We start from the raw sequence: 456866 nt of genomic DNA on the forward strand, positions 1-456866 counted from the left end.
CCTGATGCATCAAGCGTGAAGGCCCCAGCTGGCGCACTGATTAACACCGTGTCACCGATTCGAGCTGCATGTAAGTAGTTCGAGACGATGCCTTCTCGTTTGACACCAATCGTATAAGTCGTCGTGTTTGATGCCGTCGTCAGACTGTACTGACGATTGTGCCATAAGCCGTCGCTATCTTGAATCCGTATCGTGATGTATTGCCCTGCTCGATAATCAGGGAGCGGATTGTCCGTTTTGAAAGTCAGCGAGCGGATGCCGTCTGCTTGTTCCTGGATATCCGAAATCTTGACGGACTGATAACCGGAAAAGTCTTTCGCCTGTTCGTCCTGCGTGTATAGTTCGGCTTCGAGTGTGATGAACAAATCGGCAATCTCCCCGTACGCTTCACCCCACGCTTGCAGGATTGCAGGCGTTGCGGCTTCCCCTAAGACGTCTTGCATCGCTCCGAGTAATTCTTGACCGACGAGTGGATACATCTCCGGCTTGATTTGTAGACTCCGGTGTTTATGCAGCACTGGTAATAAGACTGGTTTTAACGTCTCGAGTCGATCGATGTGAGCAGCAGCGGCATAAACGGCTGTAGCGAGTGCTTGCGATTGTCGGTCACTCCGTTGATTCGATTGATTGAAGACATGTTTGAGTTCTGGATGAGCTTGAAATAAACGTTGATAAAAGACTTTCGTAATTGCGGCGCCATGCGATGCAAGGACCGGGACGGTTGATTGAACGATTTGAATGGTAGAGGTTGATAACATAAGACCACTTCCTTTTCACTAAGTAATGAACACAGTCTTAGTATTTCGTAGCCTCGTCATTAATACAACATTTAAAATACTAGATTAAAGAACTTCGTGCGTTTTGTCACAAGCAAGTCAAAATATCGACAAGGATTCGTCACGATTGATTGGATATCCAGAGCTTTGAGAAATCAAAATAACCGAATGAATCAATTGTGATATTTTGCAGCTCGATCGGATACGGAATTAGTCGTGTATCGTGATAGAACGGGATGAAATACGATTCGTTAATCAAGTAGCGTTCGATTGCTTGATGAATCGGAAGCCAGTCTTCGAACGGTGTTGTATCGTATTGTTCAATCCATGTCAGCATCTCGGGCATCTGCTGAAATAGCCGGATCGGTGGTGAAAAAGTATTCGTCATGAACTGATAGAAGGCGTACTGGACATTCCGCTCGAACACTTCGGCATGAATGGCGAGATCGATCGTATCGTAGACATGAAAATCCGTAATACTCTCTTCGAATCCGACTTCGACGAACTCATACGGAATCCCGTCCTGATCAAATCGCTGACAGAGCCAACGTGTTATTTTGTCCGTAAAATCAGTCAACTTGATCCGGATCGGTTGCGTGAACAAAACAGCAGGACCGTCCGGGACGGTATACGATGGACTATAGGACTCAAGAAAACCAGAGTCGTTCGGTTGTGTCCGTTCATGGAAGTCATGAATGCCATCACGGACTTCCGTGATGAGCCGGTGGATATAATGTCGCGCTGCTTTTGATTCAAACGGACCACCGGCGCGTGGATGGAGAAAGACGAGACCAAATCCGGACTGCGTCGCGATCGTATCAATCGGACTGGAGTCAGATGCTGATGTCCGGTAGACCGGGTCATATTGCTCCGGCATCTGGATGAACTCAATTCGGTCGAGCAGGGCGCGGATGCCAAAGTAATTCGGAAATGCCGTCAGAACGGTTTTCTTATCGTCATGTTGCGTGAGTTGAAATGGTCCCGTTCCAATGCCATCTTTGATGATGCTCGTATGTATCGAGGCGAGCTGCGGCAAAATCGAACTCCTGCGCTGATCGAGTGTGAGATCGACCCGGTACGGACCGTTTGAGACGATATGTTTGACGTGCCGATAAGAAGAGGCATAAGCCGGATAGTTGATCAGAGCACGGAGACTCTTCGTCACTTCCTTACTCGACAGGAGGGAACCATCATGAAAGCGGACGTCCTTACGTAAGAAGAGACTGAGCATCGGACCATTCCAGGCATAGTGATGTGCCAGTTCGCCTTGGATGTTGCCGTCGACGTCAATCGTAAACAAACGGTTGAAGACGTTTTGGACGAGGTGAGCACTATGAATGTCAGCTGCTTCTAACGGGTGTGTCGTCAAGAAGTTGCGTTTCCGAGGAATCAGCAAGGCGTCCGATGTCGTTTGCGTATAGCCGAACTTTCGCTCGAGTTGGCGCATGAAGCGTCCTGCTTGGGCCGGTGACCAGTCCCACGACAGTTCTTCCGTCACTGATTCGATCGAATCACGGTCGATCCGCTCGAGCATCCGTTTCGCATACTCCCGTTCGACGTGGCGTAACCAGACGAGTTCACTTAAGTTGCCCCGTCCGCGACCACTCGTGTAATTCATCCAGCCGTCTTCCTGCCATTTATTAAGATATCGTTTCGTTTGTTTAGGACTTAAATGGATCGCTTCCGCGAGTGTCGTGATCGGATAATGTCCATTTCGGCAAGTCTTCCATAACATAAAAAGATAAGCATCCATCGTACTTCTCCTCCTTAAAAGGGGACATCTTTTTTATATGACGTCCATTTTTCTTATGTATTGTCTTGTTTATGATACAGGTAGAGAATGGAAGGTGACAATATGAAATGGAAAGAAATACCGAAACCAATTAAAGTACGTCTCATCACATCGTTTTTCAACCGCGCTGTCTCGTTTTCGATCATGCCGTTCATGGCTCTCTTGTTCGTCAAGGCATTCAACGAAGTCATCGCCGGTGCGTTTTTGATCGCGATGGTCTTCGTCAGCTTCATCACCAATCTACTCGGCGGATATCTCGCCGACCGCTTCTCTCGTAAACGCCTACTCGTCACGACATCTGCGCTCACGGCGTTGACGTTCATCACGATGGCGATCTCGTTGACGCTCGACTGGATGCTGTTGTTCATGGTCATTTACGCCGTCTTCTCGGTGACGAGTAATCTTGGTCGTCCGGCAATGGGGGCGATCATCATCGATGCGACGACGAAGGAGAACCGCCAAGCGGTCTATGCGCTCGACTACTGGTTGGTCAATCTCTCGATCGCCATCGGAACAGCGCTCGGGGGCTGGCTCTACGTCAGCAATCAATTGCTGTTGTTTTGGATCTTGAGCTTTACGTCGTCCGTTTTACCGATCGCGTACTACCTGTTTCTCGACGACACACCGCGAACGTGGCAACGTCAGAAACTACGTGGTGTCATCACGGATATCTTTACAAGCTATCAACTCGCTTGGCGGGACCGTCCGTTCGTTAAGGTCGTCTTTGGTTCGATGTGTATCTTAGCGGCTGAGTTTTCGATGGGGAGTTACGTCGCCGTCCGCCTCGCTGATTCGTTTGAACCACTATCGTTTGCCGGGTGGTCGATCAACGGGGTTCGGATGATGAGTATCATCAACATCGAAAATACGTTGCTCGTCGTCACGTTGACGTTCGTCGTCCAGCGGCTTGCGAAGCGTCTTTCTCCGCGCCGGACGCTCGCTGCAGGTCTGATGCTGTACACGATCGGTTACGTTGTCGTGACGAGTGCCAACAGTATGACGGCACTGATGCTTTTTATCTTCATTGCAACGATCGGCGAGTTGCTCTACTCCCCGGTCTTAAACACACAAAAAGCGAACATGATGCCGGCGGATCAACGCGGGGCGTACTCAGCCTTCGCCGGAACGTCATTCGCAGGAGCTGATTTGCTTTCTCGGTCGACGATTTTAGTTGGGACATTTTTAATCCCGTCGATGATGAGTGTTTACCTCGGATTGATTCTTTTGACGGGCTTTGGTTTAGTCTATACAAGTCTGTTCGTGAAGGAATCGGTCGAACGACAGCGAAACGTATCATAATAAGGGGGAATACAGATGCACTTACCAGATACGATAGAAACACCACGGCACGTGTTGCGTCGTTGGCAAGAAGACGATGCAGCAGCACTTTACGCTTACGCGAAGGATCCGAATGTCGGACCGAAGGCAGGCTGGGCACCGCATGCGTCGCTTGGCGAAAGCCGCGAAGTGATCGGGATATTTCAAGCGTCGCCCGGCGAGTATGCCGTGACCGATAAGGAGACGGGGGCAGTCATCGGGAGCTTCGGATTTCACTTTAATCGTCGGCCGGACGATTCAATCACCCATGACCGTCAAGTCGAGATCGGCTATGTCCTCGCGCCTAACTACTGGGGAGAAGGGCGGATGCCGGAAATCGTTGAAGCAATGATTGATTTCATCTTCCGGGAACTGCCGATCGATGTCGTTTGGTGTGGTCACTTTGATTTTAATGACCAGTCACGCCGTGTCGTTGAGAAACTCGGTTTTACACCTGTTCTTGACCGACCATTCGTATTAGAGCGAATTGACGGACGGACCGTGACGAGCCATGTCTACAACTGGACGCGTGAGCGGTATGAAGCAATACAAGGGAATTGATAAATAGATAAAATAAGATGGCGTGCACCGGTGCACGCCATCTTATTTTATATAGTGATTTCTGAATAGACATAAAAACGAACACATTCTGTTATGGCTTGACTTTCATATCTTCGTACCAAAAAAGAGAATAATCCATCATCAATGAGGATTCATTTTGTTGCCTTAACATGGTAGTAATGTTCCCTAGGTGATACGTACCGTGATTGGCTACATGTAAAAGAATTTCTTCAAAAGTCGTTTCCCGTGGACCAGACCAAGGATTATCCACATGTATCGCCATAGTAAGATTTGATTTCTGATTTATAAATAGTTGATACTTTGATGCTATATTTTTGAATGCTGTTTTGAATTCTTCAATTGTATATGCATCAGTTAATGGTAATTGACTCATCGCATCTTGTAGCGCTTGTTGAAATTCTACTTTTTCTAAAACATGAATCCACATAGTATCAACTGCAAGAATATGACTAAGCGTTTTAGCAATTGTCGGATAAGAGCTTTTCACCTCTTTATTTAATAGATTTTCAGGTAATGCATCCATATGATCTAACATCAACTGCATCGCCCAGTTGTGATATTCATACATCGTTTTTCCGGCATTCATCCAAATCGCTCCTTTAATTGTAGTAAGAACTGTCTAACTACGTTCATTATAAAAAAGGATATATGACATCTGAGTGTCATATATCCTCATATAGATTAACTATTTTTTTGGCTTCATTTCTTAATATGTCTTGTAAGTAAAAGGGATGAATAACAACTACACCTGATCTGAAGCTTAATAAAATGTTGATTAACCATTCCGCATGTAAAGGTGAAGGTAACAATAAAGTCATCGTAACACTACCATCTTCTTCAAAAACCATCGATTGATGCTGAAAATGGTTTAAGACTACATGAATGGATTCAGGATGAACTCTTAACGTGATACTTTCCCGTGCGGGCTTCACGACAGCTCTGTCTCCAGGAATGGGATGGTTATCCTGAATAGATGTTGAAAGTCTTTGAAGGTTGAGCATATGTGACACTTTGAATTCGCGGTAATCATTTCTTAAATAACAATAAGCATAAAGGTACCATGTACGAAATTTATATCGTAGAAAAATAGGATCTACTTCTCGAATGGTCTGTTCCTTTTGAGCACTGATGTATTGAAACAGAACTCTTTTTGATTCTTTGATACTCTTTTGAAGATCAATTAAGAAAGTAGGCTCAATGGATTGATCAGCTAAATCAATGTGTAAATGGTTATTTTGTTCTTCTGTCGTAAGAATCGATAGCCGTTCTAGCGTATTTTTTAAATCTTGATCATGTAATTGCGCTGATAAACTTTTCATTAAAGATAGAACATCGACCATAGAAGACGCATTTAAAAAGGTCTTATCCCATTTATAATTCTCAATAATACCGAAACCTCCATTAGTTCCATGATAAGAAGTAACGGGAATTCCAGCTGCACTAATGGTTTCGATATCTCGATAAATCGTTCTCTGAGAGACATTTAATTCACTAGCTAATTGAGCGGCCGAGATCGTAGAGCGATTCAGTAACTTAAATATGATAGTCAGTAATCGTTCGAGTTTCAAAAAATTCTCCTTTGTATTAAGCACGACTATAGTGTGAACCGTCATTCCATACAAATAATTACGTTTAGTATAATTGATTTGTTCGTTCTATGGAGAGATTAAAAAGTACTTCGTAATGAATTGAATCAAAATCCAAAGAAAAAAGTATGCATCGCGCATACTTTTTGTGGTTTTCCTTATCTTATTAGATATGTTTGAGTTGTGAATCTAATTCAATATGTAATTTTGACCTATTTCTTTAAGAATTTATTCGGCGATAAGACAGCTACCACTTTGAAGTCGGGAAGCTAACACCAAAAAAATGAAAATTACTTATGAATCATAAAAATGTAAAATCAAGGGTTACGTATGGAAAAGGAAGTATGTTAAAATTCGGTTCAATTCAAATAAAGTCCTTATCTAAATAAGAAGGAGAGTGGGAAAAAATGAATCAGGTTGCAGCCATAAGTATGCTAGGAAACGTCTTTATTTTTATAGTCGTTTTATACTTTATTTACAAAATGATTCAATACATTCGACTGAAATGATCCGTCATCCTATAAAATGAACAATGGATGGTTCGATAAAAAAATAATGAGATACATTTTAATGAAACATAGTTGAAAGTGAACGCTAAAGAGCAAAAAAAGTATGCGCCGGCGCATACTTTTTTGTAGAGGATGACAAGAGATCTCTGCTAAAAATATATTATGGAGATACGGGACGCTTGAGCGTTAACAATTCATCGTCGAGTGACGCGAATGACTTAACACAGCCGCATGAGCGTCTTGAATTCCAATATTATAAAAGTGAATAGCAACTGACTCTTTGATGAAATCAAAAACACGTTCTGCGGCGAACTCAGACAGCTCTTCGTTGCGCTCTTCTAAGAAAAAATCTTAAATAGACTGGATAATTTGTTATTGTTCTTTACTAAATCGATTGAACATAACGACACTCCCTTTATCTTTGTTGATCTCTGAATGATCTAAAAAAAACTACAAGAGAATGTATTTTAAAATCACAGTCTATATTTTGTCGTAAAAAAATGTACATGCCTTCCTTTAAAATGTTGCTTTCAATTTCTGAAGCATCCCATCCCAACCTTGGTCCATAAAGTTACGGACACGACCTTGTGGCTGATTTGCTTTCGGCACAAGGTCATCAGCGTTTTTCCATCCGCTGTGTGTCACAGTGAAAAGGGTAAGGTCGTTCAATGGAGTTAGGGAGAAGGTCACGATCCATCCATCTTCATCCCAACTAAACGATAATTCTCTTTCTGGTTGTACGTTTAATACCGTGCAAGGAGATGGACCAAAAGGAGATTGAATATGAAACACACATCCTGTTTGTGCGACAAGGTCGTTTGGCATAAACCATTTAGATAAAGAGCGAGCCGTCGAGACATTCGCCCATACCTGTTCAATGGGATTGTTGATCTTAATGGAATGTTGAATATCTTTCACAGATTGATTCATCGTTTACAACCACCTATTTTTTTTTTAATATATTCTAATTCTATCCTCAATTTTTTCTCAATGATATACAAAAATGATCTTAGCGCTGAGGTCATTTTAAGTATCAGAACCAAATCGTTGCTTCAGTGCTTTGAGACGTTTGACTGATCTTGTTTAGATTCGCGAATAAAAGCGACTGTCATTGTAATGGCAGCAACAGCATATCCGACGAGTACAGAGGTCAATTCCGACCAATCAAATACAGAACGGAGAATGATTTGGGGAACAAAATAGACGAGCAATGCACTCGGCAAAATCCATGTCTTCGTCTTCCATGCCGTGACGAGAATCCAGAGAATCAATAGGGCACCAATCATCCAGCTGACGCTTGGGGATAACGTGATCTTTGGTGAATCGACAAGTCCGTTGACGATCAATAGTCCGATGATTAACAGAAAATGAATACTACCATGAATGCCGTAACGCATGATAAGAGGGCGCGCTCCATCACGTAAAGCATCTTGACGGAAGAGAAACGCCAAGGTGGTCAGGTAAACGGCACTAATCAACAGGAAACCGCCAACGAGCAAGATACTGAACGTCGTTGTACCATTCAAGAGGTTTTGAAGATAGAGAAAACTGGATGCGCCGAGAAAAACTTGCAAGACGATCCAAAACGCTTCTTTTGGATCAAATGCCATCTCTTTAGAAATCGATTGGATGTAATCGGCGGGACTATCACCCGTGATCGCGCGAACGGATTTTCCGTCTGCTTCCGCTTCGATCAGGTGATCTTCGAGTTCTTTGACAATCTCGTTCGTCGCCAATTCATTTTTACCCGAAGCAAGTAGGTATACCTTTAAGTCTTCCAAAAATCGTGTTGATTCCGTCGATAGGGTCATCTCATTCGTCCTCCTTTAAAATGCTTTCGACACTCGTTGAAAGGTGATGCCATCTTTGTTTGAAAGCGGCGAGTTCTTCAACACCGCTCGTCGTGATCGAATAATACTTTCGTTTTGGACCGGACGGGGAGACGCGAGAGGTTGCTTCGATCCAGTCCAGTTTTTGCATCCGAATCAATAGAGGATAGATCGTTCCCTCACTGATGTCGGCGAATCCGTACGCTTTCAGTTTCGTCGCCAGTTCATAGCCATAAATCTCTTCTTCCGCAATCAGTGCGAGTAAGCAACCGTCGAGAATTCCTTTTAACATTTGCGTCGATGACATCCGCATCTTCCTTTCGCTACTTGGTATTACAAGGTAATGATACGCTATGCTATTTTGTATTGCAAGGTAGTGAGTAAAATAAATCCAATGAATTTTAGGATGGTGCTTTCGCGATGAATTGATATGTAATATATTACTTGTATGAAACCTACAAATGATTTAGCCATTGCACGACTTCCTTTAAGTGAGGAAGTGTATCGACGCTTGCAACACCACATCATCACCTTACGTCTTGCCCCAGGAGAAAAGGTGAACGATCAAGCACTCGCGGAAGCGTTCGGTGTCAGTCGGACACCGGTCCGCGAAGCCTTGAAACGACTCGAAGAGGAGGGATTGATTTTAGCAAAACGGGGTTCACGGACGATCGTGACGGAACTCGATGCCGAACAGGCACAGCAAACCTATCCAATCATTGCGACACTGCATGGGTTAGCGGCGCGTTTAGCAGGACCAATGCTGACGGATGACGATCTAACGAGTCTAAAGTCGATTCATCAACAATTCACGACGGCAATTGATCAGCAGGATACAGAGGCGGCACTAGCACTTGACGATGCCTTTCACGATGTCTTCGTGCAGCGCAGTCAAAACGATCAACTACGAGAGACAATCCGTCGGTTGACCCCGTTGATCCGCCGGCTCGAATATGCTCAGTTTGATCGTCTCGGACGCCAGTCGATTGCCGATCATGCAACGATTTTAGATGCATGTCAACAACAGGATGTCGAGCAGCTCGTCCAGGCGACGGAGCATAATTGGAACGGGCTCGGGCGTCTACTCGTCTCGACACTAAAGGAGGAGAGCTGATGCGACCGATCATTTATGGAATTTTAGCGGCAATGTTTTTTGCCGTCACCTTCATCTTGAATCAATCGATGCAAGGGGCAGGCGGTCACTGGATTTATAGTGCGTCGCTCCGCTTTTTCCTGATGTTGCCGTTCTTTATCGTCATCGTCATGATGCGACGGGGGATCGGGCGCGTCTTCCAGGCGCTTCGAGCCGATATCGGCTTTTGGTTACTGTATGGAACGATCGGCTTCGGACTGTTCTACGGCAGCATCTGTTTTGCTGCTGACTACGCACCAGGCTGGTTGATTGCCGGGACATGGCAGTTGACGATTTTAGCGGGACCGTTGCTTGCCCCCTTGTTCAACCAACGGATCCCGTGGTCAGCACTGAAGTATTCCGTCCTGATTGTCCTCGGGGTCGTCGTCATGCAACTATCGGTCGCGGAAAGCCTATCGCTACAGTCACTGTTGTTCGGTGCCTTACCGGTCCTCGTCGCGGCAATTGCCTATCCACTCGGGAACCGGAAGATGATGGAACGCTATGGGAACGAGCTCGATGTGTTTGAACGGATTCTCGGAATGACACTTGCCAGTCTACCGTTTTGGATCGTTCTTTCTGTGATTGCCTACATACAGGTCGGCTTGCCGAGTGTCAATCAAGTGACCCAGTCCGGATTCGTCGCGTTGTTCTCCGGCGTCATCGCAACGTCGCTTTTCTTCTACGCGACGTCGCTCGTTCGGACAGATCCGGTTCGGTTAGCAGCGATTGAAGCAACGCAATCGTTCGAGATCGTCTTTACTGTTCTCGGTGAGATTCTTTTCCTTCACGCGGCACTACCAACGGGACTCGCAACACTCGGGATCATCCTCGTCATGCTCGGGATGACGTTGCATAGTTTGAATCAGGCAGAGCGAACCGTCGTTCGTTCCGCTAAACGAAAAATCAATTGAGAAAGTAGGCTGTCAGATGGTTTTAACAGGTACACTCGTCAATACCGTCCTGATCATCATCGGGACGTTGCTTGGATTAATGTTCCACCGGATTCCGGAACGAATGAAGGAGACCGTCCTGCAGGCGATTGGACTTGCTGTCGTCGTGCTCGGAATGCAGATGGGGATGAAAAGCACGAACTTCTTGATCGTCATCGGTAGTCTTGTTCTCGGTGGTGCAATCGGCGAGTGGTTCCGGCTCGATGAGAAACTCGACCGGATGGGAGCGTGGCTCGAACGTAAGATCAGTCGCGGTCGTCCGTCGAACATCGCGGAAGGATTCGTGACAGCGACGTTAATTTTCGTCATTGGCGCGATGGGTGTGTTAGGAGCCCTCGACGGTGGACTACGCCAGGATCACGACGTCCTTTATACGAAAGGATTGATTGACGGTTTTACGGCACTCGTCCTTAGTTCAACGCTCGGGATCGGTGTCATGTTCTCAGCGATTCCCGTCTTTCTCTATCAAGGGGCGATTGCATTAAGTGCCGTTGCGATCACGAAATTCATTCCCGACGCCGCACTGCAGGAATTTATTCTTGAGATGACAGCGACTGGTGGGGTGATGATTGCGGCAATCGGTCTTAATCTCGCTGGCATCACGAAGATTCGTGTTGCGAACTTGTTACCGGGTATCGTCATCGTCGCAGTTATCGTCACCGGTCTCCATCTGTTCTCATGAAAAATCCCCACTTGTCCGATAACGGACGAGTGGGGATTTTCTGTTTATGTCTCGATCAATTCGTGTGTCTCGTAAGCAGTAATTGTATGTCCATCGTAATAAAAGTCATGCAACAACGGTTGATCCGTTGACAAAGCGACCGGTAAGTAGTGCCGGAGATTGCTGATGATACCCATGTTTTCATCGTTTACAATCCAGTCGAGTGTTTTCCAATCAAGAATTCCTTCGACCGTCATGACTGGTGTCGCAAACGGGCACTCTGTTAACTCAGCGAGATAGAGATACATACCAGATGTCTCTTCCCCGTGTAGACGGACGATTCCTTTTGCTGTCACTTTGTTGAGCGTGATGCCCGTCTCTTCGAACGTCTCGCGGATCACGGCAGCTTCCGGTGTCTCGCCCGGTTCGATCTTGCCACCGACACCATTCCACATGCCCATCGCCGGACGTTTTTGGCGGTTGACGAGTAAAAAACTATCCGCGTGGCGAATTAAACAAAGCGTATATCGATCCATGTTCATTACTCCTGTCCTAAAAAGTGAGACTGATACAGCATCTCGAATTGAGCGGGACCTGCGACCGGCAATTCGGTCGTCGTCGTGTCTTCGATTCGTAACGTCCGCTCGGTCAACGTCTTTTGACCGCTTGGAGTCCGCTTTGCGATGAGACGACCTTTGTTGAACGGTGAAGCTTCGCTCTGCTGGATGATCTGTTCCATTTTCGATAAGTCATCTGTATTAATAGATGTCTCTCGGTCGAACTTGTAACCGGTCACAAACTCCGCTTGTCCCGTTCGCTTCATCTCAAGTGTGTCATTATTGATGATCCGGTAACTGCCGCTAGCGGAATGAACGGTCTCCCCATTCAACGGAACCGGAACGAGCGGTAAATTGACGCCGAAGCCGGTATCAAGTAGGTGTGTCTCATTCCAAATGATTGCAACGTGTGTCGGTCCCGTCGCTGACCAGGCTGCTGATTTCTGATCATAGACGGTCGCTTGTACGAGGCGAACGGGACAATTCAGTTCTTGTAGGACACGATGCAGCAGTCCGTTCAAGTCATAACAGACACCACCACGTCGCTCCGTCAGAAACGTTTCAATGAAGCGCTCGTCGTTAAACGGACGGATTCGTTTCTCGAGCACAGTCGTATTCTCAAACGGTAACTGGTAGGCAAAGGCTTCGAGTAAGCGAGGTAACTGATCAAACGTGATCGTCTCAAGCGGAAATCCGAGCCGTTGTTCCAAGTCTTTCATCCAATCCATCTGTAATCCCTCCTTTATATACTACCTGATTATCCCATATTGCTTCAGAAAATGTGAATTTGAGCATATATTATCTGAAAATAAGGATAACCCTTTTGTTCGATGGGAATCTTTGATATGCTGAAACAGGATTAATTAAGAATGATTCTCAATGTCGAATCACGAACTAAAGGAGGTCTCATCATGAGACGGAAAACTTGGATGACAGCGTTGACGCTCCTCGTGTTGAGCAGTTTGATGCTTGCGGCCTGTTCAGGTCAAGCAGAACAAACAAACGAAAAGACGCGGACGATTACGCATGAGGCAGGAAAAACGAAAGTGCCGGAGCACCCGAAGAAGATTGTCGCACTTGAATACTCATTCGTTGATGCGTTAGACGAACTTGGGATTACACCAGTCGGAATCGCACAAGAAAATAAGACCGATGTCTCCGGATTACTCGGAAAAGACATCGCGTTCACGGAAGTCGGTACACGTCAACAACCGAATCTTGAAGTAATCAGTTCCTTGCAGCCGGATTTAATCATCGGCGACTTCAACCGACATAAAGGAATCTACAAGCAACTGCAAAAAATCGCACCGACGATCATCTTGAAGAGTCGGAATGCGACGTACGAAGAGAACATCGAATCGTTCAAGACGATTGCTGAAGCAGTCGGGAAAACTAAACAGATGGATGACCGACTTGCCCTGCATGAAGAACGATTGAATGCAGCGAAGAAAAAGGTGGATCCAAACGACAATCGAAAAGTGATGGTTGGTGTCTTCCGCGCCGATTCACTGACGGCACATGGTGAGACGTCGTTTGATGGTGAATTACTCGAGAAGATCGGTATCGAGAACGCTGTTACGAAAACAGCGGAACCTACCGTTACGATTACGTTAGAGCAGATGGTCAAATGGGATCCGGACGTCATCTTCATGGCGGAAGCCGATCCGAAACTGCTGAAGGAGTGGAAAAACAACCCGCTCTGGAATCAGATCACAGCGGTTAAGAACAAAGAAGTTTATGAAGTCAATCGTGACCTTTGGACACGCTATCGAGGACTTGACGCTGCAGAACAGATCGTTGACGAAGCGATTCAATTGTTACAACAGAAATAATGAACGACAAAAGCCGGAGCAATCTGGCTTTTCGTCTTGATGAAAGGGGAACCATCCGGTGCAGCGGAAACGTCTGATTTTTGTACTCATATTACTCGGTTGCTTGGCGGTTTATAGTAGCCTGTTCTTTGGCATCACACAGATGAATCCGATTCACTTAGTCCAGGAGTGGATCAGTGGCACGACATCAAAAGCAGGGCTCGTCCTGACAAATCTGCGCTTACCGCGGCTCTTACTCGGATTGTTGCTCGGAGCGAATCTTGCCGTTGCAGGGGCAATCATGCAAGCCGTGACACGAAATCCGCTCGCTTCACCGCAAGTCTTTGGTGTCAATGCCGGTGCGTCATTTCTCGTCGTCTTAAGCCTGCTCGTCTTTCCGTCGCTCGGAACGGCAAATTTGATCTACTTCGCCTTTGCCGGTGCCTTAGTCGGTGGAGTGCTTGTCTTTTCGTTCGCCTCCGTTCGCGGGATGACAGCATTAAAACTTGCCCTCGTCGGGATGGCGATTCATCTCTTGTTAACGTCGCTGACGAAAGGCTTGATTCTCTTTAACGACCGGATCACGAACGTCTTGTACTGGTTGTCCGGTTCGCTCAGTGACGCGAGCTGGCTTGAACTACGGATCGTCCTCCCATGGTCGATTGCTGGTTTGCTTCTTGCGGCGAGTCTCGCGAAATCGCTCGCTGTCTTCCAACTGGGGCAAGACGTCGCGGTCGGTCTCGGGCAAAAAGTGACGCGAATCCGTTTGCTTGCCGGCATCAGTGTCGTCTTACTCGCAGGCGTCACCGTTGCCGTCGCCGGAGCGATCGGTTTCATTGGATTAATGGTTCCGCACATCACGCGGCGCCTCGTCGGGGAAGATTACCGGATCGTTCTGCCGGTCGCTGCCGTCATCGGTGGACTTCTGCTGACGTATGCCGATGTCCTCGCGCGGTTCATCGCCTATCCGTATGAGTCACCGGTCGGCATCGTGACGTCATTGCTCGGTGCACCATTCTTCCTTGTTCTGGCACGTCGTCAGATGAAAGGGGGATTACGATGAAAGACATGCGTCGGATTTTGATTGTTGCGGTGCTCGTGTTCTTCGCGAGTTTTGCCTTACTGTCGGTCGGCTCGATTCAGTTATCGTTATCGGAACTATGGCAGTCGTTCTTTGGTGGAAAGAATGCCTTCATCGTCCAAAATTACCGTCTGCCGCGAACTGTCCTTGCTTTCTTAGCAGGTGCGAGTTTCTCACTTGCCGGAGTCATCTTACAAAGTGTCATCCGTAATCCATTGATTTCGCCTGACGTGATCGGTGTGACGAATGGTGCGTCACTGTTCGCCGTCTTAACGATTGCCCTCGTGCCGGATGGTCCGCTCTTGTTAACACCAATCGCTGCTTTCATCGGAGCAGCACTCGTCATGCTGGCATTGATGATGCTTGAGCGGGGTGGGAATGTATCCCGCAGTTCGTTTGCGTTACTTGGTATCGCGGTCAGTGCGATTTGTGCTTCAGGGACGGAATACTTGTTGATCAAGTTTCCACTTCAGACAAACGATTCACTCGTCTGGCTCGCTGGGAGTCTGTTCGGGAAAGGGTGGCAGGAAGTGATGATCTTAGCGCCCGTGCTCGTCGTGATTGGTGCAATCATCTTCTATCGCCATCGTCAACTCGATGTCTTATCACTCAGTGAAGAAGTCAGTATCGGTCTCGGATTACCAATTCAGCGGACGCGGCACATCTTCTTGGCGCTCGCGGTCATTCTAGCTGGTGTTGCCGTCGCGACGGTCGGTGCGATTGGTTTCATCGGACTGATTGCGCCACATATGGCACGGCGTCTCGTTGGTCATAAGCATCTTGCTGTGTTGCCGATGGCGCTGTTGCTCGGCGGAGGGTTACTCGTCGTCGCGGATGCACTCGGTCGAGGGATACATCCACCACTTGAAGTACCAGCCGGATTGATCACAGCGATCATCGGTGTGCCGTATTTCCTGTATCTTTTACGGAGAGAACGGACGGCATGATGTTCGATCTACCAAAATGGAGTCCTAGCGCTTACGCGAAGGACTCCATTTTTATGAAAGGAAAGAAGTACGCACTTGACGAATCATGGCGACATCTTTCTATATTTATTTGGCTTCAAGTTGGTTTGATTTTTCTACTTCCTCTTTATACTTTTCTAAAAATTCATCAACTGAAACGTTATTAGCGTTTGGATTCGATTCAATGGTTAATTTACTCGAAGAAACCGATGTGCTTTGATCGTCTACATGTGATGGAATTTCAAGTACCAATTGATCACCTAAACCCGTTTCAAGACCACTTTTTCCGAAGTTAAAAGTTCGTGTGACATACGCTTCAGCATAATTTTTTTGATTCTCTGAATAGACTTTAACATCAGAAATGTTGTATTTGAATGAATTCAGCTGAATTTTATCGACTTCCGTAGTGGATAGAAAAATCAATACAGCCTCGTCCCCTTCAGATAACTTTGAAAGGTTAGTATGCGCTAATGGAGTATTGTTCAAGAAATCTGCTTTTTGTTGCTCAAGCACTGTAGTGAAAAAATCGAAAGCTTGTTCCTCTGTGATGCTACTCTTAGATTTTTCTTGTGCAACATTAGAATCGGCAATCGCATTACTCCATAAGAAACCAGCATATAGGATGACACCTAAAGTGAGGGATGAAAAAATAGTTTTTTTCACGATCGCGACCTCTTTCTATTGTTTGATTCATGTTATTATATAACAAAAAAAACCAAAAAAGGAAAGGGTATAAAAATGAGTAAATCGAATTTTAAGAAAAAAAGGAAAAAGAAATTTTTGGCACTATTTTTAGGAGTTATAGCCCTCATTGTATTACTCATGCCGGTACTATCACCTATTCTGTTTACGGATGCTACGCCTAAAGGTGCTCTTAGACACGAACTATACAAACAAGGCTATTACTATCAAAATTACTTTGCGGTCATTACGGAACAAGATCCTGTTGCAGAACGGTACCATATGTTTTGATATGATTGGAAAAGTGAAACGGGAGGAACACCTTTTATCTGTTATTCAAAGAAGGTAAACGCGGAAAAGTATGCTGTTTCCTGCGGTACGGGTCCTTAAAGTGGTATCTTATATAAAATAGAATTGAGCTACATAAATCAGGCTTCCTGACATCGTATATTCACGATGCTAGGAAGCCTGATTTTTAATTCATAATGTATCGATTTAAAACGAGTGTTTAAGCCGAGCGACTTTCTGTGCCTAGATTCAAGAAGATTTCTTCTAAGGACGCTTCTTCTACTTCGAGTCGATAGACATGGATCTGTTGTGAGACAAGATAAGAATTGATCGTCGCAATATCCTGTTCACTTTGGACGATGAACGTTGACTGAGTCGGGGAGACATTGACGTCTTTCGCAAGCGTCGACAACTTGGACTGCAAGTGTAGTTGCATCTCATTGTCGAGCAACGCATGTTTGACATGAACAGTGATGTTTTTCTCATATTGTTCCCGTAACTCCTCCATCGTACCTTGTGTTTGGATTGATCCAGCCTGCATGATTGCAATCTCCGTACATAGTTTTTCGACCTCGTCCAAGTTGTGGGACGTTAGAAATATCGTCGTTCCGTCTGCTGCAATCTTGCGAATCAAAGAGTGAATTCCGAGAATCGAGTTGGCATCAACGCCAGATGTCGGTTCATCTAAAAATAAGATATCCGGTCGATTGATTAAAGCTTGGGCAATGCCAAGCTTTTTTTTCATCCCGAACGAGTAGTTCTTCGTTTTCATATCGATCGCGTCTTCGAGTTGTACATCACGCAGAAGTTGCTTCAACTCGTCGATCGTCGTCTTCAGACCAAGGACTTTACTGAAATACTTCAAGTGATCGAGCGCCGTGAAGTTTTCGTAAAAGGTCGAGTAATCCGGTAGAACACCAATCCGTGTCCGGACATCTTTCAAGGAATCGTTCGGCGCTCCGAGTAACTCGAATGTTCCGGACGTCGGGCGGACCAGTCCAGTGATCATATTGATGAACGTTGATTTACCGGCGCCATTTTGACCAAGGAATCCGAAGATGGCCCCTTGCTCGATCTCGAGATTCAACTGGTTGACGACGGTCTTATTGCCGTATTGTTTCGTTAAATTGGTTGCACGAAGGGCTAACATCAGAGATCTCTCCTTTTAAAGATAATCAGAGTCGTCAAGACGAAAACAGCGATATGAATCAAAACAAGGTAAGTATAAGCAGTGTTTTCTTGCGTATAGTAATAATACGGCGTTAAGTAAGACAACGTATCAACGATGACATTCTTCGAAATAAGACTCCACATCCCGATGACCGGAAGCGCGATCGAGATGAAGATTCCGACGAACATCGTCATCGAGGAATTATTGACGACTGTTGAAAGAAACAACGACAATCCAATGAAATAAGACACGAAGATGATGCTTTGAATCAAATCGACGAAATGAAACGACTTTGAAAATGGAACGATTAATATGAGGGCAACTGTCAGGCAGAGGACCCAAAACGATACGTTGCCTAAAAACTTCCCGAAAATGATGTTTTCACGGGACGTTTTTGTTGCAAGAAAACGAATCGTCTTCGACTCGATCTCTTTATTGACACTACTATGAGAAATACTTGTCACGAATAAAGGAGCAGCTAAAAACAGAAGTAACATCAATCCGATGATATACGCATTGTTACCTAGACCAAGATCACTGAGTTGCCCTTTGAACTGGCTGACGAGTTTAGCAGAACCAGTCGTCACGCCGAACAAGACGACGATGATCAGGATGGCGCGGATGCTTTGAAAAAGTGATTTGAATTCGCGAAGCGTAATGGCAAACATATGTAGACGCACCTTTCTCTAAGTAAGATTAATATTGTCGCGCTAGCTTCTTATTCTTCGATACATTCGTGATACCGGCAATCAAGTAAGCGATTGAACCGAAGGCGCCGGCGAGTAACGTAAAGATTCCCCCGAGAATCGCTGTAATGATCAATAGCTTTCCAGCAGAACCATTTTTGCGAATCCGGACGATTGAGAAGATGCCTCCTAATGTACATAAGAGCGAGACGGCACCAAGGTACAAGAAGAATTGTTGAAAGGATGTGAGGATTTGATTAGCCGTGACATCCGTGATGTTCTCATCGCGAATGAATTGATCAACCAAATCTTTCATGCCAGCGTGATCCGCAATCGAGCCAGACAATAGAAAACCGCCTAAGCACAATGATCCAAACAAAACGATACCGATGACTGCAAATATGTACTCTGTTGTTCTTTTCAAGTAAAACACTCCTTTTCCTTATTTTTCCGATTTGACATTCCTAAACTACCATGACTTGAATCTCTATGACAAGTGGGAAAATGAATATATTTTAATTTTTTATTGGTTAAATGTTTAATTAATATCAAAAATACTTTAACTTTATTTAAATAAATGCTATTGTGAATACATAGGAGGGAAATGGTAAATGAAGAAAGATGATGTTCCCGATTGGATTTTATCTCTAGAATTGGAAGAAGTGGAATTCGTGAAAAAATTCATCGTAAGCTCAGGTTCCTTGAAGGAACTAGCAAAACATTATGATGTGTCCTATCCGACCGTCCGAATTCGTGTCGATCGTATCATTCAGAAAATCGAAGTGAATGAGAAAATCGAGAATGAACCGTTCATCACATATATTAAACAAATGGCAATCGAGGATCGCATCACGATTGAGGATGCAAAAAAAATAATTGAAAAATATCGACTTGAGAGGGGTAACAATCAATGAATTTCTTCGTTTCTGCTCTACTTATCAGTATCTGTTTAGGAATACAGTATTTCTTATCGAGTCGTCACAATCCATATCTCGGCATCATCATGCCGATCATTTTAGTGATCGTGATGACGTGGCGTTACTTTGATGGTAGATATAATAGCCTATTAGCCTACGTGTTGATTTTAGGAATCGGGTTGATTTCACTTTGGGAACAATGGTCGCGTGGTCGAAAAGCTTTAAAAAAGAATCAAGAAAAAGAACTAGAACGAATGCGCGTGCACGATACGCTGTAAAGTCGTACATATAGTTTCACATACAGACGATCTTGAAAGAGATCGTTTTTTTCATGAAAAATGAGAGTCGCCTCGGTTTCGATGATGAAACCGAGGCGACTCTCATTTACATGTTCCGTGCTAGATTCATATTACGGCATATTAATCGAGTTCAATCTTCACTGTCGTATCCTTTGGAAACGCATCATCCGCAGCAAAGAGAACGAATACCTTCTGGTCATCAGGAACTTGATAGACTAAATCAACGGTTGACTTATATGGTGAGAGATACTGATAACTGTTTCTGAATGCTTTCTTATTATGATTAACGTAATCAACGGTTTCATATTCTTTTCCGTCGAGCGACGTCAATGTAAAGGTGCCAGGTCGGTAAATAGCATAAGCGCCTTTTACTCTATTATCGGGATCGTACATGACAACAGGAACCGTAACGAACCGATAACCGCTCTTTTCCTTTAAATCGAGTTCTTTCGGTGTTGGAATGAGTGATTTAGCATAGAACAGTTCAGAAGTTGCTTCCGGATCGCCCGGATACGTTTGGATGACTCCTTTCTTCATCAGTTTTTTAAGTGCTTTTTGATCGTCTGTTTTCTTGTCAGCGGATGTTTTTGTTTCCGAAGCCAAGTCTCTTAATTTTTGTCCGCTCGTCTGTTGTTTCGGCGGCGCACTCTGTGGTGTAGTCGTCGAGGATTCGGTTGAGGCGAACAAGAACAGGCTCGCAACCCCGATACACAAGGAAGCAGCAATCGATCCGAGAACCCATTTGAAACGTCGTTCTGTCGCCTGTGTATTTTCAACGACACTACCGAGTGCCGCATTCGGTGTAATCCGGACAGCGCGCTCGGCAGGAAGTAAGGCACCTAATACGCCAGTGATCACAGGAATCAAGAGCATGATGCTAAGGAAACCGAGCTCTTGAACCGGGAATTGTCCGTAAACGAAGCCGATCATCCCAAGTGCTGTCAAGAGACCGATCACACCAGCACAGAGTCCTGTCATCATCCCTTCACTCAATACAAGTAAACGGATTTGCACGTCTTGCCAGCCCGTCGCTTTAAGAACAGCAAGCTGACTCTTGCGTTCATTAACGTTTTGCCACATGATTTCGGTCGTCGTTAGAATAGCGATTAATAGAGCGACGCCCATCGCGACGTAATGCATCGTGCCGACTTCGAGCGCGACATATTCGCCGAGCCACGTTGCGTACAAGACGCCTTTTAAGCGGAACGTGATGAAGAGAAAGAAGATGAACAGACTCGTCGGTAAGGCAATCGCGACGACCGATAGCAATGTTCGTTGCCAGTAGGTGACAAGCTGATTGCTACTCATCCCAAGCACGCTACGCGCGCGGACGAAACGACGACCTTTTGAGACTTCACCAGAACGCATGCTTTCATACGGTTTGATGCGTCGGATGAGCGTCATCGGTACGAGCGTTCCACCCCAGTAAATGAGTAAACCAGCAAGACCGATCAATAGAATCCGATTGATTGCGATCGGGTTGTCCGTCGTGACCCAGAACGAACCGAGAATCGTCCAAGCAATCAAGACGACAAGTGTACCAAGTATTGTTGCTTCGAGGAACAGCAGTTTCGAGAGTTGACGCGGGCGCCAACCGAGCGATAGTAAAATCGCGAACTCTTTCTTTCGAGCGTAGAGCAAGATGATATTTGAGCTGAAGACATAGACGAGTGCGACGGCGATGACACTGGCGATGATGCCGCTCATCCCAACTTTTGCTTCCTGAAAGATCGCAATCGACGAGCCGAGCTTAATCCACGGTTGCTGAACCCAGCCAAGCGCTGATTCGTCTTTTAGTCCCGGTAAATAGGTCAAAGCGAGTTGCGGCGAGGAACCAAGTGTCACATCCGTGATTAGACCTGTCTTCTGTTCGATTTCTGTCGCCACCTGTTGGAGCTTTTTCTCGCTAGCAGCGTTCATTGTCTCGACACCTTTGACGTTGACGCGGATGGCAGAGATTGCTTTGTCGCCACGAATTTTAAACGCAGCATCGAGCGTCGTCAGCATCGATGGTGGTTTCGTCAGGAAATCATATGGATCATTTGTCGGTTTGACGTCTCGGACCGGATTGACGGGACGTTCATTCTTGTCCATCACCCACTGGGCTTTCGACGGGAAGTACGTCTCCATCGGCAGTTCTGTCAGCGGGTCTTTCGAGATATTCAATTTCTTCGGATCGAAGACCCCAATATAGTTCAAGTTGACTTTGGGCCAATCCACGCTATCTTTTCCGAACATCCTCGCTTCCCGGTACATGCTGCGTTTAGCGAGCAAGGAATCTTGGTCGACTTGTTTTGGTTGGACTTGATAGGTGAACGGCCAACGTGAAGCGTAAGGACTTTTGATCGAACGGTAGTCGATCGGAGACGGTTTTAAGGCAATCCATGTAAAGGAATTGCTGTTCGTCTCTTCAGCGGTCGGTAACGTGTGTTTCAAAATATCATTGACGAGCTTCTTCTGGACATCTTGTGTCGTGATCGTATAACGTTTCGCATCGCTTGTCGGTAAGGAGTCTAAGTATTCTTTTCCGCCTTTTTGTTCGACTTGTTGTACCATGTCGTTGATGGATTTCTTTTTAGACGGAAGCTCGACTTTTTCGTACGTGTAGATGCGTGACGCATCGACATATTCACGATTGTTCAACAAGATTGGGATTTGAACACCGTCTTCCCCGAACGAGATGACCTGATCATCTTTTGAAAAATAGTTACTATAGGTTCCTTTTGTCGTCGCTTGGTCCAAGCCGACGAGTGCGGCTTCCGCTTCGGGATCAACCCCTGCAATCATGACTTGGCTCCCATACTCAAAAAGTGGCTGCTTTCCAAGGAGGAGGGGAGACACCCCTGATTTTTTTGCATCCCCTGTGGGTTCCCATCCTGCTGCTAAGTAGGTGACCCCACTCGATGATTCGTTTTGTAATCCGGTATCTTGCGTATCTTTGATCGTCAGTTTATAAATCCCTTCTTGATCGATCGTGTGCGTACCGACACTCGAAACTGTTTGATTGTAGCCGATCATCGCGATCGGGGCAGCGACCTCGACGTCAGTGACTTTTTTGATCGTCTCGTATTGTTTGCGGGTGATCCCACCATCGAGACCACTCATATAGTTGGGCTCAAGTAACTTCAAGTCTTCCGTTACGCTCCGGCTGCCTTCCGGGCGGACGACGAGGTCGTAAGAAGATCCCCAACGCTTTTGTAGCTCATCGACGACAGTCCCGTTATTGGCTTGCGTCGTACCGATCAAATAACTCAGTCCGGTACTGACGATCAGGACACCGACGAGCAGCAGGATGAAGCGCTCTTTATTGCGCCACCAGGAATTCCAGATGAACTTAAGCATCGGCAAAAACCTCCTGCGTTTGAATGTACGGTCTCGTTATTAACGGATTTCGATGAGTCGATCTTGCGTTAAGCATCGACTGAAGTGAAGTATGACTGAATGCGTGTAACGAATTGGTCATACGTAAAACCTCCTTAATGACGATTTAAATTCCATATGTAAGTAAATAAATCCAATACCTACCTAATTATAACCATAGATAAAATGAAAAGAGAAAGTTAATAACTGAAAAATTAGTCAATTTACATATTTACCAAATAAATGGACTAGTATGAGCGACTGTTTTTCTGAAATGTAATGGATGAATTATTAAACGAACGTTGTCAATGTTTTACAGAACTATACGTTATGTTAAGATAGGTGAATCGAACGATAAAGACAGTAGGAACCTCAGTTCATAGAGGCTTTTACTGTCTTTTACTATTTTCGAAAGGGGGAGGCATCTATGAAAAAGCGAGTATTGCAGAAAATCTGTTCATGACGATATTCGTTCTGATCGAGGTCTATGTCGTGACGGTCTTTTATACGAGTTTGATTTTTTTAGGGAGCGGGACACCGCTATCATTAGGGATTGAATATATCGTGAGTCAGCAAAAGCATAAGCGTAGTTGGTCGATCGTCCTGCACCTGCTGTTAGGAGGAGTTCTGACATTATTAATTCTTCTTCTATTTGGCATCTTGCCACCATTTTCAGCGTGGATGGATACGGAGATTCTATTGAAAGTAATCTTCTTATTGTTCTACCCAGTAGGGTCTCTTCTCGTATTTGCACGAATGATCAATCGTCGGAAGTCTGCTCGTCAAGAGAAATACCAACAAGCAGGAAACCGTTGAGCAGTCATCGACCGACAAACAATCCCTCACTCTAATCAGAATGAGGGATTGTTTCGTTTCATCTATTAGACCGTCAACTCGATCACATTACCTTCCGGGTCCGCGATCGTACTTTCATAATACCCGTCACCCGTCGTCCGGGGACCGTCAAGATGTTGTACACCTGCGTCCTGTAACCGAGCTGTCCAGTCGTCGACCGCTTGTTTACTGCCGAGCGAAAAGGCGAGGTGGGCATAACCGAGCGCATTCGTCGTCCGTTCCGTGATGTCCGTCCGTTGCATCAATTCAAGACGCGCACCACTCGAGAACGTCAGGAAATATGACGTGAACCCTTTCATCGGATTATGATATCGCTCGCCTGTCGTAGCATCAAAATGTGTTTCGTAGAATTGACGCATCCCTTCCAGGTCTGCCACCCAAAGGGCGATATGTTCAATCTTCATCTCCATTCCTCCTTTTTTCAAGACGCTTTTGCCAATCGCTGTCTGAATAACATCCGGTTCAATCCTTCCGTAGCGATCAGCATCAAGAAGATGAGACTGATCGTGAACCAATGGAACAACGATAAGGAGTAGGACGTCGCCAGCCATCCGAACAATGGCGGCATGAAGGTACTACCGGTATAGGCGAATGCCATTTGTACCCCCATCAGCCGTTGCGCCGCGGCCTCCCCGAAGCGAACCGGCGTCTCATGGAGCATTGCCGGATAAATCGGTGCGAGACCAAACCCGACAAGTACGAAACCAAGCGGCATCCAGGCAGCAGGTGCGAGGATGAAACAGGTGGCTCCGACGAATGCCGTCCATTGACCGACACGAATCAAACGACGATTCGACCAGCGCAGCGATAGAAAACCACTGATGAAGCGCCCCGCGGTGATACTTCCGTAGTAGACGGAAATCCACGTCGCTGCTGATGTTACGGAAAAGGATCGGACTTGGACAAGATAACTGCTGCCCCACAGCCCGACGACCGCTTCGGCTCCACAATAAAAGCAGAAGGCAGCGAGAGCGGCAATCAATCCGCGTGGTTTTCCGGACGACGTATTTACGGTCTGAACCTGTTCAGACACGTGTTTCGGAGCCCGCTTCCAGAGGGGTAAGCTGACGATTAAGACAATCATCAAGACGAGTTGCAATGCGCCGACGACGAGGTAACCAAAACGCCAGCCGGAATCGAGCAATACGCCAGCCATGATGAGCGGACCAGCCGTCGCACCGATGCCCCAGAAGCAATGGAGCCAGTTCATGTGATGCGCTTGATAATGCGTGGCGACGAAATGATTCAACGCCGCGTCGACGACTCCAGCGCCCAGTCCGAGCGGAATCGCAAGGACGAAGAGCCAAATCAAGGACGGAGCAACGTAAAAACCAATCAATGCCAGAGCCGTCAAACCGGCAGAAGCTGCCGTGATCGGACCTGTTGAATAACGTTCGATCAGTCGACCGCTAAACAGACTCGAGACGATCGTTCCGGCAGCGATCGTCATGAAGAGCCAACCTGCCATGTCGAGCGGGGCGTCGAGATCGAGCCGCATCACAGGCCACGCCGTACCGAGTAACGCATCTGGAAGACCAAGACTGATAAAAGCGAGATAAATCAAAGGTAATAGTAGACGGGTCATCGGGCGAGACCTCCTAACGGAATTTGTTCAATGAATGACTGGATGCTGAGTTGCATCAAACCATCTAAATAATCGGTTTCCCAGTCGCCTTTTCGCAACTGAGGTAATTTGCTGAGCGGAAAGCGCTTGGCGCATCGATCCGTCAATCGAGCTAACCCGTCATCCGAGACATCTGACGCTGCGAACAAGATGACATCCGGATTTAAGGTGGCGCTAAACGAAAGGATGATTCGACTTAACGCCTCATACCAGTCGTCAGAGTGTGGTGTAGTCGTCGCGAGGGCTTGTCCGACATTTCGCTTGTCGTCAAACGGGATGAACGAGATCTCTCCAGCGAAGTGATGCGCTCCGTGGACGACATGACCTGAAACGGCGACACCGGCTCCCGGTCCGTTCATTCCGAGATACATATAGACGGTCGTCTCGTTATCAGAAGCTTGCGCACGGACCGCAGCGTTCATATCATTTTCGACGATGACGGGTCGCCCGAACCGTTCAGTCAGTTCTTGTTGTAAGGGGCGACCGTCTAGCGTCGGATAATCCGGGGCGAATAGGATTGTGCCGGTCGTATCAACGGCACCGGCGACACCAATCGCAAGCGTCTGAATACGTGGATGATCGTTAAGTAATGCTGTCAGCGTGCTCAATAAAACAGATCCATGATCCGTCGAATCGAAGTTCAGGCGATCCGTTGCGATCACATGTCCACCGACGTCGTGGATGCGATACTGCAGATACGTCCGTTCGAGATAAAGAGCGAGTCCGTGAAAGTGATTCACGCGATAGCGATACCGTTTTGCCGGACGACCACCGCGAACCAATTCAAGTGGTGTCTCTTCAATTTCCCGAGCAGTGATCATCTGATCAATCTGTTTGCTCGCAGTCGGAAAACTGACGTCTAGGACGTTCCGAATCACCGGAATCGTATCGAGATGGTCGATCAAAAAAGCGTGACGCGTACGAGAGAGGACTTCAGTCAAAGGATAAACCTCCAATTTGGATTACTTATTAAAATATTTTAATAAGTTTTGATTTAAGTATAGCAGGTCGGGAAATATAGACAACAAAAAAGAGGAAAGAAATAAATCTACTGAAAATCATGTTTCATTCTTACTCTCTCTGGATAATAATAAAAGAAGTGAAAAAATTTTAGTCATATATCTTTAATTCATACTATTCCAATTTGTAATATCTTGGATAGCCTGTAACGGGAGGTAGATGGCGAGAGGAGCTTGTAATCATGACCACACAACTATCAACCGACCTAGGATCCCAAGATATTGTAGCCTCCCTGCGCGATAACGTCGCGATGATTCGATTCGATCGGCAACGTCGTGTCGTTGATGTCAATGGCTTGTTCGCGAAGACGATGAAATATAAACGAGAAGAGATGATTGGGATGCAACATCATCTATTCTGTACGACGGAGTTCGCAATGAGCGATAATTATCAAGCATTTTGGCAGAAGCTTTTCAGCGGCTTCAGTACGGCGGATAAAATTGAACGGATCGATGCGTATGGTCAATCGATTTGGCTAGAAGCGACCTATATGCCGATATACGATGGAACAGAAGTGACCGGTGTCTTGAAGATCGCCTCTGATATCACCGATCGTCAGCAGACGATTCAACAATTCGCGACTTCGTTTGATGCGATCGCCAGTGATCTGAACACGCGGTCGACGCATGGCGAGCGGGAGAGCAAAGCGTTACGGCAAACAATCGAGCAGATGGCTGAGACGACCCGTGATAACCATCAGACGATTGAACGCTTGCAGCGCCAGGCGCAAGATATCGCCCAAGTGACCGAGACGATTAAAACGATCGCGTCCCAGACGAATCTCTTGTCACTCAATGCCTCGATTGAAGCAGCACGAGCCGGTGAACACGGGAAAGGGTTCAATGTCGTCGCGACAGAGGTCCGCAATCTCTCGAAACTCGTCGAGCAAGCCGTCGTTGATGTCCGGCAAACGACACAGCGAATGAACGATGAACTACAGCGGATTGCCCGTGCGATGACGCAAGCAACGACCGATGCACAAGCAAGCGTCATCGTCGTTGCGGAAACGGTTGATCGTTTCCATGACGTGCAGAGTGCAGCATCGTCGTTAACGGAGACAGCGCGAGATTTTACAAAAGCAATTTAAGTGAGAGACGGCATTCCGATAAACGGAGTGCCGTTTTGTATAAAAAGTATCCCTACACTTTGGAATAATATGTTAATATACTACAAAACGAAAAGGGAGCGAACTTCTGATGAATATCCGTACTGCCCGCCCTGACGATTTTCAGGCGTTGATTCCGCTATTCCAACAAATTCATGAGCAGCATGTAGCTTTACGCCCCGATCACTACCGTCCGCACGAGATGCCGGTTTCGGAAGACTTATTTTTGTCGCAACTCGACCGATCAGATTTCGAAATCCTCGTCGCGGAATACAAAGGACTTGCCGGTGTGATCGTCTTAAAGGAAGATATCATCGAAGGGAGCGGCTTCGTCTTTGATAAACATTACTTACGGGTCATCAGTCTCGTCGTTGCGGATACGCATCAGAAGCAAGGCGTAGGCAAGCGATTGATGCAAGCCGCTTACGCGCATGCGAAAACAATTGGTTGCGACCGGATCGAACTCGGCGTCGATGACGCCAATCAAGAAGCGATCGCCTTTTACGAGGCACTCGGAATGTCTGTCCGCTCAAGACGGATGGAATGGAACGTGACGTCTAGCAGGGAAACGACGTCGTGACGTCAAACAACAGTTACTAGAAAGGGGAGAGGTCATGTTCAGGTTACAAGTGTCCGATCACGTATCGCTTCAATTGTTCGAACGGCACCATGCGGAGACATTATTCGCCCTTGTCGATGCCAATCGCGCACATCTTCGCGAATGGCTCGGTTGGGTTGATGGTACAACAGATGCCATTACATATCAGGAAGTAGTCATCCCAGCATGGTTGCAACAGTTTGCCGATGGTAACGGGTTTACGTGTGGCATCTATCTTCAGGAGGAGCTCGTCGGAACGATCGGTTTGCATGCAATCGATCGGCACCTCGGACAAACGTCGATCGGCTATTACTTAGGAGAAAAGGGACTCGGGAAAGGTGTCATGACGGACGTCGTCCGGTTCGTCACGCATTATTGTTTCGAGACGCTCGGCTTGAACCGCGTCGTCATCGAGTGTGCGACTGGAAACGTCCGGAGCAGACGGATCCCGGAACGACTCGGGTTCACGGAAGAAGGCGTCTTACGGGACGCTGAGAAATTGTACGGGACTTATCACGACCTCCAGGTCTATGCGATGTTACGACGGGACTGGACGAAAACGCAGGAGGTAGCAGCATGCGCATCGAGCCAATGAAACAAGCGACCTATGAGGTGTATCTACCCGTGGCAATCGAGGAGTATGCGGCAGATAAGTGTCGCGCCGGTACGTGGTCAGAGAACGAGGCGCATAATAAGTCGACAGATGAGTTTGCGACGTTGTTGCCTGAAGGTCTGAAAACGAAGGATCATTATTTGTTTACGTTTCGTGACGAGACAGACAGCGACATTGGAATGGTCTGGGTTCACGTAAAAGAAGAATCACGCGGACGTTCCGCTTTCATCTTCGATGTCAAGATTACGTCCGATAAACAAAACCAAGGGTACGGCAAAGAAGCACTCCGATTACTGGAAGTGATGTTAAAACGGATGAACGTCAAAAAGATTTCGTTACACGTCTTCGCGCATAACGAACGGGCGATTCATGTCTATGACTCGCTTGGGTATGAGAAAACGGATTATCATATGTCGAAACGACTAGACGTTTCCCAGTAAAAAGATGCCTCTTGCGCAAGCAGGAGGCATCTTTTTCGTTTAACGCCATGTCTGAAGTGTATTTGCAAACTGGATGGTCGTCTCAAGTTCTCCTGTGATTTCACTTGCTGTGAAGTCATTGCCGGCGAGCCAGTCAGCAAAGTCGAACGTGACCGGTTCCTGATCACCACCGAGCGCGAACCATACCTTTAACTCTTCCGGGAAGTAGGCAGACGTATGGATCGTTCCTGCCCACTGCGCATATAAATCAGCGAAAACGCCTTTATCAGTATCGTTCAAGAGTCGGAAAGCGGATTCCGCATCTTGAATCATATGTTGATGTGTCTTTAGCTCCATCATCCGACGTTTTGAGTCATCCAGGTGATAGCGGTTTTCGTGCTGTAGCAAATCGAAGTGATTGGTACACATGTTCGATTCCCGCACTTGGACGTCGCGTGCCGTCGTCTCGATGACAAACGAACGCGCGGATTTATCGTGGACGACGTACGTGAACGATCCGCGATGTGGAATCTCTTTGACGAGTGAGATCGCATCGTCGACCGACGTACACATCTCGAGGATGATCCGTCCGATCATGAAGCTGACGAATCCATCTCCCGGCCGCCGACGATTGATAAAGTTATAACCCATCGCAAGACCATGTTCGTTCATCCCATCCATCCGGCCTGTCACCCGTGAAGCCGGACCGATGATCGCTGAACCACCATCGTTCGGTTGGAAGACGGAAAATCGTCCGTCATATGTCATCGGATGATAGTCATAGTTTCGAACGAGGAAATTATCACCGGTCATGATTGAACAACCGCTTTTCGGTCCTTCGACCCGGTAATGTCCGAAATGGAGTAATGTGTCTGGCAATGATAGTTCGAGTTCATCTTGCAATCCGAGCAACTCGTCCCAGATGTGCGGAGCATACCGAAGGAACATCTCCTTCGTCTCGACCGGATCGACTTGAAAGCGAGGAACACGGATTTTCCAGTTGTCCTCTCGGTTATGGAGCAACTGATTTCGTTTGACGTAACGCCCTTGTTCGCGACCGAACTCATAATGACTGCCGCGGAATTGCGTGATTTCATTGGCTACTCGTTGCATGGGACTCATCCTTTCTTCAACTGCTGTATGCTGATTATATCGAACGCAAGGGAGAAAGTCGTATGGCAAGCCTTTACTAAAGCACATCTAAAGTATGGGAATATTGAAAAAATAGTCAACTTTTTCAATCCTGAACCGATAACAAAAACGGGAGGGGATGGAATGAAACATATGTCAGTCAGACGGAAGATACAAGCTTTGATCGCAACAGCCGTCGTTGCGATGCTACTCATTGCGGGAGCAGGACTCTATTTCTTGAACCAGATGTCAAACGCTTCCCGAGCGATGTATCAGGAGAACTTGATTCCGATCCAAGAAGTGGCACAGATTCGGATCGATACACGGGCTCTCGATTCCTTTTTAGTGGAGATGATCCTAACGAAGGATGAAGCACGAATCACGGAACTCCAAGCCGATATCGATACGCGACAGGCTCAGATTCGGTCGTCGGTCACGAAGGTTGAAAAAACGGGACAATTTGATGCGCGAGAAAAGAAACAACTCGAGGAGTTGAAGGATAATGTCCTCGCCTACGACAACTCGATGACGCTCGTTCAAGATGCGGCGACACGAAATGAAGAGGAAGAAGCCTACACGGCGTATTCCGATGGTTTGGAACAAGTCCGGGATAACGTCGCGAACTCGGCAAAAGCATTAATGGCTTCAATGACGAAACAAGCGAAGATGTTAGATGCCCAGAATCAAGCGGAAAAACAAACCGCCTTTTACTTAATGCTCGGTATCTTTTTACTGGCGGTCCTCTTGTTTGCAGGACTTGCCTTATACATCACACGTCTCATCACACGTCCGATTCGTCAACTGCAGGGTTGGATGAATCAGTCAGGTAAAGGTGACTTGACTGTCCGAGGTCACTATGATTCGAAAGACGAACTTGGTCAATTGACGACATCGTTTAATGAAATGATCGCCTCACAACAACAAGTCGTCCTTGAACTTACGGGAACGGCAGACCGCGTCGCCGTTGCGTCGGATGAGCTTAGCGTCAATGCGGAATCAACGACGAAAGCAACAGAGATGGTCGCTGTGACGATGGAAGAGATGGCAAGCGGTGCAAGTCAACAGCTGCATCAAGTGTCCGATGCTTCACGGACGATTGAAGAGTTGACGACGTCCGTCCGCTACGTCGCCGGCAATGCGCAACAGATGACGGAACGGACGGCGGACGCGATGGAAAAAGTCGCGCTCGGGGGGAAGGTCGTCGGATCACTCGGAACGCAGATGGGACGTATTCAAGAAGACGTGTCGCGTCTCAGCCAAGTCATTGATGGTCTTGGCAACCGATCACAGGAAATCGGTCAAATCACGGATTCGATCAAAGGTGTCGCGGCACAGACGAACCTCCTCGCTTTAAACGCAGCAATCGAGGCAGCACGCGCTGGTGAACAAGGACGCGGATTTGCCGTCGTCGCAGCGGAAGTCAAGACGCTTGCGGAACAATCGGCGGTCTCGGCAAAACAGATCGAGTCCTTGATTCGGGTCATCCAACAAGAGACAGAAGCATCGGTCGCCTCGATGGAGAAAGTCTCGACCGAGATGACGAGCGGGATTGCCGTCGTCGATCAGGCAGGAACATCCTTCTCGGAAATCGAGACAGCGATCACCGACGTGACAGGGCACGTCGAAGATGTGTCCGGCGCTGTTCAGGAAATGGCGGCAGCGAGTGAACAAATCGCTTCTGTCATGCGGACGATTCAAGCGGTGACGGAAGGAACCGCTGCTGGGACACAAAACATCTCCGCTTCGACCGAGGAGCAGATGGCGTCGATGGAAGAAATTTCGTCTGCATCGCAATCGCTCGCGACGATGGCGGATGATTTAAAACAAGTCACAGGCAGATTCAGCGTGTAAGATATTGCACTACGACCATGAGGGGTAACCGTCATGGTCGTTTTTTTATTTGTGGTAATGACTGGAAAATGGGCAGGAGAGTAAATTTGTTTCGTCGTATGTACATCACTAAGGATGACGAAAGGTAACAGATGGACGGATGTTATGAAAGTGATTGAAGAAACTGTTTGACAGCGCGGCGGGACCGCAAATGAACGATTTGTTTATCGGACGTCGCTTTAAGCGTTGAAAGGATACTCGGTCGCTTATCGATCGGAAACCGCCAAATCCATTTCAGAAAATCAAGCGACAGTTTCTCGGGACAGCCTGCCGCCATATCCGGTCGGCCGGTCTTACGATAGCGCAAGGTCCGTTTCAGCGCACGGTACAGACAAAGCGTCCGCGGCAAATCAAGGAAGATGACCGTATCAGCGGCATCGATTCGTAAGTCAAGCGTTCCACCGTAATTACCGTCGATGATCCATGTATCACGCGATATGAGTGTTTGTTGAATCTGGCGTTGTTCCTCACGCGAAACCGCCTCCCAGTTCGGACGCCACAATAAGCTGTCGAGGTGATCAACGGGATAACTTAGTTTTTTGCCCATCTCGCGGGCAAGAGTCGATTTACCGGACCCACCAGAACCAATCAGGATGATTTTTCGCATCATAGACCTCCTATTTTTTGTCATAGGATTTGATCATATCACGGTTTTCTAGTCGAGGATAGAACGAAAGGAGTGAATGAGATGGTACCAAATTTCATAATCGAAGGGATGACGATCGTTTTTACACTACTCGTAATCAGCTGCGGCGTGATATTCCTGCCGCAGCGGTGGAAGCGATATGGCTTAATTTTACTTGGTTTGGTGGCAATCGGGTGCAGTTCCTTTTGGTACATCCGACCGACGCTCATCAATCAACAGATTGCTGAGAATGAGAAATTGCTTAAGGTGGAACTAGCACGTCGATTTCCTAATGAAGTCTACACTACAAAAACACAAAAATTTTCGTATGAGTCTTCGGCGAATCCGGCTTCAATCGAAGTCGAATTTGCAAATGAACCTAACGTAACTTATTTTCTAGATATGGATGGGAACCGGATTAGGTTGTCAAGTTTTATCTTTAAAAACGGAGGATTTCCACAGGATTTACAGCATGAATTCAAATAAAGACCGGATGCTCAAAACATCCGGTCTTTTGATTAAGTGGATTTCAATTTTTTCGTTGCGGACATCGTTTTGACGGCAGAGAAGGTAATCAGACCGAATCTGACCCAAAATATGTTCTAGGTCGCAAGGACGAGAAGGTTGACGTCTTCCATGTTATTTCGACTCCTTTTCGTAAGTGGACACGATCTTTCATACTTATATTTTAATGACGATACAAACTGCAGACACCACGTCGAAACGCTCTAGATGTGCTTTCTAGCAACGGTTTGACAACATTCTGACACACTTGAGGGGAAATAAAGGATGCCGATTAAACGAACGGATCATATCAGTCTGAACGTCGTGAATTTAGAAGAAGCGATTCACTTTTTTTCGCTGTGCGGGCTCGAAGTACGTGGACGATGGGAAATGGAAGGGAAGTTGCTCGATCGTTTGTTGGATCTAGACGGTGCAAAGACGGAATGTGTCGCTCTTGGGTTACCAGGTGAAGCAATCTGGCTCGAACTGGTTCGGTTCAAACGACCAGTTGAGACGTCCACTGTCGTCCAGTCCGTTTATTCCAGTGGATTGCGTCATCTCTGTTTTGAAGTGACAGGACTCGATACACTCCTCAAGCGGTTAGCGAATCATCGATATCAACCGATTGGGGACGTCGCGAATTACGAAAATGAGTATCGCCTATGTTACATAAGAGGACCAGAAGGTGTGATCATAGAGCTAGCAGAAAAAATCGGACCTGTCTAAGACTGATCCGATGTATATTTTTAAGAGCAACAGGAAGTCGATGATTGTGGCAGAGAAACATTGCACACACCCGTCTCTGGTAATGATAAATTGACCTGCTTGGCACGTGCCTCGTCTCCTACAAGAAAAGCAACGATTGATCGAACTTGTTCATAACCGGTAGCAAGCAGGAAGGTCGGAGCACGACCGTAACTCTTCGCACCGACCAGATAAAGTCCGTGATCTGGATGACGTAACTCCGCTTCCCCATGTGGACGGACAGTTCCGCAACTATGAAAGTTCGGATCAATCAGAGGAGCAAGTACTCGACTACTCTCGGTGACAGGATCGATATCAAGCCGTACTTCCTCGAGGAACGAAAAGTCGGGTCGACTTCCTGCGTTGACGATTAGCTGATCGATGTGATGGAGGGATCGACCATCTTGCGCAGTGATGCCAAACGACTGTCCTTTCGATTCAATGGATTGTGTCTTGAAGTTGGAGTGAATCCTAATCTGATCTCCTTCAACGAGCTGACGGATACGTGAACCGAGTGCCCCGCGACCTTCCAGTGCATCCTTATCTTCGCCGCCGTAAGCTTGAACGGGGTCCGATTTGCGAAGGATCCAATGAATCTCCGTTTCAGGGTGTTGCGCTTTAATGGAGACGAGTTCAAGAAGCGAGTTCAAAGCCGAGTGCCCGCTACCGATGACAGCGACGGATTGATTCGCGAAAACAACAGTATCACGTTTCGCATTTACGATCGAATACCGGACAGGTAAGTTCTGCTCGATTTCGACTCGATGACCAGAACTGATTGCAGGGTTTGGTCGCCGGAGGACGCCAGATGCATCGATGACCGCGCGAGCGAGAATATGTTTACGTCCATTCGGCGTGTCCATGACTAATTCAAACGGCGTCACTTCGCGTGAGGCATTCGTCATCTTGTCTAGACCTGCCCGTGAGATCGAGAGAATCTCATGTTGGAAATGTAGGAAAGGGGCAATTTCCGGTAAAGCAGCAAGTGGGGCAAGATATTGATTGATTAATTCAGTACCGGTCGGCACAGCATCGTCCGTTGGGGCGCTCCAGTCCGTCAACTCGAGCAAATGACGTGCTGCATCACTGATATTGTATTGCCATGTTGAAAACATCCGAACGTGTTCCCATTGTTTGACCTGATGCGCAATCGAAGGACCTCTCTCAAATAATAAAAACGATTGACCTTCCACTACAAGTTGAGCTGCAGCTGCAAGACCGATCGGTCCGGCACCGATGATGACGATTGGGTGGGAAGAACCGTATGGCATGCATAAAACCTCCTTTTTGTTTGTAAATCGCAAGTATTAGAGACATGGTTTACAACAGACGTCACTCTCGCCCATCTTCGTATTCAGCAAGTCGATTGCCTGGAGGACATGTGCTTTTTCGAAGGAAGTCATTGATGAGAAGATGGCATCCAGATACGTGTTCATCTCTTCGTCGATGGCTTGAGCAACACGCAATCCTTTTTCGGACAGGCGAAGTAGGTGAATTCGCCGATCGTTGATCGCGGGACGCTTTACTAGTAGGTCTCGTTTAATCAATGTTTGTACTTGTCGACTGAATGTAGTGATATCAAGAGCGAGTTGATCAGCAATTTCTTGCATCGAGGAATCTGGGTGTTTCGCGACTTGATATAATAAATGGCTTTGGACAAGTGAAATATCTTCATCCAGAAAGGCGCAGCAATTCTTGTTAAGCAAACCAAAGCGGCGGGTGAACGTTTGAAACAACTCACGTGTCTCAGTCATGTAAAGTCTCCTTTCAAAATATCGTTGATGAGTCAGTTATACGATAAATATTTGCATTTTGCAAGTAAATAGATGATGATTTTAATTAATCAGACGAAAAGGAGGATTTTGGATGTACGTTCGATGGATGAAAGAAGAGGATCGTCTTCAAGTGATTGAGATTTATCGTCAAGGGATTGAAGATCGAAATGCGACATTCGAGATGACGATTGATTCGGATGCATTTTGGAATGCGATCACCCAATGTGAACGATTCGTATTGATAAAGGAAGACTCTATTGTCGGTTGGGGAAAGTTGAGTCGGATATCTGAACGAACCGTTTACAGTGGGATTCGAGAAGTCAGTATCTATGTAGAACGCTCCGTCCGTGGTAAAGGCGGTGGTCGACTTTTGTTAGAGACGATGGTTCATTTTGCGGACACTCAAGGCATCTGGACGCTTCAGTCTCAACTGTTTCCTGAAAACGAGGCAAGCAGACGCTTGCATGAGCGACTCGGATTCGAACTTGTCGGTCGACGGCGTGCGCTTGCAAGACATCATGGAGTATGGCGCGATGTGTTGTTGTTGGAACGACGAAACGATTTACGTTGAAAGGACATTGCATAACTATCATGTTATATAATAATATGGTTATGTCATCGAACGAAATCGAGAAAGGGGGAAACCGATATGTCATCCATCACCGCCAATCATTCGACCATAGAAGTCAGTCAGTTTCTGAAGTTGCTCTCAGATCCGACCCGACTTGAAATCATCCGACGTCTTGCGGTGCGAGAGCATTGTGTCTGTGACTTCGTTGATTTGTTTGGCATCTCACAACCGGCAGTCAGTCGTCATCTCAAAATACTTCGGTCAGCTGGTGTCATCTTGGAAAGACGGGAGCGCCAATGGAACTACTTTCGACTAAATTCAGAGCATGGGCAGCATGACCTGTTGCGACGAATCCTCGAACAAGTGGGCGTAGCAGACGTTCCTAATACAATAACATGTTAATCGCAGTCCTCATGCGACTGCTATCAAATGAAGAAATGAAGTGAATTAATTGACAGCATCACAATGGCTTGCGATCGGAATATTTCTGATCACCTTATTTTTGATCATCAAACAACCGAAAGGGCTCAGCATCGGGTACTCAGCGATCGGAATGGCGATTGTCGCACTTTTAACGGGCGTTGTCGAACTGGGAGACGTCGCGACCGTCTGGGGGATCATCTGGAACGCGACGTTCACCTTCATCGCCTTGATCGTCATCTCATTGATCTTAGATGAGATCGGCTTCTTTGAATGGGCCGCGTTACATATGGCCCGAATCGCCCGCGGTGGCGGTCTTAAACTATTCATCTACATGACGTTACTCGGTGCCCTTGTCTCGGCCTTGTTCGCGAATGATGGGGCTGCCTTGATTCTGACACCGATCGTCCTCGCGATGGTCCGTCACTTGAAGTTACCGGATGCGGTCGTCCTGGCATATGTCTTCGCCTCCGGCTTTATCGCCGACACGGCAAGTCTTCCGTTCGTCATCTCGAACCTCGTCAACATCGTTTCGGCGGACTTCTTTCACATCGGTTTTACAGAGTATGCGGCACGGATGGTCTTCGTCAACGTCTTTTCGGTCGTTGGTAGTCTGCTTGTCTTGTACTTCTATTTCAAGAAGCAGATCCCGAAAGTCTATGCCGTCGAGGATTTGGCGAAACCGACGTCTGCGATTCGCGATATGCGGATGTTCCGTGCTTCATGGATCGTCCTTTGCTTGTTGCTCGTCGGATACTTTACGAGTGATGCGATTGGCATTCCGGTCAGTCTCGTTGCTGGCATCATCGCTGTCTTTTTCTTATTCCTGGCGCAAAAATCACCGAGTGTTCCGACGAAGAAGGTCCTTGCCGGTGCCCCGTGGGCGATCGTCTTCTTCTCGCTCGGTATGTATATCGTCGTCTACGGTCTGCGCAATGCGGGACTGACGCAAGTCCTTGCGGAGTTGATCGAGTGGATGGCGACGAACCTCGCATCGGCGACGTTTGGAATGGGATTCCTTGCCGCTCTGTTGTCTTCTGTCATGAACAATATGCCGACCGTCATGATCAATGCGTTGTCGATCGAGCATACGGCAACGACGGGAGCGATTCGTGACGCCTTAATCTACGCGAATGTCATCGGTAGCGATCTCGGTCCAAAGATCACGCCGATCGGAAGTCTTGCAACCTTACTGTGGCTCCATGTCTTGCGCTCGAAAGGGGTCCGGATTGGGTGGGGACAATATTTCAAAATTGGTACCGTTTTGACGATTCCGACGCTCGCCATCGCGTTGCTCGGACTCTACATCAGTTTATTACTCTATTAAGAGGAGGACATGAATATGGCGAAACTACTTATCATCGGCTCGGTCGCTGCCGGCACATCAGTTGGGGCGAAGGCACGCCGTAATAGCGAAGACTTAGAGATCACGATCTACGACCGGGACGAGGACATTTCCTATTCCGGTTGTGGGATTCCCTATTTCGTCGGCGGTGAAGTCGCTGAGCTCGATGAATTGACGCCACGCGACGCGGCGTTCTTTAAGAAACGTTACAACATTGACGTCAAGACGCGTCATAACGTCGAAGCGATCGATCACGAGACGAAGACAGCAACGATCCGTCATCTGGATTCGGGTGAGACATTCACGGATACGTACGATACGCTCGTTTTCGCGACTGGTGCCTCTAGCATCATTCCGCCGCTACCGGGCGTCGATCTCGAAAACGTCTTCCCGGTCCGTAACATCCGCAATGCGGAAGCGATTCGTCGGTACCTCGACGCGCATGCTCCAAAACGTGCTATCATCGTCGGCGGCGGATTCATCGGACTCGAGATGGCGGAACAGTTGACATATCGCGGAATCGAAGTGACGCTCGTCGAACGGTTGACGCAAGTCATGCCACCGCTAGACGTTGATATGGCAAAACGCGTTAGTGACCATCTCGAAGCGAATGGCGTCATCTTACGTCTCGGTGAGTCCGTCGCTTCGTTCGAAGGGGAGAAAACGGCTCGTGCAGTCGTTCTTGCGAGTGGCGAGACGATCGAGACGGATCTCGTCATCCTGTCAGTCGGTGTCAAACCAAACACGCAACTCGCACAAGAGATCGGCGTGACGATTGGGCAGACCGGTGCGATCGCCGTCAATCGACAGATGCAAACGAACATCCCAGACGTTTATGCGGTCGGTGATGTCGCCGAGAGCTTCTCCGTCATCACCGGTCAACCACTGTACCGTCCGCTTGGTTCGACGGCGAACAAGATGGGACGAATCGCTGGGATGGTCATCACCGGTGAAGCGATTGAACACCAGGGAATCCTTGGAACGGGAATTTTTAAAGCATTCGATTTGACGGTCGCCCAGACCGGAATGACCGAAAAAGAAGCACGCGACGCCGGGTATGACATTGAAGTGTTGCACAACATCAAGCCCGATCGCCCGGAATATCTCGGCGGCAAAGAAATGGTCATCAAGGCGATTGCAGATCGGAACGATGGTCGTGTCCTCGGTGCCCAAATCGTTGGTCCGCAAGGGGTCGATAAACGGATTGATGTCCTTGCGACCGCAATCAGCTTCAAGGCAAAAGCAGAAGACTTATTCCATCTTGATCTGGCCTATGCGCCGCCATTCTCGACGACGAAGGACCCCATTCTTTACACCGGGATGGCCCTCGATAACGCGATCAAACAAACTGGTCGCCTGAAAACACCGAACGCTTTGATCGAAGAGGTCGCTAAGGGTCAGGTCTTCCAAATCATCGATACGCGCTCACGCGCCCAGTTCGAGAAGAGTCATGTCGACGGGGCGGTCCATATTCCGCTCGGTGAGTTACGTGAGCGGGCGCAGGAACTTGATCCGACGGTACCGACGATCGTTTACTGCAATAAAGGTGTCACAGGAAACGCGGCACAGAACGTCTTGAAGAATCTCGGGTTCAGGGACGTCTGTAACTTATCCGGTGGCAATCAAAACTATCAACACATCAAGTCATGTCTCTGACGAGGAAAGTCTTCGCGAAAGCGGAGGCTTTTTTTGTTTACTTCGGATTAGAATCAGGAAAGGATTAAGGACGAGGAACATGTCAATTCAAAAGGAGGGGATGAACGGATGGTACGCGCTTTATTTTTGAACTGTACTTTAAAAGCATCACAAGAACCATCGAACACGGAAGCGTTGATTCGCGACGTGATCGCGTACTGGGAGCATGAGGACGTCGATTCAGAAATCGTTCGAGTCGTCGATCATCAAGTCGCATTCGGTGTGACGGAAGATGAAGGGAACGGCGACGAGTGGCCGGCACTCTTCGACAAAGTCAAACAAGCAGATATCGTCGTCATCGGGACACCGCTGTGGCTCGGTGAAAAAAGTAGTGTCGCGACACAAGTCATCGAACGGTTATACGGGGGAAGTGGCTTGACGAACGACGTTGGACAAGCCATCTATTATAACAAGGTCGGTGGTGTCATCGTCACCGGCAACGAGGATGGGGCGAAACACGCGTCCGCGTCGATTTTATACGGTCTGTCGCACATCGGATTCACGATTCCCCCCAATGTCGATGCGTATTGGGTCGGTGAAGCGGGACCTGGACCGTCTTACATCGAAGCCGGACGTGACAATGACTTCACGAAACGGCATGCCCAGTTTTTAGCTGCCAATCTTTTGCATCTTGCTCGGCTATTGAAAGCGCACCCGATTCCAGCAGAAGGGAATGTGATGGAATGAAGAGAGGATATGTTACAGGATACGGTGTTGCGACCTTATTTGCGATGAGTCTAATGGTAGCAGGATGCGGGAACGACGAAACGGCGTCGGACAAGGTCGAGGACGGATCTACAAACTCGAATACGACCGACAATACGATGAAAGATAAGGATGCGGTCACGAAAAATGCAGATACGGATTATGGATTCACCAGTTTATCGATTGAAGCGGACGTCAACGGGGATATGGACGCAATCGACATCAGCTATGACCGAGAGAATGACGGCACGGAAGCCGAATACCAGTATAAAGATGAAAACAAACGCGGGGACGCGGCGATGACGGAACTCGACGCGAAGTTCAAGAACTTAAAAGTAGATGCGGATACATCTGAGAAAGATGTCATCGCGGAAGTGGAGCGTGTATTTGCGATTCAAGATGCGTCCCGCCTCGAGGTGGAGATCGACTTCTCGGACGGAACAGAAAAAGAATATAAAAAATAAACGACGGGGCTGACTCACATGTCGTCCTCTAAAGATAAGGGTGGCAGAATGATGATCTGCCACCCTTATCTCGTAAAAAAATGACGCGTCACACGCCACTCCTACAGGAAAAAGCGCATTATGCGCTGTCAGAGACAAACAAGACCCGCTTTCCTGCTTGAATGAAGCAAGAAAACTGGCTTGTGTCTCGCCTGAGGAAAGGGCGTAAAAAGACGCGTCATTCTTTTTTGAGTCAGCCTCGTCGTTTTAGTGAATCGTCATATGAGCGAGGACACCATAATGATCGCTTGGTATGACGTGATGGGGCAGTCGTTCATGTCCGATCAATTGAACGCGTTGTAAGGTCACTGGTGCCGGTGAGCGTTGACACAATAACCAATCGTACCGGGCAGGTGTCGTGATACCGTCATTCTTTTTAGCATACGAATTCGTCATAGGATCAAGAGTCACAGGAGCAAGTTGACCGGTCCGCATCGCAAAACAACCAGCGAGATCGACCCACTCCTTAAGCGTTGCTTGATGCAGAGAAGAACTTGGACAATCATTAAAGTCACCACCAAGGAACTCGACCGTCGCGTCATCTGTTTGTGAGGCAATCCATTCGTTGACGAATCGAAGTTGATCGAGTCGAATGTCTGAAGCACGCCAGTTGAAATGAATGTTCGTCACGGCAAAACGGACACCTTCAATCGAAAACGGAATCCGAATCGCACAGTGATGATTGATGTTTGCTGTCGCGGCGGCACTCGAATCCGTTCGCTCAAACGGCAGTTTCGTTAAAATGGCAAGTCCTTCATCCGGTGAATCCATATAAGGATCCATCATCCAATACGGATAACCGGTCGCCTCTGCGAGATGTTCGGCGATTGAGACGAACGGTTCATCCGGATGAAACGTCGACATCACTTCCTGCAGAAGAAGAACATCCGGTTGATGCTGATTGATTTCCGCACACAATGCCGCAAACCGTTCCTGACGCTTGTATGGATGATGCCAAATGTTATACGTCGCGATCGATAATGAGAAACTCATAACGCTAAGCCCATCAAGACAGTATCATAATAACAGCCGTCCGCCAGCAACCGGTCGTGGCGTAGTCGTCCTTCTTCTTGGAAACTGTGACGTTGGTAGAGTCGGATCGCCCCGTGATTCGTCTCGACGACTTCGAGTTGGATTTTCAGAAGCGACTGCGTCTTCGCCCAAGCGATCATCCGGATCGTCAATTGGGTGCCGATTCCTTGTCCCCAATCCGAACGCAGGACCCCTAAGCCGAAAGATGCTTTATGAGCAAAGCGCTTTAATGCAAATCCACGACACCTGGCGTAAGCAATGAGTTGTTCCTCCCGTTCAACGACGAGGATTTGATCCGGAACCGATGAATTGTGTAACTGATCAACGAAATCAGTCGCCGTCATCACGTCCTCACCAGGCATCCGGTCGAAGTACTCCGTTTCCGCGTCAAGTGCTTGACGTAGTGCAGCAAGTGCTTCAGCATCACTAAGACGAGCCGTACGAATGTGGTAACGTTGCGTATTAAATGAGTGGTGCGTCGTCTGCATATATTAGCCTCCCATCTAGATAGAATATGCCAGCATTGTGGCATTGTTGTCGGATTGTAATCGGTCACATGTATATGCTAGGGAAACGGTGTATCACGAATAGGGTCAACTGACGGACCATCCGGAGCAGGCGCAAACTCAATAGTCCTTCGTCAAACGATGTTAGCGGCGAACGTGGACGATCCAAGCGGTCATATAGGTAAGGGTTCCGACCGATAGGACGAGCGCGATCGCATAAAACGGAAACGAAGGATACCGTTCAAGTAGTGGCTGTTCAAACAAAAAGGCAATCATCAGGATAGGAAGACTGATCAAAAAAGCAACGTACGCTGCGCGGGTCGCCTTACCAGTGATGAGGGCCTCTCGTTCGTCCGAGTCAGAGAATTCTGCTGTTGACGTCGACCATTTTGAAAATGACCGGGAGCGATCCGTTCGTGAGAGATAGCCAATGCATGAGACGACAATAGCGATGATGATCAATGGTAGCATGATGCTGAGATCGAGCTCAAACGACAGACCGGTACCGGATACAGGATCATCTTGAAATAATTGAAGTTTGTCATGAATCGCACTGATGAGAGACGCAGCTAAAAAATAGAGACAACAATTTAAAACAGATTGGGTTATGACGCGGTTCATCAAGACTCCTCCTCTAATTGAAATAATTCCTCTACTGGTCGATCGAAGACGCGAGCAATTTGCATTGCGAGTAGTAAGGATGGCGTATAGCTGCCTTTTTCAAGCGAGATGACGGTCTGGCGTGTCACGCCGATCCGTTCAGCGAACTGTTCCTGCGTCCACTTCTGTTGTTGGCGGTAAATCCGGACTTGATTCGTCAGCTTCATCCAGCGACCTCCTTTCCAGTTGGTTATATTGTAAAGTCTGTTTTACATTTTGTAAAGTGAACTTTACTTTTTGGATGAGAAAAAGCCAATGAATCAAGACGATCCATTGGCTAAGTCGTAAACGATACATTCAAATTGGTTTATATTGCAATGGGAATGAAGCGAGCCATTTGCAAACATTACATGATGTGCGGCGTTACAATGATGGCTACGAGACACACGAACGTCGTAATGACGTGATGTCGTCGTAAGGACAAGGGAAGCAAAACAAGCCCTGCGATCGTGACACCGATAACGATCCATCCTAAAAGAAATTCCGTGTCATGGGAAGCGATCGGAATACTCAATAGATACGCTGTCGCGTGCGGAAAGTAGACCAGTGCATCGAAAAGGATCCCGCTAAAAACACCAATCAATAGCAAACCGATCGCTAGCTGAAACCGTTTTTTGGATTTAATCATATAAATGCTCCTCATCTGTTTGTTTGACGCATGACTTCGTGATCGGTGCGTTTACCTTCTAGTCATTCGTCAAAATCGAATTCCTGTCTGTTATCTTTCTCGGAACTTTATCAAAAATCCTTGCTTCTATGCACCAATCGGAATATTCAGATAATAATCGGGTATCATCATGAAAACACCATCGCCGATTCAGTGGAAAGGAGAAGAGAAGATGATGCCTGAACTGATACCGGATGACCGGGAGCTCGAACGAAGGATTCGAATCGTCCATCTGTTGCGAAAACTGGGTAAGACAGACGAAGCAATTGCAAGGTCCCTCTATGTACCGATCGAATGGGTCCAGTCGATTTATGAAGAAGACGACTGGCAGCAAATGCAATCATCCTAAGGCAAGGGCGTCTCGTCCTTGTTTTTTCATCTGTTCTGTTAGACTTATTTTATAAAAATGAAATCAGGATGTCAGAAATCAAAGATACATAACAACACGGTGCGTGATCTGAAAACTGGACAGGAGGAGACAGATGATTGAAATATTGCACTATGATGTATTTACGACGACACCAGGAACCGGTAATCCAGCCGGAGTCGTGTTATCCGCCGATCGATTGTCGGAGCTTGAGATGCAACGGATTGCTCGGACGAGTGGATTCACGGAAACGACATTCGTCCTCTCTTGCGAGCAGGCAGATTATCAAATGCGTTACTTTGCACCAGAACTGGAGATGGACTTGTGTGGACATGGTACGATCGCTGCATTGACGGCGATCGATTCACACATTGGTGTACCTGCAACATGTCACATCAAGACAAAATCAGGCATCTTGCCTGTGATTCGTTTAGCGCATGGCATGTTTCGTTTGCGACAAGGGCGACCTTGTCTGCACCCATTTGATGGTGACGTTGAGGCAGTCTTAGCATCGATTGGATTAGAAATGAAACATTTAGATGAACGATTTCCGATCGTTTATGGAAGTACCGGGAATTGGACGCTTGTGTTGCCGATTCGCCGTCTCGTCGATTTTCAACGGATGATGCCAGATCATCAACAATTTGCATCCGTTTTGGCTGACTATCCTCAAGCATCGATTCACCCCATCTGTTTCGATACATATGATGCGCAGGCGACTTTACACGGACGTCACTTCTCAGCAACGGGATCAGGCAGCATTGAAGATCCGGTAACAGGAACGGCGAGTGGTGTGATGGGTGTCTATTACCGAAAATTCATGAAGCCATCCGTCTCAGGAACGATGATCACTGTCGAGCAAGGACATGAGATAGGACGATCAGGTCAGGTAAAAATTCATGTCTCCGGTGAAGGACTTAATCACAACGACTGGAAGGTTGAGATGGACGGGCAAGCCGTCTTTGTTGGTGTAAAGAAAGTGGGAGAGGAAGAGGCAGATGTTGAAACACTTCATTTGGGATTTTGACGGTACCTTGTTCGATACATATCCGGTGTTGATCGATGTTTTCGTGGACATGCTCGAGAGCGAAGGGCAATCGGTCGATCGAGAACGTGTCGCTGAGCTGATAGCGATCTCGGCTAAGACGATGTATGAGGCGTTTGCGGTGTCCGAAGCATTCATTACGAACTACAAACAACAAAAGGCGACGATCGAGCGCGAACGGTCCGGTCCGTTTCCGGGAATTCATGAATTGCTTGAGACATTATCGGCAAGTGGTGCGACGCATCATATCGTCACCCATCGTGGAACATCCATTCATGCGTTGCTTGCAAAACACGAATTGACGCATCATTTTCAAGACATCCTGACTGCAGCACATGGCTTCGTCCGTAAGCCGGATCCGGAAGCTGTCACGTACTTGATTAATCGGCATCAGATGGCTCTAGACGAGACGATCATGATCGGGGACCGGGAACTCGACGTCTTAGCGGGACATCGTGCGGGTATTGCCACATGTCTGATCAACGAACGACCAAATGAGACGGTTGCGACCTATACGGTACCGACGCCTAAACAATTACACGAACTATTGCTGACATAACGACAGCCCCGCTTCCAGTGATGGGAACGGGGCTGTTTTTTAAGAAGACAAACGATCCGTTTCAGTTACTTCAGTGCGTGGTGCATGCCAGAAGTATGTCAGTAAAATACCGACCGCAAGCATCATCGTCGCGAAATAAAACGGATAGTTGAGGTTGACGTCAAACAATAATCCGCCGACGATCGGTCCGAGAATATTCCCGATACTCGTAAACATCGAGTTCATTCCACCGACAAAACCTTGTTCATCCCCGGCAATCTTCGAAAGATAGGTCGTGACGGCAGGTCTCATCAAATCAAAGCCAACGAAGACGACCATCGTCACGAGAATGATCGAGACATAGTTCGTCACGAACGTCATCAAGACGACGAGCAACGTCGAACCGATCAAGCTGTAACGGATCAAGCGAATCTCGCCGAACCAACGTGTCAAACGATCGAACAGCCCGACTTGGACGATGACGCCGACAATCGCACCAAGGGAGATCGCAAGCGCGATATCTTTCGCCGTGAAACCGAACTTCCGGTCAACGAAAAGCGCGAACAAGGACTCGAACGAGGCGAGGCCGAACGACGAGATCAATAGGACTAGGAAAGCGATGAAATAGAGTGGACTAAATACTTTCCGAAAACCCGTCTGTTGTTTGATGGTCGTCGCCTCATAATGACGGTTAGGTTCCTTGAGCGTAAAGATAGATAACACCATTGCCGTCAGACCGAACGCGGCAGCAATGAAGAACGGCGTCCGCGTGCCAAGGTCAGCAAGGAACCCGCCGATCCCGGGTCCGATGATGAAACCGGTCGAGATGGCGGCAGACATATAGCCAAGCGCTTTCGGACGGGTTTCGTTCGTCGTGATGTCAGCGATGAAAGCGGTGACAGCTGGCATGATGAAGGCCGCACTGACACCACCGAGAATCCGCGACGCGAACAGGACTTCGACCTGTTGACCGAGACCGAACAAGAGCTCAGACATGCTAAAGATGAATAAACCGATAATGATCATTGGCTTGCGTCCGTACTTATCGACGGCACGTCCTGCAAGCGGGGACAGAATCAATTGCGCGAAGGCGAAGGCAGATACCATGTAACCGACCGTCGCCCCGGAAATGCTTAACTCATTCATGATCGTTGGTGTGACAGGAATGACGAGTCCGATTCCGAGAAAAGCGATGAATAAGTTGAGCAGGAGTGTACTTAAAATCAATGTATTGTTTTGCATAGGTCACCTCAATTGTTTGGAATCGTTTTCGACATGCCACGCCAGACGATTGGCCATACGGCTTGCTGTCTAGCATGAAAGGCGTCGACGCCGTTATAGACAAGTTCTGTCAGCGTACCTTCAGCGACCGTCAAATAAGCAAGCGCTGCACTTTTATAATCCGTCGAATAGAGGATCTGTTCCGTTCGGTCACGTTCGCGTAACAGACGCGTCAATAAATCATGCAGTGAATCGAAGAACGGGTTGAAGCGATCGGTCATCTCTTGTTCGAGTTTTTCTGGTGGAAAATAGGCTGCCCGAAGGATGAATCGCATCAGGACATCATCCTGTTGCTCTAAAATGAACCAATCGAAGAAGCCGTGCAAGGATTGCTCGAGCGGTTGCTGTCGTGTTTTTGTGAAATACGTAGCGAAACGACGCTTTTGTTCCTGCAAGGCATATGTCGTCGCTTGCAGAAAAAGGTCGTCTTTGCCTTTATAATGCGCGTAGATAGACGGTTTTTTGATGCCGACTTCTGTTGCGATCTCTTGTAGCGATGCTCCTTCATAACCATGCGCTGCAAAATGATGGATGCTCGTCTGTAACAATTGTTGCGCTTTCAGATAAATCACCTTCCTAACGGTCGTTAGGTAATACTGTAACAGGAAATTTCATGGGCAGTCAATGAGAGTGTCCTACCGCACAAAAAAAACTGACTCCGCCATGGCGGAATCAGTTTTATAAGGAATCATTATTTATTCATGACACGACCGCGTGTTGCGACGCGTGAACCGACAATCCCAGCGAACGACGTGAAGATCAGTGTCAGAAGGAGACCGACGAACGCCCAGATCGAAACTTTCGATGCCGTTTGAGTCGCTTGTTCCGTTTGCTGACGAACATCTTGAACCGTTTTCTTCAAGTCAGCTGATGTCTCGTCAAGTGTTTGTTTCGCATTATTGATTTGTTGCGTTGTTTCTTTTGTTGCCGTGTTTAAACCATCGACAATGTTTTGCGTCGCTTTATCTGCCTCGGCGCCTGTAAGATCCGTGTTCTTCGCAACAGCGTCAGCGATTTTCTTTTCATCGACGGATTTCTCGATTTTCTCAGATCGTGCTGTCAATGAATCACCGAGATCCTGAACGATTTTGTCGAAGTCTTCTGGTTTCGTAATAGCCTCTTTACCGGCAGCCGTGACGTCATCTTTGACAGCATCCAGTTGACCTTGCAGGTAGTTAGGTTGTAATTCTTTGATGTCTGTATCCTTAAGAATTTCTTCGACGTTTCCATCGAGTTCCTTCGTATCGATATCTGAGACGTTTTTCGTAACGGAGTCGAACCCTTTCGTCGCAGCGTCTTTAGCAGTCGACGCGACAGACCCGATGCCGCTACCGGCAGCTCCACCGACTGTTCCGAGTAATGAACCGACCGATTGTAACGTATTGACGGTCGTAAACGTCAAGAGAGCGAACAAGAGGATGACGCTCGTCGACCAAGTCAAGAATCCGTGAATGAGACCGGCTCGAGCTGACGTCACACCAGAAACGAATCCGGCAACGAATAACGAAATGAGCAATGACAGAATCGCCCAGATGATCAAGCCTGTTCCGACGCCATCGAACGGGTTATTCGACGTGACGTCCGTGACGCCGAGACCGATCGCCGATCCAATCAGACTGAAAAGAATCAATAAAGATAAGAATGATACCACACCGGCAAAAATTGAACTCCATGAAATGTTACGACCCGCATCGTCCGCTTCCGCTCGGAAGTGGGATGAAAAGCCTTTATTTGTTTTTTCCATAATCAGCACTACCTCTCCCAAAATTAATCTTTCAAGTTTGAGATGTTCATGAATAGCAAAGCTTCATCTCAAGTTTCTTACGCGCATAGCTCTTATATTTCCGGGAAGTAACAAAGAGAAACCTAGTATTACAGTTACATGATTAATGATCGTATGAACTTCAAAATATCCGGAATATTCCAACATGTAGTTACCATGACATGTAGAAAGAGACTAACGTTTCCCTTTAAAGGTCAATCAACGGTGACGATATAAGAGGTGAAGTGAAATTAAAAACAAGGAGATGAATATATGAATTGGTTTAAGAAATCACCTTCACCTTCCTTTGACGCGCTCATTGAAGTCGAACGCTCTCATGTCATATTGAATGTTCCAGCATCTTTACATGAACAATTACGTCTAATCGGTCTACACGCCATCGATTTACAAATTGCACGAGTCATCCGCGAGGATGTTTCCCGTTGGATGCCGAGCATGGTCGATGCGTTCTACGAGGAGTTAGTCCGGGTTCCGTCTCTCCGTCAGTTGATTGAAAAACATTCGACACTCGAACGATTGAAAGGCACCCTCGCTCGGCACATCTTACAAATGTTCGATGGTCAGGTGACGATAGACTACATCGAAGCCCGGCGCCGGATTGCTGAACGGCATGTTCGGATCGGTTTGCACAATAAATGGTACATCGCTGCCTTCCAGAAAGTCTGGAACGTTCTCAGCGAGAAGATTGACGAAAGTGCTTGGCCGGAAGCAGAGCGTGTCCGAATCATGCGGGCAGCGGGAAAACTATTCAACCTCGAACAACAGATTGTCATGACGATGTATGAGGATCAAATCGATGAAGAACGCCAAGCGATCGCGACAGCAAAACAACACGTCGGGGATGGTGTTCAAAAATCGACCGAGGAACTCGCTGCTATGAGTGAGGAGTCGTCAGCGAACTTCCAAGAGATTGAACGGCACGCTAAACACGTCTCAACGACGACAAACGCGATTTCGATCCAGTTGACGGAAGCGGTCAGTGAAGCAGAAGCGGGTGTCGTCCTGGTTGAAGAAGAGACACGGCGCTTTGAGCATGTCGTTGCAGATTTATCACGGACGACCGAACAAGTCGCTGAACTGTCCCGTCTGTCGCAGGAAATCGAACGAATCGCTGGGATGGTGACGACGATTTCTGATCAGACGAATCTACTCAGTTTGAACGCCTCAATCGAAGCGGCACGTGCCGGGGAGATGGGACGCGGGTTCACCGTCGTTGCGCAAGAAATTCGGAAGCTTGCCGAAGAGAGTAAACAGTCGGCAACAGAGACGTCGCGGATCGCCCAAGAGATTACGCAAAAGATGCTCGTCGTCTCAGAGCGGATGGGAACGACGGAGACAGCGGTCGTCCGGACGACGACAGAGATGCAACAAGTCGTCCGTGCCTTTTCACGGATTTCGGAACAGACCGACAATGTCTCGCGGCAAATTCATGAACTATCGACTGATACGAAGGATGTCGCCGGCACGATCGAAGGCATGCGTAAGATTGCAGAAGCGATTGCTGAGACAGCGGATGATTTACAAGAAGTCGCCGCGACCCTCTGATTTAGTCCTCCTTTCCATGTGAAAGGAGGACTTTTTTGACGTTTTATGGAAAAATAAAGCTGGAGGTGTGGAAGGTTTATGGTGCAGAGTCTATTATTGATTGTTTTATGCTTTTTCGCTTTGATCGGACGTTACCTGATGACAGGGGAACTCGCTCCACGTGAGTTGTATGGATTACTTGGTTTAACGGGCGTCGCTTTCTTGATCGGTGGAGTCGAATGGTGGCAAATCCGGCGTGATTTGCGTTATCGTGGACGAGAGGCAGGGGTGACCGTTCACTTAGCGGACCGGGCGACCCAAAAGACGAATACGGTTTTTCTCGCGCATGAACAATGGCTGACGTTCTCACGACGTTATGCCACGTGGTGGCAGGCGATCCTTGTGCGCTTCAAGAAGTTTGAATCGTTTTTCCTCGATGTAACGTTCGACGGAGAAGGAACCCGTCTTCAAATTAAAGAAACGAGAACGGAATGGCTTCGCAATACGACACATTTCGTGATTCGTAAAGATGGACGTGACGTCGGTACAATCCGTACCGATCCGGCACTTCGTCAGCAATTGCGACTACAAGAAGTCTTACTCGTCTCGTATGCCGGTCAGGAGTATCAAATTCGTTCCTCGACAGTCACGAGAAAGATCGGCGTTTATCAAAACGGGGACTGCATTGCGACGGGTTCACGACACGGGGCGCAACTTGACTTTGATTGTGAGACGAATATACGTCTATTAGCTGTCGCAAGCATGATCGTCTTTCGACTTGTTTATTCAAAATGATTTTATTTCAAATACCTCATTGCTGTCAAAATAAAATGAATCGGTTTCAAGGGAGTACGGCATTACATAATAAACGGTTCCGATTACGAAAAATCCGACTGGCTGATACGGAAGCGATGTTTAGAATGGATTATCGGACAATCGTGTCATACGTCATTTGATCAAGGGACCACACGAAATGATGGCGCAAACGAAGGCACGCGTAACGGAAATCCTAACTTCTTATGATGAAGACACTTTTTGCTAATGGGGGATGAAAGAGAATCGCAGTGGTATGTTGATTAATGTCATCGATCTATTCGCTTTCGAGGCGACAACGGTTATAGTATCGGATACGACTAGTGGAACAATGGAAATGGTAGCGAGGCATTAGCTGCAGTCCTTGTCTTTGGTTTTCAAGAAATGCTCCTTTATAAGGTTTCAGTCGCCCATAATATCGATAAAGCTCCAGCAGGAGGAATCATGCAGAAGGTCGGTATGATTCAAGAAGGACTGTATGGGTGATGATTCGCGATGCGACTGGAAAATATAAGGATTGTGCAATCGATGGGCTACTTCGTGAAACTTATGATCTAAAAAGAACGAATAACGAATGAGGTGTGGTACGTTGCAAGAAATGACACTGTATCGGAATTTTAACGAACTGGCAGATGATGTATTGGAATTAGCGAAAGAGATTCTACCTGATCAATTGTTATATTTAACGACGATCGAAGAAAACCAACAGATGATTTTACGACTCTCAAATGATCATCAACGAATCGAGATTCGAGCAGGACAAGTGTTTGAGATGGAAAAGACACTTTGTCGTCACATCAATTTCGAACAGAACGAACCCATCTGGTATGAGTCCATTAGCGATGACGAGCGCTTAGAAGATATGCAGGACGCATTAAAAGCGTTACAGATCGAGTCCTATCTCGGGATTCCAATCAGTTTAACGAATGGTCAAACCTTTGGTACGTTGTGCGCTGTCCATGATGAAGCAAGTCAATTCGAAGAGAAGAGCATTCAACTTCTCCAACGGATCGCGAAACTGTTTTCGTATTACCTTGAGCTCGAACAGTTTGCTTGGAAGGACACGCTAACACAATTGTATAACCGACGTTTTTTGACGAGACAGTGGGAAACGGAACAGCAACATTCCGGTGCGCTGTTTTATCTTGATCTCGACGGATTCAAGCAAGTGAACGACGTGTATGGGCATGAGACCGGCGACAAAGTCTTGATCGACGTCGCGAAACGACTACAGGATAGTACACGTTCTTATAAAGACGCGTTTTCTGTCCGGATCGGGGGAGACGAGTTCTTGATTCGTTTCACCCATCAGAAGACGAAAAAGGAGTACGAACGAATTGCGCAGCAGCTCCTTCAGAAACTTGGAACATGGCAGACGCCATACGCTGTCTCGACCAGCATCGGGATCGTGCTATTTGATGATGAAACCATTACGCTAAAAACGATCATTCAACAGGCAGACCGTGCGTTATATGCCGCAAAAAAAGACGGTAAGAATACGTTTCGTTTTGCGGATGCTGTCTCACATCGCGTCCAATAATCAACGAAAAAACGCGATGTTTCCTCACAAGGAGGAGCATCGCGTTTTCAATTAACCGGTCTTTCGAATCGATTCGAACAAGCGTCCCTTATAGACATCAGCGATCGTATTGAGAAACGTCTCGCTCAGTTTTTTCGGGAAGAACGGTTTTGCATAGACATACTGGTAGGCTTTCTTCAAATCATCCCATTGTGTACACGGTTCGGTTTGACGGAACCTTGCGACATCGATGATCCGTGTTCCATTTGCCGTTAACAAAATATTGCGTAGATGAATATCTGATGGATTAAGACCTACGGCGCGTGCCTCTGCTAGCGCTGCATCGACTGTCGTTAAGACGGATTCTGGAATATAGGTCCCGCTGACGAGGCATTCGAATAACGTTTGTCCCTCGATGTATTCGAGCACAAGGTAATCGGGTCCATATTCGAACATCCTCGCATACGTCGAAAACGTCGTCAGTTGTTCATAAATGCCGCCTTCTAACTCAGCGAGAGGACGAAATGACGGATAGAACTTCTTGATGACGCGGTCGGTGCCACGAACCCGGAATACATAGGCGCTACGACCGGTGCCGATCCAGTCGAGCTCTTTTGGGAGATGTTCGATCGTACAGACCGGTCCCGTTTCTTTCAACTGAATCAAATCGGCTAACTCAGCGTCTGTCTTCACTGTTGCCACTTCCTTTCGCTCTGCTTGATCGTATGTTCATTATACGCTCATCTGACGGGAAAAGTTTCAAAAATCATTCGTGTGTGAAAGTTTTGAACATTTTGTGATATGCTAAAAATGCTACACTGTTACATACTTCAAGGGGGTCTCTAATCATGTCAACGACACAACAATGGCGCGACCATTTTGATGGTCTTCGCGCATACGAAGAAGCCGTCGCATTACTATACTGGGATATGCGGACATACATGCCGGATCAAGGTGCAGCGAACCGTTCCGCTTCAATCGGATTCCTCTCAACAGAGAGCTTCCGTCGCCGGACAGGAAAAACGTACCAACAATTACTGGCAGCGATGGAGCAAGAGACGCTGACGGGCATCGAAGCGATCTCGTTCGCGAAAGCAAAAGAAGCATTCGATCGCGACTCGAAGATTCCAGAAGCCGAGTATCAAACGTTCATCACGCTGATTTCGGAAGCCGAGAGTGTCTGGGAAAAGGCGAAGGACGCGAATGATTGGTCGATGTTTGAACCATATCTCGAGAAAATCGTCGCGATGGAACGCCAGTTTGTTGAGTATTGGGGTTATGACGCGCATCCATACGACGCATTGTTGCATGACTATGAGCCAGGGATGACGGTCGCAACACTCGATCCATTGTTTGCGGAACTTCGTCAAGCAATCATTGGTTTGCTCAGTCAACTCGAAGGAAAAGACTTCCCGACGCTTGATTGGTCAGCGGACCGCGAGACACAGATCGCCTTGAATCAAGAATGGCTCCACGATATCGGTTATGACTTCACGTCCGGTCGATTGGATGAGACGGTTCACCCGTTCCAAACGACGATCAACCGGAAGGATGCGCGGATCACGACGAAATATGATGAGAACGACTACCGGAACTCCGTCTTCGGCACGATGCATGAAGCCGGACACGCGACGTATGAGCAAGGTATCGAACCGGAACTCGATTCTCTCGGTCTCGGTGAAGGTGCTTCGATGGGGATCCACGAATCACAATCACTGTTCTTCGAGAATTTCATCGGACGTAATCAAGGCTTCTTATCAGCACGTTATCATGGTCTACAACAAGCAATCCCGTCGCTTGCTGATGTCCCGTTCGAACGCTTCTACGCAGCGGTCAACGAAGTCAAGCCGTCACTCATTCGGATCGAAGCCGATGAATTGACATATGCCCTTCATATCATCATTCGGTATGAGCTTGAAAAGCGCCTGATGACGAAAGAACTCGAAGTGAAGGATCTCCCGCAAGAATGGAACCGTCTCTATAAAGAGTATCTCGGCGTCGATGTCCCGAGTGACGATAAAGGGGTCTTACAAGACGTCCACTGGTCAGGAGGCTCGTTTGGTTACTTCCCAAGTTACGCGCTTGGTCTCGTCTATGCAGCACAATTGAACGAAGCGCTTCGTCGAGACGTCGAAAACGTCGATGGTCTGATTGCAGCTGGTACACTCGCACCGATCAAAAGCTGGCTGAAAGAAAACATTCACCGTCACGGGAAATCGAAGACACCGGCTGAACTGATCGAAGCAGCAACGGGTCAATCGATCTCGGTCGCACCCCTCGTCAACTACTTGACGAAGAAATACACGCGTGTCGTCGAGGCACTCTGATGTTATGGTTTGCACACCGCGGTGTCAGTGACCGTTTTCCTGAGAACACGCTTGAAGCAATCGCCGCTGCGATCGAAGACGACGTCGATGGTGTCGAGTTCGATGTCCATTTCTCAAAGGATGGTGTTGGTGTCATCATTCATGACGAGACTGTCAACCGGACGACGAACGGGACAGGGCGTGTGATCGACATGACGGTCGCTGAACTGCAAGCACTCGATGCCGGAGCACGTTTCAAAGGGGAAGCGATCAAGACGAAGATTCCGACGCTTGACGAAGTACTAGCAATCCTCGCACCAGCGACACTGCGGCTCAACATCGAGCTGAAGACGGATACGATTCGCTATGATGGCATTGAAGCGTATGTCCTCGAGCGTTGCGCGGCGCACGGCATTTCGACGGATCGGTTGTTGTTCAGTTCGTTCAACCATTATTCGGTTGCTCTGATTCGCAAGCTTGACCCGAGCGTCGAGACGGCGATTCTGTATCCGTATCCGATCTATCATCCGGAAGAACAAGCCCTCCGGATCGGTGCGACAGGGATTCATCCCGATTACCGACGCGTGACGGAGGCGGATGTCGCGTTCGCTCACGCAAAAGACGTCACGGTTCGGGTCTATACCCCGAAGACGATCGACGATGTCCGTCAGATGCAAACGATCGGTGTTGACGCCGTCATCGTCAATGATCCAAAAGGAATGCGCGACACACTCGAAGGATGAGGAGGAGGAAGGGATGCGCAAGGAATACGTATTCGTCATCAGTTTGTCGCTCGTCGCTTTATTCGTCGGTCTCCAGCTCGGCTTTGCCCGCTTGCCGGAACCAAAACCGAAACAAGTGACGACGACACCGATGCGCCCTGCTGATTATGAGGCAGGACTTGCATCAGCGAAACGTGAATTGAAGCAGATTCAGCGCTTCACCTTGAAAAGCACCCTTCCTGCTAATGGAACGACGGTGACTTGGATCTATGAGACCCCATCCGATGAACGGATTGCGGTCGATTGGTACTATGTTGAGAGTTACCCGGAAGCTCAAGTCCAGATGACACGTAATGAGACGTCCCGGATCATCTCGTATGAACGCTACTTGATCGTCATCCGACCAATATACGGGACGGTCGTTGATAGTGAACTAGAACAGTTCGCGCTCCGCTTTACAGGTTATTTCACGACACAACAATAGGGGGAAAACGATGTCAGGTAAAATCATTCTCTTGATTGGTGGATCGGGCAGCGGAAAGTCTTCCCTAATCAAACGTCTGCGGACGGAATACGCACACGTCCGGTTCATCCCATCCGTGACGACACGACCGAAACGTCCGACGGAACTTGATGGAGCAAGCTATCACTTCGTCGACGTCAAGACGTTCCAGCAACTGATCCAAGAGGACGGGTTCATCGAATACGCCCATGTTCACCGCGCGTGGTACGGAACACCACGGCAAGCGTATGTCGATGTCCTCGAACAGGATCAAATCGTCATCAAGGACATCGATCCAAAAGGAGCAGCGAACTTTAAACGTCTGTTTGGTGACCAAGTCATCACGATCTTCGTCTCGGTTCCACCCGATTTGATGAAGGAGCGATTGTTGATGCGCGGTGATACACCGGAGTTCGAAGCGCGACTCGTCGATTACGAGGAAGCGTGGAAAGACCGCGATCACTACGATTATATGATCGAAAACATCGATTTCGAAACGGCGTATGCCGATCTGCTCGAGATCATTGCCAGCTATATCCCACAGGCATGACGAAGAGGACGCAAGTAAGCGTCCTCTTTTTGTCTTCAGAAAGGAGTCTTCATGCTACCAGATCATCCATTACTGACTGAGATCGATAGCGTTAGACGGCTTACCGGACGCTCGCACCAAGCCGTCTGGTCCGTCAAGACGGCAACAGCACACTACATCGTCAAGGTCGTGACGGACCCATTAAGTCGTCAGTTTGAACGTGAGGCGGCTTTAATGATCCCAGAACAAAAGGGAATTTCTCACGCCTTACCGCTAGCGACCGGACGGACTGCGACGACCGCGTACGGCATTTATCCATACTTATCCGGACGAACCGTCCGAAGCGTGCTTCTCGAGTCACCGGAATTAGCTCCTCGACTCGGTCAGGAGGCAGGGCGAGCGTTGAGAAGCATTCATGACGTGATAGCACCGAGCGGGACGGCGGCATGGAAGGAACGTTGTCAGGCGAAACATGACCGCTATCGCGCAGCGGTTGATGGGTTGCTTGAGCCAGAGTGGATCGAGCGACTCGATCGGTTCATTCTTTTGAAGCTCTCCCTTTTAGCTGAGCGTCCGAATCAACTGCAACATGACGATGTCCATCTTGATAATCTTCTTGTTGAGAATGGACATCTCTGTGCCTTCCTCGATTACGGGAATCATGATTACGGCGATCCGTGGCATGACTTCGTCAAATGTGGGTTGTTTCAAGTCGAGACGAGTCCCGTCTTTGCCCGTCACATGATCGATGGATACTTTGAGAACGAAGTACCTTCTAACTTTTGGCAAATCTACAGCCTCTATATGGCGATGGTCGTCTTCTCGTCTCTCGTCTGGGCAAAACGGTTCGATGTAGACGGATTGGAGGCAATGCAACGACGTGTTCAGCGGATCATCCGAGACCACGATGGGTTTCAGTGTGAAATACCGCTTTGGTATGAGAGGCAAAGCCATGACTAAAAAATGGATTCGTCTCTCACTTGAAGAGAAACGAATCCATTATTTTTTGAGTGGACCTTTAAATGAAAAGGGAGATTACCATTCGAATCCTTCTTCACTATACTTGCCGTTCGAATTGAAGAACCGTTCTTCTGTTTTACCGTTTACCGTATTCGTATAAATCACGTAGACGTCGAGATGATCGTTTTGATCCGCCATCTTCTTAGCGGCTTTCTTAGCATCCGCTTCAGTCGTATATGTTTCTGACTTACTTGCCTTGCCGTGTTTTTCTTGCCCTTGTTCTTCATAACCTTCTACTGTCCATACTTTTTTTGATGACATCATTAACTTCCTTTCCTGCCAAAAGCGAGTCCGCTTGGCTGTTACATTATGCTGTGCGAACCAATCCATCGTCAACTGTTGCTTTATTCCGTGTCGATCTCGTCCAAATGATCGGCATAATAACGAAGTGCCCGGTTAAATGTCTGAATCGAGGCGTCCGACGACGTCGCAGCAAGACTCTTGAGTAACCGACCGACAGCCTGATTGACTTGACCAAGGTTGTACTCCGTCATCGCGAGGAATGCTTGTAAGGCGTGGGCGTCTGGAAATTCAAGCAACGCGCTTCGGAAAACGCTTGATGCTTCTTTGAACTGACCGATGACGCGGTATGTACTGCCGAGCCCGATATAAGCTTGCAAGCGGTCCTCACCAGCAAGACCGAGCGCAAGTGCTTGTTCATAGTAGGGGACAGCAGCCTGTTCCTCACCAAGACTATCATGACACCAGGCCATCTGATAGAGGACCGTCGGATCGTTAGGGGCTGTTTCGACATACTGACGGACGAGTTCCTTTGCTGCTTCATACTGCCCTGTCTTTCGTAAGTGTTGCACTGATTCGAAATCAAACATCGTGTTTCCTCCTAATCGATTACTAAAAAACGGATCCGATCGCTTTTGACCGGATCCGTTCCATCGAACAGCTTAGACTGTTTTTTCAAGCTTCGTTAAGAGCGAACGGAACAACTCCAGTTCCTGATCCGAGAAGTCCTCAAAGACGTCTGCAAGGTAATCCATCTTCATCGACTCGAGTTTTTCGTAAAGCTCGATGCCTTTCGGTGTTGCCCGCAGTTCGACGACACGACGATCGAGCTCGCTCCGCTCACGTGAGATCAACTCTTTTTTCGTCAATTCGTCTGCCAGAGCCGTAATCATGCTTGCTGAAAACTGGAACTCTTGTGAGAGCGCTGAAGCAATTTGAGGACTGTTCGCACAAAGTGATTTTAAGATGAAGAACTCGTTACGTGTCAAGTAAGTCGTAAACATGCTACGCACGTCCTTTTTGATCGCGCGGTAGTTCATCCGTAATCCTTTTTCCGTATCAACGATCAACTGATCGCGTAGTGCTACTTCTAGTGTAGTTGCCATGTATCCTTCACTCTTTCTATACCGTAGTTTCTTTCACTCGTGATTTAGTATAGTGAAAAATTTTAGTTTAATCAATATTTTTCTCTTGAATCATCTGACTCGACGACACGGGCGACTTGGGCGACGATTTCTTCGACGTTGCGTAACTCCGGATAGAAACGGCGGAAGAAGTAGTCAATGCGGTGCGTATCTTCACCAGCGATCGTCAATGCCATGCAGATATAGGCGATCCCGATTCCTTGACGGGGCAGGAATGGATTCGGCATGACCTTTGCACAACGTAAGGCGAGCGGACTATGTGTCGAGACCGCTTCAATCAGTTCACCGTATGTCCGGATATCGACGTAATGGAACATTCGGATCAGTTCGTTGATCAACTGTTGATCGGAATCGAGCATCATCTGTGACGTGACGAGACGTTTGTCGAGTTCGCTGATGACGGGGGAGTGATCGATGAAGTAATTCAAGTTATCTGCTGTGATCCGGACTTGATGCGGATCAGACAAGATTTGTTGGACCGTCTCGTCTTCGAATTGTTTCAATTGCTTCTTGATGTTGACGAACTCCTGATCGGCGATCTCGAGAAGTCCTGCCACTCGACTGAAGCTACGCCGGACTTCTGCCGGGACACTGTTCGGATTTTTATATCCGAGATCATGCTCGATCTCGGCCCAAGCGTGTTGGAGGATCGACCGGATCTGAATCTCTGCCGTATAGTCCTTGAAACGTCCATACTCGCTCAAGGCAAGCCGCTGTTCACTGAGTGACGCGACGAAGTGGACCGAGAGATAACCGAATTCTGTCGTATCGAGCAACGTTGACTTATCGACCGATTGATCGCGATCGATTGCGAACTCATTCTCGATGATCCGTGCCGCTTCCCGGACATCGTCATGGAAATAAGTGACGATCCGGATCCCGGTCAAGTCATGGACGTCCTTGAGCGAACGGTATTTATTCGGTTGCCGTAAGACCTTTTGATACAGGCTCTCGGAGTCCTTCGTCCGGGCGACGATTGAGTGGTATTTGATACCTGCCGCGTCGAGCAATTCGGACAGAAGCATCTTCAACTTGTCGGCATAGGCATCGTATTCTTCCTTATCATTGACGTATTCGAGCATCATCGTATTTAAATCTTGTGATTGCACCGTTTCGCACCTTCCTCATTCTGTAGTCATCTAGCCATATTGTAGCACTCTGCTTTACTAAACGCACAAGAAGACCCTGTTTGAAGCAGTACGATTCGTGGGAAAAAGACAAGTAGTACGTGTCCGGGAGGAGATTAATCATGGAAATAGTGGATGCCCGTGCTTTACCCGCCGATCATATGGATGTCTTGCATGTCACACCGTCGTCGATCTATTTTCGACGTCGCCTCGATGACGCCCGTTACCACATCAGCCGGTATGATCTTGAAGATCAAGAACAAGTCGATCTGACGCAGCAGGCTTTGACGGATCATGGACCAACCCGTCCGTTTGTTCGTCATGGAAAGGTCTATTGTCTGAATGAATATACGCAAGAGCAAGGCGGAGAGACGGAAGTGCTCGTCCTCGATCTCTTGTCCGGGAAACGCGAGCAGATTGCATCGTTTTACGTGGAAGGGGATTTGACGCTCTACTGGGTGCTCAATGAGAACTATCTCGTATTCTTACAAACGACCGATACGACGTCCGCGTTTCTATATGACGTCAAGGACGAATCACGGCAGACGATTCGCGATCCACGGCTCTACGGGATGACGGAGAATTACCGGGAACTCTATTTCTTTCTCGTCACGCTCGAAGACAAGGAGTACATCGTCTGTAACGCTCGGCTCGATGAGTTCTCGTTCTATGACGCCCTTGAAAGTGGTGTCATCTCACCAGAAGATCCGATTGATCACTCCGAAAGTCTGTTAATCGCACCACTGTCGACCTTGATTGAGGAGATTGAACAAGGTGTCGAACATTTATCATTTGCGACACTACTGAAATTAGATGGGGAAGGGGATACCGTCCAGTATCTCGGGGAACAAGAAGGACATCTCATCTTCAGTGCCTATACCGATCGTCTGAACGAAGAAATCTTTTACCGGATTGATACGGAAGCGAGTGTCGAAGAGGTCGCCCGGATCCAGTGGAGTGACTATGAACCGCTTGACTTCACGTACGATGACGTTGAGTCGACGATCTTCATCGTTAATGACCGTTCCGAGCACCATCATGAAGTAATCAACTTACGCAACGGTGCCCGATTCCTTGATAAAGAACCGTTCGAACGTGTCTTACGCGGACGTTTCTATCTACACGAAGCGGTTGGAGACAACGCGGAACCAATGGTCACCGTCTATGACGCAGAACATAATGAACGCTATCGCTTCGAAGATGCCTATTATGTCACTGTGTCCGGGGAACTTGTCATCTTATCAGTCCATCAACTATAAAAAGGTGGGGCTGACTCAAAAAAAGAATGACGCGTCTTTTCACGCCCTTTCCTCAGGCGAGACACAAGCCAGTTTTCCTGCCTTATTCAAGCAGGAAAGCGGGTCTTGTTTGTCTCTGACAGCGCAAAGATGCGCTTTTTCTGTAGGAGTAGCGTGTGACGCGTCATTCTTTTTGTTACGAGATAAGGTTGGCAGAATGATGATCTGCCAACCTTATCTTTGTAAAAACTGACTTTTGAATCAGTCCCGTCTGTATGAACATACAATTATTTCAGATACCATAATTAATATAAAAAACAAAAAAGCCAGCCGAGAGTAAACCTCAGGCTGGCTAGAGATGCTACACTTATTCTGCGTCAGTCGTACGCGTGTAGACGTCAACTTGGATGTTTCCAGCAGTTGCACGCGAGTAAGGGCAGACGGTATGTGCGACTTTCGCGAGTTCAGCGGCCGCTTCTTCTGAGATCCCGCGGACGAGAACATCAAGTTCGACGGAAAGCATGAATCCGTCAGCTGCTTCGTTTAACGTCACGTGTGCTGTAACTTCACTGCCATCATGTTTGATCCCTTGTTTGCGAGCGACCATGTTTAAAGCAGAGTCGAAGCAAGCAGAGTATCCTGCAGCAAAGAGTTGTTCTGGGTTCGTTGCTTGTTTTTTCGATCCTGGTACTGGCATTGCGAGGGCGACGTCAAGGATTCCGTCCTCCGATACGACGCGTCCGTCGCGACCTCCGACAGCTGTTGCAGATGATGTGAACATTGGTTTCATGTGTGTAACTCCCTTTCGTTGTTAGATTCAAATAAGTAGCTTACAATTAGATTGTATACAATTTAAATCGAAATGCAACTCGTTTGCTCAAGATAGGAGGAATTTTTTATGAACCCGTTAGCTTTAGATGAACAACTCTGTTTTCCGTTTTATGCGATTTCGCGTGAGATCACGCGTCGTTATCGTCCGTTACTTGAACCCCTCGGTCTGACGTATCCACAATATCTCGTCATGCTCGTCGTCTGGGAGGAGGAGGGACAATCGCTTAAAGCCATCGGCGAACGGCTCCATCTTGACTCCGGTACGTTGACGCCGTTACTAAAGAAACTCGAAGCAGCAGATTTGTTGCGACGCGTCCGTAAGCCGGAAGACGAACGACACATCCAGATTTTTTTGACAGATGCCGGTCGTGCGTTACGGAAACAAGCAGAGACCGTTCCGCTTGATCTCGTCCAAACACTCGACGTCGATGAAGAAGACTTACGCGTCGTCAAAGCGGCACTGAATCGTCTCGTCATGAAAATGAGCGACCCGGATTAACCGGATCGCTCATTGTCTTATTTACGGCGGAAGCCTTCTTCTTCAAGATAATTCGCTGCTTCCTTATACGAGTTGAATGCACCGTCTAAAAGATCACCGGCGTAGACGAGCCACGTGTCGATGTCTTCATTGAGTAACGTCAATTCGAACTGGTTATCGTTGACCCATGTTTCTTCGAGTGTTTCGACCGATTGGACTGTTGAGAGTGCTTTGATTGCATCTTCTAATAAGAGAATTAAAGCAGGCTCTGAGAATTCACGGATGTTGACGAACCCTTTTTCGTCCGTTTCATAACCTGGTAGACCAGCGGCATAGACGAAGCCGTTACCGTTCGGATGTAAATGATAGACGAGATTCTTCTTCTCATACTGACTGTCCGGAAATTGGAAATTGACGCGCTTCAGCGAGACATCTTTTCGGACGAGTTGTGGGAAGGTCTCGATAATTCGTAGTTTTTCTTCAAAAGTTAACATGGTTCCTCCTTGGTGTTACAGTTCTTCACTTCTATATATGCGATGAAATCAAACAAAATGTCAACCGCTGTCTGAAACCAAGCGACGTTTTTAACCGTAAATGGAAACGAAAGGAAGTGTTTTTTGATGTCTACTGTACAATGGCATACGCTGCCAGAACGATCGATTCGAGCAGAACGGCTCGGATTGTTGCCGTTACATGGCTTAATCGCCGTCATCTTGATCGGAACGACGATTACTCAAGTCATGTGGCTCGACCTGACACCTTGGTGGATGGGCATCGTCGGTCTGCTTTGGCTGATCTATTTCATTCCCCGTATCGTCTACATACCCGTTCTTCGCTTGAAGTATATGCGTTACCGCATCGATGAGGAATTTCTCGTCGTCCGCAACGGTATCTTCTTCCGCCGCGAAGTCACCGTGCCGCTTGTCAAGGTGCAATTGATCGATAGCCAAACGGGACCGATCCTGCGTCGCTATGATTTGATCACACTGGATATTCGAACGGCATCCGGCTTCGTCACGTTAACTCGACTCGATCGTGCGCAAGGAGACGCGCTACGCACACAAGTCGAACGATTCGCGAAACTCGAGGAGCGGGAGGAGGAATCGTTATGACCCGGCGCGTCCACCCGCTGTTCATCGTGATGTCGAGTATCTCGATCATCCGCTCGCTCCTGATTCCGTTCGCCGCCTTGATTTTAAATGCGATCCGAAAAGGCGAGATCAACACCTATACGTGGATCGGGATCAGTGTCGGGATTGTGTTCGTCCTCTTATACGGGATCGCCTCCTGGTATTTCTATACGTTCACGATTGATGCCGAGACGATTCGGGTCCGCAAAGGAATTCTCCAAAAAAGTGAACGGACGACGCAACGTAAACGGATCGAGTCGATCGGCATTCAGCAAAACGTCATCGAACGACTGTTGCGTCTTGCGACGTTGACCGTCGAGACATCGTCTGAGAGCGGAACACCGGAAGTCGAACTGAAGGGGATCCGTCTTGATTTTGCGAAAGAACTGAAGTCGTCGATCAAAAACGAGGGACAGCTCGTCGTCGAAGAACAACAGGCGGAAGTCGCCTATACGATCCCTGTCCGCGATTTGGCATTAGCCGGTGCCTTGTCAGGACGCGTCGGACTAGCGCTCGTCGGGATCGGGACCGCCTATCAATTCATCGATCAGTTCATTGAACGTTATGTCGATCGACTGTTCTCAGAACTCGCTCATTTATCGTTGTTCGTTTTGACGGGACTTGGCGTACTCGTCTTACTCGTCATCTACATCGGCTCGATCATCGTCTATATCTTGAAATACGGTTCGTACCGTGCCGTCTTGCAACACAACCGATTGTTGATCGGGTACGGGATGTTGAACCGGACCGAGGTCGCGTTTCATGCTGATAAGATTCAAGCCCTCGTCATTCAGGAAAGCTGGATTCAGCGTTTGATTGGTCGAGCGAGCCTGTCCTTGCACATCATCTCGGCGACCGGAGAGAAGGAGCGACTGTTGCTCCATCCGTTCATCCGGACAAACGAGATTGATCCGTTTCTGGCGACATATCTGCCGCGCTTTCGACAGTTCAGCCCGCAGCATGAAGTCGCACCGATTGGTTTTCGCTACCGGGTTCGTTGGCCGTTACTCGGTTATGCGCTGTTGTTTACTGCACTAAGCAGTGTCTTCATCATCGTCCTTGATTCATCATGGCGCTTCTTGATCTTGCTTCTGTTCATCTGGTTACCGTTCTATTACTTCGCTGTGCGCAGCGGTTACCGAAAGACCCGTTTCGGAACCGGTCACGATCTCTTGATGTTACGCAAACAATGGGTCCAAAAAGAGACCGTCTATACGCCACGACTGAAAATCGAGGAATTGACCTGGTCCGTTTCTCGCTGGCTCGAAGCAAAGGAGATTGCCCGGATTGAGATTCAACTACGGGGCAATACTGCTTTTAACGCGCTTTATTTTGAACGAACGGATATCGATACCTTACAGCGCTGGTATAAACAATCGTTCCTTTCGACCCCGTTAGCAGGGGAAGTGAAAACCGACGACGAATAAGGAAAGACTCACTGTCGGAAAGGAAGCGAAGCACATGCGCAAATGGGGAATCGGCATCGTGTTGCTCGTCACGTGTCTGCTACTGTTCATCGTCTATGATGGATACCGGATGCAAGAAACATTGATCGGTCAGTCGGACGCTTCTCCGATTCTGAAGACGACGAGAACGGACGGACAGGTGACGAAAGACGAGACATGGTTCAAACAAACGAGCGAGACACAGCAATGGTCGAAGGACGGGCTCGTCCGCTTCGGTCGTTATCTACCGGTTGACGGTAGCAAACAGACAGTCCTCCTCGTCCCGGATGAGATGATGTTTTCACAGACCAGTGTTTATGCGCTTGCCCGCTATTACCATGAGGCGGATTTCAATGTCCTACTCATCGAACGGCGTGGGCAGGATCGAAGCGGTGGCGTCCGGAACTACGGTTGGCTCGATCGACTGGATGTCTTGGAATGGACGAAACGCCTGCTTGCTGAAAACGGAGACGATACACGGATCGTCTATCATGGACTCGGTGTCGGCGCATCGACCGTCTTACTCGCTTCTGGCGAGACCGTACCTACACAAGTCCGGGCGATCGTTGCTGAAGGAGCTTACGCCCGACTCGACGACTGGTTCAGTCTACTCGCGGATGAACAAATCCTTTACCCGGCACTGCCGTCTCTGACGGTCGCGAGCATGTGGAACAAAGGTGAGCAGGATTTCTTTTATGGCGACGTCTCGGTGACGCGCCAAGCAACGAAGAGTCGGGTTCCGACGATGTTCATCCACGGACTGAAGGACGATCTCGTCCCGGTAAGGATGATGTACGAACTGTATCAAGCAAAAACGGGATTAAAACAATTGTATCCGGTTCGCGATGCTGGTCATGACGAGACGTATACGATGGACCCGGACAACTACGAAAAACGATTACGCTTATTCCTGCAACCGTACTTGCGGGAGATGTAAAGAAGGGAAGACTGATGCATGCAGACGACACAATCATCCTACTACTGGGTCGGATCCGACGAACCATTCGTTGACACGAAGCAGATTGACCAGATTGGTCGGGTGACGCTCGGTCGATTCGGAGGCTGCTCAAGAAGCGGTCAATATAAAAACGAAGACGGGGCTGCCATCTTGATCGGCGACGATTGGGAGATGACCGTCGTCTTAGACGCTCATAAGACAGCGGATAGTGCAGCACTTGTCTTAGAGCAGTTGGCACAACACGAGTCGCGTATTCGAGATGATCTAGATGCCCCACTCACTGAAGCATTCCGACGGATCGAGACGACCATGTTGGATCTATTTCAAGATCCGGACTTTTTAGCGGCGTGTGCGACGTTGCAAGGGGAGACGGCGTGTCTGATTGCGGTCCGCAAAGGACGGTTCATCTGGTGGTTCTCGGTCGGTGACGTCGTCTTGTACCTGTTTCATCCAGAGTTGATGAACATGGGACAAGCTGCTTTAAACCAGCGTCAATTCTATGAATGGATCGGTCGTGCAAATACGTTTGCCTTACCGGTACCAAGTTACGCGCGTGGGATCCGCGAATTGCGTCAAGGTGAGAACCAATTGTTCGTGACGACGGATGGTCTGCTCGAATGCCCAGGTACACCGTATGTCGAAGCAATGCAAATCGATAAAGCCTTACAGTCAGGGGGTGTCGAAGAACTCTTTGCGACGATTGAAGCGTTGGGCGTACGCGACAGCACGACCGTCGTCACGTGGAGGGTCACGATTGAGGAACACGCCACGCGACCAAGCGATACATAACACACCCCGCGTTCCTCTTGGAGCGCGGGGTGTTGTCATTCTATTTCAGTTGGTTGTTCCTGCTGCTGATCAAGTTCGACCGGTTCTTGGTCGACCGGTGTTTTGGCTTCAATCAATGGGAAGGCGATGCCCGCACTGGTCAACAAGGTGATCAAAGCGGCGCTCGTCAATGTTTGGCGCATGATCCGACACGTCCTTTCTATCTAATTCCGACGCTATATTTTTAATAATTCTGAACATTCTTCATCGTTTCGTCAAGCAATCTTTTACTTCCACTACGTATTTTTCCCAAAAACCCAGTATACTTAAACATGAAAAAGGGGGAAATCGATTGAAATTAACGAAAGCCAACACACGTTTATTAGAAACCGTTTTACCACGATTGAATCTGAACGTTGCAGAACCGGACCGGACGGAAATTGAAGACCGTCTGCGGGCAGATATCTACGAAGCCCAGCGGAAGCAGCGTCCATTCGAAGAGATTCACGGTCTATCCGTCGAAGCACGCCTCGATCAGATGATCGCTGAGTTACCACAACGACATCGGATGGAGACGCAAAAACGCTGGACACGAAACTATGTCTCCTCAATTCTGATGTTCATCTTCATCGAAGGGATCGACGGATTGTTCCAATTCGCCCTGATCGATTACTTATTCTTCTCAATCATCGCTCTTTTCTTGATCGATGCGATGTCACAAGTCATCACGGCACCTAAGATCAAACAAGTCAAGTCGCGGGTCTGGATTCAATTCGTCATCAGTTTCATTTTATTCTCAACCTATAAGGCACTGCTCGTGACGGTCTTCCCGGCACCGGACGTCTTGATTCAAGTCAGCGGAATGCCGTCTTATCTCATCGGCATCGCGGGACTCGTTGGTCTCTACATCTACTGGTCAAAGAATCCGTTACGAAAACGCGGCGCATAATTCGCGAGAGGGGATGGTTGCGTGGAGTTCACACATTGGAAACGACGGTTGCAAGATCATTTCGAACGAATGGGCTTTTCCTTACTGACGGAACGCCTAGCGATGCAAGACATGGTCAAACTCGAAGCGACACATGGTGCCTTCCTGTTCTTCCCGGTGACGATTCATCTCTATGAACGGTCCGGCTGGAAGATGGTCGCGTTTGAGGCAGAGACGGGGGAGGATCCGCAACTCGTCGAGCAGCAGATTGCCTCGTTGTTCCAACTCTTGATGGTGACGTTCCAAGAAGAAGAGCGCGAGTTCTTACTCGGATTTCATGCGAATACCGGTCGTTACCTGACGGACCGTAATGCACCCGTCGGACGGCTCGTCCGTCTGATCGAAGAGTGCTGGTATGACGGTGACGTCCTGCGAGTCGACACATTCGATCCGTTTCCGGGACTGTTCGTCGCACCACCTTTTGCCCATCAAAGTTATGCCTTCATGCCGGAAGAACGGACGTGGCGCTTATCCGTCGGGCGTACTGGACGTCCGGCGAACGATTATCGTTTCGACGGAACGATTTTGTCCCCACACCGCTTACCGGAATCGGAATTATTTACTGTGACACCAAAGTCGGTACCGTTAGAGGATGAAGAGGCGATCCGAAACTTACTGGAAACGGAACGACAGACGATCGCTAAGTTCCATGATCGTGCCATGGCGACGATTCGGGCGTACGACCCATCATTTGGTTTTGCTTGGCGCGGGACGCAGACATTTTTCCACGGTGTTCCGGTCAATCCATTCGCACAGCGCTTGTGGCTCGAGAACGGCGTGACGCGTTACCGGATTCTACAACAAGGATCGACGCGATTGCTTGCTTCCGGTGAGACTTGTGACGCTGTCATCGAAATGCTCGATGCTGCCGTCAGCAGTGAAGAACCGGATGGTCAATCCGTCAGTCCGATTGGTCAACTGATCCTCGGGATTTGGCAACAGATCGAGTCGGACGAAGCAACGTATATCACGAACGTTGATTGCCGCGGCATCTCGCGTACACAAGCTGATAACCGGATCCGCCACGCGCTAGCAAGGCAAGAGACGATCGAGTGGGTGCACCGGGCACCGAACGAAGATGATATTTGTCGCTTTGCCGGTCTGACGTTGACCTTCCCGCATCGTCCACCGGGTGTCATCACGATTGAACGAACGGAAGCAGAATAACACGAACAGGCACGTCCGCGAGTAAGCAGACGTGTCTGTTCGTTTTTTTAGTGCGCGTGCTGTGACAATCGATTAAAGACGACGGACAGACTGTAATAGATCATTGCTGTCAGAGCAGCGATCGTAAAAGAAAGCGGCAGGTCAAATGCGTCCTTCGTCGTCAAGAGAATCAGGAGACTCGCGATCACGATACCGTACACTCCGTAACCGAGGACTGTCGGCACATACGCTAATGTCGTCGATGACCGGTTGATGATCATGCCGATAAGGAAGTCGAGTAAGAAGCCGGACATCAGGATGATCGGCAAGGTCGCTAAGACGTAAAACAAAAATGTTGAACCGAATGATTCATACATCGTATCCGATGTCCGATCTCGGAGCGGTGTATAGGATATGTATGCTAAGACGGTGCAAACGAGCGTGGTGGTCAAGATGACGGCAAGTAATCGTTTCAACATCAAGGTTCCTCCTTTATTTTCCTTTTTGAGTATATCAATCTACATCAAAAAACACACCCTACTGGAGGATGTGTCAAATGATCTATAATCCGAGCGACGCAATCAACCGTCGCACGTCCTGATCCGCTTGTTTAGGTGTTAAAATCAACAGTTGATCGTCTACGAGGACACGTGTCTGACCACGCGGCGTCAGGATTTCATCTTCACGAATGATCGCAACGACGAGCACATCCTGGGGCATCTCGATATCCTGTAACGTTCTTCCGGCAATCACACTGTTTGTCGAGACCCTGACCTCGATGATCTCCGCTTGCGGATGGGTGACGGTCATGAATTTCAGGAACGGTTCGACCGTCGTGTCGGGCTGTGTCTCTAGCCCCATTCGCCGGACGATCCACGGCAAGGCCGTTCCTTGCAAAAGAGCAGACGTCATGACGGTGAAGAAGACGATATTGAAAAGAAGCGGCGCTTCAGAAAGACCACTCGAAAGCGGATAGGTCGCGAGAATGATCGGAACGGCGCCCCGTAATCCGGCTGCCGTGATGACACTCTGTTCTTTGACCGTGTACCGAAACGGAAGCAACGACAAGACGACGGCAAGTGGACGAGCGAGCAGGATTAACGTCAGGACGATGACGGCCGAGACGAACAAGGTCCGAGGATCGAGTAATTGTTTTGGAAAGACGAGCAGTCCGAGCATGATGAACATGCCGATCTCTGCTAGATGCGACAAGCTACCACTAAATCGTTTGAGCGTCTCGCGGTAGATCATATCATGATTGTTGATCCAGATTCCGGTCAGATAGACGGCGAGAAACCCACTGGCGTGCAAAATCGTCGCGAGACCATACGAGAAGAGCGCCCCACTGAACAGAAGCGTCGGATAAAGGGCGGACGATGGCAACTCGATCCGGTTCAGCAGTTGCGTGACGAGATACCCGATCGCAAGACCAACTAGTGTCCCAAGTCCCATCTCGTAGATGAAGGAAAGAATACCCGCACCAATCGAGAACGATTCCGGTGCCAATGCAAACGATGTGAATAAGATCGTGAGAAAGACAGCCATCGGGTCATTCGTTCCAGACTCCGCTTCAAGCGTATGTTTGACCTTAGCATCGACCGGTCGTCCACTTAACAGAGAAAAGACAGCCGCCGCATCGGTTGAGCCGACGAGTGCGCCGATCAGTAACGCGACCGGCCAAGAAAAATCAAGCAGATAATGTGCGACGAAAGCGATGATTCCTGTCGTTGCGAGGACTCCGATGGTCGCGAGCGACAGGGCGGCGGGGAGAATCTTTCGGAAATGTGTCCATTTTGTATGCAAGCCGCCGTCAAATAGAATCAAGACGAGCGCCATTGTCCCATAGAGACGCGCTTGTTCAAAATCACCGAAGTTGATGATTCCTGAAACGTCGGACCCTGCGACGATACCGACAACGACGAATAGGATCAACGTCGGTACATTTAACCGGACAGCGAACTTCGTCGTGATGATTGCAATCAGTAATAGTGTGCCTGCGACGAACAAAATCGTACCTTCTTCCATCCCACCACCTCTTTCTTGATGACATGCTCTCTTCTTAGTATACGTTATTTTTCGAAAATTTCGAAAAATAACACCAAAATAAGGTGTATAAACGAATAGAAAAAGGAAAACTAGAAGCAGGACTAGTGCGTTCAAAATGGAACATCAAGGAGGAAGAGGGATGAACATCTGTATCGTCACGGGTGCCAATTCTGGTATGGGAATGGTCACGATTCAAGAATTACTGGAGCGGGGAGATCGTGTCATCGCGACCGTCCGGTCTCAGAAAAAAGCGACGGCACTCGTTCAACTGTTGCGGGAAAACGGTGTATCGCATACACAACTGGAAATCGAGATTGTGCAACTGGATCAACTTGACTCCGTCCGTCGTTTTGCGGATCGCCTGTTCGACATGGTGGGTCGAATCGACCGTTTGATCCTAAATGCTGGAGTCATGGTACCGCCGTATCATGTCACGAAGGACGGTTTTGAATCGCAATTCCAAGTCAATTACTTGAGTCACTTCTACTTGATCGAGCGATTGTTACCTTTACTCGAAAAAGGACAAGATCCGCGCGTCATCTCGATTTCCTCTCTCGCCGGTGAAGGCGGCTTGATCCGGACCGACGTCGAACTTGAGGCGATCGCGCACGTCAAAAAAGAACATTACAGCCCGATGCGTTCTTACCGCGAATCGAAGCTCCTGCAAATGATTCATATGCGTGAGCTAGCTGAAAAGCACGGCGACCGGATCACGTTCGTCAGCGTCCACCCAGGGATCGTCAATACGGATCTGTTCTATCGCGGCAAGTACGGCAAAGTGATGAAGACGTTACTCAAACCAGTCGCGCAAGTCGGATACTGGACCGGAAAACTTTATACACCGGAATACGGTGCGAAGACGGCGCTCTATCTCGCAACAACCGACGATCCACTTGACAACGGCGGCTATTATGCGGATTCCGCTCCTCGACTAAGCAATCCGATCGTCGAAGATGACGAGTACCGGGCACAAGCACGGAATTTGTCGCGCCGCTGGGTCGAACTATCCTGAACGCCAAAAAAAAACGACCGGCTCGTGGGAAGCCGGTCGTTTACCGTTGTGACGACTGGGGGTCAGATCACTCCTAAAGAATACGTTACATCGAAATAAAATTGTGGAATATGAAAAAAATCACAAAATAATGGGCAAACATGAAATCTTGAAGCAAAAAGGTTTTCTTCTCGCTTCGCATTCGTTAGGATAGAGAAGAATTTTTTTGAAACAGGAGGAATAACATGATACGACAAGCTACATCAAAAGACGTTCGAAACATCGCAACCCTACTTGAGCAAAAAGCGCTCTCCCTCAAAGCCGGTGGCAGTAGCCAGTGGTCTGCTTATCTTGAGCAAGACATCGAGCAACTCGTCGTGCGAGATTTAGAAGCCGGTCGCCTGTATGTCTTTGAGGATCAGAACGAGCTGCTTGGTTCCGTTGCCCTGCTTCCTTCGCTCGAATGGGATCAATCCTTGTGGGATGATGTAGAAGGTCTGTATATCCATCGAATCGTCGTCAGCGACCGCGCAAAAGGACGTGGAGTCGGTCGGAAACTGCTGGAACATGCGATTGCTGTGACAGAGGACGAAGGGGAAATCCTGCGACTCGACTGTGTCGCTTCAAACGAGTTTCTCAATGCGTATTACACGTCATTCGGCTTCGTCCATCAAGGAACACGGGACGGGTTCGCGATTTACGAGTATGAACGCATCGAAGCGACAGCCTGAAGCGGTTCAATCAAGACAACGGTCGTTTCGTTTGGTATGGTAAGAGAAAAAGAACGGTTCAAGGAGTGATCGGATGCGATTGAATATTGGCTTCATCGGCTTTGGCAAAAGTACGACCCGTTACCATTTACCGTACGTGATGATCGAGGACAACTATCACGTCACCTGGATTTACAATCGGAAGGAAAAACCGGAGCTGTTCGCGTCCTATCAGGATCGACTGCCAGATGCACGTTTTACGACGGATGTGTCTGAGATGCTCGCTGACCCGGCACTTGATGTCGTCGTCATCAATACACCACCGGCTACCCATTTCGAATACGCGTTGCTCGCCTTGCAACATCAAAAGCATGTTCTCGTCGAAAAGCCGTTTACCGTGACTGAAGAGGAGACGAAGCGTTTATTTGCGGAAGCACATGCGCAAGGCGTCAAGATTCTCGCCTATCAAAACCGACGTTACGACAGCGACTTCCAAGTCGTCGCGCAAATCATCCGGTCCGGGAAACTTGGTCGTCTCGTCGAGGTCGTCTCGCAATTTGATCTATTCCGCCCAGAAGCGGCGTCAGCTGATGCGCGTCACGAAAACGGTGCGCTTTACGGACTCGGCGTCCATACGCTCGATCAAATCATCGCTTTGTTCGGAAAACCGGACAAGGTCGCCTTTGACGTGCGCAGTGTTCGACTGCCGCATAATCCAGACGACGCGTTTGCGATTGATCTCTATTATCCGGAGCTGAAAGTCAGTGTTCGGACGAGTCACGTCGCGCTTGCTCCGGCACCGAGGTGGATGTTACACGGAACGAACGGTACGTTCATCAAACAACACGTCGATCGGCAAGAGCTCGACCTGAAAGCGAACTACTTCCCGGGAGAAGAGGGGTTCGGTGAGGATTCGGAAGACGATTACGGTCGTTTGATTTATCATGATGAACACGGTCACTTACAAGACGTCCGGATTCCGAGTCCCGTCGGTGATTACGGCAAGCTGTACCGTGCCTTTTACCGTAGTATCGTCGAAGATGCACCGCTTCCGGTGAAAGAAGAGGATACCTTGTTTGTTGCCCATCTGCTCGAACAGGCTTTTGCGCAACCGTCACCTTATATCTTGACGATCCAAAATTAAATTTTATTTTGATTTCAGGATGATGACAACTCGACTGTGCCCGTAGGCATGGTCGGTTTTTTTTGATATAAAGAACAAGTGTATTCCTGATTTTTCAGATTTTTCTTAAGAAATGTTGATTATTTTTTCAAAAAGTTGGGAAAAGGGGAATGTCTCACCAAATCTAAACATAGGGGGTCTATCATGAAACGATTCTTATCCGCATTGCTCGTAGCGGCTGTCATCGTTGGGGTACTCAGCCCTTCGTTGATCGCTGAGGCCGCGACGAAGTTGACCGTGACGACGGAGGTCTTGCGTGTCCGCGAAAAACCGTCGACATCGAGTAAGATTCTCGGTAACGTCTACAAAGGGAACGCCTACACTTCAAAGGGAACGTCCGGCAGCTGGTATAAAATCAGCTACAAATCCCGCACAGGCTACATACACAAGAACTACGTCAAATCGTCTTCATCGAAATATACGTCGACAGGAACGAAGTATACGACGGTCGGCACACTCAACGTCCGGACAGGTGCTGGAACGAAGTATAAAGTCGTAGGACAGCTGAATAAAGGGGTTGCCGTTGCGACATACGGCACGTCAGGGAGCTGGACACGGATTCTCTACAAGGGAAGCTACCGCTATATCTCGACGCAATACGTTTCGAAGTCAAAACCATCGACGACGACGAAGCAGTTAAACGTTCCGTACTACAACCAATATTCACTCGGGTATCCATCTGGCTGTGAGTTCGTCTCGTTGAAGATGGCACTCGAATACAAGAAAAAAGCCGTTTCTGCTGCGTCACTCTATAATCAAATGCCGAAAAGCATGAAGAACGCGACGTATAAAAACGGGAAGTATTACTGGGCAGATCCACAAAAGATGTTCACAGGTAATCCCGCTGGAACGCTCGACTACTACAAGAACTGGGGAATCTATCCGAAAGGAATTCTACCTCTCGCTAAAAAATACCGCAGCGGGTCCGTTGATATCTCAAAACAAGGTGTTTCAAAGATTGAGAGTGAGATCCGTAGCGGAAACCCGGTCATCGTCTGGGCAACGGTCGATTTCAAAAATCCATACGGTTATTTCTCTTGGATTAAACCAGACGGTAAAACATTCACAGGGTACCGTAATTATCATGTCATGCTTGTGACGGGTGTCTCGAGCGGTTCGTTCTACGTTTCAGATCCATATCGTGGCAAGTATAGTGTCAGTCGCTCGCAGTTCACATCCGTTTTCAATCAAACGGGACAATATGCGTTATCTGTTCGTTAATTCCTCATCCGGTCGCCCCGACGCGACCGGATTTTTGTCATTTTCAGGCATATTGATACGAAAACTACTGTAAAATGAAGGAGTTCACCGGCTAGGTGTGTAAAAGAATGACAATGTATCCATGAAAGGAAGTGAAGAGATGGAAGATCCACGGATCACGCGTCTCGAGCAGGAGGTCGAAGCGTTACGCCAACGCGTGGCTGCCCTTGAAGGACAGCACACTTCGTCTGTCGCACCTGAACCGAGCGAACCAGAAGTGAGTACGGTCGCCCGCCCAGCTCCGCGCCCTGCTTATACGAAACGAAAACCGGTTGTTCCTCCACCAACATTTAAGGAAAAACGCTCCCGCGAAGACTGGGAACAGGTCATCGCGACCGTTTGGTTACCCCGGATTGGAGCCATATTCGCCGCACTTGGGGCTTTGTTCCTCTTTTCCTACGCCTCGGTTGCCGGTCTGATCAGTCCGCCTGTCCGCATCGGAAGTGGGGTATTGATCGGTTTACTCGTCATCGCCCTTGGAGAATACCAGTATGAGAAGAAACGACGTGAGCTCGGGGTCGGACTCGTCGCGACCGGTACGATCGTCGCCTTGGCGGCACTGTTCGCCGGGATGGCCTTATATCAATTCTATCCACCATCTTTAGCCTTCTTACTTGAGCTCGTCGTCGTCTTCATCGCGTACGGTTTGATGCTCTGGATGCGATCGCAAGCCTTGCTCGTCCTCGTATCCATCACCGGCTTCTTATTACCGTATCTGCAATTATCAGATAATCCAAACTTACCGCTTTTCTTATTGTACGAAGTCATCCTCTTCGCAGCGATCTTCTTTGCGGTTGACCGACTGAAGGCAAAAAAAGCGTTTGTCTTCGCTTGGGTGATCTTTACGATCGCACTCGCGTTCGGTCTACTCTCGTTAGAGCTCTACTGGCTTGATGAACAGGTACCACGACTTGATGAATGGTCTCTCTTACTTGCGACATTCTTCGGCTACGGTGCGACTTCCTTCGTCGGAAAACGGATTCAGTTTGAGAAGAACGTCCCAAGTTGGCTCGCTGGGGGTGTCGTCTTACTGACGTTACTGATCCTTGACTGGTCGTTCGGTACGCTGATCGCGATTCTGTTCGCTGGCACTGCCTATCTGCTCGCTGAACGATTGAAGGATCTCGCTCAAAACGGTGTCGGTCACGTCGCCTTACTCGTCGCCGTCCTCTTGATTCCGGCAGATGCCCTCAGCTGGACGTATCAACTGCGCTACTTTTTGATTGCTGGATTAATCGCTGCATTCTGGTTCGTTCCACGAGCGCGAATGCCACACCAACGGTTATTTAACGTCGGATTGTATGTCGTCTTCATCTTCTCGGCTGTCGTTGACTATGAAACCTATCAAAACCTAGGTTTATCCTACGCCTTGACCGTTCTAGCGATGGTCCTAGCTTCGACGGCGTTCGTCTTACTCCTCGTTCAGACACATCGTGATCCGAGGTGGAAAGGGTCGTGGCAACTCGTACTTGTCCTAGCGGCGATCGGTGTTTTTACGACCTATACGTTGATCATCATGGAGTTACCGTTCTATCGCGGTCTTGAAGAGACAGCGCGTAGTACGACGTTATCCGCGGCTTATATCGTCCTTGCCCTCGTGCTCGTCGCGATCGGTCGGATGCGGACGTCGTCGACATGGCGGTTATCCGGGTTGTTGCTCCTGACGATCAGTGCCGTCAAGCTTTTATTGTTTGACTTGTCATTCCTCACCTTGTTCCAAAAAGCGTTCGTCTTCATTGGCTTTGGGATTGTCACGTTCATTATTTCACGGACCTATTTCAAAAAACGAAAAAAAAATACCTGACAAAGCGCTTGGATTGGTCAAAAATGACTAATTCAAGCTTTTTTTATTACGCAAAAATTTTTATTGATAACGATTATCATTGTCGTCTATACTGATGAAGGAACTGACTTAACCATTTACAGGGGGAACGATAGATGAAACAAGCATTGTTGATGACAGGCGCACTCGCGGTCGTCTTAGCGGGTTGTAGTGAAGCCAAACAAGCGGAGAAACCAGCACCGAAAAAGGAGAATTTCGATCAGGTCGTCACCGATTACCGGACGTATGCAATCAATGAAATCGATACGTTCGTTCGTGAGACAGAAAAATTCACCGATGCCGTTCAAGCGGGCAAACTGGAAGAAGCGAAAGCATTGTACGCACCGACGCGGATGTATTACGAACGCGCGGAACCGATCGCGGAAGTGTTCGGTGATCTCGATCCGAAAATCGATGCGCGAGCAGGCGATGTCAAAGCGTCGGAGTGGGGTGGCTACCACCGGATCGAACAAGGGTTGTTTGAAAAGGGAACGACAAAAGGCTATGAAGCGTACGCGAAGCAATTGATGAAAGACGTTCATTTACTGCGGGCGAAGGTCGAGACGGTCGAGGTGACGCCGGAACTACTCGTCACGGGGGCGACGGATCTATTAAACGAAGTCTCGACGTCAAAAGTGACAGGCGAAGAAGACCGTTATTCGCATACGGACTTATATGACTTCGCAGCAAACGTCGAGGGGGCTGAAAAAATCTATGACCTGTTAAACCCGGCGCTGAAGAAACAAGATGCGGCGTTATCAAAAGAGATCGCTGCTCGCTTCAAGGATGTCCACGCTTTACTCGATGCGAAGAAACAGGGTGACGGCTATGTCCTCTACACGAGTCTCTCGAAACAAGACGTCAAACAGATGAGTGTCGCAATCAATGAACTCGCGGAACCGCTCTCGAAGATGGGCATCGTACTGGAGGGATAAGCATGAAACCAATACAAGAAGGCGTCACGCGACGGGATGTCCTGAAGGTCGCAGGCTTGACGAGTCTCGGGGCCGCCCTGTATGCCAGTGGTCTTGAGAAGTTTCTTCCGCGGACATTAACTGTTGAAGCAAGTGATCAAGAGCCGTTCTACGGGACGTATCAGGCAGGCATTTTGACACCACCACAAAACCACGTCCAAGTCGTAGCGTTTGATATCAAGACGGAGCGACGCGATGAACTCGTTGATTTATTAAAACGCTGGACACGGTTATGTGCCCGACTTGCGGCTGGGTTACCATATGGCGATTCCGACTCCCGTTACGTCCCACCGGAAGATACGGGGGAAGCGGACGGATTATCTGCCGGTCATTTGACGTTTACGTTCGGGTGCGGTCCAAGTCTATTTGACGGTCGCTTTGGTATTCAGCATAAACGACCGGAGGCGCTTAAACCGTTGCCGACGTTCGATCTCGATCGTTTAGATGAAAAATGGGGCGGAGGTGATCTTGTCGTTCAAGTTTGCGGTGATGATGCGCAAGTCGTCTTCCATGCAATTCGTAACCTCGTCCGTGTTGGGCGCGGAACGGTCGCGATGCGATGGTCGCAAGCTGGCTTCCAGCGCAGTAAAGCAGCAGATGCCTCTGGCGGGACGCCGCGCAATCTATTCGGCTTCAAGGATGGCACGGGAAATCCCGACGTCTCGAAGCAACAAGTCCGGAAAGAATCGCTCTTTTGTCAGTGGCAGGACGGGACGCCGTGGTTAACGAACGGCTCGTTCCTCGTCGTCCGCCGCATTCAGATGCATCTCGAGGTTTGGGACCGGACGATCCTGAAGGAACAGGAACGGACTTTCGGACGCGAACGTGCTTCCGGGGCACCGCTCGGCTCAACAGACGAGTTCGCTTCCGTCACCCCAGCGAAACGACAAGCTCGTGGCGAAGCTGCCTTACCGGTTGACTCGCATACCGCTGTCGCGCATGGAGACGGGAAGACAGCGATCCTACGCCGTTCCTACTCTTATCAAGACGGCATTGATGAGAAGACAGGTGCCCTCGATGCTGGACTACTCTTTTTATCGTATCAGCGTTCGCCAAAACAATTCATCGCGATTCAGCGCCGTCTTGCCGCGCAGGATCGACTGAATGAATACATCACGCACCGTGGAAGTGCCATTTTCGCCTGCTTCGGTGGGATCTCGAAAGGAGGCTACATCGGTGATGCGTTATTTGCGTAATCTTGTCCTTTTACTTGTACTCCTTGTAGCTGGTCAACACGCGGTGCCTGTCCATGCTGCTTCGACGGATGATCTCTATGTCGCAATCGGACAAGCGCTGTCTGCCGTCGCAAGTGAAGATCGCACGGCACTGAATCAAGCCATCGAAGAATTAGGGCAAGCTGCTCAAGATTTACCTGATCAACAAGCAGCAATCACGAAAGCCGTCAAACAGGTCGATGCAAAACGGTCGGCAACGTTTCCCGAGGTCCGCGAGCAACTAACGGCACTCTCTGCTGCCGTTCGGAAGCAGGAAGAAGCAACGAAACCGAAGACAGATCCGGTTGCGAAAGCAAAGGTGAAGCAATTACTTTCGCTTACGAACGAGATGCGTCAAGTCAAAGCGAGCGATCGTCCGGCAGCGGAACAACGATTGTTGACCGCATGGGCAACGCACGAAAGTCTTGTCCGTAATGACAGTATCGGTCACTATGGCAACATCGAGATGGCGCTTGCCTCGATTCGGATCGCCGCGGCGCGAAAGCCTGCGGATACGAAGGAGTGGAAGGCGGCACTTGATCAATTCGACAATGCAATCCAGTCCTTCCTCGACGGAGAACAAGTCCAAGCGAAGAAAACAAGACTGCAGTCACTGCTGACACCGCTTGAAGAGGCGCAGACCGCGCTTGCAGCAAGTGATTTGCCCCAGGCGGAGCTGGCACTCGAATCGTTTCTGAAGACCTGGCCGCGAGCCGAAGGCGAGGTCCGGACACGAAATGAAGGTCTCTATTCCCAGCTTGAATCAGACGTACCCCTGCTACTTGCTCGGCTGACGCCGGAAACTCGGCAAAAGACGGCACAAGAACTCCAGTCGTTCGAGAATGCTATTGCACAATTACAAACAAAGACGCATTATACGTTCATCGACGCGATGCTCGTGATGCTCCGGGAAGGTTTGGAAGCATTATTAATCGTCAGTGCACTTGTTGCCTTTGCACGGAAAAGCCGAACCAAACAAGAAGGTAAGGTCTGGGCAGGTGCCGGGCTTGGTCTGATCGCAAGTGGTCTGTTAGCCCTCATCCTGCAGACAGTCTTTCAAGCCTCATTCGCAGCAACAGGTCGCGAACAAATCGAGGGCTATACGGGAATCGTCGCGGTCGTCGTCATGCTGTTCGTCGGCTACTGGTTGCACTCGAAAAGCGCCGTCGCGAAACGCAAACACTTTTTGTCGACGCTCTCAACGACGTCCTTGTTCTTCGTCAGTTTCTTGACAATCTTCCGGGAAGGTGCCGAGACGTTGTTATTCTACATCGGAATGGCACCAGCGATGACGAAGACTGCCTTGTTGTCCGGGATTGGTCTTGCAATCGTCATCATCGGACTCGTCTCGTATGCGGTCATCCAGATCGGTGTTCGTTTACCGATCCATCGTTTGTTCCAAGTCGCATCCTGGTTAATTTATCTGATGGCATTCAAGATTCTTGGTACGAGTCTGCACGCGTTGCAGCTGACAAACGTCTTACCGATCCATCCGATCAATGGACTCGGAACCGCCGGCTGGATCGGCTTCTATCCGACGATCGAGACACTCATCCCGCAAGTCGTCCTGATGATTTTGATTGCGATGTTTACGATCTGGCAAAAACGACGCACAGCAGCAATCCAGACGGCTGCTTAATCCATTTTTCGATTTCAGGTTTTAACTATTATGTTTCGGGTATAACTTCTTATCAGCAGCTTGCTGCATGAAGGAGAGGGATTTTTATGCTTGAAACGCGCATCGTACGAAACATGACCGCTGTCGACGCAGAAGTGACGAGCCTTAAATCAAGTGGTTATTCGAATAAACAGATCTACATCTTTGCGAAAGACGAAGAACTCGCGGAACGCATCGCGAACGATACGCAGACGTTACCGTATCGCGTGACGAAGAAGTCGTTCTTCGAGACCTTATTATCAGCCGTCCGGAGTAACCGGAAAGACCGGATCGCTCAGTTGTCCGAGCTTGGTATGACGAAGGATGTCGCCGAGGACCTAGAAGATGAAGTCCGACACGGTCGGATTGTCATCGTCGGTTCGAAGTCTGATTTACTGAATCCAGCGTTTGCGGCATCGTATGTGGCGGATGAAGCAACCGATTATGGTGCTGGCGTCCCGAAACTCGAAGATGAGGAAACGACAACAACATTACCAGCCGATCAAAATGTCAAATTAAAAGATGAATGATACGTAAGCCTCCTGTTTCTCAGTATAGAGACAGGAGGCTTTTGTTTAACCTTCTCTTGGAAGGGAATGGAAAGGATGAAAGGAGGAAAGATGATGCAATTCTTATATATTGGCTATTACGATGCAGACCAGATGGATGCTTTATCGAAGGAAGAGATTGACGCCTTGATGTCGCGTTGTGATGCGTTGATGAACACCTTTAATAAACAAGTGAACGTTTTATCAGACTGGCACCCGGGTCTAGCGACACAAGCACTTTACTGGCGAGATGGTGTCGTGCAGACGAATGATGAACCAGATCGCTCGAGTGGGGAGCAAATCGGCAGTTTGATCGTCTTTGAAGCACGTGATTTAGATCATGCGATGGAACTAGCTTTCCTTCATCCGACGACTCAAGTCGCAGAAGGGGAATCTTACGGTTGGCGAGCGGAAGTTCGACCGTTATCAGGTACCTCATGATGTATGGATTATGGACGACATTTACGACTCGAAACGGACAACGCGACAACGTCATTGCCCTGTTGCTTGAAGCTGCGGCTTCTCTTGCGACGCATCCGGGCTGCCTGCACTACATCATCAGCCGTTCTGACGAGCCAGATGTTTTGCATGTTCGCGAAATTTGGACGGATTCGGCTACTCATCAAGCATCCTTAACTTTACCGGTGACGCAGCACTTGATTACGCAAGCGCGTCCGTTACTTGAACATGTTGAACGTGTACTGGAAGATCAACCGCTCGGTGGCAAAGGACTCATATAAATCAAAACCCCTTCTCTCATCGAGAAGGGGTTGAATGCTGTTAGGTTGCCTTCCACTTGATATCGATGACGTCCGACGCTCGCACCATTCGGCGCATACCTGTCGATGTGACGAGTTCAATCGTTCCACGGTCATGAAAAATCGCTTGGATTGAACCGGATACCATATCCAGTTGTTTCAATCGGACGTGGACCGTCTGTCCGGTCCGGACTGCACGTTCCATGATGTGTTGCAAGGAGAGGCGATCACGAACAATCGTCTCTTCGCGTGATTGATACAAATGTTCAAGATGAAGGATATGCTGGCGTGAAGTCAGTTGTTTCCACTTGCGATTCGATCGTTTTTTAGATGCGAACATGGCTGACCACCTCCTGAATTGAGTCGTACGCTAGACAGTCGTGCGCTCTGCTTCAGATAATTCCCTTCAAGATCCGTGCTTAAACACGTGCACCTGACATTTTTTCGCGAAACGCCTCGATGGCCACAATTGCTTCTTGATCGTGTTCGACCTCACCCGGTGCATTCCCTTCGGCAAGAATCGTTGTCTCAAGCGTCGCACCGAGGAACGACGCGATATGCTTGAACTGCGTGACGAGTGCCTGTCCTTTGATGCGTGGATCGTCTCCACCGACGGCAATCAAGTGGAATCGTTTCCCTGCCATTCGGCTTTTGAAGTCGAGCTCTTCGTCGCGAAGTGACTCGCTGAATCGGTCGATGAATAATTTCATCTTCGTCGACATCGAGTACCAGTAAATCGGTGTGATGAACAGGATGTCATCGTGTTCAAGCATCGCTTCGACGATTCGGCGATAATCATCACCGATCGGCAAAAAGCCACCATGATGACGGCGGTCTTCAATCGGCTGAATCGAGACGTTCGCCAAATCGACAGCCACATGACGGATGCCTTTCAACGCTTGTTCACCGAGCCATTCACTGTTTCCTTTACGTGAGCTACCATAAATCGTATACATATCGTGCATCTCCTTTTGAATTCGATTGTTTTATTCTATTCCAAACTTCACTGTCAATACATCGATATGCTCACAATTGGTTTTGAATAAGGGTTTTGCGGAAAAAGACAAGAAGACGAAAAACAAATAGGGGAGGAACAGTCGAATGGAGAGAAGTACGCTCATTGCGCTAGAAAAACACTTATATGCCATCCACCTCGAAATGGATGGACTGGCGCGGCTGATTACGAAACAATTGATTCATTTGAGCCAAGTGGCTGCATCCGTCGAACATTTTCGGCGGATGAGCTTTGATATCTATAAACATCGGACGTCGCTCGAACAGGTTCCGTCACAAGTCTTATATGAGACGGCTCTCGATTACGAAGATTGGCTCGAGGAAGAATTTGATGAGATTCCTGCTAATTGGCAACTGGCGACGAAAGAAGAAGAGGTACTCGAGCAGCTCTGGTGGTTCGAATTCTCACGGATTCTAGCAGAACTCGAAGAATGGCTCAGTCTTTATCTGATTCGCCGAATTCGAGAAGATGTCCGCTATATGCCACCGGTGATCGAGAAGAACGCCTACGCCTTGTCGGAAGATGCCCGACACGTCTTTTGGCGACTTTTACAACGTTCCGTCGCGAAGCCTTCATCAAAAATCAAGGCCAATCAATTATCGTGCCGAATGGGGATCGCCGAGATCGCCCGCTGTGCCCGCCTCAACCAAGATCGAACACGTCGTGCGATCGGTGAACTGAAGAACCGGGGACTGGTTGCGATCGAAGAGGACGACGAGAAGTTGAAGATGCGGCTTCGGCTTCAAGTCATCTGATTGAAAGCGATGAAGCGTTCAATCATGCGTTCATCCCAACGCGCGGATGGACCAATCCAAATGAGATGACCGGGGCTCTTCGATTCGATGAACTGTGCATGCGGAATGCTTCGTCGAGCGTATTCCGCGTGTTCGAACGGAACAGCACGGTCTGACTTTGAATGGACGATCAAAACCGGACACGTGACGGCTTCGAGTCGCTCTTGTCCTAAGTCTTGCGTGATATCGAATAACACACCCCTTCCTGGACCATTTTGAAGACCGACCTCATATAACAACGAAGCATCCGTCTCACTGATGTGAGTACGGATTGTTTCGCGTGGTAAGAGACTCGTCATCTCGACCATCCGGACGGCCGCTTCTTCAGGAAACTTCCGAATTTTATCCTTCACATACGCCCAAATCCCCCATTGAATGAACTGCAAGGGACGCTGCAAGACCGGTTGGATGAGTAGGCGATGATAAGGAAGTGAAATCCGATGCGTCATCGCACATGCTAAGACGAGGGCATGAACGCCCGTATCCATTCCGGCAAGGGCGATCGCCGTCGGTCCTCCGGCTGAGATGCCGTAAACGGTATAGTGTTCGATTTGACGGGATGCGAGCCACCCGGCGTAAAATGTCGCGAGCGCCTCTGGATTATCTGCGAGTTGAAGTGGTGTTCGCCCATACCCCGGACGCGATGGTACGATGACGCGATACCCTGCAGCAATCAATTTCTCGACATGGTAGATTTCCCGATAATCCGACTGCGTCCCATGAATTAAAAGAATGACGGGACCGCTTCCGCTATCCCGGTAATCAAAGCGCTGACCGTTCCATTCTGCGATACAATGCATCCAAATTCTCCTATCTCTTAATATTTACCATTTTATTGTTAATCTAATTTTCTTTTTCATGTATACTGTAAAGTATAACCAAACCATTGTGACTTAGGAAATGAGGATGCGTAGTGTCAAACGAAAAATTAACAAACCGTGACCGCTTACTTGCTGTACGAGAAATCTTCGAACGTCAGTCGGATGAAGATCATACGTTGACGCTTGAGGAATTAAGCATGGAACTCTCGAAACGAGGCTTAATCGAGAAGCTATCCCGAAAATCGTTAAAGGATGATATTGCAGCACTTGCTAAATCAGGCTTCGACGTCGTGGCGGAAGAGACGAAGAATGGACTTGCCATTCCGTATCATCTCGTCAGTCGTCCTTTTGAACATCATCAGCTCCGATTGCTCGTCGATGCCATCGCTAGTGCGAAGTTCATCTCGGAAAGTGAGACAACAGCTCTCGTCAAGACGCTTCAATCCCTGACGAGTGATAAGATGGCGGAGTCACTTCAGCCGGTCCTACATACTGTCAAAAAACCAAAAGGGATGACGTCCCGCTCAATCGATACGATTCAGAAAGCAATCAGTGAAGGTTTTGTCATCAGCTTCCAGTACCAAGGGAAATTCAACGAACGGACGCGAAAGTTCGAGTTACGCAAGGATGGCGAGCATTATCTCGTTTCACCAGCACATCTATTGATGGATAACGGAAATTACTATTTGATCGGAAGAGACGAACGGATCAAAGAGGTTCGAACGTATCGGGTCGATCGAATCGTTGATTGTAAAGCATTCGAACCGATGGAAGAACCGGTCTATGTCGAGCCAAGTTACTTAAGTAATATGTTCAACATGTATGGAGGAGAGAACGAGCAATTGACGCTTAAATTCCAGGAGAGTCTGATGCCGACCGTCGTTGACCGATTCGGGACCGATATCCGTTGTCGTCGTCTCGATGACCTCTGGTTCGAGGTTAAGGTCGATGCGCTCTTTTCTGACGGCTTCATGATGTGGCTGATCCAGTTCGGCAACCAAGCAGAAATCATCGCACCTGTCGAACGCCGAGAGACATTCAAGAATAAAATAGCGGGTCTTGCGACGATGTACCAAGTCGAAACTCCTGCTCTCTAAGAGGTAAAGCAAGGTTCATTTGACCATGGATCTTGCTTTTTTAATTACGGAATAAAAAAATGTCGTTTTTTGTCGGATATTCATATTTGAATATTTTAAGCGAATAGTTCCAGTTACTATTATAGGTATCTGATACTTATGTAGGAGGAACGACATGCAACAGATGGAAAAAAGCCGATCAAACGGGATGCGGAAATTAGGTGCTTTCCTGTTCTTCGTTTGTTTATCCTATACATCTTGGTACTTATTCTCACTTTTTGTCTTTCATTTCGTGTTACCAGAAGATGTCATGACATCACTCGACATCGTCGCGTTCGGATTCAGTCCGGTTATCGCTCTTGTTGTCACCATCGGATCGCTACGTTTGATCGAACGGCGCATGAAACCTAAATTTACCCCCCTTTTATTCATTGGGTATATGCTTTCAACAAGTGTTTTGATCTATTATTCAGTTGCCTACGCGCTTCTACCCCGACTGTGACTTGCAACTCCCCAGCAATTGGCATATGCTACGCTTATAGCTTGCTAGGTAAGGGGGGATACGATGAATGCACAGTATATCCTCGACTGGATGCCGCTCGTGATTCCTGTCGGTGCCATCGTCTTTATTGTCGTCATTGCGCGTAAGGCTTCAAAAATCGATGCTGAAAAGTAAGAAGACTCCAACTAGGGAGTCTTTTTTTATCGGATTCCGTTGACACTTTATTCTTGTGATTTCCCTATTGTTCGAAAACATAACGCCACACATTTTTATGGTATAAAGAAACTATGTGAAAGACCTAATATCAGGAAATCATGGAGGGACAGATGAGACAAAGAACCGTCATGACTTTACTTGCACTCAGTCTACTGCTTACCGTGTGTATGTTGAAAAAATCGACGTTGACGCCAAAAGCTAGTACCATCGATCTCACCATCGCTGTCGTCGGAACGGCTCCAGTTCTTACACAATCTCCGGACTTCCACTCAATTGATCTGCAGGAAATCAAAGGAGATTTACGTCAATATGACGCCGTCATGATCATGCCGGAGTACTTACATAAGGCAGCAGGACGTGACTATGCCTCCGTCTACCGGAAAGCACATATTCCATTTTTCTTCATCGGCTCTCAAAAATCCATCGAACCGTTTCTTGATCCGAGTCTCTCCTATGAGGGAAGCATCTCGGTGCCGAATCCGACGTTTGCAGCTGGTATGCTCTATGACGATACGCAAGAGACGACCTGGTTGTTCGGAGAGGGGATCGAACGACCGAATCGTTCGGAGCAACTGAGGATCTATCAATCGATTTTTCAAACGATTGAACAGAGCCACCTGGAAAATTAACGCTTGAAGGAAACTAGACCGAAAGTGTCCGGAAGTGTACTCATTTCTTTTCGCTTCGGTCTGTTTTTCGTCCATCGAAATGTTTTGTTGGCGCTAAGACGATTTCCCGGATATTGACATGTTGTGGTGACGCGATGGTGGATCAAACCATCTCTGCGACTGGTGACTTGCGACGACACTACGCAATCAATTGATGCGCACTTAATATGCGACAAAAAGCCCTTGCTCCACGAGCAAAGGCTTTTTGTTAACGTTCGATTTGTTCGCGTACTTGACGCCGGAACGTTTGGATATCATAGGCGGGTTCGCTTGTACTGAATTCAATCCCGTCGATTAAACGCGCATTGGATGACGCATCCGGGAACTCAATCCGCATCAACCACTCAAGCGTCGTCTCCTCATGACGTCTTGGGAAGGCTTGTTCAAGTTGCGAAGCAATCTTCAGCAACGGGTGATGACTATAACGTTTTGGAGCATGCGTTCGTACCTGTTTGGAACGTTTGACAGTCTGTTCCATTTCAATCGGAATGACTTTTCGCTTCCGGATGACGTACAGCGTGATTGCAACGAACAATACAGTCACGATTGCCGTCACGATCCAAATCCAATGTGACGTTCCCGCTTGGACCGTTGCTTGTTTGACGTCTTCCACGCTTTTGATGTTTTCAAGTCCCATCGCGCGGTTCGTCATGTTGTCCGCTTTTCGTCCGAGTGGCTCCGTCCAAAGGAAGAGGGAGCCAAATGCTTCAAACAGCGGTCGGATCGAATTCGTCACGGACCCTACGAGTACTTCCTTCGTCAATCGAAAAAGACCGGCTAAAAGGAGCCCTAACGTCAGCATCAGACCAACTGTTGAGAAGATACGTCGCCATTCTGTCATATAGGTGACGACGAATGGATACGCGACGACAAGGAAGAGGAGCAAAAAGGCACCAAGCGGTGGAGTCACACCTGGGAATAGAATCATCACGCCACCGACGATCAGTCCACTTGCGGCGTAACGCCAAGCTGACTCGACCGTATCAAGAAATGCGGTCCAGGCGACGAAGATAAGAGCTAAAATACAAGCAACCGGAGATAGAATGAACAGTAATCCCGCTGCGAGTAGCTGTAGTCCAATCCGAAGCGAGCGGTGCGGCACGAAGGCAAGTGCCGGGAAAACGAGTGCTAGATAGAACGGAACGGGTAACAGACTCGCTAGGAAAATCCACCAGAGAATCATGCGCTCACCCCTTTCTGCCGATGACCGAGATGGATCTCTGCCGTCGTTGACGGAACGCTCCGTTGTAAGCGTTTCGTGAAATAGCGGCGCTCGAGTGGTAAGTCATATTCTGAGATCCGGGCAAGACATTCCATCGTCCGCAGGAACTGATGTTTCCCCGTACCGGACGGGACATGATACCACTGACCCGTTCGATTGACCATCGAGATCCAAAGACTGTAGGAAGCGCCTTGTTTTTCGAGTTCGCGGATGATTGTTGCGGCACGCGATAAGAGTTTCTCGAAGTCAGAGCGGAGGGCGAGCCCGTCTGCTGACAGACCATCGACGATCACGGCATAATCATGATTACGTTTCCGATCATATTGATACGAATACAGTTCGTTTGTCTTTGCATAGGCAGACCAATAGATCGATTTCGCATCTCCGGAATAGGGAACGACTGAATGAAAACTCGAACGATCCGAAAACGGACTCGAACGATCAATCGTCTCACCCGGAATCATCCGCTCGTTCCACTCGACGGACGCTGGTGCGAAGTCCGGGAAGACATGCCCAAGTTCCTGGATGTCGAGCGTGATATAGATCGTCATCAGATGAAACGGATCCGAGATCATGATGTCAAACGATTGAATCCGAATCGTTCCTCGCTGTGCGGCAATGACATCGATTGAAAACGGGACGATCGTCTGTTTACCGACATACATGTGTTGACGCCAAAACTGACTATTCGCGTCAGGAAGCTTGATTTGATCCCCGAGTAGACCGGAAATCGTAATCCGTCCAAGCGGCAACTTCGTCGGATTCGTCAGCTCGAACGGAATCTGGATCGCTTCTTCCCGGAAAGCACGGACTGTCTCAAGGAGGCGGACGTGGATCCGCTTCGCGACATATTCAAGATAATAGGGCATCACCCAGCCGTATATCGTATAGGCAAATAACAAGGCCGCCATCCAAACAGGACCATAGAGTCCGACGATGATCCCACTTGCGCCCGTCATGGTGAGAATGATGAGGTTAAAGGCTTTTGGTGTGATCAATTGCATGATTACACCTCAGTTGGAACGGTGAGTGAATCGAGAACCTGCTGAACGAGACGTTCGTTCGACAACTTCAGCGTCGCTTCAAGTGTTAGGACGAGTCGGTGAGCGAGAAGCGGCGTTGCTAAGTGTTTGACGTCCTCTGGTGTGACGTACGTCCGCTCTTGCATCCAAGCACGCGCTTTTGCTGCCTTTAAAAGGGCGAGTGTTGCTCGTGGACTTGGTCCAATCTCAACGTCACGATGGGCGCGGAGTGCATCACAGACATCAAGTAAGTAATTTTCGACGCTGTCCTCAATCGTGACAGCAACCACTTCCTCTTTCCAGTCGTTGAGTTGTTCAAGTGGAATGTGTAGATCGGCTGCGGTCAGATGCGCTCCACGTAACAATGCTTTTTCCGCTTGACGCGTCAGGGGAGCGAACGACAACTTGAACAAGAAGCGGTCGAGTTGCGCATGGGGGAGCGGGAACGTGCCGTGTCCGTCGAACGGGTTTTGTGTCGCGATGACAAGAAAGTGTTGGGGTAGCGTATACGACATATCACCAATTGTCACTTGTGCCTCTGCCATGGCTTCAAGGAGAGCGGACTGGGTCCGTGGAGTCGTTCGGTTGATCTCATCAACGAGGACAATGTTCGCAAACAGCGGACCAAACCGTTGTTCGAACGACCCAGTGAGTGGGTTAAACAGCTCCATTCCGAGTAAATCCGTCGGTAACGTATCTGCTGTACATTGAACACGTGAGAATTTTGCATCGAGTGTCTGCGCGAGTGCTTTTGCTAGTGTTGTCTTACCAGTCCCGGGGCGGTCTTCGAGTAAAATATGCCCCTCGGCAAGTAAACCGATCAATAAATGATCAATCACATCGTCCTGACCAAGGACGGATTGCTTAAGTGATGTCCGTAACGTTTGAAACATAAACGATTCCCCCTTTAAGATGCTTTGTATTTCTAAAGTGTACGAAAATTCAGAAAAAACCGCTAGTGATTTTCCTAAAACGATTGGTCTAGAAATACGTCTACCTTTTATACTACCATTTTCATCCAAAAGTTTCGTGAAATATCAAAAATATTGAAACAGGATTAGGAAGTCATTTATCGAATAATGTATTTAGGGTTGCTAAGATAAGGAGGAATGGACTCATGAAACAATACACTACGGAATCCGATACCACTCCAGTCGTTCAACATGACGTCGTCCATAGTCCGCTCGATGATTACCAACGCGTCGTTTCCGGAGGTCCCCCGAATCGTCGTGCCTTTGCCGCGATCCGTCGACTCCCAATCGGATTACGTTTGCTTACGTATACGCTTGGTTTCTTATTCACAGCAAGCATCCTCACTGGACTCATCATCAGTCTACTTGATTAAAAAAAGACTCCCTCAGCGCACCGAGGGAATCCCATCATTCTTCAAAGAGATCATCCATCAGCTCGGTGATCTCTTTTTTACGCACGTTCGTCTCATTGCGTAAGATCCGAATCGAGCGTCCGCTCCAATCGAGTCGGTCGCCAATCGTCGCTTGGCGCGGTAAACGACTTTTCGGTAACGTGATCGTCTCACGGTCGTCGGTCTCACAAATTGCTAGATCATCTTCAAAATCAGCTACGGTCAATCGCATCTGATACACCTCCGCGTCTAGTTATTCCGGTCGTAAATCAGGCCGGTTCGATTCCTTGATACCGTCACCAGTCGAGATATACTGAATCGTTCCACTTTGATCGGTTCGGTCAATCGTAATCCGTTCTGCCTTCAGTTCTTGTAAGACGGAAGGACGTGGATGACGATAGGCATTGTCCTTTCCGGCTGAGATCAAGGCACGTTTTGGTGATACAGCCTGTAGGAAGGGCAGGGAGGACGATGTGTCTGCCCCGTGATGTCCAAGCTTTAAGACATCAGCACGTACATCGGTGTTTGACTCGAGTAATTGTTGTTCAGTTCGGATCGGCGCGTCGCCCATGAAGAGGAAGCGGTCTTGTCCATGTTCGACCCGGAGGACGGCACTCCAGCTGTTAAGATCCTGTGTCCCGTCTGTTAGAGGAGCAAGGAACGTAAAGCGTGCGGCTTCACTCGGTATTTTAAGACCTGCCTTAACTGACTTGATCGTCACTCCTTCGCGTTTGACGGCAAGGAGGAAATCGCGATACGTCTCCGTCGTATGCGTGACTCGCGGGGCATAGACGCTGTCGACTGGAAAGGCATCGAGGACGGTATCGAGTCCACCGATATGATCGGCGTCCGGATGTGTCGCAATGACCGCTGTTAAGCGTTTGATACCCAATTTTTGCAGGTAGCGGACGACATCTTCGCCTTTGCCGTTATTCCCACCATCAATCAAGATCGCATCTTCCTTCGTTCGGATGAACGTACTATCTCCTTGACCGACGTCAAAACCATAGATCTCCATCTGTCCTGCCGTCGGGGCAGGGGGTGCTTCGTCCCGTGTCGTATAGAAGATGACGATTAAACAGAGTGCTAATAGAATCGTTGATCCCCATTTCAACATGTCGGTTCCTCTTTCTCGAACAGATACAGCATGCCATTGCGCGGATGACCGAACCGTGGTCCGCTGTAACCGCGTCGTTTTAAGGCAGCGCGCATCAGAATCATCATGCCGCCGTGACCGACGAGTAGAACCCGTTCGTCGTCTTCGAACATTAATTGATTTAAGAGCACTTCAATCCGTTCATTCGCATCCTTGATTTCGGCTTGAATTCGTTTACTGAACGGGGCTGCGAATCGACCGAGAACCGCCCAGCCGAGGAACGGTAATCGGAGATTCGACCGAATCGTCGGAAACGGCACTTCACGCAGCAGATCCGTCACGATGATTTCTTGATCATAAACGCTCTGCGCCGTCTGGACGGCACGCGGCATGCTACTGGCATAACAAACGGTCCAGTCAATCTGACCGAGCTCGACCGGTTGAATATCGATCTCTGACGTATCATACCGTTCAATCCATTTTTCAATATCGCTAGCGCTAATCCAGCCTTTCGTCGGATATCCTTCCGTCACCCGGTGATGCCTCACTAATCCAATTTGTTTCATATGTCGTACGACGGATTATACCGTCTCCCTCACTTTCATTCATCGTTTACAAAGCGACACGGATTGCCAGTCCACATAAAATCGCTCCTAAGATACTGAGCAAGCTCCCGATGATGTAATATTCCGCAAAGCGGCGATCTTCAAACTGTTTAAAACGAGCCAATGCCTTCAAGGCAATGATGAAGCCAATGGCTCCAGTTGCATTCGTGACAACGAGCAGGGTGATGATTGCTCGTTCGACGAGACCGATATAACGTCCGATCCCGATTAATTCCGTCGTATAACTGCGCGCAGAATCTTCGACTTCGTGCGTGACGGTCCGCGAGATGCCATCTAATTGCTCTTTGCGTGTCACTTTCCGCTCGAAATGCGCTTCAATCAACCGCGGCGCGAATGGTGCGAGCATCAGGGCGATTCCGTGACCGAGTAACTCCGTCGTCACTAAACTAAAGCAAAGAATCCACAGGATCTGCTCCGGTCGTGCGAACGACAACGACCAATCGATCGGAACGAACACCCATGTCAAGGCGATGATGGCAACGATATGTAACGCTTGATCGATCCAGTACGCTGCTGCTTGTTTGACGCGGCGTTTGAGCGGGGAAGCATCGAGTAGGGCGTGAAACACGAGAATGCTGCCTCCAAGCCACCCGGCGATGTCGATGGTCAATTCCCGTTGGATGACGAAGAACGCAAGCACAAGTAGCATCAGAGCCGCATGAACGGCAAGATGTTGGAGTAAGATGCGTTGGTGTCGATGTTTCAGTTGCGCCATTCGTTTCGTCTGTAATGGAAAATCAGCAAGTAGATGGACAAGTAAAAGACTAAGTAAGACGGTCACCGAATCGCCTCCCAGACTTGGAATTGCTCCAGTGCCTGGGTCAAGGCAGCTTCAAGTCGCTTCCGTTGCTTACGCTGCGAGCGGGAGACGAGTTTTGCGACATTTACGCGGGCATCTTGTTCCTTGAAGCCCATCTTCAGTCCGATCTCTTCATACGTATCATCCGGATATCGATCCATCAACCGGTGCAGTTCAATCTGACGGTCCGTCTTCCCGAAGTAAGCCGGATACAGCATTTCGAGATAACCGTTCAGCAAGGCAGTCGGTAAGTAGGGCGGTCCAGCAAAGGCAATCCGCGATGGAAGCGTCTTCGCTAATTCCTGTGCTTCGAAAGCATGAATGATTGCACTACCATTGGCTTCTTCAGCCCGCGTCGTCGAAATCGTCTCATATTGACCAAATCCAATCCCGATGTAACCTGGCAACTCTTGATTCAATAAGTGCAGAATGACCGGATAACTAACCGGATAATCCGCGAATACCGCTAGTAAACTATCGCCGGATTTGATTTGAAACGGAACAATACTCAATGGAAATGCTGTATTCAAATCGTTCGCGAGTACACGAAGCGCTTGAAGTAACGCTTCTTTGCTCGGATAATCGCGGGAACCTTTGACATCAAACGACAAAGCAACAGCTTGCATGACGATTCCTCCTGTTCGTTTGTTACCACAATGATGGAAACATTTAATTTGTTACCGTTAAAAAGGTAACATTTCCAGTGTTACTGTTATTAGAGTAACAAAGAATAAGGAGGAAGACCAACAGGACGATAGACCGATTTTTAAATGGCAGGGGGGATAAATGGATTTGACTAAAATATCATTTTTTTATTTAGGTTAACATAACATATATTATCAATAGTTATAAGAATTTGTCTCATAATCAAGGTAAACTTAAGATAGTGAGACAAAACAAAAAAACACGGGATTAACCGTGTTTTCGACAATCATACGGACGTGTCCGTTCCAATCGATGAATCAAACGATCTAAGAATATATGATGGCGGCGTTCGAGTTGCGTGATCCGTTCAAGCGGCAACCACGCAAAATCAAAGAAATCACCGCAATCCTGACCGTCACCAGCAACACAATGCGTCCAGCGGTTCTCTTGGCATTCAATGTGCGCATGATAGAAATACGTGTAATGCACCCGCATTCGCTCCGGATAACGCATCTCTTCTTCGCCGATGTACTGGACGGATGCTAACGAGAGACCACTTTCCTCAAGCGTCTCACGGACAGCCGCTTCTTTTGCGATTTCAGCATCTTCGATCGTACCTGCAGGAATCTGCCAATCACTCTCAGGAGCCGATTGTGGATGAAAAACAAGTAGTTCCCATCCGTTAGGTTTTTCCCGAGTGATATAGATTGCTACTTTTTCGCGACGTCTGAATTTCATCTTCATCACCTCTCCAAGGTCGGCAGATTGCACAACAAGCAGCTAAAGGGACGGTCCCGTAGCTGCTTGATCAATTGACGCTATAAGCAAAGCTGCGGAGACGCGTGACCCGACGCTTGTTCGTGACGAATCGTGACCTGACTATTTCTTCTATTGTAGCCGTTATTGGTCAGTGTTTCAATTTGTAAACGATATTTCTCGCGATAAATCTCAAAATTCCGAGCATTCGTCTCAAAATTCCCTCTCCTGCCCTGCTAAATCTAAAAAAGCTCCCCCGCTATCCGGAGGAGCCTTATCTCATCGTGTATACCAGTCGAGCAATGGACCGAATTTCTCTTCATCATAGGCGAATGAACCGTTCGATAAGCGGTCGAGGAACGATAACGAACCGATTTGGATCGTTTTCTCCTGCTCTTTCCCGCTGAGAACCAATTCCTTTGCTTGCGTGACATCGATCAATGCTGCGACCCGGTGTGGCTTTGACTTCAAATCACGCAGTAACTGTAAGCCACGGAGCGCACGGCTCGAGACTTGGAACTGATCTGCGAGACGCATTTTCTTCAAGGCACCCCGTTGCGTCAAAAGAACGATCTGCGGCGCTTCCTTGAAGCCAATCGCACCCGCGACGACGTCCTGATCCTTCAGGTTGATCGCCTTGACACCGGCAGCCCGGACACCGACGACCGGGACATCATCTTCCGTGAACCAGAGCCCGAAACCGTTCTGTGTCGCAAGGAACAGGTCCGTTTGACCCGTCGAGACCTGAGCGTACAAGACTTCGTCGTCTGCCTTCAGACGGACGCCTTGGAGTGGTTTTGACTTCCGCTGTGCATTGTAATCACTCAGTTTCGAGCGTTTGACCATCCCTTGACGGGTAACGAACAAGCAGTGATGGGCTTCATCGAACGAGCGGACGAGATCCGCTGAAAGAACCCGGTCACCCGGTTCGAGAGGGACGAGGTTCGCGACGTGTTGACCGCCATCTTTCCATTTCGTATCCGGCAATTGGTGGACCGGAATCAGCAAGTAGTTTCCGCGAACGGTCCAGACAATCAAGTGATCGGTCGTCATCGCTTGCCCTTGGAGCAACGGACGATCTTGTTCCTTCAAGTCCGGTAAGTCGTTCGAGGCACCGAATGAACGGAGTGATGAACGTTTGACGTAACCGTTCTTCGACAGGAAGACCATCGTTTCCTCGACAGCGATCATGACTTCCGTCTTCAGCTTCAGTTCTTCTACTTCCGCTTCGATCGTCGAGCGACGTTTGTCCGCGACTTGTTCCTTCAAGACTGTCAATTCCTTGATGATGAGACGATTACGTGTCTTTTCATCGTTGAGGATCTTCTCAAGACGAGCGATTTCCTTCTCGAGTTTCGCTGCTTCTTCCTGCAACTCGACGATATCGGTATTCGTTAACCGGTAGAGTTGGAGCATGACGACGGCTTCCGCTTGGCGATCCGTAAAGTTGAAGCGCGTGATCAGCTTCTCCTTCGCGTCCGCTTTGTTCGACGCAGATCGGATCAAGGCAAGTGTCTCATCGAGGACAGAGATCGCTGTCATCAAGGCAGAAACGACTTCCTGACGGCGTTTCGCTTGTTCGAGGTCAAACGCTGTCCGGCGGATGACGACTTCCTTGACGTGTGCGAGATACGCATCGAGGAGCGTCAAGACGCCCATTTGCCGCGGTGTCCGCTCGTGGATCGCGACCATATTGTAGTTATAGGCAATTTGTAGATCCGTTTGTTTGAGGTAGAAGTGTAAGACACCTTCCGCGTCCGCTTCCTTTTTCAACTCGATGACAACACGTAAACCATCGCGATCGGTCTCGTCACGAACTTCGGCAACACCTTCAACCTTTTTATCAAGACGGAGTTCTTCCATCCGTTTGACGAGGTTCGCTTTATTGACCTCATACGGGAGCTCAGTGATAACGATTTGCTGGCGACCGCCTCGCAATGTCTCAATCGTTGAACGCGAACGGATGATAACTTTCCCGCGTCCTGTCTCGAACGCCTTTTTGATGCCGTCAAGACCTTGAACGACGCCACCAGTCGGGAAATCAGGACCTTGCATGTGCGTCAATAAGTCATCGACGTTCTGAACCGTACCGGAGATTCGACCGATCGCAGCATCGAGGACTTCTCCCGCGTGATGCGGTGGAATCTCGGTCGCGTAACCGGCGGAGATCCCCGTCGAACCGTTCATCAGCAAGTTCGGCAGTAGTGATGGTAAGACGAGTGGTTCTTCCGTCGTATCATCGAAGTTGAGCGTGTAATCAACGGTCTGTTTGTTGATTCCGTCAAGAATGAGGCTTGAGACTTTCGACAGACGGGCTTCCGTATACCGCATCGCTGCCGCACTATCGCCGTCGATTGATCCATTGTTTCCTTGCATATCGATCAACGGGTAACGGAGCTTCCACTCTTGGCTCAAGCGGACCATTGCTTCATAGACCGATGAGTCACCATGCGGGTGGTAGTTACCGATGACGACGCCGACTGTCTTCGCCGATTTTCGGTAAGCACGGTCGAACAGGTTTCCTTCCGTATGCATCGCATACAAGATCCGACGTTGTACTGGTTTCAGACCATCACGGGCATCCGGTAAGGCACGATCTTGAATGATATATTTCGAATAACGACCAAACCGGTCGCCGACGACTTGTTCGAGCGACAGGTTCAGGATGTTTTGTAGATTAGACATGTTCGTTCACACTCTCTTTCGTCACGTGCTCGTTCTCGATGATCGAGAGGTCTTCGGCGAGACCGAAGGCGACATTGTCCTCGATCCACGTCCGGCGGTGTCCGACGTTATCTCCCATCAGGACAGAGACGCGTTTTTCCGCTACGGCAGCATCGTCGATCGTAACCCGGATCAACGTCCGTGTCTCGGGATCCATCGTCGTTTCCCAGAGTTGCGGTGCGTTCATCTCCCCAAGTCCTTTGTAACGCTGGATCATATAACCTTTACCGAATTTCTTCGTTGTTTTCTTAAGGGTCTCTTCATCCCAGACGTATTCGAACTTCTCCGATTTGCCTTTCCCTTTTGAGACACGGTAGAGCGGTGGTAAAGCAACGAAGACCTTCCCAGCGTCAATCAATGGGCGCATGTAGCGGAAGAAGAAAGTCAGCAATAAGACTTGGATATGCGCGCCATCGGTATCGGCATCGGTCATGATGATGACTTTGTCGAAATTACAATCTGACAAGTCGAAATCAGCTCCGACACCGCCGCCAATCGCGTGAATGATCGTGTTGATTTCTTCATTCTTCATGATATCGGCAAGTTTCGCTTTCTCTGTGTTCAAGACCTTACCACGAAGTGGAAGGATCGCTTGGAACGTCCGGTTTCGTCCTTGTTTTGCAGAACCACCAGCAGAATCACCCTCGACGAGGAACAATTCATTCTTGTCCGCGTTTTTTGAAGCCGCAGGTGTTAGTTTTCCGTTCAAGATGCTCGAACGTTTTTTCTTTTTCCCGTTTCGTGCTTCTTCGCGCGCTTTCCGTGCCGCTTCCCGAGCTTGCGCAGCGCGAATTGCTTTTTTGATCAACAGCGTCGCCGTTTGTGGATTCTCTTCCAAGTACGTCGAGAGACGACGACTGATGACAGCGTCACAGCTCGTCCGCGCTTCCGGTGAGCCGAGTTTTGACTTCGTTTGCCCTTCGAACTGGAGGAATTCTTCTGGGATCCGGATCGAGACGATCATCGTCAACCCTTCGCGGATATCATTTCCGTCAAGGTTCTTATCCTTTTCCTTCAAAAGCGTGTTCTTTCGGGCATATTCATTCATGACCCGTGTCATTGCTGTTTTTGCCCCGACTTCATGTGTGCCGCCGTCGCGTGTCCGGACGTTGTTGACGAACGAAAGGACGTTTTCCGAATACGCATCCGTGAACTGGAAGGCGATATCGACTTCGATCTCGTTTTCCGTTCCTTCGAATGCAACTGTCGGATGAAGCGTATCTTTATCATCGTTCAAGTACTGAACGAATTCGCTGACACCGTCTTGGTACTGGAAGATATCCTGTTTGTCGGACCGTTCGTCCGTCAACGTAATCTTCAGACCTTTTAGCAAGAAGGCTGATTCGCGTAAGCGTTCCGCAAGCGTATCGTAGTTGTATGTCAACGTACTGAAGATCGAGCCATCTGGTTTAAAGTAGACGCTCGTTCCTTTTTGACGCGTCGTACCCGTTTCAAGCAACGTCGTCTTCGGAATCCCGCCGTTTTCAAACGTTTGCTCATATTGTTTCCCGTCACGGAAGATCGTTACTTTCAAATCCGTTGATAAGGCGTTAACGACCGACGCCCCGACGCCGTGTAAGCCACCGGACGTCTTATATCCACCTTGACCGAACTTACCACCGGCGTGAAGGACCGTGAAGATGACTTCAGCAGTCGGTTTTCCCGATGCATGCATCCCCGTCGGCATCCCACGTCCATGGTCACGGACCGTGATCGCATTATCTTTATGGATCGTGACATCAATTTGTTCCCCGAATCCTGCGAGTGCCTCATCGATCGCGTTATCAACGATCTCGTAGACGAGATGGTGAAGTCCACGGTGATCGGTAGAACCGATATACATACCTGGGCGCTTCCGGACTGCTTCGAGTCCTTCGAGCACCTGTATGGCATCATCATTGTAGTTATTTAAGTCTGTCGCCATTCATTTCACCTCAAAATTCAAAATTACGACGTCGTTTTTACAAACGTTCGTTCGTTATTTCAAGTAGTCTGTCTCTAATTGTAGGCATCTTCTTGCTTCCTGACAAGCATAACCTGTAATGGACATGAAAAAAGACACCTTCACGAACGGGTGAAGATGCCTAAAGTCGTGCGATGACTTACAGGTATTGATGCTCGATTTTGATGCAACGATTCTCAATATATGGAATGCCAGCGCCGAGCGCCAGGCTCTCTGCTTCGACACTTGAGAGACCAAGTTGATTCCAAATCATCCCGACGTCACCGTGAGCGACAGCATCTTTCGCGACATCCGCCAAAAACTCAGACCGTCGGAAAACGTCAACGATATCGATGTGTCCTGGAATGCTTGCAACACTTGGATAGACTTTTTGACCGTTCCACTCGTTTAACGTTGGATTGACCGGAATGACTTCGTACCCGTGTTGAACCAAGTAGTCAGCAATCCAGTTCGCCGTCTTCCCAGAATCACTTGAGACACCGACGACTGCAATGCGTTTCGCATCCTTCAAATACTGACGTGCTTCTTGATCGGTAATCATTTAGAACTCCCCCTTATGAAAATAACTCTTACCTAACAGTCTATACCCGAACCAAGATGAAGTATGCGAAATCAAGCACGTTTTCGACGTTTTTCAGAAATCGTCTTGAAATCAAATGAGTCGACCAATGACCCACCAGACGTCTTCTCGATGCAACTGAGAGCGAAATTGACTATTCATTCTTTTTTATTGTTTTAGGTGACATAATACTATTATTGTTATTAAAGAGACTCTACAACCCTTAAATCTCTAAAAATAGGTTAAATTCTCACGTGCATCGAGTTGACCAACGACCCATCCGATGCATTGTCGATGCAACTGAGCGCTCCCTGTCTGACAATTTAACATTGCGTGAAATAACTATTTCACGCAAACAAGTGCCTGACGTATCAACGTTTGGTATACTGCTACTAGAGGGGTGATTGCCGGATGAGTTTATTTAAAAACCTAGGAAAAACAATACATAAAACGACCGTTTCGGCTACAGCACCAGCGATTCCCGGTTATGAGCGGATGCCACGCTTCATTCAGTCCTATTTAGATCAGTTAGCAGCCAAACATTTCTCATTAGCAACGATGCGCCGCTACGTCTATGACTATGAAGCGTTCTTCCAATTCGTCGCTGCGGCGTCAGGTGAAAAGGTAACAGCGCGAGATATTCCGCTTGAAGCATTTGTCGAGATCGATGCAGCAGGAATCGAAGCCTACGCCGAATACCTTGCCTTAACGAAACAAAATGCACCGAGCGTCATCAACCGGAAGTTATCAGCATTACAGTCACTGTTTCGTTATTTGGTCGATACCGGTCAGTTGTCGGAAAACCCGGTCGCCAAAGTCAATCGACCGAAACAAGCCAAACGGGAACCGGTTTATCTGACAAAACGCGAATGGGACGAATTGATTCAGTTATTACCGTCAAACGTTGAGATGAATGCCCGTGAAGCGTCGCATTATGAACGGGATCGTGTCCGCGACGTGACGTTATTCCAATTACTTGGCTATAGCGGGATGCGTTTAAGTGAGATGACCCAACTCGTCTGGAACGATGTCGATTTCCACGAAAATACGCTCCGCGTCATCGGGAAAGGCAATAAAGAACGATTGATTCCACTTGCGAAACCAGCACGAATTGCCTTACGCAAATACGCGATCCATTATCAGATGCCAACGAGCGGCGCCGTACCTGTCTTCCAAAAACACGGGAAACCACTCAGCCCACGGGCAGTCCAGCATATTTTGCAGCGGCACACGGAACGACTGAAGCCAGTCCTCCCCTTTTTAGAGCGCAAAAAAATTACGCCACATAAACTACGGCATACGTTTGCGACACGACTTGCGACCGGCGGGGTCGACGTCCTGACGATCCAGCAGTTACTCGGTCACGAATCCGTCGCAACGACGCAGGTCTATGCCCATATCGGTGATTCGGAGAAAAAACGCGCCGTCGATTTATTTGATGGTGAACGATAATAATATTATGTTAACTAAAGGAGGGGTCTCATGAATTACGGACTCAGTGAACGTAAAATCAAACAGATGTCTGATGCCTATGCCTTTCGACGGGGAAAGAAGTATGTCGCTGCCCGAAAGGTCACGTTACACAATTACCGGATGGGTGACGAGCTAATTGAAGCGAGCGTAGACGGTGAGGAACGATTCACGGTGACGGTCCGCGTAAAGGCGCACGGCGTCGACGCTGGCTGTAACTGTCCGTCGCTTGTGATGGATACGTCATTTTGTGGACACATCGTCGCTGTTTTGCTGGCGATGCATCATGTGCAGGCACACGGCACACCAACACCGCTCTCGCCGCAAATCCGCCCTTTTACGGCAATTCAAGTCGACGACGCAGGCGCGCGCAACTATTTACGCAGTCTCACACCTGATCGTCGGGTGGCGATTCATTTCGAACTGACTGGACCCGTCGTGACGCTCAAACGATTGACGGATAAACAGCAGCATCAACTGTCCCTGCCCTACTTCGATCGTTTGCTTGGACAGACAAAGTATTTGCAGCGGGTTGCCAATGTTTCGTTCAGTCCTGATTTACAGGAACGGATCGTTTCCGGTACGCCGATCGCTAAGCTCCATCTCGATCGAACGGCTCAGAAAGTTGAAGTCCGCGTGTCGTTTGATTATCAAGGGATTCAGCTGAATCCACTCGATGAGACGATTTATGCTGGACGGGATCAAGTAACGGAGCAAAGTGTCTTACGCTATTTACGTGAATTCCAAGCAACACCATCGAATTCGCACTATGTCATCACCAGTGACGCCGCGCAGTATGCTTTTTTGCGGAGTCTGCTTGACGAACGGGTTGCGCTCGGTCAACTGGAGTTATTTGCAACGCAAGCCATCCGAACGACGTTACCAAAAGGACCCTTTCATCCGCGGATCGAAGTCGACGTGACAGACCGCCTCGACTGGCTTGTGTTCAACTTTTCGATGGACGGAATTCCGGAAGACGAACTGAAACGTGTCCTGAAGTCGCTCATCTTACAAAAACGCTATCACCGCTTGAAATCCGGACAGTTCGTATCTTTAGAGGCACGGGCCTTTCAGCAGTTGCAACGGGTTCTCGCCCAGATGGAAGCGAGTGAACGCGACTTACGCGACGGGCGACTCGTCTTACCTGCCGTCCGGAACATGAAGCATCTGATCGGTGCCTCCATCCTGCATCTCCATGCCGATTTGCTCGAGAAATGGTTCGAATTGAAATCCGGACAAGGATTCCGGCTCGACTTGCCGAATTCGTTAGAGTCACAACTCTATCCGTATCAACGGACGGGCATTCAATTTCTGAAGAATTTGGACGCGCACCGATGTCACGGCATCTTGGCCGATGAGATGGGGCTTGGAAAGACAATTCAAGCGATTGGTTATATAGCAACGATTTCGGATAGTCGCGCACTGATCGTCGCACCAGCATCACTGCTCCGCAACTGGGAGGCGGAACTGAAGCGCTTTTTACCCGGTCGACCGGTTCATGTCGTGACGGGATCTCAAACTAGCCGACTTTCCGAACTGGAGTACTTGGCTGAAAACACAGTGACGATCGTCTCCTATACGACGCTTCGGACCGACGTCCGTCGCCACCCTGTATATGACGTCGTTTTCTTTGATGAAGCACAGCACTTGAAGAATCCGCAGTCACAAACGGTCAGTCAACTGCGACATCTGCAAGCAAAACGCCGGTTCGCCTTGACGGGAACTCCACTTGAGAATCGACCGCGCGATATCTGGTCGATTTTCCATGTCTTGTTTCCGGAATTACTGCCGGATTTAGCGACGTTTGAGAAATGGTCGTTTGATGACATGCAACAATTCATTCAACCATTTTTATTACGGCGTGAGAAAAAAGATGTCTTACAGGACTTACCAAAGAAGCAGATCGAGCATCATTATGTCGAGCTCGGACCGAATCAAAAACGGTTATATGCGTCGTATCTCGCCAAATTGCAACTCGAGACGCTGCAGCATTTAGACGAAACGAAACGTGAAGATCGTTTGAAGTTACTGGCGGGCTTAACGCGGTTGCGGCAAATTTGCAACGATCCGGGATTATTCGTCGAGGGGTACACAGGGGAAGCAACGAAACGAACGCGTCTGCTCTCACTGATTGCAGAAAAACGAGCAGCCGGAAAACGGATCTTGATCTTCTCACAGTATACGCAAATGCTCGAGCGCATTCGTTCGGATCTCGCGCAACGTCACCTCCCCCACTTCCTATTGACGGGTGAGACACCGCTCGAAGACCGGGTCGCGTTATGCGACCGGTTCAATGACGGTGAAGTCGATCTCTTCTTGATTTCGCTGAAAGCTGGCGGAACGGGACTCAACCTCGCCTCCGCTGATACCGTCATCCTGTTTGACAGCTGGTGGAATCCGGCCGTCGAACAACAGGCAGCCGATCGCGCCCATCGGCTTGGACAACAGTCTGACGTGACGGTCATCAAATTGCTGACACGCGGAACGATCGAAGAGAAGATGACGGAATTACAAGATCGAAAAGCCAAAATGGTCGATGCCGTCCTGACGGCTCCAGACAGTGACGCCTTGACCGTCAAGGAACTCGTTCATCTCGTAACGACAAAGGAGGAACAACGGTGATCCTTGATCTCCTGCTTGGTTATCTCATCGGTAGCATTTTAGGTGGTACGCTCTTTAAGTACATTAGTCGTACCGATTTGGCACAGGTCGGTTCCGGAAACATCGGTGCCCGCAATGCCCATCGTGCCGGTGGGCTTCCGGCTTTTTTATTCGTTTATCTGTTTGATGCCGCGAAGACAGTCTTTGCGTTGCAGATCACTGACACGTTTTATCCGGTCGCCCTCGCCGTGCTCATCGGTCACTTGTTTCCGTTGTTTCACCCACGACGCGGCGGTAAAGGGTACGCCGTATTTTCCGGAATCGTCTTCGCTATCACGCCATGGGCATATCTTGCCGGATTAGGCATACTCGGTTTGTCTTATCTCGTAACGAAAGATAGTATCAAAGCGGGACTTATTCCGGTCGTTTTACTTCCGTTACTACCCGTCTTCTTAGACGCAGGGTCAGTCAATATCTTGTGTACCGTTGCCGTAAGTCTACTTGTCCTGTGGGCTCATGATGCACTCCACAAGCCAGCCATTACATAAGGAGGACGTCTCCATGATCGACTTTTCCATTGCAACTGCGGACGACGCGGAAGCAATCCATGAATTGAACTACCTCACCTTTACAGAAGAGATTCCGCAACATCAACCGAACATCGAACGGAAACGAATTGATCGATTCCATGATCAGAACACTTACTTGATCGGTAAGGAAGACGATCGACTCGTCGCGATGATCGCCATTCGAAAGCATCGTCCCTTTTCGCTTGAGGAAAAGGGCGTGACGCTAGAAGAGACACTGACGGACCCAGCGGAAATCCGCTTACTTAGCGTTCGTCCCGAATACCGCAATAGTCGTACGTTCATGCAATTGATGCGCTTTTTAATGGTCTACCTCGAGCGGGAGACGATTGATCACGTCTATATCAGTGGTACGACGCGGGAAGCAAAACTATACGCGCGGTTCGGCTTCACACCAATCGCAGCGACGCTTGGTAGTGGCGATGCCCAGTTTGTACCGATGTTGTTGTCGCGCGCCACATACGAACGATCCGTCATCGCGGATGTCTTACGTCCCCTGCATTTTCTAGCCGGTCCGGTCGAGGTTGCGCCGACGGTCCGTCAAGCGGCGCAACAAGCACCGCGTCCACACCGGACGGCCTCGATGCGGCAGCTCGATCAAGATTTACGTGGCCGAATGTGTCAGTTGCTGGATTTGCCACATGTCTCGATGGCCGTCGGCAGCGGTACGCTCGCCAATGATATTGTCGCGCAACAACTCACTGGACATGGATTGATCCTGAACGGCGGCGAGTTCGGTCAACGCTTGATTGATCACGCGGCACGTGCCGGCAAGTCCTTTGATGTCCATACGCTTCCCCCCGGTCACCCGATCGACTTGAAGCAACTCGCTCATCAATTGAGGCAAACGGCATACAACTGGATCTGGTTGACGCATTGTGAGACGTCAACGGGTGTTCTCTATGATCTTGATGCAGTAAAAGTGCTGTTAGATCAACGAACCGCACTCGTCGTCGATGCGATCAGCGCTGTTGGAACCGGACATTTCTCATACGATGGCTGCACTTTCGTCACGACTGTTTCCGGGAAAGCGATTGGTGGTTTACCGGGTCTTGCGTTCATTGGTCACGCAGATCGCGTCCTACCTTCTCTCTGTATTCCCCGTTATCTGGATTTAGGACTCTATGCGGAAGGGGTTGCCTTTTCCGGCTCGTCGAACCTGTTGCTTGCCTGTCAGGCAGCGCTTGATGCCCTCGATCTTAATCAAGCAGCAATCAAGATGACCTATCTCGAACAAGCCGTCCGCGCAACTGGATTCCAACTCCTCGCACAACAAGAAGCACAAGCGCCGGGAATACTGACGATCGTTCATCCGTCCGCAACTGATTTAGGCGACGCTCTGCGCATTCAGGGGTATCACGTCCAGTATGAAAGCGACTATCTCGTTTACAATCAGTGGCTGCAAATTTCGACGATGGGACAGACGACGATGCGGCAAATTGAACGTCTCATTCGTGTTTTAGTTCGTGAAAATCAACGAATCATCATAAAGAATGAAAAAAACGAAAGACCTCTCAACCCCTGATTTCAAGCGGTTTGGAGGTCTTTCGACTTCAAAAAGATAAAAAAAGAGGTTTATGGATTTAAAACACAGGGGTATAAACTCATTAGCACCGCATCAAACCGGTGACTTACTCACACATGTTTCTCAATATCAGCGTAATGACCTGGGAGAGAAATGCAAAGTCACGAAAGCGTCAGATTCATGAGAGTCTGAAACCGATTGTCTTAGCATGATTCATATTGTTCAGGATTCGTCCTGCTCCTACATTCATTACCTTTTGAGGGCTATACCAAATTCAAGGGGGAAATGAACATGTCAGTTAATTTAACAGCCGAAAAACGCGAGGTACGTCCACGCTCACTCCGTAAACAATTGCGTCATGAAGGAAAAGCTCTTGGCGTCGTGTATGGTTACAAAGTGGAAAGTACACCAATCGCATTTGAAGAAAAAGAATTGCTTAAAATCGTCCGAGAAAACGGTGAAAACGTCTTGATTTCACTCAAACTCGACGGTAAAAATATTAACGTCTTGATCAATCGCCGTGATATGGATGTCTTCACACCAACAGTCGATCACGTTGAATTCATCGCCGTGAAAATGGATGAAGAAACAGAAGTCGAAGCAGACGTTGTACTTGTTGGCGAAGCAGCCGGTGCAAAAGTTGGTGGCTTCCTATCACAAACACTCTTTAAAGTAACAGTCGCCGCTACACCAGATAAATTACCAGAGAACGTCGAAGTCGACGTCACGAACCTCGAAATCGGCGATTCGATTTCTGTAGCCGATCTTCCAGAACAAAAAGATTTCCGCATCGTTACAGAAGGCGATATTCAAGTCGCAGCTGTCGTCGAATCGACACTCGAGCAGGATCTTGAAGAAATCGAGGAAGCAGAGGCACAAGCAGAAGCTGGCGAAGACAACGAAGTGGAAGCAACAGAAACGTCTTCAGAAGAAACAGCTGAAGAGAACGAAGACAATAAATAAGTCGTTTAACGATACGCCCTTTGCGGCGTATCGTTTTTTTTTGTGTCTTGACAACAGACGCTGGATTGCCTAAAGTGAACAGCGTATCACCTATTACCATATCCACTAGGGGAGCCCAATTGGCTGAGACGATTCACTTCGGACCCTTCGAACCTGATCTAGTTCATACTAGCGTAGGAAAGTGGAGCGACCACATCCAATGACTCCTGCTGCGCGCAGTTTTTCTGAGGACCGCTCTCTTTTTTACGGAGGGCGGTCTTTTTTGGCGTCTCCCCCATTCAAAGGAGGACGTATCTAATGCAACACTGGAAAATGAAAGAAATCATGGTCATGATGATGCTCGCCGTCGCTTGCGGCGTCATCTATCTTGGTTGGTCAACACTCTGGTTGCCGATCTCAGCGATCTTCGGTCCTGTCGGTGCCAACTGGATGTTTGGCATCTGGATCATTGCGAGTCCGCTCGTCGCAGCAATCATTCAAAAGCCAGGTGCCGCTTTAATTGCGGAAGTCGTCGCGGCAGCCGTCGAACTGTTCACAGGTAGTCATTTTGGTTTATCCGCTCTTCTGATCGGAGTCTGCCAAGGACTTGGTGCGGAACTCGTCTTTGCGATGACGCGTTACCGTCGTTATGACACATGGACCTTGATGTTATCGGGTGTCGGAGCCGCGATTGGTAGCATCGTTTATAGTCTAATCGCGAACGGATTCGGTTACTACACAACGACGACGTTGCTTGCGACAACTGGCTTACAATTGATCAGCGGCGCATTACTCGGTGGCTTGCTTGCAGCCATTCTCGTCCGTCGCCTTGTTGCGACTGGTGTCTTGAACGGGTTTGCGGCAGGACGTGCGAAACGAGAAATCGCATGATTACTGTCGACGACCTCAGCATCCGCTATCCCGGTCAGATGAAATCGGTGCTCAATCATGTATCGCTGACGATTGAGCAAGGGACGACCCTTCTGCTCGGACGAAGTGGGAGTGGCAAGACGACATTACTTCATGCCCTTGCCGGACTGACACCGGAAACGATTGAAGTCGAACAGACTGGTACCGTTACCCGGTCCGGTTCGGTCGGAATCTTGTTTCAAAATCCAGAAGAACAGTTCTGCATGGAGACGATCGGACGCGAAATCGCTTTTAGTTTAGAAAATCGCTCGATTCCGCGCGTGGAGATGGATGAACGAATTGAACGCTTACTCGCACTCGTCGGTCTCCCCCTCCCCTTCTCGACACCGATCGCGAGTCTATCCGGTGGAATGAAACAGCGTCTCGCGCTCGCAGCGGTCCTAGCACTTGAGCCGACGATCTTATTACTCGATGAACCAACGGCTCAGATTGATCCAATCGGACAACATGAGCTGATGGCGTTGATTTTTCGGATTCAAAAAGAACACGATTTAACGATCGTCTTGATCGAACACCAACTCGATGTCTGTTTGTCGTACGTCGACCAGGTCGTCTTGCTTGAGGACGGATCGATTACTGCGACAGCAGATCCACGGGATCTGTTCCCCCAGGATTACAAAGAGCTTCAAACGAAAGGTATTGCCGTTCCCTCTTTGTATCCGTATACGTTAGAGACGTTACCCATAGATGGACCGCAAGCGGCGCGACTTCATGTGCCTTCCACCGTCGCTACAGCTGGTCGCTCTTTGTTACACGTCGCTGCATTATCGACGAAAGCACCATATCCGCTGACCGATGCGACATTTTCCCTGCAGACAGGAGAATGGGTGATGCTGCTTGGGGCAAATGGATCCGGGAAAAGTACATTGCTTGCGACACTCGGGCGGTTGCTTCCCAATCGTGGAACGTATCAGCTCCAGGGACGTCCGGTTCATCGTTACTCCCAGCGTCGCTTTTATGAGCACGTTGGCTATGTCTTTCAACAACCGGATCTGCAGTTTCTTAAGCTGACGGTCGAAGCGGAAATCGACTGGAGCCACCGGGCAGCGACGAACGTTAAGCGCGCGGCGTTGCTCGAACGGCTGGAACTGACATCTGTCAAACAGCAGTCACCACTTGCTCTTAGTACGGGGCAACAACGACGGCTCAGCGTCGCAACGATGCTCGGACAAACGAAAGACTTATTGTTGCTCGATGAACCGACCTTCGGACAAGATGGATTGACGACACGACGCTTAATGGAACAGTTACAGATGGAACAACAGAACGGTACGACACTCGTCATGGCGACGCATGATATGGAGCTCGTCGCCCGGTATGCGGATCGTGTCCTCGTCATGGAGCAAGGACGGATTACTTTTGACGGTCGCCCAAGCGAGTTATTCGCTGACGTTCCATTACTCGAGCGCTGTCAGCTACAACGTCCACTTTCGTACCAATTCCAGGAGGTGAAACGTGATGCAAACGAACGTGTCCCCGTTCGCTAAACTCAATCCTGTCATTAAGGGAAGCGGATTGTTTTTGATCATGTTTGCCTTGATTGCAACGAATGACTGGGTCAAAACGTTAGTATTCTTGAGTTTTGCTATCGCACTGCTACTCCTTTCCGGATGGGGTCCTTTTGATTTCTTGAAGCGACTTGCGCCGTATATTCTATTATTCTTATTGACGTTCTGGATGATGGCGGCTTTCGGCAAAGGAACGAATACTCTTTGGTCGTTTGGTTGGTTTCATGTCACGTCGGAAAGCGTCGCGCACGGCTGGTTACTTGCCTTGCGGATGGCCACGTTCGTCTGCCTGAGCCTCGCTTTCGTCACGACGACCGACGCGACCCGTTTCGTAATGAGCTTGATCCATCAGGCGAAGTTATCGCCCCGCTTTGCTTACGGATTCCTTGCCGGGATTCGCTTTCTGCCGCAACTGGTCGAAGAAGTCCGCGTTTTGCGGCAAGTCCGGATGATTCGCAATGTGCACAGTCGCTTTCCTGGTGATGGATTTCTTTCAATTGGCTTACCGCTCTTCTCACGATCGATCCAGCGGGCAGAACGGATGGCGATTGCTCTCGAAGCCCGTCACTTTTCAGCAGAGCGAACGTATTACGAGGTACCGGTCGTTCAGCGTCAGGATATTATTTATCTCGTGGTCATCCTCCTATTCATCAGTCTTGTCTTTTGGCTATGATTACCGCCACCCGTATCCGGGTACACTCTAGCAAGACAGATTGAAGGAGAACGACATGAAACGTATCCTCTTGATTGGTGCAGGTCACGCTCACCTGCATTGCATTACACACGGACCAACAGAAGACGTCGAGTGGCTGGTCCTGAACGCCTCGACTTACCAATATTACTCGGGCATGTACTCTGGGCTTGCTGACGGAACATACGACATGGATGAGATGCGTATTGACGTCGCCGCCTTATGTCGTGCCTATGATAAACCATTCATCAAGGAGACCGTCATCAAAGTCGACCCTGTTGAAAAGGTCGTCTTCGGTGCATCCGGCAGACGTTACACCTATGACGTCGTCTCAACGAATATCGGTTCATTCGACTGGTCGGAAGATACGACGCGATTATCGATTAAACCGAACTACCGGTTACCGGATACATTAAAGCGACTGCAACAAGCAAAGCGTCCGGTCGTGATTGGGAGCGGAGCAGCGGCCGTCGAGATGGCGGCGTCCTTGAAAGCGGCGGGTGTACCGATCACATTGATCACGGATCCAGATATCCTTTCTCGTCATCCGGCAGCGGAAGCCATTACGAGACGGTTAAAAGAACTCGAAGTGTACTGGATCCGGGAACGTCCTATAGATGACGAACTACCACTCCGCTTTACGCAACACCCACCAATCGAGTCAGATGCAATCGTCCGCTTGACGGGTGCCAAAGCTCCGACATTGTTTGCAGACAGCAATCTCTTCACCGAAGACGGATTTTTACTCGTCAATGAACAGTTACAAGCGCTCGATCATCCAAGTTTGTTTGTTGCGGGTGACGCGGCGACCCTCGTCGCCTACCCCGACATTCCGAAGAATGGTGTCACAGCTGTCCGACAAGCGCCAATTTTACTTACGAACCTTTTACGATACCTCCAGGAAGAAGCACTGCAAACCTATCGTCCGCAAACGAACTATTTGACGATTTTATCGATGGGACCGCGTCATGCGGTTTCCCTATATGGTCGTCATTATTCGACTCACACGTTCGGTTGGTACCTGAAGCGCTGGATCGATCAACGGTTCATGCGGAAGTATCGCCTTTAAAAACATGCGCCGGCGCACGCTTTTTCTATACACAAAAACAAGCCATGGACACTCGTCCATGGCTTGTTAAATTAGACGGTTTGATTTCCTTTAACGTACGTCAGTAATGTCTCGTTGAACTTCTCTTGTTCGTCAAGTAACATCCCGTGTCCACTCTCTTCGAAGACTTCGAGTCGCGCATGTGGGATTTCCTTTTGCATCTCTTCCGCAAACTCGAACGGACAGACTTGGTCTTTTTTACCGTGGATGATTAACGTATTAACTTTGATGTTTTCGAGTTTTCCACGTAAGTCTTCGTCACGCAAGGCGATTGCTGACTGAATCGTTCCGTGGGACGAAGCGGCGATGCTAAGACCATGGAACCATTGTTGCAGCGGTTCTGGATGTTCCTTCGCAAAGAAGATTTCACCGAATCCTTTGAGCATCGACGGGCGATCCTGTTTCGTATCGGCAATCAACGCATCGACTTCTTCTTTCGTCATCCCATATGGGTAACCGTCACGTTGCGTAAAGACTGGTGCCGCAGCTCCCGCGAGAACAAGCTTACTGACTTTTGAATCCCCATATTGCAAGAGATAGGACAAGGCGATTCCTCCTCCCATCGAGAAGCCGAGCAACGTGACATTCGTTAATTTGAGCTGTTCGATGACTTCATTGACATCGGACGCCATCGTCTTATAGTCATATCCCGTTGCCGGTGCATCTGATTTGCCATAACCACGATAATCGATTCCGACGTAACGGTACCCTTCTTCGACGAGCAGATTCTTTTGATACTCGAACATGTTATTGTTTGCTGGCCAGCCGTGTAAAAAGACGACCGGTTGACCCGATCCGACATCCTCAACGTAAATCTTCGTGCCATCAACTGCTTGAATAAATGTACCCATCATAAAACCCCCATAGTAATAGATTGACCATGCATGCATCTATTATTCCCGAGTCAAGGGATGTCAAACATCTTGATGTTGAAACGTTATAGAAAATTCTGTCTATTATAGAAAATATGGTAAAATACAGACAATCGTATAGAGGAGGTTTTTCATGAGACGCTATATACATATTGGTATTCTCGCAGGAGCAGTTCTTCTTGCCGGATGCGGAAAAGAACAATACTTAGATCTTACATATGATGCCAATTACTGGGGCGGTATCTCGACTACCTTTGATGGTCAAGAGATACCGGATCTCCCGAAAAAACAAACGGCGGCTTTGTTGAAGGGTTGTCAGCAAAAACCTGACATGATGCGCTTGCCTGATCGATATGTGCAACACGAAGGATTTGATTTATACTTCCTGCCTCCGAGTGTCCAAGGGCGCGAGTTCCAACACGTCCGTTTCCTGTCAGACGAAAAAAAGGACTATCTGGCGTGTCAGCCGATTCGCCATGCGGATTATGCGGTCCACCAAATCAAGCGCAGTGATTACCCATTCGTCGATTGGTCGAACCAACCGCTTAAAGCTAAATCGACAGACGTTCGCTTTAAGCCTGTCCCAAAAGAAGTGACGGATCAACAAAAACAAGAAAATGAAGAAAGTAAAGACACGAAAGGACTTGGTCGTTACCTTTTCCCATCGTATCAATTGTCCTTACCACCGGAAGGACAATTCGTTCTCTTCATGAAAGACAAAAATAAGGATAAAGAACAAACACTCTTTGAGACGACCGAGTCCCGAGCTGGTTCCGAATTGAATTTAGCTTTTCGTGTCATTCCGAATAGTGGTTTGCAGCACACATCGATTGAACTCATGACCAGTGGTGATCGTATTGGGATTCCATCCGTCATTCAAGACCATGTAATGGGGCAATCATATCAAATCAAGCGAAAGCAACTTCCTGCTACGCTTTCAATGGGACAGACGGTTCCTTTTGCGACTGTTTGGAAGAAAGAAGGAGGCAAAATCGTTCAAGAAACATCGCTATATATGCGTCTCAATCAGACCTACAAAAAACCTGCGAATTACAAATATGGCTTTCTTGATGCATCACCAACCACATATGTCGGCTACATTCACGACTCACCAAAGCAGCTCGTCGATAACGATTTTAAATTCATCTCGGCCATTCCAGATAAACTAGCAAAAAAAATGGCTCAAGAATTAAAAGAGACCGATGTGATGGAGCCACAAGGAACAAAGCTGAAACAGAAAAAATTGACCTTGATCCGCAAAGGAAAAAGTCAAACGTTCGAACTATTCGAACGCAAACGAGCTAAAAAGCTTGAAATCTATGTTGTCAAACTGGGATCAAAGAAAGGTGCGAAGCTGTCAGGTACGACAAGTGAAGCACTTAGTGAGGTGCTCAAACAATGAATAAACGTTACTGGATCGGACTAACACTTGGAGCGACGCTAGCATTAAGCGGTTGCCAAAGTGACGCCCCGAATTTTAAATGGGATTACTTATCACAAATGTATGATGGAGGGCAATTCAACGAAAAAGAATCTCGCACTTTGTCAGCTAAAGAGCGAACCGTCATCCAAAAAACATGCGCATCTAAAGCGAGCGATGCGCCCGTCAATTACGCTGTCGGTAACATCTATTCCGTCATGATGACGAATCCGTTCGAAGATTATGATAGTCAAACCGTTCGTTACGTGAAAGCTGGGAAAAAGACGTATTTATATTGTCAGACATCGTCTAAAGATGGGTATTATCCGTTACCAAAGAAAGAAGACATCTTCAAGAAGACTACTCTGACTCCACAACGGAAGAACTTTAGCATGAAGCCTGTTGTATTAAAAAAAGACGACTGGTTCAATCCTGATGAGAAAATCGCAGACCATTCTGCTCGAAAATTAGAACTTCCAGGATCAGGTTACCTCGTCATCGAGGCAACGGATGTCACAAAAAAAGATGCACAGACGACGACTTTCGCATACGCGAATTCTCTGACACCGTTCACCCGTGATGTCAATCTCTATCTCGTCTACAATCAACAATACGATTCGACATACGACGTTTCGGTTCGTATACCGCAGTTGTATGGTGGACGCCGTGCGGAACACCCGATCCATTCAATGAAACAACCAGGAAAGGTCCGATTCGTTCCGGGTGACGGCACGCCGGAACATTATGGAACGGTCATCGCAACGGAGAAAAACGGACGCGAATTCCGCTACGAATTATCGATTCGCCATACGATGCAACAACCGACTGAACTCCAAGTCCAAGGACCGGATCGAACAACAGACGACGACGTTGCGGAAAACCAAAACGAGACACTGTTCCATCAAAAACAGTTTTCGCATATCCGTTTTGAAGAAGATGATCGAGGAAATCATTTTTCGGAAAAAGATATTGATTGGGAAAACATGATCATGATGACAAGTGATGAATCCGGGAAATTAAAAAAAGCGATCAAGACGAGTGAACAGGCTGATGTGCGGGGCAAGAGGGCGAAGTGGAAATACTTGACGTTCCGAAAAGGCGTGACTGGTCAACAGTACGAAGTCTATCTTGATAAACGCGTCAAAAAGACTGACATCTACTTAAAGGATCCAAAGCGTGACGTGTCGATTCACTTATCAGCAACGGGTCGTGACATCATCCTCCCTTTATTCGAGCAGTATGAAAAATGAATTATGTCATGAAGACGAAGTGTTGTAGTAAATAAATCAAGGAACACCAGAAGATGAAGGCGATCCCCTCTCGCAACCACTCTTTACGTGTCAACGGTTCACGTAAGAAGGAGACGCAAGCAAACAGTAAGACGAAGAAGTAGAGATAAATGAAGCCACTGCTCGTCAAGAAACCGAAGAGCAGGATCATACCACCGAGGACGGATAGGCTAGAGACGACAGGTTTACGATAGACCATACGATGCCACCTCGTTTCATCTAATTTGTTAGAATATACCCAGATTACGGTAAAACAATCTAATGTATTATTACACACAAGACCCCCGAGAAGAATCCTCTCAGGGGTCTTGTATTTATTCTGTTGCAGCGCTATGGTCGGCGACGATCGCATATTCCGTGACGGTATTCGACGTCACGAGCGGTTTGACTTCGGACGTTCCGTTATCTCGTTTATGGTGAACCCCTTTATACGCTTGACTCTCCTGCCATGCATGAAACGCCGCTTGATTCGACCATGTCGTCATGATCGTGACGATGTCTTCTTCTTCCTGACTAATGTCGACGAGGACTTGCATCCGGTGGAACCCCTCCATCCGTTCGATTCCCTTCGTCGTCTTAAAACGCGCTGCGACTTGATCTGCTGCGCCCTTCACGACGTGTAGCTGATTCATGACGATCCACATGTTCTTTTCCCCCTTTTTTTCGTCTTCAGTATACTAAAAGTCACGGGTCATAGAAAACGCAGATGCGTTTTCGCTTAATGACGTCAAGCGTTGGATCGTCTCTTTTCCATCCATACGCGTCGCGATCATTTCGAAGTAGAGCGAATGCGGGAAGGCGTCCGGTAACGGTTGGATGGTATGGAAACGTTCCTGACCCGCGACGGTTAACGAGCGCTGCATCGGACGTAATGGTACTTCCCCATCAGCCGTCATCTTATACGGCTCGAACCGAATCGTTTTCATTTGTTTTGAGCCATTCATGCCGTAGGCGACGAGATACCGACCTTCCGGTGTCGCAAGTAACCGTCCCTCGAACCAATCCGCCTCCGTCGTCTGCTTGGTGCGAATGATTCGATCGATCCGTTGTGCCTCATCATTTTGTTGCAGGAGCAGAAACAAGCGATCATGTTTTGCTTCAAGATATGCGACGGCATAATGTTCAGACAATCGTTCGACGAAGTAGACATCACGCGCTTCGATCGATGTGTTCGTCATCTGTTTATATAACTTCGTGACCGTTTTTGCAGTGAAGGAAGGCGTCTCTGGACGCTGGTACATCCCCGTCAATGCTCCGAGTACTAATCCAATAACTAAGATAAAAAGAAGTCGGCGTTTCATCGGTCGACCTGCTTGACGAGCAGGTGATAGCTAGCACCCGGTGGATAATCATCGATTCGCCCGACTTCGATGAATCCCTTTCGTTCATAAAACGAGAGCGCTTGAAATGAAAAGGTCTCGACACGGATTCGGTCGATTCCTGCTTCTCGTGCCCATGTTTCCAATCGATGAAATAACGTCGTGCCGAGTCCACTTCCCCGCTCCTCCTTGACGACAAAGAACCATTCAATATGTAACCAGCCCCAATACGCATCTCCTGTGATGCCACCGATCGGTTGATCGTTTCGCTTCGCAAGCAGAGTGACGGCTTGTGTTCCATTAGACCGTTTTATGGCATGAAACGGCGAAGTCTCGACGTTATAGCGTCGCACCTGTTGTCTGATCCAATCTTGTCCGTCTTCATTTTCATTGAGTTGAAATTGCAGCATATCCGGACTCCTTTCTTGCTATAGTAGTAGTGGAGGTGAATACGATGGAACCTACATTCCAAATTGATTGTACAAATTGTTTTGGTTTATGTTGTACGGCACTCGCTTTTTCGAAATCCAGTGATTTCGGTCATGATAAACCGGAAGCGACACCGTGTCGCAATCTTGACGCGGATTACAGCTGCCGCATCCATGACCGGTTACGCGATAGCGGCTACAAAGGCTGTACCGTCTATGATTGTTTTGGTGCCGGGCAACATTTGTCACAGCGGACGTTTCAAGGCGATGATGCACCAAAGCGACGCCAAGCGATTTATGCTGCCTTCCCGAAGATGGTTCACTTGTTTGAGATGATGTGGTACGTAACGGACGGAAAACGTGATGTCACGCGTGACATCCACAATCAACTCGATGAGATGCTTGCCGCATTGACCCGATACGCTGCCTTACCGGCGGATCAATTTGCACGGCTTGACCTGATGTCAATCCGTCAAACCGTCCGACCCCTCCTTGAAATGATCGCTTCTCGTGTTCAAGTTCAGTATAGCGGAAGACGCGACCAGACACCACGCGACTGGGTCGGAAAACAGCTACAAGGACGAGATTTTTCAGGTGCCAGCGTTCAGAACCAGTGGTTGCTGGCGACGAACTTGTCGAATAGCCGTTTGTGCGGTGTCAACTTTCTCGGGGCTGATCTGCGAGACTGTAACGTCAAAGACGCGGATCTGACAGACGCGCTCTTTTTGACACAAGCACAAATCAATGCCGCGATCGGCAACGCGGCGACACAGTTACCGCCGCGTTTGCTCCGTCCGTCCCATTGGCGTTAAACAGAAGCGAACGATAAAGAGACACGTTTTCGGATCATCGACCGAAAACGTGTCTCTTTTTGTATGCTTGTTATCTTTTGCCGAGCATAAAGCCGTCAAAATAACGCCCGCCAAACGGTGTGAGATAATCGTCGACTAACGCGATGACGACTCGGCGGTCATTCGACTGATAATACAACTCAAAAGCCATTGTGTGTCGACTGGCATATTCTTCGTCAAACTCCGCAAGAGCACGAATTGTCCACTTCCCTTGTCCGATGTAGCGTTGATTGGCACGAAGGACGAATTCGATGCTCTGTTCATATAAACGTGACGCAATCGCTAGACCTTCTGCGCGGTTCGTCACACTCTCGAAGTCGTCGAGCAAGTCACTTAAAAAATAACGCGCGCGTTGTTGCTCCGGATTCGACCACGCAACAGGTCCATCCGCCAATTGTTGAACGGCTTCCTTGCGGATAGAGGCAAGGTGTGGATGATCCTCGATCGTCCAGCTGTCAGCAATCATGCGTTGCAGGGACGGGCGACCACGTTCCCGGTCGCTCTCGAAAAAATGCGCGATCGTCTCAAAGGAATGGACGAATGCTTCGATCGGGACACCGTCATAGGTAAACGATTCCCGATATGCCTGCCGTCGCCTTGCTTCAAAGATGATTAAATCGACATCTGATTGTACGGTCGCTTGTCCTCGCGTATGACTACCGGCAAGTAAGACGGCACAATGATCCGGATAACGTGACGCGACGAGCGGCATGATCCAATCACACCACTCCATGCGTGTCCACTTAGTCTTCAACTTGTTCGCTAATCCCGGAGAAGACGGCTAGTTCGTCACCCGGTACGGCAACGATCGTCGCGTCGGCTCGGTGTGGCGCGAGACCGATATCGATCGCCCACGATTCGTAATATGTATCCGATCCATTCAGGACGAGCGTTTGTCCGTTACTGAAGGTCAAGAATAAATGTGGTGCCGTCTTGCCGATCCGGACACCCGTGATCCGTTCCGCGTGCAATGAGACGATCAAGTGTAGCATCTCTTCCTTTGTCGCATGGCGAACGACCCAATTCTGTGTCGTCTCGACATCGCCATAAAATAGACGGTCCGTCTCGATCCGAAGTCGCAGTTCAGGCGCTGTCGTATCGAACAAATTGATGAATTCGAGCGTGACGTAGCCTGCGACATGAACCGTCGCCAATTGTGTTCCGATGAAATAGGTCGTCAAAAGCTGACGGGCGAGTTGATGATCTTCTTTGTTCATGATGAGCACCTCATTTAAAAAGAATGAATGGTATAAGGATGAGTCCGAGAAACTTACTTCCACTCAATTTACCACAAATTAGTCGATCCGAACATGAGAAGAAAGGCATGTTTTCGGTTTTCTACGGCACGAAGGTGAGAATACGGTATACTGATGAGGAACTGACGTCGATCGTGATCGACAGAGAGGAGCTCCATCCATGCAATATTTCTATATGAGACCCTATCCGGATGATCCTGACTGCTCTGCGCAACAAGCAGAGGCGGATCAGATTGATGTGACGACACGTATCATCGAGACCCATGATTCGGCCAAACGCCGGATGGAACTTGAACAGATGCTTGAGGCGCTGCAAGCGGGAGACGAAGTCATCGTCACGCATCTCTATGTCTTAGCAGACTCGACGCGGCACTTGATTGAGATGCTCGAGCACATGGAGACCCGTGGCGCGACACTGTGGTCGCTCCGCGAACAGATTCGCACGAGCGAACGGACATCTTTGTCGTTCCTTGAAACGGCCCGCCACCTGGTCCAGTTGCAAAGTGATGTCATCAGCATGTCAACGCGTGCCGGACTCTCAAAAGCAAAAGAGCAAGGAAAACAGACTGGTCGACCGCGCAAACCCGATGAAAATGTCCGCCGCGCGATTGCGATGTATCAAAGCAAAGAGTATTCGCTCGCTGATATCCGAGAACAGACCGGTATTAGTAAAAGTACGTTATACCGATATCTCGAAAGCGAGACGATCGATGCAACGGATAAAGGCTGACTCCATTGTGGAATCAGCCTTTTTTGTCAGCTATTTTGCTTTAATGTGTTGCCGAGCCATTTTTGGAGGGCTTTACCGCCTTCATAGAACGAACAATCCCGTAATTCATACGTATGACCGCCTTGTTCAATCAAGTCGAGGAACGTATTCCCGACGTCCCGGTTTTCCCATTTCCGCTGATCCGTCAAATACTTGAAGCCAAAGTTACACTCGACGTTGAAGATGATGTGGAAGGGTTCCTTGAAAGATTGGACGGCGCGGATCATCTCGATCAAAATCATTCGTTTTGGTGACGACGCTTCGAACGTATCGAACAGTGTCGTCCGGCGTCCGTGAAACTCGATGACACGGATTGCGCGTCCGGTATCAGCTTTAAAGTCATAACTCGTCCGAATCGAGACGATGATTTCACGTTGGTCTGGTTGTACTGGCATGGTGTATCGCTTCCTTTCTCTCGGTCGATTATAGCATGGACCTGTTCAATTTTAATAGATGTCAACGACTCGGTCTCAAGAAGGATTGTCGTAACCCAAAATTTGTCTTATACTAAAATTACCAAATACATAAAGGAGCGTTTTCGTGAAACATCTATTTTCGATACTCCTCTCAGCGAGCCTCTTGTTCACGGGTTGCTACTGCACTCTCGACGAACGGACGGACGAGCCACACTTCAAATCACGTGCCCGCTCCATCTCCTCGTATCATACTTTCGACATCGAATACGCGAAAGGACTACGTAAGGAACAAGTCTCAAACCGTACGGTTACCGTGACGGATTCAAATGGTGAGCGGATGCAAACGGAGATTGAAGTCCTAGACGGCAAAGAAATCCGAATCAAACCACCGCGTACTGGATATAAAAAAGGACGTCGCTACATCATCCACATTCGGGATTCAATCGACGCCCGGAAAGAAGTACATACGAATACGATTCGGGAACGAACCTTCACTGTCGACCGCTGACAGCCAAGGTTCGTTTTTATTTAGAGCGAGCTGGAAAAACGGTATAACTCATCGAGATGACGCCATCGATCACAAGAACGAGTCCCCACAGTTGTAACGTCCGCAAGAGGCTTTCGGTTTGTTCGGTATTTCCGAGCCAGAGAATCATTGCTCCGAGTAAGGCACCACCAATCAAGAATGCCAGGATGTGCCGATAGAATCCGTTGCGTTCCCGTCGCGCACGCGATATGCGTTCTTTTGCTACTTGTTCCTTGAGGATCACCCGGCGATACACCCCATCCGCCCAAGCAATCATCTGCTTCCCAAATGCGAGTGATACGCCGATGTAAATCGCAGCAAGTCCGTGTGCAAGCGTAGCTGTGCTACCGCGACTTAAGTCCAACACTGTTAAGACCAGTAAGACGATATCAATCACGGGTGACATCGCCATCAATCGAAAACCAAGCTTCTCTTGTCTGAATCCATAACGCACGATCAGTCCTGCGACGATGAATACCCAAAATAGAATTTCACAACAAACGATTGCCCAAGCGACGAGTTGCATCGTGATCCTCTCCTTTTTTAATACGACTGTATCATAAAGATAACATCACTTTCGTTACTTGACTAGTCTTTTTAATACATTCGTGCTAAAAAAGCTGATATACTTAACGTATGCCAAAACAAGTCAATCACGAAGAACGAAAACGCCTCATCGCAGAAGCAACGTGGCGCACGATTTCTAATGTCGGTATCGAACAAGCTAGCGTCCGGACGATCGCCAAGGAAGCAGGTCTGTCCCTTGGTGCCTTACGGTATTACTTCACGACCCAAGAAGAATTGCTCCGTTTCTCGATGCAACTCGTCCAAGAACGGGTCCAAGAACGCATTACAACCATTTTCGAGAGGGGAGGAACACCAGAAGAGACGTTATGCAACGTCTTACTCGAAGTCTTGCCGTATGCACCTGAGCATCAGCTTGAGATGCAGGTCTGGTTCCAATTCATGATGTCTGCATATGCGTCTCAATCAACAGAGAATCCAGACGACATTTACCACATGTGTCTGGTATTACTGACACGGATTCCGGACGGTACGTTCCGAGCAGATATAGACATCGAGCTTGAGAGCGAACGTCTCGCAGCACTCGTTGATGGATTAGCCTTTCATGCGTTGTTTCGACCAGAACGTCTCCCGAAAGAACGATTACGTCATGTCCTTGTCCATCACTTGAATGCCCTATTCGTCCGCCCTTTAGCGATCGACGACAAATAACCCGAAGTTCCTTCATCTGCATGAGGGAATTTCGGGTTATTCATTGTTTCGCTTCTACGAGGATCAACGATAAGGAGCGGATTAAAAAGAACGTCAGAAATGCTGCCCAGACTCCCTGATTGTCAAAACTTGATGTCGACAGCAGCACAATCGCAAAACCGATCCCTGCTTGAATCATCGAGTTCCGGACTGGAGTTGCCTCGACACGACCAGCAAAAATTCCTTCGTAAATCATCGCCCACCCGGCAATCAGCGGTAGGATGATGATCCAGAGATAATAGTCGCGCGCCGCGTCTAGGATCGCTTCTTCTGAAGTGAACAACTGAAGCAGCGGTGTTTCAAGGAATAGGAGCACAAGTGACCAGAACACGACTGAGTAGAATCCGAACGTCCGTGCCAAACGGACACTCGTCCGGTATGCTTCCTGATCTTGATGCCCTCTCGCCCGACCGACAAGAACGGTTGACGCATGACCGAGTCCACCAAACCAATAGGAGATCAGATACTGAATCTGCAGTAGGATCGCATTGGCTGCAAGGATATCTGGTCCGAATTGTCCTCCCGCTCGTGTAAACCAGCCGGTAACGAGTAACAGGAAAATCGTTCGAATGAATAAATCTCGATTGACACGAAAGAATTGACGGTAGGCGTGCCAATCCGTCAAGGCACGCAGTTCGTCGCGCGTCATCGACAAATGACTCCGAATCAGATAGAGACTGCAGGCGACAATGCTGATTTCCGCGATGACGGTCGCAAGCGCAATTCCAGCAACACCGGTGTTCAATCCGTAGACGAATCCAATATCGAGTACGACGTTGACCCCGATACTGAATAATTGGACGAATAAAGCATGTTTAACTTGTCCCGTTCCGATTAACCAGCCAAGTAACGCATAACCCATCAAGACGAACGGTGCGCCAATCATCCGGTACGAGATGTATGTCTTGACTGCATCCAGCAAGTCAGCGGGTGGCGCAAGTAAATAGAGTCCAATCTGTTCAAGCGGCTGGCGGAATAACAAAATGAGCAAACCGATACAGGCTGCTAGGAACAGCGGTCGGTAGAGCGAAATCCGTAAGGCATGGGCGTCATTCGCGCCGCTTGCCTGAGCACTGAATCCTGTCGTACTGACTTTTAAAAAGCCGAACAACCAGTAGATTGTATTGAAGAAGACGGCACCAACAGCAATGCCACCGATCGCGCGCGGATCACCCGATTGACCGATGACGACCGTATCGGTCACACCAAGCAACGGTGTCGCAATACTTGAGAGAATGAGCGGATAGGCAAGTAACCAAAACGTTTTGTGGTTCGGTTGAGTACTCACCATGTGCCCGCCTCCACGAATCGTTGCGTATAGGAACCACCAGATTCTAGTCGGTCAATCAAATCAACAGCATGACCGTCGCGTAAGACGAGTATTTCTGAACACAGACGACGGATAAAGTCGATATCGTGCGAAATTAATACAAAACTGACACCGAGTGTTTGTTGCAAGCGTTCCAATAGTTCGATGATACGCGCCCGAGAAACGACATCAAGACCTGTCGTTGGTTCATCCATGACAATGACGTCGGGTTCAATCGAGATCGCGCGGGCAAGCGCGGCACGTTGAATTTGCCCCCCACTTAATTGATGAGGAAGTCGAGCGAATAGCCGTGACTCTACCCCGACAGCAAGAGCTAATGCTTCAATGAGATCCTCTTCTGACGTCGCTGGAAAATACCTTAAGATTGGGCGATGACAACGAAATGGTTCAAGAATCGAATCGCGGACCGACCATTCTGGATTAAAAGAAGCGAGCGGATGTTGAAAGACAGCCTGAATTGCTCGTCGTTCGTTTTGTTGCCCACTCGGAAATATCTTTCCATGTAAGAAAATCGAACCATGAGAGGGCTCGAGTAGACCAAGGATCAATCGTCCGAGTGTCGTCTTCCCACTCCCACTTTCACCAATGATGCCAAATGACGACTTTGCCATCACTTGAAACGAGATATTCGAGAGGATGGGTTGCTCCTTCATTTGATAAGTAAGGCTTGTTACGGATAAGACAGATGGCATGATTTCTTCCTTTCTTCCATTGATATACGATGCGCTTGCATCAAGGCAAGCGTGAACGGGTGACGACTTCGTTTCATCATCTGTGGAGTTCCCGTCTCGACGATTTGCCCTTCCTGCATCAAGACGAGCTGGTCGCCATAATGTAAAGCAGGTCCTAATTCATGGGTGACGAACAAGATCGTTGCACCGTACTGGTGTTGGTATTCGGCCAACCAGTCGAGTAAACGACGTGTCAAGACGGGATCAAGTGCCGTCGTTAACTCATCCGCCAAGATCAACCGCGGTTTTAAGGCGACGGCAAATAGGATTGCGAATCGTTGCAATTGCCCACCACTTAACTCGGATGGAAACCGGTCCAACCAAGCAGGGTCCAACTCGAGCGTTTGCAAGACATGATCGATGTGAGGTTGATCGACCTTTCGTTTATGCGCACGATACGTATCCCGTAACATCTGACGCATCGTCAAAAATGGAAGAAACGCATCTGTGTATTGTTGTGGTATGTAACCGATATCAAGTCCTCGTCGAAGTGGTTCATCTGAAAGGACCTCACCTCTAGAGGACATCCCGTCCGGCAATCGATCTAGTAGTCGTTTAAGCAGGAGTGTTTTTCCACTTCCGCTCGCTCCTACGAGACAGATGAATTGATGAGCCGGCAGCGATAGGTTTATATCATGCAGAAGGACGTGTTTCGCCCGAACGTGTAAGCGCCGAATCTGAATCATCTGATTGTCCTCCTTTCTTCTTCATCCGCCGGGTCCACCCCATCGTCGCAACGACGATGAGGACGATACACGCACCTGGTAAAAGCATGAGTCGAGGAGCCGAACTGAAATAAGGACGCCCTTCGTTTAACATTGCTCCCCATTCTGGAAATGGTGCCTGGACACCAAGACCGATATAAGAGAACGCTGACAGGAACAAGATGACTTTCCCGACATCCAAACTCATCAAAACGACGACTTGACGGATGATCGGTGGAAGGATGTGGCTTCGTAAAATCATCTTGTCCGTTAGACCATTGATTCGTGCCATGCTGATATATGGTTTTTGAATCGTCTCGGTCACGAGCGTCTCACTTAATCGCGCATAAGAGATCCATTTGATGAGTAAAATCGCAAAGATTAAGCCTTGTGGACTTGCACCGAATAATCCAGCGATGACGAGTGCTAGAACGGTATCCGGAAAAATGACGAGACCATCTGCTAATCGGTGTATCAAACGATTGAGACGTCCACCATAAAATCCAGCAATACAACCAAGGAAAGTACCGATGATTGCAGTGAGCAAAACAGTAAGTAGGCTGAAACCTAAGGATATCAAACCAGCTAAAAAAAGACGAGCTGCGAAATCTCGTCCTAAACCGTCTGTTCCAAGCCAATGTTCAATAGAAGAGGGTTCAAGTCTCTTCGTTACTTTTACTGTAAAAGGATTATTAAATACGGTATATGAAATAAAAAGTAGTAGACATCCCCCAAAATACATCATTTTTTTTTTCATCGATCTGTGCCCCTTTTCCAATCTGGTCGTAATACCCGGTTCAGCGATCGGATTCCTTGATGCAATACGAGAATGACGCCTGTCGTCAGCAAGATGTATCCTTGGATTAGCGGATAATCACGTTGTAAGATCGCATCGACCATCAACTTCCCGACACCCGGATACGTGAACAGCACTTCAAGGACGACGACGCCTCCGGCAAGACTACAAAGCGTCAGACCGAATACGGACAGAACCGGTGGCAGACTTCCACGTAACGCATAACGCCAAAGAATCGTCCGCTCCGCTACACCGCGAATCCGTGCCAATTCAATATACGGTTGGTCCAGTTCACGCCGTAAATTCAGTCGAATCAACGGGATGTAGACGCTCGCAAGCGGAAAACCAAGTGAGAGTGCTGGGAGAAGGAGCGACGTCATTCCCTCTCGTCCCATCACGGGAAGCCAGCCGAGGCGGACAGCAAACAGGTCAACGAGTAACAGACCAATCCAAAAACCAGGTATCGCTGCACCCGCGATACTAACGGCGTTTGCAAGTCGCTCGACGTAGTGACGCGTTGTCATTGCACTCCCGATTCCAAGTGGTAACGCGATCAGTAACGCAATCGCAATTCCTCCTAACGCCAGTTCTGCCGTCACGAGATAACTCTCGCGCAGCATCTCGATGACCGGTCGTCCGGTTTGCAATGAATCTCCAAGCTGTAAGGTAAGGATATCTTGCAACCAATGAACGTATTGCATGAGTAGTGGCTGGTCGTACCCTAATTCACGGCGTGCGGCCTCGATTTGTTCGCGTGTCGCTGATAATTCATCGATATTTAATAACGTCAAAACCGGATCTCCCGGTAATAAACGCAATAAACTAAAACAACTGAACGTCATAATGAGCGTAAAAAGACTCAGCGATAGCAATCGCTTGACAATCGGATGCATTACTCGTTCACCCGAAGCGTACTCGTGATCATATAGTACTCACTTTTTTCTGTCTTCCACCCTTTGACACGTTTGCTGTCATAGGCGACAAGCGTCGAAGGATGGAGCAAGAAGCTGTTGTAACGCTTTTGATCGACATATCGTGCAATCTGCTCAGCAAGACGTGAGCGCTCATCGACCTCAAGCGTTCGATTCAACGTCTCGACTTGTTTCGTCAAGACTGGATCTGTAACACGACTGAAGTTCAATCCTCCGTTTGGATGATAGGTCGCATTCAAGTAATACCCGGCATCACCGCGAGGAGCTGTCAGATTGCTGTATGTCGCCATGTCCCAGTCCCGGTTACTCGCCATATATTCTTCCGGGACATCAATTTGCTTGATCTTGATCGTCACACCGATCTTTTTCGCGTCGTCCTGGATGACTTGGGCAATCATTGGTAAGTCAGGTCTAGCGGCATACGTCAATAACATTAACGTTAAGGGACGACCATCTTTTTGCATCAAGCCATCTCGTTTTATGTAGCCTGCTTGCTTTAGCCATTCTTCAGGTGTCTTCTGCTCTTGCTTCGGATACTCTGGAGCGAACGGGAATGATGATAGGAACGGACCGCGTGCTTTAACAGCATACCCTTGAAGAACATGGTCGACGAGCTGTTGTCGATTAATCAAAGCGTCCATCGCTTGTCGGACTTCAAGCGATTGCATCGGTCCATTCGCGACATTCATCGTCACCTGATGGACACGAAACGTATCTGTCGCTTGAACCGTCAACCCTTCCGATTTCAGTTGTTTGACACTCTCGATCTCTGGACGATAGACAATATCCGCTTGTCCGGCACGTAAAGCATTCGTCCGTGCTCCGGCGTCTTCGTTGAAGACGAAATCAATCGAAGCGAGTTTCGCTTGTTCTTGCCAGTACGACGAAAAGCGCTTTAATTCGACTTTTGTTCCGGGAGCAAATCGCTCGACTTGAAACGGTCCTGTACCGATCGGTTGTTGTGTCACACCGTCTGCATCCGTATCGATGATTGCCGTGTTCGGATTAACGAGTTCTGAGATGAACTCCGGATAGGTCGTCTTCGTTTGAATGAGCAAATCCGGTCCGTCTGTTTTGATGGTCTTGATGTTCAAGGCATTTTTGACACCCGGATTTTCCTGAATCGAGCGCTCAAGTGACGATTTGACCCCAGCGGCATCAAGTTGTTTTCCATTATGGAATGTCACGTCGTCTTGTAAGACGATCCGCCATGTTCGTTTTCCTTCGTAGGACCATTTCTTCGCGAGCCACGGCTCGACCGTCAATCGTTCGTCATCCAGACGAACGAGCGTCTCCGTTACTCCCGCGCGGAGCGGAACATAACTACTGTCCCGATGTGGATCGAGTGATTGTGTCGCGAAGTTATAAACGAACGTCAAATGCGCTTGATCTGACTTTTTTTCAGAAGAAACACAACCGGCAAGTGTCAAACTCAGTAAGACACTCCCGATGAGGCATGTTGTTTTATATGTAGACATTGCTCTCCACCTTTAAATCGGAATAATTACGTTTTAAATCATATCGTAATGATTCCGATTTAACAAGCATCTTTTTTATTTCTCTATATTGTTTAAACAACATAAAAAAATATACCGGAATGTACAAGTCGTTTGCTTGAACGTTCCGGTATAATGGATTCATTTATAAAACGTCGACGAATTGTTTTGCCTGGTGCTCCAGTTGTTTCGCAGAATCAGCCAACTGATCGAACTCACTCACCGTATGTTCAAGCTGACCGGTACTGTCCTTTACCTTGCTTGAAATCCGTTCGATACTGTGCGAGACCTCCTTGATCCGCTCAACGATCCCTTCGATATTCTCCTTGATTTCTCCGATCGAATGCGAGACTTTATTCGACAGGTTTCGGACTTCGGTCGCGACGACATCGAATCCGCGTCCATGTTCTCCAGCACGTGCTGCCTCAATTGCCGCATTCAAGGCGAGTAGATTCGTCTGCGCCGCAATTTCACGGATCGTCTTGACGATGTCAGTGATCGAGTTTGCATCTTTACGCAAGGCGACAAGACTCGATAAGTTCTCGACGGATTCCGACTCGATTTGTTGGACAGTCGCAAGAACGTTCAAACCGTCTTGTCGACCACTTTCCGATTTGACCGTCAAGAAGGCTGATGTCTCGTTGAGTTCGGCCGCCATTCGTAAAACGTCCTGCTGGCGAATCGTGATGTCCGATGCAATTTTCGAGACCCCGACGACCCGGCGTCCGTCATCCGAGTAAATCGGCATATATGTCGCTTCGAGCCACTTCTGTTGTCCGTCAGCAGCCCGGCGTTCAATCTTATCCTGATACGTGATGCCTTGCATCAATTTTCGCCAAAACAGCTCGTAATCTGGACTATTAACGAAAGCCGGAAAACAGAGATCACGATGGTATTTACCGATTAACTCTTCCACTTCGTACCCCATCGTCCGGGCAAACAACTCATTTACGTATGCGACTTTGCGTCGATCATCAAAACGAATGATGGCTAGATTTTGTTCGATTGCCCGGATGACTTGTGTGTCGGTGACCTGTGTTACTTGCTCATGCATCGACATGCCGATTCCTCCCTGGATTCAAACTGAGGTCATGATTTACCTATTGTCATATTATCCCTTATATCGACAAGTTCCTGCTATTTTAAATTAAAATCTAGTAAATAAAGTATTCATTTTAATACGCACTCCATCCCCCATCTGCGACGACGATTGCCCCGTTGATGAAACTCGCCTCGTCGGACACGAGAAACAATGCCAAATTTGCGATTTCATTCGGCTGACCGGCTCGTGGATTGAGACCCATGCCAAGCATCGCGCGCCCCATCCCGAATTCATTCAGATTCGACATCGATTGTCCGATGTTCGTCTCGACAGCTCCAGGTGCGATTCCGTTACAGCGAATACCATCTCCGGCATAAAAGAAGGCGGTATTCTTCGTCAGACCGATGACGGCGTGTTTGGAAGCCGTATAGGCTGCTCCTGCTCGGGCACCGTTTAGACCGCCAATCGAGATGTTATTCAGAATGACACCACCTTTTACTTCCTTGAAATGTTTGACCGCTTCGCGCATCAGACGCATCGTTCCTGTCGTATTGACTGTAAGGACATGATCCCAACGTTCATCTGAGATGTCTGCCACGCCCTCCATCCCGTCCATGATCCCGGCATTATTGACGAGAACGTCCAGTTTACCGAAAGCGTCGATTGCTTGTTTGATGAGTTGTCCTGCTGCCTTTTGTTGTGCGATATCACTCGCAACAGCCATCGCTTCTCCGCCCGCTTCCTTGATGTCAGAGACGACCCGTTCAACGGTTTCCAACCGAATGTCCGCTGCGACGATTCGTGCGCCTTCTTGTGCAAACAATTTTGCCATGGCTTCACCCATTCCTGAGCCGGCTCCGGTGACGATGATCGTTTTTCCTGTTAGTCGCATCGTGAATCATCCTTTCATCTATCGTGATACTAATCTATTCCCGTTCTCATCATCAAATGTATCAAACGTCATGTCGATTCCATGAAAAAAAGACCCGGCGAGTTTGTCGGGTCTTTCGACTTGCTTATTGCAGTTCGCGGCTTTTTTCTTCTTGTTCGTTGTTCGATTTATTTTTAGCTTCGAACTCGGCACGTGTCATGACATCCTCGACATGCATATTGACTTCAACGACTTCAAGGCCAGTCATGTCACTGATTGATTTTTTGATTTTAGCGACTGTCTCTTGGAAAATTGACGGAATATTTTTGCCGTATTCGACAATGACTTTCAAATCGAGTGCAACTTGACGTTCTCCCACTTCGGCACCAATTCCTTTTGTGATGTCTTCCGTGCTCCGGAGACGATCCGTCAGTCCACTCATGAATCCACCACTCATTGACAAAATGCCTGTCACTTCGTTCGACGCGATCCCAGCAATTTTTTTGATGACTTGATCTTCGAATGTCAATTTATTCTCGCGTACCACTTCGTTTTCAGTTGTTGGGTTTACTTCGTTTGCCATTTGAAATCTCTCCTTTTAAATGTTTAGTAAGTTATATATGAATCAGTCCCGTTGAAAGAACTGAATCCACCCTTCAATGTCGAGTGCACCATCGCGCCATTTTCCAATTAAAAATCCAATTGCTGCGAAGGCAACGATAAGGATTGTCGGACCAAAGCCAATCGTCAGGAATAAGATGGCGAGGATTAGACCGGCAAGTCCCCCGATCAGTCGGAACCGATACGGATAGAGTGCTTCTCTTGTCTTCATGTTCCCTCTCCTCCTTTAGACGACACGTTCCGATGTTTTCGTTTTCGTGTCACTGATCGTGACTTTCGTACTCGTTACTGGCAACTCAAGTAAGGATTCGACAGCTTGTTTAGCTCGTTCTTGAATTTCCTTCGCAATCGTCGGTAACCCATCTTGTCCAAAGACCGAGCAGTCGACTTTTAAAGCGACCGTTTCTTTTTTCGAATGGATATCGGCATGGACACGCGGTGTCCGTACACCACCGATCCCACGAATCGACTCTAAAGCCGTCCGTTCGATCGTCTCCTTCGAAATCGTAATCGTTCCGTCACCCGTTTGAATCAACAGTCGTTGACCTTTCGAGCGGCTAAATAATCCTGTGAATAATAGAATAACGAATACGAATGCTAAAAATCCTCCAATGGATAGAACGGTATAGCTATACCATTGCTGATCCTGCCACTGCTCGATTAACGAACTAAGCCGTGGAACATCATACACACCGAGCACAAGCAGCCCGACACTGATTAGTCCGAGTATGCCTATGATGACGAGTAAGAATCGATTGAACCCATTCATCTGCACCTCTCCTTTACGATTATTGACTTCTTTCACCTAGGTGATTCAACACATGAAATATTATGTGTATGGTGTGTTTATTCCCGTTCATTAGAACCCGAAACATTTAAATACACTTTCGTTCAAATGTTCATATATTCTGATTATTCAGACTAAATCAATCAAAACTAGCGCTTTATTTACTATATTTCACGAAAAAAACCTCTTCTAACTTAAAAAGAGGTCAGCATTCGAGTCATTTACCATTAAACATATATCATGTCAATATGTTTTTGTCCCGTTATTCATTTCACATCAATTGGAAAGGCAAAATCGCCATTACCTTCTTTCCAATCGGCTTTAATCTGATAGACATACTTTCCGGGAGTCGAAGGAACGGTAATCCGCTCAATCTTCTTGTATGTTTTCATCTTTTTATGATCTTTGACCGACCATAAGACAATCGCGACGGACTTCGGAGCTGGTCCGTCTTCAAAACGAATCGTCAATCGATCTTCAGGATTTGCTCGCGTACTCGAATCACCTTTTACTAAATCGACGGCTTCGGCCTTTGCATCAGCTGTTTCTCCGCGAAACATGCCTGACCAACTATAGGTACCTCTATATACCTTTACTTCACGGTTTTCGATTGTCACGGTAGGTTCTGGTGGTTGATGTCGAAATGGATCACGTGAAAAAAACCATCCGACTGCAATCGCAATCACAATCAATCCAATAAATAGAAAACGTTTCATAGACAAACCTCCTACTTGATGTTTTTAAATCAACAAAAGCGGCAATATCTCTCAAGGAGTACGTTATTCAGAAGGAGGAGTTCAGATGATTCAAGATAAAGTCGTCATCATTACAGGGGCATCAAGCGGTATCGGGGAAGCAACCGCGAAAGAGCTTGCGAAACAAGGAGCAAAACTCGTTCTTGCTGCACGTCGGGAAGATCGTTTGCAAGAGCTTGTCAAAGCGGTTGAAGCTGAAGGTGGTCAAGCCGTTTATCAAGTGACGGATGTTACCGATCGTGAGCAAGTTGATGCACTCGCAAAACTTGCGAAAGACAAGTTTGGTTCTGTTGATGTCATCGTCAACAACGCTGGATTAATGCCACTATCGCACCTCCATAAGAATCAGCAGGACGAATGGAACACGATGGTCGACGTCAACATTAAAGGCGTACTCCATGGAATCGGAGCAGTCCTGCCGTATATGCGCGAACAAAAAAGCGGACATGTCATCAACATCTCTTCTGTCGCCGGTCATGAAGTCATGCCGTCGAGCGCCGTCTACAGCGGTACGAAATTCGCGGTGCGCGCCATCACGGAAGGTCTTCGTAAGGAAGAATCGGTCGACAATCACATCCGTGCAACAATCATCTCACCGGGAGCGGTCGATACGGAATTGAAGGACCATATCTCGGATGAAGAGATCAAACAAGGAATTGGTGACTTGAAAGCCATTGATGCGAGCGCGATTGCGCGTGCTATCGCATATGCTGTCAACGAACCAGAAGATGTCGCGGTCAACGAAATCTTAATTCGTCCGACAGCGCAACGTTAATTGAATGTAGATGTGTAGACAGGACCCCTCATTAGTAAAAAAGCTAATGAGGGGTCCTGTTCTGTTTAAAGAAGTCGCTCCGCGATGAGCTGGTACGACTGCAATCGCTTTTCTTGATCAAAGGCATTGTTGATGAGTAAAAACTGATCTGTTTGATAACGCGTTGCTAATGCTTCAAGCTCCTGCGCAACAACGTCCGGTGTACCGACAATCGCTCGCCGTCGATCTTTACGGATCCGTTCCGCTTGAACGTCATTCCAGATTTTTGCTTCAGTCGAGGCAAACGACGGAACGATTGAATTGCCGAGTCGAACGCCTTGAATCCAGGCATCTTGAGTTCGAGCGAGACGTTCTGCTTCTTCTTGCGTCGGGGCACAGATGACGAAAACGCAGACGATGACGTCTGTTCCTCCTGCCTCACGATAAGTGGAAAGTGTCTCTTCCCAACGATCCGGATTGATGAAGTGACCAAAAACGAGACCACGGTCTTGTTCTGCAGCAATTTGCGCACTACGTGGCGACAGACCAAGGATTGAGATCGGAGACGCTTGCCGATCACGCGGTGTCGTCTTGACGATCCGGTATGGGTGTCGATTCGATAGACTATCTGTCAAGAAGCCAGCCGTTTCCTGAACGAGTCGACTAAACTCAGATGCCCGATTTTTTTCACCATCTGTCAAGGCAAGTCGTGTCCGCTCACTTCCACCCGGAGAATTGCCGATCCCAAGTTCGATCCGTCCCGGATAAAAGGCGTCGAGTGTTGCAAAACTCTCGGCCACTTTTAGCGGATGATATTGCGGTAACAACACTCCACCTGAACCAAGTTTGATTTTTGAAGTCTGCGCACCCATTCGGGCAATGAACAACTCCGGTGATGCACTGAGCAAACCGTTCGTATTATGGTGTTCTGCGAACCAGTACCGTTCGTAACCGAGTCGCTCGGCTTCTAAGACGAGTCGTTCCGTCGCTTCCATCGTCGCTTCGACCGTATCGCCCTCATGCAATGGTACTTGATCCAGTATTCCTAGTCGCATCACGCATTCCTCCTCTACCCTCTTAAGTGTAAAGGGTGGAGGAACGGAGTTCAAAAACGAGGCTCAGACACGGACGAGACGATCTTCGATAATAACGCCGTCTCGCATCTCGATCGTTCGATTCGCTCGTTCCGCAAGTGCCGGGTCGTGGGTGACAAACAAGACGCCACACCCTTTCTCTTCGTTTAATGACCGTAAAAGATTGAAGATGATTTCTCCCGTATCTGTATCGAGGTTCCCTGTTGGCTCATCGGCAAGCAACCATTTCGGTTCATGAACGAGTGCTCGGGCAACGGCGACCCGTTGTTGTTGTCCACCGGAAAGTTGCGACGGCAAACTGCCTGCTTTATCGGCGAGACCGACTTGCGCGAGTAACTGCTCGGCGCGTTCTTTTTTATCATACGGTACTTTCCGACCAAACAGTGGCGCCATGACATTTTCAAGCGCCGTCAGCGTCGGAATCAAATGAAACTGCTGGAAGATGAAGCCGATGTTTTCGAAGCGAAAGTCGGATAATTCTTTACTGTTCAATTTGTTGATTGGTTTCCCGTCATAATGCAACTCCCCGCTCGTCGGTCGATCGAGCGTGCCGATTAGACTGAGTAACGTTGATTTTCCAGATCCCGAAGGTCCGATGATCGAAATGAAGTCGCCCGCCTCAAGTGTCACGTCGATGTCTTGTAACGCATGTGTCTCGACGCCGTCTCCTGAAAATGATTTTCCCATCTGTTTGCATTGAAATGTTCCTTCCATATGTACCCCTCCATTATTCTTGATAACGTACTATTCAAGAATAGATTGGTAATTCCTTCTAAATGAAAGGAAATAAAAAGCAGTACTCTTATGGAACAAGAATACTGTCAGGAAACTCTCGGTTGAATAGAAACGAAATTTTTACGATAGACGATCTCATACGGTAAGACGAACAATATACATGCAAGAGTCGTGAACTGAATCATGCTACCGATTGGTGGTAGTGGAGACAGCGATGCTTCGTGCCACACTTCATATAGACCAATGAACAAAAACAGAACGACGCTACTCGTCGTCACGTAGATAAGCAACCGAAGGGTCAATGGATAATGTCGGACAATCCATAACATCGGTAATCCAAAGATAAAATAGGATAACGTCATCGCAAACGTCCCGAACTGATAGACGATCTCAAAGTCAATCGTTGTCAGGAACGAATACGCCGTGAACGCTAAGAACGAAAGAATCGTCACAACAGCCGCATAACTGATCCAGCGCATACGGTTGGCTCCTCTCCTGAATGTTATTCCTGTACACGCGATCGTGACAGAAACCTAATATGTACAATTAGTGTAGGTAGTTCGATTTCATTTGTCAATTATCTTCAGATTGACTTATTCAGTCTATGTACGATTGTAATGAGAGCGAATTCATAGAATAATGAAAAAAGAGAATAAGAAAGTGAGGTTTTATCGATGAATGAACAATTAACGGTGTTTCGTGATCGCTTTGAAGCTACACCTGATTACCACGATGGTCTTTTGTTTATTGAGGTCGAGTCACGTCTGACACCTTCAAAACGATCAGCACTCGCTTGGATGGAACAAACAGGAGGAGAACCGAATGTCGTAAACCTTGATGGACGATTCGTCATCATCGATACGGTCAAAGAGAGTCCAGCTGGTCGACGAAGCGTTTGTTTTGACGAAGTCGCTCGACTCGGTCGAAAGAAAAATGCGCCCGAAGCTAGCGTCGAGTCAATGATTGAAGCACTCGATCTCGACCTGTTGACACCAGAACAATATCAAAAACTTCAGACACAGTTTTCGCTTGACGAAAAGACCTCCAGTTGGCTCGCAACACCAGACGTGATTCGTCAAAAAGGTGGCGCTTTGTTTGGAGATCGTCGTTATGAGACGACATTCATCTATCACAACGGAGTGGATTCCTATTATGCGAGCCGCGGATTCCGTGTTTTACTTGAATTGGAATAAACCAAAAAACCGTTTCGTAGTCTAAACGAAGCGGTTTTTTACAATAATAGGGAATAATACCCAATCGTGATATGATGGACGTTGAGTACAGGAGGTGGACGTCATATTTGTATTGGGATTGATTATAGGTAGTCTTTTAATGTTGCTCAGTTTCCGGTTATTCCACCAGCAACAACCGGATACAATTGCATTATGTAAAGATATCTTCTACGTGTTTGAAGTCCATCCGGAATATCGATTCCGATATATTAGTCCGTCCCTCGATGACCATATCGGCAAGGGAGTGGCAGCAGCCAGCTATATGGATCCGGATCAGTGTTTTGCAAGGATTCATCCGGAAGACATCGAAGTCTTGATGTCGAAGATTTCGGGCGACTGTGACTACGATCAACCGTTCCGGCAACGCTGGCGGACAAATGACGGGACGTACGTCTGGTTCGAAGAATATGCGACACCGATTCGTGAAAATGGACAGATTGTTGCCATCCAAGGGGTGATCCGTAACATTGACGAGCAGTTGAAATCACAACAGGCATTACTCGATCAATACCGTATCGATGCCTTGACACGGCTTGGGAATCGCCATGCCTTCAACGAGGCTGTCCGCGATCTCGATCAAGAGAAGGCGACGTATGGATTGATTCTGCTTGACTTGAATGAACTAAAGGATCTTAACGACCGGTTCGGTCACGCGGTCGGTGACGCCTTGCTTGAACAAACAGGACTTTGCATCCGCCGCTTAACAGATCATGGTTACCGGATCGGTGGTGATGAATTTGTCTTGATTGACGATAGTCCGTCGATTGAGCTGTTCGAGGGATTCGTTGAACACGTTCGCTCAACGTTCGCGACACACGAAATCGGACTCGCAATCGGCGCCGTTCATACGACATCAGGACGCCGTGTCGACGACGTCCTGCATGAGGCAGATGAGCAGATGTATCAAGAAAAGATGAATGAGCGCTTAAGTCGCCAGCATGGATTGATGGGCTTGAAGCAATAAGGTGTTGAAGCGTTCCGGTTGATCGAGATTCGCTGTATGCCCGGCTCCCTCGACTGGTAAGACGATGACGTTCGGCACGTGTTCCGCAACGAACGCGGTTGCGTCGACTTCGTATGTTTCATTCGTTCCATTTAGGATGACGACCGGTAAGGTGATCGACTGCAGCATCGTTTCCGTCAGTGCCGGGAAACGGAATGTCATCAAATCAAGGACTGCCCGCGCCGTCGTTTTCCAGCCAGGACCATGCAACTGTTCGAACTGGTCGGCAATTTCCGGTGCTTGCTGTTCGAGGTCGAGGAAGAACTCTCGTTGCTTGCGCATCAGCGGTTCCATCGCTTTAGGAATGAATGGTGAAAAACCCGTGATACATACTCCTTCGAGTTCGTCCGGTGGATCGAGTGCCAGTTGCATCGCAAGCGTCGCGCCAAGCGACAACCCGAGAATCCATCCTGGACCTTCCTGTGCCATCCGTTCGCGGATGGCACGTGTTGCTTGTTGTAAGTAATCCTCCGTTACCGGTTCCGTCGTCATTCCGTGACCAGGCAGATCAATCGGAATAAACGTAAAATCATCCGCTAAAGCGGAGAGCTGTGGTGCAAAGTGTGTCGCTGCCGTTCCCATTAACCCATGCAGTACGTACATGCGTGTCATACGGTAAACTCCTTCGGTTGATGTAGTGTCAAAATCGCGCTTGCGACGACGTCCGGACGATCGCGATGCATCAGGTGAGATGTGCCCGGAACGAACGTCACGTTCGCCTGATAGGATAGATTCGCCTGTCGCCGTATTAATTCCTGCCATTTATTTTCCATTCGTTCGAGTTCATCTTCCGGAAAACCGGCTGCTATCATCGTCTGGATTGAGTTCGTTTTATCCCGACCGAGAACGGTCATCGGGAACCCAAGATCGCGCATGAGTGGCTGAAGCGCCTTCGCATCACTCTTCCACTTTGAAATGATGGCATGCATCGCCTGATAGTACGCTGGGTTCCAATCCGTACGGTCGTCACCATCCGGGAAACGGTCACGTAAATCAGTTGCTGTCGCTAATTCCGCGAATCGTTCGATCCAGACGGCGTCGTCCCCTTCTTGATCGAGCGTCGGTGTATCGAGCTGATCAAGTTCTTCTAAGTCAACGGATGTCGCCTCGACGAGGACGAGACCGGCGACACGTTCCGGACAATGTAAAGCGAAAGCTTGTGCGACGAGACCACCGTATGAATGTCCGACGAGTGTGACCGGGATCGTGATATTCGTTGCGCTGAGAAACTGGTCGATTTGGCGTAAGATGCCGGTCGTTCCGTCCATATAATCGTCTGACCATTCGTGCGGATGAAAGCTGACGACGCGATATTCCGGTGTTAGTTTCGTCAGAATGTCCGCCCAGTCCTGATACGTTCCACCGAGTGATGGTAATACTAACAACGGTCGACCTGTCGAACCGTCATCGTAGTACGTCACTTGTTTTCCCTGATGTTGCATAATTCGTTCCATTATAATCACTCCTTTATACTTTGAAAGATGTTGTTTACCTTGATTCGTGCTTTATTGTTTGATTTAGACGAGACGTTACATGACCGGTCCGGTTCTCTTCCCTATTTCCTTCGGGATCAGCATCAACGTTTTCGTGAAGTTGCGCATGTTCCGATCGACGACTACATCACGACGTTCTTATTGCTTGATCAAGAAGGACGCGTCTGGAAGGACGTCGTCTATACGGAAATGATTCGTCGCTTCGAATTGTCGCTTTCTGTTGAAGTACTGCTACACGACTACGTGACGCGTTATCCGATCTTCGCACGGAGCTTTCCGGGAGTCGACACCTTTTTTGCGCAATTACCGCCTGAGCTACCCATCGGCTTACTGTCGAACGGTCGGACGACGTTCCAACGTGCCGTCTGTGACGCAATCGGACTGTCTCCCTCCTTTACGCAGATCGGGATCTCGGAACAAGAAGGCGTCCGTAAACCGGATCCGGCATTTTTCTTGCGCTTAACTGACCGTTTAGGTGTTCGCCCGGACGAAGTCCTTTATGTCGGCGACCATTACGACCACGACATCTTACCGGCGCGCGCCCTCGGCATGCAGACGATTTGGAAGCGCACAGGCGATGTTCCATTGACTGACACGCAATTTTCGGACTGGTGCCAGTTACCTTCCCCACTCCAAGACCTGATACGAAAGGAGAACCAGCCATGACGGAACAGATTCGCCGTTTCCAACCTGACGATTTTGAGCAGATTCATCGATTGAACGCATTAGAAGGATGGCAGGATCTCGTCGCTGATCAAGCGCGGACCCGCAACGCGTGGATGAATGCAAATGCCGCTTTCGTCCTTGAGTCTGACGGAGAAATCCTTGCCTATGTCCGCGCTTTAACGGACGGTTCAGTGACGACGTTCGTCTGTGAGCTCCTCGTCAGCCGAAACGCACGCAAGCGTGGGTACGGACAACAGTTACTCGATCACTTGCAACTTACCTATCCGACGCGGATCGATCTTCTGGCAACTCGTCAATCTGCTTCTTTTTATGAACAACAAGGATTTCGTGCTTTCCATGGTTTCCGTAAATCACGATGAAGCGAGTGATTTCGAATAACTCGTGCTCGTCACGCTGTAGCCCATCGATTGATAAAAGTGATGGGCTGCTTCGCGTTCTGGTCGATTACCACTGTTCAGTAAAACGGCAGTTGCTCCTCTTGCATGCGCCCAGTCTTCCGCTGCTCGGATCAAACGGCGTCCAATTCCCTGCCGACGATGTTTCGCGTTGACGACAAACGCGACGATTCGGACATAGGTCGTATCATGCTCGAACGCTTGCGCCTGAAATAGACCGACGCAGCCGAGAAGCATATCGTCGTCTTCTAGCACAAGCAATTCATAATCCGGATGACGGGTGACCCGCGAAAATCGTTCGCGTAAGACGTCCTCGCTTGCCGGATACCCGAGCTGCGCCATTAAACTGACCAATTGCGGCAAATCGCTAGTTATCCAGGACCGAACGTTCATCTCCCTTTCCCCCCTTTTACTGTTCTGGTGACAGAATCATCACCCGTTCTCGTCCCTCTTCCTGACCAACGACCAGCACGTGCTCAGATACCGGATCGTCCTTGACTTGATACACGGTAAACGCATCGAGGTTCGACGCAAAATCAGAAGTGTCCTGTTCCAGTCCCGTATCGGTCAAGACATCATCCGTGACGCCAAGTCGCTTCCCTTTCAGCTGTTGCCAGTCTGTATCCGTGATTTTTTTGGCTACCGTGTATAACTGTTCATCATAATACATGCCGACCACCATCGATTGCGACGATTGCTCGGGAACGGTCTCATGCAAGGAACTAAAGCCGATGATCGTCAGACCTGCTGCGAGGCAAACAGCTTGTACCGAGCGCCGGCGCCGTTTCGCTTTGCGGATACCCTGAATTGTTCGTTGCCTGACGGATAACGGTACGTCGATCAAGAATTTTGGCTCGTGATTCATAGACTCATCCCCTTCTGTCGTCGTACTTTCTCGAGTGCGCGGTACAACGTACTTTTGATCGTACTCAGTGGCACATTGAAGGTTTGCGCAATCTCTTGCAATGACAAATCTTCTTCATACCGGAAGTAGACGATCGAGCGCTCGGTCGGCTCGAGGACATCCAGTAAATCGTCCAAGTACAAGCGATCGACGAGACGCTCTTCAAACGACGTCGTTTGACTCGGTTCGATCGCGAGCGGCTGAAACGACGCTCGATGTTGCTGGAAAGCGCAATTCATCGTGATGCGCGTCAACCACGTCTTAAAATACGAAGCATCCCGTAAACTCTTTCGCCCACGCCATGCCCGATACGCGACCTCTTGGACGTTCTCAAGCGCTGCCGCCTCTTCTTTCAGATAAATGAAGGAAATACGGTACACATAGTCTTCTTCTGCGAATAAAGCTGCTTCAAAAGCAGCGTCGGATAATGCTGTACCTGACTTTCGAAACACATCGGCATCCCCCTTTTTGGCAATCACTCCCCTATTAGATACGCGACACGTTTAAAAAGTTTCATTTTTTTCAAATTTTTCTTATAATTCCCTTTTCTTGCATGAATGAATTCGATAGGATGGGAAACAGAGAGGATGATGAACGTGTACAAGAAACTCATTGCTTTACCGGAGCTTACGCATCTCGAAGGGGCGGTCTCCATCCACCAGCAAGGTGAACAAATCTTTAGCCATGCTGACGGATTCGCGCATCGGGGCTACCGCGCATCGAATACAGAAACGACACGCTTCGGCATTGCCTCTGGTGCAAAACTTTTCACGGCGGTCGCCATCTTACGGTTAGTCGAGGCAGGAAAGGTAGCACTCGACGAACACGTCGCACCGATTCTACCGGACATAGGAATCGATCTAGTCGGTGTGACCGTACATCATCTGTTAACCCATACTTCAGGCATCGGTGATTATTTTGACGAAGCGACGATGACCGATTTCGAGGAGGTCTTTCAAGATTTCCCGATGTACCGTTTGCGTCGTCCCATCGATTTTTTACCGTTGTTTCAGGACCAAAAAAGACTGTTCACTGCGGGCGAACGTTTTCATTACAACAATGCGGGATACATCCTGCTCGGTCTTGTGATCGAACAATTGACGAAACAACCCTTCGCGGATTACGTGACGAACGAATTATTCGCTCGTGCGCAAATGACACAGTCTGGTTACTTCCGACTCGACTCGCTACCGGCAGATACAGCCATCGGTCACATCGAGAATGAAGACGGAACGTGGCGAACGAATCACTATGCGTTACCGATCATTGGCGGACCTGATGGCGGCGCCTTCCTCACAGCATCAGACATGGAACGTTTTTGGCGAAGTCTTCTGACGCATCAGTTGCTGTCCGAATCGATGACCACGCAACTGTTTCATCCCTACGTCAAAGTCAACGATGTTGCGTCTTATGGTTACGGCGTCTGGCTGAAACGACTCGATGCCATGCACGAGAAGTGGCACATCATGGGCTATGATCCGGGTGTCAGCTTTCATTCCGCCTATTATCCACAATCGGAAACGATCGTCACCGTCTTATCGAATACGTCTGACGGAGCCTACGCGCTCGTTCAGGCTATCGAACAACTTTTACTTGAGAAAGGAATCCATACATGAACCTTTATATCGCTTCTCGCTTTGATCACACGTTGACCGTCCGCTGGCTCCGGGATGAACTCCGCTTGCGTGGACACGATGTAACATACGACTGGACGATGAATGATCGGGCAGAGGATCCCGAAGCATTACGAAAGATTGGTCTTGCTGAATTCGAAGCCGTGCAACAAGCGGACGCCTTCGTCCTCGTGTTACCAGCAGGAAAAAGTAGTCACGTCGAACTCGGGATTGCGCTCGCAACGAATCGCCCGATTTACTTATGTATGCCGGATGCGACCTACTTCACCGGACCATTGGCCAGTACGTTTTATCATATCGGACGGACGACTCCTTGCTTCGGAACGAAAGAAGACTGGCTCGCGCAGATTCTCGCCGATCGCTTACCGGAAGAACAACTGACGTCATGAGGACCGTCCTGTTGACGATTGGACCGACCCATGCCGGGAAAACGACGTTCGCACGACAGCTTGCTCAACGTCTACCAACAAGCCTTGTCATCGATCAGGATCTTCAAGCACGTTTTTTGCTCGAACATTATTCGGACCTCGTTCCAACAGAAGGACCGAATCAGATCAAACATGACTTGACGGGATGGTTGATCGAACAGGCAATCACGTCTTCCGTCGAGACGATCATCTTATGTAACGCCAACACCTCGCGGATTGGTCGGAAACAATTATTAGATCCATTCTCCCGTTCGACGTTCCGCTCGATCCTCGTCTGGTTCGACTTACCCGAAGCCATCCTTTCAAACCGACTGACTCACTCCAAACGCGATGGACAAGAAATTCGTGGCGAATCGTCGTACTACGACATCTATCAGCGGCAACGAATCGAGCCGCCATTTATAGGTGAAGCGGACAAAATCGTTCGTCTTCGTTCGTCGGAAGACGTTGACACATTCCTCGATCATGTCACGAATCCGACGCTTGATGCTCTCTTCGATGCGGTGTCGACGATTGAAGTACATGACAATCGTGCGTAAAGCACCTGCTTCTTCATAAACGCATGCAAAAAGACTAGCCGATATGTAACCAATTACAAAAGAAAGAAGGAACACTCATGTCTGAAGAACAACGACTGACTGGTGGAAATGTCTCTGCTGTCTATCAAAAAGGCAACTATGTCTATCGTACACAAAAGGAGAACAGCAACAACGTCCAACGGTTATTATGCCACTTAGAAGCTAAACGTCTATCCGGTGTTCCGCGTTTCGTCGGCATCGACGAACAAAATCGAGAGATCCTGACCTTCCTCCCTGGTGAAACGGCCGATTATCCGCTAAAAGCATACATGTGGCATGACGACGTATTAGACGATGTTGCGCATCTGATGCGCCAGTATCATGACGCGACAGTCGACTTCGACGTCTCACCGGACTGGGCACCGTTGCTCAATACACCGACTCCACACGAAGTCATCTGCCACAACGATTTTGCCGTCTACAATACGGTTTTTCAGGATCAAAAACTGAGTGGCGTGATTGACTTTGACCTCGCAGCACCCGGTCCACGTGCTTGGGATATCGTCTACACGCTCTATACGTTCGTCCCGCTCAGCAGTAGACGGCAATCACCTGACGGATCCGTTCTTGCCTATTCACCGGAGCAAGATGATGCACGCTTCGCCGAACGAGTGAGTCGATTCCTTGATGCTTATGGTTATGAAGGTCCGCGTTCCGAATTGCTACCGATGTTATTGTTGCGCGTCGAAGCGCTATATCTGTTGATTGATCAACGAGCTGTCGACGGCGATGTTGCCTTCATGAAGATGAAAGAAGAGGGTCACGATACACATTATCGAGCAGAACATCGTTTCATCGCGGAACATGGTACGAAATGGTTCATCGATAAAGATTCATCAGAAAAATAACAGTTTATCTTTCACGTTAGATGTCCGTGATCTTCATAGAGGAGTGATTTCCCGTGAAAACGATTGATCTTGATTTTTTACTGACGACTGAAGAATACGAACTTGAACTGGATAAGATGTCGCTAAAGGCAAATGATCATTATGCGATTGATTTCTATTTTTATGGGGCTGACGAAGCGTTCAAGCTTATAATCAACGATCCTTCGCGTGATTACTTTTTGATGCGTTTTAAAAAGTACGCCGTCTTCCTAGGAACGTTACAAGAGCATGGCATCATCGACGAGAAACTTCGGAACCCGTATCCAGTCGTGAAGTCAAAAGAATCGATGTTCGGTGATTTTGCTGCAAAGTTTATGAAAACGGATGAAGTCTATACTGAACGGGGAGACTTGCACTTATTTGCCGTCAGGACACATGAACAGGATTTTTACATTTTGTCCTACAGCGATCCGATCGTCATTGATCATATGGCGAAAGAGGATTGATATAGAAAGCAGTTGTTACATCATAAAAAAGGAGGATGAACGTAACTTGAAAAAATCATTGATATTACTTTTAACTGCTCCCCTTCTGTTTTTGTCTGCTTGTACAGAAGAGCAAAAGACAACACAACCCACTACTGAACTGTTATCAAAGAGTACAAAAGTAAAATCCGAATCTGTAAAAATCGATGCCGAAAGTAAATTGAACATTGTTTTTCTTTATGAACCATACAAACAATATCTACAATCGTCCTTAAAAAACAATGATCCTGAAGAAGATAAAAAGAATTATGCGAAATATGTCTTAAGCTATATCGACAAAATCGGGGAAAAGGAGCAGTTTGCGACAGCCGACTTGAAAGGTTTCCCGATGTTGCAATCAACCGTGTACGAACAAGAGCTACTCGACAAAATCGAGAACTTGATGAAACAACAAGATGACATTACAAAAATCATTAAAAAAAATTACATCGCTTCTCATAAGATCCTTCCCAAAAAGAAAAGTACCATCATCGTCGCTCCAGTTAATCCTGAATCCTCTTTCGATCTTCAGTCAATGAAAGGTGTTACAGGAGCAGCCTATAAAGATGCATTCATTCTCTACCTGGATACAAACTACGATAAAGACATCCTGGCATATTCGACGGCACACGAATATCATCACTTAGTCCTCAAGGATACACCTGATTTTAGTTTAAGTACGACTCTTAATTCCGTCATCGTCGAAGGAAAGGCAGATGCCTTTGCCGACCGAATCGTCAAAGGCGTCTCGCCTCCATGGAATGTCGAAATGGATGAAGCAACGAAAAAACATGTCGTACATCTGGTCAACAGCTATGAAGTATCACAACTCGACTTCGTCGTAGGTAACAAACAAAAAGAGATTCCTCGCTGGAGTAACTACATTTTGGGACGTGATATCCTCAATCACTATTTTGAGTCGCATCCAGATCAGTCCATTACTGACTGGACCTATACGAATCAAGCAGATATCTTAAAAGGGTACACGTATCAAAAGATTCTTGAACAATGAGGTGCTTTCATGAAATACATATGTCCCGTCTGCGGATATGCGCAAATGGACGACGTTGCTTATGACGAAAATGGTGACGCTTCGTTTGAACTTTGTTCTTGCTGCGGCTTTCAGTTCGGAGTAGACGATAATGTCGAAATCGAGGACGGTATCTTTTTATCGAGAAGTGAGACACATGACTTGTATCGCTCAAACTGGCTCAAAGAAGGTACTAAAGTCTTTAGCCCTTATGCCTTTGAGCCTGGTACAGGAAAGGGTGAACCTTTAGCGAGAACGGCTTTGAAAAAACAATTACGAGCAATTCATATCAGACTAGAAACATAAAAAAGGAGCGCCGCTTTTCACGATGACTCGTGTGAGTTCGTGCTTCTTTTTTATGTCATCATGCTTGAAGCTCGTGCATCATCAACATAATTGTCATGCTAGTTCCTTGATCCGGATGATTTTCAATCGTTACCTCATCGTCAGGTGAAGCGATAATTCGTTTGAAGATCGACGGACACGCCAAGTAAATCAAGGACAAGTCGAAGTAATTTCTTCGTCCACTGTCGTTCCTGAGAAGTAGAAGAATATTTTTAATGTCTTCGACTCCACTACTCTTTTCGTTCCTTATGCCTCTCATCGTCCTAAAAAGATGGTTGTATCAATTCACAGGAGCTTCAGCATGATTCTTCTACTAATGCATAGCCATTTCTTACGTCTTCGTTTCATTTTAAATATCTCCCTAGATTGGGTTTAATCCAATCTTAGAGAGAAGTTATAAGAAAAACATAAATGAGTAAGGATTTCGAAAATAAAAACACAATAGACAAAATTTTCTAAAAATAATACACTATATTTAACCAAATTATGTAAAAGGAGTGGTCACATGAATATTACCTTTCAAGATGTTTCGCACTCGTTCGAGCGAAGCGGTGTCCGGACCGATGTCTTGCATCAACTAAACGGACAATTTTTGCAATCGGAAGTAACGGCACTCGTCGGTCCGTCCGGGTCCGGAAAATCGACGTTCCTTAGTCTCCTTGGTTCGCTCGATCGTCCGTCGTCCGGTCAGATTCTCTATGACAGACAGGACATTACGTCTTGGAAGAACAAACGGTTATCACAATTTCGCTCGCAAGAGATTGGCTTCATCTTCCAGCAGTTTCATCTCCTACCGTCACTGACGGTGTCTGAAAACCTAAAGGTCGCCTTGTTAAAACAAAAGACATCGTTTAATCAAGACGAGCGAATCCTCGAGCTGCTCGATCGGGTCGGACTCGACGACAAACAAAATGCTTTACCTGCTCAACTATCCGGCGGGCAGCAACAACGGGTGGCAATCGCCCGCGCCTTGTTGCATCATCCGCAATGGATTCTTGCAGATGAGCCGACTGGTAATCTTGATTCCATGACCGGTGACGCGATTTTTGAACTGTTGCTAGAACTGCATCGTGAAGCCAAATGTGGCGTTTTATTTGTCACACACGACTTAGAACTCGCCGAACGCGCTGACCGAATTCTCTTCATGCAGGATGGTCGGATCGTCGAAGACCGCCGAAAACGCACGGTGCAAAGTGTCTAAGTACTGTTTATGAGGAGGTGTCTGCGATGCAAACGTTTCGAAGCAAACTGATTGCGAGTTTCATTGGCTCTATTGTCGTTTTTCTATTGTTGTCCATATCGACGCAGTCTGCGTATGAAGCGTTTCGGAATGCGGACTTCTCGGAACAAGAGACGACGATCGTGAGGGGATGTAATCATAACGACTTATCCAATTTATTCTTCACAAAAAATAGTTGTAATTTCGATGACAAAATCGATGAGAGAGAAGACGGCATCGATTTAGGTGAGTCCGATGATCAAAATAAAAGTACGGGTGGCACATCACGCGATCGAAAAGTAAAGGACCTTCCTCCATTTTCGATTATGAATGTTGTAGAAAGCACATCCTCCTCTAACAAAATGATATTCTTCACCGCTGTACTTGTACTGGTTGCTTTCGTAGGATACCGGATTTTTCATCGTCGGCGACGTTCATCACTACCACGAGAATTTGAAAGTGAATCAACCCGCTGGATCCAAGCATCGTCTGAAACGTCCATTCGGCAAACAAATCTTCAGTCGGTACTCACTCCGCCAGAACAATCACTACGCCTGATGCTATTTGATTTTAATCAACGCTTACCACTCGCCCTCAAGCGACGAAGCCATGAATCGTTGACAGACTGGACAGATCGCATTCACCTGGTGACGCCACTCTCACCTTATTTCGTCACCCGCTACGCGGCGCAAGCAGAAGTAGAAGCACTCGATGCACAAGCGATTCATCATTTCGAACAAGATCTTGCGCGTTATTTAAAGACAAAGCTCTCCCACTAAACTACAAAGGAGACTACATATGTTACGCTTCGTCATCAATCAATGGCTTCGGCAGCGCGGGAAATTTACCCTGACGCTCGTCGGTGCCCTGATCATCAGTGCCGGGCTCAGTTTAATGTTCAACTTGACCGACTCCAGTCAAGGAACGGTCGAACAGACGTTACAAAAGAAATGGTCGTCTGCTTATGATATCGTTGTGCGACCAAAAGGCAGCCAGATGTCGACGGAATCAAATAATTTACTCGAACCGAATTATCTCAATGGGATCAATGGTGGGATTTCGTTTAAACAATACGAAACCATCAAGAAAATGAACGACATTGAAATTGCAGCTCCGGTCGCTGTCATGGGGTATGTCATGTCTAACGTTTCCTTTGAAAAAGCGATTAAAATTCCTTCCACACCGGGAATCTATCGTTTTACAGAAACCACTTATATTCAAAACGGCTTCAAGAAAGAGCAACAATCAAAAACTGTGCTTCATCTTGCTCAAGGAACAAAAGTTCAAGTTCCTGAGAACGCTTCATTCATTTCTGAACAAATTGATGGTTTTTCAACGGCTGTCGCTAGAAATCCAGTCCTGATCGTCGGTATTGATCCAAAAGAAGAAGCACGGTTGGTCGGTCTGGACAAGAGTGTACGTACGACGAACAAATCCCGATACTTCAATTCGACTGATCACCATGAGTCAGACGCGGCTAATAATCAAAATATCATCCCGATCTTAGTGAATCCGAACTCTTTTAATAAGGGAAGTTATGACTATGATATCGAACGTCTCGATGCTCCTTATCAAACCGAACAAGACCAGCAAAAACTAATTGATAAGGTCATCAAAACACAACCAAAACGGTCTATTATCAATTCTCCTCTTGCCTCTTATCCCGCTAAGAGTATTCAACACCTTTCCATCCCAACCGCTAAAGTAGAAGAAACCTATCTGCGAACGATGGTTGAAAAAACGAACAGCTTACAAACGGATTCTGAATATGCAGAAGGAGGACAATTGGTTTATCAATCTGGCCCTCTTCAATTCCAATCAACGCTTAGTCCATTTACAAGCCGATGGAGCAACGCTTTCGAAGTATCCGCGACGTCGACACGAATTTCAGGAATCGGTGTTGAGAAGGAACTTATTTCAGATAAAGGATTTCGCTCCCTCACATCGATGGGACAAAAGGTTAAAAAACCAGAACCAGGCTCATCTAATGTCCGCTTTCCATTTTTACAATTTAAAGTCGTTGGTCTGTACGATCCGAAAAACATCAAGGTCTCAAAAGACCCGCTGAACGAGTTACCAATGGAAACTTATCGTCCTTCGTCTGCCGATCTTGTTTTAGATGCGAAGGGGGAACCTGTCAACCCAGCGAAATCGATTGATACGTCTGGTAATCCCGTCGGACTGTTGACGAGTTCTCCAAACATCCTGACGACGATTGACAGCGCGCGAGCAGTCAATGGTGAACAAGCCATTTCTTCGATTCGCCTTAAAATCAAAGGCGCTTCGACCGTCAGTGAAGCATCGGAGCAACTACTCCAAGACGTGAAAAAGCAAATCGAACAGAAAACTGGATTAATGGTCACAATTACTAAGGGTTCCTCTCCTCAACCCGTCGTCACGAAGGTTGTCGATGACGGTAAGACGCTTGGCTGGATCGAACAACCGTGGATCCACATCGGTGCCGCGATGACGATTTTCCGCGAGACGAGTGTCGGTTTCTCAGGAGTCATCTTCGCAATGCTCGCGGTCGCGATCGTCTATGTCCTCGCGACGAGCTATGTCTCGATGTTAGCGCGTCGGAAAGAATTCGCTGTTTTACTCGCACTCGGATGGCGGACGAAGGATCTCTACAAAATCGTTTTGATCGAGGCGGCGATTCTCGCTGGATTCGTCTCGACGGTCGCCTTGATTGTCGAAGGCATCTTCTCATATGTCCGTAATGAAGCGATGAACGGCTGGAGCCTCCTCTGGATCGCGCTATTCAGTCTTGTCATCTACCTCGCTGGTGCCGCTTGGTCGGCGTGGACGATTCGCCGCATCTCACCGTACGAAGCGATCAAGACCGGCGAATACGCGAAAGCTGCTCGCGTCGGACTGAAGCTTCGTTCGACGATGACACTTGCACTAAAGGAACTGATTGGGAAATGGAAGCGTAATAGTTTGTCCGTTCTCTCAATCGCTCTACCAACAGCACTGCTGACATTCTTCTTATTCGTGACGTTCCATTTACAAGGAGTGCTTTACACGTCTTGGCTTGGTCAGTTCGTTGCCTTACAAGTCGGTCCGATGCATTACGTGACGATGGGTGTTGCGATCACAATCGCTATTTTGACGACGGGTGAAATTATGTGGCAAAACGTCACCGATCGCCGCGCCTCACTCGCCGTCTTAAAAGCACTCGGCTGGACGAACGGCGCAATCCGACAGTTGATTGTCCTCGAAGGCTTCCTCGTCGGCCTGATTTCTGGAGTACTTGGACTGATTGTCGCCTACACGACGATTTACGTTCTATACGATCTTGTTCCATGGAATGAACCGTTGTTGATTGGTGTATCGCTCGCCTTACCGATTTTGTTCGGTGTCATCGCCGCCTTCATCCCAGCACAACTGGCAGCACGTGTTCAACCGTATCAAGAACTGAAAGATGCATCTTAATATTTGGCGGAGGGGCAACAGGCGTTGTCCCTCTCTTCACAGGAGGAAGTCTATGTTACCGACATCGATTTATTCGTTATCAGCTGGAGCGGTCGTCTTGAATGACCAAAACGAGATTCTTTTGATCCAAGGACCAGATCGCGGTTGGGAGTTTCCGGGTGGCATCGTCGAGCCTGGGGAAAGTGCAGCTGACGGTATCATTCGCGAAGTCAAAGAAGAGTCTGGAATTGAGATTGAAATCGTGAAATTTTGCGGCATCTATCAAAATCTCGAGGCGAATGTCTGTGCGACCTGTTGGCTTGCAAAAGCGATTGGTGGTCAACCGCAGACGAGCAGCGAAAGTTTAGCAGTCGGTTTTTTCCCGCTCGAAGAAGTGTTACGACGCGTAACGTGGTCGAACTTCAGCGAACGAATCATACATATCTTAGATGAACAGTCTCATCCGTTTTTCGTAGCTTTTACCCCATAAAAGGAGGAATGACGATGTTTCATTTTGTCTTAAACCAGTGGCGCCGGCAACGTGGAAAATTCATTTTGACGCTCGTCGGTGCGCTCATCATCAGCGCTGGACTCAGTCTGATGTTCAACTTGACCGATTCAAGTCAGGGTACGGTCGAGCAGACGTTACAAAAGAAATGGTCGTCCGCGTATGATATCGTCGTTCGACCGAAAGGCAGTCAGATGTCGACGGAGTCGAATGATTTGCTGGAGCCCAACTACTTAAACAGTATTACAGGTGGTATTTCTTTCGCACAGTATGAAAAAATCAAACAGATCGAGGATGTGGACATTGCCGCGCCAGTAGCGGTGATAGGATATGCCAATATCGGTCTAACCATCAAAGATCAGATGACAGCTCCGAAAGCCCCTGGGTTCTATCGCATTTCTCGCACGGAGTACAGTGATTCCGGATTGAAGAAGGAGAAGCTCTTCACGACCAACATCCATGCCATCAAGAGTGACGTCTCTTCTGAATTACGCATCCCAAACCTCGATAACTTCTTCGTCGAGGATATCAACCCTTCGAAGATGGCGATGATTGTCGCAATCGACCCGGAACAAGAAGCACGCCTCGTCGGTCTCGATAAAAGCGTCAAGAAAAGTCCCACATCCCGTTATTTCGAAGAGACGGACCAAGCAAATCCGACATCTAATGTCGTTAACGGTTTTACGTTACCGATCCTCATCAATCCGAATACTTCAGATGCGGGATATACCGACTTTAAAATCGAACGGCTTGATTTACCATTTAAAACGGAACAACAACAGACGGAGACAATCGACCGCCTCCAACAGCAATCAGAACTACAGGATTATTTAGGAACGATTAAAAGTAAAACACTCGAAACGAAACGTATTTCCGCAAAACGTCTAGATTCACTGTTGTTCAATGCTTTAGCAAAACCAGATTCCGTGAAACGAAAAGAACTTGAAGTCACCTCATCTGGACAGCTACTCTACCGGACGGGAGCTTTAAACTATACTGCAACCGATAGCCCGTTTCCGAAGCGATGGAGTCAAGCCTACTCGTTGAACAGCGAGACGCTTCAAACTGATCAATCGCTTTTTGATATTCCCATCCTCCCCTCAAAAGGATACCGTCCCGTCCAGTTCAGCAAGATGAAAGTCAAAGATACAGACACGAAAGAAGTATCTGAACTTACTCCAACCGTCGACTTTGATGTCATCGGATTGTTTGACCCGAAAAAAATCACAGTATCCAAAGATCCGTTGAATGAACTACCGTTAGAAACGTATCGCCCGGCGACCGCTAATCTGGTCCTTGATGCAACAGGAAAGCCGATCAATCCGTCACCTACCATCAATTCATCGAATAACCCGGTTGACCTATTGACGGGTTCACCGAATATTTTAACGACCTTAAACGCCGCTCAACTGATCAACGGAAAACAATCCATTTCGTCCATCCGTTTAAAAATCAGTGGTGCCAAACAGATGGGTGAGAAGTCCGAACAATTACTCCAAGACGTGAAGCAACAAATCGAGCGAGAAACCGGTCTCATCGCTACGATCACCAAAGGTTCCTCTCCTCAACCGGTCGTCACGAAGGTGATCGATGACGGGAAGACGCTCGGTTGGATTGAACAACCTTGGATCCACATCGGTGCTGCGATGACAATCTTCCGCGAGACGAGCGTCGGGTTCTCCGGTGTCATCTTCGCGATGCTTGCCGTCGCCATCGTCTATGTCCTCGCGACGAGCTACGTCTCAATGCTCGCCCGCCGGAAAGAATTCGCTGTTTTACTCGCACTCGGCTGGCGGACGAAGGATCTCTACAAAATCGTTTTGATCGAGGCGGCGATCCTCGCTGGATTCGTCTCGACGATCGCCTTGATTGTCGAAGGCATCTTCTCGTATGTCCGTAATGAAGCGATGAACGGCTGGAGCTTCCTCTGGATCGCACTGTTTAGTCTCGTTATCTACCTCGCCGGCGCCACTTGGTCGGCGTGGACGATTCGCCGGATCTCGCCGTACGAAGCGATCAAAACAGGCGAGTATGCAAAGGCGGCTCGTGTCGGACTAAAGCTTCGTTCGACCGTGACATTGGCGCTAAAAGAACTGATCGGGAAATGGAAGCGTAATAGCCTGTCCGTTCTCTCAATCGCTCTTCCAACGGCTCTGCTGACGTTCTTCTTATTCGTAACGTTCCATTTACAAGGAGTGCTTTATACATCATGGCTCGGACAATTCGTTGCCTTGCAAGTCGGTCCGATGCATTACGTGACGATGGGCGTTGCAATCACAATCGCTATTTTGACGACGGGTGAAATTATGTGGCAAAACGTCACCGATCGCCGCGCCTCACTCGCCGTCTTAAAAGCGCTCGGCTGGACGAACAGAGCGATCCGTCAGTTGATCGTCCTTGAAGGCTTCCTCGTCGGTTTAATTTCCGGCATCATTGGACTGATCGTTGCCTATTCGACGATTTATGTCTTGTATGACCTCGTACCGTGGAATGAACCGTTGTTGATTGGCGTATCGCTTGCCTTACCGATTTTATTCGGTGTCATCGCCGCCTTCATCCCAGCTCAACTGGCAGCACGTGTCCAACCGTATCAAGAACTAAAAGATGCTTCGTAAACTAAGGAGTTGTACACATGAATTCTATTCAGGCAATATTTCTTGACCGAGACGGAACGATTGGTGGAGATGCTACCGTCCACTACCCTGGAACGTTTGCGTTATTTCCATACGTTTCTTCGTTAATCGAACGCTTACGTAATCAAGGGATTTTACTGATTGCGTTCACGAATCAACCTGGTATCTCAAAAGGATTTGCCCGTGAAGAGGATTTTCGGACAGAATTACTGAGCTTCGGCTTTGATGATATGCTGATTTGTCCGCATGCAGCGGAAGATTGCTGCACTTGTCGCAAACCATCACCTGAATTATTAAGGCAAGCACAAGCAAAACACGATCTCCGACTCGATCAATGTGTCGTCATCGGGGACCGGTGGAGTGATATGGTGGCAGCTGCGCACGCCGGGTGTATCAAAATCTTAGTCCGAACCGGTGCCGGAGAGAGCTCCATTCGTGATTACGCTGACCGGGTGGAACAAGCAAACGTCGACTATATTGCCGACGACTTAACGGACGCGATCGCTTGGCTCGATACGCAAAACTGAACAAACAAAAAGGCGCGCTTCCACAATGGAAGTCACGCCTTTGTTATTTCTTCGAACGTTTTGGTTGAGAAGATGCGTAGACACTAACCGCTATCACAAATAAGATTGCAAACCATGTCCAAAATGACATGTCATCGCCTCCTTTAAATAATGCATAGGTACTTTAACTACCTTCTTTTTATTACCAATAAATCCCTGCAATCATTTATTAGCAATTTTTCGTAATAGATAAAGCGCGTAGATGATCGATGGAACAGCCATCGCCATGAGGATGAGATGGACACTTCCGAATAACACGTTCATAGCTAGATTAAATTCTGACACTTTTGTTTCCTCCTATATTTCGATGGTTCTTTTATATTTATTCTACTATAATAATGCATTTACTATTTTTTGAACCCTTACAATTATGTAATAATTTTCAATTCCCCTTCATTATGAAGGGATTCACGTTACACTGAACGTACGAAACAGAGGTGAATATGTTGCAATTAACATTTGAGTACATGCCTTATTATTACGATGATGATCTTCAATTGATTCCAAATGATTTTTCAGACCCTGATAATTTGCGCTTCGTCATCGAACAAGACTACACGTCAGCTTTTAGCATCTTTACGAATCCAGACGATGAATCCTCCTCGTTTGAAAGTTCATTTCTTGAGCAGTGGTTTCATCGATTACAAGCTTTCCCACTATTCGTCTGTGTAGAGGTGAATCGTTATGACGAAGAAGAGTTTGAAGCGTTATGTCGCTTTTGTTCAATTACATATAATGATTTAACACCACTTGCGGACAAACGTTTCATCGTCGCTGAACTGAAGCATGTTACCGATTTTCAACACCTGTATTCTTACTTACATTCCCACGCGAGTTGGAATGATCTTGTCATCTGGTCGACCAAACCAAATGTCTTCCGGATTGAATACCGAACGCACTACTACTCCGAAAGACCAGAAAAAACGGTCATCGTCTCCATGCAGGAAAACATGTCTATCTTTGCGTTCAGCTACGATGCAGATGTCGTGAATGTTGTCTCGAATCAACCGTTTTTTGAGACGGCCGATCGCCTGTTTAATACCTTACCCGACTTCGTTATTCCAACCTTGATTGACGACACGGAGGACATACAAAAAAGGAGTGAACAGCTTGCATGCCCTAACAAAACAACTAACTGAATACATGCTCGAGAAATATCAGTTAACCGATTATGTACTCTATGAATCGTCCTACGCTCGACACAAACTGAACTACCAAACCGTTTACTCTTTTGAAACGTTTTGGATTCCGCGAGGTGCATCGGTTATCGAGGAAGAGGATGGCACGATGCTTCCTGAAGGAACCGTGCAGATTACAATTGACCCTGTTACGAAACGAACGACGACGTTATCCTTACACGGTCTGAACTCGATTCATTCCGTGCCTGACGATTTACGTGATCCAACCACTCGGATCGTTTGGATCGAATCAGAGACCGATATGATCCATGGTACGCATTTCATGCTCGAAGAAGAAAACGACACTTTTTTCAGTTATATGAGTTGTCACGAAGGGATTCGGCTGTCTCCCGGTTGTTTCATTCACTTAACGTTAACGGAAAATGGTCAACTCGATGAGTTGTTCCTATACGGTCCTCATCCGAGTGATCATCATGTGAAACAGGAACCTTTCGCTTTAACGCTCGAGGACATCGACTCGCTAGCTAAACAACAAATAAAGTGGTTCTCCTATACAAAACCAGGACATCAATACGCGCATACTGTCGTCGAGACGATCGTGACGCAAGAAGGATCTATCCTTGTTCCTAGTAAACTGGATTTCACGTCATCATTTGATCGAAATGACATCTTAACGTGGGCAAATCCGTCAACTTCAATTCTCAAACGCCATCCTTTCCAATCAGCAGCAAGCGTGACAGCAGAGGATGCGATCATGCAGACCGAACATCCTGATTTTCGTCCGATCCAGCAAGAGACGGTGAACGCCTGTCGAAACGCGATTCAAGAAATCGTCCAAAACGTCTACCCCAGTGAATCCGGACAATGGATGATTCGTCATATCTACCGGCAACACCCCAACCTTGCTGTCAAATTATCTCGCGCGAATCCGACGTCCTATGTTGATCAGCAAAGACGCATCACGATTCTCCTTGATGAAAAGACGCTTGACTGGATTAGCTTGACCGACGATCAGGAACTCCATACCGCGCTCGCATCCGTTACTCCACCGAAGCTCGAAGATGATCAGCAAGATATCATTTTCCATGCATTACGTCCGTACCTTTTGCTCACGCCGCGTTATGTGTTCGATGTCTCAAAAGGTCACTACGTTCTTTGTGGTTTGCTTGACTCGAACCATGCCTACTTACCAGCAACAAATGAGATCGTTTTATTACGTGATCTATAAAGTGAAGTTAGATACGAAGGAGTGAACGAGTTGCATCCATTAACGAAAGATTTAATCTCCCATATCCAAGACAAATATCAACTGAACGATTATGTCTTACATGAGACCTTCTATCGCCGTGAAAAAATTCATGGTGAAACGCAATATTCGCTTGAGACGTGTTGGTTCCCCATCAATCACGGTCCTTGGTCTGAAGATGAGAATTATCCAGACGGTACGATAGAGATCCAAGTCGATACGGCTACAAAACGAACGACTTCGATCCACAAAAATGGCACTGTCACGATTCATTCTCTTCCAGAGGATTTACGTGATTTAGACATTCGGATTGCATGGCTTGAGCAAGAATTAGGAATGACGTTCGAGAAGCAGTTCATGTTCCTTACGCATCAAGATTCCCTGTATCAGTATGTCAACTGTCATCACGGGATTCGCCTCTTCCCCGGTCTGTTCATATCGCTTGAGCTAACGAATGAAGGAGCGCTCGATTCTTTCAGTGTCTATGGAACCCCCGCGCTGAGTAACAAGTATCTGACTGAACTGTTCACATTATCCCTTGAACAAACGGCTCCCATCATCTCGCAACAGTTCCGGAGTTTTTCAGTTCCTAACGAACACCAACACAAACTAGCATATGCAATTGAAGAAATCTTTGTTTCTCAAGACGGCTTGCGCACGTATCCTCTAAGTAATCCCGAAACTTCGTCCGTTGCCATGAACGAGATCGTAACATGGGAAAAACCGTCCACGTTCTCCTATACGCGCAAATTGATTAAGCGGCGAGACACCGTCACGGCACGCGATGCCGAAGCTCAAACGCCACATCCGGATTACCGACCGTTGACTGACGAGATGCTGGAAACCTGTCAGTCGATTGCTGTAGACCTCATCGCTGCCGAGTATCCGGAGGAGTCCGGAGCGTGGACGATTCAAGAAATCAATCGGGATTTCCCATTCATTAACGTAGTAGTACGCCGGACTCGTGACGATATAAATCTCGCTTACAAACGTCGTTTGACGATTCTCCTGATGGAAGATACTTACGAAGTCAGCCTAATCGTTGATAACGAAGCATTTATTGATCTCTATCATGACTCGACACAAGGATTGCCTGATAGCGTTCCGGAAGAAGTCATACGTCACGCACTCATGCCTTACCTGACATTGAAACCGTATTATGTCTTCGACCGGGCACTTGACCACTATGTTCTCTGTGGTTTGCTTGACTCGAACCACGCTTACTTATCAGCAACGAACGAAGTCGTCTTATTACGCGACTTATAGGTCAATTCAGCCATTGATCTATCCGATTTCTTACGACTTGCGGAAGAACGAGGCTTCTCAGTTGTTCGAGACGCTTACGGTCGACTTCCTGTTTCATAAATACGTCTTCAATCATCGCGACCTTTTGTTCTCGTCCTGGAATCAGTTGATAAATGACATACCAATCAACGAGTGACATGAACGGACGTCCAGCTGAATCGATTGATTGTTCATCAAACGGATAGATGAACACGCCCTCGCCATGACGAATCTGCAGTCCGCTCATCAAATCGATATCGATTCCTTCAATGATAAATTCTTGGAACACTTCCGTCGCGTAAAGTGACGTCTTGTCTTGTTCGACGACAGTCCCCATGTCCGCCAACAGTTGGACTGCTCGTTCGGCGTCCGCTAACGCGACGACGAGATCGATGTCGCGCGGTACAACTGGTAGTCCATGCTGCGCCAACAATAATGAACCACCGATACCAAAATGAATCCGTTCTTGCTGCAAACAAACGACGACTTTTTCTAAGACTTGCTCAAGACTCATCGCCGGAACCCCGCTGCTCGAAACGGTCCTTCCATCGAAATCGTAAAGACAATTCGAGCAATTTCATCCGGTGATGTCTCGTTTGGGTGGCTCAACCAGGATTCGATGACACCGAGATGGGCGGCTGAGAGATAGGCAATGAGATAATTTTCTGGAACGAGCCGTTCTCCTTGTTCCGGTAGTCCCGAGAACAGAATCTGTTGCATGTAATCACGGACCCGCTTCCGAAACATCCCGTCACTCGTCGGACTGAGTAAGATCCGCATCAGCGTCCGGTGTTCATAAAGAAACGTTAGAAACGGGATGATTCGTCGGTATGGTGAGTCCTCCGTTTTGTTGATCAGGACGAATGGAATCTCGCGTTCGAACGTCGCTTCGATCTTTTCAAAAACCTCATTCGTCATCCGCTCGAGCAGTTCGTATTTATCCGCGTAATGATGGTAGAACGTCCCGCGATTGACTTCCGCCCGTTCCGTCAACAACTTAATCGTCACGGCGTCAAAACCGACTTCGTCGATCAGCTGAAGGAACGTCTCGCGTATCCTCCGGTCGGTCCGGATAACGCGTAAATCCTGTTTTTTCATCGAAATCGCCTCTTTCTTCAACAGTTTTTCAGGAAGTGTCGCTTAAGCGACAGATGAACGTTAACTGGTCATTGCTCCCAGTTTCTCTCCCTTTTATAATGAAATTAATCAACACGTTGTTCAATAATTATTTCATAAAAGGAGGGAGAATACGATGGATTTACAATTGCACGGTGTATCAAAATCGTTTCATCAACAGAACGTCCTCCAACAGATTGATCTTTTGATTCCGTCCGGTGAAATTTGTGGTTTGCTCGGTCCGTCAGGTTCTGGTAAGACGACACTGATTCGTTTGATGATTGGTGCGATCCAGGCAGACGCAGGTTCGATTCAGATTGGTGACACTTCGATGCCAAGCTTCAAGATGTTATCGCAGATTGGTTTCATGCCACAAAACGATGCTTTGTATGAGGATTTATCGGGGCTTGCGAACCTGCAATTTTTCGGTTCCTTATACAACATGTCCCGTCAGGATTTAGCAAAACGCATCGAGGAGGTCTTGACACTCGTCGATTTAACGAATGATCAAAAAAAGCTCGTTCGTCATTATTCCGGTGGGATGAAGAAACGATTGTCCCTCGCCATCTCAATCCTGCATCGTCCGAGCGTCTTATTCCTGGATGAGCCGACCGTCGGGATTGATCCCGTGTTACGCCGCCAGATTTGGAATCAATTCCAAGCGATTCGTGCGCAAGGCACGACGATCGTCGTCTCGACCCACGTCATGGATGAAATCAATGAATGTGACCGGGCAGCATTGATCTATAACGGTCGGATTATCGCTTACGATCCGCTCGCTCGTTTGCTCGCACAGACTGAAAACGGTCAGGTCGAGGAACTGTTCCTGCTCGCTGGAAAGGACGTGACATGATGTGGCAACTCGCACGACGGGTCATCCGTCAAACGTTGAACGATAAACGAAGCGTCGGACTCATTTTGCTTGCTCCATTATTAATCTTCACCTTGATCTATTTCCTACTTGGAAACGATGATTACACGCCTGTCGTCGCCATCAGTCAAGATGTACCGGCTCCGGTCTCACAAGCAATCGAAAAACAGGATCTGTCGATTAAAACGTATAACGGCAGCGATGCTGACGCCTATCTCAAGAATCATGAAACGGTCGACGTCGTCTTAGACATGAAAGACAATCAGCTAGCGTTGAACCTCCGTGAACCTTCGACGAAAAGTTCGAAAGCACTACGCGAAATTCAAGCTGGACTGTCATCCCTGCAACCGACGATGCAACTCGAGACGAACTATCTGTACGGAGATGTCGATCAATCAACGTTTGATGCGCTTGGCTTCGTCTTTCTATCGCTGTTCTCATTCTTCTTCGTCTTCATCTTGTCAGCAATGGCTCTCGTCAAGGAACGCAGTGGCGGCACGCTCGAGCGGTTAATGATGACACCGATTCGCCAAACCGACGTCATCTTCGGCTATACGCTCGGTTATAGTGTCTTCGCCTCGATTCAGGCGATTCTTGTCGTCCTGTACGCGACGACCGTTCTTGACTTACCGTCTGAAGGTTCGATCATCTGGGTCTTCCTGACGATGCTTGGACTTGCCGTCGTCGCGGTCTTGTTCGGGGCAACGATTTCGATTTTTGCCCAGTCTGAGCTGCAGGTCGTCCAGTTGATTCCCTTTACGATCATTCCACAAATCTTCTTCTCGGGTTTGATTCCGCTCGATCTAATCCCGTACGGACTCGGTAACATCGGATATATCACCCCAATTTTCTACGGAGCGAGTGCGATCAAAGAGGTGCTCGTCTACGGCAATGGGTGGTCCAGTATCTGGCCGTACTGGCTCGGACTATTCCTTTATGGAGCAGCCTTGTTCCTGTTGAACATGCTTGCTCTTAATAAGTATCGCGGACACCAAAAAAGACACGGCTGATTACACAAGCCGTGTCTGATTTTGCTTAAGCTGTTCAAGAAAAACAGTCCTTCGAGAGGGATCGAGTGTCTGCTCTGCCACGTCGGCATATCGAACGAGTTGATAGATCTCATGCGGGACCGTGACCTCTAAGCGTGTAAACCACTCCGTCAGCGTCTCATATGTCCGCCGTTGTTGCACTGGAGCAAGTGATCGATTGAACGCGCGCACCGCTTCACGAATTTTTGAATCAAGAATACTGTCTTTAGATGAGGACTGGACTTCAGGCGTTAGCGGAAGCGATAGAGCGTTTCGTTTCGGTTGATGACTTGATGGGAATGACCACTGCATACGGTTGAATCGTTGTCGACGATACAGGTAGATGATGACTAGAGCGACCATCCAAGGAGTCATACGTGCGATTTGATTGATCGCATCTGTCAAGAAACCTTTCCCAAGCTCAATCGGTTTTTTCTTTTTAGGTTCCTTCCGATATCTTTCGTGCCCAATTTTTGAAGAATCCGGTTGTTTGATGATGTGCTCTTCTTTCACATAGATGACTTTTTTAGTCGGTAAGATCTTGCCCGGAATATATACCCAGTTTCCTGTCGATTGATCAATCGGTGGATCGATCAATGCTTGATACGATAGTTTTACACCCATGACGCCTAAAAATAGGACTAGGCACGTCAAAAAAGTCATCCTAATGATTCGATATCTCATTTCATCCTGCACCTCCAAACCGAATTGAAATCCGTGACACAAGAGCTTTTCCCATATGTTACCATGAAAGGTGGCAATTCAGATGAGTTACGAAAAAGTATTTCAAATGCCGATGCAGAAGCTGTATCAGCTATACCGTCAAAAAGTCGAGCGTAAGCAACGGACACAAGAGGAACTCGATGACGTGCTGTTCTGGTTGACCGGACACACGAAACCAACTCTTGAACAAGCCATACAAACCCAAAACGTCGCAGCTTTTTTCGAGCACGCACCCGCCCTGAACGAACGCCGCTTTTTAGTCACTGGCGTCATCTGCGGGATTCGTGTGGAAAATCTAACGGATCCGCACATTCGTAACATCCGGATTCTCGACAAACTCGTCGATGAGTTGGCGAAAGGAAAAGCGTTAGCTAAAATCTTACGATAAGGAGGAATGCTGATGTCTACTTTACTCAGTACACTGGCGATCCTCGTCATGGTGACCAGTGTGACCTATTTCATCGTCTATCAAGTCAAACGAAATAAAGGAACCCATCGTTCACCCGTCTATCGACTTGCTTTTAGTGGTCTGTTGGTCGGCTTGATGGTCAGTTATTTTTTGTTGACGTGAGTCGTGATTTTTAGTTTTTGATTTAAACAATAAAATCATTAATACAGTATTTGAAATAATGAAGGAGGTATACGATTGAAGATTCGAAAATGGATCCTTCCGCTTTTGCTACTCATCTGTCTTGCTTCACCGAATGCCGCAACAACATATGTGAAATGGACGGTCGCTCCGACGGGTCACTATCTCGAACGTCTTCAAGCGGCTGACATTCCTTATAAAGTCCGCCAACACACGCTTTACATTCAAGAAAAGGATCTGCGCCGCGTCACGTCGTGTTGTACATGACAACGATAGAAAACCCCCTCATTTCAGCGAAATGAGGGGGTTTCTGATCAATCACGAATTAGCGAATCGTTTTTAATGCCGTTGCCCACGGAATGACTTGATCGAGCATCTGGTTGACCGATGTTTCTTGAACGGCTGCCGCTTTTAAGACCGATCCATTCTCGAAATCAGTGAACAAGGATAACGCTGGATGCACCCGGACGTCGGCGATCAATAACTCACCTAAGATGCCGCGCAAATGTTCGGCTGCCCGTGCCCCACCGACAGAACCATAAGAGACGATCCCTGCCGCTTTGTTGTTCCATTCGACACGTAGATAATCGAGCGCGTTCTTGAGTGACGCTGCAATCGAATGGTTGTATTCCTGGACGATGAAGACGAAGCCGTCTTGTGCTGCGACATCCTTCGACCAAGCAGCAGCACCCGACGCATCCCCATCCTTTTCACCAAGGAGCGGTAATTTGTAGTCGGCGATATCAAGAATCGTATAGTTCGCATCATCCCGTTGATCAGCCAGTTGTTTGACCCATTTTCCGACTTGTGGGCTGAGACGTCCTTCACGTGTGGATCCTAAGACGATACCAATGTTTAATTTCTCCATTTTCATTACCTCCTCTTGTTTAGATGCGGTTAGTTACATTATCGTAATGTTCTCTTAAAGGTATTCTTTTTCGATCTTGCGCGTACTCCGGACCGTATCGATCGGACGGACCATTTGTTCAATCTGTGCCCGTTGTGGCTCGAGGAATGGTGGTAATGATAATTTCTCCCCGACCGTTTCGTATGGCTCATCACCCATGAAACCAGGACCATCCGTTGCCCATTCGAACAAGACACCGCGCGCGACACGGGCATAGAGGGACTCGAAGAAGAAGCGATCGACGTAACCGGACGTGTTGAAGCGCAGCTGTTGCATCCGCTCGATCCATTCCTGTAAGGCAGCCGTATCTTCAACGCGGAAAGCGACGTGGTGCACCGTTCCGAATCCTTGACGTCCGCTTGGTAGAACGACGTTGTGCTCAACGATGACTTGTGCGCCGTTTCCTCCTTCGCCCATCTCGAACAAGTGCAGGGAACCAGCTTGATCGACTTCGCGCATCAACATCGCTTGTTCGAGTACCGCTTTTAAATTGTCGAATTCCGCGATCCGGATGTGAATTGGACCGAGTCCCGTGATCGCGAACTCGAGGGGTACCGGACCATTTTGCCACGGTGTGCCGGAAGCGACACCTTGATTATGCTCGTCAGAAATCAACATATATTGTTGCTCATCGAAATCGACGAACGAGAGCGTCTGCTTGCCGAATTGTTCTTTGATACCACGGTGCTTGACGTCATATTTGTCAAAGCGTTTGATCCAGTATTCGAGTGCCGCATCCGTTGGGACACGGAACGCTGTCTTGAAGATTTCATTCGTTCCGTGTGATCCCTTTTGGATACCAGGGAAATCAAAGAATGTCATATCCGTGCCGGCAGATCCTTTATCATCGGCGAAGAATAAGTGATACGTCTGGATGTCATCCTGATTGACGGTCTTCTTGACCAATCGCATCCCTAGGACGTTCGTAAAGAAGTCATAGTTTTTTTCGGCACTGCTCGTAATCGCCGTCACGTGGTGGATTCCTTTTAGTTCATTCATGAAAAATCGCTCCTTTAATGGTTATTATCTCGAATTCGAGATATCAGTCTAAAAAATTTTATTGTTTTTTTGCTTGATAGCCGATCGTTTTGGCTGTCTCGATGAATGCTTCGAGGTCTGACGGGGCTATTCCTTGAAATACTTGATTAATCGCTTGCTCGTGCTTTGGAAAAATAGCTTCCATCAGTTGGTGTCCTTCAGAGGTCAGTTCCGCAAATGTCACACGCCGATCCTCTGGACATGCTTTTCGGACAACGTAATTTTTCTTTTCGAGCTTATCGATGACATAGGTGATGCTACTGCTCGTGATCAAGACTTTTTTCCCAATCAATTGAATCGGTTGCCTGCCCCTGTGAAACAGCAACTCAAGAACCGAAAAATCCGTTGGGTTCAACCCCCATTGCGCAACATCCTTCTTGATGACTTCATGTAACGCATCGACTGCGCGCACCATGACCGTCAATGCTTTCATGTTCGGATTCGGTCGTGTCATTTCGTTCACCTCTTTTGTATCTTCAATTCATATATCTTTAATTCGAGATAAATATACCATCCCGATTTTTGTTCGTCAACTGTTTTGAATCACTTTAAATGATGATAAACACTTTAGATGTTCGAAGCGTTTATCATCATTTAAAACAAAGCACGTGCCCTTCTCCTAATCGATAGTGATCTGTCCCAGAAAGAATATACGCCGTGTCATCAGGTAATCCGATGGCATGATCCATTTGAGGCAGGTGTTCCTGAAAACGGGTTGCCCGTTTTTCCTGGTTCAAGTGTGGACAGAGACAACCGCTCAGCCAGCCCTCTCCCGTATCCAGGCAATAGTCTGTTCCGTCCTCACTCGTACGGATCCCGTATTCCATCGCATAGATCGCTCCAGCACTGACACCGACGTACCATGTTCCACGCTTAACGGCTTGTTCAAGCAATAGATCCATGCCTTTTAGAGCAAGCGTCTGAACGAGTAACGGGTAATTGCCACCGCCGACATAAAGAATGTCGGCACGTTCTATTAATCGTCGTTGCGTCGCCATGGATAGTTCGTCGTCAAATAGCGTGACGACCGAGACGATCGCTCCAAGTGCTTCATATGTATCTCGAAATTGGTATTGGTATAACGATTCATCTCGACTTGCCGTCGGCAGGAAGACGATATGTGGCGCGTGTTTCGTCAGTTGAACGACATACCGATTGATGAATTGGTGAGACGGAGCAACCAGTTGACCGCCTCCGATTAGCATGAGGTTCATCTTTTTTCTCCTTTGCATCGGCTTTTTAGAAAAAGGAATACAGTCCGTGTTCGTAATAATCAAATTCTCGTGTAGTTAGTCGCTCAAATCGATAGCCTTCATAAAAGGCATCGAGGGCTCGCGGATCATTGATGATTGGACTGATGGCGAGAGCGATATCATACCGCCGATCGCCCGGTCTCATCGCTCCGACATCAATGAACGAGAGCTTTCCGTCCGTCGCAACCAACAGATTGTCTGTCGTACAGTCGCCATGAATCCAACTGGCAGTTATCGGCTCCGGACAGGAGGACTTTAGTTGTTTCAGTAAATCCATCGTGCCGGACGTCCAAGCAGATGCGACATAACGTTCCGCTGTCATAAGTCGTTCCGTTAACCACTCCTGTGACGTTCCCCCTGTCGTGCGTTGATGAAACTGGAAAAGATACGTTCCGAACGCTTGCCACAGCTGAATCCGTTGCTCGCTTGTCGCCTGTCTTAAGGCTGTCGTCAACGTCATCCCGTCTCGCCACTGCATCAAGAGATGGCTTTGCTGTTCCGTCTTAAAAAAACTAACGTACTCAGGTAGGAACCCTGGTTCTCGTTGCATCCATTCTTCTAAGACAATTGCTTCTTCTGCGAGCCATCCTTGGTATCTCGCTTCCGTAGCAGTCTTTAGTAAGTAACTCCCTTTCTTTGCTTCAATCCGGTACACAATCGAAGTTCCCCCTTGCTCAAAAAGCTTTTCGACGTGCCCGATATCCCCCGTCAGTTGTTCGATCCGTACACGGGTTGCTTCCGTCATACCGTATATCCCGTGAACGGCACTGGCGTCGACAGTCGAATCCAGGTCGACGGTTTGCCGTAGACCGATGCGTCATCAAGAAAACGTTCCAGCGTTGTAACGGACGCCGTTTGCAACTTGACCATGAAGTTATAGCTACCGGTCAGGCGATGACACTCGACGACTTCTGGATGTCCTTTACAAAATTCAATCAAGCCTGCGCAGCGTGTCTCTTCGAACATGACGACCGCGAGTAACCCTTGCGCGAGTGCTTCCGGATTTATGACAGCGCGGAATCCTTCGATGATTCCCGCGTCCTCCATTTTTCGGACCCGTTCGATGACGGCAGGTGCCGATAACCCGATCTGTCGTCCGAGTTCCGACCATGGAATCCGGGCATCATCTTGCAGAATCCGGACAATCTGTTGATCAATTTGATCCATTTTTCATCTCCCTTTCGAATTAAAACCACTTTCTTCAAATTAACATGGAATCAAAGGAAAATATAGCCTTTCCCTATGTTCTCCTACTGTGCTCATCAAAATGCTTTTCTTATACTAATTACAGGAGGTGATACATATGGAATCAACCTGTGTCCGGTGTCAAGAAACGATTGAAACGACGGTCTATCAGTGCTCGCACGCTTGTACGTTTTGCGAACCGTGTACGAAAGCGCTCGATCATATTTGCCAAAACTGCGGGGAGATGCTCGAACCCGTCACGCCAGTCGCGACATAAAAAGACGGATGCCTCGGCACCCGTCTTTTGTCTATTTAGATCGTCTCTTGTGATTGTCGCTCGGCTAAGCGCTCTTTTGCTTTTTCTTGATGCGGCTTAATCGCCGACTCCCCGAGTGCTTTCGCTAGACCTCGGGTTGGAAGATTGACATACATCGACTCATAATTGCTGACTTCGAACGTCTCATGGAAGATCCCGACCGCTTCTGATGTCCGTGCCTTCTGATTGAATCGTTTCCACGCCGTCAAATGACGGGAACCATGGGCATATGCCATCAATTCTTCCGTCGAACGCCAATACTGAATCAACGTCACGGAACGCCAACCGACAAGTGACTCATGCGAAATCAGACCGACATCGTTTTCATAACACTCTTGTAGCATCGGTCCCATCGCTTGGACCGTCGGTAACCACTGCCGGACAGAACGTAGGCGATTGATCCGTAAACCGATGATGAACACGACGACGTCTTTGTTCGGAGTCGCAATGATCCGTTTCATGTCAATTTCCTCCTTCAAGGGTCTCAAGGGAAGCGTCGCACCAGTCGAGTAACGCCCGTGTCTTCCGAATGCCATAATCAAGCGTCAATAACCAATAGACGGCATCATTCGAGTCAGGATAAGAACGAATCATCGCATCGATCGCTTGATACGTCTCAAGCCGTTCTTCGAGCAATCGCGCGTGCTCCTGAATTTTCTGCAAGGTGACCTCTTTTGAAGCATGTCGAGCGAAGTACAGCTTCAACAACAGGTCGTTCCGTTGCACGGGCAATTCGACGGACGGTTCAGCGACCCACCGCTCGAGCTCCGCATGCCCGTTTTTCGTCAGAGCGAATTGTTTCCGTTCCCCATCCGTGACCTCTTCAACGATCAATCCTTCCGCCTCTAACCGTTTCAGCGTCGGATAGACTTGTCCGAAGCTGATTTTCCAAAAGTGATTCAAGCTCGTATCGATCGTGTGTTTCATCTCATAACCAGACGTACATCCGCTTGCAAGAAGTCCGAGAATCGCATAACGGGTCATATTTTCTTTTGGCATCGGTCCCTCCTATATCTAAAAGATAGTATCTTTTAGATATAGTTCCCGTTCATTCAAATGCCAAACAGGAAATTTACTGGATGAAGCAGGAATTCTCATTTTAATTCCGAATTCTTGTTCACATACTTAATTAAAAGGAGTTCTCACATGACATACGCTAAAGCTTCTCTCTTCTTTAGTTTGCTCGGTCTGCTCATCGACTCTATGATTTTCCCGCCGTTCAACTGGTCGTTCGGACCAAACTCGATGCTTACGATACCGATCGGACTTGTCATTTATCTGTTTGGAATCGGACTCGGGATCGTCGCCATCAAACGACGCGAACCGGGAATCCTCAAATATGTCAGTCTCGCCTGTTCCGTTCCTCTTAGTGTGTTACTACTGCTATTTCTCGGTTTCATCTTCAGCGGGCAGATTTAATCATTTTACAAGAGTTGTTCATGAGACGTTTTCCCGCTTGCATCGAATGTCAGCTGATGGATCGCTGGACTCGCCATCGCGCTCAGCCACTCATTTGCCGGTCGTCCAGTGTAGTGTTCGAGCACTAACGCCAACACGAGACCATGCGTCGCGACGACCAATCGGTGGTGCGGGTGGATTTTACGTAGCTGATCGATGGCTACTAGAGCACGATTGCGTGCTATTTGATTCGACTCTCCACCTTTTTGCGCGTAATCATCATTTTGGAATGATCGCTTCAACAGTTCTTCTAGCCGTTTAGGTGATAAACGTTCGTCTGTTTCCTGAAAACACCGTTCTTGAAACGCTGCCTCGTAGATCGGCAAACCTCTTTGCTCAGCGAGTGGGCGAACGGAGTCCATCGCCCGTTGCATCGGACTCGAGTAGATGGCGTCAATCGGTATCGCTTTAAAGAACGCTACGAGTTCCTGCGCTTGTTCCTGACCTGCATCCGTTAATCCCCGCCCTCGATCACTGCCTTTTTTGATCGATTCGCAATGGCGAATGAAATAGAGCGTCCTCATCGCAACTGGACCCACTTTCCTTCAGAAATCACGTCTACGTTCGAACCGATAACACGGATCGCTGTCGCGTCGTCGATCGCGTACGCCGGATTCGTCAATGTCTCAGCCCAAGATTTGGCAGCTTGTAAGTGATTATCTGGTAATTGCGGATGATCGAGATGCGGGAAAATTGAAAAGTCAACGAGACCTAATGTTGCGTCCGATTGCTCCGGCGTCTTTTTCCATCCAACGAAATCTGTTCCGATTCGTGGCGTAAGGACCATGCTGCCGGCGCTCATCCCGACATAAACACCGGTTAGTTGCGGTAATAGTCGATCGAAGCCCGATTCGACGAACCAGTGATATAGAAAGAGTGGATCACCACCATTAACGAGAATGACATCCGCTTGTTCGACCGCTGGTTGCCAAATTGCTGGATCAATTACCGAGACCGCTGATAATTCCAACAGACCGACTGACTTCCATCCTAAATCGACCATCGGTGCCTCATCTTTTCCTTGAATGAAGTTTGTAGCAAGCTCCAATCCTTTGGATAACGCATATGAAGCTGTCGTGATCGCGATGGCATGGCATTCCTCAATCGGTTTTCTGAGCATCTCGCGTAACGCGTTGTGAATCGATGGATTTTGTATCCCACCAGACGTTAATAAATAGTCCATCATGATACCTCCTGTCCTTTGCTTCAGTTTACAATATTTGTTTCTTTCTGGTATCCTTACTTTTATTCCCACTAGAATAGGAGGAATCATATGTCTTTCGACTTAATGACGTTACCTGAAACGACGTTACACTATCGTCTGATTCTCGGAACTTCCGATCAACCAACGTTTATCTTTGAAAATGGATATGGACAAGATCTTTCAACCTGGCAACCAATCATGGATCAAGTTGAAGGACTTGGAACGATCTTGATGTATGACCGTACGAACATCGGTGGTAGTATGCAGCATGATTCCGAGACTAGTCGCCAGAGCGTGAATCGCCTTCGCCGTTTGATCCATACCTTATCTCTCAAACCACCCTTTATTCTTGTGGGTCATTCCTATGGCGGCACGTTAGTTCGACAATTTGCATCGCAATATCCAAGTGAAATAAAAGGTCTATTGCTCATCGATGCAACACCAGAGTCCTATATTCAACGCTTCTTACCAGTGATGCCAAACACGTTCCAATCCATATACAAAAAACAATTCACGCTCGAATGTACATACAAAGATTTTAAAGAGAGTATTGAAGCGACGAACGTTGATATCCTCTACCCATTTCCAGTCATTGTTCTGTCTGCTGGTAAAAAAGATCATTATTCGCGTGAGGCGCAACTATTGTGGCACGAATTGCAACGACAAACTGCTGCACAGTCGATCCAAGGCTTGTTGATCGAAGTTCCAAACAGCCGGCACTTCATTCAACAGGATGCCCCCCATATTGTTGTCGATGCGTTACATCGTTTGATTTCAGGTGATTCTTAAGCTCTTTTCAAAGGAACTATTTCCCATTTCCAAACGTATACTTAATATAAGCTTGATTCGACACACTGATTGGAGGCACATATGTATTCGATTCCTAGCTACTTCATACTCTACTTAAAAATCATGCTGACGGATAAGATTCCGGTCTTTTGGTCGTTGATTTTCCCGTTGATTCTCGCCTTTGTCTTCGGGTCACGCCTCGACTTCACCGAGAACAGTTTCCTCTCGTTCCTCGCGCTCTTTTGGGGCTATATCTTACTTTCGATTTACGTGAATGGCATCGGACTCCAACTTGCCCGGATGCGGGAGCATGGTTTGATGAAGACGTATATCATGATTTCCGGTAGTAAGATTGGTTGTATTCTCGCACTCGTACTCGTTCAGCTCGTGTTTGCAGCCGTTAGTTTGACGGTCTTTACGACGATCTTGATGCTTGTATTCGGCTTCTTCTCACCTTTGACGTTGTTACTCGCTTATCTCGTCTTGTTGCTCAGTATCCCGCTTGCTTTTGCAAGTATCGCCTTGACGATGCTTCCGGCAAAGATTTCGAGTATGTCGACATTAATCAACATCGTCATGTATCCGCTGTTCTTGTTCGCAAGTAACCAACCGGATCGCTGGTACAGTTACTTGAATCCTTTTTATGTCATGAAAACACTTGGTCTCGCTGTCTCTGAGCACGTTACGGGAGCATCGTTCCTTATCTTGACCGTCGTACTCGTCGTTTATCTGTTATTTGGTCTATTCTCTGTCAAACGCTTTAATCTCATGTCATTGCTGACTCGATAGGAGGATTCAGATGCACGTCCAACACATACGCTTCAACTATCCGAAATCACCTGATCTGTTACACGATGTCTCCTTTTCGCTTGTTCCCGGGAAACTGAACGTCTTGATCGGGATGAACGGTGCCGGGAAAACGACACTGTTTGATTGTATGACCGGTGCCTTACCGATTACATCTGGTGAACTTGATTTACCTCATATTTCAGACATTCTCTATTTGACGCAATTCATCTATTACTCGGATGAATTAAAGGGCAAGGATGTCGCCGTCTTCGTCGGTCGGCTCGCCCGCTTGAAAGCATATCGCAAGCAAGAAACCTATACGCGTCATCTGAAACAGCCACGAGAGCTCGATTTATTCGCTCATCTGTGGGAGATGAAAATCGGTAAGATGTCCGCTGGCGAAAAGAAATGGTTGTTCGTCACACTTTTGACGACAATTCCACGTTCGCTTTACATCTTTGACGAGCCGACGAGCGGAGTTGATCCGGCAACACGACTTCATATCATGCGACGCTTCGAGCAGATGACCGCAAGTGGACAAACGTGTCTCTTCTCGACCCATCAATTACACGATCTATTACATACCGCTGCCCACGTCATCTTCCTCCATCAAGGTCGTATTTTGTATGAAGGTGACTTCAAGGAGTGGTTGAATCGATTTGAGACGACGGATCCAGACGTCGCGTTCGTTCAAATGCTTGAACTGGCAGGGTAACGCAAACCATCTCTTTATTGAGGTGGTTTTTTTGTAATATTTGAAATACAGGTTTTCAATAAACATGTACAGGATATACATAGTTAAAGGAGGTGTGGGTGTTATGAAGTTTTTTAGTGGTGCCCACTTTGTCAATCTTGTCGAGCACCATTTCTCAGAAGAGAATTTCGGAATGCACATTGATTACATGACTGCCAATTCTGCTAAATTGACGCTTACTTTTAAAGAGACGGTATCTCCGATGAATAGTGCGTCGGTCAGTCAGGTTGGAGAAATTCATTATCAACTCCATTTACCAACACTCGAAAAACGTATATTGATTCATGGTCCTTACATTCGAACTTACCAGCTATTTCTTGGACCAGGTGAGTCCATGCAAGAGTTCAAGGATCTTCTGCATGACATCGCGCAACACCATCAATGTTAGTTGAAAACATGTATTTATTACATTTGTTCTTATTTTGTAGAAGGAGTGATGAAACATGCGTACTCATAAAATATTTCCACTGCTTTTATTAAGCGGTTTATTGTTACCGCTTACAGGATGTGGTGACGGTAAGAATGCAGATGGCAAGATTGAGATTAAGTTCATCAATGGATTCACAGGTGGCGATGGTCAATATATGACGAAAATCGTCAAAGGATTCAATGCAAGTCAGAAAAAGTATAAATTGGTCCAATCGCAAGAGAAAGATCATTATACGAAATTCAAATCAGGAAAATACGATTTAGTTGTCATTCATGAAGCAAGTTTACGAACGTATCAGTCGGATCAAATGATTCAGCCCGTTACCGATTATATGAAACAAGCAAACATCAAAGAGAACGATTTCTTAACATCTGGAGTGGACTCTGCCAAAGTTGGCAATAAAATGTACGCCCTGCCGTTAGACATTCATCCACTCACGATGTTTTATAACAAAAATTTAGTTAAATCTATGCCTAAAACATATGCTGATCTTGAACAATTGAATGAACAACTTCAAAAGAAAGATGATCATCTCTACGCATTCGGTCTTCCATCAAGTGGACTGACACCATTCTATCTAACTGTCGCGGCTGCACAAAATGACATTCAACTCGAACGTGATGGCTACCTTGATTTTGCGCAACCTGCCTATGCAGATGCGTTGATGAAATATCATGATATGATATTCGTCGATCAAATTTCACCTAAAAAATTAGGTCTAGATGGCGAATTCCAATCTTTCATGAAAACTGCATCGAATAACGCCAATCAGACCGCCGTATCATTTACGGGTCCTTGGTATTATTCGGCAGTCAAGGATAAATATAAAGATCAATTAGGCATTGGACCAATGCCCCTCTTATTCAAATCAAAAGCTACGACAGGAAATGCCCATACGATCGCCGTCAGTTCTTCTGTTCAGGATCAAGAGGTCAAGAAAGGAATCTCTTCTTTCTTTAAATACCTCTACACTCCGAAACACTTAGCCAATTGGGCTGAATCGGGTCAAACGCCTTCTCACAAAGAGACATTAAAATTGATTACTGATGATCCATCCCGGTATGCACTCGCAGCTGAAAATCAAAAGCAATTGAAAGATTATGTTCGTGCACCCCGGGTCTATCAGTTTGATGAGCAGATGCGGTATATGAACGAAGTCGTGTTCGCAAAATTAACGAGTGATCGTAATCTGACGAAAGATGCCTTAATGACAGAACTGAAAAAAGCGACCAAACAGGCTCAAGAAATTGCTAAATCCAAGTGAGTTAAAGGAGGAGACCAATGTATTTGACACGACGATCACGTTGGTTCGGATTGCTCTTTTTACTTCCGTTCCTTATCTGTTTCGTTTTATTTTGGTTACTCCCGCTAGTGTATGGCATCTGGATGAGTCTACATGATTTCAGACTGTCTTTTGGAGAAAATGGTTTCGTCGGTCTCTCGAACTATCGGGATTTACTTGTTAATGAGACCGTACATCAACGTCTCTTTTTAGCAACGTTAACGAACACATTATGGTTCATGGTTTACAGCGTACCGTTACTTGTTATCTGTAGTTTATTGCTCGCGCTCTTAATCCGTCATCTTCCACGACAATTTAAAACATTCTTTCGGACGATTTTCTTCATGTCCTACTCCATCTCGGTGACAGCAGTATCTGCCATTTATCTTTGGTTGTTTGCGACGAATGGTGGATTCATCAATCGATTGTTACTTGATCTCCACCTCATCAACTCACCAGTCAATTGGACCAGTGATCAACCGTTTGCCTGGGTCGTCATCGTCATTGCGACTGTATGGTGGACGGTCGGCTTCAATATGTTACTCTTCTTGAATGCACTGGAAGAAGTGGATCACACGTTATACGAAGCAGCTAGCTTAGACGGCGCGTCTCCCTGGCATCAGTTTATAAGCATTACATTACCGACGATTCGACCAATTACATTTTTTGTCCTCATTACGACGTTAATCGCTTCTTTTAATTTGTATGGACAAACGCTTTTGATTACCCGAGGAGGACCAGAGCAATCGACGACCTCATTGATCATGGGAATCAATACGACCGTATTCGGTCAGAATCAGTTAGGAATGGGAGCAGCGATGGCACTATTAATGGGATTCATTATGATGATCATTACCGGTATGCAGTTCTTTGTATCCTATATGGCAACAAAAAAAGAACCTGTCTTATCGAAATCCGTTGCCCAAAAGAAGTCAACTTCTTCAGCTACAGACATTACTATCAAGAGCGATGCTGAAAAGGAGCGGAAGATCACATGAGACACAAAAAAACGACGACGATCCTGTTGTTGACCGTAGCCAGCTTATTATCGATCATTTTTTTACTTCCGCTTGTCTGGATGATATTAACATCATTTAAAACGTTAAGTGATTCGCTGGAAAGCGCCAGCCTACTACCGAAATCTTGGACGCTTGAAAATTACCGTCTCATCTTAAACGCTAGTAGCGAGTCTCCCTTAATTCGATGGTTGTTAAACACGACGATCGTCACTGTCCTAGGAACATTACTTGTTTTATTTGTCGACGTGTTAGCCGCATACGCTCTAGCACGCCTTCAGATTCCAGGTCGTAAAATCATTCTCGCCATCGTCGTCATCGCTTTGACGATTCCAGGCATCGTGACATTGTTCCCAGCGTTTTATCTCTTTAGACAAGCAGAATTACTTGATTCCTATGTTCCTCTCATCGTGCCCTATGCTGCAGGCACACTTGGTGTTTTTCTGATTTACAACTTTCTGCGGACATTTCCGAAAGATTTAGAAGAGGCCGCTTATCTCGATGGGGCGAATCAATGGCAGGTGTTGACGAAAGTCATTCTACCTACCTTGCGCCCTATCATCACGACGCTTGGAATCGTCACCTTCCTTGCGATCTATAATGATTTTCTGTGGCCATCGCTTGTAACGAATGAAGCAGAAATGAAAACGATGACACTTGGCATCGCTACACTCGTCCAAGGATCAAACTTTGTCAATCCAGCAGCCATGATGGCTTCAACTGTCATCGCAACCTTGCCAGCGCTATTACTCTTCATCTGGGCAAATCGTTTTTTCGTCAAAGGGATCACCCATTCTGGTCTGAAATGACCTTAAAGAGGAGCTGCTATATCATGCGAGCATTACGACATATAAACATGGAACAACGCATGAATGCCGTCCTCGATTGTTTGGCAGCCGCAAAGGACTACCAACGTATCGCCGGACGGCATGATGTATCGTATCAACAATTGTATAACTGGGTTCAGCGGTACGAGAGCGGCGGTATTCCCGCCCTGACGGACCGTCGTGGTCGGAAGTTACGAAGCGAACGACTTATTTCGACTCAGCATACGCCTTAAACCGATCAAGAATCGCCTGCCAACCCGCTTGTTGCATCTCAGGCGGGTTGATCGTTTCGGCATCAAACGATTCAACGATCTCTGTTTGGTCTCCGTTTCGAGAAAAGTCGATTGTCACCTGACGACCATCCTCAAGGACATAGGCGATATGTTCATGCGGCACAATTGACTCATATGTACCCGTGAAATCAAATCCCATGCTACCGTCTCTTGCTTCCATGCGATTCGTGAATTGACCACCGACCGTCAAATCATTTTTTGACGCCGTCGTATGCCAATCGTCAGACGCTGCGTTCCAGCGTTTGATGTCTTCCGGCGCGTTCCAAAGCTCCCATACTGTCTCGACCGGACGGTCAATCACAGCTTGAATCGTTAGTTTCGTCATTATTCTTCCTCCTTATAATTTAAGTTCCCTCCTTTTTCGAGAACGCCTAAACAAATCCCTTGTTTCAACCAATTAATTCAGAGGTGATTTTGGCTCTTTGTTTTCCATATCACAAACAAAAGAATTGCCGGTATGAGACAGATGATTGCATCGGTAATGGTCGGGAGGCGTAATGTTGGACTTGTTAAAAAACGAATGCCCTCGATCGTCCAAACCGTTAATAAGAAGGCTGTCAACGTTGCGAGCCGCCAGTGTCTCGGGATATTGATCCAGTAAGCGAGGAGCCGCTCCGAAAGTTTCATCTTCATTCTCCCTTTCGAACTGCTTTCAAGAAGCTTTGTTCCGTTTTATAGGAGGCGTCGCGCCACATGAAACGTTTCGTATGGTTGAACGTATTTTTTTCAAACTGGTTCCCAGAACTCGTCTTAAAGTAATGAGCGACACTTAAAGGACCGTCGAATGTATTCCTGATGATTGTATTGTCACGCACATCGTGCTGGACAAGCAATTGACCACCCTCGAGTCCTTTCGTATCATTCCCGATCAGCTGATTTTGCTCGATCCGGACACGTTTTGTACCGCCCCGCTTCGTGTCATAACCACCGATCGCAATTCCGGTGTAGACGTTTTGCCGTATATCATTCTGGCGGACGATGACATCTTCTGCGTATCGTCCCGCATGTTCACTCGTCACTTCAATCCCGATATCACTCGCTTCGACGAGATTCTTCTCGATCGTCAAATTCTTCCCACCATCGACATAGATACCGGCTGCATTATATTCCTTCCCGTAAGCAGGATTCCCGTAGCTCGACGTCCGGTAGACACGATTTTCCGACACGACGCCCTCACGGACGTAGTCGTCTTTCTTCGACTGGGCGATGCCTTCATACCCGATCAAATCAATACCGATATTGTTGTTATCCCGTAAGATGTTCTTTGTCACACGAAAATGTTTGACATTTCCGTTTAAAACAAGTGCTTCGCTGAAACCAAGGCGATTCTGTTCGACTCGGTTTCCGGAGATCGTCAGGTGACGAATCGCTCCCGATCCGTAGACGGCGATCCCGTGTGCATTTCCTTCTTTCGCGAGCGTCTTAATGTGGCGAACCGTATTGTTTTTTAACGTGATGTGTGATCCTGATCCCGTGACCAAAATGCCGATCGGTGTCGCATCCGACCGTTTCGACTGAACGGCTTCGATCGTCAGTCCTTGAATGGTCACGTATTGCCGATCCTTGATCTGGATGATTGGTAAGGTTGCGTCCCGATCTTTGATGTTCTTCCCGCTTAAGACGACCCGTTCTTGTTTGTAATTACGAAAGATAATCGGATGTTGTTTCTTTCCGCTCTGTGTAACATTCAGAGCTTCTTGATACGTTCCCTTACGCAGATAGACGGTCGTTCCGGCCGTCGCTTTTTTTGTCGCTTGTCGTACCGTTTTAAGCGGATGCTTCAACGTGCCGGTATTTTTATCGGTGCCGTTCGGTGCGACGTATAACGATTTTGCCGTCGATTCGGCCTCTTCCCCTGTCGACGTACAACCGACGAGCAGTATGGACGCTAATAACCATTTTCCTTTCATGTTTTCCTCCTTTATTTGACAGTGTGATTCCTGGTACAATATAGGTATCATTTCTAATTTTTTGAATATTTTTAATTTTAACCCGATTTACTATGACTATGGAAAAGAGGAACACGTCATGAAATATGCGCTTTTATTTACTCTTCCCTTCTTGCTTGCTGATTGTGCAACGGAAGCAACCGTCCTTCCCAAAAAAAACCGTCGAGATCAAAAAGTCTTCTTTCTCGATTACTCCCGCTACTACTAAGAAAGAAGCGTTCCAACAACAGACATTTTTCTTTACTGGTACACTCGATCACCCACTGCAGCTTAAAGCGGTCCAATTTGACGATACAGAACCACCAGAGGTGCTAATCGACAAATCGATTCCTGCCGGTACATATGATCGCACACCGTTCCAGTTGACGTATGATTTGAACCTACTCAACGATTCGCATGCCTTCACCTATTCGCTTGATGCGAAGAATGGTATTCCTGAGACGAAAACGGTCTATATCTTACCTCAAAACGTCCAGACTGACAGCGGTCAATTCAATGATCAAAAACAGACGAATGTTTCGTTCTATCCCTTACTCCTCAAACGCTATACGACAGGAGAATCGATCATCGGTCGCTCAATCGACACGTTATCCTCTCTTCACCTAAAGGTCAGAAAACAAGAAGGCGCAATTTTGATCTATTTGATGAAATCACGATAAGGAGAACGGCGGACCGAGAAAAAGTCCGCCGTTTTTTTAGTCCGCTATGACATGCGACATGTCAGCTTCTAATCGAATCACGGCTTCCCCATCCCTGTATTCAACGATCGTCAAACTCGTTCCATGAATGAACGGTGGATCCCATAATGTCGCGAATGGTTTCTGATGGAGATGTGTTAGCAAAATATTCAGGAAGATGCCATGCGTAACGATCAAGATGTTCTCGTCTTCCTTATGGTCAGCCAGTCGTTCCAAAAACGATAGGATGCGCTCACGAACCTCGTCAAACGACTCCCCGGATTCCGGTATGTATGCGTGTGGAGTTTGCCAAAACGAAGTATGCGCGATGGGATGCGCCACTTCAATTTCCGCTGCCGTCCTTCCTTCCCAAGTGCCCATGTGCATCTCTCGTAATCGATCATCGACGGTGACTGGAATCTTTGGATCAAGATCCATCATCCGAACTGTTTCTCGGACGCGGCCAATCGGACTGATATAAAGGTGATCTAAATGTACTTCACGTAAGCGGTGACCGAGGTCCCGTGCATTCTGTCTGCCTTTCGCTGTTAAGGGAGAGTCTTCCCAGCCTTGCATGCGTTTTTCTAAGTTCCATTCCGTCTCGCCATGGCGCGTAATATAAAGTGTTGGCATCTATTTCATCCTTTCGACTTCTAGTTTCTTTCAAAAGTGTATCAAAACCTGGCTGTTTTTTCCTGTACCTAGAGAAAACAAATCCAAAAGAGAAATCCACCAATCCGTTCGGTATGATGAAGATAGACATAAAGGAGGAATTCGATGAATCGTCAACAAATAATTGACCTTGCCGAACAGATTCGCTCGGGAGAGGAACGTCCTAAAGTCACACCCCCTCAACCACCGCAAGCTATAACGAGTACGTTACAGGTGCCGACATCGATCGGCGATGTCCGAGTATTGCTGCACTCGCCGATCGATGCAGCAGACATATTACCTGGATTTATCAGTTTCCATGGTGGCGGTTTCATCACAGGAACGCCAGAGATGGACAAACCATGGAATCTGTTTCTTGCTGAGACCGTCAACTGTCATGTTTTTAATATCGAGTACCCATTAGCACCGGAGCATCCATTCCCCGTTCCAGTCCACGTCACCTATGAGGTCGTCCAGTGGATATTTCAACATGCTGATACGCTACACCTCGATGCTGCGCGCATCGCGATCGGGGGACATAGTGCTGGTGGGAACCTCGCTACTGCCATATCGTTATGGAACGCCGAGCAGACACATCCGGTTCCGCTCATCGCTCAAATCCTTGACTATCCTCCACTCGATCTCGCAACGGACCCAGCGGACAAACCGTTTTTTGAAGAAGCCATACCTACTGAGCAGGCACGTCAGTTCAATGCGATGTACATCGCTCGTGCGGAGGATGCGTATCATCACCTTGCTTCGCCACTCTATGCGGCTCAACTTGAAGCATTACCGAAGACACTCATTTTGACGGCTGAGCACGACTCACTGGCGCAGGAAGCTCAGCAGTATGCTAAACGACTTCAAGCAGCAGGTGTTCACGTCGAACACCAGGAATTTGCCGGACAACCCCATGCCTTTACGCATCACGGTGACGCAAACGTAGCGCTTCAGGCTTGGCAACGGATTGCTGATTTTCTTAGACATGTCTTTCAGTCTGCTAAACGTTCGTAACGTTGCATCACAAATTCATGAAAAACAACAGTCCCTCACTCCATCGAGTAAGGGACTGTTCGTATTATCGTCATTCTTTTTTGTCGTCTTCTTTCCACCACAGCGCATCTTCCGGATTTTTTGCGACTTCATGTACTTCCTGTTCCGAAGCAACCGTCGGATGTGATCCTTTGAGCGCCTTACCTGCTGTGTTCTCAAAGAAAAAGAAGAATGTGATGAAGCCAATGACGCTGACGGCTGTCAGGTAATAGGCTGGAGCGAGTGGATCTTCTGTCGTGTGCACAAGCCAGGTCGAGACGAGTGGGGTCGTCCCACCAAAGATCGACACTGCGATATTAAAGGTAACGGAAAGCGTCCGGTACCGCACATCTGAATAAAAAATACTTGGCAACAGACTTGGCATTGTTCCCTCGAAAATTGACAAAAAGAAACCAATAATGAAGATCCCGATGCCGACGAATAACAACCAGTCTTGCCCGATTAGGAAGAATGAGAGGATTGATGTTAAGGCTAACCCCGTCAATCCAAGCAGTACCAATCGTCGATTGCCGCGCCGATCGCTCAAGCGCCCGAACGAGAAAGCAAGCGGAATCATAATGATCATGACACCGGTGATTAACATCGTACTCGTTGCACTCGGTAGACCGATGATTTCATCCAAATAAGACGGCATATAGGATAACAACATATAGTTCGTGATGTTATAGAAAGCAACGGCGATAAAGCAGACGATGATGTCTTTCCGGTGTTCTTGGATGATCGTCCGAAACGTCGCTTGTTCCTGTTCACTCTCATCGATCTCATTCTCGAAAATCGGTGACTCATCCAAGTGTCGCCGAAGATAAAGACCAAATAATCCGAGTGGTGCGCCTAAGATGAAGGGAATACGCCATCCCCAAGATGACATTTGATCGTCTGATAGAGAGACGAACAAGATCGTCGCTAACACGGAAGCAAGAATATACCCAGCTAATGTTCCGATTTCAAGACCACTACCGTACGCGCTCCGGTGTTTATCGGGTGAAGACTCGGCGATATAGACCATCGCACCAGCATATTCACCACCAGTCGAAAAGCCTTGCAAGATCCTTGCCAACAGTAAAAGAATCGGTGCCCAGACACCGATTTGATCGTATGTCGGCAGCAGACCAATCAACAAAGTCGAAAATGCCATCATGACGATCGTCGTCGTCAAGACGACTTTTCGTCCTAGACGGTCGCCCATTCGTCCAAAGATCAATCCGCCGAGTGGTCGCATCAAAAAGGCGATCGCAAACGTCGCAAACGTAAAGACCAGCTTCAGTTCATCATTTTCTACACCACTAAAGAAATTTTGACTGATAATGACGGCGAGGTAGGAGTACAACCCAAAATCAAACCACTCCATCGCATTGCCGATTCCGGTCGCATAGACACTCTTTTTCGTTTGTGCCGGATCAACGACATTGACATGTTCCCTTCTGAATCGCATGAAGTTCTCACTTCCTTTTCAATGAATGCGTTACGATTAACAACTCACCTCACCTGTACGACCATCGATCGCTTTCATTATTTTCAACATATGATTTCATGAATAAGATTCCCTCTATGCTTCACAGATAAACGCTCCTCGACCTCAACCATGTACAATTTCCAACTGGGTCATAAAAATAAAAAAAGATCCCCCATGGCGGATCTAAAAGTCATCGGATATCTTCGAAATCGGACTGTCTGGAGATGCCGTGATGAGTCGAAGCAGAACTTTTTCTGGTCGATCACTGATGAGCCAGGTGACGGAGGTCCCGTTTCGATAGGCAAGATTAAGTTGTTTCCCTTGCTTTTGAATATGTACTTTCAACCCATTGATAGTACGTGTTCGTTCTCCGAATCGAGCTGGAATACGCTCATTTTCCAGTCGAGTCTCAATCACTGTATAATGACGATTCGTTACAAGTTTCGTCGCCATTTTTTTCTTATTCCCTTCCCATGATAGACTCCCTGCGATCGTCTCACCTTTTGTTGGTTGATCTCGAATGAGTTCCATCGAACTTCTTAATATCCAGTTCGACTTCTTTTCATAAATCATCAGCGTATCGTATCGTCCTTCGATTATGCTTGCTAGCAGTAGACTATAGTCGCCGAATCGCGCGTTCACTCGGAAATCGTCTTTCTTTAACGTATAGGTTGACTTGTCACTCAAGTCATACTTAAATTGATGCTCGGCCGTCTCTGCAGCAGTCGGATAGGACCCGCTGTCAAACACACTTGTACCATCAACGTGAACCTTTTCCTTCACTTCGATATTTTTTTCTGGCGCGCAACCGCTGATACAGAGGAGTCCCATTAGTATGAGCGGTATTGTTTTTTTATAACTGATTCGTTTCATCGCATAAGCTCCTTCTTATCTCATGTACATATATGTAGACCTGGATCGTCTTGCCATCCTTTTTCGATCACCCGTCGCTGAAAAATCGAATGACGCGCGGTGCCGGTTTGAAAAGATGGTGTCGGGCGAATAATTCGATCTGTAAAGTCATCTGCTCCATATGGAAGGTAAAGTTCAAAGTCTGGTCGTCTCGTCACGCCGATTGCTGTGACGGTCTCAGGAAACTGTGAAATCGCATCCTTTGCGGACTGATAAGGTGGTAATCCATTGACGAGATGCATTCGCGTTTGATTTTTAACAGACCACGGCAAATCCAATAATTTTCGTAACTGTTCTTCATGACGTTTTTCCGTGGCTTCCGAAAGATCAGTAGGATCGAAATAGACGATATCGATGTCCGATGTCGCCTGTCGTTCGACGTTCCAAATTTTCGAACGTAAGACACCGGCACAGATCCACCAATCAGGCAAGTGGAGTGTCGCTACCAACGCTAGCATCTCTTGTAACTCATGATCGTTTCGTAATCGCTGTTCAATTTCTTTATGATCCACACTCATCTCCTCCGATTCGTAGAACTATTTTCCCTTGATACTGTCGGGATTCCATCAACTGATGTGCCTCTTGCACTTCTGATAGTTGAAACTCGTGAATCATCGGCATCTTCAATTTCTTATTTTCGAGTAGAAGCAGGATATGGGATGCAGCCCGTTTAATCCGATTTGGATCCAATTGACGCGTCGTTCCAAGGCTAAATCCACGAATCGTCCGGCAACTGGCATGGACATCAGTCGTCGAGAGTTCACCTGCTGATCCGCTACTGTTACCAAATTGTACGAGTGTCCCGTAATTAGCGAGACAATCAAGACTTTTTCGCGTTACGTGACCTGCGACAGAATCAAAAATGACATCTGCTCCCTTCCCATTCGTCAACAAAAGGACGTTTTCGGCAAAATCATCATATGTGAATACATGTTCCACACCAAACGATTGTACGTATTTTATTTTCTCAAGATTTCCTACTGTTGCGATGAGTTGCTTCACACCTCTATGTAACGCAAGCTGAATCAATGCAGTGCCTACTCCACCTGCTGCACTATGAATAATGATTGTGTCCGTCGGCTTCACTTGACCAATTTCAGTCAATAACATCTCGCTCAGAATTCCTACTGTAGTAAATAAGATTGCTTCCCGCAACGAGATCGATAGTGGGACTCGATATACGAGTCGCTCGTCCGCTCGAACGATTTCGGCATATGATCCGGTTTTTGCAAATGCCATGACACGATCGCCTATTTGAAATGCCGAATTTGGGTTAGAAGCTATTACAATGCCGGTTACGTCTAAACCAAGTACGACCGGAAATGTACCCGTTGCTTTTCCTCCTCGGCGTTGTTTTATATCAGCAAAATTCACACCCGCCCAAGCAACTCGAATCAAGACCTCTCCAGGGTTAAGTACTGGATCCAAACATTCATCTTGTTGAAGCACGTTAGCCTCTCCGTATGTATGTTGTATGATACGTCTCATCTTATTCCTCCTTATCACCCTTTCATTTTACCTCATATTTCCATTTAACAACATAAAAATAGACATCTGCAACCGACGGATTGCAGATGTCTTTGATTTACAGCCGAATCAATACGATACCACCAAGCATGATGAGCAAGCTGACGATTTGCACACCTGTGACCGGTTGTTTCTTTGCACCGAACCAACCGAAACGATCAATCAACAGACTGCCAGTCAGTAAACCAATCGTGACGATCACGACAGCGAGACCTGTACCGACGAGCGGAACGATGAAGGCATTGCCGGCAACGAATAATGCACCAATCAATCCACCGATCCAAATCCAGGCGGGGAATGGTTGCGAGCGATCAATTTGCCACTTCGTTCGTAAAATCAGATTCAGCAACAACAAAGCGATCGTTCCGATGACGAACGAAATCAAGGCACCTTTCACAGCTGAACCGAGAACACTTCCAAGATGACCATTGATAGCCGTTTGAGCAGCACCCAACGTACCAGTCAGAATCCCGAACACACGCCAGAGAAACAACGATTTTTCTGTTGATGCCATCTGTTGCTTGTGGCGCCGTGCTAAATAGTCACCGAGCGCGACCGTTCCGACGACACCGAGTAACACAAGCGTTGCACCGATGATCCGCGTTAACGAAAGTGTCGTGACGTTCGCTTCAAACAATCCGAAATGATCAATCAACAGTCCCATGATGACCTGACCAAAAATCGGCATGATGACCGTTTGGACGCCTCCGAGTCGCGGAAACAACAAGATGTTCCCGGTCAAATAGATGACACCGAGTACCCCTCCAGCCCAGATCCAGTACGGTTCATCGGCAGCAGCTGTGAGACCTGTGAGGTTCCCGTCGACCAGCAACACAAGAATCAATAAGAATAATGAGCCAATCGAAAAGGAAATCAGCGAAGCGAGGAATGGCGAACCGACGACGCCCCGCAATCGCGTATTGACACTCGTTTGAACCGGTACGAGCAAACCGATGATAAATCCAATGATGATTGCAAGCATACGAGGACCTCCTTATTCATGTGCCCTTTCATCATACGGCAGTCTCGCACGCTGAAGCGACCGGAATGCTCAAAAAGGAGCCGGTTCAACGACCGGCTCCACGAATTAAATCTTTTTCCACGACTTCGGATGCGTCCGCAATTCCTTCTTCGTCGGATGCTCGACATCGAGACGTTTTCCGTTTCGTTCAAGTAGCATATCTGATACGAGCAAAGCGATAGCAAACACGACGTAGACGGCAAAACTTAGGAAAAATGGTAAATCGAATACGATTAGTATTGGAAAGAATAATCCCATTAAAATGACAAACAGAAAATCCGTTACATACTGCCATTGAATGATTTTCTTCATCTGTGGTTCTATCGTTAAAGCCATATCACGTTCGACTTCTTGCGAGTGGATCCGCGCAATCCAGACTAGTGCTACAAATAATAAAAATAGTGGCCAGTACATGTCCCGATTGGCGACGACCAACAGGATGCTAAAGCCGTACAGTAACGAGCTGTACAAACATGGTTTAGCGAGTTGACGTTTTTCTTCTTGAATGAACGCGATACGTTCGGCTTTCGTTTTCATTTAAATCCCCCAACTGATTCAACGTACCTGTTTAATCTGATCGAACGGTTCGTGATCGACCAATGTATTCGACCTTATTCTGAAATACGCGGTACATCCGGTATTCTCCAGTCGGTGCCGATTTCAATTGAACGGCAATCTGGTGACGTCGTGATTTTGATGATTCGGACGCTACGAAATAAGGTTTGACTGACGCGATATTGTCGCGCCCGAACTGCTTCGTCACGTGCCGAACGACTTGCACTTCAACAATATGCTCATAGGTTGCATCCCGTTCATCTGCGATCATCCACCAACCAACACCGCCAATCACTACAAGTAATAAAATCGCCCCGATCGTTTTTCGCAATTCGATCCCCCCGGTTCACTTGCCCATACTTACTGTTTCAATTCGTGAACGAGGTTTTCCTGCTTCCGTCGGGTGACGAACCAAGCGATGGCTAGGACAAGCACCACCAAACCGGCAATAGTTCCAGCAATCGTCGGGACGTTGAGATAGAATGATCCTGTATCATCAATCCGTGTCACGAAGATTGTCGCACCAAGACCACTGATCAGTCCGAAGATGATGCCGCTCCCAATGAACAAGAGCATTTGAATGAGTGTCAATTGACGCAGCCTGTTTCGAGTCAGCGCAATCGTTCGTAGCAAGGCATACTCGCCTCGTTTTCCACTCACGAAACTGAGTAAGGCGTTTGCAAGTCCGAACCAGACGGATCCACTCATGACGACAAGCGCAATGATGAAGACGAACCAACGTTCCGTCGTTTGTTGCTCCGCATCATGAAGCGCGTCAGATAGTCGATTCATTTGCAATGTCGGATAACTTTGCGTGATCTCTGATAATTTTTTTGTCACTTGCGCCTTCTTTAACTTGGATGGAACGTCGATAAAGACATTCAAGATGTGATCGCTTGGTTGCCGTAGCTCCTCATTCCGCCAATCCACGAGGATGTCTGGTGCTATCTTCTTTTCGATTCCAACGATTCGGAATTGACCGAGCGAAACACTTCGCTCTTGTTCCCCGTCCCATCGGCCGAGCGGCAACGTATCGCCTTTTTGGAGACTGTGTTTTTTAGCGAAGGTACGTGAGATGATGATTCCGTCTGTGTCACTCGTCTGTTCTCCTTCTAAGACGTCAAGACGACGATAGTCCGTCACTTCGTACTCGATTGAGACATATTCTTGAGGCAACTGGTATTCAAAGGAGCTTCGAGACGATAGGAAGGTCGCTTTTGCGCCAGGTAACTCGGTTTCAATCCGTCGAATCAATTGTAGCGGGTCTCCTTGCGATCCTTCATCCAAACGACTCTTTAAGACGACCTCCGTCGGATATTGGCTGATGATGTACTTCCGCTCGTTTTGTTGCACCGTCTCAAGGAACGTCGAGCCGATGACGACGATGATCATCAATACTTGAACGATCAGCATCAACCAGGCGTTTTTCCGAAGTTGCGGCAACACGCCTCGGAAGGCGACGAAACTCGTCGGTCCCGCTAACCGACGAACAATCGGTTCCGCTCGATGGAGCACTCCTTTCAAGAGCAGTGGCGTCGCAAGATACATCGTCAGTAAAAAGGCGATGGTCGCACCAAGCCAGGTCATCGCCCGCGCCCCTTCTGTGCTTGCGATCACTTCTGCGAATAAGATCAAGCTAGCAGTCAATCCACTACTAGCAAGGACGAGACGTTTTCGTCGTATTGGTCGTGACGCCGTTTTTAGATTTTCTCGTAAGACGTGGAGCGGTAACACATCTCGTTTTCGGTAAGCCGTACTCGCGAGCAACATCAGAATCAATAAAGCACTACCTAACGTGATGAGCATCAAGAACGCTCCTTGTTCGATCATGAAGGAGACGATCATTTTCCCTTCCGTTGGCCATACCAGTTGACCAAGTAACGGTAAGCAAATACCACTCAGGATTGCGAGAACCGTTCCCGATAAGACAATCAAGCCGGATTGAACGAGGAATAACTGAAACAGTTGCCCGGTTGTCGCCCCAAGCGTCCGCATGATGGCAAATTGGATAGCATGTTTGCGTAAATACAAGTCGAAGTTCGCCATCAAGATGAAGCCGGAGACGACAAGGATCAGTACTGACAAGATTCCGATGTAGCCGTTCAGCGCCGGTGAGAGCGCTTGCCCCTCCGCAAGTTCAACCCGGAGCTTCGGATTCGCTTTGACGAGTGTATCGGCATAGTGGACGAAATCCACCTCTTTTTTTAGATTGAGCAAGACGGCTTTCGTTTCGATTGGATGGTTCTTTTTCAGATCAGCATACGAAAGCAAGACTTGATCGTGCGAAGCTTCAGATGTTTTTGTATTTGGTAAAATCTCACGGATTCGATACGTCGCTTCTCCAACGCGAAGCGTTTGTCCGACACTACGATCAAGCGACGTCGCGAGTCGAGCTGACACGATCGCTTCTCCCTGTTTCAAATCGTTCGTGAAATGATACCGACTTTTCGTCAGAGCATCCGAATGAACTCCTATCGTCTCCACGTCGGCCATCGCTTGACCAGCGACGCGCGCTGTCGTCTGTAAAATCGACTCTGCGTCCAAGACATCGTGATCCTTTTTAAGTTGCTCAAACACGGACTGATCCGCCTGCTCATCTTCAGGTGTATATTTGACCGTCAGATCGACTTGACCGTATCTTTGTTCACGATCCGCTTCGATTGCGGCTTGATTATGTAGTAAAAAAATGACCATCGTTAAGACGAGACCAATCGAAATCATGACGCTTCCGATTGAGGTCAATAGAATCATCGGACTTTTACGGTACAGTCGGTGAGAAAGACGGAAGAGATGTTGTCGTTTCATACAGCCCCCACGAACTGCTCGTATGTCTCTAAGATCGGTGCCACGTCTCCGGTCGACAGCTGATCGGCGACGATCTGTCCGTCATGGAAATACAGCACACGTTTCGCATGAGCCGCTACGGTCGCATCATGGGTCACGAGCAGGATGCTCGTCTGTTGTTCGCGATTGAGTTCTTGAAGCAACTGCATGATTTCAGCAGATGTCTTGAAATCGAGGTTCCCCGTCGGCTCATCCGCTAAGATGATCGGTGGTCGACTGATCAAGGCACGTGCGATCGCGACACGTTGTTGTTGTCCACCCGACAGCTCTTGCGGTCGATGATTGTTCCACTTCGTCAGTCCGACTCGTTTGAGCCAAATCTCTACCTCTTGGTTGATCGTTTTGTCATCCATCCCCTTCAACATCAACGGTAAGGCGATATTCTCATGGACCGTCAAATCATCAAGCAGGTGAAACGATTGAAAGATAAAACCGATGTGCTGCTGACGATACAGTGTCGCAACAGGTTCAGTGAAGATATCGCGTTGTCGTTTTCCCTTTAGCGTCAACGTTCCACTAGTTGGTGTGTCAAGTGCCCCTACTATATTCAATAGTGTACTTTTTCCGGAGCCACTTGTTCCCATGATGGCGATGAAACCACCTTCTTCTAACGTGAAGGAGATTTGTTTTAATGCCTCGACCGTTTCTGTTCCCCGCGTATAGGTTTTTGATAATCGTTCTATTTCTAATAAACTGTCCACCAAGATCCCTCCAGCAACATGATATCATTATAATAACCAATATAAGTATTTTTTAGAAGTAAATACATAAAAAAGCTGTTATACGCAAATTATCATGGGAATAAAAGGAATTGTACTCATTTGAACGAGCTAGTCCTAATAAGGAAAAGGCAAACATACAAATTAGAAAGTAAGTGAATAGATGATTTGCACGTTAGATCACTCTATTCAAGAACAAGCTATTTCTCAATCGATCTCTGGATTTTCGCTAGCGAGCGTCAAAGATCAGGAAGTCGTCTACTCCAATGGATTTGGGATGACAAATCTTAAGGATAGCGGGGTTCCCGTCACAGCGAACACATTTTTTGAATTTGAATGGAACCGAGATGACACTGTGTATGCACCAGGACAATCTATACTTCACTCAGGATACGGATGAAAATCCAATTGTGACAATCGGTTTTGTCGAGAATATAATCGAGGACGTCCATTATATGGTTCTAAATGGACAAACCTGCAATCGGATTGAACAGGGATTACTCGAAATAAGGGAGAATGAACACTGCAATACCTTGATTGTCCAAGGCAGTTGGGAGTTTGATTAACTGGGAATCAAATCGAGCCCCATCTAAGCTAATCGACTTTTACCTCATAAATACGAAAGGACCTCCCTATCATTTGATAAGGAGATCCTGCGTTTTTCAGTACTGTTACCGATTTACATCATCTCAGCCTCGGTTTCTGAGAATATTTTGCAAAATCCGTTCCACCCTATACTTTCTACATATTTTCTGACGACGTTATTTTTCGGTGCTACACTTCACAATTCTTACTTCGTACGGTTGTAGTAACATAGTTCCGATGAGTCGTTCTTTCGTCAAGTATTCTTCGACTGGATTTTTCAGTTCAATCGCTTTGACTTCTTCCGAAAAATTCATGATAAATCCGTAGATAGACGACGCATCGATTCTCACCTGCACCGAGACACCTTCTGGATGTTCAATCTGAAGAGGCGATAGCAAATTCAACGAAGAGATGATTTCTGCATAAAAATCGTTTTGGAATCGCTCCTCCAACCTTCCACCAATGTACCAAGCGACGCCCTCTCCGTGATTATTCCGCGTCACTGCCGCTGTCTCAGCATAAAAGTCTTCTGTATAAACTCCAACTGTTTCAGCTGTCACTACTTTCAAGACTGTCGCATAATCCTTTAGTTCATATGTCTTATCGCGGAACTTCACTCCATTTTTATCCATTGGGTATAGCGTATCGTTTTCAACTGGCTCGATTCCAAACATCGTTTTTAACTCACTTGGCCATCCACCAAAATAAGTTAAGTCAGATTCATCAACTAGCCCGGTCAAATACGTCGATATGAGAGTCCCACCTTGCGCGACGAATCGATTTAACCGTTCGATTGTCTCTTGACTGATTAAATAAAGCATCGGAACGATCAACAGTTTGTAACCATCAAAATCTTGTTCTTTTGTAATGACATCTACCGGAATATCACGCTCGTAAAACGCCCGGTAATGTTCTTGGAGTGTTTGGGGATAACGCTTCGTGTCATTCGAAAATCCTTGCGCATCGTCAAATGCCCAGTTGTTCTCCCAGTCGTATAAAATCGCAACTTCGGCTGGACGATGTGTACCAACGACTTCATCTAAATGTTCTAACAAACGACCGACTTCTGCAACTTCTTGAAAGACACGATTATCAGAACTTCCATCATGATCGACGACTGCCCCATGAAATTTTTCAGATGACCCTCGAGATTTACGCCACTGGAAGTAAAGTACGCTATCCGAACCATGGGCAATCATTTGCATCGAAGATAACAAATGCATTCCTGGTCGTTTAGCTTTATTGACAGGATGCCAATTAACGGCACTCGGCGTCGATTCCATTAACAAGAACGGTTGTTGTTTTAGATTACGAAATAGATCGTTAATAAATCCGACCCTCATCGCCAAACGACTCGTTGACTCCCTGTCGTTATGCCAAGCTGGATACGCATCCCAGCTCACGACATCAACATATTTCGCGAACTGACTATAATCAAGCGACTGGAAGGGAATCAAGTCATCCGTATCTGCCATGAAATTGGTAGTCACCGGTATATTCGGAGTCACTTCGCGTAATGGCTGAATTTCATTTTGATAGAAATTAATGGTTTGATCCGTGATAAAACGACGCCAATCTAAATTTAAGCCGTGGACCATGCTTTCGCCGATTGGCGACGGCGATTCAATCTGCGACCATGCGTTGAACGTATGGCTCCAAAATGCTCCCCACCAAGCAGCATTCAGCCGATCAAGTGTTTTATATTTTTCTTGTAACCAGACACGAAAAGCGGATTGGCATTGATCACAATGACACTCTCCCCCGTATTCATTCGAGATATGCCACATCAATAATGCCGGATGTTTCCCATAACGATTCGCCAATAGTCGATTGATGTGTTGCGTTTTTTGCCGATAAACACGCGAACTGAAACAATGATTATGACGTCCGCCATGAAGCTGTCGAACCCGTCGTTCATCGACGCGCAATACTTCAGGATATGCTTGCGATAACCATGCGGGCCTTGCTCCACTCGGTGTCGCTAAAATTACATTTCCACCATTTTGATGAATGTCATCTATGATTCGATCCAACCACTCGAACGTGTAAACCCCCTCTTCCGGCTCTAATGCACTCCAGGCAAAAATGCCGATGGAGTACGTATTCGTATGAGCGAGACGCATCAATTCGATATCTTGGCGTAAGACATGCGGAACATCCAACCATTGATCCGGGTTATAGTCTCCACCATGGAGCATTCGCCTAGCAGACGTTACATAAGATTTACCTGATTTCTCCATAGATATTCCTCTCCTAAAAAAACTGATTTCTATCTATTACCCTTTTGTTCCACCAGCCGTCAAACCGGCTACGAAATGCTTCTGGAGCAGAACGAAGACGACAGCGATCGGAATACTAATCAAAATCGCACCTGCTGCAAATGTCGTATAACTTGCTCCCATCGCTTCATTCACTAAGTTAAATAGACCGATGGGTAATGTATAGGATTCTTGCGTTCGAAGTATCGTCGATGCCAAAACAAAGTCTCCAAGTGGTCCGGTGAACCCATTCATCGCAATGACCGCTAACATTGGTCGACATAATGGCATGATGATTTGAAGGAATATTCTGGTATTACTTGCACCATCCAACTTTGCACTTTCATCTAAGTCTAATGGAATTGAGTCCATATAACCCTTCATCAAGTACGTATTCATCGGAATTTGCCCGCCTATGTACAATAAAATTAACAACCAATGGCTGTTCATCATCCCTAGAATTTGCGCTAGTACGAACAAGGCTATGAGCGCCGAAAACTGAGGAATCATTTGAAGTAACAAAAATAACATCAATGCTTTATCACGTCCTTTGAAACGAAAACGAGAAAAAGCATATGCAGTGAAAGAGACACTAACGACAGTTCCGATCATTGTAAACACACTGATTTTCAATGAGTTCATGTACCACTGGCTATATTGAAGGCTTTCTTTTCCAGCAAATAATTCACGGTAGTGATCAAAGGTAGGGTTTTTCGGAATGAGCGATGTACTGACCAAACTATTTCCTGGATTAAAACTCGCACCTATCGTCCAAAGAAGTGGATAAAAGATGACGACAGACACGACCAACAAAATGACATAGGTGATGGTCATACGAATGAAACGTAGTCTTTTTATATTCGACACTAGCGTCACGCTCCTTCCTTAAACGAATTTGTTCGTCTAAACTGCCAAAGCGCAATTGTAATGACAAAAATCGATAGTAAAATCGTTAAAGCCGCGGCTAGTGCATATTGACCTGATTGCATCGTCAATTTGTAAATCCAAGATACGAGAATATCGGTCCCTCCCGCATTCGATCCAGGTACAGACGGACCACCACCATTGAACAGATAAATGATATTGAAGTTGTTGAAATTAAATGTAAACTGCGTAATGATGATTGGCGACATCGCAAGTAACACCATCGGCATCGTGATGAAGCGGAATTTCGCAAAGATTGATGCGCCATCGATTGTTGCCGCTTCATATAAATCTTCAGGAATCGATTGTAAGACTCCTGTCGTGACAAGAAACACGTAGGGAAAACCTAACCACCCTTGCATGAAAACGAGTGCCACCCTTGTCCACTTTTCGTTCGTCAGCCAAGGTATGGCGTCGATGCCAAAAAATGCGAGGACATCGTTGTTAATTGAACCAAAACTATCATTGAATAGTCCCGCGAATACTAGAATCGTCACGAATCCTGGAACTGCCCAAGGAAGGACGAATATTGTTCGGATGACTTTTTTAAAGCGAACTTCTTTCTGGTTGACGAGAACTGCTAACAAAATACCTACGGAAATTTGTAATGTCGATGCGACTAATGTCCAAACAATCGTCCATGACAACACATCAAAAAATGTCGATCGCCATATATCGACTGTGAATATTTGAAGAAAAGTAGAAAAACCGACCCAATCAGCTAATTTTGCTGGTGGAGAATGATAAAGATCATAGTTCGTGAAGGCTAAAGCAAAACTAAATAAAATCGGAAAAATAACCGCAAAAATCAAGAGAAACAATGCTGGACTACTTACTAAATAAGGGTATCCTTGTCCAATCAGATTCAAGTAATCTGATTTGAATGAACTTATATGTAATCCATCGTCTCTTTTTTGTCCTGTTCGATATGCATCTCGAAGATTATAAAAATATAGGGCAAGACCGAACATCAATACAATAATAGCGATGATACCTTGTGCTAGTAAGAATATAGAGTTGTCTCGCGGCACTTCCGTACCAAGCGTCACGATACCCCACAACCCCATATTCAACAAGTCAGCGAACGCAATTAAAAATGCAATACTTACCGTAAATAACAACACGCCTTTAATCCACTGACGATGATACAATTGCCCGAGTCCGGGAATCACTGACAAAAGCATACCTATTCTACGATGTTGCACGCCTTTCACCTCTTCACAAATTATTTAGCAACAGACTGCATCAATGGGCTAACCGACGGATCGGAGTCATCCTTTTCATTTTGAGCTGTGCTTCGCTTTAATTTGTCCTTCAATGGTATCAACGGCTTGAGTCATCGCCTGTTTCGGTTCAGCTTTTCCTGTTGCGATAGTTTGAAGGGCTGCATCGACTGGTTTCCAAACTTCATTCATTTCCGGGATATTTGGTGTCAACTCAGCAAATTTTGATTGTTCTGCCACGGCTTGAGCTGCTGGACTTTTTGTAACGATCGGGTCATTCGCCAATGCACTGATGGCAGGTACTTCTTTAGTGATTTCGAAGCGTTTTTTTGAATTTTCTTCGTTCGTTAAATAGAGCGCTAATTTTTCAGTAAGCTCTGCGTGTTTTGAATAGCTACTAACGTTATAACTTTTTACACCTAAAAATGAACTCATATTTTTCCCATTTTCAAGCTCAGGAAGTTTGGCGACCCCAAAATCGATGCCCGCTTTCTCAAATGGTCCAACATTCCATGGACCAGAGATGATAGCTGCTGCCTTTCCTTCCATAAACAGTGATTCCAAAACGTTAATCCCTTGTTCACCAATAATTCCCGACGGAAACAGCTTCTCCTTGTAGAATTTTTGAATGTGGTTTGCTCCTTCGATTGCGCCAGCATTCGCTAAACCGATGTCTTTTGTGTCGTATACTCCACTTTCCGAACGCTTGAATATGTAACTGCCATATCCACTCATGACACTCTGCGCATAATAAACTTGGTCAAACAATGCTAAAAAACCGAACGACTTTTCAGTTTTCATCTTTTTCGACAATGTATACCAATCTTCTATCGTTTTAGGTAACGCTTTATCTGAGACTAATTTCTTGTTGTAATATAGAATCGTCGTCTCCACAGCTTTAGGCACGCCGTAAATTTTGCCCTTGACGATTTGTGAATCAAGTGCAACATCCGTATATTGAGACTGGACTTCTTTCGGAACCTTTATTTCTTTTATGATTCCTTCCGTTACTGCCGTTCCGATTTGGTCTCCAGGCATCGTCAATAAATCGGGACCTGTTCCGGCAGGTCCGTCCAACCGGAGATCTTCAATTTGTTTTGCGTACGGTTTTTCAACAACTTTGATGTTAACATCATTCTCTTTTTCAAATCGTTTCACAGCAGACTTGATTCCTTCGCTTTTTTCGATATCTTCCCAAACAATCAATTTGATTTTTCCATTTTGAGTCTCTGTATTTTTTGCTTCATCTTGCGGACCACACGCAGCTAACGACATACTCAATACAAAACCACTAAGCACAGCAGAATATTTTAATTGTTTTTTCATAAAAAAACCAAACCTCCTTAGAGAATTGTAAAACACAAATGAAAGCGCTTTAACAAATAAAATATAACACTCTAAAAAGATTTAGTAAATAATTTTAGTAAATAATTTTAGTAAAAAATTTTACTAAAATTAAATGGTGCTTTTTCTCATAATTAACTCAGAACCTATATACAATGTTTTTACTACTTTTCGTTTTTCAATGATTTGTTCAAGTAATAAGTGAATCGCGTTTTTACAAATTTCTTCAATATCAATATTGAAAGTCGTCAAGGGAGGCGAAACATACTTCGCGATACTCGTATTATTCACACTGATCAGGCTGACGCGGTTCGGGACATCAATTTGTTTTTCGTGAAGTGCTTGCAGACAGCCGACGGCGATTGGATCTGCCGCTACAAAAAAAGCGGTTGGCATATTTTCACCAAGGCGTTCAATCGCTTGACTCATTAAAAAATAGCCATTATCAACTGAAAAACCATGATGACAGAAGATAAATGTCTCATTTAGCATTCCTTCTTGCTGCATATACTTACGAAAAGCACGTTCCCGCCCATCCATTTCTTCTACATTTGTATCAGCATTCTGAAAAGTTCCACCGATAAATCCAATTTCTTTATGTCCCTGCTGCTTCAGAACTTCAATTGTCTTTCGTGTGATTTGGTCAAGGTCTGGACGCACCGAATCATAGTGTTCAGCATCTGGTGTCGAATCTATGAAGACTCCATTAGTCGTCAACTCTCTTAAATATTCCAGTTCTCGATCCATAAAAGAACCCACTGCAATAAATCCCTCGATGTTTAGCGGAATCTTTTCAATCCCATCCGCTACTTTGTAGGTCGTTAACTCCATGTTATTCTCCCTAGCCAATCTCTCGATCGCAATTCGCATCGTGTGAAAATAAATATCTTCAAGCTCCTCTTTATCTGTCAACCAATACAAAAAAGCAATATTTTTAACGAGTGATTTCATCGTCTTTTTTTTGTAACCAAGCTCTTCAGCCACCTCAAATATCCGCGTTCGCGTCTCATCACCAACCGATAAACTTAAATCATTATTTAATACTCGTGAAACTGTCGAAATGGAACAACCTACTTTTTTAGCAATATCTTTAATCGTCGCCAAATGATAACACTCCTTTTAAATTTAGATTTAAGTAAAATTTTTAAGTAAAATTAAAAATTTTATATTTTTAAATTATACCTTTCTTTTTTTATATTACTTCATAATTCATAAAAAGAGGAAGGAAACCATAATGAGAAGAAAAGAATGCATTAACGATGTTGAGCTTTTTTTAATTACAAAACTAAGTGTTCTACAAAAAGAAAAACGAAGAAACTACACATCTCAGACGATGATAGTTCCTTCGTTTCTTTTTTAAATCAACGAATTTTATTCCATTCTTATAATCACGAACGAACATATTTAAGTGGAATTAAGTCTGCAATCCGCACTTTCGTCAACTGATCGTCGATCGTTAAGAGGACAAATGCGTCCGGTGCATAGTCGGAAATCAATTCGCGGCACATGCCGCACGGACTGACGACACGAATCGTTCGGTCCGTCTCATCCGAATAGGGATATCGGACAGCGACGATCGTCTCAAAATCCGTCAATCCATCCGTGATGGCGGAACCGATCGTAATGGCTTCCGCGCACACCGTCACCCGTCCGATATACGCTTCGACATGAACACCCGTTTTCGTCGCGCCATCTTTTGTCCGCAACGCAGCTGCGACGTGATGTTTATCGTCAGCATAACGGCTTTGAATCGTTTCGGTTGCTAGTTCGACCAGTTGTAGGTCGGCTTCTGTAATCGGATAAGTCTGCATAACGTACTCCTTACGTGTCTTTTTTCTTATAGGTCAAACCGATGAATTGTGCTTTTTCATTGAATAGTCGACGGTAGGATAGAAAACCAACGAGGACCGATGCCATCGCCGCCGTCGTCAAGATCAGGAATAGAATCAATAGTTGATAAAGGACAGCTTCCATTGGATCCGCGCCACCGATGATCAACCCACTCATCATCCCTGGCAGTTGGACGAGCCCCATCGTTTTTTGCGCTTCGATTGTTGGAATCATACTTGTCCGGATTGCGCCTTTTAAGCTCGTATCAATCGCTGTCTTCGCATCTCCACCGAGTGAAAGAATCAGTTCGATGACCTCGTCGCTTCGTTCGACCTCGTCCTTGAACTTATTGAGAAACAATAAGGACAAGATCATACAGTTTCCGATGACCATCCCGCTGATTGGAATGACTTGCTGGGCTTCGAACGGAATGATTCGTAACCCGAGCAAAATTCCCATCGTCAATGCTTCGACCGCAATCAGTGTGAACAAGATGATCCACTGGATCCCGGGAATCCCGTCCCCTTTACGGATGACGTTCAGTGTCGCTGCACCGATCATCAACAGAATCATCAGTAACATGAAAATTGGACTGCCGCTTTCAAAGACGAACGTCAGAATGTAACCGATGATCAAGAGTTGAACGATTGATCGAACGGTTGCGATGAGGATGTCCTTCTCTAGACCAAGCCGTAACGTCCGTGCTAAGACGAGGGGGATCAAAATGAAGATGAGCGAAGTTGCCAGTTGGAGGTAACTCATACCGATTCCCCCTTCAAGAATGCTTGCGTCTCTGCTTGACCATTTGAAGCGAGTTCCTTGAATGCACCAGACTCGATCAATCGTCCATCCTTTAAAAACCAGATGTCGTCGCTGACCCGCTTTGCTTGCTCTAAGTCATGCGTAATCCAAATGATTGTCGTCTGTAACTCCTGCTGTAGATCAAGGATTAGCTTCTCAATCTCTTGTACCATCCGGTAATCGAGACTTGCCGTGATTTCATCGAGCAACAGGACGTCTGGACGATTGACGAGTGTCCGTGCGATTCCAAGTCGGCTTCGTTCGCCACCGGACAAATCTTTGACCGGTCGCTCAAGTTCGACGGATAGTTCGACTTGCTGTAGCAAGCGTTCCGCTTCTTCGCGTGGCAACGATTCACCGAAGATCGATTTCGGCAAATTGATATTATCGTAGACGGTTCCTGGAACCATCGGCGCGCTTTGGAACGCCATTCCGATTCGTTTGCGGACATCGAGTAGATTCATCTGCTCAAGTGGTTCGCCTCGAAAGCAAATTTCGCCGCGATCGGGAGAAATAAGTCCGTTGATGTGTTTCAATGTCGTGGATTTTCCGGCACCACTCGGTCCGACGAGCGTCGTAATGACACCTTCTCGGAACTCACCCGTTATTTCGTGTAAGATGTGTTGATAGCTGACTTCGTGAAACGTAAGAATCGACATACTGTGTGTTCACCTAACTTTCTACAAATTTCGGGTAATGCTCCTGTAATGTTGTACCCGAAAATCCGTCACCTTAGTACGTCAAGCAACACTTCCTTACGTATGGATGATCTCTCCAGCAAAATCATACGGTACCGTTCGACCAGCAAAGAGCGATTCTTTTGATGCTTCCGGTAAATTGAGGTGTTTGAACGCTTCTTCACGGTCCATCCAGACGAGTCCGGAAATTTCTTCTGGAACATTCGTCTTTAATTGACCGGAAGTGATTTCTCCCGCGAAGAAGAAAAAGAGACAATGCTCCCCCGCTTGCGGGAAGAATGCTTCTGCCACATGGACGATGTCACCTGGTATGATTGTAAATCCTGTCTCTTCCAGAACTTCACGCGTGATTGCAGTATGTAGCGTTTCGTCACGTTCGACCGTCCCACCGGGCAATGTATAGTAGTCGCCGTGATCGCCACGATTCTCGACCATCAATAATTGATCGCCTGTGGCATTGAATAATGTCGCATAGACGATGTTTTTACGGATATTCATGTTCGTCCTCCTATCGTTTTGTACATCTGCTATTTCTGATCAAACGTGTTCTTTTTAATATGTCTTTTCCAACTCATTTGCCCAAACTTCGATTTGACCTTCTAGGAACGCCATCAACTCCTTCAGTTCCGCATCACTTGGTAAGAAAGATACACCCGCTCTCGCATAGACGTCTTGAACCGGATGGGTTTGACTAAGCGCCAAGGCTGCGATGAAGTCTTTCAGCGTTTGGTCAGGGTCTTTCGTGAAACGATGATACAACTGAAGAGCGGCAATCTGAGCAATCGCGTACTCGATGTAATAAAACGGCGTCTCAAAGAGATGGATGACACTCATCCATTCGTGGCCTTTCCAATCGGATGTTTCCGACCAATCAATGACGTCCGTATCGTATGATTCTCGGAGATAGGCATAATAGGCATGTCGTTCTTTTGGATCATGATCGGGGTGAGTATAGAGCCATGATTGAAAACGATCGACGATGATCGTCTCGGGTAAGAACTCAACCATGGAACGCATCTGTTCGAGTTTTGCCCGGGCAACGTCTTTTTTATCTGGAATCACCTGATGCCATTCGTTCATCGTCAACAACTCGAGCGACATGGCAGCAAATTCCCCTACTTCGAGCGGAATCGGTTGCAGTCCGTCGTATGTTTCTTTCATCGCATCATGATGGACGGCATGGCCGATCTCATGCATGAAGATGACAAGATCATCAAACGTATCGATGCGATTCATGAATAAGAACGATTGTTGTTCGACCGGTAAATACTCACAAAACCCTCCGCCAGCTTTGTTCGACCGGGCACCGATATCGAGATGATTCCTATGTCGCATTTCTTTTAATACGTCCGCAAAGTATGGATGCACGCTCTCGAGAATTGCTTGTGCCTTGTCTAAGAATGAAGTGTCAGAACCGGTCGCGTGATGATCAATCTGTGTATAGGCCGATTGCCGGACGTCCCACGGATGGAGCACCTGTTTGCCGAGAAACGTTTGTTGTTCGCGCTGAAATCGCCGTTTGACCGGTAGAAAGTCGGATTGAATGATAGTGGCGTAATGATTGACATCTTGACTCGTATAATCGACGCGTCCGAGTTCTACAAAAGCTAGTTCCTCGTATCCGATCTTACCACTTGCAGTGGCACGCGCTTGTCGTAAATCAACGAGTCGTGAAAACAACGGTTGAATGACGGATTCTTTCATGCGGAACGCTTCCTCAATCGATAAGAGCGCTTGTTTTCGAGTGGATTCATCCGCGTCAAATAAAGCAGCATGAAGATCGGAAACCGACTCTCCCGATTTTGTCAGCATCGTCGCCTCAATCCGGAGATAGTCTTGAATAAGACAAGCTTCCTCCTCTGTCGCACTTGTTGCTCTGAGTGATTGTTCAAAACGTGCTCTCGTTCGAAGTGTGACGTCATCGCGCGAGACGAGATCCATTTTTACGGAACGTCTCAACGTATCGAGCTTATCCGATAGCTGCTGACGCCCTTGTTCGTATTCAGAAGTGGTACCGAGGTCTGTAACGTCCTGGAGATACGCGATTTTTTGTTTGAGCAATGTCTCTTCCATTTGGAGAATCGAAGCGATTCGATGCGCAACATCCTTATCATTATAAAAAATATCATTTACAGGTGACTGAGATTTCATCGACGGATTTCACATCTCCTTTCAACTTATTCCAGTATACAGTTTATGCCAACGATATGATCATTTTACGAATAAATGACTATTATGTTGTCTTTTTTGACTATTATCGTTGTCAAAAAGACTATGATAAGTTACATTATATAGGAGGTGAATCCCTATATGAAATCCCGTTTAAAAGAATTACGTGCTCGCCACGGATGGAATCAGTCTGAACTGGCACGGCGCGCGAACATTTCGCGCCAGACGATCAGCTTAATCGAACGCGAAGAATTCATGCCGTCGCTACTGATCGCCGTCAAAATTTCTCGTGTGTTTGATACACCGCTAGAAGACATCTTTTATTTCGATGAGGAGGAATTAACATGAACAAGGAAGCAGGCAAGGTCATCATCGCAGCTTTACTCGGTTTCATTAGCAGTTATTTCGTCATGTTTGTCCTCAAAAATACCAATTTGTCACAGTTTGAACGATCGCTCTATCTTGATTACATATTCACTGGTCTTTTCGTTATCTTGACGATCTTGACTCTCAGTTACGTCGTACGCTATTTACAAATTCGTCAATTGACTCGACGATCCGTTTCTTCCGACGAAGAGGACGCGATTGACGATCAAGTGAATCGCTACTATGCGGACGGCATGATGATCGTGCAGTTCTCCAATCTCCTCAGTATCGGGCTCGCTTCTTTTAGCATCATTGAAAACCAGTTCGGTCTTCATTTGATACTGAGCGGATTCTTTTTCGTCATCAGTTGTATTGCCTCGATTTATTTTCTCAATCTTATGCGCCAGATCTATCCCAACCGCTATTTCCCAAAATATTCGGAAAAGAACTATGCTGAAAAGCTATTCGCTGCCTCAGATGACGGAGAACGTCACGTCATGTTCGAAGGTCTGATTCGGTCACAGTCCCTGTTACAATTTTTATTGATGGGTATCATTGTCGTATTAGTCGTGTATTCGTATGAGACCGGTCAATCTCAGATCTTTGCAATCAGCTTATTGATTATCGCCTTGATCTGGAGCAACGCAAAATATTTTCTCCATGTACGCAATCGCTAAAAAGGAGCATTCAGTCAATCGACTGGATGCTCCTTTACATGCCTTCAAAAATCACGATGATTTTGTTGTTGATGGACATCATGCTGGTTCAGTGTATATTCCTGATCGTCGAGCGAGCGATGTTTCGATTGACTCCGCGCTGAAATGAACCAGACGACTCCACCAACGGCGAGAAAAATAGCAATAAAGATCATAGACACCCTCCTTTAGATTCCTTTTTTACTTTATTCTTCCAACACCCTGGTTTTTCCTTTACGATAAGATAGAAGATTTAAATATATAGGGGGCGATAGGATGTTTGGTAAAGAACCGACATGTATGCATTGTGGCAAAACGATCGAAGGAAACGAAAAAGTCTACATTCAAATGCGTTATCCAAAACATCGCGGGATGACGGAAGTCAAAGCTTACTTAAAAAGCGAAGGTCGTTTCATCTGCGAAAAATGTTTCGCTGAAAAGACAGAGTCAAAGGGGTAAGCACTTATGAACCTGAAAGAGAGTACGATTTTAGTTACAGGAATGACCGGAACGCTTGGCTCTCGTGTTGCGCGACGTTTTCTAAAAGAAGCGCGTGAAGTGCGCGGTTTGTATCGCTCTCAGGAACAAGCGGATCAATACGCTTTCAAAGGTGTCCACGCAGTCATCGGTGAACTCGGTGATCCGAATTCGCTTCTTACAGCACTTCAAGGCGTCGATCTGTTGATTCACTGTGCTGCCTATCTCGGAGATGATCCCGATTTAGCACAGGAAGCAAATGTTACAGGTGTACAATATCTCGCAGATGCTGCGACAAAAGCTCGTGTCAAGCGCATCATTCACATCTCGACGACTTCCGTGTACGGCGAAGTCGTGAGTGGACATTTTACGGAAACGTCACCGCTCCTACCGTCCGAACATGTCTACATCCATACAAAGCAGGAATCCGAACGCCTGTTACAGGAATATACACCCGATTCCGATTTAATCATCTTACGTCCAGGATCAATTTGTGCCGAGGAGCAGTCCTACTGGGGGGATCGTCAAGTCGAGCGGATGAAGGAGGCGGATGTGATTACCTGGGTGCACCCGGACGATGTCGTCCCGTGGGTCCATACGGATAATCTAGTCGAAATGATCGTCCTTGCCGCAACGAATGCGCATAATGGGGATATCTTCAATGCGATCGATGCGAATCTACCTGAGACGGATTTTCGGATGAAGTTGATCACAGCAAGTGACAAGCCGTACCAAACACCGAAGCGTCCGGCGGAATGCGCTACTTTCTCAAACGAACGAATCAAACGACTCGGATATGTTCCGATTCGTACTCCTGAATCAACTATTGAACAGTTGGTCAAATCGTTTTAATAACGAAGAGGCATCGAATCGAGTGATTCGGTGCCTCTTTTTATGCTTATCTTACCGACATCCACTTGATCCAGAGATTCCGGTCGTGCGCTCGTAATTCTTTTACTGTTAAAACGACTTGTTCTGTTCCAAGTACTCGTTCCGCTTCAGGGATCCCACTTTTCCCGAGTGAGCGCTCCACATTAAAATTCAGCCAGTCCAGCTTTCCTTGAACACTGCTATCGATGACGTGTGTCCAGTCGACATCAGGCAAACGTTGGTTTGTCGCGTAACCGTCAAGAAATGCGTTAAATCGAACGCGGTCAAACGTATTGTTTTCCTGCTTCGACCAATAACAGGCTGTCTCGAACACGTCGACGGCTCGATGGATCAGACCCGCAGACTCCCAGTCAATTAGGACTGGACCCGTTGGTGTCCAGAGGACGTTCTTTGGATCGAGATCACGATGACTGACGATCCAGTCTACTGGCAGTTGTTTCTGTGCTTTCTGTGCTAATCTTTCAATTCGTTGCAAATGTTCCTGCTCTTCCATGAATAGCTGCAGCCACTTTCCTTGCTGCCGTTTTCCTTCTTCTAAATGACCGTTCCAATCGATTGAAGTACTTGAGGTATCCGGCTTTATAAAGCCAGTCGTCGCTATAGAAAGACCGTGAAATCGTCCTAATTGAACTCCGATTTGTCGTGCATGTGCCGGTCGAAGCTGGTCGGTTGATAACGTCTTGCCATCAATCCAGTCAAACAAAAGGTAATCCGAGCCGTCAATCGTCTGTACCGCTTGATCGTTGATGCGACGTGCTGGTAATGCTGCTAGGTGAAATGACGCTTGCATGGCGACATCTTCTGACATTTTAAAATTTTTTCGCGCTTCAGTCCGTTGCATGATGTCGGGATTCAATCGTTTTAAGAAGTAAGATCCAGTCGTCGTCTGTAATCGCCATGTCTCATGCATGAGTCCGCCAGTCAATCGTACAGGTTCGCTAATCATTTGCCCTATTGTAAAACGTTCACAAATCAAATTCATCGTTTGTTGCATCATATTCTCCATTTCGTTCGTTCCAACCGATCCGTGAAATGCTACACTAGTCTTACATGATTTCATTGAACTCGAAGGAAGGTTTTAGTATGAAACAAATTCATCACATCTGTATTCAGACGACGGACTACGCTGCGTCTAAACATTTTTATGAACAGCTTGGGTTCTCCCTCGTTCAAGAGTCACCTGGTTTTCACGACCGCGCCTTTAACAGTTGGTTACGTCTCGGTGACTTCTATATCGAATTGCAAACACCCAAATCGGGTCAGCCGTTCACTGATTATACAAAACAAGCAGCGGGTCCCGTCCATTTCGCACTTTACGTTGACGACTTGCAAGAAGAAGTAGCACGCCTCGAACGACTCGGGATGCCTTTCCTACCGAAACACGGCGGAAACATCTACTTCGTCGTCGATGGTCATCTCAGCAAATTAAAAGCACCCGAAGGAACAATCATCGAATTACGGGATACGTTTGCGATCTCTTAATTTCGATTCAACCGCCCATAATAAGGCGGTTTTTATATTGTCCAAATCAGTACTTTGTGTTACTATATAGTGGTAGTCGTTAATACTAAGTAGCTGATTTATTAAGTATCGAGGTGAATAATTTGGAAAATATCACAGAATTGCTCAAAGGTATACTTGAAGGATGTGTACTTGAGATCATTAGCCGCGGTGAAACTTATGGTTATGAAATCACTCAACAGTTACGTCAACTCGGATTCTCAGATGTCGTGGAAGGTACAGTCTATACAATCACGATGCGCTTAGAAAAGCAGCAGCTCGTTCATATCGAAAAAAAAGCATCAACAATGGGACCTCCTCGAAAATTTTATACGCTAAACGAAGCAGGACACGATCGTTTACGTATCTTTTGGGAAAAATGGGCGTTCGTATCTGACAAAATGCAAGAACTGCAGCAGTTAAAACAAGAAGGGAGTACGAGATGATGAGAATATTCGAGCGGATCACCGGTAGTATGGAAGCTAAACGAGAATGGCGGTCGATGGAGAAGCGGGCTAAATCTCTTCCTCCTCGCTACTATGAGGCTTATCAAGCGATTCAACGCTATTTAAATGTCACGGGTGGACTAACGAGTTGGCAAAGTAGTCATCGTGTACTGACCGTCGTCCTCGAGTTGATGGAACAAGCCGCCTTCGAGCAAAAACCAGTGACAGATTTCACTGGAGAGGATGTTGCTGCGTTTTGTGATGAGTTAGTGAAGGACGAGCAGTCTTGGCAAACATCGTACCGTCATAAATTGAATGAAACCATTCGTCAGAATTCATGAAGATGCAAAAAGTAAAGGGATGTATCCGCCACATCCCTTTTTTTATTCATCAAATCCGTCGATTGACAAACCATAATGCGATTGGAAAGAACAAGATTTGTCCTCCTAATGCAAGTAATAAAGCAAATTGAATGTCTTGAATGACCGACAGATTAACGAGTACCAAAATCAAGTAAAGATAACCGATACTAATTAAATAGGCGATATGTCCACTACGTATTTTGACCTCGTTTTGCCGCTCATCATACGGTTCGTCCGGTGAGAAACTCACCGCTGTGATGCGTGAGGCAATACCTGCTAAAATCAGGACGATACCAAGCATTTTCATTTCTGGGATCTCCATCGTCATGTATATCCCTATTCCAATTAACGCAAGATCCAACAATATATTTAATCGCTTCATTCTATTCCCTCCTCGTTCGTTCGATTCGGTGTAAAGATGTCTTCGATTCGCCGTTCAAACAGATCAGCTAGTGAAAACGCGAGGTCGAGTGACGGATTATACCGCTCTTTTTCGATGGAAATGACCGTCTGACGCGACACGTTCAATCGTTTTGCCAGTTCGCCTTGCGACCAACCTCGTTCTTCGCGCATCTCCTTGACCTTATTTTTCATGATTTCACCTCGTAGTCCCACTATATGTAAATAACATACCACCTGTCAAGTTTCCTTTACACCCTCTTCATACGCTCCCACATGATATACCGATCGTCTCTCCCGACCTGAATCAATCCCGCTTTTTCGAGTACTCGGATTGATGCTTGATTCGTCGACTCCGTCTTCGCAAGTACCCCTGTCACTTCCGTTTGTTCAAACGCCCATTCAATCAATGCTTGAACTGCTTCCGTCGCAAACCCTTGATTGAGATACGCTGGTAACAGACCATAACCGATTTCGACCGCTTGTCGTATGTCCGGCTTCCCCTTGAATCCGATATCCCCGATTACTTGACCATCCTTTGTCATGACGAGCCAGCTGCCCCAGTATAGTAGCGAGGGATCTGACGCTATTGACATCAAATGATGCTGAACTTCCGGTCCGTTATCGTAGTGCTGTTGTTGTAAAGGTGTCACGTCATTCGCTATACATGGATGAAGCGTCAATCGCTTTGTTTGAAGGGTTATCATTACTTTGTCTCCTTTTTTAGGTTTGCCACCACTGTTGTAGGTAACGTTGGATATACCAACAAACGATAAAAAGACTTGTTGCACCGAGTATACTGTAAAAAACAGGAATCCCTAAGCGAATTAACCCATATAAGACGGCAAGCAATAAGAACGTCGCTGGTAATCCGAGTAACACACTCTTTAAAAATGTACTCAGTTCTGCCCGTTCACTTCCCTGTTTAACGAGCCAGGCAAAGCTGATCAAACTGACTACGGGCAACGCGGACAACACACCACCCAGTGACGGTGAACGCCGGGCGACTTCCGTGACGAGACCGATGACCAGTGCGCTCGACAGCACCTTAACGAGAAAAGCAGTCATCTGCCGCCTCCCGCAACAATCGAAACGCCTGTTCAATCGCCTGTTGGTCTGTTTTTGACATCGTAGCAAGGACTTGATTCAACCGTTCAGGATCGAGTTCCGTATGACGACGAACGATTGTATCTCCTAAGTCTGTCAAACCAATCGTCACTTGGCGTTGGTCTTCTGGATTCCGTTTTTTTTCGATATAGCCTAATCTGTCCAACTTTTTGACGTGCTCGGACGTCGTATTATGTGAGAGGCGAAATGCCTCGGCAATCTGCTTGATCGTCGGACTCACCGCAAATTGAATGTATTGCAAAATACGCACACTTTGGTGAGACAGGTTTTCCTCGAACCTAGGATGTAGTTGATAATAGATTTTTGCAAAATCAGCTGAAATCATGATGCTCCCCCTTATATCGTATAATCCGAATATATCGTAAATTACGATATATAATCAGAGAAAGAGGTATTTTCATGAAAAAAGTGTTAGCTACTATCGTATTGATCATTCTTTTCTTAGTGGATGCTTAGCGGAGACGACGATGACAACGACAGACCTCATCGCGGCAGAAGCCATTGAACAAGATCAAGACGTCATCCGCTTGAACGATCGCGTGTATCGACTAGATCAGGTCGTAATCGTCTCGATTCTTTCTTTGACTCCTGGACTACGTATCCAAAAAATAGCATCCGAAAAGACGCTCGAGGACGGCATGGCAACTCATCTTAAGAGCGGTACGGTCATCTATCAAGAAAAAGATGATACGATGTTTATATATGTGCAGCGAAACAAGAAGTGGTATCGCTATCAATCCATTCCTGAAGGATGAGGAGGAAGACAGATGCAGTATCCAACGACATTGGGCACGAAAAATGGCTACATCCACAATCCAACTTCCGCTGAAGCGATTCCTGTCCGTTATCGTGCCGTGATTCAGGACGTCGTCGCCTATGTACAAACCTTATCCGCGTTTCATGGCGTGTACTTGTATGGCAGCGTCGCCAAAGGAACGGCGCGTCCCTTTGAATCCGACCTCGATTTTACACTGATTTTGACAGAACCGTTGACGGAAGAAGAACACATGCAGTTAGATGAACGGACAGAACATTGGCTGACGAACTATCCATTTGTCACCAAAATCGATTATGACATCGGTCTGCTTGGCGACGTCATACGGGATGACGAAGCACTTCGCTGGGGCGTCTGGTTGAAGTCCGTCAACTTATTTTTGGCAGGCGAAAATCTCCAAAGTCGATTTCCGTCCCTTCGTCCGACATGCGCTCTTGGTTTCGCGTTAAACGGTGGGTTATGCGAACAGTTGAAAACTGATTTATTTCTCCTAGAAACAGGTCAGGTCGCTCTTCTTGATTCGGATTCAATCGTGAAACGGATTGTTCGGAGCGCCTATCACCTCATCTTAGAGAAAGATCAAAGCTTCGTGCATGACCTAGAGACACTCCGACCGATCCTGTTTCATTATTTTCCTAACGAACCGTGCTTTTTGTCACTGTTCGCCGCTTACGATACGCAACAAATCGTCTCGCTGGAAGATGTCCGTTATTTTATTGATTGGTTCTCAACTCGGATGTCGGACGAGTCAATTCTTTAATCGAAACAAACCGGTCCACAATCCAGCATGATCAAATAATGCCTCTGGATTGTCGACGGGTTTCATTTCCGTTAGTTCGATGATGTCGAATGCATCGAATATGGAGAGTAATCGCTCTTTCGTATAGCCAAGTCCACCTTGGAGACTATTTTCCTGATAGACTTCCCAGTCCGTCAACGTCGATCCGCCAAGCGGTCCGCCCGCAATAAAACAGGTCAGCCCAAAATATCCTCCTGGTCGTAGCATCTCTTTCAGTCGCGTCACGTAGGTCAAACGGCGATGTGGCGCCATATGGTGAAAACAGCCTGAATCGTAAATGAAATCATATGTATTCTGTTCCGTCGTCTCTAGAAAATCTTGCTTTCGAAACGCAACATGCGCTCTAGTCTGTTGTGCTTGTTCCGTTGCCCATTCTAACGCGGTTGCTGAAAGATCCAGTCCTGTCACCGAGAAATCGTGTGTTGCGAGATAGATCGCATTTCGCCCCGGTCCTGTTCCGAGATCTAGAACGTCATCTGGCGAGATCCAACCCTGTTCGACGTAGCGAACTAAGTTCTCATCAGGAATATTCTTAAAAAACGGGACCGGTTTCTTCCGATCTTTATAAAACTTGTCCCAAAACGGTCCTGGTTCACGCAGTCGCGCATCGAGCATCTTTAAAATATCCTCCATCGTATCAATCGTCTAAATTTCTGTCCTTGATCAGTCACCCCTCTTTTCTTCTATAATAAAATATTCGTATATCACCTCTGATTCCCCTGTATTTCCTGGATGAGAATGCGCTCTTTTTCTTACCTTACGATATTGTTAGTATGTTCTCGAAATCGCTCATGCTACACTAGCCTGTAATTGAAACAACCATTCAAAAGGGAGATATCTTGCATGCGTCAACATCCGACTTCCACTTCTACCTTAGCAACGGATGAGAAGATCATCCGCTTGATTCAAGGTCTTCATCAAATGCACCATTCACCTATGAAAGCTACCCATTATCAAAAGTTAGCGGCTCAACTTCCTTACCCATCACTTGAAGAAATCAATGCACGATTCGGCTCGTGGGCACACCTTTTAGAGAAAGCTGGCATCATCAAGGCTTCCCATTTATCGACGAAAGACCGGATGACGTTGAATCGCCCGGCTGCGGTCAAACGAACGAAACGGTGGTCAATCGAAGAAAGCGTCGCCTTTTATGTCGCACAAAAAGGAACGAACATGACGATTCGCTCCTACACGGAATTACGGGATTTACATCCAGAGATGTTAAGTGCGAATACGATCATTCGTCGGTTCGGTACGTGGAAAAAAGCCTTAGCACACTTCGACCTCACCTCGAACGGTTTCTTCACTGACCAAGACTGCCTAGAAGCACTTAAACAAGCTGCAGAAACTCATGGACCGCTATTGACGAGTCAGCAGTATGCTAAGTGGGCACGTGCGCACCAAGCACCTTCACTGACTTTATTGATTGAACGTTTTTCAAGTTGGCGTGAAGCTTTGCGTCGTCTTGATAGCGAATAAAAAGGATCGTGCCCGCTGATTATTTCGACGGGACACGATCCTTTTTGATTATTGTTTTGGTAATCGTAGCAATTCATGATCCGTTCCTTCAGCGCATTTACTTAACGCATAGATTGCCTCTTGCTTCACGATCGTTTTATCGAGTTGCTGACAGACTTCATTCTTTCGATCGTCGTCTGTTGAACCGAACTGATCACGTGATGCATCAGACGAATACTGATACGTCTTGCCGTCATACTCGACGTCATACACAATCGGATCTCCCTCGGTCGTGTAGGCTGTGATGCGAATCTGATCTGATTTTCCTTGCTTCGACTTATTCAAAAAAGACTCGAATCGGTCGCTGTTCTCAACACCTTTCTGGACGATGATGTCGCCGTTCTCCTTTGCCTCTTCCATCGTGTACTTTCCGCAACCTACTAAGAATAGGATACATAAAGCCAAACCGATCTTCCGCACCAAAACATCGACTCCTTCTTACTGTTTCGTCAATAGGTGATCTAGGCGATACAGTTGCGACGTGAAACCTTCCTTCATTCCCATCCCCAGCACTTCTTGCACAGCTGCTTCCGTTTCGTAGGTCGATTCAAAGACGATCAAGGTCGTTTCTCCATGGTCAATGAATGTCGTGACATTTTCACTACATGGTAAATTTTCAGAGATAGCTCCTGACGCGTCGGAGAAGTAATCGGCATGACTATAGGTGTTCGGGGCATCGATATGTCTAAAAATTGCTTTCCCCCACGACTCCATGCCATAAAAATCACCTTGTGTCGGATCGACACACCGCATGCAATAATGCCAAACGCCGTCCGGTTGAAATTCGAACGATTTGATTGTCGTCTCCCAGCCTTCTGGTCCCCACCAGGCTTCGAGTTGCTCTTTTTCCGTGAATGCGGCAAAGACGATTTCTCGCGGTGCCTCACAAACCCATTCCATTCGTAGCACCTTACCATCAATCGATGTCTTCAGTTCCTTTTTCATTCGTCTCGTCTCCCTTCGCGGATGATTGCATCCGCTGCAAATGTTCATCTAGACGATACATACGTGCTTCCATCTGAGCCAATGTGTTACTCCACGTGACAAGTTCTCGAAAAGCTTCTGGACGAAGGCTATACAAGCGACGATTCGCCTGCCGCTCGACAGTGATTAGTTCTGCGTCAAGCAACAGCTTTAAGTGCTTCGAGGTTTGCGGTTGGCGTAAGTGTAGTTGATCGGCTAACTCATTGACGGAGCGAGGACCATTTCGTAATGCTTCGATGAGTTGTAATCGTATTGGGTCACCGAGTGCTGAAAATCGTGCGGACATCCGCTCGTTCATATCCGTTCACCTCTTTATTTTATACATTCCCAATTCAGAATATTCCAAACTAAGAATATAAAAAGTGCAAAATGATTGTCAGACGCGTTCAAATAACGTACGTTCTAAACAACCTGTATGAAAAGAGCGTGAACCAATGAAGACCGAATGGATGGAAGCATTTCTCGTCACTGCAGAAACCGGAAGCCTGACGAAAGCAAGCGAGGTACTGCATATGACGCAACCAGCATTAAGCAAACAAATCAAAAGCCTTGAGAGTGCACTCGAAGTTTCACTGTTGCATCGATCAGCACATGGTGTCACGTTGACGCCTGCAGGCGAAATCGTCTTTGACGAAAGCCGTGAATTGCTTGACCGGATCGATCAGATGAAACGACGAATCGGTACGATCGACGAACGGACGACCCTGACGCTCGGATCATGGCCAAGCGTCGCGATGACGTATCTCCCCCGTCACGTCTCGCGTCAAGCGACGGCCCCGGATCTCAAGTTGAAGACGGCGCATACGACGATCGATTTGATGCAAGGTCTTGAAGAACGGCGATACGATGCTGTCTTACTCGACGATCGTCACCATGTCCATCCGTATCATACGACGCATTTGTATACGGAGAATTTTTTGCTTTACGTGCATCAAGACGATGAACGATTCGCGGGCTGTACGTCTGTGGCGTTTGAGCAAATTCGTGACGCCTCTTTCTTATCGCTTCCGATCGATTGCGATTCGACGAACATCCTAAAGGACGCGTTCATCGAGCGAGGTGCCGTCTATCAAGCAGAAAACGAGATGGAATTCGGATCGAGCGTCCTCGGTTTCATCCGTGCAGGACTTGGTATCGCTCTATTGCCGGAGATTTTCCAAGATGGACTGTCACCTGAAATCAAGACGTTACCGGTCGACGGGTTTGATGTCGTCCGCGAATTGTCACTCGTCTCACGAGACGCCTCCCATCATGCCATCCTGCTTGATTTACTCGGTCAGTCGCGTTGAAGATGCACTTGTAGTTCATTCCTTAGATCATCGACCTGATCTTGCGAAATCTCTGAATCCGGTGTCTCGCCGTAACGGACGAGATGATAGATCGACGGATCGAGCGTGACATCAATCCGTTGTAACCATTCGCCGACCGTCTCTTCAGAGCGGCGGCGTTTTTGTCGTGTCAGCTGCCGATCGAATGTTTGTAAAAGCCGGCGAATCTCTGACTCTGATTCTTCACCGACAAATGTTTGTCGTGTCGAACGATTCTGTGTAAACACTGGAGGCGGATCCATGAGATCGTCGACTACACTCTCCTGTTTGCGCCGTTTTCGTAAACGCTTCAAGAAGTAGCGTACACTGAAGAGGACAATCAGTAGTATGACAAGACCGACGACGCCATAAAAGGTAGCCACTCCTAATGCATCCTTATCCGCAAATCCCTCGCTTCGTACATCTATCTTTTGTTTGGTCGGTTTACCTTCTTCTCCTCCTCCATTAACTATAATTTGGGCTTGAGAAGTTGCTGGATCATAAAAGAAATAACGGTAGACTTCCGTTCCGACCAATTGAATAGCTAAAAGACTCACGAGTGCTATACATAATGTCATAACTAAACCACGCTTCATCTCATCCCTCCTTTTCAATATTTTACCATTATCATTTCGGAATGCATTGATTTTTCTTTCTTTTCAGTCTATTTTTTATTAGAGTAAGTGATAACTCTCATTTAAAGGACGTGACATCATGTATCTTCCTAGTTTTTCGTTAACGAATCAAACATTTCTCATCACCGGAGCTGGGCGAGGCATTGGACGGGCACTTGCTATCGGGATGGCAGAAGCTGGTGCCGACATCATTCTCGTCGCCCGGACGGAACGCGACTTAAAGGAGACAGCGCAAGAAATCGAACGACTCGGTCAAAAAGCTTACGTTTTCCTGTGTGACATCACTGACCGGAAACAAGTCGTCGAGACGGTGGCTCGAGCTTATGAACAAGTGCCGCAGATCGATGGGCTCGTCAACAACGCCGGGATGAACATTCGCTCGAAGGCACTTGACGTAACGGAAGACGAGTGGGAAACGATCCAACAGACGAATCTGAAATCCGCTTTCTTCTTTGCTCAAGAAATCGGGAAACGGATGCAAGAGACAGGTGGAAGTATTCTCAATATCGCCTCCGTCGCGGGGCACGTCGCTTTACGGACCGGTGTCGTGTATGCGACGACGAAGGCGGCGATGATTCAGATGACGAAGGTATTAGCCCTTGAATGGGGACCACAAAACATTCGTGTCAACGCGATCGGACCGTGGTATTTTAAAACACCGCTGACGGAACCCTTACTAAAAGATCCTACATATCTGCAGGAGATCGTTGACGTGACACCACTCGGTCGGGTGGGTGAATTAGAAGAGCTCGTTGGTCCAGTTGTCTTCTTATCATCTGCCGCTGCCCGTTACGTGACGGGACAAACACTTTATGTTGATGGCGGGATGACGATTAAAGGTTTTTAAAACAGAAGAAGACGGATGCGCATCTGCCCATCCGCCTTCTCATATCTGAAAGGAGTTTCATCATGCCAAAACGTATTGCACTCGTAGCTGGTGCCTCCCGTGGCGCCGGACGTGGCATCGCTTATGCTTTAGGTGACGCCGGAATGATTGTTTACGTCACGGGACGAAGTACGAATGAACAGACGACGGACAATCGTAGCGAGACGATCGAAGAGACGGCTGCTGGTGTCACGGCACGCGACGGACTTGGCATCCCGGTCGTTTGTGACCATACAAGTCTTGATGATATCGATCGTCTCATTCAGCAGATCCAACATCAACATGGTCGAATCGATCTCCTCATCAATTGTGTATTCGGTGGTTCGGAAAGCCACTTGCCGTCCGGAACCGGACGACGGTTTTGGGAGCGACCACCGGAACATTGGGACGCGATGATGTCCGCCGGACCAAAAGCGTATTTGTGGACGATTCGGGCTGCGATGCCATTACTGCAACAGAGTCCAGCCGCGCTCGTCATCAATTTGACGTCATTCACACCAGATCAGGTGGCCGGAAATCTTTATTATGATTTGGCGATGCAAACGATTAATCGGATGACGCACGTCATGGCGCAAGAGTTAGCTCAAACAACTATCTCTGTCATCGCGCTCTGCCCCGGTTTCATGCGGACCGAACGGGTTGTCGATGCCGGTTTCGCGAGTGCCGCGACTGAATCGACGACCTATATCGGACGAGCCGTTACAGCGCTGATGGCGGATGACGATGTTAGACGTTATTCTGGACAAGCCATCTTCGTTGCCGATCTCGCGAAGACCTATCACTTTACGGATCAGGACGGGACGCAGCCACTACCGTTTTGACCTATACCGTCAGAGGAGTGTAAACTATGTGTCCTGAAGATAATCAATTGATTTCGCTCGCTTTATCACGATTTGGGATTTCATATGATTCTGCTCTAGATCATTCAATCTCTTTATCGACTTTCGGAATTCATGGTGACAAACATTATCGAATAATCTGTAATAGTAACGCTTATTCTTTACGCCTTCTTGCGGATGATCGATATAGTTCTGAGACAGAACTTGCCTCTGCATCTGATTTGAATCAGCAATTATACGTAACTGATAGGATACGTGAACACGGACTCCCCTTCATGAAACGCGTTCAACCGACAACTGACTCAAATACATTTTCAATGATTCAGGATGATGCTGGTCAAGCATGGCGCTGTGTCCTCTTTGATTGGATAGACGGCACACATATTACTGCACAAACCAAATCATCAGCGTCAAAAATGGGTGCGTTGCTAAGACAACTACATGATATACCGGTCGATTCGCAATTTTCTTTTCCGGTCGTTGACCATACCGTCGCCTATCAAAAATGGCATCATGATTTATCAAAGGTGGATACTGTCATCACCTCAATAGAACAACAAAGGTTAGGTAACTATCTCGATCTCGTCCAGTTTCATATCTATCAGGCACAACGCAGATCGAAGAACGATATGCTACCTGTTTTATCAACAGACCTCAATGCACTAAATATCTTATGGAGGAACGATCATATCGTCGGAATCGTTGATCATGAACATATCGGTTACTCTGATCGTATACAAGACCTCGCATGGATCCTTAAATGGTATGCACGAAATGAAGGGATTCATTCTTTTAGCGTGTCTCCTGAACTAGTGCAAGCGATTTTAGAAAACTATGACATGAATATTTTTGATCACGATGATTTTGTTCGACTTGAATCCTTACTCTGGCTTTCGGGTTGTTTCAATTTCCATTTCGTCCAACAAACGTTCAACCTTTTATCTGATTCTATCGTTACAAACGAGGAATTGAGCAATCACCTAGAACGTTACCTTCAAAGAGGAAAAGCTCTCGTCTCACTACTAGCAAGATGATCAATCGAAGGACCAGGTCACTTCCGTTCCGGTCGTACTGAATCAAAGACCTCTTTCGCATCAAAGAATGGATCGAGTACGCTCGTCTTTCCAGCAACGGCTTGGCGTAAACGAATCCCATCAACGTTGATCCGGGCTTGGCGGAAGTAGTCGGGACCAATTTGCTTCCACGCATGTTGACTCGCATCGACATTAAAGAAATAGCGGAACCCGCTATCGATGAGCAAACGATATTTCTCACCCGAATAATCGTGCCAATCCCCGACATCACTGCCGTACGGATAAATCAATTGCGTCGTTTTTCCGATCAGCGGTGCAACGTCTTGTTTGTAGCGTTTAAGATCCGCGCGAATCGTCGTGACTGATTCTTTCCCGACCCAAATATGTCCGTACGTATGACTCGCGAACTGCCAGCCGTCCTGTTTTAATGCGACAGCGGTCTGCTTCGCTTGATTTCGTGCCGTTTCAACCTTTTCATTGTGTCCGTATTGATTGTAGGAGGAACGATAACCGAGCACCCCGTTGTAACCTGTGATGCCGAGCAACCCTTTTGCTCCTTTATAGGAAAAGTCAGGATGAGACTGGACGAACGCATCAACGAGCGGTACGAGATCATAAGCACCATCCGGCTTTCCGACCATCTCGTTGACGATTTTACCATCCTTCACTTTCAAATTCTTCGCAAATCCATCCCCTTCCATGTATTCATAATAATTGACGTCGTCCTGAGAAAGAACGAGCGGTTGTTTTCCTTTTGGTAAACGGACGGGTGTCTCGACGATCTTCCCGTTCATCTCTTTTGCTAAATCCGTCGGTCGGACGAGTACATAGTTGTTTTTGTACAATGCATCCAAGATTCGTTCGAACTCCTGTTGCGTCACCATGTAATCATCGTATCCTGCTTCCTTCCGGTCGCCGTCAAATGCTCGTTTTGGATCGGCAATCAATGAATGGAAAAAGAGATGCGGCACAGGTTTCGTCACAGGCAGGAGCGCCTGCTTTTTCTGTTCGTATTCTTTCGTTCTTTGTATCGTCTCTTTTGTGCGTACAGGTTTTAATACCTTGATTGCTCGCTCATAATCGTACTGGGCAGCGTAACGCTCAGCACGCTGTATCGTCTTTTCTATGTATGCTTGCTGAGTAGCTTGCCTTTTTTGTTCAGTTTCTCGTGGTTTTTCAGACTTTTTCTCGGCGACTTCGCTTCCCCCACATCCACTTAGTAGTAAACTTAGCACCACACCGCTAATGATCCAGTTCCGTTTCATGTCTTTCGACTCCTTCATTAATTTTGACATTTTCATTCTCTATTATTTTAACTGTTCCCGATTGTTCAGTCGATTAACTATTTTTCGAGTCATTCCGTTTCGTTATGACTGTCCATCCAAAGCGGAACTTCCGTTCACTCGTCTTGAGGTGTTTAATAAAGAACGTAACGAAATTCACGGAGGTGCAACAAGATGATTGAAAAGAACTTAATTAATGGGGAATGGTACGATAAGTCAGAAACGATTCCGGTCTATGACCCAGCAACGAAAGCATTGCTCGGACATGTTCCGGCAAGTTCAGCGGAAGACGCACAACGTTCCGTTGACGCAGCGAGCGAAGCATTCGTCAAGTGGTCAAACGAAACAGCAGACACACGTGCAAATTTAGTCGATGCCTGGTATCGCTTGATCAATGAACACCGCGAGGAACTCGCCCGAATCATGACGACGGAACAAGGGAAACCGTATGTCGAAGCGCTCGGTGAAGTCGATTACGGCAATCAATATGTTCGTTGGTACGCTGAAGAAGCACGTCGGATTTACGGTGAAACGATTCCGGCTTCCGTTCCAGGAAAGCGACTGTTCGTCGAAAAAGAACCGGTTGGTGTCGTTGCAGCAATCACACCGTGGAACTTCCCGGCAGCGATGATCACACGTAAACTCGCACCGGCTCTTGCAGCAGGTTGTACGATCGTCCTTAAACCATCGGAAGAGACACCGTTTACGGCACTTCGCCTCGTTGAACTAGCAGAAGAAGCAGGTATCCCCAAAGGTGTCATCAACGTGCTAACAGGTGATGCAGCAACCATTAGTGGCGTCTGGCAAGCAGATTCCCGTGTTCGCAAAATCACGTTCACAGGTTCAACAGCCGTTGGGAAATTGATCATGCGCCAAGCAGCCGATACGATGAAAAAATTGTCACTTGAACTCGGTGGTCATGCGCCATTCATCGTCACTGAAAACGCAGATCTCGACAAAGCCGTCGAAGGTGCGATGCGCTCGAAATTCCGCAACGGTGGTCAAGCGTGTGTCGCAACGAATCGTTTCTACGTGCAAGCATCGGTTCTTGACGCATTCACAGAAAAGTTCACAGCTGCCGTCAAACAATTACAAGTCGGTAACGGCATGGACGCTGATTCGACAGTCGGTCCATTGATTAATGCGAAAGCCGTCGCGAAAGTCAAAGCACACATCGATGACGCTGTCGCAAAAGGGGCAACAATTTTGACAGGTGGTACGATTGACGAAACAGTCGGCTATTTCGTTACACCAACGGTACTTGCAAATGTCACGGAAGACATGCTCTGCATGCAGGAAGAAACGTTTGGTCCGCTCGCACCGATCTCTGTTTTTGAGACACTCGATGAAGTCATCGAACGGGCGAACAACACACCATACGGACTTGCAGCTTACGCGTTCTCAGAACGCATCGATGAAGCGTTGCTGCTCGGAAAACGACTCGAATACGGAATCGTTGGTCTGAACGATGGCGCACCATCTGCTGCACAAGCTCCATTTGGTGGCTATAAAGAGAGTGGTCTTGGCCGCGAAGGTGGCGTCTACGGCATCGAAGATTATCTCGAGGTCAAATACTTGTCACTCGGTTAATCGATTAAAAATTTCGCTTGAAACAAACGATCTTTGCTCATAGGTCACCCCTCATTTCTATATCGAAATGAGGGTTTTTGTATGGCTGATGCTTGCATACGACATTTAAGGTATGATTGACATCGAACGATTTTAGGGGAAAGGAGCTACGGAAAAATGGATGTCATCACCTTCGGGCAGAAAGAACAGAATCAACACTACATCACGAGATCTGCTGTTTATGCGGTCATGTGCGACCCTCAAACAGATAAAATCGCCGTCATTCAAAAAAAGGACGGCAAGTTGTTTCTTCCGGGTGGCGGTATTGAGGCCAATGAGACGCCAGAAGAATGTTTAAAAAGAGAGGTACTTGAAGAAACGGGAATGGACGTCAATATCGGTGATTTCATCGGACGAGCCAATCAATATTTCTATTCACAAAATGAAACGACATATTATTTGAACGAAGGGCAGTTCTATCGTTGTGATGCTGGAGAGGAAGTACAAAGTCCAATCGAGGATGATCATGTCTTACAATGGATCGATCCGGCTGATGCAATCGATCATCTATTTCATGAACATCAAAGATGGACTGTTCAGAATGCACTAAAGAAAAAATATAAAAGTGTGTAAAAAAAGTAAAATCAGGGACTATCAATTGGCTGTAAATTCATGATTGCTCCGTAGTATTGAGATGCTGTACAAAACGTAATGAATGCACATAATTCACTGATTTCTGGAATAGTAAATGTTTCATTCATGAGTAAAAATATTGAATCAGGGATATTTCCTTTCACCTTTAAAAAAAGATCTGCAAATCCAGTTGCTAAAATCATTTTTTCATCCATCATTTTTTTCTTTGGCTTTCCTTTTGCCTTGCAATATGCACATCCATTTGATTGCGCTAATGTTCTTCTAACTTGTTCTTTCACATCCGAACTTAAGGCTCCCTCTTCAATCAAATCTTTTTCTAGCCTTGTCCAACTGGATAAGATTTTAGGATTATGACCTAGTAATTTTTGAAATGGTGTTTCTCCTATTTGGGATAAAGGTATTTTTGTCATTTTATTCACTCCTTCTACAATAATTTTATATAATGATTAAAAATTATCACATTTCATTTGAAACAAATATCGAACTAATACTTTATATCCAACAACTTATTTTAAAGGAGGATTTACATTTGAAAATCGATATGATTGATCGACAAATATTAAATGAACTGGCTCAAGATAGTCGACTGTCGATGCGTTCATTAGCTAAACGAATTAATTTATCAGCTCCTTCCGTAACAGAGCGTGTCCGACAAATGGAATCTTTTGGACTCATTAAAGAATACAGTTTAAAAATCGATTACGAAAAGCTAGGTTCTCCTATTGAATGTTTAGTAGAAGCAACCATTAAAGAAGGACGGTACGATTCATTTAAAAATCATATTCAGCAACTTACTAACGTTGACTTTTGTTATCGAATATCTGGTGATTCTTGCTTCATGCTAAAATTACATTTCCAAACGTTTCAAGAGGCAGAATTTTTTATAGAACAAATCCATCCTTATGCGCATACAGTTACTCGTTTTATTTTTTCAGAAGTTGGCACTCAAGTCGTGATATAAAAAAAGACAAGAAGAGCATTAAAAGTTTGCTCTTCTTGTCTTTTTTTAAATATTATTCAACGTATTCGTAGAGAACGACACTCTCGATATAGTGAATGAAGCGGCGTAACTCCTTCTCCTCTTCGTTCGAGAGATCCCCTTCTTTTGACATATTGGCGATTTCAAGACGCTGGACTTCGATGGCTTTCAAGCAGAGCTCTTCCTTCTGCTGATCGACGTCCTTGCCACCGATTGGTGATGACCAACGCGTATGTTTGAAACGAAGTCGTTTATAGAACTCAAGCACACTTTGAACGACGTCTGGTGGATAAGACGTGCGGCAATTCTCGAGACGTTCGATGACTGTGCCCATGACCTTTTCATACAGATCATGCTCGACTTGCGTCATTTGAATTAACGCATCCGATGACATGTTCGATCGTTTCCGTTTCCACCACAATTTACGAATCGGCTGGACGATCTGGAAACGCGAATCCTTACCGATCGCCTTGCGACGATTTTCAATCGAGCGGAAAACATCCTTTTTCAGCAGATCCGGCACCTTGTTCTCAGCGACGAAACGTTTTGATTCTTCCTTTTCCCACTGGACGGCTTCAAGACGAAGTGCCTTCAACTGATCATTGAATTGATCGAGCTCTTCTTGACTTTTTTCCTGCGCGCGCAACAACCGGAGCATCACATGATACTCATTGAGTAAATCAAACGCAACGACCGCATTGTCTTCGTCCGTCACTTGTTTGATCTCTGAGATCGCCCGGCGAATCATCCGTTGTTTTTGGGCATTCAGGTCGAGTGCGATCGGCGTTGCCGCCTCACCACGGTTCAATACCGGTAAGAGAATCGTCGCGAGAACGAGCGTATAGATGATGACACCCGCTGCAAGGAAGATAATCAATGAGCGTTCCGGGAAGGCTTCGCCGGACTCCGTCAAGAACGGTAATGACAAGACCCCGACCATCGTGATCGTTCCGCGAACCCCGACTAGTGTCGTAATCAAATCCTGCTTAAAGACCGGTCGACGATGATCGCGGTCCTCTTTTTTAAAGAACCGATGATCGAACCAATTGAAGAACATCGTCCAGACGAGACGGATCGCGAGAATGAATGAACCGATCTCGATGACATATAGCATCAGACGCCAGTTGTTGATCGCGTCATCCGCAAAAATCTCGCGTGTCGCTTCTGGCAACGTCAAACCGAGCAATAAGAAGATAATCCCGTTTAACGTATACGCAATCATCGTCCAGATGTTATCCGTCAACGTCTGCTCTTGCGCAAAGAACGTTTCTGTTCGTTCTTTGATCAAGGCATGCAAGATACCACCTGTGACGACGGCGATGACGCCTGATGCATGAAATCCTTCTTCAGCAACGAAGAAGATGATAAATGGTGTCAGGATTTGCAGTAAAGCGTAGAAGACGACATCTTCAATACCCGCTCGACGCAAGCGTACCTTGAGAAAGTTCATCGTGAGCGAAATCAACAATCCGATCAAGGCTCCAACGAAGAACATGTAAAAGAACTCTGTTGTCGCACTCTGAATCGAGAAGTAACCCGTGACAACAGCGGCAACAGCATAACTGAACGCGACTAATCCCGATGCATCATTAATCAGCGATTCTCCGCGAACGAGTGTCAAGATTTGTTCTGGAATCTGGACACGTTTTGCAATTCCGTTGACGGCAATTGGATCCGTTGGCGATAAGATTGCGGCTAAGGCAAACGCAGCAGCGACTGGAATGACCGGAATCAACCAATTGATGAAGTATCCTCCGACGATCGTCGTCAATAAGACGAGGATGATTGCATTACCGAAGATCGCTGTGCGCATCCGCCACAAATCTTCGCGTGGAAAGTGAGAGCTATCGTTATAAAGTAACGGAGCAATAAATAACAGGAGGAACCATTCGGATTCGACCTCAATCGTCAAGCCACTCATCAGGAGAGCAGCGACGGTTCCGGCAATGATTTGGATCAAAGCCGTTGGGATGAAACGGATGTAATGTCCGACGACTTGCGTCAGTAAGATGAGCGCAAGCATCAATAAAATCAGTGATAGTGTTTCCATGGAAGACCCCTTCCTCTATTGTTTCTTTCTAGCTATATCGTAACATAGTTTTTTGATCAATTCTGTCCGAACGGCTTATCGGACTGTTGCACAGCGATCATTTTTTCTGCTTGACGAATCAATTGTTCGCGGAGATCCTGCGGTTCTATGACTCGAACTTCCGGACCGAGCCGCATCAATTGTCGTCCTAAAAAAGTGAGCTCGCGAATCGGAATTTGCCATGTTCGGTCACGACGAAGAGGTAAAATGCCTTCGAGCATTCGTTCACCTAAAGAAGTTAATTCTAGTTTCACCGTCGTCATCGGTACATGTGTCATGTTCTTTTCTAAATCAGAAAAGGTCAAATCAGTTGCTGGCAACTCATGAAGCGATACACCTAGAACTCGGTCGACACGGAACTGCCGAAATCCACGGTCAGTCCGTCCATAAAAATACCAGCGATTCTGTTCGAACGATAAACCAATCGGATCTACAACGATCATGCGTCGTCCTTTTGTCGTCTCATAGAGAATATTCCCCATACGTCCGCTCTCTAAAAGGTCGAGTAACGCAGGATTTTGCGGTGACGGTGGTGTATCGACCGCTTGAAATCGAAAGCGGTCTTTCCATTTTACAATCTGTTGCTCCGTCATCTTCGGTAACTCGTTCGCATAGCGTTCAGCGACTTCCTGGCGGATCGTCCCGAACGGAAAATCTGGAATCTGACCGACCCATTCGAGTAGCATGAACAAGACAATCGTCTCTTCATTTGTCAAAACGAGTGGCGGCATATTCCGGTGCGGCAGCATCCGGTAGCCCCCGGCTATGCCCGGTTCACTGTAAATCGGATAACCATTTGCTTCAAGAACGGTCATGTCTCGTTGAATCGTCCGGATCGATACCTTACATTCTTCCGCTAGCATACGTGCAGAAAAGTGTTCCCCCCGGTTTAATAAACGGACCAAACGCCATTGTCTCGTATTCATAAAGTTCCTCCTCAAATGACGACATCTTTTGTCGTCATTATACGCTAAGATGAAGTCACACAAATCTTAAGGAGGAATTTTAATGTCTCAATCTACGACCGTACTGTATATCGCTTGTAGTCTTGATGGAAAAATTGCTAGACACGATGGTTCCCTCGACTGGTTATTTGCTGTTGCTGGAGACGGTGATAATGGCTATCAAGCTTTTTATGAACAGATTGGTGCCGTCATCATGGGTCGAAAAACGTATGAGGAAGTCCTTCAACTCAGCGAGACGTATCCATACGCGGATATTCCAAGTTATATTTACAGCCGGACACAACGAACGTCAGAGACGGTCACCTATACGGATGAACCGCTCGATCAATTACTTGAGCGGATCACACCGACAATTGATGGCAAGGTCTGGCTTGTTGGTGGCGGCGAATTGATTCAAGAAGCGCTACGGTTACAGTGCGTCAGTTCAATCGAACTCGCGATTGCCCCTGTCATTCTCGGAACGGGCATCCCGTTATTCCCAGAAGGAACCGTTGAAACGAAACTTCACTTGAAGGACAGTCGTCAATCGGGACAATTCCTGATGGCGACATATGATGTCTTGACTTAAACAAAACAACAGCCAGTTCGAGAAATCCGAACTGGCTGTTCGTTTACATCGTATTACGCATTTTTCTTTGTCTTTTTCTCTTTCGGTTCCGTCCACTTGAAGATTTTATTCATGACGTTGTAAATGCGTTTCGATTCCTTCGTCATCAGTGGTCCGAGAATCGCGAGAATCAAGACATAAAGAGCCGAGAATGGGGACAAGATGTCCATCAATCCACCAGCGATTCCGAGATTTGCGACAATGATCGAGAATTCTCCCCGCGAGACGATCGTCAAGCCGATGTTCGATGAAGCTTTGTGCGATAGACCTGCTTTGCGTCCTGCAATCATTCCCGCGACATAGTTTCCGACAATCGTGATGACGACAGCACCAAGTGCGAGCCAGACAGCATCTAAGAGCATCGTCGGATCGATACTCAATCCGAAACTAAAGAAGAAGATGGCGCCGAAGAAGTCACGGAACGGTACGACAAGATGTTCGATCCGCTCTCCTTGATCCGTTTCCGAGAAAACGAGACCGAGTAACAAGGCACCAATTGCTTCTGCGACATGAATCGTTTCCGAAAAACCAGCAACGAAGAACAGGGAAGCAAAGACAACGATGATGAAGACTTCATCCGAAGCGATTTTTAGCATTTTGTTCAAGAGTGGTGTCGCTTTTCGAGCAATGATGAAGAACAACAACATATACCCAAGAGCAATCAAAATCGATGTGACAGAAGACATTAAGGTTGTTCCGTCACCAAGCAAGAGTCCAGATAAAACAGACAAGTAAACTGCTAGGAAAATATCCTCGAACATAATGATTCCAAGGATCAATTCTGTCTCCGTATTACCAGTCCGACGTAAGTCGACTAAGACTTTTGCGACGATCGCACTCGAGGAAATCGTGATGATTCCAGCGATGATCAACACTTCGTAAAGTGGGAACCCGGCGATGAATCCATAGAGTAGACCACCCGTAAAGTTAATGGATAAATAAATCGTTCCACTCGTAACGATTGATTTCCCAGACCGGATCAATTTACCAATCGAGAACTCGAGTCCGAGATAGAATAAAAGGAACAGGACGCCGATTCGTCCGAGAAAACTGATGAACTCAGCACTTTCGATGAACTTGAAGTCTAGTATCCCGATTGTCGGAGCGTGCGGTCCAACAATCATTCCTAAAACAATTAAAAACGGAATGATCGAGAAGTTAAGTTTATTCGCGAGCAATGCCGCGATCGCCACTAAGATAAGCGCGGTACCGACTTCAAATATGAGATGATCCATATATTATCCGCCTCCTTCGATTGAGAATAATGCTTTCGTGATGTGACGGACGTTTTGACGCTCACCTGATAAGACGATCGTATCTCCCACTTCAAGACGCGTTTCTGGTCCAGGATTCAGCGATTTTGAACGGTCATGCTTGAGCACGGCAATAATCGAGATATCATACTGGTTGCGGACATCGAGTTCTCCGATCGTTCGATTGTTGACTTTTGAATCCTGACCAACTTTAAACCATTCGATCACAAGATCATCAAATGCTAATTCGATTTTCTCGAGATCTTTCGGCTTATAGGACAGTCCTCCGAGAATTCCTGCCATTTGACGAGCTTCTGCGTCATTAAACGTCACACTCGAGATGCTCTCATCAAAATCATCATCATCATAATGATGGACCTCTCGACGTCCGTCGTCGTGAACGATGACGACCACCTTATCTCCTCGTGTCGTGATGCCTTCGAACTTCCGTCCGATTCCTGGTAAATCTACTTCTCGCATATCCATGTTATATTTCCTCCTATTTTTAAATTTTACAAATGGTGATTCGCTTTGTGGATGAGTGCCTTGAACGTCTCATCACTCAATATATCTTGAAGATCATGCAGCTGTTTCAAATCCGCTTTCGCCATGATGACAAATCCGTCCTCCTCAATGAATGCCACGCGATCTCCTTCCTCCACTTGCAAGGCTTGCCTAATTTTTTTAGGAATGGTGATCTGTCCTTTTGACGTTAACTTTGATAGCTCCATTACGAACTTCCTTCTTCCTGTGTTTTTCTTGTATTCCTTACTTCCTTACTTTTCTTATTTCCAATATATCATAAAATTAAACTTATTCCGAGTGTTTTGCTTTGAATTAAAATTTAAAAAATGAATAAAGAAAAAACGCATCCTAAGCTGAGTGGATGCGTTCGTTCTTCATATCGTTCTAGTTCTTCATATCGTTCTATTAGAAGGAATCGAGCAGGCTCTATTTCCGGTAGTAACATAATCAATCGTTGTCCGATATAGGCATGCATTAGCCGTGAACCCATCTCTTACCTTCCTTCATAATCACTACGTGTGATCGCATAAATCTTTAAATCCCAGAAACGCTCTTTAACGTACAAAGCACTCCGAGAGACGCCTTCAAATGTCATGCCGATCTTTTCCATGACACGAGCTGATCCGTCATTCGCAACAAAACAACGAGCTTGAATACGTTCAAGACCGAGCGTCTCAAAACCGTACTGTACAAGACGCGCTGCTGCTTCCGGCATCAAACCTTTCCCCCAGTACTCGCGCGACAGCGCATAACCGAGTTCTGCTTGCTGTTGCTCAAACGAGACTTTGATGAAATCAATCGTTCCGATGACCCGTCCGCTCGTTTTGTCTTCGATTGCCCATGGTGCAGGATTCCCTAGTTCGTATTGGCGAAGGATGTGTTCGACGAATTGTTCAGAATCCGTAAGGCTTTTATGCGCATGCCAGCTGACATATCTTGCTGTCTCTTCATCTTTCGTATAGGCATAGATATCTGCTGCATCTTCTATGCGAACTGGACGCAAACGGAGTCGCTCTGTTTCAAGTACAGGTAATGCTTGATATAAGTCGATGGTTGATATCATAAACAAGTCCTTCTTTCTTCGATTTTTTCCAAGTATACCCACTCATCAGGAAAAAGTATAGAGATATACGAAAACGTTATCTGAATTTTCTGGTATACTATTGGAAAATGATGTAAGAAAGGATGCTGTCATGTCTTCTCGGGAACGAATACTCTTAAGTGCGCTCGGTATTTCACAGTTTGGTGACTTCATTTATCTCGTTGCGATCAATGTCTATATCTACCGTTTGACCGGTTCAGCGTCTGCCGTTGCTGCGCTGTGGATCATCAGTCCAGTCGTCTCTCTCGTCATCAAGTCGTTCGCAGGAAGTTGGGTCGACCGATTCGACTTACGTCGACTGTTGATTCAGACTGATGTGTTGCGTGCTTTCTTAATCGGTATCATGCCATTTTTACCACTATCGTTGCTTTACATCGACTTGATCGCCTTAGCCATTATCAAAGCAGTCGTTGAACCGGCAACGTTGACCTACATCACGACGCTTGTTCCACAAAACGATCGGACGTCGTTTAATGCCTATCGTAGTCTGATCACGTCAGGTGCCTTTTTGATTGGTCCTGCTCTCGCTGGAGGATTGCTCTATGTTGCTTCTGCCGACGTTGCCATTTGGCTCAACGCTGTCTCGTTTTTCGGATCAGCTGTTCTGCTGATGCGCTTGCCGCGTTTTACCGCTTCGGTCGAACGAGGGATGCGGCTGCAAGACATCCTGTCCGATTGGCGGCTTGTCTATCAGTTCAGTAAAGACGCGCCTTACGTGACTGGATTGTATGTCCTCGCGATGCTAATGATGATTGCGACGCTTGCACTCGATACGCAAGAAGTCGTCTTTTTACAGCGAAGCATCGGCTTATCAGAAACCGACTACGGCTTACTGATGAGCCTGACGGGGATTGGTTCTGTTGCCGGTAGCTGGATCGTCGCTCGCTACGCTAAAACCCTTTCCGTTCGGACGATGCTGACGATTGGCTATACGTTTGTCGCTATCGGTTATATGCTGTACGCAAGTGCAAATTCGTTTTCAATCGTCTGTACTGGTTTCTTGTTGCTCGGATGTTTCCACGCATTTGCAGGAACCGGTTTTCTGACGTTCCAACAGACGAATATTCCACTACACTTAATGGGACGCTTTACGAGTCTTTACGGTGTCGGCGTCAGTCTGCTCCAGATTCTAGCGATCGTCAGCATTGGTCTACTCGGCGATATTTGGTCGTTTCGCTTCAGTACGATTCTATTTGCCTGCCTCCTCGTGTTGGTGACAATCTGTTTTCTCGGATTGGTTCTCCTCCCGAGCAAGCAACGGTACTTTACGACGAACGAAGTTGAAGCAGAACGACACGCCTAAAAAACAGGGAACCCCGTCAACGCGGTGTTCCCTGTTTAAATTGCTGTTCTAGCCGTTCTTTTATCACTTCTGCATGCGCGACTAGCGGAAAAGACCCGTCTTGTAGTTGGTTCTGGAGTTGCTTTGCTTCTGCCCAAGCGAGCGCATAGTCTGATTGTGAGACCGTCCCTTGCTCCTGCGCTGCTTCCAGTTCGTCCGCATCGACTAATAAGACTTCTCCTGATGGCAAAACGATCAGATCGAGAAACAGATCCTCCCAGTAGACTCGTCCGTCCTCCACACCGGTACGAAGACAAATATCGATATAGGTTTGTACCAACTGACCTGTGGCGTCAAACATCGAGGTCACGGCATGATGAGCATCGCTTGGGAATTGTTGTACCCAGACGTAACCAGCGTCAGCGATTCGAAACGTTTCGTCGCCATATTTGACGTCTAATGGTGAAGCGACTTCAATAAGTTGAAGAAGCGTCACATGTCCGTTAAACACTTCGTTTTCTACTTGTTCATGAACATAGTGTCGTTGTGTAATGCGACGCCAGTCATGTCGATCGGCATAGCGTTTTTTGATCATTACCGGTCCTCCGTTTTTTCCTTAGTGTGCCATACCCCACTACTTTTTCATTCTAATTCTTAAAAAAAAGAGGCAACGGATTTTTTCCGATACCCCTTACATCATCATTTGGCCGTCTCTGAACTGTGTAACGCAGCACCGTTCGTCTCGATGACGTGACGGTACCAATCGAACGAATCCTTTTTCATCCGTTCCATTGATCCTTTGCCCTCGTTATCCCGGTCGACATAGATCATGCCGTAGCGCTTTTTCATCTCTCCTGTCGTAAAAGAGACAATGTCGATGACGCCCCACGGCGTGTAGCCGATCAATTCGACGCCATCTTCGAGCACGGCTGCTTTGAACGCTTCGATATGCGCACGCAAGTAATCGATTCGCGCCGTGTCATGAATCTGACCATCCTCGATTGTATCAATCGCACCAAAGCCGTTCTCGACGATGAACAACGGAATCTGGTAGCGGTCATAGAGACGATTCATCGCGTATCGAAGACCAACCGGATCAATCGCCCAGCCCCAGTCACTCGACTGGATGTACGGATTCTCAACACCTTGTGCGAGACCCCCGTTAACGATGTTACCTGTATTATTGACGACGGCATCATGTTTGACAGTCGTCGACATGTAGTAACTGAATCCGAGATAGTCGACCGTTCCGTTACGAAGAATCTCCGCATCACCGTCTAAGATTGGAATGTCATATCCTTCTCGTTTGAACTCATTCAATGCGTAAGACGGATAATAACCACGGACTTGAACATCCGGGAAGAAGTAACGCTGACGCATCGATGTCTCAGCAAGTAGAATATCTTCCGGGTGCGATGAGTACGGATAGATTGGCACGTGCGAAACCATTGCCCCGATCTCGAAGTCTGGGTTGATCGCTTTCCCTTTTGCGACAGCAAGCGCACTCGCTAGCAATTCATGGTGTCCCGTTTGATACATGACTTCCATCGCGTTCTCTTCCGGATCGAGGAGGACACCTGAATTCGTCCAGAGGAACAGTGGATTGCTGACATCCATCTTGTTATTGATCTCATTGAACGTCATCCAGTACTTGACCTTGTCTTTATAGCGCGTGAAACAGACTTCTGCGAATTTCTCGAAGAACAATGCTACTTTCCGATTACGGAAACCGCCATATTCACGCGCAAGGTGAAGTGGCATCTCAAAATGCGACAATGTAATAATTGGCTCAATGCCGTATTTCAGTAATTCATCGAAGACATCATCATAAAACTTCAGTCCTTCTTCGTTCGGTTCAGCTTCGTCTCCATTCGGGAAAATCCGACTCCAACCGATCGATGTCCGAAGACACTTCAGTCCCATTTCAGCGAACAGCGCGATATCTTCTTTATAACGGTGATAAAAATCAATCGCCTCGTGATTCGGATAGAATTCATTCTCCTCTACCTGATCCGTGATACGTCGTGCGACGCCGTGTGCTCCTGCCGTCAATACATCAACGACACTCGGTCCTTTGCCACCAGCGTTCCAGCCACCCTCAAATTGATGCGCTGCTAGCGCACCGCCCCATAGAAAATCGTTTGGTAATGTCTTCACCTTCATGTCCTCCTTCTTTTTCTCTTACTTGATGATCGTCAAAATCTGTGTATTTGCCGTCGTGACCGTCTCGTCCGTCGGTAGAATTTGCGCATAACTCTGTGTGTTCGTAATGATGATTGGTGTGATCGTCTCGAGTCCATGTGTCTCAATCGCTGTCGCATCAAACGTCATGAGGAAATCACCTGTCGTCACCGCCTCACCTTCTTTGACGTGAAGTGTAAACGGTTTGCCGTCAAGTGTCACCGTCTCAAGACCGACATGAATCAAGACTTCGACGCCACTCGTTGACCGTAGCCCGATTGCGTGACCGGACGGGGCAATCATGACGATAGTCCCATCAAATGGTGCGGTTACCACATTGCCAGTTGGACGAATCGCTATCCCTTGTCCCATCGCACCGGATGCAAAGACAGGATCCGGTACATCCGATAAGGCAACAATTGTTCCTTCAAGCGGTGCACGCAGTGTCTCTTCGTTCGTTAGTGTCGCACTGACTTCTTGTTCAGCAACAGGGGTCGCTGTCGTTTCCGTTGCGACGACAGGTGATGCTTGTTCACCGAAACCGAATACTTGAATCAAGACAATCGGCAGGATCAAGGCAATCGCTGTTCCAATCAATAAACCGATGATGGACGACGGGTAGTCGGAATCGATTCCATTGACGAGCGTCAATGGTCCCGGTAATCCGGCGTAAGCAAAGTAATACGGTTTAAAGAAACTCGCCGTGACGGCGCCGATCGCACCAGAGATACAACCGTAGATGAATGGTTTCTTAAAACGAAGCGTCACACCATAGATGGCTGGTTCTGTAATGCCGAAGATACCTGTTAGTCCTGCTGAGACACCGACTTTTTTTGTTTCTTTGTTTCGTGCTTTTAAGATGACGCCGATGACAGCACCGATTTGGGCGATGACGGCAATCGTTTGATACGCCTGGAATGAATCACGACCATATTGTTCGAAGTTCGCAAGCACCATCGGCGTGACACCCCAGTGGACACCGAAGATGACGATGACTTGCCAGAAGCCACCAATGATCAGACCAGCGACCGCAGGAGCATTCTCTGCTAAGTAGTTATACCCATTTGCAATCCCTTCTGCACCAAGTGTCGTAATCGGTCCGATCAAGAGAATCGTGAATGGAACCATCAACACCATACTAAAGAATGGCACGAACAATGGACGAACGACTTCGTGGATCGTCTTGTTCAGGAATCGTTCGACGTAGGACAAAATCCAGACGAGGAATAATGGAGGTAAGACCGATGATGTATAAGTTGTTCCGGATAAAGCAATTCCTAGAAACGTGATGGATTCACCTGCAGTAATTCGCGCCGCGATGTCTGCCCACGTTGGACTGACCAGTGCTGCACTACACGCAACGGCAATGAATGCATTGACTTTAAAATGGTTCGCTGCCGTGATGGCAATGAAAATTGGCAAGAACGTAAAAGGCGCCCACGAGATAAAGCTGAAGACTTCATAAGTGCCCGTCTTCACGAATGCCGGAAAAGCAAGTGTCGCTAAAATCAATGTTCCCTGCAGAATCCCTGCTGCAGCTAAGATATAAACGAACGGTGCAAATACGGCTGACATCGTCGCTATGATTCGGTTAAGGACCGTCCCTTTCGGTGCCTCTTCCGTGTCCGGTTGCTCTAGATCGACGAGTTTCACAAATTCTTGATGGACTTCTCCAACGTGTTGACCAATGACGATTTGAAATTGCCCGCCAGACTCAACGACCGTAATGACGCCAGGTAATGCACTGACCGTTTCTTTGGCTACTGGATCTGAACGTTTTAAGACAAGACGAAGTCGTGTAGCGCATCGAACAGCACTGATGATATTCTCTTCTCCTCCGACCGCTTCTAAAATCGAGTGCGCCAGTTTTTGATAATCGCGAACCTTGCCCATATTGTGTACCTCCCCTGAATATGACGCGTTGAATACCCTTTCATTTTAATTGTACATGCACAATTAATCAATACATAAATAATTTAATTAACTATTCTATTTTGGAGACATCAATAATATGCTAAACTCACATTAGAAATCAGTTCGTGAGAAAAGAAGGTGTCCTATGCTGAAATACCAGCAAACTGCCGATGAAATCGAGCAATACATAGAAAAACATGAGTTAAAGCAAGGCGACAAACTACCTATCCTCGAAGAACTAATCCGGCAGTTCGCCGTCAGTAAAACGACGATGACAAAATCACTCGAATTGCTTGAACGAAAAGGCATCATCTTTCAAGTCCGTGGAAGCGGGATTTTTGTCCGTAAGACGAATCGGACCGGCTATATTCGACTGTTCTCGACTCAAGGATTCAAGCAGAATCTCGTCGGTCATACGATTGAGTCAACTGTTCTCGTACTCGAACCAATCGATGCAACGGATAATATCGCGAAGAATCTTGGGATCGAATCGGGTGAGACAGTCTATTACGTTAAGCGAATCCGTTTCATTGACGGCAAAATCCTCTGTCTCGAAGAGTCTTATTATCGTCAATCGATCGTTCCGTACTTAAATCGCGAAATCGTCGAACAATCGATTTTCGAATACTTAGAGACAGCACTCCAATTGAACATTGGATTCTCGGATATGTACATGCACGTCGGGAAATTAAGCGCAGAGACGGCTCGTCATCTGGATCTCGCCGAGGGCGATCCTGGATTGACGATCGAGACAGTCTTTCACTTAACGAATGGTCGTCCGTTCGACTATTCCGTCATAACCTACCACTACGAACATTCACACTTCGTCGTCCAGGCGAACGGACTATATTTATGAGGAACGGAGCAAACTTGAATGAATGGTGAACTTATTCAATACTATGGAATGCTCATCCTCGGAATCATTACACTTTTTGGCGGCGTTTTTTTTACGATTAGTACATGGAAAGACTCAACAGAATCATTTAAAACCAAACTTCAATTCATCTTGATCACGTTATTTGGAGTTGGACTACTCTACTGGACGGTTCCTAGCCTTACGCAGATCGTTTTCAAGAACCATGCTGTCATCAAAGGTGACTGTTATGTAGAGGAAAACTCGGGTAAGACTCACTCCATTTCTATTATTTTCGACTCAACAGAGGATTATGAGGATTTCACCTTCCTAGAAAATCCGGAATTAGGAGCGTACGGAGAAGACGTGCCCTATTATTGTCGCGTCATTTCAACGAAGAATCATCAGTTCCCGATTTCCTATAAAATTTATGATTCTAAGACCCATAAACAACTCTCCTCTTCTAAAGACGATTAAAACAAAAAGGATTGCATGAGCCAGTGCCATGCAATCCTTTTGAAGTTCTTACAGCAATGATCCAATCATGGCCTCATTTTGTGATTTTATAATCGAATCTCTTCTTTACTAGAATTTTCGAGGTACAGTTCCCCATCAAACGTCGTCAAGGCAACCACTTTCCCGTCTTTTTCATACCACGCTGTTGCGCCTTCACGATCGAGTTCTTTCCAACCGGCTTGTCGGATCCGAGTTCCATACAGTAAACCCGGTCCATCGGTTTCCGAGACAAGTCGAGTTTTGATCTTCCACTCACCTTGTATTTCAATTGCCGTAGCAAATCGCGGCACCGGAAAACCAGATACTTGTGATTCTTTAAAACTGACATACCAACCACCAATTATTACAATGAGACCGATAACCAGAATTGCGATCCATTTCTTTTTCATATGTACTCCTCCTTCACTTTTCCATCTGAGTTTTTAACTTACCAAAATATGGTCCTCCTGCCCTCCTTCTATAGGCGGATTACTGATTTTTTAAATTATGAAAACACATGAAAATTGTTTCGATTTTAAGAAAACATCTAAAAAAATTTCAATTTTTTTCATAAAAAATGCACACCCCTGTTCGTCCTTAGAGCATCAACGGTTTGACAACCCCCGGCATAGAGCCGTTTTCAGTCATTTTCAATTGGTTAAGCACATTGTTAACTTGACTTCATTTCTCCCTATGGTACGATACAAACTTATCAAAGGGAGTGAACAGAACTTATGAAATTCAGAAAAGAAAAAGTCAATGTCGTTGACATGCAGCAAACCAAAAAGAGTGTCTACGCGACCGGAATTGGGAATGCGATGGAATGGTTCGATTTTGGTCTTTATTCCTATCTCGCAATCATCATCAGTCAAAACTTCTTTAGCGCTGTTGAAAATGATGAACTGAAGCTTGTCTTTACTTTTGCGACCTTTGCGATCGCTTTTTTAATGCGACCAATCGGCGGAATCGTCTTTGGACGCATCGGAGATCGACTTGGACGGAAGGTCGTCTTAACGACGACAATTGTTATGATGGCCGGTTCAACGCTTATCATCGGATTATTACCGACCTACGATCAAATTGGAATTTGGGCACCCATCCTTTTACTATTAGCCCGCATCTTACAAGGGTTCTCGACTGGCGGAGAATATGCCGGAGCAATGGTCTACATTGCCGAGTCGTCACCTGATAACAAACGGAGTGCTCTTGGAAGTGGTCTTGAAATCGGAACACTCGGTGGGTACATTCTTGCCTCATTACTTGCTACAACACTTTTTGTCACTTTATCAGATGATCAAATGGCATCTTGGGGATGGCGGATTCCATTCATCCTTGGAGCACCACTCGGTTTATTCGGTCTCTATTTACGTCGTCATTTGGATGAGTCGCCAATCTTCGAAAATGAGATTAATGAAAATACAGAAGAACCCGCGACATTCCGCGAAATCTTACGCGATCATAAGCGTGATATCATCCTTTGTTTCATTGCTGTCGCGTTCTTCAACATTACGAACTATATGCTCTTGTCCTACATGCCATCATACCTTGATGAAGTCATTGGTATGTCAAGTTCGACAAGTACGATTCTCATCACCGGTGTCATGGTGATCATGATTCCACTCGCTTATTTCTTCGGAAAACTAAGTGATAAAAAAGGCAATCGCAATATCGTCCTCTTCGCGTTAGCAGGACTATCGTTGCTTTCGATCCTGTCGTTCTTCTTGATTGGTCTTAAACCACTCTTGTTCGTCGGAATCGGAATCTTCATCCTCGGATTCTTCTTGGCGATCTTTGAAGGAACGATGCCTAGTCTCCTACCAAGTATCTTCTATACGGATGTCCGCTACCGGACACTATCCGTGACGTTCAATGTCTCGGTCTCGATCTTCGGTGGAACGACGCCACTCGTTTCGACTTGGCTCGTCCATGAGACGCAAAATCCGCTCGCTCCTGCTTTCTATCTAACAGCAGTCAGCGTCATCGGGTTCGTCACGTTCTTCTTCCTCTTTAAAAATACAGCCGGTAAAGCACTTAAAGGATCGCATCCGACTGTATCGAGTGAAAAAGAAGTCGCGTCGATCGCAAAAAAACCAGACGATGCCCTTTGGTGGGCAGAATAATTGCTACAAGTAAGAGCCGTCTTCCGCAGAAGACGGCTCTTTTTAGTAGACAGCACTCAGCTCTGTTACGATTCGGTCCGCGACTACGAGTTCCTGCTCTTGCGCAAAATCGAACTGGCAACCGATTGCTACTAGTCCGTTCGCTTGCGCCGCTTTGAAATCGGACAATCGGTCGCCGACGACGTATCCGGACGAGATGTCGTGCGTCTTACAAATCTCTCGTACGAGTGCTGATTTATCGCCGGAACGAATGTCTTCAATGCTATAGACATGATCGATATACGCCTCAAGACCATACGTCGTTACGATCGCTGATAGGTAGGACGGCCACCCGTTACTAGCGATATAGACCGAGTGACCCGCTTGTTTCAAACGAGCGAGCAACTCGACCGTTCCTGGATATAGACAACCATGCCCGGACTTGACTGCCTGCTCTAAGCTATGTCGAAACTTTTGATCCACAACCTGTTGGTCTGCGGCTGAAAAATCCGGAAGTAATGTCTCCCATACTTTCGGTAGCGAGACGCCCATGATCTTCTGATAGAGCGCGAGTGGAGTCTCTCCTTCCCAGCGCCCCGTCTGACGCAATTCATGAAAGACCTCTTCTAACGTATGCGCAAGCACAGCATTTGTTTGAAACAATGTTCCATCCATGTCAAAAATATAGTGTGTCATTGACTCTCTCCTATCTGCTCACGCTTTATTATCTGAATCATGGCTTCTATGGATCTATCCTTAGCAATCAGACGATCCGTCGGGCGGTGATCCTGATCAATCCACCAGCGTTTCATATCCGTCTCAGAAAACTCCGTCGGCTGGCGCATTGCGTGGCGACGGACGGTTTCTTCGAATGAAACGTCAAAATAATATGCCACGTACCGTGAAGTAAAGCGTCGTTCCAACCGGTCAATCATCTCACCGTACCAATCCTGTGCGAGAATTCCTTCTAGCAGAATCGTCGCATGACGTCCGTCAGCAAGTTTGACCAACTCCTCGATCCAGCGAATCGTCGGATTTCCTGGTCCATCTTTTACGTTCAACATTTCTCTACGGATGACATCTTGCGAAAACAGGATACTATCCGGTAAGACCGATCGTAATGCCTTAGCTAGCGTCGTTTTTCCACTACCGGAGTTTCCACGGATGACGATCAAGCGCGACTTCATGTCGTGAACCAGTCTCCGTTCAAGGCAGCAATGTACCGCTCTGCAGAGCGCACTACAGCTTCAGACGCATCGGTTTCGATCTTCCGATGAAAGGCGTCATATAATTTTTCAAAGCGAAGCGGGCGTATCGTTTCTGCCATGCGCGCGACCGTCTTTGCAGGAAGCGGAATCATATTCGGATAACTGTACATGAAACTGACCCATGCCCGATCGGCAACGATTCGAATGATGTCTCCTGTCAACAAAAGTCCTGCTGACGCATCTTTTCGTTCACAGATGACTGCTCCTTTGAAGTGACCACCGACGCGATGTAACATCAAATCTTCCGTTAACTCCAAGCGTTCACCACTCCAGAATACGATGCGCTCACTTGGTCGCGTCACGAACGACGCATCGTCTTCATGAATATAGATCGGTACGTCAAAAGCCTCTGCCCATTCGACTTGTGTCGCGTAATAATGCGGATGTGATAAAGCGATCGCCTGAAGCCCGCCTAATTCGTCAAGCTGCTCTTTCGTTGCGGAATCAAGATATGTAATGCAGTCCCATAACAGGTTAAACGATTTTCCTTGGACGAGATATGCCGTTTGACCGATGCCGAATGCTGGTGTCGTCTGAATCGCATAGACACCTGCTCCGTCGTCCATAATGATATTTTGGTACGTTCCTGACGCTTGCATGGCAGCGAGTGTCGTCCATGTTTGACCGGTCGGATTGACATACTGTCGTTCTTCTAAGCAAATCGGACACGTTTCGCGATGCGGATTGATTTGTTCGACACCACACGTCGTACAGATGATGGTTTCCATATCATCATTCCTTTCCAATTCGTAAATGATTTTCCTGATATATCATAACATATTCCAATTATAGGGATTGAATGTAGGGATTAAGATGCGCTCGCCGAAATGAACATGTATGAAGAATGAGATTATTATACCGATTTCGCCTCCTCTCATTGCGCGCTGGCTTACTTTATTCCTAAGGCAACGTCTTGATGCTCTGCACAGGGTAAGACAAAAGCAGGTCGAACCACTGATGTGGCTCGACCTGCTTTATTTAATAAGACGTTCGATCGTCATTTATGACGCTTTGAAAATGTTCTGTGAACCGATTGATTGATTCTTCTGTATCAAGATTTCCAGAAAACCAGATCTTTTTGTCTTCCGAAAACGTAAGATGCAATGAGTCGTCTATTGTAGACTGCACTTTAAGTGTAGCAATCGTATCTGACTTCATTAATGTCTTTTGTGATAGAGTGACCAGTTCATTCGTCAACGTTTCGCGTGTATCTTCTGACGTCTTTTCCTGGAGAAGATCAACTGTCTTATGAAGCAATACGGCTTTTGAGACTTGCGATAGATTCAACTCTCGAATTTCAAACATGTAGGCGTTCTCATGTTCATGCTGACGCTGGACGATGAATCGTGGAGAATGCACTAAATGTTGAACGAAGTGAACGAACATTTCGATGGTCATTTCGGACATACCGAAACCCTCCCTTTTGCATGGATCAACGGACGAATGCCTTTAATCCTTTATGTGAATGGACAGTAAGAGTCCTGTATGAAATCAAGCAGGTGAATTGGGAAAAAAACCTCCCTTCTGTAAAGTTATACCACAAAAACAAGTACAAAGTGTACATGTTTATGTTTCAAAACTAAGATTCGAATAGCCTCCGAATCTTGTTTATAGTAACATAAAAGATACTAGTTTTAATCATAATTAACATACTCATTTGATAAAAAACTATATGACTGAATTATGTACACGGATGAAGAGTCAGAGATCATCTATCCCTCTCTGACTCTTACATCAGTCATTCATCGTTGGCGCGATTAAATCTTGTAACGTGTATGCCTGCAGCGCATCCGTAAAGGACGTGAATGCTTGATCGAACGCTTGTCGTGTGTTTTGCAAACTACCATTTTTATTTGGAACTGTCACATTTTCAAGATAGGATACTTCTTCAAATAAATGAACGATTTCTCCTAACGTAATCGTTTCTGGGGATTTTGCTAATTTGAAACCTCCATTACGACCTTGTACGGAAATGATGAGACCAAACCTGCTCAATGAATGGACAATCTTCATCAAATGATTTTTAGAAATATCATAATGGGTTGCCACTTCTTGAATTTGTACGAGTCGAGTCGGATGCGACGCTGCGAAAATAAGCACACGAATGGCATAGTCCGTAGAGCGAGTCATCTTCATCCATTTCACCTTCTTTTTCTTTCCTTTATATAGACATAGTACAGAAGCTCACTCATTTTCACAATCAATAGTATGGCTTAAAGTGTCGTTCATAGTGATTTTGCACATATGTATATCTTTTATCTTAAAGGATATGAAGTGTCAAAATCTAGGGATTTCTCGGAAAAAGTAAAATGATATTTTAATTCGATGAAGTAAATCATTCAGACTATTCAATGTCTATGATAAGATTCTTTTAAACATGTACGTTTCAAGTTTGTTTATATATTTGTTAGAAAGAGGTTTAGTCATGAAGTGGCTCTCATCAAGTATGTTCCACCGGTTTTATATTTTATTGTTTTCAAACTTCTTAATTTTTGCAAGCATCGGCGTCTTGACATTTTACTTCGCTCAAAAAGAGCTAGAGCAACACCGAACTTCATCACAGAAGATTACATTACAAAAAACGCAAGCTCGCACGCTTTGGAATGAAGCACAACAAGTCAATCTCCAAGTCCAACAAATCGATTTTAATGATCAAGATGATCTTAAGCAGGTCAATAAAAGATTGAAACGTTTACAAAAAAACGTTGAATCGTTCAGTCAACGTTATTCAGATCCATCAGACGACCGATTTTCGCATCAACTCGTTCAATTTTCAAGATTTTTGGAACAGGAAGTCACTTTGCAAATACCTACGGATAATCAAAAGCTGGTTCAGCAGTCTGACTTCGTCGTTAACGACTACTTTCGAATGATTCATAATGAAGAGAAAAACGCACAGCAGTCGCTACAACAAAGAACCGCTGAAGTATTACGCTACGCCTTTGGTGTGATGATCATCGCTTTTTGTCTTCTCAGTTACTTGATTTTAAGACTTGTGCGGTCTTTTCGAACAGATTTACTCGATCTCGTCGATCAAACAAAACAGCCTGATCGATTGGAACAGAATCATTTTCACAATCGTCACGATGAGATTGGTACACTTGGGCGATCGATGCAACAAATGACAACGTTGCTCGCATTTGAACACCAGCAAACGCAAGTTGCTAATTTACAACTTCAAGAGTCTTTATACCAACAAAAAACAATCAAGCGACAACTTCAATTTCAAAACCAGTTAGCCACTCAAATTTTGCGTCATCAATCTGCTTCAGGGCTTCACACCTGGCTACAAGCAATCGGTAGTCATTTTCGGGCGGCTCATATCTATTTTTCACCGCAGTCGGAGAGTTTTGAACCTGTCCATATCGCACTATCAGACGAACCAATTTATGACCAAGAACGGCTGGAGTTAGAAGCGAAGACCGAGCTAGATACATCCATCCATCTAGTAGAGAAGGAGCAATTGACGTTGTGTGCTCTCCCTTTACACAGTTCGTCAAAATTCATCGGGACATTGACATTACAATTTCATCATCGTTTTACTGAGACTGTCGCACTTCAGAAAACGACTCATTTATTAAATATCGGGTTGATGCGATTGCTTGATGACATCCGTATAAAAGAACACCATCAATTGATTCAGCGCATTTTAAATGGTTTACGAGAAGCTATCTTATTCGTCGATGTGACGAATACGAATATCTTTACGAATCGCGTGTTTCATCAATTATTTCCGAACTGGTCACCTTCTGAAAACCAATCTGAAAACTTAGCATTCGTCATCGAAGCCTTCGAACCGTTGATTCTCGAAACAGAGGCGTTATATGCATATGTCGAACAAATCAAAGCAGGCTTTGACCACGCATCAGTTATTCCAGCTCAGGATTTTTCAATGCCAGACGATCGTCATTTACGACTTTACACAGAATTTTTACCCGAACGTCAAGGTATTCTATTTGTTTTTCGTGAACGCACAGTTGAAGTCAACCATGCTAAAAAGGAGCAAAACTTCATTTCGGTTTTATCACATGAGCTTCGAACGCCACTTGCATCCATCGAAGGGTTCAGTGAATTAATGTTACACCGGTCGTTATCTCCTTCAAAACAGCGAAAATATTTAGAAACCATGCGGAGTGAGACACAGCGACTCAGTCAACTGTTAACCGAATTCCTAGATTATCAGCGACTTAGTCATCAAAAAGAATCCTATCAGTTAGAATCATTTTGCATCGAACATATGCTCATCGAGTTAACAGAGTGGTTGAACGTTGCGACATCGACGCATCATTTACAAATCCAAACTGACGGTCCTTGCCTGATTACGGCTGACCAAGAAAAAATCCGGAGGGTCTTATTAAACATCTTAAATAATGCGATAAAATACTCTCCCGTTGATTCAAATATCCAAATCTCGTTAGCGTGCTGTGAAGCTGAAATCGTCATCACCATTAGCGACGACGGATATGGTATCCCAAAACAAGATCTTCCCTACCTCTTTGATCCGTATTACCGTGTCGAACAAGCAGACCACCTCCAAGTTCAAGGAACAGGTCTCGGTTTACCGATTTGTAAGGAAATCATCGAAGCGCATGGTGGGAGAATCACCGTTCATTCAGAAATCGGAAAAGGATCTGACTTTTTTATCCGTTTACCTCGTGATGAAGAGTGGAACACAACCAATAACATGTACAATAACAGTATGAATAATCTACAACTAGGAAGTGAAGAACGTGGAAGCTGATTTAAATCAAATCGTTCACTGTTTAAATCAAGATTTTAAACAGCATAAAACTGTCTTCAGTGCAATGGCACTGAAAGAAACCAACCCCTGCATCGTCTTGATGGAGGATCACCGCAAAAGACGATTGAATGATGCTTTGTATCAATACTCTGATTTCATCGCTGAATTGGAATCACTTATTTATCGCTGTTTAATTGATGTCCGGGGAGCCCGTGAATCAGCCTCCCCTTCCGAGATTTTTATCTCAAAAGCCCAGCTCTATTCGCCTTATCATTATTTAGTCACTTTTTTATGAGAGGAGTCCGCCATGACTGTTCAAGAAAATACAGCATTATTGATCATTGACGTCATTAATAAGATGGATTTTGAAGGAGCTGAGCAGTTAATGCAACAAACGCTCCCTATCCTCTCACCACTCACAAAATTAAAACAACATTGTAAACGTCAAAATATTCCCGTGATTTACGTTAATGACAATTTTGGTCTGTGGCAGGAAAACGTCACTCAAATCATTGATGAGTGCCGCGGGGGTCTTGGGGATGTACTCATCGAAGCACTGCATCCAGAAGAGGATGATTACTTCATCATCAAGCCCAAGCACTCAGGTTTTTTCGGTACTCAGCTCGATATTTTATTGAAGCATTTGGATGTCTCGCGTCTTATTATCACCGGGCTAACGACCGATATGTGTATCTTATTTACAGCAAATGACGCCTATATGCGGGAATATGCCATTCATGTCCCTGCAGACTGTACCGCAGCAGAAACCGCTGTCGCAAAAGATCATGCCTTAGAAATTCTCAGTTCGACATTATCACTGGATTGCTCCTCGAGTTCATGCTTGATGAATAAGGAGGAATAACCATGCTTCATTATTTTTCTGGAACGTATGAATCAGCACGCCAACGTTTCAATGAGACTGCACAGCACATTCTTTCTCAGCATTATCCGAAGCTAACGCATGATTCACTGGAACAACAAGCGTCACTCTATTCCGATTGGTGGCACGGCCAGTCCGGTGATAATTCAACATTACTGATCTTAACCAGTGGATTACATGGAATCGAAGGGTACGCAGGGAGTGCCATGCAGCTTCAGTTTTTATCAGACCATATGAAACAGGTAAATACGGGAGAAGTCGATATTTTGCTGATCCATGGTATTAATGCATATGGGATGAAACATCATCGAAAAGAAACACAGCATAACCTCAATTTAAATCGAAACGCGATTCACGATTTTTCAAAGGCAGATTTACGCAATCCGGGTTTTGATGAGTTGCAATCTTTGTTTATAAAACGGTCAGGTTCAGGACGGCGTCTGGATTATATACCGTTTACACTGCATGTCTTATACGACTTGCTTCGTCTAGGTCCACACGCTTTTTTAAAGGCTGCGACACTTGGACAATTCAAGCATCCGACCGGATTCTATTATGGCGGACATACGCAAGACGCTTACTTCTCCGATGTGTTAAGTCGGCTCGTCGATACACTATCTGCTTACCAACATGTTGTGATGCTCGACTGCCATACGGGTTATGGACCAGCGGGTCAAGTCCAACTCGTCATGTCATCGGAAGATCCACGACACGCTAAGGAGGTAGAAGCATACACACGTTATCCGATCGTCGATCAACCACGAGATCAACAGTTTTATGCAATCGAAGGAGAATGGTTAAATTATCTGTATGAAGAAACAAAAAAGCGGCACATCGGTTTTTTAGGTTTAACCGTAGAATGTGGGACGCTTGGAAAGCACCCTTTTGCCCTACTCCGAACGTTAAAAGCAACGATTGATGAAAATCGTCTCTTTTTCAATCAAGCAGTTGCCCCTCGACGGATTAGAGAGCGATTCGACACACTTTACATCCCTAAAAGCAAGCAATGGCGACGGTCCATCTTGAACGAGACATCCTTCATCTTTAACAACATCACTGAGTGGATCAATGATCCTAAAAGTCATTCTTTGATTAAACGTTCACTTCAACCTATCGAAAAATAAGGTAAAACAGGTTTGAAAGAAACTGATTAAGGTATATAACATGTGTAACTCGCATATGTTTAAAACTTAAAGGGGGTCTTTTCATGTTTCGCCATCAAAAAGAATTACAATTCGAAGTCAAGGTTGATCGACCCGATCCAAAGCTTGCTCGGGCCGTGCAAGAGGTACTCGGTGGACAATTCGGTGAGATGACGGTCATGATGCAATATCTTTTCCAAGGCTTCAATTGCCGTGGTGAAGAAAAGTACAAGGATATGCTGATGGATATCGGGACGGAAGAAATCGGGCACGTTGAAATGCTGTGTTCCCTCATTTCTCAATTGCTCGACGGGGCGTCACCGGATGATCAGGCAGAAGCTGCCAAAGATCCAGCGACGGCAGCAATTCTCGGGGGTATGAATCCACAGCATCTTCTTGTCAGCGGTCTCGGTGGACTGCCATCGAACGCCAACGGCATTCCGTGGAACGGATCTTATATCGTCGCGAGCGGTAACTTATTGGCAGACATGCGTTCGAATCTACATGCTGAATCACAAGGTCGTCTTCAGGTCGCTCGCCTCTATCATATGACGACGGATGAAGGCGTTCGCGCTACCTTCCGTAAGATGCTCGCTCGCGACCGGTATCATCAGTATCAATGGATGGCTGCGATCGAAGAACTGGAGACGAAAAACGGAGTTGTCGTGCCTGCTACTTTCGCACCGGAAGATGAGATGGAAGCGCAACCGCATGCTTATGAGTTCTGGGACCTATCGGAAGGCACAGCTTCAAAAGAAGGTCGCTGGGCTCAAGGGGAAGCGCAGGATGGAACCGGTGAATTCGTTCATCTAGAAAATCCTGCACCGCAAGGAAATATTCCGAACATGAAGGTACCGGCACACAAACTTCACCACGACCTATCAGAAAAAACAGGAATGCAAAACGTCAAAGATACTGTCAAACGTATGTTACATGATAAGGAGTGAGATCGATGGCTAAATCACCACTTGCAATCCATGAAACACTCGAAATCCATGAAATCATGACGATGAAACAAGCCTGTCTCGTTAAAGCTGTTGCCGTACGTTCTTTCGTCAAAGATGAGACGCTTGAAAAATTGATTGCTCAAGACATCAAAGATAGCGAACAAGCATTAAACGATTTACAAAAGCTATTGGCAGATCATGAAGGAGGCGGTTTGCATGAATGAAGCTCTTCAATCCATTAGCCGTCCCAGTAAAAAACGCGACGAGTTGATTGCGACAGACTTCTTGATCAGCAGCAAATCACTTGTCCGCGCTTATGCTGTTGCAATTACGGAAACGGCTTCTCCTGACGTTCGAAAAGTCTTGACTGAACAGCTGAACAAAGCCATTCAGACTCACGCAGCAATCGCCGGATACATGATCGATCATGAGATGTATCACGCGCATGACTTGAAAAAACAATTAAAACACGATCAAGAAAAACTAGAAGTCGCTAAAGGCTTACTATGACGTTCCCCCTTCCCTTCTGATTTTGAAGTGGAAGGGGTTTTCTTTCAGAATTCGTGTAAGGAGCGATCAGTCTCATGATTGACATCAATCATATTCAAATCAAACAAAGTGGAGAAACTGTTTGTCTCACCTGGGAAGGGACAAGTAACGTCCGTCTCTTATTGAATGGTAGACCGTGTTTCATTCAGAACTCGAATAGCTATCAAACGGAGACACTTCCTTTATTTGAGCCTTTGTCATTCGAACTGATCGATTCAGATTCGAAGACACGTATCGTCACCGCTCTTGTTTCAAGTACAGATGATTTGTTCTGGAACCGAAAAATGACTGTCCTGATCCAACAAGATCATGCTGTCCGACTGTTGTGGGGTGAAATCCCAGAGGTATCGCATTATACGGTATTTCAAGATGGGCATCGATTAGGTCAAACTGCGTCACCTGAATGGCAAGGAACGATTAACCCTGAACAATTTACACGTTTCGAAATCCGGGTGCTCCGTCCTATTTCCAGAAAATCGATGCCGTTCGCACGGATGATTGAGACGTTCGCCCGCGTTACGAATCAGATAAAACAGGAACAAGACCGGGAACGAGAATTCGAACAGTTCGTGCTCTATTTTTCTTTGTACCCGCTATCCGCTTCACATACGAAGGTTTCTTCTTACCGATTGCGTGTACTGACGTTCATTGCTCCTCCGATTCTCATGAACCCGAATCCGTTTTCTCCGCATCGTTATTTCGAAGGCGATGCGCGACAATATTCACCTTTTTCAAAAGAGTATCGTACCTTTACAGAAGTCCTGACATTTGATGGTGAAACTACTCATCAACTATCAAAACAAGCAAACCCTACCCGATCTTTTGATGCTCGTCATCAGTTATATCGAGAAGATGTAGCGTCGACTCAGCGGGTCTATTTATCAGATCAATCACCAACACGATATACGCTCCACCACTCTGTCGGCAATCCGCTCGTCGTCTCACCTAATATCGACTACGAAATCAAGGTAGCGCATCATTCAAATCTTTGGCGTATCGCAGGAACACATCTCCAATCACCGCACCATGAAGTATATCTGGATGAAGGAGACGATTGTTTTGAAACAATCCACCAAGCCCATGATTTAGGTTTAAGTTTCCTCGGCAACCCGTTGCCAAGTTGTCACTGGTTGCATGTGACCAACTAATGAACAGAAGAAAACCGCGACCGATTCGTCGCGGTTTTTCATATTTAGTCGTGAAATCGAGCACGTGTCTCCGGAGATGGCAGTGCACACTGCTGCTTTTGTCCAAACCAACGATGACGATTGTTTGCAACGAAATCATAGACGCGATCTCGGAGTGAACGTGGAACAATGCGAAGCACTCTCAACAGACGCCATCCACCTCCTAAATGACCGGCAATCCGTAACGCAGCATCCGATTTGATATACGGTACACCCCGGTCAATTACGACGACACTGTCAATCGTTTCCGGGAGATGGTGGCGCTTTACGAGTTCTTGCCCTGTCTCCCCTTGTAACGATGCAAAATCATGGTACCCCTGGTCTCGTTTTAAGATGAACTGGACGCTCGCGTCACAGAGATTGCATTCTCCATCGAATAAGACGATTGCTTTCATGATTGATTCACCCTTCCCTAACTGTTTAACGAATGATTTTGTACACTTTTCCTTTACCACACTTTGGGTATAAACATGCAATTATTTAGTATGTTAAATCATGATAACGCTTTCTCTTCTTCTCTTCATTCCGTTATACTGATTCTGTAAACATTTGATTTTTACAAATCCATCTACTTAAAAGGAGCATATATATGACAAAACGATCGATTGCCATCGTGACCGGTGCCAGTCAGACACGCGACATCGGAGCTGCAATCTGCCGCCAACTTGTCTCTTCCGGACATGACCTGGTCTTTACTTATTTTAAAGCAACAGCGGATTGGGCGGCTAGTTTTACAACCGAACTCGAAAATCAAGGTGCCCGAGTCCTTGCGATTGAACTTGATTTAAGTCAATCAGATGCTGCTGACGAGTTATTCGCACGCATAGAAGATGTTGGAGCACCAAGCATCCTGATCAATAACGCTGCTCATTCGACAATGACAGATTGGCAAACGCTCGATGCAGCAAGCCTCGACCAACACTATGCCGTTAATCTCCGGGCACCGCTATTACTCGCGACACGTTTTACAAAGCGATTTGCTGAAGCACATCTAACTTCCGGTCGTATCATCCAATTGACGTCCGGACAAGACCTCGGTCCAATGCCTGACGAGATTGCGTACGCTACGACGAAAGGTGCATTGTCAACATTTACGAAGACGTATGCGGCAGCCGTAGCACCGCTTGGTATCACCGTTAATGCCATCAATCCGGGTCCGACTGACTCGACTTGGATGGATGAAGCAACACGGACAGCGCTTAAACCTAGTTTTCCATTTGGGCGAATCGGTGCGCCGGAAGATGTTGCACGATTGATTCAATTCCTCGTTAGTCCAGACGGTGGCTGGGTGACCGGACAAGTCATTCATTCCGAAGGCGGATTCGAACGCTAAACGTGTAGCATGCAAAAACATCCCTCTGACGTCAAAATCAGAAGGATGTTTTTCATTATCGAAAGACCGGACCCATTTCCGTCAAAAAATCGTTCCAGGCGACTTGATGCAAGTCGCTATAGAGTTCTGGCATCTGGTCTCTTTCAAAAAAGGCAATGTCCAATGATTCATTGGAGTCGATCGTTAACTGTCCTCCATTGACTTGGCAAACAAAAAAATGAACGATTGGTTGGGCGACATCCCCATTCGGATAAATCTCTTCGTACTGCGAATAAACACCACTCAAACGTTCAATCGCGACATGAATTCCGGTCTCTTCAAAAATCTCACGCTTGGCTGCTTCGACAATCGACTCTCCGAGTTCCAGTGCGCCGCCGGGAAAGCCCCACGCTTGTTGCTCCCGCCGTTTTTGTAGAAGAATGCGTCCCTCTTCGTCGAAGACGATGCCACCTGCAAAGTTCAACATCACTTTTTCCTGACCGACCTTACTGCGGAGAAAACGTATATAGTCCATCTGTCGCCCCTTGAAGTTTGACTTGCTTCACCCAGACAATCAGTTGTTCGATCATCGCCTCCGTCACAGTATGATTCACACCCGGAAAAACACATAATTCAGTCGTTTGCGTCATACCTGCTTGAACTGCTGTTACGTGATAGTACTGCTGGATTGATAGTGGAATAATGTCATCAGCATCCCCGTGCAGGAGCAAACGCGGACGCTCATCCATCACATCGATCGGATCGATCTTCCATGGTACATCTGTTTCTTTGATAGCAGGTCGTCCGTCGCGCGTGCGGAATTGATGCTCCGCTTCAAGAAAGGCACCGCCCCCATTGATCGCAATGAGAGCTTTAATCGGCAAATGCGCCATGATTCCGTGGGCAATGAACCCACCCATCGAGACGCCGATCGCGATCACATCTGAAACATGCCAACCTGATTGTTCGATGATAGCTATCGCTTCCTTGATCGATTGTTCAACGACCGTCCAAAAATAGGTCGTCGATACTTCTGGATCAAACGGATGATCAAACGGTTCACGTTGATCGTGTCGAATAAGTTCCGGGATAAAGACATCGAACCCTTCTTCAGATAATTGTCGTGCAAACTCTAGATAAGAAACAGCCGTACCGCCCCAACCATGGTAGAGTAGAATGGCTCCTGTTGGGTGAGAGGAGCGGACGCTATGGACATGAAAATCAAGCTTCATTTTTTAGCTTCTCCTGGTTCAAGCGGACGATCGTTCTCGCAAAGTCATCTTCCGGTAATCGTTGTCCGTTCTCGAGAAACGGTTTCCAGTACGGTCGAATCTTAAACAACGAGACCGTATCGCGATAAACTGTTCGACGGACGATTTGTTTCGTCGTCAACGGCAATCCGTTCTCGCTCTCGACCTGAATACCACAGATCTGACCACCAATCGTTTTTCCATTCAACAGTTTTAATTGCGCGACTTCTCCTAGAAAACTGATCGTCGGTTGTGTCACGACGGCGTGAACGACTTCTGACTTCACACGTCGTAATACCGTTTTTTCGATGACGACGGAAAGTCCGAGATAGACAGCCTGGTTGATGATATACGCACCGATTCGTCGTTTTGTTGTTGAGTGCATGGATGATCCTCCTTATACGTTAAAATAGACGACAGCGCCGAGTGCACTGACAGCAATCAAATAAAAGACGATCGCGAGTCGTTTGTTTGCGGTAGAGATATCTTTTCGGACGAGGATTTTACTATACCGATACGTCAAGAATGCGAACACGAGCAATGCTAAAATCAATAATGGTTCCATTCGACCTCCCCCTTCCCTTACTTATTCTACCTCATTTCTGGTTTCGAATTGTTATATTTTACAAGTAAAGTGGTATATGCTTAATTTATATGTAATCAATCCAATAATGAAATGAGGTTCATATGTTGAACACTACAACGATTTGCTGTCTTGTGGAGCCGAAGACGCCCGGTTATCTCGTTCGGGAACTGCCGCCGCTCGGCATCCATGACGTCCACGTCCGCACCCTTGCCGGTGCCATTAGTATCGGCGCCGAACTTCCGCAATGGCTAGAACAAGACATGACTGAAACCAGCTATAACTATCCGCTCGAGACCGGATATGAAAGTTACGGTAAGGTGCTTGCTGTTGGTGAAGCGGTCCAAACCGTCAAACCCGGTGATCGGGTCGTCGGCTTCTATGGTCATCAAGATCAAGCGGTCGTACCTGAGTCGAAGGTCATTTTGGTTCCTGCTTATGTCTCACCACGTGAAGCCTTGCTACTAATTCTATCTTGTGACGCGGCAAAAGGCGTCCGAAAACTGACATTGACGCCCGACGCGAGAGTCTTAGTTTCTGGAATGGGTACGATCGGTTTGTTGACGGTACATTACTTACGGCATTACGTTAACGTTCGCCAGATAGATATCATCGAGCCGCTCGCCTCCCGAGCTGAATTAGCACGTCAATTAGGCGCACACATCGTCACGCCGGATTCAGACACGTATGACGCCGCCATCGAATGTTCCGGGCGTCAAGCGGCCTTTGCCGAACTTCAATCCGCTGTCCGTCCTCATGGTGCAATCTGCGTCTTATCGGACGGCAACCGTGAATCTTTGACGTTGACGCCCGCGTTTCACGCAAGGGAACTTCAGATCATTGCATCGAGTGACGGTTGGAACTACCGGCAGCATGCAGACTGGCTTTTTTCCAACGATCGTCACGCGACATTACCTGCTTTGTTCGAACAAGAAACTTCGTTTTCGGAGCTCGCCAACTGCTTCGCTGCCTTAATGGCATCGACCGATCTCCCGATCAAAGTCTTCGTTGATTATGAGCAGACGAGCTGAACACCGTTCGGATCCGTACCTGCTAGCGATACGTCGGAAAAGACTGCTTCTTGCAAGACGGTCTTCTCTCCGCGGACGGTTTGGATTTGCGGAACCGGTTGATCGAACAGTTTCGCTAAATCCGCCTCTAATCCTTCGAGCGGCGTCGCTAGGATCAGACGCTCAAGTGTCGTTCCATCAGTATCCGCAATCGCATCTTCATGGATTTGCAGTTCAATCCGTAATCCGTATGGTGTCTGCAAAAACGTCCGACGCTCATTCGGTTGGACTGTAAATGAAAGTGTTTCTGCACGGTCAAGGATCATTTGCAAGTCATCTGATTGAATCAAAAATCCGATGTGGTCGAAGCGAATGACCTTCCCGTACCCGATAGTCACGTTCACTGCCCCGCGTTTCATTTCAATGATCCGAAACACAATCTTATCCGTTCGAAAATCGTTCCATGTCAGAGGTGGATTAAACGAAGAAAACTCTCCATCTTTCTTTCCAATGCGCTGAGAAACGTGAAACCCGCGTGCTGTATACCAGGCTTCTGTTTCCTCCAAATGTGGTGTCCAAATATGGTAGTGAAATAGCATTTACATACACTCCTTATCGTTGTTCCAATCGCTCCATGTCATCACTACAACTTGGTTCGATTCATTTAAGTATTGTCTTAATAGCGGAAGATGCGCAGCACCGTACAAACAGACGATTCGCTCGGTCGTCTGGGCAAGTTGCAGTAGACGATCGGCAATCTTTTGATTACGGGCATGCCAGTAGCGTTCGATCCAAATTCGCCCGTTTTCCAGCTGTTCGATTTGATCGTAGACCTTAGCGGACGCTGCAATCGTCTCTTCAGCGTGCAATCGATCGAGCCACTCGGAAAAGGATAACTGCTCCATCGCGTTCTCTAACTGTTCAGTCCGCTTCATCTCAGCAGTGACGATCGTCTCGAAAGCTTCCGGATGATGTGAACGGACTATTCCTAAATCCGGTACGCCTGGTACGATTTCGTTCCAATCGACTCCATGCAACTGTGCTAATCCTGCCATCCGGGCTAGGCGAAAGCCGATTTGTTGCCGTTCATTAGCGGTTAAATCACTCTCGTGTTGATAGGTGTCATATGTATGTTGCAGGTCACTTATGCGTTCAGGTGACGTTTCAAGAGCAACGCATGTCGGTTGAAATCTGTTTAATCGAACGACGACTTCCTTGATTTCCTGTTGCCGTCTCTCTGATGCGACATCAAAAATTACTGGACGAATCAGATCACCATTTGCCGGTCGATCAAGATGGAACATGCCTAACAGTAAAATCTGGGGCTTCATCTACATTCCTCCTTTTCCTTATTTTACCTTATATTTGGTAAAGGAAGCGACCTTTACCTATTATGAATTTACGTTACCATTCAACAAATACTCATATAAGGAGGTTCCGATGAAAAGGATATTCGTCATTGTGTTCATTGGATTTTTATTCGGATGCAATCAAACCGGTATAGAGGATGAAACTAGTTATGCCATGATCGTCATTGTGAACAATAAAGAATATAACGGAACAGAAGCTGAATTGGACGCATCTAAACAACAAGGAGAAAAAATTAGTACGATACTAAAGAAAACAAAAGCATACGAAATGCCCCAAGCGAACAGTCAATCGAATCTCTTTTCAGTCGGATCCACCATCTATGCTGTTAAAGGAACAGAAGATTTCATCATCGTAAAAGACAAAGAAAATAAAAAATGGCTTTTACAAAAGGTAAGGGATATCGAAAAAAATCTAAATCAATGAGGCACTTTAACACTTTTAACGTGGTACATCTTTAGAAATACTATCAGCGGAGATGTTTTTTACTTTTACATGAGGTATGGTGAGAAAAAATTAGAAAGGGGCTGACTCAAAAGTCAGTTTCTACAAAGATAAGGGTGGTAAAATAATGATCTGCCACCCTTACCTCATAACAAAAAGAATTAACAAAAAGAATGACGTGTTTCACGCAACTCTTACAGGAAAACTGGCTCGTGTCTCGCCTGAAGACAGGGCGTGAAAAGACACGTCATTCTTTTTTTGGGTCAACCTCTTTCTTTTATCCTGTTAAGCTTGATTTAATGAGCAAAATCTTTCCGCTTTCCTCAGCATCGATATATGAAACGGCTTGGACATCAAGTTTGATATCACGACCAAATAAACGGTACAGACGCTCCATCAGAAGGTGTTCGTCTGATTGGCTGAATCGCTCCGCGTCAGGAACGTAGTAGATCGATACGCTATCCGGCGTCGATTGGACATATTGAATACGCTCGATATTGTTTGATAAATGTTTGACGATACTCGACAGTTGCGCTTCAAAAATCTTTTGACCATCCGGTTTTTGGATGAACGCCCGCCCCCTTCCGTCAATTGATTCGATGATTGGTCCCGGGTGACCACAGGAACAGGTGCACTGACTGAGCGTCATCCGATCTCCGACCCGGTAGCGAATGAGGGGGGTGCCGTGTGTATCAAAACTCGTCACGAGAATCTCCCCGTCTGTATCGAGTTCGATGATCCCCATCTCATGATGCAGATGTTTTTGACCAAGTCGACATTCCGAGACAATTGGTGCTCCTTCAGACGATGCATATTGATCAAAAACTGGTCCATGAAACACTTCTTCGATGACCTGGCGCTCTTCCGCGTCGATTCGTTCAGCCGTTGGAAAAATCGCAATCGGTTGACATGTCAAGCGGATCCCTTCTCGCTTCGCAAACCGGGAGAGTTCAATCATCGCTGACGGAAGACCATCGATTGTTTCTGGTTGAAAACGTTCGATGGCTTCAAGATACGCTGCCATCGTCCGTGGGGATAATCGTTTTACCGTGAATAAGAGTTGATTCGCCGCTCGATTCATCCGCCAGTAGACGTCCGTCTGTTGACGCTCGGGTACGAGATCCTGTGCCGTAAAGCTGATCCGTCGCATGCCACGGTAGACATTGGGGGTCGCCTTAAAATAATCCAGATGAGCCATTCGAATTTGCATATCCGGTATCGTATATCGTACTTGCAGTGATGTGCCTGTTGTTCCGCCCGTTTTCCCTATAATTGGCGCAACAACATCTGTTTGAATGTCCTCCATGTGCGTTCGTAATATTTCTTTTGACAGTACCGGAATATGTTTTAGTTCGGATAGGTCCTTTAACGGTAGGATAATACCATGCAAAATGAAGAGCTGACGATAATAGGAACTGTGTTCAATGCAAAAGCGAAGGAAGTCATTTAAACGGTCAAGTTGTTCCGCTTTGACGTCGATCGTCGATTGTTCTCGTTCGAGGAGCATCCGAAACCGTTCTTGATAGACCGGTCCATAACGTTCGCGATGCAATTGATACCCATAGAGGGTTGTGAAGAGGTGCTGGAGAAATAGAGGAGAGCGATTGTAGATTTGCTCTTTGATACCCGTGTCATCACGTCCTTTCGCAAGGGAAGTAACGGTTTCGATGTCTCTACGATAGCCTATGTACCTGACAAGAATATGACAAATACAAGGGAACATGCATCCTGACAAATTGATATCACCTTGGACAGGTCCGATGATCAACGCTCTACTATACTGAAAACAAGGAGGTGACAAGATGTGGCTCGAATCGATTCAACGCGTCATTGACTATATCGAAGATCATTTAGAAGACTCGCTTGATCTCAACGTTTTGACAAGCGTGGCTCAGATGCAAACGTATACTTTACAACGAACGTTTTCCTTACTTGCGATGATGACCTTACCGGAATACATCAGAGGGCGACGTCTGACGCTTGCTGCGCAACAATTGACACAGACGGACGAAAAAATCATCGATCTTGCCTTACGTTTTGGTTATGAGACACCGGAAGCTTTCACAAAAGCTTTCAAACGTCAGCATGGTTGTTCCCCGACGTTGATGAGAAACGAGCGACGTCGGGTTCACGCCTATAACCGCCTGAGCATTCAGGTGACTTTGAAGGGACTGGATCAAATGGATTATCAACTCATCGAACGACCTGCTTTACAGATTTCAGGATGGCGAAAACATTTCCCTACGCAAGATGGTGCCCAACAACAACTGATTCCATTGTTTTGGAATGATGTGAATCATTCCGGTCAAGATGCTACCTTGTTCAAACAAAATGACGGTCAGATTGAGGGTGTGATTGGTGTCTGCTCCAATTTCACCGAAGCATCGATGGATTATTGGATCGCGACGACGACAACGGAAGTCTTGCCCGGTCAGGAAACGATGACGATTCCGGCGAGTCTTTGGGCGACGTTCCCAGTTGTCGGTCCGATGCCGCACGCCATTCAAGAGATGTGGCACCGCATCTACCAAGAATGGCTTCCGTCACATGGTTATGAGCCGTTACCTCATGCAGAACTCGAAGTCTATTCGGCAGGCGACCCGTCTGCCGCCGATTATCAATCTGCCATCTGGATTCCGGTGCGTCCGCGCGACTGATGGTTTCAGGACATACGAAAAGGCGAGATCATCGGCGATCTCACCTTTTCGTATGTCATACATACTGTTGCTTAATCAGTAGCGTCTTTCCACTGATTTCTTTCGGAATTTCGGGTACGGCACGCATGACGACATTCAGTTGTCCTTCAAACAATCGGTCAAGAACGAAAAAGAGTTTCTTCTCGTGTTCTTTTTCGAAGCACCGTTCATCTGGTACATACAATAACACAATCTCATCCCGCGTCTCTTGAATATATTGCACACGTTCGATACAGTTCGGGAACGCTCGAACGATTCCTGAGAGCTCCCCTTCAAAGACACGGTGTCCATTTCGTAATTGGATGAAACTTCGTCCTCGTCCGTCAATCGAAGCGATGATCTGACCTTGGTGACCACAAGGACACGTTTCCTGACTGAGCGTCATGCGATCTCCAACTCGATAGCGAATAAGTGGTGTGCCGTGCGTATCGAAGCTCGTCACGAGAATTTCGCCATCCTCATCGCGTTCAATGATTCCCATCTCATAATGTAAATGTTTTTTGCCATACGGACATTCCGCGACGATCGGAGCCCCTTCTGAAGACGCATACTGATCATAGATTGGCGCATGGAAAACATCCTCGACAAGTGCTCGCTCTTCTGCCGTCATCATCTCAGCCGTCGGAAAAATCGCTTTTGGACGAAATGTGCAAGTCAAACCATATTTTTTAGCGTATCGTGCAACTTCGATCATTCCTGAAGGCAAACCATCAATTGATTCCGGCTGAAACCGATTGAGTTGTTCAATATATGCAGCTGCGGTTTTCGGATTGATGTTTTTGATCGAGAATAACATTTGATTGATGACTTTGTTTGTCCGCCAATAAACCGGTGCCTTTTGTTGAGGCGAGGCAAGCATTTGACCGGTAAAACTCGCACGGCGCATCCCTTGATCGACGCCATGTGTCCATTTGAAAAAGTCGAGATGCGCCATGCGGATTTGCATGTCTTCTTTCGTGTAATGGACTTGAATTGATTTGCCGGTCGTACCGCCCGTTTTCCCGAGAATCGGAGCATGGACGCGCGCATGGACATCCTCATTTTGTTGTCGTAAGATTTCTTTCGTCAAAGGAGGAATTTGTGTTAGTTCGTCAATCGATCGTAGAGGGAGCTCTAACGCAAGAGAGGAAAACAATTCCTGATAATACGGACTATGCGTTTGGCAAAAAGAAAGGAAGTCGTTTAATCGATGCAACTGTTCCGCCCGTATGTCATTCGGTCGTCCTAACTTCTGCTTCAGTTCTTGTAGGCGTTGTTGATAGGCTGGACCATATCGTTCGTGGAACAGGCGACGTCCTTGTAAAGTCGTCAACAAGTTTTGGATGAAGATCGGTGAGTGAAAGTAGATCGATTCTTTGAGCTGCATGATGTCACTCCTTCCATAGATAAACCACCTTTTACTGATACTTTCATCTTATTTCCAGTCGTCACCCACCTCAATTAGTTCTTCGTGAATAAACTTAGCTTTTATTTTCAGGACGATTTATTTTATTGAACTCTGATTTACGAACATCTTCTCATCGATTCTTGAACTTACAACTTTTCTTCCATCATAAAAAATCCGACCGACGAATCAGGAAATCTCTTCGTCGATCGGATTCATATACGTGTACCATTACGATTTCGCGACTTTTTGTAGCATCTGACACCCGTAAGCCCGTAATTTAATCGATTCGAGTACAAGCGACATCTGTTGTTCATCCAATCGTTCAATCAACTCGATGATCGTTATCGTCGTTCGCCCATTATATAATTGTACGATCAAGTGGATGATTGCTTCTAACGCTGGACTTGGATAGGGTTCTGACAGAAATTCACGATCAAAAAACTCACCACTATCCGGAAAGAAATAATCCGAGAATCGTTCGAGCACTTGTGGCTGTCCTGTTGCGAGATACAGCATCGAGACCATCGCTGAATCTTCTCGTTGTTTCGGCTTTAAGCGTCTCCACAACAGATCGAATCGTCGTTCATGTTCCGCTTGCATGAATTGTATCGTCTGCATGGTTGAAGCCTCCTTTGTTTTTCATTCTTCCTGTTGATTCTTTTCCTTATATTTTTATTCCCTATTCCATCCAACTGAATCATCTCAGCGTATCCTCTTGCGATTGAACTGACACGATTGGGGGTACATTACAACAGATAATAAGAGAGGAGTTTACATCCATGCCAACGCGCCTAGCTTTAGCCGGAGCTACCGGTTACATCGGTCACAATCTACTGAACGAACTGAAGAAAAAATATGACGTCATTGCCCTTTCTCGAAACGGCGATGATAAGGACAATGAGGAACGTGTCGAATGGCGATCGTGCGATCTCTTTTCTCTAGACGATACGATTGCTGGTATGAAAGGAGCGGACATCGCTGTCTACCTCGTTCATTCGATGATGCCTTCTGCTAAATTGACACAAGGGTCGTTTGAAAACATGGACTTATTGTTAGCCGATAACTTTGCCCGTGCAGCAAAAGAAAATGGTATCCGACAAATCATTTACTTAAGTGGTATCATTCCTGAGGAAACAGAAAATCTATCGCGTCACTTAAAGAGCCGACTCGAGGTCGAACGCGTTCTTGGTGCTTATGGCACACCGGTGACGACGATCCGTGCCGCATTGATTGTCGGTCCAAAAGGCTCATCTTTCCCAATCTTATCGAAGCTCGTCAAACGCCTCCCCGTCATGGCACTCCCACGATGGACACGTAACAAGACACACCCCGTCGCTTTACCGGATGTCATTCATGCACTTGGTGAAAGTGTCGATCGCGATGATGTTAAAGACCGGGCAATCGATATCGGTGGACCGGAAGCGATGACCTATAAAGAGATGATCCTTCGAACTGCTGACATCATGGGAAAACGACAACCGACCATCGATATTCCTTTATTGACCGTTAAATTATCTCGACTTTGGGTGACGCTCGTGTCTGGAGAACCAAAAGAAACCGTCTATCCACTCGTTGAAAGCATGGTTCATGAGATGGTTGCAGATCCAGAAAAAATGGTTCCAGGGATCAGTGACGGAAAAATTACATTCGAACAATCGGTCCGTGATGCGCTAAAAGAGGAGGAAGAAAAAAAAGGTTCTTCTTCCTCGTCGTCTTCAACACCAGACGCCCTTGACGTTCGTTCAGTTCAACGTGTTCTTTTGCCGAAGGATCGCGATGCCGACTGGGCAGCTGACGATTACATGGATTGGTTATCTTCGTTTGCACGTCCTTTCCTATCATCAACTATGAAAGATCAAGTCGTTGGAATAAACATTCCATTTTACGAACAACCCCTACTTGAATTGACGAAGGAACCGGTTCGTGATCGACAAATGGCGACATACCGGATTACCGGCGGACTGTTCGCAAAAGTCGAGGAAGATAGCCGGGGTCGGATTGAATTTCGGCAAATTCCCGGTACACAGGAATGTATCATTGCCATTCACGAATTCGTCCCTGCTTTACCGTGGATACTCTATAAGGTGACGCAGGCGAACGTTCACTTGCTCGTCATGTATCTCTTTAAATTACACTTATTGCGTCGAATTCATTCGACGGAACAAGAATCAACACACGCAGACGAAATCGTTCCGTCATCTTGATCCCGATTAAAACGATCCGCCTCTTCCTTGGCGGATCGTTTTTTGTCGCTTGCAGAAGGATGACGAAACTAAAAAAATCGTGATACACTGAACGATGACTGAAAGAAAGGGGTTTCATTGCATGCGCTCATTTGAGGAACGATTATCGAACCAACTCGAAGCGACAGCTTCACTCGCCACGTTGATTCAACCTTCAACGGATCAACTCCGTTTAGATAAACTAGATAAATTCGCTATGAAACTATTGAAACGAGAGTTCACGATTGCTTTCGCTGGTCATTTCTCGGCTGGAAAGTCAAGCATGATCAACGCCTTGACGGGTGAATCGGTCTTACCGACAAGTCCGATTCCGACGAGTGCGAACATCGTGACACTTCAACAAGGGGACACTGATTCAGCGATCGTTCACTTTCATGAACAGCCTTCTGTTCGTCTGACAGCAACAGAGCAAGAGGAGCATCTTAAAACACTTGGGAAGAGTGGTGATGTCCGTCAAATCGATTTGACGCATGCTGCGTCCGATCTGCCTCCTGGTCTCGTCTTGATGGATACACCAGGCGTCGACTCGGTCGATGATGCCCACCGTGTATCAACGGAATCCGCCCTTCACTTGGCTGACATCTTGCTTTACGTCATGGACTACAATCATGTTCAATCTGAATTGAACTTCATGGTGACGAATGAATTACAAGCTGCCGTACCGGAACTATATTTAATCGTCAATCAAATCGATAAACATCGTGAAGATGAACTATCATTCGACGCCTTCCGCCGCTCGGTCCATGCATCTTTCGCTGAACATGGTGTCGCGCCGAAAGGGATCTTCTTTACAAGCCTGCGGAAACCAGATCATCCGTATAACGATTTCATGGAAGTCGAACAGCTCGTCAAACAAAGCATTCGTGATGCTCAACCGAAGTTGTTGGCTTCTGCCGCTTTAACGCTTGAAAGTCTTCATCAAGAGCATACACGTTATCTCACACGTCTCGTCTCAGAAGCCCACGAGACGATGGCTGAACAATTGAATGACGCTGAACGACGTGATCCAGAGACGATCGAAACCGAATTAGCCCACGTTTCGCAACAATTAGAAGCACGTCAGCCGGACCGCTGGGTACAGACGTTTTCGTTGCATCGAGATCAACTATTGAAAAATGCGACATTGATGCCGTTCGAATTACGCGAGAAGATGCGCCGTTTCCTCGAGTCACGCCAACGCGACTTCAAGGTCGGATTGTTCCGAAGTACAAAAAAAACGGAAGCGGCTCAAGCAGAGATTGCACAAGATGTGTTGCGTGCCTATCAGACGGTGACCGCTTCCGAGATTTCGCTCCATTTACGTAACTTGATGAAACAATCGTTACGCGACCTTGGTCTCCTGCAGGATATGCATATCGTCGCGATCGATCAGCTTTCACTCGCCCCGCCGCTTTCCGTACTCGAGAGTGCCCTGCCGACTGGCATTACGATCACGGGTGAATCGGTGCTCCAGTTCACGAATCGTGTCGCCGAACAGACACAAGCTTGGTTCGTCAAGGAAACGAATGCGTGGCGGGAGCATGTTCGACTAGAGTTGACATCAACTTTCCCGAAAGAACAAGCTGAGCTATTGCAACAACAAACGTCACTACAGCATAAATGGGACAACGTTCAAGCATGGCAACAGGCTACCGTAGCACTCGAGCGATATGAGTATGGCGTTGCCAATCCATCTGACCAACAGCTCGAACAGGCTCGGACACAAGTTTCAGTCTGGGAAGAGCAATTGATTCAGCAAGAAGCGACAATCGTTTCCTTTACCGGGTATGAATCGGTGACAGAAACAACTGCGTTTGAGCTCGCGAAGACGATCAGTGAGCAACAATCCGTCCGGTTTGCACCAGAAGATGTTGCTCAAATCCGTCAGCAGCTGAATGGTCTACAGGGCTTTGAAGAAGCCGTCGCTTATTTAAATGACAAATTGGATCGACTGACACACCAATCGTTCACGATTGCCTTATTCGGTGCCTTCAGTGCCGGAAAATCATCGTTTTGCAATGCTTTGCTCGGAGAGAAGGTACTACCCGTCTCTCCGAACCCAACGACCGCGTCCATCAACCGGATTCATCCCGTTGACACTACACACTCGCACGGCGTGGCAGAAGTCACATTCAAGTCGGAAGCAGCGATGCTTGAAGACTTAAATGAAGCGATGGTCGCAACGATGACGTTCGAGTCAACGAAACATGCATACGATACGCTCTTACCACGTGCCGCATCGCTGACGGATCCGTTCTTGCGTGCTTTCTTGACAGGATTCCCAACCGTTCAATCATTCATCGGTACCGTCCAGACGGTCGATCAAGAAGCTTTTAAACAATATGTCGCACAGGAAGAACGAAGCTGTTTCGTCGATGTCATCGATTTCTATTATGATAGTCCCTTAACTCGTCTCGGCGTGACACTCGTTGATACACCAGGAGCGGATTCAATCAATGCCCGTCATACCGATGTCGCCTTCGATTACATCAAAAATGCGGATGCAATCTTGTTCGTCACGTACTTCAACCATGCCTTTGCTCGCGCTGACCGTGAATTCTTGATTCAACTCGGTCGTGTCAAAGATGCATTCGAACTCGATAAGATGTTCTTCCTCGTCAATGCGATTGATCTCGCTGCTTCAGAAAGCGAACGTCAAGATGTCTTGAACTATGTCGCTACGGAACTGCAACGCTTCGGGATTCGGTCGCCCCGACTGTATGGAGTCTCGAGCTTACAAGGACTCGCCGAAAAGCAGCAAGAGCGAACGGATTCAATTTCCGGTTTACCCGAGTTCGAGGAAGCATTTCATCAATTCCTAGCGGAGGACTTGACCGGTCTTGCTAAAGTATCGTTGTCTGAGCAGACGGAAAAGACCGTCGAGCGCCTCGAACGGTTCATCGTTGCGACTGAAGCAAACCTCCTGCGAAAAGAAGAACGGCTGGCTGAACTGTCTACTTTAGAACAGCAGGTCACCGATCGTTTCGAGGACAATCGTGCTACTTTGATCGAACCTGCACTCAAAGCAGAGATTCATGAACTGTTGCACCATGTCGTACAACGCATTTATTACCGTTTCCCTGACTTCTTCAAAGAAGCCTATAATCCCGTTCGTTTTGCTCAGACGAGTAAAGGAGTAGCACTACAGGAGGCCTTGACGGAACTGTTGACATTCCTACGGTTCGACTTTGAGCAGGAGCTCCGGGTCACGCATTTCCGCATCGACCAATGGCTCGAAGCGGCCTTAGTCCGTCGTCAGCAAGAGGAGCAACAGTTGCTTGAGCAATGGAACGAATCCTTCCAGCTCGCGCCTGTCACGGTCTCTCGGTTGAAAGAAATGACGTTCGACGGACCCTTCGAGGATGCAACCCCTTATATTGGTGTCAAACGCCACTTCCGGAATGCGAAAGCCTTCTTTGAGAAGAATGAGAAAGAACAACTGAAGGAAGAACTGGCGACGTTAACTAAACAAGAAGCACTCGCATACACTACTGCTCAACAAGAGCGTTTGCTGACAGTCGCGACGGCACATCTAGATGTCTCTTTAACATCCCTTTCAGAGCACCTGTTACGCCAAGCACTCGAACAACTCGAGAGTGAACGTGCGACGTTACAGGCACAAGAGACACTGACACCTTATAAACAAGCTGCCGCAAAGATTCGCAATCTGACGCAGCACGTCACGTCATGAAACATGATCAATCCATACAAAAGACCGGAGCGCGACGCGTTCCGGTCTTTTGTATTTTCTTCACCGCACAGGCGTTGGCCAGAACGATTGAAAATAGTGGACGATGTATTGATGGACGTGCCGGACGACTGGGCGTAATTCTGTCCCGACAAGTCGGTTCAACGAGACATCCCATAACATCGGCGGCTCGAACGGGATGATTTTAATGTCATCCGCATGATGAAACCGCAGAATCGGTTCCGGTAGGATCGAGATGACGTCGAGTTCTTGAACCATCCCGATCAACAAGTCCCATGCACCAGACATGAAGAAGATATTCGGTTCTTGCTGCACTTTGCGAAACTCCGATAGTATTTGATGATGTAACATGAATCGATCATTTAAGATGACGAGTGGTTCATTTCCGATATCACTATAAGATAGAGCTTCTTTTGCTTGAAACGGATGATTTGGGCGAACGGCAACGACGACTTCATCTTCAATCAATCGAAAACGTTCAATGCCATAGGATTCACCTGGTTCGATCAAAATAGCCAAATCGAGTTCTTCAAGTAGCAGTCGACGTTTGAGTTCAAACGCCCCTTCTTCGATGATTTCGAGTTCAATCCCAGGATGTTCCGCCATGAACTTCGGGATTAACTGTGAAAATAACACAGGGAGAATGACAGGCGGGATTCCGAGACGGACTTTCCCTCGGACGACGTTTGAGCGTTCGCGCAGATGCCCCATCAATGCTTGATGACGTGTCAGAACGATCTTCGCATCTTCATACAATTGACGTCCCGTTTCCGATAACCCTGTCAACCGTCCGTGCTTTCGAATGAATAGTTCCACTTGCTCCAGCTGTTCGAAGTCGCGAATCATCTGACTAAGCGCCGGTTGCGAAATCGACAAGTGTTTCGAAGCACGCGTTAAGTTATAGCCTTGCTCGACAATTGTCGTAAAAAAAAGTAACTGTCGAATATCCACTTACATCTCTCCTTATTCATCAAACCAACGATTTTTTTTGAAGAACAGAATCATCACTAAAGCAAGGAGTCCCATTGCCCCTAACGTCACGAAATAACCATACCGGGTGGTCAGTTCTGGCATATGTTCAAAGTTCATGCCATATATACCAGCGATGAACGTCAACGGCATGAAAATCGTCGTAAAGATCGTTAACGTCTTCATGATGCTATTCATCCGGTACGAATTGAGGGAAATGAAGTTATCCCGAAACTCAGATGTCATCAATCGGTTGTATTCAATCATTTCGGATAACTTTAGTAAATGATCATACAAATCGCGAAAGAATGCTTGCTTCTTCGGATGAATCGATAACCGCTTCGATTCGACGACCCGATACAATAAGTCCCGCATCGGCATGACTGTCCGCGAGATTCGAAGTAACTGCGCTCTTAGTTCGAAAATTTCTTCCATCAACCGACGATCGTTTCCGCGTGATCGATAGCGTTCCTCAAGCGCAAACAATTCATCTTCTGTCGCATGGACGATCGGAAAATAACCGTCGACGATCTTATCCATGATTTTATGTACGAGATCGACCGTTTCTTGTGTGTGTAGGCAATGACTGTATTGTTCAAACACGACGTCAATTTCCGGCGAGGATTGCTCATGGTAGCTAACAAGATGCCGATCACTTGCGAACAAATTGATTTCACGACTCATCAACGTTCCTTCATCAAGTGCATGAAGGACAAAAAAACTATGATCCGCATAATACTCGAGCTTCGGACGTTGTAAATAATGAAAACAGTCTTCAATCGCCAGCGGATGAAAATCAAAGGCATCGATCAATTTTTGCTTTTCTGTATCTGTCGGTTGATTAAAATCAACGAAATAGCGTTTGATACCCGGCTCTTGTATCCGAAATATATCATCTGTCAAAATGATCGTATCGTTCGCATCGATCAATATACAACGAATCAAGTTCCTCTCCCCCCTTTTATTATTTAAGCGTACTATATTATTTCAAATGCAACAAAAAAGGATTCCAGAAAGGGAATCCTTTTTCTTATAGACAATCAACCATGTTCAATATAAAAACCGCTCCAATATACTTGACGATACGTAAATTCTTTACCGCTTTTCGTCGTTACAAGCATTTCATCTTCTGCCATGACGGCGATTTTAATCGGAACTTCACCGTGATCCGTCAAATAATTGAGGATCTCAAGGTGTCGATTCAACCAGAGACGACGACGGAACCATCGAAAACGACTAAACGCTGCACTGAAGTGGAGTAAAGCGAGTGACAGAATAATCAAGGCAAATGGAAGTGGAATATCGAACAAAGCAATCAAATATACATCTGCGATGAGTAAAGATAGCGAGAGACCCATTTCCGTCATCTCCATAAAAGATGCTTTATAGGTCGCGAAGTAGGTCATCACGCGAAACAACAAGATGACCGTTAGATACGGTACGAAATACATTTGAAACACATGGTCCGTGCCACTGTTGACGAACATGAGCAGTGGCAGGAAGAATAGCAATTTCCAGATTAGGATGGCGGAATAAAATAAAGTATGATCCGTGTAGCGTTTGCGTACGATGGCTTGACTCATATTCATTGCCTTCCCCTCCTTCATGATGGACCGTTTCAAAGTCAATGATGACAGGACATGATGCCTATAAGGGTATGTTTCCAAATTCAACTGTTTCTAATCATCTAATTCACAGTTTATAGAAACTGTATATTTAGTATACGTGATTGGTTTCGAAAAAGTTCACTTTCCCCATCATTTCCCATTATTCGATGTGCTACCGATCCGATTCTCACTCTTGCTAGTCGCCCGGATCTTCTACTGCTACAATATAAGATATTCCAATTGAATAGAATCGAGTTGAATTTTTCATGTACACCCATATCATTGTCGGTGCCGGAATTCTTGGTGCCTCGACAGCTTATCATTTATCAAAGGCTGGTGAACGCGTCTTACTCGTTGATCGGAAGGAACCCGGTCGCGCCTCCCATGCGGCAGCGGGCATCATCTGTCCATGGATGACACAACGACGCAATAAAGCATGGTACAAGTTAGCGAATAACGGTGCTCATTTTTACAAGACATTGATTCCTGAACTCGAAGCACTCGGCGAGACGAGCACAGGTTATCAGCAAGTTGGAGCGATCGCCTTACACGAAACATCAAAAATCGATAAGATGGAGACGATTGCGCAAAACCGCTTTCCAGAAGCCCCTGCCATCGAACGGATCGAACGACTCGATCAAGAACGTGTCAAAACGCTGTTTCCGCTCGTTGAACAGATCGAAGATGCCTTATTCGTCTCTGGCGGTGCACGTGTTGATGGACGTGCCTTATGTGCCGCTATGATCCGTGGGGCTGTCGAACACGGTGCGACTGTACTAGAAGGAGATGCTTCTCTTGTCGTAGACAAAGGAGTCGTCACCGGTATAACCATGGAAAACGAACAGTACTCGGCAGACCACTTCATTTTAACGGCAGGCGTTTGGTTGAATGACCTTCTTCGGCCGCTTGACCTTAAAATCGATTTGCACCCAGAGAAGGGACAAATCCTACAACTCGACTTGACGGATTCTACATCAACGACGTGGCCTGTCGTCATGGGACAACGCGGATTGTACCTGGTTTCGATCCACGAAAAGAAACTGATCGTCGGTTCGACACATGAGAAACAGACCGATTACAACTTAAAGCCGACCGTCAAAGGAATGCATGCTTTATTGAATCGTGCTTTACCTGTCTTACCAAGTCTCGAGGAAACGACAATTGATGAACTCCGTATCGGCTTACGTCCCTATACAAAAAACTCGTTACCAGTAATCGGACCGCTTCAAAATCATCCAAACGTGTTCTTAGCAAACGGACTCGGCGCATCCGGTTTGACGATTGGACCTTATCTCGGTAGCCAATTAGCGAAGCTTGCAAATCATCAAACGCTTGATATCGAATGGCAGACCTATGAGCCGACATACGTCTCTTTCGACTCCTAACTCACTTTATGCTTTTTGAAAGGAAGTACGTCATTGTCCATGAAACCAGTAGTTTCACTTGAATTATTTGATGCTTTAGATATTCGTGTCGGTACGATCCAGTCGATTTCGAATCGCACGGATGGCTCAATTCAGCTTGAGCTACAATTCGACGGATTTACACGTTCTTTTTCACTCGCTTGGGATTCACTACGACCTGATGTCCACGAGCTGCTTGGAAAACAAGCGATTGCTGTACTCAACGTACCTGGTCGTACGCCAGAAGAGTCCGGACGAGTGCTTGAGATTGGGCGTTCAGAACAATGGATGCCGATTCTCGTCGTGCCGGAACATCCGATACCTGAAGGTGCACGGATCGAATAAGACACTTTAACCTATGAAAAACACTCCCCAGTCATGCTTTTAACGGAAGCTTACGTGTAGGAGTGTTTTTTAGTTATGACGCCGTTACATTTTTTCTAAATAATGCACGCTAAATCGTTTGTCATCATCAATCCAGCAATTGACCGGATGAAAACCACTTTGACGAGCGAGAGTCTCAAACTCTTCTTTACTGTATTTATAGGAGTTCTCCGTATGAACCGTCTCCCCCTGTTTAAACGGAACCGTCACGTCTCCGACTTGTACTAATTGATCAAGTTGACTCCGAAGATGCATTTCGATTCGTCCTTTTTCTTCATTATAAAAAGCATGATGTTTAAATCGGGTCACATCAAACGTTCCATCGAGCATCTGGTTCAAGTGCGTCAACATGTTCAAATTGAATGCTGCCGTGACACCGGCTGCATCGTTATAAGCACGTTCAAGGACATCGGTCGATTTTTTTAGATCAACGCCGATCAAGAATCCATCTCCACTTTCAAGGATCCGCGATGAATGACGTAAAAAGTGCATCGCTTCCTCCGGTTCAAAGTTCCCGATCGTCGAACCCGGGAAAAAGATGACCCGTTTTTGAGACTCCTCTACCGGTAAGGAAATGGCTTGTGAATAATCACCACAAACAGCTTTAATATGCAATGCAGGATACCGCTCCGATAATTGACGAGCAGATTCCATCAAAAAGTCTTTTGAGATGTCGATCGGCATGTACGTATCCAAGTGCGTAAACGTCTCAAGCAACATCTGGATTTTACGACTGCTTCCACTTCCATATTCGATCAGCGTATGCACATCCCCAATACTCTGAGCGATTTCCGCTCGGTGTTGCTCCAAGATAGCAAGTTCCGTTCTTGTCGGATAATATTCCGGTTGTTGCGTGATCTGCTCGAACAACTGGGAGCCGATATGATCATAAAAGTATTTCGCCGGTAAGACTTTTTGTTCGCGCATCAGACCTTCGATGACTTCTAAACGCATGTTTTGTTGCGGAGTATATAAGTCGTAGCCAATGACCGTCTCGCGCATCACATGTCACCCGCCAATCGGAAGCCGCCAAATAACCAGCGTTTATCGGGTGGGAAGAAGTTTCGGTACGTCTCGCGAATATGATCGTCAGGCGTCACGCACGCTCCTCCACGTAGTACCATTTGATTACACATGAACTTCGCATTGTACTCTCCAAGTGCTCCCTCAAGTGGTTTACTGCCTGGATACGAACTATAAGGACTTGATGTCCATTCCCAGACGTTACCGAACATGCTCGCAAGTGTCGTCTCTGACTCTTTGACTACGACTGGATGAAACGTACCATTTCCCATCATGTTGCGCTTCGTAACGGAATCGACTTGACGAGAAGCCCATTCCCATTCCGCTTCTGTCGGCAAACGCTTCCCTTTAAAACGGCTGTAAGCATCCGCCTCATAAAAGCTAACGTGACAGACTGGTTCGTCGAGCCGCAATGGTTCGACGCCATTCATCGTAAAGATCGTCCATTCTCCCGCGTCATCCTTCATCCAATATAATGGCGCTTTCCAGCCTTCTTTTTGAACCGTTGCAAAGCCATCAGATAACCAATACTCTGACTTTTCATAGCCACCTGCTTCAATAAATGCCAAATACTCCCCGTTCGTGACAGGACGTGTCGCTAATTCAAACGGATGCAGCCACGTTTTATGGCGCGGACTCTCGTTATCAAACGCAAAACCGTCTCCTGTATGACCAATCTCGACGAGTCCTTCCTCAAATGGGATAAAGGATGTTTCCATGAGTGCATTTTCAGGCACGTCCGGTTCTAACGACTTTGACTGATAGGCAGGTAATAACGGATTCGTGAAAAAGTTATACTTCACGTCCATCAAAATCAATTCCTGATGTTGTTGTTCGTGTTGTAGTCCCATCTCGACCAATGCTTCGATTTTTCGTTGGTCTTCTGGAGTCCGTTCTTCTTTCAAGAACTCGATCATTTGTCCATCGACATATGCCCGGTAAGCGATGATGTCCTCGACGGTCGGACGTGACAACATTCCCCGTTGTTGACGAGGTTGATAAGGTCCGATTGAATTGTAGTACGAGTTGAACAAATAATTGTATTTCGGATGGAAGACTTGATAGTTTTCACTATATTCCTGTAGTATCATCCGTTCAAAAAACCAAGTCGTATGGGCAATGTGCCATTTTGGCGGACTCACGTCTGAACTAGCTTGAATGATGAAATCCTCTGCTTCGAGCGGTTCGATTAAGGCAATCGTTTGGTTGCGAACGGTAGCGAATTTTTCAATTAAGTACGATGTCGTTTCAAATAGCATGTCAATCACTCCCTATCCAAAATATTCCGAATTTTTCGGTCCATTTGACTTATACCCCTCCTATGGAAGAGTTATGCTAAGGAAACAAAAAAAGTCCGCTCTGTTAAGAGCGGATTCATCATACTTAAAATACTTTATCACCGTTGAAAATCGAGTTTTTGACGACGACGTAGTCGACCGTCCGTATCGCCTTCAATTTATTTCCACCAGCGTATGAGATCGCTGATTGCAAATCTTGCTCCATTTCAATCAATGTATCTGCTAGACTTCCTTTATGCTCGACGAACATCTTTTTCCCTTCAACATTCTTGCGTTCGCCTTTTTGGAACTCAGAAGCAGAACCGAAATATTCCTTGACGAGCACCCCGTCCACTTCATGTGTCTCACCAGGCGATTCTTCATGCCCTGCGAAAAGTGAACCGATCATGACCATCGAAGCACCGAACCGAACCGACTTCGCGATATCCCCATGCGTCCGAATACCACCATCGGCGATAATCGGTTTGCTTGCTGCCTTCGCACACCAACGAAGTGCTGCGAGTTGCCAACCACCTGTACCGAAACCTGTTTTAATTTTCGTGATACAAACTTTACCTGGTCCAATCCCGACTTTTGTTGCGTCTGCTCCTGCGTTCTCAAGTTCGCGTACCGCTTCCGGTGTACCGACGTTTCCAGCAATAACGAAACTTGTTGGCAAAAGCGATTTGATGTGGCGAATCATCTGAATGACTGCTTCCGAATGACCGTGTGCGATATCAATCGTGATGTATTCAGGAGTTAGTCCCTCTGTCGCGAGCTGTTCGATCAGCTGATATTCTTCTTCCTTGACACCGACGCTAATCGAAGCGAACAGTTGACGCTCTTGCATCATACGAACGAACGCTAGACGTCGTGCCGGTTCGAATCGATGCATGATATAGAAATAATCGCCTTCAGCTAAGAACAAAGCAATCGATTCATCAATGATCGTTTGCATGTTTGCGGGTACGACCGGAAGCTTGAAACGACGACCGCCGAACTCGACTGACGTATCACATTCCGAACGACTACCAACGATTGATTTTGCTGGAATTAATTGAATATCTTCATAATCGAATACTACATCCATGAATAACACCTCTAATTACGAATATTTTTTATATATCGGCGATAATCATTCGCCCATTGACTACTATAACGAACTGTTATCATAGTGTCAAAGAAATTTTCGTGTTTTTAAGGTTTTTCATGAACTTTTTTAGTTAACAAAAAAATAATGTTCGGATTTTAACAATATTGTTGTTGTAAATCAGTCAACCACTGCTCTTCCCAATCGAAATAACTCGATGCCTCCGATTTCTCAAACACTTGATCAGGATAAGGCAAGGCAAGTGGCGGACGCTCATTTTTTGGAAAATAAGCCAGTTGCTTAGATTCCCCATCAATGGCCTCGAGCTTCCCACTGACTACCTCACATTCGAACATCGTTGCTACATACTCGACCTCGTTTCCGTCAGGATACGTAAGTCGAAACGATTCCCCACCAAATGTCGCGATTAGTCGGACGGGTCGAACGAATAGACCCGTTTCTTCATAGACTTCGCGAATGACTGCTTGTGCAGGGGATTCTCCTAGTTCAATCGCCCCGGCAGGCAAACTCCAAAACGGACCACCTGGATCCTGGAAAAGGATATGCCCTGCTTCGTTTCGAATGATTGCTGCGACGCATGGTGTAAACAGACATTGTGTTCCGACATGTCGCCGTAGATTGGCATAATAATCAGAGATTGGCATGACCTGACTCCTCCCGGTCTTCTTTTAATAGAGCAAACAAAATAAAATCTTCCCAGGCATCATTGATGAAGAGGTTTTGCTTCGCGATTCCTTCTTTACGAAATCCGACTTTTTCAAGAACACGAATCGATCCGACGTTCGCCGGCATGACCTCAGCACGAATACGGTGGAACTGATGGACATCAAATAGATGGTCTACGAACAATCCGACCGCTTGAGCCATATATCCTTTTCCACCATAGACGGCATCTAACTGATAGCCGATCATGCACGTCTCGGCTGGTCCACGCTGGATGAACATCGCTGAGACATCGCCAATCAATTGATCGGTCTCTGATAAAAAAACACCGTAAGCATAATAAGCATCTTGTTTCATCAACTCTTGATGACGAAAAATTCGTTCCCGCTGCCCCTCTAACGTGTACTGTTCGGGTAACGGCTTAACTGGCATCCAGTATTCGAAGTGTTCACGATTTCGTAAGTTCATCTCAAGAATAACTGCCGCATCATCTAAGACATACGGGCGAATATATATAGGTAACATCATTTTTCCTCCTTTTGATTATTATCTTTAGTTCAAGAAGTTTGGGTGTTTCATAATTCATCCAGCGGGAATCTACATAATAGTTTCATTACATTACTGTGACAGCATACTATAGAGAAAACTGTCGAAGAAGGAGTGACCTATGTATTCAGACACTGATTTGCTCAATCAAATCAAACAGCGTGATTCTGTCGCGCTCGAACGATTATACGATCGTTACGAAAAAACACTCTTTCTTTTATTTCGTCGTACACAGGTCGATGAAGCACTTATTCATTCTGCAATGACCGAATTATTCCGAACTGTTTGGGAACAACCGACACGTTACCCGAACTTCCAAGGATTCATTTTGCATACATTACGACAACTCAGTAGTAAAAGAGAACATATTCCGACTTAATTGAAAGAATCAGTTATACTCTTTCGACACAGGTAAAATGAACCCTTTAATTCAATGATGTATTTAGAGAAGAACAGCTTACTTTGTTTTACTTTGTTCTTTTTTTGTTTTGTCCTTTCTTTTTCGATACGGGCATGCTATATTATTAAGTAATTATTGTTGTTCGGTGGAGATACGAAGTGTTTCACTTTATATTCGATGAAATTGATCACGGTAGTAATAATCAGTGTGCCAGTCACACGCAGGAGGCAATACACATGGAACAAGGTAAAGTAAAATGGTTTAACGCAGAAAAAGGATTCGGCTTCATCGAGCGCGAAAGCGGAGACGACGTATTCGTACACTTCTCAGCAATCCAATCTGAAGGTTTCAAATCACTTGACGAAGGTCAAGAGGTTTCTTTCGAAGTTGAAGAAGGTCAACGCGGACCACAAGCAACTAACGTTGTAAAACTTTAATTTCTTTTAGACCCTGCTCCGGCAGGGTCTTTTTTTGTTTAAATATGCTACACTGGCGATTCAAGAAGAAAGGAGATGTAACATGACACTCGAACAAACCGTGCAACACCTTAAAGATGCTATGCTAAAAGGAGATTCATCACAAGTTTCACATCTATTATCTCCCGAATTCACGTTCATCGATGCGTTAGGGCGATCGTTCGACGCCGAAACGTATCTTGATCATTACGTTGACCCTGCGAATATCCGCTGGTTATCCCGGACCGATGATTTTTCATACATTGATCACTTTGAAGATACAGCGATTCAGTATAGTTTAATAGAAGATCGTTTTGAATACGGGGCAACTCAATACGTAGGACGTTTCCGGATCGTATCAATCTATCGTGCTACGTCAGATGGTTGGAAATGGCACTTTGGTCAATTAACATCTCTTGATCCGTCGTGACGGATTCAAGAGATGTTTTTGTTTTCATTTTCCATTCATCGTTAGTTAGAATTGCTTCTCATTTTTCATTCCGTTACACTTGAGTGGTACATATTTTCTGAAAATTCAAGAAGGAGTGTATCCCATGACGGTTTATAACTTTTCTGCCGGTCCTGCAGTCCTTCCTGCCCCGGTCTTAATGAAGGCTCAATCCGAGCTACTTAATTATGAAAATTCAGGACAATCGGTTCTTGAAATGAGTCATCGTTCGCCAATCTTCGAATCGATTCGAGATGCAGCCGAACAATCATTGCGAAGGCTCATGTCGATTCCTGATACGTACTCCGTCTTGTTTCTTCAAGGTGGAGCTACACTTCAGTTCGCGATGTTACCCCAAAATTTAGCGACGAAGACCGGACGGATTGATTTCATCGATACCGGTGGCTGGTCGACCAAAGCAATTACGGATGCCAAACAGTATGCGACGGTTAATGTCCTCGCCTCTTCTGCTGATCACGGTTATCGCTTCATCCCAGAAGGTCCGTTCGCGTCATCAGCCGACTATTTGCACATCACTTGGAACAACACGCTCGAAGGAACGACGTATCACACACCGCCTCACGTCGATGCGTCACTCGTCGCCGACGTTTCTTCTTCCATTTTGTCTGAATCTTTGCCAGTCGAGGCATTTGATGTGTTGTACGCCGGTGCTCAAAAAAACCTTGGCGTCGCCGGTTTGACGGTTGTCATTGTAAAAAATGAGCTACTTGATCGTGTTCCGGATACGATTGGTACCTATTTACGGTATGACATTCATGCAAAACAACGGTCTTTGTATAATACACCGCCGACATTCAGTCTTTACATGACGAAATTAGTACTCGATTGGATTGAAGAGACGGGACTCGAGACGATTGAGGCAAGAAACGTCTCACAAGCGCGCATGTTATATGAAGCAATTGATCAATCCGATCTATTTCATAACCATGTAGCCATCAAGGATCGAAGCCGGATGAACATTCCATTTTCGACCGGAAGTGAGACGGAAGACGCTGCTTTCTTGACCTTCGCTGCGCGTCACGATCTAATCAATCTTGCCGGTCATCGTTCGATTGGTGGAATGCGCGCGAGTCTTTACAATGCGATGCCGACCGAAGGGGTTACGGCACTGATTCACATCATGCACCGTTTTGAACAGGGGGAACGTTAAATGTATCAAGTCCAACTATGGAATGATCTATCGGATAAAGGATTAAAACGATTCACAGACGACTATCACGTCCAGCGAGAAACGGAGCAGCCAGACGCCTTTCTCGTCCGCAGCAAGGATTTACATGACATGCGCTTTCCGGACAGTCTTAAAGCCGTCGCCCGAGCTGGCGTCGGCGTCAATACGATTCCACTCGATCAACTTGCGAACCGCGGGATTCCCGTCTTTTCGACACCAGGCGCTAATGCAAATGCCGTCAAGGAACTAGTCATCGGCAGTTTATTCCTGACGGCGCGAAAGCTCGTCCCTAGTCTGCTTTGGACGAACAACTTACGCGGACCGGATATTCCGGAGCGGATTGAAGCGAACAAAAAACAATTTGTCGGAACGGAGTTGCTTGGGAAACGAATCGGAATCGTAGGACTTGGAGCAATCGGCGCGAACTTAGCCAACACTCTCCATGAGCTTGGCATGACCGTTACAGGCTATGATCCACATATGTCCGTTGAGTCCGCTTGGCGCGTCTCAAATCAGATTCAGCGGGCAACACAGCTCGAGGATCTGCTCGCGACAAGCGACTACATCACCTTGCATCTTCCGCTCGTTGACGCAACGACAGGTTTACTCGATGCATCACTCTTGTCGAAGATGAAACACGGCGCGACTTTGCTTAACTTCTCTCGTGGCGAACTCGTCGATGAACAAGCGTTAGCCGATGTACTCCGGTCTGGTCGTCTGGCCAATTATGTGACGGATTTCCCGAATGCCTTCATCTTGTCCCTTCCACGGGTCATCGCTTTGCCACATATCGGGGCATCAACGAGTGAAGCGGAGGAAAACTGTGCCATCATGGCGGTCGATCAACTGCGTCTGTTCCTTGAGACAGGAAACATCCGTAATGCTGTCAATTTCCCTGCTGTCGAGTTACCGTTCACCGGAAAACGACGGATTACGATTGCTCACCATAACATTCCGAATATGGTCGGTCAAATTGCCTCCGTGTTAGCACAAGAGTCGATCAATATCGCGAATATGATCAATGGTAGCAAAGATGCTATTGCCTATACGATCATCGATATCGATAACCATGCGGATGAGTTGATTTCGCTCGACCGACTGAATCAGATTCCTGGCGTCTTGAAAACACGTCTACTTTAAAAGGAGTGATCCCCATGCCAACGTTTGAACCTTTTGCGGCGTTACGACCGGATTCAAAATATGCAGCAGACTTTGCCGCCTTACCGTATGATGTTTATTCTCGCGATGAAGCACGATCTGAGATTCGTCGTCATCCGCTGTCTTTTTTACGGATCGATAAAGCAGAAGCCACGCTTCCGTCATTAATCGCTGAAGATGATCCACGCGTTTATCAGCAAGCAGCTCTTGCCTTCGAAGAGAGTCAAACAAACGGCATCTTACAGCTCGACACGGACGAGACGTATTACATTTATCAACTGTCTGACGGGACACATATCCAATCCGGTTTCGTCGGATGTGTTTCCGTTAACGATTATGAAACGAATCAAATTCGTAAACATGAGTTCACGCGTCCGGACAAAGAGCGCGATCGTGTCCGACATGTCGAACATCTAAATGCTCATACGGGACCGATTTTACTTGCCCATCAAACGGATGCCCAGCTTCAAGAAATCGTCTCGACGATTACTGCAGGTGATTCTCTATACGACTTTACTGTCGATGGAATCACACACCGAATTTTTAAAGTCATCGATCGCCATCATCTGTTGACGATCGGAAGCCAGTTCGCGCGCCACGACGCCCTCTATATCGCTGATGGTCACCATCGTGCTGCAGCGGCAGCCGTCGCTGCCAGTCGGACGGATCAGGAAGAAGCCCAACGCTTCCTTGGTGTCTCCTTTCCGCAGGAACAATTACGAATCCTCGGCTATCATCGGGTCGTTGAAGATTTGTACGGTCAATCCGTCGTTGATTTCCTTGAGCGATTAGCCCATCGCTTTACGATCACAAAAGGACGTGCCGAACAAACAAAACGTCACCAAATCGAGATGTATCTCAACCGGCAATGGTATACCCTTTCGTACGATTCTGAACGAACAGGGACGAAAGCGAATCTCGACGTGTCGATTTTACAAGAAGAGTTGTTGACACCGTTACTCGGTATCGAAGATCCACGGACGGACGCACGTATCCAGTTCGTCGGTGGTCATAAGGGGTATGCCGGTCTTGAGCAAATCGTGGATTCCGGACATGCCGCGGTCGCTTTTCACTTGCATCCGACTTCGATCGAAGATTTAATGGCTGTGGCTGATGCGGGAGAAGTAATGCCGCCGAAGTCGACTTGGTTCGAACCGAAGCTTCGGAGTGGTTTACTGATCCATCCGTTTGATTCGTAATGCACACGCACTAAAAAAGCAAGTCGTGGATATCGTATCCGCGACTTGCTTTTTCTTAAACGTGTCGTAAAAGAAGAGCCGACACAGCTTCTACTTGAATAGTTCCCGACAACGTCGTTGCATCTAACAGACTTTCATATGTTTCTTCGAGCGAAAGAGATTGTTCTTCTTCACTTAAGTTGACTACGAGCAAGTAAATGTTTTCGCCCTGACGTCGCTCGACGACAAATATCTGTTTTGTATCATCGATCCTTTGGAATTGATACGTTCCGGCATTTGCTAAAACCGGATGCTGTTTTCGAAGGGCGATCAACTGTACAACGTGATCGAACAAATCACGGTTCTGCTTCGTCTCATCCCATTCCATGCATGCACGGTTGGCCGGGTCTTGTCCGCCCATCATTCCGATCTCATCACCATAATAGATGACAGGCGTACCCGGAAACGTCAACAGTGTAGTGAAGAGCAATTTCATCCGTTCGATATTCCCCTTCGCACGCGTTAAAGCACGCGGCGTATCATGCGAATCAATCAAATTGAACATGACCTCGTTGACATTTTGAGAATGCCAGTTTAAATTTCTGCTGACAGCATACGAGAAATCACGAACGCTGGTCTCGCCCGTCGCAAAACAAGTCAGGAAGCTCTCTGTCAAACCGTAATTCATGACGGCATCGAACTGATCGCCGAGGAGCCACGGTTGTGAATCCGTCCAACATTCGCCGACGATATAACACGTTCCGTTCGCAGCCCGGACTTCCTTTCGAAAGTCACGCCAAAACGCATGATCGACTTCACTTGCAACATCCAGACGCCAGCCGTCGATTCCGAATTCCTCAACCCAATAACGTCCGACATGAAGCAAATATTGTTTGACGTCTGGATGAGCGGTGTTCAACTTTGGCATGTTCCGTTCAAATGCAAACACTTCATAGTTCGGGATTGACGGATCGACCGGGAAGGAGTCAATCGTGAACCAGTTGACATATTTTGAGTCTTGTCCCTTTTCTAATACATCCTGAAATGCGGGGTGATCTTCACTAATATGATTAAAGACGGCATCGAGTAATACGCGGATACCATTCTCATGCAGCACATCTATCATCTTGCGGAATGTTTTCTCGTCACCAAAGGCAGGATCAAGCTTTAAGTAATCAAGCGTATCGTATTTATGATTCGATGGTGCTTCAAAGATTGGACAGAAGTAGACACCGGTGACGCCGAGACGTTGTAAATGATCGACGTGATCGATGACCCCTTGAAAATCTCCACCGAAGAAATTCTGAAAAGCTGGTGCTTCACTTCCCCACTCCTTCGCTCCCGCTGGATCGTTCGTTGGATCACCATTTGCGAATCGTTCTGGGAAAATTTGATACCAGACCGTATCTTTTACCCAATTCGGTGTATCAAAGACGTCCGTCGCATGAACATATGGAACAGAAAAATAATAGCCCGGATGATCGAGTGGCGCTTCGTCATACCAACCGCGTTCGGTCAAAACGGCTGTGGTTTCGCCATGAACCTCGAACCCATATCGTACCCGCTTTCGTTCTGGACGGATTGCAATGAACCAATAGTCATACGTCGCGTCACTTCCATTGTATTGCATCGACTTCTGTTGCACTTTCCAGGATTTTTCTTTCTCCGGATCAAAATTCCAATCTCGGTCTTCTTCTTTTTCCGCTTCCCATTCATAAGGATCACCATATATCAATTCAACTTTTTCAATATCGTCTTTAGCCGTCATGAGTCTAATATGAACGGTCTCTTGATCATAGGCATAAACGAATGGTGATAATGCGCGATGAACTACTCCAGCCTGGTTCAAATACTGTCACTCTCCCTTAAATTGATATTTCTCTAATTGATATTTCTCTATCGGTAAAGTTCCTTTCTTCCGCATCACTTAAACGCATTTAGTAGAAATTCAACTGTTCGACCGACATTTTAGTTCAGTCTATCAGGTAGTTTAAGGTATACTGATAACGCATAAGAAATCATGGATTTCTGACATTACGGAAAGAGAGTGGATACGAAATGGGTCGTAAATGGAATAACATTAAGGAAAAAAAGGCATCAAAAGACAAAAATACGAGTCGGATCTACGCAAAGTTCGGTCGTGAGATTTATGTAGCGGCAAAACAAGGCGAACCAGATCCAGAATCTAACCAAGCGTTAAAGGTCGTACTCGAACGAGCGAAGACATATAACGTTCCCCGTGCCATCGTTGATCGAGCGATTGAAAAAGCAAAAGGTGGAGCGGAAGAAAACTATGATGTACTTCGTTATGAAGGATTTGGTCCAAGCGGTTCAATGGTCATCGTCGAAACATTGACGAACAACGTCAACCGGACGGCTTCTGACGTGCGTGCTGCATTTGGGAAAAATGGCGGAAACATGGGCGTTAGTGGATCCGTTGCTTACATGTTCGATGCGACTGCTATCTTTGCGTTTGAAGGAAAATCTGCGGATGACGTGCTCGAATTGATGATGGAAGCGGATATTGATGTGCGCGACATCCTCGAAGAAGACGATTCTGTCATCATCTACGCCGAGCCAGAACAATTCCATGTTGTGCAAGAAGCGTTGAAAGCTGCAGGAATCACCGAATTCTCGCTTGCTGAACTCGTCATGCTCGCTCAAAACGAAGTCGTGTTATCTGAGGACGACGTTGCACAATTCGAGAAAATGATCGATGCACTTGAAGATCTTGAGGATGTACAACAGGTCTACCATAACGTAGAGTTATAATCAAAAAGACAAGGGGATGGTCGTAACCATCCCCTTGTCTTTTTGATTATACAGTTTCTATATCGGTTAACGCCCGTAATCGGTCACGCACCGTCTATCATCATCATAAAGTATGAAACGCGTTTCATAACAAGAATAAAAAAGATTCATTTGTGATGTTTATTTCTTCAATTTTATGGGAACAGTAATATTCGGAGTTAATTATAACTTATCTTGTTTTGAAGAAATAAAGGGAGGAACGAACGATGACATATTCTTTAATTGAAACATTTAAGCACATCGTAAGCGAGGCGACCCGTTTCAAACGTGTTGATTTCGGAGGTTACGATATTTATATGCAGACGACGGATGGACGAACGATTACGGCACATATCCGCTATGACGGTGGTGGCACTGATTTTAATGAGGCTTATTTGATGCTCGAATCTAGCACTGGACAGCGTCGTACAGCAACCTTAACGCTTTATCAGTTCGAACATCTCTCTTCTTATACCGCACACAGTGAACGGACACGTGCCCTTGTCACAACGAGTGCTTGATGATCAAAAAACACGCCTCTCATGCGAGAGACGTGTTTTTTAGTTTTCTTCTCGTTCTAAGCGTTCGAGTTCTGCGTGCGTTTGTGGGAATCCATTCGCTTGCCAATCTGCCCGATGAATGGAATCAAGCTGTGTCAGTCCGACTTCAGCCGGATCGCGTTTCGCGTCGACGCTTGGTCGATGATCAATATCGTTAGACGTCGTTTTTTGTTGTTGGTATTGTTGATAGGCGATTGTCGCAATCGCCGCTAAACCACCTAAAATGACACCTGTCTTGAATGTTGCTCTCATGAAAGTTCCCCCTCTATGATCATTAGTTGTGCTCTAGATAGATGTACCCGGGTTACTTGATTTTGAATCATTCTTCGCATGGATCAACGTGTTTTTGAAAAAAACAAAAAAAAAAAATCAACCTATTTCTGCCGTGTTCCTACATATTTAATAATCAAAAGAGAAAATGGCTCAATCCCTTATGCTTCAATGCTTCACGTCATGCAAGAAGGAAAAAAGTACGCTATACTTGATTCAGAAACATCTTCGACGAACAAAATGAATCGTGTTTTCTACTGGACAGTTCCGAGCTTCAACAGCTTGCGTTCGCGTCCCTTTTTCATTTTTGGTCGTCGATGTCACAAAGGAGGGAATTTCGTGTCCGTGATGCACGGGGCTATTCTACTGCCCATATTGATCAGTCTTTTCATTCCGCTTCTAGCGAAACGCCTTCCGAACATTCATACTGGTTGGTTTGTACTTGTAGTACCTGTACTGCTCGTTTCGTATTTCAGCCACTTTCTCCCTGGTACGATGTCAGGTGAGACCTTTACGGCACGCATGCCGTGGATCCCATCGCTCGGTATCGATTTCGTCACGTATCTCGACGGACTCGGCTTATTGTTCGCACTATTGATCACAGGAATTGGCTCACTCGTCGTTCTTTATTCCATTTTTTATTTAGATGCGAAAAAAGAATCACTCGGAACATTTTATGTCTATCTTTTGATGTTCATGACCGCCATGCTTGGGGTCGTGCTGTCAGATAACATGATCGTCCTCTATCTGTTTTGGGAATTAACGTCGATTTCGTCGTTCTTATTGATTGCCTACTGGTACGAGCGAGAACGTTCTCGTTACGGCGCTCAAAAATCGATGCTGATCACCGTCTTTGGTGGACTAGCGATGCTTGGGGGAATTGCGATTCTCTCTACACTCAGTGGATCGTTAAGTATTCGTGAGACCTATGCGTCGCTTGAGTCGATTCAAGGTGAACCCTTCTTTACGGTCGCCCTTGTTTTGTTCTTGCTAGCTGCCTTCACAAAATCTGCTCAATTTCCGTTCCATATCTGGTTACCGGATGCGATGGAAGCACCGACCCCTGTCAGTGCCTACTTGCACTCGGCAACGATGGTCAAGGCAGGGTTGTATCTTGTCGCTCGTTTCAGTCCGATTTTTGCGGATGAATCGCTTTGGTTCTATCTCGTCTCATCTGTCGGAATATTCACCTTATTCTGGGGTTCACTCAATGCGGTGAAACAACATGATTTAAAGGGAATCCTTGCTTACTCGACGATTTCTCAGCTTGGATTGATCATGTCCTTACTTGGACTCGGAGCAGCCGCCCTGCACGTCGACGCGTTAGATGACGGATTATATACGATTGCGACAGTCGCTGCGATTTTCCACCTGATCAACCATGCGACATTTAAAGGCAGTCTCTTCATGATGGCGGGAATCGTCGATCACGAAACCGGTACTCGCGACATTCGGAAGCTCGGTGGTCTTGCGCAACTAATGCCGATCTCTATGACGATCGCAATGATCGGGACCCTCTCGATGGCGGGAATTCCGCCATTCAATGGTTTCTTAAGTAAAGAGATGTTCTTGACGGGTGTACTTGAAGTTGCAGGATCAGATTTGTTCCACTTACCGTCTTACGGTTGGATCATTCCTGTACTCGCCGTCGTCGGAAGTATCTTCACATTCGTCTACAGCATCTTGATCGTCCGCAGAACGTTCTTCGGTAAGCGTCAAGACGATAAGTTGCCGAAGACACCCCATGAGGCACCGATTGGCATGTTGATTCCACCACTCGTCCTCGTCTCGCTCGTCGTCATCATCGGACTCTTCCCGAATATATTATCGGATACGTTGATTCGACCGGCAGTCGAAGCGATCTTACCGCAAGTCGTTGATGCGGGTGGGAAGATTGATGTGCACATTACGATGTGGCATGGATTCCAACCAGAATTTTTCCTGACGTTACTCATCTTTACAGTCGGGTTCATCTTGTATAAGACACTCCCACGCTGGCAGTCGCTCTATAATCGGATGCCTCGTGCAGTCTCCTTGAATCATCAATATGACGCTTTGTTACGCCGTGGTGAACAGACCTCGACAAAGATCCATGATACGGTCATGACCGGATACATGCGGTCGTATCTCATCTATATCTTCGGATTCATTGTCATCTTGATTTTGACAGCACTATACGGGTTCGACGCTTTCCGCTTCGCGGTAGACCCAATTAGCTCGATTCATGCGTACGAGATCATTCTCGCGCTCGTTCTTGTCTCAAGTGCTCTCTCAATCACTTTTGCACGATCGCGGCTGACATCGATCATCTTACTCGGTGTGACAGGTTATACGGTTGCTCTGTTCTTCGTCTTGTTCCGAGCTCCAGACCTTGCCTTGACGCAACTCGTCATCGAGACAGTATCGGTCGCTCTATTCCTACTCGTTTTCTATCATTTACCGGAAATCAGCCGGAAAGAAGAGCGAATTCCGTTCAAGCTCGGCAACGCCTTGATTTCGGCACTCGTCGGATTGACAGTGACCCTTGTTGCACTTGCTTCTCTTAGCCAACGATCGTTTACTTCAATCGCCAAGTATTACATCGATAATGTCGCTGATCTTGCCGCTGGCGGTAATATGGTCAACGTCATTCTTGTCGACTTCCGTGGCTTCGATACGTTGTTTGAGATTGCCGTTCTAGCACTTGCTGGAATCGGAATTTATACGATGATTAAATTCAGACAAACAGGAGGGATCGATAAATGAAAAAGCAGGCAAAAAAGCATACGAATGACGTCATCTTAGAGTCAGCAACTTCCTTTATCACGTTCGTCATCTTCCTGTTTGCTGTTTACTTGTTCTTTGCCGGACACTATACACCGGGTGGTGGATTCATTGGTGGTCTCGTGACGGCGTCTGCTCTTGTCTTGATCTTACTTGCTTATGATATCAAAACGTTGCGCCGGATTTTGCCATTTGATTATAAATGGATCACAGCACTTGGTATGTTGATTGCCGTACTGACGGCGTCAGGAGCGCTTCTGTTCAACGTGCCGTTCTTCACGCATGCGCATGACTATTTTACCCTGCCGTTGTTCGGTAAGACATCGCTACACACCGCGATGTTGTTCGATCTTGGCGTTTATCTTGTCGTCGTCGGTGTGACGATGACGATTATTCAAACGATTGGGGAGAGTGAATAATATGGAAATCATCATGGCAATCGCCGCAGGCATCCTGACGATGTGTGCCATTTATCTCATTCTTTCAAAAAGTATTCTTCGTATCATCATCGGAACAGGACTGCTCAGTCACGCTGCCCATCTGCTCGTCATGACGATGGGGGGATTAAAACGAGGCGCGGCTCCGGTTTTAAAGGACGGCGTGACTTCCTATACGGATCCACTGCCGCAGGCACTCGTCCTGACTGCCATCGTCATTAGCTTTGGTGTCACTGCCTTCTTCTTGGTGCTTGCGTATCGCGCTTATCAAGAGCTCGGGACCGATAATATCGAAGAGATGAAAGGAACCGATTCGAATGATTAACTTACCGCTATTACCGATCATCATTCCTTTGTTGACCGGTGTCATCTTGATGTTTTTCCCGCGATACCTCAAAGGACAACGGATCGTTTCCATCATTTCGACGATTTTAACTGTCTGTGCTTCCATCTACCTCGTTCTGACTGTCCGTTTGAATGGCATTTTAACCGTCACACTCGGTAGCTGGCCAGCACCTTTCGGGATTACGCTTGTCTCTGATATGCTGTCTGCCCTACTCGTCACGACGACGAGCATCCTCGTCCTTTGTATCATCTGGTATGCCATCGCCTACTTGAGCGACGCCTATCAACGGTACTACTATTTCATTGCCGTACAGTTCCTGCTCGTTGGGGTCAACGGTGCGTTCACGACAGGTGATATTTTTAATATGTTCGTCTTTTTCGAAGTCTTCCTGATTTCGTCTTATGTCTTAATCGTTCTCGGTGGAAAACCGGCCCAATTACGAGAATCGCTCAAGTATCTTTTGATTAACGTCATCTCGTCCGCGTTATTCGTCATGACGGTTGCCTTCTTGTACGGGATCATCGGTTCACTCAGCATGGCGGACATCAGTCAGAAGATCACAGAGATTGGACAACCAGCGATTCTAAACGTCATCGCCTTGTTGTTCCTGATCGTTTTCGGATTAAAAGGCGCGATTTTCCCACTCTACTTCTGGTTACCTGGTTCTTATCAAGTACCACCGACACCTGTTCTTGCCTTGTTCGGTGCCTTGTTGACGAAGGTCGGGGTATACGGAATTTTACGGACGTATAGCTTGTTCTTCTCAAACGAGATCGGAACAATTCATCAAATCTTAAGTGTCCTTGCCCTCAGCACGATCATCATCGGTGTGATTGGCGCATTAGCGACACGGGATGCGAAACAGATCATCATCTACAACATCATCGTCGCAGTCGGGGTCATCTTGTATGGGGTTTCCCTTATGACACCGCAAGCACTAGAAGGTGCGATTTTTTACCTGCTTCACGATATGGTGATCAAGGCTGCATTGTTCCTGCTCGTCGGCATCATGGTCGGAATTGCCGGATCAAATAAACTAAAGGATATGGGTGGCATGATCAAAGCCTTTCCGGTGCTGGGTTGGACATTCTTCATTGCAGCGTTATCGCTTGCCGGCATTCCACCGCTTAGTGGGTTCATCGGGAAGTTCTTGATTGTTCGTGGCGGCATTGAAGCTGGTGAATTGGTCGGACCGATCATCGTTCTACTATCCAGCCTGCTCGTCTTGTATTCGGTCGTCCAACTGTTCATGCGTGCTTTTTGGGGGATACCCAAACCGTACTCAGGTGAAAAGCAAGCGCTCGTTTCTCGACTGCTTACACCTGCGATTGCCTTAGTTGCGCTTAGCGTCCTCTATGGCGTAGGCGCTGAGGCGATGCGTCCACTGATTCAACAAGCCGTTGAACCTCTGACGAATCCAACGCTCTATATCGATGCCGTACTCAAAGGAGGTCGTTAATTCATGGCATTTCAAGTCTTGCTCAACTTATTTCTTGCTTTCTTGTGGATGTTTCTTGCGAATAATTTCTCGGCCTCCGGTTTCGCCATCGGCTATGCATTAGGTCTGATTGCGATGTTCGCTTTCCGTCGCGGCTTTAAGGGTCGTTTTTATCTCGGACCTGTCGTCGCACTCGTCTTGTTGTTTTTCCGCTTTCTCTATGAACTTGTCGTAGCGAACATCGATGTCCTTAAAATCATTTTAAAGCCGAAGTTAGATATTCAGCCTGGTATCTTTGCCTATGAGACGGAACTCGATCAACCGTGGCAAGTCACATTGTTATCGATGCTGATTACCTTGACACCTGGAACACTTGTCGTCGATATCTCGGACGATAATAAGATACTCTATATTCATGCGCTTCATATGCCAGAAGTCGACGAAGCCGTAGCATCGATTCGCGATAGTTTTGAGAAAGCCATTCTGGAGGTGAGTCGGTGATGTTCGATATTTTTATCTATATCGCACTCGGGGGTGTCTTCCTCTCGATGCTCGGTCTATTCTACCGTGTCATTAAAGGTCCAAGTGTTGCGGATCGAGTCATTGCGCTGGATTCGATTGGTATCAGCTTGATTTCGATTGTCGGTCTTGTCTCAATCATCTTACGGACGAGCGACTACCTCGAAGTCATTCTTTTGATTGGTATCCTTGCCTTCATCGGTACGGTTGCCTTTTCAAAATATATCGAGAAAGGAGAGATCATCGAACGTGATCGCAATCAATGAATGGATCGTCGCGGTCTTTGCCTTGCTCGGTATGGGATTTAGTCTCGTTACCGCGCTCGGTTTGATCCGCTTACCCGATGTCTATACGCGTGCGCATGCCGCATCTAAAAGTGCGACATTAGGCGTCATGTCGATTTTGATCGGCGTCATTATTTATTTCGTCACTGAAGATGGATTTTTCTCCTCTCGTGTCGTGCTTGGTATCCTATTCGTACTCATCACGGCACCGATTGGTGGACATTTAATTGCGCGTGCTGCTTACTATAGCGACGTGCCATTATGGAAATCGTCTGTCCGTGACGACCTGTCTAAGAATAAAGAACATGTGGAACCGAAGAAACGCCAAGATGACATGTGAGTATATCGACATGACAAAACCCTCGCTTCCGCTTACGGAAACGAGGGTTTTTGATTAGGAACGCTGTAAGGGTGAAGCAGCAAATAAGAGCGCCAACTCATCACGATTATCAAGCAACTCTTCTAGTGTATGCTGTTCCAGTTCTCGGATAAAGGCTCGCAATGCTCGCCCAAGCACACCTTTTAATCGACACCCCGGTTCGATGACACAATGACCGTTGCTTCCGAAACATTCAACGATATCCATCGGTTCCATTTCACGAACGACTTTTCCGATGTTAATGTCCTTTGGATCACGAATCAAACGGAGTCCCCCTGAGCGACCTCTCGTTGATTCGACATATCCAAGTTTCGCTAACTGTTGTGTCACTTTCATTAAATGGTTGGATGAGATGCCATAATGCTGGGCAATCTGCGGCATTGGTGTGATAACATCCCGGTGCACACCGAGATACATCAACACGCGTAAACCATAATCCGTATACTGTGTAATTCTCACAATCCTCACTCCATTCCTTCCCAAAACTGCACTGTTATCGTAACATGAAACACTCTAACGACTACATAGTTTTGTCTCACTATTCATCTCATAATTCGAATTTGTCATCATGCTCTACACAGATTACGTAAGGAAGGAAATATTGGATTTAAAATACGAGTTTTTATCAAAAAAGAGCAATTCCTTATTTCGCATTCGAAACGAGGAATCACTCTTTGAATTATTTTGAAATTTTTTTGGACGATTCTTTAATGACTGCATTAAAGCGATCCGCGTAGTTCGTGAAGACACCTGTAACACCATAGTCAAGCAAGCGAACCATTTCGACTTTTTCATTTACTGTATACGGATGCAACAGCAAGCCCTGTTGACGAATTGCTTTAACATTTTCACGTGTCAATGCTTTATATGAAGGACCGACTCCAACTGCGTACTTACGGATTTCCTTTAATTTCGTGTCGGTTAAGGAAGACACCTCCTTTGCTTCCATCAATTGAATCAACGGGACTTTTGAATCGATGGATCTGACTTTTTGAAGACTTTCTGCACTAAACGACTGAATCAAGACTTGTCCTGATTTCACACGATCACTAGACAATCCGTTCCGTTTCAATAAATCGAGTAATTTCTTTTCCATTCCTGGATATACTTCAGGGGACTTCGTCTCAATGTAGTAATTCGCATGTTTCCCGTACTTATTCACGACTTCTTGGAGTGTAGGAACTTTTAATCCTACATATGATTTTTTAGCGAGTGTTGGATTTGCTTTATTAAACCAACTACCCGCATCAAGTTTCTTGATTTGAGCTAATGTCTTCTCTTTGACAGCACCCGTTCCGTTCGTCGTCCGATCGACGGTTTCGTCATGCATCGCAATCAAATGACCGTCTTTTGTCATCTGTAAATCAATTTCGATGTAATCTGCTTTAAATTTCTTATGTCCCATTTCGTAAGCTGGCATCGTATGCTCCGGCGCATAACCTGAAGCTCCACGATGAGCAACGTTAATGATTCGATTTGAATCGAGTAACGATTTGCCTTTTGATTGTGCACCGACATCTTCTGTCGGAAGTCCTGTACTTAATACGGCTCCCGCTACCATCGTCAATCCGATTTGTTTCAGCATCATCTATTCCTCCTTGAAATATTCTTACAACACTTATCTTAAATTATTTGTATGAAGATGATATAGAGAAGCTGTTAACGTCATTTCTTGATTTGATGACAAAACGATATCATTCCATAGAAAAAAGACCCGCATCTAAAACGGGTCTTTTAATGATTACGCTTCGAAAATCAATGACTCTGGATCTTCAAGAAGATCTTTAATGTGTTTCAGGAACGTAACAGCTTCTTTTCCATCCACGATCCGGTGATCGTAAGAGAGAGCAACATACATCATCGGACGATTTTCCATGCGTTCTGCATCAATGGCAATAGGGCGCAGGTTGATTGCGTGCATGCCGAGAATCGCGACTTGTGGACCGTTTAAGATCGGCGTCGACATGAGTGAACCGAACGTACCACCATTCGTGATTGTGAACGTACCACCCGTTAAGTCAGATAGACCAAGTTTATTATCACGCGCTTTGACCGCTAATTGAATGATGTCCTTTTCAATTTCAGCGAAGTTCTTTTTGTCCGCATCACGAACGACTGGAACAACGAGACCGTCTGGTGCTGAGACGGCAATGCCGATATCATAGAATTTCTTCAGGACGATTTCATCGCCTTGAATCTCAGCATTCAAGTATGGCATCTTTTTGAGTGCTGCGACTGCTGCTTTCGTAAAGAATGACATGAAGCCGAGTTTAACTTCGTTTTCTTTAACGAACTTTTCTTGACGGCGTTTACGGAGCGCCATGACAGCAGACATATCGATTTCATTGAATGTCGTCAACATCGCTGCCGTTTGTTGAACTTCAACAAGACGATTCGCAATCGTCTTCCGGCGACGTGACATCTTGATTCGCTCTTCTGGTTTCCCAGGAGCAGCCGCTTGAGCTGGTGTCGGCGCAGCAGGCTTCGTAGAAGCAGGTTTTGCTTGTTCACGTGGCGCTACTTCAAACGTCGCGACATCTTGGACACGGATCCGACCAAGTGGATCTTGCGTCGCCACTTGTGCTAAATCAATTCCTTTTTCACGAGCCAATTTACGGGCAGCAGGTGAAGCAATCGGACGATCTGCAACGGATGTACTTTCCGTCGCTGCTGCAGCCACTGGTTGTTCCGCTTTTTCTTCTGCTTTTGGTGTCTCTTTTGGAGTTTCTTGTGCTGTTTCTGTTGCAGCCGGTTTTGAAGCTTCGCCACCAGCAGAGATGACAGCAATCGTTTCCCCGACGCGGACTGTATCTCCCTCAGCAGCCATTACTTCCGTTAACGTACCCGCTTCATCTGACGGTACTTCGATGTTGACCTTATCTGTCTCGAGCTCAACGATGGCTTCCCCTTTTTCCACGTGATCACCTGGTTGTTTTAACCAAGATGCCACCGTTCCTTCAGTAATTGATTCGGCAAGTTCTGGTACTTTGATTTCCATCGTATTCTCCCCCTATGACTCGTTTCTATCTTACGTTATGATGTGTGATTCGATACGTGTGATGGTGCTGTTGGTGTAGAAGCCGTTGCTGTGAGCGCATCATTGATGATACGTGCTTGCTCTACTTTATGACCTGCCGGGTCACCTTCTGCTGTACTTGAACGGCGACGACGACCAATGTAACGAACATTTTGAATTCCGTTCGGTGCGACTGTTTCAAGCCGTGGTTCCATAAAGGACCACGCCCCCATGTTTTTCGGTTCTTCTTGCACCCAGACCATCTCTTCGACGGATTCATAGCGCGCAATGACTTCTTGTAAGGCTTTCGCTGGGAACGGATACAGTTCCTCAACCCGGACGATTTGTAACCAGTCGAGATTCTCCTCTGATTTCGAGACCGCTTCCGCTAAATCAATTGCCATCTTACCAGAACAGAACACAAGACGTTTGACACGATCTGGTGCTTCTCCAAGTCCCGCTTGTTCAATGACACGACGGAAACTACCCTCCGTCAATTCAGAGACGTCAGATGTCGCAAGCGGATGACGCAAGAGACTCTTTGGTGTCATGACCACGAGCGGTCTAACTTCCTCTTTTCCGAGGATTGCTGCTTGTCGACGCAACAAATGGAAGTACTGCGCAGCACTCGATACGTTCGCAACTGTCCAGTTCTTCTCACCGGATAACGTCAAGAAGCGCTCTAAACGACCACTCGAGTGTTCTGGTCCTTGTCCTTCATAGCCGTGCGGAAGCAACATAACGAGACCTGACGTTTGTCCCCATTTGGCTCGGCTCGCAGAAATAAACTGGTCAAAGATGACTTGACCTGAGTTTGCGAAGTCTCCGTATTGCGCTTCCCATAAGACAAGCGTTTCTGGTGCAAAGACATTATAGCCGTATTCAAAGCCAAGAACACCCGCCTCAGAGAGTGGACTGTTATAGACCGAGAACGAAGCTGTTGCCGTTGATAAAGCATGAAGTGGCGAGAATCCTTCTCCCGTTTTCACATCATGAAGATTGATATTCCGTTGTGCAAACGTTCCCCGTTCAGAATCTTGCCCGCTCAATCGGATTGGTGTTCCATCCGAGAGAATTGAAGCGAATGCCAATGTTTCGGCATGTCCCCAGTCAATCCCGTTCTTCGTCGAGAATGCATCTGTCCGGCGCTTCAGGACTTTCTCAAGTTTATGGAACACTTGGAAGCCATCTGGCCACTGCAACAATTCTTCATTGTATGCAGTTAATGTTTCGATCGCTACTCCTGTTTCGATCGTCGGAACGCCTTTAAAGACGACGTCCGGCATGACCCCACCATACTCTTTCTCTACATTTGGGACTTTTTCTCGAGCCGCCTTCATGTGATCATTGATTGACGTCTCAATCGATTGAATTTCCTCAGCTGTCGCATCCCCGTTCGCGACAAGCGTCTTTCCGTACAAGACACGAATCGGATCATGCTTATGGATCAAATCGTATAAGACCGGGTTTGTATTCATCGGTTCATCCATTTCGTTGTGTCCAAAACGACGATATCCGATTAAATCGATCATGACGTCTTTCTTGAATGTTGCACGGTACTCGCTCGCGAGTAGCGCAACAGCGAGACAGCTTTCAGGTTCATCGGCGTTGACGTGGAAGACTGGAATCTCATACCCTTTAGCCAGGTCACTCGAGTAACGCGTCGAACGCGAATCTGTCGGTTCCGTCGTGAAGCCGATCGTATTGTTCGCGATGATGTGAATCGTTCCGCCTGTGTTATATCCTTTGAGGTTTGCTAAATTCAAGGTTTCAGCAACGATTCCTTGACCTGGGAACGCTGCATCCCCGTGAATCAGGATCGCAGCAGCGGCTGCCTGCTCTTGACGTGGTGCGCCTTTTTGGGTCCGGTCATCTTGTGCCGCACGCGTGAAGCCCTCGACGACTGGGTCGACGAACTCTAAGTGCGACGGATTGTTCGCGAGCGTCATCCGGATGTCACGTGTCTTTTGCTCGAGTTTCCGGTTTAGTCCGAGGTGATACTTCACGTCGCCCGTCCAACCGTATGTGATACCGATTGATCCTTCAGACGGTACGAGATCATGATTTGGTGCATGCTGGAACTCAGCAAAGATCATTTCATATGGTTTACCGAGTACATGAGCTAAAACATTTAATCGTCCACGGTGCGCCATTCCGATATTGATCGTCTCCGAGCCGTTCGAAATGAGGTGTCCGACGATCGTATCGAGCAATGGCACCATCGCATCGAGCCCTTCGATCGAGAATCGTTTTTGACCGACATATGTTTTGTGCAGATATTTTTCGAAAAGGTCCGTTTCAGCCAAGCGTTTGAACAATTGTTTCTTTTGCTCAGCATCAAGCGTCGCCGTCAAAGCACCTTGTTCGATTTTTTGACGGAGCCATTTCTTTTCCTCTAAGTCATCAACATGCTGGAACTCAACAGCCGCTGCTCCCGTGTATTGCGCTTTCAAGTGCTCGATGCCTTCAAATGCATCTTGAACACCCGCTGGCGGCTCAGGACAGACGAGTGAAACCGGCATTTTCCGAAGATCTGCCTCTGTCAGTCCAAACTGATTTAGTTCGAATAATCCTGTTTCTCGCGGATGGTCCTTCAGCGGATAGATATCCGCCGCAAGATGTCCTTTTGCACGAATTTGTTCCGCTAAACGATTCGCCGCAAGATATTTTTCGAAATCTCCCGTCTCGACTTGCATCGGTACTACTGGTTCCGTCACAGGTGCACCATGCTCTTCGAAATAAGTACGTGTCTCCTCATCGACGGATGTTTTGTCTTCTAAAAAACGCTCGTACAATTCAATGATGTAGCCAAGGTTTGGTCCATAAAATGCTTGTTGATCTTGCTCGTGGCCTGCCATGTACGGTTCCCCCCGTTTCTATATTTCTCCCCTCACATTTAGCATCGGCTAAATGTGTTTCCAGCCCTCTACCTGTTAGCGCTTTCAAAAGAAATTGGATGAATGATGCGCTAAAACGTCATGAGAAGGAACGAACGTGCCATTCTTCCATGAAAGTGCCTTCGTTACTATATTACTACTCTTTTCCTGCGTGTGCATTTCGAATTCCCAAATTCTCTCGCTTAAATGTATAAGTTTTTCTTATGAGCGCTTAGCCAGTAATTTATGAATAAGCAAAAAACCGGCGTATCTGCATTTAGATACGCCGGTTTAATCATAAAACTTTACTGAGGAACGATTGCGTCCGTTCATGCTGTGGAGAATCAAAGAGCGCTTGTGGCACATTCTCTTCGACGACATACCCACCATCCATAAACAACACGCGGTCTCCGACTTCACGAGCAAATCCCATCTCATGGGTCACGACGACCATCGTCATCCCTTCGAGAGCAAGTTGTTTCATGACGGCAAGCACGTCCCCGACCATTTCCGGGTCAAGCGCTGACGTTGGCTCGTCAAACAACATGATTTTCGGATTCATCGCGAGCGCTCGGGCAATTGCGACCCGTTGCTTTTGACCCCCGGATAATTCGCCTGGATAATTATTCGCTTTTTCCCGTAACCCAACTTTATCGAGTAATTCCAAAGCTCGCTTTTTCGCCTGGTCCTTATCCGATTTACGTACTTTAATCGGTGCGAGCGTGACGTTCTCAAGCACGGTCTTATGCGGGAAGAGATTAAAATGCTGAAAGACCATTCCAACCTCTTCCCGAACTTTGTTGATATCGACCTTCGGATTTGTGATGTCGAAATCATCGATGATGACCGTTCCACCCGTAATCTCTTCCAGTCGATTCAAACAGCGTAAAAACGTACTTTTCCCAGATCCCGACGGACCAATGACACACACAACTTCTTTTTCGGCTATCGAGACGTTAATGTCTTTTAAGACTTCGTTCGAGCCGAATGATTTCTTTAGATTCTTCACTTCAATGATACTCATCGTAATGTAAACCTCCGTTCCAAGAACTTCGCCACTAATGACAAGAGATAAATGATGACGAAGTACATCAATCCGACGACAGACCAAACGATGAATGGCTCAAACGTCGTCGATTGCTGAACTTGACCTTGTTGCGTCAAATCAGCGATGCCGATGATCGATAACAACGATGTATCTTTTAAACTGATGATCGATTGATTCGTAATCGTTGGTAACATCCGTCGGAATGCTTGCGGTAAAATGATTTGAACCATCGTTTGACGTCCTGTCATCCCGAGTGAACGTGCGGCTTCTGTTTGTCCCTTATCAATCGACTGGATACCTGCTCGAATAATTTCCGCGAAATAAGCACCAGCATTGATCGCGACCGTCAGTATCCCTGCATACATCCGGTCCATCGATAACCACTCAAGCGAGTTGAGTCCAAAGTAGATGAAGAAAAGCTGAACGATGAACGGTGTACCACGAATGACATCGATATAGATGATCGCGATTGCGTTCAAAATCTTTAACGGTGACAACCGCATCAATGCGACGACTAAGCCAATCAGAAAGCCGACGATGACCGCAATGATGAAAATATACAATGTGACTTGAAGCCCTTCCAAGAAAAATGGAAATGCGGTTTTGACCACTTCCATTGGCTATCCCACTCCCTTATCGCCTTGCGACTTATTTCAGATACGTGTCAACGATTTTATCGTATTCACCGTTTTCTTTCAGATTCGCAAGTCCTTTGTTGATTTTCTTCAGCAGATCCTTATTCTCACCTTTTAAGACAGCGATCCCGTAGTTATCACCGTTGAGACGATCACCGACAAGTTTCAATCCAAGGTTTTGTTGTTTGTTTGCATATGAGATGACCGGATAATCTTCAATCAAGGCAGCTGCGTTACCGTTCTTTACTTCTTGGAACATCGCTGGACTGTCATTGAACTGTGTAACAGTGAAGCCAAGTTTATCCGCGTTGTCCGTTGCATATTTTGCACCCGTCGTTCCCTTTTTGACGGCTACTTTTTTCCCTTTAAGATCGTTAACGGATTTAATACCATTCTCATCTTTTTTGACGACTAAAATAAGACCAGCTTTGAAATATGGGTCTGAGAATGTGACGACTTTTTTCCGTTCTGGTGTAATACTCATACCGGCAATGGCAACGTCCAATTGGTTTGCTTGAAGTGCTGGAATGATACCGCTGAAATCCATTGCTTCAAATTTAATCTTGAAGTTTTGATCCTTAGCGATTGCTTTCATAAGATCGATGTCGATTCCTTTGTACGTGTCCCCGTCTTTGTACTCAAATGGTGGATACGTAACGTCGATACCAACTTTATACGTCTTTCCTTCTGAAGACCCTTCATCCTTCGAACCGATACTACATGCACCAAGTACGAGAATACAGCTCATCAAGAGCGCTAGCAAAATACTTCCTTTTTTCATGTTTGTTTCCCCTCTCCTATGTGTTAAAGATTGTCGACTCCACCTAGTACTTTCCCTGAAGAGTACCCTCTTTAAAACGTATTTTACCAGAAAAGTTCTAAAAAGATAAACATTTCTGAATTTTTATTCGATGCAACCGTTTTCTATTCATTATCAAAAAAGGAGGCAACCCCTTGATGGGATTGCCTCCTTCAATCATTTATGCCGCCGAGAGGACTTGAACCTCCACGGTGTTGCCACCACTAGATTCTGAGTCTAGCGCGTCTACCAGTTCCGCCACGACGACGTTGATTTATGATATTAATATAGCGGGTAACGAACTGAGTTGTCAATCATTTCGCAAGATGTTCCGGACGAACTTCTCAACGACGTCATCATACAATGCCGGATCCTCGAAATATGCCATAGCGTGTGCGGCATTCGGAATGACGACCAGTTCCTTTTCCGTTGGACAGGCTTCGTACAGCTCATACACCATATCTGTCGGTACGAACGTATCCGCACCACCATGGATGAAGAGAATCGGAACCTGTGCCTTTTTGACCTGTTTCAGCGCTGATGCTTCACGGAACGTATAACCTGCCTTTAGCTTCGTCAATACGCTGGTCATCCCTAAAAACGGGAAGTGTGGTAGTCGATACATCCGCTTCATCTGATACGCAAGAACAGCATTGACGGACGTATAGGCACAATCAGAAATGATTCCTTTGATTTGTGGTGGAAGTTGTTCGCCACTCGTCATCAATACGGTCGCCCCTCCCATCGACACACCATGTAAGAACAGTTTCGCATCCTGTCCAATCCGTTCAATCAGATATTTCGACCAACTGAGACAATCTTCACGATCATGCCATCCGAATCCGATATAATGACCGTCACTCATTCCGTGTCCTCGATTATCGGGCATCATGACATGGAAACCGGCCTGATGGTACAGATAGGCGAATCCGGCTAAATCCGTTCCGACGCCTCCGTATCCATGCACGAGAATGACAATCCGGTCTGACGGAACAGGAGACGGGAGGAAATGTCCGCGTAACGTTAAACCATCTTTTGCTTCAATCTCGATCCGCTCGAGCGGCTGCTCCTTGATCCATGTCTGTCCAGGTTGCATCAACCGGACCATCTCATCACTCAAATCCCGATTATTCGATAAGAACGGCTTCGGATTCGTGGCGATTGCCATCTCATAAAAATAATAACTCGCTGCTACTAATCCGGATCCGATGACTCCGATTCCAATTTTTGTTCTGCGACGCATCTGCCCCACTCCTTCTTTCCGTTATAGCTCGATCTTCAGTTGAGCAGCATGGTCATTCTCTTCATCCTGCAAGACTTGTTGACGTAATCGTTGTTCCTGTTGCTGACGCCGGTAGGCAAACTCTTGGACAAGCTCTGTACCCGTGAATCCATCTTCTACGAGTTCACTCAATAAATCCGTTTCTGTCTCGACGACTTCCCCCGGACGACGCATGACGAGAACATCTCCGACTTGTGCAATCAGCAATTCATCTTCTAGACGAAGTGCATCGTAAAACGGTTCCGGTAACGTCATTCGACGTGTTTCCGGGTTAATATGGACGCGTTTGTAAACGCCTAATGCTTGAAACTTACGACGTGCCATTGCGTGCTCTCCTTTTTAGTTGAACGTAAGATCGATTCGTGAATCTTTTCCTTGAATACGAACCGTACCCGTCGCTCCATTGATTAACGTTAACTGTGGTGGCTGATGACCGATGTCAAGATCATATAAGACTGGTAAGCCCGTTTCATCGGCTAGATAGTGATACACGTCTAGCCATGTCAGATCTTCTGTAATCCTTGCAGACGTACGGCCAAATAAAAAGCCAGCCGCATGGTCGAACCACCCAGCATACGCCATTTGTCGAAGCGTCCGATGCACCTCGGCAGAACTCGCTTCAGACACCTCGAAGTACCAGAGAATCGGTTCTCCGTTGATCTCTTCATGTTGGAAGCGCTTCACATCTCCGTACGGTGTCCCAATCAGATGGCGAATCGTCTCCAGACAACCCCCAAGTAACCGTCCGGTCACTTCTGTTCGCTCATCAAGTGCTTTCCATTCTGTCGCTTCCGTCAGCTGAAATAACGAACCTGCTGGACGTTCTTCGTCTGTCCACGCGGTTTGATAACGATCGGAAGCCCACTGTGTGACGGTTTCTCCAGATGGCGTCGCGAGAACCCGTCGCCAGGCACTTGTCGTCTCGTCCCATTCTTTACTCCGAAGCTCAACGAAGTTCGGACCATGTGCTGTCGCAATTCCCGTCTGAAGCGTCAAACTGAGCAATAACGTACTGATATCGGAATAGCCAAGCAACCATTTTGTTTGGTAAGTAGCTAACGTCAACTCGGGTAAAAGATCAATGGCGCGTTCCCCACCAAATGGCGGGATAACAGCATCAATCGTCTCATCCGTCATCATGTGATTGAATTCTTCGGCGCGTTGTTTGACCGGTGCACTCTCAGCAAGTTGATGCGACCAAATCGTTTCACCTAAACGGACGTTCATTTGCCGTGCTTGTACCTGTTCAACTGCTCGTTCGACCCATTCCTGTTGCTGTTCACGTAATCCGGAGGAGGGCGCCGTCACTCCGATCGTGTGACCTGTCCAACCTAAAAATGGATATTTCATGGTGACCCCCTATAATGTCATAGTGTGAAAAAATCTTCTCGTCAAAATATGAGTTCATTATACCGTTCTTATGCCGCATTACCAACTTTTATCCTGTTAGAACGCTGTAATACGAACAAAAACACGATTCTGTACAAGCGACCTGAATGAACAAGTCGCCTAGACAAAATCGCGTTTATATCCTTCATTAACTTGATGCTGATAGTTCAGCGTATTCCTCTTGCGTGAACGCACGGGAGCGTGTCAAAAAACGTTTCCCTTCGACACCCTCAAGAGAGAACATTCCGCCTCGACCATCCACGACATCAATGATGAGTTGGGTATGTTTCCAGTACTCATATTGATCTTCATGAATATAAAACGGGCAACCACCGATCTCTCCTAGTTTTTTATCCTGATCTCCCAGGAATAAATCGCCCTGCGCAAAACACATCGGGGAACTGCCATCGCAACAACCACCAGATTGATGAAACATCAACGGACCGTGTTTTTCTCTCAACTGGTCGATCAACTCAAGACAAGCTGCTGTCGCCTGAACACGTTCCACCATTTGCATCCACGTCCTTTCCGACTTAGAAGAAACCGAGTTTATTCGGGTTATAGCTAACGAGTAGGTTTTTCGTCCGTTGGTAATGGTTGAGCATCATCTTATGGTTCTCGCGTCCGATCCCTGACATTTTGTAACCACCAAACGCCGCGTGAGCTGGATATTGGTGATAACAGTTCGTCCAGACGCGCCCTGCTTCGATCGCACGACCAAACCGATAAGCACGGTTCATGTCACGTGTCCAGACGCCGGCACCAAGACCATATAACGTATCATTCGCAATTTCGAGTGCTTCTTCTTCCGTCTTGAATGTCGTGACCGATAGAACCGGTCCGAAAATTTCTTCCTGGAAGATGCGCATCTTATTGTGTCCTTTAAAGATCGTTGGTTGAATGTAATATCCATCTGCGAGATCTCCTTCGAGCATGTTGCGCTCTCCACCGATTAGACACTCTGCGCCTTCCGACTTACCGATTTCAAGATACGAAAGGATTTTCTCCATCTGTTCGTTCGAAGCTTGAGCACCCATCATGACGTCGGCATCAAGAGGATTTCCGATTTTGATGGCTTTGACGCGCTCTAAAACACGTTCCATGAACGGTTCGTAAATCGATTCTTGAATCAAGGCACGCGACGGACACGTACAGACTTCCCCTTGGTTCAACGCAAACATCAATAATCCTTCGATTGCTTTATCAAAGAATGCATCGTCTGCCTGCATGATATCTTCAAAGAAAATGTTCGGTGATTTCCCACCGAGTTCGAGTGTGACCGGGATCAAGTTCTGCGAAGCATACTGCATGATCAAACGTCCTGTCGTCGTCTCACCCGTAAAGGCGATTTTGGCGATTCGTTTGCTTGAGGCGAGCGGTTTCCCTGCCTCAAGACCGAATCCATTGACGATGTTGAGCACACCTGGTGGAAGTAAATCTTCGATGATCTCAACGAGTACCATGATGCTCGCTGGTGTTTGTTCTGCTGGTTTTAAGACAACACAGTTTCCTGCTGCGAGAGCTGGTGCTAATTTCCAGACAGCCATCAGGAGCGGGAAGTTCCACGGAATGATTTGACCGACGACGCCAAGTGGCTCATGGAAGTGATACGCAACCGTATCTTGATCGAGTTCGCCGACCGAACCTTCTTGTGCACGAATGACCCCAGCGAAATAACGGAAGTGGTCGATCGCGAGCGGTAAATCGGCGTTAAGTGTCTCACGAACGGCTTTTCCGTTCTCAAGTGTTTCCGCATAAGCGAGCATCTCGAGATTTTCTTCCATTCGATTGGCGATCTTATTTAAAATATTCGAACGTTCGGTTACAGATGTTTTTCCCCATGCTTCTTTTGCCGCATGTGCTGCGTCAAGAGCGAGTTCGATATCTTCCTTTGTAGAACGAGCGACTTGGCACAACACCTTACCAGTAACAGGTGTCACATTATCAAAATATTCTCCCCCGACTGGTGCCGTCCATTTTCCATTAATGTAGTTTTCATACCGTTCCTTGTACTGTACTTTTGACCCTTGCTTGTTCGGAATGTCATAAATCATGCGTTATTTCCTCCCTCAACTAAAATGGTCAAGCAGTGAGACGGATGCTTGTATGCGCTTACATTTTAATATAGGCTAAAAACAGTCCTCTCGATACCATCGTACCAAAATTATATGAAAAGTCAAAAAATTCTGGTAAATACCTGTGATATTTTTTCGAAAAAAAACATCTCCATTTTCGGGAGATGTTTTGCTGGTCAAGACCGTGTCGGATCGATTCCATCTTCTTGATCAGACGGTGTATCAGAACTACCAAAGTCACTCACTTTCGAGAATCCGTCCGTATCACCGTCGATGTCTTTCCCGCGAGCTGTGACAGATGGATCTAGTACATCTTCTTCGCTTGGTCGCGAATTCGGATCGTTCTCGTTTTGTTCTGCTTCTTCTTTTGCATGCTCAATGCATAATAGGGTTTCTGGAATGATATCAAGGCGTTCGATTTCAATCTCTTTTCCACAGACTTCGCAAATGCCATACGTTCCGTCCTCGATCGCTTTTAATGCGCGATCCACATCTGATAGCATATCCTCTTGCATATCCGTGATTGCTTGATCACGTTCCCGCAAGAACAATTCATCGCCAGAATCGGCAGGATGATTATCGTAACTCGACAATTCACCTTCATCGTAATCGGTATCGCGTTGTTCGATGTTTGATGTCGTCTTTTCTTTTTCCTTCAATAACCGTTGCTTAAATTCTTCCGTCTGTTGTTTAGATAACATGATTGTTCGACTCCCCTTCGTTAGAACCTCTGTTAAGAATGTAGCCTATTCGAAGAAGAATTAAACCATCACGAACACTTATAAGACCGAATTGATCCATGAAGATCACAGATAACCGTCATGCATTCATTCCCATCGTTAAAACAAATCTGATGTGATCGTCCATTCTTGGATGTCGTGATGTCATCAATCCACAGTTGCGAAGCATCTGCTGAAGACAGCATCGCGATTTTGTCGCGAATCATGAATAAATCAAACGGTAACAGATTCAAGGATTGAATCGTCAAACCATGTTTACGGAAGAGTGGATCAAGCTGATATTGCGAGAGACTGTACAAACACTTCTCGGCTCCACCAATCAACAACTGAATCGAATGGGAGGGTTCATGACTATCGATTCGCTCCTTATGCAGGATAATTCGTCCTCGAACACCAGACTCATTGAAAATTCGTTGCGTATCCTCTTGTGAAAGGCGTGGTCCACCTTCCTTAACCTTTAAGACGATGTGAGCGAATTCCGCGAAATCCGGTTTTCCGATTTCAAGCGCTGGGATATGACGAACTTCTTCACGTTCAATGATTTCAATCAAGTCACGCTCGACTTGGATGCTGACCGTATCTGTTGAAAAGACACGGACGTCGATCACGAATTGATCAAGTACCGCATTTACTTCGATCGTATACGTTAAATCTAGGTTTTTTTCTTGCTCAACCAACAATCGATTCAAGATAAGTTGATGCAATAAATGGACTGGTGTACGTGAAGAAAACTGACTCGAATAAATCAAATGCTTCGGTCCGGTTCCTTTTGTTGCTTTTGGTCGTGCTCCGTTTAATCTATATACATTCACTTTATAATTTAACATATGATCACCTTCTCTTACCTGAAAAATCGGAATAGAGATGTTCCGTTCATATAGCGTACAATGTATTTTAATCGCTAAATATTCGTTTTCGAATATTCCAAATTTAATATACAAATTGTAATCAAATTGTGATAGTAAGATTTTTAGAAACTGCTTTTTTCGTTGATACCAAGACATATTTAAATCGCAAACTAAAAACACCCTCCACAGATATGAAAGGTGTTCGGCTTACAGAGTTATTCATTCTTAAGCAATCGAATTGACTTGTTGTTGCATCGCTTCATAATGTTCAACGATCCGAGATCCAAGTGGATCCGTTGCTGACAGTTGTAGATATGCGTTCAGCGCATCTTCGATTCCATGTTTCGTAATATAAGCATTTAATTCTGAAGATTCTGAATCATTTGGATCGAAATAGGTTAGGGCTGCTGCGATCCCACGTGCTAATCCATCTGCTTCGATCCCACGCTCCATCAATTCCTTCGCTGGTTTGACAAGTCGGTCACTTGGACTCAATTTACGAATCGGTGAACGGGCGACACGAATGATTTCATCATGAATTCGCGGGTTTTCAAAGCGTTTCATATTCTTTTGGATGTACGCACTATGATCGACCGGATTAAAGCCGTACTTTTCAAGTAACAACCACCCTGTTTCGTAAAGTGCCGTCTGGACACCCCGACGGATGCGTGGATCCGTTAGACTTTCAGCGATCGTCTCTTTATGAAATAGTGCTCCGAGGTATGAAGCAATTGCATGTCCCGTGTTGACAGTGAACAGCTTCCGCTCGATGAACGGTTCGATATTCTCGACATAGGTGACGCCGTCGATCCGTGGATAGGCTTCCGGTAGTCCAGTCGTTTCGATCACCCATTCGAAGAATTCTTCCACTTCGACGTACAACGGATCTTCGTGATGCTGAAGTGGAACGATCCGATCAACTGCTGCATTTGGGAAATACCAATTCTCCGCTACCGGTTGATGTTTCGCCACCTCTGTTTGTAAGTGTTTTGACCCACCAATCATGTTTTCACACGCAATGACGTAGACAGGTGTCTGTTGATCCCGTTGACGTAACCCTTCCGCGATCAAAGGAGCTACTTTCGACAACAAGCTCGGTCCGACAGCTGTCGTGATTACATCTGCTTCACGAATCGCTGCAATGACCTGATCAGGTTCAGTTAAACTGTTGAGCGCCGTAACGCCGTCGACCCGTTCACGCCCTCCTCTTTCAGAGGCATAACCCACCTCATAGGTATGTCGTGCTTTTAATGCATCGACGACCGTCGTATTGACATCTACGAAACAGACTTCGTAACCCGTCTTGACAAGTTGTAAGCCGATGAAACCACGTCCGATGTTACCGGCACCAAAATGGATGGCTTTCATGGTTACACCTCCGCTGTCAATAAGGCGATGATTTCTTCTTTTGATGTCGCTGCCACGATACGCTCGACGTTCTCCTCATCGGAGCAAATGACCGCGATATTTGAGAGCAACTCGAGATGTTCGTCCCCGACGCCAGCGATACCGATGACGAGTCGTGCTTGTTCCGTTCCGAACGTTACGCCTTGCGGTACTTGTAGAATCGATAGTCCTGTTTTCTTGACTTGTGATTTAGCCGACTCTGTTCCGTGGGGAATTGCGACATGATTACCGATATAGACCGTTGATAAAGCGTGACGCTCTTGCATTGAATCGATATACCCCGCTTCGACATATCCGTGATCGACGAGGAGTTGACCGGCAGCCGTAATGGCTGCCGTCTCGTCTGCGAATTGTTGATCAAGTAATACAAGTTCCGGTGAAAGGTTCATTGTCGTTGTCATGTTTATTCCTCCTTGAATATCTCTATCTTTATTTTTAAGAAATCTTATTTCTTGCTGTTTCGATCTCATGAACAAGTTGATCATAATATCCGGCATTTAAGAAATTATCGACTGATCGGTGTTCTGCCGTTGGTACCTGTTCCTTCGCCCGCTCCGTCAAATCACGGTGCGTGATGATCAGTTCGGCGTTTTGCGGCAATTGACTGATCGACGTATTCGTTACCTTGATCGGTAAGCCCGCTTTATTGATCTTATTGCGAAGGACGGATGCTCCCATCGCACTCGATCCCATACCAGCGTCACAAGCGAAGATGATATGTTCGACTTCCGCAAGTGGTTTGGCATCAGCTGAAACGAGTGTCGAGGCAATCGATTGTTTTCCTTTCATCGCACTGACGTTCGCGCTCGCCTCTTCAAGCGACGTTTCTTTTGCCTTGCTAGTTTTTAGCAGGACAGTCGAGACAACAAATGTCACAGATGCTGAAACAAGTACACCTGCAATCAATCCGACGTAAGAACCGCGTGATGCCATTGCGAGGACCGCGATGATACTACCTGGTGAAGCGGGTGCGACTAATCCGACATCAAACAGGACGAAAGTGAGGATACCACTCATGCCACCTGCAATCATCGCAAGCAACAAGACTGGCTTCATCAAGACGTATGGGAAATAAATTTCGTGAATTCCACCGATGAATTGGATAAATGCTGCACCGGGTGCTGTCTTCTTCGCTGCACCAGAACCGAAGAACGAGTAAGCAAGTAACAATCCAAGACCTGGACCTGGGTTGGCTTCGAGTAAGAACAGAACTGATTTACCCGCCTCGTTTACTTGGTCGAGACCAAGCGGGCTTAAAATACCGTGGTTGATCGCATTATTTAAGAACAAGATTTTTGCCGGTTCGATGAACAAACTCGCTAATGGTAGCAAATGTGCGCTGACGATCGCACCAACTGCTGCGGCCATGATGTCGTCAAGACCTGTCATGAGTGGTCCGAATACTTTGAATCCACCGAGCATCAAAAAACCACCGATGATTCCGACTGAGAAGTTATTGACGAGCATCTCGAGACCTGGTTTGACTTTTCCTTCAATTAACTGATCGAACTTTTTGATGACGTATCCACCAAGTGGTCCCATGATCATGGCACCGAGGAACATCGGAATCTCTGTTCCGACGATAACCCCCATCGTCGCAAGCGTCCCGACAACGCCTCCCCTGACGTCATGCATTAATTTCCCGCCCGTGTATCCAATCAGCAACGGTAAGAGATAGGTGATTGTCGGACCGACAAGTTCACCGAGTTCCTTATTCGGTGCCCATCCAGTCGGGATGAAGAGTGCCGTGATGATCCCCCAAGCGATGAATGCACCGATGTTCGGCATGACCATACCGCTTAAAAAGCTACCGAACCGTTGAACTTGTACACGGATACCCCGTGCTCCATTTTGAGCTGTCGCCATTGCGTTAGCCTCCATTTCGTGTATGAGTTGATAAGATGATTGCTTTGCTATGCCCTTATTGTAAGATCATTGCAAGCGCTTACTCAATCTTTCCTAGTTCAGTCTTTGTCCAAGAAGTTGGACAGACTGGAAAGAAGCCTGCCTGATCTAAGAAAAAATCCCTGCCACTTCAAAGATCGAGTGACAGGGGTTTTTCAAGTATTGCCTAGGAATTGATCAATTACCGTTCGAAACGTTCGATTTAAAAGCAGACGAATTGCATGTTCCTCTCCGAACTCAAATTGATCCATTTGTTCGGGACTTTCAATGATTGCGGCACTAATCGAACTGAGTAATTCAAGCAGTTCGTTCGAGGTCTCTTCCGGTGCGACAAGGACAAGAAGCCGTTCGACGGATTGCAACTGTTGATCCATCCCGAGTAAGTCGATTGGTTCAGGCAATTCAAAAATGAGAAATCCTCCTCTTTGAATTGTCGCATCACGTCCGTGGAATAAAGCAAGCCGTGTTCCTGGAATACCAAGACCCGACATCTCATGACGACGCAACAATTGCGCCGAGAGTGAAACAGCTGATTTTGCTAATCCTTGATCGACCATTCGTGTGCTGATCTCAAATAATAACGATTCAATTCCATCGTCCACACGCTCCAACCGTTCCATTTGAAATCCGTTTGACACTTGAATCGACGATGCAACGAGCCGATGCAATTGCTCGAGATCGAGCCATTCTGTTTTCGTCTGCCGTGGTTCTGGTTGGAAGGATTTTGGTAAGGCAAGAATCAATTTTCGGATCCGTTCGACCTCATCCTGAGGGAGCAACGGGTTGACAAGAAGATGTGGTGGGCGGATGTCAGGCAACGGCACGGTCGATAAAACGAAGTCATACGATTCAATCGGTAACCGTTCAATGCCAAACAGCGACGAGTTATCGATATGTTCGAGTTCAGCAAATTCTTGCCGTAACCGATTCATCAATAACTTTGAAGAGCCGAGTCCAGCAGAGCAGACGACTAAAACGCGATATGGTAGTTTAGGTGTCGGTTTGCTGAGAACAGCCCCGAAATGCATGACCCAAAATGCTAAATCCACGTCTTCAAATGTCGCATCTGTGAAGATCGACAATGCTGCTTGTTTGACCGCATCGAACAGACGTGGATATTCCCGTTCAATTTGTTTGATGACATAGGACGGATTGACGCTATTTTGACGCGTATAGGATTGAATATGCGAAACGAGCCCCCGCTCCAAAGCATAATCTTTCGTAAAGTTCGTTCCATATAATAAAGAGACGTGTTCAATCAATCGTTTCACACGGAGGCGTGTGACGAGTTCTTCCGTATCTCCTGCGTCCGATTGAAAAAACGCGCGCAACTCTTCTGATAACCATTGACGTTCGGCAATCGACAATGTGTCAGGTAATCGCTCTTCGACGCGTTCCACCCATTTGAGAATTTCGACTGGGTACGCTTTTAACTCGTAACGCATCGGAAACTGATCTTTGCGCAACGCTTGTAAAGCTAAGCTGAGTGTGGCACGCATGATTTGTCGGTCATTGAGACGTCCTTCTTTCGTCAACGGTGCAATGACTGCATACGCTTGATTGATCATCTCAAGCCATGATGTTCGGTTCATTTGTAACAGATGGGGTAACTGATCGACATCTCCTTGCAACAACCGATAGAAAGCAAGAACATCCCATTGTGTAAAGATCAATGAGATCAATAAGCGTCGTTTGTTGATCTCTTCGCCGATGACTTCGGCACCAATGCCTTTTTTGCGCTTGATTTCAAGGTCATATTGCATAAACCACTCATCAATCCGCTCTAAATCCTGGCTGATCGTACTCGGTGCCACGTACATCGCATGGGCGATCGCCTGTAATTTGACCATCCCGTCTTCTTGCAGTAGCCGATACGCTAACTCGACTTGGCGATCCTCAGCAGTCGGTAATTGTTTGTGTGATAACAATAATTGGTCCCGTAGTACGTGTTTGGCTTCATCCGTTCCCTCAATCAACAGACCTCTACCGCGGACATATGTCAAACGTAACTCATGGTCTTCTAAAGACTGGGCAAGACGATCCCGTTCACGCTGAATCGTTCGTTCCGATGTCTCGAGCGTTTCCGCGATTTCTTGTATTTGAACAGGTTCCTCACGTGATAAGAGGAAAAATAAGATATCGTGTTCCCGTGGTGTGAATTCAGTCATGTAGCCTCACTCTTTTCCGCCAAGATTCGAGGATGACGTCATATGCAGTCGGATCCAGAATCCGATCGACTGGATGAACAGAACAATACGCTTTCCAGACGTGTCGATGGATAAGTTGTGCTTCTCCGACGATAAAAGATGCCTGATCAGGAAGATCTACGATTCGACATGTCTTGACGTCTGTCGTAATCCCACATTCAAGTAAGCGTTTTCTAAAAATCGTAGCCGCTATGACACTACTTGCCATTCCACTCTCGCATACGAAATAGATGATTTCTGGATTCATCCGTCATTCCTCCCCTTCATTTTATAAGAATATCAGAAATAGTTTCGGGGTTTTACCTTGAAACAAAATCAATAGTTATTTTTGAACTGGCAGATTTCCTTGCCAAACACAAAAAAGCCTGGATTTCTGAAGATGCCAGAAAATCCAGACTGCGTGATTTAGCCAGTTTGTTGCATTGTTCTTAAATATTGACCGACGGCTTCCGCCACTTCACGACCTTCTCGAATTGCCCAGACAATGAGCGATTGACCACGTCGTGCGTCACCTGCGGCAAATACACCTGAACGGTTCGTCACATAACGAATCGTCTTGATTTTTCCGCGTTCCGATGCAACCGCTAAATGCTCGAGTATACGCTCTTCCACACCGCTGAATCCGATAGCGATCCAGACTTGATCGACCGGGAAGTAACGATCGCTCCCTTCGATTTCCTCAAAGATCACCGCACCCGATTCATTTTTTGTTTTCGTCGTCTGAATCGTCCAGACACCGGTGACTTGACCCGATTCACTTGTCGTGAATCGCTTGATGGCGATCAAGTATTCACGGGGATCTCGACCGAATTGTTGGAATGCTTCCGCATATCCATAATCGATCGAATAAAGCAAAGGTGTATCCGGCCACATGTTTCCTGTTGCACGTGTCGTACCTGGTTGTTCATGCTTGCCGAATTGGACGACGGAGCGGCAGCGTTGACGGAGCGCCGTCGCTACACAGTCCGCTCCTGTATCGCCGCCACCAATGACAAGAATATCCTTATCTCTCGCATCGTGATCAGGAGACAACGGTTCTTTCGAGAGCACGTGGCGTGTCACTCCAGTCAGATAATCCATCGCATAACCGACTCCTTGCGTTGGTGCTTCTGTCAATTTTCGTGGTTCCGTCGCACCGACACACAAGATTACAGCATCATACTCTGCTTCAAGTGTCTCGAGCGTGATATCTGCGCCGATCGTAACATTCGTCCGAAAGTGGATTCCTTCTGCTTCAAGCAAATCAACACGACGCTGTACGACCTCTTTATCGAGTTTCATCGCTGGTATACCGTATGTCAAAAGCCCGCCGACGCGGTCCTCTCGTTCAAAGACGGTGACCTGGTGCCCTGCTTGATTCAGCTGATCAGCAGCTGCAAGACCGGCAGGACCAGATCCGACGATGGCAATAGAATGCGACGAACGTATCATTGGAATTCGAGGCACGACCCATCCTTTTTCAAACCCGATATCAATGATCGATCGTTCAATATCCTTGATTGCAACTGCAGGTTCATGAATTGATAACGTACACGATCCTTCGCACGGCGCTGGGCAGACGCGACCCGTGAATTCAGGAAAATTGTTCGTCTCAAGCAGTCGATCGAGGGCCTCTTGAAAACGACCTTCTTCTACAAGTAAATTCCATTCTGGAATTAAGTTATAGACTGGACAACCGATCTTCACTTGATCAAATACTTCCCCTACATGGCAAAACGGGGTGCCACAATCCATACATCGACTTGCTTGTTGACTCGCTTCCGCTTCCGTCAAAGCCGTCTTGTATTCACTAAAATCCCCCACCCGTTCGATTGGGTGTCGTTCCGCTCCGCTTGAACGAGCAACTGTCATGAATTGATCGCGTCGTTTCATCGTACTCCTCCTGTTCTTCGACCAAGATGTGTCTCGAATGCGAGTAACATCGCTTCTTCAGTGTTATGTCCTTGTTTTGCGAAATCAGCCATCAATGTTGTCACTTTCTCGTACGTCGATGGAATGACGCGGATGAATGAATGGATGACATGATCCCAGTTCGCTAGAATCGCATCGCCCTGCTCACTTCCGGTCCGTTCGACGTGCCGCTCGATGAACGTCTTCAGTCGCGTGATCTCTTCGGCATGCGTGACGGGTCCGGTCGAGACGAGTTCGCGGTTGACACGTTGTAAAAATTGTTCGGGATTACGCGGTAAGACATAAGCGACACCGCCTGACATACCGGCTGCAAAGTTTTTTCCGATATCGCCAAGGACAACGACAGATCCACCGGTCATATACTCGAGTCCATGGTTGCCGATTCCTTCGACGACGGCAACGGCTCCACTGTTTCGAACCGCAAATCGCTCACCTGCCTGACCGTTCACATAGAGTTCTCCACTCGTCGCCCCGTAAAGTGCGACGTTACCGATGATCGACTGATCGGACGAGACGAACGAAATCGAACGTGGAGGATGAACGGCAATGATACCGCCGGACAACCCTTTCCCTACATAATCATTCGCTTCTCCCGTGACATCAAGCGTCATCCCACGTGGGAGATACGCACCTAAACTTTGCCCGGCAGATCCCTGCAGTTCAAGTTTCAATCGATCCGTCGGAAGACCAAGTGCCCCAAATCGTCTGGTCAGCATTGCACCGGTCTGCGTGCCAATCGCACGGTCTGTATTTTGAATCGTTAAACGTAGTGTCTGTGGCTGACTGAAATCTGCCGACTCTAAATACGGTGCGACTTCACGGGCGTCAAAGGAACGCTCAACGTGATGCTGTTGTTGTTCAGCCGGACCGTGTGACACATGAACGAGGAGACGAGAGAAATCAAGACTTTTCGCCTTCCAATGCGTTCGTTGTCGTTCCGATGGTTCGAGTAAATCCGTACGCCCTACGAGATCTTGCAACCGTCTCACACCGAGCTTTGCTAAATGTTCTCGTACTTCCTCAGCGATAAATGTCATGAAATGGACGACGTCATCGGCAGATCCGGTAAATTTCTTGCGGAGCTCTGGATCCTGTGTCGCGACACCAACAGGACACGTATCGAGATGACAAGCACGCATCATGATACAGCCGACAGCGATAAGTGGTGCTGTCGCAAACCCATATTCATTCGCTCCGAGCATTGCTGCGAGGATGACATCACGACCGGTCAATAGCTTTCCGTCCGTCTCGAGAACGACACGCTCGCGTAACCCGTTTAATGTCAACGTTTGATGTGTTTCAGCAAGACCAAGTTCCCATGGCAGTCCGGCATGTTGAATACTCGTCTTAGGTGAGGCGCCCGTTCCGCCGTCATGACCACTGATGACGATAACATCTGCTAACCCCTTCGCAACGCCAGCAGCAATCGTTCCAACGCCTCCTTTGGCGACGAGTTTGACGCTAATCCGGGCTTGATCGTTGGCACGTTTTAAGTCATGAATCAACTGGGCTAAATCTTCAATTGAATAGATATCATGGTGTGGAGGTGGTGAGATCAATCCAACACCCGGTGTCGATGCACGCACCCGTGCGATCCACGGATAGACTTTTTCACCGGGTAATTGACCGCCTTCACCGGGCTTCGCACCTTGTGCCACCTTGATTTGTAATTCGTCGGCATGTACCAGATAATGACTCGTCACTCCAAAACGACCAGAGGCGATTTGTTTGATTCGGCTCATCCGGAAATCGCCATTTTCATCGTGTTCGTATCGTTCTTCTTCCTCCCCACCTTCACCACTGTTACTTTTACCACCTAAGCGGTTCATCGCAATCGCAAGCGTCTCGTGCGCTTCTTTTGATAACGAGCCGTATGACATCGCCCCCGTCTTGAAGTATTTGACGATTTCGCTAATGGGCTCGACTTCTTCGATCGGGATTGCCGTCGTCTCCTTGAATGTCAACAGATGTCGTAGCACCGTTGCTGGTTCCTCCTGAATGCGTTGTGCGTACTTTTGATAGAGCCGGTAATCATTCGTACGGCATGCGTGTTGCAACAAATGAATCGTCGCTGGATTAAACGCATGATGTTCTCCTGCTTGACGGTACCGGAAGACACTGCCGGACTCTAAATGAATCCGTTCATCTGCAACCTGTTGTGCTCGTCGGACTTCTTCTTCCATCAGCTCAAGCGTCATCCCACTCAATTGAGAGACCGTGCCAGTGAAATGCTGTTCGATGACAGAGCGATCGATTCCGACTGCTTCAAAGATTTGAGCACCCCGATAACTGAAGATCGTCGAAATGCCCATCTTCGACATGACTTTGACGACGCCTTCCGTGACTGCTTTTTGATAACGTTTGGCTACATCCGTAAAACGATCCCCTACTGCTTCTTCAAGCGTCGCATATGCCAGGTACGGATAAATCGCATCCGCACCATACCCGATCAACGTGGCGACATGATGGACTTCACGAATTTCTCCACCTTCAACGATCAAGCTGAGATTTGTACGTAATCCCTTACGGATCAGCGCATGATGAATCGCACTCGTTACTAAGAGGATTGGCATCGGTAATGTTCCAGGGCGAACGAGACGATCCGATAACGTCAATAATTCATACCCGTTTTGTGCAGCGGTCACAGCCTCATCAACGATCATGTCAAGCGCTTCTTCAAGCGAGTCGGTGAACGTCGTTGAGATCGTTTTCTGCTTAAGTCCACATTGTTTAAGCACATGGGCTTCGTCTGGTCGCAGGATCGGCGTCTCTAAGCGAACACGACGACAGTTCGCACGGTTCGGCGTCAGCAGCTCCCCTTGTCGACCAAGCCATGTTAGCGTCGAGGTGACGATCTCTTCGCGTAACGCATCGATCGGTGGATTCGTGACTTGTGCGAATAGCTGTTTGAAATAACGGAACAAGGATTGAGGACGTTCACTTAAGACCGCTAGCGGTATGTCCGTTCCCATCGCGCCTAACGGATCCTTTTGTTCTTCGACGAGTGGAATCAAGTATTGATCGATATCTTCACGCGTGTATCCAAAATGCCGCTGTTTCGTTCCAAGTTCAATGAGTGTTTCCTTGAAGTCGTTACTTGAGAGGGAAACGACTTCTTGAGCGAGCCACTCCGCGTAAGGGTGACGTGTCGCTAGCTCCCGCTTGATCTCTTCATCTGCGATTAACTGACCGGACGCAAAATCGAGTAAAAGGAGTTCACCCGGTGCTAATCGTTTTTTGTACAAAATGTCTTGTTCACGAAGAGGGAGTACTCCTGCTTCTGACGACAACATGAAGTGACCATCGCGTAACAATACATATCGCGCCGGGCGTAAACCGTTTCGGTCAAGCGTCGCACCAATCTGTTTTCCGTTCGTGAAGACGATGGCAGACGGACCATCCCACGGTTCCATCATGCTACTGTGATACTCATAGTACGCGCGCTTCGCCGGTCTGATTTCGGCATGTTCGAATGGTTCCGGCACGAGCATCAGTGCTGTCTCAGCGAGAGAAAGACCTGACAGATGAAGAAACTCAAACGCATTATCAAGCATTGATGAGTCGCTACCTGTCTCATCCAATATCGGCAACACTTCCTCTGCCCGATTACCGTACGTCGTCTCAGCAAGTCGACGTTCTCGACCGCGCATTGCCCGAATGTTTCCTTGCAACGTATTGATTTCGCCATTGTGAATCAAATAACGGTTTGGATGGGCACGTTTCCAACTTGGGAACGTGTTCGTACTAAAACGTGAATGTACAATACCAAAGCCTGACTGATAGCGTTCGTCTCGTAAATCATCAAAGTACGCACGTAGTTGATCCGTCGTCACGAGTCCTTTATACACGATTGTTTCACTCGAGCTACTCAAGACGTATTGCTCGAGACCGAGTTGCTCCGATTCACGTTCAAACGCTCGTCGAATCAAAAAAAGTGTTCGTTCAAATGTCAATCCTTCCATCGCCTGTGCACCAATGAAGCATTGACGAATGACTGGCTCCGTACGACGTGCACCTGATCCAAGCACTTCGGACCGAACAGGTACGGTCCGCCACCCTAATACGTCTTGTCCTTCTGTCAAAATGATTGACTCTAACGTTCGTTCGAGTCGCATCCGTTCCCGTTCCTCACGTGGCAAGAACATCATGAAAACGCCATAATCCCCTTTTTTAGGGAAGGAAATGTGCCGAACCGTTTCACGAAACAACCGATCTGGTAATTGCGTTAAAATACCCGCCCCGTCTCCAGTCTTCGCATCACTCCCTTGTCCACCACGGTGTTCCATTTGACAAAGCATGGCCAATGCATGTTCAACGATTTCATGACTCGCTCGTCCTGTTTGATGTGCGTAAACCCCGATCCCACACGCATCATGTTCCATACGAGGGTCGTATAAGCCCTGCTGTTCAGGGTATTTATGAAATGTCATAGTAGCACTCTCCTTGCCTTCTTAATTTTCTGTATATTCAGTTAAGTTACACTTTACACCCTTTTATGTTTATTCGCTACTATGCATAATCACCATCTCGTCCACCCTCAGGAGGTAGAATTACCATATATCAACATTGATAACGCTTACATATACTTGGATATTCATTCAATATTTTTTTTAATTAAATCCAACACTTTATGCGCGTATTGCTTTGCCCGAACATGTGATTCCGTGGTATTTTTAAGTAGGAACAGCGTTACTGATTACGGAAATAAAGAGAGGAATAATACGATGAAAAAAACAATGCAATGGACGGGACTCTTGATTGCAGGAAGCTCGATTCTATTAAGCGCATGCGGTCAACAAGACGAGAAAGCAACCGCATACGATAAAATCCAAAAAGAAGGCACAATCGTCGTCGCAACAGCAGGTACACTTTACCCGACGTCCTATCATGATGAAAAAAGTAATAAATTGACGGGGTTTGACGTTGAAGTCGTCAAAGAAGTAGCCAAACGGCTTGATTTGAAAGTAAAGTTCAAAGAGATGTCTTTCGACGGTATGTTGACAAGCGTTAATACAGGTCAGGTTGACCTTGCGGCTAACGACATTACGATCACCGATGACCGTAAAGAAAAATTCGCTTTCTCAAAACCATATAAATATACGTATGGTACGGCAATCGTCCGTAAAAGTGATTTGTCAGGCATCAAGTCTCTAGAAGATCTAAAAGGAAAAAAAGCTGCCGGAGAAGCAACAACGACATATATGCAGATTGCTAAAAAATACGGTGCAAAAGAAGTCACTTACGATAATGCGACGAACGATCAATATCTACGAGATGTCTCAAATGGTCGCACAGACGTCATCTTGAATGATTATTACTTGCAAACACTGGCTGTCGATTTCTTCAAAGACTTCGATATCACGATTCATCCGGACATCGCCTATAACCCGAGCCAAGTCGGTTTAATCATGGATTTAGACAATAAAGAACTTCAATCCAACATTAACGAACAACTCGATAAAATGAAGGAAGACGGTACATTAAAAGACATTTCGAAGCAATTTTATGCCGGAAAGAATGTTTCCCAAATGCCTGACGTCAAAACGACGATTGTCGATGTGAACTAATGATGTCATCGATTGATTGGCGGTCCGTCTTCAATCCTGAATTGGCGGTTGATTCGTTTCCATATATTTTAAGTGGACTTGGACAAACATTATGGATTTCTTTGCTCAGCATGGCGATTGGTCTTGGAATTGGGTTAATTCTTGCGCTTTGTCGTCTCTCTCATTTTCGAGTATTGCGTATTGGAGCGAGCGCCTACATCTCATTTATGCGTGGTGTACCCATCCTTGTGCTATTGTTCATGTTGTATTTCGGGCTGCCAGTCATCAATATTCAACTGAACGCGTTGACTGCTGCGATTACTGGTTTTAGTTTAAATAGTGCGGCATACATGGCAGAAATCATTCGTTCTTCCTTACTCTCGATTGATCGTGGGCAGGAAGAGGCAGCGGCGTCCCTCGGTTTATCTAGGTATCGGACGTTTGTTGGCATCATTTTGCCGCAAGCGATTCGAATTGCCATCCCACCGCTTTCGAACGTCTTGCTAGATCTTGTCAAAGCTTCGTCGCTTGCTGCCATGATTACTGTCCCTGAAATTTTTCAAAAGGCAAAAATCGTTGGTGGGCGTGAATTCGACTATATGACCGTCTATTTTGTCGTTGCGTTCATTTACTGGGGTATATGTTCATGTATCGCAGTCATCCAAGAGATTCTCGAGCGTCGTTTTGCCCGGTATCTCTGATTTATTATCTCGTATATGGTAATACAAACAGGCGATGGACATGATCCTTCGCCTGTTTGTATTTTCAATTGTTTGATATCTGTTTAGCCTTCTCGATACATGGCTAAAAAATGTTCTAATTGTTGCGGCTGTAGCGGTCGATAGAATAGATATCCTTGCAACGTATGACACCCCATCTGTTCGAGCAATGTTGCCTCTTCTTCAAGTTCGATTCCTTCTGCTACGATTGTCATATTTAATCGTTTTCCTAATTGAATGATCGTCTCGATCATTGCTCGTTTCCTTTCAGAATGAATCGCTTCTTGAACGATTTCTTTTGGAATTTTCAATTGATCGAACGGTAGTTCCACGAGTGGTTGCATGGATGAGAATCCAGTTCCAAAATCATCAAGAGCGATTCGAATGCCATACAAATGGAGTGCGTTTAATGTTTCGATAATTTGCTCGGTTCCTTCGATAAAGATATGTTCTGTCATCTCGATTTCAAGTAGTGATGGAGGAAAACCTGTTTGCTTTAATATAGTGAGCACTCGATTCGTAAAATCAGCTTGTCGTAATTCCCACGGTGAAACATTAACCGAAATCGTCAGAGGTTCCTTCCCTTCCTCCAACCAAGCTTTTCCTTGAAGACAGGCTTGACGCATGACCCATCGCCCTAATGTCTCAATAAATCGTGTTCTTTCCGCGAGTGGAATGAACTCAACTGGTGGAACAAGACCGTATTCCGGATGATTCCAACGAATTAAAGCCTCTACACCTGTAATTTGACGCGTTCTCGCATTGACTTGAGGTTGAAATAAAATAAAGAAGTCTCGATCCAATTCTGCATCATATAAATCGCGCGTTAACTGGAGTGCTCGCTTCCGTTCATTTTGTGTTGCTAAGTCTGTGATCGCATACGTGTTCTTTCGATTTGCTTTGGCTGTAAATAATGCAATCTCCGCGTCATTGATGACATGGTCCGTCGATTCATCATTAATATAGGAAACACCAATACTCGCAGTAACATTGATTTGCTTAAAGTCAATTTGTACACGTTCTGATACACTTGATAAAATATCGTCACAGAGGACTCGTGCATCATGATGATAAGGCGCATGCAGTAAAAAAGCACTACCGCTCGCTTTCGCAATCGTACAATCTGAAAAACGATTCATCAATCGTCGACCAATGATGTGTAATGAACGGTCACCAGTTCGGTAACCGAATGCATCATTTACTGTTTTGAAATCATCCAAATCCACGAGACAAATCATATCGCCATCTTGTTTTTTCTTATCTACTTCAATGACAAACGAAGAGCGGTTTGGTAAACCTGTCACGGGATCCGTAAATGCTTGTTCCTGTAAACGGGCTAAGTATTCAATATTTCGTTCAAGACGGGTAACATATTGATTATGGATCAGTAAACTAATGATCGTCGCAATCAAGATAAGTCCAATACGCGCGATGTGATCGGATACAAACATCGAAGTGTTTTCAAGTGATGGAGTTTGATACCAAATATAAAGAAGAGAAACCGTCGTGATGCTTGTTGCGTACAGTAGCATCGTTCGGTTGATGACGACTAAGGAAGCTAATATGAATAGAAGGGCACATGCCCAAACTGTCTGGACTCCCCTACCGATGAATGGATGATAAATATATGGAATCAATAAAAAAACGCTAGACATCATATGTGGCTTTAGTCGGTCTGACAATGTACTTTTACCGATGAAGTATTGAACACTCCCAGCACTCGCAATGACAAGTGCACGTATCCAATCCTCCCCTTTCAAACCATAACTACTAAATGTATTGGCAACGATATATAAAACGGCACCACAACTCGTCAAAATAAAAATGATCATCCCGAACAATTGATAATTTGCCCGAATTTCTCGATGATATTGCTGACTATTGGAAGAACGTCGTTGTGTGTTCACCGCCATCCCCTCTTTCAAGTTCCTGTCGTTTATTTTCCTTATCAGAACCAAAATAAAACTTGAATTTTCTAAAAATAATAAAATAATGGGAAGTCATGATTTTAAGCAAAATGGGAATAGATAGGTATAGAAAGGAGCGATCACTATGTCTCATTTACTATTCATCGAAGCAAACGATAGCACGCATCAAAAAAAAGGCATTAGTTCTGAATTAAACGATGCCTTTCTGAATGCTTATCGTGAAAATCATCCTGAGGACAAAATTACGGTTTTGAATTTATTCGAGGAACGTCTTCCCTTCTTTGATCTAAAACTTGCGAACGCGGCAGGGCGGCTATTTAAAGGGGAAGAATTAACTGGAGATGATGCGACTCATGCACAACGGCTTCAAGAATATTTAAACGGATTCTTAGATGCCGATAAAGTTGTCTTTTCATTTCCGATGTGGAACTTAACGGTTCCGGCACCGCTTCACAATTACATGGATTATCTCGCCCAGGCTGGTCAAACGTTTCGTTATACAGCCGAAGGTTCGATCGGACTTGTTGAAGACAAACAAGTGCTGTTGATTCATTCACGCGGTGGTGATTACTCGACAAAAGAGAAAGCCCCAAGTGAACACGCGGTTCGCTATATGTTAGACTTGTTAGCATTCTTTGGGATCAATGATGTATCAACTGTCATTTTAGAAGGACATCAGCAATACCCAGATCGTGCATCTGAATTGATCGAACAAGCGCTTCAAGAGTGCCGACAATTCGGTCGTTCGTTTTAAATTGGGAATAGAACATACTCTGCATATTCTTCCAGAAGACGTTTTTCATGAATCGGCATATCAAATGCACAAAATAAGGAATAGGCCATCGTAAAATCACGCTGGATATCTGAGAGATCACCATTTAATTGCTGCTTAAAGTATCCCCTTTGAAAGTAAAAGTGACCTAAGAAATGACCGTCTTCCAACTGAAGACTCTCCTGAATACCTTGTTCGGTGATTTTTAGACCGGCAAGGTATTTTTTTTGCAGTGAAAGTTGTTATAAAAAATTAAAACTCAAATAATATATATTGCTCCTTCATACGTAGAATCATCTGTTTTCGAACGTCGTGCTCAAACGCGTGAAACAATGTATAGGCGACGGAATACTGTTTTTGAAGTGACATCTCATCTTCACCTGACTGTTCGTGATAGTGCGCGAGCTGATAATAAAAATGTCCAAATAAAAATGTATGATTATGCAGCAAACATAGTTCATATCCTTTCTTAGCGATGGCGATACTGTCCTCAGACTTCCCTTGGTATTCAAGAATCTGACAATGATTAAAATAAATTTTTAATAGCGCATTCAGATGATTATTCGACTGAAGGATTTCAATTTCATTTTCCAATTCCTGATATACGGATTCCGTTAAATGAAATAGATCCTTTTCTGAATACATATTTGCAATCGCCATTTTGATTCGAATGAACAATTGAATGGAATGCGACCACACTTCTTTTTCATTCAACAAGTTGCTGAGTAGGCTCGCAGCTGTCCGAAAATCAATCCGATTTTGTTTTAAATCAATGATCGTCTTGATGTAAATTTTTAAAATATCTACTTCGACGATTGCATCCACTTCCTGCTGGTTGATTCGTTCCATTGCCTCTTGGTACTTTTCCTCTCGAAGCAAGTCGGATAAGAATCGATCCAGCTGAAAGAACTTTTCTTCATCTGTATGTTCTTGAAATAACAACGAGATGGGAACTTGCAACCTTACAGCCAGTTGTTGTATTAACTCAACAGTCGGAGAATTTAAGCCATTTTCAATTTTACTAATTTCAGCCTGACTGCATAAATTAGCGCACAGTTCATTTTGAGAATACCCCTTTTGAACACGAAATCGTTTTAAGTTTTCTCCAATTGGATTAGCTTTAACCATCTTATCAAATCCTCCAAATACTTTAAAACGTCACATCGTATCTTAAATCATGATTCGTGTTTAGCGGTAGATTCGAAAGTAAACAATAAATATTCTTTCTTCAAGTCAACGACTATTGTTTCGTCGTTTGAAATTCAAATGCGTGAAGCAATGTATAGGCTAATGTATATGTTTTTTGAAATAAGCCGTTGTTGACGGATTCTTGATAATTACCTAATTGAAAATAAAAATGACCTAAAAGAAAGGTTTGTTGTGAATCTAAGCATAAATTAATCCCTTTTTGAATAAACACGTTCGCTTCTTCAAACATGTCTTGATATAAAAGAATTTGAGCATGATTAAAATAAATTTTTATCAATGAAGTGACATATAATGAACTTCCGATTTTTTCTAAAGACGCTTCAATGTCGAGATATGCACTTGTAGTTAAATGATACAACTCATGTTCAGCATATAGATTGGCAATTGCTGTTTTAATCCGAACAAATAAAGAAATAGATTCATTCCAAACATCATATTCGCGTATTAGATTACTTAATAAGGAAGTCGCCGTTCTAAAATCATATTGATCTTGTTTCAGATCCACGATGATTTGAAAGTAAGTACTTAATATGATTAAATTCATATTCTCGTTATAATCATAGTTTGAAATGAATTGTATGATTTGATCAAAATTCTCTTCTCGAAGTTGATCCGAAACAAATTTATCAAAAAACTCTATCTCTTCATTAGCTTGAGGATCCTCAAATAAAAGTGCAATTGGACTATTTAAACGAGAGGCAATTTTTTGTAATAATTCTACGGTTGGTGAATTTAAGCCATTCTCGATTTTACTGATTTCAGCTTGGCTACAAATATCTTCACATAATTCATTTTGAGTCATACGCTTTTCAATACGCAATTGTTTAATCTTTTTACCAATTGACGAAGTTAAATTTTCCAAATTCATCATTTCCCTTCACTTCTGTCGATAGGGAATAGTAATAAATCTGATAAATGTGTTTCAAGAATTTTTCGGTATGCGTGATTGTTTGTCGCAGTAAAAAATGAGTAAGCAATCGTGTAAGCTTCTTTAACACTTTTCTCAGGAGCGTTTAATGATTCTAAAAAAAAGCCCTTTTGATAATAGAAATGACCAAGGTATGTCAAATCTTCTATTTCTTTAGTTTCTTCTATGACTCGTTCTACTTCTTGTAACCCTTCCTCGAATCGCTTTAATCTGTATAAGTTACGTAAATAGTTGTATATGATTTTCATTCTAATTTTTTTATATTCTCGTGTCTGATAATGTAGTTTTAGTAATTCTACGTAGATTTGATGGGAATGCAGGTAATCTTCATGATTCGTATACAATACAGCGATTGCCATTTGAATTCGAGTATAGAGAAGAAATGATTTTTCTTCTAACTTTTCTTCGCTGACTAATTTCAATAAAGCAGAAATGCATGTTCTAAAATCGATGTTTCCTTTTTCATATAATAGTAATTTTCGATGATAACGAATTAACACTTGAATTTCAAACGCTGTATTTGATTTCGCATATTCTTCTAAATCTTTGTCCATAGATGAGTAATTTTTCTCCCTCATATGGCGTAACATTTTTTGATCAATCTCATTTAATTTTTGTGACACGATTTCATCTTCAAAAAACAATGAAATCGGAATGCGCAGTCTTCGACAAATTTGCTGTAGTAAATCAATCGTCGGAGAATTTCGACCATTTTCGATTTTGCTGATCTCAGCCTGACTACAAATTCCTTCACAAAGTGCTTTCTGTGTCATTCCTTGTTTTTTTCGTTCTTGCTTGATCTTATCGCCAACAGAATGAATGACTGGATGCATGAAGTTCACTCCTCAATCAAAGATGAATCCATCATAAAAAAAGTCTTTCGTTTCAAGTATATATCACTTGAGACGAAAGACGCGTGTATGCTTCCGGCGAGAATCGAACTCGCACTGCAGCATTACCATTGCTGAGGTCTGCCATTAACCTACGGAAGCTTGTAAAATCTGTTTCTAGTATAACTTATAAAAAAAGACAAGACAAGAAGTCGACGTGATTTCCACGCAACTCCTTGTTACTTTTTTACAGTGTCGTTTTTGTTAATGAATTATCATAGACGACTAAAACCGAATAATGTTCATCCGCTTTAGACGCGACGAATGTTGAAAACTTCAACGTAATGATGGCGTTTGACCCAACACCATTGTTCTCAAAAAATTCGTTCAATCTTTCTTCTAATTCTTCAGGCGTTCGCCCGACAACTACTTTAGAATGTAACATGATCATCACTCCGTTCTGTTATGGTAGGTTCGAGTTAAATAATTGCCTGATCGAATAAATGTTAAACCTTTTATTTTCCGACTTGCTCCTTCCTCTCTTTATCCGCTATGGTGAAATGGAGCAGTTTAACCTAAAAAGAATAGGAAGTGAAGTCTGATGGAACAGATTAATTTCGATGAAACGATTGAGAAACGAAATACAGGATCCGTCAAATGGGACGGACTTCATTCACTTTATGGATCCGATGAGCTGATTCCGATGTGGGTCGCCGACATGGATGTCCGTCCACCGCATCATCTCACAGAACGGTTGACAAGACGTGCTGCTACAGGTCATTTCGGTTACTCGATGTTTGAAGAGGAAGCAAAACAAGCGATTCAACATTGGTTTCTGAAGCGATATGACGTAACGATCACTACCGATTCCATTCTTTATTCGAACGGTGTTGTTCCAGGACTTGCCCATACAGTCCTAGCGCTAACTGAACCTGGTGATTCAATCATCATCCAGACACCTGTCTATCCACCATTTCATCAGATCATCCAGTCTAACCAACGGCAGATCGTTGAGAATCCACTTCTTTTAGAAGAAGAGACGTACCGGACGGATTTCTCGCTTCTCGAACAACAAATGCAGACTGCGCAGATGATGATTCTGTGTAGTCCTCATAATCCAAGCGGAAAAGTCTTTCCTAAAGAGGAATTACAGCGCATCGTAGCACTCGCGAAACAACACGATGTCTACCTTGTATCCGATGAAATTCATGCGGATCTCGTCTATAAGGGTTCTGTGCACACACCAATTCTTGCCTTAGATTATGAAAAAATCATTTTGGTCAGCGCACCATCCAAAACATTCAATATTCCTGGACTTTACGCGTCTTATTTGGTCGTACCAGACACTTCGATTCGTCAACGGATCGAGGGTGTCCAGCAACGTCATTTTGTTCATCCAAACGCATTGGCTTCAACTGCTATTTCGGCGGCGTACGGAGATCATGCGAGTGAGCAATGGTTATCGCAACTCCTTGTTTATTTGGAAGACAATCGTGACCATGCCGTCCGTCGTATTCGTCAAGAAATGCCGAAATTAAATGTCATCATTCCAGAATCTACATTCTTGTTGTGGATTGATTTCAAAGCACTTAATCTCGATAGCAAAACGCGCGCCGATTGGCTCGTTAAGGAAGCAAAACTCGCTTTGACACACGGTTCTTCATTCGGTTCCCATGGAGAAACGTTTGAACGCTTAAATATCGGTTGCCCTCGCGCACAGCTCGATCAAGCTCTAGACCGCTTAAGCGCTGCGTACGAACGATTTTGGAGCAATTAATTTGACTCGAATGACCTTAAATCATTAAGGTCATTTTTTAATGCAGTGAATTATTCGGAATATTTTGATTAGAAGAACTTTAATAGGGACTAAAACCGTTTCAATCTCTTGAGGCACTAGGCATGGTGGCACTTTTCCTGAAAATGAAGTGGCTTGCAAAGTCGTTTTATCCTCTGTAAGGTGGGGAACATATCATTTGGCGAACAGGTCAATGTATGCTTGATCGTAAAAAAACTATTGTATTTGGAGGATTTAACTTTATGACGCAAGAATGGATTTCAATCATTCTGTATCTTGTTCTCATGTTGGCAATCGGTTATTTTGCCTACAAACGAACGACGAACACAGAGGATTACATGTTAGGCGGACGCGATCTCGGTCCTGGTGTTACAGCACTTTCTGCTGGTGCATCGGATATGAGTGGATGGATGCTCATGGGACTTCCCGGCGCCATGTACGCGACAGGTGTTTCAGCACTCTGGCTCGCACTCGGATTATTGATTGGATGTTACGTAAACTATTTAGTACTCGCTCCACGTTTCCGACTCTATACGGAAATGGCAAATGACTCGATTACAATTCCTGATTTCTTAGAGAATCGTTTTGAAGACAAATCACGCGTGCTTCGTACTGTGTCAGCACTCGTCATCATCATCTTCTTCACGTTCTACACATCAGCTGGAATCGTTTCAGGTGGAAAATTATTTGTCAGCTCATTCGGATTTGATTACCACTATGGTATGCTCTTGACGATTGCGGTCGTAATCGCCTACACCTTATTCGGCGGTTTTCTCGCAGTTAGTTGGACCGACTTCGTCCAGGGCTGTATCATGTTCATTGCACTCGTGCTCGTTCCTGTCGTTGCATTGACCGACGTCGGCGGAGTCGATGGTGCATTCAACTATGCTGAAAAATTAGACCCTTCGTTGTTTGATCCATTTAAAGGGACAACAGTTCTTGGAATCATCGGATTCCTTGCTTGGGGACTTGGTTACTTTGGTCAACCACATATTATTGTTCGTTTTATGGCGATTCGCTCTGTCAAGGACTTAAAAAGTGCTCGTCGCATCGGTATTGGATGGATGTTCATCTCTATCATTGGTGCCATGATGACAGGTCTAGTTGGAATTGCCTATTTCGAAGGACAAGGGAATGGACTAGGTGATCCGGAAACAGTCTTTATCCGTTTCTCGGATGTACTATTCCACCCGTATATCACAGGGTTCTTGATGGCTGCGATTCTCGCGGCAATCATGTCGACGATTTCCTCACAATTACTTGTCACATCAAGTGCGTTGACAGAAGACTTTTACAAGACGTTCTTGAAAAAGAATGCAACAGATAAACAACTCGTCTTTACAGGTCGAATTGCTGTTCTTGTCGTAGCTATCGTTGCGAGTATCCTCGCTTGGAATCCGTCAGCGACAATTCTTGCACTTGTCGGTTACGCTTGGGCTGGATTCGGTTCTGCCTTTGGTCCGATCATCTTGCTTTCCCTCTACTGGAAACGGATGACGAAACAAGGCGCATTAGCAGGTATCATCTCAGGTGCCTTGACTGTCATCATTTGGGTGCAACTCGGGCTTAGCACGACGCTTTACGAAATGGTACCTGGATTCTTCACCAGCTTGATCTTTACGGTCGTCGTCAGCTTGATGACGAAACAACCGGTCAGTGCCGTTCAGGAAACGTTCGAAGAGATGGAAGACGAATTAAAAGACGCTATTCAATAATCACTATCAACAGTGAGACCTCTGCCGCAAAATCGGCAGAGGTCTTTTTTGACTTACAGTTCAATCACGCCATAATGCAACTTCGACGTCTTACGCTTGGATCGTTCAAATCCAAAGCGCTCAAACAGCGGGCTCTCATAATGTGCTTTTAATACGATGCGCTGACGTGCCACACGCTTCGCCTCAATCATCGCTTCAACAGATAAGGCTTCATAATTCGCAAGTTTTCGTAAAGCGTCGAGATGTGTCGATTCTTCAACAGTCTGTTCAAACATGGGGTCAAAGTAGATGACATCAAAGCAATTATCCGGACATTCTTTCAAAAATGCGAGATGGTGTCTGACTTTTACTTCGATTCGTCGCATCGCCTGATTGATTGGTTCGTAAGATTCTTCCCAGCGTTTTAATCCGTCCTTGACGACAAAGGCTGTCTCAGTCTTGCTTTCTAGACCGATGATCCGCCCCTGCTCTCCAATGGCATGACTCATGACAATCGCATCTGCACCTAAACCGAGTGTACAATCTAACACATGCATCCCTTCTGATAGGCGTCCCATCGCAACGAGAGGATCTCTTCCACCTGCATCAATTTGTTTGATGCGAAAGACCGCACTTGAAGGATGGAAAAAGAACGATGTCGTTTCGCCTAGTGGGTATAAATCTAGTCGTTTCTTATCGACGACTAATACCGGCAATCTCGTCTCCTGTTGTAGGTGTTCTATGCTTTTTTTTTGCCGTGCGATATAGACGAAGTGTATCGTCTCATCCGCTAATAACTGCTTCACACGATGATGCACGACGTCAGTCGGACGAAGACACGTCGTCAGTCCAATGGTTGGTTTCATACTTATTTCCCCCATAAAAAATAAGCCAGCCGCAGCTAGCTCATTTCTTTTTCTTCAATAATCCTTCAATATCTTCGATCAATGCTTTTTTCGAAATCAGGTCTTCTTGCTTTTCCTGTTCGACTTTTGCATCGACCGTAGTCCGTTTCATGAGAGCTTGAAGTGTCTCATCGATGCTTGACTTCAAATGATCACGATCTTCTTTGTTAAGAGAAAGATCATGTTGTACTTCATCCCCTTGTTCATCTAATTGGCGTAAGCGTTCCGTCAATTGTTTCGCTTCACGATTCAAGTCCGAATACAATCGTTCGATTTGCTCTAAACGCAATTTGATTCCGTCACGTTCTGTGAACACGTTTCCAGCCCCTTCCAGTATGCAGTTGTCTACATCATTACTTTACCATATTTCGAGGTAATTAAAACAATCACAAGATGATTACAAAATGATTTTTTTAAATTTCTTCCTGCGGATCGGTTCCAGTTAATTTTTGCAATTGCAAGGAGGGTATCGCTATAATGTAAACGAAGCATCAATTGGGATGAGGGAGGATTTTGTGATGGAATTAAGACGTCGAGCATTACGTCATGTCGATCAAGCTGAGTACGACCATTTCTTGAAGTATGGCGAGCAAGCATATGGGCTGTCTCCGCAAGAAATCAAAGGGTATGACCATGAGCTTGGAGAAGAGCGAGCTTTTGATTCCGTCGAGCACAGTTATCCTGAAGATTACTACTTTGATATCGTTGAAGCAGATACGATCGTCGGGCGGGTTCTACTTTTGAAAATGGGTCACTATTTTCAACTCGACTTTATGGTGTTTGATCCTTATACACGACGTGGTATAGCTACTCAAGCAGTTGCCGAAGCATTAAAGCATTCGGGAGTACTAGATCGTCATGAAGTACGCGCGCGTGTTCTCGATCAATCACCACACGCTTTTTACGCGAAACGTATTTTAGAAGCAAATGACTTTACGTCGATTGAGAACTATTACGTCAAAGGGAGACGACGTCGATATTCTTTACAACGACTCGGTTGAACACTATCTGAAAGACCATGAGATTCATGGTCTTTTTTATATTGGTCACATATGTAACTCACCTTTGACAGGCGATCGATTTCAGCGTACAATTTTCATCTGTATGAACAGAAAGGAGTCTACCTCATGAACGAATGGTTATGGATCCCTTCCATTTTATTAACGATGGGATTATTGATTTTCAGTTATTATCTATTTGGAAAGACCGGATTGTTGATGTGGATTGCCATCGCAACAATCATTGCAAACATTCAAGTCACACAAACCGTCGATATTTTTGGTTTCGTCTTCACGTTAGGAAATGTCGTTTATGGCAGTTGTTATTTAGCGACGGATATTCTCAATGAGAAATATGGCAAACAGGTCGCTCGAAAAGGTGTCTATATGGGTTTCTTTTCCTTGATCACGACGACCGTCCTCATGCAATTCAGTCTCTTGTATACCCCACTCGCCGATAAAGCAGCACTCGAAACATCTGATTCTTTACATCTACTATTCGGACTCCTGCCATGGATTGCTGTTGGTAGTCTTGCCGCTTATCTCGTGTCGCAATTGTTTGATGTCTTCATTTATTCGAAGATTCGTCAAAAGACAGGCGAACGAAAACTTTGGTTACGGACGACGGGATCAACTGTATTAAGCCAACTACTCGATACGTTGACATTTTGTGCGATCGCCTTTCACGATATGCCATTCTCTATTTGGTGGCAAATCTTCATTACGACATATCTCGCAAAATTCGTCGTCGCCTGGTTCGCGACACCATTCATGTATTTAGCAAAGCGCATCCATCCGACGAAACGATCAACAGATGCTGCAGCCTGATAAAAAAGACTAGAAGAGTTTTGCGAATTGTCGGATAATGGGAATGGAGGTGCCTAGATGAAGATTAAACGTAATGAACCGTTTCGCTATACATTGAAAACACCCGTAACGGGCGAGTTTTATTTGCTGAAAAATGAGCAACGGACACCAAAAGGCTTGATGAAGATTCATAACATCTCACCAAATGGAATGGCAATCACTACTGCATTAAAACTGCCTCTTCAAAAATCAATGAAAATCGTTGTTGAGTTCTCGTTAATCGAAGGGCACGAGCCGCTCTGCATCGATGGATTTTTATTGCATGAGAAGCCTTCTGGTCCTGAGCGGTTGTACGGTATCCATCTTAATTCGACAATAACTGATCGCGAAAAAATTATTTCACAAGTGAAACAGATCGTGCAATTAGAACGGTCACTTCATAAAGACTAAAATGGCATCGCCCTACATTTGTAAGGGCAATGCCATTTTTTTTATCAGAAAATTTAAGCGTCAAACGTTCGGAAAACGACAGATTCATATGGCCGTAATGTCAAGCCATCCGATGTATTGGTGTCAGCGTAGTTACCAATCACGCGATCCGTTGTCGCGTGAGAAATCGGTACATGAATGTCATGATCTGCAAACGAACAATAGATATACCACGTTTCTCCTTCAAGCGTCCGCGAATACGCGTAGACTTCCGGATGATCTTCAAGTAAGAGTTCATAGCGACCGTATACGACGAGTTCATGATCATGTCGTAGTCGAATCAATTGCTGGTAGTAATAGAAGATGGACTGTTCATCGGCAAGCGCCTGTTTCACATTGATGTCTGGATAATTCGGATTGACCTTCAACCATGGTGTTCCAGTCGAGAAACCAGCATTTCCCGATGCATCCCACTGCATCGGTGTCCGCGCATTGTCGCGTCCTTTGATATGGATGGAACGTAGTAGTTCCGCCGGTGATGCTCCTTGTGCCGTACGTTCTTTCCACATGTTCCGAATTTCGATATCTTCATAGTCCGTAATGTCTTCAAACGCGACATTCGTCATTCCGATTTCTTCGCCTTGATAGATATATGGCGTTCCTTTTAGAAGGTGTAAGAGCGTAGCGAGCATTTTAGCTGACTCGACGCGATACGTCGTATCATTACCAAATCGACTGACGACTCGAGGTTGATCGTGGTTGTTCCAATAGAGGGAGTTCCAGCCTGTTTCATGCAACGCTGTTTGCCATTTGGTGAAATTTTGCTTGAGTTTAAGCAAATCAAACGGAATGACATCCCATTTTCCGTTCGGACCTGAATCAAGATCCATATGTTCGAACGTAAAGACCATGTTGACCTCTTTACGTGCCGGATCCGTGTAAAGAATGGCATCATCTGTTGTTGCTCCTGGCATCTCACCGACTGTCAGGACATCGTACTTTCCAAACGATGCTTCGTTCATCTCATGTAGAAATTCATGGACACGCGGTCCATTGATATAGTGTTCTCCACCATCTCCATACAATGCTCCTGGATGGACCGTCGCATCGGGTAATCCAGGTGTCTTTGAAATCAAGTTGATGACATCCATCCGGAAACCATCGATTCCTCGATCTAACCAACGACGGATCATCCCATAAACCTCTTGACGCATCTGTTCATTTTCCCAATTCAAGTCAGGCTGTTTTTTCGAGAATAGATGTAAGTAATACTCATTTGTTGACTCATCATATTCCCATGCAGGACCAGAGAAAATCGAACCCCAATTGTTCGGTAATGAACCGTCTGGATTTGCTGGACGCCACATGTAATAATCCCGATACGGATTGTCCTTGCTTTGACGCGATTCCGCAAACCACCGATGTTCATCCGACGAATGATTGATGACGAGATCCATGACAATTTTGATATCTCGTGCATGCGCTTCATCTAGAAGACGATCAAAATCATCCATTGTTCCGAATTCCTTCATGATGGCTTCATAATCTCGGATATCATATCCATTGTCGTCATTCGGTGAATCATAGACTGGACTTAACCAGATGACGTCGATGCCAAGTGTCTTCAGATAATCCAATTTTTCAACGATTCCGTTTAAGTCACCGATTCCATCTCCATTCGAATCCTTGTAACTACGAGGGTAAATTTGATAAACGACACTATCATGCCACCATTTACGTTCCATCTTCTACACTCTCCTCTTTTATGTACCTGTCGTGCTACATATTGAGCAAACGATTGCATCAATTTGTAAAAGCGCTTTCAATTCTCACAACCTCATCTTAACATGTCCATAAGAGGGTGCTCAAGTGAGAACTTTTACTTATTTGATATCATGGAATATGAAATAGGGGCGTTTACCACATCTAACATAATGGGAAAGAACGGTATGAGGAAGGAGTGTGGGCGAATGTATCGTCGGTATTTGCTCTTCTTGGTCTGGGCGATTGCCATTGTCTTTATCTTGTTATTTGGAAATAATCGTGTCTTTCCGGAAGGTTTCTTAATTTCATTTTTACGTTTCGATCAAAGTCAATTTGATACTTCCGCATTAAGTTTGTTTGCTTTACTTGGCATTTATCCATTTGCTTTCTTTTTATTATTTTTAGATGAAAAACGATTTATGCGACCAGGACCGCTCGTTGCAAGCATAGGGTCGTTCTTTTTAGGTGCATTCGTTTTAATGCCCTATGTCGCACTCGCTATTCCAAGGAAAACCTTTTTACCGTTTCAGCGTCGAGGTTGGATTCCAACTGTCGTCGCTTTACTGAGTGTCGTGACGACATTATTGCTTTGGCTTGCCCTCGCACGTGCCGATTGGAATATTTTCCGTATTTATTTCGAGACGAATCAATTTGTTCGAACGATGACAGTCGATTTATTACTGTTTTATATTCTTCAGGTTTATTTATTACGACGCATTCGTCTTCGAAATGAACAATCATTGCAATGGCAAGACGGCATTCCTCTTTTTGGTCTATTCCGCTATCTGTTCACAAGACATCTGCCAGCTTCCTCAAAATCGTGATGGTTTATGGTACAATGGAAATTGGATTTTTTTAAAAGGAGCTGTCATCCGATGGAACAATATCATGCACTTTGCGAACACATTTTGGAACACGGAACAAAAAAGGAAGACCGGACAGGAACGGGAACGCTGAGCGTGTTTGGTCACCAAATGCGCTTCTCCCTTCAAGATGGCTTTCCGCTTATCACGACGAAAAAGCTACATATGAAATCAATCATCCATGAGTTGATCTGGTTTATTTCGGGTGATACGAATATTCGTTACTTGCAGGAAAACGGAGTGCGCATTTGGAACGAATGGGCAGATGAGAATGGGGATTTAGGACCTGTGTATGGGGCACAATGGCGTTCTTTCCCACGTCCTGACGGAACAACGGTCGATCAACTCGCACAAGTCATCGAACAAATCAAGACGAATCCGGATTCCCGTCGTTTGATCGTCAGCGCTTGGAATCCTGGACAAGTCGATGAGATGGCGTTACCTCCATGTCATCTCTTGTTCCAATTTTATGTCGCTGACGGAAAACTGTCCTGTCAGCTGTATCAACGTTCTGCCGACGTCTTTTTAGGCGTACCGTTCAATATTGCATCCTATGCCTTACTGACACATATGATTGCTCATGTGTGTGGACTCGAAGTCGGTGACTTCGTCCATACGCTCGGAGATGCCCACATCTACTCGAACCATGTGGAACAAGTCAATCTTCAGTTGACGCGTACCCCTAAAAAATTACCGACGCTGCGCTTCGCTCGAACAGTCGATCGTATTGAAGACTTCCGCTTCGAAGATATCATCATCGAAGGATATGATCCTGATCCGCATATTAAAGGTGTAGTGGCTGTATGATTACACACATCGTAGCGTACACGAAAAATCATGTCATCGGACGCGATAATGCCATGCCGTGGCACCTTCCATCTGATTTAGCACACTTTAAGCGTACGACGCTTGGTAAACCGATCATCATGGGGAGAAAGACGTTCGAATCAATTGGACGCCCGTTACCTGGTCGAAAGAACATCGTCATCACGCGTGATCAAAATTATGTAGTAGATGGCGTGACAATTTGGCATGATTTATCTACCTTACACCCATATGTTGATTCAGAGGAAGAAGTCTTTTTGATTGGTGGAGGAGAATTATTCGCTCAAACACTTCCTCTCGTACGGCGCATCTATGTAACAGAAATTGATGCGACGCTTGAGGGAGATGTCTATTACCCCGAGATCCCGTCTACTTTTCAAATCACGTCTGAAACGCATTATGATGCAGTAGAAGGAAATGATTACTCCTTTGTCATTCGTCAATATGATCGATCATTATAAAACCAGCCTCTTCCATCCGAATAGCGGAAGGAAAAGGCTGGTTTTTTTACGGTATTTGCATAATCCACTCTGTGATCCATTCTTCCACTTCTTGATCTACATGAGTTAACATCACATAATCGGTAGCACCTCGAGATAAGGCTTCTGCAAGACGATCATCTTCTTGTTCCGTCACGACCAAAACATCAATGATTGAATCTCGTTGTTTTCTCCATTCTTCTAGTCGCAGAAAGTTCTCGATCGCTAATTGATCAAGCGAAAGAATCGCCAGTTGTAGTTGTGTTGTCTGCTGATCGTCTAATGGAACCACTTCGAAGTGGTATTTGGGATGATCGGGTAGATCCAACTGACGGACTTGTTTAAGCAATCTTTCCTCGACACGGATAGACACAGATAATTTTTCAATCGATATTGCCGTAGAGTAGGAAAGGACTTGGTTACGTCCATTACGTTTTGCTTGATATAACGCTTCATCTGCCTCCGCCGTCGCTTGAGCAAGCGTCGTATGTATATCAAATGAAAAGGATAGACCAATCGAAACAGTAATTTTTAATCCATTCGCAAAAACATGTCGTTCGATACGTTCACGTATTTTATTCATATTAGCGATTGCTTGAGGCAATGTTTCTGCTGAAAACAGTAAAATGAATTCCTCACCACCGAAACGAATGAACTCATCGTCGAGACGAGCCGCTTGTTGAACGACGGTCGCTAGTTCGGATAGGACTAAGTCTCCTGTCGGATGTCCATGTAAGTCATTGATTCGTTTGAAGTGATCAAGATCAAAAATCGCTAATCCAAATGTTCGTTGTTCACGTTCTAAACGTGCTGTGCGACGATCAAATGCATTCTGAAGGTATTTCCGATTATAAGCCCCTGTCAATTCATCGACCAAAATTGTTGACGATACAACTCTCAGTTTTCGTAAAAGTCGCGCAAGGCGGACATGACGTTCTTCATTCCTCACAGTTTCATCCCAATAATCATCGGCCCCCATCTCATAACTACTTTGTCGGACTTCTGATTGGCTCGGACCGACGATGATGATCGGAACGAATGCGGATTCCATCTGCTTCATGAGCTTTTTGAACACTTCCACTGAATCAGTGATACATGCATAATCGATGATGACGGCGTCCATCGTAATGTCGTGTGACATTGATAAGGTATCTTCTACCGAGCTAAAAAAACGTGACATATAGCGCGCTTGTTCCAGTGACTTTTTCCATTTAATATTCTCAAGAAAACGTTTTGTCACAGTGACGACTAATTCCTTTCGGACCCGGTTAGCACGTGAGCGCGCTGATAACTGATCGACGATAGGTTGCAATAATTCTTTGACGCTTGACTGATCAATGACAACGTCTACTCGTTCCCAAGTAATTTTTTCATGGCTTACTTGATCGGCGAGTCCCTTAAAGACTTCCTCTCTGCCGAGTCCTTCCATCCAGCTCGCCAATGCAAGCAATTCTGATCGTGGTACAGCCGGCATCCGAAGTAATGTCTCTACCATGTTGATCGTTTGCTGTAATTGTTTTTCTGCCCGCTTTCGATTTTGCTCCATGCAATTTCCTCTCTTTCTATAGATCCGAATAACGTTTCTCGGATAAAGAGAAAGCGAGGGAATATCCCCCGCTTTTTCAACTCATGCTTTTAAGTTCGGACGAACCATGTCTGCTGGTACAATCCATTGATCATATTGTTCTTCTGTTAGTAATCCTGTCGCAAGTGCCGCTTCTTTTAATGTCGACCCTGACTGATGCGCCGCTTTCGCAATTTTTGCCGCATTCTCATATCCGATATGCGGATTGAGCGCTGTTACGAGCATCAGTGACCGTTCGACGTTCTCAGCGATGACGGACTGCTCAGGTTCAATGCCGATCGCACAATGGTCATTGAACGAATGCAAGGCGTCTGTAAGTAAACGAACGGATTGAATAAAGTTATACATGATGACCGGCTTGAAGACGTTTAGTTCAAAGTTACCTTGACTTGCAGCAAAACCAATCGTTGCGTCATTTCCGAGGACTTGCGCAGCGACCATCGTCAATGCCTCACTTTGAGTCGGATTGACTTTTCCTGGCATGATTGAGCTCCCTGGTTCATTTTCTGGAATCGTGATTTCACCGATTCCTGCTCGTGGACCAGATGCAAGCCAGCGGACGTCATTTGCAATCTTCATCGCGTCCATCGCTAGTGCTTTGACAGCACCATGTGTGAAGACGAGTTGATCGTGGCTTGTTAAAGCGTGGAATTTGTTTTCCGCACTCGTGAATTCATAACCCGTCTCTTCACTCATCTTCTTCGCTGCCAAATCACCAAACTCAGGATGCGCATTAATCCCCGTACCAACTGCCGTACCGCCGATTGCTAGTTCCGTTAATGGATCAAGCGTCCGTTCGATCATTTGCTTCGAAAGCGCAAGCATCCGGACCCAGCCGCTGATTTCTTGACCAAGTGTGATTGGTGTAGCATCTTGCAAGTGTGTTCGTCCGATTTTAACGATATCCGCAAAAGCCTTTGCTTTTTCATCAAGGGTCGCATGCAGAGCATCGATAGCTGGGAAAAGTGATTCCAATAAGACTGTTTTTGCCGCTAAATGCATCGCTGTTGGATATGTATCATTTGAACTTTGTGATTTATTGACATCATCATTCGGATGAATCGTCGTTTCACTGCCTTGTTCCTTTAATTTGCGTGTCGCGACCCGAGCGATCACTTCATTGACGTTCATATTAGACTGAGTACCTGAACCCGTTTGCCAAACGACAAGCGGAAACTCATCATCGAATTTCCCCGCGATGATTTCGTCACATACTTCAGCAATGGCACCAGCTTTTTCTGTCTCAAGCACACCTAAGTCGCGGTTCGCAAGCGCCGCTCCTTTTTTCAGGACTGCAAAGGCACGAATGACTTCAATCGGCATTTTTTCCGTTCCGATCTTAAAGTTTTCTAGACTACGTTGTGTTTGTGCGCCCCACTCCTGCGCTTCCGGTACACGAATTTCCCCCATCGTGTCACGTTCTACACGGTATTCCATAAACAAATTCCCCCTTTTGATTACTTCTATTCTAGTTTACCGGAAAGCTCGCAGAATGGGAATGAGGGAGACAGTTTTGGGGAATAGTTTATTATCGAAAAGGAGTGAAGATTTCATGTGGTTAATAAATTTAATAATTGTTTTATTATTGATTCTGGCGAACGGTATATTTGCGATGACCGAACTTGCTTTGCTCTCTTCCAAACGATCGAAATTAGAAAAAGCAATGGATGATGGTAAAAAATCAGCCCATGTCGCATTAGAGTTGCTGGATCGACCGACTGACCTGTTATCGACTGTTCAAGTCGGCATCACGTTAATTGGAATCGTCAATGGTGCATTCGGTGGTGCCGCGCTCTCCGGTCCTGTCATCAATTGGCTCGCACAATTCGGATGGATCGCTCCTTATGCCAGTACAATTGGTTATATTCTTGTCGTGACAATCATCACCTATATTTCGCTCGTCATCGGTGAACTCGTTCCTAAACGTGTTGCTCTTGTCAGTCCAGAACGAGTTACGATGTGGCTCGCCCCACCGATGCGCTTCTTCTCGATCGTTCTTCGACCATTCATCTGGGTTTTGAGTAAATCGACGAGTTCCATCTTCCGCTTGATTGGCCTCGATCGATTGCAGACGAAAGACGAGACGGAAGACGAAGTCCGGCAATTACTAATTCGTGGCACGAAAGAGGGAACATTTAATCGTTCAGAAGCTGAGCAAGTTTCTCGTGTCTTTGATTTTCATGATTTATATGCATATGAACTGATGGAGCCCAGAACGGTTACGGAGTGGATTGACTTAGCTGATGAACCCGACACGATCCTACAAGAGCTCCGACAAGCGCGACACCGAAACTTACCGGTCGGTCACGGGGATTTGGATCATTTTGTCGGATTCATCGATGCAAAAGAAATACTATCAACGGAACATCCTGTCAAAGAACTTGAACGATTAATTCAATCTCCACTGATTGTTCCCCGCCAACTGAAAGCAACCGTTTTACTTGAACGGATGCGGAAGGAAACTGTATCGATTGCATTCGTTTTAGACGAGTACGGTGGTTTTCTTGGCATGATCACCTTGTTCGATATTCTCGAAGCATTCGTCGGCGAGATTTCAAGCGTCGAGGAAGAACCGGAACTCGTCATGCGGAAAGACGGTTCGTTCCTAGCGGACGGATTATTGCACATCGATGATTTAAAACGAACGCTCGGCTATACAGATGACTTACCCGGTGAACAGTTAAACGCCTATCATACAGTTGCCGGTTTAATCCTGTATATGTTAGGTGATGTACCAACGCGTGGAAGTGCTGTCGTGATTGGATCATACCGATTTGAAGTCGTTGACTTAGACGGACGTCGCGTCGATCAAATCCTGATTGAGCGAATCGAACATGAACAAACACCCCTTCCATAAGGATAGGGGTGTTTGCCTTCAATTATGCTTCGTATAATCGTAATGCCTCGCGTGCGACGCGATCTGCTTTATTCTCAGACCGCGGAATCCACTTCACGAAGGCGAGTGGTAAGAGTTGATAGCGTTCAAAAGCAGGATCAAAGATCGTCTGCGTTCGTTTATTCTTGACGAATTCACGTTCGACCGCTAATGCAACCGCTTCTGAATCCGTCCGAAACGAAATGACGCTTTCTCCTTGAGTAATTAGTTCGTGCGCCCACTCGACGGCTTTTGCAAATGCGATGAATTCTGCTTCATGATTATTAATTGCTTGAATTTGATACATTTTTTCTGTGACTTCGCCCTCGGAGCTTTTGCTAAACAGTCCAACCGCTGCTTCGTCGTTTGAGGGACGGACCGTTCCGTCAAAATAAAGTTCAACCATGTTCAATTGCCGCCTCGATTCCTTTTCGTATCGCTTGCTCATCTAGCCCTTTTCCAATGAAGACGAGCGTCGTCTTTGGTTGTTCGCTAAATGGTTCTCGGATTGCTGTTCCGTAAATCATCCCTGTCCCTTGTAAGATTACTTTTCGTTCTGTATCTGCAAAATGGATGATCCCCTTATAACGATAGAGATCTTCCGCGTAGGCTTCTAACACCTCACGTAGGACCATACCGAATCGATTTCGATTCAATGGTCGTTCCTCAACGATCGTTAGTGCCGTAAAATCTTCGACGGATTGATGAATCTGATCTGTTTGTTGGCTGAGTCGCACTTGTTCTTCTTTTGGAAAATGGAATGTTTCAAATAGTCGATTTGATTCCAGTTGTCCCTGTTCCGTTTCAATGATGGCTGCAGATGGATTTCGTTCGCGCAGCAAAGCAATCAACGTTTCGCGTTCTGATGCTTTAATTAAATCCATCTTATTTAATACAAGTACATCAGCAAATCCGATTTGTTTCACATTTTCTTGGAACGTCAATTGTCGTTCTAAGTGATACGCATCGATGACTGTGACGACACTTGAAATCTGATAAGACTGTTCAACGGCTGGTTCAAAATAAAATGTCTGAAGAATCGGTCCTGGATCAGCGACACCAGTCGTTTCGATCAATAATCGATCGAATGATAGTTCCCCATCACGGCGACGTTTGGCAATCCGTAGCAATGCATCCCGTAAATCACCTCGAATAGAACAACAGATGCAACCATTTGTCAATTCGATCATCTCTTCATCGCTTCGCTCAATCAATGCTTCATCAATGTGAACAGAACCTACTTCATTGACAAGCAACGCAAACTTCTCTGTCGGTTGAGAAACAAGATGGTTGAGTAACGTTGTCTTACCAGAACCTAAAAAACCAGTAATGACGGTCGTACGTATTTTGTCTTGCATGATTTCACTCCTTAGCGTCCTTGTTGCTGACGCCATTTTTCTTTTCGTGCATCGAGCAGATCAATCGCATGAAGATACCAGGCATCCGCCGTTTGCGGCGTAACACTTGATCCCCACTCGCGTTTCCCATGGTGTGATAATACCATATGCATGAGACGGTGATAGACCGCTCGTGGTAACCGAATATCTTCTTCTCGAAGCGTTTGTTCGAGCACGAAGCATCCGTATGGCATATGTCCTATAAGAACACCATCTGGATCAAGCGCAATACCTGCTAGTTCTTCTTCTTCTTCGGTTACGTGTAACAGTCTCGAAAAACGATCTGTCGATGCACCTGCATGTGTATATTCCCATAGTTTACCGATATCGTGCAATAAAATACCGAGCAACAATTCATTCGGATTCGGTCGTTGATCTAACAGAGCAATTCCTTTTGCTGCTTGATAAAGCGCATCAAAGCTGTCATCCCAAGAAAATTGACGCATCTCTCGTTCAGATGCTTGGAATAGTTCATTTTTGTGATCGGCCTCTGCTTCTTGGATACATTTCAGCAATGTCAAATACGGTTGTTCACTATCACAGATTCCTTGACCAATCGTCATCATACAGGCAGTATGTTTTAATAATCCACCGATATAGGCATGGTGATGAAATAAGGCAGCCGGTCGCGTTGAAAAGTCCGCCCAGTACTGTCTCAGAATCGATAGCGCGATTTCTCGGTAAGGCGTATCTAGTTGATCGATCAATCCAAGTAACTGATCACGATACGTTTCAAGCGACTCCTCTGACGGTAGCTGCGGCAAGAACTGCGTAGGTGAAGCATCATAAATCGGTGTGACGCGTTGAACCGTCAATGATTTATTACCGGATTGCGGCGGATACTCTTCTACTTTTGCTTCGACTCGAACAATTCGTGTCTCGAGATATGGACGGAGTGCTTCTTCTGCTGTTCCTTGATTGATCCATTGTTTTCCTTTACAAGATCCAGCAGGCGAGTTGAATGTAAACTGTAACCACTCTCGTCCGGTTTGACCTGTGCGAATTTCACCCGAGGCAACGAGTAGTACTTCTTCGATTCGCTCACCAGGAACAAGTGTATCTAGCGAAAGTCCAATCGGTTGATTTGATTGATTGATAGAAAAAGCGTCATTTTCATTAGAAGGCATCGTCACTTCTGGAAGCGCCTTGAATAATTGTATCACTTCATCTCACTCCTTTTTCTTCATCCATATCATAGCAGAGACGATTTCATCACGACTACTATCAAACATATATTGTAAGCGTTTTCTAAATGAATTATGATGAACGTGGAAGTCAATTTTTATGCTTAAAGGAGGAGAAACGATGATTCGACCACTTACTCATTTATACAGCGAAGCTGTCGTCACACACGATCAATTGGATCCATCCAAAATCGTGACACGCGACCAGATTCGGCAAGCTGTTCAATCGTATGATCCGTACCAATCGCATACGTCGCATGCACTGGAAGAGTTGTTGCTTCATGAGTTACGTCAGGCATGTCATTGTGTTAAAGAAGAAGGACTATCCTTGGCTGATATGCAGACGGAATTGTTGATCCTCTCTGCTTTCCAATGTGATGCAGGTTATTTAGCAGAAGAAATTCAACATATGTCACCGACCGCTATCAAACGACATCTTTCTACACTTGATGCCGCTTTCAATCGACTATTGCATCAACTGTTTTTACATCAGTCGCAACCAGACATTCTTTGTCAACGGTTTATGACAATCCTCGCGGGTGCAGTCGCTACGAAATGTAAAATCCGTGCTAAGCGTCTCAAGGAAACCATGCTTGTTCATCCATAACAAAAAAATCCTGACTCGTATGAGTCAGGATTTTTCATTCAACGACCTGGCATTCCAGCTCCTTGATTGGTTTTGTATGAAAATGCGGCGTTCCGCTTCGTCATATTCTATTGTCATCATGCCAAACTATTCAAGTCTTGTCAATTCTTTTCTAAAAAAAGTGGACCGATTTTCGATTGAAAATCAGTCCGAATGGAAGAGTGAATAATTACCATGGCAATGCTTGATTTCATCATACAATGCCATGGAAGCGTTTACAACCCTTTTCCGTTAAATTTTTTCAAGAAAATATTCGTTTGCGAGTGGTAAGTGGATGACTTCGATTCCACTTTGTCGCATCAGGTTCAATCCGTCCCCATATTCATATCCTGTCGAATAGACGACACGATCAATTTTAGAGGCAATGAGCGCTAAACTACACGCATGACACGGACTATGTGTGACGTATGCTGTCGCATGACGCGCACTCGTCGAATCGGCAGCTAGCTTACCGAGTGCATTGATTTCAGCATGAATCTCATGCTGCTTCGACCACTCATGATGTTCCTCTTGATTTTCACAACGATAAAAGAGAATCCCGTTTCGTTCAATCGACTCTTCAGTAATCGGATGGTCGGATCTTGATGTATAGAGAATACCCTCTTGCTTTAAGTAAATTTCATTACAATTCACATGCTGACTGGGTGTTCCGTTTATCCCGATCGAAATCGGCTTTTCGTCTTTGACGATGACACAAGCAACGGATTTTGAGGCACATTTTGAATGACGATCTGCCATCATCCGCGCAAATAATAACCATGTTGTGTCCCACTTCAATTGCTTCTCTTCTATATTCATTTAAAATCCTTCCTTTCATGAAGGAAAGGAACACGAAAATTCGTGTTCCTTAGTATGGTCGATTCGGTAATTCTCTACTTTTCGAGGCAACTTCGATGACTTTTTGTTTCAATTCGTTTTCCATTCGTTCTAATTCATGCTCAGCGTCGCGACGTTTTTGTTTTCCTTCTTGTTGAATGCGTAATGTCTCATCAAGTGTCTCAATCAAGTTTTGGTGTGCCACTTTTAATGATTCGACAGAAACGATTCCTTTTTCGTTTTCTTCCGCAATTTCAATCGACGATTCTTTCAGTAACTTCGAATTTTGCTCAAGTAGCTGATTCGTCGTGTTGGTGACATCCTTTTGCATTTCGAGTGCTGCTTTTTGACGTGATAAACTTAAGGATAAGACGACTTGGTTCTTCCAGAGCGGAATCGTATTGACGACTGCCGATTCGATTTTTTCCGCTAATATTTGGTTGTTTTGTTGAATGACGCGAATTTGCGGCGCCATTTGCAAACTGATCGTTCGTGATAATTTTAAATCATGGATTTTCTTTTCGAAACGGTCCGTCAATTGAATCAAGTCATTTAATTCCTGTAACTTCGTCTGATCCCGAGATATCTCGACTTCTGTCCGTAGCGGTTCGATTTCATGCTGACGCACATGAGCGATTTTCGTCTCGCCAGCCGCAATATAGACGTTCAATTCTTCAAAATAACGTTTATTTTTTTGATACATTTGGTCGAGTAAAGTGATGTCTTTCATCAATCCAAATTTCGATCGATCAAGATTGTGTACGACTTCTTCGAGATAAGCACTCATTTTCTCATACTGCAAGAAATACGTTTCTGCTTTTTTCTTTGCTCGCCCAATAACCGGAACGTTCGACCAGAAACTCTTTTTTTCTTGAAGTGTGTCTGGATCCATTTGACGTACACGTTGCATTAAATCACTCAGCAGTTTTCCTGCCTCCCCGCCGTCCTTCATTTTTACTTCACTTAAGACTTGATCGGAGAATTGAGAGAGTTCACGCTGGACGGGTGCTCCAAATTGCATGACGGCATCCGTCTTTTGAAGATCGATTACTTGCAGCAAACGTTCGATCTTTTGTCGTTGTTCTGCTGGAACATCCGAAGGAATCATCTCTTCGACAGGGCGTGCCGGCATTTTAGGAGGTGTCTCCGCTATATTTAGATCGACCGACGGATCAGAGATCGTTGGTTGATCTTGCTCATCAGGCCATTGTTGCCACGTTTCTTTATCAGAATGGGTCATGTCGGTAACTCTCCTCCTGTTTTTGTTGTTCGGTCTCTTGTGCTAGAACCTTTTCAATCGTCAAGAGTTCCCGTTCTAAATCAACGGTATCCCCTTCGAGCAATAAGGTTTGTTGTTGTTTTAATTTTTGACCAATCATTTTCAAATTCGAAATCAGTTGATTTTTCGTATCAACTTGAACTTGGGCACCTCGGCGTTCCAGATCGGCGTATTTTTCTGAAATCGATAATAAGGAATCTAGGTAGAATGTAAAGAAGTCTCGGACTTTTTTGACGTCTCGTGGACTTTCATATAACTCTTCGAACAATACATGGGCTTCGCGTGAAACCATTCGCATCTCACTTCTAATTTCACCATCTCGTATGGAGGGAACGATTTGATCATACGTCTGGATTTTTACAAATCCTTCCTCAATCGTCCGTTGCAAGACTTGAAGTTCTAAATCATCCGTCTCCTCAAAGCGTCGTGTCGCCCGCTCGGGTTTTAAGATGACACTGCCCACAAACTCATCTTCGTCATCGAGTAGTAGTTTCTTTTTGACATTTTTCCGCTTGATTTCGGTCGATTTTCGTTCAGTCCGATATCGTCGTCCTGGTTTAGTCCGGTAACCACTCCAAATGAACCATAACCCAAGTGCGATGAAGATTCCCGAAAAGTTGAACGTATCAGCCAATTGTAAAAATACGAACATCATACCGATGGAGCCAAATATCCACCATGAAGACTTCATATCATCCCCTCTTCCTTCTTGCTGATTCTTTTATCAGGTCTACGTGTCTTTATTTTAACATTACGTAACGTTTAACAAAAAGTTTCCCGTTTTCCCGAAATGTTACGCCTCGTATATTTATATTTCAACATACTTTTGCAGTAATGACATCAGACCGAAGAACGAACTGTTCGCCTTTTTTTATATCAACTCTTACGATAAAGAAGGTAGTCGACACACGTTGTCGACTACCTTCCGAGAGTTTTATTTATATATCATCCAAAAATTGGCCAGATGAGAATAATCAAAATCGCAATCGGACTCAAGTAGCATACGCTTACCCGCCACACAGGAACGATTTTTTTCATGAATGGACTTGTTACTAGCTCCTGCTCGATAAGAGTTCGGTCGAGTTTGTAACCGGCAAAAATTGAAATCAATAAAGCACCAATCGGCATTAGAATGTTTGAGACGAGGAAATCAACACTGTCAAAGAATGTTTTCCCCATGAATTGTGCATCACCTAGAATTCCAAACGAGAGTGCAGATGGAATCCCGACGATGGCGATTGCGAGTGTCGCAAGCCAAGTCGTCCGCTTTTTATCGCGCATCGTCGCGTTTTCTTTTCGATCCGTCAAGGAAGCAACGACGACCTCAAGCATCGCAATCGATGAAGTGATCGACGCGAAAGCGAACAACAAGAAGAACAGTATCAAGAACAACGAACCAAATTGAATTTGGCTGAAGACGGTCGGCAAGACGATAAAGAGTAACGCTGGACCTTCTGCCGGGTCAAGACCTGAAGCAAAAACGGCTGGGAAAATCGCAAATCCTGCTAATAATGAGACGGCTACATTCATCGCAACAATCCATGCTGCCGAACGGTTAATTTCTCCACGTTCCTTCATATAGGATGCATACGTCAGCATCGCTGATACACCGAGCGATAAGGAAAAGAACGCTTGCCCAAGGGCACTCAGGACAGAAGTTCGGTTGAGCACCGAGAAATCAGGCTGAACGAAAAACTTGACGCCTTCCATCGCACCATCAAGCGTTAACGATCGTAAGACAAGAATGATGAAACACACGAATAATAATGGCATCATGATCTTACTCATTTTTTCAATACCAGATTGAACACCACGTAAAACGATCCAACATGTCAGAGCGAGGAAAATCAATTGCCCCGAGATGACATAAAGCGGTGAGGCTGAAATCGTTCCGAACAATTCACCGAGTGCTCCACTATCCATTGTCGTTAACCGACCTGTAAAACCAAGAATGGTATAAATTAAGACCCAGCCTCCGATGACGCTGTAGAAAGAGAGCAACAAGAAACAGGCGATGACACCCAGGACACCAATGAACGTGAACTTCTTATGACCAAGCGCCGAGAACGCTTGAAGTGCCGTTTTCCCACTCGTTCGACCGATTAAAAACTCAGCAATCAAGACAGGCAATCCAAGTAGCAAGGTAAACACGAGGAATAAAAGTAAAAAGGCGCCCCCTCCGTTTGTTCCAGTCGTATACGGGAATTTCCAAATGGCCCCCAGACCAATGGCGGATCCCGCTGCTGCTAAAATAAATCCAACTTTTGAAGCCCATGCGTTTCCTTTCATGGTGCTCCACCTCCTTTTCAAAATACTTTTTCATTGTACAGAAAGAAATCATGAAAGTCATCCTTTATCAAATATTTTCTTTAAAGCGTCAAAGCATAACCGCATATACGCATTGCATGAAAATAAAAAAAGAAGGTCGAATATTATCTCGACCTTCTCTCGACTCAATTTGTATTAATCAGTGCCACCATACATTCGAAGATATTCCGGTAACACTTTGACGGTAATTGGCGTATGGATGGCTTTTTCACCATCTGTATCAATGACTTTTGCTTCTTTTGTTTTTAATTGAAATCCGCTCGTCAAGATATGGGTAAAAGATGGATCATTGGCGAGACCAATTTTTTGAAGGATGACGTCCCGGATTGTCGTCAGATTTACCTCATCAACAATTACCAAATCTAGTTTTCCATCATTATAAGCTCCATCCGACAAATTCGTCTCGATTCCACCCAGTGATTCTCCATTTGCTGCCAGAATCAATACTGCTTCACCTGTCATATGACGACCTTCATCTAAAATTAATTCATATTCAAATGGTTTTGCTTCTAAACTCGAGCGAATCGTCGATAAATAATACCCCATCTTCCCAAGACGCGCTTTTTCTTCTGTATCGATCCCAATCGATGCTTCGGCGACGAGACCGACACCGAGAAAGTTCAAGAAATAGCTATCTCCGACTTGCCCGAGGTCGACTTGAACGACATGTTGCATAGCAATTGCTTCTGCTGCAAGCCGTGGCGCCATCGGTAAGCCAAGTGTTCGTGCGAAATCATTACACGTACCTCCAGGAATAATGCCGAGTATCGGGCGATTTTCTAATTTCGCTACACCATTGATCGTCTCAAATACCGTCCCATCTCCACCGATGACGACGACAGCGTCAAACGCGGATGATTCTTCCGCAAAATGCATCGCATCTCCTGCTTGTTTTGTATTTCGAATGACGATCTCGTCGAACAACGTACTTAACGGTTCGATGACTTCTCCAAGTAATCCTGTACCATTCGTACCGGCTGTCGGGTTACTGATCAGTAATAGTTTCATTGGATGATGCCTTCCTTCTTCAAGTAATCGCGGGCGACCGCATTTGCAGTTTTTCCACCATACGCGACAGCTTCGTTCATTTTCGACATCTCTTCATCGGAAATCTTACCCGATAATTGCTCAAGCGCTTGTTTTACCTCTGGATACTCATCGATTGTCTCTTGACGAAGTAAAGGTGCTCCTTCGTACGGTGGGAATAATTGCTGATCGTCTTTTAGAACAAGCATGTCGTATTTCGCAATCTCTGGATCGGTCGAGTACGCATCAATGACATCGATTTCACCAGATTCAATCGCTTTATAACGCAATTTCGGTTCCATCGTGACGACCTTATTGAAATTGACATCATATTTATCTTGGATTCCTTTATAACCATCTTGGCGATCCTTGAATTCTAATGTAAATCCAGCCGTCAGTTGATTCGCGACCTGTTTTAAATCAGAAATCGTCTTTAAATCGTAGCGTTCCGCTAATTTCTTCGGAACGGCTACAGCATAGGTGTTGTTATAGTTCATTGGTGGCAATAAGGTCAAATCTTGTTTTTTCAGACCGGTTTTCGCCTGTTCGTATACTTCTTTTGCATCGTTTGATTTTGGTTTTTCATTCGTCAAACTAGCGAGCACCGTTCCTGTGAATTCTGGATAAGCATCAATGTCTCCTGACTCGAGTGCTTTATAAACGAATGTCGTCTTCCCGAAGTTTGGTTTGACTTGAACCTTTAAATCCGTTTCATCTTCGATGACGATTTTATACATATTCATTAAGATTTCCGGTTCCACGCCCAGTTTTCCGGCAACGACGAGATCTGGTCGTTCGCTACGTCCGAATGCGAAAGGTGCGATGACGATTGCGACCATTAAGACGACTGCTGTCACGAGACGTGCCGTCTGCCGCTTACGAGTTGCGACTTCCGTTTGGCGTAGTAAACCGTCAAATAGAAGAGCAAGGAGAGCTGCTGGAATCGCACCAAGCAAAAGGAGATAGTTATCATTACGGTCAATTCCAAGGAGAATGATCGACCCTAGTCCACCAGCACCGATCAAAGCAGCAATCGTTGCCGTACCAATGATCAATACCATCGCCGTTCGAATTCCGGCCATCATGACAGGCAAAGCTAACGGAAGTTCGACTTTCCATAGACTTTGCATCGGGGTCATCCCACATGCGCGTGCCGCCTCTTTGATTGAAGGATCGACTTCGGCGAGACCTGTATATGTGTTTCGAACGATTGGTAATAAAGAATAGAGAACAAGTGCAATGATAGACGGGACTGTACCAATTCCGACAAGTGGAATCATCAGACCAAGTAGCGCTAATGATGGAATCGTTTGAATGACGGAAGTCACACCAATCGACCACTCACTCAGACGTTTATTCCGTGATAAGTAGATCCCAAGCGGAATGGCGATGATACATGCGATAAGTAACGAAATGACCGATAGTTGAATATGCTCAATTAACGCTTGAAGCAATTCACTTTTCCGATCTTGATACGTTTCAATCAAGCCGTTCATTCGACTTTCCCCCTGACTTGACGCATGAACTCTTGAACAAATGGATCATTACTCGCTAGTACTTCTTCCTTTGTTCCGATGAAAGCAATCTCCCCAGCATTCATCAGACAAATGCGACTGCCCAGTTTTAATGCCTCGTTCATATCGTGCGTAACGAATAAAATTGTTTTTCCAAGCTCTTCGTTTAGATGCAACAAATCATTTTGTAATTGTTCACGTGAAATTGGATCAAGGGCGGAGAAAGGTTCATCCATCAAGATGACGTCTTGCTCTGCTGCGAGCGCACGCATGACACCGACACGTTGTTGTTGCCCCCCCGAAAGTTCACTCGGATATTTCTTCTTAAGCGATGTGTTTAAACCTGTCAGACGGAATAATTCATCGACTCGACGCGCCACCTTTTCTTTGTCCCACTTTAATAATTCTGGCACGACACTGACATTTTCTTCGATCGTCATATGTGGAAAGAGGGCAATCTGTTGTAAGACGTAACCGATTCGCCGCCGCAATTCATGTTCGTTGATTGACATGATCGGCTCACCGTCGATCCAAATTTGACCCTCTGTGTGATCGATCAATCGATTGACCATCTTCATCGTTGTTGTTTTTCCGCAACCCGATGGACCAATCAAACAAAAAATCTCACCCTGATCAACGGTGAAGTTAACGTGTTGCACCGCTTTTGTTCCATCCGCATACGTTTTGCCGACATCTTTGAACTCAATCACTCCTCATCCCTCGTTTCCCCTGTTTATTATCTTTGTAAAATTCCCCTTTCTCTCGTATTCTAAAACCTATTTTGACCAATTGATCTCTCGTTTCCTAAACAATTTGTTTTACAACCGAATACTGATTCATCTTTACTAACACAAAAAAAGACGATGGAGTTTACCCATCGTCTAGTCTCGATATTCATTTATTCGAACGTTACCGTCACTTGGCGGCGTCCCCATTCTAGTGCTTCTTGTTTTGATCCTACTAGAAGGTCCATGATTCTTCCACGAATCGCACCACCTGTATCGAGTGCGATTGCGTCACCAAAACCTTCTACATGAACTTTTGTTCCAAGCGGCACGATAGATGGATCAACAGCCACGATCCGACGACCTTCATATGTAATCGTATTCGTGACGTCATAACCTGATGCCGTTAAGGCACGACCATTATACAAGCGGCTTCCATTGTTTTCTGGATTTGTCGTATACGCTGTCGTTTCAAATGTTACCGTACGTTTTGATGAACGATCCGTCTTCACTTGCTTCTGGCTTTGCTTCGCAGCTTGTCTAGCTCTCTTTTTAGCATTTGCATTTGCTTTCTGCTCCGCTTCTGCTTTTTGTTTGGCTACGGCTTGTAATCGAGCTCGCTTTTTTGCCTCAGCTTGTTCCCGCTTTTTTTGAGCAGCTTGACGTTTCATCTCTAACGGATTTTGTACGATCGTCTTCTCTGTTCCAATCCCGATTTGTGCCGCTGAAGCTTCATGATGCGGCAAAAGAATAAATATGAATCCCGCTAAACAGAGGGATAATAGGAATGATGTTCGTTTCATGTTGGTGCCAACCTTTCTCGCCGTTTTACGACCCGCACAACGTATCACGGCGACAAACCGTTTGAAAAGCGAACACCATGATTTGAAATATATCTGTCAAAAAGTAACGAAATGGTTACACGCTTACAAAAAACGCTCTCATTCGTTGTATAGCAACGTTTTTATATTTTGTAACCGTTCTGTTACGATTTATCTTTTGTTACTCTTTTGTAATAAATGTATCTTTTCGATGTTTTCAGTCATTTCGATTGACCTAACAACACTCCAGCCAATATCATATTTCATTATTATTCATTTTTTTGAATGAACATAAAAAAAGCACACCATAGTAGCTTGGTATGCTTTCATGTATTATTTTGTTTTACGTTCTAACAATTCGATCTCTGACTTTAACAAGACTTGTTTTTCAAATTCTAAGCCGAGTGCCTCAAAGTTTTTCGTATGGGATACATCACCGACGACCGTATTTGTCAATACAGCTGTTACTTCCGCAACCCAGCCTTCTTTTGTTTTTACCATATCACCAACGATATAATCGAATAACTCTTCTGTTTCTTCCATTTGACTCATCTCCTGACACGTTCAATTACAGTTAATCATATAAAATAACGACCAAAAAAGCTAGTCACGCGTCAATTGAGCTAAGAACTGGCGCAAGATTTTAGCGGTTAATCCCCAAATTAGATAATCCCCGTGCTCATAGAAATGCTCCGTGACTGTATACGTACGATCGAGATATGCTTCTCGATTCGCCATTCGTTCGGTCGGCACTTCCTTACCAGGGCGTATCCGCCACTCCATGTCCCCTTTGATTGGTTTAGAAGTCATCAATTCTGTCAAGGATACGAGAAAGACATGATCGACTTCTGCCGGTGAAGGATTAAAATCCGTTGCATGTAGAATACCAAGATACGGATAAATAATTGACCGGTTCGGTGTCACGAGTGGTTCGAGCGTTCCAATCACTTCAATCTCGGAAGCACTGACATTTAATTCTTCAACCGTTTCACGGATGGCTGCTGCTTTCGGTAATTCACCGCCATCGATCCGACCACCTGGAAAAGCGATTTCGCCTGGTTGCGAACGTAGGGTTTTGGCTCGTACTTGAAATAACAGATAGACTTCGCCATCCTGTTCAACCAAAGGAACGAGTACGGCTGCTGCATGTCGAGGTAAACGTTCTTCTGAATCTACATAGTGTTTTCGGATATCGGCTAAGTTCACCTGCTTCATCGCCCTTCTTGTGCAACATGATGATACGCTTCTTCAAGATGGCGCATACGAACGATCAGATCCGCATTTTTAGCGATCCGGTCCGATAAAATCGATCCCGCTACCGTCTTGTAGTAGGCGTTTAAAGCATTGCGCTTTGTCAGATGAGCCTCGTTCTGACGGATATATTCCTTAAAATTCACAATCAATCGTTCTGTCGTAAAAAGTTGTTCGTTCACAAGTTTCATCCTTTCACACGTCGAGCGTGTCATCAATAGTTTAATGGTAACGAGTTTTGGCTAAGATGTAAATTAAGGGGGGTTATCCGTGAATAAAAAATTAGATGTCCTCATTATTGGTGCCGGACCAACCGGTTTAACACTCGCACTCGCACTCTCGCGCTATGGATTATCCTTCCGCATCGTCGAACGTGCAAGTGGACCATCTGTCGTCTCCAAAGCCATCGGCATTCAAGCACGTTCCCTTGAATTGTTCGCAAGACTTGGCGTGGCAGAAGATTTAATGGAAAATGCGATTAAAATCAATCAAGGAAACCTCTATGTTAATGGTGCATGGCAGGCAAAGCTTGATTTTACTGATTTAAATACACCTTTTCCGTTTGTTACGCTCTTGCCTCAAAGTGAGACGGAACGGATTCTCGAAGCACGACTCGCCACTTACGGACATACCGTTGAACGAGAGACGGAATTAACAGGATTCGCTCAATTTCCAACGTTCGTTACTGCTACCTTACAACATAAAGGAGAGACAGAGACGGTAGATGCTTCCTTTATCATCGGAGCTGATGGCGCGAATAGCTTTGTTCGTCGAGAACTTGGACTTCCATTTAGCGGAAAATCGTTCAAAGAGTCGTGGGCATTGGCCGATATCGAAGTCGACTGGCCGCTCTCTTCCGAAGAGGTCCACATTTTCTTCTCTGATCATGGGGTCATCGAGTCTTTCCCACTTCAGTCGAATTTATTCCGCATTACGGGCAACCTAACGAGCGGACCTGTTCCGACTGATCATAAAGCGATTGATGATTTTTTACAAAATCGAGCCAAAGTACCGTTCGAGCTAAAAAAAGTCCATTGGTACTCCATGTTCCGTGTCCATAATCGAATTATCGAGAAATTTGGTCACCATCGAATTTATTTGATTGGGGATGCGGCACACATCAATTCCCCTGTCGGTGGTCAAGGAATGAATACAGGGATTGCTGATGCGATGAACCTTGCTTGGAAACTTTGGTGTGTGCATCAGTTCAAAGCGAGTTTTCCGTTGCTTGATTCTTACAGTGTCGAACGCCGCGAAGCGGCACAAGGTATCTTACGATCAACGAATTTAGCAACCGAACTCTTGCAAATCAACATTCCTTTTTTGTTGCCTCTACAAGAAAAAGTCATTCGAAATAGTCTCAAGATCGCACCCTTACATCATTTCGTGACGAATCGAATTGCTCAACTCAACAGTCACTACCCAGCAAGCCTGACCTTTGTCACGCAAGGACACTTCAGTCCATTGACACCTAAGCCGGGTGAACCGATGCCCTACAGTGAAGTCGTAAATCCGCGGACGAAAAAAAATGAACTCTTGTTACGTCGCGCGGATCGAAATTTCTTATTACTGTTGTTCTTACCAAAAAACGCAACTGACGATCTTCTTGAGCCATTTAAGGAACTCGCCTATACCTATCCAGATCTATTTGAGACAGTACCCATCCATCAATCCCTTAAAGAGGATGGCGTCGTCGATCAAGGTGGCGAACTCGCACGACGCTTCGGCATTAAGCAATCCGGACTATATTTGATTCGCCCTGACGGTTATATCGCGTATCGCCAGCAAGGTTTAAAAAGTAAATCGTTCGCCCGTTATGTTGAACGTTTACTTTATGCGCGCTAACTCGGTATGATAGAAGATGAGGTGAAGGCAGATATGGATATACAACTGATTCGAACGATTTTGATCATTCTTCTGATTGTGGCATTTCTTGTCATCGTCAGTAGACGAGCGAAGAAAAATCTTCGATGGTCGCTTCTCGGAGAAGCATTCGGTGAAAAAGGAGAAGATTTATTGAAGGATGCTGCTCGACTTGAGGCAGCTGATCTAGACATTCGAGTCGAACGCGGCGTCAAGACTTCGTTTTTATTCCGACGCTTCAGTAAAGATTTAGACGATCGCGTAGCGGTGTATGTCTTAAAAGAAGACCTGGATCAAGCCGAGAACATCCTTGCGTCTCGACCAAGACGATAAATTTAAATGAAAGGCAGTGAAGCGTTCGCTTCACTGCCTTTATTCATTCCTGTTGCTGCGCGAGATAAAACGCGACTTGTTTTCGTTCTTGCTCTTGAACAGGAGAGGATTTCTTTGAAACAATGAACGCTCGCACATCTTTGAATGTATGACCCGTCGGAAATTTAATTCGTTCCGTCCGCATCTGTGGTGCATTCGGAAAAAGTGTGATGCCATGAATCGGTATGACGATCCCTTGTTTTTTTAGCGTTTTTCGAACCATTTGGACAATTCGTTTCGATTGATTAATCGGATGGGGTGAAAACACCTTTTTCCCATGCATAGGATCGCTGACATGACAGGATTCTTCCGTCATCCATTCTACGACTGCATCGTTTTGCAACACAAGAAACAACCCTTTTGGACCAATCAAAGCAAAGGGAATGATAATCGTTTCAGTTAGACGTATACGTTCAAATAACATCCAATCAAAACGACATACATGACGGATTTCATTGCAGAGCGCATCTGTTTCATGCGTCATCGTATTCACTTGCTTACTTGCAAAAAAGCGACGGCGTGGTGGTGCCGGAACAGAAGCAGTCATGACTTGTAACATGATTCATCATCCTTTGTAATATGTATTAGTAGTTATCTTAACACCGTTTTCGTATACATGACGATTCTTTCAAAAAGAAGAAAATCAAAAAAGACATTTCTGACGATTGGCAGAAATGTCTTTTTTCATTAGTCTTGATGAGGGCGACCGAAAACCGCCTTCTCAAGATTCGAAATACGACGTAACATGTCATAATTGGACGAGCTCGACACTTGCGGTTCAACGTGTTCGACACGACGCTCTTCCCGTTTTTCTGGTTGAGCCGGTGCTTGTTTCAACGCCTCATTCTCTTTCTTCAGACGCTCGATTTCACGTTCGAATCCTTCATAGTCTTTAATGATTTGATCCAAGTATCCATCGACATCCTCGATGACATAGCCACGGAGGCCGGTCTTGAATTCCTTTTTGTAAATATCGTCCGCTGTCAACAATGGCTTATACATCCTCTTCACTCCCACTGATCATTGTATTGTAATTCTTGTTCGAGCCAAGATAAATCATCTTGTGTAATCAAAAATAACTGATAATCGGATTGTTCCATTTCCATTCTAGCACGCTCTACTAAAAATTTCGCTGATCCTCCATGCTCTTCATCAAAAACCGACAACAATCCTTGGCTTTTTTGGATCATGAATTCAGTTTTATTACGCAACTGCGATGGATCCGTATACGGTTTCTGACTGATTGCTTCGACAAAGTCAGCTTGTTCAAGAATCGAAAGATACTGTGCTTGGACTGGTTCTTTCCAGCGCGCTTCCTGTTCTAAAAACGGCAAGAGGATACCAAGATGAATATCTGGATACTCTTCTTTTAATTCAAGAACGACCTCGCATGCCCAGATTTCGCATCCAGGCGAGGCATTCGTAATGAACCACTCTGTTCCACGGTCTTCAATCAAGCGAATCATCCGCTCTCGGTATGCTGCCTTTAAGACCCGGATACCCGGGTGTTTTTGATCAAAGATGCCTAGTTCATTTGGTTTGTATCCTGTGATGGCGACTACTTTCACGAGTTACACTTCCTTTTTAACCGACGTTCTCGATGATCCAGTTCAGCTAATATTCGTTCTTTTTTAGTGATTAACCAATGATGCCGTTCGACGTGTTGTCGTGCTCGTTCCGTATAATCATAAGCAAGCACAGGATTTTTTGCAATGTGCTCTGCCCACTTCGCAAGTTCGAGATACCCCAAGTAACTATCGCTTTTTAAAAAGCAGTCTCTAGCTTGTTCATGGTTCTTCATTTTTTTATGCAAATACCCTTGGCGTAGCCATCCTTCTGCTGATAATTCTTTAACCTGCTGAAAATGAGCATGGGATCCTTCATGGATTCCAAGATCCGCTAACCAAATCGCGATGTTCTCTTGAATAGGAGAAGGTGCTTCCGCCCGATGCGTGACAAGACGGTTACACGCATCATACAGTCCAACGAGCGTTAAACAGTCATCTAGATGATGTTGTAAGACGCCCGTCATGATTTCCGGTTGCTGATGTTCGACATATTGGAAATAATGCATTGGTGCCAAAAAACCAGGTAGGTCACCTTCCCGCTCGAATCCAATCCGCTCTTCCATCGCTGTCAATCGATACGAGTCATACATTCCTTTAAAAATGCGCCGCGCAACATGGAGTAAATCAAGATGACCGACTTTCGGTAATCGTGGAACACGTTCCCGAACGAAAACGTGTCGTGTCTTGATTTGCGGCCAATCAAAGCTTTTTCCATTATAGGTCACGAATCGGACATCATCCCCGATATCATGCAGGAAGTGATGGTAAAAGGCAGCCTCAAAGTGCGGATGCGGTAAGAAATATTGTCGCATCAACAATCCTCCCTGCTCAAAGCGCGCAAACCCGAGTAAAAAAATCGTCGTTCCGGCTCCCCGCAATCCTGTCGTCTCCGTATCAAAGAAGATGACCTGCTCAAGTGGGACATCCAGCGCAAGTGGTGGATGAGGAAGCTGTAAAGACTCATACACTTCGGCAAAACTCCGGTCTCCATGCCGGTCCGTCAGAGCATAGCGTTTGTCGACCCTGACAATCCACTCTTGTTCGAATGTTAAGATATCCGCCCCACGATCAATCCAGGCTTGTTGCTCTTCAGTCCATCCGCTTGTTGGCTTTAGCGTTTCCACTTCGAGGACAGAAGGCTCTATATTCTCCGATGAGACGTCTGATGTAGATTTCAGCATTCGTCTAAGACGATTTTTCATGATAATTCCTTCTCCATTTCTGCTAACAACTGAATCGTTCGTTCTTTCTCGTCTGCTACGCCGACCATGCCGATACAAGCAGGACAACCGTCCTGGCAAGGACATGTGACAATCGAATCACGCGCTGCGCGTAGCATGACACCGCGTTGTTTGTAGATTGATTCCGCGAGACCAACGCCTCCAGGATAACGATCATATAGATAGACGGTCGGTTGCTGCGTGTGTGTCGCCTTGACTTGCGGCACGACGAAGACATCACTAGCGTCACACATCAAATAAAGCGGAGCAACACGTCGTAAACTATTCGCGACACCTTCCAACACTTGTTCAAGCTCCGTCGAGGAGCGTGCATGATCGGGTAAGGTGAACCAGACACCTGTCGTATGAATCTCTCGTTCTGGTAAGTGAATCGGACCAGACCCGATGTTCTCATGTGTTCCGAACTTGATCTTCTTGAACATCGTCGCCATCCCCCGAACACTGACATCTCCACGCGCAACACTGTATTCTCCCTCTGCATACTGTTCATCTTCTTCGAGAACGGAAAGGTCGACTGAAAAATTAGCATCTGTATAATAATCAACGTCTACTGCACGGACGAATGCTTTTTTCTCCTCAAAATCCAAGTACTCGACTTGGTATTGATCGGCCCCATGCAAATAAATGGCCTCGTCATGTAACAACGTCATTGCACTAAAGGTATCCATCTCGCCGATGACTCGATTCGGTACCTCGGTCTGATCGACGATGATGACATTCTCTTGATCACTGGACCGTAGCGATATCCCGTGTGCTGGAAACGCGTCATTCATCCAATAAAAACGATCGCCTCGCTCGTGCAGGACACGCTCTTCGACTAAGTACGCGAGGATGTCTTCCGTCTCAAGCGTTCCAAATGATTCGCCTTTCGTAAAAGGCAGTTCAAACGCCGCACATTTGACGTGATCGACGGCAATGATCAAATTATCTGGATCAAGTCGCGCTGCTTCCGGGGATTGATTCAAGAATAACTCTGGTCGTTCTGCAACATATTGATCGAGCATACCAGATGAGGCGACAAGAATGATTAGTGCATCATCTTGCCGACGCCCCGCTCGTCCTGCTTGTTGCCAAAGTGAAGCAATCGTACCCGGATAGCCGTTCATGATACACACTTGCAGTTGACCGATGTCGACACCGAGTTCAAGAGCATTTGTCGAGACGATACCTGTGATTTCTCCTTGGCGTAACCGTCGTTCGATATCGCGACGTTCACTTGGTAAATAACCACCTCGATACCCTTCGATGGATCGAGGACCAAGCTCGTGCGGATAGATACTTCTCAGATACGTCAGTAAGACTTCGACGCGGACGCGAGACCGTGCAAAGACGATTGTCTGAAACTTGTTCTTGATGAAGCGCATCGCTAATTGTTTTGTCTCAAGTGTCGCCGAGCGTCGAATACCGAGTTGTGCGTTGACGATCGGTGGTTGATAGACGAGAAAATGTTTACGTCCTGTCGGCGCACCATTCTCATCAATTAGTCCGACTGTTTTCTCCGTTAATCGTTCGGCTAGTTCCTTTGGATTTGCAATCGTTGCACTTGTCATGATGAAGACGGGATTACTGCCATAATACCGACAAATCCGTCGTAAGCGACGAATGACATTCGCGACATGACTGCCAAAGACACCGCGATACGTATGAAGCTCATCGATGACGATATATTTTAAGTTCTCAAATAGTTCGATCCATTTTGTATGATGTGGTAAGATTCCGGAATGTAGCATATCTGGATTCGTAATGACGATGTTCCCGGCTTTTCGTACTTTTGTTCGAATCGTCGGTGACGTATCTCCGTCGTATGTGAAACAACGGATTGGAGCCTCTAATTGATCGATCAGTTCAAGTAACTCACTATTTTGATCTTGTGCCAGCGCTTTTGTCGGGTACAGATACAACGCTCGTGCATTTGGATGTTCGAGCAAGTGTGATAAGACCGGTAAATTAAAACAATAGGTCTTTCCCGAGGCGGTTGGTGTGACGATGACCGTCGACTCGCCTGCTTGTACGCGTTCATACGCCAATCCTTGGTGACGGTATAACTGAGTGATGCCACGTGTCCGGAGGGCTTGGCGCAAGCGTTCCGGTAACTGTTCTGGAAAATCGACATAGCGTCCCGCTGTCGCTTCCATCGTTTTCATATACGTAATCCGCTCCATGAATGAACGGTCCTGTTTCAATTCTTCAAGAAATGCAACGAGCGTTTGTTTCGCTTGCATGCCTTCACTTCCTTCCACTTTTCATTATACAAAAAAAGAAGCAAGACCAAAGAACGATCTACTCGTCTTTGGTCTTGTCTTTCTTTACAAGTCGTGCTTATGGTGTTGTAGAATTCGTAGCGTCGTTTCCACGACCATTATTTCCATTATCATTCGAGTTGTTTCGTTCCGTTGAACCGTTCGAATTGTTTTGTGCATTCGCACCATCATTTGAATTCGGTGTATCTGTTGACGGTTCATCCGTCGTTGGTTCGTCTGTCGTTGGCTCGTCCGTTGACGGTTCGTCCGTCGTTGGCTCGTCCGTTGTTGGCTCGTCCGTCGTCGGCTCGTCCGTCGTTGGCTCGTCCGTTGACGGTTCGTCCGTTGACGGTTCGTCCGTTGACGGTTCGTCCGTTGACGGTTCGTCCGTCGTTGGCTCGTCCGTTGACGGTTCATCCGTCGTTGGTTCATCCGTCGTTGGCTCGTCCGTTGACGGTTTTTCTTCTTCAGGATCGGTGACCGTTACCGTCGTCGAGACTGGTCCCGATTTTTCTCCTGACGCTTTCGCTACAACTTGGAATATCGAGCGACCTGGCTTTAATCCACTGATACTGATTCGATTCGTCGTACTCGTTCCGACTGTCGATGATTTACCATCAGCATCTGTCATCTTTACTTCAAACGATACATTATCATACCCATTGGCACGAAGCGCAGCGTCATTGTAGTTCCAAGTCAGTTCACCGCTCTTTTTGTCTTCATCGTAAGATGCTTGTAATCCAGTCGGAGCGGGTACTGTCTTTTTTTCAACGACAGGTTCCTTCGTCCCTTTCACGTATAATTCGTTTCCGATACTGAGGACAGAACTTGGTTGTTCAAATGGCGCTGGCGTTCGATCGCGTGTTTTCGTGATGAAATCTTTCCAGATTTGCTGTGCCATCGTACTGTTATATGGACCACTGAGTCCGGATCCATTGTTGTTTCCTGATTTTGTTGTTCCTGTCCAGACACTGATCGAGACATCAGATGTATATCCTGCAAACCAGACATCTTTATAAGCATTAGTTGTCCCTGTCTTACCGGCTGCATCAAACGACAACCCAGCACTTGGGAACGTACCGCCTGGTTTCAAGACATCACGAAGCATATCCGTCAACATATAAGCTGTGTAGTCTTCCATCGCCTTTTTCGATTTGATTGGTGACTTGATTTTAGATCCGTCACTGTACTCAATCGATTTAATGACGTGTGGTTTGATATAATCGCCCCCATTACCCAGTGTTGCATAAGCTCCTGCCATCTGAGTCGTATTAAAACCATGCTTCATCCCACCAATTGCATAAGCTGGTGAAATCGACTCATCGTCTTTCATTTTCAAGCCAGACTTTTCAGCGAATGCTTCGACTGCATCCCCACCAATTTCTTGGAACGTCTGAATGGCAGGTGTGTTAGCCGAGATTTTCAACCAATGACGAATCGTATTCGTACCACGATATCCATCATAATAGTTTCCAATCTCTTTTCCGTTGACTTCTGTCGGCTTATCCGTCAATTGTTTCGCAGTCGACCATTTGTCATTTTCGATGGCCGGGCCGTATGCGAAGAATGGTTTTGCGGATGATCCCGGTTGATGGGGTTCATTTGCATAGTTTCGTCGCGCTGTTCCTTTACCTGGATTTTTACCATCGACGACTGCAAGAATTTCTCCGGTTTGCGTATTAATTGCCGTAGCAGCCGTTTCAGCATATTCCGGTAATTGAACGATTTGATCTTTTTTGATCGCTTCGTTCATATAGTCATGCATCGGCTTATCAATCGACGTATAGATCTTTAACCCTTGACCATAGATATCTTTTCCTTCTAGACCAAAATCATCTTCTAACTCTTTTGATACCATGTCGAAGATGACACTATCATATGATTCATCCTTCGTTGACTTCGGCGCCGGATTGATTAATTTCGAAATTGGTTGTTTAACCGCTTTATCTCGTTGCGCTTTTGTAATGACGCCTGTCGTTTGCATCGCATTGAGGACTTGCGTCTGACGCCATTTCGTTAGCTTCGGAGATCCTTTGATTGGATCATAAGCTGTCGGACGTTGCGGTAATCCCGCGAGCATTGCAGCTTCCGCATAATTCAACTTATCAACTGATTTATTGAAATAGGCTTTTGAAGCGGTCTGGATGCCAAATGAGTTTTGACCATAGTAGTTTTTATTCAAGTACATCTCTAAAATCTGATCTTTCGTATAATCCTGCTCTAAGCGGATCGCAAGCCATTGCTCTTGGACTTTCCGTGTGATTGTTTTATCAAAACTGAGGAATGATTGTTTGACGACCTGTTGCGTAATCGTCGAAGCGCCTTCAGAACCAAATCCATCGGTGACGTTCGCGATGATGGCACCTCCGAGACGGCGGAAATCAATCCCGTTATGCTGATAAAAACGACGGTCCTCGATCGAGATGAATGCGTCCTTAACGACTTCTGGTACTTCATCGATCGACACATATTCTCGGCTCGTTCCACCTTTTGTGATTTCCTCTTTATTACTTGCATAAATCTTTAACGGTAAAGCATCACGAAGCTCTGCTTCATCAAGCTCAGGTGCCGTAGCAATCGCATAAGCCGCAAATCCGCCTCCGATCAACATCATCAAGATAAATAATCCGGTAGCAATCAACAATAACTTTTTCCAGAGTGGACCTTTACCACCGGATCCTCCACCTGATTTTTTCTTTTGGGGACGTTTCGTCCGTTTCATCTTTTTTTCAGATGACTTCGTCTCTTCACGACGTGCGACACGACTTCTTTCCATATGCTATCCTTCTCCTTCAATCAAAAAGTGTCTGAATTGAAATATAGTTCGTCCACTGCCTTTAAATAATCGATAGCAGGGTACGCGCCAGTCTCGACTTTGATACCGTCTTGTTCGATGATCGTCAGCGGAATGGATTTCCGTCCGCTTTCGAGTTGATCCCACCAGGGGAACACGTGCTCGACTGAAAGCACATATTGCACATTATACAGACTGAATCGAATGATGACAAAACAAATTCCTCCATGTTCGACACATTGACGCATGTGTGCGATTTGATGGGGGTGAAAATTTTTTATCGGGAAGGACGTTTTATTCGTCGTCTCCTTCGCTTCGAAATCAATGTATTTTCCACGGTACACGCCATTATAATCAGTCGTCGATGGTTGCTTGAAGTAGGCTTCCTTAACGACCGCTGCCGACCGTTTCGGATAATCCACTTGAACGATTTGTAACGGAGTGGGTTTCTTGTGAATGATTGCCCGATTATGAGTCAGATAAAACGTATTACTTTCATTCAATAATTTTTCGAGCGTCATCCCACGATTTGAAAAGGTTGAATCGGTTGATCGTGCCTTCTTGATTCGGGTTCCGTGCGACTCGAGTGGCTTTTGAAATTTTTTCCCATTCGGGTAATTCAAAACGATTCCCCTCCTATCGCGTTTATTGTACCATGATATGTGATTGTACCGTATCGGCCGAGAGGAGTAGTTAAAAACCAATGACAATTGAACCGTTATTACAAGAGATTGAACGTATATATCAAGAAGGACGTGCCGGAACCGAATATGACTTCAATCGAGACGTCGTACCGTTCGTCGAACGAGCAGATCAACTGATTGCGCAGTGGCAAATGAATGCCCAAGATAGTCCTTACTTACGTCCGAGTATGGTCGAAAGTGCTGTGGATCAACTGAAGCAGATTTCTGTCCAAGCCTTTCAGCCGAAGACGAGTCTGAAACGTTTCAATGAAACGATTAAATCCGTCCGCTATATCGATCGATTGATGAATGGCGAAGAATAATAATTAAAAACAGGAATTATCTTCCTTGAGTCGAACACCTAATCTATAAGGGAATGTTTCACCGGTTTCACTTGCCAGGCTATAGCTTTTCAGTCGCCTAGCGTGTAAAGTGGCATCAAGAGCATTTCTTTCTTAAAGACTGTGTAATTATCGTGCAATTGGAGGAGATTCATTTGAACAAACGGGTACAATCGAACGTCAAAGGCGTTGATGTCAAAGGATTTCCTAAGAACTCAACCCCTGCCCCGAAGAAATACATCATGTTCGTTGACGAGACAGGAACACCTAAGGGGAATACACAATTCAATCTAACAGGTGTCTTGATGGAATATAAATATGCCATCGATTCGGATGAGACGGGCGAACCGAGTCCGCTTCGTCAACGTTTGATGGATTTCAAGGCAAAAGTCTTTGAGGATCCACATATTCCGCTTCATCTCAAAGAAATTTTAAAAGCCGAACATCCATATGGAAAAGAAGACGGGATCACGATCGATATGTTGCGTCACTTCTGGATTGCCTTACCGGAATTTTTAGTCGATATCGATTGTACGATCGTCAGTGTCGAAGTCGATAAACAGAAGCTGCAAGACTTCTTCTCGACACCGAAGGATCCGTATGTCGTTGCCTTCGCTCATCTGATGAAATCGTTCTATTCCTTCCTTGATGAGACAGAAGCGACGAGTGCACGTGTTGTGCTTGAAAGTCGTGATGATTATCAGAACTTGCTGATTCAAAAGGCATTCTTCGATATCTTCAATTCAGGAACGGTCCATCTCGACGTTGAAAAAAGCCGTCAAAAAATCAAGGGCTTCATCTTTGCTGAAAAAGACAGCGACCTCTACCAATCTGGTCTTGAGATTGCCGATTTGGTCTGCTTACCTTTGTCCCGCGTCCGTCGTGGTGTCATCGAGGTAAAACCACGGTTTGTCCATTATGGGGACGAAAACCGGATTTTTAAAGCCATCAAAGATAAAATTTACATTCGCCGCGATAGCCCGGACCAAGATTTCCGAAACTGGGGTTTCAAAAAAGTACCAATCACGAAAAAGCGTCGTGAATGGTCCGATACCCCTTGGAATGGTTGATGACTCAAAAAAAGTGGATCCGATAGGGATCCACTTTTTTTATGGTGTCGCTAATCCTTTTGTCCGCTTTTTCCCTTCTCGACACATGTCGAGTAACGGACAAGCTTCACAGTTCGGACGTTGTGCCTTACAGTGATAACGTCCAAAGAAGATGAATTGATGATGGAGTTTTGACCAACGTTCTCGTTTGAAACGGCGCATGAGTGTCGCTTCAACCTGTGTGACATTATCCTTCCACCGACAGATTCCGAGACGTTTCGAGACGCGCTCGACATGTGTATCAACCGCAAATGCCGGGACATCGAAGGCGACAGACAAGACGACGTTCGCCGTTTTACGCCCGACACCAGGTAATGCTTCAAGTCCGGCTCGTTCCGTCGGGACTTCACCGTCGTGTTGCGCAAGAAGTTGTGCTGCCAGTGCCTTGATGTTTTTTGCTTTATTCCGGTATAATCCAAGTCGTTTGATCTTGTCCTCGATTTCCTCAATCGGTGCCGCAGCAAGTGAAGCAGGATCCGGATAAGCAGCAAATAATCCAGGCGTCACCTGATTAACGAGTACGTCGGTCGCTTGCGCACTCAGTGCGACCGCGACGACCAGTTCAAACGGATTGCGGTGAATCAACTCGCAAAATGCATCCGGAAACATCTCTTCTAACGTCGCTTCAATCCGATCGATTTCTGCTTTCCGTAACATCTACTCAGCCTCCTCGCCCGGCAAGATCCTCAAGTGTCTTGATGCCTTCGCGTTCCCATGTTCGTAAAATTTGATTGATATAAGTCATCTTGCGAACGTTATGATAGACCGCTTCTCGAAGTGCAGCGAGCACGAGCTCTTCCGAAATATTTTCGATCGTCAACCACTGAATGATTTGCTCCATCTGAAATGGGGACATCATGCCCAGTTCCCGTTCGAACTGTTGGAAGACAGACGGGTTGATTGTATCAAAGTTCGGTGCTTCCTGTTCCGGTGGTGCCATCAGTTTTTCGTAAAGTGGAACAAGCGAATAACGTTCTGATCCGTTGACATTCTCCATCGCTAGTAATCCTTTTTGTAATAAACCGAGTGTAGTCTCGATCGTTTCCGTCTCTGATAGTCCAAGTCGATTACTTAACTCTTCCGGAGACGGCATCTCCATGCCTTCCGCCCGACAGGCAAACAGTTGACCAATTAACGTGAACTCGACAAAACTGATACCTAATCGTTTCGCCTCTGTGAACAATCGTTTTGGTAAGACGACCGTCCCTTCCTCGAATAATTGCACTAAATTATGATTCATCGTAATTCCTCGATTCTCTAGTCTAAACAAGAAATCGACCCGTCGAGACGATGGGTCGATGTTTTTCCTTACTGCTTATGGATAGAGGCGGTTCAGCAGACGTGGGAACGGAATCGTTTCCCGAACGTGCTCGACGCCTGTAATCCAAGCAACTGTCCGCTCTAAACCAAGACCGAAGCCACTGTGTGGAACAGAACCGTATTGACGTGTTTCAAGATACCATTTATAGGCACCCGTCTCATCAAGACCATGTTTCTTCATCTCAGCGAGAAGTTTGTCATGATCTTCTTCACGTTGTGAACCACCGACGATTTCCCCGTATCCTTCAGGGGCAATCAAATCATCACATAAAACGAAATCTGGGTTTTCCGGATCTTCTTTCATGTAGAACGGCTTAATTGCTTTTGGCCAATGCGTGATGAAGACAGGGCGCGCAAAGCTGTTTGCGATCGCTGTCTCATGTGGTGCACCAAAATCATCCCCGAATTCGATATCGTCGAATCCTTGCTCTTTGAGCATGTCGATTGCTTCTGTATACTTGACGCGTGGGAACGGTGCTTTAATGTTTTCAAGGACCGTCAAGTCACGTCCAAGCAACTCAAGCTCCGCACGGCAGTTCTTCAGTGCCGATTGCACGAGGTGCGAGACGTAATTTTCTTGGACTTCGAGGTTCATCTCGTGATCGTGGAATGCCATCTCCGGCTCCATCATCCAGAATTCGATCAAGTGACGACGTGTTTTTGATTTTTCAGCACGGAACGTCGGACCGAACGAGAAGACCTTTCCAAGTGCCATTGCTGCCGCTTCCATGTAGAGCTGACCAGATTGTGAAAGGTATGCATCTTCATCGAAATATTTCGTATGGAACAATTCTGTTGTTCCTTCTGGCGCACTACCTGTTAAGATTGGCGGATCCACTTTGATGAATCCTTCTTGGTTGAAAAATTCGTACGTCGCACGAATCAATTCATTCCGGACGACCATGACCGCATGCTGACGCTTTGAACGTAACCAGAGGTGACGGTTATCCATCAAGAAATCCGTTCCGTGTGCTTTTGGTGTAATCGGATAATCGATCGCTTCATGGATAACTTCGATTTTTGAAATTTCCATTTCATGACCGATCGCTGTCCGACCGCCATCTGATTTGATGACGCCTGTTACCCAAAGTGATGATTCCTGTGTTAAGCCTTTTGCTTGTTTAAATAAGTCTTCGCCGACCGTTTCTTTAACGACGACACCCTGCATGAATCCAGAGCCATCCCGAAGTTGGAGGAAGGCGATTTTACCACTCGAGCGTTTGTTTGCTAACCAACACCCAATCGTCACTTCTTCTCCTACATATTTATTTACATCCCGAATCATTGTTTTCAACAGTCAACATCCTCTCTCTATTAAACGGCTGTATGGGCCGTGATGAATCCTTCAATCCGGTCGAGTGCCTCTAAGACACGTGCCGGATCCGTTGCATAAGATAGGCGGACATAGTCCGGTGCACCAAATCCTGAACCTGGAATCAAGGCAACCTTCGCTTCAGATAAAACAGCTGTACACCAGTCATCGACATTATCGAATCCACACATCTCAGCAGCTTGCTTTGCATGTGGGAACAAGTAAAATGCCCCTTCCGGCTTCAGACACGTCAATCCTTTAATCTCGATGAGTCGTGCGTAGATTTTTTCAAGTCGTTCTTCAAAGATGACACGCATCGCTTCGACCGGTGCATCACCCTCTGCATACGCAGCAACCGATGCTGCTTGCGCAATCGATGTCGGATTCGACGTTGAATGGCTCGCTAAGTTCGTCATCGCTGCGATGATCTCTTTAGGTCCAATCGCATACCCGATCCGCCAGCCTGTCATCGCATGTGATTTTGAGACACCATTGATGATGACCGTCCGTTCGCGCATTTCTGGTAAGGACGCGATCGAGATATGTGTCACACCGTTATAGAGCAACTTTTCATAAATCTCGTCACTGATGACGAGTAAATCGTGCTTGATTGCAACATCTGCTACCATCTCAAGCTCTTCTTTCGAATAAACCATCCCCGTCGGATTCGATGGTGAATTCAAGACAAGTGCTTTCGTCTTCGGAGTGATATGTTGCTCGAGCAATTCCCGTGTCACTTTGAAGCGAGACGATTCGTCCGTCTCGAGAATGACAGGGACACCGTCACTGAGTTTAATTTGCTCTGGATAACTGACCCAGTATGGTGCTGGGACGATGACTTCATCGCCTGGGTCGAGAATCGCTTGGAACAATGTCGAGAGCGCATGCTTTGCGCCAGAAGCGACCATGACTTCTGAACGTTCATATGGCATCCATAAGTCACGGCGTGTTTTTTCAATGATCGCATCCTTCAAGGCAACCGTTCCGCCAGACGGCGTGTATTTCGTATCGCCTGCTTCTGCTGCCTCGAATGCTGCTTGAATGATGAATTCCGGTGTATTGAAGTCGGGCTCTCCCGCACCTAAACCGATGATGTCTTGACCTTCTTCACGTAGTGCCTTAGCTTTCGCAGTGATGGCTAGAGTCGTAGATGGTGTCAATTGTCGTACGCGTTTCGATAACATGTCGCCCACTCCCTTTACTTAATTCGTAATCGTTTGATGAAAGAACCTTCTTGATACGTGTAATACGAATAATCATAGCCTGTCTTCGTCATTGAAACGATCTCAATGACAGCACGGTCCTCAAAACCGTATTTAGCAGACACGATATCTCCGAGTTCCGGATGATCCGCGATGACCGTTTTAATGGCAATACCATCAGCAACCGGTCGTGTCTCAATCGTTCCTTTTTCCGGAACAAACGCCCGTACCGCCTGTCCACTCTGCTTCATCGTAAAAACGACATATTGGCGTTTTCCGCTAAAGACAGATTCGAACCGGACGTCTGTCGGCTTTAGTTCTTTTTTCAGACGCGTCTCTGCTTGTTCCGCGACGCTCTGTTCTCGGTCTTTTGCCTCAGCGATCGTCACCTGATAAACAGCTGTTCCAAGAACAGCCAAGATGAGGAGTGCACTCAGTAGACCAAGCGTGACTTTCCACTTCATGTGCGATAGATGGTGAAAACCATCTGCTCCTTGTCTTTTTCATCGAGAGCAAGACCGAACATTAAATCTTCCGTTTTCAGCGTCCGGTTCAATAAGTCGACGATTTTATACGTATCGTCATGGCGGTTCACTTTGACGGTCGCAAGTGTTTCAATTTTTGAATCCATCTGTATGTCCTCCCTCATTTTTCTCTATCTATTATAATGCGATAGGGTTTATCTGAATAGACTCAATCGCCATCATTCAAGAACAATTCAAGTTCTGCGGTCAGTTCATCAAGCGGTTTTGATAAAACAGGCACTTTCGGCAGACTCGTAACGAATCGTTTTCCGTATCGCGTCGTCTCAATCCGGCGATCGAGCACGAAGACAACACCACGATCGTTCGTCGTCCGGATCAAGCGACCAAACCCTTGTTTAAAGCGAATGATTGCTTGCGGTAGGCTGTATTCGAAAAATGATGATTTTCCGAGTTTTTCGATCCGTTCCGAGCGTGCTTGGACAATTGGTTGATCTGGTGGCGCGAATGGTAGGCGGACGATGACGAGACAACTGAGATCATCTCCCGGGATATCGACCCCTTCCCAAAAACTAGCCGTCCCGAACAAGATACAGGCATCGAGTTGCTTGAACTGTTTCATCAGTCGTTGCCGTGAACCTTGCGTGACCCCTTGCGAGAGTAATGTAAACCGGTCTGGCAGCAACGGCTTCGTCGCCTCATGCGTCAGTCGTAGCAAGTCGTTCGAGGTAAATAAGACAAGCATCCGTCCCTCCGTCACCTCTGCGATTTGTAAGATTGCTTCCGCAATCGTCTCCGCGAATTCTGGCAATGGCACATCCTGTAAGAGTGGGAGATCCGTCGGAATCATCAGTCGCACATTATCGGCATATCCGAACGGCGACGGCACAACGAAACGACGAGTATCAAAAGCATCGAGTCCTAATCGGTTCTCAATGAATTGGAATTTGTTCGAGACAGTCAACGTCGCAGACGTCAGGATACACGTGCGTTTTGAAAAGACATCGCGTCGTAATCGCTCTGAAATGTCAATTGGTTGTGTGTATACGCGTGTTAGCTTCCGGTTCTTAACGGACGTCTCGATCCAAGATACCGTCTCATCGTGCGGAGCAAGCATCGTCTCGAAGATCGCGAGCTCTGCTTCTTCGATTTGTGCCGTGATCGCTTTTAAATCCGCGACGAGCGAACGCTCCCGATAACTCATTTGCTCCCGATGTTCATGGAACAGTTTATGAATCGCACGAATTGCTTGACGCAAACGTCGCAACACCAATTCAACCCGCTTGGCACTCTCTTGGACGGCACGCATCGAACGATCGAGTCGCTTAAAGCGAATGCTGACCATTCCTTCCCGTCGTGCTTTGCGGGAAGCCAGTTCGAGCCCATATGCTTGAACGATCATCAGTAGGCCGTCTGCTTCTTCGAGCAACGTCGTCAGTGCTTCATCGACCGTCTCACTATGGGCTTCAACCATCTCGGCAATATCCCATTCTTCCGACAGATCAAGCAAACGGTGCAATAATTTTTTGTCAGATGAATACCCGAGTTGGCGGAACAGACGATCAAACGTATGACCATCAAAAACGAGACCAAAATGATGGCTCGCGACTTCTTCGATTTGGTGTGCCTCGTCGAGAATCAACGGGCTTCCTTTCGGTAAGACCCCTGCTTCGAACTGCAGATCACTAAACAACAACGCATGGTTCGTGACGATAATCGTCGCATCTTTCGCTTGGCGAATCGCATGCTGGAAGAAGTCCCGACTGTACCAGGGATCAAACCGTCCAAGCTGCGATTGACTATCGGATTGAATCAATTGCTTGATTCCGATATTGCCTTGCGCTGCACCACCCGGTAAGCTGACTTCCTCTAAATCTCCTGTTTCCGTCTCCGTCAACCATACGAGAAGAATCGCTTTTGCGAGCGTAAAGTTATAGACATCCTCTTGATCATTCAAGAAAAACTCGAATTTCCGTAAATCGATATAGTTACTTCGTCCTTTAAGCAATGCAATCTGGACCGGCGTATCGAACAATTGACGCAATAGCGGTAAATCACGCGCAAACAGTTGCTCCTGTAATTGAATCGTGTGTGTACTGACGACAATCGGCACTTCGTGTTCGAGCGCGTAGTGCGCTGCAGGCACGAGATAACCGAGCGATTTCCCGGTCCCTGTTCCCGCTTCGACAAGTAACGGCGTTTCTTGATCGAGCGACTGATAGACATGACGCATCATCTCGAGCTGCCCACGCCGTTCTTCATATCCTTCAAATAGACGAGGGAACGTCACGGCATTCAATTCATCAACGAACGGTCCGAACGGTTCAAGAATGGGCGGATGTGACAAACGTTCTATTGTCTGACGCTTTTTCAAAGCGATTTTACGAAAACGATCGAATCGCTCATCCTCTTCGATGCCGACTAAACGAATCGCATGGTCGATTTCCTCTTCGATGGCACTAAATAGACGTGGTGATAACCGTCTGAGATGTTTTAATGTCTCGAGCGGCAACGTATGTAGTCGCTTGAGTAGTTCAAGTAACAATTCAGCCGTCGCCGAAGCATCACTTCCTGCCCGATGTGCTTCTTGATGAGCAAGATGCAATGATTCTGACAGATGCGACAACGCATGGCTTTCTGCTGTTGGAAGTAAGATTCGCGCAAGTTCTACCGTATCAATGACGGGACCTGTGTACGGCAAGTATCCTTCTTCTTCTAACGCATCGTTTAAGAAGTTTAAATCGAACTGCACATTATGTGCGACGAAGACGCCACCATCGAGCAATGATAAAACTCGTGGTGCGATGACATCGAACGTCTCGGCATCTTTGACATCTTTATCCGTGATGCCCGTCAACTGGGAAATGAATGGAGGAATCGGTTGGGTCGGACGGACGAAGGCAGACAGTTGTTCTGTCAACTGTCCATCTTCAATGACCGCCATTCCGATCTCAATCATCTCATCGCCAGCCTTTATGGAATGACCTGTCGTTTCCAGGTCGACTACGACGTATTTTTTCTTCAACACTGATCCTCCACCTTTAATCCATCCTATCCATGATTGGATGGCATCTCATTCTTCATCTTAACAAAAAAGAGACCCGCTGACATAATCGGGTCTCTAAAATTTCATAAGATCGTGTGGGCGATTTCTTGAGACAACATTTGTTTGATGTCATTCTGCTCATTTAGAACAGCCACTTTTGGGACATGTGTCGCAATTTCTTCCGTCGACAATTGCGCATACGCCATGATAATGACCTCATCTCCGACTTGAAAATGGCGTGCTGCAGCACCGTTCAAACAGATGACACCTGAGCCGCGAGCCCCTTTAATCGCATACGTTTCAATCCGCGCACCATTCTGATTGTTCGTCACTTGGACTTTTTCATTTTCAAGGATCCCGACAGCATCGAGTAAATCCTCATCAATCGTAATCGACCCAACGTAGTGTAAGTTTGCCTCGGTGACCCGGGCCTTGTGTAGTTTAGCATGCATGAATGTGCGTAACATCGTCATACTCCTCTCGTATATAGTAAATTATCGATTAAGCGTGCCGATGCGAACTGCACGGCAACAGCTAAGAGAATCGTAGTCGTTTGTTCAGTGGCAGGTCGTAGTGATGGATAGTCGACAGCTTCGACGTAATCAATCGTCGTCCCCTCAAATTGAAGTGCTGCGCGCGTCTGTTCGAGAACCTTTTCAACAGGCACTCCTTGATCGAGTGCTTGTTTCGCTTGTTGCAACGCCTGTTGAATTCCCGGTGCTTGCGTGCGTTCCGTCTCCGAAAGATAGACATTTCGTGACGATTTCGCTAGACCATCCGCTTCGCGAATGATTGGGCAACGGACGATTTCAACCGGAACGAAGTAATCAGCGACGTACGCTTCGATCAAGGCGAGCTGTTGTGCATCCTTTAAGCCGAAATATGCACGGGTTGGACGGACGACGTTCAACAGCTTACTGACGACCGTCAAGACACCGTCAAAATGTCCTGGTCGCGATGCGCCGCACAAGACATCATCACCGGAGCGAACCGTAACACGGGCCATATCCAGCGGATACATCGTCTCGTTCGTCGGATAAAACAGATAATCGACCCCTTCTACTTCCGCGATTTTCTGATCGCGTTCCGCGTCTCGTGGATAACGATCCAAATCTTCGTTTGGTCCGAATTGTGTCGGGTTGACGAAAATACTTAAGACGACGACATCATTCTCTTGTCGTGCTTGTTTTAGCAATGAGGCATGCCCTTCGTGCAGGAATCCCATCGTCGGTACAAATCCGATTGAACCGGCTCCCGCTAGACGTTCTCGTAACGTCTGAATATCTTGAACAATCTTCATTCCTTGTTTCCTCCATAAAGCGCACCGATTAGTTCCTCGTCCATCTGGAACGAATGTGCAAGTTCAGGGAAGGCACCGGCTTTGACATCTTTGACATAAGCAGCGATTGCTTCTGTTCCTGAAGTATTCCAGTCCGTATACGCTTTGACGAACTTCGGTAAACGTCCGACGCCATACGTCAAGATATCATGATAGACAAGTACTTGACCGGCGACATCTGCACCGGCTCCGATGCCGATGACGGGAATCGAGAGGAGCTCTTGAATTCGTTTCGCGAGCGGATGCGGCACACACTCAAGGACAAGCATTTTCGCTCCGGCACGCTCTGCTTCCAAACTATCTGCAATCAGTTGTTCGGCTGCTTCTAGTGATTTCCCTTGGACCTTGAATCCTTCAAGAACTCCAACGGATTGTGGTGTTAGTCCGAGATGTGCGACGCAAGGCATCCCAGCGTCCGTCAAACGACGAATCGTTTTTAAGATCTCCCCTGCCCCTTCTAGTTTCAAAGCATCCGCCTGTGATTCTTGGAAAATACGGGCCGCTGATTCAAGCGTGCGATCAAATGAACCATGATAACTTGCGAACGGCATATCGACGATCATGAACGTCTGTGGTGCGCCACGGCGAACAGCACGCGCATGGTGGACCATGTCGTCGACCGTGACGGCAATCGTTGAGTCATAGCCGAGGATGACGTTTCCGAGGGAGTCCCCGACGAGTAACATATCTACCCCTGCTGCCTCTGATAATTTTGCTGAAGGATAATCATACGCCGTCAACATGACGAGCTTCTCTCCAGCTTGTTGTTTTTTTAATAATGGACCCATTGTGTGCATCGTGTTCTCTCCTTACGTGTGTAGGGAGGACAAAAGGAAAACGCCTTCTTCTCCAAAATAAACGCATGCGGAAAAGAAGGCGGAATAATTGAATATCGTCCTTCTGTCCCTGTCCGTTAAGATCAAGGCAGTTGAAACAGCTAAAACTGGCACCTGTCGATTCGGTATGATTCCGACGAGCGGATACCATCCGTGGTTTTATTATACATGACGGGAAAAGCTCTCTGCAAACCGTCTGATTCAAACCCTCATTCTTTTTACCAGTAAATCAGCTCTGCCGAATGGAAACGGGTCTCGCCTGCATCCGTCTCAATCCGGATCGTTCCCGTCTCGTCAATACCGAGCAATGTTCCGGAAGCGGTCGCTTGACGTGTCCGTAGCGTCACTTGTTCATGTAGGCGATCAGCGAGTGTTTCCCATTCGAATACGAAAGGTCCGAACCCTAGCTCGACCCACTGCGTATATAGTCGTTCAAATCGATTCAAAAAAGCTGCGACGACTTCCGCACGTCGGAAAGTTCTTCCTGATTCTCGGACAAGTGAGGTAGCACGATCTTTAATCCCTTCCGGAAACTGTTCATGATGCACGTTGATTCCGATGCCGATGATGACTGAACTGATCCGGTCTGCCTCGGTCTGCATCTCTGTTAAGATGCCAGCTACCTTGCGACCGTTGATCAAGATATCATTCGGCCATTTGATTGTAACCGGAACATCGAATGTCCGGAGAGACTGCGCAAGCGCAATACCTGCTACGAGCGTCAGTTGTCCCGCTTGGTGCATCGGTACATCTGGACGGACGAGCAAACTCATCGCGATTCCCTCATTCTTCGCCTCATGCCAAGTCCGTCCCAGTTGTCCGCGACCATTCGTCTGATGATCACATACGACGAGTGTTCCCTCCTGCGCCTGCTGTTGAGCTTGTTCATGTGCGATCCGTTGCGTCGTGTCCAGTTCTTCGAAATGAAGGATGTGTCGACCGAAACGCACTGTTGTTAATCCGTGCTCAATTGCAATCGGTGTCAACAAGTCACCTTCATCGACCAATTGATAGCCTTGTTTTTTATTGGAGATGATCTGGTATCCTTCTTCCTTTAAGGTTTGCATATGTTTCCAAATAGCGGTACGTGAAATATTTAGTGTCTCCGCTAATTCCTGTCCGGAATACCACGTCCGCTTGCGCAGTGCTATCAAGATTTGTTCTCGGACTGTGTGTGCCATCGCTCTACCTCCTTCATCAATACCGTTCGGTCGTTTGGACAAGACCGTATGACGACGCTGTACTCCAAGTGCAAGAGTGCTTCTTTAATCTGTTGCTTTCGAAGACCAAGACGAATCATGTCTTTTCCGTCAACAGCGAGCTCTTTGCGACCGCGAATCGGTAAATCCGATCGATCCGGATAATCCATTCCAGTCATCTCCCGCAGAATCGCCAGTTCTTCATCCGACAATTGATAACGATCCCAGTCCTGTAACGGTCGGTATAACAGAGGGACTAAACGCACAGCGAGCTGCATTTGATGTTTCGATCGTTTCCAGCGTGTCAATTGATCGCGCGTTAGACCGGCATCAAGTACGAGTGTCCAGACGGCATCCTTTGAAACACCCCGAAACGATTGCTTGGCGAGTCTCTCGACGATTTCTGAAGTCATGCCGGGTAGATAGCGTTCGATCCCTGTCCGGAGCATCGCCTGTAACGCCTGCTGTTTCCCTGGACCAAGTAAGAGCTTCTCAAACTCGGTCGCGATCCGCTCAATCGCAACGGCCTCTAGATGCGGAGCGAGTTCAAAGATTGCTTGCTCGGTCGTCTCCTCAAGCGAAAAATCAAGTTGACTCATAAAGCGGAACGCCCGCATCATACGGAGTGCATCTTCATTAAAACGTTCGACTGGTTCACCGACCGTGCGGATGATCCGCTCTTCGATGTCGCGCGCTCCGCCGAACAAATCCACACGTCCGGATGGTCTGAGTGCCATCGCGTTGATCGTAAAATCACGCCGGGTCAAATCCTCTTCCAAACTAACGCCAAGCGTCACCGCATCCGGTCGCCTACGATCGCTATAGGTTGCTTCCGAGCGGAACGTCGTGATTTCGTACGGTACGTGGTTGAGAACAACCGTTACGGTTCCATGCTCGAGCCCTGTCGGAATGACGACAGGGAATAAGTCGATGATCTGTTCCGGTAACATCGAACTCGCTAAATCATAGTCTCCTGGTGTCCGGTCGAGTAACATGTCGCGAACGGCACCACCAACGATATAAGCCTCACCACCCGCTTGTTCGATCGTCTGAATGATATGATGCGCGCCTTCAAGCAAGTTCATGACGCGCACACACCCGTTCATAGACTTGTTCATAACGACGGACGATCTCATTCGAATCAAAACGACGACGAGTATCGCGAATACCCTCTTCTGCCATCCGTTCTCGTAACAACGGATCATCCGCAAGTTCACCGATGCGCGCCGCAGCGACCTTAACGTCGTAAGTCGGAACGATATATCCTGTCACGCCGTCCTGAATGACTTCTGGTAATCCACCCGCTGTCGAGACGACACTTGGGACACCAATTGCCATCGCCTCGAGGACGACGAGTCCAAACGCTTCTTTTTCCGACAGCAACACATGAATGTCACTGATGGCGAGCAGCTGCGCGACATGTTCCTGTTTACCAGCGAAAATGACTTTGTCGTCAATGCCAAGTTCCTTCGCACGACGTCTCGTTTGTCCCATCTCTGGACCATCTCCGACGAGCAACAGACGCATCTTCCGATCTTTTGCCGCGATTGCGAATGCCGCGACTGTATCGTCAATTCGTTTGACCGGTCGGAAGTTCGAGATATGGATGACGACGACTTCATCCGATTCGATACCGTAATGCCGCTTCAATCGTTCATCCCGCATCGGATAATAGACACTCTCATCAATCGAGTTCGCGATGACATCGATGTCGTAATGGGCGTTAAGTGTCGCATTCGTCTCAAGCGCAAGACTCTCAGAAACAGCCGTGACCGCATCCGATTGTTCGATACCATACCGAATGGCCGGTTGCATCTCTAAGTCCTGACCGATGACGGTGATGTCTGTTCCATGTAATGTCGTGACGACGGCGACGCCTTTTTTCTTCGCCATGTTTCGTCCGAGTTCTGCACAAACGGCATGCGGAACAGCGTAATGGGCGTGGATCACATCGAGATCGAATAAATCAATGATTTCTGCGACTTTTGACGCTAACGTAATGTCATAGGGTGGATATTTAAAAACAGAATACTGGTTGACCTCAACCAAATGGACCGTGATGTTTGGTCGATATTCCGTCAGCCGAAACGGCATGCTCGATGTAATGAAGTGAACGTCATGTCCACGATCTGCTAGCTTCATACCAAGTTCAGTCGCGACAACCCCACTACCGCCGACTGATGGATAACAGAGAATCCCAATTGCTTTTTTCATGATAAAACCACACTCTCTTTATGACTTCTATTCGTCTCTATTCTAAGCAATATCGATCAGAATGACCATACTGATCACTTTTCGACTGATTTTCGTAGGAAAAGCTAGTCTTTTTCCGACCGTGCCGTTACCCTAGAGAAAGAGTCTTGATTTGAAAGGAGCACACGGAAATGGCACCTCCATTCCAGTTTCCGATTCGGGTTCAGAACATTCTCTGGATTTTAGTCGGGTCATTCATCTTTGCTTTTGGTATTTATCATTTTAACGTCCAAAACGAATTGGCAGAGGGCGGTTTCACCGGAATCACGCTGATTCTAAAAGGACTGTTCGGGTTATCACCATCGATCACGAACTTAGTGCTGAACGTTCCTCTCTTTTTCGTCAGCTATAAGATTTTAGGGCGAACGACGTTCGTCTATACGTTGATTGGTACATTCAGTTTTTCCTTTTGGTACGGAGTGATTGCGAAGTATTCACCACTCGTGATTGATTTACGAGAAGACATGGTCCTTGCTGCCCTGTTTGCAGGTGTGTTCATCGGGGTGGGACTCGGAATCATCTTCAACAATGGCGGAACGACGGGTGGTGTCGATATCATTGCTCGTCTGACGAAACGCTACTTTGGTTGGTCGATCGGTCGAACGTTCTTAGTCTTTGACTTCTTCGTCATCGTTGCTTCTTTGACGTATCTCGATTATAAGCAGGCAATGTATACGTTACTTGCCGTCTACGTCGGTGCCCGTGTCATCGATTGGATGCAAGAAGGCACTTACGCTGGTAAAGCGGCGATGATCATCAGTGACCACCGGACGGAGATCGCGGACGGCATCCATGCGACGATGAACCGAGGTACGACCCGTCTGATTGCGAAGGGTGGATACTCGGGACGCGACCTCGAAGTATTATATGTCGTCGTCGCTCGAAACGAGATCAATCGCTTGAAGACACTCGTTAAAAGTGTCGATCAGCATGCCTTCATCACCTTGCATGATGTCTATGAGGTGACGGGGGAAGGTTTCACGTTCGATGAGAATCGGATTCCGATCAAAGAAACGTAAAAAACACGGATCGCTCGTTTGAGCGATCCGTGTTTTTCGTTTTAGTCATCACTTGACGGGTTGAAGACGATTAGTGCGAGACGAAGGAACTCGGCGACGGCAACGAGTGTTGCCGCGACGTATGTCCAAGCGGCTGCGTTCAAGACACGGCGTGAACCACGTTCTTCTTCCGCGTCGATGATTCCGTGATCTGTCAATTGCGCCATTGCTCGGTTCGAAGCATCGAACTCGACCGGTAACGTGACGAGTTGGAAGATGACCGCTCCAAGCATCAGGACGACACCTAGCATCGCAAGACCAGTGAACCCAGCGAATAGACCAATCAACAATAGAGGGAACGATAAGTTCGACGTGATTGAGGCGACAGGTGCAATGCGGTGCCGGACACGCATCATGTTATAATCCGTCGCATCTTGGATGACGTGACCAATTTCGTGTGCCGCAATCGAAACGGCTGAGACCGTCGAACCGTAATAGACGTCTTCTGAAAGCCGGACGACTTTATTTGTCGGATCATAATGATCGGACATCGTTCCACCAATCGGCTCTAGCCGGACGTTCGTAATCCCGTTCTGCTTCATGATGAAGTCAGCGACCTGTGCTCCTGTCACCCCACTCTGAATCGGAACATCTTGATATTTTTTATAGGTGCTCCGCACCCGCATCTGAGCCCAAATCGGGACGATCATGATGATCGCGAGATAAATCAAATAGTTTGCCACGAGACATCGTTCCTTTCTTTTTTGTTTATAGGTCTATTTTATGTTCAAGCGACCTTATTGTCAATTGAATCGCGTGCGACAAACAGATATCCCATCAAAAGACATAATCCAGTCAACCAGAAAGAACCGTATCCGATCCATTTGATGTGCTCTGCAAGCGCCGGGTAGCGGGGCCATTGCCCAAGGACATAATCGACGACATCGTTATGAACGACCCAAATCGCAACGAGAACAAGCTCCTTGACGCGAAATGTCATCAAAGGACTGAATAACAACGCCTGAAACGCCATCGCTCCGTGCGACACCATCAGCATCAGTGCCATCGTTGTTAAGTAGGCGTTTGATGTGCCGAGTTCGTTCAACATCAAGGCATTCATGACGACCGCCCAGACACCATATTTGATCAATGTCACGAATGCGAGCGCTTCAAACAAGCGGGAACGTCGTCCGAAAATCCATAGAAAAACGATGATCGTAAAGAACAGCGATGCGGTTGGGCTATCCGGAATGAACGGATAGAAGTACCACTTCGATGTCGCGAGTTGTGGTTCATACCAGTAGTAGCCGTATAAGGTGCCTGCTAAGTTGATCAATCCGACGATCCAAAGCACGGCTTTATGACGGAGTAAAGTAAATATTCCTTGCAATCGTTTCACCTCATCATCGACAAAAGCCGGAGGATTGCTCCCCCGGCTTTTGGCTTATTTATTGTTTTCGCCGCCTTCACCGTATGAAGCGATGAATTTCGCAAGTTCTTTATGATCGGCATCTGAGCCTTTGAACTGACCAGCCGGCATCGAACCGACACCTTTGACTGCGATATCATAAATCTCTTTTTCAGTCTTTTTCGTTCCGACGAGCGCTGGAGCTGCTGCTCCACCTTCGAGGTTCTTACCATGACAGTTGACACATGACTGGTTCGAATAAATTTCGTATCCTTTTGCCGATGTATCAATTTTTGGTCCTTCGTTCATCGTCAACTCACCTTGCTTGTGGATGGTATCCCAGTGTGTCGTTTGAACAGATTCCCATGTCAAGAAGACGATCGAGACGACTGCGAGGAGCATCATGCTGACGGCGACTGGCCGTTTCGCAGGACGGCGTTCAAGACCTTGGTCGAGCCATGGCGCGACGAGAAGTGCTGTGAACGCAAGACCTGGAAGGATGACTGTTCCCATCAAGATGTATGGACCTGCAGCGAATTGGTATTTCAAGAGCTGATAGAGGAATAGGAAGTACCAGTCCGGAAGTGGAATGTACGACGTATTCGTCGGATCGGCAATGTTTTGAAGTGGTGCTGCTTCTACGATTGTCAGAGTCATGAAGCCGATCAAGAAGACCGCTCCAACCATCCATTCGCGAAGTAAGAAGTTCGGCCAGAACGCTTCCGTTCGACCTGGATATTCCGAATAGTCTTTTGACTTGTTCGGCATCCGGTTATTGATCGACACCCGTGAATCGGTGACGAATTTCATTCCTTTACCACGATGCATCGTGTTCTCCCCCTTTTTTGTTGTCTAGATGATAGTCGGTTTAAAGTGGTCCAGAGATCCCTTGTTTACGGATCATCATGAAGTGGGCCCCGAGCAAGACGAACAATGCTGCAGGAAGGAAGAAGACGTGAATCGCAAAGAATCGAGCGATTGTACTTGCGCCGACGATTTCTCCACCCGCAAGGAGGGTCTTCGCGATACCACCGATGACCGGGATACTTTCAGCAATCTGAATCGTAACTTTTGTCGCGAACAACGCTTTCATGTCCCAAGGCAATAGGTATCCTGTCAGACCGAGAGCTAAGACGACGAAGAACAAGAGAACTCCGACGACCCAGTTCAATTCACGTGGTTTTTTGTATGAACCAGTGAAGAAGACACGTAATGTATGTAGGAACAACATTACGATAACGACAGACGCACCCCAGTGGTGCATACCACGAACGATTTGTCCGTGTGCGACTTCGTTTTGTAGATAGTAGACGGACGCGTGTGCGTTGATGATGTCCGGTACATAATACATCGTCAAGAACATCCCCGAAAGAATCTGGATGACGATCGTAAAGAACGTCAATCCGCCAAAACAATAAACGAAAGCTGAAAAGTTATGTGCCGGGTTGACGTGCTCCGGTACTTCATGATCGGCGATGTCTCGCCAGAGCGGCGTAATATCAACGCGCTCATCAATCCAATCATAGATTTTTTGCATCATCGCTTACGCACCTCTTTCGACTGGTTTACCAAGGTAGAGGTAACCATCTTTCTGTTGCATTTCATACTCATCGAGTGGTTTCGTTGGAGGCGTACCAGGTACGTTCGTGCCATCCTTCGTATACCGTCCGAAGTGACATGGGCAATAGAATTGCTCCGGGTGCGTTGGATCTGCGCCGAAGCTGACTTGGCAACCTAAGTGTTTACAAATCGGTGAAAGGGCCAAAATTTCTCCCTTATCATCTTTGAACACCCAAGCCGACAACGTTTCTTCGAACTCATACCACGCATCTTGCGTTTGTTTCTTGAAGTCGACCCGTTTTGGTTCTGTCGTGATATCCGACAACTTCATTACTTTTACTTTATCGCCTGCTCCTGATTTCTTCAGGACTGGATCAACTGCGAAGTTGACCATCGGCATGACCATTGTCGCAGCCATGAAACCGCCGACGCCTGTCAATGTATACGTCAAGAATTGACGACGTGTTACGTTAGACCCGTTTTGAGCCATCTCGATCCCCCCTTGTGATGTACGCTGTGCCCCAAGACGACAGTACTTCACACAAATTTCTCACATGGTAATAGTATCTTAATAAAATCATTGCGTCAACCGCTTCATAGCGCGGTCCAACGGTTTCCTAACTGTTCGAGAACTTGTCCAACAAAATTCCCGACCATCTGACCTTGTTGGTCACGACTCATCGTCTCAAGAGCTAGACGTGGCACGTAGATAATCTCTTCTGCGGCAGTCTCCTTCCACCTTAAATCAGCGGTGATGAAGGTGATGAAACGGAATTGCCCGGAAGCAGCCGCTTGACGCCATCCTTCCAACTGTTCGATCGACGGTACATCGATGTAGGTCATGGCAGGTAAGAGCAACGCCCGTCCAGATAGCTGGCGTTCGACTTCGGACGCCACCGTCAATGTCATGTCTGCGCATTCCGCATAAGCATGCATCGCCTCATCGAAACCGATCGGAAGCAAAGGCACGATTAGCGTGTCGATATACGCTTGCTCGCTTCGTGTCCGCTGTACGTCGGATGGTTTGAAACGCAAGTCATTTCCCCCTTTCTTTCTTACTTACAATTCGTCACATTTAATGTATCATATCCACATTTCCTCCTGCTCTCTTAATGTGAACGTTTTATGAAATTCCACCCTATTTTTCTTCATATTTTGCACAAATCTTCACATACGAAAAAGACTCTATCGCCTGTTATAAGCAATAGAGTTCTTTGATTAAGGGAGTTGATTTCGAACGAGACGTAACTGTTCGGAAAGGGAGTGGAATCGATGTTGATCGCGTGCATCAAGTGCTTCATCGATCAATCGGACCAACCGTTCTTCTTCTTGTCGATTGACCGTGACAGCGATGAAATGAGTCGCTTCATCTGCTAAACGCGGTTCAACAGCGACTTCCGGACGAAATGGATTTTCTTCCAGTAAAGACAAGTATTCATCGTCCATCATCATGCCTTGGAAGTTTAGCTCGATGTAGATATCTTCCGATGTCAAACGAATGTCATGATACGCTTTTTCTGGATCTAGCGTCGTGACGTCCCCTTTTTTAAAAAGAAACGGTTCCGCATCGAATCCATATGTCGTCATGATGATGGCTTTCGGAGCGAAAGTCGCATTTTGAACGAAGTGTACCTGCTCGAGTTTTGCCTCGTTACGCAACCAGTAATCGATGATCCATTTTGCTTCCCGTCGCTTTAACGTGTAATAGGTCAAGATGCGGCGTAAGAATCGCTGCTTTCTCTCTATCATCTCAATCCTACTCCCTTCTCCCGTGAAGTCATCCATCCATTCGTTCAACATAGTCGACGAGTTCGTTATCCTCTGGTGTCAACTGTGCAGCGCGTCGTAAGAGACGTTGTCCCTCTTCACGCCGTCCTTCCTCGACGAGTGCAAAACCATACTCTTTCAAGAAAAGCGCGTCTTCCGTGAATGCGCCTTCGACTATCGCATAGTTCTCCATCGCTTGCGTGTATTCCTCTAACGCATATAAAGCGCGCGCCCGGTACCATGTCAGAATCGGAGCCGTGACATGTTCTTCAATGGCTGAGATCGTCTCAATCATTGCTTCATGATCCTCGTCTTCTGCCAGTAACGAAAGCAAACGTTCCGCTGCGACGATTGATTCCGGGTTTAAAGCGAGTGCTTCACGTAACGCTTGAACACTTCCTGCGCGATCGCCGAGTTTGAGAAGGAATAAGGCTTCCATCGTCCGTAACTCGTCATTATAATCATCGCGCTCCATCCCTTGCTTGATGACGTTCAGTGCTTCTTTCGTCAGCCCAAGTTCGGCTTGGCTTTCCGCGTACGGTACATACGCTGATGTATAATCTGGATCCTGCGCAATCAATTGTTGGAATGTCTCGACTGCTTTTTGGTGTTGACCGACACGGTGAGCCGTCATCGCAAGACCAAACAGCGTATGCAAGTCGGAACGTTCTGCGACAGCACGTTCATACAGTGGAATCGCATCCTCAAATTGTCCTGTCATCGCGAGTGATTCCGCGTACAGGGCATCGAGCGGCAATTCAGCACGTAACTCTGGACGCTCTGCGATTTCAGCGAATAGTGGTACCGCTTGATCAAACGCACCGAGCGTCATGTAGAGCTCGGCTAATCCGTATGCCAGTAATGGTTCTTCAGGAGCGAGATTACGTGCTTCCTTCAGCTTCGCTAATGCCACTTCGTCAAGACCTTGTGACTGATAGAGGTCAGCGAGTAATACGAGAGAACGGGGACCATATTCCATGTCCGTTGTGTCGACCTGCTCAAGGACAGAAATCGCTTCCTCTTCCCGGTCCAAATCGATATAACATTCTGCCAGTAACAAGGCGACTCCGGCGTTACCTGCGTATTCGACGTAAAGCGGTGCCAATAGATTAACTGCTCGGTCTGATAATCCAAGTTCGATATAGAGATCGGCAACCGCGAGGCGATCCTCATCCGTCCCTGTCTTTTCGAGTTGTTCTAGTGTCGCTAAGGCTTCCGAGGTATGACCGTGTTCTAGTTCTTCGATGATGCCATTCAATACTTGTTCATTCAAGGCAAACGCCCCACTTTCTGTCATCCGCCTATTTCTTACTCAGATCGGTCGGATTGAAGTTTCTTTAAATCATCATAGAACGTTGGGTAGCTGACTTCAACTACTTCGCGTCCATGCACTATAATTTCCGGGTTGATTGTCGCCGCGATCGTCAACATCATCGCGAGTCGGTGATCACCTGCACTGTCGACTTCCGCTGCTTGCAAAGGTGTCGGTCCTTCGATAATCATACCGTCATCCGTCGCCTCGATATTCGCCCCGAGACGCCGTAACGCCGTCACGACCGTCTCGATCCGGTCCGTCTCCTTGACACGGAGCTCTTCCGCATCGCGAATGATCGTTCGTCCCTCTGCTTGCGTCGCAAGCAATGCAAGTAACGGGATCTCATCGATCAAGGAAGGGATTTGTTCACCTTCGACCGTGGTCGCTTGCAACGATGTCGTCTCGACGGTCACATCTGCCGTCTCCTCTCCACCATCTTCTGAGCGATGATCGATTTCGACACTTGCCCCCATCTGGCGCAACGTCTGTAAAAAACCGATCCGTGTCGGATTCATCAAGACGTGCGTCGTCGTGATCCGACTATCCTGCCCGATCGCTGCTGCCGTCCACCAAAACGCTGCTGACGATGGATCCCCCGGGATGTCGAGTGACGTCGCTTGTAAATGTACAGGACCTTGAACACGAATATGTCGACCATCTTCGTAGTCATCGATCGATACGTCAACGCCAAACTGCGGCAGCATCCGTTCCGTATGGTCCCGTGATAGAATCGGCTCGATGACCGTCGTCTCGCCCGTCGCATGTAAACCTGCGAGTAAGACGGCACTTTTCACTTGCGCGCTTGCGACCGGTAACGTATACGTCGTTCCGACAAGTGGCGTTCCCGTAATGTGAAGCGGCGCCGTCTCACCTGTTATGTTCGCTCCGAACAAGGCAAGTGGTTCCGTGATCCGTTTCATCGGACGTCTGCGCAAGGAAGCATCTCCATCGAGTACATACGTTGCTTGACCGCCTGCTAGAATCCCACTTAAAAGACGGATCGTCGTTCCCGAGTTTCCGCAATCGATCGTTGCTTCATGAAACGTTTCCGTACCGGTGATGCGAATTTCTCCTGCTGTTCGCTCGACGTGTGCCCCAAGCGCTCGCATCGCTTCTAATGAAGCGAGACAGTCCGCTCCTTCGAGTGCATTTCTGACATGTGTCGTTCCTTTAGCGATCCCACCGAACAGAAAAGCACGGTGTGTCATTGATTTATCGCCCGGTACTTGTACTGTTCCTCTTAATCCCATTCTAAACACCTCATTGTTTGATTGAACGCTTGTTGCAATCGTTCTTCACTGATTGCCTCTAAGTCAAAACGTCCTTCTTTCTCAAGGACGAATCGGATCGTAGTTTGGTGATTCTTTTTGTCGCGACGCATCAGTTCCAGATATGTCTCGAACGATTGTCGGTCCGGCAATCCGGTTCCGAGACGGTGGAGCAACCGTCCGAGTTGTTCCGCCTGTTCCTCATTTCCTTCCAAAAACTTGACGAAGACGAGTCCGATCCCTACTGCCTCGCCATGCGACAGACCCAGGCTCGCATATTCAACGGCATGCCCGAATGTATGCCCATAATTCAAGAAGGCACGCATCCCTTGCTCCGTCTCATCTTGTTCGACGATATCCCGTTTAACGTTAATCCCTCGTGCGAGCCAGTCTTCAAGATCAAGCCCTTTGATAGTATCCAACGAGACATCGAGTAACGTATCTGCAAACGATGGTCGTGCGAGGAATCCATGTTTGACCAATTCAAAGAAGCCGCTCCGCCATTCCCGATCTGGTAATGTCTGAAGAAGCGTTAAATCATACACGACACCGCTCGGTTGATAAAATGCCCCGACCAAGTTTTTTCCAAGCGATAAATTCAAACCGACCTTTCCACCTACACTCGAATCATGTGCTAAGAGTGTCGTCGGAATTTGAATGAACGGGATGCCGCGCAAAAAAGTCGCTGCAACGAATCCCGCTAAATCACCTATCATGCCACCACCAAACGCAAGGATGATACTATGTCGTGTCATTCCATGACGTATTCCCTCTTCCAATAAAGAACCGTAGACCGCAAGTGATTTACTCTGCTCCCCAGTTGGCACAGTGCTGACATGAATGCTTGTTGATTGAGATATAGACCCTAATGCCTCTTGCAACGTGTGCAAGTGCAAGTCTCGAACCGTCTCATCCGTAATGATCCAGATGCGATCCGCCTCGTTCAGCGCCGAAAGATGCGATAAACGTGCTAATGCCCCATTTCCGACAAATACTGGATATGACGTTTTTAACCGGATATCAAGCTCGATCAAAACGTTCGAACCTCCTCTGTATAAGCGGCAACGGCAGCTTGAAGACGATCAATCGTTGATGTTCCGAACATTTCAAGGATGGCGACCGCAATCTCAAACGCAACGACGGCTTCTAAAACAACAGATGCGGCAGGAACGGCACAGGCATCACTTCGCTCGATTTGTGCCGTGAAGGCTTCCTTCGTCTCAATATCGACTGATTGCAGGGGACGATAGAGAGTCGGAATCGGCTTCATCGCGACCTGGACACGAATCGGCATCCCTGTCGACATCCCTCCTTCGATTCCACCTAGATGATTCGTCCGTCGATGATATCCGGATGCATCATGGACGATCTCATCTTGGACGGTACTTCCTTTGCGACGACCGAGCTCGTACCCGTCACCAAAACCGACTGATTTCATCGCATTGACGCTGATGACAGCTTGCGCGATTCGGCTGTCGAGCTTTAGATCGTTTTGGGTAAAGGATCCAATGCCTGGCATCATGCCCGTCACGACGACTTCGATCTCACCGCCGAGTGTATCGCCTTCTTTTTTGGCAGCATCAATTTCCTCCATCATTCGTTGTCCTGCAAGTTCGTCGGCACAGCGAACAGGTGAAGCATCAATGGTTTCCTGATATTCTACAGGATCTTTCCAAGGGGCATCAATCCCACCGATCGATCGTACATGCGAGAATACTTCAATTCCGAGTTCATTCAGTAATTGTTTAGCGAAGGCACCGACGGCAACACGTGCTGCTGTCTCACGCGCTGAAGAACGTTCCAGCACATCGCGTAAATCGCGATGACCGTACTTCAATCCTCCGACGAGATCCGCATGTCCGGGACGTGGACGCGTTAATGTCCGTGGGCGTTCTAACTCTTCTTCGAGCGGTTCCGCCTGCATGACTTGTGTCCAGTGCGTATGATCCTTATTCTCGATGAACAAACTGATCGGTGATCCCGTCGTGTATCCGTGGCGAATCCCACCACGTGCATCAATTTGATCTTGTTCGATTTGCATCCGTCGACCTCGTCCGTATCCCCCTTGACGACGCGTCATTTCACGCTGAATGGCTTCGAAATCAATCGTGAGTCCTGCCGGCATCCCGTCAATGATAACGGTCAATCCTTTTCCGTGCGATTCTCCTGCTGTCATGTAACGCATTCGCTTCATCCCTTCCTGTTCAACCGATTTTTTCGTAAAAGAAGCTTTGTTTCATCTTTAATCCAAATCGTTCTGGTTGGAAAATTTGTTCCGTTCCTCCAACGAACAGAATACCGCCTGGTTTTAAGGCCTCGACGAACGAACGATAGACATGTGCTTTCGCTTCTTCCGTAAAATAAATCAGTACATTACGGCAGATGATTAAATCAAAACCGGTATCGTACCGGTCGCCTAACAAATTATGTTTACTGAAACGAACAAGTCGTTTGATTTCTGGAACAACTTCGAATGTCTGCTCCTGCTCCATGAAATATTGCTTTTTCCGCGCTTCTACGACCTCATTCAATGCGGAAGCTCCGTATCGACCAAGCTTCGCTTTTTCAAGGACAAGCTCATCTAAATCCGTTGCTTGAATCGTAAAAGCCGACGGATCGAGTCGTTCACTTAAGATCATCGCTAGGGAATACGGTTCCTCTCCCGTCGAACAGGCAGCACTCCACGTTCGAATTCGTCCATGTGCACGTGATTCCAAGACCGGTAAGATGTCTTGCTCCAATTGTTGCCAACGTATCGGATTACGGAAGAATTCACTGACATTAATCGTCATCCGATCTAGAAATTCTTCGTATAACGAGGTACTTTTGTCCATTGCCTGCATATAGGACGCAAACGTACTGTACCCTTTTTTGTCACGTAACGCCGTCAACCGTCGTTTCATCTGTGCTTCTTTATACTGACCGAGATCAATCCCTGATTTGATCTTGAATCTTTGAATGAAAAGTTCGTAATCTTCCAATTGGCACACCTCGCTCACTCTCGATATCAAATGGTCATCTCTTTGACCGGTTCAACTTATTTTCTATAGTAGCATAAAGCTATAGGCATTCCAAAAAGCAATTAACCAATCCGGTCAGTCCGTTTTACAAGAATACGACAAAAGGGATTCGATTGAATCGAATCCCTCCCCGCTTGTCCTACTATTCATGTATTAGACATTAACTGGCTGTCCTTGAAACCAAAGACCAAGCTCACGCTCCGCACTTTCGATACTGTCTGAACCATGAATGACATTCTCACTCATCGTGTTCGCAAAATCACCACGGATCGTTCCAGGTGCTGCTTCAAGTGGTTTTGTTTTTCCGATCATCAAACGAGAAACGGCAACGACGTCTGCCCCTTCAACACGCAAAGCGACGACAGGACCTGACGTCAGGAAAGTGACCAACTCTCCAAAGAATGGTTTCTCCGCATGTTCCTCGTAGTGTGCTTTTGCGAGTTCTTCTGTGACGTTCATCATTTTCATTTCACGAATGATGAATCCTTTGCGTTCGATCCGTCCGATGATTTCCCCAATCAATCCACGTTCTACGCCATCCGGTTTGACCATTAAAAATGTCTGTTCCATCTCTAGTTCCCCCTATGAAATGCTTTTAGAAAAGCGCTTACATAGTCAGTTTACTGGCTTTTTAGAAGAACAGCAAGAAATTTTTGACAATCTTTATCCTTTTCGTTTACCAACGTAGCGCGCCACTTCTTCGAGCGATCGTTTAGCGGAAGATTTAGGTAAGGGTTCGAGCCGGTTGATGGCACGACGAATGTAAAGATCGACCGTTCGTTGTGTTCGTTCGAGGGCACCTGAAGTTTGAAGAAATGCTAGCAATGGTGCAACTTCTTCATGGGTAGGCATCGTCTCGATTTTCGAAAGACTTTCGTAAAAGGCAGCATCTTCCGCTCCATAAAAGACGGGTAACGTCTTATGTCCATGACGTAGATCCTCTGCCACTGGCTTACCAAGTTGCGTTCGATTCGCTGTGAAGTCAAGCAAATCATCAGCAATCTGAAAAGCGAGTCCGATATCTCGTCCAAACAGTCGTAACGCTTTCGTATCGGCCGCTGAACAATTCGCAACGATTGCACCTAGATGGCAACTTGCTTCAATGAGAATGGCTGTTTTTCGTTCAATTCGTTTGATATAACGTTTAATCGACTGTTCCCAATCATATTGATCATAGATCTGTTCAATCTCACCCTCGCAAATTTCACGCATCGTATGGACCATGACTTGGACCAGCTCTGGTTTTCCGACTTCTCCAATCAACCGAATCGCTTCCCCAAACAAATAATTGCCTGAATAAAGCGCCACTTCTTCATCGAAGTATTGCATAACGGTCGGTTTTCCTCGTCGTAGTTCAGCGTCATCAATGACATCATCGTGTACAAGCGATGCCATATGGACGAGCTCAAGACTTGCTGCTACACGGATCAGTTCATCTCGATCTGCCTCACCGAATTTAGAGGCTAACAATACGAACGCTGGTCGAATCCGTTTTCCACCAGCTTTCAGCAGTTGTTTTCCTGCTGCATCAATCGTTGGTTCCTCCGAAGCGATATGACTGATCAGAAAACGATCGACTAAATTAACTTCCTTCGTGACATCACGGTAGATGGAATGCAGTGACATCTCACCACTTCTTCCCAAGGTGCATCGCAGCAGCCCCACCCGCGAATGCTTTGACTTCCACTTGCATGAAGCCTGCCTGTTCGAAGAGTTGTTTCAGTTCGACACGGTCGAGGAACACTTCCGTTGATTCTTGTAACCAGTTGTATTGATCATACGATTTAGCAAGCAAACGACCTACTTGTGGCATGATTTTTCCAAAGTATAGCGAATATGCTTCTCGGAAAATCGGTGCCGTCGGTTGACTCGTTTCCAGACAGACGACCGTTCCACCTGGTTTTAAGACGCGATGCATCTCTTTAATGACCTGAAGGTAATCAGGAACGTTCCGTAAACCGAAACCAATTGTCACGAAATCAAATGAGTTGTCACCAAACGGTAAATCCATCGCATTTCCGTGAATCAATTCGATGTTTTTCATATCGAGCGCTTCTACTTTCTCCACGCCGACTTTTAACATGTTCTCTGAAAAATCAAGTCCCTTGATGACACCAGTCGGACCGGCTGCTTTTGCCAGTTGAATCGTCCAGTCTGCCGTTCCACAACAAAGATCAAGACATTTAGCACCTGGGAAGACTTGCATCCGGCGCATCGTTTCGCGTCTCCACAATTTATGCAGTCGGAAGCTGATGACTGAATTCATTTGATCATAGTTCGTTGATATCGATTGGAACACTTCATACACTTTTTTTTCTTTATCTTTTGTCTGCACACTGCTCACCCTTTCCAAGATCTCATGCTACCGCCATCTGTTCGAGATGCGATAACAGTAATTTCTGTGCGACCAGATCTAGCTGCTCTGCCTGTTGTTGAATGATCTGCCGTCCTTGTCGTGTCAGCCATTCTCGTTTGGTGATTGCCGCGAGTCCTTGCATTAATCCGAACTCTGCTGTTAACCATAAGAGAACCCGTTCTTCCGTTGATTCATAGTTCATTTCGTGTAAGGCACACTTCGCTTCATTGACACGTTGAATGGTCCGTCCGAGTGAGACAAGAACCTCTTTCGGCAAACCCGCTAATTGTTCGAAAAAGTAGCTCGAGAAAAGATCTCCAGCTAATACAAGAAGCTGTCTTTCCTTCGAACCGCGTAATGTTTTACTGACGCGTTCATGCAGACGTAAAGCGACTTGTGCGAAATGAATCGCTTTGACGAGTGCTTCTGAATCTAGCTTGTCATGTTGAGCGACATCAATCAACCAACGGATCTGTTCACGATCGATGGAAGGGAAATCCACATGTCGAGCCAATCGTGTCGTTTGTTTAGTGGTGAGTGCAGTGATGATTTCATCCACGCGCAGCTCATGTTGTTCCATGCTTTTACCCCCCGATCTCCAGTGCCATCTCGTTGATGGACGTTCTTCTTTTTTAATATACCATAATCGGCGGGCTTTCACGCTTCTGAATGTCCACAAAAAAGCCGCCCGAGAAAATCTCGGGCGACTATGTAGCCGGATTACTTCACAGCATCTTTCAATGCTTTACCTGGTTTGAAGGCAGGTACTTTGCTTGCTGGAATCTCGATATCTTCTTTCGTACGTGGGTTGCGACCTTTACGGGCTGCACGCTCACGGACTTCGAAGTTACCAAATCCAATCAATTGGACTTTCTCTCCAGACTGAAGTGTCTCAGTGATCGATTCGAATGTTGATTCAACAACTTTCGTCACGTCTTTTTTTGTAAGACCTGATTTTTCGACGACTGCTTGAATGAGTTCAGTTTTGTTCATTACTTTCACCCCCTCCCAATCACTTCTTCGAGGGTAATCATACCCTATAAACGTTGCTATTACAACATTTTCGTGTAAATAACGTTCAATTTTCAGATTCTTCGCTCGATTTCTCTGAAAACACAGGTTCGCCTTTTTCGTTTATCGTGTAGCTTTGAGAATAGGCAGGAACAAAAGGTTGATCTTCATAAAGCAAATGCCGAATATCCTGACCGACTTTCGGCTTTTTCTTCGCAGTTTGTACAGCTTTCTTCAACTCTGGCAAATAGTTGATGAAAAGACGACCTTGACCATCGACATAGATCGATAGCTTTTCATCTGAGTACGGACTTGGGACAGTCGGTTCTTTTTTGATGAATAACTTTTTATAGTCAAGGGTAAACTGATTTTTTCCGATGGAGCCTTTAAATGGGTACTTATCATTCTTCTTGCGATACGCATCAATTCGGACTTGAAGCTTCTGTAGTTCTTCCGCGACAAGCAAATCCATCAATTTGACAGTCGGCTTCGTCTCAACGTCGACCAACAAATAGATGAATGTTCCCCCGCCTTCGAAACTGTTCGTTGGTGGATCACTCATATAACGAGGTATCAGACGGCCCAGTTCGATTTGATAACGTTCCATGAGTGGCGTATCTGCCTCCATCGTTTTGATCGGCAAAACACCTGTGTCTTTCTGGTATGCATCGACGGCATCCTGAACGGTACGTAATTGTTGCGGATACGGCACGCGGTTCGACGGTTTCTGGCTGTCCGGAAAGAGACAACCTGATAATAACGTCACCGGAATGAGCATGAGTAGTACGAACCACTTTTTCATGCGCTCGGTCCCGCCATGACGATAAATACCATGATGATCGACGCAACGATGAAACAAACGAATGCCAAGGTTGACACGAGAATCTGCCAAATCCCTTTCAACTTCGTCCGACTGACCGTGACCAGCAAGACACTGATCGCAAAGAGTCCGATGCCAGCGAACGAAATCCACATTTTTAATAATCCTGGACTCAAGGTTTCCACCCCACTCCGTTAATCTTTCGTCGTGAAGAGATGCTCGATCTCATTTTTTTGTGGTCGTTGCATCAACTTTTTGACTTCTTCTTCCGGTGTATGACCGTCAAAGAGAACATGGTATAAAGCAGAAGTAATTGGGAGTTCACATTGTTTCGACTCTGCTAGATCATATGCAGCTTGTGTCGCACGAACACCTTCTACGACCATTCCCATGTTTTCAAGCACTGTCTCTAGTTTTTCTCCTCGACCGATGGCATTTCCCGCACGCCAATTTCGGCTATGGACAGAAGTACAAGTGACGATTAAGTCACCCATTCCTGTCAAGCCGGTGAACGTCATTGGGTTTGCCCCAAGCATCGTTCCAAGACGAGCCATCTCGACCATTCCACGCGTAATCAAGGCTGCCTTGGCATTGTCCCCGTAACCGAGACCATCTGTCATACCCGCAGCAAGTGCAATGATATTCTTCAGTGCTCCACCGAGTTCTGCCCCGATGATGTCCGCATTGAGGTAGACACGGAAGTTTTCATTCGTAAACAATTCCTGCACACGACCAGCCTCTTCTAAATCATCCGATGCAACGGTCACCGTCGTCGGTTTACGTAACGCAACCTCTTCAGCATGTGAAGGACCTGTCAAGACACAAACCGCTTTACGTTTCGCCGGGTCGACCTCTGCTTCGATCAACTCAGACAATCGAAGATGTGTCTTCGGTTCGATTCCTTTTGATGCATGAATCAGGACGACTGGTTCTGTCAATAGTTCATTTAGTTGACGAGAAACCGCACGAATCGCAGATGACGGTGTCACGATCAAAATATGTGTTGCGCCTTCGACCGCCACTTTGAGATCCGTCGTCGCCTTCAATGATTGTGGCAACACGACGCCCGGCAAGAATTGCGCATTTTCATGATGCTCATTGATACGGTCGACATTTGTTTGTTCACGACCGTAAAGAATGACTTCCTGATCATTATCGGCTAAGACGAGCGAGAGCGCTGTTCCCCAGCTTCCTGCTCCGATGACAGCGATTTTGGTCATACTGAATCACCTCATTATTGTTTTTGACGAGCTAAAATCCGGATTGGTGTACCTGTGAAATCAAATGCCTCCCGAATCCGGTTCTCGAGATATCGTTTATAAGAGAAGTGAAGCAATTCTGGATCATTGACGAACAAGACGAACGTTGGCGGACGCGACGCGACCTGAGTCGCATAGTTAATCCGTAAACGAACTCCTTTATCTGTCGGCGCAGGGTTCATAGCGACAGCATCGACGATGACATCGTTCAAGACACTTGTCTGAATCCGTTGCGCATGACTGTGCGCTGCTTGCTGAATGACTGGTAATAACGTTTGTAAACGACGTTTTGTTTTTGCTGAGACGAAGACGATTGGTGCATAGTCAAGGAAACGGAATTCTTCCCGAATCTCTTCTTGCATCTTTTTCATCGTCTTATCATCTTTTTCAACAGCATCCCATTTATTGACGACAATGATGACCGCGCGACCTGCTTCATGGGCATATCCTGCTACTTTTTTATCTTGTTCGATGATACCTTCTTCACCATCAAGAACAACACAGACGACATCTGCTCGTTCGATTGCTTTTTGAGCACGCATGACACTAAAGCGTTCTGTCGATTCATAGACTTTCCCGCGTTTTCGCATCCCTGCCGTATCGATGATGACGTATTCTTGTTCATCCCGCGTAAATGGTGTATCGATTGCATCACGTGTTGTACCAGCGATATTCGAGACGATGACACGCTCTTCACCAAGAATCGAGTTCGTCATACTTGATTTCCCGACGTTTGGACGACCAATCAAGGCAAACTTAATCGTACTTTCGTCATATTCCAACTCTTCTTTATCTGGTGCTAATTCAAGGACACGGTCGAGTAAATCACCAAGTCCAAGACCATGTGTACCAGAAATCGGGAATAAGTCCCCGAATCCAAGAGAGTAGAATTCATACATTAAATCACGCATCTCAAAATTATCCACTTTATTGACAGCTACGACGACTGGTTTGTTCGAACGGAACAACATGTTCGCGACTTCCTCATCCGCTGCTGTGATTCCTTCGCGTCCGTTCACCATGAAAATGATGACGTCCGCTTCATCAATGGCGAGCTCCGCCTGATGACGCATCATTTGAAGTAGGGGCTCATCCCCAACTTCGATTCCACCTGTATCAATCAAATGAAAATGACGATTCAGCCATTCTCCAGTTCCGTAAATACGGTCGCGGGTAACGCCTGGCTTGTCTTCTACGATTGAAACCCGATCTCCAATCACCCGGTTAAAAATCGTCGACTTTCCGATATTTGGGCGACCTACGATCGCCACGACTGGAATTGCCATCCCAACACCTTCTTTCTCTTCTCTCGCTTCATAGCCGTTCTATTGTATCAAATCAAACTCTCATATACCATAACAAACCGCATATAAAAAGCGGACACGCTTGTGTCCGCTTTGTGTCATCCTTTATTCTTTCGTCTCTGAATCGTCTTCTGTCAAGTCAGCGACAGAAAATCCTTCTGATTGATTCGAGTAATCCGAATAGTCCTCAGAAGACCCTTCTTCCTCTTCGAGAACACGTGTCGAGAGCGAGATCTTGTGCTCATCAAGACGCACTTCGAGTACCTTCGCTTCAATTTCTTGTCCTTCTTCAAGTACTTCTGAAGGCGATCCGATATGACGGTTCGCGATTTGTGAAATATGCAAAAGCCCTTCTACCTGCGGTGCAAGCTCAATGAAGGCACCGAACTGGACAAGACGACGTACGCGTCCTTTGACAATATCCCCAGCTTCGATTTTCCCTTCCATCTGTTGCCATGGACCCGGTTGTGTTTCCTTGATCGACAACTTAACCTTTTCTGTATCACGGTCGACGCCAAGTACTTTGACTTCGACTTTCTGACCTTCCGTGACGATGTCCGAAGGACGTTCGACACGATGGTGTGCCATTTCCGAGATATGAACGAGACCATCGACGCCACCGATATCAACGAAAGCACCGAAATCTGTCAATCGTTGGACTGTTCCTTCTAGAACTTGCCCCACTTCTAGATTTTCGAGTGTCTCTTTTTTCTTCGCGTTCAATTCACCTTCAACGACGGCTTTGTGCGAGAGAATGACACGGTTCTTCTCTTGATCGAGTTCAACGACCTTGACGTCAATCGAACGACCGATGTAATCCGAGAAGTCCTCGACGTAATGCCGCTCGACAAGCGACGCTGGGATGAATCCACGGACACCGATATCAACGACGAGACCACCTTTAACGATGTCTTTCACGACAACTTCAAAGATCTCACCTGATTTATACTTCTCTTCAACTTGCTCCCACGCTTTAAGTGCATCAATTTCTCGTTTTGAGACGACGACCTCTTCATCCGTGATTTTCTTGACCTTCACTTGTAGTTCATCTCCGACGTTCAACACACCACGAATATCATCGAGATGAAGACTCGATACTTCGCTGATCGGTAAGATGGCTTCTGTTTTATATCCGATATCAATGAGTGCTTGCTTGTCTTCAATTTTCACGACCATTCCGGTAACTACCTGGTCCCGATGAATTTCAAAATCAGGCATATCTTTCATTTCTTCGACCATTCCAAAACAACCTCCTCACGATGAGTACAAGAAACGCCTGACACGTGTCAATGCGTTTATCCTGCTTCTAACTTCTTACAATTCTGACTATTTGTCAAGGTATTAAGCGTGATTGAAGTAGACGGATTTGATTTCGTCCATGATTCGATCAGAAATCGCTTTCGCAGCACCACGTTGATCACGTAAATCCGAAATATCGACCGGTTTTCCGATCGCGACGCGCATTCGTTTGAATGGGCGATACGATCCAATGATGGCAATCGGTAAAATCTGAGCATTCGATCGTAAGGCGAAGAACCCTACACCGGGTTGTGCTGATGTGAATTCTCCTGGAGCAGAACGCGTTCCTTCTGGGAAAATGCCAACAGTCTCATCCGTATTTAACAGCTCGATCGTCCGTTTCAAGGCTTGACGGTCCCCTTGACCACGACCGACAGGATAGGTTCCTGCCGCAATCATCAGCTGCTTTAAGGCAGGGACTTTAAACAACTCCTCCTTCGCCATATAACGAACCGAACGTTTCGGTGGAATCGCACTGACGAGGAAGACGGGATCCCAATTTGAACTGTGGTTGGCACAGATGAGTAAGGAACCGTCTTTCGGAATATTCTCTTGCCCCGTCACCTTCAATCGGAAGACTGTTTTGGCTATGACCCAGACGACAAACCGCGCAATCCGATAAACGGTATCTTGACGTTTCATTTTAGAACACCTTCCGCTAGTTCCATCAGGCGAACAACGACTTGATCAATCGTCATCTCTGTCGTATCTAGATATAATGCGTCGTCTGCTTGGCGTAGAGGAGAGACTTCACGTTCACTGTCCCGTTTGTCCCGCAGCGCGATTTCTTCTTGAAGAACTGTGATATCGCTATCCATCCCACGCGCGATGTTCTCCCGGTGCCTTCTAGCTGCACGCTCTTCCACAGTTGCCGTCAAGAAAACTTTTAATTCAGCATCAGGTAATACGACTGTACCGATGTCACGACCGTCCATGACGATGCCACCCTGATCTGCTAATTTTCGTTGCGCCGTGACGAGTGCTGCTCGAACTTCTTTTTGACGAGCGACGAACGATACATTATTCGTGATTTCGATGGAACGGATCGCATCCGTCACTTCGCGATCACCAATAAAGACACGTTGCCCGTTTTCGCCTGGTGTTAAACGAATATCAAGCGATTTCATCAATTCGCCAAGCACTTCTCCGTTGTTCAGGTCAAGCGATTGTTCGAGTGCTGCGAGCGTAACGGCACGATACATCGCCCCTGTATCGATATATACATAGTCAAGGCGTGCCGCCAGTTGTTTTGCGATCGTACTTTTCCCAGCACCTGCTGGTCCATCTAATGCAATTTGAATCTTCTTCATCATCCATCCAATCCTTCCATCTTCCCCATATTTGATGGGGATTCATTCTTCCGAACGTTATCATAGCAAAAAAATGCGGTCAGGTGAATGGATTCATGCCCCTTCTTGAACTTTTCATTTGCATTTGATAACAGTGACGCAATACTAGCTCACGACTTCTGTCAGGAATCATTGTAAATTGGAATGCGAGTTCATACCGTTCTTCCCGTCGATCGATACGGACGAGCTCAGCAATAACATCTAAAGTACTCGAAATACCGTCACCAGTAGGTAGAATGAATGTCATCTCCACCTCTTCCTCTTTTTGAATCGGTAACTGATCCGACAAAATCATCATGCCACCAGCCGATAAGTCAAGCGTCACCGTCGTAAACGGATCAAATTGCGTTTTATGCGGATGAACGGCGACATCGAGCATTTGTGGTACTCGAACGAATTGACGTCGTTGGATGCGCTCGATTTGATCATCACTCGGTCGCTTTAAGGCGTACCGCTGACCACGAAGTGGATCATTTTGTCGTTCCACGACGACCGTATCAAACCCAAATAATTTACCTTTTTCTTTAAAGAAGTAAAAAGAAACTTCTTCGTGATCTGACAAGATGAACGTTTTCAATGTCGCGACCTCACTTGGCGCCTCGATCCAAATCAATCGATTCGTTACGGCTGTTACTTTTGACCGTCCTTGTCGATCCTCACTATTCGAAAGCATTACTAAATCCCCGATTTCCATCATCCTACTTCGCTCCTACTTTCTATTCGATGCCATCTGAATGTTGTTTTTTTCGTTTGAATCGACGATTCAAACGGTTGGCACCTCGTACTTGAAATAATCCGATCGTCCATAAAATGATCATGAAGACGATTGGCAAAGCAGATATACCACCATTTTCCAATATTAACAAATTAAATAAGATATGTGCAAATACCGGAATCGTTATCGATAAGGACAACCACCGATACGGGTGAGGCGAGAATTTCGCCATTCCCATGAAGAAACCCATGATGACAGCAAACAAAGCATGACCGGATACCGGTAGTAAAGCTCGGAATAGCATGTGTTCGACCGTTCCATTCACCATCAGATATAAGATGTTCTCAAGGGTAGCAAATCCAAGCGAGCACGCTACGGCATAGATGATCCCATCATAATAATCATTAAACCGTTGATGGATATACACGGTATAAAAGACGACGAACCATTTTGCAAACTCTTCTGTGACTGCTGTTCGAATCAATTGCACCTCTTCACGCCCACCAAACTCCGTTTGAACGATGTAGTCGATGAACATCAAGGGAAAAACGAGTAAAATTCCAAAAATGAAGCTTCGAAGGATATATCCAACGGGCTCTGATTCATGTTCGTGACGTAGATAAAAATAAGTTAGGAGTGCGATGCCTGGGGCAACTCCGGAGAAAACGATTTGAATCACGCTTCCTCTCCCCCTTTCTTCCTCTCCATAAGAATAAAGGTTTATTGAAAAAAAGAAAACGTCCTCGTTGTTTCGGGAGGGAAAAAGGTTACAATATGGAAGAACTAATTGAATATGCTATAGAAAGTAGGTGAAGGTCTTTTGTCTTTTGACACAGACCATTTAGAATGAAATCATTATTATTAATTCATACGGGTGGAACGATTGCGATGGCGCAAGATCACTCTGGTCACGTCTTACCGAATGACATCAATCCACTGGATGCTTCACTACCTCGAGCGACGGATATCGCAAACATCACAACGCGTCATTTTTCAAATTTACCTTCTCCACATATGACGCCCGACATCATGCTACGTTTGGCACACTTCATCGAAAGTGAACTTGCTAAGGAACACTACGATGGAGTCGTCATCACCCATGGGACGGATACACTTGAAGAGACAGCTTATTTCTTGCATTTGACAATTGGTGCACCTGTTCCGATTGTTTTGACTGGAGCCATGCGTTCATCCAACGAAGTCGGATCGGATGGCGAGTTTAATTTGATCACGGCACTCCGTGTCGCAGTCAGTGAAGCAGCGTGTGAAAAAGGTGTTCTCGTCGTATTTAATGGTGAGATTCATTCGGCATTCAACGTCACGAAAACGCATACGTCATCCGTCGATACGTTTAAATCGGTTCACTTCGGAAATCTTGGCATGGTGACGAAAGATCACGTTTACCTATTCAACACGCCACTTCTGAAGCAAACACATATGGTAACCTCGCTCTCTAAACGTGTTGCTGTTTTGAAAGTATATGCCGGAATGGAACCAGATTTATTACTAGCCGTGAAACAACTCGGTTACGATGGACTCGTACTTGAAGTTCTCGGTCAAGGGAACGTCCCTCCGAGTATCGTCGATGCCATTGCCGAATTGATCGCAGTCATGCCGATCGTCATCGTTAGTCGATGCTTCAATGGAATCGTGCAAGATGTTTATGGATATACAGGTGGCGGTCAACAGTTAAAAGAGATCGGTGTCATTTTCTCAAATGGACTGAACTCACAAAAAGCACGACTTAAATTAATGATTGAACTCGAAATCAATTCGACCCAATCAGAACTCGAAGAGTCATTCAGGGTCGAATAAATGAAAAAACCTCTTGACTGGGAACTCATCATTCCGAATCAAGAGGTTTTTTTAGACGTGAATTGATAGACCACGTAATCGTTCGACGAGATGATTCGCGATGTTCGCGCCATGAAAACGTCCGTTTTCAATGAATATCTTATTGGCATCGTATCCTGCTGCAACGACGCCGGCAATATAAATCCCAGGAACATTCGACTCCATCGTCTCTTCATCATGACTCGGAACACCTGTCTTGAGATCGATCGCGATACCAGCATCAGCGAACAAGCCGACGTCTGGTGTATAACCCGTCATCGCAAATACGAAATCTGCTCGGACAGTCCGCTTGTTTCCCTCCACTCGGTAAACGACTTCTTGGTCCGTGATTTCCTCGATCATCGCGTCAAACACCATCTTGACCTTTTCCGAACGAACGAGTGATTCGAAGTTCGGCAAGACCCATGGTTTGATCGATGGACTATACTCGGGTCCACGATAAAGTACAGTTACGCGTGCTCCTGCTTTTTCAAGCTCGATTGCTGCATCAACACTTGAATTCTTCCCACCGATGACGACGACATCCTGATCAAAGTATGGATGCCCTTCCGTAAAATAGTGCGATACGTGGGGTAACGTTTCTCCTGGGACGTCCATTCGGTTCGGTAACCCATAATAACCTGTCGCAAGCACAACAGATCGTGCTTCTCGCTGTTTCTTCACTCCAGAGCGTTCTGAATGGATGATGAAGCGATCCGCCTGACGTTCAATGTGCTCGACCGTCTCAAATGGACGAATCGTCAACTGCTTTCGTTTGACGACTTCTCGATAATAGACGAGTGCATCGAGACGACGTGGTTTTAATTCCTTATTGATGAACGGCACGCCACCGATTTCTAATTTTTCACTACTTGAAAAGAACGTTTGATGCGTCGGATAACGATAGATCGCTTCAACGATATTTCCTTTTTCGAGCACTTCGACGTCTAGTCCTCGATCTTGCATTTCGATCGCTGCCGATAAACCACATGGTCCTGCACCGATTACGATACAATCTAACATTCGAATATCTCCTCTTCCGGTTGCTTTTTTTTATATCTTAGCAAATCTCATCAAGAGACGAAAGAAATTGCAATAGGAAAACACCGGAAAACACCCGCTCCTCATCTAGAGGAACGGGTGGTACGTATTTTTAACGTTTAATTAGACCCAACCACGGAAACGGGATGCTTCTGCCATTTTCCGCACACCTACCATATAAGCGGCGAGACGCATATCGACATTTCGCGTCTGTGCTGTCTGATAGACTTGGTTGAATGAGTTCACGAGGACCTTTTCGAGTTTCTCGTGGACTTCCTCTTCCGTCCAGTAATACCCCTGATTATTCTGTACCCATTCGAAGTAAGAAACCGTTACGCCACCACTCGAAGCAAGAACATCCGGAACGATCAAAATGTCACGTTCTGCAAGAATTTTCGTCGCTTCGTTCGTCGTTGGACCGTTTGCTGCTTCTACGACGATCGCTGCGTGGATATCATGTGCATTGTCTTCTGTAATTTGATTCTCGATTGCCGCAGGAACAAGAATATCACATTCGAGTTCAAGCAATTCTTTATTCGAGATCGTATTTTTGAACAATGTCGTAACCGTTCCGAATGAGTCGCGACGGTCCAGTAGATATGGGATGTCGAGTCCGTTCGGATCATGAAGTGCACCGTAAGCATCACTGATGGCGATGACTTTTGCACCTAAGTCATACATGAACTTCGACAAGAAGCTACCTGCGTTCCCGAACCCTTGAACGACGACGCGTGCTCCTTCAAGTGTAATGCCTTTTTTTGCTGCCGCTTCTCGGATCATGATTGCGACACCTTTCGCCGTTGCTGTTTCACGACCGTGTGAGCCACCAAGAACGAGCGGTTTTCCTGTGATGAAACCAGGAGAGTTAAATTCATCGATCCGGCTGTACTCATCCATCATCCAAGCCATGATTTGTGAGTTCGTGAAGACGTCAGGTGCTGGAATATCCTTTGTCGGTCCAACGATCTGACTGATGGCACGGACATATCCACGGCTGAGACGTTCGATTTCGCGGAAGCTCATCTCACGTGGATCACAAATGATCCCGCCTTTCCCGCCGCCATATGGTAAATCAACGATACCTGCCTTCAGACTCATCCAGACGGATAATGCTTTGACTTCGACTTCCGTCACGTTTGGGTGGAAACGAATTCCCCCTTTTGTCGGTCCAACGGCATCGTTATGTTGCGCACGATATCCTGTGAAGATTTTCGTCGAACCATCATCCATTCGCACCGGAATCCGGACTGTCAACATCCGGAGTGGTTCTTTAAGTAATTCATACATTTCGTCTGGATACCCTAATTTCCCTAGTGCTTCCTTGACGATTTCTTGTGTTGCTTCCAGTACGTTCTTGCGATGATTCGCATGTTGTTGGTCAGTAATCATTCCAACGTTCCTCCCCATAAGTGGCATCCCCTATGCCGTTTCCTTGTTCGGATAAAGTATACTCTTTTCTCGAACGTAATGAAAGGGGTTACGCCCATATTTGTAAGCGCTTTCTCACTTCTTTTCCTAGGATATCAATGATTGGATTACTTGATTTGGGCGTGGCGTTCAATCGCTAATTCCATGAAATACTCGACCAATTCCGGATATTCGATACCAACTGCTCGTGCTCCGTCCGGGAATAAACTCGTTGACGTCATACCTGGCAATGTATTCGTCTCTAAAATAACTGGATTTCCGGACTCAGGAACAAGGAAATCTGACCGGGAATACCCAGCACAACCCAGTACTTGATGTGCTTTGACGGCCCACTCCTGAAGTATTGCTGTCGTCGTCTCATCTAGTTCAGCAGGGCAGATATGCTCTGAACCTCCGATTGCATATTTCGATTCGTAATCATAAAAAGCATTCTTCGGAATGATCTCGATGACCGGTAATGCTTTTTCTGCACCTTTATGACCAACGACTGGAACCGTCACTTCGCGTCCTTTAATGAATTGTTCGACGAGAACCGCATCATCGGCTTCGAACGCTTTTGCAATCCCCTCACGTAACATCGTCTCGTCTTGTGCGATTGTCAATCCATTCGATGAACCTTCTTGTGCTGGTTTAACGACACAAGGGAATTGACCATTCCATTCTGCGATTTTCGCCTCGACATCATCTTCACGTTCTAATAATACATCACGTGCAATCGTGATACCCGCTTTATCAAAGTGAACTTTTGAACGTGCCTTATCCATCGCAAGTGCTGACGCTAACACACCTGAACCTGTGTATGGAATATTCGCAAGTTCAAGTAACGCCTGCACGCGTCCATCTTCACCAATTTTCCCATGAAGAGCGATGACAGCCACATTTACATCCAGCTGGAAGAGTTCATGTGCTCGATCAGGATGGAAATCAACAGCCGTGACTTCATGTCCTTTACTGTTTAACGCTTCCATGATTGATTTTCCACTGTTTAATGAAACCTCCCGTTCACCTGAAGTCCCACCATATAACACTGCCACTTTCATCCTACTTCACTCCTTCTTCTTACGTTCAATGATTATCATACCATCCTTCTGACCACGAAAAAATACAAAATGGTGCCACTTCTGGTAGAAGATAAAAAGGTGCGACATTGCCTGACGAGGCAATGTCGCACCTAATGTTCTAAATGTGGAATTGTTCCGCAATCGTGGCAATGGCTTGTTTCGATTGAATCGTTTTTCCGTACTCTGACATGACGAGCGGACTTTTCGGGCTCGGTTCCCCGTATTCTGACAAAATCGTCGTCACTGTACGCTCGAGCGCGTCATTCATTCGTTCCTGGAAATAGAGATAATAGCTGCCTTCGAAGAAATAAAGACTACCGCCTGTCTCCGTGTACGGCATATGTCGTAATAACCCATGGCTCGCTTGAATGACATCTTCGAGCGAATTCAAGGCATACAAGACATGATGGACGATGTCGACCGTCATGCGAATTTCGACTTGATCAAATTCGTCATTCATCTCTTCCGGTAGATCACCTTCACGACGCACATCAACGAGCATGCCGTCATTCGGAAAGAATGTGACGAAAAATTCGAGTGTTCCTGCTGCCTGAAAACCAAAATTCGATTCAGCTTCCTCTAATAAATTGCGCAATAGAGCTTGTCCCTTCCCAACGGCCAACGTTTCTGGTCGGACATCGTGAAGTGATAACTCTTGCTTCGTAATGAAGACACGAAGGTGTCCTTGTTTCATTTGTTCAAACCTCATATAGACTCCTCCAGTCAAGACCGGAAACATAGGTGTCTCCGTTCGCTATGAACCATACTATACACCAGATACCGGAGTGAGTCGACTTAACCAACTTTTCCACGATTGATCGTCCGCACCAAGTAAGTGTGGTCCGTATCGTTCCGGAAGCTGATCGACCGCGTATCCTCCAAGTCCAATTTCAAGATTCGGAAAATCAGCCATCAAACAGTCTAATGCTTCATCAAGCAATGGTAAATGATCGGATAACGTGCACGATAAGATGACAGCTTTCGGTTGCAATTGATGTGTCACGGCTACTAAGTCCGGCACCGGAATACCAGAACCGAGGAAAATCACATCAAAACCCGATTGCCGCAAGTAGAGTGTGAAGAAGAGTAGTCCGAGCTCATGTTCTTCTTCTGGTGCACAGACACAAACGATTCGCGGCAAGAACGGATTGATCGGCATCTGTAGTGATAACGTCGAAAGACGGGCTCTTAAGAAAGCTGTTGCAAAATGTTCATGCGCAATTGTAATCTCTCCTGACTCCCATTTCAGTCCGATTTCATGTAAGAGTGGACCAACGATATCTTGAATGACTTTATCGAAACTAAACATCGAGAACGCTTTATTCATGATGTCATGCGCGTGTCGTTCTTCGAAGTTCGTCAATGCACGGAATAACTGATCTCGTAGTTCGACTCCGTAATCATGGGGCACTTCAGCTCGATTGACAGGCATCTCATATAATTGAATTGCCTTTGAAACCGACAATCCTTCTTTTTGTTTATCGACGATCCAACGCAATTTCGCAACGTCACTATCACTATAAATGCGATGCCCGGATTCACTTCGATCCGGATCAAGCACTTGATATCTCCGCTCCCAAGCACGAATGGTCGTCGGGTTGAGTCCCACCAACGCAGCGACTGCTTTGATATTGTATTTCCCACGATCCATGCATCGTGCCTCCTTCCCCTTCCTTTCTAGTATACGCTGAAAGGAAAAAAATCTCCGTTCACAATGTGCCTTTACATCATGAAACCGATGGAGACGAAGGCGATGATGATCGTGATCATGAGTACCGTTAGCGTGATTGCTAGCGGATTTTTTCGAAATGGTTGCTTCAGTCGTTCATTTCGAACGTGTTCGATTCGCGAGGAACGTGGTGGTAAGAGTTGCTCCTCTTCGTTCTGATGTAACCGCCGTTGATCTTGTTTACTCAATGTTCATCACCTTTTCTTGAAAAAAATAAGGATATTTTCTAGTTTACACCGAATCTAGTGATGAAAAAAAGACTTGTTCTAAACGCTTTTTCCAATTTACCGTTTGAAGCACCTTACTCTTCACGGGATCCTGCCATTCAATCGTACCGCATATATCACAACAACGTGGCTGAACGATTGCCGGTTCATCAAAATGATGCAATAACATCGTACGGCGACATTCATTCCGGTGAATATAGTCCATCATCCGGCTGACTTCTCGTCCTTTGAGCTGTTTTCGTTCCACCTGCCATTGCATGATACGTTCCTTCGACCAGCCATTCTCAAGTTGCGATTTCAGTAACCGATATGCTGGATCTTCCGGATTGAGGTGTAGACGAGTCTCGATTTTCGCGTAGGACTCACCTCTTCTCACCCCTTGTTGTAACTGATCAATCCAAAGGACAGGCGCATATTGTGTCTCAATCAGAAAGGTTTGTAATTGTTCATCCTGAGGAGCATAAAGCAAGATCGCTGTCGCCTCTTTTCCGTCCCGACCGGCACGTCCGATTTCCTGCATATAAGCTTCAAGCGTCGCCGGCATCGTGTGATGGATAACTGTACGAACGTTTCCTTTATCAACACCCATTCCAAATGCGCTCGTACAAACGAGACAGTCCATTTCATCATGAAGAAACTGTTGTTGAACAAGCTGACGGTCTTCCATCGTTAATCCGGCATGATAGTAGGTTGCCCCTTCAATGATTCCTGCAATCCGTTCCGCTTCTTTACGCGTTGTCGTATAGATAACACATGGACGAACGATACGTGTCATCCAACGGTCGAGTGCTGCGTCTTTTTCTTCTCGATCGACGCGATCCACGATGTATTGGATTTCCGGTCGATTGACGGAACGACGGATGACATGCGGTTCTCGCATCTGCAATTGTATTCGGATATCTCGTTCGACAGCTTGAGTCGCTGTTGCGGTTAAGGCGAGGCACTGCGGAAAACCTAGTTCCCGGCGAATTTGCCCAAGTCTTGCATACTCAGGTCGAAACTCGTGTCCCCACTGCGAGATACAGTGGGCTTCATCAACGACGAATAGCGCGATGTCGACCTGTTTCAGACGAGCCCGTATTTGTGGTAACGCGAGTTGTTCCGGTGATAAGTAGAGATACCGTAGATGTTCGAGTACGGATAAGATTTGCTCTTTTTCTTCTCGCGTCTCAACAGATGTTAATTTTGCGACAGAACGTTCTCCCCGACGTTTGATTTGCATGACTTGATCCTCAATCAAAGAGAGCAGCGGAGACAAAATCAATGTCAGTCCCTCTCCTTTTACATACGAAGGAAACTGATAACATACAGACTTTCCTCCACCTGTCGGTAAAATTGCTAACGTATCTGTTCCATTCAGGATGGATTCGATGATTTGGCGTTGTCCAGGTCGAAACGCTTCATAACCGAAATGTCGATGCAATAACGATTCCATTAACTTCCCTCCCATTTACTACGAGCTAAGACCAATCGAATTTGAAAATAGGATACGTCTGATTGCATCGCGCTTTTGATTCGCTTGAGTGCATAAGTTTTGAGTTGTTGTGCGATATGTCGAATTTCTTCTTGTTGAGCCGTATCAACGAAATGATCTAACGGAAAAGTGGGTGCATACATTGCAATTTCAACAAGATGGTCTTCCATCGTGCTATTTTTTAGACGTCTTCTGACCGCAACATCTTCAACAGTGAGTCCTTGTTGCAATAATTCCCAAGTCGTTTGAGCAGACTGCGTCATCTTCGGAGTGTGGAGACCGGCTCCGATTTGTTGAATGAGCGGTGTACTTTTTAAGTCATTGATGCATCTTCGCCAAGCTATGATAAATTCGAACTGGACCGTCTCGACATCTACCTTCATCATTCGTGCCAATTGAGGATATGACCATCCCGTTTGCACACCTGATAATCGATGACTGATCAATGTCGCATCTCGTTCCGGTAAGCGCTCAAGGAGGAGCGTCAATTCTTGATACATCTGCGCTAACCAATCTGCTCGATTCGAGATGGTCGGAAGAACACTCTTGACCCACTCCCGAACGATCGTCTCTTGTTGCACGGGAATGAATGGTTGTTGCGCTTCTAGACAAATTACCGTTTGAACGAGAAGACTGAGCCGTTTCCACATCATTTCAGCATATCCCCGAAGTTCACCACCCAGTTGATCAATAATTACTCCATCCGTTTGTCCTACTAGTCGAGCGCCTTCGCTCGTCAGTCGAAGTGTCTCTTGCCGTTCGATCCACTTTTTCTGAGCGAGTTCCGTTAAAACCGACTCGAATCGCTGTTTACTGACTAATACGGTACCGAACGTCGACTCTAAATCATAAAAATGAGCATCTTGAAGAGAAGTTGCTGACTTCTTCCCTTGAAAAACATGATAAAGACTCCGGTCCGAACGTTCGTCTCGAAGACGCTGAATCGATTCTAGAAAAATGCGCTCTAGTAATGAAATTTCCATCTGCCACGCTCCTTTCTGATATATAGTGTTTATCGATTTGAAGATGATACCTCATCCATTTTCTTTTCGTTACGTTTTAGACATACTGTTTGCGGGCATGTGATGATATATACATTTTCTGTTATCACTTACGCTTCGTCATTGAAATGCAACGATGAGTCCGATACAATGACATATAGATGAGAACAGCGTGTTTCAATAATGTTTTCGTATAGAGAGGAGACCGTTCAATGGCTAAATTTACGATTGTCGACAAAGATACTTGCATCGCTTGTGGTGCTTGTGGAGCAGCGGCACCAGATATCTATGATTATGATGATGAGGGTTTGGCATATGTCATTCTTGATGATAACAATGGTACTGCCGAAATTCCAGAAGCATTATTCGACGATATGATTGATGCATTTGAAGGATGCCCGACGGATTCAATCAAAGTAGCAGATGAATCGTTCGAAGGCGATGCGTTAAAATTCGAATAAGTGAATAAAAAAAGATGTTTCCTTGCGAAACATCTTTTTTTGTTGGTCTTTTATTCACGCGATATATCTATCAATCATTAAAAAAACCGGGTGTCGCCATTTGGCAACATCCGGTTTCTAAGTGGTAAAAAATTTAGCGTTTTCCTTTGATATATGGTACACCAACAGCTTTTGGTGCATCCGCCCGACCAACGACACCAGCGAGTGCTAGGATCGTCAAGAGATACGGTGCAATCAATAGATACACTTGCGGAATTTGATCGAGTAACGGCAATTGCTGACCGATGATTGAAATCGCTTGAGCGAATCCGAAGAATAGTGCAGCACCCATAGCCCCGAGTGGATTCCATTTTCCGAAGATCATCGCCGCAATCGCGAGGAACCCTTGACCGAGGATCGTCGTGACACTGAAGTTCAGTGAGATCGATGTCGCATAAACAGCACCAGCAAGACCACCGAAACCACCAGAGATCATGACACCGATGAAACGCATCTTCGTGACGTTGATTCCCATTGTATCTGCCGCCATCGGATGTTCCCCGACAGAACGTAAACGAAGACCAAATGGCGTCTTGAAAATGATGTACCACGCGACGAAGGCAAGGATGATCGCGATATACGATGTGTAGTAGACGTTCGCGAAGAACATCTTCAGCACAGGAATATCAGACAAGAATGGCACGTTCTCTTTTGAGATTCGGTTTGGAATCGAATCCGTTTGTCCTTTTTTGTAAAGCGCCCGGACGAGGAAGATGGCAAGACCGACTGCAAGCAAGTTGATCGCAACTCCAAGAACCGTTTGATCAGCCCGGAAAAGGATTGCCGGAATCGCAAGGAAGAGCGAGAAAACTGCTCCGACGACAATCGCAATGAGCATCGCAAGCCAAGGACTCGCAGCACCCAAGCCCATTTTTGATAGCGTCAATGCCGTGACGACACCCGTGAAGGCACCCATGACCATTAAACCTTCTAGCGCGATGTTAACGACGCCAGAACGCTCACTGAAAATGCCGCCAAGTGCTGCAATGATCAACGGAGCCGAATAGGCAAGTGCGATTGGCACGATGATATAAAGTACTTCAAGAAAACCCATTATTGACCGGCTCCTTTCGCTTTTTTAGATTCTTTCTTAACTGCGAACTTCTCGATGACGAGACGAATCGCGTATCCAGAAGCCACGAAGATGATGATGAACGCAATGATAATTTTGATCAGTTCCGGTGGAATACCAATCTGTTGCATCGACAGACCACCGATATTGAGTCCTGCAAATAACAATGCAGCGAGCACGACGCCGATCGGATTATTCGCACCTAACAAGGCAACCGCGATCCCGTCGAATCCAACACCAGTGAAGGACGCGTTCAGCGTCATGTTTTGGAACGTCCCAAGACCTTCCATCGCCCCAGCTAGACCAGCGAACACACCTGAGATGACGAACGATAAGATGATATTGCGGTTAACGCCCATCCCTGCATATTCAGCAGCATTCTTATTGAATCCAACAGCTCGAAGTTCATAACCGAGTGTTGTTTTCCAAAGAATAAACCAGAAGACGAGTGCAGCGATGATTGCGATGAAAATTCCGTTATGAAGACGTGAGAAATCCGTGATCTCTTGTAAGAACGGCGACGCAAGTGATGCTGATTCCTTGATTGTCTCCGTCCGCTCATTCGTAATGCCGATGACGTGACGTAAAATATCGTTCGTGACGTATAACGCGATATAGTTCATCATGATCGACGTGATGACTTCATGTACGTGGAATTTCGCTTTTAAGATACCAGGAATCGATGCCCAAAGCGCACCTGCTAAACCTGCTCCAATCAAAGCGAGTGGTAAATGAACAACTGTCGGCAAATCAAACTTGATTCCAATCCAGACTGCAACCATCCAGCCGACGAGCACTTGACCTTCGACACCGATGTTAAAAAGTCCTGTCCGAAAAGCAAACGCGACAGCAAGACCCGCGAAGATCAATGGAGCCGCCGCACGCAATGTTTCACCGATGCTGTACGGTTCGCCAAAAATACCATAGAATAATTGATCAAACCCAGCAATCGGATCATACCCACCAATGAGCATGACGATTGCCCCGACGACCATCCCAAGCACGATGGAAAGAATCGGAATGAGGATGCCGTAAAAACGCTCTAACTTCATGAATGACCTACCTCCTCTTTCTTGCCGCCGGCCATCAGGAAGCCAAGCTCAATTTCGTTCGTTTCTTTCGGATCCAAGAAGGCCACTGTTTTTCCTTCATATAACACGGCAATCCGGTCAGAGACTTGCAGAATTTCTTCGAGTTCGAATGAAATCAACAAGACAGCACGACCTTTTTCGCGCTCAAGAACCAATTGTTCATGAATGAACTCGATTGCCCCAACATCCAGACCACGAGTCGGCTGAGCCGCAATCAGCAAATCTGGTGAACGATCGACTTCACGCGCGATGATCGCCTTCTGTTGGTTACCACCAGACAAGGCACGAGCGAACGTCTCTGGACTTGGAGTTCGGACGTCGAACTTCTCGATGAGCGTTTTGGCTTTTTCCATGACTTGTTTATAGTTCATGATGCCTGCTTTTGAGTACGGTTGTTTGTAGTACGTTTGTAAGACCATGTTATGTCCAATCGAATAATCAAGGACAAGTCCATGTTTATGTCGGTCTTGCGGGATATGACCGACACCTGATTCCGTTACTTTCCGTGGCTTCAGGTTTTTAATCGATTTGTTGTTGAGGAAGATTTCGCCACTGTCTGCTTTACGAAGACCTGTAATGGCTTCAATCAATTCCGTTTGTCCGTTTCCGTCGATTCCTGCAATTCCAACGATTTCTCCGGCACGAATGTCGAGATTCAATCCATCGACTGCTTTGATGCCACGACCGTCCTTGACGACTAGATTCTTGATATCGAGAACGAGTTCTTGTGGAGTTGCCTTGGAATACTCCGCATTAAAGTTGACTTCACGACCTACCATCATTTCAGCAAGACGCGACTGTGTCATCGTCTCATCAATATCGACCGTGCCGATATATTTACCACGGCGAATCGTCGTACAGCGATCAGCTACTTCCATGATTTCTTTCAGTTTATGCGTAATGAGGATAATCGACTTTCCTTCCGCAATCAAGCGATTCATGATTTGAATCAATTCTTTGATCTCTTGCGGTGTCAAAACAGCAGATGGTTCATCAAAGATCAAGATGTCTGCCCCACGGTACAACGTCTTCAAAATTTCAACACGTTGTTGCATTCCGACTGAAATATCCTCGATTTTTGCATCAGGATCAACAGCAAGACCATACTGTTCAGAAATCTGGCGTACCTTTTCACGCGCCGATGCACGATCAATCTTAATCCCTGTACGTGGCTCTGCACCTAAAATGATGTTTTCAGTAACAGTGAAATTTTGAACGAGCATGAAGTGTTGGTGCACCATGCCGATTCCAAGATCATTCGCGACGTTCGGACTCGTAATATTGACTTTTTCACCACGTACACGAATTTCTCCAGCCTCAGGCTGATACAAACCAAATAAGACGTTCATCAGCGTCGATTTTCCGGCACCGTTTTCACCAAGTAAAGCGTGAATCTCACCTTTCCGAAGCTGGAGCGTGATATTATCATTTGCGACGAAATTGCCAAACTCTTTTCTGATGTTCAGCATCTCAATGACGTATTCCAAGAAAATCCACTCCCATGTTTAGTTTAAAAGGGGAGTCGCAATGCTAGCGACCCCCGCTTTCATTATTATTTAAGTGACGCTTCGTACTCTTTATACTCGTCGTCAGTCGATGGAACTTTAATGTCACCATCGATGATTTGTTTTTTGTACTCTTCGACTTTGTCGAGTGCTTCTTTTGAGACGTTGTCTTTTGAAGGAGCGATATCGACACCGCCGTCTTTTAGACCGAACTCAACGACTTTACCTGCTGGGAAGTTGCCGTCCTTCGTGTCTTTCGCGACTTGCTCTACTGCTGTATCCACACGTTTGACCATCGATGTCAATGTGACGTTCTCTGGCATACCTTCTTCGACTTGGTCACGGTCTACACCGATAACCCAAACATCTTCACCGTTCTTTTTACGGTTTTTCGCTTCTGTGAATACCCCTTGTCCAGTACCACCAGCTGCGTGATAGATGACGTCGACTTTTTTACCGTACATACCTGAAGCGATTGCTTGTCCTTTTTCTGCAGCGTTGAAATCTTCTGCGTATTGAATTTCGATTTCCGCTTTCGGGTTAGCCGCTTTAACACCTGCTTTAAATCCGCTTTCGAACTTTTTGATCAAGTCCGAGTTGACACCACCGACAAATCCAACTTTATCTGTTTTCGTCGTTAGACCTGCAACGACACCAACGAGGAACGAACCTTCGTTTTCTTTGAAGACGATTGAAGCGACGTTTGGTTTATCGACGACTTGGTCAACGAGTGCGAAGTTGTTCTTTTTGAACTGATCCGCTACTTTACCGATATCTTCAGCCATCAAGAAACCAATCCCGAGAATTAAGTCGTATTTTGCACGTGCTAATTGCTGAAGGTTCGGTTGATAGTCTGATTGTTTTGCAGATTGGAGATATTTATAGCCAGTACCTTCTTTTAAGTCATTGTCTTTCCCGAACTTTTGGATACCTTCCCAAGCAGATTGGTTGAATGATTTATCATCCACGCCGCCTGTATCTGTAACCATACCTACTTTAAAGCCTTCTGATTTGCTGCCGCTACCTGAATCTTTCGAATCGTCGTTGCCACCACATGCTGCAAGGACGGAACTCATTGCTAAACCTGTTGCTGCTAATGCGAGAAGTGACTTCTTTTTCATCTGGAAAAATCCCCTTTCGAATATGGTCATACAAAGTTCAAGACTACGTCTAGCACCTGAGGCTGGCGATGAGGAGCGTTACGTAGGTTTTGACGGGAAGCGCTTTCAGTATTCATCCTAAAACAATGGCTCACACACGTTTACGGATGACGTGGAAATCGAACTTATCTGCTCGGAAATAGTTCGCTGAAAAAAGAACGGAACGGTCGAGCTCATCATAATGCGTCTGACGCAAAGCGAGCAGAGGTTGGTCCGTATGTAATTGTTCAGCGATTTTCGGATCAATACGCGGCTCGATATGCGTCACAGCATGTGTGACACGTCGTCCGAGTTCTTTTTCTAAAGCATCAAACAATGATGTCGAAGAGGTGAACTGCTCTTCATTTTTAATATAATGGCTTGGAATCTTATCGATACAATAGACGACAGGAACATCTCCTGCGAGCCGGATTCGTTCGATTCGATATACCAATTCATCCGGACCAAGTTGAAAGCGTTCTCGGTCGCGTTCAGTCGGTTGGACCATCTCGGATGATAGCACTTCTGAGGTCGGAATCATGCCTGCGCGCGCGATCATCTCTGTCACGCTGTATAACTCCTCGATACCAGAAGTAAACGGTGGTCTTGCATTGATAAACGTACCGACACCGTGTTTACGGATGACAATGTTCTCATCTTCAAGAATTCGTAATGCCTCTCGAAGAGTAGCTCGACTGACGCCAAGTTGCTTTGAAAGTTCAAACTCTGAAGGGAGCTTCTCGCCTTCCTTGTAAACGCCGTCATCGATGTCTGACTTGATTTTTTCAATCACACGTAAATAAAGCAAACGATGATCTAGTTTAATCGACATGACGCATCTCCATCCTCTATCTAGTTGTAACCAGTGCTCAGACTTCTGACGTATGAGAACTCCAGCCAAGATAAGTATATGACGCTTAACACAATCCTGCAATCATTTTGTAACAGGTTAGAAGTCTGACTTCTGGCGCTTTTGTAACCCTTTTCATAACGTAATCAATAATGGAAGAAAATAGGGCATTCTACCTAAGAATGCCCTTTACCTTTTCAACGCTTATTGCTCAGGTACTTCGATTTTCCCTGAAACGACAGCCGCTTTTGCTTTCTCAAGCGCAGTCATCGTCTTCTTCGAGATTTTTTCAGATGGGATGATATCAACGCCGTCTTCTTTCAGACCATAACGAACCGTTTTACCACCTTCGAGTTTTCCCTCTTTCGCTGCGTTAGCTGTATCTTCAACTGCGCGGTCGACACGTTTGATGACCGATGTTAACGTCACGTCTTCCGGCATACCTTCTTCTTTTTGATCACGGTCGACACCGATGACCGATACATCTTCTCCATTTTTCTTACGGTTCTTCGCTTCTGTGAAGACACCATTTCCTGTACCGCCTGCTGCTGGGAAGATGATATCCGCTCCTTTACCGTACATGCCGGCTGCGATGGCTTGACCTTTTTCAGGTGCTGCGAAGTCCTCTGCGTACTGAACATCGATTTTGATTTTTGGATTGACGGATTTCGCTCCAGCTTCGAAACCAGCTCGGAACCGCTCGATGACGTCCATTTTCATGCCACCGACGAAACCGATGTGATCTTTTTTCGTCTCCATAGCAGCAACGATCCCTGCAAGATACGCCCCTTCATTTTCCTTAAATGTAATCGATGTGACGTTTTTCCCTTCAACGACATTATCAACGATTGCAAATTGTGTATCCTTGAATTGATCTGCTACGGTCTTAACATCTTCATTGAATGTATTCCCGATACCGAAAACGAGATCTTCTCCACCACGTGCAAGACGTGACAAGTTCGGTTGATAATCTTGTTGTGATTTAGACTGTAAATAAGAGAACCCTTCATTTTGCTTGAGTTTGTTATCTTTACCGTACGCTTGCAGACCTTCCCAAGCTGATTGGTTGAACGATTTATCATCGATTCCACCTTTATCCGCTACCATAGCGACAGAGAACTGATCTTTTTGGTCAGCTTTCTCACCTGAACCGCCGCAGGCTGCAAGTCCAACTGTTGCTACTGACATCATCGATACGATTACCTGTTTTTTCTTCATATCATCCATCTCCTCTGCATTTATGAGAGCGCTTTCATTATCTATTTGTGAAAAAGTCGCTCCCAGCCCTCATGTTGAAGGTCGGTCACTCATATGTCTGAGTATGCCAAAAAAAATATTGAAAATCAACAGACGTCTGACAACTATTTTCATGAAAGCGATTTTATTTTATTTTTGTCTTTTTTCCTTCCTTTCATTTCTAATTTTCTCATCTCATATACGACTCCTGTGTCATTTTTTTGAGCACATTATACGTTCATCCATATATATCCATTATTTTAATAAAAAAGAATCACGGTGGATACCGTGATTCTTGATTAACGTCCCATGACGCGGCGTGGTTTTGATCCTTCAGAAGGACCAATCAGACCATTTTCTTCTAGAGCATCAATCAACCGGGCAGCTCGGTTGTAGCCGATACGATACTTTCGTTGAATCATCGACGTCGATGCCGTCTCTTGGGTCAGAATGAACTGGACGACCTCATCATAGAGTGAGTCATCGACCTCTGTTTCACCTTCAGGTACATCTTTTGGAATCATCGCTTCAACATACTGCGCTTTTTGTTGACTGATGACATGATTGACAACCTTCTCGACTTCTTCGTCTGATAAGAACGCACCTTGTACACGGACGGGTTTGTTCATGCCGTTACCGAGCAACAACATATCCCCTCGTCCAAGCAATTTATCAGCACCTCCCGTATCAAGGATCGTCCGTGAATCCGTCGCACTCGACACACTGAAGGCGATACGTGACGGAATATTCGCTTTGATGACACCAGTGATGATATCAACACTTGGTCGCTGGGTCGCGATAACCATGTGAATCCCAGCTGCTCGCGCCATTTGTGCAAGTCGCATGATTGCATCTTCAACTTCGTTTGACGCGACCATCATCAAGTCGGCTAACTCATCAACGATGACGACAATATACGGTAATCGTTGATGCACTTTTTCCTCTGCGTTCATCTTATCGATTAGTGCATTGTAGCCTTCGATGTTGCGCGCTCCGTTTTGACTGAAAATCTCATAACGACGTTCCATTTCCGAGACGACCTGTTTTAACGCCTGCGCCGCCTTTTTCGGATCGGTGACGACCGGTGCCAAAAGATGAGGAATACCGTTGTAGACGTTTAATTCGACCATTTTCGGGTCAATCATCATCAGGCGGACTTCATCCGGTCGAGCTCGCATCAAAATTGAGACGATCATCCCGTTAATGCAGACCGATTTACCGGAACCGGTCGAACCGGCAACTAAGACGTGTGGCATCTTATTCAGCTTTGCTGTCACCGTCTCACCAGAAATGCTTCGTCCGAGTGCGACGAGCAAACGATCATTGTCGGATTGAACGCTCTCCGCTCCTAACACTTCTCGAAGTGATACCATGGCGACTTCACGGTTTGGCACCTCGATTCCGACAGCCGCTTTACCAGGAATCGGTGCTTCGATTCGAATATCTTTCGCCGCTAACGCAAGCGCTAAATCATCGGCGAGTCCTGTGATCCGACTAAGCTTGATACCTTGTTTTGGTTCAATCTCATACTTCGTGACACTTGGTCCGAGATGAATCTTCAACACTTTCGCTCCGATCCCGAACGATTTTAAGGTCGCAATCAATTTCGTCGCATTATCCTTTAGTCGCTTATTCTCACCCGATAAGTCTTTGGACGTCGGCTCTGCTAATAAATCAAGCGACGGCAATTGATATCCGTCCGGTGTCTCCGTCATCGTCAGTGGTCCTTGTGTCTCCGCTGCTTGCGGTTCAACGTGATCCGTAAAGCCGATAATTGGAACGTCTTGAATGTTGACCGAAGGATCCTCTGCTTCTTGCTCTGTTTCGATTGGTTCCTCAACAGTTGCTGGTCGCAACGTCTTTGCTTTTTTCTCGCGGACCGGTTTCGGTGTCAGGTCTTTTTCGATCCGAGGACGAGGTGTCCGTTCACGATTACGAAATTCTTCTGCGCGTTCCCGCAGTCCAAGCCATAGCTCTCCATAAAATGAAGGGTGTAGTAGATGAACAGCTGCGCCGATGAAGAACAGACCAATCAAGAAGGCACCGCTACTTGAAATGTAATATGCTGCGTTTTGATAGAGCCATCCATTGAGAATACCACGCGGTGCTCCGAGCATTAGATCAATCCAGACGACTGAACCCATTAGTAGCATCGACCATGCCCATTTCTGAGCCCGTGACGCGTTCGATAGTAGCAAGAGTAGCACGGCACCTATCCCGCCGTATAATAAGGAACCGAACTGACCGATTAATCGTTCTCCTCCATCAGCTAGCGCCAGTCCGACTTTCCCGAATTCCCCAAATGCGAGAACGAAGGCAAGTAGTGAAACGATTGCGATGATGGTCGCATATGTACGATACGCAATCGGCTGACGTTGTTTCTTCGCTGCCGGTCGTTTCCGTGGCGGCGTTTTTTTTCGTACGGTTTTTCGTTTCGTCGTCGCCATACGTCATCCCTCCTGATAAAAAAACGGCTCAGTGGACCAGGTATTGGTCAATCTGAGCCGCTCGTTTGTTAAATCTCCATGATGATTGGAAGAATCATCGGGCGGCGTTTCGTCTGTTCATAGAGATAAGCACTGAGTTTATCTCGAATCAACGACTTCATCTCCGTCCAATCCAATTCTCCGTTTAATTTACCTTGTAGTTGTTTCGCGACGATTCGGTTCGCTTCATTGATCATATCTTCTGATTCACGCATATAGACGAATCCACGAGAAATGATTTCGGGTCCCGAGACGATCGTTTTGTTTTTTCGGCTAATCGTAATGACACAGAGGACGACACCATCTTGTGACAACAAGCGACGATCACGAAGGACGATGTTTCCGACATCACCAACACCGATTCCGTCGATCAAGACGTTTCCGGCGTTCACTTTCCGTGACATCCGTGCTTTACGCTTCTCAAACTCAACGACATCTCCATTCTCGATGATGAAGATATTGTTCGCATTGACGCCAACCGTCTGTGCGAGACGACTGTGTGCCTTTTGCATCCGGAATTCTCCGTGAATCGGTAGGAAGAATTTCGGTTTGATCAAGTTGAGCATCAGCTTCAGATCTTCCGCATGACCGTGACCGGAAACGTGTACTTTCCGTTGGTTGTAGATAACATTCGCACCCGCACGGAATAAGAGATCGATCGTTTTCGAAACCGACTTCTCGTTACCTGGAATTGGGGAAGCCGCGACGACAACCGTATCATTCAAGCGAATATTGACTTGCTTGTGTGCGTTACGTGCCATTCGTGTCAAGGCTGCCATTGGCTCACCTTGAGATCCTGTCGTCAAGATGACGACTTGGTTATCATCGAGGCGATTGATGTCAGATAGATCAATCAATGTTTTCTGCTTGAAGCGTAAGTAATTCAAACGCTGTGCCACTTCAACGTTGTTGACCATGCTACGACCGACGACCGCTACTTTTCGATTGTTCGCTTCTGCTGCTGCAAACACTTGTTGTAGACGATGAATGTTCGAAGCGAATGAAGCTACAATCACACGACCCGGCGCTTCATAAATGACGTCGTTCAATTCAGAACCGACAATCGATTCTGACCCAGACATCCCTGGTCGCTCTGCATTCGTCGAGTCAGACAGCAAGCACAGTACGCCCCGTTGACCAATCGCTGCAATTTTCCCGAAGTCTGCTTGTTTTCCATCGACTGGTGTGTAATCGAACTTGAAATCCCCCGTATGAACGATGGCACCTTGAGACGTTTGAATACAAACCCCAACTGCATCCGGAATCGAGTGGTTGACCCGGAAGAACGTAATAAAATGACCTGCAACGGTTAATTTCGTCTTGGCATCAATTGGACGAAGATCTGCCTTTTTCAATAAACCGGCTTCTTTTAATTTGTGTTCAATCAAACCGAGCGTCAAACGTGTTCCGTAAACAGGTACCTTCAAGTCACGCAAGACGTAACTGAGTGCCCCGATATGATCCTCGTGACCATGGGTAATGAAAATCCCTTGAATCCGCTCTTTGTTTTCTTTTAAATAACTGATGTCTGGAATGACTTTATCGATTCCAAGCATCTCATCTCCTGGGAACATTAACCCGGCATCGATGACGAAGATGTCCTCGTCGAGTTCGACGACGTACATGTTCTTACCGATCTCACCGGCGCCACCAAGAGCAAAGACGCTTACTTTTTCCGTCTTCTTCTTTGACACGACATGACCTCCTATAATTCATATTCACTTTTCGTGAGCCGTCCACTTATCACTATCACTATTCTAGCCGAATTTTCACAATCTGCCAACAATCGGACTAGGAAATCTAAAAAAAACGTCATTCCTGCCACATTACTCCAGGAATGACGTTAATCATGTATTCAACAAATCTTCGACTTCTTCTGTTCGTTTCGCTTTTTCCGAACGGCTTGGACGTTCACCAGCCTTCAGTTCGTCGAGCGAATACCCGAACGTCATCTCAAAATGAGGGTAATCGACGAATCGCTTCCAATCGCCTCCCCATTCAAAATCGAGTGCTTTCCCGATATCAGCGACTTCACGCCAATCACTTTTCCCTGACCGATTCCCATCATACTCAAGATCATACGAAATCTGTCCATTTACGAGTTGCACGAAATCAATTGCAAGTCCGTAGTTATGCATCGATTCACCGCCTCGTGCATTCGTGACGACTTCACCTGCCTCAGAACGCCCTTGTTCAAAAAGTGTGTTCTGTTGCTGGATCGAGCGGTACCCTTGCGTGATCTTGATATCGATATTGTAGCAAGAATGTGCAACACGGATCAGATCCTTTGCCCCTGCCTCGACAGCTGGATGGAGACGCTTCAGGTTCGCCTCGCTTGCATTGATCAAACGGTTTTCCCCTGCTACGTCTCGTGGGCAACTATCAATCCCGAGTTCCGGTTGGTCCATCAAAATCGTCGGCATCCGGTTCATGGATGCCGCAAGAAACAATCCAATCGCAAACATCGTCAATAAAAATACGATCCAACCGAAGATTGTTCCCCGTTTCATCAGCGGCGAAGCTTCTTCCGAAGTTTTTGTAGAATCGGTAACCCCGTCTCAAGCAACAGATAGAGCGGACGATTGAGTACATAATCAAACTCACCGATTTTTTCAATCATTCGGCTGCCCCACCCAGATTTAAAGGCATAGAGTCCCGCGTAATGATCATCCGGGTCGGTCGAACCACTGACTCCACCGAAGTCATAGGAGAGCGCACCATGTTCTTTCGCATATTGCATCATCGTCCATTGCATCAAATGGTTCGGCATGAATTCCCGGTACTCGTTCGATGAGGCTCCATATAAGTAATAGGAACGACGACCAGCAAGCGTCAAAAGACCACCAGACAGGATGACACCGTTTGGATGTTTGGCAGCAATCGTCATCAGTTCCGTTTTCGACTTCTCTGCTTTTTCGATTTGTGCTGTCGTCTGCTCCAAGCGATTGTTTAAGCTTTTTAGCTTCTTCTCAGCCGTCTCTTTCTCAAGCTGACGGTGAATCTTCGAGAGTTCCTTATCGGCTTGAAGTAATAAGGCTTCCGTATTCTCAAGAGCACGTACGACATCAAGTTTCGTCAAAAACAAGACCGCATCACCCTTTGGATGGAGATGATCATACAGATTCTCGAAATAATCCAGACCGCGGATCGAGAACCCATCCCGTTCGCCCGTCTCGACCATCAGCTTCGCAAATGTCTTGAGTCCTTCACGATCCGCTTGTTCGCATACGATCCCTTTGCGTTCAGCAAGACGGACGTTGTAGCGGAACTTCGAATGGAAACCGTCGAAGATCTCTTTTTCTGTTCCTTCAAGATTCGTCTCCATCGTAAAGCGTGGTTGCGCGTAGTCAAAACCGCCGCCAAAACCGTTATGTTTGAAGCCAAGTCCTTGCATCTCCTGTAACAGACCTGGATATTCTTCCCGCTCGACGTTCGGATCGAATTTAATCGCAATCGCCTTCTGTTGTTTTGCGACACGTATCGCTTCATCACGAAGAGCACGAAGTGCGTCCGTATCCGTATAATCGACGACGAAACCGCGCGGTGCATAACAAAGCGTGAACGGTAGCTTCGGTACTTTCTTAAACAAGAGCAGACCAACTCCGGCAATCTCACCAGAAGTTGTTCCGACCGCGATCCGTTCATGTGTCCATCCTGTCGCGCTTTTGACTTCTCCCCATGCTGGAAGCTGAAGTAAGTCGCCTTTTGGATGTGTTTTTACGAATGTTTCAAATTGATCTATGGTTACAACGATTGGTTGATAAGTCACTTCTGTTCCTCCATTTGCCGTATCATCTCTTTGACGATGACTTCCTCATCGAGAGGGATTTTCTCATCCCCAATGATTTGATATTTTTCATGACCTTTACCGGCTAAGATGACGATATTATCTGGTCGTGCGAGTCGTGCTGCATAACGCACGGCCTCTTCCCGATCACCGATTTCAATGAACTGATCGTGGGTCATCCCTTTGGCGATGCCGGATGTAATTGACTCATATGCTTCATATCGTGGATCATCCGTCGTGATGACGACGGTTCCTGCGTAGGTCGAAGCCAGTTCGCCCATCTTCGGTCGTTTCGTCACGTCGCGGTTTCCACCTGTCCCGATCAGGAAGACGATCTTTTCCTTCGGTACGTCAACGAGTGCTTTCAGACACTGTTCAATGCCGTCAGGAGTATGCGCGTAGTCGACATACACGTTATATCCTTCGATTGGTAAGCGTTGCATCCGACCTTTTGCCGGACGGATTGCTGAAATCGCTCCTGCAATCGTCGTTAGGTCGTATCCGCAAGACAAGAGGATCCCTGTCGCAAGCAACAGATTGTAGACGTTAAAGCGACCGATGAAATTCGCCGTGACGTCGACTTGTTCTTCTTTGTACATCATCGTGAACGTCGTTTGTTGAAGTGACTGTTCAATCGCTGTTGCTCGGAGGTCAGCTGCGTTGTCGATACCGTACGTCATGACACGAGCACCTGTCATCATTTCGTACAGTTCGCTCGTCGGATCATCGGCATTCAAGACCGCGACTTTCTCTGTCGACAGCCGTTGTCCGAGCTGTGCGAATAACAATCCTTTGGCACGCGCATAGTTCTCAAACGTTTTGTGAAAATCGAGGTGATCATGCGTCAGATTCGTGAATCCCGCAATGTCGTAATCGACACCCGTTACTCGACCAAGCTCTAGTCCATGCGAAGAGACTTCCATGATGACGTCTTGGACATCTTCTTTATGCATTTGATGCAAAAATGCTTGTAATTCGGAGCTTTGTGGTGTCGTATTGCGACTTGGTACGACGCGGTCACCAATCTTGACTTCGACCGTTCCGATGATACCCGTTTTCCGACCAAGGTGCGCTAATATATCACGGACAATCGTCGTCGTCGTCGTTTTCCCGTTCGTTCCTGTAATACCAATCATCCGCATCTTTTCAGAAGGATAATCATAGAATTTGCCAGCCAATTCGGCAATGGCACGTGATGTACTACGAACGAGAATGACAGGAATCGACACATTGACCGGTTGTTCCGCAACGATTGCGACCGCTCCTTGTGCTTCTGCCTGTTTGGCATAGTCGTGTCCATCAACAGTATACCCTTTGATGGCGACGAACAATGTTCCCGGTTTAACATCCCGTGAATCGGTCGTGATGGACGTGACGTCCACTTCTACCATTCGTTCGATTTTTTGCGTCTGTATGACTTGAATCAGTTCAGCTAAATTCAACGGTATTCCTTCTTTCTCGACATCGTCATTTCATATGTTTCATCTATTCCGTTCTGCTGTCATGCTTCCTCTTCCTGGTCTGCCGGAAGAATATAGGCCTTTGCCGGTTCCTCCGAAAAGATGTGCTCAATCAGCCCTTCGATGTCCGATGGACGAATTCGTTCTACATCCGCTAGTACTTCTTCGAGTGACGGGTGACGATGCAGATGCAACTCATTTCGGGCATTTCGGTTCATATGGCTCGATGTGCCTTCGTTTCCTAAAATCAGAGAACCTTTTAGCTGTTCAATGCCATCTTCGAGTTCCTTAGCGGATAGTCCGTCCCGCTTCAAGCGATCAATCTCAGCAGCGAGAACCTGTTCGACCTCTTCGACTGATTCCGGAGACGTACCGACATAAATCGTGAACGTGCCATGATCGTCAAACGTCGTGTAATAGGAAAAGACTGAATAAGCAAGACCGCGTTCCTCTCGGATTGATTGGAACAAGCGACTCGACATCGTCGCACCGAATGCATTGTTGAGTAAGGCGAGGGCAGGCAATCGTGGATCAGCAGAAGGAATCGCACGGAAATTATAACAAATATGTGCCTGTTCCGTATCCTTTTCCTTACGAATCACACCATTTTGTAACCTTGGTGACGCTGTCTCACGGGTCTTCGATCGTGATATGAGGATCGACATCCGCTCTTGAATCTGCGTAATCAACTCGTCTGAGACGTTTCCGGCAACGGAAATGACGATTTGATCCGGAGCATATGCTTCTTCGAGATACTGTTCAATCATTGTACGATCAATCCGAAGCACACTCTCTTCCGTTCCAAGAATCGGACGAGCCATGACATCCTCTCCGTAAGCCGCAACAGCTAATAACTCATGGACGAGATCATCTGGTGTGTCATCGTACATTTTAATCTCTTCAATGACGACCTTTTTCTCTTTTTCTAGTTCCTCCGCATCGAACGTCGATTCGAGGAACATGTCCGCCAACACTTGAAAGGCTTCACCTGCATGTTCATCTAATGTCTTGACGTAATAACACGTTTGATCCTTACTCGTGAACGCATTAATATTTCCACCAAGTCGGTCAAAATAAACCGCAATCTCTTTTGCCGTATGGCGTTTTGTTCCTTTGAACATCATATGCTCGATGAGATGACTGATACCATGCTCCTCGATCTGTTCCGTCCGACTTCCTGCTTGAATGAAGATTCCGGTCGCGACGCTGCGTGCTTCTGGCATCCGTTCAACGATTAGTCGAACCCCGTTTTCTAGTTGTATCCGTTCGATCATAGTAATTCCTCCAAATATAGGAAACAAGGTGGCTCTCGTTGCATTCTCTGCACCGTCGAGCCACCTTGGATTCATTAGTTACGACGTGGTGGACGTTGTCCGTCACGTGGTGGGCGTGAACCCTGATCCCGGCGTGGCGGGCGGTTCTCACGCTCTGTCTTTTTCTTTTCTTCGTATGCGGCACGGTCTTCTTCGCTTAATCCTTCGACGAGCAGGACTTTGTGCGACGCGTTAACGCGTCCTTTGTCATCGATTTCTGTGACACGGACTTTTAGCTTATCTCCAAGTTTAACGACATCTTCCGTTTGACCAACACGGTCAAGTGCGAGTTCCGAGATGTGGACGAGTGCGTCTTTTCCTTTGAACAATTCGACGAATGCACCGAATTTCTCAACGCGACGGACCGTTCCATCGAATTCTTCACCGACGACGACTTCACGGACGATATCTTCGATCAATTGACGGGCACGATCGATGCCAGCTTGATCCGTCGAAGCGATAAAGACTGTTCCGTCTTGATCGATGTCGATCTTAACGCCTGTCTCATCGATGATACCGTTGATGACTTTACCACCAGGTCCGATGACATCACGGATTTTATCTGGATTGATTTTAAGTGTGACGATTTTCGGCGCGTATTGCGACAATTCGACACGCGGTTCAGCAATGACAGATTGCATATGCTCAAGAATATGCAGACGACCAAGACGTGCTTGTTCAAGTGCTTCTTCAAGAATTTGACGCGTGATTCCGCCAATTTTCATATCCATTTGGAGAGCTGTGACACCTTCGTGAGTTCCAGCGACTTTAAAGTCCATATCTCCGAGATGATCTTCCATCCCTTGGATATCTGTCAAGATCGAGTAATTTTCGCCTTCCATGATCAAGCCCATCGCGATACCAGCGACAGGTGCTTTTAATGGAACACCCGCATCCATCATGGCAAGGATCGAACCACAGATGGAAGCCTGTGATGAAGAACCGTTCGACTCAAGCACTTCTGATACGAGACGAATCGTGTACGGGAAATCAACTTCATTCGGAAGAACTGGTAAAAGTGCGCGTTCTCCGAGTGCCCCGTGACCAATTTCACGACGACCTGGTGCACGCATCGGACGTGCTTCCCCAACTGAGAATGGTGGGAAGTTATAATGGTGCATGAAACGTTTCTCTTCCTTCAGACCAAGTCCATCAATGATTTGAGCGTCACCCGCAACACCAAGTGTCGCTACAGACAAGACTTGTGTCTGACCGCGTGTGAACAGACCTGAACCGTGTGCACGTGGCAAGAGACCGACTTCTGAATCAAGCGGACGGATCTCAGCAAGACCACGACCATCTGGACGAACTTTGTCTTCCGTGATGAGACGACGGACTTCGTCTTTGACGAACTTGTTGAGCACGCCTGATACTTCTGCCAGTTGCTCTGCTGTGACAGACTCGTCAGCTGCATACAACTCGATGTATTTTGCGATGACTTCGTTGATAGCAATGTCACGCGCTTGTTTTTCTTCAACTTGAACCGCTTGTGTGACTTCTGCTAATGCTTCTGCTTTCAGGCGATTGACGATTGTCTCATCGAAGCTTGATACCGTATATTCGAACTTCTCTTTACCGACTTGTGCGACGATTTCTTCTTGGAACGCGATCATTTCCTTGATGACATCGTGTCCAAGTAAAATCGCTTCAAGCATTGCTTGTTCCGATACTTCCTTCGCACCTGCTTCAACCATGTTGACGGCATGTTTTGTTCCAGCAACTTGAAGGTCGATGTCGCTGACTTCCATTTGCGCTGAAGTCGGGTTCACGACGAATTCTCCGTCGACGCGACCGATCGTCACGCCTGCGATTGGACCGTCGAATGGAATATCCGAGATCGAAAGCGCAATCGAAGCCCCGATCATCGCAGCGACTTCTGGTGAATTGTCAGCATCTGACGAAAGAACCGTCGTCGCCACTTGTACGTCGTGACGGAAACCATCCGGGAATAATGGACGGATTGGACGGTCGATCAGACGCGAAGTCAAGATCGCGCTCTCTCCTGGACGTCCTTCACGTTTAAGGAATCCACCTGGGATTTTCCCTGCCGCATATAATTTTTCTTCATAGTTCACTGTTAATGGGAAGAAATCTAAGTCCTTTGGTTGTTTTGATGCAACGACCGTAGCAAGAACGGCTGTATCACCGTAGCGAATCAATGCTGCTCCGTTCGCTTGTTTTGCTAATTGACCGATTTCAATCGTTAATGGACGTCCACCGAGTTCGGTCGAAAACGTCTGTTTTGTTTGTGACATGCACAAATCTCCTCTCACTGCTATCCGTTTTTTCATTCAAATCTAATTATGTAGGTTCTTGCGCAAAAAGTCCATGAATCGGCAAAAAAAAGAAACAGGAGACGATGCTCCTGCTTCCCTACCTCGTTCTCGTCGGGATTAGCGACGGAGACCAAGACGCTCGATCAACGAACGGTAACGTGCAACATCCTTGTTACGAAGGTATGTGAGCAAGTTACGGCGACGACCGACCATTTTCAAGAGACCACGACGTGAGTGGTGATCCTTTTTGTGTGTACGTAAGTGATCGTTCAAAGTTGTGATCTGTTCAGTTAAAACAGCAACTTGTACTTCCGGCGAACCAGTATCGCCTTGTTTCGTAGCATATGCTTCGATGATTTCGTTTTTACGTTCTTTTGTGAGTGCCATTGTCACTCCACCTCCATCTTATAAATGACCGTATTCCCGAGCATCGGATGGTGAGACCAGATGCCAAGTGAATCGGCTGTACGTGATCGTACTGACCTATCATAACGAACCCTGTCCGTACTGTCAAACGCTTAATTGTACATTTGCTTCTTCGCGGTCCCGTGCCAATTGTTCTTTCAATTGATCGATACCGTTGAAGGCTTTTTCATCGCGTAAGTAAGCGATCCATTCAAGCGTCAATTCTTGACCATAAAGATCTTCATCAAAGTCAAGAAGATGCGTCTCGATACTGACGTCTCCCGTCTCATAGAACGTTGGGCGTCTCCCGACATTCGTCATCGCCTTGAACCGGCGACCGTCTGCTAAGCGAACGAATGTCGCATACACACCAAGTTTCGGAATGACGTAGGCGAATTCCGGTCGCATGTTGGCTGTCGGGAAACCGATTTGCCGTCCGCGTGCGTCACCGTGAATGATCGTGCCTTTGATTTGGTAGGGTTCTCCAAGCAAACGTGCAGCCGGTTCGACTTCTCCTGCAGCAAGTAAACGACGAATCCGGGTTGAGCTGATCTTTTCAGCTTCTTCTTGGAATTCTGCTACAACGGTATGCGTAAATGTGCCACGACTATGAAAATCAAGCGTCGCCATTTTGCCGGCTCCGAAGCGACCGTAGGAATAATCGAATCCAGCAACGACGTGTTCTGCTCCAGACGCAATCAGATATTCGTCGACGAAAGCTTGCGGTGATAATTCCGAGAAAGGAATCGTAAACTCAATCACATAAACACGATCGACACCAAGCTGCTCGAGTTTCTCTAATTTGCGTTCAAGCGGCGTGATGTAGTGGACTGGTTCATCCCCTTTACCAAGCACTTGTTTCGGATGGGGATCAAAGGTCATGACAGCCAAAGGCAGGCGACGAGCCTCCGCTTCTTTTAGTGCTGCTGCGATGACTTGCTGATGTCCGAGATGTACACCGTCAAAAAAGCCGAGTGCGATGACAGCAGGGTCTTTTTGAGGTTGTTCCGGATATGTTAAATGTATGATGTCCATGATGCTCTCTCCGATCTTAATCGATTTGTAGCATGACCTCAACGCGTGCTACCTGTTCTTCTGGAAGACGTCGATATAGCGCTAAAGGTACGTCTTCTTCATTATAGACAGTAAACAGCTCGAATTCGACTGGAATGCTTGTCAGCTTTGCTCCGTTCAACACACGCTGTGCAGTCGACGCATCGACCGTCAAGCGTGGCCATTTTTGGATGACGTGTTCAATCGGTAGAACGTGTTGCATCCGTTCTTCGACCGTCTCATACGATTCGAGTGTCTCAAGAGTCACTGTATCCGTCTCAGCAATCGCACCAGAGCCTGTCCGGCGTAGTTCACTCATGTGTGCCGCGTAACCAAGTCGTTCTCCGATTTCTACTGCTAATGTCCGAATATACGTTCCTTTTCCACAAGCGATATCAAGACGGAAACGACAAAGATCACCTTCGAACACAAGGTCCGATGTCCGTTCTAATCGATCGATGCGGACGATTCGTGTCGGTCGTTCGACTTCAATGCCTTTTCGTGCATATTCATATAGTTTCTTCCCGTTCACTTTAACAGCTGAATAATACGGTGGCGTCTGCTCGATCTCTCCTGTCAATTGAGTCAAGATGTCCTCAATTGCTTCCTCGGTAATAGTTCCCGGTTCAACCGCTGTTTCGCGAACTGTTTCCCCGTGCGCATCTTCCGTTGTCGTTGCAAAGCCAATCGTCACTTCCGCCGCGTAGCGCTTTCCTTCATCTGTGATGAAGCGGGCAAGCTTCGTCGCTCGACCGAGACAAATCGGTAAGACACCCGTTACTTCCGGATCAAGCGTACCAGTATGTCCGACTTTTTTCGTTTGAAACAAGCGACGTAGACGAAAGACGCAATCATGACTCGTCATACCCGCTGGTTTATCTAACGGTAATACTCCGATGGGTTCCACGTTATTTCCTCCTTGAAAAAAGGCAACCACACACGTGGTTGCCTTAGATGTTAATCTTTGTTCAAATTCCGAAGCAACTCATCAATGCGTGATCCGTATTCGACAGAAGAATCGACCTCGAACAATAGTTCAGGTGTTTTCCGTAGACGAATCCGCGATCCGATTTCCTTGCGCATGAAGCCTTTTGATCTTTCGAGACCGATGCGCGCATCCTCACGTGCTTTTTCGTCACCGAGGACCGAGTAGAAGATCGTCGCTTGTTGTAAGTCTCCTGTCACTTCGACACCTGTGACGGTAATCGTCTTGACGCGAGGATCCTTGACATCTTTGATGAGCAATTGCGTAATTTCCTTACGCATCTGTTCGGCGACACGATTCGAGCGTAAACTCATAGTTATTCCCTCCAGTTCGGAAGAATGGATTCCGTTCTGTTACTTCCGTTTGACTTCTTCCATGATGAACGCTTCGATGACATCATCGACTTTGATATCATCATATTTTTCAATCTTAATTCCACACTCATAGCCAGTAGCGACTTCTTTGACATCATCTTTGAAACGACGAAGTGTATCGAGTTTTCCTTCGTAGATGACGATACTGTCACGAACGACACGGACGCCTGCATCACGCGTCAACTTACCTTCTGTGACATATCCACCTGCGATCGTACCGACTTTCGATACTTTGATGACATCGCGGACTTCAGCTTGACCGATGATTTTTTCAACGAATTCAGGATCAAGAAGACCTTTCATCGCTTGCTCGATTTCTTCGATTGCGTTATAGATGATCCGGTGAAGACGAATTTCGACTTTCTCCTGATCCGCCATTGATTTCGCGTTACCATCCGGACGAACGTTGAATCCGATGATGATCGCATTCGCTGCCGAAGCAAGGATGACGTCACCTTCCGTGATGGCACCGACACCTGAGTGTACGATGTTAATTTTAACACCTTCGACATCAATTTTCTTCAATGAACCGGCTAAGGCTTCAACTGAACCTTGTACGTCACCTTTGATGATGATGTTGAGGTCCTTGACTTCGCCTTCTTTAATACGATCGAAGAGATCTTCTAAGCTGACTTTCGCCGAATCACGACGTTGTGCTTCGATTTCACGCTGGTAACGCGCTTCACCGATTTGGCGGGCTTTTTTCTCATCTTCGAATGCGAAGAATTGATCGCCTGCTTTCGGTACGTCGTTCAAACCTGTGATTTCGATTGGCGTCGATGGTCCAACTTCTTTAACACGACGACCGATATCGTTGACCATTGCCCGGATACGACCGAACGTGTGACCGACAACGATTGGATCCCCAACACGAAGTGTCCCGTGTTGTACGAGAAGCGTCGCGACTGGACCGCGTCCTTTATCGAGTTTCGCCTCGATGACTGTTCCGCGACCGTTCATTTCTGGTGTTGATTTGTATTCTTGTACTTCTGAAACGAGAAGAATCATTTCGAGCAATTCATCGATGCCGTCACCTTTAAGTGCTGAAACGGGTACGAAGATCGTATCGCCACCCCAGTCCTCTGCAACGAGTTCGAACTCTGTCAATTCTTGTTTGACACGGTCTGGGTTTGCGCCTTCTTTATCCATCTTGTTGACAGCAACGATGATTGGAACGCCAGCTGCTTTCGCGTGGCTGATCGCTTCTTCCGTCTGTGGCATGACACCGTCATCCGCTGCAACGACGATGATCGCGATATCCGTGACATCTGCTCCACGTGCACGCATTGTCGTGAACGCCGCGTGACCTGGTGTATCAAGGAACGTAATTTTCTTGCCGTCGATCTCAACTTGGTAAGCACCGATGTGCTGTGTGATCCCGCCAGCTTCGCCTGCAGTGACCTTCGTGTTACGAATCGAATCAAGCAATGTCGTTTTACCGTGGTCAACGTGCCCCATGATCGTAACGACCGGTGGACGCTCAGACAATTCGTACTGGTCGAGATTCAATTCGTACTGATCAAAGTCCGTCTCATCGACTTGGACTGTCTTCTCGACTTCAAAGCCGAACTCTGTCGCGAGAAGTTCCACTGTCTCGTCATCAAGATCTTGGTTGATGTTCGCCATGACACCGAGACCCATCAATTTCATGATCAGTTCATTCGGTTTTTTCGCCATTTTTTCAGCGAGTTCACCGACTGTCAAGTTGTCAGAGTATTGAACGACGTTTGCCATCGCCTCTTCTTGTGCACGGCGAGCAGCTTTACGTTGACTCGACTTCGAGTTCGGATCCGCTACTTCAAGTTTACGCGGTTCTGCTTTCTTTTGGTTCGGACGACGTTTGCCGCCACGGTTGTTACGGTTGCCGAATTCTGGGCGTCCGCCTTTGCTGTTACGTGATTGGTTACCTGCTGGTTTGTTTGTACTTCCTGGTCGGTTCGGTTTATTATCTGATTTCACTTGTTTTGGAGCCTCCGTCTTTTGAGCCCGATATTTCTCGGGATTAAATACTTGATCGAGTTGCTGTACTGTCTGTTCATCTAATACTGCCATATGATTCTTGACTGGTTTCTCCAGCTTTTCAAGCTGGGTGATGACCTGCTTACTTGTTACATTTTGTTCCTTGGCGAATTCGTATACACGTTTACCCAAAGGATCCACCTCCAATTAGTCGTTCGAGAGGAGTTCAGTTAGCTTTTTCGCAAATCCGGCTTCATTGACTGACACGACAACACGCGCATCCTTTCCTAATGCTTGACCGAGAATCGTCCGGTCGGCGACTTCTAGGTAAGGAACCTGATAACTCGTACATTTATCTGTGACTTTCTTACGCGTGGCAGCCCCCGCATCTGCTGCTAAAAGAACAAGCTTCGCTTGCCCTCCTCGTACTTCTTTCAGTACGAGTTCTTCTCCCGTCGTCACTTTTCTAGCTCGATTCGCGAGACCGAGAAGGGATTCCCATTTACTCATTTGTACCTCCCGCGATTTCAAGCAATTCATCGTATAAGGCATCTGTCGTCTTGACCTTTAAATGATGATCAAGCGTCCGTTTTTTCTTCGCCGTCGCAATAACTGCCGCATCTTTCGATAAATAGGCACCCCGCCCATTCATCTTACCATTTAAATCGATGACGACTTCTTGTTCAGGTGTTCGGACGACACGAATCAACTCTTTTTTCGGTTTCATTTCTTGTGTGATGACACACTTTCGTAATGGTACCTTTTTTTGCACGAATTATTCCTCGCCTTCAACTTGGACCGCTTCTACTGCCGGCTCTTCCGTCGCGAAGACATCTTCGAGATCCATCGCTTCCGCTTCAGACTCGCTCTTGATATCAATTTTCCAACCAGTCAATTTTGCTGCGAGACGTGCATTTTGACCACGTTTCCCGATTGCAAGTGACAGCTGGAAATCCGGAACGACGACGATCGTCGCTTTCGCTGGTTCGTTGACATAGACTGCAACGACTTGAGCTGGGCTGAGTGCGTTCGCAACATATTCTTTTGGATCATCCGAGTAACGAACGATATCGATTTTTTCCCCGTTCAAATCATTGACGATGCGTTGTACACGTGCCCCTTTTTGTCCGACACATGCGCCAACTGGATCGATGTCGTCCGCTGCGACTGCGATTTTCGAACGATCGCCCGCTTCACGCGCAACAGACTTGACTTCGACTTCGCCACTTGAAATCTCTGGTACTTCGATTTCGAAGAGACGTTTTAAGAGACCTGGATGTGTCCGTGATACGAGAATTGATGCTCCTGATCCTTTGACCATCGGATCAACTTTCGTGACGTACACCTTAATGCGATCACGAATCCCGAAACGCTCATTCGGCATTTGCTCGTGTGTCGTCAATACAGCTTCGATTCCTTCTAGATTGACGTATAGGTTCCGCGCATCTTGACGCTCGACGATACCCGTCATGATCTCATCTTCACGATCCGCGAAGTGATTGTAAATGCGTTCGCGTTCTGCTTCACGCATTTTTTGTGTGACGATTTGTTTTGCTGTTTGTGCCGCAACGCGACCAAAATCGCCTGGCGTCACTTCGACTTTATGGAAATCGCCGAGTTCATATGTCGGATCGATTTCGTGCGCCTCTTCAAGCGAGAGTTGTTCCTCTGGTTGCGTCAATCGTTCGACGACTTCCTTGAGCGCGAAGACACGAATGTCTCCTGTCTGCTGGTCGAATTCGACCTTTACAGCCTCCGACTCTTTTCCGAAGTTGCGTCGGTACGCTGAAATCAATGCCTGTTCGAGCGCATCGATGATGATGTTCTTGTCAATTTCCTTCTCTTTCGCGATTTGATTGATCGCCTCGAGTAACTGTGGTCCCATCGTTCTCTTCCTTTCCGTCAGAACATTACCGCAAGTCGCGCAAGTGAAATCTTGTCGACCGGTATCTCAATTTTCAATTTTCTTGTTTTGACACGCACTTCGATTTCAAGCATCTCAGGTGTGTACGCGAGCAACGTTCCTTCGAATTCAACCGCATTCTTTACTGGATCGTGCGTTTTGATGTACACATGTTTCCCAATCGCCTTTTCGAAGTCCTCGTCTTTCTTCAGTGGACGTTCCGCTCCTGGACTAGCGACGTCGAGGTAATACGGCTCGTCGATCGGATCATTGTCATTCAATGCTTCCGATAACTGTTCATTGATTTTGACGCAGTCTTCAAGATCTACGCCACCCTCTTTGTCGATGGAGACACGTAGGAACCAATCCGCCCCTTCTTTGACGAATTCAACGTCGACTAGCTCCATCCCCTCTCGTTCGACGATTGGTTTTGCGAGCGCTTCGACCTTTTCCGTTACGTTCGTCATCTTCATCCTCCTTCAAAAAACAAACAAGAAAGGAGCAGGTCCCCCTACTCCTTCCAAGTCGTAGTATAAAAAACATTTCCTCACTCAATATAGCATAGGAAAGCGCTCAAAGCAAGTGTTCCTAAGGGCTTACAAGTCGAACAAGGAGAGCTGATTCTCGTCTGGTAACCCTTCGAGACAGCCTAGGTTATCGAGCGTCTCGATGATGGATTTCGATAACTTGGCGCGTTTTTGGAGATCTTCCTTTGAGAGGAATTCGCCGCCTTTACGTGCTTCGACGATTTGCTTCGCAGCATTCGTCCCTAGACCTGTCACGGCGTTAAAAGGTGGTAACAACGTATCCCCGTCAATGAGGAATTCCGTTGCACTTGAGCGATAGAGATCGACCTTTTGGAACGTAAAGCCGCGTTCAATCATCTCGAGCGCGATTTCAAGAACCGTGTACAACCCTTTGTCCTTCGCCGTTGCCTCGAATCCTTTATCCTTGATGTCTTGCAAAACTTTCCGAACAGCAGCAGAGCCCTTATTCATCGCACCGATGTCAAAGTCACCCGCACGTACCGTAAAGTACGAAGCATAGTAATACATCGGATGATGGACTTTATAATAAGCAATCCGGACAGCCATCAAGACGTAAGCGGCAGCGTGGGCTTTCGGGAACATGTACTTGATTTTCTTGCAGGAATCGATATACCAGAGCGGCACATCGTTCTCGATCATCGCCTCTTCCATGTCAATCGAGAGTCCTTTCCCTTTACGGACTGACTCCATGATTTTAAAGGCAAGTGACGGTTCAAGACCGGCATAAATCAAGTAGACCATGATGTCATCTCGACAACCAATGACATCTTTTAGTTCACACGTTCCGTTGTAAATTAATTCGCTGGCATTTCCGAGCCAGACATCCGTTCCGTGTGAGAGTCCCGAAATCTGGACAAGTTCCGAGAACGTCGTCGGTTTCGTCTCTTCTAACATTTGGCGGACGAACTTCGTCCCGAACTCCGGAATACCGAGCGTTCCGGTTTTTGAATCAATCTGTTCTGGCGTCACACCGATCGATTCTGTCGAACTGAAGATTTTCATCACTTCTGGATCATCGACGGGAATCGTCTTCGGATCACGTCCCGATAAATCCTGTAGCATCCGGATCATCGTCGGATCATCGTGACCGAGGATATCGAGTTTGAGTAAGTTATCGTGAATCGAATGGAAGTCGAAGTGTGTCGTCTTCCATTCAGAACCCATATCGTCTGCCGGATACTGAATCGGACTGATATCATAGATATCCATGTAGTCCGGTACGACGATGATCCCTCCCGGGTGTTGACCAGTCGTCCGTTTGACGCCAGTGACACCACTGACAAGACGATCGACTTCCGCATTCCGATATGTCAGCTCATTCTCTGACTGATACCCTTTGACATAGCCATACGCCGTCTTCTCAGCGATCGTACCGATCGTTCCGGCACGGTAGACGTAATCGTCACCGAACAAGACTTTCGTATAGGCGTGTGCTTGCGGCTGGTATTCCCCACTGAAGTTCAAATCGATATCCGGTACCTTATCCCCTTTAAATCCAAGGAACGTTTCAAACGGAATATCATGACCATCCTTGAACAATGGGACATCACATTTCGAACAGGACTTATCCGGCAAATCGAATCCAGAACCAACGGAACCGTCATCAAAGAACTCCGATTCCTTACAATTCGGACAGACATAGTGTGGCGGCAATGGATTGACTTCCGTGATCTCCGTCATCGTCGCAACGAGACTTGATCCGACCGATCCCCGTGAACCGACCAAATAGCCGTCGTCGAGTGATTTTTTTACGAGTTTATGGGAAATCAAATAGATGACAGCGAATCCGTGACCGATAATCGACTTCAACTCTTTTTCGAGTCGGGCTTCGACGATCTCCGGTAACGTCTCGCCGTAAATCCGGTGCGCCATATCGTACGACAAATTCCGAACTTCTTCGTCTGCCCCTTCGATCTTCGGTGTATAAAGATCTTTTGGAATGATATCGATGTTCTCGAACTGTTCCGCGACGGCTTGACTGTTCGTGATGACGAGACGTTCCGACACATCCGGTCCGAGGAACTTAAAGTCGTCCATCATTTCCTTCGTCGTCCGGAAATGCGCCGGTGGCAATTGTTTTCGCATGTTCAGCATGTTCGCTCCACCTTGCGTCCGGATCAAAATTTCTCGATACGTGGCGTCATGTTGATCGAGATAATGTACGTTACCAGTCGCTACTGGTAAGATGTCATGTTCTTCCGCGACACGGATGATCTTTTTGATCAGTTCGCGCAGTTCAAGTTCATTCTGAACGATTTCCCGTTCGATCAAATGACCATACATCGCGGGTGGTTGAATCTCGATGAAATCATAGAACTGCATCACTTTTGCTAAATCTTCGTCCGACTTATTCAAGGCGGCATCAAATACCTCCCCGTTATCACAAGCTGACCCGATGATCAATCCATCCCGATGTGCGATGAGTTGCGAGCGTGGTGTCCGCACGACACGGTGCACGTGTTTTGTGTGAGCAATCGAAATCAATTGGTACAGATTCTTCAAGCCCGTCCGGTTCTTCGCATAGACCGTCGCGTGGTATGGTCGTGCCCGCGAGATATCTTTTCCCATCTCTCGGTTGAGTGAGGCATGTGTCTTCATGTTGAACATCTCATCTGCCATTTGAAGCAACTTGACCATCAAATAGCCTGTCGCTTCCGCATCATAAATGGCGCGGTGATGCTGCGTCAATTCGATGTCAAATCGTTTCGCGAGTGTGTTCAACCGGTGGTTTTTAAGTGTCGGCATCAGGACACGGGCTAACTCAAGCGTATCAATGACCGGTAAGACTGATTCATCGTGACCACCAGACCGGAGTGTCGCATTCAAGAATCCAATATCAAACGAGGCATTGTGGGCAACGAGAATCGAGTCGCCGACCCAGTCCATGAATTCCTTGACGACTTGTTCCGGGTCTGGTTTTCCCCGGACCATATCATCGGTAATCCCTGTCAAGTCAATCGTCGTCGCCGACAATAGATGCTTCGGATCCGCGAATGCTTCGAATTTATCGATGATATCACCATCGTGGATTTTAACAGCTGCAAGTTCGATGATCTTGTTGTACATCGCCGATAAACCAGTTGTCTCGACGTCAAAGACGACGAATGTCGCGTCATCCAAATTGCGCTCCACCGGATGGTAGGCGACTTGCACCCCGTCATTGACGACGTTTGCTTCAATTCCGTACAGTACCTTGATATCGTTTTTCTTTCCGGCATAGTAGGCATCCGGAAAACTTTGTGCACCGGCGTGATCCGTGATCGCGACAGCAGGGTGACCCCATTTTGCGGCACGCTCGACGTATTTTGTCACGTTCATGACGGCGTCCATCTGGCTCATTTGCGAGTGCGCATGTAACTCGACACGTTTCTCGCCTGCCCAAGGGTCAGCAGGGGCTTCCATCTTCACTTCTGACAGTTGGGCAATCATCATACAGAGATCGCGCAGGAACGTATCGAACTCGACACGACCTGCTGCTTGAATCCACATGCCTTTTTTGATGGCTGAGAGGATTTTGACGTCTGTTTCGTCACGCGCAAACATTTTGACGACGAGCGAGTCCGTATAATCTGTCATCTTGAACGTAAAAATTGTCTTCCCACTTCGTAGTTCACGACTCTCAGCTGAGAAAACAAGACCACGGATCGCAATCCGTCGTTCCTCATCTTGAATCGTCTTGATCGGAACGATCTCATCTTGAATTGGTTTCCCGATCCGGATTTCGACAGGGCCATCATCGTCATCTCGTGATTGTTCCCGTTTGAATTGCAACTCGAGCATCCGTTTTGCTTCTTCCATGTCTTCCTGTTTCACCTGATTTCGCAACGCTTCTTGTTTCGATTCGTTGATCTGAACAATCGGTTCACAGTTGAATTTTGGGAATCCGTAAGCACTATAGAGTAATTGTAATTCCCCACATAAGCTACTCTTTAAGAAACCTGCTTCCGGTTCACTTCGGACCGGAATGAATAGTTTCTGTTCTTTAAACTCCGGTAAGACACGCCCGAGTTGTGTCCGCATTGCCGATGAGACATCTGCGAGATCCTGCACGACATATGGCCAGTAATCATGATACATCCGTTCATCTGGACGGCTATCTGCGTGTAATATGATTTTGACTTCGGCAAATTGCTGATACCGACTTGTCAAACGACTCGTAAAGAGTTGATAGACGTTTTGGGGTAAAACATGTGGCAAGCGAATTTCAAATGTCCAGGTTGCCTTTGCTTTATTGACGCGAAGCTTCTCGAGAACTGCTTCGTAAAAGTATTCTTCAATGATACCGTTCGGTAATTCCAAGTCACTGAGCAACAGTGACATGCGTTGTTGTGTATCCACTCGCAATTGTGCTGTCTGATCGCTTCACACCGTGACAGCAACTCCTCCTCCTCTTGCGGATTGCCCAAGGGGCGAATGGGTGTGAGACAAGAAAACAGTCACTTTATGAAAAGTGACCGTCTCCATTCTTTATTCTAAACCTTCATAGAGTGAACGAACAGCCTCAACGACTTGTTCCTGTCCAACTTCTTCTGCATCGCCACCACGACGGGCTTTTAATTCGACGATTCCTTCTGTCGCTTTTTTCCCGACGTTCAAGCGAACCGGTAGACCGATCAAATCAGCATCGGCGAACTTGACACCTGCTCGTTCTTTCCGGTCGTCAAGCAAGACGCTGAATCCTGCAGCCGTCAACTCACGGTATAGTGTCTCTCCGAGTTCGAGTTGTTCTGCATTTTTACTGTTGACGACGATTAAATGAACATCGTATGGCGCGATTGCTTTTGGCCAAATGATTCCACGCTCATCATAATGTTGTTCAACGACTGCCGACAATGTCCGCGAGACACCAATGCCGTAACAACCCATGATGAGAGGTTGTGCTTTACCGCCCTCGTCGAGGAACGTCGCTCCCATTCCTTCTGAGTAACGTGTTCCGAGTTTGAAGACTTGACCGACTTCAATCCCGCGAGCGAACTTGACTTGACCGTTACCGTCTGGTGACGCGTCACCTTCTTCTGCGAAGCGCAAGTCTGTATATTCTGCTTCGAAATCACGGCTTGGGTCGACATGGATATAATGCGTTTCCGCTTTATTTGCACCACAGACAGCGTTCGTCAAGGCACGAATCGCGTAGTCCGCGACGACCTTCATATCTGCCCCGATTGGTCCAAGTGTTCCAGGCGTTGAGTGAAGCGCTGCTTCAATCTCTTCGTCGCTCGCCATCGTGATGTCGAGTGCACCGAGATAGTTTTTCAACTTGATATCGTTGACTTCGTGATCGCCCCGGACGAGTGCCATGACAAGCCCTTGCTCCGTCTTGAAGATGACGGTCTTGATTGATTCGTTTGCTGGTAAATTCAAATGTGCGCTGACCGCTTCGATCGTCTTCGCATCTGCCGTATGCACTTCTTCAAGTGCTTCTGGTGCTTTGTCTTGCTTCGGATAGGCATCAATCGACTCTGCCATCTCTAAGTTTGCCGCATAGTCCGACTGATCCGAATAGACGATCGTATCTTCACCGATTGCTGCTAACGCATGGAACTCGTGTGTTCCACTACCACCAATCGCCCCAGAATCGGCGACGACTGGACGGAACTCAAGACCGACACGTGTAAAGATCCGCGAGTACGTATCAAACATGTTTTGATACTCTTCGTCTAAGCTCTCTTGTGACGAGTGGAACGAGTAAGCATCTTTCATGATAAACTCACGACCGCGTAATAAACCGAAGCGTGGACGACGTTCGTCACGGTACTTCATTTGAATTTGGAAGAGGTTGACCGGCAACTTTTTGTACGAGTTCAATTCATCACGAACGATCGAAGTGATCAGTTCCTCGTGTGTCGCACCGAGCGCGAACCGGCGATCATGACGATCCGTCAAGCGCATTAATTCAGGTCCATAGATATCCCAGCGTCCTGTTTCTTCCCATAGTTCAGCTGGTTGAATCGCTGGCATCAGTAATTCTTGCGCACCCGCCGCTTCTAATTCCTCGCGGATGATCGTCTCGATGTTTGCGAGTACTCGTTTTGCGAGTGGTAGATACGAATAGATCCCAGCGGCATTTTGACGCATGAATCCTGCACGAAGCAAGAGTTGGTGACTAATGGCTTCTGCATCAGATGGTACTTCACGCAACGTTGGCATGAATAGTTTTGATTGTTTCATAATGAGTCACGAACTCCTTTGACTGAGTGATTAATTAAAAGAATTTTTGAATGTCGTTCCAAGTGACGACGAGCATGAGTAGCATCAAAAGCGCAAAACCGACGAAGTGAACCAATCCTTCTTTTTGAGGATCAACTGGTTTACCGCGTAAGGCTTCAAGGAAGAGGAACAACAATCGTCCTCCGTCAAGTGCTGGAAGTGGCAATAAGTTGAAGACTGCTAAGTTGACGGACAACAATGCTGTCCATGTCAATAGCATCGAGAACCCACTATCTGCGACCTGATCGGTCATTTTGACGATCCCGACTGGTCCTGATAATTGATCGACGCCGACGACACCCGTCACGAGATCTCCAACAGCTCCGACAATGAGCGTCGACATCCGCCATGTTTCTGAAACTCCGGTTTGGAGTGCTGTCCCGAATGATTTTTCTGTCTCATTCGTGACGCCGATGATGCCGACCTTCTGTTCTCCTTGCTGTTGTACTTTTGGCGTGATTTGTGTTGTCGTTTCTTTCCCATCACGTTCGTATTTCACTTCTGTCGCTTTACCGGCACGATCTTGGAATCCAGCACGTAAATCAGTCCATTTGGCTGTATCCTGACCGTTGACCGAGACAATCCGGTCACCTTCAACAAGTCCAGCTTGATCGGCCGGAGAACCCTTTTGAACTGTTCCGATGACGCTGTCCCCCGTTGGAGAGCCATTATATAAGGCAAGACCGAACAGGATAACGAACGCGAGGACAAAGTTCATGAACGGTCCTGCAGCGATCGCAAGGACGCGCTTCCATACGGATTTCGAACCGAATGTACGATCGTACGGTGCAATTTGTGTCCGTGTCTGACCTTCAACGAGAAATGCTGTCGGTGAAACGGGGTAGCGAACCGATGTCTCGTCTTGTAATCCAACGAGTTCGAGTTGACGCAATAAGTCAATCCGTTCGACAGTAACGACTTGGTCGACTTGTGGCTGATCCGCATCGAAATAAATCGTCTCGATGACGCCGTCCTTTAACTGTAATCCGACGGTTTGACCTGATTTGATCTCAACGAGTTCCGGTTCTTCACCCGCCATCTTGACGTAACCGCCGATTGGCAACAGACGTACCGTATACAACGTCTCATTCTTAAACACTGAAAAGATCTTCGGTCCAAATCCAATCGCGAATTCCCGACAGAGAATACCTGCCCGTTTCGCCATCACGAGATGACCCCATTCATGGACGGCGACGAGTACACCGAACATCAGCACGATTGAAATAAAGGTCGTCATTACTTATCCCATCCTTAGTTAGCGAATGTAAGAGACGATACGAACTCACGCGCCCATCGATCAGCCTCAAGGATTTGATCCAAGGAAGGCTCCTCGATAAGTTCATGAGCTTGAAGCGCCGCCTCAACGCTCGCTTCGATTTCTAAAAAGCGAATGTCTCCTTTTAAGAAGCGATCCACCGCTTGTTCGTTCGCAGCATTGAGTACTGATGGCATCGATCCGCCGGCTTGACCTGCTTCAAAAGCAAGTCGCAACAACGGATAACGCTCAAATGAAGCATCAGCAAAGTGTAGGCGTCCGATTTCCTTTAAGTTTAACCGTTCTCCCCCTTGAATTTCAAGGCGGGACGGATATGTAAGAGCGTACTGAATCGGTTCTCGCATGTCAGGCATACCAAGTTGTGCCATGACCGCACCATCGTTGAATTCGACCATCGAGTGGATGATGGATTCACGGTGAATGACGACATCGATATCTGCATAATCGACATCAAATAACCAATGTGCTTCAATGACTTCGAACCCTTTGTTCATCATTGTCGCAGAATCAATCGTGATTTTTGCTCCCATCGACCAGTTTGGATGCGCTAGTGCTTGTTCGACCGTAACATTCGCTAACTCATCCCGCGCTTGGTCGCGGAAGCTACCACCTGAAGCCGTCAAGATGATTTGACGCACATCTTCACGACGTTCCCCGTTTAAGCATTGGAAAATCGCCGCATGTTCACTGTCAACTGGTAAGATCGTCACGTTTTTCTCACGTGCCAACTTCATGACAAGATGACCTGCCGTGACGAGTGTCTCCTTATTCGCAAGACCAATCGTCTTACCCGCCTCGATTGCAGCAAGCGTTGGACGTAAGCCAACAGCTCCTACGACCGCTGTAATGACCGTATCGACTTCGGGATGCGTCACGACATCAAGCAATTTTTCTTCACCGACAACGATCGTTGGCTGATAAGTCAAGTGTTGCTCGAGTTCTTGACGTGTCGTCTCATCTTGGACGCCGACAAGCATCGGTTGCAGACGGTTCAACCACGGTATGGCGACCGTCGTGTTTCGACCAAATGCAAAACTCGTCAATTCAAAAAGGTCTGGATTAGCCGCAATGACATCGAGCGTCTGCGTACCAATCGATCCTGTACCACCGATGATACTGATTTTCTTCATAATGAAGTGCCTCCTCAAGCAAAGATATCAAGTACGACGAGGACCGTAAAGACGATCATCATGCTGTCGAACCGATCTAGAATACCACCATGACCCGGTAGTAACGTTCCAGAATCTTTCACACCATAATGGCGTTTGTAAGCAGACTGGACCAAGTCACCAAGTTGCCCAACGACGGCAACGATGATGGCAAGGACAATGACTTTCCCAAAACCGACTGTCGGTTCGATACCTTCAAATACGACACCGAGTAAGATGGCAAGCAGTACGCCACCGACTGCCCCTTCGATCGTTTTGTTGGGACTGATCGACGGCCACAGTTTATTCTTACCGAATCGTTTCCCGACGAAGTAAGCGCCTGAATCCGTGAACCAGATCAAGAGGATAATCAACAGTGACCACGTTAATCCGTGTTCGAGTAAGCGGATATAGGCGAATGATGCAAAACCGACACCGACATACACGGCCGTCAGCAGTAAAAACGCAACATCATCGAACGTAAAGACATTTTTTGAGAATACGTTCCAGAAGAGACCGATCAATAAAATGATCATTGCCCAAGCGATTGGCGAAAGTCCGATCGGAAGCGTCTGATCGACTGCTTCTTCATAAATACCAACGAAAGGCAATAACGTCCCAATACCAAACAGAATCCGAGGAACGCGTGAGCCGCTCCATTGTCGCATCCGAACGAGCTCGGTATATCCGAGAAGCGTTAAGATTGCCATAAATGCTAAAAAGGGAAGTCCGCCGAGATACAGAAGTGCCAAAAAGATAGCACCAGCCCATATCCCTGTGATGATTCGAGTTTTCATAAGCTAGTTCCTCATTTAATCAGACGCCACCGAATCGGCGTGTCCGTTGATTGTAATCTTCAATTGCTGCTAAGAAAGCATTTCGGCGAAATTCTGGCCACAAGACGTCTGTGAAATAAAACTCCGCATATGCCGCTTGCCAAAGTAAAAAGTTCGATAACCGTTGTTCCCCACTCGTTCGAATGACGAAATCGACGTCGGTTACGGATCCTGTCATCAACTCGCGTTCAATCGTCTCCGGTGTAATCGCATCCGGTGACAGTGTTCCTGCCTGAACCTGTTCGCCCAGTTTTTGCATGACTTGAACGAGTTCATCGCGTCCTCCATAATTCAGAGCGAAAATCAGACGAAGTCCTGTATTATGTTGCGTATCCAGTTTCGCTTGTTCCACTGCCTCACGTGTGAAATGAGGGAGGCGTGATACTTCTCCTGCTACCTCGACTTTAACATTTTGCGCGTCTAACTCTTTTAAATCCGACTCTAAGAATTGCGCCGGCAGCTTCATGAGAAAACTCACTTCTTCTTCCGGACGCGTCCAATTCTCCGTCGAGAAAGCATATAATGTCAGACTCTTAATGCCGAGTTCATTTGCAACCCGAACGACTTCACGAATCGATTTCATACCTTCGCGATGTCCCATGATACGCGGAAGTCCGCGTTTTTGTGCCCATCTACCGTTTCCGTCCATGATGATAGCGACATGCTCTGGTACCCGATCATAGGTTTCGGTTTCTTTCGTCTGATTCAACCATTGAAACATCCGCACTTCCTCCTCTCTCAATTATGAAGAAAGGGACTCTTCGTGTGACAAAGAGTCCCCCCCATGACGATCCGTCGCGTCATACTTCCATGATTTCTTGTTCTTTTTCCGTTGCCGTCTGATCAAGTTGTTTAACGAACTTGTCTGTCAACGTCTGAACATCTTCTGTGTATCCACGCAGATCATCTTCTGTCAATGCACCATCTTTTTCTTGTTTCTTTAACTGCTCGTTCGTATCACGACGAATATTACGGAGGGCAACTTTACCTTCTTCCGTATACTTCTTGACGAGTTTGACGAGTTCCTTCCGGCGCTCTTCCGTTAATGGTGGAATCGCAAGACGGATGACCGTACCATCAGACGACGGCGCAAGACCAAGATCAGCACGTTGAATCGCTTTTTCGATTTCGCTGACCATTGATTTATCCCAAGGAGTGATCAAGATCAGACGTGCTTCTGGTGTGTTGACGTTCGCTACTTGATTGAGCGGTGTCGGTGAACCGTAGTATTCGACTTGAACGGGATCCAAAATCGCAACGTTTGCACGACCTGCGCGGAGCGTCGCAAGTTCTTTCTTAAGTGAAAGATGTGCTTTCTCCATCCGTTCTTCGGCTTGTTTTAAGATTTCTTTTGACATATTATTTCCCCCTTACGATTGTCCCGATTTCGTCACCGATGACGACACGTTTGATGTTACCTTCTTCCATCAACGAGAAGACGATGAGCGGGATGTCATTGTCCATACAAAGTGAAGTTGCTGTAGAATCCATAACTTGAAGTCCATCTTTTAAGACGTCCAAGTAAGAGAGCGTCTCGAATTTCTTCGCTTCTGGATCAACATTCGGGTCAGCTGAGTACACACCATCGACGTTGTTTTTCGCCATTAAGATGACCTCTGCTTCGATTTCAGCTGCACGAAGAGCAGCTGTCGTATCTGTCGAGAAGTACGGGTTCCCTGTACCTGCTGCAAAGATGACGACGCGTCCTTTTTCAAGGTGACGCATCGCACGGCGGCGGATGTACGGTTCTGCTACTTGGCGCATCTCGATAGATGTTTGGACGCGTGTCTCGACACCTACATCTTCCAAGCTGTCTTGAAGCGCAAGCGAGTTCATGACTGTCGCTAACATCCCCATATAATCGGCGTTGGCCCGGTCCATCCCAAGTTCTGCACCTGTTTTGCCACGCCAAATGTTTCCAGCTCCGACGACGACCGCTACTTCAACGTTCAGTTCAACTAATTCGCGAATCTGTTCCGAGATAGATTTGACGATGACAGGATTGATTCCAAACCCTTGATCTCCTGCGAGCGCTTCTCCGCTCAATTTTAACACAATCCGGTTATATTTCGGTTGCATGACTATGTCCCCCTTGCTAAATTCCGTAAAAAAGGAACACGAACCACTTCCACACGAAAGTGGATTGAAGCATACGTGTTCCTTCTCTTGTCATCAGGATGATCCCGATTCTTATTTTTTAAGTTGGTTCATAACTTCTTCAGCGAAGTTCTCTTCGCGTTTTTCCATACCTTCTCCAACTTCGAAGCGTACGAATGACACGACTTTACCGCCTTTAGACTCTACATATTTACCAACTTTGAAGTCTGGATCTTTGACGAACGTTTGATCGACAAGGCAGATTTCCTCGAAGAACTTGTTCATACGACCAACGATCATTTTTTCAACGATGTTAGCTGGTTTTCCTTCGTTCAATGCTTGCTCAGTGAGGACTTTTTCTTCACGTGCTTTTTCTTCTTCTGTGACAGAAGTACGGTCAACGTAAAGTGGACGTGCTGCTGCGATGTGCATTGCAACGTCTTTTGCAACTGTTTCGTCTGTCGTACCTTCGATGACGACAACTGAACCGATGCGTCCACCCATGTGGAGGTAAGAACCGAAGACTGCATCATCTGCTTTTGTGAAGAGCGCTACACGACGGAGTGAGATTTTCTCTCCGATTGTTGAAGCTTCTTCTGAGATGTATGTGTCGATTGTTTTACCTGCTTCATATTCAGAAGCAAGAGCCGCTTCAGCTGTTTCTGAACCGTTACGGAGAACAGCGTCTGCGATGTTTTGAACGAGCGTTTGGAAACGTTCGTTTTTTGCAACGAAGTCTGTTTCTGAGTTGATTTCGACGAGTGCCGCTTTGTTGCCATCAACTGCAACTGCAGTCAATCCTTCAGCTGCGATACGATCGCCTTTTGCTGCTGCTTTAGCGATTCCTTTTTCACGCAAGAAATCTACTGCTGCATTCATATCACCGTCAGTTTCAACGAGTGCTTTTTTGCAGTCGAGCATACCTGCACCTGTTTTTTCACGAAGTTCTTTAACCATTGCTGCTGTAATAGCCATTCGATATTCCTCCTTATAACATCCTTATTTTCAAAAAAAAGGTGATAAAAGGTCGATTCCCTTTATCACCTGGCATCACGAATTACTCAGCGTCTGCTACTACTTCTTCAGTAGTTTCAGGTGCTACGTTATCTTCGCCTTGTTTAACTTCGAGGATTGCGTCAGCCATTTTACCAGTGAGCAATTTGACTGCACGGATCGCATCGTCGTTCGCTGGGATGACGTAGTCGATTTCGTCTGGATCACAGTTAGTATCAACAATCGCAACGATTGGGATGTTGAGTTTGTGTGCTTCTGCAATCGCGATACGCTCTTTGCGTGGGTCAACGATGAAGAGTGCATCCGGAACGCCTGGCATATCTTTGATACCGCCGAGGAATTTCTCAAGACGAGTCATTTCTTTTTTAAGAATGATGACTTCTTTTTTAGGAAGAACTTCGAATGTACCGTTCTCTTCCATTTTTTCGAGTTGTTTCAAACGGTTGATACGTTTTTTGATTGTAGAGAAGTTCGTGAGAGTTCCACCTAACCAACGTTCGTTGATGAAGTATTGACCTGCACGGATCGCTTCTTCTTTCACAGTGTCTTGAGCTTGTTTTTTCGTACCAACGAAAAGAACGTTTCCGCCTTCAGACGCTACTTCACGGATGAAGTTATATGCTTCGTCTACTTTTTTGACCGTTTTTTGAAGGTCGATGATGTAGATTCCGTTCCGTTCTGTGAAGATGTATTTTGCCATTTTTGGGTTCCAACGGCGTGTTTGGTGACCGAAGTGTACACCAGCTTCTAACAATTGTTTCATCGAGATTACTGCCATGATGAATTCCTCCTTTTGGGTTTTGGATGTCCTCCGCGATGATCGTCTGTCCAGCTAACCTATTAAAGGCACCGCAGCTGGCGATACATGCGTGCGTAATTAACACCGTAGACTAATATAGCATAAAGATTACCGAGGGGCAACCTTCGTTTGATGAGAAAGTTTAGCAATCAAAGCCACCTCGCCGGTCCCCCGATTCAAAGATCGTGCAAGCGTCTCAAGATCTGCTCCTTCTCGTAGCGCCTGCTTGATATCCGTTAACGATGGTTCCTTTGAAACGGACCGTTCGACTTCGACGGTTTCTGGCTTCTCATTTGTAGCAACCTGCACTATTTGTAAAGACGCATCCGGTACTTGATCAACGGGTTCGGTTGTCTCATATATAGATGTATCCGTCATGGCGTTGACGTGCTCCATGAAATGTAATAACACTTGTTCCGTCTCGTTTTTTTCGCGTTCTAAATGTGTGATCCGGTCTTTGAGCGCCGCCTGCTGACGAAATAAAACTAGCAGGGCATAACAGACGAGTGCAGCTAATAAGATATAAACGACAGTCATAATTCTCCCTTTCACATGGCGACACGATCTGCTAAATAGGCACTTCCGAGCGCATTTTTCAACTTACGAAGCGCTTTGGAATGGATTTGCGAAATACGGGAAGTCGAGAGTCCGAGAACTTCACCAATTTCAGTAAGCGTCAATTCCTCATAGTAGAATAAAGAAACGACAAGTTGTTCTTTTTCTGATAACCCTTCGACTTCCTCTGCCAGTTTAGCAATCAACTCACGCATTAACAACATATCTTCTGGTGTAGCGGTATCCGGATCAAGATAGGAGACGGTCATCGCTTTTCCCTCATCTTGTAACGTGACTGCTTCATCGATCGATAATACATTCGCGAAATAACTTTCTGCTAGCGCACCCTTGACCTCGTCTGGTGTCATATTGACGATAGAAGAGACTTCTTCTATCGTCGGCGTCCGTTGCAAGGATTGTTCTAGGATCTCGACAGCTGCCTCGACCCGCTTTGCTTTTTCGCGTAAGGAACGTGGTAACCAATCGATTTTACGAAGCCCATCTAAAATAGCTCCTCGAATCCGAAAGGCGGCATACGTGTCGAATTTATTATTATGATTTTGATCGAATTTTTGAAGCGCATCGTACAATCCCATCATCCCTAAACTTTTCAACTCGTCTCGATCGACACTTTTAGGCAATGTCGCACTTAAACGCTGAACGTGGTATTGAACAAGTGGTTCATAATTGTGAAGTAACAGGTCTGCCACCGCAATATCGCGTGTGGTCAGCCATCGATCCCAAAGTTGTTGTAATTCCTCACGCATGACCATTCCTCCTCTAGATTTCCAGCGTCCCGACATTCACCGTCCGGATGACGAGACGCCCTGATTGTGAGTGGAACTCGATCGTTCGTCCATTCGTGCCGCCAACATCTTCAGCAACGAGTGGAATTTTGACTTGTTGAAGCATTGCTTTGACCGCAGCGATGTTTCGCTCACCGATCCGCATTGATTCATGTTCATATTTAAATTGAAACATCTGAGCCCCACCAGCAATCTTCGCACGTAATCGGATGGCACCACTTGCTCGAAGTTGGCGGGCTACTTCTAGAATTGCCGTATCGGCAAACTTCCCGACTTCAAGCTCCCGATTCCGACTGATAGCTGAATCAGGTAACATGACATGCGCCATACTCGATAACCCTTGTTCCAGGTCGTAGATGACAACGCCTACACACGATCCAAGACCTGCCGTTCGTAAAATGACGGGGTGCTTACTGATGGCGTACTCCGCAATGCCAATCCGTACGATTTCATCCATTCATGTCCACACCCAATCGTTCAAAGACCGTCTGAAAGGCGTTAGCTTCAGGCAACAAAAGTAAATGTCCGGTCAAATCGTTTCCTGCACTAGACAAGTGCGTGTCAATATAGACAGCCATATTTCCAGGAGTCGTTGATTCAAGTAAGGCTACTTCAAGTAACGCACCTACCATATCAAACGCCGATGCAGGAACACTGACATGTAACGATAAGTTAAGCCAATCGGAGATAGCCCGAGCATACGCTCCTATTAAAATATTCCCAATTTCTTCCCATGCGGAAACCCCCATTTCGTGGGACTCGGAAAAAAAATGGAATTCCGTCTGCATCAATTGACTCACAAGTTTTTCTGCATCGCGTAGTGGCATCAAAAAGAGTAACGTGGCTTGAATGTCTCCAGAAAAACGTAATAATGCACCAGCAGTATACGTCTCAGCTCCTCCACTTCGCTCGACGATCGTCGTGAAATCCTCCAGCTCAGCGGAAGGGACTTCGATCTCAATCGGCTGTCCGAGTAAAGTAGAAAGTGCCGTTGCCGCGTGACCGGCTCCAATGTTGCCGACTTCTCTCAAGATGTCACGTTCGTTTGGGTTAAGCATGAACGATGTCCTCAAATAAGCGATTCGGTTCAATCAACGAGAACAATTGCTGATCGCCTTTGGCGACTGCAGTCAAATATGAGGCATCCTCCTGCTTTTGTTCACTGAGCGGTTCAATGCGAACATCCGTTGATTCGACGACTTCGTTTGCCCGGTCGACGATGAATCCAGCATCTCCATGCTCTAAAGTGGCGATGATGATGCGTGTCTCTTCTGTCTCTTTCGCTAACTCGAATCCAAGACGAGCACGCAAATCAATCACGGGCGTAACGACACCGCGTAAATTGATGACTCCTTTGACATAAGATGCAGCGTTCGGAATCCGCGTGATCGGGATGAGCCGTTCGATTGAACGAACAGACTGTACATCAATACCGTATGCATTATCTTCTAATTGAAAAACAACCCATTTTTGTTCCATCTTCGTTCCCCTCACTTCCGTAATAGTGCATTGCTGTCAATGATCAACGCGACTTGCCCGTCTCCAAGAATCGTCGCACCAGAAATGGCACGGATTCCTTCAAGATAACTGCCAAGTGGTTTCATGACGATCTCTTGTTGACCAATCAATTCAGATACAATCAAACCAGCTAATTTTTCACCACTCCGGACGACGACGACCGAATAGGCTTCTGCCTCATGTTGCGGCAACCCATAAACCTCATTTAACGAAATAAGCGGAACCAACTGCCCACGGAAATCAAATACTTTTTCCCGGTGTGCTTGTAGAATGGCTGATTTACGTAAAGAGGTTGTTTCGATGATGGCAGTCAATGGAATCGCATACGTCTCTTGTCCGAGTTCTACGAGCATGGCTGAGATGATCGATAGCGTCAGTGGTAAACTGATTCGGAAAATCGTTCCTTCTCCTCGACGTGTCTCGACGAACACTTCTCCGCCCAGTGACTCGATCTTCGATTTGACGACATCGAGACCAACACCACGACCAGACAAGTCGGTGACTTCTTCTGCCGTTGAGAAACCAGGTGCAAATAACAGCATCGAAGCCTCTTCCATCGTTAATTGCATTGCTTCTTCTTCCGTGATCAATCCTTTTTCAATCGCGATCCGTGTGACACGTTCGTGATTGATACCGGCTCCATCATCTTCAATCTCGATGAAGACCCGGTTTCCTGAGTGATAAGCACGTAGCGAAAGATTTCCTTCGACCGGCTTATTTGCTAAAATACGTTCTGCCTTGTTCTCAATCCCATGATCAATGGCATTTCGGATCAAGTGGACGAGTGGATCACCGATCTCATCGATAACTGTACGGTCAAGTTCCGTCTCGGCACCCGTAATGTGTAATTTGATATGTTTTCCGACATCTTTCGAAACGGAACGCACCATTCGTGGGAATCGGTTGAACACTTGTTCGATCGGCATCATCCGTAACGTTAGGACGAGCGATTGCAATTCATTCGTACCTCGTTTGATCCGTTCGACCGTATCTGTCAATTCAGGTGAGCTGACTTCTGCTGCAATACGCTCCAAACGTCCGCGATCGATGATGAACTCTTCGAACAGGTTCATCAAACGATCGATTCGCTCAAGGTTAACACGAATCGTTTTCGAAGCGACAGGCGCAGATAGGTCTGTCTGGTCGGATGATTCCGGTGAAGCTACTGATGCAGAGACTGATGTCGTCACAGGAACTTCCTGCGGCAGTGTGGACGTCGCCACCTCCGCTTCAGGTGTTGTCTCGAATGTGTCGATCGTTACTGTCGCAACTTCGGATACAGAAGCAATCGCTTCTTGAATCGTCACCTGATCTTGTTGCGTCACGAACAAGACTGAGAACGTCGTCTCAAAATGCTCCTGCTCCAGTTCATCAGATGTCGGGTTCGATAAGATGACATCTCCGAGTTGTTGTAAACGATCAAACACCATATAAACGCGTGCCGCTTTTAAGATGACGTCCGCCGAGAGTTCGACGTGGACGATATACGCTTGATAACCGGATGCAATCGATTGTTTGACGACTGCCTCCGAGTAAACGTCGCACTCAAAGGTTTGTGAAGCAACTATAGGTGTAACTGGAACGATTTCTTCTTGCTCGGGACGAATGAACTGCTGTAAACGTCTCACTGTTTCAGTGACGTCAAGCTTTCCTTTCCCACCTCGACTGATGTCTTCTACCATCGTCTCTAGTTGCTCGGCGGCTACGAAGAGAACATCGATCAGTTCAGCAGTAGCAGGTTGTTTTTTCGATCTGACTAAATCAAGGGCACTCTCCATCTCGTGCGTTAAATCAGCGATTGCGTCGTATCCCATCGTTCCTGCCATTCCTTTTAACGTATGGGCAGAACGGAAAATTTGATCGATGACCGCCTCGTCGTCTCGCCGCTCCTCAAAAACTAATAAGCTTGTATTGATTGCTTGTAAATGCTCCATCGACTCATCGAGGAACAACCCTACATATTCATTTAAGTCCATGACTGATACCCTCCTTTAATCTTAACGGACATGATCTTTTCTTTTTTTCAGACGATGTAACAATCGATCTAAAAACTTCCGTTCCTTGACTTGTACACCTGTTAACGATGTCGTGATGTGATCGAGCCGCCAACTGACGTCGCTCGTTCGATCCATTAAATAAAATGGCATCTGTGCCTTGACTGCTTTAACGACTGTCGCATCTTCTGGTAAAAAACCGGTAAAGCGAAGAGGTTTTTGCAAGAACTGTTGGCTGACAAGTGCTAATCGATCAAACGTTTCAAGCGCTTCCCCACCATTCGTCGCCCGATTGACAACAACGGAAATCGGAAGATCCGTCGCATGATGGTGTGCCAGTTTGACAAACGCATATCCGTCCATGATCGAAGTCGGCTCTGGCGTGACAATCAACCATGCTTCGTCTGCACTACTGATGAAATCAAATGTCTGATGATTCGCACCGGCTCCTAAATCGAGTAACACATAGTCATATTCATAGAAAAATTGGAACTCCCGTAGAAGGAACATCACGTCTTCCTTCGTCAGATTCGTCAATTCTGCAAAACCACTTCCGCCATGAATGAAATGAAGAGACGGAGACTGTTCCACGATTGCGTGCTGGAGTGATTCTCGTCGTTTGACGCATTCCATTAAAGATGACTTCGACGATTTACCGAATAGAATCCCGATGTTCGCCATTCCAATATCAAGATCAATCAAAAGCACTCGTTTTTCTTGCAACGATAATGCCACGCCAAGATTCACCGCGACATTCGTTTTTCCGACGCCACCTTTTCCACTCACGATGGCAATCGTCTTCGTTTCCTTGACGGTCACTTTAGATCGTAAGACACGTGCTTGATCTTCTCGCATCATCTCATCCCTCTCTCGACAATCATTCGGGATAACTCATCCGCCGTAGCGAACGTGATGTCTTCCGGCACTTCTTGCCCCGTCGTCACACAATAGATCGGCAACTTCGTCTCGGTCGCGAGTCCGAATATCGACCAGAGTTCACTTGTTTCATCTGCTTTCGAAAAGACGATTCCGGATAAAGGAATCTTGCCGAAACGGTCGTGGATTTGTAATAAATCTCGGTATTTCGAGGTCAAACTAAGAACCAAAAATACATCCGTATCCGCAAAATCATGCCGACTTCGTAACTGCTCCACATACGCTTCGTCTAAGAAATTTCGCCCCGCTGTATCGACAAGTACGATGTCACACGATGCTAACGCCTGCTTGGCTCGTTCGAAATCATCCAAGTCATATGCGACATGAATCGGAATGCCTAATATGTCTGCATATGTTTTTAATTGTTCAATCGCTGAGATCCGGTATGTATCGGTCGTGATGAGTCCAACTCGTTGATTTTTAATGAGAGCATGGTGAGCAGCAAGCTTAGCGATGGTCGTTGTCTTTCCGACACCAGTCGGTCCTGTCAACATGACATACCGTGCAGTCGACGGTGTCACGCGTAATGACGCTTTCACTTCTTCCGTCAAGAGATCCGTTAACTCCGTTTGTTGTGTTTGATAATACGCAGTCAATAACCGTTCGTGTAATCGTTCAGATACCTGCTGTAACGCTGGTTCAGCCAGTAACGGCGCATAATGTCGCAATTCTTTTGGCAATGGTCGCTCGCCGACCGTAACAATCGTCGGACGCACTGGTACTGGTTGGATAATTTCCACAACCTCCTGTCGACTCGTTGCTTGCTTCGAGACGACAGGTTCGCTTGAGACATGTTCATCCACCGATGCAACCAATTCCACTTTTTTCTTCGCAAATAAACCAAAGAATCCGCCCACTTTGATGTGGCGAGTATTTAATATAATGGCATCGTTCCCGAGTTCGCGTTTGATCCGTTCCATGGCCTCGCTAACAGAATCCGCCGTGACTTTTTTGACTATCATCTCTTAAATCACCCCAATACTCTTGACTTCGATCGTCGGCATTAATTCGTTATAGGACAAAATCGGAATATCTGGAAAATAGCGTTCTGTCAATTGACGAACGAACATCCGGATACTTGGAGAAGTCAGGATGATCGGATGCGCCCCGTATCGTTCGAATTCCATTGCTCGCTCTTGCAACGTCTCGATGAAACGTGTCGCCTTTTCGGGATCAAGCGCTAAATAATTACCGAACTCAGTCTTTTGGATGGCCGACTGGATATCCAGTTCCATCTCACTTGAGATCGTCACGACGTGCAAGACATCTCCTTGCATGACCTGTTCCGTAATTTGACGCGATAAGGATTGACGAACATATTCCGCGAGCAATTCGCTGTCTTTCGTCACAGCTGCATAATCTGCGAGCGTTTCGAAAATCAATGGTAGATTTCGAATCGAGACTTTTTCTTTTAGTAATTGAACGAATACTTTTTGAAGTTCACCGATCGATAACAGCTGTGGTGTGACTTCTTCGACTAGAATCGGATGCGATTCCTTCAAATGATCGACCAATTGTTTCGTCTCTTCTCGTCCGAGTAATTCAGCGGCATGTTTCTTCAAGAGCTCCGTCAAATGTGTCGCGACGACAGATGGTGGATCAACGACCGTATACCCTGACATCTCTGCTCGACTACGTGTCTGTTCATCAATCCAGAGTGCTGGCATACCAAAGGCTGGTTCGACCGTTTCGATACCTCGAATTTCTGGATCATCGACACCTGGGCTCATCGCTAAGTAATGATCCAGTAAAAGCTCACCACTTGCCATCTCACTTCCGCGAATCTTGATTCGATACTGGTTCGGGGATAACTGCAGATGATCGCGAATCCGAACGGTCGGTAGAACGAATCCAAGTTCAAGCGCTAGCTGCCGACGAATCATGACGACACGATCGAGTAAATCGCCGCCTTGGGCTTCATCAGCGAGTGGAATCAATCCGTAACCGAATTCGAATTCAATCGTATCGACATTGAGTAAGGAAATGACTGATTCGCTTGATCGTAAGTTTTCACTCGGTGCTTCTTCGACCGCAACTTCTTCTTGCATCGTCTTCGTCGTCTGCTTCATCCGCCAAGCGAAGAAGCCGAACAGGGCTGCAATCGGCATCGTGACGTAGTCGGGAATCGCCGTGAACAATCCGAGAAAGAAGATCGCCCCAGCTGCGATTCCGACAAGTAAAGGTGTCCGTGCCAATTGACCGATGACATCCTCACCGAGGTTTCCGTCTGAAGTCGAGCGCGTGACGATGATCCCGGTCGCCACCGAAATTAAAAGGGCTGGGATTTGACTGACAAGACCGTCTCCGACCGTCAGTAACGTATACAGTTCGACTGAATCTGCCATCGGTAAACCTTGCTGAACGACACCGATGATCATTCCGAAGATTAAATTGATGATGACGATGATGATCCCGGCGATCGCATCTCCTTTAACGAACTTCGAGGCACCATCCATCGCACCGTAAAAGTCTGCTTCAGACTGGATTTTTTGGCGGCGGGTCCGAGCTTGTAATTCATCGATCATACCGGAATTCAAGTCAGCATCGATTGCCATCTGTTTCCCTGGCATCGCATCAAGCGTAAAACGTGCCGACACTTCCGAGACCCGTTCCGAACCCTTCGTGATGACGAGGAACTGGATTAAGACGAGAATCAAGAAGACGACGAAGCCGACGAGCGGCTTACCGCCGACCACAAAGTTACCGAAAGCCTCGATGACTTCGCCACCGTTTCCGTTTGACAGGATTGCCCGTGTTGTCGAGACGTTAAGCGCAAGACGAAACAAGGTAACGATCAATAACAATGTTGGAAAGACAGAAAACTCTAGTGCCTCTTTGGCATTCATCGCAACGAGCAATACCATCAAGGCAATGAGAATATTGATGATGATTAAAAAATCGAGCATGATAGCGGGCAGTGGAATGACGAGCATGAAGACGATCATGATGACGCCTAGCAGGACCGTTAAATCTCTTGTTGATATACTCATGATGCTTCATCCTTTCATTTTGCTTGTTTCAGTTGATAGACAAAGGCGAGTGTTTCAGCGAGCGCCTGATAGAACGTTTCATCCACTGCCATACCAATTTCTGATTGAGCGAACAACGCCCGCGCGAGCGGACGGTTTTCAACAATCGGGACCTCAGCTGCTGTCGCCTTCTCCCGAATCCGGAACGCGACAGCATCTACGCCTTTCGCAACGACGATCGGTGCCATATGTTTACCGTCATCGTATTGGATCGCTACCGCATAATGGGTCGGGTTCGTGATAACGACGTCGGCATTTGGTATTTCTTGCATCATCCGCCGCATCGCCATCTCCCGTTGTTGTTGTTTAATCTTTCCTTTGATTTGAGGGTCACCCTCTGTGTTTTTATGCTCATCCTTTAAATCCTGCTTACTCATTCGGATCGACTTCTCGAAATCAAATTTCTGATAGGCAAAATCAAGAATGGCTAATGCAATCAAGGCGATACTGACCGATAAACCGAGTAAAAATGTTAAATGACCAATGATAGCTAACGCATCGCCAATCGGTTCCGAGGTCAATCTCGAGATCTCGACCTTGTTGTTCCATAAGACTGTTCCACTTGTTACACCGATCACCAGCAATTTAAAGACCGATTTCAAAAACTCGACGAGTGCTTTGACGCTCACGATCCGTTTGACGCCTTGAAGCGGATTGATCCGGTCCAGTTTCGGCTGAATCGCCTCACCGCTTAAGAGCACACCGATTTGGACGAAGTTTCCGAGAATACCAATCACGACCGCTGTTAAAAAGAAAGGTGCGACTAAAATCCCCATTTGCATCAGCATCTCGATGAGAATCTGTTCAACTCGTCCTTCTTCGACCGCTTGCAGGACTTGACTAGCACTAAGACCATCTTGCAGGACGAGAACGAAACGCCGTCCTAGAAACGGACCAAAAAAATAGAGGACGAGAAACATGGCGAACAACATGAAACTGCTTGTTAAATCTGCTGATTTTGCGACTTGTCCCTTCTTACGGGAGTCATCCCGCTTTCGAGGTGTCGCCTTTTCCGTCTTTTCACCAGCGAAATACTGAAGATCAAGGCGTAATCGATATGAATGCATGTCCTCAACCTCCTAGTAATCGAATGGCATCTGCAAGTACATCCTGCAACAACGGAACGAATCGACCGATTCCTGTGATCGTTGCACCTGCTAATAAAAATAGAATCACATATCCCATCAGCAGTTTGACGGAAAAACCAATTGCAAAAATGTTGAACTGAGGTGCCGTCTTCGCGAGGAATCCGAGTGCGAGATCCACTAAAAATAGGGAAACGACAAGTGGCATCGCCATTTGTAACGCAGTTAACATGGCAATCCCAACGACCCGAATGACAAGACTCATCCCAGCGTCGCCCGATACCGCAAGCAGACTGCCCGGCGGAAAGATTTGAAAACTCGTGTAGATTCCGTCAAGCAGGATTAAATGCATATCAGAAGCGAGTAGAACAAGTAACGTCAACATGTAATAAAATCGTCCGACGATCGGTGACTGTCCACCAAACATCGGGTCATAAGCGGAAGCCATCGCGAGACCCATCTGCAAATCGATGATCGAACCGGCAATTTGTGGCGCATACAATAAAAAACTAGCAAGTAAGCCAAGCGCTAGACCCACTAAAACTTCCGTTCCCATCCGAAAGAAAAAATCGAAGTCTTCTACTCGAACGTCTGTCTTTACAGCGTAACTCGCAAAGTAAGCAAGACCGGCCGCAAGCGCTAATTTATGTTGCGCTGGTAATTGCTTTGAGGAAAACAATGGAGCCGCGACAAGAAAACCGACGATTCGTCCAAAGACGAGCAAAAAAACACTCAGGAAAGATAGTAACGTCATTTGCGGGAAACCTCAGCGATTTGCTTAAATAAGTCAATCGTAAAGGTCTGTAATTCCTGCATGATCCATGGTCCGAAAAAAACGAGTGCTAAAAATACGGCAACGATCTTTGGAACGAACGATAGCGTCTGTTCCTGAATCTGTGTCGTCGCCTGCAAAATACTGACGAGCAGACCGACGACGAGCGAGACCAGTAATAAGGGAGCTGATACTTTTAGTAATGTCCAGACAGCAGAGCTTGCCAACTGAATAATCATTTCTTGAGTCATCTTCTCTCCCCCTAACGCATACTGACGAGCAGTGATTCAACGATCAGGTGCCAGCCATCGACTAAAATAAATAACAAAAGTTTAAACGGTAAGGCAATCATGACCGGCGGTAACATCATCATCCCCATCGACATCAAGACACTCGAGACGACCATATCAATGACAAGGAATGGAATGAAGATCATGAATCCGATTTGAAAAGCCGTCTTCAATTCACTAATCGCATATGCTGGAACGAGTGCGACGAGTGGGATATCTTCAATCTTTTTCGGTTTTTCATAATTGCCGTATTTTAAGAACAACTCTAAATCATTCGTTCGCGTGTGTTTTGACATGAATCGCTTCATCGTATCCCCAGCTTTATCAAATGCCTCATCTTGACTGATTTTATCTGCCATATACGGTTTCAAGGCTGTCGTGTTCAATTCTGATAAAACGGGTGACATGACGAACAGCGTGATGAACAGTGCCAGTCCAACGAGTAGCTGGTTCGGCGGCGTTTGTTGTGTTCCAAGGGCAGAACGGACAAAAGACAACACGACGACGACACGCGTAAAACAAGTCATCAAGATCAGTAATGAAGGGGCTAACGACAATAATGTCAGCAATACGAGTAGTTTGATCGATGTCGCCGTTCCTGAAGGAGTATCAAGTGAGATTAGATTTTCAATCGTGTTCATGAGCGTCCTCGATTCTTTTGCAATTGTTCGAGTTGTTGTTTGAATGTCTCAAGAAACGGTGAAGATCCCGTTTTAGATGAAGACTCTTCAAGATCCATCGGCTCATATCCCTCTAAATCATCAAGTGTATCTAACAACTGTACGTTCTCTCCAACACCTACGACATAAATCTTGTCCTGCACCTTCACTAACTGGACGGATCGATCCTTTCCTAGTGGTACACCACCTAGGTGAGTCAATCGACCAGAATGTCTCACACCTCGTGTCCGTTCATGAATGAATCGTGTCACAAGGATGAATCCGCCGATCAAAACGACGAGAACGACGACTCCTTTGAAGATAGTCAACGCCATGGAAGGACTCTCATCGACTTGCTGAGTCGTTGGTGTATCGCTCTGAGTTGGATTCAATTTTTCTTCGACTGTTTCCGCTTGCACAGGAAGCGCAAGCAGAAACAGGAGACAAATCAGCAAAGTCACTTTTTTCATGACGAGACAGTTTTCGAGACCGCTTCAAGCACGCGATCTGCTTGGAACGGTTTAACGATGAAATCTTTTGCACCTGCTTGAATCGCATCGATGACCATCGACTGTTGCCCCATCGCTGAACACATGATGACTTTAGCGGCAGGGTTAAATGCTTTGATTTCTTTAAGCGCAGAGATTCCGTCCATTTCAGGCATCGTAATGTCTAGCGTGACGAGGTCCGGTGTCAATTCCTTGTACTTAGAGACCGCTTCGCGTCCGTTTTCTGCTTCACCGACGACATCATAGCCGTTCTTCGATAAGATTTCCTTGATCATCATCCGCATGAAAGCGGCGTCGTCTACGATTAATACTTTTGCACTCATATTAGTTCCTCCTTAGAACATCCGAAGACGTTCTTTTGTATTTACGATTTCTGTAATGCGTACACCGAAGTTTTCTTCGATGACGACCACTTCACCTGTTGCGATCAATGTATTGTTGACGAGAACGTCAACCGGTTCTCCTGCCAGTTTATCCAGCTCAATCACGGAACCTTGTGTCAATTCCAATATGTCACGAACGGAGCGACGTGTCCGTCCTAACTCAACCGTGACGTTCAACGGAACGTCATATAACATCCCAATATTTCCTGGCGTACCCTCTACTTCCATCTCACCTAATTGGCTGAATTGAACCGGACTGACACCGACTGGCGTTGCTTTCGGTTCAGGTGATGCA

506 protein-coding genes, 2 tRNA genes and 1 riboswitch (2 of these 509 cut by a window edge) are annotated in these 456866 nt (G+C 46.6%); of the genes, 186 read left to right on the forward strand and 322 right to left on the reverse strand.

Annotated elements, in window-relative coordinates:
* Positions 1-758, reverse strand: partial view of a globin domain-containing protein gene (locus tag VJ374_RS07695; RefSeq protein WP_329470924.1) — the 5' portion only. 382 nt of this gene lie to the left of the window's left edge; 758 of the gene's 1140 nt are visible here — the first part of the coding sequence; it begins with the start codon at positions 756-758; its stop codon lies off the left edge, out of view.
* A 139-nt stretch (positions 759-897) separates the two neighbouring features.
* Positions 898-2529: an ABC transporter substrate-binding protein gene (locus tag VJ374_RS07700; protein WP_329470926.1), complete on the reverse strand. Its 1632-nt coding sequence runs from the start codon at positions 2527-2529 to the stop codon at positions 898-900.
* Between the two features lie 102 nt (positions 2530-2631).
* On the opposite strand from VJ374_RS07700, the gene VJ374_RS07705 reads away from it, so the two are divergent.
* Positions 2632-3867, forward strand: a complete 1236-nt coding sequence (locus VJ374_RS07705) for an MDR family MFS transporter (RefSeq protein ID WP_329470928.1) — start codon at positions 2632-2634, stop codon at positions 3865-3867.
* 15 nt (positions 3868-3882) lie between these two features.
* The gene (locus VJ374_RS07710) at positions 3883-4446 is read left to right on the forward strand and encodes a GNAT family N-acetyltransferase (RefSeq protein WP_329470929.1); all 564 of its coding nucleotides are present in this window, start codon (positions 3883-3885) and stop codon (positions 4444-4446) included.
* Between the two features lie 91 nt (positions 4447-4537).
* On the opposite strand, the gene VJ374_RS07715 is transcribed toward VJ374_RS07710, so the two are convergent.
* The 6 genes from VJ374_RS07715 to VJ374_RS07740 form a co-directional block, all read right to left on the reverse strand.
* Positions 4538-5053: a DinB family protein gene (locus VJ374_RS07715; protein WP_308101494.1), complete on the reverse strand. Its 516-nt coding sequence runs from the start codon at positions 5051-5053 to the stop codon at positions 4538-4540.
* A 76-nt stretch (positions 5054-5129) separates the two neighbouring features.
* Entirely contained in the window at positions 5130-6035 is a 906-nt protein-coding gene (locus VJ374_RS07720) for a helix-turn-helix transcriptional regulator (protein ID WP_329470931.1), read from the reverse strand.
* A 713-nt stretch (positions 6036-6748) separates the two neighbouring features.
* Positions 6749-6883: a DUF2164 family protein gene (locus VJ374_RS07725; protein WP_308102102.1), complete on the reverse strand. Its 135-nt coding sequence runs from the start codon at positions 6881-6883 to the stop codon at positions 6749-6751.
* Positions 6884-7078: 195 nt separating this feature from the next.
* On the reverse strand, positions 7079-7492 hold the full coding sequence (locus tag VJ374_RS07730; protein WP_035408123.1) for an SRPBCC family protein: 414 nt from the start codon (positions 7490-7492) through the stop codon (positions 7079-7081).
* A gap of 122 nt (positions 7493-7614) precedes the next feature.
* Positions 7615-8373 (reverse strand): hypothetical protein, encoded by a 759-nt coding sequence (locus VJ374_RS07735; RefSeq protein ID WP_329470933.1) that lies wholly within the window; start codon positions 8371-8373, stop codon positions 7615-7617.
* A gap of 1 nt (position 8374) precedes the next feature.
* Complete coding sequence (locus VJ374_RS07740; RefSeq protein WP_056061231.1) at positions 8375-8698, reverse strand: PadR family transcriptional regulator; 324 nt, start codon at positions 8696-8698, stop codon at positions 8375-8377.
* 141 nt (positions 8699-8839) lie between these two features.
* On the opposite strand from VJ374_RS07740, the gene VJ374_RS07745 reads away from it, so the two are divergent.
* From VJ374_RS07745 to VJ374_RS07755, 3 genes are read left to right on the forward strand one after another with little or no spacing between them, the layout of a single operon-like run.
* On the forward strand, positions 8840-9505 hold the full coding sequence (locus tag VJ374_RS07745; protein ID WP_056061233.1) for a GntR family transcriptional regulator: 666 nt from the start codon (positions 8840-8842) through the stop codon (positions 9503-9505).
* Entirely contained in the window at positions 9505-10437 is a 933-nt protein-coding gene (locus VJ374_RS07750; RefSeq protein WP_329470937.1) for a DMT family transporter, read from the forward strand. Before VJ374_RS07745 ends, VJ374_RS07750 begins: the two co-directional genes overlap by 1 nt.
* Before the next feature lie 16 nt (positions 10438-10453).
* The gene (locus VJ374_RS07755; protein ID WP_035408116.1) at positions 10454-11158 is read left to right on the forward strand and encodes a DUF554 domain-containing protein; all 705 of its coding nucleotides are present in this window, start codon (positions 10454-10456) and stop codon (positions 11156-11158) included.
* A 44-nt stretch (positions 11159-11202) separates the two neighbouring features.
* On the opposite strand, the gene VJ374_RS07760 is transcribed toward VJ374_RS07755, so the two are convergent.
* On the reverse strand, positions 11203-11673 hold the full coding sequence (locus VJ374_RS07760; protein WP_329470938.1) for an NUDIX hydrolase: 471 nt from the start codon (positions 11671-11673) through the stop codon (positions 11203-11205).
* 5 nt (positions 11674-11678) lie between these two features.
* Positions 11679-12422: an arylamine N-acetyltransferase family protein gene (locus VJ374_RS07765; RefSeq protein ID WP_329470939.1), complete on the reverse strand. Its 744-nt coding sequence runs from the start codon at positions 12420-12422 to the stop codon at positions 11679-11681.
* A 183-nt stretch (positions 12423-12605) separates the two neighbouring features.
* On the opposite strand from VJ374_RS07765, the gene VJ374_RS07770 reads away from it, so the two are divergent.
* From VJ374_RS07770 to VJ374_RS07780, 3 genes are read left to right on the forward strand one after another with little or no spacing between them, the layout of a single operon-like run.
* Positions 12606-13526: an ABC transporter substrate-binding protein gene (locus VJ374_RS07770; RefSeq protein ID WP_329470941.1), complete on the forward strand. Its 921-nt coding sequence runs from the start codon at positions 12606-12608 to the stop codon at positions 13524-13526.
* Between the two features lie 58 nt (positions 13527-13584).
* Entirely contained in the window at positions 13585-14568 is a 984-nt protein-coding gene (locus VJ374_RS07775; protein WP_290773181.1) for a FecCD family ABC transporter permease, read from the forward strand.
* A gap of 5 nt (positions 14569-14573) precedes the next feature.
* Positions 14574-15533 carry a FecCD family ABC transporter permease gene (locus tag VJ374_RS07780; RefSeq protein ID WP_442899608.1) on the forward strand — a complete coding sequence of 320 codons (960 nt, stop codon included), beginning with the start codon at positions 14574-14576 and terminating at the stop codon, positions 15531-15533.
* Between the two features lie 105 nt (positions 15534-15638).
* Here VJ374_RS07780 and VJ374_RS07785 read toward each other — a convergent pair whose 3' ends face one another.
* The 4 genes from VJ374_RS07785 to VJ374_RS07805 all read right to left on the reverse strand — a co-directional run bounded on the left by VJ374_RS07785 (position 15639) and on the right by VJ374_RS07805 (position 18801).
* Entirely contained in the window at positions 15639-16214 is a 576-nt protein-coding gene (locus VJ374_RS07785; RefSeq protein WP_290754664.1) for a hypothetical protein, read from the reverse strand.
* A gap of 526 nt (positions 16215-16740) precedes the next feature.
* On the reverse strand, positions 16741-17670 hold the full coding sequence (locus VJ374_RS07795) for an ABC transporter ATP-binding protein (protein ID WP_035408104.1): 930 nt from the start codon (positions 17668-17670) through the stop codon (positions 16741-16743).
* Positions 17670-18359 carry an ABC transporter permease gene (locus tag VJ374_RS07800; RefSeq protein ID WP_290750222.1) on the reverse strand — a complete coding sequence of 230 codons (690 nt, stop codon included), beginning with the start codon at positions 18357-18359 and terminating at the stop codon, positions 17670-17672. Before VJ374_RS07800 ends, VJ374_RS07795 begins: the two co-directional genes overlap by 1 nt.
* Positions 18360-18387: 28 nt before the next feature.
* Positions 18388-18801, reverse strand: coding sequence for a DUF4064 domain-containing protein (locus VJ374_RS07805; RefSeq protein ID WP_056061264.1), 414 nt, complete (start codon positions 18799-18801; stop codon positions 18388-18390).
* 187 nt (positions 18802-18988) lie between these two features.
* On the opposite strand from VJ374_RS07805, the gene VJ374_RS07810 reads away from it, so the two are divergent.
* Positions 18989-19291, forward strand: a complete 303-nt coding sequence (locus VJ374_RS07810; protein ID WP_056061265.1) for a DUF2089 family protein — start codon at positions 18989-18991, stop codon at positions 19289-19291.
* Positions 19288-19572 (forward strand): hypothetical protein, encoded by a 285-nt coding sequence (locus tag VJ374_RS07815; RefSeq protein WP_035408095.1) that lies wholly within the window; start codon positions 19288-19290, stop codon positions 19570-19572. Before VJ374_RS07810 ends, VJ374_RS07815 begins: the two co-directional genes overlap by 4 nt.
* Before the next feature lie 141 nt (positions 19573-19713).
* Here the strand turns inward: VJ374_RS07815 and VJ374_RS07820 are convergent, their stop codons facing one another.
* On the reverse strand, positions 19714-22935 hold the full coding sequence (locus VJ374_RS07820; RefSeq protein ID WP_329470946.1) for an ABC transporter permease: 3222 nt from the start codon (positions 22933-22935) through the stop codon (positions 19714-19716).
* A gap of 477 nt (positions 22936-23412) precedes the next feature.
* On the opposite strand from VJ374_RS07820, the gene VJ374_RS07825 reads away from it, so the two are divergent.
* Positions 23413-23769, forward strand: a complete 357-nt coding sequence (locus VJ374_RS07825; RefSeq protein ID WP_329470947.1) for a hypothetical protein — start codon at positions 23413-23415, stop codon at positions 23767-23769.
* A 65-nt stretch (positions 23770-23834) separates the two neighbouring features.
* Here VJ374_RS07825 and VJ374_RS07830 read toward each other — a convergent pair whose 3' ends face one another.
* Genes VJ374_RS07830 through VJ374_RS07840 form a run of 3 tightly spaced genes read right to left on the reverse strand, consistent with a single transcriptional unit; the run spans position 23835 to position 26373 of the window.
* Positions 23835-24212, reverse strand: coding sequence for a VOC family protein (locus tag VJ374_RS07830; protein WP_329470949.1), 378 nt, complete (start codon positions 24210-24212; stop codon positions 23835-23837).
* A 17-nt stretch (positions 24213-24229) separates the two neighbouring features.
* Positions 24230-25393 (reverse strand): MFS transporter, encoded by a 1164-nt coding sequence (locus tag VJ374_RS07835; RefSeq protein ID WP_329470951.1) that lies wholly within the window; start codon positions 25391-25393, stop codon positions 24230-24232.
* Positions 25390-26373: an ROK family protein gene (locus VJ374_RS07840; RefSeq protein ID WP_329470952.1), complete on the reverse strand. Its 984-nt coding sequence runs from the start codon at positions 26371-26373 to the stop codon at positions 25390-25392. The genes VJ374_RS07835 and VJ374_RS07840 overlap by 4 nt, the downstream gene beginning before the upstream one ends.
* Positions 26374-26633: 260 nt before the next feature.
* Here VJ374_RS07840 and VJ374_RS07845 point away from each other — a divergent pair, with 260 nt between their 5' ends.
* From VJ374_RS07845 to VJ374_RS07860, 4 genes are all read left to right on the forward strand, one after another.
* Positions 26634-27539, forward strand: coding sequence for a methyl-accepting chemotaxis protein (locus VJ374_RS07845; protein WP_035408084.1), 906 nt, complete (start codon positions 26634-26636; stop codon positions 27537-27539).
* Positions 27540-27648: 109 nt separating this feature from the next.
* A complete protein-coding gene (locus VJ374_RS07850) occupies positions 27649-28137 on the forward strand; it encodes a GNAT family N-acetyltransferase (RefSeq protein ID WP_035408082.1) in 489 nt (162 codons plus the stop codon).
* 34 nt (positions 28138-28171) lie between these two features.
* Positions 28172-28750, forward strand: coding sequence for a GNAT family N-acetyltransferase (locus tag VJ374_RS07855; RefSeq protein WP_313351678.1), 579 nt, complete (start codon positions 28172-28174; stop codon positions 28748-28750).
* A complete protein-coding gene (locus tag VJ374_RS07860; protein ID WP_035408078.1) occupies positions 28732-29208 on the forward strand; it encodes a GNAT family N-acetyltransferase in 477 nt (158 codons plus the stop codon). Before VJ374_RS07855 ends, VJ374_RS07860 begins: the two co-directional genes overlap by 19 nt.
* A gap of 39 nt (positions 29209-29247) precedes the next feature.
* Here the strand turns inward: VJ374_RS07860 and VJ374_RS07865 are convergent, their stop codons facing one another.
* A complete protein-coding gene (locus VJ374_RS07865) occupies positions 29248-30300 on the reverse strand; it encodes a C45 family peptidase (RefSeq protein ID WP_329470954.1) in 1053 nt (350 codons plus the stop codon).
* A gap of 162 nt (positions 30301-30462) precedes the next feature.
* Between VJ374_RS07865 and VJ374_RS07870 the strand changes: the two genes are divergently transcribed.
* A complete protein-coding gene (locus VJ374_RS07870; RefSeq protein ID WP_329470956.1) occupies positions 30463-32169 on the forward strand; it encodes a methyl-accepting chemotaxis protein in 1707 nt (568 codons plus the stop codon).
* A gap of 142 nt (positions 32170-32311) precedes the next feature.
* On the opposite strand, the gene VJ374_RS07875 is transcribed toward VJ374_RS07870, so the two are convergent.
* Complete coding sequence (locus tag VJ374_RS07875; protein ID WP_035408072.1) at positions 32312-32815, reverse strand: DNA topology modulation protein; 504 nt, start codon at positions 32813-32815, stop codon at positions 32312-32314.
* An 81-nt stretch (positions 32816-32896) separates the two neighbouring features.
* On the opposite strand from VJ374_RS07875, the gene VJ374_RS07880 reads away from it, so the two are divergent.
* Together VJ374_RS07880 and VJ374_RS07885 are read left to right on the forward strand one after the other, a co-directional pair.
* Complete coding sequence (locus VJ374_RS07880) at positions 32897-33319, forward strand: hypothetical protein (protein ID WP_329470958.1); 423 nt, start codon at positions 32897-32899, stop codon at positions 33317-33319.
* 303 nt (positions 33320-33622) lie between these two features.
* Positions 33623-34063, forward strand: coding sequence for a VOC family protein (locus tag VJ374_RS07885; protein ID WP_329470960.1), 441 nt, complete (start codon positions 33623-33625; stop codon positions 34061-34063).
* Between the two features lie 20 nt (positions 34064-34083).
* On the opposite strand, the gene VJ374_RS07890 is transcribed toward VJ374_RS07885, so the two are convergent.
* Entirely contained in the window at positions 34084-35352 is a 1269-nt protein-coding gene (locus VJ374_RS07890; RefSeq protein WP_329470961.1) for an NAD(P)-binding domain-containing protein, read from the reverse strand.
* A gap of 36 nt (positions 35353-35388) precedes the next feature.
* Positions 35389-35835 (reverse strand): MarR family winged helix-turn-helix transcriptional regulator, encoded by a 447-nt coding sequence (locus VJ374_RS07895; protein ID WP_214853637.1) that lies wholly within the window; start codon positions 35833-35835, stop codon positions 35389-35391.
* Positions 35836-35947: 112 nt separating this feature from the next.
* On the opposite strand from VJ374_RS07895, the gene VJ374_RS07900 reads away from it, so the two are divergent.
* The 6 genes from VJ374_RS07900 (at position 35948) to VJ374_RS07925 (ending at position 41056) form a co-directional block, all read left to right on the forward strand.
* On the forward strand, positions 35948-36427 hold the full coding sequence (locus VJ374_RS07900) for a GNAT family N-acetyltransferase (protein WP_329470964.1): 480 nt from the start codon (positions 35948-35950) through the stop codon (positions 36425-36427).
* Positions 36428-36505: 78 nt separating this feature from the next.
* Positions 36506-36829 (forward strand): ArsR/SmtB family transcription factor, encoded by a 324-nt coding sequence (locus VJ374_RS07905; RefSeq protein ID WP_329470965.1) that lies wholly within the window; start codon positions 36506-36508, stop codon positions 36827-36829.
* 49 nt (positions 36830-36878) lie between these two features.
* On the forward strand, positions 36879-38174 hold the full coding sequence (locus VJ374_RS07910; protein WP_329470967.1) for an arsenic transporter: 1296 nt from the start codon (positions 36879-36881) through the stop codon (positions 38172-38174).
* 15 nt (positions 38175-38189) lie between these two features.
* Positions 38190-39848: an FAD-dependent oxidoreductase gene (locus tag VJ374_RS07915; RefSeq protein WP_329470969.1), complete on the forward strand. Its 1659-nt coding sequence runs from the start codon at positions 38190-38192 to the stop codon at positions 39846-39848.
* Between the two features lie 108 nt (positions 39849-39956).
* Positions 39957-40574: a flavodoxin family protein gene (locus VJ374_RS07920; protein ID WP_308101515.1), complete on the forward strand. Its 618-nt coding sequence runs from the start codon at positions 39957-39959 to the stop codon at positions 40572-40574.
* On the forward strand, positions 40571-41056 hold the full coding sequence (locus VJ374_RS07925) for a YusW family protein (RefSeq protein WP_290750264.1): 486 nt from the start codon (positions 40571-40573) through the stop codon (positions 41054-41056). The genes VJ374_RS07920 and VJ374_RS07925 overlap by 4 nt, the downstream gene beginning before the upstream one ends.
* A gap of 246 nt (positions 41057-41302) precedes the next feature.
* Here the strand turns inward: VJ374_RS07925 and VJ374_RS07930 are convergent, their stop codons facing one another.
* From VJ374_RS07930 to VJ374_RS07950, 5 genes are all read right to left on the reverse strand, one after another.
* A complete protein-coding gene (locus tag VJ374_RS07930; RefSeq protein ID WP_329470972.1) occupies positions 41303-42088 on the reverse strand; it encodes an endonuclease/exonuclease/phosphatase family protein in 786 nt (261 codons plus the stop codon).
* Positions 42085-42615, reverse strand: coding sequence for a GNAT family N-acetyltransferase (locus VJ374_RS07935; protein WP_329470973.1), 531 nt, complete (start codon positions 42613-42615; stop codon positions 42085-42087). The genes VJ374_RS07930 and VJ374_RS07935 overlap by 4 nt, the downstream gene beginning before the upstream one ends.
* 162 nt (positions 42616-42777) lie before the next feature.
* Positions 42778-43254 carry a DUF2178 domain-containing protein gene (locus VJ374_RS07940; RefSeq protein ID WP_056061317.1) on the reverse strand — a complete coding sequence of 159 codons (477 nt, stop codon included), beginning with the start codon at positions 43252-43254 and terminating at the stop codon, positions 42778-42780.
* The gene (locus VJ374_RS07945; protein WP_035408056.1) at positions 43254-43460 is read right to left on the reverse strand and encodes a helix-turn-helix transcriptional regulator; all 207 of its coding nucleotides are present in this window, start codon (positions 43458-43460) and stop codon (positions 43254-43256) included. Before VJ374_RS07945 ends, VJ374_RS07940 begins: the two co-directional genes overlap by 1 nt.
* A gap of 179 nt (positions 43461-43639) precedes the next feature.
* Complete coding sequence (locus tag VJ374_RS07950) at positions 43640-43921, reverse strand: hypothetical protein (RefSeq protein ID WP_329470974.1); 282 nt, start codon at positions 43919-43921, stop codon at positions 43640-43642.
* A gap of 169 nt (positions 43922-44090) precedes the next feature.
* Between VJ374_RS07950 and VJ374_RS07955 the strand changes: the two genes are divergently transcribed.
* From VJ374_RS07955 to VJ374_RS07965, 3 genes are all read left to right on the forward strand, one after another.
* The gene (locus VJ374_RS07955; protein ID WP_155960153.1) at positions 44091-44309 is read left to right on the forward strand and encodes a hypothetical protein; all 219 of its coding nucleotides are present in this window, start codon (positions 44091-44093) and stop codon (positions 44307-44309) included.
* A 133-nt stretch (positions 44310-44442) separates the two neighbouring features.
* The gene (locus tag VJ374_RS07960; protein WP_329470976.1) at positions 44443-45354 is read left to right on the forward strand and encodes a PhzF family phenazine biosynthesis protein; all 912 of its coding nucleotides are present in this window, start codon (positions 44443-44445) and stop codon (positions 45352-45354) included.
* Positions 45326-45931 carry an HAD-IA family hydrolase gene (locus VJ374_RS07965; RefSeq protein ID WP_329470978.1) on the forward strand — a complete coding sequence of 202 codons (606 nt, stop codon included), beginning with the start codon at positions 45326-45328 and terminating at the stop codon, positions 45929-45931. The genes VJ374_RS07960 and VJ374_RS07965 overlap by 29 nt, the downstream gene beginning before the upstream one ends.
* A gap of 39 nt (positions 45932-45970) precedes the next feature.
* On the opposite strand, the gene VJ374_RS07970 is transcribed toward VJ374_RS07965, so the two are convergent.
* The 3 genes from VJ374_RS07970 to VJ374_RS07980 all read right to left on the reverse strand — a co-directional run bounded on the left by VJ374_RS07970 (position 45971) and on the right by VJ374_RS07980 (position 48935).
* Positions 45971-47152 (reverse strand): MFS transporter, encoded by a 1182-nt coding sequence (locus tag VJ374_RS07970; RefSeq protein ID WP_329470980.1) that lies wholly within the window; start codon positions 47150-47152, stop codon positions 45971-45973.
* Between the two features lie 8 nt (positions 47153-47160).
* Complete coding sequence (locus VJ374_RS07975) at positions 47161-47763, reverse strand: TetR/AcrR family transcriptional regulator (protein ID WP_290750293.1); 603 nt, start codon at positions 47761-47763, stop codon at positions 47161-47163.
* Between the two features lie 119 nt (positions 47764-47882).
* Positions 47883-48935 carry a hypothetical protein gene (locus VJ374_RS07980; protein WP_290750296.1) on the reverse strand — a complete coding sequence of 351 codons (1053 nt, stop codon included), beginning with the start codon at positions 48933-48935 and terminating at the stop codon, positions 47883-47885.
* Between the two features lie 291 nt (positions 48936-49226).
* Here VJ374_RS07980 and VJ374_RS07985 point away from each other — a divergent pair, with 291 nt between their 5' ends.
* From VJ374_RS07985 to VJ374_RS08000, 4 genes are all read left to right on the forward strand, one after another.
* Positions 49227-50519 carry a globin-coupled sensor protein gene (locus VJ374_RS07985; protein ID WP_329470982.1) on the forward strand — a complete coding sequence of 431 codons (1293 nt, stop codon included), beginning with the start codon at positions 49227-49229 and terminating at the stop codon, positions 50517-50519.
* 78 nt (positions 50520-50597) lie between these two features.
* Complete coding sequence (locus tag VJ374_RS07990; protein WP_329470985.1) at positions 50598-51293, forward strand: hypothetical protein; 696 nt, start codon at positions 50598-50600, stop codon at positions 51291-51293.
* Between the two features lie 35 nt (positions 51294-51328).
* The gene (locus tag VJ374_RS07995) at positions 51329-51454 is read left to right on the forward strand and encodes a hypothetical protein (RefSeq protein WP_329470986.1); all 126 of its coding nucleotides are present in this window, start codon (positions 51329-51331) and stop codon (positions 51452-51454) included.
* A gap of 455 nt (positions 51455-51909) precedes the next feature.
* On the forward strand, positions 51910-52851 hold the full coding sequence (locus VJ374_RS08000) for a sensor domain-containing diguanylate cyclase (protein WP_329471037.1): 942 nt from the start codon (positions 51910-51912) through the stop codon (positions 52849-52851).
* A gap of 51 nt (positions 52852-52902) precedes the next feature.
* Here the strand turns inward: VJ374_RS08000 and VJ374_RS08005 are convergent, their stop codons facing one another.
* A complete protein-coding gene (locus tag VJ374_RS08005) occupies positions 52903-53523 on the reverse strand; it encodes a hypothetical protein (protein WP_056061341.1) in 621 nt (206 codons plus the stop codon).
* A gap of 155 nt (positions 53524-53678) precedes the next feature.
* Between VJ374_RS08005 and VJ374_RS08010 the strand changes: the two genes are divergently transcribed.
* Genes VJ374_RS08010 through VJ374_RS08030 form a run of 5 tightly spaced genes read left to right on the forward strand, consistent with a single transcriptional unit; the run spans position 53679 to position 57849 of the window.
* The gene (locus VJ374_RS08010) at positions 53679-55157 is read left to right on the forward strand and encodes a carboxypeptidase M32 (protein ID WP_329470988.1); all 1479 of its coding nucleotides are present in this window, start codon (positions 53679-53681) and stop codon (positions 55155-55157) included.
* Positions 55157-55879, forward strand: a complete 723-nt coding sequence (locus VJ374_RS08015) for a glycerophosphodiester phosphodiesterase (RefSeq protein WP_329470990.1) — start codon at positions 55157-55159, stop codon at positions 55877-55879. The genes VJ374_RS08010 and VJ374_RS08015 overlap by 1 nt, the downstream gene beginning before the upstream one ends.
* 13 nt (positions 55880-55892) lie before the next feature.
* Positions 55893-56342: a hypothetical protein gene (locus VJ374_RS08020; RefSeq protein WP_035408033.1), complete on the forward strand. Its 450-nt coding sequence runs from the start codon at positions 55893-55895 to the stop codon at positions 56340-56342.
* Between the two features lie 10 nt (positions 56343-56352).
* Positions 56353-56910, forward strand: coding sequence for a guanylate kinase (locus VJ374_RS08025; protein ID WP_308101527.1), 558 nt, complete (start codon positions 56353-56355; stop codon positions 56908-56910).
* A gap of 51 nt (positions 56911-56961) precedes the next feature.
* Positions 56962-57849, forward strand: coding sequence for an aminoglycoside phosphotransferase family protein (locus VJ374_RS08030; protein ID WP_329470993.1), 888 nt, complete (start codon positions 56962-56964; stop codon positions 57847-57849).
* Between the two features lie 75 nt (positions 57850-57924).
* Here VJ374_RS08030 and VJ374_RS08035 read toward each other — a convergent pair whose 3' ends face one another.
* From VJ374_RS08035 to VJ374_RS08050, 4 genes are all read right to left on the reverse strand, one after another.
* Positions 57925-58170, reverse strand: a complete 246-nt coding sequence (locus VJ374_RS08035) for a hypothetical protein (protein ID WP_035408028.1) — start codon at positions 58168-58170, stop codon at positions 57925-57927.
* Between the two features lie 83 nt (positions 58171-58253).
* On the reverse strand, positions 58254-58739 hold the full coding sequence (locus VJ374_RS08040; RefSeq protein WP_056061357.1) for a tetratricopeptide repeat protein: 486 nt from the start codon (positions 58737-58739) through the stop codon (positions 58254-58256).
* Positions 58740-58811: 72 nt separating this feature from the next.
* Positions 58812-59255: a MarR family winged helix-turn-helix transcriptional regulator gene (locus tag VJ374_RS08045; RefSeq protein ID WP_035408025.1), complete on the reverse strand. Its 444-nt coding sequence runs from the start codon at positions 59253-59255 to the stop codon at positions 58812-58814.
* A gap of 71 nt (positions 59256-59326) precedes the next feature.
* The gene (locus VJ374_RS08050) at positions 59327-60403 is read right to left on the reverse strand and encodes a GTP pyrophosphokinase (protein ID WP_235514003.1); all 1077 of its coding nucleotides are present in this window, start codon (positions 60401-60403) and stop codon (positions 59327-59329) included.
* Positions 60404-60543: 140 nt separating this feature from the next.
* On the opposite strand from VJ374_RS08050, the gene VJ374_RS08055 reads away from it, so the two are divergent.
* The gene (locus VJ374_RS08055; protein ID WP_329470996.1) at positions 60544-61680 is read left to right on the forward strand and encodes a Six-bladed beta-propeller, TolB-like protein; all 1137 of its coding nucleotides are present in this window, start codon (positions 60544-60546) and stop codon (positions 61678-61680) included.
* Positions 61681-62026: 346 nt separating this feature from the next.
* Here VJ374_RS08055 and VJ374_RS08060 read toward each other — a convergent pair whose 3' ends face one another.
* Entirely contained in the window at positions 62027-62449 is a 423-nt protein-coding gene (locus tag VJ374_RS08060; protein WP_023468292.1) for an organic hydroperoxide resistance protein, read from the reverse strand.
* A gap of 108 nt (positions 62450-62557) precedes the next feature.
* Between VJ374_RS08060 and VJ374_RS08065 the strand changes: the two genes are divergently transcribed.
* Positions 62558-62989 carry a MarR family winged helix-turn-helix transcriptional regulator gene (locus tag VJ374_RS08065; RefSeq protein WP_023468293.1) on the forward strand — a complete coding sequence of 144 codons (432 nt, stop codon included), beginning with the start codon at positions 62558-62560 and terminating at the stop codon, positions 62987-62989.
* A gap of 17 nt (positions 62990-63006) precedes the next feature.
* On the opposite strand, the gene VJ374_RS08070 is transcribed toward VJ374_RS08065, so the two are convergent.
* Positions 63007-63462 (reverse strand): hypothetical protein, encoded by a 456-nt coding sequence (locus VJ374_RS08070; RefSeq protein ID WP_023468294.1) that lies wholly within the window; start codon positions 63460-63462, stop codon positions 63007-63009.
* A 126-nt stretch (positions 63463-63588) separates the two neighbouring features.
* Here VJ374_RS08070 and VJ374_RS08075 point away from each other — a divergent pair, with 126 nt between their 5' ends.
* The 4 genes from VJ374_RS08075 to VJ374_RS08090 are packed head-to-tail and all read left to right on the forward strand — an operon-like array spanning position 63589 to position 67290.
* Complete coding sequence (locus tag VJ374_RS08075) at positions 63589-64080, forward strand: PH domain-containing protein (protein ID WP_056061365.1); 492 nt, start codon at positions 63589-63591, stop codon at positions 64078-64080.
* Positions 64077-65525 carry a PH domain-containing protein gene (locus VJ374_RS08080; RefSeq protein WP_329468235.1) on the forward strand — a complete coding sequence of 483 codons (1449 nt, stop codon included), beginning with the start codon at positions 64077-64079 and terminating at the stop codon, positions 65523-65525. Before VJ374_RS08075 ends, VJ374_RS08080 begins: the two co-directional genes overlap by 4 nt.
* Before the next feature lie 34 nt (positions 65526-65559).
* Complete coding sequence (locus tag VJ374_RS08085) at positions 65560-66480, forward strand: alpha/beta hydrolase (RefSeq protein ID WP_329468237.1); 921 nt, start codon at positions 65560-65562, stop codon at positions 66478-66480.
* An 18-nt stretch (positions 66481-66498) separates the two neighbouring features.
* Positions 66499-67290, forward strand: a complete 792-nt coding sequence (locus VJ374_RS08090; RefSeq protein ID WP_329468239.1) for a PP2C family serine/threonine-protein phosphatase — start codon at positions 66499-66501, stop codon at positions 67288-67290.
* 35 nt (positions 67291-67325) lie between these two features.
* Here the strand turns inward: VJ374_RS08090 and VJ374_RS08095 are convergent, their stop codons facing one another.
* Positions 67326-67472 (reverse strand): hypothetical protein, encoded by a 147-nt coding sequence (locus VJ374_RS08095; RefSeq protein WP_155960151.1) that lies wholly within the window; start codon positions 67470-67472, stop codon positions 67326-67328.
* A gap of 149 nt (positions 67473-67621) precedes the next feature.
* Between VJ374_RS08095 and VJ374_RS08100 the strand changes: the two genes are divergently transcribed.
* Positions 67622-68218: a hypothetical protein gene (locus VJ374_RS08100; RefSeq protein WP_056061377.1), complete on the forward strand. Its 597-nt coding sequence runs from the start codon at positions 67622-67624 to the stop codon at positions 68216-68218.
* Between the two features lie 21 nt (positions 68219-68239).
* A complete protein-coding gene (locus VJ374_RS08105) occupies positions 68240-69424 on the forward strand; it encodes a hypothetical protein (RefSeq protein WP_035408013.1) in 1185 nt (394 codons plus the stop codon).
* A 47-nt stretch (positions 69425-69471) separates the two neighbouring features.
* On the opposite strand, the gene VJ374_RS08110 is transcribed toward VJ374_RS08105, so the two are convergent.
* Positions 69472-69882, reverse strand: coding sequence for a hypothetical protein (locus VJ374_RS08110; RefSeq protein ID WP_329468248.1), 411 nt, complete (start codon positions 69880-69882; stop codon positions 69472-69474).
* Between the two features lie 82 nt (positions 69883-69964).
* A complete protein-coding gene (locus VJ374_RS08115; protein WP_308101539.1) occupies positions 69965-71428 on the reverse strand; it encodes a potassium/proton antiporter in 1464 nt (487 codons plus the stop codon).
* Between the two features lie 160 nt (positions 71429-71588).
* Between VJ374_RS08115 and VJ374_RS08120 the strand changes: the two genes are divergently transcribed.
* The 11 genes from VJ374_RS08120 (at position 71589) to VJ374_RS08170 (ending at position 82548) form a co-directional block, all read left to right on the forward strand.
* Positions 71589-72461, forward strand: coding sequence for an SDR family NAD(P)-dependent oxidoreductase (locus tag VJ374_RS08120; RefSeq protein ID WP_035408008.1), 873 nt, complete (start codon positions 71589-71591; stop codon positions 72459-72461).
* A gap of 224 nt (positions 72462-72685) precedes the next feature.
* Complete coding sequence (locus VJ374_RS08125; RefSeq protein WP_329468254.1) at positions 72686-73171, forward strand: GNAT family N-acetyltransferase; 486 nt, start codon at positions 72686-72688, stop codon at positions 73169-73171.
* Positions 73172-73244: 73 nt separating this feature from the next.
* Positions 73245-74294 carry an oxidoreductase gene (locus tag VJ374_RS08130; RefSeq protein ID WP_056061392.1) on the forward strand — a complete coding sequence of 350 codons (1050 nt, stop codon included), beginning with the start codon at positions 73245-73247 and terminating at the stop codon, positions 74292-74294.
* Positions 74295-74477: 183 nt separating this feature from the next.
* Positions 74478-75554, forward strand: coding sequence for a C39 family peptidase (locus tag VJ374_RS08135; protein WP_329468257.1), 1077 nt, complete (start codon positions 74478-74480; stop codon positions 75552-75554).
* 139 nt (positions 75555-75693) lie between these two features.
* Positions 75694-77397, forward strand: a complete 1704-nt coding sequence (locus VJ374_RS08140) for a DUF2339 domain-containing protein (RefSeq protein WP_329468259.1) — start codon at positions 75694-75696, stop codon at positions 77395-77397.
* 134 nt (positions 77398-77531) lie between these two features.
* Positions 77532-78350 carry an iron uptake system protein EfeO gene (efeO, locus tag VJ374_RS08145; protein WP_329468261.1) on the forward strand — a complete coding sequence of 273 codons (819 nt, stop codon included), beginning with the start codon at positions 77532-77534 and terminating at the stop codon, positions 78348-78350.
* A 2-nt stretch (positions 78351-78352) separates the two neighbouring features.
* Positions 78353-79585 carry an iron uptake transporter deferrochelatase/peroxidase subunit gene (efeB, locus tag VJ374_RS08150; protein ID WP_369792028.1) on the forward strand — a complete coding sequence of 411 codons (1233 nt, stop codon included), beginning with the start codon at positions 78353-78355 and terminating at the stop codon, positions 79583-79585.
* Positions 79569-81242 (forward strand): FTR1 family iron permease, encoded by a 1674-nt coding sequence (locus VJ374_RS08155; RefSeq protein ID WP_329471039.1) that lies wholly within the window; start codon positions 79569-79571, stop codon positions 81240-81242. The genes efeB and VJ374_RS08155 overlap by 17 nt, the downstream gene beginning before the upstream one ends.
* An 86-nt stretch (positions 81243-81328) precedes the next feature.
* Positions 81329-81790 (forward strand): YflT domain-containing protein, encoded by a 462-nt coding sequence (locus VJ374_RS08160; protein WP_035407992.1) that lies wholly within the window; start codon positions 81329-81331, stop codon positions 81788-81790.
* 93 nt (positions 81791-81883) lie between these two features.
* Complete coding sequence (locus tag VJ374_RS08165; RefSeq protein WP_329468264.1) at positions 81884-82249, forward strand: YciI family protein; 366 nt, start codon at positions 81884-81886, stop codon at positions 82247-82249.
* The gene (locus VJ374_RS08170) at positions 82246-82548 is read left to right on the forward strand and encodes a putative quinol monooxygenase (RefSeq protein WP_329468266.1); all 303 of its coding nucleotides are present in this window, start codon (positions 82246-82248) and stop codon (positions 82546-82548) included. The genes VJ374_RS08165 and VJ374_RS08170 overlap by 4 nt, the downstream gene beginning before the upstream one ends.
* A gap of 40 nt (positions 82549-82588) precedes the next feature.
* Here VJ374_RS08170 and VJ374_RS08175 read toward each other — a convergent pair whose 3' ends face one another.
* Positions 82589-82906: a hypothetical protein gene (locus tag VJ374_RS08175; RefSeq protein WP_290750393.1), complete on the reverse strand. Its 318-nt coding sequence runs from the start codon at positions 82904-82906 to the stop codon at positions 82589-82591.
* A 79-nt stretch (positions 82907-82985) separates the two neighbouring features.
* Positions 82986-83522: a flavodoxin family protein gene (locus VJ374_RS08180; RefSeq protein WP_290750396.1), complete on the reverse strand. Its 537-nt coding sequence runs from the start codon at positions 83520-83522 to the stop codon at positions 82986-82988.
* Between the two features lie 145 nt (positions 83523-83667).
* Here VJ374_RS08180 and VJ374_RS08185 point away from each other — a divergent pair, with 145 nt between their 5' ends.
* Positions 83668-84336 carry a hypothetical protein gene (locus VJ374_RS08185; protein WP_214853785.1) on the forward strand — a complete coding sequence of 223 codons (669 nt, stop codon included), beginning with the start codon at positions 83668-83670 and terminating at the stop codon, positions 84334-84336.
* Here VJ374_RS08185 and VJ374_RS08190 read toward each other — a convergent pair.
* A complete protein-coding gene (locus VJ374_RS08190) occupies positions 84324-85175 on the reverse strand; it encodes an alpha/beta fold hydrolase (RefSeq protein ID WP_329468275.1) in 852 nt (283 codons plus the stop codon). The genes VJ374_RS08185 and VJ374_RS08190 overlap by 13 nt on opposite strands.
* A 113-nt stretch (positions 85176-85288) precedes the next feature.
* Between VJ374_RS08190 and VJ374_RS08195 the strand changes: the two genes are divergently transcribed.
* The 3 genes from VJ374_RS08195 to VJ374_RS08205 all read left to right on the forward strand — a co-directional run bounded on the left by VJ374_RS08195 (position 85289) and on the right by VJ374_RS08205 (position 87619).
* Positions 85289-86293 (forward strand): helix-turn-helix transcriptional regulator, encoded by a 1005-nt coding sequence (locus tag VJ374_RS08195; protein WP_329468277.1) that lies wholly within the window; start codon positions 85289-85291, stop codon positions 86291-86293.
* A 154-nt stretch (positions 86294-86447) separates the two neighbouring features.
* Positions 86448-86774 carry a hypothetical protein gene (locus tag VJ374_RS08200; protein WP_290750408.1) on the forward strand — a complete coding sequence of 109 codons (327 nt, stop codon included), beginning with the start codon at positions 86448-86450 and terminating at the stop codon, positions 86772-86774.
* Positions 86775-87100: 326 nt separating this feature from the next.
* A complete protein-coding gene (locus VJ374_RS08205) occupies positions 87101-87619 on the forward strand; it encodes a hypothetical protein (protein ID WP_290750411.1) in 519 nt (172 codons plus the stop codon).
* A 247-nt stretch (positions 87620-87866) separates the two neighbouring features.
* Here the strand turns inward: VJ374_RS08205 and VJ374_RS08210 are convergent, their stop codons facing one another.
* The 3 genes from VJ374_RS08210 to VJ374_RS08220 are packed head-to-tail and all read right to left on the reverse strand — an operon-like array spanning position 87867 to position 90795.
* The gene (locus VJ374_RS08210; RefSeq protein WP_035407970.1) at positions 87867-88841 is read right to left on the reverse strand and encodes a hypothetical protein; all 975 of its coding nucleotides are present in this window, start codon (positions 88839-88841) and stop codon (positions 87867-87869) included.
* Entirely contained in the window at positions 88838-89884 is a 1047-nt protein-coding gene (locus tag VJ374_RS08215; RefSeq protein ID WP_035407969.1) for a DUF58 domain-containing protein, read from the reverse strand. The genes VJ374_RS08210 and VJ374_RS08215 overlap by 4 nt, the downstream gene beginning before the upstream one ends.
* 2 nt (positions 89885-89886) lie before the next feature.
* Positions 89887-90795: an AAA family ATPase gene (locus VJ374_RS08220; RefSeq protein WP_035407966.1), complete on the reverse strand. Its 909-nt coding sequence runs from the start codon at positions 90793-90795 to the stop codon at positions 89887-89889.
* Between the two features lie 224 nt (positions 90796-91019).
* On the opposite strand from VJ374_RS08220, the gene VJ374_RS08225 reads away from it, so the two are divergent.
* Entirely contained in the window at positions 91020-91247 is a 228-nt protein-coding gene (locus VJ374_RS08225) for a hypothetical protein (RefSeq protein WP_056061443.1), read from the forward strand.
* Between the two features lie 34 nt (positions 91248-91281).
* On the opposite strand, the gene VJ374_RS08230 is transcribed toward VJ374_RS08225, so the two are convergent.
* From VJ374_RS08230 to VJ374_RS08270, 9 genes are all read right to left on the reverse strand, one after another.
* Positions 91282-91497, reverse strand: coding sequence for a DUF3006 domain-containing protein (locus tag VJ374_RS08230; RefSeq protein WP_035407963.1), 216 nt, complete (start codon positions 91495-91497; stop codon positions 91282-91284).
* 21 nt (positions 91498-91518) lie between these two features.
* Entirely contained in the window at positions 91519-92382 is an 864-nt protein-coding gene (locus VJ374_RS08235; protein ID WP_235514004.1) for a ComEC/Rec2 family competence protein, read from the reverse strand.
* A complete protein-coding gene (locus VJ374_RS08240) occupies positions 92376-92927 on the reverse strand; it encodes a histidine phosphatase family protein (RefSeq protein WP_035407960.1) in 552 nt (183 codons plus the stop codon). Before VJ374_RS08240 ends, VJ374_RS08235 begins: the two co-directional genes overlap by 7 nt.
* Positions 92928-92973: 46 nt before the next feature.
* Positions 92974-93768 (reverse strand): DUF3307 domain-containing protein, encoded by a 795-nt coding sequence (locus VJ374_RS08245; protein WP_308101547.1) that lies wholly within the window; start codon positions 93766-93768, stop codon positions 92974-92976.
* Entirely contained in the window at positions 93765-94412 is a 648-nt protein-coding gene (locus VJ374_RS08250) for a hypothetical protein (protein WP_035407956.1), read from the reverse strand. Before VJ374_RS08250 ends, VJ374_RS08245 begins: the two co-directional genes overlap by 4 nt.
* 286 nt (positions 94413-94698) lie before the next feature.
* Positions 94699-95169: an NUDIX domain-containing protein gene (locus VJ374_RS08255; protein ID WP_230088538.1), complete on the reverse strand. Its 471-nt coding sequence runs from the start codon at positions 95167-95169 to the stop codon at positions 94699-94701.
* Between the two features lie 297 nt (positions 95170-95466).
* Positions 95467-97872: a DNA topoisomerase IV subunit A gene (gene parC / locus VJ374_RS08260; RefSeq protein WP_329468291.1), complete on the reverse strand. Its 2406-nt coding sequence runs from the start codon at positions 97870-97872 to the stop codon at positions 95467-95469.
* Positions 97865-99835, reverse strand: coding sequence for a DNA topoisomerase IV subunit B (gene parE, locus VJ374_RS08265; RefSeq protein WP_035407952.1), 1971 nt, complete (start codon positions 99833-99835; stop codon positions 97865-97867). Before parE ends, parC begins: the two co-directional genes overlap by 8 nt.
* A gap of 178 nt (positions 99836-100013) precedes the next feature.
* Positions 100014-100415 (reverse strand): CoA-binding protein, encoded by a 402-nt coding sequence (locus VJ374_RS08270; RefSeq protein WP_035407950.1) that lies wholly within the window; start codon positions 100413-100415, stop codon positions 100014-100016.
* A gap of 429 nt (positions 100416-100844) precedes the next feature.
* Here VJ374_RS08270 and VJ374_RS08275 point away from each other — a divergent pair, with 429 nt between their 5' ends.
* The 9 genes from VJ374_RS08275 (at position 100845) to VJ374_RS08315 (ending at position 111756) form a co-directional block, all read left to right on the forward strand.
* Positions 100845-101885, forward strand: a complete 1041-nt coding sequence (locus tag VJ374_RS08275; protein WP_290786880.1) for a tyrosine-type recombinase/integrase — start codon at positions 100845-100847, stop codon at positions 101883-101885.
* Between the two features lie 30 nt (positions 101886-101915).
* Positions 101916-104525 (forward strand): DEAD/DEAH box helicase, encoded by a 2610-nt coding sequence (locus tag VJ374_RS08280; RefSeq protein ID WP_329468298.1) that lies wholly within the window; start codon positions 101916-101918, stop codon positions 104523-104525.
* Positions 104522-105052 (forward strand): glycerol-3-phosphate acyltransferase, encoded by a 531-nt coding sequence (locus tag VJ374_RS08285; RefSeq protein ID WP_329468300.1) that lies wholly within the window; start codon positions 104522-104524, stop codon positions 105050-105052. Before VJ374_RS08280 ends, VJ374_RS08285 begins: the two co-directional genes overlap by 4 nt.
* 13 nt (positions 105053-105065) lie before the next feature.
* Positions 105066-106616: a GNAT family N-acetyltransferase gene (locus VJ374_RS08290; RefSeq protein WP_329468302.1), complete on the forward strand. Its 1551-nt coding sequence runs from the start codon at positions 105066-105068 to the stop codon at positions 106614-106616.
* 291 nt (positions 106617-106907) lie between these two features.
* Positions 106908-107579, forward strand: coding sequence for a 50S ribosomal protein L25/general stress protein Ctc (locus VJ374_RS08295; protein ID WP_329468304.1), 672 nt, complete (start codon positions 106908-106910; stop codon positions 107577-107579).
* 97 nt (positions 107580-107676) lie between these two features.
* Positions 107677-107776: riboswitch (TPP riboswitch) on the forward strand.
* Positions 107777-107876: 100 nt separating this feature from the next.
* Positions 107877-108449 (forward strand): ECF transporter S component, encoded by a 573-nt coding sequence (locus VJ374_RS08300; protein ID WP_035407914.1) that lies wholly within the window; start codon positions 107877-107879, stop codon positions 108447-108449.
* Entirely contained in the window at positions 108446-109975 is a 1530-nt protein-coding gene (locus VJ374_RS08305; protein WP_329468308.1) for an ABC transporter ATP-binding protein, read from the forward strand. The genes VJ374_RS08300 and VJ374_RS08305 overlap by 4 nt, the downstream gene beginning before the upstream one ends.
* Positions 109947-110669, forward strand: coding sequence for an energy-coupling factor transporter transmembrane component T family protein (locus tag VJ374_RS08310; RefSeq protein WP_329468310.1), 723 nt, complete (start codon positions 109947-109949; stop codon positions 110667-110669). The genes VJ374_RS08305 and VJ374_RS08310 overlap by 29 nt, the downstream gene beginning before the upstream one ends.
* Before the next feature lie 55 nt (positions 110670-110724).
* The gene (locus VJ374_RS08315) at positions 110725-111756 is read left to right on the forward strand and encodes an NAD(P)/FAD-dependent oxidoreductase (protein ID WP_329468312.1); all 1032 of its coding nucleotides are present in this window, start codon (positions 110725-110727) and stop codon (positions 111754-111756) included.
* Between the two features lie 71 nt (positions 111757-111827).
* On the opposite strand, the gene VJ374_RS08320 is transcribed toward VJ374_RS08315, so the two are convergent.
* Positions 111828-112646 (reverse strand): alpha/beta fold hydrolase, encoded by an 819-nt coding sequence (locus VJ374_RS08320; protein WP_329468314.1) that lies wholly within the window; start codon positions 112644-112646, stop codon positions 111828-111830.
* A gap of 154 nt (positions 112647-112800) precedes the next feature.
* Here VJ374_RS08320 and VJ374_RS08325 point away from each other — a divergent pair, with 154 nt between their 5' ends.
* Both VJ374_RS08325 and VJ374_RS08330 read left to right on the forward strand, forming a co-directional pair.
* Complete coding sequence (locus VJ374_RS08325; RefSeq protein ID WP_329468316.1) at positions 112801-114069, forward strand: hypothetical protein; 1269 nt, start codon at positions 112801-112803, stop codon at positions 114067-114069.
* Complete coding sequence (locus VJ374_RS08330) at positions 114066-115337, forward strand: hypothetical protein (protein ID WP_329468318.1); 1272 nt, start codon at positions 114066-114068, stop codon at positions 115335-115337. Before VJ374_RS08325 ends, VJ374_RS08330 begins: the two co-directional genes overlap by 4 nt.
* A 1-nt stretch (position 115338) precedes the next feature.
* Here VJ374_RS08330 and VJ374_RS08335 read toward each other — a convergent pair whose 3' ends face one another.
* The 4 genes from VJ374_RS08335 to VJ374_RS08350 form a co-directional block, all read right to left on the reverse strand.
* Positions 115339-115575 carry a hypothetical protein gene (locus tag VJ374_RS08335; RefSeq protein WP_329468320.1) on the reverse strand — a complete coding sequence of 79 codons (237 nt, stop codon included), beginning with the start codon at positions 115573-115575 and terminating at the stop codon, positions 115339-115341.
* A gap of 115 nt (positions 115576-115690) precedes the next feature.
* Positions 115691-116020, reverse strand: a complete 330-nt coding sequence (locus VJ374_RS08340) for an antibiotic biosynthesis monooxygenase (protein WP_035407890.1) — start codon at positions 116018-116020, stop codon at positions 115691-115693.
* Between the two features lie 33 nt (positions 116021-116053).
* On the reverse strand, positions 116054-116677 hold the full coding sequence (locus VJ374_RS08345) for a hypothetical protein (RefSeq protein ID WP_035407887.1): 624 nt from the start codon (positions 116675-116677) through the stop codon (positions 116054-116056).
* Positions 116674-117105, reverse strand: a complete 432-nt coding sequence (locus tag VJ374_RS08350) for a GNAT family N-acetyltransferase (RefSeq protein WP_290750498.1) — start codon at positions 117103-117105, stop codon at positions 116674-116676. Before VJ374_RS08350 ends, VJ374_RS08345 begins: the two co-directional genes overlap by 4 nt.
* Before the next feature lie 44 nt (positions 117106-117149).
* Here VJ374_RS08350 and VJ374_RS08355 point away from each other — a divergent pair, with 44 nt between their 5' ends.
* Positions 117150-117935, forward strand: coding sequence for a pentapeptide repeat-containing protein (locus tag VJ374_RS08355; RefSeq protein ID WP_214853877.1), 786 nt, complete (start codon positions 117150-117152; stop codon positions 117933-117935).
* Between the two features lie 70 nt (positions 117936-118005).
* On the opposite strand, the gene VJ374_RS08360 is transcribed toward VJ374_RS08355, so the two are convergent.
* Both VJ374_RS08360 and VJ374_RS08365 read right to left on the reverse strand, forming a co-directional pair.
* The gene (locus VJ374_RS08360) at positions 118006-118707 is read right to left on the reverse strand and encodes a nucleotidyltransferase domain-containing protein (RefSeq protein WP_056061498.1); all 702 of its coding nucleotides are present in this window, start codon (positions 118705-118707) and stop codon (positions 118006-118008) included.
* Positions 118708-118717: 10 nt separating this feature from the next.
* Complete coding sequence (locus VJ374_RS08365; protein ID WP_056061501.1) at positions 118718-119191, reverse strand: hypothetical protein; 474 nt, start codon at positions 119189-119191, stop codon at positions 118718-118720.
* 199 nt (positions 119192-119390) lie between these two features.
* Here VJ374_RS08365 and VJ374_RS08370 point away from each other — a divergent pair, with 199 nt between their 5' ends.
* On the forward strand, positions 119391-119960 hold the full coding sequence (locus tag VJ374_RS08370; RefSeq protein ID WP_329468329.1) for a recombinase family protein: 570 nt from the start codon (positions 119391-119393) through the stop codon (positions 119958-119960).
* A 26-nt stretch (positions 119961-119986) separates the two neighbouring features.
* On the opposite strand, the gene VJ374_RS08375 is transcribed toward VJ374_RS08370, so the two are convergent.
* A complete protein-coding gene (locus VJ374_RS08375; protein ID WP_035407875.1) occupies positions 119987-120394 on the reverse strand; it encodes a hypothetical protein in 408 nt (135 codons plus the stop codon).
* A gap of 145 nt (positions 120395-120539) precedes the next feature.
* Between VJ374_RS08375 and VJ374_RS08380 the strand changes: the two genes are divergently transcribed.
* The gene (locus tag VJ374_RS08380; RefSeq protein ID WP_290758543.1) at positions 120540-120923 is read left to right on the forward strand and encodes a hypothetical protein; all 384 of its coding nucleotides are present in this window, start codon (positions 120540-120542) and stop codon (positions 120921-120923) included.
* Positions 120924-120939: 16 nt separating this feature from the next.
* Here VJ374_RS08380 and VJ374_RS08385 read toward each other — a convergent pair whose 3' ends face one another.
* Complete coding sequence (locus VJ374_RS08385) at positions 120940-121467, reverse strand: hypothetical protein (protein WP_308101564.1); 528 nt, start codon at positions 121465-121467, stop codon at positions 120940-120942.
* A gap of 110 nt (positions 121468-121577) precedes the next feature.
* On the opposite strand from VJ374_RS08385, the gene VJ374_RS08390 reads away from it, so the two are divergent.
* Complete coding sequence (locus VJ374_RS08390; RefSeq protein ID WP_308101565.1) at positions 121578-122177, forward strand: TetR/AcrR family transcriptional regulator; 600 nt, start codon at positions 121578-121580, stop codon at positions 122175-122177.
* A gap of 40 nt (positions 122178-122217) precedes the next feature.
* Here VJ374_RS08390 and VJ374_RS08395 read toward each other — a convergent pair whose 3' ends face one another.
* The 12 genes from VJ374_RS08395 to VJ374_RS08450 all read right to left on the reverse strand — a co-directional run bounded on the left by VJ374_RS08395 (position 122218) and on the right by VJ374_RS08450 (position 132242).
* Positions 122218-123507, reverse strand: coding sequence for an MATE family efflux transporter (locus VJ374_RS08395; protein WP_329468335.1), 1290 nt, complete (start codon positions 123505-123507; stop codon positions 122218-122220).
* Complete coding sequence (locus tag VJ374_RS08400) at positions 123501-124238, reverse strand: ABC transporter ATP-binding protein (RefSeq protein WP_308101567.1); 738 nt, start codon at positions 124236-124238, stop codon at positions 123501-123503. The genes VJ374_RS08395 and VJ374_RS08400 overlap by 7 nt, the downstream gene beginning before the upstream one ends.
* Entirely contained in the window at positions 124217-124963 is a 747-nt protein-coding gene (locus VJ374_RS08405; protein WP_308101568.1) for an ATP-binding cassette domain-containing protein, read from the reverse strand. Before VJ374_RS08405 ends, VJ374_RS08400 begins: the two co-directional genes overlap by 22 nt.
* Entirely contained in the window at positions 124911-125528 is a 618-nt protein-coding gene (locus VJ374_RS08410; protein WP_329468339.1) for an ABC transporter permease, read from the reverse strand. Before VJ374_RS08410 ends, VJ374_RS08405 begins: the two co-directional genes overlap by 53 nt.
* Positions 125529-125734: 206 nt before the next feature.
* Positions 125735-126670, reverse strand: coding sequence for an ABC transporter permease (locus VJ374_RS08415; protein WP_329468342.1), 936 nt, complete (start codon positions 126668-126670; stop codon positions 125735-125737).
* A complete protein-coding gene (gene nikA / locus VJ374_RS08420) occupies positions 126670-128187 on the reverse strand; it encodes a nickel ABC transporter substrate-binding protein (RefSeq protein ID WP_329468344.1) in 1518 nt (505 codons plus the stop codon). Before nikA ends, VJ374_RS08415 begins: the two co-directional genes overlap by 1 nt.
* Positions 128188-128350: 163 nt before the next feature.
* Entirely contained in the window at positions 128351-129265 is a 915-nt protein-coding gene (locus VJ374_RS08425; protein WP_313350705.1) for a methyl-accepting chemotaxis protein, read from the reverse strand.
* A 115-nt stretch (positions 129266-129380) separates the two neighbouring features.
* Positions 129381-130139 (reverse strand): glucose 1-dehydrogenase, encoded by a 759-nt coding sequence (locus VJ374_RS08430; RefSeq protein ID WP_308101574.1) that lies wholly within the window; start codon positions 130137-130139, stop codon positions 129381-129383.
* Between the two features lie 124 nt (positions 130140-130263).
* Entirely contained in the window at positions 130264-130701 is a 438-nt protein-coding gene (locus VJ374_RS08435; RefSeq protein WP_035407860.1) for an Asp23/Gls24 family envelope stress response protein, read from the reverse strand.
* A 42-nt stretch (positions 130702-130743) separates the two neighbouring features.
* Entirely contained in the window at positions 130744-130950 is a 207-nt protein-coding gene (locus VJ374_RS08440) for a DUF2273 domain-containing protein (protein WP_035407857.1), read from the reverse strand.
* A 15-nt stretch (positions 130951-130965) separates the two neighbouring features.
* Positions 130966-131508 (reverse strand): alkaline shock response membrane anchor protein AmaP, encoded by a 543-nt coding sequence (gene amaP / locus VJ374_RS08445; protein ID WP_035407854.1) that lies wholly within the window; start codon positions 131506-131508, stop codon positions 130966-130968.
* Between the two features lie 284 nt (positions 131509-131792).
* Positions 131793-132242: a hypothetical protein gene (locus VJ374_RS08450; RefSeq protein ID WP_214729496.1), complete on the reverse strand. Its 450-nt coding sequence runs from the start codon at positions 132240-132242 to the stop codon at positions 131793-131795.
* A gap of 85 nt (positions 132243-132327) precedes the next feature.
* Here VJ374_RS08450 and VJ374_RS08455 point away from each other — a divergent pair, with 85 nt between their 5' ends.
* On the forward strand, positions 132328-133056 hold the full coding sequence (locus VJ374_RS08455) for an SDR family oxidoreductase (protein ID WP_035407846.1): 729 nt from the start codon (positions 132328-132330) through the stop codon (positions 133054-133056).
* Between the two features lie 65 nt (positions 133057-133121).
* Here VJ374_RS08455 and VJ374_RS08460 read toward each other — a convergent pair whose 3' ends face one another.
* The 3 genes from VJ374_RS08460 to VJ374_RS08470 form a co-directional block, all read right to left on the reverse strand.
* Entirely contained in the window at positions 133122-134090 is a 969-nt protein-coding gene (locus VJ374_RS08460; RefSeq protein WP_329468354.1) for an LLM class flavin-dependent oxidoreductase, read from the reverse strand.
* Positions 134091-134153: 63 nt separating this feature from the next.
* Positions 134154-134843 (reverse strand): ABC transporter ATP-binding protein, encoded by a 690-nt coding sequence (locus VJ374_RS08465; RefSeq protein ID WP_050677982.1) that lies wholly within the window; start codon positions 134841-134843, stop codon positions 134154-134156.
* Between the two features lie 107 nt (positions 134844-134950).
* A complete protein-coding gene (locus VJ374_RS08470; protein WP_290750545.1) occupies positions 134951-135343 on the reverse strand; it encodes a hypothetical protein in 393 nt (130 codons plus the stop codon).
* 195 nt (positions 135344-135538) lie between these two features.
* Here VJ374_RS08470 and VJ374_RS08475 point away from each other — a divergent pair, with 195 nt between their 5' ends.
* Positions 135539-136057, forward strand: coding sequence for a DUF4256 domain-containing protein (locus VJ374_RS08475; RefSeq protein WP_329468360.1), 519 nt, complete (start codon positions 135539-135541; stop codon positions 136055-136057).
* 139 nt (positions 136058-136196) lie between these two features.
* Positions 136197-137060, forward strand: coding sequence for a sensor domain-containing diguanylate cyclase (locus VJ374_RS08480; protein WP_329468362.1), 864 nt, complete (start codon positions 136197-136199; stop codon positions 137058-137060).
* On the opposite strand, the gene VJ374_RS08485 is transcribed toward VJ374_RS08480, so the two are convergent.
* Both VJ374_RS08485 and VJ374_RS08490 read right to left on the reverse strand, forming a co-directional pair.
* Positions 137022-137711, reverse strand: a complete 690-nt coding sequence (locus VJ374_RS08485; RefSeq protein ID WP_329468364.1) for an alpha/beta fold hydrolase — start codon at positions 137709-137711, stop codon at positions 137022-137024. The two genes, VJ374_RS08480 and VJ374_RS08485, sit on opposite strands and share 39 nt — an antisense overlap.
* A complete protein-coding gene (locus tag VJ374_RS08490) occupies positions 137708-138553 on the reverse strand; it encodes an alpha/beta fold hydrolase (RefSeq protein WP_329468366.1) in 846 nt (281 codons plus the stop codon). Before VJ374_RS08490 ends, VJ374_RS08485 begins: the two co-directional genes overlap by 4 nt.
* Before the next feature lie 39 nt (positions 138554-138592).
* Here VJ374_RS08490 and VJ374_RS08495 point away from each other — a divergent pair, with 39 nt between their 5' ends.
* Together VJ374_RS08495 and VJ374_RS08500 are read left to right on the forward strand one after the other, a co-directional pair.
* Positions 138593-139258 (forward strand): HAD family hydrolase, encoded by a 666-nt coding sequence (locus tag VJ374_RS08495; RefSeq protein ID WP_329468368.1) that lies wholly within the window; start codon positions 138593-138595, stop codon positions 139256-139258.
* Complete coding sequence (locus tag VJ374_RS08500) at positions 139255-139638, forward strand: GNAT family N-acetyltransferase (protein ID WP_329468369.1); 384 nt, start codon at positions 139255-139257, stop codon at positions 139636-139638. The genes VJ374_RS08495 and VJ374_RS08500 overlap by 4 nt, the downstream gene beginning before the upstream one ends.
* Here VJ374_RS08500 and VJ374_RS08505 read toward each other — a convergent pair.
* The 3 genes from VJ374_RS08505 to VJ374_RS08515 are packed head-to-tail and all read right to left on the reverse strand — an operon-like array spanning position 139630 to position 141057.
* Positions 139630-140067, reverse strand: coding sequence for a GNAT family N-acetyltransferase (locus VJ374_RS08505; RefSeq protein WP_329468371.1), 438 nt, complete (start codon positions 140065-140067; stop codon positions 139630-139632). The genes VJ374_RS08500 and VJ374_RS08505 overlap by 9 nt on opposite strands.
* Before the next feature lie 16 nt (positions 140068-140083).
* Entirely contained in the window at positions 140084-140539 is a 456-nt protein-coding gene (locus VJ374_RS08510) for a type 2 periplasmic-binding domain-containing protein (protein ID WP_329468373.1), read from the reverse strand.
* A complete protein-coding gene (locus VJ374_RS08515) occupies positions 140536-141057 on the reverse strand; it encodes an RNA polymerase sigma factor (RefSeq protein ID WP_329468375.1) in 522 nt (173 codons plus the stop codon). The genes VJ374_RS08510 and VJ374_RS08515 overlap by 4 nt, the downstream gene beginning before the upstream one ends.
* A 117-nt stretch (positions 141058-141174) precedes the next feature.
* On the opposite strand from VJ374_RS08515, the gene VJ374_RS08520 reads away from it, so the two are divergent.
* From VJ374_RS08520 to VJ374_RS08550, 7 genes are all read left to right on the forward strand, one after another.
* Complete coding sequence (locus VJ374_RS08520; protein ID WP_329468377.1) at positions 141175-142194, forward strand: serine hydrolase domain-containing protein; 1020 nt, start codon at positions 141175-141177, stop codon at positions 142192-142194.
* Positions 142191-142601, forward strand: a complete 411-nt coding sequence (locus VJ374_RS08525) for a toll/interleukin-1 receptor domain-containing protein (protein WP_290783764.1) — start codon at positions 142191-142193, stop codon at positions 142599-142601. The genes VJ374_RS08520 and VJ374_RS08525 overlap by 4 nt, the downstream gene beginning before the upstream one ends.
* Positions 142598-143179, forward strand: coding sequence for an AAA family ATPase (locus VJ374_RS08530; protein ID WP_329468381.1), 582 nt, complete (start codon positions 142598-142600; stop codon positions 143177-143179). The genes VJ374_RS08525 and VJ374_RS08530 overlap by 4 nt, the downstream gene beginning before the upstream one ends.
* Before the next feature lie 77 nt (positions 143180-143256).
* Complete coding sequence (locus VJ374_RS08535; protein WP_329468384.1) at positions 143257-144066, forward strand: phosphotransferase; 810 nt, start codon at positions 143257-143259, stop codon at positions 144064-144066.
* Positions 144067-144119: 53 nt separating this feature from the next.
* On the forward strand, positions 144120-144551 hold the full coding sequence (locus VJ374_RS08540) for a hypothetical protein (RefSeq protein WP_329468386.1): 432 nt from the start codon (positions 144120-144122) through the stop codon (positions 144549-144551).
* A 46-nt stretch (positions 144552-144597) separates the two neighbouring features.
* The gene (locus VJ374_RS08545; RefSeq protein ID WP_329468388.1) at positions 144598-145581 is read left to right on the forward strand and encodes a DUF2268 domain-containing putative Zn-dependent protease; all 984 of its coding nucleotides are present in this window, start codon (positions 144598-144600) and stop codon (positions 145579-145581) included.
* Positions 145582-145590: 9 nt separating this feature from the next.
* Positions 145591-145905, forward strand: coding sequence for a hypothetical protein (locus VJ374_RS08550; protein WP_329468389.1), 315 nt, complete (start codon positions 145591-145593; stop codon positions 145903-145905).
* Positions 145906-145963: 58 nt separating this feature from the next.
* Here VJ374_RS08550 and VJ374_RS08555 read toward each other — a convergent pair whose 3' ends face one another.
* Positions 145964-146098 (reverse strand): hypothetical protein, encoded by a 135-nt coding sequence (locus VJ374_RS08555; protein WP_329468391.1) that lies wholly within the window; start codon positions 146096-146098, stop codon positions 145964-145966.
* 351 nt (positions 146099-146449) lie between these two features.
* On the opposite strand from VJ374_RS08555, the gene VJ374_RS08560 reads away from it, so the two are divergent.
* Genes VJ374_RS08560 through VJ374_RS08585 form a run of 6 tightly spaced genes read left to right on the forward strand, consistent with a single transcriptional unit; the run spans position 146450 to position 154245 of the window.
* Positions 146450-147145 carry an ABC transporter ATP-binding protein gene (locus VJ374_RS08560; protein ID WP_329468393.1) on the forward strand — a complete coding sequence of 232 codons (696 nt, stop codon included), beginning with the start codon at positions 146450-146452 and terminating at the stop codon, positions 147143-147145.
* 26 nt (positions 147146-147171) lie between these two features.
* On the forward strand, positions 147172-147942 hold the full coding sequence (locus VJ374_RS08565) for a hypothetical protein (protein ID WP_329468395.1): 771 nt from the start codon (positions 147172-147174) through the stop codon (positions 147940-147942).
* 19 nt (positions 147943-147961) lie between these two features.
* Positions 147962-150598: an ABC transporter permease gene (locus VJ374_RS08570; RefSeq protein ID WP_329468397.1), complete on the forward strand. Its 2637-nt coding sequence runs from the start codon at positions 147962-147964 to the stop codon at positions 150596-150598.
* 52 nt (positions 150599-150650) lie between these two features.
* A complete protein-coding gene (locus VJ374_RS08575; RefSeq protein ID WP_214723299.1) occupies positions 150651-151067 on the forward strand; it encodes an NUDIX hydrolase in 417 nt (138 codons plus the stop codon).
* A gap of 14 nt (positions 151068-151081) precedes the next feature.
* Positions 151082-153700 (forward strand): ABC transporter permease, encoded by a 2619-nt coding sequence (locus VJ374_RS08580; RefSeq protein WP_329468401.1) that lies wholly within the window; start codon positions 151082-151084, stop codon positions 153698-153700.
* A gap of 17 nt (positions 153701-153717) precedes the next feature.
* Complete coding sequence (locus VJ374_RS08585) at positions 153718-154245, forward strand: HAD-IIIA family hydrolase (protein ID WP_329468403.1); 528 nt, start codon at positions 153718-153720, stop codon at positions 154243-154245.
* 201 nt (positions 154246-154446) lie between these two features.
* On the opposite strand, the gene VJ374_RS08590 is transcribed toward VJ374_RS08585, so the two are convergent.
* Entirely contained in the window at positions 154447-154569 is a 123-nt protein-coding gene (locus tag VJ374_RS08590; RefSeq protein WP_285800976.1) for a hypothetical protein, read from the reverse strand.
* Between the two features lie 152 nt (positions 154570-154721).
* Here VJ374_RS08590 and VJ374_RS08595 point away from each other — a divergent pair, with 152 nt between their 5' ends.
* Genes VJ374_RS08595 through VJ374_RS08605 form a run of 3 tightly spaced genes read left to right on the forward strand, consistent with a single transcriptional unit; the run spans position 154722 to position 157935 of the window.
* A complete protein-coding gene (locus VJ374_RS08595; protein WP_329468408.1) occupies positions 154722-155423 on the forward strand; it encodes a hypothetical protein in 702 nt (233 codons plus the stop codon).
* Entirely contained in the window at positions 155395-156651 is a 1257-nt protein-coding gene (locus VJ374_RS08600) for a hypothetical protein (protein WP_329468410.1), read from the forward strand. Before VJ374_RS08595 ends, VJ374_RS08600 begins: the two co-directional genes overlap by 29 nt.
* A 30-nt stretch (positions 156652-156681) precedes the next feature.
* Positions 156682-157935 (forward strand): hypothetical protein, encoded by a 1254-nt coding sequence (locus VJ374_RS08605; RefSeq protein ID WP_329468412.1) that lies wholly within the window; start codon positions 156682-156684, stop codon positions 157933-157935.
* Position 157936: 1 nt separating this feature from the next.
* On the opposite strand, the gene VJ374_RS08610 is transcribed toward VJ374_RS08605, so the two are convergent.
* Together VJ374_RS08610 and VJ374_RS08615 are read right to left on the reverse strand one after the other, a co-directional pair.
* The gene (locus tag VJ374_RS08610) at positions 157937-158467 is read right to left on the reverse strand and encodes a nucleotidyltransferase family protein (protein ID WP_149427424.1); all 531 of its coding nucleotides are present in this window, start codon (positions 158465-158467) and stop codon (positions 157937-157939) included.
* Positions 158464-159051, reverse strand: a complete 588-nt coding sequence (locus VJ374_RS08615; RefSeq protein WP_149427425.1) for a TetR/AcrR family transcriptional regulator — start codon at positions 159049-159051, stop codon at positions 158464-158466. The genes VJ374_RS08610 and VJ374_RS08615 overlap by 4 nt, the downstream gene beginning before the upstream one ends.
* 154 nt (positions 159052-159205) lie before the next feature.
* Here VJ374_RS08615 and VJ374_RS08620 point away from each other — a divergent pair, with 154 nt between their 5' ends.
* Both VJ374_RS08620 and VJ374_RS08625 read left to right on the forward strand, forming a co-directional pair.
* Complete coding sequence (locus VJ374_RS08620; protein WP_149427426.1) at positions 159206-159922, forward strand: ABC transporter ATP-binding protein; 717 nt, start codon at positions 159206-159208, stop codon at positions 159920-159922.
* The gene (locus tag VJ374_RS08625; RefSeq protein ID WP_329468418.1) at positions 159922-160950 is read left to right on the forward strand and encodes an ABC transporter permease; all 1029 of its coding nucleotides are present in this window, start codon (positions 159922-159924) and stop codon (positions 160948-160950) included. Before VJ374_RS08620 ends, VJ374_RS08625 begins: the two co-directional genes overlap by 1 nt.
* Here VJ374_RS08625 and VJ374_RS08630 read toward each other — a convergent pair whose 3' ends face one another.
* On the reverse strand, positions 160951-161592 hold the full coding sequence (locus tag VJ374_RS08630) for a hypothetical protein (RefSeq protein WP_329468420.1): 642 nt from the start codon (positions 161590-161592) through the stop codon (positions 160951-160953). It abuts the gene before it with no gap.
* Between the two features lie 142 nt (positions 161593-161734).
* Between VJ374_RS08630 and VJ374_RS08635 the strand changes: the two genes are divergently transcribed.
* The 3 genes from VJ374_RS08635 (at position 161735) to VJ374_RS08645 (ending at position 162547) form a co-directional block, all read left to right on the forward strand.
* Entirely contained in the window at positions 161735-162079 is a 345-nt protein-coding gene (locus VJ374_RS08635; RefSeq protein ID WP_329468422.1) for a DUF2200 domain-containing protein, read from the forward strand.
* Positions 162080-162091: 12 nt separating this feature from the next.
* Complete coding sequence (locus tag VJ374_RS08640) at positions 162092-162262, forward strand: hypothetical protein (protein WP_023468416.1); 171 nt, start codon at positions 162092-162094, stop codon at positions 162260-162262.
* A gap of 75 nt (positions 162263-162337) precedes the next feature.
* On the forward strand, positions 162338-162547 hold the full coding sequence (locus tag VJ374_RS08645) for a hypothetical protein (protein ID WP_029341800.1): 210 nt from the start codon (positions 162338-162340) through the stop codon (positions 162545-162547).
* A 58-nt stretch (positions 162548-162605) separates the two neighbouring features.
* On the opposite strand, the gene VJ374_RS08650 is transcribed toward VJ374_RS08645, so the two are convergent.
* From VJ374_RS08650 to VJ374_RS08675, 6 genes are all read right to left on the reverse strand, one after another.
* Entirely contained in the window at positions 162606-163148 is a 543-nt protein-coding gene (locus VJ374_RS08650; protein ID WP_329468432.1) for an NADPH-dependent FMN reductase, read from the reverse strand.
* Between the two features lie 54 nt (positions 163149-163202).
* Complete coding sequence (locus tag VJ374_RS08655; protein WP_035397186.1) at positions 163203-164186, reverse strand: ring-cleaving dioxygenase; 984 nt, start codon at positions 164184-164186, stop codon at positions 163203-163205.
* 58 nt (positions 164187-164244) lie between these two features.
* Positions 164245-164679 (reverse strand): MarR family winged helix-turn-helix transcriptional regulator, encoded by a 435-nt coding sequence (locus VJ374_RS08660; protein ID WP_329468436.1) that lies wholly within the window; start codon positions 164677-164679, stop codon positions 164245-164247.
* 136 nt (positions 164680-164815) lie between these two features.
* Positions 164816-165439, reverse strand: coding sequence for a Type 1 glutamine amidotransferase-like domain-containing protein (locus VJ374_RS08665; RefSeq protein ID WP_329468437.1), 624 nt, complete (start codon positions 165437-165439; stop codon positions 164816-164818).
* A gap of 25 nt (positions 165440-165464) precedes the next feature.
* Positions 165465-166223 (reverse strand): aminoglycoside phosphotransferase family protein, encoded by a 759-nt coding sequence (locus tag VJ374_RS08670; protein ID WP_329468439.1) that lies wholly within the window; start codon positions 166221-166223, stop codon positions 165465-165467.
* On the reverse strand, positions 166220-166645 hold the full coding sequence (locus tag VJ374_RS08675; RefSeq protein WP_064299803.1) for an Lrp/AsnC family transcriptional regulator: 426 nt from the start codon (positions 166643-166645) through the stop codon (positions 166220-166222). Before VJ374_RS08675 ends, VJ374_RS08670 begins: the two co-directional genes overlap by 4 nt.
* A 136-nt stretch (positions 166646-166781) precedes the next feature.
* On the opposite strand from VJ374_RS08675, the gene VJ374_RS08680 reads away from it, so the two are divergent.
* Positions 166782-166940, forward strand: a complete 159-nt coding sequence (locus VJ374_RS08680; RefSeq protein ID WP_215147551.1) for a DUF1272 domain-containing protein — start codon at positions 166782-166784, stop codon at positions 166938-166940.
* Positions 166941-166975: 35 nt separating this feature from the next.
* Here VJ374_RS08680 and VJ374_RS08685 read toward each other — a convergent pair whose 3' ends face one another.
* Together VJ374_RS08685 and VJ374_RS08690 are read right to left on the reverse strand one after the other, a co-directional pair.
* Positions 166976-167440, reverse strand: a complete 465-nt coding sequence (locus VJ374_RS08685; RefSeq protein WP_064299802.1) for a DUF4188 domain-containing protein — start codon at positions 167438-167440, stop codon at positions 166976-166978.
* 1 nt (position 167441) lies between these two features.
* Positions 167442-167978 carry a PadR family transcriptional regulator gene (locus tag VJ374_RS08690; protein WP_029341807.1) on the reverse strand — a complete coding sequence of 179 codons (537 nt, stop codon included), beginning with the start codon at positions 167976-167978 and terminating at the stop codon, positions 167442-167444.
* Between the two features lie 147 nt (positions 167979-168125).
* Here VJ374_RS08690 and VJ374_RS08695 point away from each other — a divergent pair, with 147 nt between their 5' ends.
* Positions 168126-168398 carry a hypothetical protein gene (locus tag VJ374_RS08695; RefSeq protein ID WP_064299800.1) on the forward strand — a complete coding sequence of 91 codons (273 nt, stop codon included), beginning with the start codon at positions 168126-168128 and terminating at the stop codon, positions 168396-168398.
* A gap of 5 nt (positions 168399-168403) precedes the next feature.
* On the opposite strand, the gene VJ374_RS08700 is transcribed toward VJ374_RS08695, so the two are convergent.
* Together VJ374_RS08700 and VJ374_RS08705 are read right to left on the reverse strand one after the other, a co-directional pair.
* A complete protein-coding gene (locus VJ374_RS08700; protein ID WP_329468450.1) occupies positions 168404-168961 on the reverse strand; it encodes a histidine phosphatase family protein in 558 nt (185 codons plus the stop codon).
* Complete coding sequence (locus tag VJ374_RS08705; protein WP_329468452.1) at positions 168958-169620, reverse strand: Type 1 glutamine amidotransferase-like domain-containing protein; 663 nt, start codon at positions 169618-169620, stop codon at positions 168958-168960. The genes VJ374_RS08700 and VJ374_RS08705 overlap by 4 nt, the downstream gene beginning before the upstream one ends.
* Before the next feature lie 90 nt (positions 169621-169710).
* On the opposite strand from VJ374_RS08705, the gene VJ374_RS08710 reads away from it, so the two are divergent.
* The 8 genes from VJ374_RS08710 (at position 169711) to VJ374_RS08745 (ending at position 175761) form a co-directional block, all read left to right on the forward strand.
* The gene (locus tag VJ374_RS08710) at positions 169711-170430 is read left to right on the forward strand and encodes an alpha/beta fold hydrolase (protein ID WP_329468454.1); all 720 of its coding nucleotides are present in this window, start codon (positions 169711-169713) and stop codon (positions 170428-170430) included.
* A gap of 81 nt (positions 170431-170511) precedes the next feature.
* Positions 170512-171219 carry a hypothetical protein gene (locus VJ374_RS08715; protein WP_329468455.1) on the forward strand — a complete coding sequence of 236 codons (708 nt, stop codon included), beginning with the start codon at positions 170512-170514 and terminating at the stop codon, positions 171217-171219.
* A gap of 10 nt (positions 171220-171229) precedes the next feature.
* Positions 171230-171934: an ABC transporter ATP-binding protein gene (locus VJ374_RS08720; protein ID WP_329468458.1), complete on the forward strand. Its 705-nt coding sequence runs from the start codon at positions 171230-171232 to the stop codon at positions 171932-171934.
* A gap of 103 nt (positions 171935-172037) precedes the next feature.
* Positions 172038-172361 carry a hypothetical protein gene (locus tag VJ374_RS08725; RefSeq protein ID WP_329468460.1) on the forward strand — a complete coding sequence of 108 codons (324 nt, stop codon included), beginning with the start codon at positions 172038-172040 and terminating at the stop codon, positions 172359-172361.
* Positions 172362-172416: 55 nt separating this feature from the next.
* Positions 172417-173667 carry a type 2 periplasmic-binding domain-containing protein gene (locus VJ374_RS08730; RefSeq protein WP_329468462.1) on the forward strand — a complete coding sequence of 417 codons (1251 nt, stop codon included), beginning with the start codon at positions 172417-172419 and terminating at the stop codon, positions 173665-173667.
* Between the two features lie 17 nt (positions 173668-173684).
* Positions 173685-174683 (forward strand): carbohydrate ABC transporter permease, encoded by a 999-nt coding sequence (locus tag VJ374_RS08735; protein WP_308101615.1) that lies wholly within the window; start codon positions 173685-173687, stop codon positions 174681-174683.
* Positions 174680-175510 carry a carbohydrate ABC transporter permease gene (locus VJ374_RS08740; RefSeq protein WP_308101616.1) on the forward strand — a complete coding sequence of 277 codons (831 nt, stop codon included), beginning with the start codon at positions 174680-174682 and terminating at the stop codon, positions 175508-175510. The genes VJ374_RS08735 and VJ374_RS08740 overlap by 4 nt, the downstream gene beginning before the upstream one ends.
* Positions 175511-175533: 23 nt before the next feature.
* Positions 175534-175761 carry a helix-turn-helix domain-containing protein gene (locus tag VJ374_RS08745; RefSeq protein ID WP_308101617.1) on the forward strand — a complete coding sequence of 76 codons (228 nt, stop codon included), beginning with the start codon at positions 175534-175536 and terminating at the stop codon, positions 175759-175761.
* Here the strand turns inward: VJ374_RS08745 and VJ374_RS08750 are convergent.
* The 3 genes from VJ374_RS08750 to VJ374_RS08760 all read right to left on the reverse strand — a co-directional run bounded on the left by VJ374_RS08750 (position 175736) and on the right by VJ374_RS08760 (position 177731).
* Positions 175736-176146: an SRPBCC family protein gene (locus VJ374_RS08750; protein ID WP_329468465.1), complete on the reverse strand. Its 411-nt coding sequence runs from the start codon at positions 176144-176146 to the stop codon at positions 175736-175738. The two genes, VJ374_RS08745 and VJ374_RS08750, sit on opposite strands and share 26 nt — an antisense overlap.
* Positions 176147-176223: 77 nt before the next feature.
* The gene (locus VJ374_RS08755; RefSeq protein ID WP_329468467.1) at positions 176224-176454 is read right to left on the reverse strand and encodes a hypothetical protein; all 231 of its coding nucleotides are present in this window, start codon (positions 176452-176454) and stop codon (positions 176224-176226) included.
* Positions 176451-177731 (reverse strand): right-handed parallel beta-helix repeat-containing protein, encoded by a 1281-nt coding sequence (locus VJ374_RS08760; protein WP_329468469.1) that lies wholly within the window; start codon positions 177729-177731, stop codon positions 176451-176453. The genes VJ374_RS08755 and VJ374_RS08760 overlap by 4 nt, the downstream gene beginning before the upstream one ends.
* Positions 177732-177856: 125 nt before the next feature.
* On the opposite strand from VJ374_RS08760, the gene VJ374_RS08765 reads away from it, so the two are divergent.
* Positions 177857-178429 (forward strand): hypothetical protein, encoded by a 573-nt coding sequence (locus VJ374_RS08765; protein ID WP_329468471.1) that lies wholly within the window; start codon positions 177857-177859, stop codon positions 178427-178429.
* 36 nt (positions 178430-178465) lie between these two features.
* Here VJ374_RS08765 and VJ374_RS08770 read toward each other — a convergent pair whose 3' ends face one another.
* Positions 178466-179080 carry a histidine phosphatase family protein gene (locus tag VJ374_RS08770; RefSeq protein ID WP_329468473.1) on the reverse strand — a complete coding sequence of 205 codons (615 nt, stop codon included), beginning with the start codon at positions 179078-179080 and terminating at the stop codon, positions 178466-178468.
* A gap of 144 nt (positions 179081-179224) precedes the next feature.
* Between VJ374_RS08770 and VJ374_RS08775 the strand changes: the two genes are divergently transcribed.
* Positions 179225-180112 carry an alpha/beta hydrolase gene (locus VJ374_RS08775; RefSeq protein ID WP_329468475.1) on the forward strand — a complete coding sequence of 296 codons (888 nt, stop codon included), beginning with the start codon at positions 179225-179227 and terminating at the stop codon, positions 180110-180112.
* Between the two features lie 70 nt (positions 180113-180182).
* On the opposite strand, the gene VJ374_RS08780 is transcribed toward VJ374_RS08775, so the two are convergent.
* The 19 genes from VJ374_RS08780 to VJ374_RS08870 all read right to left on the reverse strand — a co-directional run bounded on the left by VJ374_RS08780 (position 180183) and on the right by VJ374_RS08870 (position 200996).
* Positions 180183-181583 carry an MFS transporter gene (locus VJ374_RS08780; protein ID WP_035407717.1) on the reverse strand — a complete coding sequence of 467 codons (1401 nt, stop codon included), beginning with the start codon at positions 181581-181583 and terminating at the stop codon, positions 180183-180185.
* Positions 181584-181787: 204 nt separating this feature from the next.
* On the reverse strand, positions 181788-182477 hold the full coding sequence (locus tag VJ374_RS08785; RefSeq protein ID WP_329468478.1) for a hypothetical protein: 690 nt from the start codon (positions 182475-182477) through the stop codon (positions 181788-181790).
* Positions 182478-182497: 20 nt separating this feature from the next.
* Entirely contained in the window at positions 182498-183028 is a 531-nt protein-coding gene (locus tag VJ374_RS08790; RefSeq protein ID WP_308101625.1) for a nucleotidyltransferase family protein, read from the reverse strand.
* A complete protein-coding gene (locus tag VJ374_RS08795; RefSeq protein ID WP_329468480.1) occupies positions 183018-184004 on the reverse strand; it encodes a quinone oxidoreductase family protein in 987 nt (328 codons plus the stop codon). Before VJ374_RS08795 ends, VJ374_RS08790 begins: the two co-directional genes overlap by 11 nt.
* A gap of 97 nt (positions 184005-184101) precedes the next feature.
* On the reverse strand, positions 184102-185025 hold the full coding sequence (locus VJ374_RS08800) for a DMT family transporter (RefSeq protein WP_308101627.1): 924 nt from the start codon (positions 185023-185025) through the stop codon (positions 184102-184104).
* 105 nt (positions 185026-185130) lie between these two features.
* Entirely contained in the window at positions 185131-185601 is a 471-nt protein-coding gene (locus VJ374_RS08805) for a hypothetical protein (RefSeq protein WP_329468483.1), read from the reverse strand.
* A gap of 31 nt (positions 185602-185632) precedes the next feature.
* Positions 185633-185950, reverse strand: coding sequence for a hypothetical protein (locus tag VJ374_RS08810; RefSeq protein WP_329468485.1), 318 nt, complete (start codon positions 185948-185950; stop codon positions 185633-185635).
* 29 nt (positions 185951-185979) lie between these two features.
* On the reverse strand, positions 185980-188424 hold the full coding sequence (locus VJ374_RS08815) for an ABC transporter permease (protein ID WP_329468488.1): 2445 nt from the start codon (positions 188422-188424) through the stop codon (positions 185980-185982).
* Positions 188421-189167 (reverse strand): ABC transporter ATP-binding protein, encoded by a 747-nt coding sequence (locus VJ374_RS08820; protein ID WP_375091817.1) that lies wholly within the window; start codon positions 189165-189167, stop codon positions 188421-188423. Before VJ374_RS08820 ends, VJ374_RS08815 begins: the two co-directional genes overlap by 4 nt.
* Positions 189168-189943: 776 nt before the next feature.
* Positions 189944-192007 (reverse strand): beta-galactosidase, encoded by a 2064-nt coding sequence (locus tag VJ374_RS08825; protein ID WP_329468492.1) that lies wholly within the window; start codon positions 192005-192007, stop codon positions 189944-189946.
* A 36-nt stretch (positions 192008-192043) separates the two neighbouring features.
* A complete protein-coding gene (locus VJ374_RS08830; RefSeq protein ID WP_290753232.1) occupies positions 192044-192859 on the reverse strand; it encodes a galactooligosaccharide ABC transporter permease GanQ in 816 nt (271 codons plus the stop codon).
* A gap of 38 nt (positions 192860-192897) precedes the next feature.
* The gene (locus tag VJ374_RS08835; protein WP_329468496.1) at positions 192898-194154 is read right to left on the reverse strand and encodes a carbohydrate ABC transporter permease; all 1257 of its coding nucleotides are present in this window, start codon (positions 194152-194154) and stop codon (positions 192898-192900) included.
* Positions 194155-194229: 75 nt separating this feature from the next.
* Positions 194230-195498, reverse strand: coding sequence for a galactooligosaccharide ABC transporter substrate-binding protein GanS (locus VJ374_RS08840; protein ID WP_290750730.1), 1269 nt, complete (start codon positions 195496-195498; stop codon positions 194230-194232).
* 129 nt (positions 195499-195627) lie between these two features.
* Positions 195628-196620, reverse strand: coding sequence for a LacI family DNA-binding transcriptional regulator (locus VJ374_RS08845; protein ID WP_214854065.1), 993 nt, complete (start codon positions 196618-196620; stop codon positions 195628-195630).
* 284 nt (positions 196621-196904) lie between these two features.
* On the reverse strand, positions 196905-197327 hold the full coding sequence (locus tag VJ374_RS08850) for a cytidine deaminase (RefSeq protein ID WP_329468503.1): 423 nt from the start codon (positions 197325-197327) through the stop codon (positions 196905-196907).
* A gap of 10 nt (positions 197328-197337) precedes the next feature.
* Entirely contained in the window at positions 197338-198108 is a 771-nt protein-coding gene (locus VJ374_RS08855; protein WP_149427472.1) for an ABC transporter permease, read from the reverse strand.
* Positions 198105-198806 (reverse strand): ABC transporter ATP-binding protein, encoded by a 702-nt coding sequence (locus VJ374_RS08860; RefSeq protein WP_215084076.1) that lies wholly within the window; start codon positions 198804-198806, stop codon positions 198105-198107. The genes VJ374_RS08855 and VJ374_RS08860 overlap by 4 nt, the downstream gene beginning before the upstream one ends.
* Positions 198807-198902: 96 nt before the next feature.
* Entirely contained in the window at positions 198903-199343 is a 441-nt protein-coding gene (locus tag VJ374_RS08865) for an NUDIX hydrolase (protein WP_329468508.1), read from the reverse strand.
* Between the two features lie 54 nt (positions 199344-199397).
* On the reverse strand, positions 199398-200996 hold the full coding sequence (locus VJ374_RS08870) for a M3 family metallopeptidase (RefSeq protein ID WP_329468510.1): 1599 nt from the start codon (positions 200994-200996) through the stop codon (positions 199398-199400).
* Between the two features lie 159 nt (positions 200997-201155).
* Here VJ374_RS08870 and VJ374_RS08875 point away from each other — a divergent pair, with 159 nt between their 5' ends.
* Both VJ374_RS08875 and VJ374_RS08880 read left to right on the forward strand, forming a co-directional pair.
* Complete coding sequence (locus VJ374_RS08875; RefSeq protein WP_023468455.1) at positions 201156-201362, forward strand: helix-turn-helix transcriptional regulator; 207 nt, start codon at positions 201156-201158, stop codon at positions 201360-201362.
* Positions 201359-202057: a DUF3169 family protein gene (locus tag VJ374_RS08880; protein ID WP_149427481.1), complete on the forward strand. Its 699-nt coding sequence runs from the start codon at positions 201359-201361 to the stop codon at positions 202055-202057. Before VJ374_RS08875 ends, VJ374_RS08880 begins: the two co-directional genes overlap by 4 nt.
* Positions 202058-202101: 44 nt before the next feature.
* Here VJ374_RS08880 and VJ374_RS08885 read toward each other — a convergent pair whose 3' ends face one another.
* Entirely contained in the window at positions 202102-202251 is a 150-nt protein-coding gene (locus VJ374_RS08885; RefSeq protein ID WP_023468457.1) for a hypothetical protein, read from the reverse strand.
* A gap of 100 nt (positions 202252-202351) precedes the next feature.
* On the opposite strand from VJ374_RS08885, the gene VJ374_RS08890 reads away from it, so the two are divergent.
* Both VJ374_RS08890 and VJ374_RS08895 read left to right on the forward strand, forming a co-directional pair.
* Positions 202352-202534 carry a Fe3+ hydroxamate ABC transporter substrate-binding protein gene (locus VJ374_RS08890; RefSeq protein ID WP_149427483.1) on the forward strand — a complete coding sequence of 61 codons (183 nt, stop codon included), beginning with the start codon at positions 202352-202354 and terminating at the stop codon, positions 202532-202534.
* Positions 202535-202540: 6 nt separating this feature from the next.
* Entirely contained in the window at positions 202541-203404 is an 864-nt protein-coding gene (locus tag VJ374_RS08895) for an NAD-dependent epimerase/dehydratase family protein (protein WP_329468516.1), read from the forward strand.
* A 46-nt stretch (positions 203405-203450) separates the two neighbouring features.
* On the opposite strand, the gene VJ374_RS08900 is transcribed toward VJ374_RS08895, so the two are convergent.
* Entirely contained in the window at positions 203451-204503 is a 1053-nt protein-coding gene (locus VJ374_RS08900; protein ID WP_329468517.1) for a phosphotransferase, read from the reverse strand.
* Between the two features lie 23 nt (positions 204504-204526).
* Here VJ374_RS08900 and VJ374_RS08905 point away from each other — a divergent pair, with 23 nt between their 5' ends.
* The 3 genes from VJ374_RS08905 to VJ374_RS08915 all read left to right on the forward strand — a co-directional run bounded on the left by VJ374_RS08905 (position 204527) and on the right by VJ374_RS08915 (position 205730).
* Entirely contained in the window at positions 204527-204925 is a 399-nt protein-coding gene (locus tag VJ374_RS08905) for a VOC family protein (RefSeq protein ID WP_023468461.1), read from the forward strand.
* A gap of 122 nt (positions 204926-205047) precedes the next feature.
* Positions 205048-205389, forward strand: a complete 342-nt coding sequence (locus tag VJ374_RS08910; RefSeq protein WP_023468462.1) for a PadR family transcriptional regulator — start codon at positions 205048-205050, stop codon at positions 205387-205389.
* On the forward strand, positions 205386-205730 hold the full coding sequence (locus VJ374_RS08915) for a DUF1048 domain-containing protein (protein WP_326933877.1): 345 nt from the start codon (positions 205386-205388) through the stop codon (positions 205728-205730). The genes VJ374_RS08910 and VJ374_RS08915 overlap by 4 nt, the downstream gene beginning before the upstream one ends.
* 49 nt (positions 205731-205779) lie before the next feature.
* On the opposite strand, the gene VJ374_RS08920 is transcribed toward VJ374_RS08915, so the two are convergent.
* From VJ374_RS08920 to VJ374_RS08940, 5 genes are read right to left on the reverse strand one after another with little or no spacing between them, the layout of a single operon-like run.
* The gene (locus tag VJ374_RS08920; RefSeq protein ID WP_214723383.1) at positions 205780-206133 is read right to left on the reverse strand and encodes a hypothetical protein; all 354 of its coding nucleotides are present in this window, start codon (positions 206131-206133) and stop codon (positions 205780-205782) included.
* Positions 206130-206345 (reverse strand): helix-turn-helix transcriptional regulator, encoded by a 216-nt coding sequence (locus tag VJ374_RS08925; RefSeq protein WP_023468465.1) that lies wholly within the window; start codon positions 206343-206345, stop codon positions 206130-206132. Before VJ374_RS08925 ends, VJ374_RS08920 begins: the two co-directional genes overlap by 4 nt.
* A 56-nt stretch (positions 206346-206401) precedes the next feature.
* Positions 206402-206857: a GNAT family N-acetyltransferase gene (locus VJ374_RS08930; protein ID WP_329468524.1), complete on the reverse strand. Its 456-nt coding sequence runs from the start codon at positions 206855-206857 to the stop codon at positions 206402-206404.
* A 16-nt stretch (positions 206858-206873) separates the two neighbouring features.
* Positions 206874-207218, reverse strand: coding sequence for a DUF3147 family protein (locus VJ374_RS08935; protein WP_251133302.1), 345 nt, complete (start codon positions 207216-207218; stop codon positions 206874-206876).
* Complete coding sequence (locus VJ374_RS08940) at positions 207199-207603, reverse strand: MarR family winged helix-turn-helix transcriptional regulator (RefSeq protein WP_329468529.1); 405 nt, start codon at positions 207601-207603, stop codon at positions 207199-207201. The genes VJ374_RS08935 and VJ374_RS08940 overlap by 20 nt, the downstream gene beginning before the upstream one ends.
* A gap of 142 nt (positions 207604-207745) precedes the next feature.
* On the opposite strand from VJ374_RS08940, the gene VJ374_RS08945 reads away from it, so the two are divergent.
* Positions 207746-208033 (forward strand): hypothetical protein, encoded by a 288-nt coding sequence (locus VJ374_RS08945; protein WP_329468531.1) that lies wholly within the window; start codon positions 207746-207748, stop codon positions 208031-208033.
* Between the two features lie 12 nt (positions 208034-208045).
* Positions 208046-208813, forward strand: a complete 768-nt coding sequence (locus VJ374_RS08950) for a nucleotidyltransferase domain-containing protein (RefSeq protein ID WP_329468533.1) — start codon at positions 208046-208048, stop codon at positions 208811-208813.
* Here VJ374_RS08950 and VJ374_RS08955 read toward each other — a convergent pair.
* Positions 208802-209485, reverse strand: a complete 684-nt coding sequence (locus VJ374_RS08955; RefSeq protein ID WP_329468536.1) for an SAM-dependent methyltransferase — start codon at positions 209483-209485, stop codon at positions 208802-208804. The genes VJ374_RS08950 and VJ374_RS08955 overlap by 12 nt on opposite strands.
* Positions 209486-209695: 210 nt before the next feature.
* Here VJ374_RS08955 and VJ374_RS08960 point away from each other — a divergent pair, with 210 nt between their 5' ends.
* Entirely contained in the window at positions 209696-210331 is a 636-nt protein-coding gene (locus VJ374_RS08960; protein WP_329468538.1) for a homing endonuclease associated repeat-containing protein, read from the forward strand.
* Between the two features lie 48 nt (positions 210332-210379).
* Here VJ374_RS08960 and VJ374_RS08965 read toward each other — a convergent pair whose 3' ends face one another.
* From VJ374_RS08965 to VJ374_RS08975, 3 genes are read right to left on the reverse strand one after another with little or no spacing between them, the layout of a single operon-like run.
* Complete coding sequence (locus tag VJ374_RS08965) at positions 210380-210790, reverse strand: DUF4362 domain-containing protein (RefSeq protein ID WP_290773927.1); 411 nt, start codon at positions 210788-210790, stop codon at positions 210380-210382.
* A gap of 18 nt (positions 210791-210808) precedes the next feature.
* On the reverse strand, positions 210809-211315 hold the full coding sequence (locus tag VJ374_RS08970) for an SRPBCC family protein (protein WP_329468543.1): 507 nt from the start codon (positions 211313-211315) through the stop codon (positions 210809-210811).
* Complete coding sequence (locus tag VJ374_RS08975) at positions 211287-211640, reverse strand: ArsR/SmtB family transcription factor (protein ID WP_329468545.1); 354 nt, start codon at positions 211638-211640, stop codon at positions 211287-211289. Before VJ374_RS08975 ends, VJ374_RS08970 begins: the two co-directional genes overlap by 29 nt.
* A gap of 148 nt (positions 211641-211788) precedes the next feature.
* Here VJ374_RS08975 and VJ374_RS08980 point away from each other — a divergent pair, with 148 nt between their 5' ends.
* Positions 211789-212643 carry a LysR family transcriptional regulator gene (locus VJ374_RS08980; protein WP_329468547.1) on the forward strand — a complete coding sequence of 285 codons (855 nt, stop codon included), beginning with the start codon at positions 211789-211791 and terminating at the stop codon, positions 212641-212643.
* Here VJ374_RS08980 and VJ374_RS08985 read toward each other — a convergent pair.
* Positions 212631-213257, reverse strand: a complete 627-nt coding sequence (locus VJ374_RS08985; RefSeq protein ID WP_329468549.1) for a hypothetical protein — start codon at positions 213255-213257, stop codon at positions 212631-212633. The two genes, VJ374_RS08980 and VJ374_RS08985, sit on opposite strands and share 13 nt — an antisense overlap.
* Before the next feature lie 118 nt (positions 213258-213375).
* On the opposite strand from VJ374_RS08985, the gene VJ374_RS08990 reads away from it, so the two are divergent.
* The 3 genes from VJ374_RS08990 (at position 213376) to VJ374_RS09000 (ending at position 216055) form a co-directional block, all read left to right on the forward strand.
* A complete protein-coding gene (locus VJ374_RS08990) occupies positions 213376-214143 on the forward strand; it encodes an SDR family NAD(P)-dependent oxidoreductase (protein ID WP_329468551.1) in 768 nt (255 codons plus the stop codon).
* Between the two features lie 62 nt (positions 214144-214205).
* Positions 214206-215003: an SDR family NAD(P)-dependent oxidoreductase gene (locus tag VJ374_RS08995; protein WP_329468553.1), complete on the forward strand. Its 798-nt coding sequence runs from the start codon at positions 214206-214208 to the stop codon at positions 215001-215003.
* A gap of 26 nt (positions 215004-215029) precedes the next feature.
* Positions 215030-216055, forward strand: coding sequence for a phosphotransferase enzyme family protein (locus tag VJ374_RS09000; protein WP_329468556.1), 1026 nt, complete (start codon positions 215030-215032; stop codon positions 216053-216055).
* A gap of 17 nt (positions 216056-216072) precedes the next feature.
* On the opposite strand, the gene VJ374_RS09005 is transcribed toward VJ374_RS09000, so the two are convergent.
* A complete protein-coding gene (locus VJ374_RS09005; RefSeq protein WP_329468558.1) occupies positions 216073-217320 on the reverse strand; it encodes a polysaccharide deacetylase family protein in 1248 nt (415 codons plus the stop codon).
* Between the two features lie 192 nt (positions 217321-217512).
* On the opposite strand from VJ374_RS09005, the gene VJ374_RS09010 reads away from it, so the two are divergent.
* Entirely contained in the window at positions 217513-218928 is a 1416-nt protein-coding gene (locus tag VJ374_RS09010; RefSeq protein WP_308101653.1) for an NAD-dependent succinate-semialdehyde dehydrogenase, read from the forward strand.
* A 156-nt stretch (positions 218929-219084) separates the two neighbouring features.
* Positions 219085-219540, forward strand: a complete 456-nt coding sequence (locus VJ374_RS09015; RefSeq protein WP_313490656.1) for an NUDIX hydrolase — start codon at positions 219085-219087, stop codon at positions 219538-219540.
* Between the two features lie 11 nt (positions 219541-219551).
* Here VJ374_RS09015 and VJ374_RS09020 read toward each other — a convergent pair whose 3' ends face one another.
* Positions 219552-219971, reverse strand: coding sequence for a carboxymuconolactone decarboxylase family protein (locus tag VJ374_RS09020; protein ID WP_035407609.1), 420 nt, complete (start codon positions 219969-219971; stop codon positions 219552-219554).
* Positions 219972-220090: 119 nt separating this feature from the next.
* On the opposite strand from VJ374_RS09020, the gene VJ374_RS09025 reads away from it, so the two are divergent.
* A complete protein-coding gene (locus tag VJ374_RS09025; protein WP_035407606.1) occupies positions 220091-220522 on the forward strand; it encodes an Lrp/AsnC family transcriptional regulator in 432 nt (143 codons plus the stop codon).
* A 52-nt stretch (positions 220523-220574) separates the two neighbouring features.
* Here VJ374_RS09025 and VJ374_RS09030 read toward each other — a convergent pair whose 3' ends face one another.
* Together VJ374_RS09030 and VJ374_RS09035 are read right to left on the reverse strand one after the other, a co-directional pair.
* The gene (locus VJ374_RS09030; RefSeq protein WP_329468565.1) at positions 220575-222590 is read right to left on the reverse strand and encodes a Na+/H+ antiporter; all 2016 of its coding nucleotides are present in this window, start codon (positions 222588-222590) and stop codon (positions 220575-220577) included.
* A gap of 56 nt (positions 222591-222646) precedes the next feature.
* Positions 222647-223555, reverse strand: coding sequence for a helix-turn-helix transcriptional regulator (locus VJ374_RS09035; RefSeq protein WP_308101655.1), 909 nt, complete (start codon positions 223553-223555; stop codon positions 222647-222649).
* An 82-nt stretch (positions 223556-223637) separates the two neighbouring features.
* On the opposite strand from VJ374_RS09035, the gene VJ374_RS09040 reads away from it, so the two are divergent.
* Positions 223638-224162: a dihydrofolate reductase family protein gene (locus VJ374_RS09040; RefSeq protein WP_329468568.1), complete on the forward strand. Its 525-nt coding sequence runs from the start codon at positions 223638-223640 to the stop codon at positions 224160-224162.
* Positions 224163-224215: 53 nt separating this feature from the next.
* Here VJ374_RS09040 and VJ374_RS09045 read toward each other — a convergent pair whose 3' ends face one another.
* The 5 genes from VJ374_RS09045 to VJ374_RS09065 all read right to left on the reverse strand — a co-directional run bounded on the left by VJ374_RS09045 (position 224216) and on the right by VJ374_RS09065 (position 227042).
* Positions 224216-225436, reverse strand: a complete 1221-nt coding sequence (locus VJ374_RS09045) for a cation:proton antiporter (protein WP_290783587.1) — start codon at positions 225434-225436, stop codon at positions 224216-224218.
* A 3-nt stretch (positions 225437-225439) separates the two neighbouring features.
* A complete protein-coding gene (locus VJ374_RS09050; protein ID WP_214728206.1) occupies positions 225440-225940 on the reverse strand; it encodes a cation:proton antiporter regulatory subunit in 501 nt (166 codons plus the stop codon).
* Between the two features lie 26 nt (positions 225941-225966).
* Complete coding sequence (locus VJ374_RS09055; RefSeq protein ID WP_035407592.1) at positions 225967-226185, reverse strand: AbrB/MazE/SpoVT family DNA-binding domain-containing protein; 219 nt, start codon at positions 226183-226185, stop codon at positions 225967-225969.
* A 113-nt stretch (positions 226186-226298) separates the two neighbouring features.
* A complete protein-coding gene (locus VJ374_RS09060) occupies positions 226299-226469 on the reverse strand; it encodes a hypothetical protein (RefSeq protein WP_329468574.1) in 171 nt (56 codons plus the stop codon).
* Positions 226470-226472: 3 nt separating this feature from the next.
* Positions 226473-227042, reverse strand: coding sequence for a GNAT family N-acetyltransferase (locus VJ374_RS09065; RefSeq protein WP_329468576.1), 570 nt, complete (start codon positions 227040-227042; stop codon positions 226473-226475).
* Between the two features lie 130 nt (positions 227043-227172).
* On the opposite strand from VJ374_RS09065, the gene VJ374_RS09070 reads away from it, so the two are divergent.
* Positions 227173-228384, forward strand: a complete 1212-nt coding sequence (locus VJ374_RS09070) for an MFS transporter (RefSeq protein WP_329468578.1) — start codon at positions 227173-227175, stop codon at positions 228382-228384.
* Positions 228385-228400: 16 nt separating this feature from the next.
* On the opposite strand, the gene VJ374_RS09075 is transcribed toward VJ374_RS09070, so the two are convergent.
* The 3 genes from VJ374_RS09075 to VJ374_RS09085 all read right to left on the reverse strand — a co-directional run bounded on the left by VJ374_RS09075 (position 228401) and on the right by VJ374_RS09085 (position 232437).
* Entirely contained in the window at positions 228401-228958 is a 558-nt protein-coding gene (locus VJ374_RS09075) for a ribonuclease FAU-1 family protein (protein ID WP_329468580.1), read from the reverse strand.
* A gap of 104 nt (positions 228959-229062) precedes the next feature.
* Positions 229063-230526 (reverse strand): 6-phospho-beta-glucosidase BglA, encoded by a 1464-nt coding sequence (gene bglA, locus VJ374_RS09080; RefSeq protein WP_442899590.1) that lies wholly within the window; start codon positions 230524-230526, stop codon positions 229063-229065.
* 18 nt (positions 230527-230544) lie between these two features.
* Positions 230545-232437 (reverse strand): beta-glucoside-specific PTS transporter subunit IIABC, encoded by a 1893-nt coding sequence (locus VJ374_RS09085; protein ID WP_329468585.1) that lies wholly within the window; start codon positions 232435-232437, stop codon positions 230545-230547.
* A 166-nt stretch (positions 232438-232603) separates the two neighbouring features.
* On the opposite strand from VJ374_RS09085, the gene VJ374_RS09090 reads away from it, so the two are divergent.
* Complete coding sequence (locus VJ374_RS09090) at positions 232604-233314, forward strand: GntR family transcriptional regulator (RefSeq protein ID WP_035407572.1); 711 nt, start codon at positions 232604-232606, stop codon at positions 233312-233314.
* Between the two features lie 18 nt (positions 233315-233332).
* Positions 233333-233788 (forward strand): hypothetical protein, encoded by a 456-nt coding sequence (locus VJ374_RS09095; protein ID WP_290750878.1) that lies wholly within the window; start codon positions 233333-233335, stop codon positions 233786-233788.
* 86 nt (positions 233789-233874) lie between these two features.
* Here VJ374_RS09095 and VJ374_RS09100 read toward each other — a convergent pair whose 3' ends face one another.
* Positions 233875-234216 (reverse strand): hypothetical protein, encoded by a 342-nt coding sequence (locus VJ374_RS09100; protein WP_329468589.1) that lies wholly within the window; start codon positions 234214-234216, stop codon positions 233875-233877.
* A 324-nt stretch (positions 234217-234540) separates the two neighbouring features.
* Between VJ374_RS09100 and VJ374_RS09105 the strand changes: the two genes are divergently transcribed.
* The gene (locus tag VJ374_RS09105; RefSeq protein ID WP_035407564.1) at positions 234541-235926 is read left to right on the forward strand and encodes an MFS transporter; all 1386 of its coding nucleotides are present in this window, start codon (positions 234541-234543) and stop codon (positions 235924-235926) included.
* A gap of 42 nt (positions 235927-235968) precedes the next feature.
* On the opposite strand, the gene VJ374_RS09110 is transcribed toward VJ374_RS09105, so the two are convergent.
* From VJ374_RS09110 to VJ374_RS09130, 5 genes are all read right to left on the reverse strand, one after another.
* The gene (locus VJ374_RS09110) at positions 235969-236601 is read right to left on the reverse strand and encodes an HAD hydrolase-like protein (RefSeq protein ID WP_308101666.1); all 633 of its coding nucleotides are present in this window, start codon (positions 236599-236601) and stop codon (positions 235969-235971) included.
* Positions 236598-237092, reverse strand: a complete 495-nt coding sequence (locus VJ374_RS09115; RefSeq protein ID WP_329468592.1) for an AAA family ATPase — start codon at positions 237090-237092, stop codon at positions 236598-236600. Before VJ374_RS09115 ends, VJ374_RS09110 begins: the two co-directional genes overlap by 4 nt.
* Complete coding sequence (locus VJ374_RS09120) at positions 237089-237901, reverse strand: MBL fold metallo-hydrolase (protein ID WP_329468595.1); 813 nt, start codon at positions 237899-237901, stop codon at positions 237089-237091. Before VJ374_RS09120 ends, VJ374_RS09115 begins: the two co-directional genes overlap by 4 nt.
* 250 nt (positions 237902-238151) lie before the next feature.
* Positions 238152-238580: a hypothetical protein gene (locus VJ374_RS09125; protein WP_329468597.1), complete on the reverse strand. Its 429-nt coding sequence runs from the start codon at positions 238578-238580 to the stop codon at positions 238152-238154.
* Between the two features lie 327 nt (positions 238581-238907).
* The gene (locus VJ374_RS09130) at positions 238908-239303 is read right to left on the reverse strand and encodes an RrF2 family transcriptional regulator (protein ID WP_329468599.1); all 396 of its coding nucleotides are present in this window, start codon (positions 239301-239303) and stop codon (positions 238908-238910) included.
* A gap of 295 nt (positions 239304-239598) precedes the next feature.
* Between VJ374_RS09130 and VJ374_RS09135 the strand changes: the two genes are divergently transcribed.
* From VJ374_RS09135 to VJ374_RS09170, 8 genes are all read left to right on the forward strand, one after another.
* On the forward strand, positions 239599-241914 hold the full coding sequence (locus VJ374_RS09135) for a sensor histidine kinase (RefSeq protein WP_329468601.1): 2316 nt from the start codon (positions 239599-239601) through the stop codon (positions 241912-241914).
* Positions 241904-242209, forward strand: a complete 306-nt coding sequence (locus VJ374_RS09140) for a hypothetical protein (RefSeq protein ID WP_329468603.1) — start codon at positions 241904-241906, stop codon at positions 242207-242209. Before VJ374_RS09135 ends, VJ374_RS09140 begins: the two co-directional genes overlap by 11 nt.
* Before the next feature lie 12 nt (positions 242210-242221).
* Positions 242222-242776 (forward strand): cysteine hydrolase family protein, encoded by a 555-nt coding sequence (locus VJ374_RS09145; protein WP_308101671.1) that lies wholly within the window; start codon positions 242222-242224, stop codon positions 242774-242776.
* A 2-nt stretch (positions 242777-242778) separates the two neighbouring features.
* A complete protein-coding gene (locus tag VJ374_RS09150; protein WP_329468605.1) occupies positions 242779-243918 on the forward strand; it encodes a M14 family metallopeptidase in 1140 nt (379 codons plus the stop codon).
* Positions 243919-244001: 83 nt separating this feature from the next.
* A complete protein-coding gene (locus VJ374_RS09155) occupies positions 244002-244883 on the forward strand; it encodes a manganese catalase (RefSeq protein WP_329468607.1) in 882 nt (293 codons plus the stop codon).
* A 5-nt stretch (positions 244884-244888) separates the two neighbouring features.
* Positions 244889-245107 (forward strand): hypothetical protein, encoded by a 219-nt coding sequence (locus VJ374_RS09160; protein WP_056061826.1) that lies wholly within the window; start codon positions 244889-244891, stop codon positions 245105-245107.
* Complete coding sequence (locus VJ374_RS09165) at positions 245100-245393, forward strand: spore coat protein (RefSeq protein WP_056061829.1); 294 nt, start codon at positions 245100-245102, stop codon at positions 245391-245393. Before VJ374_RS09160 ends, VJ374_RS09165 begins: the two co-directional genes overlap by 8 nt.
* A 74-nt stretch (positions 245394-245467) precedes the next feature.
* Positions 245468-246580: a hypothetical protein gene (locus VJ374_RS09170; protein WP_056061832.1), complete on the forward strand. Its 1113-nt coding sequence runs from the start codon at positions 245468-245470 to the stop codon at positions 246578-246580.
* Positions 246581-246624: 44 nt separating this feature from the next.
* Here VJ374_RS09170 and VJ374_RS09175 read toward each other — a convergent pair whose 3' ends face one another.
* Positions 246625-247014, reverse strand: a complete 390-nt coding sequence (locus VJ374_RS09175) for a thiol-disulfide oxidoreductase DCC family protein (protein WP_290750914.1) — start codon at positions 247012-247014, stop codon at positions 246625-246627.
* A 188-nt stretch (positions 247015-247202) separates the two neighbouring features.
* Between VJ374_RS09175 and VJ374_RS09180 the strand changes: the two genes are divergently transcribed.
* The gene (locus tag VJ374_RS09180; RefSeq protein WP_156358985.1) at positions 247203-247952 is read left to right on the forward strand and encodes an SDR family oxidoreductase; all 750 of its coding nucleotides are present in this window, start codon (positions 247203-247205) and stop codon (positions 247950-247952) included.
* Positions 247953-248007: 55 nt separating this feature from the next.
* Here VJ374_RS09180 and VJ374_RS09185 read toward each other — a convergent pair whose 3' ends face one another.
* The 4 genes from VJ374_RS09185 to VJ374_RS09200 are packed head-to-tail and all read right to left on the reverse strand — an operon-like array spanning position 248008 to position 249746.
* Complete coding sequence (locus VJ374_RS09185; RefSeq protein WP_056061840.1) at positions 248008-248466, reverse strand: NUDIX hydrolase; 459 nt, start codon at positions 248464-248466, stop codon at positions 248008-248010.
* Positions 248438-249163 (reverse strand): alpha/beta fold hydrolase, encoded by a 726-nt coding sequence (locus VJ374_RS09190; protein WP_290750921.1) that lies wholly within the window; start codon positions 249161-249163, stop codon positions 248438-248440. The genes VJ374_RS09185 and VJ374_RS09190 overlap by 29 nt, the downstream gene beginning before the upstream one ends.
* Positions 249153-249566 carry an RDD family protein gene (locus tag VJ374_RS09195; protein WP_035407525.1) on the reverse strand — a complete coding sequence of 138 codons (414 nt, stop codon included), beginning with the start codon at positions 249564-249566 and terminating at the stop codon, positions 249153-249155. Before VJ374_RS09195 ends, VJ374_RS09190 begins: the two co-directional genes overlap by 11 nt.
* Positions 249567-249578: 12 nt before the next feature.
* Complete coding sequence (locus VJ374_RS09200) at positions 249579-249746, reverse strand: hypothetical protein (protein WP_308101675.1); 168 nt, start codon at positions 249744-249746, stop codon at positions 249579-249581.
* 122 nt (positions 249747-249868) lie between these two features.
* Between VJ374_RS09200 and VJ374_RS09205 the strand changes: the two genes are divergently transcribed.
* Positions 249869-250795, forward strand: coding sequence for a zinc-dependent alcohol dehydrogenase (locus VJ374_RS09205; protein WP_329468618.1), 927 nt, complete (start codon positions 249869-249871; stop codon positions 250793-250795).
* Here the strand turns inward: VJ374_RS09205 and VJ374_RS09210 are convergent.
* Both VJ374_RS09210 and VJ374_RS09215 read right to left on the reverse strand, forming a co-directional pair.
* On the reverse strand, positions 250777-251373 hold the full coding sequence (locus VJ374_RS09210; protein WP_290750932.1) for a hypothetical protein: 597 nt from the start codon (positions 251371-251373) through the stop codon (positions 250777-250779). The two genes, VJ374_RS09205 and VJ374_RS09210, sit on opposite strands and share 19 nt — an antisense overlap.
* On the reverse strand, positions 251374-252105 hold the full coding sequence (locus tag VJ374_RS09215; protein WP_329468620.1) for a DUF5694 domain-containing protein: 732 nt from the start codon (positions 252103-252105) through the stop codon (positions 251374-251376).
* A gap of 130 nt (positions 252106-252235) precedes the next feature.
* On the opposite strand from VJ374_RS09215, the gene VJ374_RS09220 reads away from it, so the two are divergent.
* A complete protein-coding gene (locus VJ374_RS09220; RefSeq protein ID WP_329468622.1) occupies positions 252236-252568 on the forward strand; it encodes a hypothetical protein in 333 nt (110 codons plus the stop codon).
* Positions 252569-252863: 295 nt separating this feature from the next.
* Here VJ374_RS09220 and VJ374_RS09225 read toward each other — a convergent pair whose 3' ends face one another.
* A complete protein-coding gene (locus VJ374_RS09225) occupies positions 252864-254138 on the reverse strand; it encodes a phenylacetate--CoA ligase family protein (protein WP_329468624.1) in 1275 nt (424 codons plus the stop codon).
* A gap of 250 nt (positions 254139-254388) precedes the next feature.
* Here VJ374_RS09225 and VJ374_RS09230 point away from each other — a divergent pair, with 250 nt between their 5' ends.
* On the forward strand, positions 254389-255243 hold the full coding sequence (locus VJ374_RS09230; RefSeq protein ID WP_329468626.1) for an AraC family transcriptional regulator: 855 nt from the start codon (positions 254389-254391) through the stop codon (positions 255241-255243).
* A 55-nt stretch (positions 255244-255298) separates the two neighbouring features.
* Here VJ374_RS09230 and VJ374_RS09235 read toward each other — a convergent pair whose 3' ends face one another.
* Both VJ374_RS09235 and VJ374_RS09240 read right to left on the reverse strand, forming a co-directional pair.
* On the reverse strand, positions 255299-256648 hold the full coding sequence (locus tag VJ374_RS09235) for a phenylacetate--CoA ligase family protein (protein ID WP_329468628.1): 1350 nt from the start codon (positions 256646-256648) through the stop codon (positions 255299-255301).
* 249 nt (positions 256649-256897) lie between these two features.
* The gene (locus VJ374_RS09240) at positions 256898-257287 is read right to left on the reverse strand and encodes a hypothetical protein (protein ID WP_329468630.1); all 390 of its coding nucleotides are present in this window, start codon (positions 257285-257287) and stop codon (positions 256898-256900) included.
* A gap of 161 nt (positions 257288-257448) precedes the next feature.
* Here VJ374_RS09240 and VJ374_RS09245 point away from each other — a divergent pair, with 161 nt between their 5' ends.
* Both VJ374_RS09245 and VJ374_RS09250 read left to right on the forward strand, forming a co-directional pair.
* Positions 257449-258873, forward strand: coding sequence for an NAD(P)H-binding protein (locus tag VJ374_RS09245; protein ID WP_290750952.1), 1425 nt, complete (start codon positions 257449-257451; stop codon positions 258871-258873).
* A 121-nt stretch (positions 258874-258994) separates the two neighbouring features.
* Positions 258995-262582 carry a dynamin family protein gene (locus VJ374_RS09250; protein ID WP_329468633.1) on the forward strand — a complete coding sequence of 1196 codons (3588 nt, stop codon included), beginning with the start codon at positions 258995-258997 and terminating at the stop codon, positions 262580-262582.
* A 60-nt stretch (positions 262583-262642) separates the two neighbouring features.
* On the opposite strand, the gene VJ374_RS09255 is transcribed toward VJ374_RS09250, so the two are convergent.
* The 3 genes from VJ374_RS09255 to VJ374_RS09265 form a co-directional block, all read right to left on the reverse strand.
* Positions 262643-263551 (reverse strand): LysR family transcriptional regulator, encoded by a 909-nt coding sequence (locus VJ374_RS09255; protein ID WP_035407494.1) that lies wholly within the window; start codon positions 263549-263551, stop codon positions 262643-262645.
* Positions 263552-263563: 12 nt separating this feature from the next.
* Positions 263564-264514, reverse strand: coding sequence for a magnesium/cobalt transporter CorA (corA, locus tag VJ374_RS09260; RefSeq protein WP_056061874.1), 951 nt, complete (start codon positions 264512-264514; stop codon positions 263564-263566).
* 95 nt (positions 264515-264609) lie between these two features.
* The gene (locus VJ374_RS09265; RefSeq protein WP_035407488.1) at positions 264610-265158 is read right to left on the reverse strand and encodes a hypothetical protein; all 549 of its coding nucleotides are present in this window, start codon (positions 265156-265158) and stop codon (positions 264610-264612) included.
* Between the two features lie 284 nt (positions 265159-265442).
* Between VJ374_RS09265 and VJ374_RS09270 the strand changes: the two genes are divergently transcribed.
* Together VJ374_RS09270 and VJ374_RS09275 are read left to right on the forward strand one after the other, a co-directional pair.
* A complete protein-coding gene (locus VJ374_RS09270; protein ID WP_035407485.1) occupies positions 265443-266561 on the forward strand; it encodes an NAD(P)/FAD-dependent oxidoreductase in 1119 nt (372 codons plus the stop codon).
* Between the two features lie 39 nt (positions 266562-266600).
* On the forward strand, positions 266601-266924 hold the full coding sequence (locus tag VJ374_RS09275) for a hypothetical protein (RefSeq protein WP_056061877.1): 324 nt from the start codon (positions 266601-266603) through the stop codon (positions 266922-266924).
* A gap of 84 nt (positions 266925-267008) precedes the next feature.
* Here VJ374_RS09275 and egtD read toward each other — a convergent pair whose 3' ends face one another.
* The 5 genes from egtD to VJ374_RS09300 all read right to left on the reverse strand — a co-directional run bounded on the left by egtD (position 267009) and on the right by VJ374_RS09300 (position 271562).
* Entirely contained in the window at positions 267009-267965 is a 957-nt protein-coding gene (gene egtD, locus VJ374_RS09280) for an L-histidine N(alpha)-methyltransferase (RefSeq protein WP_056061879.1), read from the reverse strand.
* Positions 267965-269245, reverse strand: a complete 1281-nt coding sequence (gene egtB, locus VJ374_RS09285) for an ergothioneine biosynthesis protein EgtB (RefSeq protein WP_056061882.1) — start codon at positions 269243-269245, stop codon at positions 267965-267967. Before egtB ends, egtD begins: the two co-directional genes overlap by 1 nt.
* 124 nt (positions 269246-269369) lie before the next feature.
* Positions 269370-270353, reverse strand: a complete 984-nt coding sequence (gene guaC / locus VJ374_RS09290) for a GMP reductase (protein ID WP_035407471.1) — start codon at positions 270351-270353, stop codon at positions 269370-269372.
* A 158-nt stretch (positions 270354-270511) separates the two neighbouring features.
* On the reverse strand, positions 270512-271018 hold the full coding sequence (locus VJ374_RS09295; protein WP_329468639.1) for an NUDIX domain-containing protein: 507 nt from the start codon (positions 271016-271018) through the stop codon (positions 270512-270514).
* Entirely contained in the window at positions 271005-271562 is a 558-nt protein-coding gene (locus VJ374_RS09300) for a GNAT family N-acetyltransferase (RefSeq protein ID WP_329468641.1), read from the reverse strand. The genes VJ374_RS09295 and VJ374_RS09300 overlap by 14 nt, the downstream gene beginning before the upstream one ends.
* Positions 271563-271704: 142 nt before the next feature.
* Between VJ374_RS09300 and VJ374_RS09305 the strand changes: the two genes are divergently transcribed.
* The 6 genes from VJ374_RS09305 (at position 271705) to VJ374_RS09330 (ending at position 276432) form a co-directional block, all read left to right on the forward strand.
* The gene (locus tag VJ374_RS09305) at positions 271705-271962 is read left to right on the forward strand and encodes an RNA polymerase sigma factor (protein ID WP_056062036.1); all 258 of its coding nucleotides are present in this window, start codon (positions 271705-271707) and stop codon (positions 271960-271962) included.
* 257 nt (positions 271963-272219) lie between these two features.
* Complete coding sequence (locus tag VJ374_RS09310; protein ID WP_023468529.1) at positions 272220-272420, forward strand: cold-shock protein; 201 nt, start codon at positions 272220-272222, stop codon at positions 272418-272420.
* Positions 272421-272502: 82 nt separating this feature from the next.
* Entirely contained in the window at positions 272503-272868 is a 366-nt protein-coding gene (locus VJ374_RS09315) for a nuclear transport factor 2 family protein (RefSeq protein ID WP_035407460.1), read from the forward strand.
* 124 nt (positions 272869-272992) lie between these two features.
* Positions 272993-274057, forward strand: coding sequence for a 3-phosphoserine/phosphohydroxythreonine transaminase (gene serC / locus VJ374_RS09320; RefSeq protein WP_329468650.1), 1065 nt, complete (start codon positions 272993-272995; stop codon positions 274055-274057).
* The gene (locus tag VJ374_RS09325; RefSeq protein ID WP_056062043.1) at positions 274058-275215 is read left to right on the forward strand and encodes a phosphoglycerate dehydrogenase; all 1158 of its coding nucleotides are present in this window, start codon (positions 274058-274060) and stop codon (positions 275213-275215) included. It abuts the gene before it with no gap.
* Between the two features lie 14 nt (positions 275216-275229).
* A complete protein-coding gene (locus VJ374_RS09330) occupies positions 275230-276432 on the forward strand; it encodes a DUF1015 domain-containing protein (RefSeq protein WP_329468653.1) in 1203 nt (400 codons plus the stop codon).
* Positions 276433-276487: 55 nt separating this feature from the next.
* Here the strand turns inward: VJ374_RS09330 and VJ374_RS09335 are convergent, their stop codons facing one another.
* Positions 276488-278260 carry a glycoside hydrolase family 13 protein gene (locus VJ374_RS09335; RefSeq protein ID WP_329468655.1) on the reverse strand — a complete coding sequence of 591 codons (1773 nt, stop codon included), beginning with the start codon at positions 278258-278260 and terminating at the stop codon, positions 276488-276490.
* Between the two features lie 209 nt (positions 278261-278469).
* On the opposite strand from VJ374_RS09335, the gene VJ374_RS09340 reads away from it, so the two are divergent.
* Both VJ374_RS09340 and VJ374_RS09345 read left to right on the forward strand, forming a co-directional pair.
* Positions 278470-279183: a YebC/PmpR family DNA-binding transcriptional regulator gene (locus tag VJ374_RS09340; RefSeq protein ID WP_329468658.1), complete on the forward strand. Its 714-nt coding sequence runs from the start codon at positions 278470-278472 to the stop codon at positions 279181-279183.
* A gap of 245 nt (positions 279184-279428) precedes the next feature.
* Positions 279429-279722, forward strand: a complete 294-nt coding sequence (locus tag VJ374_RS09345) for a hypothetical protein (protein ID WP_035407444.1) — start codon at positions 279429-279431, stop codon at positions 279720-279722.
* A gap of 39 nt (positions 279723-279761) precedes the next feature.
* Here the strand turns inward: VJ374_RS09345 and VJ374_RS09350 are convergent, their stop codons facing one another.
* Entirely contained in the window at positions 279762-280013 is a 252-nt protein-coding gene (locus VJ374_RS09350) for a hypothetical protein (RefSeq protein ID WP_329468661.1), read from the reverse strand.
* A 357-nt stretch (positions 280014-280370) separates the two neighbouring features.
* On the opposite strand from VJ374_RS09350, the gene VJ374_RS09355 reads away from it, so the two are divergent.
* The 7 genes from VJ374_RS09355 to mnhG are packed head-to-tail and all read left to right on the forward strand — an operon-like array spanning position 280371 to position 286158.
* Complete coding sequence (locus VJ374_RS09355) at positions 280371-282776, forward strand: Na+/H+ antiporter subunit A (RefSeq protein ID WP_329468663.1); 2406 nt, start codon at positions 280371-280373, stop codon at positions 282774-282776.
* A complete protein-coding gene (locus VJ374_RS09360) occupies positions 282773-283213 on the forward strand; it encodes a Na(+)/H(+) antiporter subunit B (RefSeq protein WP_329468665.1) in 441 nt (146 codons plus the stop codon). The genes VJ374_RS09355 and VJ374_RS09360 overlap by 4 nt, the downstream gene beginning before the upstream one ends.
* Position 283214: 1 nt before the next feature.
* On the forward strand, positions 283215-283556 hold the full coding sequence (locus VJ374_RS09365; protein WP_023468540.1) for a Na(+)/H(+) antiporter subunit C: 342 nt from the start codon (positions 283215-283217) through the stop codon (positions 283554-283556).
* Positions 283549-285036 (forward strand): Na+/H+ antiporter subunit D, encoded by a 1488-nt coding sequence (locus VJ374_RS09370; RefSeq protein ID WP_329468668.1) that lies wholly within the window; start codon positions 283549-283551, stop codon positions 285034-285036. The genes VJ374_RS09365 and VJ374_RS09370 overlap by 8 nt, the downstream gene beginning before the upstream one ends.
* A 3-nt stretch (positions 285037-285039) precedes the next feature.
* Positions 285040-285516, forward strand: a complete 477-nt coding sequence (locus tag VJ374_RS09375; RefSeq protein WP_290751004.1) for a Na+/H+ antiporter subunit E — start codon at positions 285040-285042, stop codon at positions 285514-285516.
* 47 nt (positions 285517-285563) lie between these two features.
* Complete coding sequence (locus VJ374_RS09380) at positions 285564-285800, forward strand: Na(+)/H(+) antiporter subunit F1 (RefSeq protein WP_369792030.1); 237 nt, start codon at positions 285564-285566, stop codon at positions 285798-285800.
* The gene (mnhG, locus tag VJ374_RS09385; protein ID WP_035407423.1) at positions 285784-286158 is read left to right on the forward strand and encodes a monovalent cation/H(+) antiporter subunit G; all 375 of its coding nucleotides are present in this window, start codon (positions 285784-285786) and stop codon (positions 286156-286158) included. The genes VJ374_RS09380 and mnhG overlap by 17 nt, the downstream gene beginning before the upstream one ends.
* Positions 286159-286212: 54 nt before the next feature.
* Here mnhG and VJ374_RS09390 read toward each other — a convergent pair whose 3' ends face one another.
* From VJ374_RS09390 to gltB, 22 genes are all read right to left on the reverse strand, one after another.
* Positions 286213-286656 carry an Rrf2 family transcriptional regulator gene (locus tag VJ374_RS09390; protein WP_035407421.1) on the reverse strand — a complete coding sequence of 148 codons (444 nt, stop codon included), beginning with the start codon at positions 286654-286656 and terminating at the stop codon, positions 286213-286215.
* Positions 286657-286876: 220 nt separating this feature from the next.
* Entirely contained in the window at positions 286877-287782 is a 906-nt protein-coding gene (locus tag VJ374_RS09395; protein WP_374120238.1) for a glycerophosphodiester phosphodiesterase, read from the reverse strand.
* 156 nt (positions 287783-287938) lie between these two features.
* Positions 287939-289195 (reverse strand): 2-oxoglutarate dehydrogenase complex dihydrolipoyllysine-residue succinyltransferase, encoded by a 1257-nt coding sequence (gene odhB / locus VJ374_RS09400; RefSeq protein ID WP_329468672.1) that lies wholly within the window; start codon positions 289193-289195, stop codon positions 287939-287941.
* A 35-nt stretch (positions 289196-289230) separates the two neighbouring features.
* On the reverse strand, positions 289231-292071 hold the full coding sequence (locus VJ374_RS09405) for a 2-oxoglutarate dehydrogenase E1 component (RefSeq protein WP_290786597.1): 2841 nt from the start codon (positions 292069-292071) through the stop codon (positions 289231-289233).
* 313 nt (positions 292072-292384) lie between these two features.
* Positions 292385-293113, reverse strand: coding sequence for an amino acid ABC transporter ATP-binding protein (locus VJ374_RS09410; RefSeq protein WP_035407405.1), 729 nt, complete (start codon positions 293111-293113; stop codon positions 292385-292387).
* On the reverse strand, positions 293110-293754 hold the full coding sequence (locus VJ374_RS09415) for an amino acid ABC transporter permease (RefSeq protein ID WP_035407403.1): 645 nt from the start codon (positions 293752-293754) through the stop codon (positions 293110-293112). The genes VJ374_RS09410 and VJ374_RS09415 overlap by 4 nt, the downstream gene beginning before the upstream one ends.
* Before the next feature lie 31 nt (positions 293755-293785).
* Positions 293786-294553 carry a transporter substrate-binding domain-containing protein gene (locus VJ374_RS09420; protein WP_035407400.1) on the reverse strand — a complete coding sequence of 256 codons (768 nt, stop codon included), beginning with the start codon at positions 294551-294553 and terminating at the stop codon, positions 293786-293788.
* 202 nt (positions 294554-294755) lie between these two features.
* A tRNA-Leu gene (locus tag VJ374_RS09425) sits at positions 294756-294839 on the reverse strand.
* A gap of 42 nt (positions 294840-294881) precedes the next feature.
* The gene (locus VJ374_RS09430) at positions 294882-295814 is read right to left on the reverse strand and encodes an alpha/beta hydrolase (protein ID WP_329468675.1); all 933 of its coding nucleotides are present in this window, start codon (positions 295812-295814) and stop codon (positions 294882-294884) included.
* 21 nt (positions 295815-295835) lie between these two features.
* Positions 295836-296177 carry a hypothetical protein gene (locus tag VJ374_RS09435; RefSeq protein ID WP_329468677.1) on the reverse strand — a complete coding sequence of 114 codons (342 nt, stop codon included), beginning with the start codon at positions 296175-296177 and terminating at the stop codon, positions 295836-295838.
* A gap of 15 nt (positions 296178-296192) precedes the next feature.
* A complete protein-coding gene (locus VJ374_RS09440; protein WP_290774884.1) occupies positions 296193-297203 on the reverse strand; it encodes a S66 family peptidase in 1011 nt (336 codons plus the stop codon).
* 187 nt (positions 297204-297390) lie between these two features.
* Positions 297391-297753 (reverse strand): DUF779 domain-containing protein, encoded by a 363-nt coding sequence (locus VJ374_RS09445; protein ID WP_023468555.1) that lies wholly within the window; start codon positions 297751-297753, stop codon positions 297391-297393.
* 22 nt (positions 297754-297775) lie between these two features.
* Entirely contained in the window at positions 297776-299296 is a 1521-nt protein-coding gene (adh, locus tag VJ374_RS09450; RefSeq protein WP_329468685.1) for an aldehyde dehydrogenase, read from the reverse strand.
* A gap of 197 nt (positions 299297-299493) precedes the next feature.
* A complete protein-coding gene (locus VJ374_RS09455; protein WP_035407390.1) occupies positions 299494-300018 on the reverse strand; it encodes a TraR/DksA C4-type zinc finger protein in 525 nt (174 codons plus the stop codon).
* Between the two features lie 68 nt (positions 300019-300086).
* Positions 300087-300869, reverse strand: coding sequence for a hypothetical protein (locus VJ374_RS09460; RefSeq protein WP_308101700.1), 783 nt, complete (start codon positions 300867-300869; stop codon positions 300087-300089).
* 261 nt (positions 300870-301130) lie between these two features.
* A complete protein-coding gene (locus tag VJ374_RS09465; RefSeq protein ID WP_329468689.1) occupies positions 301131-302273 on the reverse strand; it encodes a mannitol-1-phosphate 5-dehydrogenase in 1143 nt (380 codons plus the stop codon).
* Positions 302274-302275: 2 nt separating this feature from the next.
* Entirely contained in the window at positions 302276-302713 is a 438-nt protein-coding gene (locus VJ374_RS09470; RefSeq protein ID WP_231884652.1) for a PTS mannitol transporter subunit IIA, read from the reverse strand.
* A gap of 34 nt (positions 302714-302747) precedes the next feature.
* Positions 302748-304178: a PTS mannitol transporter subunit IIBC gene (locus tag VJ374_RS09475; protein WP_329468693.1), complete on the reverse strand. Its 1431-nt coding sequence runs from the start codon at positions 304176-304178 to the stop codon at positions 302748-302750.
* Positions 304179-304372: 194 nt separating this feature from the next.
* Positions 304373-306385 (reverse strand): BglG family transcription antiterminator, encoded by a 2013-nt coding sequence (locus VJ374_RS09480; RefSeq protein ID WP_035407379.1) that lies wholly within the window; start codon positions 306383-306385, stop codon positions 304373-304375.
* Positions 306378-306671 (reverse strand): PTS sugar transporter subunit IIB, encoded by a 294-nt coding sequence (locus tag VJ374_RS09485; protein ID WP_290751047.1) that lies wholly within the window; start codon positions 306669-306671, stop codon positions 306378-306380. Before VJ374_RS09485 ends, VJ374_RS09480 begins: the two co-directional genes overlap by 8 nt.
* Positions 306672-306829: 158 nt before the next feature.
* On the reverse strand, positions 306830-308296 hold the full coding sequence (locus VJ374_RS09490; RefSeq protein ID WP_329468696.1) for a glutamate synthase subunit beta: 1467 nt from the start codon (positions 308294-308296) through the stop codon (positions 306830-306832).
* A complete protein-coding gene (gltB, locus tag VJ374_RS09495; RefSeq protein WP_329468698.1) occupies positions 308293-312765 on the reverse strand; it encodes a glutamate synthase large subunit in 4473 nt (1490 codons plus the stop codon). Before gltB ends, VJ374_RS09490 begins: the two co-directional genes overlap by 4 nt.
* Before the next feature lie 294 nt (positions 312766-313059).
* Between gltB and VJ374_RS09500 the strand changes: the two genes are divergently transcribed.
* Together VJ374_RS09500 and VJ374_RS09505 are read left to right on the forward strand one after the other, a co-directional pair.
* Positions 313060-313902, forward strand: coding sequence for a transporter substrate-binding domain-containing protein (locus tag VJ374_RS09500; RefSeq protein WP_035407369.1), 843 nt, complete (start codon positions 313060-313062; stop codon positions 313900-313902).
* Positions 313902-314582, forward strand: a complete 681-nt coding sequence (locus VJ374_RS09505; protein WP_035407367.1) for an amino acid ABC transporter permease — start codon at positions 313902-313904, stop codon at positions 314580-314582. Before VJ374_RS09500 ends, VJ374_RS09505 begins: the two co-directional genes overlap by 1 nt.
* A gap of 83 nt (positions 314583-314665) precedes the next feature.
* Here the strand turns inward: VJ374_RS09505 and VJ374_RS09510 are convergent, their stop codons facing one another.
* Positions 314666-316507, reverse strand: coding sequence for a putative bifunctional diguanylate cyclase/phosphodiesterase (locus VJ374_RS09510; protein WP_290786586.1), 1842 nt, complete (start codon positions 316505-316507; stop codon positions 314666-314668).
* 145 nt (positions 316508-316652) lie between these two features.
* Between VJ374_RS09510 and VJ374_RS09515 the strand changes: the two genes are divergently transcribed.
* The gene (locus VJ374_RS09515; RefSeq protein WP_056062089.1) at positions 316653-317282 is read left to right on the forward strand and encodes an FMN-dependent NADH-azoreductase; all 630 of its coding nucleotides are present in this window, start codon (positions 316653-316655) and stop codon (positions 317280-317282) included.
* Here VJ374_RS09515 and VJ374_RS09520 read toward each other — a convergent pair.
* From VJ374_RS09520 to VJ374_RS09545, 6 genes are all read right to left on the reverse strand, one after another.
* Positions 317279-317533 (reverse strand): hypothetical protein, encoded by a 255-nt coding sequence (locus VJ374_RS09520; RefSeq protein WP_329471043.1) that lies wholly within the window; start codon positions 317531-317533, stop codon positions 317279-317281. The genes VJ374_RS09515 and VJ374_RS09520 overlap by 4 nt on opposite strands.
* A gap of 19 nt (positions 317534-317552) precedes the next feature.
* A complete protein-coding gene (locus VJ374_RS09525; RefSeq protein ID WP_290786583.1) occupies positions 317553-318428 on the reverse strand; it encodes a helix-turn-helix domain-containing protein in 876 nt (291 codons plus the stop codon).
* Positions 318429-318540: 112 nt separating this feature from the next.
* Complete coding sequence (locus VJ374_RS09530) at positions 318541-319377, reverse strand: helix-turn-helix domain-containing protein (RefSeq protein ID WP_329468706.1); 837 nt, start codon at positions 319375-319377, stop codon at positions 318541-318543.
* Entirely contained in the window at positions 319377-320270 is an 894-nt protein-coding gene (locus tag VJ374_RS09535; protein WP_290786579.1) for a helix-turn-helix domain-containing protein, read from the reverse strand. The genes VJ374_RS09530 and VJ374_RS09535 overlap by 1 nt, the downstream gene beginning before the upstream one ends.
* 88 nt (positions 320271-320358) lie before the next feature.
* A tRNA-Thr gene (locus VJ374_RS09540) sits at positions 320359-320429 on the reverse strand.
* An 85-nt stretch (positions 320430-320514) separates the two neighbouring features.
* Positions 320515-320712, reverse strand: coding sequence for a hypothetical protein (locus VJ374_RS09545; protein ID WP_035407347.1), 198 nt, complete (start codon positions 320710-320712; stop codon positions 320515-320517).
* A gap of 156 nt (positions 320713-320868) precedes the next feature.
* Here VJ374_RS09545 and VJ374_RS09550 point away from each other — a divergent pair, with 156 nt between their 5' ends.
* Together VJ374_RS09550 and putP are read left to right on the forward strand one after the other, a co-directional pair.
* Positions 320869-322044 (forward strand): MalY/PatB family protein, encoded by a 1176-nt coding sequence (locus VJ374_RS09550; RefSeq protein WP_329468709.1) that lies wholly within the window; start codon positions 320869-320871, stop codon positions 322042-322044.
* Positions 322045-322304: 260 nt separating this feature from the next.
* On the forward strand, positions 322305-323777 hold the full coding sequence (gene putP, locus VJ374_RS09555) for a sodium/proline symporter PutP (RefSeq protein WP_056062107.1): 1473 nt from the start codon (positions 322305-322307) through the stop codon (positions 323775-323777).
* Positions 323778-323830: 53 nt separating this feature from the next.
* Here the strand turns inward: putP and VJ374_RS09560 are convergent, their stop codons facing one another.
* Positions 323831-324622, reverse strand: coding sequence for a class I SAM-dependent methyltransferase (locus tag VJ374_RS09560; RefSeq protein ID WP_052018997.1), 792 nt, complete (start codon positions 324620-324622; stop codon positions 323831-323833).
* Between the two features lie 40 nt (positions 324623-324662).
* Entirely contained in the window at positions 324663-324977 is a 315-nt protein-coding gene (locus VJ374_RS09565) for a hypothetical protein (RefSeq protein ID WP_023468579.1), read from the reverse strand.
* Between the two features lie 202 nt (positions 324978-325179).
* Between VJ374_RS09565 and VJ374_RS09570 the strand changes: the two genes are divergently transcribed.
* From VJ374_RS09570 to VJ374_RS09580, 3 genes are all read left to right on the forward strand, one after another.
* A complete protein-coding gene (locus VJ374_RS09570) occupies positions 325180-325662 on the forward strand; it encodes a GNAT family N-acetyltransferase (RefSeq protein ID WP_035407341.1) in 483 nt (160 codons plus the stop codon).
* 126 nt (positions 325663-325788) lie between these two features.
* Entirely contained in the window at positions 325789-326487 is a 699-nt protein-coding gene (locus tag VJ374_RS09575) for a queuosine precursor transporter (RefSeq protein WP_035407338.1), read from the forward strand.
* 57 nt (positions 326488-326544) lie between these two features.
* Complete coding sequence (locus VJ374_RS09580; protein ID WP_308101709.1) at positions 326545-326916, forward strand: PilZ domain-containing protein; 372 nt, start codon at positions 326545-326547, stop codon at positions 326914-326916.
* A 53-nt stretch (positions 326917-326969) separates the two neighbouring features.
* Here VJ374_RS09580 and VJ374_RS09585 read toward each other — a convergent pair whose 3' ends face one another.
* Positions 326970-328640 (reverse strand): glycoside hydrolase family 13 protein, encoded by a 1671-nt coding sequence (locus tag VJ374_RS09585; protein WP_329468718.1) that lies wholly within the window; start codon positions 328638-328640, stop codon positions 326970-326972.
* A 225-nt stretch (positions 328641-328865) separates the two neighbouring features.
* Between VJ374_RS09585 and VJ374_RS09590 the strand changes: the two genes are divergently transcribed.
* The 3 genes from VJ374_RS09590 to VJ374_RS09600 are packed head-to-tail and all read left to right on the forward strand — an operon-like array spanning position 328866 to position 330808.
* Positions 328866-329483, forward strand: a complete 618-nt coding sequence (locus VJ374_RS09590; protein WP_290786570.1) for a hypothetical protein — start codon at positions 328866-328868, stop codon at positions 329481-329483.
* 51 nt (positions 329484-329534) lie between these two features.
* Positions 329535-330329: a thymidylate synthase gene (locus tag VJ374_RS09595; protein WP_029341960.1), complete on the forward strand. Its 795-nt coding sequence runs from the start codon at positions 329535-329537 to the stop codon at positions 330327-330329.
* The gene (locus VJ374_RS09600) at positions 330326-330808 is read left to right on the forward strand and encodes a dihydrofolate reductase (protein WP_329468722.1); all 483 of its coding nucleotides are present in this window, start codon (positions 330326-330328) and stop codon (positions 330806-330808) included. Before VJ374_RS09595 ends, VJ374_RS09600 begins: the two co-directional genes overlap by 4 nt.
* A gap of 46 nt (positions 330809-330854) precedes the next feature.
* Here VJ374_RS09600 and VJ374_RS09605 read toward each other — a convergent pair whose 3' ends face one another.
* Both VJ374_RS09605 and fumC read right to left on the reverse strand, forming a co-directional pair.
* Positions 330855-332372, reverse strand: a complete 1518-nt coding sequence (locus VJ374_RS09605; RefSeq protein ID WP_329468724.1) for a diguanylate cyclase — start codon at positions 332370-332372, stop codon at positions 330855-330857.
* 81 nt (positions 332373-332453) lie between these two features.
* Positions 332454-333848 carry a class II fumarate hydratase gene (gene fumC / locus VJ374_RS09610; RefSeq protein WP_035407319.1) on the reverse strand — a complete coding sequence of 465 codons (1395 nt, stop codon included), beginning with the start codon at positions 333846-333848 and terminating at the stop codon, positions 332454-332456.
* 115 nt (positions 333849-333963) lie between these two features.
* Between fumC and VJ374_RS09615 the strand changes: the two genes are divergently transcribed.
* Positions 333964-335268 carry a hemolysin family protein gene (locus VJ374_RS09615; protein ID WP_035407316.1) on the forward strand — a complete coding sequence of 435 codons (1305 nt, stop codon included), beginning with the start codon at positions 333964-333966 and terminating at the stop codon, positions 335266-335268.
* A gap of 22 nt (positions 335269-335290) precedes the next feature.
* Here the strand turns inward: VJ374_RS09615 and VJ374_RS09620 are convergent, their stop codons facing one another.
* The 3 genes from VJ374_RS09620 to VJ374_RS09630 are packed head-to-tail and all read right to left on the reverse strand — an operon-like array spanning position 335291 to position 337846.
* Positions 335291-335692 (reverse strand): reverse transcriptase-like protein, encoded by a 402-nt coding sequence (locus VJ374_RS09620; protein ID WP_035407314.1) that lies wholly within the window; start codon positions 335690-335692, stop codon positions 335291-335293.
* Entirely contained in the window at positions 335685-336644 is a 960-nt protein-coding gene (locus VJ374_RS09625) for a CobW family GTP-binding protein (protein ID WP_329468730.1), read from the reverse strand. Before VJ374_RS09625 ends, VJ374_RS09620 begins: the two co-directional genes overlap by 8 nt.
* Positions 336645-336655: 11 nt before the next feature.
* The gene (locus tag VJ374_RS09630; protein ID WP_214854342.1) at positions 336656-337846 is read right to left on the reverse strand and encodes an HD domain-containing protein; all 1191 of its coding nucleotides are present in this window, start codon (positions 337844-337846) and stop codon (positions 336656-336658) included.
* A gap of 142 nt (positions 337847-337988) precedes the next feature.
* Between VJ374_RS09630 and VJ374_RS09635 the strand changes: the two genes are divergently transcribed.
* The gene (locus VJ374_RS09635; protein WP_035407308.1) at positions 337989-338474 is read left to right on the forward strand and encodes a hypothetical protein; all 486 of its coding nucleotides are present in this window, start codon (positions 337989-337991) and stop codon (positions 338472-338474) included.
* A 270-nt stretch (positions 338475-338744) separates the two neighbouring features.
* Here VJ374_RS09635 and VJ374_RS09640 read toward each other — a convergent pair whose 3' ends face one another.
* The 11 genes from VJ374_RS09640 to yvfG form a co-directional block, all read right to left on the reverse strand.
* Positions 338745-339311, reverse strand: a complete 567-nt coding sequence (locus VJ374_RS09640) for a deoxycytidylate deaminase (RefSeq protein ID WP_056062130.1) — start codon at positions 339309-339311, stop codon at positions 338745-338747.
* Between the two features lie 49 nt (positions 339312-339360).
* Positions 339361-340569, reverse strand: a complete 1209-nt coding sequence (locus VJ374_RS09645; RefSeq protein ID WP_035407301.1) for a toxic anion resistance protein — start codon at positions 340567-340569, stop codon at positions 339361-339363.
* Positions 340556-341299, reverse strand: a complete 744-nt coding sequence (locus VJ374_RS09650) for a 5-bromo-4-chloroindolyl phosphate hydrolysis family protein (protein ID WP_035407298.1) — start codon at positions 341297-341299, stop codon at positions 340556-340558. Before VJ374_RS09650 ends, VJ374_RS09645 begins: the two co-directional genes overlap by 14 nt.
* Positions 341300-341553: 254 nt before the next feature.
* Positions 341554-342897 (reverse strand): sodium-dependent transporter, encoded by a 1344-nt coding sequence (locus VJ374_RS09655; protein ID WP_035407296.1) that lies wholly within the window; start codon positions 342895-342897, stop codon positions 341554-341556.
* A 174-nt stretch (positions 342898-343071) separates the two neighbouring features.
* Complete coding sequence (locus tag VJ374_RS09660; protein WP_035407293.1) at positions 343072-343944, reverse strand: diacylglycerol/lipid kinase family protein; 873 nt, start codon at positions 343942-343944, stop codon at positions 343072-343074.
* Complete coding sequence (locus VJ374_RS09665) at positions 343941-345458, reverse strand: ABC transporter permease/substrate-binding protein (RefSeq protein WP_056062137.1); 1518 nt, start codon at positions 345456-345458, stop codon at positions 343941-343943. The genes VJ374_RS09660 and VJ374_RS09665 overlap by 4 nt, the downstream gene beginning before the upstream one ends.
* A complete protein-coding gene (locus VJ374_RS09670; RefSeq protein ID WP_035407287.1) occupies positions 345455-346186 on the reverse strand; it encodes an ABC transporter ATP-binding protein in 732 nt (243 codons plus the stop codon). The genes VJ374_RS09665 and VJ374_RS09670 overlap by 4 nt, the downstream gene beginning before the upstream one ends.
* 188 nt (positions 346187-346374) lie before the next feature.
* On the reverse strand, positions 346375-347004 hold the full coding sequence (locus VJ374_RS09675; protein WP_056062140.1) for a 3D domain-containing protein: 630 nt from the start codon (positions 347002-347004) through the stop codon (positions 346375-346377).
* A 351-nt stretch (positions 347005-347355) separates the two neighbouring features.
* Positions 347356-347565 carry a hypothetical protein gene (locus tag VJ374_RS09680; RefSeq protein ID WP_023468601.1) on the reverse strand — a complete coding sequence of 70 codons (210 nt, stop codon included), beginning with the start codon at positions 347563-347565 and terminating at the stop codon, positions 347356-347358.
* 60 nt (positions 347566-347625) lie between these two features.
* Positions 347626-348237: an NUDIX hydrolase gene (locus VJ374_RS09685; protein ID WP_058704911.1), complete on the reverse strand. Its 612-nt coding sequence runs from the start codon at positions 348235-348237 to the stop codon at positions 347626-347628.
* Positions 348234-348455 carry a protein YvfG gene (gene yvfG / locus VJ374_RS09690; RefSeq protein WP_329468743.1) on the reverse strand — a complete coding sequence of 74 codons (222 nt, stop codon included), beginning with the start codon at positions 348453-348455 and terminating at the stop codon, positions 348234-348236. The genes VJ374_RS09685 and yvfG overlap by 4 nt, the downstream gene beginning before the upstream one ends.
* A gap of 88 nt (positions 348456-348543) precedes the next feature.
* On the opposite strand from yvfG, the gene VJ374_RS09695 reads away from it, so the two are divergent.
* Positions 348544-350118: an FAD-dependent monooxygenase gene (locus VJ374_RS09695; RefSeq protein ID WP_329468745.1), complete on the forward strand. Its 1575-nt coding sequence runs from the start codon at positions 348544-348546 to the stop codon at positions 350116-350118.
* 33 nt (positions 350119-350151) lie between these two features.
* Positions 350152-350469 (forward strand): hypothetical protein, encoded by a 318-nt coding sequence (locus VJ374_RS09700; protein ID WP_329468747.1) that lies wholly within the window; start codon positions 350152-350154, stop codon positions 350467-350469.
* Between the two features lie 43 nt (positions 350470-350512).
* Here VJ374_RS09700 and VJ374_RS09705 read toward each other — a convergent pair whose 3' ends face one another.
* The 7 genes from VJ374_RS09705 to recU all read right to left on the reverse strand — a co-directional run bounded on the left by VJ374_RS09705 (position 350513) and on the right by recU (position 358980).
* Positions 350513-351067 carry a nuclease-related domain-containing protein gene (locus VJ374_RS09705; protein ID WP_290751162.1) on the reverse strand — a complete coding sequence of 185 codons (555 nt, stop codon included), beginning with the start codon at positions 351065-351067 and terminating at the stop codon, positions 350513-350515.
* A gap of 128 nt (positions 351068-351195) precedes the next feature.
* On the reverse strand, positions 351196-351510 hold the full coding sequence (gene gpsB, locus VJ374_RS09710) for a cell division regulator GpsB (RefSeq protein ID WP_035407267.1): 315 nt from the start codon (positions 351508-351510) through the stop codon (positions 351196-351198).
* Between the two features lie 5 nt (positions 351511-351515).
* Positions 351516-352076, reverse strand: coding sequence for an SLOG family protein (locus VJ374_RS09715; RefSeq protein WP_035407264.1), 561 nt, complete (start codon positions 352074-352076; stop codon positions 351516-351518).
* Complete coding sequence (locus tag VJ374_RS09720; RefSeq protein ID WP_329468750.1) at positions 352073-353257, reverse strand: ribonuclease H-like domain-containing protein; 1185 nt, start codon at positions 353255-353257, stop codon at positions 352073-352075. Before VJ374_RS09720 ends, VJ374_RS09715 begins: the two co-directional genes overlap by 4 nt.
* A 17-nt stretch (positions 353258-353274) precedes the next feature.
* Positions 353275-355539: a DEAD/DEAH box helicase gene (locus VJ374_RS09725; RefSeq protein WP_035407256.1), complete on the reverse strand. Its 2265-nt coding sequence runs from the start codon at positions 355537-355539 to the stop codon at positions 353275-353277.
* A gap of 97 nt (positions 355540-355636) precedes the next feature.
* Entirely contained in the window at positions 355637-358333 is a 2697-nt protein-coding gene (locus VJ374_RS09730) for a PBP1A family penicillin-binding protein (protein WP_056062154.1), read from the reverse strand.
* A gap of 20 nt (positions 358334-358353) precedes the next feature.
* On the reverse strand, positions 358354-358980 hold the full coding sequence (gene recU, locus VJ374_RS09735) for a Holliday junction resolvase RecU (RefSeq protein ID WP_035409519.1): 627 nt from the start codon (positions 358978-358980) through the stop codon (positions 358354-358356).
* A 74-nt stretch (positions 358981-359054) separates the two neighbouring features.
* Here recU and VJ374_RS09740 point away from each other — a divergent pair, with 74 nt between their 5' ends.
* Both VJ374_RS09740 and VJ374_RS09745 read left to right on the forward strand, forming a co-directional pair.
* Positions 359055-359357 carry a DUF1798 family protein gene (locus VJ374_RS09740; protein ID WP_035407253.1) on the forward strand — a complete coding sequence of 101 codons (303 nt, stop codon included), beginning with the start codon at positions 359055-359057 and terminating at the stop codon, positions 359355-359357.
* A 173-nt stretch (positions 359358-359530) separates the two neighbouring features.
* Positions 359531-360445 (forward strand): DUF3800 domain-containing protein, encoded by a 915-nt coding sequence (locus VJ374_RS09745; RefSeq protein WP_023468614.1) that lies wholly within the window; start codon positions 359531-359533, stop codon positions 360443-360445.
* Positions 360446-360484: 39 nt separating this feature from the next.
* Here the strand turns inward: VJ374_RS09745 and nth are convergent, their stop codons facing one another.
* The 13 genes from nth to bshA all read right to left on the reverse strand — a co-directional run bounded on the left by nth (position 360485) and on the right by bshA (position 373434).
* A complete protein-coding gene (nth, locus tag VJ374_RS09750; RefSeq protein WP_329468751.1) occupies positions 360485-361141 on the reverse strand; it encodes an endonuclease III in 657 nt (218 codons plus the stop codon).
* A 4-nt stretch (positions 361142-361145) separates the two neighbouring features.
* Positions 361146-361724, reverse strand: coding sequence for a DnaD domain-containing protein (locus VJ374_RS09755; RefSeq protein WP_023468616.1), 579 nt, complete (start codon positions 361722-361724; stop codon positions 361146-361148).
* A gap of 75 nt (positions 361725-361799) precedes the next feature.
* The gene (gene asnS, locus VJ374_RS09760; protein WP_035407248.1) at positions 361800-363098 is read right to left on the reverse strand and encodes an asparagine--tRNA ligase; all 1299 of its coding nucleotides are present in this window, start codon (positions 363096-363098) and stop codon (positions 361800-361802) included.
* A gap of 20 nt (positions 363099-363118) precedes the next feature.
* Positions 363119-364300, reverse strand: coding sequence for a pyridoxal phosphate-dependent aminotransferase (locus VJ374_RS09765; protein WP_290774998.1), 1182 nt, complete (start codon positions 364298-364300; stop codon positions 363119-363121).
* 14 nt (positions 364301-364314) lie between these two features.
* Positions 364315-364782: a hypothetical protein gene (locus VJ374_RS09770; protein WP_329468752.1), complete on the reverse strand. Its 468-nt coding sequence runs from the start codon at positions 364780-364782 to the stop codon at positions 364315-364317.
* Positions 364779-364949, reverse strand: a complete 171-nt coding sequence (locus VJ374_RS09775; RefSeq protein WP_012370646.1) for a YpmA family protein — start codon at positions 364947-364949, stop codon at positions 364779-364781. The genes VJ374_RS09770 and VJ374_RS09775 overlap by 4 nt, the downstream gene beginning before the upstream one ends.
* A gap of 62 nt (positions 364950-365011) precedes the next feature.
* On the reverse strand, positions 365012-367828 hold the full coding sequence (gene dinG / locus VJ374_RS09780; protein WP_329468754.1) for an ATP-dependent DNA helicase DinG: 2817 nt from the start codon (positions 367826-367828) through the stop codon (positions 365012-365014).
* Between the two features lie 101 nt (positions 367829-367929).
* On the reverse strand, positions 367930-368313 hold the full coding sequence (gene panD, locus VJ374_RS09785; protein WP_029341994.1) for an aspartate 1-decarboxylase: 384 nt from the start codon (positions 368311-368313) through the stop codon (positions 367930-367932).
* 2 nt (positions 368314-368315) lie between these two features.
* Positions 368316-369146 (reverse strand): pantoate--beta-alanine ligase, encoded by an 831-nt coding sequence (panC, locus tag VJ374_RS09790; protein WP_329468755.1) that lies wholly within the window; start codon positions 369144-369146, stop codon positions 368316-368318.
* Positions 369143-369982 (reverse strand): 3-methyl-2-oxobutanoate hydroxymethyltransferase, encoded by an 840-nt coding sequence (panB, locus tag VJ374_RS09795; protein WP_035407228.1) that lies wholly within the window; start codon positions 369980-369982, stop codon positions 369143-369145. Before panB ends, panC begins: the two co-directional genes overlap by 4 nt.
* Before the next feature lie 257 nt (positions 369983-370239).
* A complete protein-coding gene (locus VJ374_RS09800) occupies positions 370240-371202 on the reverse strand; it encodes a biotin--[acetyl-CoA-carboxylase] ligase (protein ID WP_329468756.1) in 963 nt (320 codons plus the stop codon).
* Positions 371172-372305, reverse strand: coding sequence for a CCA tRNA nucleotidyltransferase (locus VJ374_RS09805; protein ID WP_035407222.1), 1134 nt, complete (start codon positions 372303-372305; stop codon positions 371172-371174). The genes VJ374_RS09800 and VJ374_RS09805 overlap by 31 nt, the downstream gene beginning before the upstream one ends.
* On the reverse strand, positions 372292-373434 hold the full coding sequence (gene bshA, locus VJ374_RS09810) for an N-acetyl-alpha-D-glucosaminyl L-malate synthase BshA (RefSeq protein WP_035407220.1): 1143 nt from the start codon (positions 373432-373434) through the stop codon (positions 372292-372294). The genes VJ374_RS09805 and bshA overlap by 14 nt, the downstream gene beginning before the upstream one ends.
* Positions 373435-373604: 170 nt before the next feature.
* On the opposite strand from bshA, the gene VJ374_RS09815 reads away from it, so the two are divergent.
* Positions 373605-374492, forward strand: a complete 888-nt coding sequence (locus tag VJ374_RS09815; protein ID WP_035407218.1) for a YitT family protein — start codon at positions 373605-373607, stop codon at positions 374490-374492.
* Between the two features lie 41 nt (positions 374493-374533).
* Here VJ374_RS09815 and VJ374_RS09820 read toward each other — a convergent pair whose 3' ends face one another.
* From VJ374_RS09820 to prsW, 26 genes are all read right to left on the reverse strand, one after another.
* Positions 374534-375214, reverse strand: coding sequence for a zinc metallopeptidase (locus tag VJ374_RS09820; RefSeq protein ID WP_035407205.1), 681 nt, complete (start codon positions 375212-375214; stop codon positions 374534-374536).
* Positions 375215-375258: 44 nt separating this feature from the next.
* The gene (locus VJ374_RS09825) at positions 375259-375870 is read right to left on the reverse strand and encodes a DUF1405 domain-containing protein (protein WP_329468757.1); all 612 of its coding nucleotides are present in this window, start codon (positions 375868-375870) and stop codon (positions 375259-375261) included.
* A 45-nt stretch (positions 375871-375915) separates the two neighbouring features.
* Positions 375916-376707, reverse strand: coding sequence for a menaquinol-cytochrome c reductase cytochrome b/c subunit (locus VJ374_RS09830; protein WP_035407183.1), 792 nt, complete (start codon positions 376705-376707; stop codon positions 375916-375918).
* Positions 376708-376747: 40 nt separating this feature from the next.
* Positions 376748-377419 carry a menaquinol-cytochrome c reductase cytochrome b subunit gene (qcrB, locus tag VJ374_RS09835; protein ID WP_012370658.1) on the reverse strand — a complete coding sequence of 224 codons (672 nt, stop codon included), beginning with the start codon at positions 377417-377419 and terminating at the stop codon, positions 376748-376750.
* A 3-nt stretch (positions 377420-377422) separates the two neighbouring features.
* On the reverse strand, positions 377423-377929 hold the full coding sequence (locus VJ374_RS09840) for a ubiquinol-cytochrome c reductase iron-sulfur subunit (RefSeq protein WP_035396830.1): 507 nt from the start codon (positions 377927-377929) through the stop codon (positions 377423-377425).
* Between the two features lie 104 nt (positions 377930-378033).
* Positions 378034-378474 carry a DUF2487 family protein gene (locus tag VJ374_RS09845; RefSeq protein ID WP_035407181.1) on the reverse strand — a complete coding sequence of 147 codons (441 nt, stop codon included), beginning with the start codon at positions 378472-378474 and terminating at the stop codon, positions 378034-378036.
* A 183-nt stretch (positions 378475-378657) separates the two neighbouring features.
* Positions 378658-379188 carry a ReoY family proteolytic degradation factor gene (locus tag VJ374_RS09850; protein ID WP_035407179.1) on the reverse strand — a complete coding sequence of 177 codons (531 nt, stop codon included), beginning with the start codon at positions 379186-379188 and terminating at the stop codon, positions 378658-378660.
* A gap of 28 nt (positions 379189-379216) precedes the next feature.
* Positions 379217-380503, reverse strand: a complete 1287-nt coding sequence (locus tag VJ374_RS09855; RefSeq protein ID WP_231496842.1) for a tetratricopeptide repeat protein — start codon at positions 380501-380503, stop codon at positions 379217-379219.
* 11 nt (positions 380504-380514) lie between these two features.
* Positions 380515-381771 (reverse strand): 3-phosphoshikimate 1-carboxyvinyltransferase, encoded by a 1257-nt coding sequence (gene aroA / locus VJ374_RS09860; RefSeq protein ID WP_035407177.1) that lies wholly within the window; start codon positions 381769-381771, stop codon positions 380515-380517.
* Positions 381762-382823 carry a 3-dehydroquinate synthase gene (gene aroB, locus VJ374_RS09865; protein ID WP_035407175.1) on the reverse strand — a complete coding sequence of 354 codons (1062 nt, stop codon included), beginning with the start codon at positions 382821-382823 and terminating at the stop codon, positions 381762-381764. Before aroB ends, aroA begins: the two co-directional genes overlap by 10 nt.
* Positions 382820-383974, reverse strand: a complete 1155-nt coding sequence (aroC, locus tag VJ374_RS09870; protein ID WP_035407171.1) for a chorismate synthase — start codon at positions 383972-383974, stop codon at positions 382820-382822. The genes aroB and aroC overlap by 4 nt, the downstream gene beginning before the upstream one ends.
* A gap of 19 nt (positions 383975-383993) precedes the next feature.
* A complete protein-coding gene (locus tag VJ374_RS09875) occupies positions 383994-384770 on the reverse strand; it encodes a CheR family methyltransferase (protein ID WP_329471046.1) in 777 nt (258 codons plus the stop codon).
* Between the two features lie 192 nt (positions 384771-384962).
* Positions 384963-385379: a nucleoside-diphosphate kinase gene (gene ndk / locus VJ374_RS09880; RefSeq protein ID WP_035407166.1), complete on the reverse strand. Its 417-nt coding sequence runs from the start codon at positions 385377-385379 to the stop codon at positions 384963-384965.
* A gap of 93 nt (positions 385380-385472) precedes the next feature.
* Positions 385473-386435, reverse strand: coding sequence for a polyprenyl synthetase family protein (locus VJ374_RS09885; protein WP_035407163.1), 963 nt, complete (start codon positions 386433-386435; stop codon positions 385473-385475).
* Position 386436: 1 nt separating this feature from the next.
* Positions 386437-387144 carry a demethylmenaquinone methyltransferase gene (locus VJ374_RS09890; RefSeq protein WP_035407160.1) on the reverse strand — a complete coding sequence of 236 codons (708 nt, stop codon included), beginning with the start codon at positions 387142-387144 and terminating at the stop codon, positions 386437-386439.
* Positions 387145-387166: 22 nt separating this feature from the next.
* Positions 387167-387745, reverse strand: coding sequence for a heptaprenyl diphosphate synthase component 1 (locus VJ374_RS09895; RefSeq protein ID WP_035407157.1), 579 nt, complete (start codon positions 387743-387745; stop codon positions 387167-387169).
* Between the two features lie 140 nt (positions 387746-387885).
* Positions 387886-388158: an HU family DNA-binding protein gene (locus VJ374_RS09900; protein WP_012370671.1), complete on the reverse strand. Its 273-nt coding sequence runs from the start codon at positions 388156-388158 to the stop codon at positions 387886-387888.
* An 85-nt stretch (positions 388159-388243) separates the two neighbouring features.
* On the reverse strand, positions 388244-388978 hold the full coding sequence (locus VJ374_RS09905) for a hypothetical protein (protein ID WP_329468758.1): 735 nt from the start codon (positions 388976-388978) through the stop codon (positions 388244-388246).
* Positions 388975-389172 (reverse strand): DUF2768 domain-containing protein, encoded by a 198-nt coding sequence (locus VJ374_RS09910; protein ID WP_231496841.1) that lies wholly within the window; start codon positions 389170-389172, stop codon positions 388975-388977. Before VJ374_RS09910 ends, VJ374_RS09905 begins: the two co-directional genes overlap by 4 nt.
* Before the next feature lie 18 nt (positions 389173-389190).
* Positions 389191-390216 (reverse strand): NAD(P)H-dependent glycerol-3-phosphate dehydrogenase, encoded by a 1026-nt coding sequence (locus VJ374_RS09915; RefSeq protein WP_035407152.1) that lies wholly within the window; start codon positions 390214-390216, stop codon positions 389191-389193.
* Between the two features lie 14 nt (positions 390217-390230).
* Positions 390231-391541 carry a ribosome biogenesis GTPase Der gene (gene der / locus VJ374_RS09920; RefSeq protein WP_029342014.1) on the reverse strand — a complete coding sequence of 437 codons (1311 nt, stop codon included), beginning with the start codon at positions 391539-391541 and terminating at the stop codon, positions 390231-390233.
* 123 nt (positions 391542-391664) lie between these two features.
* Positions 391665-392798, reverse strand: a complete 1134-nt coding sequence (gene rpsA / locus VJ374_RS09925) for a 30S ribosomal protein S1 (RefSeq protein ID WP_056062180.1) — start codon at positions 392796-392798, stop codon at positions 391665-391667.
* Between the two features lie 102 nt (positions 392799-392900).
* On the reverse strand, positions 392901-393500 hold the full coding sequence (locus tag VJ374_RS09930; RefSeq protein ID WP_035407149.1) for a lysophospholipid acyltransferase family protein: 600 nt from the start codon (positions 393498-393500) through the stop codon (positions 392901-392903).
* Entirely contained in the window at positions 393497-394171 is a 675-nt protein-coding gene (gene cmk, locus VJ374_RS09935; RefSeq protein WP_035407146.1) for a (d)CMP kinase, read from the reverse strand. Before cmk ends, VJ374_RS09930 begins: the two co-directional genes overlap by 4 nt.
* Positions 394172-394247: 76 nt before the next feature.
* A complete protein-coding gene (locus tag VJ374_RS09940; RefSeq protein ID WP_035407143.1) occupies positions 394248-394904 on the reverse strand; it encodes a flagellar brake protein in 657 nt (218 codons plus the stop codon).
* A 19-nt stretch (positions 394905-394923) separates the two neighbouring features.
* Entirely contained in the window at positions 394924-395601 is a 678-nt protein-coding gene (prsW, locus tag VJ374_RS09945; protein ID WP_329468759.1) for a glutamic-type intramembrane protease PrsW, read from the reverse strand.
* A 167-nt stretch (positions 395602-395768) separates the two neighbouring features.
* Between prsW and VJ374_RS09950 the strand changes: the two genes are divergently transcribed.
* Positions 395769-396737: an asparaginase gene (locus VJ374_RS09950; RefSeq protein WP_329468760.1), complete on the forward strand. Its 969-nt coding sequence runs from the start codon at positions 395769-395771 to the stop codon at positions 396735-396737.
* Positions 396738-396788: 51 nt separating this feature from the next.
* Here VJ374_RS09950 and VJ374_RS09955 read toward each other — a convergent pair whose 3' ends face one another.
* The 8 genes from VJ374_RS09955 to VJ374_RS09990 all read right to left on the reverse strand — a co-directional run bounded on the left by VJ374_RS09955 (position 396789) and on the right by VJ374_RS09990 (position 404698).
* Entirely contained in the window at positions 396789-397778 is a 990-nt protein-coding gene (locus tag VJ374_RS09955; RefSeq protein ID WP_308101734.1) for a YpdA family putative bacillithiol disulfide reductase, read from the reverse strand.
* 141 nt (positions 397779-397919) lie between these two features.
* The gene (locus VJ374_RS09960) at positions 397920-399185 is read right to left on the reverse strand and encodes a Glu/Leu/Phe/Val family dehydrogenase (RefSeq protein WP_035407132.1); all 1266 of its coding nucleotides are present in this window, start codon (positions 399183-399185) and stop codon (positions 397920-397922) included.
* A gap of 146 nt (positions 399186-399331) precedes the next feature.
* On the reverse strand, positions 399332-400264 hold the full coding sequence (locus tag VJ374_RS09965; protein WP_329468761.1) for a D-alanine--D-alanine ligase: 933 nt from the start codon (positions 400262-400264) through the stop codon (positions 399332-399334).
* A 139-nt stretch (positions 400265-400403) separates the two neighbouring features.
* Entirely contained in the window at positions 400404-400994 is a 591-nt protein-coding gene (locus VJ374_RS09970) for an adaptor protein MecA (protein ID WP_329468762.1), read from the reverse strand.
* A 57-nt stretch (positions 400995-401051) separates the two neighbouring features.
* Positions 401052-401936, reverse strand: coding sequence for a MerR family transcriptional regulator (locus VJ374_RS09975; RefSeq protein ID WP_035407123.1), 885 nt, complete (start codon positions 401934-401936; stop codon positions 401052-401054).
* A 71-nt stretch (positions 401937-402007) separates the two neighbouring features.
* Positions 402008-402202 carry a hypothetical protein gene (locus VJ374_RS09980; RefSeq protein ID WP_035407120.1) on the reverse strand — a complete coding sequence of 65 codons (195 nt, stop codon included), beginning with the start codon at positions 402200-402202 and terminating at the stop codon, positions 402008-402010.
* A 43-nt stretch (positions 402203-402245) separates the two neighbouring features.
* Positions 402246-403676 carry a RecQ family ATP-dependent DNA helicase gene (locus tag VJ374_RS09985; RefSeq protein WP_329468763.1) on the reverse strand — a complete coding sequence of 477 codons (1431 nt, stop codon included), beginning with the start codon at positions 403674-403676 and terminating at the stop codon, positions 402246-402248.
* Entirely contained in the window at positions 403676-404698 is a 1023-nt protein-coding gene (locus tag VJ374_RS09990; RefSeq protein ID WP_214854459.1) for a YpbB family protein, read from the reverse strand. The genes VJ374_RS09985 and VJ374_RS09990 overlap by 1 nt, the downstream gene beginning before the upstream one ends.
* Positions 404699-404928: 230 nt before the next feature.
* Between VJ374_RS09990 and VJ374_RS09995 the strand changes: the two genes are divergently transcribed.
* Complete coding sequence (locus VJ374_RS09995) at positions 404929-405177, forward strand: ferredoxin (protein ID WP_029342027.1); 249 nt, start codon at positions 404929-404931, stop codon at positions 405175-405177.
* Between the two features lie 133 nt (positions 405178-405310).
* Here the strand turns inward: VJ374_RS09995 and VJ374_RS10000 are convergent, their stop codons facing one another.
* The 48 genes from VJ374_RS10000 to fliY all read right to left on the reverse strand — a co-directional run.
* Positions 405311-406270: an ABC transporter permease gene (locus VJ374_RS10000; RefSeq protein ID WP_329468764.1), complete on the reverse strand. Its 960-nt coding sequence runs from the start codon at positions 406268-406270 to the stop codon at positions 405311-405313.
* Positions 406270-407340 (reverse strand): ABC transporter permease, encoded by a 1071-nt coding sequence (locus VJ374_RS10005; RefSeq protein ID WP_035407110.1) that lies wholly within the window; start codon positions 407338-407340, stop codon positions 406270-406272. Before VJ374_RS10005 ends, VJ374_RS10000 begins: the two co-directional genes overlap by 1 nt.
* Entirely contained in the window at positions 407337-408866 is a 1530-nt protein-coding gene (locus VJ374_RS10010; protein ID WP_035407107.1) for an ABC transporter ATP-binding protein, read from the reverse strand. Before VJ374_RS10010 ends, VJ374_RS10005 begins: the two co-directional genes overlap by 4 nt.
* A gap of 65 nt (positions 408867-408931) precedes the next feature.
* Positions 408932-410005, reverse strand: coding sequence for a BMP family lipoprotein (locus tag VJ374_RS10015; RefSeq protein WP_035407104.1), 1074 nt, complete (start codon positions 410003-410005; stop codon positions 408932-408934).
* A gap of 130 nt (positions 410006-410135) precedes the next feature.
* Entirely contained in the window at positions 410136-410855 is a 720-nt protein-coding gene (locus VJ374_RS10020) for a GntR family transcriptional regulator (protein WP_035407101.1), read from the reverse strand.
* Positions 410856-411077: 222 nt separating this feature from the next.
* Entirely contained in the window at positions 411078-412091 is a 1014-nt protein-coding gene (locus tag VJ374_RS10025; protein WP_329468765.1) for a BMP family lipoprotein, read from the reverse strand.
* Positions 412092-412408: 317 nt separating this feature from the next.
* Positions 412409-414556 carry a DNA translocase FtsK gene (locus VJ374_RS10030; protein ID WP_329468766.1) on the reverse strand — a complete coding sequence of 716 codons (2148 nt, stop codon included), beginning with the start codon at positions 414554-414556 and terminating at the stop codon, positions 412409-412411.
* A 68-nt stretch (positions 414557-414624) separates the two neighbouring features.
* A complete protein-coding gene (locus VJ374_RS10035) occupies positions 414625-416289 on the reverse strand; it encodes a ribonuclease J (RefSeq protein ID WP_023468670.1) in 1665 nt (554 codons plus the stop codon).
* Positions 416290-416442: 153 nt separating this feature from the next.
* A complete protein-coding gene (locus VJ374_RS10040; protein ID WP_329468767.1) occupies positions 416443-417105 on the reverse strand; it encodes a M15 family metallopeptidase in 663 nt (220 codons plus the stop codon).
* Positions 417105-418364: a lipid II:glycine glycyltransferase FemX gene (locus VJ374_RS10045; RefSeq protein ID WP_290751309.1), complete on the reverse strand. Its 1260-nt coding sequence runs from the start codon at positions 418362-418364 to the stop codon at positions 417105-417107. Before VJ374_RS10045 ends, VJ374_RS10040 begins: the two co-directional genes overlap by 1 nt.
* Positions 418361-419824, reverse strand: coding sequence for a UDP-N-acetylmuramoyl-L-alanyl-D-glutamate--2,6-diaminopimelate ligase (locus VJ374_RS10050; RefSeq protein ID WP_329468768.1), 1464 nt, complete (start codon positions 419822-419824; stop codon positions 418361-418363). The genes VJ374_RS10045 and VJ374_RS10050 overlap by 4 nt, the downstream gene beginning before the upstream one ends.
* Before the next feature lie 59 nt (positions 419825-419883).
* Positions 419884-421116, reverse strand: coding sequence for a M16 family metallopeptidase (locus VJ374_RS10055; RefSeq protein WP_035407082.1), 1233 nt, complete (start codon positions 421114-421116; stop codon positions 419884-419886).
* Positions 421117-421190: 74 nt separating this feature from the next.
* Positions 421191-423410, reverse strand: a complete 2220-nt coding sequence (gene pnp / locus VJ374_RS10060) for a polyribonucleotide nucleotidyltransferase (protein WP_290751315.1) — start codon at positions 423408-423410, stop codon at positions 421191-421193.
* A 138-nt stretch (positions 423411-423548) separates the two neighbouring features.
* Entirely contained in the window at positions 423549-423818 is a 270-nt protein-coding gene (gene rpsO / locus VJ374_RS10065; protein ID WP_023468676.1) for a 30S ribosomal protein S15, read from the reverse strand.
* 123 nt (positions 423819-423941) lie between these two features.
* Complete coding sequence (locus VJ374_RS10070; RefSeq protein WP_035407075.1) at positions 423942-424871, reverse strand: bifunctional riboflavin kinase/FAD synthetase; 930 nt, start codon at positions 424869-424871, stop codon at positions 423942-423944.
* A 16-nt stretch (positions 424872-424887) separates the two neighbouring features.
* Entirely contained in the window at positions 424888-425796 is a 909-nt protein-coding gene (gene truB, locus VJ374_RS10075; RefSeq protein WP_329468769.1) for a tRNA pseudouridine(55) synthase TruB, read from the reverse strand.
* Between the two features lie 50 nt (positions 425797-425846).
* A complete protein-coding gene (gene rbfA / locus VJ374_RS10080) occupies positions 425847-426188 on the reverse strand; it encodes a 30S ribosome-binding factor RbfA (protein ID WP_035407069.1) in 342 nt (113 codons plus the stop codon).
* Positions 426189-426227: 39 nt separating this feature from the next.
* Positions 426228-428399 (reverse strand): translation initiation factor IF-2, encoded by a 2172-nt coding sequence (gene infB / locus VJ374_RS10085; RefSeq protein WP_035407064.1) that lies wholly within the window; start codon positions 428397-428399, stop codon positions 426228-426230.
* A 15-nt stretch (positions 428400-428414) separates the two neighbouring features.
* Positions 428415-428717, reverse strand: coding sequence for a YlxQ family RNA-binding protein (locus VJ374_RS10090; RefSeq protein WP_023468681.1), 303 nt, complete (start codon positions 428715-428717; stop codon positions 428415-428417).
* A complete protein-coding gene (gene rnpM, locus VJ374_RS10095) occupies positions 428710-428979 on the reverse strand; it encodes an RNase P modulator RnpM (RefSeq protein WP_023468682.1) in 270 nt (89 codons plus the stop codon). Before rnpM ends, VJ374_RS10090 begins: the two co-directional genes overlap by 8 nt.
* Positions 428980-428982: 3 nt before the next feature.
* Positions 428983-430092 carry a transcription termination factor NusA gene (gene nusA / locus VJ374_RS10100; protein WP_023468683.1) on the reverse strand — a complete coding sequence of 370 codons (1110 nt, stop codon included), beginning with the start codon at positions 430090-430092 and terminating at the stop codon, positions 428983-428985.
* Between the two features lie 17 nt (positions 430093-430109).
* Entirely contained in the window at positions 430110-430577 is a 468-nt protein-coding gene (rimP, locus tag VJ374_RS10105; RefSeq protein WP_023468684.1) for a ribosome maturation factor RimP, read from the reverse strand.
* A gap of 129 nt (positions 430578-430706) precedes the next feature.
* Positions 430707-434978 (reverse strand): PolC-type DNA polymerase III, encoded by a 4272-nt coding sequence (locus VJ374_RS10110; RefSeq protein ID WP_329471048.1) that lies wholly within the window; start codon positions 434976-434978, stop codon positions 430707-430709.
* Between the two features lie 147 nt (positions 434979-435125).
* Entirely contained in the window at positions 435126-436826 is a 1701-nt protein-coding gene (locus tag VJ374_RS10115; RefSeq protein WP_329468770.1) for a proline--tRNA ligase, read from the reverse strand.
* 34 nt (positions 436827-436860) lie between these two features.
* Positions 436861-438102 (reverse strand): RIP metalloprotease RseP, encoded by a 1242-nt coding sequence (rseP, locus tag VJ374_RS10120; RefSeq protein WP_056062204.1) that lies wholly within the window; start codon positions 438100-438102, stop codon positions 436861-436863.
* Between the two features lie 14 nt (positions 438103-438116).
* On the reverse strand, positions 438117-439271 hold the full coding sequence (locus VJ374_RS10125; protein WP_329468771.1) for a 1-deoxy-D-xylulose-5-phosphate reductoisomerase: 1155 nt from the start codon (positions 439269-439271) through the stop codon (positions 438117-438119).
* A 14-nt stretch (positions 439272-439285) separates the two neighbouring features.
* Positions 439286-440086, reverse strand: coding sequence for a phosphatidate cytidylyltransferase (locus VJ374_RS10130; protein ID WP_035407053.1), 801 nt, complete (start codon positions 440084-440086; stop codon positions 439286-439288).
* Between the two features lie 19 nt (positions 440087-440105).
* Entirely contained in the window at positions 440106-440846 is a 741-nt protein-coding gene (locus VJ374_RS10135) for an undecaprenyl pyrophosphate synthase (RefSeq protein ID WP_290785146.1), read from the reverse strand.
* Between the two features lie 79 nt (positions 440847-440925).
* Complete coding sequence (frr, locus tag VJ374_RS10140) at positions 440926-441483, reverse strand: ribosome recycling factor (RefSeq protein ID WP_023468691.1); 558 nt, start codon at positions 441481-441483, stop codon at positions 440926-440928.
* 1 nt (position 441484) lies between these two features.
* On the reverse strand, positions 441485-442204 hold the full coding sequence (pyrH, locus tag VJ374_RS10145) for a UMP kinase (RefSeq protein WP_029342047.1): 720 nt from the start codon (positions 442202-442204) through the stop codon (positions 441485-441487).
* Between the two features lie 111 nt (positions 442205-442315).
* Entirely contained in the window at positions 442316-443197 is an 882-nt protein-coding gene (gene tsf, locus VJ374_RS10150) for a translation elongation factor Ts (protein WP_023468693.1), read from the reverse strand.
* A gap of 82 nt (positions 443198-443279) precedes the next feature.
* Positions 443280-444014, reverse strand: a complete 735-nt coding sequence (gene rpsB / locus VJ374_RS10155) for a 30S ribosomal protein S2 (RefSeq protein WP_012370721.1) — start codon at positions 444012-444014, stop codon at positions 443280-443282.
* 129 nt (positions 444015-444143) lie between these two features.
* Positions 444144-444572: a hypothetical protein gene (locus VJ374_RS10160; protein WP_035407047.1), complete on the reverse strand. Its 429-nt coding sequence runs from the start codon at positions 444570-444572 to the stop codon at positions 444144-444146.
* An 11-nt stretch (positions 444573-444583) separates the two neighbouring features.
* Positions 444584-445357 (reverse strand): FliA/WhiG family RNA polymerase sigma factor, encoded by a 774-nt coding sequence (locus VJ374_RS10165; protein WP_035407044.1) that lies wholly within the window; start codon positions 445355-445357, stop codon positions 444584-444586.
* A gap of 13 nt (positions 445358-445370) precedes the next feature.
* Positions 445371-445853, reverse strand: a complete 483-nt coding sequence (locus tag VJ374_RS10170) for a chemotaxis protein CheD (protein ID WP_035407042.1) — start codon at positions 445851-445853, stop codon at positions 445371-445373.
* Positions 445846-446454 carry a chemotaxis protein CheC gene (locus tag VJ374_RS10175; RefSeq protein ID WP_035407039.1) on the reverse strand — a complete coding sequence of 203 codons (609 nt, stop codon included), beginning with the start codon at positions 446452-446454 and terminating at the stop codon, positions 445846-445848. Before VJ374_RS10175 ends, VJ374_RS10170 begins: the two co-directional genes overlap by 8 nt.
* Positions 446447-446875, reverse strand: coding sequence for a chemotaxis protein CheW (locus VJ374_RS10180; protein WP_035407036.1), 429 nt, complete (start codon positions 446873-446875; stop codon positions 446447-446449). The genes VJ374_RS10175 and VJ374_RS10180 overlap by 8 nt, the downstream gene beginning before the upstream one ends.
* Before the next feature lie 11 nt (positions 446876-446886).
* The gene (locus tag VJ374_RS10185; protein WP_329468772.1) at positions 446887-448890 is read right to left on the reverse strand and encodes a chemotaxis protein CheA; all 2004 of its coding nucleotides are present in this window, start codon (positions 448888-448890) and stop codon (positions 446887-446889) included.
* Positions 448891-448911: 21 nt separating this feature from the next.
* Entirely contained in the window at positions 448912-449766 is an 855-nt protein-coding gene (locus tag VJ374_RS10190; protein ID WP_329468773.1) for a MinD/ParA family protein, read from the reverse strand.
* Positions 449763-450806 carry a flagellar biosynthesis protein FlhF gene (locus tag VJ374_RS10195; RefSeq protein ID WP_035407027.1) on the reverse strand — a complete coding sequence of 348 codons (1044 nt, stop codon included), beginning with the start codon at positions 450804-450806 and terminating at the stop codon, positions 449763-449765. Before VJ374_RS10195 ends, VJ374_RS10190 begins: the two co-directional genes overlap by 4 nt.
* Positions 450807-450809: 3 nt before the next feature.
* Positions 450810-452834 (reverse strand): flagellar biosynthesis protein FlhA, encoded by a 2025-nt coding sequence (gene flhA, locus VJ374_RS10200; protein WP_290751359.1) that lies wholly within the window; start codon positions 452832-452834, stop codon positions 450810-450812.
* 14 nt (positions 452835-452848) lie between these two features.
* Positions 452849-453940 (reverse strand): flagellar biosynthesis protein FlhB, encoded by a 1092-nt coding sequence (gene flhB / locus VJ374_RS10205; RefSeq protein ID WP_035407021.1) that lies wholly within the window; start codon positions 453938-453940, stop codon positions 452849-452851.
* A gap of 4 nt (positions 453941-453944) precedes the next feature.
* Positions 453945-454712 (reverse strand): flagellar biosynthetic protein FliR, encoded by a 768-nt coding sequence (gene fliR, locus VJ374_RS10210; protein WP_329468774.1) that lies wholly within the window; start codon positions 454710-454712, stop codon positions 453945-453947.
* Positions 454709-454981, reverse strand: coding sequence for a flagellar biosynthesis protein FliQ (gene fliQ, locus VJ374_RS10215; protein ID WP_023468705.1), 273 nt, complete (start codon positions 454979-454981; stop codon positions 454709-454711). The genes fliR and fliQ overlap by 4 nt, the downstream gene beginning before the upstream one ends.
* Before the next feature lie 11 nt (positions 454982-454992).
* Positions 454993-455661: a flagellar type III secretion system pore protein FliP gene (gene fliP, locus VJ374_RS10220; RefSeq protein WP_035407016.1), complete on the reverse strand. Its 669-nt coding sequence runs from the start codon at positions 455659-455661 to the stop codon at positions 454993-454995.
* Positions 455658-456149, reverse strand: a complete 492-nt coding sequence (locus VJ374_RS10225) for a flagellar biosynthetic protein FliO (protein WP_056062223.1) — start codon at positions 456147-456149, stop codon at positions 455658-455660. The genes fliP and VJ374_RS10225 overlap by 4 nt, the downstream gene beginning before the upstream one ends.
* Positions 456146-456511 carry a response regulator gene (locus VJ374_RS10230; protein ID WP_035407009.1) on the reverse strand — a complete coding sequence of 122 codons (366 nt, stop codon included), beginning with the start codon at positions 456509-456511 and terminating at the stop codon, positions 456146-456148. The genes VJ374_RS10225 and VJ374_RS10230 overlap by 4 nt, the downstream gene beginning before the upstream one ends.
* A 12-nt stretch (positions 456512-456523) precedes the next feature.
* Positions 456524-456866: the 3' portion of a flagellar motor switch phosphatase FliY gene (gene fliY, locus VJ374_RS10235; RefSeq protein WP_035407007.1), read on the reverse strand. The gene runs 776 nt beyond the window's last position; the window shows 343 of its 1119 coding nt (coding positions 777-1119); its start codon lies off the right edge, out of view; the stop codon is at positions 456524-456526.

Source organism: Exiguobacterium sp. 9-2 (assembly GCF_036287235.1).
GTDB lineage: Bacteria > Bacillota > Bacilli > Exiguobacteriales > Exiguobacteriaceae > Exiguobacterium_A.

What these genes read in the sequence shown, in the direction of transcription:
- VJ374_RS08335 (WP_329468320.1), bottom strand. Translation starts at nt 115,575, where the DNA reads ATGGTCTATCGTAAACCTGTCGTCTCTAGCCTATCCGTCCTCGGTGGT.
- VJ374_RS07710 (WP_329470929.1), top strand. Translation starts at nt 3,883, where the DNA reads ATGCACTTACCAGATACGATAGAAACACCACGGCACGTGTTGCGTCGT.
- VJ374_RS08840 (WP_290750730.1), bottom strand. Translation starts at nt 195,498, where the DNA reads ATGAAAAAACAATTAAAATATTCTGCTGTGCTTAGTGGTTTTGTATTG.
- VJ374_RS09110 (WP_308101666.1), bottom strand. Translation starts at nt 236,601, where the DNA reads ATGACACACTATATTTTTGACATGGATGGAACATTGTTTCAAACAAAT.
- VJ374_RS09085 (WP_329468585.1), bottom strand. Translation starts at nt 232,437, where the DNA reads ATGGGCAAGGTTCGCGATTATCAAAAACTGGCGCACTCGATTTTAGAA.
- VJ374_RS08415 (WP_329468342.1), bottom strand. Translation starts at nt 126,670, where the DNA reads ATGCATCCGATTGTCAAGCGATTGCTATCGCTGAGTCTTTTTACGCTC.
- VJ374_RS08465 (WP_050677982.1), bottom strand. Translation starts at nt 134,843, where the DNA reads ATGGAAGGAACATTTCAATGCAAACAGATGGGAAAATCATTTTCAGGA.
- VJ374_RS08370 (WP_329468329.1), top strand. Translation starts at nt 119,391, where the DNA reads ATGCAATATTTCTATATGAGACCCTATCCGGATGATCCTGACTGCTCT.
- VJ374_RS10185 (WP_329468772.1), bottom strand. Translation starts at nt 448,890, where the DNA reads ATGGACTTAAATGAATATGTAGGGTTGTTCCTCGATGAGTCGATGGAG.
- VJ374_RS09005 (WP_329468558.1), bottom strand. Translation starts at nt 217,320, where the DNA reads ATGAAACGGAACTGGATCATTAGCGGTGTGGTGCTAAGTTTACTACTA.
- VJ374_RS08990 (WP_329468551.1), top strand. Translation starts at nt 213,376, where the DNA reads ATGTATCTTCCTAGTTTTTCGTTAACGAATCAAACATTTCTCATCACC.
- VJ374_RS08760 (WP_329468469.1), bottom strand. Translation starts at nt 177,731, where the DNA reads ATGAAAGGAAAATGGTTATTAGCGTCCATACTGCTCGTCGGTTGTACG.
- VJ374_RS09545 (WP_035407347.1), bottom strand. Translation starts at nt 320,712, where the DNA reads ATGTTACATTCTAAAGTAGTTGTCGGGCGAACGCCTGAAGAATTAGAA.
- VJ374_RS08690 (WP_029341807.1), bottom strand. Translation starts at nt 167,978, where the DNA reads ATGCCAAAAGAAAATATGACCCGTTATGCGATTCTCGGACTTCTTGCA.
- VJ374_RS07700 (WP_329470926.1), bottom strand. Translation starts at nt 2,529, where the DNA reads ATGGATGCTTATCTTTTTATGTTATGGAAGACTTGCCGAAATGGACAT.
- VJ374_RS09310 (WP_023468529.1), top strand. Translation starts at nt 272,220, where the DNA reads ATGGAACAAGGTAAAGTAAAATGGTTTAACGCAGAAAAAGGATTCGGC.
- VJ374_RS08295 (WP_329468304.1), top strand. Translation starts at nt 106,908, where the DNA reads ATGTCAGTTAATTTAACAGCCGAAAAACGCGAGGTACGTCCACGCTCA.
- VJ374_RS09855 (WP_231496842.1), bottom strand. Translation starts at nt 380,503, where the DNA reads ATGACAGAAAGTGGGGCGTTTGCCTTGAATGAACAAGTATTGAATGGC.
- qcrB (WP_012370658.1), bottom strand. Translation starts at nt 377,419, where the DNA reads ATGATGCAAAAAATCTATGATTGGATTGATGAGCGCGTTGATATTACG.
- aroA (WP_035407177.1), bottom strand. Translation starts at nt 381,771, where the DNA reads ATGGGATTAAGAGGAACAGTACAAGTACCGGGCGATAAATCAATGACA.
- VJ374_RS09560 (WP_052018997.1), bottom strand. Translation starts at nt 324,622, where the DNA reads ATGAAACCAACCATTGGACTGACGACGTGTCTTCGTCCGACTGACGTC.
- VJ374_RS08640 (WP_023468416.1), top strand. Translation starts at nt 162,092, where the DNA reads ATGTCTACTTTACTCAGTACACTGGCGATCCTCGTCATGGTGACCAGT.
- VJ374_RS08095 (WP_155960151.1), bottom strand. Translation starts at nt 67,472, where the DNA reads ATGCGCCAAACATTGACGAGCGCCGCTTTGATCACCTTGTTGACCAGT.
- VJ374_RS09915 (WP_035407152.1), bottom strand. Translation starts at nt 390,216, where the DNA reads ATGACCAAAATCGCTGTCATCGGAGCAGGAAGCTGGGGAACAGCGCTC.
- nikA (WP_329468344.1), bottom strand. Translation starts at nt 128,187, where the DNA reads ATGTCTACATATAAAACAACATGCCTCATCGGGAGTGTCTTACTGAGT.
- VJ374_RS09505 (WP_035407367.1), top strand. Translation starts at nt 313,902, where the DNA reads ATGATGTCATCGATTGATTGGCGGTCCGTCTTCAATCCTGAATTGGCG.
- VJ374_RS08085 (WP_329468237.1), top strand. Translation starts at nt 65,560, where the DNA reads ATGCGCAAATGGGGAATCGGCATCGTGTTGCTCGTCACGTGTCTGCTA.
- VJ374_RS09235 (WP_329468628.1), bottom strand. Translation starts at nt 256,648, where the DNA reads ATGCAGCTCAAAGAATCGATCTACTTTCACTCACCGATCTTCATCCAA.
- egtD (WP_056061879.1), bottom strand. Translation starts at nt 267,965, where the DNA reads ATGCGCGAGACGGTCATTGGCTACGACTTATATACTCCGCAACAAAAC.
- VJ374_RS08070 (WP_023468294.1), bottom strand. Translation starts at nt 63,462, where the DNA reads ATGTTAACTTTTGAAGAAAAACTACGAATTATCGAGACCTTCCCACAA.
- rseP (WP_056062204.1), bottom strand. Translation starts at nt 438,102, where the DNA reads ATGACGACCTTTATTTCAATCGTGCTGATGTTCGGTGTACTCGTCGCC.
- VJ374_RS08815 (WP_329468488.1), bottom strand. Translation starts at nt 188,424, where the DNA reads ATGAAACGACAACATCTCTTCCGTCTTTCTCACCGACTGTACCGTAAA.
- VJ374_RS08455 (WP_035407846.1), top strand. Translation starts at nt 132,328, where the DNA reads ATGATTCAAGATAAAGTCGTCATCATTACAGGGGCATCAAGCGGTATC.
- VJ374_RS08955 (WP_329468536.1), bottom strand. Translation starts at nt 209,485, where the DNA reads ATGGAGGATATTTTAAAGATGCTCGATGCGCGACTGCGTGAACCAGGA.
- VJ374_RS08010 (WP_329470988.1), top strand. Translation starts at nt 53,679, where the DNA reads ATGTCAACGACACAACAATGGCGCGACCATTTTGATGGTCTTCGCGCA.
- VJ374_RS08355 (WP_214853877.1), top strand. Translation starts at nt 117,150, where the DNA reads ATGGAACCTACATTCCAAATTGATTGTACAAATTGTTTTGGTTTATGT.
- VJ374_RS07835 (WP_329470951.1), bottom strand. Translation starts at nt 25,393, where the DNA reads ATGACCCGTCTACTATTACCTTTGATTTATCTCGCTTTTATCAGTCTT.
- VJ374_RS08280 (WP_329468298.1), top strand. Translation starts at nt 101,916, where the DNA reads ATGAATTACGGACTCAGTGAACGTAAAATCAAACAGATGTCTGATGCC.
- VJ374_RS07855 (WP_313351678.1), top strand. Translation starts at nt 28,172, where the DNA reads ATGTTCAGGTTACAAGTGTCCGATCACGTATCGCTTCAATTGTTCGAA.
- VJ374_RS08575 (WP_214723299.1), top strand. Translation starts at nt 150,651, where the DNA reads ATGTTACCGACATCGATTTATTCGTTATCAGCTGGAGCGGTCGTCTTG.
- VJ374_RS07730 (WP_035408123.1), bottom strand. Translation starts at nt 7,492, where the DNA reads ATGAATCAATCTGTGAAAGATATTCAACATTCCATTAAGATCAACAAT.
- VJ374_RS09775 (WP_012370646.1), bottom strand. Translation starts at nt 364,949, where the DNA reads ATGGATTCAAAAATTGAAACACTTGCGACCGTCAAAGTGAACCGCCAT.
- VJ374_RS07900 (WP_329470964.1), top strand. Translation starts at nt 35,948, where the DNA reads ATGTACGTTCGATGGATGAAAGAAGAGGATCGTCTTCAAGTGATTGAG.
- VJ374_RS08870 (WP_329468510.1), bottom strand. Translation starts at nt 200,996, where the DNA reads ATGAAATCTCAGTCACCTGTAAATGATATTTTTTATAATGATAAGGAT.
- VJ374_RS09455 (WP_035407390.1), bottom strand. Translation starts at nt 300,018, where the DNA reads ATGTTATCTAAACAACAGACGGAAGAATTTAAGCAACGGTTATTGAAG.
- VJ374_RS08850 (WP_329468503.1), bottom strand. Translation starts at nt 197,327, where the DNA reads ATGCAGACTTATCCGATTACAGAAGCCGACCTACAACTGGTCGAACTA.
- VJ374_RS09395 (WP_374120238.1), bottom strand. Translation starts at nt 287,782, where the DNA reads ATGCTGAAACAAATCGGATTGACGATGGTAGCGGGAGCCGTATTAAGT.
- VJ374_RS08895 (WP_329468516.1), top strand. Translation starts at nt 202,541, where the DNA reads ATGAACCTGAAAGAGAGTACGATTTTAGTTACAGGAATGACCGGAACG.
- VJ374_RS08300 (WP_035407914.1), top strand. Translation starts at nt 107,877, where the DNA reads ATGCAACACTGGAAAATGAAAGAAATCATGGTCATGATGATGCTCGCC.
- VJ374_RS09485 (WP_290751047.1), bottom strand. Translation starts at nt 306,671, where the DNA reads ATGAATCCAGAAATCATCTATTTCGTATGCGAGAGTGGAATGGCAAGT.
- VJ374_RS09975 (WP_035407123.1), bottom strand. Translation starts at nt 401,936, where the DNA reads ATGGATCGTGGGAAATACAATATCAAAGCAGTCGCTGCGTTGGTGGGA.
- aroC (WP_035407171.1), bottom strand. Translation starts at nt 383,974, where the DNA reads ATGCGTTACATGACAGCAGGAGAATCGCACGGAAAAGGATTGACCGTT.
- VJ374_RS09170 (WP_056061832.1), top strand. Translation starts at nt 245,468, where the DNA reads ATGATTGACATCAATCATATTCAAATCAAACAAAGTGGAGAAACTGTT.
- VJ374_RS07750 (WP_329470937.1), top strand. Translation starts at nt 9,505, where the DNA reads ATGCGACCGATCATTTATGGAATTTTAGCGGCAATGTTTTTTGCCGTC.
- VJ374_RS08735 (WP_308101615.1), top strand. Translation starts at nt 173,685, where the DNA reads ATGTATTTGACACGACGATCACGTTGGTTCGGATTGCTCTTTTTACTT.
- VJ374_RS08700 (WP_329468450.1), bottom strand. Translation starts at nt 168,961, where the DNA reads ATGAGGACGCTCTATTTCATTCGCCATTGCGAATCGATCAAAAAAGGC.
- VJ374_RS09620 (WP_035407314.1), bottom strand. Translation starts at nt 335,692, where the DNA reads ATGGTTGAACTTTATTTTGACGGAACGGTCCGTCCCTCAAACGACGAA.
- VJ374_RS09345 (WP_035407444.1), top strand. Translation starts at nt 279,429, where the DNA reads ATGACATATTCTTTAATTGAAACATTTAAGCACATCGTAAGCGAGGCG.
- VJ374_RS08350 (WP_290750498.1), bottom strand. Translation starts at nt 117,105, where the DNA reads ATGCTGCAATTTCAACTCAATGAAAATGAAGACGGACAAGATTGGATC.
- VJ374_RS08920 (WP_214723383.1), bottom strand. Translation starts at nt 206,133, where the DNA reads ATGAAGCGATTAAATATATTGTTGGATCTTGCGTTAATTGGAATAGGG.
- rimP (WP_023468684.1), bottom strand. Translation starts at nt 430,577, where the DNA reads ATGACGAACGTAACGGAAAAGGTCGAAGCGCTCGCAAAACCAATCGTC.
- VJ374_RS10090 (WP_023468681.1), bottom strand. Translation starts at nt 428,717, where the DNA reads ATGAGTAAATGGGAATCCCTTCTCGGTCTCGCGAATCGAGCTAGAAAA.
- VJ374_RS09970 (WP_329468762.1), bottom strand. Translation starts at nt 400,994, where the DNA reads ATGAGGTTTGAACAAATGAAACAAGGACACCTTCGTGTCTTCATTACG.
- VJ374_RS08340 (WP_035407890.1), bottom strand. Translation starts at nt 116,020, where the DNA reads ATGTGGATCGTCATGAATCAGCTACACGTCGTGAAGGGCGCAGCAGAT.
- VJ374_RS08435 (WP_035407860.1), bottom strand. Translation starts at nt 130,701, where the DNA reads ATGGCAAACGAAGTAAACCCAACAACTGAAAACGAAGTGGTACGCGAG.
- VJ374_RS08900 (WP_329468517.1), bottom strand. Translation starts at nt 204,503, where the DNA reads ATGAAATCATGTAAGACTAGTGTAGCATTTCACGGATCGGTTGGAACG.
- VJ374_RS09325 (WP_056062043.1), top strand. Translation starts at nt 274,058, where the DNA reads ATGTATCAAGTCCAACTATGGAATGATCTATCGGATAAAGGATTAAAA.
- VJ374_RS08205 (WP_290750411.1), top strand. Translation starts at nt 87,101, where the DNA reads ATGAGACAAAGAACCGTCATGACTTTACTTGCACTCAGTCTACTGCTT.
- VJ374_RS08660 (WP_329468436.1), bottom strand. Translation starts at nt 164,679, where the DNA reads ATGACACGACCGAATCCGAACATGAAAGCATTGACGGTCATGGTGCGC.
- VJ374_RS09240 (WP_329468630.1), bottom strand. Translation starts at nt 257,287, where the DNA reads ATGCAGACGATACAATTCATGCAAGCGGAACATGAACGACGATTCGAT.
- VJ374_RS09270 (WP_035407485.1), top strand. Translation starts at nt 265,443, where the DNA reads ATGTACACCCATATCATTGTCGGTGCCGGAATTCTTGGTGCCTCGACA.
- VJ374_RS09155 (WP_329468607.1), top strand. Translation starts at nt 244,002, where the DNA reads ATGTTTCGCCATCAAAAAGAATTACAATTCGAAGTCAAGGTTGATCGA.
- VJ374_RS09055 (WP_035407592.1), bottom strand. Translation starts at nt 226,185, where the DNA reads ATGGAGCTATCAAAGTTAACGTCAAAAGGACAGATCACCATTCCTAAA.
- VJ374_RS09700 (WP_329468747.1), top strand. Translation starts at nt 350,152, where the DNA reads ATGGATATACAACTGATTCGAACGATTTTGATCATTCTTCTGATTGTG.
- VJ374_RS08585 (WP_329468403.1), top strand. Translation starts at nt 153,718, where the DNA reads ATGAATTCTATTCAGGCAATATTTCTTGACCGAGACGGAACGATTGGT.
- VJ374_RS08935 (WP_251133302.1), bottom strand. Translation starts at nt 207,218, where the DNA reads ATGACTGCTTTTCTCGTTAAGGTGCTGTCGAGCGCACTGGTCATCGGT.
- VJ374_RS08880 (WP_149427481.1), top strand. Translation starts at nt 201,359, where the DNA reads ATGAACAAGGAAGCAGGCAAGGTCATCATCGCAGCTTTACTCGGTTTC.
- VJ374_RS08080 (WP_329468235.1), top strand. Translation starts at nt 64,077, where the DNA reads ATGACCCGGCGCGTCCACCCGCTGTTCATCGTGATGTCGAGTATCTCG.
- VJ374_RS09045 (WP_290783587.1), bottom strand. Translation starts at nt 225,436, where the DNA reads ATGGATCATCTCATATTTGAAGTCGGTACCGCGCTTATCTTAGTGGCG.
- VJ374_RS10165 (WP_035407044.1), bottom strand. Translation starts at nt 445,357, where the DNA reads ATGCGTGAGGAATTACAACAACTTTGGGATCGATGGCTGACCACACGC.
- VJ374_RS09265 (WP_035407488.1), bottom strand. Translation starts at nt 265,158, where the DNA reads ATGAATATGAGTCAAGCCATCGTACGCAAACGCTACACGGATCATACT.
- VJ374_RS09130 (WP_329468599.1), bottom strand. Translation starts at nt 239,303, where the DNA reads ATGACTCGCTCTACGGACTATGCCATTCGTGTGCTTATTTTCGCAGCG.
- VJ374_RS10135 (WP_290785146.1), bottom strand. Translation starts at nt 440,846, where the DNA reads ATGTTTCAATGGTTGAATCAGACGAAAGAAACCGAAACCTATGATCGG.
- VJ374_RS08550 (WP_329468389.1), top strand. Translation starts at nt 145,591, where the DNA reads ATGAAATACATATGTCCCGTCTGCGGATATGCGCAAATGGACGACGTT.
- VJ374_RS08115 (WP_308101539.1), bottom strand. Translation starts at nt 71,428, where the DNA reads ATGGAAGAAGGTACGATTTTGTTCGTCGCAGGCACACTATTACTGATT.
- VJ374_RS08705 (WP_329468452.1), bottom strand. Translation starts at nt 169,620, where the DNA reads ATGGACTATTTATTAACGTCTGGTGGGATACAAAATCCATCGATTCAC.
- VJ374_RS07945 (WP_035408056.1), bottom strand. Translation starts at nt 43,460, where the DNA reads ATGAAGCTGACGAATCAAGTCCGGATTTACCGCCAACAACAGAAGTGG.
- VJ374_RS09850 (WP_035407179.1), bottom strand. Translation starts at nt 379,188, where the DNA reads ATGATAGAGAGAAAGCAGCGATTCTTACGCCGCATCTTGACCTATTAC.
- VJ374_RS09435 (WP_329468677.1), bottom strand. Translation starts at nt 296,177, where the DNA reads ATGGCACGTCGTAAGTTTCAAGCATTAGGCGTTTACAAACGCGTCCAT.
- gpsB (WP_035407267.1), bottom strand. Translation starts at nt 351,510, where the DNA reads ATGTATAAGCCATTGTTGACAGCGGACGATATTTACAAAAAGGAATTC.
- VJ374_RS08185 (WP_214853785.1), top strand. Translation starts at nt 83,668, where the DNA reads ATGGAGAGAAGTACGCTCATTGCGCTAGAAAAACACTTATATGCCATC.
- VJ374_RS09420 (WP_035407400.1), bottom strand. Translation starts at nt 294,553, where the DNA reads ATGAAAAAAGGAAGTATTTTGCTAGCGCTCTTGATGAGCTGTATTCTC.
- VJ374_RS08375 (WP_035407875.1), bottom strand. Translation starts at nt 120,394, where the DNA reads ATGCCAGTACAACCAGACCAACGTGAAATCATCGTCTCGATTCGGACG.
- VJ374_RS07960 (WP_329470976.1), top strand. Translation starts at nt 44,443, where the DNA reads ATGATTGAAATATTGCACTATGATGTATTTACGACGACACCAGGAACC.
- frr (WP_023468691.1), bottom strand. Translation starts at nt 441,483, where the DNA reads ATGTCAAAAGAAATCTTAAAACAAGCCGAAGAACGGATGGAGAAAGCA.
- efeO (WP_329468261.1), top strand. Translation starts at nt 77,532, where the DNA reads ATGAAACAAGCATTGTTGATGACAGGCGCACTCGCGGTCGTCTTAGCG.
- VJ374_RS08125 (WP_329468254.1), top strand. Translation starts at nt 72,686, where the DNA reads ATGATACGACAAGCTACATCAAAAGACGTTCGAAACATCGCAACCCTA.
- VJ374_RS09905 (WP_329468758.1), bottom strand. Translation starts at nt 388,978, where the DNA reads ATGAAAAAGTGGTTCGTACTACTCATGCTCATTCCGGTGACGTTATTA.
- VJ374_RS08620 (WP_149427426.1), top strand. Translation starts at nt 159,206, where the DNA reads ATGGATTTACAATTGCACGGTGTATCAAAATCGTTTCATCAACAGAAC.
- VJ374_RS09115 (WP_329468592.1), bottom strand. Translation starts at nt 237,092, where the DNA reads ATGAAGTCGCGCTTGATCGTCATCCGTGGAAACTCCGGTAGTGGAAAA.
- VJ374_RS09965 (WP_329468761.1), bottom strand. Translation starts at nt 400,264, where the DNA reads ATGAAAGTGGCAGTGTTATATGGTGGGACTTCAGGTGAACGGGAGGTT.
- VJ374_RS08915 (WP_326933877.1), top strand. Translation starts at nt 205,386, where the DNA reads ATGATGAGAATATTCGAGCGGATCACCGGTAGTATGGAAGCTAAACGA.
- VJ374_RS09030 (WP_329468565.1), bottom strand. Translation starts at nt 222,590, where the DNA reads ATGGAAACACTATCACTGATTTTATTGATGCTTGCGCTCATCTTACTG.
- VJ374_RS08770 (WP_329468473.1), bottom strand. Translation starts at nt 179,080, where the DNA reads ATGCCAACACTTTATATTACGCGCCATGGCGAGACGGAATGGAACTTA.
- putP (WP_056062107.1), top strand. Translation starts at nt 322,305, where the DNA reads ATGACGCAAGAATGGATTTCAATCATTCTGTATCTTGTTCTCATGTTG.
- VJ374_RS08020 (WP_035408033.1), top strand. Translation starts at nt 55,893, where the DNA reads ATGCGCAAGGAATACGTATTCGTCATCAGTTTGTCGCTCGTCGCTTTA.
- VJ374_RS09370 (WP_329468668.1), top strand. Translation starts at nt 283,549, where the DNA reads ATGATTAACTTACCGCTATTACCGATCATCATTCCTTTGTTGACCGGT.
- parC (WP_329468291.1), bottom strand. Translation starts at nt 97,872, where the DNA reads ATGTCTAATCTACAAAACATCCTGAACCTGTCGCTCGAACAAGTCGTC.
- VJ374_RS08685 (WP_064299802.1), bottom strand. Translation starts at nt 167,440, where the DNA reads ATGAAACGGATCATTGCGACTCCGAACAAAGACGTCGTCGTGTTCATC.
- panD (WP_029341994.1), bottom strand. Translation starts at nt 368,313, where the DNA reads ATGTTACGCACATTCATGCATGCTAAACTACACAAGGCCCGGGTCACC.
- VJ374_RS08385 (WP_308101564.1), bottom strand. Translation starts at nt 121,467, where the DNA reads ATGCAACTCGTCGCTTGGGCAATCGTTTGTTGTGAAATTCTATTTTGG.
- VJ374_RS07810 (WP_056061265.1), top strand. Translation starts at nt 18,989, where the DNA reads ATGAAGAAAGATGATGTTCCCGATTGGATTTTATCTCTAGAATTGGAA.
- VJ374_RS09065 (WP_329468576.1), bottom strand. Translation starts at nt 227,042, where the DNA reads ATGATATCAACCATCGACTTATATCAAGCATTACCTGTACTTGAAACA.
- VJ374_RS09740 (WP_035407253.1), top strand. Translation starts at nt 359,055, where the DNA reads ATGACAATTGAACCGTTATTACAAGAGATTGAACGTATATATCAAGAA.
- VJ374_RS09200 (WP_308101675.1), bottom strand. Translation starts at nt 249,746, where the DNA reads ATGGAACCATTATTGATTTTAGCATTGCTCGTGTTCGCATTCTTGACG.
- VJ374_RS08235 (WP_235514004.1), bottom strand. Translation starts at nt 92,382, where the DNA reads ATGTTGAAATGGGGATCAACGATTCTATTAGCACTCTGTTTAATCGTC.
- VJ374_RS09645 (WP_035407301.1), bottom strand. Translation starts at nt 340,569, where the DNA reads ATGACCCATTCTGATAAAGAAACGTGGCAACAATGGCCTGATGAGCAA.
- VJ374_RS09815 (WP_035407218.1), top strand. Translation starts at nt 373,605, where the DNA reads ATGGCACCTCCATTCCAGTTTCCGATTCGGGTTCAGAACATTCTCTGG.
- VJ374_RS08045 (WP_035408025.1), bottom strand. Translation starts at nt 59,255, where the DNA reads ATGGCAACTACACTAGAAGTAGCACTACGCGATCAGTTGATCGTTGAT.
- VJ374_RS09175 (WP_290750914.1), bottom strand. Translation starts at nt 247,014, where the DNA reads ATGAAAGCAATCGTCTTATTCGATGGAGAATGCAATCTCTGTGACGCG.
- VJ374_RS09145 (WP_308101671.1), top strand. Translation starts at nt 242,222, where the DNA reads ATGACTGTTCAAGAAAATACAGCATTATTGATCATTGACGTCATTAAT.
- VJ374_RS08305 (WP_329468308.1), top strand. Translation starts at nt 108,446, where the DNA reads ATGATTACTGTCGACGACCTCAGCATCCGCTATCCCGGTCAGATGAAA.
- VJ374_RS09340 (WP_329468658.1), top strand. Translation starts at nt 278,470, where the DNA reads ATGGGTCGTAAATGGAATAACATTAAGGAAAAAAAGGCATCAAAAGAC.
- VJ374_RS08090 (WP_329468239.1), top strand. Translation starts at nt 66,499, where the DNA reads ATGCAGACGACACAATCATCCTACTACTGGGTCGGATCCGACGAACCA.
- VJ374_RS08475 (WP_329468360.1), top strand. Translation starts at nt 135,539, where the DNA reads ATGAATGAACAATTAACGGTGTTTCGTGATCGCTTTGAAGCTACACCT.
- VJ374_RS08560 (WP_329468393.1), top strand. Translation starts at nt 146,450, where the DNA reads ATGAATATTACCTTTCAAGATGTTTCGCACTCGTTCGAGCGAAGCGGT.
- VJ374_RS09550 (WP_329468709.1), top strand. Translation starts at nt 320,869, where the DNA reads ATGGAACAGATTAATTTCGATGAAACGATTGAGAAACGAAATACAGGA.
- VJ374_RS09360 (WP_329468665.1), top strand. Translation starts at nt 282,773, where the DNA reads ATGAAAAAGCAGGCAAAAAAGCATACGAATGACGTCATCTTAGAGTCA.
- VJ374_RS09350 (WP_329468661.1), bottom strand. Translation starts at nt 280,013, where the DNA reads ATGAGAGCAACATTCAAGACAGGTGTCATTTTAGGTGGTTTAGCGGCG.
- VJ374_RS09330 (WP_329468653.1), top strand. Translation starts at nt 275,230, where the DNA reads ATGCCAACGTTTGAACCTTTTGCGGCGTTACGACCGGATTCAAAATAT.
- VJ374_RS09675 (WP_056062140.1), bottom strand. Translation starts at nt 347,004, where the DNA reads ATGAAACGAACATCATTCCTATTATCCCTCTGTTTAGCGGGATTCATA.
- VJ374_RS09930 (WP_035407149.1), bottom strand. Translation starts at nt 393,500, where the DNA reads ATGAAACGTCAAGATACCGTTTATCGGATTGCGCGGTTTGTCGTCTGG.
- VJ374_RS08930 (WP_329468524.1), bottom strand. Translation starts at nt 206,857, where the DNA reads ATGATAACCCTTCAAACAAAGCGATTGACGCTTCATCCATGTATAGCG.
- VJ374_RS08650 (WP_329468432.1), bottom strand. Translation starts at nt 163,148, where the DNA reads ATGGAGAAATTAAACATTGGTATCGTCTTAGGATCCACACGTGAAGGA.
- der (WP_029342014.1), bottom strand. Translation starts at nt 391,541, where the DNA reads ATGGCAATTCCAGTCGTGGCGATCGTAGGTCGCCCAAATATCGGAAAG.
- tsf (WP_023468693.1), bottom strand. Translation starts at nt 443,197, where the DNA reads ATGGCTATTACAGCAGCAATGGTTAAAGAACTTCGTGAAAAAACAGGT.
- VJ374_RS07980 (WP_290750296.1), bottom strand. Translation starts at nt 48,935, where the DNA reads ATGGAAAAAACAAATAAAGGCTTTTCATCCCACTTCCGAGCGGAAGCG.
- serC (WP_329468650.1), top strand. Translation starts at nt 272,993, where the DNA reads ATGACGGTTTATAACTTTTCTGCCGGTCCTGCAGTCCTTCCTGCCCCG.
- flhB (WP_035407021.1), bottom strand. Translation starts at nt 453,940, where the DNA reads ATGCATTCATATCGATTACGCCTTGATCTTCAGTATTTCGCTGGTGAA.
- VJ374_RS08510 (WP_329468373.1), bottom strand. Translation starts at nt 140,539, where the DNA reads ATGAATCACGAGCCAAAATTCTTGATCGACGTACCGTTATCCGTCAGG.
- VJ374_RS09515 (WP_056062089.1), top strand. Translation starts at nt 316,653, where the DNA reads ATGTCTCATTTACTATTCATCGAAGCAAACGATAGCACGCATCAAAAA.
- VJ374_RS09095 (WP_290750878.1), top strand. Translation starts at nt 233,333, where the DNA reads ATGAATGGTGAACTTATTCAATACTATGGAATGCTCATCCTCGGAATC.
- VJ374_RS09535 (WP_290786579.1), bottom strand. Translation starts at nt 320,270, where the DNA reads ATGCATCCAGTCATTCATTCTGTTGGCGATAAGATCAAGCAAGAACGA.
- VJ374_RS10125 (WP_329468771.1), bottom strand. Translation starts at nt 439,271, where the DNA reads ATGAAGAAAATCAGTATCATCGGTGGTACAGGATCGATTGGTACGCAG.
- VJ374_RS09190 (WP_290750921.1), bottom strand. Translation starts at nt 249,163, where the DNA reads ATGAAGCTTGATTTTCATGTCCATAGCGTCCGCTCCTCTCACCCAACA.
- VJ374_RS07950 (WP_329470974.1), bottom strand. Translation starts at nt 43,921, where the DNA reads ATGATTAAATCCAAAAAACGGTTTCAGCTAGCGATCGGTTTGCTATTG.
- VJ374_RS07815 (WP_035408095.1), top strand. Translation starts at nt 19,288, where the DNA reads ATGAATTTCTTCGTTTCTGCTCTACTTATCAGTATCTGTTTAGGAATA.
- VJ374_RS07940 (WP_056061317.1), bottom strand. Translation starts at nt 43,254, where the DNA reads ATGAACCGCGTCATAACCCAATCTGTTTTAAATTGTTGTCTCTATTTT.
- VJ374_RS08580 (WP_329468401.1), top strand. Translation starts at nt 151,082, where the DNA reads ATGTTTCATTTTGTCTTAAACCAGTGGCGCCGGCAACGTGGAAAATTC.
- VJ374_RS08865 (WP_329468508.1), bottom strand. Translation starts at nt 199,343, where the DNA reads ATGAATATCCGTAAAAACATCGTCTATGCGACATTATTCAATGCCACA.
- VJ374_RS08330 (WP_329468318.1), top strand. Translation starts at nt 114,066, where the DNA reads ATGAATAAACGTTACTGGATCGGACTAACACTTGGAGCGACGCTAGCA.
- VJ374_RS07880 (WP_329470958.1), top strand. Translation starts at nt 32,897, where the DNA reads ATGGTACCAAATTTCATAATCGAAGGGATGACGATCGTTTTTACACTA.
- VJ374_RS09475 (WP_329468693.1), bottom strand. Translation starts at nt 304,178, where the DNA reads ATGGCGACAGCTCAAAATGGAGCACGGGGTATCCGTGTACAAGTTCAA.
- VJ374_RS08345 (WP_035407887.1), bottom strand. Translation starts at nt 116,677, where the DNA reads ATGAAACGCCGACTTCTTTTTATCTTAGTTATTGGATTAGTACTCGGA.
- VJ374_RS09490 (WP_329468696.1), bottom strand. Translation starts at nt 308,296, where the DNA reads ATGAAACGACGCGATCAATTCATGACAGTTGCTCGTTCAAGCGGAGCG.
- VJ374_RS10115 (WP_329468770.1), bottom strand. Translation starts at nt 436,826, where the DNA reads ATGAAACAATCAAAACTATTCATGCCAACGTTGCGTGAAGTACCATCT.
- VJ374_RS07875 (WP_035408072.1), bottom strand. Translation starts at nt 32,815, where the DNA reads ATGCGAAAAATCATCCTGATTGGTTCTGGTGGGTCCGGTAAATCGACT.
- VJ374_RS08635 (WP_329468422.1), top strand. Translation starts at nt 161,735, where the DNA reads ATGAGTTACGAAAAAGTATTTCAAATGCCGATGCAGAAGCTGTATCAG.
- VJ374_RS09500 (WP_035407369.1), top strand. Translation starts at nt 313,060, where the DNA reads ATGAAAAAAACAATGCAATGGACGGGACTCTTGATTGCAGGAAGCTCG.
- VJ374_RS08945 (WP_329468531.1), top strand. Translation starts at nt 207,746, where the DNA reads ATGACAACGACAGACCTCATCGCGGCAGAAGCCATTGAACAAGATCAA.
- VJ374_RS07970 (WP_329470980.1), bottom strand. Translation starts at nt 47,152, where the DNA reads ATGCAAAACAATACATTGATTTTAAGTACACTCCTGCTCAACTTATTC.
- VJ374_RS09885 (WP_035407163.1), bottom strand. Translation starts at nt 386,435, where the DNA reads ATGTCACTGCATTCCATCTACCGTGATGTCACGAAGGAAGTTAATTTA.
- VJ374_RS10110 (WP_329471048.1), bottom strand. Translation starts at nt 434,978, where the DNA reads ATGTCACTGTTGCTCAGTGACTTGGAATTACCGAACGGTATCATTGAA.
- VJ374_RS09955 (WP_308101734.1), bottom strand. Translation starts at nt 397,778, where the DNA reads ATGTTAGATTGTATCGTAATCGGTGCAGGACCATGTGGTTTATCGGCA.
- VJ374_RS09960 (WP_035407132.1), bottom strand. Translation starts at nt 399,185, where the DNA reads ATGATTACTGACCAACAACATGCGAATCATCGCAAGAACGTACTGGAA.
- amaP (WP_035407854.1), bottom strand. Translation starts at nt 131,508, where the DNA reads ATGAATGGGTTCAATCGATTCTTACTCGTCATCATAGGCATACTCGGA.
- VJ374_RS08630 (WP_329468420.1), bottom strand. Translation starts at nt 161,592, where the DNA reads ATGGGTGTAAAACTATCGTATCAAGCATTGATCGATCCACCGATTGAT.
- VJ374_RS08000 (WP_329471037.1), top strand. Translation starts at nt 51,910, where the DNA reads ATGACACTGTATCGGAATTTTAACGAACTGGCAGATGATGTATTGGAA.
- VJ374_RS08175 (WP_290750393.1), bottom strand. Translation starts at nt 82,906, where the DNA reads ATGTTCGCATCTAAAAAACGATCGAATCGCAAGTGGAAACAACTGACT.
- VJ374_RS08170 (WP_329468266.1), top strand. Translation starts at nt 82,246, where the DNA reads ATGATGTATGGATTATGGACGACATTTACGACTCGAAACGGACAACGC.
- VJ374_RS07795 (WP_035408104.1), bottom strand. Translation starts at nt 17,670, where the DNA reads ATGTTAGCCCTTCGTGCAACCAATTTAACGAAACAATACGGCAATAAG.
- VJ374_RS09365 (WP_023468540.1), top strand. Translation starts at nt 283,215, where the DNA reads ATGGAAATCATCATGGCAATCGCCGCAGGCATCCTGACGATGTGTGCC.
- VJ374_RS10190 (WP_329468773.1), bottom strand. Translation starts at nt 449,766, where the DNA reads ATGATGCGAGAAGATCAAGCACGTGTCTTACGATCTAAAGTGACCGTC.
- fliP (WP_035407016.1), bottom strand. Translation starts at nt 455,661, where the DNA reads ATGAACACGATTGAAAATCTAATCTCACTTGATACTCCTTCAGGAACG.
- VJ374_RS09755 (WP_023468616.1), bottom strand. Translation starts at nt 361,724, where the DNA reads ATGAATCATAATTTAGTGCAATTATTCGAGGAAGGGACGGTCGTCTTA.
- VJ374_RS09465 (WP_329468689.1), bottom strand. Translation starts at nt 302,273, where the DNA reads ATGAAAGCCATCCATTTTGGTGCCGGTAACATCGGACGTGGTTTCATC.
- ndk (WP_035407166.1), bottom strand. Translation starts at nt 385,379, where the DNA reads ATGGAACAGACATTTTTAATGGTCAAACCGGATGGCGTAGAACGTGGA.
- VJ374_RS09165 (WP_056061829.1), top strand. Translation starts at nt 245,100, where the DNA reads ATGAATGAAGCTCTTCAATCCATTAGCCGTCCCAGTAAAAAACGCGAC.
- VJ374_RS10055 (WP_035407082.1), bottom strand. Translation starts at nt 421,116, where the DNA reads ATGATCGAACGGATACAACTAGAAAACGGGGTTCGACTAATCGTTGAA.
- VJ374_RS09805 (WP_035407222.1), bottom strand. Translation starts at nt 372,305, where the DNA reads ATGAACTTGCTTGAAGGCGCGCATCATATCATTCAGACGATCGAACAA.
- VJ374_RS09615 (WP_035407316.1), top strand. Translation starts at nt 333,964, where the DNA reads ATGTGGTTAATAAATTTAATAATTGTTTTATTATTGATTCTGGCGAAC.
- VJ374_RS09315 (WP_035407460.1), top strand. Translation starts at nt 272,503, where the DNA reads ATGACACTCGAACAAACCGTGCAACACCTTAAAGATGCTATGCTAAAA.
- VJ374_RS08875 (WP_023468455.1), top strand. Translation starts at nt 201,156, where the DNA reads ATGAAATCCCGTTTAAAAGAATTACGTGCTCGCCACGGATGGAATCAG.
- VJ374_RS09655 (WP_035407296.1), bottom strand. Translation starts at nt 342,897, where the DNA reads ATGAAAGGAAACGCATGGGCTTCAAAAGTTGGATTTATTTTAGCAGCA.
- VJ374_RS08975 (WP_329468545.1), bottom strand. Translation starts at nt 211,640, where the DNA reads ATGTCCGCACGATTTTCAGCACTCGGTGACCCAATACGATTACAACTC.
- rbfA (WP_035407069.1), bottom strand. Translation starts at nt 426,188, where the DNA reads ATGAGTTTACGCTCGAATCGTGTCGCCGAACAGATGCGTAAGGAAATT.
- VJ374_RS08360 (WP_056061498.1), bottom strand. Translation starts at nt 118,707, where the DNA reads ATGGAGTGGTGTGATTGGATCATGCCGCTCGTCGCGTCACGTTATCCG.
- VJ374_RS08805 (WP_329468483.1), bottom strand. Translation starts at nt 185,601, where the DNA reads ATGAAAACGAAAGCCGAACGTATCGCGTTCATTCAAGAAGAAAAACGT.
- VJ374_RS08940 (WP_329468529.1), bottom strand. Translation starts at nt 207,603, where the DNA reads ATGATTTCAGCTGATTTTGCAAAAATCTATTATCAACTACATCCTAGG.
- VJ374_RS08750 (WP_329468465.1), bottom strand. Translation starts at nt 176,146, where the DNA reads ATGACGAAACTAACGATTCAAGCTGTGATTGACCGTCCGGTCGAGACA.
- VJ374_RS09070 (WP_329468578.1), top strand. Translation starts at nt 227,173, where the DNA reads ATGTCTTCTCGGGAACGAATACTCTTAAGTGCGCTCGGTATTTCACAG.
- VJ374_RS09275 (WP_056061877.1), top strand. Translation starts at nt 266,601, where the DNA reads ATGAAACCAGTAGTTTCACTTGAATTATTTGATGCTTTAGATATTCGT.
- VJ374_RS07965 (WP_329470978.1), top strand. Translation starts at nt 45,326, where the DNA reads ATGTTGAAACACTTCATTTGGGATTTTGACGGTACCTTGTTCGATACA.
- VJ374_RS08240 (WP_035407960.1), bottom strand. Translation starts at nt 92,927, where the DNA reads ATGAAACAAATTGGATTAGTGAGGCATCACCGGGTGACGGAAGGATAT.
- rpsA (WP_056062180.1), bottom strand. Translation starts at nt 392,798, where the DNA reads ATGGTCGAAGAAATGAAAGATATGCCTGATTTTGAAATTCATCGGGAC.
- VJ374_RS07920 (WP_308101515.1), top strand. Translation starts at nt 39,957, where the DNA reads ATGGTACGCGCTTTATTTTTGAACTGTACTTTAAAAGCATCACAAGAA.
- VJ374_RS08675 (WP_064299803.1), bottom strand. Translation starts at nt 166,645, where the DNA reads ATGGATCAAATTGATCAACAGATTGTCCGGATTCTGCAAGATGATGCC.
- VJ374_RS08275 (WP_290786880.1), top strand. Translation starts at nt 100,845, where the DNA reads ATGAGTTTATTTAAAAACCTAGGAAAAACAATACATAAAACGACCGTT.
- VJ374_RS08165 (WP_329468264.1), top strand. Translation starts at nt 81,884, where the DNA reads ATGCAATTCTTATATATTGGCTATTACGATGCAGACCAGATGGATGCT.
- VJ374_RS09840 (WP_035396830.1), bottom strand. Translation starts at nt 377,929, where the DNA reads ATGGCTCAAAACGGGTCTAACGTAACACGTCGTCAATTCTTGACGTAT.
- VJ374_RS09430 (WP_329468675.1), bottom strand. Translation starts at nt 295,814, where the DNA reads ATGCGTCGCAGAACAAAAATTGGAATCGGAGTCATCGGATCCGGATTA.
- VJ374_RS09245 (WP_290750952.1), top strand. Translation starts at nt 257,449, where the DNA reads ATGCCAACGCGCCTAGCTTTAGCCGGAGCTACCGGTTACATCGGTCAC.
- VJ374_RS07990 (WP_329470985.1), top strand. Translation starts at nt 50,598, where the DNA reads ATGGTGCAGAGTCTATTATTGATTGTTTTATGCTTTTTCGCTTTGATC.
- VJ374_RS09720 (WP_329468750.1), bottom strand. Translation starts at nt 353,257, where the DNA reads ATGCTGAAATCTACATCAGACGTCTCATCGGAGAATATAGAGCCTTCT.
- VJ374_RS09010 (WP_308101653.1), top strand. Translation starts at nt 217,513, where the DNA reads ATGATTGAAAAGAACTTAATTAATGGGGAATGGTACGATAAGTCAGAA.
- VJ374_RS08860 (WP_215084076.1), bottom strand. Translation starts at nt 198,806, where the DNA reads ATGTCGATTCTTACGTTTCACGAAGTCAGCTATCAACACATCTTACAC.
- VJ374_RS08985 (WP_329468549.1), bottom strand. Translation starts at nt 213,257, where the DNA reads ATGAAGCGTGGTTTAGTTATGACATTATGTATAGCACTCGTGAGTCTT.
- VJ374_RS08210 (WP_035407970.1), bottom strand. Translation starts at nt 88,841, where the DNA reads ATGATTCTCTGGTGGATTTTCCTAGCGAGTCTGTTACCCGTTCCGTTC.
- nth (WP_329468751.1), bottom strand. Translation starts at nt 361,141, where the DNA reads ATGTTACGGAAAGCAGAAATCGATCGGATTGAAGCGACGTTAGAAGAG.
- VJ374_RS07985 (WP_329470982.1), top strand. Translation starts at nt 49,227, where the DNA reads ATGAATTGGTTTAAGAAATCACCTTCACCTTCCTTTGACGCGCTCATT.
- VJ374_RS09770 (WP_329468752.1), bottom strand. Translation starts at nt 364,782, where the DNA reads ATGAAGTGGAAAGTCACGCTTGGTCTACTGAGTGCACTCCTCATCTTG.
- VJ374_RS08530 (WP_329468381.1), top strand. Translation starts at nt 142,598, where the DNA reads ATGAGGACCGTCCTGTTGACGATTGGACCGACCCATGCCGGGAAAACG.
- VJ374_RS07885 (WP_329470960.1), top strand. Translation starts at nt 33,623, where the DNA reads ATGCCGATTAAACGAACGGATCATATCAGTCTGAACGTCGTGAATTTA.
- VJ374_RS08270 (WP_035407950.1), bottom strand. Translation starts at nt 100,415, where the DNA reads ATGATTACCGATCAAGAAGCACGTCAGTATTTGAAGGATGCGAAACGC.
- VJ374_RS07830 (WP_329470949.1), bottom strand. Translation starts at nt 24,212, where the DNA reads ATGAAGATTGAACATATCGCCCTTTGGGTGGCAGACCTGGAAGGGATG.
- pnp (WP_290751315.1), bottom strand. Translation starts at nt 423,410, where the DNA reads ATGTCACAAACAAAACAGACGTTTTCGACCGAACTCGGTGGACGTCCA.
- VJ374_RS08230 (WP_035407963.1), bottom strand. Translation starts at nt 91,497, where the DNA reads ATGCGATTGACCGTAGCTGATTTTGAAGATGATCTAGCAATTTGTGAG.
- VJ374_RS08925 (WP_023468465.1), bottom strand. Translation starts at nt 206,345, where the DNA reads ATGAAAAATAAGGTCAAGGAGATGCGCGAAGAACGAGGTTGGTCGCAA.
- fliQ (WP_023468705.1), bottom strand. Translation starts at nt 454,981, where the DNA reads ATGACTCAAGAAATGATTATTCAGTTGGCAAGCTCTGCTGTCTGGACA.
- VJ374_RS08200 (WP_290750408.1), top strand. Translation starts at nt 86,448, where the DNA reads ATGCAACAGATGGAAAAAAGCCGATCAAACGGGATGCGGAAATTAGGT.
- VJ374_RS08505 (WP_329468371.1), bottom strand. Translation starts at nt 140,067, where the DNA reads ATGAACGTTCGGTCCTGGATAACTAGCGATTTGCCGCAATTGGTCAGT.
- VJ374_RS08755 (WP_329468467.1), bottom strand. Translation starts at nt 176,454, where the DNA reads ATGAAGATGAAACTTTCGGAGCGGCTCCTCGCTTACTGGATCAATATC.
- VJ374_RS08250 (WP_035407956.1), bottom strand. Translation starts at nt 94,412, where the DNA reads ATGCAAGCTGTTGCTTTGTCGTTTGATGTCAAAGGTTCCCGCGATTAT.
- VJ374_RS08680 (WP_215147551.1), top strand. Translation starts at nt 166,782, where the DNA reads ATGGAATCAACCTGTGTCCGGTGTCAAGAAACGATTGAAACGACGGTC.
- VJ374_RS08800 (WP_308101627.1), bottom strand. Translation starts at nt 185,025, where the DNA reads ATGCTTGCAATCATCATTGGATTTATCATCGGTTTGCTCGTACCGGTT.
- VJ374_RS08830 (WP_290753232.1), bottom strand. Translation starts at nt 192,859, where the DNA reads ATGACCATCACCTATGTCATTTTGTTGGTCGTGTCTGTCGTCATCTTT.
- VJ374_RS09600 (WP_329468722.1), top strand. Translation starts at nt 330,326, where the DNA reads ATGATTACACACATCGTAGCGTACACGAAAAATCATGTCATCGGACGC.
- VJ374_RS08225 (WP_056061443.1), top strand. Translation starts at nt 91,020, where the DNA reads ATGAAACAATACACTACGGAATCCGATACCACTCCAGTCGTTCAACAT.
- VJ374_RS09680 (WP_023468601.1), bottom strand. Translation starts at nt 347,565, where the DNA reads ATGGAAGAAACAGAAGAGTTATTCGATTATATCGTTGGTGATATGGTA.
- VJ374_RS08075 (WP_056061365.1), top strand. Translation starts at nt 63,589, where the DNA reads ATGTCTACTGTACAATGGCATACGCTGCCAGAACGATCGATTCGAGCA.
- VJ374_RS10005 (WP_035407110.1), bottom strand. Translation starts at nt 407,340, where the DNA reads ATGAAGTTAGAGCGTTTTTACGGCATCCTCATTCCGATTCTTTCCATC.
- VJ374_RS08960 (WP_329468538.1), top strand. Translation starts at nt 209,696, where the DNA reads ATGCGTCAACATCCGACTTCCACTTCTACCTTAGCAACGGATGAGAAG.
- VJ374_RS07850 (WP_035408082.1), top strand. Translation starts at nt 27,649, where the DNA reads ATGAATATCCGTACTGCCCGCCCTGACGATTTTCAGGCGTTGATTCCG.
- VJ374_RS09060 (WP_329468574.1), bottom strand. Translation starts at nt 226,469, where the DNA reads ATGGGTTCACGGCTAATGCATGCCTATATCGGACAACGATTGATTATG.
- VJ374_RS07705 (WP_329470928.1), top strand. Translation starts at nt 2,632, where the DNA reads ATGAAATGGAAAGAAATACCGAAACCAATTAAAGTACGTCTCATCACA.
- VJ374_RS09415 (WP_035407403.1), bottom strand. Translation starts at nt 293,754, where the DNA reads ATGGAAGTGGTCAAAACCGCATTTCCATTTTTCTTGGAAGGGCTTCAA.
- VJ374_RS09295 (WP_329468639.1), bottom strand. Translation starts at nt 271,018, where the DNA reads ATGCCAATCTCTGATTATTATGCCAATCTACGGCGACATGTCGGAACA.
- VJ374_RS08765 (WP_329468471.1), top strand. Translation starts at nt 177,857, where the DNA reads ATGCGCTTTTATTTACTCTTCCCTTCTTGCTTGCTGATTGTGCAACGG.
- VJ374_RS08725 (WP_329468460.1), top strand. Translation starts at nt 172,038, where the DNA reads ATGAAGTTTTTTAGTGGTGCCCACTTTGTCAATCTTGTCGAGCACCAT.
- VJ374_RS07715 (WP_308101494.1), bottom strand. Translation starts at nt 5,053, where the DNA reads ATGAATGCCGGAAAAACGATGTATGAATATCACAACTGGGCGATGCAG.
- VJ374_RS07860 (WP_035408078.1), top strand. Translation starts at nt 28,732, where the DNA reads ATGCGCATCGAGCCAATGAAACAAGCGACCTATGAGGTGTATCTACCC.
- VJ374_RS09650 (WP_035407298.1), bottom strand. Translation starts at nt 341,299, where the DNA reads ATGAAGTCTTCATGGTGGATATTTGGCTCCATCGGTATGATGTTCGTA.
- VJ374_RS08695 (WP_064299800.1), top strand. Translation starts at nt 168,126, where the DNA reads ATGACATACGCTAAAGCTTCTCTCTTCTTTAGTTTGCTCGGTCTGCTC.
- VJ374_RS10230 (WP_035407009.1), bottom strand. Translation starts at nt 456,511, where the DNA reads ATGAGTGCAAAAGTATTAATCGTAGACGACGCCGCTTTCATGCGGATG.
- VJ374_RS08655 (WP_035397186.1), bottom strand. Translation starts at nt 164,186, where the DNA reads ATGAATGAACTAAAAGGAATCCACCACGTGACGGCGATTACGAGCAGT.
- VJ374_RS10070 (WP_035407075.1), bottom strand. Translation starts at nt 424,871, where the DNA reads ATGGACATCATACATTTAACATATCCGGAACAACCTCAAAAAGACCCT.
- VJ374_RS07905 (WP_329470965.1), top strand. Translation starts at nt 36,506, where the DNA reads ATGTCATCCATCACCGCCAATCATTCGACCATAGAAGTCAGTCAGTTT.
- VJ374_RS09440 (WP_290774884.1), bottom strand. Translation starts at nt 297,203, where the DNA reads ATGAAATATCCATTTTTAGGTTGGACAGGTCACACGATCGGAGTGACG.
- VJ374_RS08570 (WP_329468397.1), top strand. Translation starts at nt 147,962, where the DNA reads ATGTTACGCTTCGTCATCAATCAATGGCTTCGGCAGCGCGGGAAATTT.
- VJ374_RS09125 (WP_329468597.1), bottom strand. Translation starts at nt 238,580, where the DNA reads ATGTCCGAAATGACCATCGAAATGTTCGTTCACTTCGTTCAACATTTA.
- VJ374_RS08215 (WP_035407969.1), bottom strand. Translation starts at nt 89,884, where the DNA reads ATGCAATTGATCACACCAAAAGCCTTTAACCTCATCATTCTCACCATG.
- VJ374_RS10025 (WP_329468765.1), bottom strand. Translation starts at nt 412,091, where the DNA reads ATGAAGAAAAAACAGGTAATCGTATCGATGATGTCAGTAGCAACAGTT.
- VJ374_RS08140 (WP_329468259.1), top strand. Translation starts at nt 75,694, where the DNA reads ATGGAAGATCCACGGATCACGCGTCTCGAGCAGGAGGTCGAAGCGTTA.
- VJ374_RS08855 (WP_149427472.1), bottom strand. Translation starts at nt 198,108, where the DNA reads ATGAGTTACCTCCAACTGGCAACTTCGCTCATCTTCATTTTGATCCCC.
- VJ374_RS08785 (WP_329468478.1), bottom strand. Translation starts at nt 182,477, where the DNA reads ATGAAACGAATCAGTTATAAAAAAACAATACCGCTCATACTAATGGGA.
- VJ374_RS09405 (WP_290786597.1), bottom strand. Translation starts at nt 292,071, where the DNA reads ATGGCAGGCCACGAGCAAGATCAACAAGCATTTTATGGACCAAACCTT.
- VJ374_RS08780 (WP_035407717.1), bottom strand. Translation starts at nt 181,583, where the DNA reads ATGCGATTCAGAAGGGAACATGTCAATGTCGTTGATCCGGCACAAACG.
- VJ374_RS08155 (WP_329471039.1), top strand. Translation starts at nt 79,569, where the DNA reads ATGCGTTATTTGCGTAATCTTGTCCTTTTACTTGTACTCCTTGTAGCT.
- VJ374_RS08625 (WP_329468418.1), top strand. Translation starts at nt 159,922, where the DNA reads ATGTGGCAACTCGCACGACGGGTCATCCGTCAAACGTTGAACGATAAA.
- VJ374_RS07745 (WP_056061233.1), top strand. Translation starts at nt 8,840, where the DNA reads ATGAAACCTACAAATGATTTAGCCATTGCACGACTTCCTTTAAGTGAG.
- VJ374_RS09150 (WP_329468605.1), top strand. Translation starts at nt 242,779, where the DNA reads ATGCTTCATTATTTTTCTGGAACGTATGAATCAGCACGCCAACGTTTC.
- VJ374_RS08065 (WP_023468293.1), top strand. Translation starts at nt 62,558, where the DNA reads ATGAACCCGTTAGCTTTAGATGAACAACTCTGTTTTCCGTTTTATGCG.
- VJ374_RS08120 (WP_035408008.1), top strand. Translation starts at nt 71,589, where the DNA reads ATGAACATCTGTATCGTCACGGGTGCCAATTCTGGTATGGGAATGGTC.
- VJ374_RS08970 (WP_329468543.1), bottom strand. Translation starts at nt 211,315, where the DNA reads ATGAAAAAGGAACTGAAGACATCGATTGATGGTAAGGTGCTACGAATG.
- VJ374_RS08315 (WP_329468312.1), top strand. Translation starts at nt 110,725, where the DNA reads ATGAAACGTATCCTCTTGATTGGTGCAGGTCACGCTCACCTGCATTGC.
- VJ374_RS07735 (WP_329470933.1), bottom strand. Translation starts at nt 8,373, where the DNA reads ATGACCCTATCGACGGAATCAACACGATTTTTGGAAGACTTAAAGGTA.
- bshA (WP_035407220.1), bottom strand. Translation starts at nt 373,434, where the DNA reads ATGAAAAAAGCAATTGGGATTCTCTGTTATCCATCAGTCGGCGGTAGT.
- VJ374_RS08320 (WP_329468314.1), bottom strand. Translation starts at nt 112,646, where the DNA reads ATGGGTACATTTATTCAAGCAGTTGATGGCACGAAGATTTACGTTGAG.
- VJ374_RS09830 (WP_035407183.1), bottom strand. Translation starts at nt 376,707, where the DNA reads ATGCATCGTGGTAAAGGAATGAAATTCGTCACCGATTCACGGGTGTCG.
- VJ374_RS09800 (WP_329468756.1), bottom strand. Translation starts at nt 371,202, where the DNA reads ATGGCACACACAGTCCGAGAACAAATCTTGATAGCACTGCGCAAGCGG.
- VJ374_RS08450 (WP_214729496.1), bottom strand. Translation starts at nt 132,242, where the DNA reads ATGAAACGTTTTCTATTTATTGGATTGATTGTGATTGCGATTGCAGTC.
- VJ374_RS08730 (WP_329468462.1), top strand. Translation starts at nt 172,417, where the DNA reads ATGCGTACTCATAAAATATTTCCACTGCTTTTATTAAGCGGTTTATTG.
- VJ374_RS09205 (WP_329468618.1), top strand. Translation starts at nt 249,869, where the DNA reads ATGTTGAACACTACAACGATTTGCTGTCTTGTGGAGCCGAAGACGCCC.
- VJ374_RS09895 (WP_035407157.1), bottom strand. Translation starts at nt 387,745, where the DNA reads ATGGAACAACATGAGCTGCGCGTGGATGAAATCATCACTGCACTCACC.
- VJ374_RS09585 (WP_329468718.1), bottom strand. Translation starts at nt 328,640, where the DNA reads ATGGAACGTAAATGGTGGCATGATAGTGTCGTTTATCAAATTTACCCT.
- VJ374_RS08715 (WP_329468455.1), top strand. Translation starts at nt 170,512, where the DNA reads ATGTATTCGATTCCTAGCTACTTCATACTCTACTTAAAAATCATGCTG.
- VJ374_RS09940 (WP_035407143.1), bottom strand. Translation starts at nt 394,904, where the DNA reads ATGATGGAAATCGGGGATTTAGTAATGCTTTCGAATAGTGAGGATCGA.
- VJ374_RS10175 (WP_035407039.1), bottom strand. Translation starts at nt 446,454, where the DNA reads ATGCTTAACCCAAACGAACGTGACATCTTGAGAGAAGTCGGCAACATT.
- VJ374_RS08775 (WP_329468475.1), top strand. Translation starts at nt 179,225, where the DNA reads ATGAATCGTCAACAAATAATTGACCTTGCCGAACAGATTCGCTCGGGA.
- VJ374_RS09480 (WP_035407379.1), bottom strand. Translation starts at nt 306,385, where the DNA reads ATGACTGAATTCACACCACGGGAACACGATATCTTATTTTTCCTCTTA.
- VJ374_RS08190 (WP_329468275.1), bottom strand. Translation starts at nt 85,175, where the DNA reads ATGCATTGTATCGCAGAATGGAACGGTCAGCGCTTTGATTACCGGGAT.
- VJ374_RS07925 (WP_290750264.1), top strand. Translation starts at nt 40,571, where the DNA reads ATGAAGAGAGGATATGTTACAGGATACGGTGTTGCGACCTTATTTGCG.
- VJ374_RS07820 (WP_329470946.1), bottom strand. Translation starts at nt 22,935, where the DNA reads ATGCTTAAGTTCATCTGGAATTCCTGGTGGCGCAATAAAGAGCGCTTC.
- VJ374_RS08825 (WP_329468492.1), bottom strand. Translation starts at nt 192,007, where the DNA reads ATGGAGAAATCAGGTAAATCTTATGTAACGTCTGCTAGGCGAATGCTC.
- VJ374_RS09705 (WP_290751162.1), bottom strand. Translation starts at nt 351,067, where the DNA reads ATGTTACAAGTCATGACTGCTTCTGTTCCGGCACCACCACGCCGTCGC.
- VJ374_RS09470 (WP_231884652.1), bottom strand. Translation starts at nt 302,713, where the DNA reads ATGACAACGACAATGAACCTTTCACCGGAACTTGTATTACTTGATCAA.
- VJ374_RS09660 (WP_035407293.1), bottom strand. Translation starts at nt 343,944, where the DNA reads ATGAAACTATTACTGATCAGTAACCCGACAGCCGGTACGAATGGTACA.
- VJ374_RS10040 (WP_329468767.1), bottom strand. Translation starts at nt 417,105, where the DNA reads ATGAAACGGGGAACAATCTTCGGTTGGATCGTATTTTTATTGACGATG.
- VJ374_RS09595 (WP_029341960.1), top strand. Translation starts at nt 329,535, where the DNA reads ATGGAACAATATCATGCACTTTGCGAACACATTTTGGAACACGGAACA.
- VJ374_RS08405 (WP_308101568.1), bottom strand. Translation starts at nt 124,963, where the DNA reads ATGATTCAGATTCGGCGCTTACACGTTCGGGCGAAACACGTCCTTCTG.
- rpsO (WP_023468676.1), bottom strand. Translation starts at nt 423,818, where the DNA reads ATGGCACTCACAAAAGAACGTAAAAACGAAATCATCGAAGCATATGCT.
- VJ374_RS09950 (WP_329468760.1), top strand. Translation starts at nt 395,769, where the DNA reads ATGAAATCATTATTATTAATTCATACGGGTGGAACGATTGCGATGGCG.
- VJ374_RS09640 (WP_056062130.1), bottom strand. Translation starts at nt 339,311, where the DNA reads ATGAATATAGAAGAGAAGCAATTGAAGTGGGACACAACATGGTTATTA.
- VJ374_RS07935 (WP_329470973.1), bottom strand. Translation starts at nt 42,615, where the DNA reads ATGCAGACGACGCACCACTCATTTAATACGCAACGTTACCACATTCGT.
- VJ374_RS08430 (WP_308101574.1), bottom strand. Translation starts at nt 130,139, where the DNA reads ATGCGACTAACAGGAAAAACGATCATCGTCACCGGAGCCGGCTCAGGA.
- VJ374_RS09580 (WP_308101709.1), top strand. Translation starts at nt 326,545, where the DNA reads ATGAAGATTAAACGTAATGAACCGTTTCGCTATACATTGAAAACACCC.
- efeB (WP_369792028.1), top strand. Translation starts at nt 78,353, where the DNA reads ATGAAACCAATACAAGAAGGCGTCACGCGACGGGATGTCCTGAAGGTC.
- VJ374_RS09300 (WP_329468641.1), bottom strand. Translation starts at nt 271,562, where the DNA reads ATGTTACCTATATATATTCGCCCGTATGTCTTAGATGATGCGGCAGTT.
- VJ374_RS08610 (WP_149427424.1), bottom strand. Translation starts at nt 158,467, where the DNA reads ATGAGTCTTGAGCAAGTCTTAGAAAAAGTCGTCGTTTGTTTGCAGCAA.
- VJ374_RS08740 (WP_308101616.1), top strand. Translation starts at nt 174,680, where the DNA reads ATGAGACACAAAAAAACGACGACGATCCTGTTGTTGACCGTAGCCAGC.
- panB (WP_035407228.1), bottom strand. Translation starts at nt 369,982, where the DNA reads ATGCACACAATGGGTCCATTATTAAAAAAACAACAAGCTGGAGAGAAG.
- VJ374_RS08720 (WP_329468458.1), top strand. Translation starts at nt 171,230, where the DNA reads ATGCACGTCCAACACATACGCTTCAACTATCCGAAATCACCTGATCTG.
- VJ374_RS07930 (WP_329470972.1), bottom strand. Translation starts at nt 42,088, where the DNA reads ATGAGTTTCTCATTATCGATCGCGACGTATAACATTTGGCATCATCCA.
- rpsB (WP_012370721.1), bottom strand. Translation starts at nt 444,014, where the DNA reads ATGGCAGTAATCTCGATGAAACAATTGTTAGAAGCTGGTGTACACTTC.
- VJ374_RS10160 (WP_035407047.1), bottom strand. Translation starts at nt 444,572, where the DNA reads ATGACTGTCGTTTATATCTTATTAGCTGCACTCGTCTGTTATGCCCTG.
- VJ374_RS07865 (WP_329470954.1), bottom strand. Translation starts at nt 30,300, where the DNA reads ATGCAACGAGTAGCCAATGAAATCACGCAATTCCGCGGCAGTCATTAT.
- VJ374_RS08135 (WP_329468257.1), top strand. Translation starts at nt 74,478, where the DNA reads ATGAAACGATTCTTATCCGCATTGCTCGTAGCGGCTGTCATCGTTGGG.
- odhB (WP_329468672.1), bottom strand. Translation starts at nt 289,195, where the DNA reads ATGGAAATCAAAGTACCAGAACTTGCCGAATCAATTACTGAAGGAACG.
- VJ374_RS08995 (WP_329468553.1), top strand. Translation starts at nt 214,206, where the DNA reads ATGCCAAAACGTATTGCACTCGTAGCTGGTGCCTCCCGTGGCGCCGGA.
- VJ374_RS08035 (WP_035408028.1), bottom strand. Translation starts at nt 58,170, where the DNA reads ATGTCATCAAAAAAAGTATGGACAGTAGAAGGTTATGAAGAACAAGGG.
- VJ374_RS08180 (WP_290750396.1), bottom strand. Translation starts at nt 83,522, where the DNA reads ATGTATACGATTTATGGTAGCTCACGTAAAGGAAACAGTGAATGGCTC.
- VJ374_RS09635 (WP_035407308.1), top strand. Translation starts at nt 337,989, where the DNA reads ATGATTCGACCACTTACTCATTTATACAGCGAAGCTGTCGTCACACAC.
- VJ374_RS08025 (WP_308101527.1), top strand. Translation starts at nt 56,353, where the DNA reads ATGTCAGGTAAAATCATTCTCTTGATTGGTGGATCGGGCAGCGGAAAG.
- VJ374_RS09015 (WP_313490656.1), top strand. Translation starts at nt 219,085, where the DNA reads ATGGATGTCATCACCTTCGGGCAGAAAGAACAGAATCAACACTACATC.
- VJ374_RS07890 (WP_329470961.1), bottom strand. Translation starts at nt 35,352, where the DNA reads ATGCCATACGGTTCTTCCCACCCAATCGTCATCATCGGTGCCGGACCG.
- VJ374_RS08670 (WP_329468439.1), bottom strand. Translation starts at nt 166,223, where the DNA reads ATGACGGAAGCAACCCGTGTACGGATCGAACAACTGACGGGGGATATC.
- VJ374_RS07955 (WP_155960153.1), top strand. Translation starts at nt 44,091, where the DNA reads ATGAAAACACCATCGCCGATTCAGTGGAAAGGAGAAGAGAAGATGATG.
- VJ374_RS08710 (WP_329468454.1), top strand. Translation starts at nt 169,711, where the DNA reads ATGTCTTTCGACTTAATGACGTTACCTGAAACGACGTTACACTATCGT.
- VJ374_RS09230 (WP_329468626.1), top strand. Translation starts at nt 254,389, where the DNA reads ATGTGGCTCGAATCGATTCAACGCGTCATTGACTATATCGAAGATCAT.
- VJ374_RS09625 (WP_329468730.1), bottom strand. Translation starts at nt 336,644, where the DNA reads ATGCAAGACAAAATACGTACGACCGTCATTACTGGTTTTTTAGGTTCT.
- VJ374_RS09985 (WP_329468763.1), bottom strand. Translation starts at nt 403,676, where the DNA reads ATGGAATCGTTATTGCATCGACATTTCGGTTATGAAGCGTTTCGACCT.
- egtB (WP_056061882.1), bottom strand. Translation starts at nt 269,245, where the DNA reads ATGCTATTTGAAACGACATCGTACTTAATTGAAAAATTCGCTACCGTT.
- VJ374_RS09665 (WP_056062137.1), bottom strand. Translation starts at nt 345,458, where the DNA reads ATGAACGGCTTGATTGAAACGTATCAAGATCGGAAAAGTGAATTGCTT.
- VJ374_RS07870 (WP_329470956.1), top strand. Translation starts at nt 30,463, where the DNA reads ATGAAACATATGTCAGTCAGACGGAAGATACAAGCTTTGATCGCAACA.
- VJ374_RS10020 (WP_035407101.1), bottom strand. Translation starts at nt 410,855, where the DNA reads ATGTCGATTAAACTAGATCATCGTTTGCTTTATTTACGTGTGATTGAA.
- gltB (WP_329468698.1), bottom strand. Translation starts at nt 312,765, where the DNA reads ATGACATTTCATAAATACCCTGAACAGCAGGGCTTATACGACCCTCGT.
- VJ374_RS09730 (WP_056062154.1), bottom strand. Translation starts at nt 358,333, where the DNA reads ATGGAAAGAAGTCGTGTCGCACGTCGTGAAGAGACGAAGTCATCTGAA.
- VJ374_RS09525 (WP_290786583.1), bottom strand. Translation starts at nt 318,428, where the DNA reads ATGGTTAAAGCTAATCCAATTGGAGAAAACTTAAAACGATTTCGTGTT.
- VJ374_RS08400 (WP_308101567.1), bottom strand. Translation starts at nt 124,238, where the DNA reads ATGCCATCTGTCTTATCCGTAACAAGCCTTACTTATCAAATGAAGGAG.
- VJ374_RS10180 (WP_035407036.1), bottom strand. Translation starts at nt 446,875, where the DNA reads ATGGAACAAAAATGGGTTGTTTTTCAATTAGAAGATAATGCATACGGT.
- VJ374_RS09100 (WP_329468589.1), bottom strand. Translation starts at nt 234,216, where the DNA reads ATGAAAAAGAAATGGATCGCAATTCTGGTTATCGGTCTCATTGTAATA.
- VJ374_RS09195 (WP_035407525.1), bottom strand. Translation starts at nt 249,566, where the DNA reads ATGCACTCAACAACAAAACGACGAATCGGTGCGTATATCATCAACCAG.
- panC (WP_329468755.1), bottom strand. Translation starts at nt 369,146, where the DNA reads ATGAAGATTGTTCAAGATATTCAGACGTTACGAGAACGTCTAGCGGGA.
- VJ374_RS09215 (WP_329468620.1), bottom strand. Translation starts at nt 252,105, where the DNA reads ATGAAGCCCCAGATTTTACTGTTAGGCATGTTCCATCTTGATCGACCG.
- VJ374_RS09990 (WP_214854459.1), bottom strand. Translation starts at nt 404,698, where the DNA reads ATGGAAATTTCATTACTAGAGCGCATTTTTCTAGAATCGATTCAGCGT.
- VJ374_RS08160 (WP_035407992.1), top strand. Translation starts at nt 81,329, where the DNA reads ATGCTTGAAACGCGCATCGTACGAAACATGACCGCTGTCGACGCAGAA.
- VJ374_RS08395 (WP_329468335.1), bottom strand. Translation starts at nt 123,507, where the DNA reads ATGGTGAGTACTCAACCGAACCACAAAACGTTTTGGTTACTTGCCTAT.
- VJ374_RS08390 (WP_308101565.1), top strand. Translation starts at nt 121,578, where the DNA reads ATGCCAAAACAAGTCAATCACGAAGAACGAAAACGCCTCATCGCAGAA.
- VJ374_RS07895 (WP_214853637.1), bottom strand. Translation starts at nt 35,835, where the DNA reads ATGACTGAGACACGTGAGTTGTTTCAAACGTTCACCCGCCGCTTTGGT.
- VJ374_RS09035 (WP_308101655.1), bottom strand. Translation starts at nt 223,555, where the DNA reads ATGAATACGAGACAATGGCGTTTGGTCCGTTTATTAAACCGGGGGGAA.
- VJ374_RS09995 (WP_029342027.1), top strand. Translation starts at nt 404,929, where the DNA reads ATGGCTAAATTTACGATTGTCGACAAAGATACTTGCATCGCTTGTGGT.
- VJ374_RS09160 (WP_056061826.1), top strand. Translation starts at nt 244,889, where the DNA reads ATGGCTAAATCACCACTTGCAATCCATGAAACACTCGAAATCCATGAA.
- VJ374_RS09765 (WP_290774998.1), bottom strand. Translation starts at nt 364,300, where the DNA reads ATGTTATCGAAACGCGTACGACAATTGACACCATCTACGACTCTAGCC.
- VJ374_RS07770 (WP_329470941.1), top strand. Translation starts at nt 12,606, where the DNA reads ATGAGACGGAAAACTTGGATGACAGCGTTGACGCTCCTCGTGTTGAGC.
- VJ374_RS08030 (WP_329470993.1), top strand. Translation starts at nt 56,962, where the DNA reads ATGCTACCAGATCATCCATTACTGACTGAGATCGATAGCGTTAGACGG.
- VJ374_RS09050 (WP_214728206.1), bottom strand. Translation starts at nt 225,940, where the DNA reads ATGGATATGCGAGAAGTAGATTTACCAGGAATCGGACGGAAGTTCGAA.
- VJ374_RS10170 (WP_035407042.1), bottom strand. Translation starts at nt 445,853, where the DNA reads ATGGATGAAATCGTACGGATTGGCATTGCGGAGTACGCCATCAGTAAG.
- VJ374_RS08440 (WP_035407857.1), bottom strand. Translation starts at nt 130,950, where the DNA reads ATGAAGACAAGAGAAGCACTCTATCCGTATCGGTTCCGACTGATCGGG.
- VJ374_RS09725 (WP_035407256.1), bottom strand. Translation starts at nt 355,539, where the DNA reads ATGCAAGCGAAACAAACGCTCGTTGCATTTCTTGAAGAATTGAAACAG.
- VJ374_RS10130 (WP_035407053.1), bottom strand. Translation starts at nt 440,086, where the DNA reads ATGAAAACTCGAATCATCACAGGGATATGGGCTGGTGCTATCTTTTTG.
- VJ374_RS08490 (WP_329468366.1), bottom strand. Translation starts at nt 138,553, where the DNA reads ATGGAACGAATTATGCAACATCAGGGAAAACAAGTGACGTACTACGAT.
- VJ374_RS09185 (WP_056061840.1), bottom strand. Translation starts at nt 248,466, where the DNA reads ATGGACTATATACGTTTTCTCCGCAGTAAGGTCGGTCAGGAAAAAGTG.
- guaC (WP_035407471.1), bottom strand. Translation starts at nt 270,353, where the DNA reads ATGGATGTAGTATTCGATTATGAAGATATTCAATTAATTCCAGCAAAA.
- VJ374_RS07780 (WP_442899608.1), top strand. Translation starts at nt 14,574, where the DNA reads ATGCGTCGGATTTTGATTGTTGCGGTGCTCGTGTTCTTCGCGAGTTTT.
- VJ374_RS09090 (WP_035407572.1), top strand. Translation starts at nt 232,604, where the DNA reads ATGCTGAAATACCAGCAAACTGCCGATGAAATCGAGCAATACATAGAA.
- adh (WP_329468685.1), bottom strand. Translation starts at nt 299,296, where the DNA reads ATGATTTATGACATTCCGAACAAGCAAGGGTCAAAAGTACAGTACAAG.
- fliR (WP_329468774.1), bottom strand. Translation starts at nt 454,712, where the DNA reads ATGACGTTACTATCTTTCCTGAGTGTTTTTTTGCTCGTCTTTGGACGA.
- VJ374_RS08665 (WP_329468437.1), bottom strand. Translation starts at nt 165,439, where the DNA reads ATGAACCTCATGCTAATCGGAGGCGGTCAACTGGTTGCTCCGTCTCAC.
- VJ374_RS09410 (WP_035407405.1), bottom strand. Translation starts at nt 293,113, where the DNA reads ATGAGTATCATTGAAGTGAAGAATCTAAAGAAATCATTCGGCTCGAAC.
- fumC (WP_035407319.1), bottom strand. Translation starts at nt 333,848, where the DNA reads ATGGAATACCGTGTAGAACGTGACACGATGGGGGAAATTCGTGTACCG.
- VJ374_RS08485 (WP_329468364.1), bottom strand. Translation starts at nt 137,711, where the DNA reads ATGACACGCATGTACGTACTGCATGGGTTAATGGGAACGGCAGCGACA.
- VJ374_RS08460 (WP_329468354.1), bottom strand. Translation starts at nt 134,090, where the DNA reads ATGCGACTAGGAATACTGGATCAAGTACCATTGCATGAGGGCGATACG.
- VJ374_RS08470 (WP_290750545.1), bottom strand. Translation starts at nt 135,343, where the DNA reads ATGCGCTGGATCAGTTATGCGGCTGTTGTGACGATTCTTTCGTTCTTA.
- VJ374_RS09020 (WP_035407609.1), bottom strand. Translation starts at nt 219,971, where the DNA reads ATGACAAAAATACCTTTATCCCAAATAGGAGAAACACCATTTCAAAAA.
- VJ374_RS09900 (WP_012370671.1), bottom strand. Translation starts at nt 388,158, where the DNA reads ATGAACAAAACTGAACTCATTCAAGCAGTCGTCGAAAAATCAGGTCTT.
- VJ374_RS09380 (WP_369792030.1), top strand. Translation starts at nt 285,564, where the DNA reads ATGCTCGGTCTATTCTACCGTGTCATTAAAGGTCCAAGTGTTGCGGAT.
- VJ374_RS09120 (WP_329468595.1), bottom strand. Translation starts at nt 237,901, where the DNA reads ATGGAAACCATCATCTGTACGACGTGTGGTGTCGAACAAATCAATCCG.
- VJ374_RS08905 (WP_023468461.1), top strand. Translation starts at nt 204,527, where the DNA reads ATGAAACAAATTCATCACATCTGTATTCAGACGACGGACTACGCTGCG.
- flhA (WP_290751359.1), bottom strand. Translation starts at nt 452,834, where the DNA reads ATGAGTATATCAACAAGAGATTTAACGGTCCTGCTAGGCGTCATCATG.
- VJ374_RS09570 (WP_035407341.1), top strand. Translation starts at nt 325,180, where the DNA reads ATGGAATTAAGACGTCGAGCATTACGTCATGTCGATCAAGCTGAGTAC.
- VJ374_RS08565 (WP_329468395.1), top strand. Translation starts at nt 147,172, where the DNA reads ATGCAAACGTTTCGAAGCAAACTGATTGCGAGTTTCATTGGCTCTATT.
- VJ374_RS09250 (WP_329468633.1), top strand. Translation starts at nt 258,995, where the DNA reads ATGCGCTCATTTGAGGAACGATTATCGAACCAACTCGAAGCGACAGCT.
- VJ374_RS07760 (WP_329470938.1), bottom strand. Translation starts at nt 11,673, where the DNA reads ATGGATCGATATACGCTTTGTTTAATTCGCCACGCGGATAGTTTTTTA.
- VJ374_RS08615 (WP_149427425.1), bottom strand. Translation starts at nt 159,051, where the DNA reads ATGAAAAAACAGGATTTACGCGTTATCCGGACCGACCGGAGGATACGC.
- pyrH (WP_029342047.1), bottom strand. Translation starts at nt 442,204, where the DNA reads ATGCAACCGAAATATAACCGGATTGTGTTAAAATTGAGCGGAGAAGCG.
- VJ374_RS10225 (WP_056062223.1), bottom strand. Translation starts at nt 456,149, where the DNA reads ATGAAAAAAGTGACTTTGCTGATTTGTCTCCTGTTTCTGCTTGCGCTT.
- VJ374_RS08040 (WP_056061357.1), bottom strand. Translation starts at nt 58,739, where the DNA reads ATGTTTGATTTCGAATCAGTGCAACACTTACGAAAGACAGGGCAGTAT.
- VJ374_RS09375 (WP_290751004.1), top strand. Translation starts at nt 285,040, where the DNA reads ATGGCATTTCAAGTCTTGCTCAACTTATTTCTTGCTTTCTTGTGGATG.
- VJ374_RS07800 (WP_290750222.1), bottom strand. Translation starts at nt 18,359, where the DNA reads ATGTTTGCCATTACGCTTCGCGAATTCAAATCACTTTTTCAAAGCATC.
- VJ374_RS09605 (WP_329468724.1), bottom strand. Translation starts at nt 332,372, where the DNA reads ATGGAGCAAAATCGAAAGCGGGCAGAAAAACAATTACAGCAAACGATC.
- VJ374_RS08015 (WP_329470990.1), top strand. Translation starts at nt 55,157, where the DNA reads ATGTTATGGTTTGCACACCGCGGTGTCAGTGACCGTTTTCCTGAGAAC.
- VJ374_RS10000 (WP_329468764.1), bottom strand. Translation starts at nt 406,270, where the DNA reads ATGGGTTTTCTTGAAGTACTTTATATCATCGTGCCAATCGCACTTGCC.
- bglA (WP_442899590.1), bottom strand. Translation starts at nt 230,526, where the DNA reads ATGAAGGTGAAGACATTACCAAACGATTTTCTATGGGGCGGTGCGCTA.
- VJ374_RS08055 (WP_329470996.1), top strand. Translation starts at nt 60,544, where the DNA reads ATGGAAATAGTGGATGCCCGTGCTTTACCCGCCGATCATATGGATGTC.
- VJ374_RS09135 (WP_329468601.1), top strand. Translation starts at nt 239,599, where the DNA reads ATGAAGTGGCTCTCATCAAGTATGTTCCACCGGTTTTATATTTTATTG.
- VJ374_RS07765 (WP_329470939.1), bottom strand. Translation starts at nt 12,422, where the DNA reads ATGGATTGGATGAAAGACTTGGAACAACGGCTCGGATTTCCGCTTGAG.
- VJ374_RS08795 (WP_329468480.1), bottom strand. Translation starts at nt 184,004, where the DNA reads ATGAGACGTATCATACAACATACATACGGAGAGGCTAACGTGCTTCAA.
- VJ374_RS09575 (WP_035407338.1), top strand. Translation starts at nt 325,789, where the DNA reads ATGAACGAATGGTTATGGATCCCTTCCATTTTATTAACGATGGGATTA.
- VJ374_RS08950 (WP_329468533.1), top strand. Translation starts at nt 208,046, where the DNA reads ATGCAGTATCCAACGACATTGGGCACGAAAAATGGCTACATCCACAAT.
- VJ374_RS09445 (WP_023468555.1), bottom strand. Translation starts at nt 297,753, where the DNA reads ATGGTGGAACGTGTTCAGGCGACAGCAGCTTGTCTTGAGTTGATCGAC.
- cmk (WP_035407146.1), bottom strand. Translation starts at nt 394,171, where the DNA reads ATGATGAAGAAGATTCAAATTGCATTAGATGGACCAGCAGGTGCTGGG.
- VJ374_RS08535 (WP_329468384.1), top strand. Translation starts at nt 143,257, where the DNA reads ATGTCTGAAGAACAACGACTGACTGGTGGAAATGTCTCTGCTGTCTAT.
- VJ374_RS08130 (WP_056061392.1), top strand. Translation starts at nt 73,245, where the DNA reads ATGCGATTGAATATTGGCTTCATCGGCTTTGGCAAAAGTACGACCCGT.
- VJ374_RS09040 (WP_329468568.1), top strand. Translation starts at nt 223,638, where the DNA reads ATGTCTCAATCTACGACCGTACTGTATATCGCTTGTAGTCTTGATGGA.
- VJ374_RS09210 (WP_290750932.1), bottom strand. Translation starts at nt 251,373, where the DNA reads ATGCTATTTCACTACCATATTTGGACACCACATTTGGAGGAAACAGAA.
- VJ374_RS10195 (WP_035407027.1), bottom strand. Translation starts at nt 450,806, where the DNA reads ATGATAGTCAAAAAAGTCACGGCGGATTCTGTTAGCGAGGCCATGGAA.
- VJ374_RS07845 (WP_035408084.1), top strand. Translation starts at nt 26,634, where the DNA reads ATGACCACACAACTATCAACCGACCTAGGATCCCAAGATATTGTAGCC.
- VJ374_RS10015 (WP_035407104.1), bottom strand. Translation starts at nt 410,005, where the DNA reads ATGAAAAAGAAGTCACTTCTCGCATTAGCAGCAACAGGTTTAGCAATG.
- VJ374_RS07755 (WP_035408116.1), top strand. Translation starts at nt 10,454, where the DNA reads ATGGTTTTAACAGGTACACTCGTCAATACCGTCCTGATCATCATCGGG.
- VJ374_RS08290 (WP_329468302.1), top strand. Translation starts at nt 105,066, where the DNA reads ATGATCGACTTTTCCATTGCAACTGCGGACGACGCGGAAGCAATCCAT.
- VJ374_RS07825 (WP_329470947.1), top strand. Translation starts at nt 23,413, where the DNA reads ATGACGATATTCGTTCTGATCGAGGTCTATGTCGTGACGGTCTTTTAT.
- VJ374_RS07740 (WP_056061231.1), bottom strand. Translation starts at nt 8,698, where the DNA reads ATGTCATCGACGCAAATGTTAAAAGGAATTCTCGACGGTTGCTTACTC.
- VJ374_RS09590 (WP_290786570.1), top strand. Translation starts at nt 328,866, where the DNA reads ATGTATCGTCGGTATTTGCTCTTCTTGGTCTGGGCGATTGCCATTGTC.
- VJ374_RS07915 (WP_329470969.1), top strand. Translation starts at nt 38,190, where the DNA reads ATGGCGAAACTACTTATCATCGGCTCGGTCGCTGCCGGCACATCAGTT.
- VJ374_RS08365 (WP_056061501.1), bottom strand. Translation starts at nt 119,191, where the DNA reads ATGAACAAAGAAGATCATCAACTCGCCCGTCAGCTTTTGACGACCTAT.
- VJ374_RS08525 (WP_290783764.1), top strand. Translation starts at nt 142,191, where the DNA reads ATGAACCTTTATATCGCTTCTCGCTTTGATCACACGTTGACCGTCCGC.
- VJ374_RS08745 (WP_308101617.1), top strand. Translation starts at nt 175,534, where the DNA reads ATGCGAGCATTACGACATATAAACATGGAACAACGCATGAATGCCGTC.
- VJ374_RS08325 (WP_329468316.1), top strand. Translation starts at nt 112,801, where the DNA reads ATGAGACGCTATATACATATTGGTATTCTCGCAGGAGCAGTTCTTCTT.
- VJ374_RS08220 (WP_035407966.1), bottom strand. Translation starts at nt 90,795, where the DNA reads ATGTTTCAAACGTTACGGACATCACTTAAGCAATCCGTCCTTGGTCAG.
- VJ374_RS09305 (WP_056062036.1), top strand. Translation starts at nt 271,705, where the DNA reads ATGTATTCAGACACTGATTTGCTCAATCAAATCAAACAGCGTGATTCT.
- VJ374_RS09105 (WP_035407564.1), top strand. Translation starts at nt 234,541, where the DNA reads ATGAAATTCAGAAAAGAAAAAGTCAATGTCGTTGACATGCAGCAAACC.
- VJ374_RS09075 (WP_329468580.1), bottom strand. Translation starts at nt 228,958, where the DNA reads ATGATCAAAAAACGCTATGCCGATCGACATGACTGGCGTCGCATTACA.
- VJ374_RS08060 (WP_023468292.1), bottom strand. Translation starts at nt 62,449, where the DNA reads ATGAAACCAATGTTCACATCATCTGCAACAGCTGTCGGAGGTCGCGAC.
- VJ374_RS08500 (WP_329468369.1), top strand. Translation starts at nt 139,255, where the DNA reads ATGACGGAACAGATTCGCCGTTTCCAACCTGACGATTTTGAGCAGATT.
- VJ374_RS08480 (WP_329468362.1), top strand. Translation starts at nt 136,197, where the DNA reads ATGTTGCTCAGTTTCCGGTTATTCCACCAGCAACAACCGGATACAATT.
- VJ374_RS08255 (WP_230088538.1), bottom strand. Translation starts at nt 95,169, where the DNA reads ATGAAATTCAGACGTCGCGAAAAAGTAGCAATCTATATCACTCGGGAA.
- parE (WP_035407952.1), bottom strand. Translation starts at nt 99,835, where the DNA reads ATGGCGACAGACTTAAATAACTACAATGATGATGCCATACAGGTGCTC.
- VJ374_RS08310 (WP_329468310.1), top strand. Translation starts at nt 109,947, where the DNA reads ATGCAAACGAACGTGTCCCCGTTCGCTAAACTCAATCCTGTCATTAAG.
- VJ374_RS10030 (WP_329468766.1), bottom strand. Translation starts at nt 414,556, where the DNA reads ATGGCGACGACGAAACGAAAAACCGTACGAAAAAAAACGCCGCCACGG.
- VJ374_RS08425 (WP_313350705.1), bottom strand. Translation starts at nt 129,265, where the DNA reads ATGTCGATGCATGAGCAAGTAACACAGGTCACCGACACACAAGTCATC.
- VJ374_RS08885 (WP_023468457.1), bottom strand. Translation starts at nt 202,251, where the DNA reads ATGATCTTTATTGCTATTTTTCTCGCCGTTGGTGGAGTCGTCTGGTTC.
- VJ374_RS09000 (WP_329468556.1), top strand. Translation starts at nt 215,030, where the DNA reads ATGTGTCCTGAAGATAATCAATTGATTTCGCTCGCTTTATCACGATTT.
- VJ374_RS09685 (WP_058704911.1), bottom strand. Translation starts at nt 348,237, where the DNA reads ATGAAGCAGGTGAACTTAGCCGATATCCGAAAACACTATGTAGATTCA.
- VJ374_RS08890 (WP_149427483.1), top strand. Translation starts at nt 202,352, where the DNA reads ATGTTTGGTAAAGAACCGACATGTATGCATTGTGGCAAAACGATCGAA.
- VJ374_RS08110 (WP_329468248.1), bottom strand. Translation starts at nt 69,882, where the DNA reads ATGTTGAAACGATTACTTGCCGTCATCTTGACCACCACGCTCGTTTGC.
- VJ374_RS09530 (WP_329468706.1), bottom strand. Translation starts at nt 319,377, where the DNA reads ATGAATTTGGAAAATTTAACTTCGTCAATTGGTAAAAAGATTAAACAA.
- VJ374_RS07995 (WP_329470986.1), top strand. Translation starts at nt 51,329, where the DNA reads ATGAATCGGTTTCAAGGGAGTACGGCATTACATAATAAACGGTTCCGA.
- nusA (WP_023468683.1), bottom strand. Translation starts at nt 430,092, where the DNA reads ATGGGACCACAGTTACTCGAGGCGATCAATCAAATCGCGAAAGAGAAG.
- VJ374_RS08980 (WP_329468547.1), top strand. Translation starts at nt 211,789, where the DNA reads ATGAAGACCGAATGGATGGAAGCATTTCTCGTCACTGCAGAAACCGGA.